396 protein-coding genes, 1 tRNA gene, 28 pseudogenes and 1 riboswitch (3 of these 426 running past the window's edge) are annotated in these 454,996 nt (G+C 71.0%); of the genes and pseudogenes, 219 read left to right on the top strand and 206 right to left on the bottom strand.

Annotated features, from left to right (window positions below; genetic code table 11):
- Positions 1 to 16, top strand: the 3' end of a protein-coding gene (locus tag AC3CH1_RS02605; protein WP_488461344.1) for a zf-HC2 domain-containing protein. Its footprint begins 182 nt before the window's first position; the window shows 16 of its 198 coding nt (coding positions 183-198); its start codon lies beyond the left edge, outside the window; the stop codon is at positions 14 to 16.
- Here the strand turns inward: AC3CH1_RS02605 and AC3CH1_RS02600 are convergent.
- On the bottom strand, positions 1 to 522 hold the 5' portion of the coding sequence (locus tag AC3CH1_RS02600) for a sigma-70 family RNA polymerase sigma factor (protein ID WP_488461343.1). Its footprint begins 51 nt before the window's first position; the window shows 522 of its 573 coding nt (coding positions 1-522); the start codon lies at positions 520 to 522; its stop codon lies off the left edge, out of view. The genes AC3CH1_RS02605 and AC3CH1_RS02600 overlap by 67 nt on opposite strands.
- A gap of 268 nt (positions 523 to 790) precedes the next feature.
- Between AC3CH1_RS02600 and AC3CH1_RS02595 the strand changes: the two genes are divergently transcribed.
- Positions 791 to 1,987: a CapA family protein gene (locus tag AC3CH1_RS02595; protein WP_488461342.1), complete on the top strand. Its 1,197-nt coding sequence runs from the start codon at positions 791 to 793 to the stop codon at positions 1,985 to 1,987.
- A 7-nt stretch (positions 1,988 to 1,994) separates the two neighbouring features.
- Here the strand turns inward: AC3CH1_RS02595 and AC3CH1_RS02590 are convergent, their stop codons facing one another.
- Positions 1,995 to 2,456: a universal stress protein gene (locus AC3CH1_RS02590; RefSeq protein WP_488461341.1), complete on the bottom strand. Its 462-nt coding sequence runs from the start codon at positions 2,454 to 2,456 to the stop codon at positions 1,995 to 1,997.
- 151 nt (positions 2,457 to 2,607) lie between these two features.
- Between AC3CH1_RS02590 and AC3CH1_RS02585 the strand changes: the two genes are divergently transcribed.
- A complete protein-coding gene (locus AC3CH1_RS02585; protein WP_488461340.1) occupies positions 2,608 to 3,459 on the top strand; it encodes a polysaccharide deacetylase family protein in 852 nt (283 codons plus the stop codon).
- Positions 3,460 to 3,547: 88 nt separating this feature from the next.
- Here the strand turns inward: AC3CH1_RS02585 and AC3CH1_RS02580 are convergent, their stop codons facing one another.
- Positions 3,548 to 4,210, bottom strand: coding sequence for a class F sortase (locus AC3CH1_RS02580; protein ID WP_488461339.1), 663 nt, complete (start codon positions 4,208 to 4,210; stop codon positions 3,548 to 3,550).
- Between the two features lie 326 nt (positions 4,211 to 4,536).
- On the opposite strand from AC3CH1_RS02580, the gene AC3CH1_RS02575 reads away from it, so the two are divergent.
- Complete coding sequence (locus AC3CH1_RS02575) at positions 4,537 to 5,019, top strand: hypothetical protein (protein ID WP_488461338.1); 483 nt, start codon at positions 4,537 to 4,539, stop codon at positions 5,017 to 5,019.
- Between the two features lie 91 nt (positions 5,020 to 5,110).
- On the opposite strand, the gene AC3CH1_RS02570 is transcribed toward AC3CH1_RS02575, so the two are convergent.
- Both AC3CH1_RS02570 and AC3CH1_RS02565 read right to left on the bottom strand, forming a co-directional pair.
- Positions 5,111 to 5,668, bottom strand: coding sequence for a hypothetical protein (locus AC3CH1_RS02570; RefSeq protein ID WP_488461337.1), 558 nt, complete (start codon positions 5,666 to 5,668; stop codon positions 5,111 to 5,113).
- Positions 5,669 to 5,909: 241 nt separating this feature from the next.
- Entirely contained in the window at positions 5,910 to 6,674 is a 765-nt protein-coding gene (locus tag AC3CH1_RS02565) for a bestrophin-like domain (RefSeq protein WP_488461336.1), read from the bottom strand.
- Between the two features lie 1,234 nt (positions 6,675 to 7,908).
- Here AC3CH1_RS02565 and AC3CH1_RS02560 point away from each other — a divergent pair.
- Positions 7,909 to 8,727 (top strand): SAM-dependent methyltransferase, encoded by an 819-nt coding sequence (locus AC3CH1_RS02560; RefSeq protein WP_488461335.1) that lies wholly within the window; start codon positions 7,909 to 7,911, stop codon positions 8,725 to 8,727.
- Positions 8,724 to 10,898 carry a putative bifunctional diguanylate cyclase/phosphodiesterase gene (locus AC3CH1_RS02555; protein ID WP_488461334.1) on the top strand — a complete coding sequence of 725 codons (2,175 nt, stop codon included), beginning with the start codon at positions 8,724 to 8,726 and terminating at the stop codon, positions 10,896 to 10,898. The genes AC3CH1_RS02560 and AC3CH1_RS02555 overlap by 4 nt, the downstream gene beginning before the upstream one ends.
- A gap of 40 nt (positions 10,899 to 10,938) precedes the next feature.
- On the opposite strand, the gene AC3CH1_RS02550 is transcribed toward AC3CH1_RS02555, so the two are convergent.
- The gene (locus AC3CH1_RS02550) at positions 10,939 to 11,835 is read right to left on the bottom strand and encodes a LysR family transcriptional regulator (RefSeq protein ID WP_488461333.1); all 897 of its coding nucleotides are present in this window, start codon (positions 11,833 to 11,835) and stop codon (positions 10,939 to 10,941) included.
- Positions 11,836 to 11,930: 95 nt separating this feature from the next.
- Here AC3CH1_RS02550 and AC3CH1_RS02545 point away from each other — a divergent pair, with 95 nt between their 5' ends.
- Genes AC3CH1_RS02545 through AC3CH1_RS02535 form a run of 3 tightly spaced genes read left to right on the top strand, consistent with a single transcriptional unit; the run spans position 11,931 to position 15,329 of the window.
- Entirely contained in the window at positions 11,931 to 12,635 is a 705-nt protein-coding gene (locus AC3CH1_RS02545; protein WP_488461332.1) for a succinate dehydrogenase cytochrome b subunit, read from the top strand.
- 1 nt (position 12,636) lies between these two features.
- A complete protein-coding gene (locus AC3CH1_RS02540) occupies positions 12,637 to 14,586 on the top strand; it encodes a fumarate reductase/succinate dehydrogenase flavoprotein subunit (RefSeq protein WP_488461331.1) in 1,950 nt (649 codons plus the stop codon).
- Positions 14,583 to 15,329: a succinate dehydrogenase/fumarate reductase iron-sulfur subunit gene (locus AC3CH1_RS02535; RefSeq protein ID WP_265597779.1), complete on the top strand. Its 747-nt coding sequence runs from the start codon at positions 14,583 to 14,585 to the stop codon at positions 15,327 to 15,329. Before AC3CH1_RS02540 ends, AC3CH1_RS02535 begins: the two co-directional genes overlap by 4 nt.
- A 75-nt stretch (positions 15,330 to 15,404) precedes the next feature.
- On the opposite strand, the gene uvrA is transcribed toward AC3CH1_RS02535, so the two are convergent.
- Together uvrA and AC3CH1_RS02525 are read right to left on the bottom strand one after the other, a co-directional pair.
- Positions 15,405 to 17,819 carry an excinuclease ABC subunit UvrA gene (gene uvrA, locus AC3CH1_RS02530; RefSeq protein WP_488461330.1) on the bottom strand — a complete coding sequence of 805 codons (2,415 nt, stop codon included), beginning with the start codon at positions 17,817 to 17,819 and terminating at the stop codon, positions 15,405 to 15,407.
- Positions 17,820 to 17,915: 96 nt separating this feature from the next.
- Positions 17,916 to 18,980: an MsnO8 family LLM class oxidoreductase gene (locus AC3CH1_RS02525; RefSeq protein WP_488461329.1), complete on the bottom strand. Its 1,065-nt coding sequence runs from the start codon at positions 18,978 to 18,980 to the stop codon at positions 17,916 to 17,918.
- 108 nt (positions 18,981 to 19,088) lie between these two features.
- On the opposite strand from AC3CH1_RS02525, the gene AC3CH1_RS02520 reads away from it, so the two are divergent.
- The gene (locus AC3CH1_RS02520; RefSeq protein ID WP_488461328.1) at positions 19,089 to 19,577 is read left to right on the top strand and encodes a phosphatase domain-containing protein; all 489 of its coding nucleotides are present in this window, start codon (positions 19,089 to 19,091) and stop codon (positions 19,575 to 19,577) included.
- On the opposite strand, the gene AC3CH1_RS02515 is transcribed toward AC3CH1_RS02520, so the two are convergent.
- Complete coding sequence (locus AC3CH1_RS02515) at positions 19,578 to 19,793, bottom strand: dodecin (protein ID WP_018955713.1); 216 nt, start codon at positions 19,791 to 19,793, stop codon at positions 19,578 to 19,580. It lies immediately after the preceding gene.
- 207 nt (positions 19,794 to 20,000) lie between these two features.
- On the opposite strand from AC3CH1_RS02515, the gene AC3CH1_RS02510 reads away from it, so the two are divergent.
- The 3 genes from AC3CH1_RS02510 (at position 20,001) to AC3CH1_RS02500 (ending at position 23,334) form a co-directional block, all read left to right on the top strand.
- Positions 20,001 to 21,254: an extracellular solute-binding protein gene (locus AC3CH1_RS02510; RefSeq protein ID WP_488461327.1), complete on the top strand. Its 1,254-nt coding sequence runs from the start codon at positions 20,001 to 20,003 to the stop codon at positions 21,252 to 21,254.
- 401 nt (positions 21,255 to 21,655) lie between these two features.
- Positions 21,656 to 22,456, top strand: a complete 801-nt coding sequence (locus tag AC3CH1_RS02505; RefSeq protein WP_488461326.1) for a GNAT family N-acetyltransferase — start codon at positions 21,656 to 21,658, stop codon at positions 22,454 to 22,456.
- The gene (locus tag AC3CH1_RS02500) at positions 22,453 to 23,334 is read left to right on the top strand and encodes a lysophospholipid acyltransferase family protein (protein ID WP_488461325.1); all 882 of its coding nucleotides are present in this window, start codon (positions 22,453 to 22,455) and stop codon (positions 23,332 to 23,334) included. The genes AC3CH1_RS02505 and AC3CH1_RS02500 overlap by 4 nt, the downstream gene beginning before the upstream one ends.
- On the opposite strand, the gene egtD is transcribed toward AC3CH1_RS02500, so the two are convergent.
- From egtD to egtA, 4 genes are read right to left on the bottom strand one after another with little or no spacing between them, the layout of a single operon-like run.
- Positions 23,277 to 24,239, bottom strand: a complete 963-nt coding sequence (gene egtD / locus AC3CH1_RS02495) for an L-histidine N(alpha)-methyltransferase (RefSeq protein ID WP_488461324.1) — start codon at positions 24,237 to 24,239, stop codon at positions 23,277 to 23,279. The two genes, AC3CH1_RS02500 and egtD, sit on opposite strands and share 58 nt — an antisense overlap.
- Positions 24,236 to 24,991: an ergothioneine biosynthesis protein EgtC gene (gene egtC, locus AC3CH1_RS02490; RefSeq protein ID WP_488461323.1), complete on the bottom strand. Its 756-nt coding sequence runs from the start codon at positions 24,989 to 24,991 to the stop codon at positions 24,236 to 24,238. Before egtC ends, egtD begins: the two co-directional genes overlap by 4 nt.
- Positions 24,991 to 26,394, bottom strand: a complete 1,404-nt coding sequence (egtB, locus tag AC3CH1_RS02485; protein WP_488461322.1) for an ergothioneine biosynthesis protein EgtB — start codon at positions 26,392 to 26,394, stop codon at positions 24,991 to 24,993. The genes egtC and egtB overlap by 1 nt, the downstream gene beginning before the upstream one ends.
- The gene (gene egtA / locus AC3CH1_RS02480; protein ID WP_488461321.1) at positions 26,391 to 27,779 is read right to left on the bottom strand and encodes an ergothioneine biosynthesis glutamate--cysteine ligase EgtA; all 1,389 of its coding nucleotides are present in this window, start codon (positions 27,777 to 27,779) and stop codon (positions 26,391 to 26,393) included. The genes egtB and egtA overlap by 4 nt, the downstream gene beginning before the upstream one ends.
- A gap of 145 nt (positions 27,780 to 27,924) precedes the next feature.
- Between egtA and AC3CH1_RS02475 the strand changes: the two genes are divergently transcribed.
- Positions 27,925 to 28,746 (top strand): TIGR02452 family protein, encoded by an 822-nt coding sequence (locus AC3CH1_RS02475; RefSeq protein WP_488461320.1) that lies wholly within the window; start codon positions 27,925 to 27,927, stop codon positions 28,744 to 28,746.
- A gap of 149 nt (positions 28,747 to 28,895) precedes the next feature.
- Here AC3CH1_RS02475 and AC3CH1_RS02470 read toward each other — a convergent pair whose 3' ends face one another.
- Positions 28,896 to 29,363 carry a type II toxin-antitoxin system PemK/MazF family toxin gene (locus AC3CH1_RS02470; protein ID WP_488461319.1) on the bottom strand — a complete coding sequence of 156 codons (468 nt, stop codon included), beginning with the start codon at positions 29,361 to 29,363 and terminating at the stop codon, positions 28,896 to 28,898.
- 145 nt (positions 29,364 to 29,508) lie between these two features.
- Between AC3CH1_RS02470 and AC3CH1_RS02465 the strand changes: the two genes are divergently transcribed.
- Both AC3CH1_RS02465 and AC3CH1_RS02460 read left to right on the top strand, forming a co-directional pair.
- Positions 29,509 to 30,531, top strand: coding sequence for a LacI family DNA-binding transcriptional regulator (locus tag AC3CH1_RS02465; RefSeq protein ID WP_488461318.1), 1,023 nt, complete (start codon positions 29,509 to 29,511; stop codon positions 30,529 to 30,531).
- 55 nt (positions 30,532 to 30,586) lie between these two features.
- Positions 30,587 to 30,859 (top strand): hypothetical protein, encoded by a 273-nt coding sequence (locus AC3CH1_RS02460; RefSeq protein WP_361872505.1) that lies wholly within the window; start codon positions 30,587 to 30,589, stop codon positions 30,857 to 30,859.
- A 156-nt stretch (positions 30,860 to 31,015) separates the two neighbouring features.
- On the opposite strand, the gene trxA is transcribed toward AC3CH1_RS02460, so the two are convergent.
- A complete protein-coding gene (trxA, locus tag AC3CH1_RS02455) occupies positions 31,016 to 31,414 on the bottom strand; it encodes a thioredoxin (RefSeq protein WP_488461317.1) in 399 nt (132 codons plus the stop codon).
- 126 nt (positions 31,415 to 31,540) lie between these two features.
- Here trxA and AC3CH1_RS02450 point away from each other — a divergent pair, with 126 nt between their 5' ends.
- Positions 31,541 to 32,986 carry a dihydrolipoyl dehydrogenase family protein gene (locus AC3CH1_RS02450; protein ID WP_488461316.1) on the top strand — a complete coding sequence of 482 codons (1,446 nt, stop codon included), beginning with the start codon at positions 31,541 to 31,543 and terminating at the stop codon, positions 32,984 to 32,986.
- 316 nt (positions 32,987 to 33,302) lie between these two features.
- Here the strand turns inward: AC3CH1_RS02450 and AC3CH1_RS02445 are convergent, their stop codons facing one another.
- Entirely contained in the window at positions 33,303 to 33,503 is a 201-nt protein-coding gene (locus AC3CH1_RS02445) for a hypothetical protein (RefSeq protein ID WP_488462172.1), read from the bottom strand.
- On the opposite strand from AC3CH1_RS02445, the gene AC3CH1_RS02440 reads away from it, so the two are divergent.
- The 3 genes from AC3CH1_RS02440 (at position 33,408) to htpG (ending at position 36,820) form a co-directional block, all read left to right on the top strand.
- Positions 33,408 to 33,944, top strand: coding sequence for an arylamine N-acetyltransferase family protein (locus AC3CH1_RS02440; protein ID WP_488462127.1), 537 nt, complete (start codon positions 33,408 to 33,410; stop codon positions 33,942 to 33,944). The two genes, AC3CH1_RS02445 and AC3CH1_RS02440, sit on opposite strands and share 96 nt — an antisense overlap.
- Positions 33,945 to 34,123: 179 nt before the next feature.
- Entirely contained in the window at positions 34,124 to 34,774 is a 651-nt protein-coding gene (locus tag AC3CH1_RS02435) for a type III effector protein (protein WP_488461315.1), read from the top strand.
- Between the two features lie 129 nt (positions 34,775 to 34,903).
- Positions 34,904 to 36,820: a molecular chaperone HtpG gene (gene htpG / locus AC3CH1_RS02430; RefSeq protein WP_488461314.1), complete on the top strand. Its 1,917-nt coding sequence runs from the start codon at positions 34,904 to 34,906 to the stop codon at positions 36,818 to 36,820.
- Between the two features lie 333 nt (positions 36,821 to 37,153).
- On the opposite strand, the gene AC3CH1_RS02425 is transcribed toward htpG, so the two are convergent.
- Entirely contained in the window at positions 37,154 to 37,339 is a 186-nt protein-coding gene (locus AC3CH1_RS02425) for a hypothetical protein (protein ID WP_488461313.1), read from the bottom strand.
- Between the two features lie 721 nt (positions 37,340 to 38,060).
- Here AC3CH1_RS02425 and AC3CH1_RS02420 point away from each other — a divergent pair.
- From AC3CH1_RS02420 to AC3CH1_RS02410, 3 genes are read left to right on the top strand one after another with little or no spacing between them, the layout of a single operon-like run.
- A complete protein-coding gene (locus AC3CH1_RS02420; protein WP_488461312.1) occupies positions 38,061 to 39,425 on the top strand; it encodes an MBL fold metallo-hydrolase in 1,365 nt (454 codons plus the stop codon).
- 5 nt (positions 39,426 to 39,430) lie between these two features.
- Positions 39,431 to 39,805, top strand: coding sequence for a rhodanese-like domain-containing protein (locus AC3CH1_RS02415; RefSeq protein WP_488461311.1), 375 nt, complete (start codon positions 39,431 to 39,433; stop codon positions 39,803 to 39,805).
- On the top strand, positions 39,802 to 40,545 hold the full coding sequence (locus AC3CH1_RS02410) for a sulfite exporter TauE/SafE family protein (protein ID WP_488461310.1): 744 nt from the start codon (positions 39,802 to 39,804) through the stop codon (positions 40,543 to 40,545). The genes AC3CH1_RS02415 and AC3CH1_RS02410 overlap by 4 nt, the downstream gene beginning before the upstream one ends.
- Before the next feature lie 56 nt (positions 40,546 to 40,601).
- On the opposite strand, the gene AC3CH1_RS02405 is transcribed toward AC3CH1_RS02410, so the two are convergent.
- The gene (locus AC3CH1_RS02405) at positions 40,602 to 40,889 is read right to left on the bottom strand and encodes a metal-sensitive transcriptional regulator (RefSeq protein WP_488461309.1); all 288 of its coding nucleotides are present in this window, start codon (positions 40,887 to 40,889) and stop codon (positions 40,602 to 40,604) included.
- 83 nt (positions 40,890 to 40,972) lie between these two features.
- On the opposite strand from AC3CH1_RS02405, the gene AC3CH1_RS02400 reads away from it, so the two are divergent.
- From AC3CH1_RS02400 to AC3CH1_RS02390, 3 genes are all read left to right on the top strand, one after another.
- Positions 40,973 to 41,548 carry a rhodanese-like domain-containing protein gene (locus AC3CH1_RS02400; RefSeq protein ID WP_488461308.1) on the top strand — a complete coding sequence of 192 codons (576 nt, stop codon included), beginning with the start codon at positions 40,973 to 40,975 and terminating at the stop codon, positions 41,546 to 41,548.
- Positions 41,549 to 41,790: 242 nt separating this feature from the next.
- Positions 41,791 to 43,065: an APC family permease gene (locus tag AC3CH1_RS02395; RefSeq protein ID WP_488462126.1), complete on the top strand. Its 1,275-nt coding sequence runs from the start codon at positions 41,791 to 41,793 to the stop codon at positions 43,063 to 43,065.
- A 71-nt stretch (positions 43,066 to 43,136) separates the two neighbouring features.
- On the top strand, positions 43,137 to 43,652 hold the full coding sequence (locus AC3CH1_RS02390; protein ID WP_488461307.1) for a DUF4396 domain-containing protein: 516 nt from the start codon (positions 43,137 to 43,139) through the stop codon (positions 43,650 to 43,652).
- Positions 43,653 to 43,782: 130 nt separating this feature from the next.
- Here AC3CH1_RS02390 and AC3CH1_RS02385 read toward each other — a convergent pair whose 3' ends face one another.
- Positions 43,783 to 45,177: an FAD-dependent oxidoreductase gene (locus AC3CH1_RS02385; RefSeq protein WP_488461306.1), complete on the bottom strand. Its 1,395-nt coding sequence runs from the start codon at positions 45,175 to 45,177 to the stop codon at positions 43,783 to 43,785.
- A gap of 249 nt (positions 45,178 to 45,426) precedes the next feature.
- Between AC3CH1_RS02385 and AC3CH1_RS02380 the strand changes: the two genes are divergently transcribed.
- On the top strand, positions 45,427 to 45,798 hold the full coding sequence (locus AC3CH1_RS02380; RefSeq protein ID WP_488461305.1) for an ArsR/SmtB family transcription factor: 372 nt from the start codon (positions 45,427 to 45,429) through the stop codon (positions 45,796 to 45,798).
- Positions 45,799 to 45,814: 16 nt separating this feature from the next.
- Positions 45,815 to 46,333 (top strand): GNAT family N-acetyltransferase, encoded by a 519-nt coding sequence (locus tag AC3CH1_RS02375; RefSeq protein WP_488461304.1) that lies wholly within the window; start codon positions 45,815 to 45,817, stop codon positions 46,331 to 46,333.
- 55 nt (positions 46,334 to 46,388) lie between these two features.
- Here AC3CH1_RS02375 and arsB read toward each other — a convergent pair whose 3' ends face one another.
- Positions 46,389 to 47,507, bottom strand: a complete 1,119-nt coding sequence (gene arsB / locus AC3CH1_RS02370; protein WP_488461303.1) for an ACR3 family arsenite efflux transporter — start codon at positions 47,505 to 47,507, stop codon at positions 46,389 to 46,391.
- Positions 47,504 to 47,812 (bottom strand): ArsR/SmtB family transcription factor, encoded by a 309-nt coding sequence (locus AC3CH1_RS02365; RefSeq protein ID WP_488461302.1) that lies wholly within the window; start codon positions 47,810 to 47,812, stop codon positions 47,504 to 47,506. The genes arsB and AC3CH1_RS02365 overlap by 4 nt, the downstream gene beginning before the upstream one ends.
- 104 nt (positions 47,813 to 47,916) lie before the next feature.
- Here AC3CH1_RS02365 and AC3CH1_RS02360 point away from each other — a divergent pair, with 104 nt between their 5' ends.
- A complete protein-coding gene (locus tag AC3CH1_RS02360; RefSeq protein WP_488461301.1) occupies positions 47,917 to 48,339 on the top strand; it encodes an arsenate reductase ArsC in 423 nt (140 codons plus the stop codon).
- A gap of 40 nt (positions 48,340 to 48,379) precedes the next feature.
- Here the strand turns inward: AC3CH1_RS02360 and AC3CH1_RS02355 are convergent, their stop codons facing one another.
- The 3 genes and pseudogenes from AC3CH1_RS02355 to AC3CH1_RS02345 all read right to left on the bottom strand — a co-directional run bounded on the left by AC3CH1_RS02355 (position 48,380) and on the right by AC3CH1_RS02345 (position 50,085).
- Entirely contained in the window at positions 48,380 to 49,081 is a 702-nt protein-coding gene (locus AC3CH1_RS02355; protein WP_488461300.1) for a 2-phosphosulfolactate phosphatase, read from the bottom strand.
- Positions 49,082 to 49,227: 146 nt separating this feature from the next.
- Positions 49,228 to 49,547: pseudogene (locus tag AC3CH1_RS02350) on the bottom strand (LysR substrate-binding domain-containing protein); the annotation flags it as partial.
- A 118-nt stretch (positions 49,548 to 49,665) separates the two neighbouring features.
- A complete protein-coding gene (locus tag AC3CH1_RS02345) occupies positions 49,666 to 50,085 on the bottom strand; it encodes a hypothetical protein (RefSeq protein WP_488461299.1) in 420 nt (139 codons plus the stop codon).
- A 494-nt stretch (positions 50,086 to 50,579) separates the two neighbouring features.
- Here AC3CH1_RS02345 and AC3CH1_RS02340 point away from each other — a divergent pair, with 494 nt between their 5' ends.
- Entirely contained in the window at positions 50,580 to 52,157 is a 1,578-nt protein-coding gene (locus AC3CH1_RS02340) for an amidohydrolase (RefSeq protein ID WP_488461298.1), read from the top strand.
- A 440-nt stretch (positions 52,158 to 52,597) separates the two neighbouring features.
- Complete coding sequence (locus tag AC3CH1_RS02335; protein WP_488461297.1) at positions 52,598 to 53,806, top strand: MraY family glycosyltransferase; 1,209 nt, start codon at positions 52,598 to 52,600, stop codon at positions 53,804 to 53,806.
- 17 nt (positions 53,807 to 53,823) lie between these two features.
- Here AC3CH1_RS02335 and AC3CH1_RS02330 read toward each other — a convergent pair whose 3' ends face one another.
- Positions 53,824 to 54,714, bottom strand: a complete 891-nt coding sequence (locus tag AC3CH1_RS02330; protein WP_488461296.1) for a glycosyltransferase family 2 protein — start codon at positions 54,712 to 54,714, stop codon at positions 53,824 to 53,826.
- Positions 54,715 to 54,809: 95 nt separating this feature from the next.
- Between AC3CH1_RS02330 and AC3CH1_RS02325 the strand changes: the two genes are divergently transcribed.
- The 3 genes from AC3CH1_RS02325 to AC3CH1_RS02315 all read left to right on the top strand — a co-directional run bounded on the left by AC3CH1_RS02325 (position 54,810) and on the right by AC3CH1_RS02315 (position 58,924).
- Entirely contained in the window at positions 54,810 to 57,023 is a 2,214-nt protein-coding gene (locus AC3CH1_RS02325) for a PI-PLC domain-containing protein (protein ID WP_488461295.1), read from the top strand.
- Positions 57,024 to 57,177: 154 nt separating this feature from the next.
- A complete protein-coding gene (locus AC3CH1_RS02320; protein WP_488461294.1) occupies positions 57,178 to 58,161 on the top strand; it encodes a metallophosphoesterase family protein in 984 nt (327 codons plus the stop codon).
- Positions 58,162 to 58,201: 40 nt separating this feature from the next.
- Positions 58,202 to 58,924, top strand: coding sequence for a 4'-phosphopantetheinyl transferase family protein (locus AC3CH1_RS02315; protein WP_488461293.1), 723 nt, complete (start codon positions 58,202 to 58,204; stop codon positions 58,922 to 58,924).
- A 188-nt stretch (positions 58,925 to 59,112) separates the two neighbouring features.
- On the opposite strand, the gene AC3CH1_RS02310 is transcribed toward AC3CH1_RS02315, so the two are convergent.
- Both AC3CH1_RS02310 and AC3CH1_RS02305 read right to left on the bottom strand, forming a co-directional pair.
- Positions 59,113 to 59,775 (bottom strand): hypothetical protein, encoded by a 663-nt coding sequence (locus AC3CH1_RS02310; protein WP_488461292.1) that lies wholly within the window; start codon positions 59,773 to 59,775, stop codon positions 59,113 to 59,115.
- 109 nt (positions 59,776 to 59,884) lie between these two features.
- Entirely contained in the window at positions 59,885 to 60,250 is a 366-nt protein-coding gene (locus tag AC3CH1_RS02305) for a tetratricopeptide repeat protein (RefSeq protein WP_488461291.1), read from the bottom strand.
- A 147-nt stretch (positions 60,251 to 60,397) separates the two neighbouring features.
- Here AC3CH1_RS02305 and AC3CH1_RS02300 point away from each other — a divergent pair, with 147 nt between their 5' ends.
- From AC3CH1_RS02300 to AC3CH1_RS02290, 3 genes are all read left to right on the top strand, one after another.
- Positions 60,398 to 61,363, top strand: coding sequence for a pirin family protein (locus tag AC3CH1_RS02300; RefSeq protein WP_488461290.1), 966 nt, complete (start codon positions 60,398 to 60,400; stop codon positions 61,361 to 61,363).
- Positions 61,364 to 63,409: 2,046 nt separating this feature from the next.
- A complete protein-coding gene (locus AC3CH1_RS02295) occupies positions 63,410 to 65,158 on the top strand; it encodes a S8 family peptidase (RefSeq protein WP_488461289.1) in 1,749 nt (582 codons plus the stop codon).
- Positions 65,159 to 66,731: 1,573 nt separating this feature from the next.
- Positions 66,732 to 66,905: a hypothetical protein gene (locus tag AC3CH1_RS02290; RefSeq protein ID WP_265603028.1), complete on the top strand. Its 174-nt coding sequence runs from the start codon at positions 66,732 to 66,734 to the stop codon at positions 66,903 to 66,905.
- Between the two features lie 467 nt (positions 66,906 to 67,372).
- Here AC3CH1_RS02290 and AC3CH1_RS02285 read toward each other — a convergent pair whose 3' ends face one another.
- Both AC3CH1_RS02285 and AC3CH1_RS02280 read right to left on the bottom strand, forming a co-directional pair.
- Positions 67,373 to 69,235, bottom strand: coding sequence for an alpha/beta fold hydrolase (locus AC3CH1_RS02285; RefSeq protein WP_488461288.1), 1,863 nt, complete (start codon positions 69,233 to 69,235; stop codon positions 67,373 to 67,375).
- Positions 69,236 to 69,501: 266 nt separating this feature from the next.
- Positions 69,502 to 70,914 (bottom strand): annotated as a pseudogene (locus AC3CH1_RS02280) (S8 family peptidase); the annotation flags it as partial.
- Positions 70,915 to 71,504: 590 nt separating this feature from the next.
- Here AC3CH1_RS02280 and AC3CH1_RS02275 point away from each other — a divergent pair.
- Together AC3CH1_RS02275 and AC3CH1_RS02270 are read left to right on the top strand one after the other, a co-directional pair.
- Positions 71,505 to 73,277, top strand: coding sequence for a S8 family serine peptidase (locus AC3CH1_RS02275; RefSeq protein WP_488462125.1), 1,773 nt, complete (start codon positions 71,505 to 71,507; stop codon positions 73,275 to 73,277).
- 723 nt (positions 73,278 to 74,000) lie between these two features.
- Positions 74,001 to 74,522: a hypothetical protein gene (locus AC3CH1_RS02270; protein ID WP_488461287.1), complete on the top strand. Its 522-nt coding sequence runs from the start codon at positions 74,001 to 74,003 to the stop codon at positions 74,520 to 74,522.
- A 122-nt stretch (positions 74,523 to 74,644) separates the two neighbouring features.
- Here the strand turns inward: AC3CH1_RS02270 and AC3CH1_RS02265 are convergent, their stop codons facing one another.
- From AC3CH1_RS02265 to AC3CH1_RS02225, 9 genes are all read right to left on the bottom strand, one after another.
- Entirely contained in the window at positions 74,645 to 76,645 is a 2,001-nt protein-coding gene (locus tag AC3CH1_RS02265; RefSeq protein ID WP_488461286.1) for an outer membrane protein assembly factor BamB family protein, read from the bottom strand.
- A gap of 283 nt (positions 76,646 to 76,928) precedes the next feature.
- Complete coding sequence (locus AC3CH1_RS02260) at positions 76,929 to 77,108, bottom strand: hypothetical protein (protein ID WP_488461285.1); 180 nt, start codon at positions 77,106 to 77,108, stop codon at positions 76,929 to 76,931.
- Positions 77,109 to 77,347: 239 nt separating this feature from the next.
- On the bottom strand, positions 77,348 to 78,682 hold the full coding sequence (locus tag AC3CH1_RS02255) for a M14 family metallopeptidase (protein ID WP_488461284.1): 1,335 nt from the start codon (positions 78,680 to 78,682) through the stop codon (positions 77,348 to 77,350).
- 387 nt (positions 78,683 to 79,069) lie between these two features.
- Positions 79,070 to 80,275: a S1 family peptidase gene (locus AC3CH1_RS02250; protein WP_488461283.1), complete on the bottom strand. Its 1,206-nt coding sequence runs from the start codon at positions 80,273 to 80,275 to the stop codon at positions 79,070 to 79,072.
- A 430-nt stretch (positions 80,276 to 80,705) separates the two neighbouring features.
- The gene (locus AC3CH1_RS02245; protein WP_488461282.1) at positions 80,706 to 81,428 is read right to left on the bottom strand and encodes a hypothetical protein; all 723 of its coding nucleotides are present in this window, start codon (positions 81,426 to 81,428) and stop codon (positions 80,706 to 80,708) included.
- A 659-nt stretch (positions 81,429 to 82,087) separates the two neighbouring features.
- Positions 82,088 to 82,915 carry an ABC transporter ATP-binding protein gene (locus tag AC3CH1_RS02240; RefSeq protein ID WP_265603036.1) on the bottom strand — a complete coding sequence of 276 codons (828 nt, stop codon included), beginning with the start codon at positions 82,913 to 82,915 and terminating at the stop codon, positions 82,088 to 82,090.
- Entirely contained in the window at positions 82,912 to 83,952 is a 1,041-nt protein-coding gene (locus AC3CH1_RS02235) for a FecCD family ABC transporter permease (protein WP_488461281.1), read from the bottom strand. Before AC3CH1_RS02235 ends, AC3CH1_RS02240 begins: the two co-directional genes overlap by 4 nt.
- Before the next feature lie 2 nt (positions 83,953 to 83,954).
- A complete protein-coding gene (locus AC3CH1_RS02230) occupies positions 83,955 to 84,716 on the bottom strand; it encodes a class I SAM-dependent methyltransferase (protein ID WP_265603038.1) in 762 nt (253 codons plus the stop codon).
- Positions 84,717 to 84,782: 66 nt separating this feature from the next.
- On the bottom strand, positions 84,783 to 85,790 hold the full coding sequence (locus AC3CH1_RS02225) for an ABC transporter substrate-binding protein (RefSeq protein ID WP_488461280.1): 1,008 nt from the start codon (positions 85,788 to 85,790) through the stop codon (positions 84,783 to 84,785).
- Positions 85,791 to 86,392: 602 nt separating this feature from the next.
- Between AC3CH1_RS02225 and AC3CH1_RS02220 the strand changes: the two genes are divergently transcribed.
- From AC3CH1_RS02220 to AC3CH1_RS02205, 4 genes are all read left to right on the top strand, one after another.
- Complete coding sequence (locus tag AC3CH1_RS02220) at positions 86,393 to 87,832, top strand: sigma-70 family RNA polymerase sigma factor (protein WP_488461279.1); 1,440 nt, start codon at positions 86,393 to 86,395, stop codon at positions 87,830 to 87,832.
- Positions 87,833 to 88,209: 377 nt separating this feature from the next.
- Positions 88,210 to 88,857, top strand: a complete 648-nt coding sequence (locus tag AC3CH1_RS02215; protein ID WP_488461278.1) for an MPN domain-containing protein — start codon at positions 88,210 to 88,212, stop codon at positions 88,855 to 88,857.
- Entirely contained in the window at positions 88,844 to 89,251 is a 408-nt protein-coding gene (locus tag AC3CH1_RS02210; protein ID WP_488461277.1) for an SgcJ/EcaC family oxidoreductase, read from the top strand. Before AC3CH1_RS02215 ends, AC3CH1_RS02210 begins: the two co-directional genes overlap by 14 nt.
- Complete coding sequence (locus AC3CH1_RS02205; RefSeq protein ID WP_265603043.1) at positions 89,248 to 89,625, top strand: VOC family protein; 378 nt, start codon at positions 89,248 to 89,250, stop codon at positions 89,623 to 89,625. Before AC3CH1_RS02210 ends, AC3CH1_RS02205 begins: the two co-directional genes overlap by 4 nt.
- Before the next feature lie 440 nt (positions 89,626 to 90,065).
- Here the strand turns inward: AC3CH1_RS02205 and AC3CH1_RS02200 are convergent, their stop codons facing one another.
- On the bottom strand, positions 90,066 to 90,887 hold the full coding sequence (locus AC3CH1_RS02200; RefSeq protein ID WP_488461276.1) for an XRE family transcriptional regulator: 822 nt from the start codon (positions 90,885 to 90,887) through the stop codon (positions 90,066 to 90,068).
- 1,040 nt (positions 90,888 to 91,927) lie between these two features.
- On the opposite strand from AC3CH1_RS02200, the gene AC3CH1_RS02195 reads away from it, so the two are divergent.
- Together AC3CH1_RS02195 and AC3CH1_RS02190 are read left to right on the top strand one after the other, a co-directional pair.
- Positions 91,928 to 92,248, top strand: coding sequence for a peptidoglycan-binding domain-containing protein (locus tag AC3CH1_RS02195; RefSeq protein ID WP_265603045.1), 321 nt, complete (start codon positions 91,928 to 91,930; stop codon positions 92,246 to 92,248).
- A 509-nt stretch (positions 92,249 to 92,757) separates the two neighbouring features.
- Positions 92,758 to 93,303 (top strand): helix-turn-helix transcriptional regulator, encoded by a 546-nt coding sequence (locus tag AC3CH1_RS02190; RefSeq protein WP_488461275.1) that lies wholly within the window; start codon positions 92,758 to 92,760, stop codon positions 93,301 to 93,303.
- A 76-nt stretch (positions 93,304 to 93,379) separates the two neighbouring features.
- Here the strand turns inward: AC3CH1_RS02190 and AC3CH1_RS02185 are convergent, their stop codons facing one another.
- From AC3CH1_RS02185 to AC3CH1_RS02175, 3 genes are read right to left on the bottom strand one after another with little or no spacing between them, the layout of a single operon-like run.
- Positions 93,380 to 93,694 carry a DUF202 domain-containing protein gene (locus tag AC3CH1_RS02185; RefSeq protein ID WP_488461274.1) on the bottom strand — a complete coding sequence of 105 codons (315 nt, stop codon included), beginning with the start codon at positions 93,692 to 93,694 and terminating at the stop codon, positions 93,380 to 93,382.
- Positions 93,691 to 94,107, bottom strand: coding sequence for a YidH family protein (locus AC3CH1_RS02180; RefSeq protein WP_265603048.1), 417 nt, complete (start codon positions 94,105 to 94,107; stop codon positions 93,691 to 93,693). Before AC3CH1_RS02180 ends, AC3CH1_RS02185 begins: the two co-directional genes overlap by 4 nt.
- Positions 94,104 to 95,270 carry an ROK family protein gene (locus tag AC3CH1_RS02175; protein ID WP_265603049.1) on the bottom strand — a complete coding sequence of 389 codons (1,167 nt, stop codon included), beginning with the start codon at positions 95,268 to 95,270 and terminating at the stop codon, positions 94,104 to 94,106. The genes AC3CH1_RS02180 and AC3CH1_RS02175 overlap by 4 nt, the downstream gene beginning before the upstream one ends.
- Before the next feature lie 122 nt (positions 95,271 to 95,392).
- Here AC3CH1_RS02175 and AC3CH1_RS02170 point away from each other — a divergent pair, with 122 nt between their 5' ends.
- The 11 genes from AC3CH1_RS02170 (at position 95,393) to AC3CH1_RS02120 (ending at position 106,370) form a co-directional block, all read left to right on the top strand.
- Positions 95,393 to 96,436: a hydroxyacid dehydrogenase gene (locus tag AC3CH1_RS02170; RefSeq protein WP_488461273.1), complete on the top strand. Its 1,044-nt coding sequence runs from the start codon at positions 95,393 to 95,395 to the stop codon at positions 96,434 to 96,436.
- A complete protein-coding gene (locus AC3CH1_RS02165; protein WP_488461272.1) occupies positions 96,433 to 97,896 on the top strand; it encodes a sulfatase family protein in 1,464 nt (487 codons plus the stop codon). Before AC3CH1_RS02170 ends, AC3CH1_RS02165 begins: the two co-directional genes overlap by 4 nt.
- A complete protein-coding gene (locus tag AC3CH1_RS02160) occupies positions 97,893 to 99,143 on the top strand; it encodes an ABC transporter substrate-binding protein (protein WP_488461271.1) in 1,251 nt (416 codons plus the stop codon). Before AC3CH1_RS02165 ends, AC3CH1_RS02160 begins: the two co-directional genes overlap by 4 nt.
- A gap of 142 nt (positions 99,144 to 99,285) precedes the next feature.
- On the top strand, positions 99,286 to 100,188 hold the full coding sequence (locus AC3CH1_RS02155) for a carbohydrate ABC transporter permease (protein WP_488461270.1): 903 nt from the start codon (positions 99,286 to 99,288) through the stop codon (positions 100,186 to 100,188).
- Positions 100,185 to 101,036: a carbohydrate ABC transporter permease gene (locus AC3CH1_RS02150; protein ID WP_265603054.1), complete on the top strand. Its 852-nt coding sequence runs from the start codon at positions 100,185 to 100,187 to the stop codon at positions 101,034 to 101,036. The genes AC3CH1_RS02155 and AC3CH1_RS02150 overlap by 4 nt, the downstream gene beginning before the upstream one ends.
- Positions 101,033 to 101,935: a Gfo/Idh/MocA family protein gene (locus AC3CH1_RS02145; RefSeq protein WP_488461269.1), complete on the top strand. Its 903-nt coding sequence runs from the start codon at positions 101,033 to 101,035 to the stop codon at positions 101,933 to 101,935. Before AC3CH1_RS02150 ends, AC3CH1_RS02145 begins: the two co-directional genes overlap by 4 nt.
- A 104-nt stretch (positions 101,936 to 102,039) precedes the next feature.
- A complete protein-coding gene (locus AC3CH1_RS02140) occupies positions 102,040 to 102,993 on the top strand; it encodes a formylglycine-generating enzyme family protein (protein WP_488461268.1) in 954 nt (317 codons plus the stop codon).
- A 110-nt stretch (positions 102,994 to 103,103) separates the two neighbouring features.
- The gene (locus tag AC3CH1_RS02135) at positions 103,104 to 104,258 is read left to right on the top strand and encodes a Gfo/Idh/MocA family protein (protein ID WP_488461267.1); all 1,155 of its coding nucleotides are present in this window, start codon (positions 103,104 to 103,106) and stop codon (positions 104,256 to 104,258) included.
- The gene (locus AC3CH1_RS02130) at positions 104,255 to 105,403 is read left to right on the top strand and encodes a dihydrodipicolinate synthase family protein (RefSeq protein ID WP_488461266.1); all 1,149 of its coding nucleotides are present in this window, start codon (positions 104,255 to 104,257) and stop codon (positions 105,401 to 105,403) included. Before AC3CH1_RS02135 ends, AC3CH1_RS02130 begins: the two co-directional genes overlap by 4 nt.
- Positions 105,400 to 106,233: a sugar phosphate isomerase/epimerase family protein gene (locus tag AC3CH1_RS02125; protein WP_488461265.1), complete on the top strand. Its 834-nt coding sequence runs from the start codon at positions 105,400 to 105,402 to the stop codon at positions 106,231 to 106,233. Before AC3CH1_RS02130 ends, AC3CH1_RS02125 begins: the two co-directional genes overlap by 4 nt.
- Entirely contained in the window at positions 106,230 to 106,370 is a 141-nt protein-coding gene (locus AC3CH1_RS02120; RefSeq protein WP_265603060.1) for a hypothetical protein, read from the top strand. Before AC3CH1_RS02125 ends, AC3CH1_RS02120 begins: the two co-directional genes overlap by 4 nt.
- A gap of 114 nt (positions 106,371 to 106,484) precedes the next feature.
- On the opposite strand, the gene AC3CH1_RS02115 is transcribed toward AC3CH1_RS02120, so the two are convergent.
- Together AC3CH1_RS02115 and AC3CH1_RS02110 are read right to left on the bottom strand one after the other, a co-directional pair.
- Positions 106,485 to 107,363 carry a polysaccharide lyase family 20 protein gene (locus AC3CH1_RS02115; RefSeq protein WP_488461264.1) on the bottom strand — a complete coding sequence of 293 codons (879 nt, stop codon included), beginning with the start codon at positions 107,361 to 107,363 and terminating at the stop codon, positions 106,485 to 106,487.
- Positions 107,364 to 107,834: 471 nt separating this feature from the next.
- The gene (locus tag AC3CH1_RS02110; RefSeq protein ID WP_488461263.1) at positions 107,835 to 109,040 is read right to left on the bottom strand and encodes a S1 family peptidase; all 1,206 of its coding nucleotides are present in this window, start codon (positions 109,038 to 109,040) and stop codon (positions 107,835 to 107,837) included.
- A 248-nt stretch (positions 109,041 to 109,288) separates the two neighbouring features.
- Here AC3CH1_RS02110 and AC3CH1_RS02105 point away from each other — a divergent pair.
- Positions 109,289 to 110,416: pseudogene (locus AC3CH1_RS02105) on the top strand (chorismate-binding protein); the annotation flags it as partial.
- 164 nt (positions 110,417 to 110,580) lie between these two features.
- Positions 110,581 to 110,892 (top strand): hypothetical protein, encoded by a 312-nt coding sequence (locus AC3CH1_RS02100; protein WP_488462124.1) that lies wholly within the window; start codon positions 110,581 to 110,583, stop codon positions 110,890 to 110,892.
- 286 nt (positions 110,893 to 111,178) lie between these two features.
- On the opposite strand, the gene AC3CH1_RS02095 is transcribed toward AC3CH1_RS02100, so the two are convergent.
- The 7 genes from AC3CH1_RS02095 to AC3CH1_RS02065 all read right to left on the bottom strand — a co-directional run bounded on the left by AC3CH1_RS02095 (position 111,179) and on the right by AC3CH1_RS02065 (position 117,829).
- Complete coding sequence (locus AC3CH1_RS02095) at positions 111,179 to 112,366, bottom strand: GTP-binding protein (RefSeq protein WP_488461262.1); 1,188 nt, start codon at positions 112,364 to 112,366, stop codon at positions 111,179 to 111,181.
- Between the two features lie 6 nt (positions 112,367 to 112,372).
- Positions 112,373 to 112,543 carry a 50S ribosomal protein L32 gene (gene rpmF / locus AC3CH1_RS02090; protein ID WP_488461261.1) on the bottom strand — a complete coding sequence of 57 codons (171 nt, stop codon included), beginning with the start codon at positions 112,541 to 112,543 and terminating at the stop codon, positions 112,373 to 112,375.
- A 396-nt stretch (positions 112,544 to 112,939) separates the two neighbouring features.
- Positions 112,940 to 114,415 (bottom strand): SAVED domain-containing protein, encoded by a 1,476-nt coding sequence (locus AC3CH1_RS02085; protein WP_488461260.1) that lies wholly within the window; start codon positions 114,413 to 114,415, stop codon positions 112,940 to 112,942.
- Positions 114,416 to 114,475: 60 nt separating this feature from the next.
- A complete protein-coding gene (locus AC3CH1_RS02080) occupies positions 114,476 to 114,961 on the bottom strand; it encodes a Mov34/MPN/PAD-1 family protein (RefSeq protein WP_488461259.1) in 486 nt (161 codons plus the stop codon).
- Complete coding sequence (locus AC3CH1_RS02075; protein WP_488461258.1) at positions 114,958 to 116,235, bottom strand: HesA/MoeB/ThiF family protein; 1,278 nt, start codon at positions 116,233 to 116,235, stop codon at positions 114,958 to 114,960. The genes AC3CH1_RS02080 and AC3CH1_RS02075 overlap by 4 nt, the downstream gene beginning before the upstream one ends.
- Positions 116,229 to 116,834, bottom strand: coding sequence for a hypothetical protein (locus tag AC3CH1_RS02070; RefSeq protein ID WP_488461257.1), 606 nt, complete (start codon positions 116,832 to 116,834; stop codon positions 116,229 to 116,231). Before AC3CH1_RS02070 ends, AC3CH1_RS02075 begins: the two co-directional genes overlap by 7 nt.
- Positions 116,831 to 117,829, bottom strand: a complete 999-nt coding sequence (locus AC3CH1_RS02065; RefSeq protein WP_488461256.1) for an SMODS domain-containing nucleotidyltransferase — start codon at positions 117,827 to 117,829, stop codon at positions 116,831 to 116,833. Before AC3CH1_RS02065 ends, AC3CH1_RS02070 begins: the two co-directional genes overlap by 4 nt.
- A 286-nt stretch (positions 117,830 to 118,115) precedes the next feature.
- On the opposite strand from AC3CH1_RS02065, the pseudogene AC3CH1_RS02060 reads away from it, so the two are divergent.
- Positions 118,116 to 118,630: pseudogene (locus tag AC3CH1_RS02060) on the top strand (transposase); the annotation flags it as partial.
- A 319-nt stretch (positions 118,631 to 118,949) separates the two neighbouring features.
- Here AC3CH1_RS02060 and AC3CH1_RS02055 read toward each other — a convergent pair.
- Both AC3CH1_RS02055 and AC3CH1_RS02050 read right to left on the bottom strand, forming a co-directional pair.
- A pseudogene (locus AC3CH1_RS02055) lies at positions 118,950 to 120,136 on the bottom strand (dihydrofolate reductase family protein).
- Positions 120,137 to 120,165: 29 nt separating this feature from the next.
- On the bottom strand, positions 120,166 to 121,593 hold the full coding sequence (locus AC3CH1_RS02050) for a helix-turn-helix domain-containing protein (RefSeq protein ID WP_488461255.1): 1,428 nt from the start codon (positions 121,591 to 121,593) through the stop codon (positions 120,166 to 120,168).
- 323 nt (positions 121,594 to 121,916) lie between these two features.
- On the opposite strand from AC3CH1_RS02050, the gene AC3CH1_RS02045 reads away from it, so the two are divergent.
- The 5 genes from AC3CH1_RS02045 (at position 121,917) to AC3CH1_RS02025 (ending at position 129,682) form a co-directional block, all read left to right on the top strand.
- Positions 121,917 to 122,273: a hypothetical protein gene (locus AC3CH1_RS02045; protein ID WP_488461254.1), complete on the top strand. Its 357-nt coding sequence runs from the start codon at positions 121,917 to 121,919 to the stop codon at positions 122,271 to 122,273.
- Positions 122,257 to 123,065 (top strand): IS5 family transposase gene (locus AC3CH1_RS02040; RefSeq protein ID WP_488461253.1). Its coding sequence is split into 2 segments (ribosomal slippage): positions 122,257 to 122,605 and positions 122,605 to 123,065, totalling 810 coding nucleotides; the frame shifts between segments, so codons are not numbered across the junction. The genes AC3CH1_RS02045 and AC3CH1_RS02040 overlap by 17 nt, the downstream gene beginning before the upstream one ends.
- Before the next feature lie 652 nt (positions 123,066 to 123,717).
- Positions 123,718 to 125,730, top strand: a complete 2,013-nt coding sequence (locus tag AC3CH1_RS02035) for a hypothetical protein (RefSeq protein WP_488461252.1) — start codon at positions 123,718 to 123,720, stop codon at positions 125,728 to 125,730.
- Between the two features lie 320 nt (positions 125,731 to 126,050).
- Complete coding sequence (locus tag AC3CH1_RS02030) at positions 126,051 to 128,057, top strand: AAA family ATPase (RefSeq protein ID WP_488461251.1); 2,007 nt, start codon at positions 126,051 to 126,053, stop codon at positions 128,055 to 128,057.
- Positions 128,042 to 129,682 (top strand): UvrD-helicase domain-containing protein, encoded by a 1,641-nt coding sequence (locus AC3CH1_RS02025; protein WP_488461250.1) that lies wholly within the window; start codon positions 128,042 to 128,044, stop codon positions 129,680 to 129,682. The genes AC3CH1_RS02030 and AC3CH1_RS02025 overlap by 16 nt, the downstream gene beginning before the upstream one ends.
- 627 nt (positions 129,683 to 130,309) lie before the next feature.
- On the opposite strand, the pseudogene AC3CH1_RS02020 reads toward AC3CH1_RS02025, so the two are convergent.
- Positions 130,310 to 130,417, bottom strand: a pseudogene (locus AC3CH1_RS02020) (3-hydroxyacyl-CoA dehydrogenase family protein); the annotation flags it as partial.
- Between the two features lie 385 nt (positions 130,418 to 130,802).
- Here AC3CH1_RS02020 and AC3CH1_RS02015 point away from each other — a divergent pair.
- The gene (locus AC3CH1_RS02015) at positions 130,803 to 130,979 is read left to right on the top strand and encodes a helix-turn-helix domain-containing protein (RefSeq protein ID WP_488462123.1); all 177 of its coding nucleotides are present in this window, start codon (positions 130,803 to 130,805) and stop codon (positions 130,977 to 130,979) included.
- A 60-nt stretch (positions 130,980 to 131,039) separates the two neighbouring features.
- Here the strand turns inward: AC3CH1_RS02015 and AC3CH1_RS02010 are convergent, their stop codons facing one another.
- Entirely contained in the window at positions 131,040 to 132,194 is a 1,155-nt protein-coding gene (locus AC3CH1_RS02010; protein ID WP_488461249.1) for a tyrosine-type recombinase/integrase, read from the bottom strand.
- An 88-nt stretch (positions 132,195 to 132,282) separates the two neighbouring features.
- On the opposite strand from AC3CH1_RS02010, the pseudogene AC3CH1_RS02005 reads away from it, so the two are divergent.
- Positions 132,283 to 132,450: pseudogene (locus AC3CH1_RS02005) on the top strand (pirin family protein); the annotation flags it as partial.
- A gap of 292 nt (positions 132,451 to 132,742) precedes the next feature.
- Here AC3CH1_RS02005 and AC3CH1_RS02000 read toward each other — a convergent pair.
- Positions 132,743 to 133,216 carry a GbsR/MarR family transcriptional regulator gene (locus AC3CH1_RS02000; protein WP_488461248.1) on the bottom strand — a complete coding sequence of 158 codons (474 nt, stop codon included), beginning with the start codon at positions 133,214 to 133,216 and terminating at the stop codon, positions 132,743 to 132,745.
- Positions 133,183 to 133,479, bottom strand: coding sequence for a helix-turn-helix domain-containing protein (locus AC3CH1_RS01995; RefSeq protein WP_488461247.1), 297 nt, complete (start codon positions 133,477 to 133,479; stop codon positions 133,183 to 133,185). Before AC3CH1_RS01995 ends, AC3CH1_RS02000 begins: the two co-directional genes overlap by 34 nt.
- Positions 133,480 to 133,691: 212 nt before the next feature.
- On the opposite strand from AC3CH1_RS01995, the pseudogene AC3CH1_RS01990 reads away from it, so the two are divergent.
- Both AC3CH1_RS01990 and AC3CH1_RS01985 read left to right on the top strand, forming a co-directional pair.
- Positions 133,692 to 134,659: pseudogene (locus tag AC3CH1_RS01990) on the top strand (ATP-binding cassette domain-containing protein).
- Positions 134,656 to 135,471 carry an ABC transporter permease gene (locus tag AC3CH1_RS01985; RefSeq protein ID WP_488461246.1) on the top strand — a complete coding sequence of 272 codons (816 nt, stop codon included), beginning with the start codon at positions 134,656 to 134,658 and terminating at the stop codon, positions 135,469 to 135,471. The pseudogene AC3CH1_RS01990 and the gene AC3CH1_RS01985 overlap by 4 nt, the downstream one beginning before the upstream one ends.
- A 214-nt stretch (positions 135,472 to 135,685) precedes the next feature.
- Here the strand turns inward: AC3CH1_RS01985 and AC3CH1_RS01980 are convergent, their stop codons facing one another.
- The gene (locus AC3CH1_RS01980; RefSeq protein ID WP_488461245.1) at positions 135,686 to 136,231 is read right to left on the bottom strand and encodes a GNAT family N-acetyltransferase; all 546 of its coding nucleotides are present in this window, start codon (positions 136,229 to 136,231) and stop codon (positions 135,686 to 135,688) included.
- 161 nt (positions 136,232 to 136,392) lie between these two features.
- Between AC3CH1_RS01980 and AC3CH1_RS01975 the strand changes: the two genes are divergently transcribed.
- Genes AC3CH1_RS01975 through AC3CH1_RS01930 form a run of 10 tightly spaced genes read left to right on the top strand, consistent with a single transcriptional unit; the run spans position 136,393 to position 147,622 of the window.
- Positions 136,393 to 137,649 carry an ATP-grasp domain-containing protein gene (locus tag AC3CH1_RS01975; RefSeq protein ID WP_488461244.1) on the top strand — a complete coding sequence of 419 codons (1,257 nt, stop codon included), beginning with the start codon at positions 136,393 to 136,395 and terminating at the stop codon, positions 137,647 to 137,649.
- Positions 137,646 to 138,479, top strand: coding sequence for a Rossmann-like domain-containing protein (locus AC3CH1_RS01970; RefSeq protein ID WP_488461243.1), 834 nt, complete (start codon positions 137,646 to 137,648; stop codon positions 138,477 to 138,479). Before AC3CH1_RS01975 ends, AC3CH1_RS01970 begins: the two co-directional genes overlap by 4 nt.
- Complete coding sequence (locus tag AC3CH1_RS01965) at positions 138,476 to 139,567, top strand: PLP-dependent cysteine synthase family protein (protein ID WP_488461242.1); 1,092 nt, start codon at positions 138,476 to 138,478, stop codon at positions 139,565 to 139,567. Before AC3CH1_RS01970 ends, AC3CH1_RS01965 begins: the two co-directional genes overlap by 4 nt.
- Positions 139,564 to 140,622 (top strand): dipeptide epimerase, encoded by a 1,059-nt coding sequence (locus AC3CH1_RS01960; protein WP_488461241.1) that lies wholly within the window; start codon positions 139,564 to 139,566, stop codon positions 140,620 to 140,622. Before AC3CH1_RS01965 ends, AC3CH1_RS01960 begins: the two co-directional genes overlap by 4 nt.
- The gene (locus tag AC3CH1_RS01955; protein WP_488461240.1) at positions 140,619 to 141,878 is read left to right on the top strand and encodes an MFS transporter; all 1,260 of its coding nucleotides are present in this window, start codon (positions 140,619 to 140,621) and stop codon (positions 141,876 to 141,878) included. The genes AC3CH1_RS01960 and AC3CH1_RS01955 overlap by 4 nt, the downstream gene beginning before the upstream one ends.
- A gap of 14 nt (positions 141,879 to 141,892) precedes the next feature.
- Positions 141,893 to 142,696: a class I SAM-dependent methyltransferase gene (locus tag AC3CH1_RS01950; RefSeq protein ID WP_488461239.1), complete on the top strand. Its 804-nt coding sequence runs from the start codon at positions 141,893 to 141,895 to the stop codon at positions 142,694 to 142,696.
- A 45-nt stretch (positions 142,697 to 142,741) separates the two neighbouring features.
- Positions 142,742 to 144,340: an ABC transporter substrate-binding protein gene (locus AC3CH1_RS01945; RefSeq protein WP_488461238.1), complete on the top strand. Its 1,599-nt coding sequence runs from the start codon at positions 142,742 to 142,744 to the stop codon at positions 144,338 to 144,340.
- Complete coding sequence (locus tag AC3CH1_RS01940) at positions 144,337 to 145,290, top strand: ABC transporter permease (protein ID WP_488461237.1); 954 nt, start codon at positions 144,337 to 144,339, stop codon at positions 145,288 to 145,290. Before AC3CH1_RS01945 ends, AC3CH1_RS01940 begins: the two co-directional genes overlap by 4 nt.
- Positions 145,287 to 146,072: an ABC transporter permease gene (locus tag AC3CH1_RS01935; RefSeq protein WP_488461236.1), complete on the top strand. Its 786-nt coding sequence runs from the start codon at positions 145,287 to 145,289 to the stop codon at positions 146,070 to 146,072. Before AC3CH1_RS01940 ends, AC3CH1_RS01935 begins: the two co-directional genes overlap by 4 nt.
- 5 nt (positions 146,073 to 146,077) lie before the next feature.
- On the top strand, positions 146,078 to 147,622 hold the full coding sequence (locus AC3CH1_RS01930) for an ABC transporter ATP-binding protein (RefSeq protein ID WP_488462122.1): 1,545 nt from the start codon (positions 146,078 to 146,080) through the stop codon (positions 147,620 to 147,622).
- 162 nt (positions 147,623 to 147,784) lie between these two features.
- Here the strand turns inward: AC3CH1_RS01930 and AC3CH1_RS01925 are convergent.
- From AC3CH1_RS01925 to AC3CH1_RS01905, 5 genes and pseudogenes are all read right to left on the bottom strand, one after another.
- Positions 147,785 to 147,952: pseudogene (locus tag AC3CH1_RS01925) on the bottom strand (S1 family peptidase); the annotation flags it as partial.
- Positions 147,953 to 147,979: 27 nt separating this feature from the next.
- Positions 147,980 to 148,876 (bottom strand): transporter substrate-binding domain-containing protein, encoded by an 897-nt coding sequence (locus tag AC3CH1_RS01920; protein ID WP_488461235.1) that lies wholly within the window; start codon positions 148,874 to 148,876, stop codon positions 147,980 to 147,982.
- A gap of 24 nt (positions 148,877 to 148,900) precedes the next feature.
- Entirely contained in the window at positions 148,901 to 149,722 is an 822-nt protein-coding gene (locus AC3CH1_RS01915; protein WP_488461234.1) for a hypothetical protein, read from the bottom strand.
- Positions 149,719 to 150,192, bottom strand: coding sequence for a hypothetical protein (locus AC3CH1_RS01910; RefSeq protein ID WP_488461233.1), 474 nt, complete (start codon positions 150,190 to 150,192; stop codon positions 149,719 to 149,721). Before AC3CH1_RS01910 ends, AC3CH1_RS01915 begins: the two co-directional genes overlap by 4 nt.
- A 230-nt stretch (positions 150,193 to 150,422) precedes the next feature.
- Positions 150,423 to 151,408, bottom strand: a pseudogene (locus AC3CH1_RS01905) (IS1380 family transposase); the annotation flags it as partial.
- Between the two features lie 24 nt (positions 151,409 to 151,432).
- Between AC3CH1_RS01905 and AC3CH1_RS01900 the strand changes: the two are divergent.
- Positions 151,433 to 151,639 (top strand): annotated as a pseudogene (locus AC3CH1_RS01900) (chorismate-binding protein); the annotation flags it as partial.
- Between the two features lie 68 nt (positions 151,640 to 151,707).
- Here AC3CH1_RS01900 and AC3CH1_RS01895 read toward each other — a convergent pair.
- The 6 genes from AC3CH1_RS01895 to AC3CH1_RS01870 form a co-directional block, all read right to left on the bottom strand.
- Positions 151,708 to 152,394: an HAD family hydrolase gene (locus tag AC3CH1_RS01895; RefSeq protein WP_488461232.1), complete on the bottom strand. Its 687-nt coding sequence runs from the start codon at positions 152,392 to 152,394 to the stop codon at positions 151,708 to 151,710.
- Positions 152,395 to 152,578: 184 nt separating this feature from the next.
- The gene (phnE, locus tag AC3CH1_RS01890; protein ID WP_488461231.1) at positions 152,579 to 153,397 is read right to left on the bottom strand and encodes a phosphonate ABC transporter, permease protein PhnE; all 819 of its coding nucleotides are present in this window, start codon (positions 153,395 to 153,397) and stop codon (positions 152,579 to 152,581) included.
- The gene (locus AC3CH1_RS01885) at positions 153,394 to 154,107 is read right to left on the bottom strand and encodes a phosphonate ABC transporter ATP-binding protein (protein ID WP_488461230.1); all 714 of its coding nucleotides are present in this window, start codon (positions 154,105 to 154,107) and stop codon (positions 153,394 to 153,396) included. The genes phnE and AC3CH1_RS01885 overlap by 4 nt, the downstream gene beginning before the upstream one ends.
- Positions 154,107 to 155,009, bottom strand: coding sequence for a phosphate/phosphite/phosphonate ABC transporter substrate-binding protein (locus AC3CH1_RS01880; RefSeq protein WP_488461229.1), 903 nt, complete (start codon positions 155,007 to 155,009; stop codon positions 154,107 to 154,109). Before AC3CH1_RS01880 ends, AC3CH1_RS01885 begins: the two co-directional genes overlap by 1 nt.
- A gap of 172 nt (positions 155,010 to 155,181) precedes the next feature.
- Positions 155,182 to 156,249: an alkaline phosphatase D family protein gene (locus AC3CH1_RS01875; protein WP_488461228.1), complete on the bottom strand. Its 1,068-nt coding sequence runs from the start codon at positions 156,247 to 156,249 to the stop codon at positions 155,182 to 155,184.
- Complete coding sequence (locus AC3CH1_RS01870; RefSeq protein WP_488461227.1) at positions 156,246 to 157,241, bottom strand: hypothetical protein; 996 nt, start codon at positions 157,239 to 157,241, stop codon at positions 156,246 to 156,248. The genes AC3CH1_RS01875 and AC3CH1_RS01870 overlap by 4 nt, the downstream gene beginning before the upstream one ends.
- A gap of 132 nt (positions 157,242 to 157,373) precedes the next feature.
- On the opposite strand from AC3CH1_RS01870, the gene AC3CH1_RS01865 reads away from it, so the two are divergent.
- A complete protein-coding gene (locus tag AC3CH1_RS01865) occupies positions 157,374 to 158,102 on the top strand; it encodes a GntR family transcriptional regulator (protein WP_488461226.1) in 729 nt (242 codons plus the stop codon).
- Positions 158,103 to 158,118: 16 nt separating this feature from the next.
- On the opposite strand, the gene AC3CH1_RS01860 is transcribed toward AC3CH1_RS01865, so the two are convergent.
- A complete protein-coding gene (locus tag AC3CH1_RS01860) occupies positions 158,119 to 159,201 on the bottom strand; it encodes a zinc-binding dehydrogenase (protein WP_488461225.1) in 1,083 nt (360 codons plus the stop codon).
- 236 nt (positions 159,202 to 159,437) lie between these two features.
- On the bottom strand, positions 159,438 to 159,818 hold the full coding sequence (locus AC3CH1_RS01855) for an excalibur calcium-binding domain-containing protein (RefSeq protein WP_488461224.1): 381 nt from the start codon (positions 159,816 to 159,818) through the stop codon (positions 159,438 to 159,440).
- A 482-nt stretch (positions 159,819 to 160,300) separates the two neighbouring features.
- Here AC3CH1_RS01855 and AC3CH1_RS01850 point away from each other — a divergent pair, with 482 nt between their 5' ends.
- Positions 160,301 to 160,621, top strand: coding sequence for a hypothetical protein (locus AC3CH1_RS01850; protein ID WP_488461223.1), 321 nt, complete (start codon positions 160,301 to 160,303; stop codon positions 160,619 to 160,621).
- 108 nt (positions 160,622 to 160,729) lie between these two features.
- Here the strand turns inward: AC3CH1_RS01850 and AC3CH1_RS01845 are convergent, their stop codons facing one another.
- Together AC3CH1_RS01845 and AC3CH1_RS01840 are read right to left on the bottom strand one after the other, a co-directional pair.
- A complete protein-coding gene (locus tag AC3CH1_RS01845) occupies positions 160,730 to 162,121 on the bottom strand; it encodes a hypothetical protein (protein WP_488461222.1) in 1,392 nt (463 codons plus the stop codon).
- A 155-nt stretch (positions 162,122 to 162,276) separates the two neighbouring features.
- Entirely contained in the window at positions 162,277 to 163,542 is a 1,266-nt protein-coding gene (locus AC3CH1_RS01840) for an MFS transporter (RefSeq protein ID WP_488461221.1), read from the bottom strand.
- 774 nt (positions 163,543 to 164,316) lie between these two features.
- Here AC3CH1_RS01840 and AC3CH1_RS01835 point away from each other — a divergent pair.
- The 11 genes from AC3CH1_RS01835 (at position 164,317) to AC3CH1_RS01785 (ending at position 174,811) form a co-directional block, all read left to right on the top strand.
- Entirely contained in the window at positions 164,317 to 165,246 is a 930-nt protein-coding gene (locus AC3CH1_RS01835) for an acetaldehyde dehydrogenase (acetylating) (protein WP_488461220.1), read from the top strand.
- Positions 165,243 to 166,256: a 4-hydroxy-2-oxovalerate aldolase gene (dmpG, locus tag AC3CH1_RS01830; protein ID WP_488461219.1), complete on the top strand. Its 1,014-nt coding sequence runs from the start codon at positions 165,243 to 165,245 to the stop codon at positions 166,254 to 166,256. Before AC3CH1_RS01835 ends, dmpG (AC3CH1_RS01830) begins: the two co-directional genes overlap by 4 nt.
- Before the next feature lie 98 nt (positions 166,257 to 166,354).
- On the top strand, positions 166,355 to 167,164 hold the full coding sequence (locus tag AC3CH1_RS01825) for a cupin-like domain-containing protein (protein ID WP_488461218.1): 810 nt from the start codon (positions 166,355 to 166,357) through the stop codon (positions 167,162 to 167,164).
- Positions 167,161 to 168,417 carry an 8-amino-7-oxononanoate synthase family protein gene (locus AC3CH1_RS01820; RefSeq protein ID WP_488461217.1) on the top strand — a complete coding sequence of 419 codons (1,257 nt, stop codon included), beginning with the start codon at positions 167,161 to 167,163 and terminating at the stop codon, positions 168,415 to 168,417. Before AC3CH1_RS01825 ends, AC3CH1_RS01820 begins: the two co-directional genes overlap by 4 nt.
- Positions 168,414 to 169,283: an HpcH/HpaI aldolase/citrate lyase family protein gene (locus AC3CH1_RS01815; RefSeq protein ID WP_488461216.1), complete on the top strand. Its 870-nt coding sequence runs from the start codon at positions 168,414 to 168,416 to the stop codon at positions 169,281 to 169,283. The genes AC3CH1_RS01820 and AC3CH1_RS01815 overlap by 4 nt, the downstream gene beginning before the upstream one ends.
- Positions 169,280 to 170,305, top strand: a complete 1,026-nt coding sequence (locus AC3CH1_RS01810) for an ornithine cyclodeaminase family protein (protein WP_488461215.1) — start codon at positions 169,280 to 169,282, stop codon at positions 170,303 to 170,305. The genes AC3CH1_RS01815 and AC3CH1_RS01810 overlap by 4 nt, the downstream gene beginning before the upstream one ends.
- Positions 170,292 to 171,650, top strand: a complete 1,359-nt coding sequence (locus AC3CH1_RS01805; protein ID WP_488461214.1) for a hypothetical protein — start codon at positions 170,292 to 170,294, stop codon at positions 171,648 to 171,650. The genes AC3CH1_RS01810 and AC3CH1_RS01805 overlap by 14 nt, the downstream gene beginning before the upstream one ends.
- Before the next feature lie 87 nt (positions 171,651 to 171,737).
- Positions 171,738 to 172,292 (top strand): MaoC family dehydratase, encoded by a 555-nt coding sequence (locus AC3CH1_RS01800; protein ID WP_488461213.1) that lies wholly within the window; start codon positions 171,738 to 171,740, stop codon positions 172,290 to 172,292.
- A 108-nt stretch (positions 172,293 to 172,400) separates the two neighbouring features.
- Positions 172,401 to 172,850 (top strand): nuclear transport factor 2 family protein, encoded by a 450-nt coding sequence (locus AC3CH1_RS01795; protein ID WP_488461212.1) that lies wholly within the window; start codon positions 172,401 to 172,403, stop codon positions 172,848 to 172,850.
- Complete coding sequence (locus AC3CH1_RS01790; protein WP_488461211.1) at positions 172,847 to 174,052, top strand: MFS transporter; 1,206 nt, start codon at positions 172,847 to 172,849, stop codon at positions 174,050 to 174,052. The genes AC3CH1_RS01795 and AC3CH1_RS01790 overlap by 4 nt, the downstream gene beginning before the upstream one ends.
- Positions 174,053 to 174,151: 99 nt before the next feature.
- Positions 174,152 to 174,811 carry a TOPRIM nucleotidyl transferase/hydrolase domain-containing protein gene (locus AC3CH1_RS01785; protein WP_488461210.1) on the top strand — a complete coding sequence of 220 codons (660 nt, stop codon included), beginning with the start codon at positions 174,152 to 174,154 and terminating at the stop codon, positions 174,809 to 174,811.
- Positions 174,812 to 175,319: 508 nt separating this feature from the next.
- Here the strand turns inward: AC3CH1_RS01785 and AC3CH1_RS01780 are convergent.
- The 5 genes from AC3CH1_RS01780 to AC3CH1_RS01760 all read right to left on the bottom strand — a co-directional run bounded on the left by AC3CH1_RS01780 (position 175,320) and on the right by AC3CH1_RS01760 (position 181,087).
- Entirely contained in the window at positions 175,320 to 175,916 is a 597-nt protein-coding gene (locus AC3CH1_RS01780; RefSeq protein WP_488461209.1) for a dihydrofolate reductase family protein, read from the bottom strand.
- 148 nt (positions 175,917 to 176,064) lie between these two features.
- Positions 176,065 to 176,430, bottom strand: a complete 366-nt coding sequence (locus tag AC3CH1_RS01775) for a hypothetical protein (protein ID WP_488461208.1) — start codon at positions 176,428 to 176,430, stop codon at positions 176,065 to 176,067.
- Between the two features lie 570 nt (positions 176,431 to 177,000).
- Positions 177,001 to 179,148, bottom strand: coding sequence for an iron ABC transporter permease (locus tag AC3CH1_RS01770; protein ID WP_488461207.1), 2,148 nt, complete (start codon positions 179,146 to 179,148; stop codon positions 177,001 to 177,003).
- Between the two features lie 2 nt (positions 179,149 to 179,150).
- Positions 179,151 to 180,125 carry an ABC transporter substrate-binding protein gene (locus AC3CH1_RS01765; RefSeq protein WP_488461206.1) on the bottom strand — a complete coding sequence of 325 codons (975 nt, stop codon included), beginning with the start codon at positions 180,123 to 180,125 and terminating at the stop codon, positions 179,151 to 179,153.
- A gap of 8 nt (positions 180,126 to 180,133) precedes the next feature.
- Complete coding sequence (locus AC3CH1_RS01760) at positions 180,134 to 181,087, bottom strand: ABC transporter ATP-binding protein (RefSeq protein ID WP_488461205.1); 954 nt, start codon at positions 181,085 to 181,087, stop codon at positions 180,134 to 180,136.
- 413 nt (positions 181,088 to 181,500) lie between these two features.
- Here AC3CH1_RS01760 and AC3CH1_RS01755 point away from each other — a divergent pair, with 413 nt between their 5' ends.
- Positions 181,501 to 181,944 carry a subtilase-type protease inhibitor gene (locus AC3CH1_RS01755; protein WP_488461204.1) on the top strand — a complete coding sequence of 148 codons (444 nt, stop codon included), beginning with the start codon at positions 181,501 to 181,503 and terminating at the stop codon, positions 181,942 to 181,944.
- A 236-nt stretch (positions 181,945 to 182,180) separates the two neighbouring features.
- Here AC3CH1_RS01755 and AC3CH1_RS01750 read toward each other — a convergent pair.
- From AC3CH1_RS01750 to rpmG, 5 genes and pseudogenes are all read right to left on the bottom strand, one after another.
- Positions 182,181 to 182,399: pseudogene (locus AC3CH1_RS01750) on the bottom strand (MFS transporter); the annotation flags it as partial.
- Between the two features lie 50 nt (positions 182,400 to 182,449).
- The gene (gene rpsR, locus AC3CH1_RS01745) at positions 182,450 to 182,698 is read right to left on the bottom strand and encodes a 30S ribosomal protein S18 (RefSeq protein ID WP_488461203.1); all 249 of its coding nucleotides are present in this window, start codon (positions 182,696 to 182,698) and stop codon (positions 182,450 to 182,452) included.
- Between the two features lie 120 nt (positions 182,699 to 182,818).
- Positions 182,819 to 183,976 carry a CobW family GTP-binding protein gene (locus tag AC3CH1_RS01740; protein ID WP_488461202.1) on the bottom strand — a complete coding sequence of 386 codons (1,158 nt, stop codon included), beginning with the start codon at positions 183,974 to 183,976 and terminating at the stop codon, positions 182,819 to 182,821.
- Positions 183,973 to 184,227 carry a type B 50S ribosomal protein L31 gene (locus tag AC3CH1_RS01735; protein ID WP_488461201.1) on the bottom strand — a complete coding sequence of 85 codons (255 nt, stop codon included), beginning with the start codon at positions 184,225 to 184,227 and terminating at the stop codon, positions 183,973 to 183,975. Before AC3CH1_RS01735 ends, AC3CH1_RS01740 begins: the two co-directional genes overlap by 4 nt.
- 61 nt (positions 184,228 to 184,288) lie before the next feature.
- Positions 184,289 to 184,453, bottom strand: coding sequence for a 50S ribosomal protein L33 (rpmG, locus tag AC3CH1_RS01730; protein WP_003964410.1), 165 nt, complete (start codon positions 184,451 to 184,453; stop codon positions 184,289 to 184,291).
- Positions 184,454 to 184,524: 71 nt separating this feature from the next.
- On the opposite strand from rpmG, the gene rpmB reads away from it, so the two are divergent.
- Both rpmB and rpsN read left to right on the top strand, forming a co-directional pair.
- Positions 184,525 to 184,761 carry a 50S ribosomal protein L28 gene (gene rpmB / locus AC3CH1_RS01725; RefSeq protein ID WP_488461200.1) on the top strand — a complete coding sequence of 79 codons (237 nt, stop codon included), beginning with the start codon at positions 184,525 to 184,527 and terminating at the stop codon, positions 184,759 to 184,761.
- Entirely contained in the window at positions 184,761 to 185,066 is a 306-nt protein-coding gene (gene rpsN, locus AC3CH1_RS01720) for a 30S ribosomal protein S14 (protein ID WP_488461199.1), read from the top strand. Before rpmB ends, rpsN begins: the two co-directional genes overlap by 1 nt.
- A gap of 66 nt (positions 185,067 to 185,132) precedes the next feature.
- On the opposite strand, the pseudogene AC3CH1_RS01715 reads toward rpsN, so the two are convergent.
- Positions 185,133 to 186,408: pseudogene (locus AC3CH1_RS01715) on the bottom strand (hypothetical protein).
- Between the two features lie 210 nt (positions 186,409 to 186,618).
- Here AC3CH1_RS01715 and AC3CH1_RS01710 point away from each other — a divergent pair.
- From AC3CH1_RS01710 to AC3CH1_RS01660, 11 genes and pseudogenes are all read left to right on the top strand, one after another.
- A complete protein-coding gene (locus AC3CH1_RS01710) occupies positions 186,619 to 187,605 on the top strand; it encodes an ABC transporter substrate-binding protein (protein ID WP_488461198.1) in 987 nt (328 codons plus the stop codon).
- Positions 187,602 to 188,663, top strand: coding sequence for a FecCD family ABC transporter permease (locus tag AC3CH1_RS01705; protein ID WP_488461197.1), 1,062 nt, complete (start codon positions 187,602 to 187,604; stop codon positions 188,661 to 188,663). Before AC3CH1_RS01710 ends, AC3CH1_RS01705 begins: the two co-directional genes overlap by 4 nt.
- A complete protein-coding gene (locus AC3CH1_RS01700) occupies positions 188,660 to 189,718 on the top strand; it encodes a FecCD family ABC transporter permease (protein ID WP_488461196.1) in 1,059 nt (352 codons plus the stop codon). The genes AC3CH1_RS01705 and AC3CH1_RS01700 overlap by 4 nt, the downstream gene beginning before the upstream one ends.
- A gap of 199 nt (positions 189,719 to 189,917) precedes the next feature.
- On the top strand, positions 189,918 to 190,748 hold the full coding sequence (locus AC3CH1_RS01695) for an ABC transporter ATP-binding protein (RefSeq protein WP_488462121.1): 831 nt from the start codon (positions 189,918 to 189,920) through the stop codon (positions 190,746 to 190,748).
- Positions 190,749 to 190,821: 73 nt separating this feature from the next.
- The gene (amiA, locus tag AC3CH1_RS01690) at positions 190,822 to 190,956 is read left to right on the top strand and encodes a streptamidine family RiPP (RefSeq protein WP_361872703.1); all 135 of its coding nucleotides are present in this window, start codon (positions 190,822 to 190,824) and stop codon (positions 190,954 to 190,956) included.
- Between the two features lie 135 nt (positions 190,957 to 191,091).
- The gene (locus AC3CH1_RS01685; protein WP_488461195.1) at positions 191,092 to 192,102 is read left to right on the top strand and encodes a hypothetical protein; all 1,011 of its coding nucleotides are present in this window, start codon (positions 191,092 to 191,094) and stop codon (positions 192,100 to 192,102) included.
- Positions 192,099 to 193,739, top strand: a complete 1,641-nt coding sequence (locus AC3CH1_RS01680; RefSeq protein ID WP_488461194.1) for a CocE/NonD family hydrolase — start codon at positions 192,099 to 192,101, stop codon at positions 193,737 to 193,739. Before AC3CH1_RS01685 ends, AC3CH1_RS01680 begins: the two co-directional genes overlap by 4 nt.
- On the top strand, positions 193,736 to 195,103 hold the full coding sequence (locus AC3CH1_RS01675) for a YcaO-like family protein (RefSeq protein WP_488462120.1): 1,368 nt from the start codon (positions 193,736 to 193,738) through the stop codon (positions 195,101 to 195,103). The genes AC3CH1_RS01680 and AC3CH1_RS01675 overlap by 4 nt, the downstream gene beginning before the upstream one ends.
- Positions 195,104 to 195,116: 13 nt before the next feature.
- The gene (locus AC3CH1_RS01670; RefSeq protein WP_488461193.1) at positions 195,117 to 196,742 is read left to right on the top strand and encodes a nitroreductase; all 1,626 of its coding nucleotides are present in this window, start codon (positions 195,117 to 195,119) and stop codon (positions 196,740 to 196,742) included.
- Positions 196,739 to 198,477, top strand: a pseudogene (locus tag AC3CH1_RS01665) (ABC transporter ATP-binding protein/permease). The gene AC3CH1_RS01670 and the pseudogene AC3CH1_RS01665 overlap by 4 nt, the downstream one beginning before the upstream one ends.
- Positions 198,474 to 200,276 (top strand): ABC transporter ATP-binding protein, encoded by a 1,803-nt coding sequence (locus tag AC3CH1_RS01660; protein ID WP_488461192.1) that lies wholly within the window; start codon positions 198,474 to 198,476, stop codon positions 200,274 to 200,276. The pseudogene AC3CH1_RS01665 and the gene AC3CH1_RS01660 overlap by 4 nt, the downstream one beginning before the upstream one ends.
- 151 nt (positions 200,277 to 200,427) lie before the next feature.
- On the opposite strand, the pseudogene AC3CH1_RS01655 reads toward AC3CH1_RS01660, so the two are convergent.
- From AC3CH1_RS01655 to AC3CH1_RS01645, 3 genes and pseudogenes are all read right to left on the bottom strand, one after another.
- Positions 200,428 to 202,886: pseudogene (locus AC3CH1_RS01655) on the bottom strand (SpoIIE family protein phosphatase).
- Positions 202,887 to 203,170: 284 nt separating this feature from the next.
- Positions 203,171 to 204,427 carry a glycoside hydrolase family 26 protein gene (locus AC3CH1_RS01650; RefSeq protein ID WP_488461191.1) on the bottom strand — a complete coding sequence of 419 codons (1,257 nt, stop codon included), beginning with the start codon at positions 204,425 to 204,427 and terminating at the stop codon, positions 203,171 to 203,173.
- Positions 204,428 to 204,549: 122 nt separating this feature from the next.
- Positions 204,550 to 205,839, bottom strand: coding sequence for a cytochrome P450 (locus AC3CH1_RS01645; protein WP_488461190.1), 1,290 nt, complete (start codon positions 205,837 to 205,839; stop codon positions 204,550 to 204,552).
- Positions 205,840 to 206,100: 261 nt separating this feature from the next.
- Here AC3CH1_RS01645 and AC3CH1_RS01640 point away from each other — a divergent pair, with 261 nt between their 5' ends.
- Together AC3CH1_RS01640 and AC3CH1_RS01635 are read left to right on the top strand one after the other, a co-directional pair.
- Complete coding sequence (locus AC3CH1_RS01640; protein ID WP_488461189.1) at positions 206,101 to 206,574, top strand: tyrosinase family oxidase copper chaperone; 474 nt, start codon at positions 206,101 to 206,103, stop codon at positions 206,572 to 206,574.
- A 19-nt stretch (positions 206,575 to 206,593) separates the two neighbouring features.
- The gene (locus AC3CH1_RS01635) at positions 206,594 to 207,457 is read left to right on the top strand and encodes a tyrosinase family protein (RefSeq protein ID WP_488461188.1); all 864 of its coding nucleotides are present in this window, start codon (positions 206,594 to 206,596) and stop codon (positions 207,455 to 207,457) included.
- 67 nt (positions 207,458 to 207,524) lie between these two features.
- Here AC3CH1_RS01635 and AC3CH1_RS01630 read toward each other — a convergent pair whose 3' ends face one another.
- The 13 genes and pseudogenes from AC3CH1_RS01630 to AC3CH1_RS01570 all read right to left on the bottom strand — a co-directional run.
- Complete coding sequence (locus tag AC3CH1_RS01630) at positions 207,525 to 207,806, bottom strand: chaplin (protein ID WP_488461187.1); 282 nt, start codon at positions 207,804 to 207,806, stop codon at positions 207,525 to 207,527.
- A 138-nt stretch (positions 207,807 to 207,944) separates the two neighbouring features.
- The gene (locus AC3CH1_RS01625; protein WP_488461186.1) at positions 207,945 to 209,093 is read right to left on the bottom strand and encodes a GNAT family N-acetyltransferase; all 1,149 of its coding nucleotides are present in this window, start codon (positions 209,091 to 209,093) and stop codon (positions 207,945 to 207,947) included.
- Complete coding sequence (locus AC3CH1_RS01620; protein WP_488461185.1) at positions 209,090 to 209,767, bottom strand: YveK family protein; 678 nt, start codon at positions 209,765 to 209,767, stop codon at positions 209,090 to 209,092. The genes AC3CH1_RS01625 and AC3CH1_RS01620 overlap by 4 nt, the downstream gene beginning before the upstream one ends.
- Positions 209,764 to 210,900: a glycosyltransferase gene (locus AC3CH1_RS01615; RefSeq protein ID WP_488461184.1), complete on the bottom strand. Its 1,137-nt coding sequence runs from the start codon at positions 210,898 to 210,900 to the stop codon at positions 209,764 to 209,766. Before AC3CH1_RS01615 ends, AC3CH1_RS01620 begins: the two co-directional genes overlap by 4 nt.
- Positions 210,897 to 211,715, bottom strand: a complete 819-nt coding sequence (locus tag AC3CH1_RS01610; RefSeq protein WP_488461183.1) for a polysaccharide deacetylase family protein — start codon at positions 211,713 to 211,715, stop codon at positions 210,897 to 210,899. Before AC3CH1_RS01610 ends, AC3CH1_RS01615 begins: the two co-directional genes overlap by 4 nt.
- Positions 211,705 to 213,414, bottom strand: coding sequence for a murein biosynthesis integral membrane protein MurJ (gene murJ / locus AC3CH1_RS01605; protein WP_488461182.1), 1,710 nt, complete (start codon positions 213,412 to 213,414; stop codon positions 211,705 to 211,707). The genes AC3CH1_RS01610 and murJ overlap by 11 nt, the downstream gene beginning before the upstream one ends.
- Entirely contained in the window at positions 213,411 to 214,769 is a 1,359-nt protein-coding gene (locus AC3CH1_RS01600) for an O-antigen ligase family protein (RefSeq protein ID WP_488461181.1), read from the bottom strand. Before AC3CH1_RS01600 ends, murJ begins: the two co-directional genes overlap by 4 nt.
- A gap of 2 nt (positions 214,770 to 214,771) precedes the next feature.
- Positions 214,772 to 216,097 carry a sugar transferase gene (locus tag AC3CH1_RS01595; protein WP_488461180.1) on the bottom strand — a complete coding sequence of 442 codons (1,326 nt, stop codon included), beginning with the start codon at positions 216,095 to 216,097 and terminating at the stop codon, positions 214,772 to 214,774.
- Between the two features lie 152 nt (positions 216,098 to 216,249).
- Positions 216,250 to 217,422, bottom strand: a complete 1,173-nt coding sequence (locus tag AC3CH1_RS01590) for a glycosyltransferase (protein WP_488461179.1) — start codon at positions 217,420 to 217,422, stop codon at positions 216,250 to 216,252.
- 317 nt (positions 217,423 to 217,739) lie between these two features.
- Positions 217,740 to 218,330 (bottom strand): cysteine hydrolase family protein, encoded by a 591-nt coding sequence (locus AC3CH1_RS01585; RefSeq protein WP_488461178.1) that lies wholly within the window; start codon positions 218,328 to 218,330, stop codon positions 217,740 to 217,742.
- 113 nt (positions 218,331 to 218,443) lie between these two features.
- Positions 218,444 to 219,493, bottom strand: coding sequence for a polyprenyl synthetase family protein (locus AC3CH1_RS01580; protein ID WP_488461177.1), 1,050 nt, complete (start codon positions 219,491 to 219,493; stop codon positions 218,444 to 218,446).
- Positions 219,490 to 220,548 carry a tetratricopeptide repeat protein gene (locus tag AC3CH1_RS01575; RefSeq protein ID WP_488462119.1) on the bottom strand — a complete coding sequence of 353 codons (1,059 nt, stop codon included), beginning with the start codon at positions 220,546 to 220,548 and terminating at the stop codon, positions 219,490 to 219,492. Before AC3CH1_RS01575 ends, AC3CH1_RS01580 begins: the two co-directional genes overlap by 4 nt.
- A gap of 221 nt (positions 220,549 to 220,769) precedes the next feature.
- Positions 220,770 to 221,047: pseudogene (locus tag AC3CH1_RS01570) on the bottom strand (TetR/AcrR family transcriptional regulator); the annotation flags it as partial.
- Between the two features lie 48 nt (positions 221,048 to 221,095).
- Here AC3CH1_RS01570 and AC3CH1_RS01565 point away from each other — a divergent pair.
- The 4 genes from AC3CH1_RS01565 to AC3CH1_RS01550 all read left to right on the top strand — a co-directional run bounded on the left by AC3CH1_RS01565 (position 221,096) and on the right by AC3CH1_RS01550 (position 223,750).
- Positions 221,096 to 221,311: a DUF4166 domain-containing protein gene (locus AC3CH1_RS01565; protein ID WP_488462118.1), complete on the top strand. Its 216-nt coding sequence runs from the start codon at positions 221,096 to 221,098 to the stop codon at positions 221,309 to 221,311.
- A 117-nt stretch (positions 221,312 to 221,428) separates the two neighbouring features.
- The gene (locus AC3CH1_RS01560) at positions 221,429 to 222,106 is read left to right on the top strand and encodes an ABC transporter permease (protein ID WP_488461176.1); all 678 of its coding nucleotides are present in this window, start codon (positions 221,429 to 221,431) and stop codon (positions 222,104 to 222,106) included.
- A gap of 25 nt (positions 222,107 to 222,131) precedes the next feature.
- Positions 222,132 to 222,803: an ABC transporter permease gene (locus AC3CH1_RS01555; protein ID WP_488461175.1), complete on the top strand. Its 672-nt coding sequence runs from the start codon at positions 222,132 to 222,134 to the stop codon at positions 222,801 to 222,803.
- Positions 222,800 to 223,750: an ABC transporter substrate-binding protein gene (locus AC3CH1_RS01550; protein ID WP_488461174.1), complete on the top strand. Its 951-nt coding sequence runs from the start codon at positions 222,800 to 222,802 to the stop codon at positions 223,748 to 223,750. The genes AC3CH1_RS01555 and AC3CH1_RS01550 overlap by 4 nt, the downstream gene beginning before the upstream one ends.
- Before the next feature lie 13 nt (positions 223,751 to 223,763).
- On the opposite strand, the gene AC3CH1_RS01545 is transcribed toward AC3CH1_RS01550, so the two are convergent.
- Complete coding sequence (locus tag AC3CH1_RS01545) at positions 223,764 to 224,669, bottom strand: nitroreductase/quinone reductase family protein (RefSeq protein WP_488461173.1); 906 nt, start codon at positions 224,667 to 224,669, stop codon at positions 223,764 to 223,766.
- A 300-nt stretch (positions 224,670 to 224,969) separates the two neighbouring features.
- Between AC3CH1_RS01545 and AC3CH1_RS01540 the strand changes: the two genes are divergently transcribed.
- On the top strand, positions 224,970 to 225,269 hold the full coding sequence (locus tag AC3CH1_RS01540) for a DUF2087 domain-containing protein (protein WP_488461172.1): 300 nt from the start codon (positions 224,970 to 224,972) through the stop codon (positions 225,267 to 225,269).
- A gap of 59 nt (positions 225,270 to 225,328) precedes the next feature.
- On the opposite strand, the gene AC3CH1_RS01535 is transcribed toward AC3CH1_RS01540, so the two are convergent.
- Entirely contained in the window at positions 225,329 to 226,492 is a 1,164-nt protein-coding gene (locus AC3CH1_RS01535) for an ABC transporter ATP-binding protein (protein ID WP_488461171.1), read from the bottom strand.
- A 151-nt stretch (positions 226,493 to 226,643) separates the two neighbouring features.
- Between AC3CH1_RS01535 and AC3CH1_RS01530 the strand changes: the two genes are divergently transcribed.
- Positions 226,644 to 227,939 (top strand): alpha/beta fold hydrolase, encoded by a 1,296-nt coding sequence (locus AC3CH1_RS01530; protein ID WP_488461170.1) that lies wholly within the window; start codon positions 226,644 to 226,646, stop codon positions 227,937 to 227,939.
- Positions 227,940 to 228,000: 61 nt separating this feature from the next.
- On the opposite strand, the gene AC3CH1_RS01525 is transcribed toward AC3CH1_RS01530, so the two are convergent.
- Positions 228,001 to 228,573 (bottom strand): rhodanese-like domain-containing protein, encoded by a 573-nt coding sequence (locus AC3CH1_RS01525; RefSeq protein WP_488461169.1) that lies wholly within the window; start codon positions 228,571 to 228,573, stop codon positions 228,001 to 228,003.
- 225 nt (positions 228,574 to 228,798) lie between these two features.
- Here AC3CH1_RS01525 and AC3CH1_RS01520 point away from each other — a divergent pair, with 225 nt between their 5' ends.
- The 14 genes from AC3CH1_RS01520 (at position 228,799) to AC3CH1_RS01455 (ending at position 242,078) form a co-directional block, all read left to right on the top strand.
- Entirely contained in the window at positions 228,799 to 229,533 is a 735-nt protein-coding gene (locus tag AC3CH1_RS01520; RefSeq protein WP_488461168.1) for a PIG-L deacetylase family protein, read from the top strand.
- A 40-nt stretch (positions 229,534 to 229,573) separates the two neighbouring features.
- The gene (locus tag AC3CH1_RS01515; RefSeq protein WP_003964368.1) at positions 229,574 to 230,173 is read left to right on the top strand and encodes a helix-turn-helix domain-containing protein; all 600 of its coding nucleotides are present in this window, start codon (positions 229,574 to 229,576) and stop codon (positions 230,171 to 230,173) included.
- Positions 230,174 to 230,302: 129 nt separating this feature from the next.
- A complete protein-coding gene (locus AC3CH1_RS01510; RefSeq protein WP_488461167.1) occupies positions 230,303 to 231,268 on the top strand; it encodes an NADPH:quinone oxidoreductase family protein in 966 nt (321 codons plus the stop codon).
- Positions 231,265 to 232,458: an acyl-CoA dehydrogenase family protein gene (locus AC3CH1_RS01505; RefSeq protein ID WP_488461166.1), complete on the top strand. Its 1,194-nt coding sequence runs from the start codon at positions 231,265 to 231,267 to the stop codon at positions 232,456 to 232,458. The genes AC3CH1_RS01510 and AC3CH1_RS01505 overlap by 4 nt, the downstream gene beginning before the upstream one ends.
- A complete protein-coding gene (locus tag AC3CH1_RS01500; protein WP_488461165.1) occupies positions 232,455 to 233,573 on the top strand; it encodes an acyl-CoA dehydrogenase family protein in 1,119 nt (372 codons plus the stop codon). The genes AC3CH1_RS01505 and AC3CH1_RS01500 overlap by 4 nt, the downstream gene beginning before the upstream one ends.
- 50 nt (positions 233,574 to 233,623) lie before the next feature.
- A protein-coding gene (locus AC3CH1_RS01495) for an IS5 family transposase (RefSeq protein WP_488461164.1) occupies positions 233,624 to 234,474 on the top strand; the annotation gives its coding sequence in 2 pieces (ribosomal slippage) (positions 233,624 to 233,963 and positions 233,963 to 234,474; 852 coding nt in all).
- Between the two features lie 155 nt (positions 234,475 to 234,629).
- On the top strand, positions 234,630 to 236,246 hold the full coding sequence (locus AC3CH1_RS01490) for an ABC transporter substrate-binding protein (protein ID WP_488461163.1): 1,617 nt from the start codon (positions 234,630 to 234,632) through the stop codon (positions 236,244 to 236,246).
- Positions 236,247 to 236,269: 23 nt separating this feature from the next.
- Positions 236,270 to 237,235 (top strand): ABC transporter permease, encoded by a 966-nt coding sequence (locus AC3CH1_RS01485; RefSeq protein ID WP_488462117.1) that lies wholly within the window; start codon positions 236,270 to 236,272, stop codon positions 237,233 to 237,235.
- Positions 237,228 to 238,085, top strand: a complete 858-nt coding sequence (locus tag AC3CH1_RS01480; RefSeq protein ID WP_488461162.1) for an ABC transporter permease — start codon at positions 237,228 to 237,230, stop codon at positions 238,083 to 238,085. The genes AC3CH1_RS01485 and AC3CH1_RS01480 overlap by 8 nt, the downstream gene beginning before the upstream one ends.
- 65 nt (positions 238,086 to 238,150) lie before the next feature.
- Complete coding sequence (locus AC3CH1_RS01475; RefSeq protein ID WP_488462116.1) at positions 238,151 to 239,080, top strand: ABC transporter ATP-binding protein; 930 nt, start codon at positions 238,151 to 238,153, stop codon at positions 239,078 to 239,080.
- Entirely contained in the window at positions 239,073 to 239,753 is a 681-nt protein-coding gene (locus AC3CH1_RS01470) for an ABC transporter ATP-binding protein (RefSeq protein ID WP_361872191.1), read from the top strand. The genes AC3CH1_RS01475 and AC3CH1_RS01470 overlap by 8 nt, the downstream gene beginning before the upstream one ends.
- 278 nt (positions 239,754 to 240,031) lie before the next feature.
- On the top strand, positions 240,032 to 240,910 hold the full coding sequence (locus AC3CH1_RS01465) for a phosphatidylinositol-specific phospholipase C/glycerophosphodiester phosphodiesterase family protein (RefSeq protein WP_488461161.1): 879 nt from the start codon (positions 240,032 to 240,034) through the stop codon (positions 240,908 to 240,910).
- A gap of 117 nt (positions 240,911 to 241,027) precedes the next feature.
- Positions 241,028 to 241,222 (top strand): hypothetical protein, encoded by a 195-nt coding sequence (locus AC3CH1_RS01460; protein ID WP_402093925.1) that lies wholly within the window; start codon positions 241,028 to 241,030, stop codon positions 241,220 to 241,222.
- A 112-nt stretch (positions 241,223 to 241,334) separates the two neighbouring features.
- Positions 241,335 to 242,078, top strand: a complete 744-nt coding sequence (locus tag AC3CH1_RS01455) for a hypothetical protein (protein WP_488461160.1) — start codon at positions 241,335 to 241,337, stop codon at positions 242,076 to 242,078.
- Positions 242,079 to 242,120: 42 nt separating this feature from the next.
- On the opposite strand, the gene AC3CH1_RS01450 is transcribed toward AC3CH1_RS01455, so the two are convergent.
- Positions 242,121 to 242,486 carry a DUF779 domain-containing protein gene (locus AC3CH1_RS01450; protein WP_488461159.1) on the bottom strand — a complete coding sequence of 122 codons (366 nt, stop codon included), beginning with the start codon at positions 242,484 to 242,486 and terminating at the stop codon, positions 242,121 to 242,123.
- An 87-nt stretch (positions 242,487 to 242,573) separates the two neighbouring features.
- Between AC3CH1_RS01450 and AC3CH1_RS01445 the strand changes: the two genes are divergently transcribed.
- Both AC3CH1_RS01445 and AC3CH1_RS01440 read left to right on the top strand, forming a co-directional pair.
- The gene (locus AC3CH1_RS01445; protein ID WP_018955842.1) at positions 242,574 to 242,963 is read left to right on the top strand and encodes a hypothetical protein; all 390 of its coding nucleotides are present in this window, start codon (positions 242,574 to 242,576) and stop codon (positions 242,961 to 242,963) included.
- 75 nt (positions 242,964 to 243,038) lie between these two features.
- Complete coding sequence (locus tag AC3CH1_RS01440) at positions 243,039 to 243,218, top strand: hypothetical protein (RefSeq protein WP_018955843.1); 180 nt, start codon at positions 243,039 to 243,041, stop codon at positions 243,216 to 243,218.
- 127 nt (positions 243,219 to 243,345) lie between these two features.
- On the opposite strand, the gene AC3CH1_RS01435 is transcribed toward AC3CH1_RS01440, so the two are convergent.
- The gene (locus AC3CH1_RS01435; protein WP_488461158.1) at positions 243,346 to 244,005 is read right to left on the bottom strand and encodes an endonuclease; all 660 of its coding nucleotides are present in this window, start codon (positions 244,003 to 244,005) and stop codon (positions 243,346 to 243,348) included.
- A gap of 11 nt (positions 244,006 to 244,016) precedes the next feature.
- Positions 244,017 to 244,199 (bottom strand): DUF6480 family protein, encoded by a 183-nt coding sequence (locus AC3CH1_RS01430; protein WP_488461157.1) that lies wholly within the window; start codon positions 244,197 to 244,199, stop codon positions 244,017 to 244,019.
- 125 nt (positions 244,200 to 244,324) lie between these two features.
- Between AC3CH1_RS01430 and AC3CH1_RS01425 the strand changes: the two genes are divergently transcribed.
- On the top strand, positions 244,325 to 245,530 hold the full coding sequence (locus AC3CH1_RS01425) for an FUSC family protein (protein ID WP_488461156.1): 1,206 nt from the start codon (positions 244,325 to 244,327) through the stop codon (positions 245,528 to 245,530).
- A 154-nt stretch (positions 245,531 to 245,684) separates the two neighbouring features.
- Positions 245,685 to 245,876 (top strand): DUF6381 family protein, encoded by a 192-nt coding sequence (locus AC3CH1_RS01420; RefSeq protein WP_488461155.1) that lies wholly within the window; start codon positions 245,685 to 245,687, stop codon positions 245,874 to 245,876.
- 227 nt (positions 245,877 to 246,103) lie between these two features.
- Here the strand turns inward: AC3CH1_RS01420 and AC3CH1_RS01415 are convergent, their stop codons facing one another.
- The gene (locus tag AC3CH1_RS01415) at positions 246,104 to 247,111 is read right to left on the bottom strand and encodes a PHP domain-containing protein (protein WP_488461154.1); all 1,008 of its coding nucleotides are present in this window, start codon (positions 247,109 to 247,111) and stop codon (positions 246,104 to 246,106) included.
- A 112-nt stretch (positions 247,112 to 247,223) separates the two neighbouring features.
- The gene (locus tag AC3CH1_RS01410; protein ID WP_488462115.1) at positions 247,224 to 248,783 is read right to left on the bottom strand and encodes a helix-turn-helix domain-containing protein; all 1,560 of its coding nucleotides are present in this window, start codon (positions 248,781 to 248,783) and stop codon (positions 247,224 to 247,226) included.
- Positions 248,784 to 249,026: 243 nt separating this feature from the next.
- On the opposite strand from AC3CH1_RS01410, the gene AC3CH1_RS01405 reads away from it, so the two are divergent.
- Together AC3CH1_RS01405 and AC3CH1_RS01400 are read left to right on the top strand one after the other, a co-directional pair.
- Positions 249,027 to 249,644, top strand: a complete 618-nt coding sequence (locus AC3CH1_RS01405; protein ID WP_488461153.1) for a hypothetical protein — start codon at positions 249,027 to 249,029, stop codon at positions 249,642 to 249,644.
- Between the two features lie 159 nt (positions 249,645 to 249,803).
- Positions 249,804 to 252,352 (top strand): annotated as a pseudogene (locus AC3CH1_RS01400) (SpoIIE family protein phosphatase).
- Positions 252,353 to 252,431: 79 nt separating this feature from the next.
- Here AC3CH1_RS01400 and AC3CH1_RS01395 read toward each other — a convergent pair.
- Positions 252,432 to 253,823, bottom strand: coding sequence for an FAD-dependent oxidoreductase (locus AC3CH1_RS01395; protein ID WP_488461152.1), 1,392 nt, complete (start codon positions 253,821 to 253,823; stop codon positions 252,432 to 252,434).
- A 483-nt stretch (positions 253,824 to 254,306) separates the two neighbouring features.
- Positions 254,307 to 254,465, top strand: a riboswitch (cyclic di-AMP (ydaO/yuaA leader).
- Positions 254,466 to 254,468: 3 nt separating this feature from the next.
- Between AC3CH1_RS01395 and AC3CH1_RS01390 the strand changes: the two genes are divergently transcribed.
- Positions 254,469 to 255,302, top strand: a complete 834-nt coding sequence (locus AC3CH1_RS01390; RefSeq protein ID WP_488461151.1) for a transglycosylase SLT domain-containing protein — start codon at positions 254,469 to 254,471, stop codon at positions 255,300 to 255,302.
- A 536-nt stretch (positions 255,303 to 255,838) separates the two neighbouring features.
- Here the strand turns inward: AC3CH1_RS01390 and AC3CH1_RS01385 are convergent.
- Entirely contained in the window at positions 255,839 to 256,732 is an 894-nt protein-coding gene (locus tag AC3CH1_RS01385; RefSeq protein ID WP_488461150.1) for a UbiA family prenyltransferase, read from the bottom strand.
- Positions 256,733 to 256,850: 118 nt separating this feature from the next.
- On the opposite strand from AC3CH1_RS01385, the gene AC3CH1_RS01380 reads away from it, so the two are divergent.
- From AC3CH1_RS01380 to AC3CH1_RS01345, 8 genes are all read left to right on the top strand, one after another.
- Positions 256,851 to 257,903 carry a type III polyketide synthase gene (locus tag AC3CH1_RS01380; protein WP_488461149.1) on the top strand — a complete coding sequence of 351 codons (1,053 nt, stop codon included), beginning with the start codon at positions 256,851 to 256,853 and terminating at the stop codon, positions 257,901 to 257,903.
- Positions 257,904 to 257,919: 16 nt separating this feature from the next.
- Positions 257,920 to 258,456, top strand: a complete 537-nt coding sequence (locus AC3CH1_RS01375; protein WP_488461148.1) for an isoprenylcysteine carboxyl methyltransferase family protein — start codon at positions 257,920 to 257,922, stop codon at positions 258,454 to 258,456.
- Positions 258,453 to 259,469, top strand: a complete 1,017-nt coding sequence (locus tag AC3CH1_RS01370; RefSeq protein WP_488461147.1) for an NAD(P)/FAD-dependent oxidoreductase — start codon at positions 258,453 to 258,455, stop codon at positions 259,467 to 259,469. The genes AC3CH1_RS01375 and AC3CH1_RS01370 overlap by 4 nt, the downstream gene beginning before the upstream one ends.
- 137 nt (positions 259,470 to 259,606) lie before the next feature.
- The gene (locus tag AC3CH1_RS01365; protein WP_488461146.1) at positions 259,607 to 261,286 is read left to right on the top strand and encodes an MFS transporter; all 1,680 of its coding nucleotides are present in this window, start codon (positions 259,607 to 259,609) and stop codon (positions 261,284 to 261,286) included.
- A 3-nt stretch (positions 261,287 to 261,289) separates the two neighbouring features.
- On the top strand, positions 261,290 to 261,745 hold the full coding sequence (locus AC3CH1_RS01360; RefSeq protein ID WP_488461145.1) for a VOC family protein: 456 nt from the start codon (positions 261,290 to 261,292) through the stop codon (positions 261,743 to 261,745).
- Positions 261,746 to 261,840: 95 nt separating this feature from the next.
- Positions 261,841 to 262,239: a DUF6221 family protein gene (locus AC3CH1_RS01355; RefSeq protein ID WP_488461144.1), complete on the top strand. Its 399-nt coding sequence runs from the start codon at positions 261,841 to 261,843 to the stop codon at positions 262,237 to 262,239.
- 443 nt (positions 262,240 to 262,682) lie between these two features.
- On the top strand, positions 262,683 to 262,886 hold the full coding sequence (locus AC3CH1_RS01350) for a cold-shock protein (RefSeq protein WP_003964323.1): 204 nt from the start codon (positions 262,683 to 262,685) through the stop codon (positions 262,884 to 262,886).
- Positions 262,887 to 263,065: 179 nt separating this feature from the next.
- On the top strand, positions 263,066 to 263,194 hold the full coding sequence (locus AC3CH1_RS01345; RefSeq protein ID WP_003964321.1) for an LPFR motif small protein: 129 nt from the start codon (positions 263,066 to 263,068) through the stop codon (positions 263,192 to 263,194).
- Between the two features lie 143 nt (positions 263,195 to 263,337).
- Here AC3CH1_RS01345 and AC3CH1_RS01340 read toward each other — a convergent pair whose 3' ends face one another.
- Positions 263,338 to 263,586 carry a hypothetical protein gene (locus AC3CH1_RS01340; RefSeq protein ID WP_488461143.1) on the bottom strand — a complete coding sequence of 83 codons (249 nt, stop codon included), beginning with the start codon at positions 263,584 to 263,586 and terminating at the stop codon, positions 263,338 to 263,340.
- 335 nt (positions 263,587 to 263,921) lie between these two features.
- Between AC3CH1_RS01340 and AC3CH1_RS01335 the strand changes: the two genes are divergently transcribed.
- The 3 genes from AC3CH1_RS01335 (at position 263,922) to AC3CH1_RS01325 (ending at position 265,944) form a co-directional block, all read left to right on the top strand.
- Complete coding sequence (locus AC3CH1_RS01335) at positions 263,922 to 264,149, top strand: DUF5133 domain-containing protein (protein WP_488461142.1); 228 nt, start codon at positions 263,922 to 263,924, stop codon at positions 264,147 to 264,149.
- Positions 264,150 to 264,179: 30 nt separating this feature from the next.
- Positions 264,180 to 265,271, top strand: coding sequence for a glutamate--cysteine ligase 2 (locus tag AC3CH1_RS01330; protein ID WP_488461141.1), 1,092 nt, complete (start codon positions 264,180 to 264,182; stop codon positions 265,269 to 265,271).
- A 109-nt stretch (positions 265,272 to 265,380) separates the two neighbouring features.
- Positions 265,381 to 265,944 (top strand): type 1 glutamine amidotransferase domain-containing protein, encoded by a 564-nt coding sequence (locus AC3CH1_RS01325; protein ID WP_488461140.1) that lies wholly within the window; start codon positions 265,381 to 265,383, stop codon positions 265,942 to 265,944.
- Between the two features lie 8 nt (positions 265,945 to 265,952).
- Here the strand turns inward: AC3CH1_RS01325 and bla are convergent, their stop codons facing one another.
- The gene (gene bla / locus AC3CH1_RS01320; protein WP_488461139.1) at positions 265,953 to 266,912 is read right to left on the bottom strand and encodes a class A beta-lactamase; all 960 of its coding nucleotides are present in this window, start codon (positions 266,910 to 266,912) and stop codon (positions 265,953 to 265,955) included.
- A 225-nt stretch (positions 266,913 to 267,137) separates the two neighbouring features.
- On the opposite strand from bla, the gene AC3CH1_RS01315 reads away from it, so the two are divergent.
- Positions 267,138 to 268,229, top strand: coding sequence for an IS630 family transposase (locus AC3CH1_RS01315; protein ID WP_488461138.1), 1,092 nt, complete (start codon positions 267,138 to 267,140; stop codon positions 268,227 to 268,229).
- Positions 268,230 to 268,246: 17 nt separating this feature from the next.
- Here AC3CH1_RS01315 and AC3CH1_RS01310 read toward each other — a convergent pair.
- Both AC3CH1_RS01310 and AC3CH1_RS01305 read right to left on the bottom strand, forming a co-directional pair.
- Positions 268,247 to 269,097 (bottom strand): IS5 family transposase gene (locus tag AC3CH1_RS01310; protein ID WP_488461137.1). Its coding sequence is split into 2 segments (ribosomal slippage): positions 268,247 to 268,755 and positions 268,755 to 269,097, totalling 852 coding nucleotides; the frame shifts between segments, so codons are not numbered across the junction.
- Positions 269,098 to 269,164: 67 nt separating this feature from the next.
- Positions 269,165 to 270,193 carry a S66 family peptidase gene (locus AC3CH1_RS01305; RefSeq protein ID WP_488461136.1) on the bottom strand — a complete coding sequence of 343 codons (1,029 nt, stop codon included), beginning with the start codon at positions 270,191 to 270,193 and terminating at the stop codon, positions 269,165 to 269,167.
- Positions 270,194 to 270,343: 150 nt separating this feature from the next.
- Here AC3CH1_RS01305 and AC3CH1_RS01300 point away from each other — a divergent pair, with 150 nt between their 5' ends.
- The 5 genes from AC3CH1_RS01300 to AC3CH1_RS01280 all read left to right on the top strand — a co-directional run bounded on the left by AC3CH1_RS01300 (position 270,344) and on the right by AC3CH1_RS01280 (position 273,256).
- Complete coding sequence (locus tag AC3CH1_RS01300) at positions 270,344 to 271,237, top strand: siderophore-interacting protein (protein WP_488461135.1); 894 nt, start codon at positions 270,344 to 270,346, stop codon at positions 271,235 to 271,237.
- A 176-nt stretch (positions 271,238 to 271,413) separates the two neighbouring features.
- Entirely contained in the window at positions 271,414 to 271,632 is a 219-nt protein-coding gene (locus AC3CH1_RS01295; protein ID WP_361336718.1) for an MbtH family protein, read from the top strand.
- Positions 271,633 to 271,932: 300 nt separating this feature from the next.
- On the top strand, positions 271,933 to 272,490 hold the full coding sequence (locus AC3CH1_RS01290; protein ID WP_488461134.1) for a nitrobindin family protein: 558 nt from the start codon (positions 271,933 to 271,935) through the stop codon (positions 272,488 to 272,490).
- 95 nt (positions 272,491 to 272,585) lie between these two features.
- Positions 272,586 to 273,014, top strand: coding sequence for a DUF4190 domain-containing protein (locus tag AC3CH1_RS01285; RefSeq protein WP_488461133.1), 429 nt, complete (start codon positions 272,586 to 272,588; stop codon positions 273,012 to 273,014).
- Between the two features lie 164 nt (positions 273,015 to 273,178).
- Positions 273,179 to 273,256 (top strand): 50S ribosomal protein bL37, encoded by a 78-nt coding sequence (locus tag AC3CH1_RS01280; RefSeq protein ID WP_373292019.1) that lies wholly within the window; start codon positions 273,179 to 273,181, stop codon positions 273,254 to 273,256.
- 118 nt (positions 273,257 to 273,374) lie between these two features.
- Here AC3CH1_RS01280 and AC3CH1_RS01275 read toward each other — a convergent pair whose 3' ends face one another.
- The 9 genes from AC3CH1_RS01275 to AC3CH1_RS01235 form a co-directional block, all read right to left on the bottom strand.
- Complete coding sequence (locus AC3CH1_RS01275; protein ID WP_488461132.1) at positions 273,375 to 273,587, bottom strand: hypothetical protein; 213 nt, start codon at positions 273,585 to 273,587, stop codon at positions 273,375 to 273,377.
- An 8-nt stretch (positions 273,588 to 273,595) separates the two neighbouring features.
- The gene (locus tag AC3CH1_RS01270) at positions 273,596 to 274,585 is read right to left on the bottom strand and encodes a zinc-dependent alcohol dehydrogenase family protein (protein ID WP_488461131.1); all 990 of its coding nucleotides are present in this window, start codon (positions 274,583 to 274,585) and stop codon (positions 273,596 to 273,598) included.
- A complete protein-coding gene (locus AC3CH1_RS01265) occupies positions 274,582 to 275,466 on the bottom strand; it encodes a carbohydrate ABC transporter permease (RefSeq protein WP_488461130.1) in 885 nt (294 codons plus the stop codon). Before AC3CH1_RS01265 ends, AC3CH1_RS01270 begins: the two co-directional genes overlap by 4 nt.
- Positions 275,463 to 276,425 (bottom strand): carbohydrate ABC transporter permease, encoded by a 963-nt coding sequence (locus AC3CH1_RS01260; RefSeq protein WP_488461129.1) that lies wholly within the window; start codon positions 276,423 to 276,425, stop codon positions 275,463 to 275,465. The genes AC3CH1_RS01265 and AC3CH1_RS01260 overlap by 4 nt, the downstream gene beginning before the upstream one ends.
- Positions 276,422 to 277,789, bottom strand: a complete 1,368-nt coding sequence (locus AC3CH1_RS01255; RefSeq protein ID WP_488461128.1) for an ABC transporter substrate-binding protein — start codon at positions 277,787 to 277,789, stop codon at positions 276,422 to 276,424. Before AC3CH1_RS01255 ends, AC3CH1_RS01260 begins: the two co-directional genes overlap by 4 nt.
- Before the next feature lie 187 nt (positions 277,790 to 277,976).
- Positions 277,977 to 278,738 carry a DeoR/GlpR family DNA-binding transcription regulator gene (locus AC3CH1_RS01250; RefSeq protein WP_488461127.1) on the bottom strand — a complete coding sequence of 254 codons (762 nt, stop codon included), beginning with the start codon at positions 278,736 to 278,738 and terminating at the stop codon, positions 277,977 to 277,979.
- 400 nt (positions 278,739 to 279,138) lie between these two features.
- On the bottom strand, positions 279,139 to 280,233 hold the full coding sequence (locus AC3CH1_RS01245; RefSeq protein ID WP_488461126.1) for a Rieske 2Fe-2S domain-containing protein: 1,095 nt from the start codon (positions 280,231 to 280,233) through the stop codon (positions 279,139 to 279,141).
- Between the two features lie 126 nt (positions 280,234 to 280,359).
- Positions 280,360 to 281,259 (bottom strand): TIGR03620 family F420-dependent LLM class oxidoreductase, encoded by a 900-nt coding sequence (locus tag AC3CH1_RS01240; RefSeq protein WP_488461125.1) that lies wholly within the window; start codon positions 281,257 to 281,259, stop codon positions 280,360 to 280,362.
- 105 nt (positions 281,260 to 281,364) lie between these two features.
- Positions 281,365 to 282,627 carry an erythromycin esterase family protein gene (locus AC3CH1_RS01235; RefSeq protein WP_488461124.1) on the bottom strand — a complete coding sequence of 421 codons (1,263 nt, stop codon included), beginning with the start codon at positions 282,625 to 282,627 and terminating at the stop codon, positions 281,365 to 281,367.
- A 58-nt stretch (positions 282,628 to 282,685) separates the two neighbouring features.
- Between AC3CH1_RS01235 and AC3CH1_RS01230 the strand changes: the two genes are divergently transcribed.
- Positions 282,686 to 283,426 (top strand): TioE family transcriptional regulator, encoded by a 741-nt coding sequence (locus AC3CH1_RS01230; protein WP_488461123.1) that lies wholly within the window; start codon positions 282,686 to 282,688, stop codon positions 283,424 to 283,426.
- Between the two features lie 110 nt (positions 283,427 to 283,536).
- Here AC3CH1_RS01230 and AC3CH1_RS01225 read toward each other — a convergent pair whose 3' ends face one another.
- From AC3CH1_RS01225 to AC3CH1_RS01215, 3 genes are all read right to left on the bottom strand, one after another.
- A complete protein-coding gene (locus AC3CH1_RS01225; RefSeq protein ID WP_488461122.1) occupies positions 283,537 to 285,195 on the bottom strand; it encodes an acyl-CoA dehydrogenase family protein in 1,659 nt (552 codons plus the stop codon).
- A 71-nt stretch (positions 285,196 to 285,266) separates the two neighbouring features.
- Positions 285,267 to 285,890, bottom strand: a complete 624-nt coding sequence (locus tag AC3CH1_RS01220; RefSeq protein ID WP_488461121.1) for a TetR/AcrR family transcriptional regulator — start codon at positions 285,888 to 285,890, stop codon at positions 285,267 to 285,269.
- Positions 285,891 to 285,994: 104 nt separating this feature from the next.
- Positions 285,995 to 286,576, bottom strand: a complete 582-nt coding sequence (locus AC3CH1_RS01215) for a dihydrofolate reductase family protein (RefSeq protein WP_488461120.1) — start codon at positions 286,574 to 286,576, stop codon at positions 285,995 to 285,997.
- Positions 286,577 to 286,769: 193 nt separating this feature from the next.
- On the opposite strand from AC3CH1_RS01215, the gene AC3CH1_RS01210 reads away from it, so the two are divergent.
- Positions 286,770 to 287,720: an arsenic resistance protein gene (locus AC3CH1_RS01210; protein ID WP_488462114.1), complete on the top strand. Its 951-nt coding sequence runs from the start codon at positions 286,770 to 286,772 to the stop codon at positions 287,718 to 287,720.
- Positions 287,721 to 287,979: 259 nt separating this feature from the next.
- Here AC3CH1_RS01210 and AC3CH1_RS01205 read toward each other — a convergent pair.
- Positions 287,980 to 288,455 (bottom strand): annotated as a pseudogene (locus AC3CH1_RS01205) (winged helix-turn-helix transcriptional regulator).
- An 86-nt stretch (positions 288,456 to 288,541) separates the two neighbouring features.
- Between AC3CH1_RS01205 and AC3CH1_RS01200 the strand changes: the two are divergent.
- Complete coding sequence (locus AC3CH1_RS01200) at positions 288,542 to 289,768, top strand: MFS transporter (RefSeq protein WP_488461119.1); 1,227 nt, start codon at positions 288,542 to 288,544, stop codon at positions 289,766 to 289,768.
- A gap of 174 nt (positions 289,769 to 289,942) precedes the next feature.
- Here AC3CH1_RS01200 and AC3CH1_RS01195 read toward each other — a convergent pair whose 3' ends face one another.
- The 5 genes and pseudogenes from AC3CH1_RS01195 to AC3CH1_RS01175 all read right to left on the bottom strand — a co-directional run bounded on the left by AC3CH1_RS01195 (position 289,943) and on the right by AC3CH1_RS01175 (position 293,795).
- Positions 289,943 to 290,383 (bottom strand): hypothetical protein, encoded by a 441-nt coding sequence (locus AC3CH1_RS01195; protein ID WP_488461118.1) that lies wholly within the window; start codon positions 290,381 to 290,383, stop codon positions 289,943 to 289,945.
- A 161-nt stretch (positions 290,384 to 290,544) separates the two neighbouring features.
- The gene (locus tag AC3CH1_RS01190; protein WP_488462113.1) at positions 290,545 to 291,072 is read right to left on the bottom strand and encodes a DapH/DapD/GlmU-related protein; all 528 of its coding nucleotides are present in this window, start codon (positions 291,070 to 291,072) and stop codon (positions 290,545 to 290,547) included.
- Positions 291,073 to 291,296: 224 nt separating this feature from the next.
- Positions 291,297 to 292,162, bottom strand: a pseudogene (gene vph / locus AC3CH1_RS01185) (viomycin phosphotransferase).
- 27 nt (positions 292,163 to 292,189) lie between these two features.
- Positions 292,190 to 292,528 (bottom strand): hypothetical protein, encoded by a 339-nt coding sequence (locus tag AC3CH1_RS01180; RefSeq protein WP_488461117.1) that lies wholly within the window; start codon positions 292,526 to 292,528, stop codon positions 292,190 to 292,192.
- An 85-nt stretch (positions 292,529 to 292,613) separates the two neighbouring features.
- Complete coding sequence (locus AC3CH1_RS01175; RefSeq protein WP_488461116.1) at positions 292,614 to 293,795, bottom strand: cytochrome P450 family protein; 1,182 nt, start codon at positions 293,793 to 293,795, stop codon at positions 292,614 to 292,616.
- Positions 293,796 to 293,885: 90 nt separating this feature from the next.
- Here AC3CH1_RS01175 and AC3CH1_RS01170 point away from each other — a divergent pair, with 90 nt between their 5' ends.
- Together AC3CH1_RS01170 and AC3CH1_RS01165 are read left to right on the top strand one after the other, a co-directional pair.
- Positions 293,886 to 294,599 (top strand): nucleotidyltransferase domain-containing protein, encoded by a 714-nt coding sequence (locus tag AC3CH1_RS01170; protein WP_488461115.1) that lies wholly within the window; start codon positions 293,886 to 293,888, stop codon positions 294,597 to 294,599.
- 148 nt (positions 294,600 to 294,747) lie between these two features.
- Positions 294,748 to 295,101 (top strand): hypothetical protein, encoded by a 354-nt coding sequence (locus tag AC3CH1_RS01165; RefSeq protein ID WP_488461114.1) that lies wholly within the window; start codon positions 294,748 to 294,750, stop codon positions 295,099 to 295,101.
- A gap of 135 nt (positions 295,102 to 295,236) precedes the next feature.
- Here AC3CH1_RS01165 and AC3CH1_RS01160 read toward each other — a convergent pair whose 3' ends face one another.
- On the bottom strand, positions 295,237 to 296,355 hold the full coding sequence (locus AC3CH1_RS01160; protein ID WP_488461113.1) for a fatty acid desaturase family protein: 1,119 nt from the start codon (positions 296,353 to 296,355) through the stop codon (positions 295,237 to 295,239).
- 7 nt (positions 296,356 to 296,362) lie between these two features.
- A complete protein-coding gene (locus AC3CH1_RS01155; RefSeq protein WP_488461112.1) occupies positions 296,363 to 297,418 on the bottom strand; it encodes a ferredoxin reductase in 1,056 nt (351 codons plus the stop codon).
- An 86-nt stretch (positions 297,419 to 297,504) separates the two neighbouring features.
- On the opposite strand from AC3CH1_RS01155, the gene AC3CH1_RS01150 reads away from it, so the two are divergent.
- Complete coding sequence (locus AC3CH1_RS01150; RefSeq protein ID WP_488461111.1) at positions 297,505 to 298,668, top strand: PucR-like N-terminal domain-containing protein; 1,164 nt, start codon at positions 297,505 to 297,507, stop codon at positions 298,666 to 298,668.
- A gap of 37 nt (positions 298,669 to 298,705) precedes the next feature.
- Positions 298,706 to 299,044: a thioredoxin family protein gene (locus tag AC3CH1_RS01145; protein WP_488461110.1), complete on the top strand. Its 339-nt coding sequence runs from the start codon at positions 298,706 to 298,708 to the stop codon at positions 299,042 to 299,044.
- Between the two features lie 195 nt (positions 299,045 to 299,239).
- Here AC3CH1_RS01145 and AC3CH1_RS01140 read toward each other — a convergent pair whose 3' ends face one another.
- The 3 genes from AC3CH1_RS01140 to AC3CH1_RS01130 all read right to left on the bottom strand — a co-directional run bounded on the left by AC3CH1_RS01140 (position 299,240) and on the right by AC3CH1_RS01130 (position 302,062).
- Positions 299,240 to 299,998 (bottom strand): SDR family NAD(P)-dependent oxidoreductase, encoded by a 759-nt coding sequence (locus tag AC3CH1_RS01140; protein WP_488461109.1) that lies wholly within the window; start codon positions 299,996 to 299,998, stop codon positions 299,240 to 299,242.
- Positions 299,999 to 300,025: 27 nt separating this feature from the next.
- Complete coding sequence (locus tag AC3CH1_RS01135) at positions 300,026 to 301,378, bottom strand: MFS transporter (RefSeq protein WP_488461108.1); 1,353 nt, start codon at positions 301,376 to 301,378, stop codon at positions 300,026 to 300,028.
- A gap of 99 nt (positions 301,379 to 301,477) precedes the next feature.
- The gene (locus tag AC3CH1_RS01130; protein ID WP_488461107.1) at positions 301,478 to 302,062 is read right to left on the bottom strand and encodes a TetR/AcrR family transcriptional regulator; all 585 of its coding nucleotides are present in this window, start codon (positions 302,060 to 302,062) and stop codon (positions 301,478 to 301,480) included.
- Between the two features lie 286 nt (positions 302,063 to 302,348).
- Between AC3CH1_RS01130 and AC3CH1_RS01125 the strand changes: the two genes are divergently transcribed.
- The 3 genes from AC3CH1_RS01125 to AC3CH1_RS01115 all read left to right on the top strand — a co-directional run bounded on the left by AC3CH1_RS01125 (position 302,349) and on the right by AC3CH1_RS01115 (position 304,454).
- Entirely contained in the window at positions 302,349 to 302,495 is a 147-nt protein-coding gene (locus AC3CH1_RS01125) for a hypothetical protein (RefSeq protein ID WP_488461106.1), read from the top strand.
- A 1,075-nt stretch (positions 302,496 to 303,570) separates the two neighbouring features.
- Positions 303,571 to 303,948 carry an ArsR/SmtB family transcription factor gene (locus AC3CH1_RS01120; protein WP_488461105.1) on the top strand — a complete coding sequence of 126 codons (378 nt, stop codon included), beginning with the start codon at positions 303,571 to 303,573 and terminating at the stop codon, positions 303,946 to 303,948.
- Positions 303,945 to 304,454 carry an SRPBCC family protein gene (locus AC3CH1_RS01115; RefSeq protein WP_488461104.1) on the top strand — a complete coding sequence of 170 codons (510 nt, stop codon included), beginning with the start codon at positions 303,945 to 303,947 and terminating at the stop codon, positions 304,452 to 304,454. The genes AC3CH1_RS01120 and AC3CH1_RS01115 overlap by 4 nt, the downstream gene beginning before the upstream one ends.
- A 229-nt stretch (positions 304,455 to 304,683) precedes the next feature.
- On the opposite strand, the gene AC3CH1_RS01110 is transcribed toward AC3CH1_RS01115, so the two are convergent.
- The 4 genes from AC3CH1_RS01110 to AC3CH1_RS01095 form a co-directional block, all read right to left on the bottom strand.
- Positions 304,684 to 305,898 (bottom strand): S8 family peptidase, encoded by a 1,215-nt coding sequence (locus tag AC3CH1_RS01110; RefSeq protein WP_488461103.1) that lies wholly within the window; start codon positions 305,896 to 305,898, stop codon positions 304,684 to 304,686.
- 601 nt (positions 305,899 to 306,499) lie between these two features.
- Entirely contained in the window at positions 306,500 to 307,771 is a 1,272-nt protein-coding gene (locus AC3CH1_RS01105) for a hypothetical protein (RefSeq protein ID WP_488461102.1), read from the bottom strand.
- A gap of 288 nt (positions 307,772 to 308,059) precedes the next feature.
- A complete protein-coding gene (locus AC3CH1_RS01100; RefSeq protein ID WP_488461101.1) occupies positions 308,060 to 308,419 on the bottom strand; it encodes a hypothetical protein in 360 nt (119 codons plus the stop codon).
- A 539-nt stretch (positions 308,420 to 308,958) separates the two neighbouring features.
- Positions 308,959 to 309,966: a hypothetical protein gene (locus AC3CH1_RS01095; protein WP_488461100.1), complete on the bottom strand. Its 1,008-nt coding sequence runs from the start codon at positions 309,964 to 309,966 to the stop codon at positions 308,959 to 308,961.
- A 104-nt stretch (positions 309,967 to 310,070) separates the two neighbouring features.
- Here AC3CH1_RS01095 and AC3CH1_RS01090 point away from each other — a divergent pair.
- The 5 genes from AC3CH1_RS01090 (at position 310,071) to AC3CH1_RS01070 (ending at position 316,361) form a co-directional block, all read left to right on the top strand.
- A protein-coding gene (locus AC3CH1_RS01090; protein ID WP_488460925.1) for an IS5 family transposase occupies positions 310,071 to 310,879 on the top strand; the annotation gives its coding sequence in 2 pieces (ribosomal slippage) (positions 310,071 to 310,419 and positions 310,419 to 310,879; 810 coding nt in all).
- Positions 310,880 to 311,330: 451 nt separating this feature from the next.
- Positions 311,331 to 311,714: a hypothetical protein gene (locus AC3CH1_RS01085; protein WP_488461099.1), complete on the top strand. Its 384-nt coding sequence runs from the start codon at positions 311,331 to 311,333 to the stop codon at positions 311,712 to 311,714.
- A complete protein-coding gene (locus AC3CH1_RS01080; RefSeq protein WP_488461098.1) occupies positions 311,711 to 313,600 on the top strand; it encodes a GMC oxidoreductase in 1,890 nt (629 codons plus the stop codon). The genes AC3CH1_RS01085 and AC3CH1_RS01080 overlap by 4 nt, the downstream gene beginning before the upstream one ends.
- Positions 313,597 to 314,439 (top strand): hypothetical protein, encoded by an 843-nt coding sequence (locus AC3CH1_RS01075; RefSeq protein ID WP_488461097.1) that lies wholly within the window; start codon positions 313,597 to 313,599, stop codon positions 314,437 to 314,439. The genes AC3CH1_RS01080 and AC3CH1_RS01075 overlap by 4 nt, the downstream gene beginning before the upstream one ends.
- A gap of 719 nt (positions 314,440 to 315,158) precedes the next feature.
- Entirely contained in the window at positions 315,159 to 316,361 is a 1,203-nt protein-coding gene (locus AC3CH1_RS01070; protein ID WP_488461096.1) for an MFS transporter, read from the top strand.
- Positions 316,362 to 316,372: 11 nt separating this feature from the next.
- Here the strand turns inward: AC3CH1_RS01070 and AC3CH1_RS01065 are convergent, their stop codons facing one another.
- Both AC3CH1_RS01065 and AC3CH1_RS01060 read right to left on the bottom strand, forming a co-directional pair.
- Entirely contained in the window at positions 316,373 to 316,564 is a 192-nt protein-coding gene (locus AC3CH1_RS01065; RefSeq protein WP_488461095.1) for a hypothetical protein, read from the bottom strand.
- A gap of 627 nt (positions 316,565 to 317,191) precedes the next feature.
- The gene (locus tag AC3CH1_RS01060) at positions 317,192 to 318,055 is read right to left on the bottom strand and encodes an LLM class flavin-dependent oxidoreductase (protein WP_488461094.1); all 864 of its coding nucleotides are present in this window, start codon (positions 318,053 to 318,055) and stop codon (positions 317,192 to 317,194) included.
- A gap of 1,250 nt (positions 318,056 to 319,305) precedes the next feature.
- Here AC3CH1_RS01060 and AC3CH1_RS01055 point away from each other — a divergent pair.
- From AC3CH1_RS01055 to AC3CH1_RS01005, 11 genes and pseudogenes are all read left to right on the top strand, one after another.
- Positions 319,306 to 320,256: pseudogene (locus AC3CH1_RS01055) on the top strand (condensation domain-containing protein); the annotation flags it as partial.
- Positions 320,257 to 320,631: 375 nt separating this feature from the next.
- A pseudogene (locus AC3CH1_RS01050) lies at positions 320,632 to 322,053 on the top strand (amino acid adenylation domain-containing protein); the annotation flags it as partial.
- Positions 322,033 to 325,503 carry a non-ribosomal peptide synthetase gene (locus AC3CH1_RS01045; protein ID WP_488462112.1) on the top strand — a complete coding sequence of 1,157 codons (3,471 nt, stop codon included), beginning with the start codon at positions 322,033 to 322,035 and terminating at the stop codon, positions 325,501 to 325,503. The pseudogene AC3CH1_RS01050 and the gene AC3CH1_RS01045, both read left to right, overlap by 21 nt.
- Entirely contained in the window at positions 325,503 to 328,433 is a 2,931-nt protein-coding gene (locus tag AC3CH1_RS01040) for a type I polyketide synthase (protein WP_488461093.1), read from the top strand. Before AC3CH1_RS01045 ends, AC3CH1_RS01040 begins: the two co-directional genes overlap by 1 nt.
- Entirely contained in the window at positions 328,430 to 332,899 is a 4,470-nt protein-coding gene (locus tag AC3CH1_RS01035) for a non-ribosomal peptide synthetase (RefSeq protein WP_488461092.1), read from the top strand. The genes AC3CH1_RS01040 and AC3CH1_RS01035 overlap by 4 nt, the downstream gene beginning before the upstream one ends.
- Positions 332,896 to 333,777, top strand: coding sequence for a phytanoyl-CoA dioxygenase family protein (locus AC3CH1_RS01030; protein ID WP_488461091.1), 882 nt, complete (start codon positions 332,896 to 332,898; stop codon positions 333,775 to 333,777). The genes AC3CH1_RS01035 and AC3CH1_RS01030 overlap by 4 nt, the downstream gene beginning before the upstream one ends.
- Positions 333,778 to 333,782: 5 nt before the next feature.
- Positions 333,783 to 335,141: a cytochrome P450 gene (locus tag AC3CH1_RS01025; RefSeq protein WP_488461090.1), complete on the top strand. Its 1,359-nt coding sequence runs from the start codon at positions 333,783 to 333,785 to the stop codon at positions 335,139 to 335,141.
- Positions 335,138 to 337,717, top strand: coding sequence for a non-ribosomal peptide synthetase (locus AC3CH1_RS01020; RefSeq protein WP_488461089.1), 2,580 nt, complete (start codon positions 335,138 to 335,140; stop codon positions 337,715 to 337,717). Before AC3CH1_RS01025 ends, AC3CH1_RS01020 begins: the two co-directional genes overlap by 4 nt.
- Positions 337,714 to 337,935, top strand: coding sequence for an MbtH family protein (locus tag AC3CH1_RS01015; RefSeq protein ID WP_488461088.1), 222 nt, complete (start codon positions 337,714 to 337,716; stop codon positions 337,933 to 337,935). Before AC3CH1_RS01020 ends, AC3CH1_RS01015 begins: the two co-directional genes overlap by 4 nt.
- 113 nt (positions 337,936 to 338,048) lie before the next feature.
- Positions 338,049 to 339,302, top strand: coding sequence for an ATP-grasp domain-containing protein (locus AC3CH1_RS01010; RefSeq protein WP_488461087.1), 1,254 nt, complete (start codon positions 338,049 to 338,051; stop codon positions 339,300 to 339,302).
- A gap of 114 nt (positions 339,303 to 339,416) precedes the next feature.
- Entirely contained in the window at positions 339,417 to 340,697 is a 1,281-nt protein-coding gene (locus AC3CH1_RS01005) for an MFS transporter (RefSeq protein ID WP_488461086.1), read from the top strand.
- Positions 340,698 to 341,240: 543 nt separating this feature from the next.
- Here the strand turns inward: AC3CH1_RS01005 and AC3CH1_RS01000 are convergent.
- A complete protein-coding gene (locus AC3CH1_RS01000; protein ID WP_488461085.1) occupies positions 341,241 to 341,630 on the bottom strand; it encodes a hypothetical protein in 390 nt (129 codons plus the stop codon).
- 318 nt (positions 341,631 to 341,948) lie between these two features.
- Positions 341,949 to 343,367 (bottom strand): glycoside hydrolase family 76 protein, encoded by a 1,419-nt coding sequence (locus tag AC3CH1_RS00995; protein WP_488461084.1) that lies wholly within the window; start codon positions 343,365 to 343,367, stop codon positions 341,949 to 341,951.
- 679 nt (positions 343,368 to 344,046) lie between these two features.
- Between AC3CH1_RS00995 and AC3CH1_RS00990 the strand changes: the two genes are divergently transcribed.
- The 6 genes from AC3CH1_RS00990 to AC3CH1_RS00965 all read left to right on the top strand — a co-directional run bounded on the left by AC3CH1_RS00990 (position 344,047) and on the right by AC3CH1_RS00965 (position 353,507).
- Positions 344,047 to 345,540, top strand: a complete 1,494-nt coding sequence (locus tag AC3CH1_RS00990; RefSeq protein ID WP_488461083.1) for a sugar ABC transporter ATP-binding protein — start codon at positions 344,047 to 344,049, stop codon at positions 345,538 to 345,540.
- Positions 345,541 to 345,551: 11 nt separating this feature from the next.
- Positions 345,552 to 346,565, top strand: coding sequence for an ABC transporter permease (locus tag AC3CH1_RS00985; protein WP_488462111.1), 1,014 nt, complete (start codon positions 345,552 to 345,554; stop codon positions 346,563 to 346,565).
- The gene (locus AC3CH1_RS00980; RefSeq protein ID WP_488461082.1) at positions 346,562 to 347,644 is read left to right on the top strand and encodes an ABC transporter permease; all 1,083 of its coding nucleotides are present in this window, start codon (positions 346,562 to 346,564) and stop codon (positions 347,642 to 347,644) included. Before AC3CH1_RS00985 ends, AC3CH1_RS00980 begins: the two co-directional genes overlap by 4 nt.
- Positions 347,641 to 348,870 carry a substrate-binding domain-containing protein gene (locus tag AC3CH1_RS00975; RefSeq protein WP_488461081.1) on the top strand — a complete coding sequence of 410 codons (1,230 nt, stop codon included), beginning with the start codon at positions 347,641 to 347,643 and terminating at the stop codon, positions 348,868 to 348,870. The genes AC3CH1_RS00980 and AC3CH1_RS00975 overlap by 4 nt, the downstream gene beginning before the upstream one ends.
- 99 nt (positions 348,871 to 348,969) lie before the next feature.
- The gene (locus tag AC3CH1_RS00970) at positions 348,970 to 349,836 is read left to right on the top strand and encodes a sugar phosphate isomerase/epimerase family protein (RefSeq protein ID WP_488461080.1); all 867 of its coding nucleotides are present in this window, start codon (positions 348,970 to 348,972) and stop codon (positions 349,834 to 349,836) included.
- A gap of 116 nt (positions 349,837 to 349,952) precedes the next feature.
- Positions 349,953 to 353,507 (top strand): ThuA domain-containing protein, encoded by a 3,555-nt coding sequence (locus AC3CH1_RS00965; RefSeq protein ID WP_488461079.1) that lies wholly within the window; start codon positions 349,953 to 349,955, stop codon positions 353,505 to 353,507.
- Positions 353,508 to 353,691: 184 nt separating this feature from the next.
- On the opposite strand, the gene AC3CH1_RS00960 is transcribed toward AC3CH1_RS00965, so the two are convergent.
- Positions 353,692 to 354,135 (bottom strand): nitronate monooxygenase, encoded by a 444-nt coding sequence (locus AC3CH1_RS00960; RefSeq protein ID WP_488461078.1) that lies wholly within the window; start codon positions 354,133 to 354,135, stop codon positions 353,692 to 353,694.
- An 18-nt stretch (positions 354,136 to 354,153) separates the two neighbouring features.
- Between AC3CH1_RS00960 and AC3CH1_RS00955 the strand changes: the two genes are divergently transcribed.
- Positions 354,154 to 354,858: an ester cyclase gene (locus AC3CH1_RS00955; RefSeq protein WP_488461077.1), complete on the top strand. Its 705-nt coding sequence runs from the start codon at positions 354,154 to 354,156 to the stop codon at positions 354,856 to 354,858.
- Between the two features lie 271 nt (positions 354,859 to 355,129).
- Here AC3CH1_RS00955 and AC3CH1_RS00950 read toward each other — a convergent pair whose 3' ends face one another.
- The 7 genes from AC3CH1_RS00950 to AC3CH1_RS00920 all read right to left on the bottom strand — a co-directional run bounded on the left by AC3CH1_RS00950 (position 355,130) and on the right by AC3CH1_RS00920 (position 365,236).
- Positions 355,130 to 356,746, bottom strand: a complete 1,617-nt coding sequence (locus AC3CH1_RS00950; protein ID WP_488461076.1) for a glycoside hydrolase family 13 protein — start codon at positions 356,744 to 356,746, stop codon at positions 355,130 to 355,132.
- Between the two features lie 151 nt (positions 356,747 to 356,897).
- Positions 356,898 to 359,465 (bottom strand): carbohydrate-binding protein, encoded by a 2,568-nt coding sequence (locus AC3CH1_RS00945; RefSeq protein WP_488461075.1) that lies wholly within the window; start codon positions 359,463 to 359,465, stop codon positions 356,898 to 356,900.
- 408 nt (positions 359,466 to 359,873) lie between these two features.
- Positions 359,874 to 360,758, bottom strand: a complete 885-nt coding sequence (locus tag AC3CH1_RS00940) for a carbohydrate ABC transporter permease (RefSeq protein ID WP_488461074.1) — start codon at positions 360,756 to 360,758, stop codon at positions 359,874 to 359,876.
- Between the two features lie 11 nt (positions 360,759 to 360,769).
- A complete protein-coding gene (locus AC3CH1_RS00935) occupies positions 360,770 to 361,732 on the bottom strand; it encodes a carbohydrate ABC transporter permease (RefSeq protein ID WP_488461073.1) in 963 nt (320 codons plus the stop codon).
- 1 nt (position 361,733) lies between these two features.
- Positions 361,734 to 362,978 (bottom strand): extracellular solute-binding protein, encoded by a 1,245-nt coding sequence (locus AC3CH1_RS00930; RefSeq protein WP_488461072.1) that lies wholly within the window; start codon positions 362,976 to 362,978, stop codon positions 361,734 to 361,736.
- Between the two features lie 227 nt (positions 362,979 to 363,205).
- Positions 363,206 to 364,234, bottom strand: a complete 1,029-nt coding sequence (locus AC3CH1_RS00925) for a LacI family DNA-binding transcriptional regulator (protein ID WP_488461071.1) — start codon at positions 364,232 to 364,234, stop codon at positions 363,206 to 363,208.
- Between the two features lie 390 nt (positions 364,235 to 364,624).
- Positions 364,625 to 365,236, bottom strand: a complete 612-nt coding sequence (locus AC3CH1_RS00920; RefSeq protein ID WP_488461070.1) for a TetR/AcrR family transcriptional regulator — start codon at positions 365,234 to 365,236, stop codon at positions 364,625 to 364,627.
- Positions 365,237 to 365,447: 211 nt separating this feature from the next.
- On the opposite strand from AC3CH1_RS00920, the gene AC3CH1_RS00915 reads away from it, so the two are divergent.
- From AC3CH1_RS00915 to AC3CH1_RS00900, 4 genes and pseudogenes are all read left to right on the top strand, one after another.
- The gene (locus tag AC3CH1_RS00915; RefSeq protein ID WP_488461069.1) at positions 365,448 to 366,065 is read left to right on the top strand and encodes a peptidoglycan DD-metalloendopeptidase family protein; all 618 of its coding nucleotides are present in this window, start codon (positions 365,448 to 365,450) and stop codon (positions 366,063 to 366,065) included.
- A 152-nt stretch (positions 366,066 to 366,217) separates the two neighbouring features.
- Positions 366,218 to 366,625 (top strand): annotated as a pseudogene (locus AC3CH1_RS00910) (P1 family peptidase); the annotation flags it as partial.
- 56 nt (positions 366,626 to 366,681) lie between these two features.
- Entirely contained in the window at positions 366,682 to 367,125 is a 444-nt protein-coding gene (locus AC3CH1_RS00905; RefSeq protein WP_488461068.1) for a P1 family peptidase, read from the top strand.
- A 41-nt stretch (positions 367,126 to 367,166) separates the two neighbouring features.
- Positions 367,167 to 367,763, top strand: coding sequence for an NlpC/P60 family protein (locus AC3CH1_RS00900; protein WP_488461067.1), 597 nt, complete (start codon positions 367,167 to 367,169; stop codon positions 367,761 to 367,763).
- Positions 367,764 to 368,107: 344 nt separating this feature from the next.
- On the opposite strand, the gene AC3CH1_RS00895 is transcribed toward AC3CH1_RS00900, so the two are convergent.
- From AC3CH1_RS00895 to AC3CH1_RS00845, 11 genes are all read right to left on the bottom strand, one after another.
- Positions 368,108 to 369,547, bottom strand: coding sequence for an amino acid permease (locus AC3CH1_RS00895; RefSeq protein WP_488461066.1), 1,440 nt, complete (start codon positions 369,545 to 369,547; stop codon positions 368,108 to 368,110).
- A gap of 50 nt (positions 369,548 to 369,597) precedes the next feature.
- Entirely contained in the window at positions 369,598 to 371,376 is a 1,779-nt protein-coding gene (locus AC3CH1_RS00890; protein WP_488461065.1) for an LVIVD repeat-containing protein, read from the bottom strand.
- A gap of 71 nt (positions 371,377 to 371,447) precedes the next feature.
- On the bottom strand, positions 371,448 to 372,683 hold the full coding sequence (kynU, locus tag AC3CH1_RS00885; RefSeq protein ID WP_488461064.1) for a kynureninase: 1,236 nt from the start codon (positions 372,681 to 372,683) through the stop codon (positions 371,448 to 371,450).
- Positions 372,677 to 373,747, bottom strand: a complete 1,071-nt coding sequence (gene dmpG, locus AC3CH1_RS00880) for a 4-hydroxy-2-oxovalerate aldolase (RefSeq protein WP_488461063.1) — start codon at positions 373,745 to 373,747, stop codon at positions 372,677 to 372,679. Before dmpG (AC3CH1_RS00880) ends, kynU begins: the two co-directional genes overlap by 7 nt.
- Positions 373,744 to 374,658, bottom strand: coding sequence for an acetaldehyde dehydrogenase (acetylating) (locus AC3CH1_RS00875; RefSeq protein ID WP_488461062.1), 915 nt, complete (start codon positions 374,656 to 374,658; stop codon positions 373,744 to 373,746). Before AC3CH1_RS00875 ends, dmpG (AC3CH1_RS00880) begins: the two co-directional genes overlap by 4 nt.
- The gene (locus AC3CH1_RS00870) at positions 374,655 to 375,677 is read right to left on the bottom strand and encodes an amidohydrolase family protein (protein WP_406188019.1); all 1,023 of its coding nucleotides are present in this window, start codon (positions 375,675 to 375,677) and stop codon (positions 374,655 to 374,657) included. The genes AC3CH1_RS00875 and AC3CH1_RS00870 overlap by 4 nt, the downstream gene beginning before the upstream one ends.
- Positions 375,674 to 376,246, bottom strand: a complete 573-nt coding sequence (locus AC3CH1_RS00865; protein ID WP_488461061.1) for a 3-hydroxyanthranilate 3,4-dioxygenase — start codon at positions 376,244 to 376,246, stop codon at positions 375,674 to 375,676. The genes AC3CH1_RS00870 and AC3CH1_RS00865 overlap by 4 nt, the downstream gene beginning before the upstream one ends.
- On the bottom strand, positions 376,243 to 376,680 hold the full coding sequence (locus tag AC3CH1_RS00860) for a RidA family protein (RefSeq protein ID WP_488461060.1): 438 nt from the start codon (positions 376,678 to 376,680) through the stop codon (positions 376,243 to 376,245). The genes AC3CH1_RS00865 and AC3CH1_RS00860 overlap by 4 nt, the downstream gene beginning before the upstream one ends.
- A complete protein-coding gene (locus AC3CH1_RS00855; RefSeq protein WP_488461059.1) occupies positions 376,677 to 377,450 on the bottom strand; it encodes a 2-keto-4-pentenoate hydratase in 774 nt (257 codons plus the stop codon). The genes AC3CH1_RS00860 and AC3CH1_RS00855 overlap by 4 nt, the downstream gene beginning before the upstream one ends.
- Positions 377,447 to 378,292, bottom strand: coding sequence for a 2-keto-4-pentenoate hydratase (locus AC3CH1_RS00850; RefSeq protein WP_488461058.1), 846 nt, complete (start codon positions 378,290 to 378,292; stop codon positions 377,447 to 377,449). The genes AC3CH1_RS00855 and AC3CH1_RS00850 overlap by 4 nt, the downstream gene beginning before the upstream one ends.
- Entirely contained in the window at positions 378,289 to 379,716 is a 1,428-nt protein-coding gene (locus AC3CH1_RS00845) for an aldehyde dehydrogenase family protein (protein ID WP_488461057.1), read from the bottom strand. Before AC3CH1_RS00845 ends, AC3CH1_RS00850 begins: the two co-directional genes overlap by 4 nt.
- Before the next feature lie 171 nt (positions 379,717 to 379,887).
- Between AC3CH1_RS00845 and AC3CH1_RS00840 the strand changes: the two genes are divergently transcribed.
- The gene (locus tag AC3CH1_RS00840; protein ID WP_488461056.1) at positions 379,888 to 380,835 is read left to right on the top strand and encodes a LysR substrate-binding domain-containing protein; all 948 of its coding nucleotides are present in this window, start codon (positions 379,888 to 379,890) and stop codon (positions 380,833 to 380,835) included.
- A gap of 494 nt (positions 380,836 to 381,329) precedes the next feature.
- Complete coding sequence (locus tag AC3CH1_RS00835) at positions 381,330 to 381,602, top strand: hypothetical protein (protein ID WP_488461055.1); 273 nt, start codon at positions 381,330 to 381,332, stop codon at positions 381,600 to 381,602.
- Between the two features lie 1,203 nt (positions 381,603 to 382,805).
- Here the strand turns inward: AC3CH1_RS00835 and AC3CH1_RS00830 are convergent.
- Positions 382,806 to 383,504 (bottom strand): annotated as a pseudogene (locus AC3CH1_RS00830) (transposase).
- Positions 383,505 to 384,100: 596 nt separating this feature from the next.
- Here AC3CH1_RS00830 and AC3CH1_RS00825 point away from each other — a divergent pair.
- Together AC3CH1_RS00825 and AC3CH1_RS00820 are read left to right on the top strand one after the other, a co-directional pair.
- Positions 384,101 to 385,210, top strand: coding sequence for a hypothetical protein (locus AC3CH1_RS00825; protein WP_488461054.1), 1,110 nt, complete (start codon positions 384,101 to 384,103; stop codon positions 385,208 to 385,210).
- A gap of 1,832 nt (positions 385,211 to 387,042) precedes the next feature.
- Entirely contained in the window at positions 387,043 to 387,342 is a 300-nt protein-coding gene (locus AC3CH1_RS00820) for a DUF6342 family protein (protein ID WP_488461053.1), read from the top strand.
- 612 nt (positions 387,343 to 387,954) lie between these two features.
- Here the strand turns inward: AC3CH1_RS00820 and AC3CH1_RS00815 are convergent.
- The 6 genes and pseudogenes from AC3CH1_RS00815 to AC3CH1_RS00790 all read right to left on the bottom strand — a co-directional run.
- Positions 387,955 to 388,470: pseudogene (locus AC3CH1_RS00815) on the bottom strand (IS5 family transposase); the annotation flags it as partial.
- A gap of 603 nt (positions 388,471 to 389,073) precedes the next feature.
- Positions 389,074 to 390,597 carry an acetaldehyde dehydrogenase ExaC gene (exaC, locus tag AC3CH1_RS00810; RefSeq protein ID WP_488461052.1) on the bottom strand — a complete coding sequence of 508 codons (1,524 nt, stop codon included), beginning with the start codon at positions 390,595 to 390,597 and terminating at the stop codon, positions 389,074 to 389,076.
- A 210-nt stretch (positions 390,598 to 390,807) separates the two neighbouring features.
- Positions 390,808 to 392,067, bottom strand: a complete 1,260-nt coding sequence (locus tag AC3CH1_RS00805) for a GAF domain-containing protein (RefSeq protein WP_488461051.1) — start codon at positions 392,065 to 392,067, stop codon at positions 390,808 to 390,810.
- Positions 392,068 to 392,175: 108 nt separating this feature from the next.
- The gene (locus tag AC3CH1_RS00800) at positions 392,176 to 392,763 is read right to left on the bottom strand and encodes an N-acetylmuramoyl-L-alanine amidase (RefSeq protein WP_488461050.1); all 588 of its coding nucleotides are present in this window, start codon (positions 392,761 to 392,763) and stop codon (positions 392,176 to 392,178) included.
- 427 nt (positions 392,764 to 393,190) lie between these two features.
- Positions 393,191 to 394,600, bottom strand: coding sequence for an SWIM zinc finger family protein (locus AC3CH1_RS00795; RefSeq protein ID WP_488461049.1), 1,410 nt, complete (start codon positions 394,598 to 394,600; stop codon positions 393,191 to 393,193).
- Positions 394,597 to 397,695: a DEAD/DEAH box helicase gene (locus tag AC3CH1_RS00790; protein ID WP_488461048.1), complete on the bottom strand. Its 3,099-nt coding sequence runs from the start codon at positions 397,693 to 397,695 to the stop codon at positions 394,597 to 394,599. Before AC3CH1_RS00790 ends, AC3CH1_RS00795 begins: the two co-directional genes overlap by 4 nt.
- A gap of 257 nt (positions 397,696 to 397,952) precedes the next feature.
- Between AC3CH1_RS00790 and AC3CH1_RS00785 the strand changes: the two genes are divergently transcribed.
- Positions 397,953 to 399,023, top strand: coding sequence for a fatty acid desaturase family protein (locus tag AC3CH1_RS00785; RefSeq protein ID WP_488461047.1), 1,071 nt, complete (start codon positions 397,953 to 397,955; stop codon positions 399,021 to 399,023).
- A gap of 80 nt (positions 399,024 to 399,103) precedes the next feature.
- On the top strand, positions 399,104 to 399,286 hold the full coding sequence (locus tag AC3CH1_RS00780) for a hypothetical protein (protein WP_026291218.1): 183 nt from the start codon (positions 399,104 to 399,106) through the stop codon (positions 399,284 to 399,286).
- A 46-nt stretch (positions 399,287 to 399,332) separates the two neighbouring features.
- On the opposite strand, the pseudogene AC3CH1_RS00775 reads toward AC3CH1_RS00780, so the two are convergent.
- Positions 399,333 to 399,638, bottom strand: a pseudogene (locus tag AC3CH1_RS00775) (hypothetical protein); the annotation flags it as partial.
- A gap of 208 nt (positions 399,639 to 399,846) precedes the next feature.
- On the opposite strand from AC3CH1_RS00775, the gene AC3CH1_RS00770 reads away from it, so the two are divergent.
- Positions 399,847 to 400,752, top strand: coding sequence for an oxygenase MpaB family protein (locus AC3CH1_RS00770; RefSeq protein WP_488461046.1), 906 nt, complete (start codon positions 399,847 to 399,849; stop codon positions 400,750 to 400,752).
- Between the two features lie 98 nt (positions 400,753 to 400,850).
- On the opposite strand, the gene AC3CH1_RS00765 is transcribed toward AC3CH1_RS00770, so the two are convergent.
- Entirely contained in the window at positions 400,851 to 401,453 is a 603-nt protein-coding gene (locus AC3CH1_RS00765; protein WP_488462110.1) for a methyltransferase domain-containing protein, read from the bottom strand.
- Between the two features lie 76 nt (positions 401,454 to 401,529).
- On the opposite strand from AC3CH1_RS00765, the pseudogene AC3CH1_RS00760 reads away from it, so the two are divergent.
- Positions 401,530 to 401,945, top strand: a pseudogene (locus tag AC3CH1_RS00760) (ATP-binding protein).
- Between the two features lie 24 nt (positions 401,946 to 401,969).
- Here AC3CH1_RS00760 and AC3CH1_RS00755 read toward each other — a convergent pair.
- The gene (locus tag AC3CH1_RS00755) at positions 401,970 to 402,398 is read right to left on the bottom strand and encodes a PPOX class F420-dependent oxidoreductase (protein WP_488461045.1); all 429 of its coding nucleotides are present in this window, start codon (positions 402,396 to 402,398) and stop codon (positions 401,970 to 401,972) included.
- A gap of 140 nt (positions 402,399 to 402,538) precedes the next feature.
- Between AC3CH1_RS00755 and AC3CH1_RS00750 the strand changes: the two genes are divergently transcribed.
- The 3 genes from AC3CH1_RS00750 (at position 402,539) to AC3CH1_RS00740 (ending at position 404,731) form a co-directional block, all read left to right on the top strand.
- A complete protein-coding gene (locus AC3CH1_RS00750; protein ID WP_047180336.1) occupies positions 402,539 to 402,952 on the top strand; it encodes a roadblock/LC7 domain-containing protein in 414 nt (137 codons plus the stop codon).
- 111 nt (positions 402,953 to 403,063) lie between these two features.
- On the top strand, positions 403,064 to 404,203 hold the full coding sequence (locus AC3CH1_RS00745; RefSeq protein WP_488461044.1) for a DUF6397 family protein: 1,140 nt from the start codon (positions 403,064 to 403,066) through the stop codon (positions 404,201 to 404,203).
- 39 nt (positions 404,204 to 404,242) lie between these two features.
- On the top strand, positions 404,243 to 404,731 hold the full coding sequence (locus AC3CH1_RS00740; protein ID WP_488461043.1) for a GNAT family N-acetyltransferase: 489 nt from the start codon (positions 404,243 to 404,245) through the stop codon (positions 404,729 to 404,731).
- A gap of 54 nt (positions 404,732 to 404,785) precedes the next feature.
- Here AC3CH1_RS00740 and AC3CH1_RS00735 read toward each other — a convergent pair whose 3' ends face one another.
- Entirely contained in the window at positions 404,786 to 405,487 is a 702-nt protein-coding gene (locus AC3CH1_RS00735; RefSeq protein ID WP_488461042.1) for a histidine phosphatase family protein, read from the bottom strand.
- 248 nt (positions 405,488 to 405,735) lie between these two features.
- Here AC3CH1_RS00735 and AC3CH1_RS00730 point away from each other — a divergent pair, with 248 nt between their 5' ends.
- Positions 405,736 to 406,386 (top strand): LAETG motif-containing sortase-dependent surface protein, encoded by a 651-nt coding sequence (locus tag AC3CH1_RS00730; RefSeq protein WP_488461041.1) that lies wholly within the window; start codon positions 405,736 to 405,738, stop codon positions 406,384 to 406,386.
- A gap of 62 nt (positions 406,387 to 406,448) precedes the next feature.
- Here the strand turns inward: AC3CH1_RS00730 and AC3CH1_RS00725 are convergent, their stop codons facing one another.
- The gene (locus AC3CH1_RS00725) at positions 406,449 to 408,581 is read right to left on the bottom strand and encodes a SpoIIE family protein phosphatase (protein ID WP_488461040.1); all 2,133 of its coding nucleotides are present in this window, start codon (positions 408,579 to 408,581) and stop codon (positions 406,449 to 406,451) included.
- A gap of 239 nt (positions 408,582 to 408,820) precedes the next feature.
- Here AC3CH1_RS00725 and AC3CH1_RS00720 point away from each other — a divergent pair, with 239 nt between their 5' ends.
- A complete protein-coding gene (locus tag AC3CH1_RS00720; RefSeq protein ID WP_488461039.1) occupies positions 408,821 to 409,924 on the top strand; it encodes an enoyl-CoA hydratase/isomerase family protein in 1,104 nt (367 codons plus the stop codon).
- 45 nt (positions 409,925 to 409,969) lie between these two features.
- Here AC3CH1_RS00720 and AC3CH1_RS00715 read toward each other — a convergent pair whose 3' ends face one another.
- Both AC3CH1_RS00715 and AC3CH1_RS00710 read right to left on the bottom strand, forming a co-directional pair.
- Complete coding sequence (locus AC3CH1_RS00715) at positions 409,970 to 410,197, bottom strand: hypothetical protein (RefSeq protein WP_488461038.1); 228 nt, start codon at positions 410,195 to 410,197, stop codon at positions 409,970 to 409,972.
- 65 nt (positions 410,198 to 410,262) lie between these two features.
- Positions 410,263 to 410,757: a hypothetical protein gene (locus tag AC3CH1_RS00710; RefSeq protein ID WP_488461037.1), complete on the bottom strand. Its 495-nt coding sequence runs from the start codon at positions 410,755 to 410,757 to the stop codon at positions 410,263 to 410,265.
- 231 nt (positions 410,758 to 410,988) lie between these two features.
- Here AC3CH1_RS00710 and AC3CH1_RS00705 point away from each other — a divergent pair, with 231 nt between their 5' ends.
- The gene (locus tag AC3CH1_RS00705; RefSeq protein WP_488461036.1) at positions 410,989 to 411,831 is read left to right on the top strand and encodes a pentapeptide repeat-containing protein; all 843 of its coding nucleotides are present in this window, start codon (positions 410,989 to 410,991) and stop codon (positions 411,829 to 411,831) included.
- 250 nt (positions 411,832 to 412,081) lie between these two features.
- Here the strand turns inward: AC3CH1_RS00705 and AC3CH1_RS00700 are convergent, their stop codons facing one another.
- From AC3CH1_RS00700 to AC3CH1_RS00680, 5 genes are all read right to left on the bottom strand, one after another.
- Positions 412,082 to 412,600 (bottom strand): SRPBCC family protein, encoded by a 519-nt coding sequence (locus AC3CH1_RS00700; RefSeq protein WP_488461035.1) that lies wholly within the window; start codon positions 412,598 to 412,600, stop codon positions 412,082 to 412,084.
- Between the two features lie 203 nt (positions 412,601 to 412,803).
- The gene (locus AC3CH1_RS00695) at positions 412,804 to 413,394 is read right to left on the bottom strand and encodes a hypothetical protein (protein ID WP_488461034.1); all 591 of its coding nucleotides are present in this window, start codon (positions 413,392 to 413,394) and stop codon (positions 412,804 to 412,806) included.
- A 4-nt stretch (positions 413,395 to 413,398) separates the two neighbouring features.
- Complete coding sequence (locus tag AC3CH1_RS00690) at positions 413,399 to 414,412, bottom strand: DUF6286 domain-containing protein (RefSeq protein ID WP_488461033.1); 1,014 nt, start codon at positions 414,410 to 414,412, stop codon at positions 413,399 to 413,401.
- Entirely contained in the window at positions 414,409 to 414,636 is a 228-nt protein-coding gene (locus tag AC3CH1_RS00685) for a hypothetical protein (RefSeq protein ID WP_274342700.1), read from the bottom strand. Before AC3CH1_RS00685 ends, AC3CH1_RS00690 begins: the two co-directional genes overlap by 4 nt.
- Positions 414,637 to 414,640: 4 nt before the next feature.
- Entirely contained in the window at positions 414,641 to 415,165 is a 525-nt protein-coding gene (locus AC3CH1_RS00680) for an Asp23/Gls24 family envelope stress response protein (RefSeq protein WP_488461032.1), read from the bottom strand.
- 307 nt (positions 415,166 to 415,472) lie between these two features.
- Between AC3CH1_RS00680 and AC3CH1_RS00675 the strand changes: the two genes are divergently transcribed.
- From AC3CH1_RS00675 to AC3CH1_RS00665, 3 genes are read left to right on the top strand one after another with little or no spacing between them, the layout of a single operon-like run.
- Positions 415,473 to 416,060, top strand: a complete 588-nt coding sequence (locus tag AC3CH1_RS00675; protein ID WP_488461031.1) for an RNA polymerase sigma factor — start codon at positions 415,473 to 415,475, stop codon at positions 416,058 to 416,060.
- The gene (locus tag AC3CH1_RS00670) at positions 416,051 to 416,797 is read left to right on the top strand and encodes a hypothetical protein (protein WP_488461030.1); all 747 of its coding nucleotides are present in this window, start codon (positions 416,051 to 416,053) and stop codon (positions 416,795 to 416,797) included. Before AC3CH1_RS00675 ends, AC3CH1_RS00670 begins: the two co-directional genes overlap by 10 nt.
- Positions 416,794 to 417,132, top strand: coding sequence for an Asp23/Gls24 family envelope stress response protein (locus tag AC3CH1_RS00665; RefSeq protein WP_488461029.1), 339 nt, complete (start codon positions 416,794 to 416,796; stop codon positions 417,130 to 417,132). The genes AC3CH1_RS00670 and AC3CH1_RS00665 overlap by 4 nt, the downstream gene beginning before the upstream one ends.
- Before the next feature lie 91 nt (positions 417,133 to 417,223).
- Here AC3CH1_RS00665 and AC3CH1_RS00660 read toward each other — a convergent pair whose 3' ends face one another.
- Complete coding sequence (locus tag AC3CH1_RS00660; RefSeq protein ID WP_488461028.1) at positions 417,224 to 418,132, bottom strand: NADPH-dependent F420 reductase; 909 nt, start codon at positions 418,130 to 418,132, stop codon at positions 417,224 to 417,226.
- A gap of 126 nt (positions 418,133 to 418,258) precedes the next feature.
- Here AC3CH1_RS00660 and ctaD point away from each other — a divergent pair, with 126 nt between their 5' ends.
- Both ctaD and AC3CH1_RS00650 read left to right on the top strand, forming a co-directional pair.
- Positions 418,259 to 419,932: an aa3-type cytochrome oxidase subunit I gene (gene ctaD, locus AC3CH1_RS00655; protein ID WP_488462109.1), complete on the top strand. Its 1,674-nt coding sequence runs from the start codon at positions 418,259 to 418,261 to the stop codon at positions 419,930 to 419,932.
- A 49-nt stretch (positions 419,933 to 419,981) separates the two neighbouring features.
- A complete protein-coding gene (locus tag AC3CH1_RS00650; protein WP_488461027.1) occupies positions 419,982 to 420,323 on the top strand; it encodes a hypothetical protein in 342 nt (113 codons plus the stop codon).
- A gap of 85 nt (positions 420,324 to 420,408) precedes the next feature.
- Here the strand turns inward: AC3CH1_RS00650 and AC3CH1_RS00645 are convergent, their stop codons facing one another.
- From AC3CH1_RS00645 to AC3CH1_RS00620, 6 genes are all read right to left on the bottom strand, one after another.
- On the bottom strand, positions 420,409 to 420,786 hold the full coding sequence (locus AC3CH1_RS00645; protein WP_488461026.1) for a VOC family protein: 378 nt from the start codon (positions 420,784 to 420,786) through the stop codon (positions 420,409 to 420,411).
- Positions 420,787 to 420,815: 29 nt separating this feature from the next.
- A complete protein-coding gene (locus tag AC3CH1_RS00640; protein ID WP_488461025.1) occupies positions 420,816 to 422,426 on the bottom strand; it encodes a sigma-70 family RNA polymerase sigma factor in 1,611 nt (536 codons plus the stop codon).
- Positions 422,427 to 422,704: 278 nt separating this feature from the next.
- The gene (locus tag AC3CH1_RS00635) at positions 422,705 to 422,899 is read right to left on the bottom strand and encodes an antitoxin (protein ID WP_488461024.1); all 195 of its coding nucleotides are present in this window, start codon (positions 422,897 to 422,899) and stop codon (positions 422,705 to 422,707) included.
- 315 nt (positions 422,900 to 423,214) lie between these two features.
- Positions 423,215 to 424,240, bottom strand: a complete 1,026-nt coding sequence (locus AC3CH1_RS00630; RefSeq protein WP_488462108.1) for an MASE1 domain-containing protein — start codon at positions 424,238 to 424,240, stop codon at positions 423,215 to 423,217.
- Positions 424,241 to 424,302: 62 nt separating this feature from the next.
- Positions 424,303 to 425,136 (bottom strand): PP2C family protein-serine/threonine phosphatase, encoded by an 834-nt coding sequence (locus tag AC3CH1_RS00625; RefSeq protein WP_488461023.1) that lies wholly within the window; start codon positions 425,134 to 425,136, stop codon positions 424,303 to 424,305.
- 100 nt (positions 425,137 to 425,236) lie between these two features.
- Positions 425,237 to 425,857: a DinB family protein gene (locus tag AC3CH1_RS00620; protein ID WP_488461022.1), complete on the bottom strand. Its 621-nt coding sequence runs from the start codon at positions 425,855 to 425,857 to the stop codon at positions 425,237 to 425,239.
- A gap of 149 nt (positions 425,858 to 426,006) precedes the next feature.
- On the opposite strand from AC3CH1_RS00620, the gene AC3CH1_RS00615 reads away from it, so the two are divergent.
- Complete coding sequence (locus AC3CH1_RS00615) at positions 426,007 to 426,276, top strand: hypothetical protein (protein WP_488461021.1); 270 nt, start codon at positions 426,007 to 426,009, stop codon at positions 426,274 to 426,276.
- 15 nt (positions 426,277 to 426,291) lie between these two features.
- On the opposite strand, the gene AC3CH1_RS00610 is transcribed toward AC3CH1_RS00615, so the two are convergent.
- Positions 426,292 to 426,367 (bottom strand) — tRNA-Trp (locus AC3CH1_RS00610).
- Positions 426,368 to 426,564: 197 nt separating this feature from the next.
- On the opposite strand from AC3CH1_RS00610, the gene mptB reads away from it, so the two are divergent.
- Positions 426,565 to 428,079 (top strand): polyprenol phosphomannose-dependent alpha 1,6 mannosyltransferase MptB, encoded by a 1,515-nt coding sequence (gene mptB, locus AC3CH1_RS00605; RefSeq protein ID WP_488461020.1) that lies wholly within the window; start codon positions 426,565 to 426,567, stop codon positions 428,077 to 428,079.
- A gap of 309 nt (positions 428,080 to 428,388) precedes the next feature.
- Positions 428,389 to 430,065: an ABC-F family ATP-binding cassette domain-containing protein gene (locus tag AC3CH1_RS00600; protein WP_488461019.1), complete on the top strand. Its 1,677-nt coding sequence runs from the start codon at positions 428,389 to 428,391 to the stop codon at positions 430,063 to 430,065.
- A 79-nt stretch (positions 430,066 to 430,144) separates the two neighbouring features.
- Here AC3CH1_RS00600 and AC3CH1_RS00595 read toward each other — a convergent pair whose 3' ends face one another.
- The 7 genes and pseudogenes from AC3CH1_RS00595 to AC3CH1_RS00565 form a co-directional block, all read right to left on the bottom strand.
- Positions 430,145 to 430,369, bottom strand: a complete 225-nt coding sequence (locus AC3CH1_RS00595; protein WP_003964170.1) for a hypothetical protein — start codon at positions 430,367 to 430,369, stop codon at positions 430,145 to 430,147.
- A 116-nt stretch (positions 430,370 to 430,485) separates the two neighbouring features.
- On the bottom strand, positions 430,486 to 431,106 hold the full coding sequence (locus AC3CH1_RS00590) for a hypothetical protein (RefSeq protein ID WP_488461018.1): 621 nt from the start codon (positions 431,104 to 431,106) through the stop codon (positions 430,486 to 430,488).
- 69 nt (positions 431,107 to 431,175) lie between these two features.
- Positions 431,176 to 431,796, bottom strand: coding sequence for an L-threonylcarbamoyladenylate synthase (locus tag AC3CH1_RS00585; protein WP_018961017.1), 621 nt, complete (start codon positions 431,794 to 431,796; stop codon positions 431,176 to 431,178).
- Between the two features lie 126 nt (positions 431,797 to 431,922).
- The gene (locus AC3CH1_RS00580) at positions 431,923 to 432,939 is read right to left on the bottom strand and encodes a hemolysin family protein (RefSeq protein ID WP_488461017.1); all 1,017 of its coding nucleotides are present in this window, start codon (positions 432,937 to 432,939) and stop codon (positions 431,923 to 431,925) included.
- A pseudogene (locus AC3CH1_RS00575) lies at positions 432,936 to 434,272 on the bottom strand (hemolysin family protein). The gene AC3CH1_RS00580 and the pseudogene AC3CH1_RS00575 overlap by 4 nt, the downstream one beginning before the upstream one ends.
- A gap of 322 nt (positions 434,273 to 434,594) precedes the next feature.
- Entirely contained in the window at positions 434,595 to 434,981 is a 387-nt protein-coding gene (locus tag AC3CH1_RS00570) for a DUF4180 domain-containing protein (RefSeq protein ID WP_488461016.1), read from the bottom strand.
- Complete coding sequence (locus tag AC3CH1_RS00565) at positions 434,974 to 435,468, bottom strand: helix-turn-helix domain-containing protein (protein WP_488461015.1); 495 nt, start codon at positions 435,466 to 435,468, stop codon at positions 434,974 to 434,976. Before AC3CH1_RS00565 ends, AC3CH1_RS00570 begins: the two co-directional genes overlap by 8 nt.
- Positions 435,469 to 435,662: 194 nt before the next feature.
- On the opposite strand from AC3CH1_RS00565, the gene AC3CH1_RS00560 reads away from it, so the two are divergent.
- Both AC3CH1_RS00560 and AC3CH1_RS00555 read left to right on the top strand, forming a co-directional pair.
- Positions 435,663 to 436,097, top strand: a complete 435-nt coding sequence (locus tag AC3CH1_RS00560; protein ID WP_488461014.1) for a hypothetical protein — start codon at positions 435,663 to 435,665, stop codon at positions 436,095 to 436,097.
- A 155-nt stretch (positions 436,098 to 436,252) separates the two neighbouring features.
- Positions 436,253 to 436,423, top strand: a complete 171-nt coding sequence (locus tag AC3CH1_RS00555) for a DUF6381 family protein (RefSeq protein WP_488461013.1) — start codon at positions 436,253 to 436,255, stop codon at positions 436,421 to 436,423.
- Between the two features lie 39 nt (positions 436,424 to 436,462).
- Here AC3CH1_RS00555 and AC3CH1_RS00550 read toward each other — a convergent pair whose 3' ends face one another.
- On the bottom strand, positions 436,463 to 437,971 hold the full coding sequence (locus AC3CH1_RS00550) for a hypothetical protein (protein WP_488461012.1): 1,509 nt from the start codon (positions 437,969 to 437,971) through the stop codon (positions 436,463 to 436,465).
- Positions 437,972 to 438,441: 470 nt separating this feature from the next.
- On the opposite strand from AC3CH1_RS00550, the gene AC3CH1_RS00545 reads away from it, so the two are divergent.
- Positions 438,442 to 438,942 (top strand): GNAT family N-acetyltransferase, encoded by a 501-nt coding sequence (locus AC3CH1_RS00545; RefSeq protein ID WP_488461011.1) that lies wholly within the window; start codon positions 438,442 to 438,444, stop codon positions 438,940 to 438,942.
- A 120-nt stretch (positions 438,943 to 439,062) separates the two neighbouring features.
- On the opposite strand, the gene AC3CH1_RS00540 is transcribed toward AC3CH1_RS00545, so the two are convergent.
- From AC3CH1_RS00540 to AC3CH1_RS00530, 3 genes are all read right to left on the bottom strand, one after another.
- A complete protein-coding gene (locus AC3CH1_RS00540; RefSeq protein WP_488461010.1) occupies positions 439,063 to 439,806 on the bottom strand; it encodes a transporter substrate-binding domain-containing protein in 744 nt (247 codons plus the stop codon).
- Positions 439,807 to 439,923: 117 nt separating this feature from the next.
- Positions 439,924 to 440,436: a DinB family protein gene (locus tag AC3CH1_RS00535; protein ID WP_488461009.1), complete on the bottom strand. Its 513-nt coding sequence runs from the start codon at positions 440,434 to 440,436 to the stop codon at positions 439,924 to 439,926.
- Positions 440,437 to 440,660: 224 nt separating this feature from the next.
- Positions 440,661 to 443,087, bottom strand: a complete 2,427-nt coding sequence (locus tag AC3CH1_RS00530) for a polysaccharide lyase 8 family protein (protein WP_488461008.1) — start codon at positions 443,085 to 443,087, stop codon at positions 440,661 to 440,663.
- A 399-nt stretch (positions 443,088 to 443,486) separates the two neighbouring features.
- Between AC3CH1_RS00530 and AC3CH1_RS00525 the strand changes: the two genes are divergently transcribed.
- From AC3CH1_RS00525 to AC3CH1_RS00505, 5 genes are all read left to right on the top strand, one after another.
- Positions 443,487 to 444,623, top strand: coding sequence for a substrate-binding domain-containing protein (locus tag AC3CH1_RS00525; RefSeq protein ID WP_488461007.1), 1,137 nt, complete (start codon positions 443,487 to 443,489; stop codon positions 444,621 to 444,623).
- A gap of 222 nt (positions 444,624 to 444,845) precedes the next feature.
- Complete coding sequence (locus AC3CH1_RS00520) at positions 444,846 to 446,153, top strand: ABC transporter substrate-binding protein (protein WP_488461006.1); 1,308 nt, start codon at positions 444,846 to 444,848, stop codon at positions 446,151 to 446,153.
- A gap of 80 nt (positions 446,154 to 446,233) precedes the next feature.
- Positions 446,234 to 447,232 carry a carbohydrate ABC transporter permease gene (locus tag AC3CH1_RS00515; protein ID WP_488461005.1) on the top strand — a complete coding sequence of 333 codons (999 nt, stop codon included), beginning with the start codon at positions 446,234 to 446,236 and terminating at the stop codon, positions 447,230 to 447,232.
- The gene (locus AC3CH1_RS00510) at positions 447,229 to 448,152 is read left to right on the top strand and encodes a carbohydrate ABC transporter permease (protein WP_488461004.1); all 924 of its coding nucleotides are present in this window, start codon (positions 447,229 to 447,231) and stop codon (positions 448,150 to 448,152) included. The genes AC3CH1_RS00515 and AC3CH1_RS00510 overlap by 4 nt, the downstream gene beginning before the upstream one ends.
- Positions 448,149 to 449,186, top strand: a complete 1,038-nt coding sequence (locus AC3CH1_RS00505) for a hydroxyacid dehydrogenase (protein WP_488461003.1) — start codon at positions 448,149 to 448,151, stop codon at positions 449,184 to 449,186. Before AC3CH1_RS00510 ends, AC3CH1_RS00505 begins: the two co-directional genes overlap by 4 nt.
- Positions 449,187 to 449,272: 86 nt before the next feature.
- Here AC3CH1_RS00505 and AC3CH1_RS00500 read toward each other — a convergent pair whose 3' ends face one another.
- The 4 genes and pseudogenes from AC3CH1_RS00500 to AC3CH1_RS00485 form a co-directional block, all read right to left on the bottom strand.
- On the bottom strand, positions 449,273 to 450,142 hold the full coding sequence (locus AC3CH1_RS00500) for a class II fructose-bisphosphate aldolase (protein WP_488461002.1): 870 nt from the start codon (positions 450,140 to 450,142) through the stop codon (positions 449,273 to 449,275).
- Positions 450,143 to 450,192: 50 nt separating this feature from the next.
- Positions 450,193 to 451,080, bottom strand: a complete 888-nt coding sequence (locus tag AC3CH1_RS00495) for an SIS domain-containing protein (RefSeq protein ID WP_488461001.1) — start codon at positions 451,078 to 451,080, stop codon at positions 450,193 to 450,195.
- Between the two features lie 186 nt (positions 451,081 to 451,266).
- Positions 451,267 to 454,109 (bottom strand): annotated as a pseudogene (locus AC3CH1_RS00490) (DUF5682 family protein).
- Positions 454,106 to 454,996, bottom strand: partial view of an ATP-binding protein gene (locus AC3CH1_RS00485; protein WP_488461000.1) — the 3' portion only. The gene runs 240 nt beyond the window's last position; 891 of the gene's 1,131 nt are visible here — the last part of the coding sequence; its start codon lies beyond the right edge, outside the window; it ends in the stop codon at positions 454,106 to 454,108. The pseudogene AC3CH1_RS00490 and the gene AC3CH1_RS00485 overlap by 4 nt, the downstream one beginning before the upstream one ends.

Here is a 454,996-nt window from a genome sequence, read left to right as displayed (position 1 = left end):
GGACCTGCGGGAGTAGCCGGGCAGCGTCCGCGCGAGGACCCGCAGGGCGTAGTAGGAGCGGGACTTGACGGTCCCCGCGGGGATGCCGAGCGCCTCGGCCGTCTCGCCGACGCTCAGCCCGCGGAAGTAGATCTGGACCAGGACCGCGCGGTGTTCGGGGCTGAGGGTGCGGACCGCCTCCCGGACGTCCAGGGCGCGGACGGCCGAGTCCGCGGTGTCCAGGGCGTCCGGGGTGCTCTCCAGCACGGTGTCGCTGACCTCGACGGGACGGGCCTGCCGGGAGCGCCGCGCGTCGATGGCGAGGCGGCGGCCCACGGTGAAGAGCCACGGCCGCATCGAGGCGTAGGGCGCGTCGAAGGCCTCGGGGTGCTGCCAGGCGCGTACCAGGGTCTCCTGCACCAGGTCCTCCGCCCGCTGCCGGTCGCCGAAGGTCAGGCCGAGGAGGAAGTGGAACAGTGCGGGGCCGTGTTCCCGCTGCAACTCGGCGAGGGTCCGCTCGTCGGTCGTCGTGGTGGTCTTCATGAACGCCCTCTCCCGCCGCGGCCCCTGGTGGCCTCGTTGCCGACTTGGCGTATCCGAACGCATTCGGCGGCGCGGGAACAGGCGGTGCGCCGAGGCGTGCGACGAGCGGTCGCTCAGTGCGGCGAGTGGTGCGGTGAACGGTCGAGGGGCCGTCGGGGTCGGCCGGTACGACCAGTTCAGCTAGGTATGCGGCAATGCTCCTTGCATATCCGGTATGAAAATCTATGTAGTCGGATGGTCGTAATCATCCGAACATGGAGTCGAGCAGATGACGCAGCGCATCCGACCGGGCACCGCGGCCGCCATCGCCCTCCTGCTCGCCGCGGCCACCGGCTGCACCGGGCAGCAGTCCTCGTCCCCCGGGCCGAGCGGGCCCCCCGCCGCCCGGGGCGCCGGCGGCCAGGATGCCGAGGGGCCCCGCCCGTTCACGCTCCTCGCCGCGGGCGACATCCTGCCGCACTCCTCCGTGATCGACCGGGCCGCCGTCGACGCGGGCGGCACCGGTTACGACTTCGCCCCGATGCTGGCGGGCGTCGCCCCGGTCGTCTCCGCCGCGGACCTGGCGTTCTGCCACATGGAGACGGTGTACGGCGCGGAGGGCGGCCCCTATACCGGCTACCCGAGCTTCAAGTCGCCGCCCGAGGTCGCCACCGCCCTGCGCGCCACCGGGTTCGACTCCTGCTCCACGGCCTCCAACCACACCCTCGACGACGGGGCCGAGGGGGTCGCGCGCACGCTCGGCGCGCTGGACGGGGCGGGCGTCCGGCACGCAGGCTCCGCCCGCACCGCCGCCGAGGCCGCCCGGCCCACGATCCTGCCCGCCGGGCCGGGAAAGGGCGCGGCCAAGGTCGCCCACCTCGCGTACACCTACGGCACCAACGACGTCCCGGTCCCCGCCGACCGCCCCTGGACGGTCAACGTGACCGACGAGCGCAGGATCATCGAGGAGGCCAGGGCGGCCCGGCGGGCCGGCGCCGACGTCGTCGTCCTGTCCATCCACTGGGGCACCGAATGGCAGGACGAGCCCGACGCCCGGCAGCTGGAGCTGGCCGAGCGGCTCACCGCGTCCGCCGACGGCGGCCGCCCCGACATCGACCTGCTGGTCGGCACGCACGCCCATGTGCCTCAGGCGTACGAGAAGGTCAACGGCACCTGGGTCATCTACGGCATGGGCGACCAGATCGCCGGAGCGATGATCAACTACGAGGGCGTCCAGGATCCGCGCGGCAACCAGAGCTCGATGGGCCGCTTCACCTTCGCCCCGCCCGCGAAACCGGGCGAACGCTGGACGGTGAAGAAGGCGGAGTTCGTCCCGCAGTGGTACGACACCGCCACCGGACGCGCCGTCAACCTCAACGCCTCCCTCGACGACGGAGCCGAGCACCTCCGCGAGGTCCGCGACCGCATCCGTACCGTCGTCCTCGGGCGCGGAGCGGAGAGCGACGGGCTCCTCATGGGCAAGTGAACGCTTTCTACGGCACCACGGTGACCGGCCAACGCCCCGCCTTCACCAGGCGCACGGCCACCGAACCGACGAAGCGGTGACCGGCCGACTCCGACGCCCCGACCACCACCGCGTCCGCCTTCAGCTCGTCGGCAGCCGTCACCAGCCCGTTGTACGGGTCGCCCCGGAAGGTGTGGAACTCCCAGCGCATGTCCCACGCGTCACTGAAGCGCTCGGTCGCCTGGCGGATCTCGGTGACCAGGTTCTCCGCGACCTCGCCCGTGGTGTCGCCCACCGGCACGCCCAGCGCCGCACCCGCCGTGATGACGGGCTGGACGTACACCAGGGCCAGCATGGCGTTCTGCCGACGGGCCAGTCCTGCGGCGTAGGCCGCCGCGCGCATCGACGAATCGGAGCCGTCGAGCCCCGCGACGATCACCTTGGGCCCGTCCGTGCCGCGTTCGAACCGGTGAGGCTGCTGCTCTGTCACGGCTCCGAGGCTATCGACTCGTCCCGGCGGGGAGGCTCCGGGACGCCGACCGACGTGAATGAGATGAACATACTGCGTCGATCGTGTACAAAACGGGCGGTGGTCGGTGTCGGCGGTGGGAACGGACGTCCGGCCGTGCGAGCAGTTGGCCATGAGAAGTGATCACACCGGACCCGAGCGCCGCACCCTGCTGAGGGTCGCCCTGGGCCTCGGAACCGCCACCGCCGTGCACCTGATCGCCGCCGATCCGGCCTCGGCGCCCGGTCGCTCCGCTCCCGCCGCGAAGACCCCGCCCGCCGCGGCCGCGGGACCTCCGGGACACGTCCGGGGCCGACCCTCCCCGTACCGGCTCGAACCGATGACGGCGCATACTCCGTCCCGGTTCGGACCGGCCAGGCCGCCCGTGCGCGTCCGGCCCTTCGAGCATCTTCCCGAGATCGGTCACTCGATGGTCCTGAGCTTCGACGACGGACCCGATCCGCTCTACACCCCGGACATCCTGGCCACCCTGCGCGAGCACCGGGTCCGCGCGATGTTCTTCGTCTGCGGGGAGATGGCCGACGGAAACCGGGACCTGCTGCGCGAGATGGCCGACGACGGGCATGTGGTCGGCAACCACTCCTGGTCGCACCCGCTGATCCCGAAGCTCTCCCGCCCCGCGATCCGCGAGGAACTGGGGCGCACCAGCGAGGTGGTGGACCGGGCGCTCGGGGCCCCGCCGCTCTGGTACCGCGCGCCCTACGGCGCGTGGAACCGCAACTCCTTCGAGATCGGGGCCGAGCTGGGCATGGAGCCCATGGCCTGGACCGTGGACACGCTCGACTGGAAGACGCCGGGCACCGGCCGGATCGTCCGCCGGGTGCTGGACGGAGCGGCGCCCGGCGTCGTCGTCCTCTCGCACGACGCGGGCGGCGACCGCTCGCAGAGCGTCGCGGCCCTGCGCCGCTATCTCCCCCGGCTGCTGGACTCCGGCTACCGCATCACGGTGCCGCGCCGCCTCTGAGCCGGGAACGCGTCCGCGCACGACGGCGCCCCCGGCGGCCTCGAGTTCCCGAGACCGCCGGGGGCGCCGTCGCGTGAAGCGCCCGCTGTCAGCGGGTGTCGACGAGCCGGGCGAAGACCACCACGTTGCCGTCGTAGCCGCCCGCCTTGGAGTAGCCCCCGCCGCAGGTGATGACCCGCAGCTCCGCGTGGCCGGTGTCGCCGTAGACCCGGGGGCCGGGGAAGTCGTTCTTGGAGAAGACCTCCACCCCGTACACCTCGAAGATCCCGACCCGGCCGTCGTAGCGGTCGACCTCGACCCGGTGCCCCTTCTGGAGCGAGCCGAGGCCGTAGAAGACCGCGGGCCCGGACATGTTGTCGACGTGGCCGACGACCACGGCGGTGCCGCGCTGGCCGGGGGCGATGCCGTTCTGGTACCAGCCGGCGAGGTTGGGGTCCTCGGCGGGCGGGGCGTCGATCCACCCGTTGGCGTCCAGGTCGACGTCGATGACCGGGGCGTCGACGTCGATGGACGGAACCTTCACCCGGGAGGCCGGGGCGTACGGCAGCGGCTGCACCGCCTCGCCCTCCACCGGCGGTCCCGCGGTGTCCTTGCCCAGGTCCAGCGAGGCGGCCGCCGCGGGCTGCGGGGGGCCCGCCTCCCCGAACTCCGTGCCGTTGCGCATGAGGGCGAGGCCGCTGAGCAGCACCAGGGCGACCGCACCCCAGGGCACACGTCTGGTCCGCTCGGCGCCAGCGTAGTCCCGGCCCATGGTTCTCCCTTCGTCGCGACGCTGTGAACGCTAAGGGCGTCGGGTCCGGGCGGCGATCAGAGCGGGGCGAACGGGTGGCGGCGGGGCCGGGCACCTGCCGGATGCCTGCCCATCGGAGTAATGAGCAGATAAAAGTTCTGACGGTCCGTGACCTGCGGCTCCGTCAGTTCCGCGGGTTTTCGTACGGCGTGTCGCGTCACCGGGGTGGAGCAACGCCGAAGTGCGAGCCTTTGATCCGCTGGTGAGTGTTCGTCATGGGAGGCGTTCTCGTCGATCAGCCCGGGGGACAAGCCCCCGGGGGGCGTTTCCCGCTGGAGGTTCACACGATGCGTGTCTCACGCGCTCTCGCGGTCACCGCGACCGCTTTCGCGGCCGTCGGGCTGGCGGCTCCCATGGCCGCCGCCACCAACGGCCCGGTCAACGTCGCCGTCAACCCTCACTCCGTCCACCAGGGCGGCACGCTGAAGATCACCGCGCAGGGCTGCGGTCACGGCGGCAAGGTCTGGTCGAACGCGTTCCCGACGACCACCCTCTCGCCGGGTGACGGCACCAACTACGCCCATGCCCGGGTCCGGAACAACACCACGCCGGGGCAGTACCACCTCTCCGTGAAGTGCAACGACAACGACCGGATCGCGACGCACAAGTTCACCGTGCTCGCCGGCAACCCCTCGCAGGGCGGGCTCGGCGGCTCGATGGGCCCGAGCTCCGTCGAGATGCAGGTCGGCGGCGGTCTGGTGGCCGCGGCGGCCGTCGGCGGCGCGGTCTTCCTCGTCCGGCGTCGGCGGACGAGCCATGCGGCGTTCTAAGGCGTCGAACCTCCCGCCCGGCCCGATACGCCCGTCGCCCCGAGTCCTGGACCAGGACCCGGGGCGACTGCCGTGCGCCGCATGCTCGCGGTCAGTGGCGGCGGTCGGCGGCGCGGCGGCGCGCGAAGTAGAGGGCGCCCGAGGCCGCCACGGCCACCAGGGCCGCTCCGGCGGCGACCTCCACCGTGTCGGTGGAGCCGGAGCTTCCGCCGAGGCCGCCACGCACGCCGCCCGGGACGAGCGCCGTCGAGCTGGCCGTCGGAACGGTGGTGGGCCTGGGGGTGGGGGTGCTCGTGGCGCCGCCGGTGATCGTCAGGTTGACGTTGCGGGAGGTGCCGGTGGAGCCGCACGCGAACGTCACCGCGTACACGGCCCCCCGGCGGGCGTCCGTGTCGATGGTGGCGGTGGCCGTCGTGGAGCCGCTCGGGATGGTGGCGGTGTCGAAGATGCCCGAGGAGACGGTCGTCTCGCCCGTGCAGCCGCCGGCGCCGAGGGTGACCCGGCCGCCCGGTGCGATGACCGACGGGGTGATCGTCGGGTTGAACGTGCTGGTCGCCCCGTCCGGCGCGGCGTGGGCGGCGGACGGGGCCAGCAGCGTCAGGGCACTGGCGCCGAGCAGGGCGAGCGGTGCGACACGTATCGCGCGCATGGTGGATCCTCCGGTGTTCCCCGAGGGGCAGCTGCGGAACCATTTTCCACATAGCAGGAAAAATGCACCTCGATGCCCGACACGCTAGGAGGGGTCCACCCGGCCCGCGATCGGGGTCCGGCGAATGGGTCAGCGGTGTCCCCCGGCCGGCTCACCGGTCGGCTCACGGGCCGGGCCGGCTCACCGGTCGGCTTACGGGCCGGGCCGGCTCACCGGTCGGCTTACGGGCCGGGGCGCGGACTCAGCGGGCGGCCCCCGGGAACATGTCGAGGAACGGGTCCGCGGTGGCCGAGATGCCCCGGCCGAAGGGCGCGTCGAAGTCCCAGATCAGGAAGAGCAGGAAGGCGATCAATGCGCTGAACAGGCCGGCCAGGAGCAGTTCGCGGAACGTTCTGCGGATCTGGAGGGCGAAGATCAGACCCACGGTCACCAGCGCCCCGATGATCAGCCCGAACCAGACCACCCCCGGCATCGTCGCCCCGGCGTTCTGCGCGCGTGTGCTGCGGGCGTCGTCCGCCGCAGCCACCTGGTCGACCAGCGGCTGGTAGGCCTGCCCCTCGTGATCGGTCCTGGGCGCGTAGTCGGTGACGTCCGCCCGCACCTTGTCCAGCAACTCGGTGCCGCGCTCGGTGAGCGTGTTGTGTTCGGACATCACCTTCCACTCGTCGTGCACCACATGGTCGACGTAGGCGTCGACGTCCGCGCGGATGCGGTCGCGGACCTCCACCGGGTAGACGGAGGCGCGCGCCTGCACCTCGTGCAGCGCCTGCGCCTCGATGCGGACGGACTCCTGGGCGGCGCTGCGTCCCTCCCAGACCCCGGCGATGGCGAGCCCCAGGACGATCGCGTAGACCACGCCGATCATCATCGTCATGTACTCGATGACGTCGGGCGTCTCGGACGGGTCGTCGTCATCCCCGATTCGCCGGTTGTTCAGAACGGCGATGGTGAGGACGACCGCGCAGGCGGACGCCATGGCAATGCTCAGGACGAGCCATTCGGACATGCATCTCTCCTGGTCAGCGGGATGATCGCGGCCGCAGCACCGCTACGGCGAACACCGCCGGGGCGGTGATGAGCAGCGTCAGGGACACCAGCGACGGTCCGCTCCGTGGCTGTTTGCGGGCCGGTTTGCGGTACGTCGGCAGCGCGACGGGCCGGGGGCGCGGTGGCTCGGTCCGCTCCGGTGGCTTCGGGGACGGCGAGGGTTTCGGTGGCGGCTCGGGCGCAGGCGCAGGCGCGGGTGCCGGTGGCGGTGGCGGGGGAGGGGGCGGCGGGGCAGGCGGCGGCGAAGGAGGAGGCGGCGGGGGAGGAGGCGGCGAGGGTGGAGATGGCGGAGGCGGCGGTTCCGCGACCACCGGTGGCGGTGGAGATGGTGGCGGTGGCGGTGGAGGTGGGGGCGGCGGGGGAGGTGGCGGTGGCGGTGGAGGTGGGGGCGGCGGTGGCGGTGGTGGGGGCTCGGAGACCGCGACACAGTCCCCGCCGCCCGCCACGGCGACCGACGAACTGCCGTCTCCCCGCCCGATCGTGGCCACCGCGCAGCTGTCGGCGGTGGCGGGCAGCGGTACGGCTGTCAGCCAGAGAAGTGCGGCGACCGTCGTGAGCCGCGCGATGCGTGATCCGTACACGTCCGCGAGCATGATCCACGCTGCCGGGGAACACGCGGTACCTGCCGATGATTCGCCTGATCGTGCGGTTAATGGGCCATTCGTGTTTGTCCGGTGGACGTCGCGTCGCCGAATTCTTCCGGCATTCCTCCGAACGCGCCCCCGTCGGCGTTCCGTACCCAGGGCCATGAACGGCGCGGCCCGGCGCCGGCCCGGAAGCAGCCCGCCGACAGTGGGTACGGATCCGTCGGCGGAGGATACGGACCGGGGCCGACGCGGAGGCGGAGGCGGCGGAACCCGAGGAGGCCGGTCAACTCGGCGTCCGGGAGAGCGAGAAGCTCGGGAGGGTGCTCACCGACCGTGCGGGCTTCGCGCCCTACCGGTTCGGCGAGGACACACCGCCCAGGAGCCCCAAGTGGCCCCGAATCACAGGGAAACGGCGTCCGGAGTGCCGGTCCGTCGCTGTTCGCATACGCGCAGCGACGGACCGGCCGCGGATGCCACCGGAGTGTGACCAATAACGGATCGCTAATTTCCGTTTCCACTCGCTCTCTTGGCGGCCGATCAGTAGCCTCTGGTCAACACTGACCATGAACATGGCCGGATCGCCGTGGCGACTTGTTGGAGACATCGATGGAGCGTCCCGCCTGGGCACCGCAGGGCATTGACATTTCGGTGCCAAGCGTGTCTCGCATGTACGACTTCTATCTGGGCGGATCGCATAATTTCGAGGTGGACCGGGAAGCCGCGCGCAAGGCCATGGAGTTCCTTCCGGGCCTTCCCAAGATCATGCAGGCCAATCGGGCCTTCATGCGCCGGGCCGTCCGCTACGCCGTCGACACCGGCATCGACCAGTTCCTGGACATCGGCTCCGGCATACCGACCTTCGGCAACGTCCACGAGGTCGCCCAGGCCGCCGACCCCGGGGCCAAGGTGGCCTACGTCGACCACGACCCGGTCGCCGTCGCCCACAGCCGGGCCGTCCTGAAGGGCAACGACCGCGCGGTCATCGCCGCCGCCGACCTGCGCCGTCCCAAGGAGATCCTGACGAACCCGGAGATCACCGGGCTGCTCGACCTGGAGCGGCCGGTGGCGCTGCTGCTGGTCGCGGTCCTCCACTTCGTGGAGGACGCCGACGACCCGCGCCGCGCGGTCGCCGAGCTGCGCGAGTCACTGGCCCCCGGCAGCCTGATCGTCCTGACCCACGCCTCGTACGAGGGCATCCCGCTGCCCAAGGAGGAGGCGGCCGGCACGGTCGGCGTCTACCGGAACATCCGCAACCCGCTGATCATGCGCTCGCGGGAGGAGATCGGCCAGTTCTTCGAGGGCTACGAGATGGTCGAGCCGGGGCTCGTGTCGATGCCCGAATGGCGGCCCGACACCCCGCAGGCGCCGGAGCAGGAAGACCCGTACGCCTTCTCGGGCTTCGCAGGGGTTGGGCGCAAGGCGTGACCATTCCCGCCCAGGCGTCCGGGGAACCGGACGCGGAACCCGACGGTCCGGAAGGCCGGCTGCGGAGATTCGCCAGAATCTGGAGCCGGGCCATCTTCCCCCTGACGGCCACCTCCCTCACCCGGCCCGAGTTCGAGCAGCATCTGCTGCCCCTGGCACGCGAGCTGAACGGCATCCTGCACGCCCACCCCTTCGACGCCTCGCCCGCCCAGCGGATCGGCGAAGCCCTGATCGACGCGCACTGCACCGACCCGGACGCCCTCAGCTCCACGCTCGGCGTCGTCGACTCCTACCTCGTCCTGTACTGCGGCGGCACCGGGCCCGGCGCGCTGTCCACGGAGGACGGCCGGGCCCGCTGCGCCCGGATCCAGCACACCCTCGCCGCCGGCTTCACCGGGGCCCTGCGCGAGCGCACGCTCGCCGAGCAGGAGGCCATCGCCCGCTCGGCGCTGACCGCCCGTTCGGAAGCCGAACAGGCCCTGCACGCCACGGAGGCCCGGTTCCGCGCGGTCTTCAAGGACGCCGCCATCGGCATCGGCGTCGCCGACCTGGACGGCAACATCCTGGAGATCAACGACACCCTCACCAAGATGTTCGGCGGTCTGGAGAACCACGTCCGCAGCCACAAGGTGAACGAGTGGGTCCACCCCGAGGACTCGCCGCAGGTGTGGAAGTACTACGACGAGTTGGTACGGGGCGAACGCGACCACTACCGGGTCGAGAAGGCGTACTACCGCAACGACGGCACCGTGCTGTGGACCAACCTCACCGTCTCGCTGCTGCGGGACTCCGAAGGCCGTCCCGAGTACCAGCTCGCACTGATGGAGGACACCACCGAGCGGCGGCTGCTCAATCTGCGCCTGCGCTACGAGGCCACCCACGACGCGCTCACCGGGCTGCCCAACCGGACGCTGTTCTTCGAGCGCCTGGAGAAGGCCCTCGCCGCCCAGGAGGGAATCCGCTTCGGCCTCTGCTACCTGGACCTCGACGGCTTCAAGGCCATCAACGACAGCCTCGGCCACGCCGCCGGCGACCGCCTCCTGGTCGAGGTCGCCGACCGGCTCCAGAGCTGCGCCACCGCGCCCGGCGAGATGGTCGCCCGACTCGGCGGCGACGAGTTCGTCGCGCTCACCACAGGCCCGGACACCGCCGAGGAGGTGGACGAGCTGGCCGGCCGCATCCTGGGCGCGCTCGCCTCACCCATCCGCCTCGACGGCCGCGAGCTGACCGTCCGCGGCTCCATCGGCGTCGTCGAGGGGCCCTCCGGGGAGCGCAGCGCCGCCGAGGTGCTGCGCAGCGCCGACATCACGATGTACCGGGCCAAGGCGGCGGGCGGCAACCGCTACCAGCTCGCCGACGCCGAGGCCGACGCGCGGGCCATCACCCGGCACGGGCTGACGACCGCGCTCCCGGCAGCCCTGGACCGGGGCGAGTTCTTCATCGAGTACCAGCCGCTCGTGCACCTGGGCGACGGCACGGTGCACGGCGCCGAGGCCCTCGTACGGTGGTGCCATCCGCAGCACGGGGTGCTCGGCCCCGACCGGTTCATCCCGCTCGCCGAGCACACCGGGCTCATCGTGCCGCTCGGGCGCTGGGTGCTGGAGGAGTCCGTACGGCAGGCGAACTTCTGGCAGGAGCGGCACAGCGACGGAGGGCCGCTGCGGATCAACGTCAACCTCTCGCCGACCCAGCTGCACCACCCCCGTCTCGTCGCCGAGACCGTCGACGTGCTGGAACGTTCCGGACTCGAACCGGGAGCCCTCTGCCTGGAGGTGACCGAGTCCGCCCTGATCGGCGCCGACGACGATCTCCTCAAGCCGCTGCGGCAGCTCGCGGAGATGGGCGTCGACATCGCGCTCGACGACTTCGGCACGGGCTACTCGAACCTGGCGAACCTGCGCAGGCTGCCGGTGAGCGTGCTCAAGCTGGACCGTTCCTTCACCCGGGGCATGCAGCAGCACCCGGCGGACCCGGTCGATCTGAAGATCGTCGAGGGCATCGTGTCGCTGGCCCACAGCCTGGAGCTGGCCGTCACCGTGGAGGGCGTGGAGACGGGCGCCCAGGCCGAGCAGCTGCGGCTGCTGGGCTGCGACACCGCACAGGGCTGGTACTACGCCCGCCCCGGGGCTCCGGACCGCATCCACTCCCTGCTGCTGGCGGACGCCGTCTGAGCCCCGCCGGGGCGCGGAGGATCCTTCGCGCCCCGGCCGGTCAGCCCGAGGCCGGCCGGTGCTCCAGCAGCATCCGCTGGAGCTCGCGCGCGGCCCGGGGCGGAGCCACGTCGCTGCGGTGCGCCAGCGCGATCGTGCGCCGCAGCCCGGCGCCGGCCAGCGGGGTCCTGCGCAGGTCGCTGCCCGCCCGGGCGGCGGTCATGCTCGGCACCACGGCGATGCCGAGCCCCGCCCGTACGAAGCCGAGCACCGCGTCCATCTCGCCGCCCTCGACGGTGAACGTGGGCTCGAAGCCCTCCGCGCGGCACGCGGCGACGGTCAGCTCCCGCAGGTTGTACCCGTGCCGGAACATCACCAGCGGCGCCCCCTCCAGATCCGCGATCCGGATCCGGCCGCCCCGCCCCGGGGGCGGCTCCGCCGCCGAGGACACCACCACCAGGTCCTCGTGCAGCAGCTCCACCGTGGTCAGCGCGGGAGAGGCGGCCGGCATGGGCAGCACCACCAGCGCCAGGTCGAGCGCGCCCCGCGCCAGCTGACGCACCAGGTCGTGCGAGCCGCCCTCCTCCAGCAGCAGCCGCACCCCCGGATGACGGTCGTGGAAGGCGCGCAGCACGTCCGGCAGCAGTCCGGTGCACAGGCTCGGCGTCGCCCCCAGCCGCACCCGGCCGCTGCGCAGCGAGACCAGCTCCTGGACCTCCTGCCGTGCCGTCTCCGCGTCGGCGAGGATCCGCCGGGCGAGCGGCAGCAATGCCTCGCCCGCGTCGGTGAGGGCGATGTTGCCCCGGGCCCGGCTGAACAGATCGGCGCCCAACTCCGTCTCCAGCGCCCGGATCTGCTGGGAGAGCGAGGGCTGCGACACATGCACCGTCTCGGCGGCCCGGGTGAAGTGCCGGGCCTCGGCGACGGCCACGAAGTAGGTGAGCTGTTGGAAGTGCACCCTTCGACCCTACCCACTGTCGATAGTGCATGCCTATGGAGATGAGCCAGGCCATGTCTTGGACTGATCGGGCCGTTCGCCCTACCGTCGTGTCCATGGCATTGGCAACGCGGACGGACCGACGGCCGTCGATGACGCGTACGCTCTGGGACTCGACCGTCGGCAAGAAGACGATCATGGCCGTGACCGGTCTGGTCATGCTCGGATATCTCGTCGCCCACATGGTGGGCAACCTGAAGATCTTCTTCGGACCCGGCGAGTTCGACGGGTACGCCCACTGGCTGCGCACCATGGGCGAACCGGTACTGCACTACGAGTGGGCGCTGTGGATCGTCCGGGTGGGGCTGGTCGCGGCCGTCGTGCTGCACGGCGTCTGCGCGTACCAGCTGAGCCGGCGCGACATCAGGGCGCGCCCGGCCAAGTACGTCCACAAGAGGGCCCGGGCGACCTACGCCACCCGGACCATGCGCTGGGGCGGGATCATCCTCGCGCTCTTCATCGTCTGGCACATCCTCGACCTGACGACCGGCACCGTGCACACCGGTTTCGAGGCCGGGCACCCCTACCAGAACGTCATCGACACCTTCTCGACCTGGTACGGCAACGTCATCTACATCGTCGCCGTGCTCGCCATGGGCCTGCACGTCCAGCACGGCTTCTGGAGCGCCGCGCAGACCCTGGGCGTCGGCAACGCGACCCGCGACCGCATCCTGAAGACCCTCGCCAACCTCCTCGCGGCAGTGCTGACCGTGGGCTTCATCTCCGTACCCGTCGCCGTCATGACCGGAGTGGTGAGCTGACATGCCCGACTACACGCAGTACGCCACGGGCGAGCCCGTCGTCGACACGAAGGCCCCCGAGGGCCCCGTCGCCGAACGCTGGGACACCCGGCGCTTCCAAGCGAGACTCGTGAACCCCGCCAACCGGCGCAAACACACCGTCATCGTCGTCGGCACCGGTCTGGCCGGCGGAGCGGCCGGCGCCACACTCGCCGAACAGGGCTACCACGTCGTCCAGTTCTGCTTCCAGGACTCACCCCGACGCGCCCACTCGGTGGCCGCCCAGGGCGGCATCAACGCCGCGAAGAACTACCGCAACGACGGCGACTCCATCCACCGGCTGTTCTACGACACCGTCAAGGGCGGCGACTTCCGCGCCCGGGAGTCCAACGTCCACCGGCTGGCCCAGATCTCGGTGGAGATCATCGACCAGTGCGTCGCCCAGGGCGTCCCCTTCGCCCGGGAGTACGGCGGCCTCCTCGACAACCGCTCCTTCGGCGGCGTCCAGGTCTCCCGTACGTTCTACGCGCGCGGCCAGACCGGACAGCAGCTCCTCCTCGGCGCGTACCAGGCGCTGTCCCGGCAGATCGCGTCGGGCGGCGTCGAACTCCACGCCCGCACCGAGATGCTCGACCTGATCGTGGTCGACGGCAAGGCGCGCGGCATCGTCGCCCGCGACCTGGTCACCGGGAAGATCGACACCTACTTCGCCGACGCGGTCGTCCTGGCCACCGGCGGCTACGGCAACGTCTTCTACCTGTCGACCAACGCCATGAACTCCAACGCCACCGCCGTCTGGCGGGCGCACCGGCGCGGCGCGTACTTCGCCAACCCCTGCTTCACCCAGATCCACCCCACCTGCATCCCGCGCACCGGCGACCACCAGTCCAAGCTCACCCTGATGAGCGAGTCGCTCCGCAACGACGGCCGCATCTGGGTCCCCAAGGCCAAGGGCGACGACCGCCCGGCCAACCGGATCCCCGAGGACGAGCGCGACTACTACCTGGAGCGGATCTACCCCGCCTTCGGGAACCTGGTGCCCCGCGACATCGCCTCCCGCGCCGCCAAGAACGTCTGCGACGAGGGGCGCGGCGTCGGCCCCGGCGGACAAGGGGTCTACCTGGACTTCGCCGAGGCCATCGGCCGGATGGGCCGCAAGGCCGTCGAAGCCAAGTACGGCAACCTCTTCGACATGTACCAGCGGATCACCGACGAGGACCCCTACACGGTCCCCATGCGGATCTACCCCGCCGTGCATTACACGATGGGCGGCCTCTGGGTCGACTACGACCTCTCCACCACCATCCCCGGCCTCTTCGCCATCGGCGAGGCGAACTTCTCCGACCACGGGGCCAACCGCCTCGGCGCCTCAGCCCTGATGCAGGGCCTCGCCGACGGCTACTTCGTCCTGCCCTCCACGATCAACGACTACCTCGCCCGCAACCCCCACACCGACACCGTGGACGAGGCACACCCCGCCGTCGCGGAGGCCGTGGCGGAGACCGAGGACCGGATCAACCTGCTGCTCTCCGTCGACGGCGACCGCACCCCCGATTCCTTCCACCGCGAGATCGGTGAACTCATGTGGGAGTACTGCGGGATGGCCCGCACCGCGGACGGTCTGCGCAAGGCGCTCGCGAGGATCCCGGAGATCCGCGAGGAGTTCTGGCGCCGCATCAAGGTCCCCGGCACCGGCGAACAGTTCAACCAGTCGCTGGAGAAGGCGAACCGCATCGTCGACTACCTGGAGCTCGCCGAGCTCATGTGCCTCGACGCCCTGCACCGCGCCGAGTCCTGCGGCGGCCACTTCCGCGCGGAGTCCCAGACCCCGGCCGGCGAGGCCGAGCGGCGCGACGAGGAGTTCTCCTACGCCGCCGCCTGGGAGTTCACCGCCACCGGCGGCGCCCCTGTCCTGCACAAGGAAGACCTCGTCTTCGAGTACGTCCACCCCACCCAGCGGAGCTACGCATGAAGCTCACCCTGCGCGTCTGGCGCCAGCGGAACGCCGAAGAGCCCGGCGCCATGGCCACCTACGAAGTCGACGGCATCTCCGCCGACATGTCGTTCCTGGAGATGCTCGACACCCTCAACGAGGAACTCACCCTCGCCGGGGACGAGCCGGTCGCCTTCGACCACGACTGCCGTGAGGGCATCTGCGGCGCGTGCAGCCTCGTCATCAACGGCGACGCCCACGGCCCGGAGCGCACCACCACCTGCCAGCTCCACATGCGGTCCTTCGCCGACGGCGACACGATCGACATCGAGCCCTGGCGGGCCTCCGCCTTCCCGGTCATCAAGGACCTGGTCGTGGACCGCTCCTCGTTCGACCGGATCATCCAGTCCGGTGGCTACATCTCCGCCCCCACCGGCACCGCCCCGGACGCCCACGCGACCCCGGTGCCCAAGCCGGACGCCGAGCTGGCCTTCGAGAACGCCGAGTGCATCGGCTGCGGCGCCTGCGTCGCGGCCTGCCCCAACGGCTCGGCCATGCTCTTCACGGCCGCCAAGGTCAATCATCTCAACGTCCTGCCGCAGGGCGCACCCGAGCGCGAGACCCGCGTCCTGGACATGGTGGCCCAGATGGACGACGAGGGCTTCGGCGGCTGCACCCTGACCGGCGAGTGCGCCACGGCCTGCCCCAAGGGCATCCCGCTGCCCTCGATCGCCGCGATGAACAAGGAGTGGCTGCGGGCGACCCGCAAGGTCCGCCGCTGACACGGGTGTTGATCCGGGCGTTGATCCCGTACGGCTCCGGAGCCGTACGGGATCAACGCGCTGCCGGCCGTCGGCTCAACGCCGCAGCGCCTTCGCCAGATACGGCGCCGTACGGCTCCCCGCGGCGCGCGCCACCTCCGCCGGGGTGCCGGACGCGACGATCCGGCCGCCCCGGTCACCCCCCTCGGGCCCCAGGTCGATGACATGGTCCGCGCCCGCCACCACGGCCATGTCGTGCTCGACGACCACCACCGTGCTCCCGGCGCCGACCAGGGAGTGCAACTGCCGCATCAGCACCTCCACATCGGCCGGATGCAGCCCCGTCGTCGGCTCGTCCAGCAGATACAGCGTGTGCCCGCGCCGGGTGCGCTGGAGCTCCGCCGCCAGCTTGATGCGCTGCGCCTCGCCACCGGAAAGCTCCGTGGCGGGCTGACCGAGCCGCAGATAGCCGAGGCCCACGTCCAGCAGGGTGGTCAGCGCGCGCTCGGCGGCCGGCGTCCCGGCGAAGAAGGACGCCGCCGACTCCACGGTCAGCTCCAGGACCTGAGCGATCGTCAGCCCGTTCAGAGTGACGTCCAGGGTCTGCGGGTTGTACCGCGCGCCGTGGCAGTCCGGACAGGGCGCGTAGGTGCTCGGCAGGAACAGCAGCTCCACCGAGACGAACCCCTCGCCCTGGCAGGTCTCGCACCGCCCGCCGCTCACGTTGAACGAGAACCGCCCCGCCGTGTACCCCCGCTCCCGCGCCGCGTCCGTCCCCGCGAAGAGCTTCCGCACGGCGTCGAACAGACCGGTGTACGTGGCCAGATTGGACCGGGGCGTACGGCCGATGGGCTTCTGGTCGACCTGTACGAGCCGGTCCACTGCCTCCAGACCGGTGGCCGCCGCGCAGTACCGCGCACCCGGCCCGGGCTCCTCGCCCGCCTGCCGGTCCGCCAGCACCCCGGCGAGCACCTGGCCGACCAGGGTCGACTTGCCCGAGCCGGACACCCCGGTCACGGCCGTGAACACCCCGAGCGGGAACGCCGCGTCCACGCCCCGCACATTGTGCCGCTCCACGCCGGAGAGCCGGATCCACCCGGTCGGCACCCGCGGCTCCCGTACCGGCGCGGGCCCCTCCTCGAACAGGAACCGGCGCGTCGCCGACTCCGGCACCCGGGCCAGCTCCTCGGGCGGCCCGCTGTGCAGCACCCGCCCGCCGTGCTCGCCGGCCAGCGGACCCACGTCCACCAGCCAGTCCGCCCGCCGCACCACGTCCATCTGGTGCTCCACCACGAAGACCGAGTTCCCGGCCTCCTTCAGCCGGCCCAGCACCCCGAGCAGCGCCTCGGTGTCCGCCGGGTGCAGCCCGGCCGACGGCTCGTCGAGGACGTAGACGACGCCGAAGAGTCCCGACCGCAACTGTGTTGCCAGCCGCAGCCGTTGCAGCTCCCCCGAGGACAGCGTCGGGGCCGTCCGGTCCAGGCTCAGATAGCCGAGCCCCAGCTCCGTCACCGTCCCGATCCGCGCCAGCAGATCACCTGTCAGCACCCGGGCCGTCTCCTCGCCGCCCGTCCCCGCATCGTCCAGCACCTCGGCCAGTGCGGACAGCGGCAGCCCGGCCAGCTCCGCGATCGTCCGCCCCGCGAAGGTCACCGCCATCGCCTCGGGCCGCAGCCGGCTCCCGCCGCACATCGGGCACGGGGCGCTGGTCAGAAAGCGCTCCGCCTTCGCCCGCAAGGCCCGGCTCTTCGTATCGGCGAAGGTGTGCAACACATAGCGCCGCGCGCTCATGTACGTGCCCTGGTAGGGGCGTTGGATCCGGCCCGCGTCCCGCACCGGATGCACCGTCACCACCGGCTGCTCGTCGGTGAACAGGATCCACTCCCGGTCCTCCGGGGGCAGCTCGCGCCACGGGCGGTCGACGTCGTGGCCCAGCGCGTCCAGCACATCGCGGAGGTTCTTGCCCTGCCACGCCCCGGGCCACGCGGCGATCGCCCCCTCCCGGATCGACAGCGAGGGATCCGGGACGAGCAGCTCCTCGTCCGTCCGGTGGACGCGCCCCAGCCCGTGGCACTCCGGGCACGCCCCGACGGCGGTGTTGGGGGAGAAGGAGTCGGAGTCCAGCCGCTCGGCCCCCGGCGGGTAGTCGCCGGCACGGGAGAAGAGCATGCGCAGCGAGTTGGAGAGCGTCGTCACCGTCCCGACGGACGACCGGGCCCCCGGGGCGGAGCGCCGCTGCTCCAGCGAGACGGCGGGCGGCAGCCCGGTGATCTCCCCGACGGCGGGCGCGCCCACCTGATGGATCAGCCGCCGGGCGTAGGGGGCCACGGACTCGAAGTAGCGGCGCTGGGCCTCCGCGTAGATGGTCCCGAAGGCGAGCGAGGACTTCCCGGACCCCGACACGCCCGTGAACACGGTCAGGGTGTCGCGTGGGATGTCGACCTCGACGTTCTTGAGGTTGTGCTCGCGGGCGCCGCGCACGCGGACGTACGGATCGTGGGGGGAGTGCATGGGGCTCGGCTCCGTACGGGTGGGTTCTGACGCCTGACAGGACAAACAGTCCGATTCTAGGCTTCGACCCCGAGAGCGGGCCCCGGGGACCGGCGGCTATCGGACGTCGAGGGTCCGCACCGGAGCCCGCCCGTCGGCCCGGTCCCGGTCCCGATCCCGGGGTCGCGCGATGCGGGAGAGCCGCCGCAGCGAGTCCACCAGACCCTCCCGGTCGTACGTACTGGTCGTGACGAGCACCTCGTCCGCCCCGGTCTCCTCGATCGCCCGCTCCAGCTGACCGGCCACCTGGGCCTCGGTGCCGTGGACATGGCCGTCGAGCCCCCGCTCGTACAGACTCCGCTCCTTGGCCGTCATGGCGAGGTCCTCGACGTGCTCGGCCGGGGCCAGCGGCGGAAAGTCCCCGCGCGTACGGGAGTACGCCATGGCCCACGCCTCCGGTACGAGCAGCCGGCGGGCCGCCTCCTCGGTGCCGGCCACGGCCACCGTGCCCGCGACGATCACCTCGGGCCGCTCGGCGCGGGCGGAGGGCCGGAAGTCGCGGCGGTAGACCTCGATGGCGCGCAGTACCTTCTCCCGGCCGCGCAGATCCCCGATGACGAGGGGGAGCCCCGCGGCAGCGGCGACCGACGCGCCTTCCCCGATCGCCAGGACGTAGGCGGGTATGCGCAACCCCTCCGCCGGGCGGGCGTGCACCCCGGGGTGGGCCTGCTGGGTGCCGTCGATCCAGCCGAGCAGTTCGGCCAGCCGGCCGGGGAAGTCCTCTGCGTCCTCCTTGCCGTGACCGAGCGCCCGGCGGACGCCGTCGGTGAACCCCACGGAGCGGCCGAGCCCCATGTCGATCCGGCCGGGGAAGAGGGAGGCGAGCACCCCGAACTGCTCGGCGACGACCAGCGGCCGGTGATTGGGCAGCATCACCCCGCCGGTGCCGACCCGGATGATGGAGGTCGCGGCGGCGACGGCGGCGGCCAGCACCGTCGGCGCGGACCCCGCGACCCCCGGCACGCCGTGGTGTTCGGAGACCCAGAAGCGGTGGAAGCCGAGCGCCTCCGCCTCCCGGGCCAGGTCGACGGTGTCGCGCAGCGCCCGGGAGGCGTCGTGCCCCTCACGGGTGCGGGAACGGTCCAGGACGGAGAAGCGGGTCGAGGCGATCACAGAGCTCACGCTCCCTTCAACACCGCCGCTCACCCAGGATTCCCGTGAACGCCGCGGCTCTCGGATCTCCTCGCGGGGGACGACGCCGGGGGCCGACGGGCTTCCTAAGCTGGTGGAGTGGACAACGACGCACGGCCGCTGGCCGTATTCGACCTGGACGGCACGCTCGCGGACACCGCGCACCGGCAGCACTTCCTGGAAGGCCCGAAGCGCGACTGGGCCGGCTTCTTCGCCGCGGCCGTGGAGGACCCGCCGCTCGCGGAGGGCGTACGGATGGTGCTCGCGAGCGCCGAGGAGTGCCGCATCGTCTACCTGACCGGACGCCCCGAGCGGTGCCGTCGTGACACCGTGCAGTGGCTGAGCCGTCAGGGTCTGCCCGAGGGCACGCTGTTCATGCGGCGCAACGACGACCGGCGCCCCGCACGCCGGACGAAGCTGGACATCCTCCGGCAGCTGGGGCGGAAGGGGCAGGTGCGCATGCTCGTGGACGACGACGAGCTGGTCTGCGACGCGGCCCAGGTGGCCGGATTTACCGTGGTGCGCGCCCGCTGGGCCGACCCGTCGGCGGCGCTGAAGGATGCCCAGGAACGCGAGGGGCGTACCTGATCAGGCGCTTTCGTCGAGCCGGAAGCCTACTTTGAGGCCGACTTGGTAGTGAGCGATTCGGCCATCTTCGATATGGCCTCGAACTTGGTTAATCTCGAACCAATCGAGATTGTGCAACGTTTCCGCCGCTCTTGCGACGCCGTTCCGGATCGCCTCGTCGATGCCCTCCTCGGAGGTTCCTACGATCTCGGTGACCCGATAGGTGTGATTCGCCATTGTTTGTCTCCTTTCCTGTGACCACGTTGCCCCAATCCGGGCTCTCCCGCGAGGGGGAGGACGGGGCGAATCGGGACGGGTGTCCGCCTTGACCTTCTGAAAGGTCCATACCAAAATTCAGCCAACCACCCGTGCGAGCGCCGCCCGCAATCCCCCCACACCGGGTCCCGATTTCGTTTGTGCCGTTTCGCAGAAGGTGACCACCACGTGAAGAACCGCATCTTGGCCGGAGCCATCGCGCTTGTCTCGTCCGTCGCACTCGGTGGATGCGGCTTCATACCCGGCTCGGGCAGCGGTGACCGCACGGTGACGGTCTGGCTGATGAAGGACAGCGTCTCGCCCGGCTTCCTGGACAAGTTCACGCGCTCGTACGAGGAGGAGAACCCCTCGATCGAGCTGGACTTCAAGATCCAGGAGTGGAGCGGCATCGGACCCAAGGTTCTTTCCGCGCTGGAGGGCGACGCCCCGGACGTGATCGAGGTCGGGAACACGCAGGTCGCGCAGTACGCGGAGAGCGGCGGCCTGCGCGATCTGACCCTCGAATCGATGCGCGACCTGGGCAGCGAGGACTGGCTGCCCGGCCTGGCCCAGCCCGGCAGCATCAACGGCGTGCAGTACGGCATCCCCTGGTACGCGGCCAACCGGGTGGTCATCTACAACAAGGAGATCTTCGAGGAGGCGGGCATCGACTCCGTCCCCAAGACGCGCGACGAGTGGGTCGCCGCCACCGAGAAGCTCAACAGAGCGGGCAACCAGGGCATCTACCTGGCCGGTCAGAACTGGTACGTGCTCGCCGGTTTCATCTGGGACGAGGGCGGAGAGCTCGCCGACGAGAACGGCGGCGACTGGCAGGGCGCCCTGGACTCTCCGGAGGCCCTGGCGGGCATGGAGTTCTACCAGGAACTGCAGGCGCTCGGCGACGGACCCACGGACGCCGACGAGGAGAAGCCCCCGCAGACCGACGTCTTCGCGAAGGGCGACGTCGCGCAGATCATCTCGACTCCCGGCAGTGCCGCGCTCATCGAGCAGAAGAACCCCGAACTCAAGGGGAAGCTCGGCTACTTCCCCATTCCCGGCAAGTCCTCGAAAGCCCCCGGCTCGGTATTCACCGGCGGTTCCGACCTCATCGTCCCGAAGAAGGCCGACGAACGCACCGCCGGCATCGCCGTCGTCAAGGCCTTGGCGAGCGAGAAGTGGCAGACGGAGCTCGCCCGGGGCATGAGCTACGTCCCCAACAAGCCGAGCCTCGCCCATGTCATCGAGGGCGACGAGGGCACCGCCGCGATGGCCGAAGGCGCCACCCGCGGCCGCGCCACCCCCAACTCGCCCCAGTGGGCCAGGGTCGAGGCGGAGAACCCGATCAAGCCCTACATGACGGCCGTGCTCGAGGGCGGCGACCCGGCCCGCGAGGCCAAGGCCGCCTCCGAGCGCATCACCGCGCTGCTCGCCGGCAGCGGCTGACTCCATCCGGACGGAGTCCACGGGACAGGGAGTCCACGCGGGACGGAGTCCAGGCGGCACGGAGTCCACGGGACAGGGAGTCCACGCGGGACGGAGTCCAGGCGGCACGGAGTCCACGGGACAGGGAGTCCACGCGGGACGGAGTCCAGGCGGCACGGAGTCCACGGGACAAGGAGTCCACGCGGGACGGAGTCCAGGCGGCACGGAGCCCACCGGACAAGGAGTCCACGCGGCACGGTGCCCCCGGCGAACCGTGTCCCTGGGATTCAGCCGTCGCACATCCCCGCTCTCCACAGCGGTCACGTCGAATCCAGCCGGTGACGGAAGAAGTAAGGGGCCGGGCCGTCGCACCCCGCGACAGCCCGGCAGCGCCCCTCACTCTTCCGTCCCCGGAGACCGCCATGACCGTGCTGCCCGTCGCCCCGCTCCCCGCCTCAGCCCCCGTCCCCGGCCTCGCCGGCATCCCGGCGCCGGCCTACCGGGTCTCCCTCGCCGACTGCCAGGAAGACATACGAGCCGCCCAGCGCCTGCGCCACCTCGTGTTCGCCGGGGAGCTCGGAGCCCGGCTGGAAGGGCCCGAACCCGGCCTGGACAGCGACGCCTTCGACGCGTACTGCGACCACCTCCTGGTCCGCGAGACCGCCACCGGGGAGGTCGTCGCCACCTACCGGCTGCTGCCGCCGGACCGGGCCCGGATCGCCGGACGCCTCTACGCGGAAAGCGAGTTCGACCTCACCCGGCTCGCCCCGATCCGCGACGACCTCGTCGAGGTCGGCCGCTCCTGTGTCCACCCCGCACACCGCGACGGCGCGGTCATCGCCCTCGTCTGGGCCGGACTCGCCCGCTACATGCAGCGCACCGGCCACACCTGGATCGCGGGCTGCTGCTCCCTGCCGCTGACCGACGGCGGCGCCCTGGCCGCCCGCAGCTGGAACACCGTTCGTGCGGGCCACCTGGCGCCGGAGAAGTACTGGGTCACCCCGCACCGCCTCTGGGACTCCTCCGCGCACGGCCCGGAGACCGGCTCCCGGGCGGACCTCCCGCCCCTGCTGCGCGGCTACCTCCGGCTCGGCGCCCAGATCTGCGGCGCCCCGGCGTACGACCCCGACTTCAACGTCGCCGACCTGTACGTCCTGCTCTCGCTGCGCCGCACCGACCCGCGCTACCTGCGCCACTTCCTCTCCCTGGCCCCGTTGCGATGAGCCCCTGGCTGCCCGTCGCCCCCTGCACCCCGGACGGCTGCGCCCGGCACGCCGGAGCCGTACGCGCTCCCCTGCCCGCCGCCCTCCTGCTGCTGGCCGGCTGCGCACTGGTCCTGCTGGGGGTGGCCTGCGTCCCGCTGGTACGGCTGCTCGGGCCCGCCCCGCGGCGTCGCCTGACACGACGCTGGGCGCGCGCCGTCCCCCGGGCCTTCGGCGTACACGTCTCCGTGCGGCGGCACGCTCCGGGAACCGCCGCGGGCGGCGAACTCGTCGTCGCCAACCACATCTCCTGGCTCGACATCCCGCTGATCGCCTCCGTACTGCCCGGCCGAATGGTCGCCAAGAGCGAGATCCGGCGCTGGCCCCTGCTCGGCCCCCTGGCCGCGCTCGGCGGCACCCTGTTCATCGAGCGCGACCGGCTGCGCGCCCTGCCCGCCGCCGTACGGGCCGTCGCCGCGGCCCTGCGTTCCGGCTCCCGGGTCGTGGTCTTCCCCGAGGGCAGCACCTGGTGCGGACGGGACGGCGGCACTTTCCGGCCCGCCGTCTTCCAGGCGGCGATCGACGCCGGTGCGACGGTCCGGCCGGTCCGCATCGCCTACCGCACCGCGGAGCACCGCTTGGGACCGGCCGCGGGCGCCGTCGCGTTCGTCGGGGCCGACCCGCTCGCCGCCTCCCTGTGGCGGGTGGTGCGGGCGGCCGGACTCACCGCCAGGATCGATGTCCTCGCGCCGATCCCCGTGGACGGCGAGGACGGCCGCCGCGCCCTGGCCCGCAGAGCGCGAGCGGCCGTCCTCGAACCCGAAGGCCCTCTCCGGTCCCGTCAGACCGCCGTGGCCAGCGACAGGGCGAACCGGCCCGCCGAGTCCGTCCACCACTGAGTCAGCCGCATACCGGCGGCGGCCAGCTCCGCACGGACGTCATCCTGCCGGAACTTCGCCGACACCTCCGTACGCAGCTCCTCACCGGCCTCGAACGGCACCACGAGGTCCAGCTCCCGGATCTTGACGCTCAGCGCCCGGCGGGCCCGCAGCCGCATCTCGATCCAGCGGTCCCGCGGATTCCACACCGCGAGGTGATCGAAGTCGTCGAGCGGGAAATCGGCCCCCAGCTCACGGTTGACGACGTTGAGGACGTTCTTGTTGAAGGCCGCCGTCACCCCGGCCGCGTCGTCGTACGCGGCCACCAGCGTCTCCTCGTCCTTCACCAGGTCCGTGCCGAGGAGCAGCGCGTCACCGGGCGAGAGCAGCGAGCGTACCGACCGGAGGAACGTCGCCCGCTCCTCCGGCAGCAGATTGCCGATCGTGCCCCCCAGGAACACCACCAGCCGGGGCCCGGGCGTCCCCGGCAGGGCCAGGCCCCGGGTGAAGTCCGCGATCAGCGCGTGGACGGACAGCCCCGGGTGCTCGGCCAGCAGCGACTCGGCCGCCCCCGTCAACGCGCTCTCGCTCACGTCCACGGGGACGTAACTGTGCAACCCGGGGAGCACGTCCAGCAGGTGACGGGTCTTGTCGGACGAGCCCGAGCCCAGCTCGATCACCGTCCGGGCGCCCGACGCCGCGGCGATCTCCTCGGCACGCGTCCGAAGGATCTCCCGCTCCGCGCGGGTCGGGTAGTACTCCGGCAGCCGGGTGATCTCCTCGAACAGCTCGCTGCCGCGGGCGTCGTAGAACCACTTCGGCGGCAGGGTCTTGGGATGTCGGGTCAGGCCGCTGAGGACGTCGGCGCGCAGCGCCGCGTCCGTCGCGTCCACCGGCAGGGTGCGGGTCAGCAGGAAGGGACTCACGCGGTGGGCTCCTTGAGCGGGGTGAGCAGGACATCCGTGGAGGTCGCGACCAGCAGCGTGTGGTCGGGGACCTCGCGCCAGAGCGGGTCGTCGTCGTAAGGCTCCGAGGCGACCGCGGTGCGGTGGCCCGGTGTCGTGAGGTACCAGAGGGTGTCGCCCCAGGCGGTCGCTGTGATCGTCTCCCCGTCGGTGAGGAGCAGATTCAGCCGGGAGCCTGGCGCGGCGGCCGCGACCTCCCGCACGGTCTCCGCGACGGCGCGCGGCATATCGTCCCCGGCGTCGGTCCGGTGGCGGATCAGCGCCCAGATCAGCGCCGAGTCGTTACGGGCGGCCAGTGACAGGAGCCGCTCGGCGGGCAGGGCGGCGGCGGCGTCGGCGAGTGAGCCGGGCCACCCCCGAACCATTCCGTTGTGGCTGAACAACTGCCGCCCGGCGGTGTACGGCGCGGCCGCGGCCTCCCCGTCCGCGCCCGCCTCGGTGGCATCCCGTACGGCGGCGAGCAGCGCCGTGCTGTGGACCACCCGGGCCAGATCGGTGAAGGTCTCGTCGCCCCATATCGGTCCCTGACGGCGGTAGCGTCCGGGCACCGGGTCCCCGTCCGTGTACCAACCGACGCCGAAACCATCCGCGTTCACCGTGCCGAAACGCTGCCGGCGCGGCGCCCAGGACTGCCGCACCAAGCCGTGCGGGGGCCGCAGCAGAATGTCGCCGAGCGCCACCGGCTCGCCCACATAGGCGATATGACGGCACATCAGACATCCCTCGCGGTGCGGAATCCGGAGAAGATCTGCCGCCGCACCGGAAGGTCCCAGTTGCGGAAGGTGCCCCGGCAGGCGACCTCGCCCACGGCGAAGGACCCGCCGCGCAGCACCTTGTGCCCCGGCCCGAAGAACACCTCCGAGTACTCGCGGTAGGGAAACGCCACGAACCCCGGATAGGGCAGGAAGTCGCTGGAGGTCCACTCCCACACGTCGCCGATCAACTGCCCGACCCCGGCGGGCGAACGTCCCGCCGGATACGCGCCCGACCGTGCCGGACGCAGGTGGCGCTGTCCAAGATTGGCCCGCTCCGGCGTCGGGTCCTCGTCGCCCCACGGGTAGCGCCGGGAGCGGCCGGAGGCAGGATCGTGGCGGGCGGCCTTCTCCCACTCGCTCTCCGTGGGCAGCCGCCGCCCCGCCCAGCGGGCGTACGCGTCCGCCTCGTACCAGCTGACGTGCAGCACCGGCTCGTCCTCCGGTACCGGCTCGGTCACCCCGAACCGGCGGCGCAGCCACACTCCCGCCTCCCGCCGCCAGAACAGCGGTGCGGTCAGGTCGTGTTCACGGACCATGGCCCAGCCCTCGGGCGCCCACCAGCGGCTCTCCCCGTACCCGCCGTCCTCCATGAAACGGAGGTAGGCGCCGCAGGTGACCGGCGAGGCGTCCAGACGGAACGCCGGCACCTCGCACCGGTGCGCGGGCCGCTCGTTGTCCAGGGCCCACGGCTCGGCGGAGGTCCCCATCGTGAACGGGCCCCCGGGAATCAGGACGTCGTCCCCGAGCGCCTCGGCACCGACGGGCGGGGGCGGCGCGGGCGCGGTGAGCGCCGCGGGACCCGCGCGCAGCTGATGGGTGATCAACATCGTCTCGTCGTGCTGCTGTTCGTGCTGGGCGATCATGCCGAAGGCGAACCCGGCCCGCTCCAACGGGCGCCCGCCCTCGTGCAGCGGTGCGCCCTCCAGCAGGTCCAGTGCCCGCCCCCGTACGTCGGAGGCGTACGTCCTGGCCTCGGCCGGTGCCAGCAGCGGCAGCGAGGGGCGCGAGGCGCGCGAGTGCTCGAAGGCGTTGTACAGCCCGTCGATCTCCGGGCGCAGCGCCTCCCGACCGCCGACCGCGCGCAGCAGCCACTGCTCTTCCTGGTTGCCGATGTGCGCCAGGTCCCAGACCAGCGGCGACATCAACGGGGAGTGCTGTGCGGTCAGTTCGCGGTCGTCCACGCTGTCGGTGAGCAGCGCGGTGCGCTCGCGCGCGGACAGCAGCGCGTCGAGGGCACCTCGCCGCAGCGACTCCGGATCGACGCCGGGTGCGACGGTGAAGCCGGTCGACGCGGTGGCGCCGGCCGGATCGAAGGCGTCGGAATGCTCACGGTGCCGGGTGTCTTCACGGTGCTCGGTCATGCGGAGGCCGCCTTTCCGGGACGCGGCGGGGTGCGATCGTTCGGCAGGCTCGAACCGCTCGGCAGGCTCGGGCCGCTCAGCAGGCTCTGATCGGCCGACAGGCTCCGAGCGGTCAGGTCGCCGGGCTCGGGCAGGTCGTCGGCCGGACATCGGCCGCGGGCGACATAGCGGTCGGTGAAGGCGGCCACGGTGTCGCGCACCGCCCCGCTCGCTCCCATCCGCTCCAGCGCCGGGAGCGCCGCCCCGAAACAGGCGATTGCCGCGGCCCGCAGCTCCGGGTCGGCGAGCCCCTCGCGGGCGGCCGCCGTCCAGAGCGGATTGCGTGGTGCGGCCGGTGCGCCCGACGTCTCGGCCAGCGGCTTCACGGTGCGGTACACGGTCTCGGCGGCCTCCGGGTCGTCGAACAGGGCCGTGGCGACGGCGAGCGGCACCAGCCACCCGTCGGGCCCGCTCTGCGCGTCGATCATGCGGAGTTCGAGGTGACCGCGCGGCCGGACGGGCGGGAACAGCGTGGTGAGGTGGTAGTCGAGATCGGCCCGCACCGGCGGCCGGGGCGACCCGGTACGGATCCACTCGCGGAAGGTCAGCCCTTCCGGCACCTCCCAAGGGCCCTCCTCGCACCGGATGCACAGCACGGTCGTGTCCAGCACGTGCGCGGCCCAGGCCTCGCGCGGGGGTCGCCCGGAACCCGGCGCGAGGGTCCGGCCCGGATCCAGATCGGCCCACAGCGACTGCCGGGTCGAGCGCCAGCCGGTCCGGCGGCCCTGCTGGAACGGCGAATTCGCGAACGCGGCCACCAGCACCGCGCCCAGCAGGTGCGCGAGCTGCCAGCGACGCCCGTAACCGAGCGGCCCCGGCTCCTCCTCGCCCGCGTCCAGGCAGACCTGGACCGACGCGGAGGTGCACATCATCGCCCGCCCCGCCGGCCCCGTACGGTCCAGCGCGGCCTCCATCGCCTCGTAGCGGGGCTCCCGCAGCCTGCGGCGCGGCGCCTGCCACGGGTCGACGCCGAGCCCGACCGGTGCGAGCCCCGCCGCGCCGAGCGTGGCGCGGACCGCCGCCAGATCGGCCGCGGTGGTGTCGACGCACTCCATGAGGGAGCCGGCGGGCTGCGAGCTGAGCTCCAACTGCCCACCCGGCTCGAACGTCAGCGCCGCGCTCAGCGGCAGTGCGCGGACCGCCTCGACGGCGCTGTCCAGCCGTTCCTGGCCGACCGGGAGGTCAGGGCGTTCCCGGTCGTGGATGAGCCATTCGAGTTCCACCCCGACGGTCCGAGGCGGACCCGTCTTGAAACATATGCCGCGCAGTAAATCCTCTGCCCCGCTCTCGTCGAGGGGGGCGGCGTCCGGGCACGTGCCGGTTGCGCCGGGAATATCCAAGCCCATGGGGCCTCCTTCTCAGCCGCGTACCTACCAGCCAAACCCGTACCCGGAGATCGCACAAGGGTGCCCCCGAGCCAGAAGAATCCGTTTGCGCCCAGGCCGGGTTCCCCGTCAGCATGCCCCGTATGCACCACACGGGGGAGCGCCGGTGAGCGCGCGGCTGCGCGGAATCGCGCGCGGGACGGAAGCGGTCGTCGAGGCCGGGACCTATCGCAACGCGGCAGGTCAGGACGTGTCCATCGCCCGGGCCGTGGCCGCCGCGCTGTCCGGTACCAGGCTCTACGGCCCGGACCCGGTGCCCGTCGCGGCCCTGGACTCCGACCGCACCCCCCGCTTCGAGGTCACCGGCGAGAGCAGCCTCGTCGCGGCCCGCAGGATGACCGGCGAGGCGCCCGGCCGGGTCGCCGTCCTCAGCTACGCCTCGGCCCGCAACCCCGGCGGGGGCTACCTCAACGGCGCGCAGGCCCAGGAGGAGGCCCTGTGCCGTGGCTCGGCCCTCCACGCGACCCTCCTGCGCGCCCCCGAGTACTACGCGCACCACCGCGCCGAACGCAGCGCCTTCTACACCGACCGGGTGATCCACTCGCCCGGGGTCCCGGTCTTCCGCGACGACCGCGGCGCCTTCCTGGACGCCCCGTACACCGTAGGTTTCCTCACCTCGCCCGCGCCCAACGCCGGGGTGATCCAGCGGCAGACCCCCCAGGAGGCCCACCGCGTCCCGGCGGCGCTGGCCTCCCGCGCCGAACGGGTGCTGGAGGTCGCGGCGGTACGGGGTTATCGCAGACTGGTCCTGGGGGCTTGGGGCTGCGGGGTCTTCCAGAACGATCCGGCGCAGGTGGCAAAGGCGTTCCGGGCGCTGCTCGGCGAGGGCGGCCGGTTCGGCGGCCACTTCGAGCAGATCGTCTTCGGCATCCTGGACCGGGACCCCGAATCCGCCGTCCGGGCCGCCTTCGCCCGGACCTTCGCCTGACCCGGGGATCGCCGTCCGGGCCGTGCGCCGGGGACCGCCGTCCGGGCCGTGCCCGGCGGGCCTCACCACCGCCCCCGCCCACTGCCGCACCGCCTCCCGCCGCGTCGGAGCCTCCCGCCGCCTCGCCCCCGCCCCCGCCGCGTCGCCGCTCAGCTCCAGCCGTACCGCTCGCGCAGCCGCCCGGCGACCCGGTCGAAGCGCTCCCGGTCCAGGGCGCACGCCTCCCGGCGCATCCCGTCCTCGTGGACCCGCAGCACTCGCTCGAGGCCCGCCCAGGAAGGCCGCCCCGAGCTGTCCCAGGGGCCCGCGCCCAGCGCCACCCACTCGTGTTCCCGCTCGTGCTGCTTGCTGGAGAGCTGGACGGCGAGCAGCGTGCCCGCCTCCTCGCGGGCCACGACGAGCACCGGCCGGTCCTTCCCCCGCCCGTCGTTCTCCTCGAAAGGCACCCAGGTCCAGACGATCTCACCTGGGTCGGGATCGCCGTCGCGATCGGGGGCGTAGGAGGTGCGCACGGGGCCCACGTCATCGGCGTCGGCCTGCGTCGTGGCGGTCGGCCCGCTGCTGCCGGGCACGTCAAAGGGGTTGTCGGAACGGTACGCGCTGTCGTGGAACATCATCGCAACACCGTAGAACCTCCACCGCCCGATCCCGGGAGCGGGGCGTCGGACCGGGACCGCGGGGCGGCGTTCCGGCCACCGTGACCGAAGCTGCGGGCCCCGGACCGAAACCCGCTCCCGCGGGTCTGGAAGACTGCCCGACGCCATGAGCCAGTTACCCAAGCAGCCCGCCGAAGTCTCCGTTCCGACCAGCGCCGATGTCGCGCGCCTCGCCGGAGTGTCCCGGGCCACCGTGTCATACGTACTGAACAACAACGCCACCGTCCGGATCAGCGAACCCACCCGACGCCGGGTCAGGGAGGCAGCCCTCCAGCTCGGTTACGTTCCGCACGCGGCTGCCCGCAGTCTGCGCGCCGGACACAGCCGTATGGTCCTGCTGCCCTCCGGCCACATACCGGCGGGACCACTGCACCAGTACTTCTTCGAGGAACTCCAGTCCGGGCTGCGCCGCCTGGACTACACCGTCGTCCAGTACGGCAGCGTCGGTCTCACCGCCGACGAGGCGGCCACGGCCTGGGCCGAACTGCGGCCCGTCGCCGTCGTCGTACCGCCGGGCATCGCCCTCACCCCGCACGGCACCGGCATCCTGACCCGCTCCGGCGCCAAGGCGGTGATCACCCTGGGCCCCGGCCCGGTGGCCGGAGCGCACGGCCTGGTCATGGACCAACGCCAGGTCGGCGCCAGCGCGGTGGAACACCTGCTGGCCCGCGGCCGTCGCCACATCGGCGTGGTCATGCCCCAGGAACCGGGCCGGGTGCCTTTCTCCGAACCCCGCCTCATCGGGGCACGTCGCGTCGCCGAACCGGCGGGGGCCCGTGTGTGCCCCCTCCCGCTGCTGTACGAGGAGGAGTCCGCTCACCAACTGGCCGCCCGCTGGCCGGAACTGGGGTTGGACGCGGTGTTCGCGTACAACGACGAGTACGCCATGCTGCTGATGCGGGCCCTCCAGGACGCCGGGGTGACCGTGCCCGCCGACACGGCGGTGATCGGCGCCGACGACTCCCTCATCGGCCGGCTGCTGCGTCCCCGGCTGAGCACGGTCCGGATGGAGCTCGCCATGCCGCAGCCGCTGGCCGAGACGATCGACCGGATGGTCCAGCACCCGGGCGGGCCGCCGGTCCATCAGGACCTGCTCCGCACCAGCGCCGTGCACCGGGAATCCAGCTGACCGCCTCCGGCGCGACGACATGCGCCACGCACGGCGGATGTCTAGCGTCGGAGGCATGAGCCACCCGCAGAGTTACGAACTCCTCCTGATCCCCGACCACAGCAGGACGCGGACCGGAGCCCCCGGCCGGCCGATCCGGTCCGCGGTCGTCGCCGCCACCGGCGAGACGGGGGCCTCGGGCTACCCCCGGTACGCGGGCGAGGGCATGGCAGCGGACGTCGACCCGGAGACCCGGACGGTGGAGGCCGTGCTCATCGACGGCGAGGAACTGGACTACGGCATGTCGGTCCGCGTCGCCGGGGCCGAGGGGGAGCGCCCCGCGTCCTGAGAGCACGAAGGCGGGAGAGCGAGAGGGCGAGGAGAGAGGAAGGGTTGGGGAAATCCTGGCTCGACGCCCCGGGCATGACGAGGGCCCCGACCGCGTACACCGTCTCCACGGTGTCGGTCAGGGCCCCAGGGCCGTGCCGGGTGCGGGGGAGGCCGACTACGGCGTCTCCGGCTGCGCCTGGCCCGCCTCGGCCGCCCGCTTCTGCTCCTCGACGGACTTGCGGACCTCGTCCATGTCCAGCTTCCGGGCCTGCCCGATGACGTCCTCCAGGGCCGCCTCGGGCAGCGCACCGGGCTGCGAGAAGACCGCGACGTTGTCGCGGACGATCATCAGCGTCGGGATGGAACGGATCTCGAAGGCCGCCGCCAGCTCCTGCTGCGCCTCGGTGTCCACCTTGGCGAAGACGAGGTCGGGGTGGCGCTCGGAGGCCGAGTCGTAGACCGGCGCGAACTGCCGGCAGGGGCCGCACCAGGAAGCCCAGAAATCGATCAGAACGAAATCGTTGTCGCTGACGACCTGATCGAAGTTTTCCTTGGTGAGCTCGACGGTGCTCATACGGGGGATACCTCTTCCTCTGCCGGTGGGGTCCTCACGGGTCCTGTCCGGCACAACGGTGACTGCACGTGCGCTATTCCGCCTGCCCATGTGGCCGGGGCGCACACCCGCGAGGACACTGTTTCCATGACTGACGCAGGCAAGAACTCCGAGCACTCCGAGTACGACGTAGTGGTCATCGGCGCGGGTCCGGTGGGGGAGAACGTGGCGGACCGGGCCCGCGCCGCAGGGCTCTCCGCAGCGGTGGTGGAGTCCGAGCTGGTCGGCGGCGAGTGCTCCTACTGGGCGTGCATGCCGAGCAAGGCGCTCCTGCGCCCCGTCGTCGCCCGCGCCGACGCCCGCCGGGTGCCGGGACTGAGCGCCGCGGTGCGGGGCCCCCTCGACGTGGAGGCCGTACTCGCCCACCGGGACGCGGAGGCGAGCCATTGGCAGGACGACGGCCAGGTCGCCTGGCTGGAGAGCGTCGGAGCGGACGTGTACCGGGGTACGGGCCGGCTCACCGGCCCCCGCGCGGTCACCGTCACCGGCCCCGACGGCACGGAGCACCGGCTCACCGCCCGGCACGCCGTCGCCGTCTGCACCGGCTCCCGGGCCGTGGTCCCCTCTCTCCCCGGCATCGAGGAGGCCCGCCCCTGGACCAGCCGCGAAGCCACCAGCGCCAAGGAGGCTCCCGGCCGGCTCGTGATCGTCGGCGGGGGCGTCGTGGGCGTGGAGATGGCGACCGTCTGGCAGGCGCTGGGCTCCGAGGTGACGCTGCTGATCCGGGGCGGCGGTCTGCTCCCGAAAATGGAGCCCTTCGCGGGCGAGCTGATCGCCGAGGCGCTGGCGGAGGCCGGGGCCCGGATCCGTACGGGCGTCTCGGTCACCGCCGTCCACCGCCCCGCACCGGACGGCCCGGTCACCGTCGACCTGGACGACGGCGACCGTATCGAGGCCGACGAGATCCTCTTCGCGACCGGCAGGGCCCCGCGCACGGAGGATCTGGGCCTGGAGACGATCGGCCTCGAACCCGGCTCCTGGCTCACCGTGGACGACACCTGCCGCGTCGACGGAACGGACTGGCTGTACGCGGTCGGGGACGTCAACCACCGCGCCCTCCTGACCCACCAGGGCAAATACCAGGCCCGCATCGCGGGCGCGGCGATCGCCGCCCGCGCCGGGAACGGCCCCCTGGAGACCGCCCCCTGGGGCACCCACGCGGCCACCGCCGACCACACGGCCGTCCCCCAGGTCGTCTTCACCGACCCGGAGGCCGCGTCCGTCGGCCTCACCCTCGCCGAGGCCGAACGCGCGGGCCACCGCGTACGCGCCGTCGACTACGACCTCGCCTCGGTCGCCGGCTCCGGCCTCTACGCCGACGGCTACCGGGGCCGCGCCCGGATGATCGTGGACCTGGACCGCGAGATCCTGCTCGGCGTCACCTTCGTCGGCCCGGGCATCGGCGAACTCCTGCACTCGGCGACGATCGCGGTCGCGGGGGAGGTCCCCATCGCCCGCCTGTGGCACGCGGTCCCGGCGTATCCGACGATCAGTGAGGTGTGGTTGCGGCTGCTGGAGACGTACCGAGGTTGAGTGCTGACGGCACAGACACGGTGGACCCTGGCCGGCGGGCAGGGTCGCCGGGGTGCTTGAGGCGCGAGGGATCCGGGCCATGGCTGTTGCGACGGTCTCGTCGGTCGGGTCGGGGAGGTCATCGGGTCGGGGTGGTCACGTCCGGGCGACGGGCCGACCGTACACAGCTGGACCCGGTACTCGGCAAGGCTGGCTGGGCGGACCGCGCGGACAGAGGAACACGCGGCGGAACGTACGCGTCGCCGTAAACCCACCGGGGCCGGTGAGGCGGTCGATGTTCAGGTATGCCGATGACTGACGGGGCAGTGGGCGCGGATCACGTCGTGGTTGCCGGGATGGAGTCGAGATCGGCGATGGTGATTGCCTGGTGCGGCAGCTGCTGGTTGGTGGCGGCGTCATGCGCCAGGCTCGTGGGGATGCGATGTGGGGCAATCACCATGCGCTGATCATTGACCTCGACGGCCGCCGATGGGTTGCCGACGCCGGTATCGGAGACGGGTTCATGGAGCCGCTCCACCTACGCGCAGGGCCCCACAGGCAAGGGAGGTTTACCTTCCGGCTGGAGCGGCTGGCCTCGGACACCTGGCGCTTCCACCACCACCCGGGCGCGACGATCGGCTCCTACGACTTCCGCCTCCAGCCGCGCGGGCCCGCCGATTTCGCCGCCCGCTCGCACGAGCTCTCCACGTCTCCGGGGTCGCCCTACGTCACCCCGCTGATCGCCGCGCGGCCCACTGCCGGGCACACCTTGCTCCTGCTGTCGCGGACGGTGCGGCAGTACAGCGCCGACGGCAGGAGTTCCCGGACCATCACGAACGTCGAAGAGTTCGCCGCGACACTCCGGGAGAAATTCCTCGTACCGATCGAGGACCTCGGACCGAACGGAATCAGCCGGCTCTGGGAGAAGACCAGTGCCCAGAACGACCTCTGTCGGACGCGCACCCAGGAGGTCGACTGACACCGACCAACGGCGGCCCCTGGTACCAGCCGGTACCTCCGGCCCCCGAAGGGGAGCCGCGAGGGCTCCGCGCCCGCGGAGCCGGGCCGGGTTGCGTTGCACTGATCCCGTTGCCATTCGTCATCCAATGGACGACAATTCTGATGTCGTCGGCCCGCTGACAAGGCAAGGGAGGTGTCGTGAACGCAGCAGACCAGTCGGACGCCGCCGGTAACGGCGCCCACAGCCCGGCGTCCTTCATCGCCGCCGCGGCGGCTCTTGCCGCCATGGACGACGCTCTGCGCGAAGCGCAGAGCGAGTCCCCGGACGCCGTCGCCCCTGGACCCGAGCAGGCGCTGGCCTCCCTGATGCTGCTGCGGCAGGTGCGCGAGCATCTCGCCGGCTGGGAGACCGGCCTGATCGAAACCGCCCGCGGCGCGGGCGCCAGCTGGGCCGATCTCGCCCGCCCCCTCGGTGTCGCCAGCCGTCAGGCCGCCGAACGCCGCTACCTGCGCGGCCGCCCCGGCGCCGCCGGAACCACCGGCGAGCAGCGCGTGGCGGCCACCCGTCGGGCAAGAGCCGCCGACCGCGCCACCGCCGACTGGGCCCGCGTCCACGCCGCCGACCTGCGCCGCCTCTCCGGGCAGATCGCCGCGCTCGCCCACCTCGCGCCCGACGCGCGCTCGGCCCAGGACGCCCTGCATGCCGCTCTCGGCGCCGCAGACGCGGCTGAGCTCATCGCCCCGCTGGCCGGCATCCGCCCCTACCTCGATGCCCGTCATGCCCGCCTCGTCGAATCCCTGGACGCCCTGGACGCCCAGGCGCACTGCCACGCGGCCGGTGATGACTGACTCCCACCACGCAGAGGCACGCCATGCGGGTGTGGCCCGATCCATGCCGAACCACGCCGGTGACGGTCAACGACCCGTCCCGGCCCTGCTCCGATTCCCTTCATGACGTTCCCACGGAAAGAGATCCACATGACCGGCAGTGTCGAGACGCTGGAATTCCAGGCGGAGACCCGCCAGTTGCTCCGGTTGGTGATTCACTCGATCTACTCGAACAAGGACATCTTCCTGCGCGAGCTGATCTCCAACGCCTCCGACGCCCTGGACAAGCTGCGGCTGGAATCGCTGACCGACTCGAGCCTCGAGATCGAATCGGCTGACCTGCACATCGCCCTGGAAGTCGACCCGGAAGCCCGCACCCTGACCGTCCGTGACAACGGGATCGGCATGACCCGTGAGGACCTGGTGGAGCTGATCGGCACGATCGCCAAGTCCGGCACCGCCGGCCTGCTGGAGAAGATCAAGGAGTCCAAGGACGCCGCCACCGCCGAGAACCTGATCGGGCAGTTCGGCGTCGGCTTCTACTCGGCCTTCATGGTCGCCGACAAGGTCACCCTGGGCACCCGGCGGGCCGGCACCGACACCGGCACCCGGTGGGAGTCCGACGGCGAGGGCACCTACGCCATCCAGGCCGTCGACGGCCTGCCCGTGGGCACCTCGGTCACCCTGCACCTGAAGCCCGCCGACAGCGAGGACGGCCGCGCCGACTACCTCTCCGAGCCGAAGATCCGTCAGATCGTCAAGCAGTACTCGGACTTCATCCGCTGGCCCATCCGCATGGCCACCGAGCGTACCTCCGCCGATGGCGCGACCACCCGCGAGACCGACACGCTCAACTCGATGAAGGCACTGTGGGCCCGCCCCCGCACCGAGGTGACCGAGGACGAGTACAACGAGTTCTACCAGCAGATCAGCCACGACTGGCTGCCCCCGGCCGAGACGATCCACATGCGCGCCGAAGGCACCTTCGAGTACGAGGCGCTGCTGTTCATCCCCTCGCAGGCGCCCTTCGACCTGTTCTCCCGCGACACCAAGCCCGGCGTGCAGCTGTACGTCAAGCGGGTGTTCATCATGGACGACTGCGAAGCGCTCATGCCCAACTACCTGCGCTTCGTCAAGGGTGTCGTGGACGCCCACGACCTGTCGCTGAACGTCTCGCGCGAGATCCTCCAGCATGACCGCCAGATCCACGGCGTGCGCCGACGCCTGGTCAAGAAGGTCCTCGGCGCCCTCAAGGACATGCAGTCCAAGGACACCGAGCGCTACGCGAAGGTGTGGGAGCAGTTCGGCCGGGCCCTGAAGGAAGGCCTGGTCGAGGACGCGGACAACACCGATGCCCTGCTTCAGCTGGTGTCGGCAGCCTCCACCCACGACCCCGACAGGACCACCACGCTGCGCGAGTACGTCGAGCGCATGAAGGACGGCCAGGACACCATCTACTACCTGACCGGCGAGAGCCGCGCGATGGTGGAGAACTCCCCGCACATGGAAGCCGTCGCCGCGAACGGCTACGAGGTGCTGATCCTCACCGACCCCGTCGACGAGGTGTGGGTCGACCGGGTCCCGGCCTTCGACGGCCACCCCCTGCAGTCCATCGCCAAGGGCCAGGTCGATCTCGGCGAGTCCACCGACGGCGAGAAGGAGGGCGACGCCGCCAAGGCCCAGCGCGAGGAGGACTTCGCCGCCCTGCTGCCGTGGCTGACCACCGCCCTGTCCGAACAGGTCAAGCAGGTCCGCCTGTCATCACGCCTGACCACCTCGGCCGCCTGCATCGTCGGCGACGCGCACGACGTGACGCCGACCCTGGAGAAGATGTACCGGGCGATGGGCCAGCAGATGCCCACCGTCAAGAGGATCTTGGAACTCAACCCCTCGCACCCGCTGGTCACCGCCCTGCGCACGGCACACGACGCGGACGCCGACGACCCCGCGCTCACGGAGGTCGCCGAGCTCATCTACGGCGGCGCACTGCTCGCCGAAGGAGGCGACCTGCCCGATCCGGCCCGCTTCACCCGGCTGCTCGCCGACCGCCTGGCCCGCAGCCTGTAGGCACAGGGTGCGGCTCGGAACCGATGCAGCCGCCTGCCCCGGCACCCCGTACGGGGTGCCGGGGCAGGCGGCTGCGGGGGCACCGTCGCGCTGTCCTCCGCTCCATGGGGCGGGTGCCGGCAGGGACACCGTTCACGTCTGCCGATGTGCCGAGGTGGTCGACTCGTGCCCCGTGGTGAAGTCATTTCCCGCCGAAGCCGATCGCATAGCGTCAGGGGCAGTTCTCCAGGTCGAGGATGATCGCGTCGACGTCCATCACCGTCGGACGGGAGGCCTGCGAGAGCGCGACCGGCAGGTTCATGAACCGGAGTGCCTCACGGGCGGCGCGCGCGGTCAGACCCGGGTCGGCGTGGACGCTCCTCGCCGGTCGTCCACCAGGATGCGCAACAGGGGCACCATCGCCTGTACGTAGGTCTCGCCGGGGCCCGTGGTGCGGCCCCGCCGCACCACCTGGCACTCCGCGACGACGTCACCGGCCCCCGCTCGCGTCATCTCCTCCCGTACGGTCTGCCAGGGCACGGCCCAGCCCCTGGCGCACGGTGTCCTGGGCCTTCAGGGCCGGTCCGTCCGTCATCACCTGCGCGACGGCGAGTCCGGCGACCGTGGCGTCGGATCTGACCCACAGGACCCACAGGGGACCCGCTGTAGCCGGGGCCTATCGCAATCCCGGTCAGGGGCCCGTCCACAGGGCAGCAGCCATCGTGCTGGAGGCCCGCGACCGTGTTCGCGTAGGTGATCGCGGCACCGCCACCATGCCAGGCCCGCAACTCATGCCTTCCAGCACGTCCGGCCAGACGACGGGCCTGGTCCAGTCGAGGGCGGGTTCGTCGAGGCCCAGCACTGCCAGGTCACCGCCCTACACGGGGCTGCCGGACCGTCGCCGGGGCGGCAGCCACAGCGAGACGCGGCCGGTTCCCACCCCGTCGGCCGCGTCGGCGCCGCGGAAGGAGACGGCGAACGCCCCGTCATGCCCGGGGTGTTCGGGGCTCGGCAACTCGCGGCCCGAGCGTCGTTGACGACATGGGCGCAGGTGAGGATGCGGCGGGCGGAGAGGAGCACCGCACCGCCCGCGGCCCTGGGGTCGCTCGTACGCGGCAGTGCGGTGTGGGAGCCGGACAGGGGCTCGGCGAACGCGGCTCGCCAGGTAGGCCGCCACCCCACGAAATATACCCCCGGGGGTAAGAGTGTTACGGTGAATTGCATACCCCCGGGGGTAATTTTTCGTCGGAAGGAGACTCTCGTGTTCTTCGTTGAAGCCATCGAGCTGGAGGGCTTGGGCAACCGCAGCTACCTGGCCGGTGGCCGGCAGGCGGCGGTCGCCGTGGATCCGCCACGTGACATCGACCGGGTGCTGGCCGCCGCGGCCCGGCGTGGTGTGGCGATCACCCATGTGGTCGAGACGCACATCCACAACGACTATGTGACCGGCGGTCTCGAGCTGGCCCGTATCACCGGAGCCGCGTACCACGTTCCGGCCGGCGCCCACGTCTCGTTCGCCCGGACCGCCGTGTCCGACGGCGACACCGTCGTCATCGACGCGGAACTGACCCTGGGGGCGGTGGCGACGCCCGGGCACACGCCGCACCACATGTCGTACGTGCTGAGCGAGGCGGACAGGCCGGTCGCGGCGTTCACGGGCGGTTCTCTTCTCATCGGTACGGTGGGGCGGCCCGATCTCGTGGAGCCGCGGCTCACCGAGCAGCTGGCCCGTGCCCAGCACGCCTCCGCCCGCCGCCTCGCGGACGCGCTGCCCGACGGGACCGAGGTGCTGCCGACGCACGGGTTCGGCAGCTTCTGCTCGTCCGCCCAGGCCGACGGGGAGGCGACCACGATCGGCAGGGAGAAGGCGGTCAATGCGGCTCTCACCGTGGATGTGGACACCTTCGTCGCCGAGCTGCTGGCGGGGCTGGAGGACGTGCCCGCGTACTACGCGCACATGAGCCCCGTCAATGCGGCCGGGCCCGCGCCCGTGGACCTGACCGTGCCGGCCGTGGCCGACCCCCACGACATCGCCGCGCGGCTCGCGGCGGGGGAGTGGGTGGTGGATCTGCGTAACCGCGTAGCTTTCGCCGAAGGACATGTCGCGGGGTCGTTCAACTTCGAGGCGGATGGCAAGCTCGCCACGTACCTCGCCTGGTTGATCCCCTGGGGCAAGCCGGTGACCCTGCTCGCCGAGTCGGCCGAGCAGCTTGCCGCGGCCCAGCGGGAGCTGGTGCGCGTCGGCATCGACCGCCCGGCGGCCGCCTCGACCGGCGGTCCCGCGGACTGGCTTCGCGCCGGCGAGAGCGCCGCGTCCTTTCCCCGTGCCACGTTCGCCGAACTGGCCGGTCGGGGGAGGGGCCGGAGCGTCGTACTGGACGTACGCCGCTCGTCCGAACGGGCGGAGGGCTGGATCGAGGGCTCGGTGCACATCCCGGTCCACCAGATCCACCGCCGTATCGACGACGTGCCCGACGGCACGGTCTGGGTGCACTGTGCGGGCGGTATGCGCGCGGCCATCGCCGCGTCGCTGCTGGACGCGGCGGGGCGGGACGTGGTCGCCGTGGACGACGGTTTCGACGCCGCGGCAGCGGCCGGGCTGACCGTCGTCACCGAAGAAAGGTGACGTCGATGTGCCTCTTCCGATTCCGAGGACGCGGAGGACGCCTGTCCGTCGGCGAGGCGTGCACCCGCACCGGCGGGGAGCGGCCCGCAGCCGTTCTGCTGGACGTGCGGGAGAAGTCCGAGTGGCGAACCGGCCACGCCCCCGGCGCGGTGCACGCGCCGCTGACCGCCCTGACCGCGGGCGCGCCGCTCCCGGCCTCGGCCGCGCGGGCGAGGCCGCTCGTGGTGATCTGCCGCAGCGGGCAGCGCTCGCGGACGGCCGTGAGCCTTCTCGCCGAGCGGGGAGCGGACGCGGTGGACGTCGAGGGCGGCATGATCGCGTGGGCCGCCGCAGGGTTGCCGGTGATCGACGAGCGCGGTGACGGCGGCTCGATAGCGTGAGCACCTTGGTTCTCGCCCTCGTCGCCGGGACGGTGATCGGGCTGGCGCTCGGTGCGCTCGGCGGCGGTGGCGGTGTTCTGGCGGTTCCGGCACTGATGTACTTGCTCGGCTTCTCGGCGGCCTCCGCCACCACGGCCAGCTTGATCATCGTCACCGCCACCTCGGCCACCGCTCTCTACGCCCACGCCAGAGACGGCCATGTCGCCTGGAAGGCCGGGGCGGCGATGGCGGCCGCGGGAGTCCTTCCGGCGTACCTCGCCGGAGCCGTCGCCGATCACCTGCCCGAAGCGGCTCTCACGGCCGCGTTCGCGGTGATCGCCGCCCTGGCGGCGCTGCGGATGCTGCGGCCCGCCGCGGCCGAGCCGACGGAGGGGGTGCGGCCTGCGAAGGCCGTCGGAACCGGCGCCGGTCTCGGCGCCGTGACGGGATTCCTCGGGGTGGGAGGCGGATTTCTCGCCGTGCCCGCCCTCGCCGGAGTCCTCGGCCTGCGGATGAAGCAGGCCGTGGGCACCAGCCTCCTGGTCATCACCGTCAATAGCCTCGCCGCCCTCGGGGCCCGGTCGGGAACCGGCGACGACCTTCGATGGGAGGTGATCGCCCCCTTCGCCGGAGCGGCGATCCTCGGAGCCTGGGACGGCAAACGGCTGGCGGCGAAGGTCTCCGGCGCCACTCTGCGGAGAGTCTTCGCCTACACCCTGCTCGCGGTGGCGGCCTTCATGATCATCGACGTGGTCGCCTGAGCACCAGGCCCTGTCGTCGAACTGCCGTCGTCGCCCGGAGAGCGGCCCCTGCGGGGTCAGGCGAGCGAGAGGAAGAGCTTCTCCAACCGGGCGCGCATCTCGTCCTGGGACTCGGCGGAACGCCTGCCCTCCTCCACCTCGGTCAGGCACTGCTGGAGCCCGGTGGCGATGATCGCGAACCCGGCCCGGTCCAGCGCCCGCGACGCCGCGGCCAGCTGGGTGACGACGTCCTCGCAGTCCCGCCCCTCCTCGATCATCCGGATCACCCCGGAGATCTGCCCCTGTGCCCGGCGCAGCCGGTTCAGGACCGACTTGAGCTCCGCTCCTGCCAGTTCAAGCTCCATCATCACTCCTCATGAATACCCCCAGGGGTAATGTACTCCCCCTTGGTGGGGGCCCCGCCGACAGAAAAAGGATGACACCCGCCATGACCACGCCCACCGCCCTCACGACCCACGAGACCCGCGGCCGCCTCGACGAGCTGACCGTCATCGACGTCCGCACACCCGGTGAGTACGCCGGCGGCCACCTGCCCGGTGCCCTCAACATCCCCCTGGACCGGATCCAGCGGGCCCTCGCCGATATCCGGCAGGCCGCGGACCGGGGTGAGGTCCTGATCGTCTGCGCGTCCGGAGCCCGCTCGGAGAACGCCTGCCGGATCCTCGCCGAGAACGGCATCACCACCGCCACGCTCAGCGGTGGCACCAGCGCCTGGGCGGCCGACGGCCACGACCTGCACCGCCCCCAGGGAGCCCCCCGTGCGGTGTGGGGCATGGAGCGGCAGGTCCGCCTCACCGCCGGAACCGTCGTCCTCCTGGGCCTGCTCCTGGGTCTGGTCGTCCACCCCGCGTTCCAGATCCTGTCGGCAGGCATCGCGGCCGGGCTGGTCTTCTCCGCCCTGACCAACACCTGCGGCATGGCCGCGATGCTCGCCAAGCTGCCCCACAACCGCACCGGCGCGGCCGACCTCGACGCCACTCTCACGGCACTGCGCAGGCGCTGACGGGGCGGGACGGAAGAGGAGCGCTCAGGACGGCGAGGCGGTGACGGGCGGGAGAGCCTGCGCCTCAAAGGCCTCGGCCCTCGGGGCGCAGGAGGCCGGGCCTCGACGGGTGGCCTCAGTCCGCCCGGGTATCCCGTGATGCCCGCTGCTGTGACCGCGCCCACCGCGACACCGGCGTGACACGTGGTTCGGGTACGGTGCCCGCTGAGTTCGTTCGTGGGGTGAGGAGAGGGGAAGTGCGCGTGGGCTCGGTGGACATCGCAGGGGGCACGGGCGGGTTGCGGCGTCGGCTGGGTGTGTTCGACGCGGTGGTGATCGGCCTGGGGTCGATGATCGGCGCCGGGATCTTCGTGGCACTGGGTCCGGCCGCGGAGGCCGCGGGTTCGGGACTGCTGCTCGCCCTGGCCGTCGCCGCGGTGGTGGCCTACTGCAACGCGACGTCCTCGGCGAGGCTGGCCGCCCGCTACCCCCGGTCCGGCGGCACCTACGTCTACGGCCGTGAACGACTGGGCGACTTCTGGGGCTACTTGGCCGGCTGGGCGTTCGTCGTGGGCAAGACCGCGTCCTGTGCCGCCATGGCCCTCACGGTCGGCGCCTACCTGTGGCCCGGTCAGGAGCACGCGGTGGCGGTGGTCGCCGTGGCGGCGCTGACCGCGGTGAACTACGCCGGGGTGCAGAAGTCCGCGCGGCTCACCCGGATCGTGGTCGCGGTGGTCCTGACGGTGCTCGCCGCCGTGGTCCTCGCCGCCCTGACCTCGTCCGGCGCGGACGCCTCGCGGGTGCGCATGGGCTCGGACGCCGGTGTCGGCGGGGTGATCCAGGCAGCCGGGCTGCTGTTCTTCGCCTTCGCCGGGTACGCCCGCATCGCCACGCTCGGCGAGGAGGTGCGGGACCCCGCCCGTACGATTCCGCGCGCCATCCCGGTCGCGCTCGGCATCACGCTCGCCGTCTACGCCCTCGTCGCCGGCGCCGCTCTGGCGGTACTGGGCCCGGGTGGAATGGCGGCCACGACCGCCCCGTTGGTGGACGCCGTACGCGCCGCGGGGGCCGGCTGGCTCGTGCCCGTCGTCCGTGTGGGGGGCGCCGTCGCGGCCCTCGGCTCCCTGCTCGCACTGATCCTCGGCGTCTCGCGCACCACCCTGGCCATGGCCCGTGACCGGCACCTGCCGCACGTCCTGGCCGCCGTCCACCCACGCTTCGGCGTCCCGCACCGCGCCGAACTCGCCGTCGGCGCTGTCGTCGCCGTGCTCGCCGCGACCACGGACGTACGCGGAGCGATCGGGTTCTCCTCCTTCGGTGTGCTGGCCTACTACGCCATCGCCAACGCCGCTGCCTGGACGCTCGCCCCCGAGGAGGGGCGGCCGAACCGGCTCGTCCCCGCTGTCGGCCTGACGGGCTGCGCGGTCCTCGCGTTCGCCCTGCCCCTGGACGCCGTGATCTCCGGTGCCGCGGTCCTCGTCCTCGGCGCCGCCGTCTTCGGTATCCGAGGGGCGGCGGGCCGCCGTTCGCTCCGCTGACCCGTGCGCTATACCCCTGCCGGGTATAACGTGTAGGTGGGCAAGGGCACACGGCACGGGAGGCGACGACCATGGACCACGGCACGCACCACGCCGACCACGACGACGGCGGCCCGCCGGTGCCCGCGGGTCATGCCGGACATCGGGAGGGCGGGGCGACGTGGGGGACGGCCGCGAAGGCGACGCTGCACTGTCTTACCGGCTGTGCCATCGGTGAGATCCTCGGCATGGTCATCGGCACCGCCCTGGTGTGGGGCAACGTCCAGACGATGGCCCTGGCGATCGCGCTGGCGTTCGTGTTCGGCTACTCGTTCACCCTGTTCGCGGTCCGGAGGGCGGGGCTGGACTTCAGGACCGCGCTGAAGGTGGCGTTGGCCGCCGACACCGTCTCGATCGCGGTGATGGAACTCGTCGACAACGGCATCATCGCCCTGACGCCCGGGGCCATGGACGCCCATCTTTCGGACGCGCTGTTCTGGACGGCTCTGCTGGGCGGCTTCGCCGTGGCCTTCGTGATCACGACGCCGGTCAACAAGTGGATGATCGGCCGTGGCAAGGGGCACGCCGTCGTTCACGCCTACCACTGACCGTACCCGCACGCCTCCCCGGCGCCGCGTCGACTTCGGGGCCGGGCCGGAGCGGGTTTCCCGCTCTTCAGGGGGGTGTGGACCGGTCCGTATGGTAGGCGTGATGTGACCTGATGCTGCGTCGGGCCGGTCAGGAGGAGCAACAGCCGCCCGCCGCGCTGCCGTCGGCCGGTGCTCCGGCACCGAGCCGGACCGCGGTGGGTTCGGGCGTCGCGCAGCAGCCTCCGGTGTCGGCCCGGGCGGCGGCCGGGTCGTCGAAGAGGCCTGCTCCGCCGCAAACGCCCGTTTCGGGGAGGGTGAGTTCGACGCGGTCGGCCGCTTCCAGGTCACCGGCGAGGGCGGCGGCCACGGAGCGGACCTGCTCGTAGCCGGTCATGGCGAGGAAGGTCGGGGCGCGGCCGTAGGACTTCATGCCGGCCAGGTAGATCCCCGGTTCCGGGTGGGACAGCTCGCGGTGCCCGTGCGGGTAGACGGTGCCACAGGAGTGCTGGTTGGGGTCGATCAGTGGGGCCAGTCCGATGGGGGCCCGCAGCCGATCGTCCAGGCCGAGGCGCAGCTCGTCCAGGAAGCCGAGGTCGGGGCGGAGGCCGGTCAGCACGATCACCTCGTCGACCGCGTCCAGGCGGCGTCCGTCCTGGCCCGCCAGCACGAGGCGGCCGTGGGCGTCGCGCTCGATCGCTTCGGTCCGGAAGCCGGTGACCGCGTCCACGTACCCCCCGTCGACAGCGGCTTTCGCCGCCTGTCCGAGTGCTCCGCGGGCGGGCAGCTGGTCGGCGTCGCCCCCGCCGAAGGTGGAGTCAAAGAGGCCCCGGCGCAGGACCCACACCCCCGTGGTGCCCGTGCCGTCGTCGGACCTCGCGAGGCCGGCGAGGGAGGTGAGGGCGGTGAAGGCGGAGGCCCCGGAGCCGATGACGGCGGTGCGGCGTCCCGCGTAACGGGCGCGGACGGTCGGGTCCGCGAGGTCGGGGACACGGTAGGAGACGCGGTCGGCGGCGGCCTTCTCGCCGAGCGCCGGCAGGCCGTCGGCGCCCGAGGGAGACGGTGTGGACCAGGTGCCGGAGGCGTCGATGACGGCGCGGGCGAAGAGCCGCTCCTCGCGTCCGTCGGCGTGGGCGATGTGCACGACGAAGGGCTGCTGTTCGCGGTCGGCGTCCACGATCCGGTCGCGGCCGGTGCGGGAGACGCCGGTGACCCGGGCGCCGAGGCGGACCCGGTCGCCCAGGGCTTCGGCGAGCGGCCGCAGATACTGCTCGGCCCAGTCCCCGCCGGAGGGGTACGTGTTCGGGGCGGGCCGCGTCCAGCCGGTGAGGGCCAGCAGCTTCTCGGCGGCCGGGTCGACGACCTCGCCCCAGGTGGAGAAGAGGCGCACATGCGCCCAGTCGCGCACCGCGGCGCCGGCGGCGGCGCCTGCTTCCAGGACCAGGGGTTCGATGCCCCGGTCGATCAGGTGGACCGCGGCGGCCAGACCGGTGGGTCCGGCTCCGATCACGACGACGGGCAGTTCGTTGATGGCGGGCGCGTTCACGGCGGCTGCTCCCTCTGTGTTTTGGCATCTGTCGATGCCTTGGGCGGCCCAGGATGGCACTTGTATCGATGAGCGTCAACATAGATAATTGTCGAAGTCGAGGTGCCGCCCGCGCGGCGCTTCGGGTTCTCGGTGGGGGCGGCCGGGAAGGGTTACTCGGTTCGTCGGGCCTCCTGGCCCGCTCTCGTCCGCGTCTCGCGTACGGGTGAACCCCTGCCGCCCTGGTTTGACGTATGTCAACATAGACGTATGTCGAATGCGAAGGTGCTGCCACTGATCGAGCCCGTCGGCGACCGGGGCGTCGTGCCGTGCTGTCCGCCCCTGACCGAACGCCCGATGACCGCCGAGGAGGCGCAGACGGCCGCGCGGATGTTCAAGGCGCTCGGCGACCCGGTGCGGCTGCGGCTGTTCTCCGCCGTGGCCTCGCACGAGGGTGGCGAGGCATGCGTGTGCGACATCTCCGATGTCGGGGTCTCCCAGCCCACCGTGTCCCACCACTTGAAGAAGTTGAAGGAGGCCGGGCTGTTGACGTCCGAGCGGCGCGGCACCTGGGTCTACTACCGGGTCGAACCGTCGATGCTGGCCGGGATGGGCAGGCTGCTGACGCGGCCGGCCGCCTGACCGCGAGGGTGACGGGATGGAGCGCGCGGTGATCGGGGCGCCGGGGGTCGTGATCGCACCGCTGACCGCGGACCACGCCGAGCAGGTGCTGGCGATCTACCGGGCGGGCATCGACGAGGGCAACGCCACCTTCGAGACCGCCCCGCCCGACTGGCGGAGCTTCGACGCCGCGAAGCCGCCCGGCCACCGCTTCGTCGCCCTCGGTGGGGTCGGCGAGGTCCTGGGCTGGGTGGCGGCCGGCCGGGTCTCGGACCGGTGCGCGTACGCGGGCGTCGTCGAGCACTCCGTCTACGTCGACCCCGCCGCGCGAGGCCGCGGGATCGCTTCCGCCCTGCTGAAGGCCCTGGTCGACTCCACCGAGCAGGCCGGGATCTGGACCCTTCAAGCCGGCATCTTCCCGGAGAACACCGCCAGCCTCGCCGTTCACGAGCGGGCGGGATTCCGGGTCATCGGCATCCGCGAGCGGATCGGGCGCCACCGCGGCGTCTGGCGCGACGTCGTTCTCGTCGAGCGTCGCAGCCCCGCCATCAGGTGACGGCCGGTTCGGCCGCGCCGTCCCGCGTACGGTGTCGCGCGGCGCCTGCGCCGCCTCACGGCGCCGTCGTCACCGCACTTGGAGCGAACCTGCGCCGCCAGGCGAGCGCGACGTACACCAGCCCGATCAGCACCGGCACTTCGATGAGCGGGCCGACGACACCGGACAGGGCCTGTCCGGAGGTGACGCCGAAGGTGGCGATGGCCACCGCGATGGCGAGTTCGAAGTTGTTGCCCGCCGCGGTGAACGCGAGCGTGGTGGTGCGGTCGTACGCCAGGCCGAGGCTCTTCCCGAGGAGGAAGGTCCCGAAGAACATGATCGCGAAGTACACCAGCAGCGGCAGGGCGATCCGTACGACGTCGAGCGGCTGCGAGGTGATCGTCCTTCCCTGGAGGGCGAAGAGAACGACGATCGTGAACAGCAGTCCGTACAGCGCCCAGGGCCCGATCCTCGGCAGGAACCGCTGCTCGTAGCGCTCGCGCCCCACCCTCTTCTCTCCGATGCGGCGGGTGAGGAAGCCGGCCAGCAGCGGGACGCCGAGGAAGACGACGACGTTCAGGGCGATGTGCCCTACGGAGACGTCGAGGCCCTGGCCGTCTCCGAGGTTCATCCAGCGGGGCAGCAGGTCGAGGTAGAACCAGCCCAGCAGGCCGAACGCGAACACCTGGAACACGGAGTTCAAGGCGACGAGGACGGCTGCGGTCTCCCGGTCGCCGCAGGCGAGGTCGTTCCAGATGATGACCATGGCGATGCAGCGGGCCAGGCCGACGATGATCAGGCCGGTGCGGTATTCGGGCAGGTCCGGCAGGAAGATCCACGCCAGGGCGAACATGACCCCGGGGCCGACGATCCAGTTGACGACCAGGGAGGAGACCAGCAGTCTGCGGTCGCCGGTCACGCGGTCGAGCCGGTCGTAGCGCACCTTGGCCAGCACCGGGTACATCATCACCAGCAGGCCGAGCGCGATCGGCAGGGAGATCCCGCCGATCTCGATCTTCGCGAGGGCGTCGTTCATCCCGGGGACGACCCGGCCCAGACCCAGCCCGACGGCCATGGCGAGCAGGATCCACACCGCGAGGTAGCGGTCGAGGGTGGAGAGCTTCCTGACGATCGAGTCGTCCCCGCCCTGGCCGGCGTCCCGGGTCGCGGTGGTGGCGGGCTCGGTGGAGGTCACGGGCAGGCCCTCTTGTTCTCGCCGGCGGTACGGGCGGACTCGGCCAGCGCCGCGAACCGCTCCGACAGTCCGGCCAGGACCTCGGGCCTGAGCCGGTAGTAGGTGAAGCGGCCGCACGGCTCGGTCTCCACCAGCCCGGCCTCGCGCAGCACCTTCAGATGGTTGGACAGGTTGGTCTGCTTGGCTCCGGTCTCCTCCACCAGGTGTGTCGTGCAGAGCGTCTCGCGGGCGAGCAGGGTCACGATCTGCAGGCGGAGAGGATCGCCCAGCGCCCGGATCACATCAGGATCGACTGAAGTCAGCATGCGCTGATATTCTCACATCACTGCTCGCTGATACCAGCGGGTGCTGAAGTCATCGGAGTCATCGGCGGCCCGGTTCCGCCGTGCGACGGGAGAGAGCGATCACCATGGCAGCGTCCTCCGGCAAGCCGTCCGTCCTGTTCGTCTGCGTCCACAACGCCGGCCGCTCCCAGATGGCCGCCGCCTGGCTGACCCACCTCGCCGGGGACCGCGTCGAGGTCCGCTCCGCGGGCTCGAACCCCCAAGACGCCGTCAACCCCGCCGCCGTCGAGGCGATGGCCGAGGCGGGGATCGACATCTCCGCCGAGACGCCGAAGGTGCTCACCGTCGACGCGGTCCGCGAGTCCGACGTCTGCGTCACGATGGGCTGCGGCGACACCTGCCCGGTCTTCCCCGGCAAGCGCTACCTCGACTGGAAGCTGGAGGACCCGGCCGGTCGTGGTGTGGCCGCCGTCCGCCCGATCCGCGACGAGATCAGGACCCTCGTCGAGGGGCTGATCGCCGAGATCGCGCCGGAGGCAGTGGCCTAGGTGTTTTGATCACGAACGTTGTCGACACGGCCGGGCTTGATCACGGCGAAGCCTCGTCGCCCTGCGCGGGCGCGGCGCACGGGCGGAGGACCATCAACGAGTCCTCCGGCGACGCGACCATGGCGAAGGGGAACCGGTCGAGTTCGAGGCAGAGCGCGACGTCATCCGGATGCGCTCCCTGCCGTACGCCCTCCGTCAGTTCGGCGGCGGCGCGCGACCGGGCGGCTCGGCGCAGGAACGGGGTCGCGTCCGTCCCGCCCCCGTCGGTCCTTCGCGCGATGTACTGAGCGCACGCCAGATCTTCCTCGGCGCGCCCCTCCTCGCCGGTGACCACGAACGTGACGGCCTCACAGTCCCGTTGACGTAGGAGCCGAGCCGTCGCTCCCGCCACCACGAAGCCGGCGCACAGCACCAGCGACGCCTCCTTGACCGCGAGGGCGCCGACCGTCCCCGCCGTGGTCTTCTGTACGACGGTCCGTCCACCGAGGTCGAGGGAGCGCAGCAGACCGGGCGAGTTGACGGTGTCGAAGCCGGGTGCGGGCGGACCGTCCTTCAGGGCCACCCAATCGGGATGGCGTGCCTTGAGCGCCAGTGCGGCGGCCGGGGACTCGGCGAGGACGATCTTTTCCGCGCCTCGGCCGAACGCCCAGGCGGCCACCGTGAACGCCCGCATGACGTCGACCACGACCGCCACGGACGGAGTTTCGGCCAGCTCGGCGATGCCGAGGAAACGAGCTTCCATCCGGTCATGATCGCGTACCTCCGGCCCGAAGCACCCGGTAGGTGAGGCGGTTCACAGCCGCCGTTCCGGAACGCGAGGCAAGCGGCCGTTCCGGAACGCGAGGCCAGTGGGCGCGGCGGACCGGGCCGTCGGAGTGCCCGTGGTCACTCCGCCTGCGCTCGGCCGGCGGTCTTCGCCGGGAGGTCCACGAACACCTCCGAGGACAGCCGGCGAAGGTCGACCGAGGACTCGCCGGCGAGCGGGTGGGCCGGGGAGATCGCGGCGATGAGCCGCTCCCTGACCAGCTCCCGGGCCTGAACACCCGCGGCCCGCTCCGCCGCGTCCAGACACGGGCGCGCCGCGGGCAGGAACGCCATGCCCGCCGAGGTCAACCTGCCCCGGTGGCTGGTGCGTTCGAAGCGCCTGACGCCCAACTTCTCCTCCACCCGCGCGATCTGGTGGCTGGGCGGGCGGACCGGACCACCAGGCAGCGCTGGGCGACCCTCGTGAAGTTGTTCTTCGCCTGATGGCCGCTAGACGGCGCCGGGGGAGGTCACGGGTGATCGCGGGCGTGTACGGCCGGCCGGTGGGCCCGGGGCCCGGGTTCAGGGCAGCCTCGGCCAGGGTGTCGACGGCGGGCCGTACGCCTCCACGAACGCGTTTCGGGCGGCTTGTCGCCCCGCTTGCCGGAACGCACGGGGGTGGGAGTCCACTTCGTGCACCTTGATGGACCGCAGGACGACCGCGACCGCCACCGTGGTGCCGGGGTTCAGCTTCGCGAGCTCCTCCAGCTCCTGGCGTACGCCGGAGCCGAAGGCCTCGTGCAGGGCTGCGACCTCGGCGTCCGGCCAGCCCGGCACCGTGCACGTGTCCGCAGTCTCGAACTCCACCCCCTCCCCCCAGGACCAGGGTTCGAAGTCCGCCACCGCCACGGCGACGGAGGACGGGCAGCCGGCCTGGCGGGCGTAGACGGCCTTGACCGCGGACAGGGGGCGGGGAGGAAAGGTCCTCGGCTCGGTGGTCATGCGCGCCACGGTATCGACCCCCCGGTGGCCTTCCCACGGAAAACCGTGGTCGAGGCCGGAGCGGGCGTCGGCCCCGGCGACGATCGCGACAAGGCCCGATCGTGGAAGAAGCGCCCTGGGATGCCGTCGCGGCGCCCTCCGCTTACAGCGGCGGATCCGATGCTTCTGGGGGGACGGCCAACCGGTCCGTGAGCAGAGCAAGGGGACTTCCCCAAGAGCGCAACGGCGCTTGTCCCTCGTGCCGGTTGAGTCGGCCGGGGTGACGGCTGCGTGCAAGGCCCCTTTGGTGGGAGGGGTGTTGAAGGCCGAATGTGTCCAGGCCGTGCCCAGGTCCAACCCGTGCCCGCTCTCGGAGGCCGATGGCGCCCGCCGCACCCCGGCGCTACATTCCGGGCGGACGGCCGGGGGCTCCCGGCGGCGATGTCCCACAGCCGTACGGCTCCGAGAAACCCCGCGCCCGCACAGCACACCGGACTCCGAAGGACGGACCGCCCATGCTCTGTACGCGACTGACCAACGCGCGCATCCTCACGATGGACCCCCGGCACCCCGTCGCCCACGACCTGGGTATCTGGCGGGGGCGGGTCGTCGGGGTGGACGAGGCCGTGACGTCCCTGCCCGCCCGCGAGGTCGTCGACCTGGACGGTGCCACCGTGCTGCCCGGTTTCATCGACAGCCATGTCCACCTGGCCTGGGCCGGACTGAAGGCCGGCACGCCGAGCATCGCCCCGTGCGAGCGGGTCGAGGACATCCTCGCCGTGGTGGACGCGGCGGCCCGGCGGCAGGCCCCTGCCGGCGCCTGGGTGGACGTCGCCGGGTACGACCAGCGGGCCCTGGGCCGGCATCTGACCGCCGCCGAGCTGGACCGGGTCAGTCACGGCCGCAAGGTCCTCCTGATGCACGACTCCGGGCACGCGTGCGTCGTCAACACCGCCGTGCTGGAGCTCCTGCCGGACGGAACGCCGCACGAGGACGGCTTCCTCGCCGAGAGCGCCATGACCACCGCCCGCCGGCTGCGGCTGCCCTACTCCCAGGAAGAGCTGGCCGACGCGATCGAGCTCGCCGCCCGCGGCTGCCTCGACGAGGGGATCACGGCCTGCGCCGAGGCGGGCATAGGCGGCGGACTCCTCGGTCACAGCCCCGTCGAACTGGGTGCCTACCAACTGCTCCGGGACCGCGGTCGACTGCCCCTGCGGGTCCAGCTCATGGCGTCCGGCGACACACTGCGCCCCCGCGCCACCCATGCCGACGACGGGTTCCCCCGGGCCCTGGACCTCGGCCTGCGCACCGGGTTCGGCGACGACTGGCTGTCCCTGGGCGCCCTGAAGATCTACACCGACGGCGGGATGATGGCGCGCACGGCGGCGCTCACCTCCCCGTACGAGGGCACGACCGACAACGTCGGCCGTTTCCAGGACGACCCCGGCCTTCTCACCGACCTCATCGTCGACGGCCACCTGGCGGGCTGGCAGCTCGCCGTCCACGCCATCGGCGACCGCGCCGCCGACCTCGCCCTGGACGCCCTGGAACGGGCCCAGAAGCTCCGCCCCCGCCCGGACGCGCGCCACCGCATCGAGCACGCCGGACTGATCCGCCCGGACCAACTGCCCCGGTTCGCCGGGCTCGGCGTGAGCGCCGTGGTCCAGCCCAGCTTCCTGCGCTGCTTCGGCGACGACTACGCGACGGTGATGGGGGAGGAGCGGGCCGGCTGGTTGTACCGGGGCCGGGGCTTCCTGGACCACGGGGTCGCCCTCGTCGGCAGCTCGGACCGCCCCGTCACGGACGGTTCACCGCTGCGGGCGATCCAGTTCATGGTCGAACGCGCCTCCGCGTCGGGCCGCCTCGTCGGCCCGGACGAGGCCGTCACCGTCGACGAGGCGCTGCGTGCCTACACGGTCGCCGGCGCCCACGCCTGCCACTGGGAGGCGTCGGCGGGCGCCCTCTCGCCGGGAACGCGCGCCGACCTGGTGGTGCTGGGCGACGACCCGCACCGCGTGGACCCCTCGCGGATCGGGGACATCGCGATCGTCGGGACCTTCGTGGACGGCCGGGACGCCCGCCTCGCTGGGTGACGTTCCAGGCTCGGCACCATGCGTGGGGAGAAGACGGAGAACGGGTCGAGCGCCGCGTGGGCGTGGGTGGCCGAGCGCAACGCCGGACGGGGTCTCGGGTACTGACGGGGCAACCACCCGCCTGCTCCCCTCAACTCCGTTCACACCGAGCCACTTCGAAGGCTGACGGACGGTCGACCCAGCTCCTCCCGGCCGCCGGGTGACGGCCCCGTGGCAGTCCCGGAGGCAGTCCGCGTTGAGCTCGGTGACAGAACAATAGGTCGCTCTTTTCGTGTTATTTAGGGTGAATGTGGACATTGGCCCGTAGGTTGGGGAGAAACGCCACCCGAGTGGCGTCCCGTGTCCCCCGACCCGCAACCGGCCCGGGGCCGGGCGGCCACCGTTCCACCGGCCGCCCGGAGTCCCGAGCCGCAGGTCATGAACGAGGAAAGGCAGGGCAGGTGAACGTGCTGGGGATCATCGCCTCCGGTGTGGCCGCGCTGTTCATCACGGTCGCACTCGCCAAGGGCGCCCGCCGTGCGGCGCCCCGCCCCCACGCCCCGGACGAACCGGGCAGGCGGGCGCCACGGGCCGCGGCGCTGCGCAGGGCAGGCGGTGCCACGGTCGTGCTCGGCGTCGGCACGGCGGTCGGCGGGGCCCAGTGGCTCGGAGTGGTGGACGACTCCGTCGGCCCCGTCGCGGGGCTGCTCGCCGGAGCCGGGATCGTCGCCGCCCTGGGGCTCGTCCACGACCTGAAGCCGTTCCCGGCCGCCCTCCGCCTCCCCGTGCAGACGGCCGCCGCGGTCCTCGTCGTCTGCCTCGCCGGACTGTCACCGGCGGCGGGCGTCCTGGCCGTGCTCTGGATCGTCCTCGTCACCAACGCGTTCGCCCTGCTCGACCACGCCGACGGACTGTTGTCCACCGTCGGGCTGGTCACCGCCGCCGGGCTGCTTGCGTGCGCCGCCGTCGGCGGGAGCCCCGCCCTCGCCCTGCTTCCGGCGACCCTGGTGGCCGGCCTGGCCGGCTTCCTGCTCCACAACTGGCACCCCGCCCGCCTCCGGCTCGGCGCATCCGGTGCCCAGTTCACCGGATTCGCGCTGGCCGCATCCGGCGCGCTGATCCAGACGGCGGCCCCGTCGGGCCGCGCCGCCTGGGCCGCGCTGCCCGTCCTGGCGACGGTGGCCCTGGCCGACACCGCCCTGGTCCTGATCTCCCGCCGCCGCGCCGCGCGTTCCCTGCTGCGCGACACGGACGACCACATCGCGCACCGCCTGCGCCGGGTCCGCGTCACCGTGCCGGGCACGGCGGTCCTCCTCGGCCTGTGGGCGGCAGTGCCGGTCACCACCGCGACACTGGTGTACGCGGAACTGCTGCACCCCGCGCTCCTCCTCCCGCCGCTGGCCGGGACCGCGGCCGCCGTCTTCGCGCTCCTGAGGATTCCGACGTACCCACCGCTCCGCGCGGCCCGCCCCCGTACCGCCGCCCGGCGCACCACGGCGACCTCCACCGGCGCCGCGATCCCCTCCGCCGCCTCCGCACAGCGTGTCGCGGGCCCGGCTCCGGGGAAGAGGGCGCCTGCCGGCACCGCCAGGACCGCCGCGGGGCACCCCACCGTGCCGCCCCCGCCCACCGGCCGGTCCGCCGCCGCGGTGGCCGCCGAGCGAAGCTGACGCCCGCCGGCCCCTGATCACCCCCGCAGCCGGCCGAGCGCGGCGCGGGCCGCGGCGCGCGCGTACGGGGCGAGCATCAGATACGGCGCCCACGGCCAGGTGTGCCGCAGGCAGTACACCCACCACGGGCGGAGCGGCAGCTCCTGCACGGAGGTCACGCGGCGCAGCGCCTCCCGGACGCCGATCCCCGGCTCCCGGGATCCGGGAACGCCCGGCCCGCCCACACACGCACCGGCATGTCCCGGGGCGACGAACGCGGCCACCCCGGCCCGCCGCGCCCGGCGGCCGTGATCGTAGTCGCCCATCCGGTGGCGGAAGACCTTGTCCGGGTCCCCGACTAGGTCGTACACGGCACGGGGCACCAGGATCACGCGCCCGTCGTACGTGTCGCAGGGCTCGGGCCGGTGCTCGCCAGGCTCGACGAGTGTCAGGGAACGGCCCCGCCGGCCGGAGTACACCGTGTCCCCGTACGCGTTCCGGACCGCGCCCACGACGACGGTCCCGGGCCCGGCCGCCCCGGCCGTCCGCAGCAGGTTCGCGAGGGCGTCCGGGAAGAGTTCGACCCCGTCGTCGAGCCAGAGCTGGTGCGTCCACGAGTGGGTCGGCCCGCCGGGTGCGCCGCCGAGCGGACCGCCGCCCCCGCCCCCGCCGCTGCGGCTGTTGCGGCTCGCGATGCGCAGCGCCAGGTTGGGGGGCGTGTCCGCGCCCACCGACATGACCTCCACCGCCGGATGCCGCAGCCGGACCGCCTCCGGCGTACCGTCGGTGCTGCCGGTGTCCACGAGATGCACGCCGACCGTCGCCCCGGCGGGGAGCCCGCGCTGCTTCTCCAGGGCGCGCAGCGCGGACAGCGTTCGCGCACGGCGGTCGTGACTCGTCATCAGCACGGCCAGGTGAACGGAGTGCACAGCGGCTCCTCGGCTACGGAGCGCACTGCGGGCTCCTCAGCTCTTGAATCTCATCATTCATACAGAAAAGCTGATATTCCGCATAGGCTGGGCGAGTGAGTGCCGAACCGACCGCGAACCCGCTCGGGCCGTCATGGGGGCCCGAGCCCCCGCGCCGGCCCGGCCGTCTCGTGCCGGTGCTCGCCTTCCTGCTGGCCGTCCTGTGCGTGACGACGGTCGCCCTGACCGCGACCGTCCGGTCCACGGTCGCCTCGCCCGGCTTCTACCAGGCGGTGCTGGACGAGGAGTCGGCCTACGACCGGCTCTACAGCGAGGTGCTCGTCGATCCGGAGATCTCGCCCGTCACCCGCGATCTGCTCGCGCACCTGCCCGTGCCCGAGGCGCTGGTGACGTCGAACATCAAGGTCGTGCTGCCGCCCGGCACGGTCCGGGCCCTCACCGACCAGCAGATCGAGGCGGTGACCGGCTATCTGCGCGGCGACCGTGACGAGCTCCGGCTGATCGTCGACCTGGCCCCGGTGCTGGAGAACCTCGCCGACCTCGCACGCGTCTACTTCGGCGACCTGGTGGCCAGTATCCAGGGGAGCGACCGGCCGGATTTTGAACGGTTCGCCGCCGACCTCGTCACGGCGCTCGACGCGCTCAAGGAGGGCCGCGCCCCCGACCTGCCCACGCTGCCGCTCACCGAGGACCAGGCCGACCGTGCCGCCGACGTCCTCCTCACGACGGTCCCGGAGGGGGAGCGGGCGGCGCTGCGCCCCGAGATCGAGGTGGCGCTGGAGGAGGGAGACGTATCGACCGCGCTGGCGGTCACCGCGGCCGCCGCGCTCTCCGAAGGCTCACGGACCGCCGCCGCCGGTCTCCGCACCACTCTCCAGGACGGTACGTGGGACCTCACCGGCACGCTGACCACCGCCGGGATGGACCTCACGGCCCTGGAGCGGGCCCGTGCCGCCATCAGGCTCCTGGTCCTGCTCCAGGTCCTCGCCCTCACCGTCGCCCTGGCCGCGTTCGCGACGCTCTGGTTGACCGGTCCCGCCGCCCCGGCCCGTCGGCTGATGCGACTGGGGCAGGCGCTCGCCTGCGCGGGAGTCCTGACCGCCGCGACCGTGCTTCTGGCCCGGCTGATCACCGGAGGACGCCTCCTCACCACACCGTCCTCCTGGGCCCCGAGCGTCGCCGCGCTCGTCGACGACCTCCAGCGCAACGCCGTGAACCAGGCGGTCGCCACCGGGCTGAGCGCCGCCCTCACGGCCCTCGTCGGCGGCGTGCTCCTCACGGGCGTGGGCTGGGCGTTCCTGGTGCGCCCGGGTCGGATGCCGACCCCGACAGCGGTGCGGACGACGGCGGCGGGCGCGGCCTGTGCCGCACTGGCCGGCGCACTGCTCGTGCCGCCCGTGTTCGGCCCGTCCGCACCCCGCGAGTGCCTGGGCAGCAGCCGCCTGTGCGAACTGCGTTACGACGAAGCCGCCTACCTCACCGCGCACAACGCGATGTCCACCACCGCGGACCGGTTCATCGGCCCTCTCCAGGACCCCGACATCACCACTCAGCTCAACACGGGCGTCCGGGCCCTCCAGCTCGACACGTACCGCTGGGAGCGCCCGCAGGACATCGCCGGGCGTCTCGACTCCCCCGAATTCACCCCCGAGCAACGGCGCCTGATCACCAGCGCCATCGACCGGGCGAACCCGCCGCGCGAGGGACTCTGGCTCTGCCACGGTGTCTGCCGCGCCGGGGCCGTCGAACTGGTTCCGGCCCTGGAGGACATCGGCGACTGGCTGCGCGCCCACCCGACCGAGATCGTGACGCTCATCGTCCAGGACGACATCAGCCCCGAGGACACCGAGGAGGCGTTCCGCGCCGCCGGTCTGGAGGACCTCCTGCACACTCCCTCGGCGGATCCCGACGCCCCGTGGCCCACCCTGGCGGAGATGATCGACAGCGGCCGCCGACTGGTGGTGTTCGCCGAGAAGGCCGACGACCCGGCGCCCTGGTACCGCAACTTCTACCGGTACGGGATGGAGACCCCGTTCGCCTTCCGGAGCCCCTCCGAGATGACGTGCGAACCCCACCGGGGCGGCACCGGGAAACGGCTCTTCCTGCTCAACCACTTCATCACGAACGCGGGCGGCAGCCGCCTGGACGCCGGCCGCGTCAACGCCCGCGACCGGGTCCTGGAGCGGGCCCGTGCCTGCGAGGCGGAACGAGGCGGTCCGGTCACCTTCATCGCCGTCGACTACACGACGGTCGGCGACGCGCTCGGTGCGGTGAACGAACTGAACTCCCGTCGAGCGGACAGCAATTGACGGAACGTCAATCGGAGTAGGCGCCCCGCCCGACGTGCCCGCCATCCGAAACCCGGAGGAACCGGGAGGGGAGCGTGAGAGGCTACGTTCCCAGCGGCTCCCCACCGTGCGGACGGAGCCGGACCACTGCCGACAGATGCGGAAAGCAGCGCCCATGACGCCTCCGAGCGACCCCGCACCGCACGGTGCCCCCGCCGCCGTTCCCGCCCCCGGCGACGGGAGCCGACGGCAGCGCGCGGGCCGTCTGCTGGCCGTGAGCGACCTGCACGCCGCGGTGACCGACAACCGGGCCATCGTGGAGTCCCTGCACCCGACGTCCGAAGCGGACTGGCTGATCGTCGCCGGCGATGTGGCGGAGACGCCCGAAGACATCCGGTGGACGCTCGGACTCCTCGCGGAGCGCTTCGCCCACGTGATCTGGACCCCCGGCAACCACGAGCTGTGGACCCTGGCCAAGGACCCGGTCCAACTGCGCGGCCAGGCCCGCTACGAGCACCTCGTCGAGCTGTGCCGGGACCTCGGAGTGACGACTCCGGAAGACCCGTTCCCCCTCTGGCCGGGCCCGGACGGGCCGGTGGCGATCGCGCCGCTCTTCCTCCTGTACGACTACACCTTCCGCGCCCCGGGAACACACACGAAGGAGGAGTCGCTGGCCGTCGCGCACGAGTCCGGCATCGTCTGCAACGACGAATACCTCCTGCACCCGGACCCCTACCCGACGCGGGACGACTGGTGCCGCGCCCGGGTCGCCGAGACCGGTCGCCGGCTCGCGGCACACGACCCCGGGATACCGCTCGTCCTCGCCGGGCACTGGCCGCTGGTCCGGGAACCCACGTCGGTGATGTGGTACCCGGAGTTCGCCCAGTGGTGCGGCACGGAACTGACCGCCGACTGGCACCGTCGTTTCAACGTCACCGCCGTCGTCTACGGTCACCTCCACATCCCCCGTACGACCTGGTACGACGGGGTGCGCTTCGAGGAGGTCTCCATCGGCTACCCGAGGGAGTGGCGCGAGAGGGGACACCCGCGAGGCCTGCTGCGGCAGATCCTCCCCTACGAGGGGCAACCCGCCCCACCGGCCCGCGGCGCCGACACCGAACCGTCCGCGCAGCCGCGCACCCCGGGAGGCTCCTCGTGATCGCGCGACTGCTCCCCGCCGACGTCCCGGGAGGCTCCTCGTGATCGACCGACTGTTGCCCGCCGACGTCTCCTGCGCCGCCACCCGCGCGGAGACCGTCCCCGACGGGACCCTCTTTCCGGAGGAGGAGGCGCTGGTCGCCAAGAGCGTGGCCAAACGCAGGAACGACTTCGCGACGGCCCGCGCCTGTGCCCGGCGCGCCATGGCCGGACTCGGTCTGCCGCCCGTGGCCGTGCTCCACGGTCACCGGGGACGACCGCTGTGGCCCGAGGGAATCGTCGGCAGCCTCACCCACTGCGAGGGGTACCGGGCGGCCGCGCTGGCCCGCGGGAAGGGCGTACTGGCACTCGGCATCGACGCCGAACCGCACGCTCCGCTCCCCGCCGGTGTACGGGAGTTGGTGACCCTGCCCGCCGAACGTGCGCGGATCGGTCTGCCCGCGCCGGTGGGCGAGAGCGAGATCCACTGGGACCGTCTCCTGTTCAGTGCCAAGGAGAGCGTCTTCAAAACCTGGTACCCGGTCACGGGCGTCGAACTCGACTTCGTCGAGGCCGACCTGACGTTCCAACAGACGGGCCATCAAGGCGACCAGGGCGATACGCCCCACGGGGGTACCGCGGCCGAGGGCACGTTCGCCGCGCGTCTGCTCCTCACGGACCCGGCCCTGCCGACCACGCTGCGCGGGCGGTGGCGGATCGAGGACGGCATCGTCGCCACGGCCGTGCTGGTCCGGCCCGACTGGCGGGAGAGCGAGGGGGCGTGACGCCCGGTCGGCCAGGCTGTGCGAGGACGCTGATGAAGGAGTGGTTCGACCGGGCGGCGAACGCTGGGCCGGACGGCTGAACCGAACCAGGGCGCTGCCGGGCCATGCGGTCGTCGGAGGAGTCGGGCGCCGGGGCGTCAGGGGTCATGGTGCCGGGACGGAGGGCAGGAGACCGGACGCGGAGGTCGTCACGGTGCGGGGGAGGAGGCGTCGTGATCGCGGAGACCGTCCTCCGTGCGGCGTGCCGCGTTGCCGACGATCCGTTCGAGGCTTTCCCGTACGTCGTGCTCCGCGCTCCCGTGCGGACCGTACGCGGACACCGTGAGCACGAGGTCGCCGTTCCACAGGAGGAGGGTGCGGCCGGGGCGCCCCTGGTCGTCGGCCGGTATCGCGTAGGCGGCGTCGTGGACCTCCTGGGGCCCGCGTCCGTGGGCACGGTCGAGGTCCTCCTTGACGCGGTACGCGTGACGGGCGGCCTCGGCGGCCTCGTACACCGACGCCCTGGTGCTGAGCTTCCAGAACGTGCCGTCGGGAGCCTTCAGGTCCGCGAGGCAGCCGGTCGTCCGGTAGAGCGGCCGCGCGCCGTTCTCGCCGATGTCCTCCTGGGCGTCGGGAGAGGCGGAGTCGGTGGTGCTGCCGAGGGTGAAGCCCTCGGCGGGCGCGTCGCCCGTGAGGAGATCGCAGGGTCTGCTGGTCCAGCTGTGGGTTCCCGGCGGGCGAGCGTTCTCCGCCGCCGCCTTCCGGCTCTTCCCGTCATCGCCCCCGGAGCAGCCGGCCGAGACCGCCACCGCCAGCCCGATGAGCGCGGCCGACCGCGCCCGGCCTAATGCGGCACTCCTGGATCCGTACATCTTCCACCCCTTCGTCCTGGAGATCCCATTGTCCGATGCTCGTACCGGTGGGTAAAGAAGACCGGGCCCGCACCGAGGGGTGCGGGCCCGGCCGGAGACACGGAGCCGCTCAGGGGCGCGTGGCTCCGGGGCCGAAGTCTCCGGTGAGGGCGGCGGCCATCCGCAGGTGCGGCGCAGCGTCGGCGGTCCGCCCCTGACGCTCCAGCGTCCGGCCCAGCATCAGGTGCGCGTAGTTCTCCACCGGGTCGAGCTCCAGAACGGCCCGGAGCTCCTGCTCCGCCTTGCCCAGCCGGGCGGAGTGGTAGTAGGAGCGGGCCAGCAGCAGTCGCGGCGCGACCTGCTCCGGCGCTTCCCCGACGAGTCCGCCCAGGATCCGGGCGGCCGTCAGGTACTCCTTGGCCTCGAAGAACATCTGCGCCCGGTCCCACCGGTCGGCGGCGGTGCCGAACTCGTAGTAGGTCTCGGTCTCGCTCACGCGTCCTCCTTCATGGGGTGCGGGTCGGCTTCGGGCCGCCCCGCCGTACGTTCAGCCATGACAACACCGCACAATGGTTGAACATTCCACTAAAATTCTGGCGTGGGACCCGGTGCTCCACGCCCCTACGGGAATAGGTTGAGCGCCATGAGCAATCTCGATCGCCAGGCCACGCCCTCCGTCTGCGGAGGACGCGGCTTCGTCGTCGCCGAGCCCGTCCGTGAGCTTCTCGCCCCCCGCCGCGTCCAGCTCGGCGAGGGCACCGAGGTCCGCCGTCTGCTGCCCAATCTGGGCCGGCGCATGGTGGGCGCCTGGGCCTTCGTGGACCACTACGGCCCCGACGACATCGCTGACGAGCCCGGAATGCAGGTCCCGCCACATCCCCACATGGGCCTCCAGACCGTCAGCTGGCTCCACGACGGGGAAGTCCTTCACCGGGACAGTCTCGGCAGCCTGCAGACGGTACGCCCCCGCGAACTGGCCCTGATGACCTCGGGCCGCGCCATCAGCCACTCCGAGGAGAGTCCGAAGGAACATGCCCGGCTGCTGCACGGAGCGCAGCTCTGGGTGGCCCTCCCGGAAGCGCACCGCAACATCGAGCCGCACTTCCAGCACCACACGGACCTGCCCGTCGTCACCGCTCCCGGCGTGAGCGCCACCGTCATCCTGGGCGAACTGGACGGTGCGGCCTCGCCCGGTACCGCGTACACCCCGATCGTCGGCGCCGACGTGACCCTGGCCGGCGGCGCCGAGGCCCGCCTGCCCCTGGACCCCGACTTCGAGTACGCGGTCCTGTCCATGTCGGGCGAGGCCGAGGTCGACGGCGTCCCCGTGCTGCCCGGCTCGATGCTCTACCTCGGTTGCGGACGCACCGAACTGCCGCTGCGCGCCGTCTCCGACGCCGGGCTGATGCTCCTGGGCGGCGAGCCGTTCGAGGAGGAACTGGTCATGTTCTGGAACTTCATCGCCCGATCCGGTGAGGAGATCGTACAGGCGCGGAACGACTGGGAGAAGGGCTCGCGGTTCGGCGAGGTGCGGGGTTACGACGGTGCTCGCCTGTCCGCCCCGGAACTGCCCGCCACCCCGCTGAAGCCGCGCGGACGAGTACGCTGACCTGCGGAAACCTGTAGACGGGCTGGTTGTGCTTCCACTGGCGGTCGCCATGCTGGGGCCCCGATCCGCATTCTGTCCTGGGCTCGGGGCTCGGGGGTCTATTGGATGTGAGAGGAGGCACGTCGAGTCTCGTGTTCGAGCTTATGTGTCAGGGTTCAATCGGATCGATGCTGACCTCTTGCTGACTTTCCTGATTGCCTGTCAGGTGCTGGTAGCCGTATGCCGGAAGCCGTGTGGCTTTGTCGACGTCACACGGCAGCGGTTGTCGACGCCCTCGGGAGGCACTCACCCGCGCCCGGATCTCGATGTCGACGAGAACGGGAGGCAACCGCCAGCACTCGGCAATGGCGGGACGATGGCCGGCAACTACGCCCGTAGCCAGCGCTTTTGTCCTGGGGCCCAACAACGAGCGGCCCCCGCGCCACTCCAGACGCGGTCCGAGGCAACCACTGTGGGCGCATCGCTCCTGTTCGCCGCAGCCGACCCCCCGTGGTAATCGACCGTTGATCACTCCGTGTCAACTGTGGTGGCCAGCTGACCCAGCTGTTGCCTGTTCTCGATCCTGATCCCCCACTTTGCCGACCAGTCCGACATCCGCGCCGACCGCAGTCGTCATCGGCGCGGATGTCATGGTCACTAGGCGACGGGCCGGCACATCCAGCACCACGTCGTCTTTGCTGTCGCGCGACGCCCCTGCGGTCAATGCCCTCGCGCGAGGGCATTGACCGCGGACCGGGCCATGTCGGGCTTGGACTCGGCGATGAACACTCCTCGGCCTGCGGTTACCATTTGCCGCCACCCAATGGTGCAGACGTCCAGGCTCCTGGACATCAGGGGGCTTCCCAGGGCCGCGTGACCGGTCGATCAACGCGCCGGGTCGGGTCCCGGGCCGTCCGGCTGCATGTTCGAGCAGTAGTCGAGCCACACCCAGGCACTTTGGTCGTCGATGGGCGCCCCGTTCGTCCACTTGAGCGCCCGAGCCGCGATGTAGGGCCCTCCGACGATAGTGCCGGGCGCGTAGCTCACGCCCTCCTCCCAAAAGACCGGACAGTGAACGGCCTGAACGCCCACTGACGCTCGCTCCGCGGCCGGTGCGGCTCCGGAGGTCATAAAGACTGTTGCCGCGGCCACGGCTACCGCCGCCGCGAAACGGGATCGGGAAGTGCTGAGCATTTGATTCCCCTTCTTTGGGTGTAGCGTCCGTGGATGGAGACTGTCGGGTGAGCATCGCATGGTCAACCCGTTGATATGCGTCGAAATTTCGGTACAAACAAATGCAGCAGCATTGCATGAATGAACCTTTTCAACGCTGCCCCTCCGGGGCCGGGGACCGCGGCGGTGATGTCCGTCATGCGGTCCTATCTTGTTCGAGGGTTGGCCGGGCCGTCGTAAGGTCCAGAGGCCCAGAGACACCGGGTACGGCTTTCATGCGGTTGCCCTCGATGGTTCCCCTAACCTGGCCGCCCGGTGTCTCACGACGACTCGGCCGTTGATTAGGAGCTGCGAACACCCGCGGGCGGATCGCTGAGTAGGACCACGCCGGCGAGGTCGTCCGGGAGAGCAGAGCTTCATACCTTCCTGCATATGGCTCCCCAGGAGACCCGCACCGAACGGGTCACCCTGGATGCGTCGCACTCCGTGCACAGGCTGACCAGCGGGACACCTGCCGGACTCCACGGCATCGCCTGGGAGTGGCCGGACTGACGACGGGGCCAGCTGAGCGCGTCCGGCCGGCCGTTCCAGCACCCCCGTGCTTGCTGCACGGGGGTGCGTCCATGAGACGACGGTTCCCCGCTTCAACTGTGAAAGTCGAAAAACGCGTACTTGCCCGTTGTGTTCGATCCGTTGTCACGTCCAGGTCGTCTTCATAACCTCTCGCATGGCATGTCCCGCACATGCTGGCCTACCCCCCTCATTCGGCGGTTTCACCATGCCTTGGTGCAGCCGTCCCGTTCAGGAGGCTTTCCCTTGCGAGGTCTTACGCGCAGAGCCATAACCGTGGCCGCTGCCAGCACCACTCTGCTCATGACGGCGGCCGTGGCTCCCATGAGCATCGCGAACGCCGCACCGGCCAAGCCTGCCGCGGTGACGGACACGCCGGCAGCCGTGGCCACCGAACGGATCGCCGTCACCTACAAGGCCGCGGCCGTCGAGGCGCGCTCTGACAAGGCCGCCGCGACGGATGCCGCCGACAAGGCCGAGGACGCCGGTCAGTCCCTGCGTTTCGAGAGCCGTATGCCCACCGGCGAGGCCGTTTTCGACCTCGGCGGCATGCAGTCCAAGGACGAAGTAGCCGACATCCTCGCGGAGTTCCGCGCCGACCCGAACGTCGTGACCGCCGAGCCCGACCTCATCATGCACTCGATGGCCGAGGAAGGATCGGACCCCAACGACACCGATTACACCAAGCAGTGGGACCTGTCCGAGCCCACCGGTGGCATGAACGTCCCCGCTTCCTGGGCAAAGAGCACCGGCAAGGGCGTCAACGTCGCGGTCATCGACTCCGGCTACGTCAAGCACAGCGACCTCGACGCGAACGTGGAAGGCGGCTTCGACTTCATCGGGCTCACGGATATGGCCCGGGACGGTGACGGCGACGACGCCGATCCCAGCGACGAGGGCACCTGGGGATCCGCGGAAGAATGTCGCGGCGAGCCCAAGAAGTCCTCGTGGCATGGCACACACGTGGCCGGCACCATCGCCGCCGTCACGAACAACAGCAAGGGCGTCGCGGGCATCGCCTACGACTCGACGATCACGCCTGTGCGTGCGCTCGGCAAGTGCGGCTCCGGCAGCGCCCTCGACATCTCCGCCGGAATCCTCTGGGCGGCAGGCGTGCCCCTGAAAAACACCCCCGACAACCCCAACCCGGCCGAGGTCATCAACATGAGCCTGGGCGGCAAGTCGGCGTGCCCGGGGTACTACCAGCAAGCCATCAACCGTGCAGTCGCCAAGGGGGCGACCATCGTGGTCGCCGCGGGCAACAGCAAGCAAGACGCCGCCCAGCACACTCCGGCCAACTGTGACAACGTCATCACCGTCGCCGCGACCGACCGCGGGGGCGACCGCGCGTTCTACTCCAACTTCGGTAACAAGGTCGACGTCTCCGCCCCCGGCGGCGAAGTGCGCCGGGAGACCGACCCGCCTGGCTCGGTGACCACCCCCGAGAACGGCATCTGGTCCACGGTCAACGCCGGCGAGACCACCGCCACCACCGAGGCGTACAAGCCGATGATGGGCACCAGCATGGCCGCCCCGCACGTCGCCGGCCTCGCCGCCCAGATGAAGGCCGCCAAGCCCAGCCTCACCCCTGCCCAGATCGAGCAGGCCATCAAGGACAACGCCCGCCCGCTCCCCGGCACCTGCACCGGCGGATGCGGCACCGGCATCGCCGACGCCACCAAGACCCTCGCGGCCGTCACCGGCACCGGCACCACCCCGACCACCCCCGCCACCCACACCAACAACACCCGCGTCGCCATCCCCGACAACGGCGCCGCGGTGACCTCCGCCATCACCGTCACCGGCCGGACCGGCAACGCCCCCGCCGACCTAGAGGTCGCCGTCGACATCGCCCACACGTGGCGCGGTGACCTCGTCGTCGACCTCATCGCCCCCAGCGGCACCGTCCACAACCTCAAGCCCTTCTCCAGCAGCGACGGCACCGACAACATCAAGACCACCTACACCGTCAACGCTGCCACCGAGAAGGCCAACGGCACCTGGACCCTGCGCGTCCAGGACAAAGCCCACCTCCTGGACGGAACCATCAACGCCTGGAACCTGACCCTCTAACACCCACCGGCGGTTCGCACCACGGAGCCGGGCCCCCCACGGGGCCCGGCTCCGATCAGCGGTCGCACACGCCTCACAGATCACGGACCCTCCTCAAAGAAGCTGACATCCCACTCGCCCCCGCTCCCGCCACGCAGTGCACGGGGAAGCTGATTTTGTAGTCGGGGTTCGCTGTCGCCTCCAGCCTGCGACACGACTCGCGGCGGCCGGCGGGAGAAGCACCCTCGCGGGGCCCCCGGGCGCCCCGCCATGACAGGCAGCTCCACCTGCTGCGGATGAAGGAGCGCTCCCTTCGGAGCAGCGGGATGTCTGCTCGAAGAAGCCGCCGATCGTTGTCACGTACTGGCTGCTGGACCGGCGCACGCGAGAGTTGAGCGTCACTTGTGCATGTGGCGCAGTGCGTCCATGGCGCTGTCGACGACTTGCTGGTCGGTGAGATATGCGTGGTCGTAGGGGGGCGGCAGGCGTTGAAGCCGAGCAGGACGGGTTTGCCGAAGGCACGGTGTCCGTTGAGCCACCAGGACCAACGGCCGGGGTCGGTGGGGTCGCCCCGGCCTCGGCACCCTGCGGCTCGCTCGGCGCGAACATCTCCACGGTGCAGCGGCTCCTACTCCTGGCCGAGCCCTGCATCCGGCCGGCACGCCTCACACGACTGGATATCCGGCAGCGTCACCGCGACCAGCGCATAGTCCCGGTCGATGAACCCGATCGGGGCCTGGAGCTTCTGGATCCGGAGTTCATCGAGTTCGGGGCTTCTGGGCGCCGGTGGGCCTCACCGTGACGAGCGGAGACTCGGTGCCCCCGGAGTCCCCGGTCAAGGTCAGCGAGATGACTGGCATCGCCCTCGCTCAGGGTGTCGTTCATCTGAGGTACTTCGCCGACAACCAGGGCCGCAGGGCGTGGCGGAGCTCTCTGTGGCGTCTGACAGCGACGGGCTGGCGAATGTACTTCCACCAGGCCACTTTGACCGGTTGAGGCACCCCCCCCCGTGGGCCGCGCGGGGCGGGCTGGGCGCTGCGCACCCGCCGGGCGGGCGGCTGCTTCACCGCCTGGTCCGACTCGCGTGCCGTACTGGACCGGGCCAGGCTGGAGGCGTGCCCCGTGTGCCGATCGTCGTGCACCGGCCCTCTGTCTCAGGTGGTCGGCGGGTCACCGTGCACGGCAGAGGCAGGGGCGCGATCCTCGGCACCGTCTACAGCGATCACGACCCGCAGTGGAGGGGGAGTGGCGCGACGGTCCCGCCCACGAGTTCAGTGCTGCGTGATCTCAGCAGGGACGCTGCGGCCGCCGGGCCGGACGGTGGGCGAGACGGATGAGTTGTCGGCGGTGTGGTGGAACACTCATCGAAAGCTCGTGAAGCGGGTGCAGGCTACGGTCCGGGATCTCCGGATCCCGCCTCTGGACCCTACCGACCCGCTCGGGGTCCTGGTCGCCGTGTTCGAGGAGCGCCTGGGCATCTCCATGACCGTGGTGACCACGGAGAACGGCAGCATTATCAACGGGGCGCTGGAGTTTCGGCCCGGCGGCGGCACGGCGATCGTCGTCCCTGCGGGCACCACAACTCCCAACCGCCTTGAGCACCACCGCCGACGTGTATCTCGTCGAGAAGGATGAGCAGATCATCGCCCGAGTTCAGGAGTACCTCGCCGACCGTGAGGAACGCGCGGAGCGCCCCGTGCCGACCGCCGTCGCGACCGGTTACGAGGCAAGCGACCTGGCCGTGCTGTTCGGGGGTGGCCAGGCGTGACGCGACAAGGAAGCCGCCGAGCCAACTCCGTCCGCCGGGCGGGAACCAGCCCCGCACCGGCGAAGCCGTTGTTCATCGCGCATGATCTCAAAGCGGACGGGGAACGTGTCGGCCCGCACGACCACCTCACCCGAGACGAGGTCCTGGGCCTGCTGCCGGCCTCGCCGCTCTGGCTGCAGCGAACGTACAGCTGCGGCATGTGGCCCGAAACTATCCGGCTCGCGGGGTCACCAGGTTGCAACTGGACCTCTTGGCAAGGGCACATTCCTTCGCCATGCTTGCCCTGGCCTTCCTGATCGCCCCCGCCACCGAAGCAGCCCCGAATGGCCCGATGACGCATACCACCCCGTCCGCAGCCCCGATCCGATCACGCTGACCGTCCCGGAGAACCGACTTGCGGGGCCCGGCAGTGGCCGGGACCCCGCAGTGCACCAGCAGGACGTGCGAATGACGGCGGAACGGTCCCGCTACCGCAGCTGCTGGTGGGGCGAGTTGACCTCACGCAGCATGTTGCGGAGCATCTTCATCTCCTCGGTCACTTCCGGGCGCTTCACCTTCCCACTCGGGACCAGGGGGTCTCCGACTTCGTAGACCTCTGTTTCGTCCGGCAAGGGCGCCGCCTGACACACGTTGAAGCGCCGGGCGGGCTGTTCGCCGGTCAGCAGATACTTCTTGATCGGATCGTCGACGCACGGTGTGCCGTACGGGAACATTCCGTGGCTACCCTCGTTGTCGACGCTGATCACCTTTACGCCGGGCAGCTTCTGGGCCGTGGCGAGTGCGCCCTCGTAGGCCGTCGCGCCGTCCAGCTCGGACTGGGCTATGAGCGCTTTGGGAAAGGTGGCCGGATCAGGCTCAGGCATTCGGTGGTTCGTTTTCCACAATGAGCACATCGGGGTGTGGTAAAACGGCGCCATCGACGATGCCTCACGCTCCAGGTGCTGCTTCCACTCCTCCCAATGGGCGGGGTCCTGGTTCCACTGGCCGTCCTGGCAGCGGATGGCGTCGAATGTGCCGTTGAACGTCTCGGTGGTGCCGGCCTGGGCCTGCCGCTTCTTAAGAGCTGCCAGAGCCTCGGTCCTCGCTCCCTTGACGAAAGCACGCTGATCGGCGTCAAGTCCTGCCCCGGAGAGAATCCGCTGGGTCAGCTTCTCCATCTTCGTCGCGGTGCTGCCCGGCCCCTTCAAGCCCTCCTTGGCGACTTCTACGATGGCCTTGGCGGCTGACGGGTACAGGCTGGTGTCGTAGGTGGCGGGGATGATGAAGAAGGCCATGGAGAACTGGCCCTCGAAGGTCTTGCTTCCCCCACCCGCCTCCCACTTCTCGCGGATGACGGCGGGGTCCGTGCCCAGCCCGTAGACGTCGTCGTGGCGCGCGATGTAGGGAAGCAGCGCGTCCTGGAACTGCCGTTCGCGTGCGATCGGCTGAAGGTCCCAGGTTCGCTGGAGCGAGCCGGACGTTGTGTCCGTGGCGGAGTCGAGCAGTACGCGGTGTGTCTTGCTCGGGAAGGTGGCGGCGTACCAGGCACCGAGCCAGGTGCCGTACGAGTAGCCGACGTAGCTCGTCCTGGGCTGTCCGAGCAGGACCCGGATGAAGTCCATGTCGTAGGCGGTCTGCTCGGTGGTGATGTACTTGGTCAGCGGATTCTTCTGGCACGCCTCGTACCGTCGACGCGTAACCTCGTCGTCGTCCCATTCGTCGGGCACGGTGTAGGTGCAGTTCAGCGGGGTGCTGGCCCCGACGCCGCGGGGGTCGAAGCTGACGAAGTCGATCTTGTCCCAGAGAGCGTCGTCGGCGAGGGCCAGTATGGTTCCTGAGCCCAGGCCCCGGCTGCCAGGACCTCCCGGGTTCACCAGGGCGATTCCCTGATGGCCGGGTTCGGACGTCTTCCTCCGAGCCAGTTCCAGGGTCACCTCGATGGTGTTGCCGTCGTCCGGGTTGTGCCAGTCGCGCGGCACGTCGATCGTGGCGCACAAGACGCCGCGAGGGAGCTCGGCTGACTTCCCGGCGGTCTTGGCCGGATGACTCGACGTGCGTTTCCCGGCGGTGCCTGTCTCCGCCCCTGCTAAGGCGTCCGCCTTCTTGGCTGCCGCCTTGGCGGCATCGCTGCCGTAGGGGCAGTCCTTTGTCCAGTCGAGCGGTTGGTCGACGAGGTCACCTGCGAGACGCTCGGTGTCCGGCTCGGCCGTGGACTTCGCCGGAATTCGGGGGGCTGCTGTGGAGCTGTCGGCGATGGCCAGCGGTGTGGCGACCAGAGCTCCGGCGAGCAGGGCAGCCGCGAGGACCTGGAGTTTGCGCCGGGATCGGTGATGGCTGGCAGGGATGGACATGTGGGGTCCTTCCTCTCGGTGGTGTCGCCTGTTGGGGCGATGACCCAGGGGGTGTGCCGTGCGTGGGAGAGCCGGAGGGAGATTGGCGCACGGTATGCGGCCGGGCCGGACCGGGCCGCGTCGCATTGCCGGCAAGTGACGCGATGGGACTGACGGCGGGGCGCTCTACCAGACGCCTGGTGCCACCTGTCTGTGCGGCGCCCCGCTCGTCGTTCGCCGATGAGCGCCTCCACGGGCGCTCATCGGCTGAGGTTGTCCTACCGGCGCGTGGTGCTGACGGCCTTGAGGGCATCGATGATGCCCTCGCCGTAGAGATTGTTGTGACCGTCGGTTCCGGTGCATCGGTTGTCGCCTGTGCAGCCGCGATCGGTGGCGTCGGTGTCCAGACGGTCACGGATCTGGGCGGGTGTGAGATGGGGGTTGGCACTGGCCAGAAGGGCCGCCACCCCCGCTACATGGGGGGCCGCCATGGAGGTGCCGCTAATGGCCTCGTACCTACCACCGGGGAACGTTGAGTAGACGCCTCCCGCAGAGGTTCCACCGGGCGCGGCGACATCGATGATGCCGTCACCGTAGTTGGAGTAGGAGGCAAGGCCGGTGTCCGTGCCGGTAGCGGAGACGGTGACCACACCGGGCAGCTCCGTGGGTATGTCGATGCAAGCGTTGGTGATGCGACGGTGGACGGGCGTGGAGTCGTTGGGGCTTGCCTCGTCCACACTCTTGTTGGCCAGGTCGACCGAGGAGTTGCCCGCGGCGGCCACTTGGAGGGACCCCTTGCGTTCGGCGTACTCCTGAGCGCGCCGCACGCCTTCGATGATGGCTGCCTGGTCCTTGTCGTCCGGGCAGTTGAACTCCCACGGGTCCGTGTAGTAGCTGTTGTTCGTGACATCGAAGCCACGGTCACCTGCCCACATGAACCCGCAGAGGGTGTTCTCGGGGAAGAACAGTCCGCTGGGCTGTTCGGCGATACGCACGGAGGAGATCCTCACTCCGGGAGCGACTCCGACAATGCCTCTGCCGTTCTTCGCGGCTGCGATGGTACCCGCCACATGCGTTCCATGGGTATCGATGTCGCGCCAGGCGCCGCGGCGTGTGTCGGCCTTGCCGTAGGCGCAGGAGACCGAGTCGGCTGCGTTGAAGTTCGGCGCGAGATCCTGGTGGCGGTCGTCCACACCCGTATCGAGGACACCCACCTTCACGGACGCCGAGCCGGAAGTGACCCTCCACGCCTGGTCGGCCTTGATCTGAGTCATGTCCCAGCGAGGAATCTCCCGCTCCGTGACAGGTCTCTGTGGTGCTGCCGCGGGGATCGCGGGGTTGTACGCGTCGGCGGGCACGTCCGAGGTGCGGGTCGCCCCGACCTGCTGGACCCCCGTGGCGGCTCGCACCTTTCCGGCGAAGCCCGCGGAGGTCGAGTGCGCCACGAGCACGCCGATCGCGTCGTACGCCGCGAACACGGTGCCGCCGTGCGCCTCCACCGCCGAACGCCCTCTCGCCACGTCATTCGGCGACGTGATCACGAAGTAGGCACGGGTACCAGCTGTCCAGGAAGGCGAGGAGCTCTGGGAGGACGCGGAAGCGGGCGCGGAGACCACAGCACGGCCAGAGGCCGGCTCGGCGACGGCAGCGCCACCCGGCGCCATGGCGACAGCGAACGAACTCAATACGGCGGCGGCGATCAGGGTGTTACGCCGGGATATGAAAGGCACGGGCAATTCCTCCTGCGGGATAACGAGGGGGCGGTTGCGATGACGCGAACCGTTGCCGACCATCCCGCGCCGCGCGAGCGAAGAGCAATAGCCCCAACGGCCGGTGCTTTTCGACGTACTGGGCAAATCTGTGAAAAGTTTCGAGACCGCCGTCTCAGCCGCGGGCCTCTGCTCGTTCTGTACCTCTGCCCACCGGTGCGGGCGGCCCCCGGGGGGCGGCAGCCGGGCTCGGTACTCCGGACAACAGGTGGAGCCACTGGTCCTTATAGGGGCAGGGCCGTCCGTCACTAGGCGTCGCGGGCAACCACTGGCGCGGGGCGCAGTACCTTGCCACAACTGTGAACGTCGAAATTTGTGTCTTACGGCTGGGCGTTCAATTCGTTGCCGCAGCATGAAGGTCTGCATAACCTCTCGCATGACATGTCACGTACATGTTGGCCTGCCCCCCATTCTCGGCGGCTTCGCACTGTGTTGCGCGGCCGCTGCATCCTGGAGGCTTTCCCGTGAGAGGTATTACTCGCAGGGCCATAACCGTGGCCGCTGCCAGCACGACGCTGATCATGGCGGCGGCCGTGGTTCCCGCGGCTACGGCGAACGCTGCGCCGACGGCCCCTGCCGCTACGGCGCAGGCGCCCTCGGCGGTCGCCGCCGAGCGTCTCGTGGTGACCTACAAGGCCGCTGCCGCTGAGGCACGGTCGGACAAGGCCGCAGCCGCTGATGCCGCCGACAAGGCCGAAGGTGTCGACCAGTCCCTGCGGTTCGACGGCCGCATGCCCACGGGCGAAGTCGTCGTCGACCTCGACGGTATGCAGTCCAAGGCCGAGGTGGCCGAGGTGATGGCGGAGTTCCGCGCCGACCCGAACGTCCTCGCCGTGGACCCCGACATCGTCATGCGGTCGATGGCCGAGGGCGCATCGGCGCCGAACGACACCGACTACGCCAAGCAGTGGGACCTCTTCGAGTCGACCGGCGGAATGAACGTTCCCGACTCCTGGCCGAAGAGCACTGGCAAGGGCGTCAACGTCGCGGTGGTCGACACTGGCTATGTCCAGCACAGCGACCTCCACGCCAACGTCACCGGCGGCTACGACTTCATCGTCACCCCGGACACCTCGCGCGACGGCGACGGCAGCGACCCTGACCCGACCGATGAGGGGGACTACGGCTCCAAGGAAGAGTGCGAGTCGGAGAACGACGAGACATCCTCCTGGCACGGCACACACGTGGCCGGCACGATCGCCGCCGTTACGAACAACGACAAGGGCCTCGCCAGCGTCGCACCCGACGCGAAGGTCACGCCCGTCCGCGCGCTCGGCAAATGCGGAATCGGATCCAGCCTCGACATCGCCATCGGCGTGCTGTGGGCAGCGGGTGTGCCGCTGGAGAACTGGCCTGCCAACCCCGATCCCGCCGAGGTCATCAACCTGAGCCTGGGGAGCAAGTCGGCATGCCCCGCGTACTGGCAGCGGACGATCGACCGTGCCGTCGCCCGCGGAGCGACCGTGGTCGTCGCCGCGGGCAACAGCAAGGAGGACGCCGCCAAGCACTCCCCGGCCAACTGCGACAACGTCATCACCGTCGCCGCGACCGACCGCGGGGGCGACCGCGCGTTCTACTCCAACTTCGGCAACACCGTCGACGTCTCCGCCCCCGGCGGTGAGACCCGCCGGGAGAGCGACACCCCCGGGACGGTGACCACTCCGGCGAACGGCATCTGGTCCACAGTCAACGCCGGCCAGACCACCGCCACCACCGAGGCGTACAAGCCGATGATGGGCACCAGCATGGCCGCCCCGCACGTCGCCGGCCTCGCCGCCCAGATGAAGGCTGCCAAGCCCAGCCTCACCCCTGCCCAGATCGAGCAGCTCATCAAGGACAACGCCCGTCCCCTGCCCGGCACCTGCACCGGCGGATGCGGCACCGGCATCGCCGACGCCACCAAGACCCTCGCGGCCGTCACCGGCACCGGCACCACCCCGACCACCCCCGCCACCCACACCAACAACACCCGCGTCGCCATCCCCGACAACGGCGCCGCGGTGACCTCCGCCATCACCGTCACCGGCCGGACCGGCAACGCCCCCGCCGACCTGAAGGTCGCCGTCGACATCGAGCACAAGTGGCGTGGTGACTTGGTCATCGACCTCGTCTCACCCGTCGGCAAGTTCTACAACCTGAAGCCGTTCTCCAGCCGCGACGACGCCGACAACGTCAAGACCACCTACACCGTGAACGCCGCCGACGAGAAGGCCGCCGGCACCTGGAAGCTTCGGGTGCAGGACAAGTCCGACCTCCTCGACGGACACATCAACTCCTGGAACCTGACCCTCTGATCCACCAGCACATAGCCCATCGGAGCCGGGCCCCTGCCGGGCCCGGCTCCCGCGCGTCCTGTCGCGTGCCCGGGGCGAGACCGACGATGACGGAACAGGACGGCGGCGTGCCGGGAGCCGAGGTCTTGTTCTCCGTAGAACCTGCGTCCAGCTTGGAGCGATTCCGCGCGGGTCGGCCCTCACCAGGAGGAATCGGCTTCAAGGGTGCTCCGACGAACTACATGGATTTGCTCTTATCATGACTTTTCCCGCGAGGCTGGCCAAAGCAGCGGACGGCACCACTCCAGCGACGCTCGCGCCTCACGAGAAAATGTGGGCCACGCAGACACGGCCGACGAACGCCTGACTGGGGCCAATTCCCCGTTCGCAGCGCTACTACGTCAGTCCCTACGTCAGCGTGGTCTCACGTTGGATCGAGTGCGTCAACGGCTGCTTGACCGGGGCCTTAGAGTCAGCCTCAGTACTCTCAGCTACTGGCAGAGTGGCCGCAGCCAGCCGGAGCGAACCTCCTCACTCGCCGCGGTCACTGCGCTGGAGACCATCCTGCAGTTGCCTCCTGGTGCCCTTCGTTCGCAACTCGGACCGCACAGGCCCCGCGGCGGCCTGGCAACTGCGCCACAAGTCTCGGCTGCCCTGCAGCACACTTACGGAGAGGAGGCGCAGCCTCGGCTGGCTCTGGGAGAAGACTTCGTTTCGCTGAACGCCGACGTCCGTCAACTGGTGATGGACACGACCGTGCGCCTGGACGCCAGCCGATGTCAGCGCGTCATCTCAGCGCGAATCGTCGTCCGGGCACTGCGGTCGGGAGTAGAGGGTTTCATCGACGTCTGCACGCAACGGGAATCTACGACCCGGCCACCGGACGTAGTTGTGCGCTTCGGAACTCTGGACAGCGTCCGCTACATTCCGCACCTCCGCACGACCGTTGTGCAGATTCTGTTCGGCAGACCACTGGAACGCAACGAGACAGCGATCCTCGACTACGACCTCGTGTTCGGCCCCGGCGAGGAGCTCACTGCTTCGTACGAGCACAACTTCCCGCCAGGGCGCCGTGAATCCCTTGTCCACATCGTGTTCGACCCTCAGGCTCTTCCGGCCTACTGCCGCCGCTACTATCGATCGGCATACGGGGCCGAGGAGACTCGTGCCGCGCGAATCACCCTCGACACGTCTCACTCTGTGCACACGTTGACCACAGGGTCACCCACTGGTTTGCACGGAATCGCCTGGGACTGGCCAGTCTGACCGTCTCACCGCCCAGGCGAGAAGCGCCGGACACTCGCGCCCCAGAATGACCGACGATACGCGCCAGAAGGGGCGCCGGCCGTCAGGCGTTGTCGTCCCCGTGCGGGGACGAGGAGAAGGCCTCAGCCGCAGCGTGAGTCTTCGACGCGAATGAGGTTGCGGCCTCGCAGGGTGTAGAGCATTCCGCGTTCGTCGGCGGAAACGTGGGGCTGACCGCCGTACCAGGCTCCGTCGAGGCCGTCGGCCAATACGAAGACTTCGAAGGTGCGAGGGTCGAAGCGGTAGAGAGCCTTGGCCGACACACCGTAGACCCGGTCGCGGGCGACGACCAGGTTCGACCGCTTCGCGGCCTGCGCCGTGATGTCGGCTCGGTGGACGATGGTCCGACGGGCCAGGTCCACGACGCGGAAACCACCGTTGTTGAGCACCACGTACAGGTGACGACCGCGCACGGCCATGCCTGTGACAGGGGCGTTGTGCTCGGGGTCGACGCGCCACAGAACACGACCGGTCATGGGGTCGAGAGCAGCGATCTCGCCGACGGGGCCGCTTCCACCGTCGCCACCGCCAAGGTAGGCCAGGCCGCGGTGGGCCACGATCGCCGGGATCGACTGGCCGGGCCCGAGAGGGTGTTCGTAGACGGTCATCCCGTCACGGGCGGGATCATAGACACCCAGGCAGCTGCCTCCGGAGGCATCGGCGAGTGCGACCACCAGGACACGCTTGTTGTCGTCGTCCCAGGTTACGCATTCGGGCCGGTTGAACTTCGACGGCAGTGGTGCTGCCTGCGCCGGATCCGCTTGACGGGCCGGGTCGTAGGACCACAGTCCCAGGCCGCTGTACTGCCCCATCCACAGTCGCCGGTCCGCCCATGCGGCGTCTTTGGTCTCGCCAGGCGCCACCAGGTTGACCACCTCGCCGGTTCGGAGAGAGTGCCGGGCGACGGCCCCGTTGCCGCTCACGAAGGCGTAGCCCCCGCCGGCGGTGACATTCATGGCGAGCTGCGGCTCGCTGGGGGCGCCTGCTGCGATCAGGTCGGTCCGAGTGGCGGTGCGGCCGGGGAGGTCGATGTGGGCGACGAAGCCGTAGGCGGAGACGGCATGCAACCGTTCCTCGGCGTAGGCCATACCCCACACTTCTCCGACGTCGAGGTCATCGATCACGACCGGGTCGACGGCCATGGTAGTCAGCGAGCAGACCCGGACCTGTCCCGCGCCGGCGAGGAAGTAGAGGTCGTCGTCGTGGGCGAGCATCGCCTTGGAGGTGATCCCCTCGTGCCGGACCACTCGGTACGACGTGGGGGCGGTGGTGTCGATGACCGCGATGTGTGAGCCGGTGGCGTTCGCTGTGCCGACTATCAGCCGGTCGCCGTGGATCCGGAGCTCCCGGACGGTGTCGTCCTCGGCCAGCTCGGCAGGAAGGATCGAGGTGAACCGGCCGGTGGACCGGTCGTAGGCCGACAGGACGGCTTTGCTGGCCTGGCCGCCACCCAGCGTGTTCCCGGCTCCGAAGTAGACGGTCGTAGCCGTGGCGACGATCGCCCTGGCACCGGTTGCTGTTGGTTCGGCGATACCGAGGGCGGTCACCTCACGTGTGGACGGGTCGAACTGCCACAGATTTCCGCCGGGTTCCCGGCCGCCGAAATAGACCACCCCGTCCGGGGCCACGTCGAGCGCCCAGATACGTACGTCGCCGGCCCTGCCGAGCGCCTCGGCCGGGGCGGCGGGGTTCTTGAGGTCCCATCGGTACAGCGTCGGGACGCCTCCGGCGGCATTCTCCGTTCCGAAGTACAGATAGCGGCCGGTGGGGTCTGCCGCCATGGCCTGCGTCGAGCGGCCGTCGGCCACGGAGGTCCGGCCGGTCACGGTGGCCGAGGGAATGTGGTAGGCGAGGATGTACATCGGCTCCAGGTTGCGCGACCCGATGTAGATCGTGTCCTCGAACTGGTAGGCGCTCTTGGAGCCGAACTGCACCACTCCCGGGCCCAGGTCGGTCTCCCTGACGCGAGGGCGGGGCGTCCCCTGCGCTGTTGCGCTCGACAGGCCGGCCGCCGCTGCGGCAAGGACGCCGGTCGTCCCCAACTGCAGTATGTGTCGCCTGGACAGGTGCGGGGTGTTCGACATAGCCAACTCCTACTTTCGTCAGTGACGAAAGTAATGTCCCCGCCCGAAGCCTCGGCGTCAAGGGGATGAACGTTGGTCCAGGGCGATCTTCGCGACTGCGCGCGGCGGACTCGGTGGGAGGCGACGAGCGGCCGGGGGAGGTGCTGCTCCGCAACCTGCGGTGCGAGGATCTGCGGCAGTCGCACGGATCGTGGGCAGTCGACCAGACCGCGCATGAGTCGGTCGGACGTTCGGCTGGGTTTCCCAGCCGAACGCCCTTGCCGCGGGTGGCGGTATACCGGGGTCAGGCGAGATACCGCGTGATGCCGCGTCCCCAGCCGCCGGTGACGGCGCCGAAGTCCACGGCTTCGGCAGTCTCGCGGCAGAGCCGCTCGGCACTTCGAGCGACATCGGCGACCACGTCACCGCGTTCGGCGATGAGACGGTCGTAGATCGGAGAGTTACCTTCTTCGGCAGCGTTCACGGGCTGGACTCCATCCCCGGGTTAGCGCATCAGGTGGCTGTGGCTATGGGCCGACGGCAGTGGACCCTCAGCTGATCGCAGGGGCGAAGCGCCCGCGGTACCGGAGGACGGTCGATGTGCTCGCCCCCTCCGGGGAAGGGCCGCGACGCCGTAGCCGCACTGGGGGCCGGCAGCCCGGTCGTGGACCTCGGCGGTGGCAAGGAGGGCCGACATGGTGTGGAACGGGGCGGCACGGGGCCTCAGTCGGCACAGTACTGTTGTTCCTTGCCGATCGACCGGTACATGCAGTCGGCGCTCTCGATGAGTTGCAGCACTGCGTCGCGGTTGCGACTGGTCTCGCGCTCGATGACCTCGTCGGGCGGGTAGAAGCCGCCGTCGCGGTTGCTGGACGGGTACATCTCGAAGGTGTAGCCGAAGACCTTCTGGTCGCCCCACAGCCAGTCGTCGATCGATCCGTCCGTGACATAGAGGTCACTGGACTGCATAGGCTTGTAACCGTTGCTTGCCGCCATCTTCCGGCCGACGGCGGCGAAGGCGTCCCGGTCGTCCCGTGTCATGCCAGGAGCCGTGTCGCCGGTTGTGAAGCCGTAGGACCAGAGCACCAGTTCGCTGTAGGTGTGGAAGTCGATTCCTGCCGTGATTTGCTGTTTGCCGTCGACGACTCGACCGCGGACGAAGTCGGCGACCACCTTGACCTCGGGGGCCGATTCCGGGGCCGCACCACGGTAGGTGTCGTCGCGGGGGGATGTGGACGAGCCGTTGCAGCAACCCCAGCGATAATCCCAGTTGCGATTCATGTCGGTGCCCCGGTGGGAAGATCCGCGGTTGGGCTGCGTGTTCTTGCGCCACATACGGTACGACCCCGTGGCGATGTCGTACTCACCGCCGTCCGGGTTGAGGTCGGGCAGTATCCATATCTCGCGGCCTGCTACCGCTTGGGTGATCCGGCTGTCCTTGCCGTAATCGTCGCCGAACTCCCGAAGCAGGTAGAGCGCCATTTCCACCGTGAGGTGCTCTCTGGCGTGCTGGTGGTGCGTGAGCAGCACTTCGGGTTCGTCCTCATCCGACGCCGGGTTGTCGCTGACCTTCACAGCGACGATGTCCCGTCCTTCGTAGCTCTTGCCGATCACCTGTTTGTGCATGATCTCAGAGTGAGCGGCGACCAGCCGGTCAATCTCCGCAGTGGCCTCGGCGTAGTTGTGGTACCCGGCGTCGGCCGACGGGAAGTCGAACGCCTTCGCGGCGGACGCAGACGGCTCGCGGGACGGAGCGGGCAGAGGCTTGAGTTCGTGCCCGAGGGTGCGGAGTTCTCGCGCCTGCGACCTGTCGGCGCTGACGACGAGCTTGTCCGGCTTCACCTCGTCGATCGAGACCCCGGTGGCGGCGATGGCCGACCGTTCCGACGGAGCGCTCTTACTTCGGATTTCATACTGTCCGACGGCCTCGGGGTCCGCTGCTGCGGGACTCCGCCCCGGTTGGCTGGCGCCGGCGGTCAGAGGGGCCGCGACGGCAAGAGCGATGCCTAGGGCGAGGGCGGCGGCAACCCGTCGATCTCGACGATTCCTGAGACGCATACTTCCTCCACGAGAGGGGCCGGGGGGAAGCGGAGCGGAATGACTGCTGACCTCCCGGATACGTCGTGAAGGCTAAAACCTTGCGCAATTCGACAACAGGCTGTGGACACAACTGTGCTGACGGGTTTTTCGGTTTTGACTTTTCCCGGCGCTCAAGATGAGACATGCAATGATTGTGCAGTGGGCCAGAACGAACCGTGGGTTCCGCCTATGGATTGCCGCGTAGTGTCGTCGCCGGAAGCGCGTGCTTGGTGGGGCTTTGCCGACTGAGGGCCGGTGACACGGCACTCGACCTCACCCCGAGCTGGGGGCTCGGGGTGAGGTCGAGGGTGGACCCCAGCCGGTTGCGAGGGGAGCTGGGGCCCGGATCATGACGGAACCGTGGGTCTACTTCGTGATGAGCTTCAAGCGGTAGTGCTTGAGCGCGTCATCGAGAGGCTGGAAGTAGGAGACTCCGCGGGAGTTGACCTCGCCGGTGCAGCGCTGCCCCGTCGGCCCGCCCGAGGTCATGCCCTGGGCCTGGTTGCCGGAGATGTAGGCGCCGCCGCTGTCCCCCTGCTCCGTGCAGACGGTGGACTTGGCCAGGCCGCTCACCACGGTCTGGGGCTCGAGCCTGCCGTCGCCGTAGGTGACCGTGACGTTGTACGAGGTGACTGTGCCGCAGGTCCACCCGGTCGTGCGACCGGACTTGCACACCACGGAGCCCGGGGCGGCACGTTCACTGCCCTTCACGGCGATCGAGTTGGCCTTTCCGTGGGTGTACACCTGCGTTCCGATCGAATTGCCGCGCAGGACCTTGGCTATGCCCATGTCCATGCTCCGCTTGCCGACGGCGAAACGGCTGTTCACCGACTTGGCGAAGGCCTTCCCCTTGTAGGTCAGAGTGGGAAGCTGGTCGATGCAGTGACCAGCGGTGACGAGCAGGTCGTTGCCGGCCCTGTCCTCGGCACCGAAGCCGACCGAGCAGACAGTCCGGCCCATGCCCATCTCCCGGCCGGGAGGCACGACTGCCTGGGTCTCCAGCCGCTCCGCGCCGGTGACGACCCGCACCGCGTCGCCGTTCTTCCTGGCGGCGGCCAGGAAGGACTTGGCGCCGGGATCCGAGGGGTCGTTCACTTCGACGGTCACGGTGTCGGAGGCGACGTCGACCGACCACGAGGAAACCCCCTCGGGCACCTGCGTCTTGGCCTTCGCGTCGAGCTTCGCCTTGATGCTGTTGAGCTCCTTCTCACCGTTCTCGGCGATCCGGGCCTCAAGTCCGGCGTCCCGGATCTCCTTGACGGCTTCGTCGTCGACAGCATTGACGATCATGTTGCCATCGGCGTCAACGAAAGCGCCGAGAGTCTCTACCCCTTCCTTGCGGAGATCGGTGAGCTGTTCCTGCTGCTCACTCTCCTTGTCGAGACGGTCGACAGCTGCCTCTTCGCTCACGCCCATCGACGCTGCGAAAGCCTGCACCATGTCCGCCTCGTAGCGAGGGGGCTCGGGCTGCTCGACGGAGACGGCGTACGCACCAGTGGCGATGCCGGTCACCACGACACCGATCGCCGTGGCAAGCAGGTACTTCCGCGTCTTCTTACGAGAATGCTTCACGTGGTTGCTTTCTTCCTTTCATACGGTGGCAGTGCATCCGAGAATTGGTGGCATCGTGGAACGCGGCGCAATTGTCGACGATGCCGGAGGATGCCTGCCTGGCGGCTGTTATGGTCTCGCCGCATCACGCACTCTGCCGTACGTGGAACCTCGGGAACAAGCTCGACGGACAGGGTCTTCTCTACAGAACTCCGCCAAAACTGTGGGTGGTTCGTGGATGACCTCGATATGGCCGATAGGAGGCCCGAGACGATCAGAGATGTGCGTGCACCCCGGGCGCCAAGCGTGTGGCACCATGCTCCGGGTCAGTTCACCGGAGTTGAGGACCCTCCTGCGCCGGATGGCGAAGGGTTTGCAGGAACTGCGAGCGACTCGTTCTGCTTGAATCGGACGCCTCGGTACGGGCTGTCCATCTGCTCGGCTTCGTCATTCAGTAGGGCCACTCCCAGCTGATTCCCTGGTAGCCCGAGGGCGATCGAGTGTTCAGGACGTGGACGGAGTATGAGGCATCAAGAGGGACGGACCGCACGTGCGTCCGCTCTCCTTCGTACGAGGATCGACGGTAGCTTTCCGCTGCCAGGGGGAGAGCGTCGGGATGGAAGACGACATGCAGAAGTGATTCACGCAGCCCCTTTCTGATGTTCTGCTGAAAAAACGAGCAAGGGGCGCACGCGTCGGCAGCGCGGTAGTCGTAAGCCACCACCGCTGTCTCGTTGCGCGTCAGTGGATGCCCGAACAGGACATCGAAGACAGTGGTCCGCAATTCCGGAAGGTAGCGGATGCGACCTAGCCGACCGCTGGTGACGACGATGTCAGGAGGGGCTGCCGCCGATTCCTCTTCCACCTGGACCACGGTCATCGCGCTGACCCCTTCCCGCGACGCACGTACGACGTGGCGCTGGGACATGACAGCCAAGCCGCGCTTCGCATTCAGACGCAGCGTGGTGTCATTGATCATCTGGTGAATTCCGCTGTTCACTTCGGCGAGTTCAGCACCAAGCGCCCGCGCGATGGGTGAAGATTCGCCAGTGGTGAGCAGGAGCGACGCGGCATCTCTGTCATGCCGGAGCGCGCGCCCGCGAGGCCGGTGTGGGCCCAACTGGGACCGCAGGCTTCCTCGGGGCAGTTCCAGAATGTTCTCCAGGGCTTCCACGGCCCGCAGGGAGTCCGGCCGCTCCGGTTGGCTCCGGCCGTTCTGCCAGTAGCTGAGCGTGCTCAGGCTGATGCTGATCCCTTGGCACAGCAAACGCTGACGGAGCCGATCCAGCGTAAGGCCACGCCGAAGTACGGCGTTCCTCAGCTCTGTGGAGAAGGCAGAGGTCGTGCTTCTGCGAGTGAAGTGAGCCTCCCTGATCTCGTTGGGTGCCGTCCGTGGGGAGAGGAAAGACGACGGTGAGCTCGCCGTCGATCGCGTGGCAGAACCTGCACTGAGGAGTGGCGTCGGGGGCATGACGTCTCCAAGGTTGGACGTGAACACGGGGCGGCCTACGGGACTCGGAGTGCGCCTTGCGCCGGCGCGACCCCAGCTGCCGGGTGAGGCCGCTGGTTCCCCGACTCTCCATCCTGGCGGGGCGCCTCACAAGCTCTCTGCACGGCGTTGCCATCCACAGACTTGTCCGAAAACTGTGAAACATCCAGCGGCTGGCGGCGTGCGCCCTACCGGACTCGGACCGTCGCGCCTCCATCCTGCGGACACCGTTCACCGGGCCTTCGTAGTGCGTCGGCCAAGTCTGAGCAGCAGGATGGTGCACCCGCCGCGGCAGCGTGGGTCCGTAGAGAGCCCGTGAGGGCGTCCAACCTGTGTGCACGCTGTTAGGAAGCCTTGATCGGCGGATCCGCGGAGGCCGCTATCCGTGTCGGGGACAGCGGAGCCATGTGTACGTCCATCCGCCCGTCCGGCCCCACGCCGACAGTGGCCCGCACCCGGTAGACCCGCTCCAGGAGGGCCGTTGTGAGCACCGATTCCGGAGGACCCGAGGCGACGACCCGGCCGGCGTCGAGAAGAACCAGATGGTCGCAGTAGCGGGCAGCCAGATCGAGTTCGTGCAGAGCCGCGACCACCGTGGTGTCGATGTTCGAGAGCACTTCCAGGAGGTCGAGCCGGTGGCTGATGTCCAAGTGGTTGGTGGGTTCGTCCAGGAGGATGGCCGGGGTCTCCTGGGCAAGCGCCCGAGCGATGTTGGCCCGTTGTCGTTCCCCTCCGGAAAGTGTGGTCCAGGCGCGTTCCGCGAGGGCAGCCACTCCCATGGTCGCCATGGCCTGATCGACCGCGCGGACGTCGGAGGCCGTGGCGGCCCCTCGCCCATGGTGCGGGGCCCGGCCGAGCATGACGACCTGCGCGACCGTCATCTCCACCTCGGAGGCGGTCTCCTGGGAGACGAGGGCGAGGCGCCGGGCGACACAGCGTCTTTTCAGCGTTGCCACGTCGGCCCCGCCCAACGACGCATGGCCGGTCGAGGGCCGGCGGACGCCTGCGAGGAGGCGCAGCACCGTCGACTTGCCCGACCCGTTGGGACCGATCAGACCGGTGAAGGACCCCGGCGGCACCGTGAAGGTGACGCCGTCCACAATCGCGCTGCCGCTCACCGTCCACTCCAGGTGGTGGGCGCGGCACTCGATGCCGGCGGCGGCGCCCTTCACGTCGTCTTCGCACGTCGGCGCAGCAGCGCTGCGAAGGCGGGTACGCCGATGAGCGCGGTCAGTACGCCGACCGGCATCTCCTGCGTGCCGAAGGCGGTCCGGGCGGCGGTGTCCGCCCAGACCAGAAAGACCGCGCCGAGCAGGGCGGAGGAAGGCAGAAGCAATCGGTGGGGAGCCTGAGTGAGCATCCGTACCGCGTGCGGGATCAGGATGCCTACGAAACCGATCGCGCCACTGGCAGCTACGAGCGCCCCCGTCACCACAGCGGTCGTCGCGTAGAGCAGTCCCTCCGTACGGCGTGGGGAAAAGCCGAGACTGGCGGCGGTCTCACGGCCGAAGGCGAGGGCGTCGAGTGGGCCTGCGTACAGCAGGAAGACCAACAGGCCGGCCATGGTGGCAAGCGAACATATGCCAACGGAGACCCAGTTCGCCGAGGCGAGCGAGCCGAGCAGCCAGAAGGTCACTGCCCTGGTGCGTTCGGCATCGCCGGACCGCACGATGACCAGGCTGGTGAGCGCACTGAACAACTGGGACACCACGACACCGCAGAGCACCACCTTCGTCGTGGAGCCGAAGGAACGCCCGAGCAGGAGCAGGACACAGCTGAAGGCCGCGACAGCCCCGGCGAAGGCACCGACGGGGAGACCGAGGGCGCCGACGCCGAGCACCAGGACCAGTACCGCTCCGGTGGACGCTCCGGCCGATACGCCCAGCAGGTAGGGATCCGCCAGCGGATTGCGCGTGATGGCCTGGAGGACCGCTCCGCACAGGGCGAGGCCTGCCCCCACCAGTGCGGCCAGCAGGACGCGCGGGAGTCTCAGGTCCCACACGATGCTGTCGCGCAGCGGGGGCAAGGCTTGCCACGGTGCCCCGAGATGGACTCCTATGGTGCGGGCCACGTCCGCCGGCGGTATGTCAGCACTGCCTGTGCCGACCGCGATGAGCACGGACAACGGCAGGAGGACGCCGCAACAGGCGAGGACGAGCGCGCCCCGCAGGCGAGAACTCCGGAGCCCGCTCGTGGTCACGTTCTTCATGCTCATCGTCGCGCGAAGACCACGTAGTCGTCGAGGTACTGCCACACCGTGCCCACCTCGGCGAAGCCGGCGGTGCTGAGGGCAGCGAGGTGGAAATGGAGTGGGGAGTGCGGCTGCGGGGGGCGGTCCGCGAAGCGCAGCCGACGTTCGGCGACGAACGGGGCTGTCCCTGGCTGGGCGGTCGCCAGTTCGTACCAGGCGTCCCACGTGTCCGCCCCGGCGGTGAAGGAGGCGCGCTGCACCTCGGCATCATGACGTGCGGACAGGTCTTTGAGGGTGTCGTTGCCGGGTCCGTAGCGCAGGTGGTCGGCGTTGAGGAACAGGGCTCCGGCGGGCAGGAGGTCGGCGAGTGCGGTGTAGACGCCCAGTAGTTGGGAGGGGGAAAGCCAGTGCAGGGCGGTGGAGGAGACGACGGCGTCGATCCTCTGGCCAGCCAGCGGCTCCGCCCAGCCGGCCCGTACGAGATCGGCGTCCAGGACCGTGGCCCGGTCGCCGTGCTCCGCGAGCACCGCGCCGGCCAGACGCAGCAGCACGGGGTCGTAGTCGACAGCCGTGACCCGCGCCTGAGGGAAGGCGGTAAGGACGCGGTCGGCCAGGGAGCCGGGACCGCAAGCGAGGTCGAGGACATGGAACGGCTCGCTCAGGTGTAGACGCAGCACGTCCAGCATCGACTGGAAGCGCTGCTCCCGGTGGGCGACGTAGGCGGATTGCTGGCTGTCCCAGCGTTCCAGGAGGCCGCGCGGGGAGAGGGCATTTACGGTCATAGGTGTGGCCTCAGTTCTGGAGGAGGGTCGGGGCGGTGTTACCGGGGCGGAAGCAGGTAGGCGGTGTCAGCCGTAGAGCTTTGCCAGGCCCTTGCTGAGCTCCTCCACCAGACCGACGCTGCGAAGGGAGGGGTCCATGGCAGAGCCGGGCACCACAATGAACCGGTTCTCCCGCACGGCGCTGAGGCGTGAGGTGAGGGGGTGGGTGCGGAGGAACTTCCTCTTCGCCGCGGCACTGTCGCCGTCTCCTCCGCGCGTCAGGTCCGCCAGGACGATCACGTCCGGATCGCGCTCCGCGATCTCCTCCCAGTTGCCCTCGGGCCACTTCTGTTCCAGGTCGTCGAAGGCGTTGTCCAGTCCCGTCAGGTCACTGACCGTGGAGGGAAGGCCGCCATGCCCGGCGATGTGAGGGGTTGTGGTGCCGGAGTAGTACCACATCAGGTCCGCGTCGATATTCTTGGGAACCTCGCACACCGCTCGGTCGAGCCGGGTACGCAGACCCTCGACGACCTTCTCCCCACGTTGCCGGACACCGAAGACGGTGGCGATGTCCTCGATCTCGTTGAAGATGGCTTCGAAGCGCACTTCGTCAGGCGTCAGCCCGGGCTTTTCGCAGTCGTGGACGGAGAGATACGCCGGGACGCCGAGCTTCTTCCAGTCGGCGCGGGGGCCTGCGGCGTCGGCCGCGAACGCCGAGGAGAGCGTGGAATAGAGAAAGTCCGGTTCCTCGGCAAGCGTCGACTCGTGGCCGGCGTACTGACCCGCGAGCACCGGAACCTTCTTGTACTGGTCGGACAGTTCGGGGAGCACCGGGTCGGTCTGGTAGGAGGTGCCGGCCATCCTGTCCGCCAGCCCCAGGCTGAGCATGATCTCCGTAGCGTTCTGCTCCAAAGATATGGCCCGCCGAGGGGGACGAGGCACGTCCACTTCTGTCCCACAGCTGCGGATGACTGCACCGGGCTGAGGTGTCGCAGACGTGCGTTCCGGAGAACTGGCGCCATCAGTGCCGCAGGCGGCGAGCCCGGAGACGAGTAGGAGGGCACCTACCGAACCCTTAATGGAAGTGATTTTCATGTTCATGGAATATAGCCGCAATCCAGCCGCTCGTGGCCGGTTCGAGGCTCGGCGACAGGGGGTGGGTGCGGCGAGCTGGTCCTGACGTATCGTCACCAGCACGCTTGGTATCCGAGTTGGGCCCTGGCGGGATATTCGCCGGTGGTGGGCGATGGTCCACGATGTGTTGCACGTCACTTCAGGGTCCTCGCCATGCGTGCGGGCATGCTGCCCCCTTTTTTGGGTGTTGGGGCCCGCCTGGTCTGCCGACTCGGAATCGGAGACTCGGAGGTTGGGCGGTCTACCGGATGGTGGGCGATCGGCTTGATAATGGAAGCCATGTTCAAATAGCGTGATCGCTGTTGCTTCTGTCCCAAGAGCTGGCTTCGCGCGTTGCTGGCCTGCCCGTGCCGATGCATCCGAGCATGTCTCCCGGCTACCCCTCGGTGCACCCTTGGTTAACGCTTTGGTTAGTGACTAAAGTGCCACTGGTGCGGAGGCCTGCCCGCCACGGTCGGCGCTGAGGGTCCACGGGGCGCGCGAACCGGTTTCCGCGTATCCGTGCATCGCCCGGGGTGGCGTGCGTGCGGCACAGCGCCTCCTACAGAGAGTGAAAAAACTCGGTGAATGGTGCGATCAGCGAGATAACGGTGCTATCTGCCCGTCGCGGCGACCCTGCCGCGCGTGAGCGGCTGGCGGCCGACAGTCTCCCGTTGGTGTACAACGTGGTCGGCCGTGCGCTGAACGGGCATGGCGATGTCGATGACGTGGTGCAGGAGACCATGCTGCGCGCGCTGGACGGTCTGCCCGGCCTCCGGGATGCATCCAGGTTCCGCTCGTGGCTCATCGCCATAGCCATGAACCAGATACGCAATCGCTGGGCGCTTCGTCAGTCGCAAGCAGTTTCGTTGGCGGAGGCGGAGCGCCTCCCCGATCCGACCCTGGATTTCGCTGAACTGACGATCCTGCGGCTTGGGTTGTCCGGGCAGCGGCGGGAGGCGGCGGAGGCGACTCGGTGGCTGGACGACTCCGACCAGGAGGCGCTTGCTTTGTGGTGGCTGGAAGCCGCCGGGATGTTGACTCGCGCGGAGTTGGCGGCCGCGCTAGGGCTGTCGACCCGTCATACCGCAGTACGTGTACAGCGGTTGAAGGAACAGTTGGATTCGGCGCGCGTCGTGGTCCGGGCGTTGCGCGTGGAAGCTCGGTGCTCTGGGCTGGCGTCGCTGATCGCGACGTGGGACGGTGCACCGCGGCCGTTGTGGCGCAAGCGACTGGCGCGTCACGTGCGCGGCTGTGATCAGTGCGGCGACGGGGTCAAAGGCGCGGTGCCGCTGGAGGGGCTTCTCGCGGGGATCGGCCTCGTTGTGCCCCTGTACGCCGGCACGGCTCTTTGGGAAACGGTCCGTGAGGCGGCCCGACAGGGGCAGTCTCAGGCCGCAGGAGCCGTTCTGCCGTACACGGCCGGGGCCGTGACGCTGGCGGCAGCGGTCACGGTCGCACTGCTGATGTGGCCGTCGCCCCGAGAGAGCGTCACCGCACCGCCCGCGGAGCCGACGCGTACCGCCGCCCCGCCTCCTCGAACGGCCGCACCAGCCGCGAGGCCCCTTCCCAGCGCCAGAGCGGAAGTCGAGTTTTCGCCGCCGCCCCCGTCGCGGCCCTCTGCCCCGCCCGCCGCGGCAACGCCACCGCAGCGGCGACTGGTCGAGCAGGTCAACGCGCTGAGGAAACGCAATGGGTGTGCGGAGTTGATCGTGGACGCCCGTCTCACCGGGGTTGCTGAGCGGCACGCCGCGGACATGGCGGCGCACCGGCGCGTGGATCACACGGATTCAGCCGGGCGCGACACCGCCGAACGCGTGCGCGGTGCCGGATACGCGTGGTCCGCCGTCGGCGAGACCCTCGTCCATGGTCCGCGGAACCCGGAGGCCGCCGTGGACAGATGGATGCGAGAATCAGGCCAGAACCCGCAATTTGTGAACTGCGCCTACCGACACGTGGGGGTAGGTCGCGTCGAGTCGCCGAGCGGGCCGTACTGGGCTCAGGTTCTCGCCACGCCGAGCTGATATGCAGCTGCGGGGCCACATGAAAAGAGCGCCGACGCGCGCGTCATCCAGCACGGTGGATACAGCACGTGAGCGTTCACGTCGCGCTGGGTGTACTCCTTTTCGAGGCAGCGAAACAACGGTCAAAATCGAAAAGCTTCCGGCGGCATCCCTGCCCTGCGCCGTTGCCAGTCAACAAAGCGTTTCTCTATGCTCAAGTGGCATGTTCAAGAAATGACATGAAGGCCTCCTTGGCCACCCCCACGTTTTGGTATAGAGGAGTCTGCTGTGAGCAAATGCCTTTCCGGGACTGTGATCTTCGGGGAACGGAACGCAGGCGGACCGCGATTCGTCGGCATCCAGAGTCCCGGCCTCCTGGCGTGGGCCGGGACGTCTTGATGGCCGAGGGCAGTACGGCGGTCGGGCAGCTGTTGCAGGGCTTCGACGAAATGAATCTTCCGTCCTCGGTGTTGTTCTCCGCGGCGGCTCTCGACACCTTTCTGGAAGTCGCTTCGGACGTCTACGACCGCATCACTCCGTGCGATCCCCTGCCATGTTTCGCCGTCCTCCTGGGAACAGGCGACAGGGGACAGTGGTTCGTGGAGGACGTGGCCTTCGGCGAAAACGTCCGCGGTGTCCACCCGAGCGCCCGGGCGGAGTTCCAGGAGTCCATCGTGCCGCGGTTCGGGCCCGCCTACGAGAACCCGGTGCGGGCCTGGTGGCTAGACCCGCAGGACCTCCTGCGGATCACGAGGGAGGGCGAGAGCGGCGGGCTCGACGTGCTCGGGTCCATACACATGCATCCCGACTGGCACCGCATCGGTCCGGAGGCGGCCCGCGTGCATCCGCTGGACGAGCAGCCGACGGAGATGGACGCCTACGTGTTCCGCAACACGGCCTGGCCGGTGAACGTGGTCTGCTACCTCCAACGCGACGACGGAATCTACTGCTATGCCCTGTCGGCCTGGGACGCGGACTGCCGGGCTGTCGCCCTCCGACTGCGCCGGCCTGCCCGGGTCCCCGGGATCGGTGATGACCGTGCATGATGACGTCTCCTTGCGCGCCGTGTGGCGGACCATGGCCGAAGCGTGGAGCTCGGGCGACGCTGTGCTGTTCGGCAGCGTCTTCGCCGAGGACGTCGACTTCGTGACGGTCCGGGGCGAGGAACTCCACGGCCGACAACAGGTCGTGGACCGTCACGCTCACCTTTTCGCCACCGTCCACCGCGGCACCCGGCTGGAGGCCGACGTCCGCCCGGTCCGTGAAGTGGCTGACGACACATGGTTGGTCCATGTCGTCACCTTGATACGTCCGTCGGGATACGCCACCCACGCGCAGGCCCTCGTGATCCGTACGGCCGGCGCCTGGACGATCACCGCCTTCCATAACATGGAGTTCAGCGATGTCGAGCTCCCCCCGCCCACGGGAGAACGCTCATGACGCGCCCACGCCTTCGCCACCTTGCCCTGGTCGTTCAGGACGCAGCCGCTACGGCTGCCTTCTATCGAGAGACCTTGGGCATGGAGCAGTTTCACGCGGATCCGGACGGCAGCCGGTTCCTCACCGACGGATACATCAATCTGGCCCTGATCCAGCAGCGCCTCGACTCGGATATACCTGCCGGGTTCAACCACTTCGGTTTCGAGGTCGCCGATGTCGAAGACACCATGGACCTCATGACGGCTCGTGGTGCCCCCCGCCCTGAGCGACGCAGCGGCAACCGCCCCTTCGCCGAGTACCGGGCGACGGACCCGGAAGGGAACTGGTTCGATCTGTCGGAGCACGGGTTCCTGCCGCCGGAGCGCGAGAGCTGACCAGCAGTGTCGGGATACCGGAACAGCACTGTCGGCCGCGGGTCCCAACCGGGAACCGCGGCCGACCTGTTGGTCGCCTCCTCGTGCGACGTCAGCCGGTACCAATCGGCCGCGGACGCAGTCGTGAGGATCCCGGACCTGACACTGCGACCGCGATGGCCAGGGCCGAACGTGCACATCCACTGCGAACGCCGAGCAGCCCTCCACAGTTGTCCCCGGACTTTGTAGAGAAGCCGAGGGCCGGACGACCTTGTCGCCGGGTTTTCAGATAAGGCAGAGTGCGTGCTGCGGGGTGAGAATGTCGTGGCGGCCCGGCAGGTATCCCCAGTGATGCATCCGGACAGGATGCCGGGGCCCACGGATATTCGATTCTCCGCAACGCTGTCGCCGTACGGAAGGTATGTAGGGAACTCTGGGCGAGTAGCCAAGATTGCCCTCGTTCATCCGGCAAGACCCCATGCCATGCCGTGCACGCCCGGCGCGCACCGCGTAACCAGAAAATGCGCGCGGTCCGGAGCGTTCATCGCCAGGCACTTCTCTGTCAGGGGTGAGGCTCCGATCTGTTCGCTGTAGACGTGCCTGCAGGATCTCGGTGGCGCAGAGGAATGGAATCGGGCTTCCAGGAGATATTCGCGCACTGGTGATCCCTCCCAACGGCCGTAATGCGTTGACGGGTTGCCTGACGGCGTGACCTCGATGGTGTAACTGGTGACTTCTGTGGCGAGCTTGGCGAGCACATGGCCGAAATGAACATCGATGACCAGGAGGTTCAGGTCTTTCATGTACACGCTTCGTTCTACATATCCGGAAGTGACACTGATGTGTGGGGGCTCGTTTGCCTCGTGGTCGATAATATGAGCGAAAGTTGCCCGGGTGGCTCCGTGTCGATGTGCCCGGAGGACGGTGGTCGACGCCACCGCAGTCACCGCGCCGTCCGCCCCGACTTTGACCACTTCGTTGGCGACGAGTGCCTGCGTCCGCTGGTCCGCGTTACGCAGTACGGCAGCCAGCCCGTCTCCCATGGCCGTCTGCACGTGGCCGTGGGGGCCCGGATTCCGCCGAGGACTGTCCGCGACCCTGCCACGAGGCTTCCGAGGACCGAGCAGAGAGCGCAGCGTGCCGTCCGACAGGCCGAGCAACCCGTCCAGCGCGTCCAGGGCGCGCAGCGAGCGTGCGTGTTCGGGACGACGGTGACCGCGCTGCCAACTACTCAGCGTCGCCGGGCTGACGAAGAGCCCCTGGGTTCGCAGACGCTCGCTCACGCGGTCCAACGGCAGCCCGCTCCTGCGCAACGCTGTCCGCAGTGTTGCTGGAAACGCGCCGTCCGCGGCGTCTCCGCTGCCACCGGAGACGACAGTGGACGACTCCGTTGCGTCGTAACCGTCATGCATCGTGCTGAGCATCGGCTGCCCGCCTTTCGTGCCTCCTGCGCCCGGACCGGGCCGGCCCGGGCGTCCACGCTTCGGAGACAGGCCAAGGTCGGCCCGACAACGAAAACCGGGCGGGCGGTTCCCCTGGCCATGACCTGGCCCACCACTCACCGGTGTCCGGATGCTGCGAGCCACGCATCCAGGCACCTTGCGGCCTGCTACCGAAGCCGCCGGCTTACGGAGGACCGTTGACCGAGGTGAACCGAGACTTCCAGCGCAGTGCCGAGGGCCCTGACAAGGGAGGGCCCTCGCTGGCGGGTACGACATGTCCCGAGTGCGGTACGGACCTCGGGCCGCACTGGCCCGGCGGGCCGGAGTGTGATTGCGTCTGGAGTGCCGTGTCACAACTGCGCCGTGCGCGGCAGGCCGGCCAACGGACGGGCTCCGAGGGAGTTCCCCCAACGCTCTTTCCGGACCTGCGGCGCGCTGCCGAATGCGACGTCTTCGTCGAGCATCCGCAGGAGCACGCGCCCGGCGCGGTTGCCCAGCCACAGGGGGACGCCGGGACGAGTCCGAGGCTGCGGCGCGTGCCGGGTAGCACCGCCGACCGGTCGGTTCGCCCTGGGCGGGCCCGTAACTCCGGCCGTATCTCGCTCCGGACCGTCGCTCTCCTGGTCGCGGCGGCCGGTGCCGCCGGGATGGTGGTCGTGGGTGTTCTTCTGATGACCGACAACCACGAACCGGCAACGGCGGGTGAGGAGCCGCGCCCGTCCTTCTCAATGACCCCGCCCCCAGGCCCCTCGGAGTCGGCATCTCGGCGGACATCCACCGCCGTCCCCGCCGCCCCCACCACCGCGTCCTCCCGCTCGAAGCCCTCAGCCTCCGCCGAGCCGTCGATCAGCCCGTCGCCCTCTGCCTCTCCCGCTCCGACCATGACGGAACAGCCACGCGAAACACGACTGCCCTCACCATCCGCCGAGCCACTGCGATTCGGGGCCACGGGCGCGGCCGTGGAGGAGCTGCAGTTGAGGCTGACGCAGTTGTCGGCGTACCAGGGCCCGATCGACGCCAAGTACGGAATTGACCTCGCCCTGGCGGTCGGACAGTACCAGCGGACCCGCAGCATCGAGACCGACCGTCCCGGGCACTACGGCCCCGGTACGCGTGCGCGTCTTGAAGCGGAGACACAGTCGCCCCACCCGCAGCTCCAGGACGATGGCGCCGCCGGTAACGACCAGCGGAGCGGCGAGTGAAGCGACAGACGAAACACCCGTCAGCAAAGAAACTCCGTACAACTTTCTGTTGTCGCTCTTCGCCGCCTGGGTCTCCTGCTGTGTCCCCAGCAGTTCGTCCCTCCGAAGATCGACGAGGAGAAACGATGTCGCGTCACAAGGTCTTGCCTCGGCAGGCCGCTCACCGCAAGGCGACCCACAACAAGTCGCGACGTCTTGGAGCGATTCTCGTCACCGTGGTAACTGAGGTCATACGCCCCCACGGGAGGCGCCGTGCTCGGCGGAGATCTGGTACAGACACACCACCGGGCGACCCCTTCTGCTGGAGACGTTTCGTTGTCGACCACCACCGGCACTGCACGTGCACGTCAGTTTCACCGTCGTGAGAAGCGCTGTGAATCATCCCTGTGCAAATCCGGGATGTTCATCACGGAGTCCGGAACCAACCGTGAGGGCGGGCAACGGCCTCGCACGGTGGTGGGGAGAACGGTGAACCAGGCGGCGGGCATCGCACCGATGCCGAAGCCCTGGTGACCCGGTTCGAACAGTTGACGGGAGGACGCGATCTGCCTGCGGCGCACGCCGAGCTGCTGCTCTGCCAGGCCCTGATCGCCATGGCTGACGCCCCTGGGACAGCCGCTTCGCGATGTGACGAGGCCGCCGAGGCGTTCCGGCGTATCGGTCGCCCCTACGAGACCCTTCGGGCCACCGAGCGCGCCCTGCGCTTGCGCGCATCCTCAGCACCGTCCGACGACAGCATCTCCGGCCTCTCCGACACCGCCGACGCGTATGCCGTACTCGGAGCTGAGCACGATGCCGCCCGGTGTCGGCACGCCCTGCGCGTTCTCGGGCACGTGCAGCCGAACAGGCGCGGGCGCCGGGGCTACGGCTCGGCCCTGTCGCCACGCGAGCGGCAGGTCGCGCGGTATCTCACCGAAGGAGTCGGCAACCGCGAGATAGCACAAGCCCTGTTCCCGTCCCCGCGGACCGTGGAACACCATGTCGCCAGTGTTCTGCGCAAGCTCGGGCTCCCGCACCGTGACGCGCTCAAGGGCAGACTCCTGGACGATCCGTAGCCGCCGATCGCCGCTGCCACTCGCGCCATGATCGGCCCCGAAACGGCGCACCCTCGTGGGAGCGTGCCCGGTTCATTCAAAGCAGCTGGGCGGCGGTAAGTGCCGCGAGAGCCAGCACGGCGGCGCTTGCGACCACCGCCGTGTTCGGCCTCATGGAACGTGGCGTCTCGGCGCGGCACAGGGCAGCGATGCGGCGGTGAGCGACGAGCCAGAAGGCAAGCAGCGCGGCGACCGTGCCCGCGAGGAGGGGCGTCGGCGCAAGGGCATCGGACGTCAGAGCCTGGCGGCCGACCAGCGCTGCGGTGACTGTCCAGGTCAGGGTGGTGCGCCGCCAGGCGAGCCGCGTGCGTTCGGGCTGGAGCCCGGGGTCACGGGTGTGAGGCGTGGTCATGCACCGCCCATGGCCACGACGGCCACCACAGCGAGTGATACCAGGGTAACGAGGACGGACAGCACCGCCGGGAAAGCCGTCGCGGGCAGGTCCTCACCTTTGCGGATCGCCCGCTCGCAGCGGACCCAGTGGTGCACAGCCCGCAGCGCGCACAGCGCGCCGGTGCCGATCACCGCCAGGGCCAGCCCCGTGCGCACCGCGTCGGCGAGGTCCGGGAGGAACTGGTCGACGGCGAAGCCTCCGCCGATGAGCGCGAGCGCGGTCCGGATCCACGCGAGGAACGTTCGTTCATTGGCGAGCGAGAAGCGGTAATCAGGGGTGTCGCCGTCGTCGCGTATGAGCTCCGGGGAGAACCACAGCCTCAGGTGATGAGGGGAGCGACGCGGGCGTCGCTCCCCTCGCTTCCGGATCATCCCGCTGCGGCCGTGCCGCCGGTGTCCGCGTCGGACGTGCTGGCAGTGAAGAGCTGTGCCAGCACGGTGTAGGCGGCGCCGGAGGCGTGGTCGGAAGGACCCGTCGCGGCGAGTTCCAAGGAAGGGGGCGGGGTGGTGCTGTGGGTGTACTGGCTACGGAAGACCTGCTCGGTCCGGGCGGTGAGGGCCGGCACGTTCATCTCGGGAGTGAAGGCGATCACGACGCGCTCCGGGCCGAACATCTTGGCCGAGTTGGCCACGGCGACGCCGAGTCGGTCGGCAGCGCTCGCGATGACGTCGTCGTCCCGTCCGGCGAGACCTGCGGGTGTCTCTCCGCGCCGTTCCAGCTCGCGCTGGATGCCCCAGTGGCTGGCCCACGTCTCCAGGCAGTCCTGGGCGCCGCAGTGACAGGGGCGACCTGTCCCCGTACCGACGCACGAGTGCGCGAACCCGCCCGCGGTGCCGCTGAAGCCGCGGTGGATGCGCCCCTGCACCACCACGGACACGCCCAGGCTCGTTCCCACGCTGAAGATCATCAGGTTGCGGCCGGCCAGTCTGCCGTCGAAGAGCAGCAGGCCGGAGGCCACCGAGTTGACGTAACTGTCGAGGATGACGGGCGTCTCCATCAGGGCGGCGAGACGGCGCTGGAACGGTACGTTCTCCCAGCCCATCGATCCGCTGTGGCGGACGAGGCCGTACTGCTGGTCGACGACGCCCGACACCGCGACGCCGACGCCGATGAGGGCGGAGGAGGCCCTGCCCTCAGCGGCGAGCCGCATCGCACGGGCGACGCTCTCGCCGACGTCCTGCGGGTCCGTGGAGGCGAGCGGCTCCTGGTGGGAGGCGACGACGTCTCCGCGCAGATTGACCAGCACCACGTAGGCCTCCGTCGCCGACAGCCTGACGCCGGCGGCGAGGACCGCGTCGCTCCCCAGGTCCAGAAGCCGCGCGGGCCGGCCGCCGGTGTTGCGTACGGCCTCGGCCTCCGTGAGCAGCCCCGCACCGAGCAGCCGGGCCGTGATACCGGTGACCGTGGCCGGACTCAGTCCCGTCTCGGCCGCGATCCGTGCCCGGGCCACCGGTCGGTGGGCGCGGACGACGTCGAGGACCAGGGCTTCGTTGATCTCGCGGATCAGGGCTTTGCTCCCGGCGCGTGGCCTCATGGGTGACGGTTCCTTCTGGTGATCGATCAGCACGGAAAGGGTCTCCCTCGTCAGGGCGGGGAGCAACACTCTAATTTATTCGGTCATTGACAGAAGTTAACACGGTGATTAGCTTCCACGGCATGAGTCACCACCTCGGAGTGGGCCAGGGCCAACGGCCCGACGGCTCGCACATCCGGATCCTTCTCAGCGTCCCCCCGGCGGAGCGGGAAGCGTTCTTCCCTCCGCCGACACTCCGCGCCCTGGCAGCTCTCGGCGAGGTCACCGAGTGCGAACCCGCCGCACTGCACGACATGGACGCCTTTCGCCGGGCGCTCGACGGCGTGCACGTTCTCGTCACCGCCTGGGGCTTCCCCCGGCTCGACGCCGACCGCCTCAGCCTCGCCCCCGACCTGCGCTTCGTCATGCACGCCGCCTCCTCGATCCACTGGCTCGTGAGCGACGACTTCTGGGCCACCGGACTGCCCGTCTCCCAGGCGGGAGCTGCGATGGCTCCCGCCGTGGCCGAGCTCTCGCTCGGCTTCACCCTGTCCCTCCTGCGCCGCACCCACCGGCACGACCACGCCTTGCGCTCCGGCCACAGCTGGGCGACGGCCGCCGGGACCGGGCGGGCGCGCGAGATCAGCGGCGCCCGGATCGGAGTCGTCGGCGCCTCACGCACCGGAAGGCACTACATCCGGATGGCTCGGGCCCTCGGCGCGGAGGTGCGCGTCCACGATCCCTACGTCCCGCCCGGTGATCCGCTCGCCGCGTCCACCGTCGGGCTGCGGGAGCTGATGGAGACGAGCGACGTCGTCGCCGTGCACGCCCCCGCCACCCCGGAGACGCACGGCATGATCGGCGCCGACGAGATCGCGGCGATGCGCGACGGCACCCGGTTCGTCAACACCGCCCGGCCCTCCCTCGTGGACATGGACGCGCTGTTCGACGCGGTCGCGTCCGGCCGGATCGACGCGGCGCTCGACGTCTTCGACCACGAGCCGCTGCCCGTCGACGACCGCTGGCGCGGCCTGCCCAACGTGCTGCTCACACCGCACCTCGCCGGCGCCACCAGCGACTCGCGGCAGCGTGCCGGACAGATCGTCGTGGACGAGATCCGCCGCCACCTGGCGGGGGAGCCCCTGGAGCACGCGCTGACGCGCGAGGACTTGGCGAGGATGGGATGACCACGACCACGGCACGCAACATCCTGCTGCTCCACTGCCACGACCTGGGGCGGTTCCTAGGGGCCTACGAGGTCCCCACGGTCGTCACCCCGCACCTGGACGCGTTCGCCGCGCAGTCGACGCTCTTCGAAGCGGCGTTCGCGACCGCGCCCCACTGCAGCCCGGCGCGAGCCTCTTTGTTCACCGGTACCTATCCGCAGACCAACGGAGTCCTCGGCCTCACGCACGACCCCTTCGGATGGGATCTCACCGATCCTTCGACGCATCTCGCCCACCGTCTGGGCACGGCGGGATACACCACCGAACTCATCGGCGTGCATCACGAATCCCGGGTCCTGCCGGACGACGTCGTTGCCGGACGCCTTGGCTTCGACCGGGTCCGCACCGGCGGCGACCGTGACACGGTCGTCGAGCGCACCGTCGCAGCCCTCGACCGCGTCGCCACGTCGGACGCCCCGTTCTACCTCCAGGTCGGCTTCTACGAACCGCACCGCACACCGTCGGCGCGCGACCGCCCCGGAGTGATGGGCTTCCTCGGAGACTCCGTGACCGCGGACGATTCACGCGGGCTCACCGTCCCTCCCTACCTGCGCGACGACGACGGCTCCCGTGAGGAGATCGCCGAACTCCAGGGGGCCGTACGGCACATGGATGAGGGAGTCGGCAGCATCCTGGCACGTCTCGACGAGCTCGGTCTCAGCGACGACACCATCGTGGTGTTCACCACCGACCATGGGCTGCCGCTGCCCCGGGCGAAGTGCACGCTGTACGACCCGGGGCTGGAAGTCGCCCTCCTGATGCGTGCTCCCGGCCGGCCCGCATGGCGGGAGCGCCGCGTGGACGCCCAGGTGAGCCACGTCGACGTACTGCCCACCCTCTTCGAACTCGTCGGCCTGCCCCACCCGGGGGACTGCCAGGGCACCAGCCTGGTCCCCGTGGTCGAACAGGGCCGACCCGCCTGTACCCACACGTTCGGGCAGCTCACCCACCACATCTACTACGACCCCAAGCGCGCCGTCCGGTCCGCCTCGCACAAGCTCGTCGCCAACTTCGCCAACGCCCCGCTGGCAATGGACCCCACCCAGTCCTGGGTGCACCGCAGCCTGCCCGCCGCCCTCAACGGCCCCACCCTCGGCTCCAGCCCCGTACTGGAGCTGTACGACCTGGTGAACGACCCCCACGAAGGCGACAACCTCGCCCTCGACCCCGCACTCGCCTCCGTCCGGGCCGAGCTCGCCGCGGCCCTGCTCCGCTGGATGCACGACACCGACGACCCCCTCCTGAACCCGAACCCGCTTCAGCCTCGCCACCACGACACCCTCACCGCGCTGACCCACGCGGCACACGCCACCGCGCAACAGTCCGGCGAGCTCCCTTCCCCCGCACCGGCCTCGGCCGACCGTCCCGCCACCGCCGTGGGCCGTAGCGTCGCACCGCCCAGAGAAAGAGAAACAGCATGAGGACACGACCGCTCCGCTTCGCGGCACTGGCCGCCACCGCCTCACTCGTCTTCACCGCCTGCTCCGGCTCCGGCGGGGACGGCAAGGCCGAGGTGACGCTGTGGATGTACCCCGTGATCAAGGACGAGGCCGCGAGCAAGAAGTACTGGGCGCAGACCGAGGCCGCCTTCGAGAAGGCCAACCCCGACATCGATCTCAGCATCGAGCTGCAGACCTTCGACAAGCGGGACGCACAGATCTCCGCCGCGCTCGCCGCCGGCTCCGGCCCCGACATCGTGCTCATCACCCCCGACCAGGCCGCGACTTACCACAAGGTGCGGGGGCTGCTGCCCGTCGGCGACGCCGTCGACGACCAGCGGAAGGCATTCTTCCCGGAGACCCTGAAGGCGGCCACGCTGGACGACGAGCTCTACGGCGTGCCTCTCTTCCAGAACATCAACACCACCGCGTACAACACCAAGATCTTCGCCGACGCCGGACTCGAACTGCCCAGGACCTGGGACGACGTGCGCAAGGCCGCCCCGGTGCTCGCCAAGAAGGGCATCGCCGTCATGGACTACTCCGGCAGCCCGGAGCAGACCCTGAACATGTCGTTCTACCCCCTCCTCTGGCAGGCCGCCGGCACCGTCTTCACCGACGACGGCAAGGACATCGCCTTCGACTCGGACGCGGGCGTCTCCGCTCTCCAGTTCCTCGTCGACCTCAAGAAGATGAAGGGCCTGCCCGTCGACGCGGCCACCGAGGGCCCCGCGGTCGAGGGCGCCCCGATCGCCGCCGGCAAGGTCGCGCTGCGTCCCGTCACCTCTTTGCCGGAGCTGGCGCAGATGCGAGCGGCACTGGGGGAGGAGAACGTGTCCCTCGGCGCGCCGCTCCAGGGCGAGGTGCGGGCGACCTACGGCAACCCCGGTCTGCTCTCCCTGACCTCCATCAACGAAGAGGAGAACCGCGAAGCCGCCTACAAGGTGCTCGCCCACCTGAGCTCGCCCAAGGCGCAGGAGTCCCTCAACACCGCCGCGGGCAACTTCCCGACCCGGACCGATGTGAAGGCACCGGGCAGGGGCCCCGACTTCGAGGTTCTGAACGCGGCACTCAAGGACGCCAACCCCGGGGAGCCCTCTCCTGCCGCCCGCCAGGTGATGGCCATTCTCGCCCCGTACATCCAGGCGGCCCTCGGCGGTGACCTCTCACCGAAGGAGGCACTGAAGAAGGCCGCCGAGGAGTCACGCGCGCTGCTCGCCCGGTCCTGACCTGCTCGGTGGAGCGTGCGGCCCGGCCCCGGGACCACACGCTCCACCCGACCCGCCTCCTCCACGCTGATAGGCCGCCATGTCCGTGCACACACCTCCGAGCAAAGCCTCGGACAGCCGACCGCTCCGCCATCCTGCACCCATGCACCACACTCCCAGCAACCCCGCGGCCCGCCGCCTGCGGCGCCGTGAGGCGATGGCCGGCATCCTCTTCGTGCTGCCGACGCTCGTCATCTTCGCCGTCTTCAAGTTCTTCCCCATCGCCGGCGCCGGTGCCATGAGCATGACGCGCTACCGCCTCAACGGCGACGTCACCTGGCTGGGGGGCGAGAACTACACACGTCTTTTCTCCGACCCGCACTTCTGGAAGAGCCTCGGCGTGACGATGAGTTACGTGCTCATCTTCGTACCGCTCATCATCGTCGTCTCCCTCGTCGGCGCGCTGCTCCTGAACAAACTGGTGCGGTTCACCGGCACGTTCCGGGCGGTGCTCTTCCTGCCCTACCTCAGCTCCTTCGTCATGGCGGGCATCATCTGGTCGTGGATCTTCGCGACCGACGGTCCGCTGAACGCCGCCCTCGGCGGAATCGGACTCGGCCCCGTGCCCTTCCTGACCGGCGACCAGCTCCTGGTGCTCGCCTGCCTGGCCCTGGTCTCCGTCTGGAAGGGCTTCGGATACTCGATGCTCGTCTTCCTCGCCGGACTGAAAGCGCAGCCGGCGGAGGTGCACGAAGCCGCGCGCATCGACGGGGCGAGCAGCTGGCAGGCGTTCCGGCACGTGACGCTGCCCCTGCTCAAACCGGTGCTCTTCTTCGTCCTCGTGATCGAGACGATCATCGGCTTCCAGGTGTTCGACACCATCTACGTGATGACCGGCGGCGGCCCCAACCGGGCAAGCCACAGCCTCATCTACTTCCTCTACGACGAGGGCTTCAAGTTCCTCGACTTCGGCTACGCGGCGGCGATCGGCATGGTCCTCTTCGTCATCGTGCTGATCCTGTCCCTCATCCAGCGGCGCCTCGTCGAAGGCAAGGAGACCAAGTGACCACCTCCACCTCGGCTGTCGCCTCCCGGCGGACACGTGCCCACCGGCCACGCAAGTGGCTGCCCGCCGCAGCCCTGACTGTCATCTCACTGTTCACGGTCGCGCCGCTGCTCACCGTCGTCGTCCTCGCCCTCTCGCCCGAAGGCGCCCCGACGCTGCCGCACGCGATCCCCGACTCCCTGACCCTCGACAACATCACCAGGATCTTCGAGGTCGGCGAATTCCCGCTCTGGCTGTTCAACTCCTTCGTCTACTCGGCCGTCTCCGTGGTCGTCATCCTGCTCACCGCGTCCATGGCCGCCTACGCCCTCGTGCGCAAGCGGTTCCCCGGTCGCAACGCCATGCTGTGGGCGATCGTCGCCACTCTGATGGTGCCGATGCAGGCGACGCTCATCCCCACGTTCATCCTCGTCGCCCGCATGGACGGCGTGAACACGCTGTGGGGGCTGATCATGCCCACCCTCGCCAACGCGCAAGCCGTCTTCCTCATCCGGCAGTTCGTCCGTGACCTGCCCGACGAACTGTTCGACGCGGCCCGCATCGACGGGGCGGGGGAGTGGCGCACCTTCACCCGGATCGTGCTGCCCCTCATCCGTCCCGTGCTCGCCACGCTCGCCATCTTCGTCTTCCTGTGGCACTGGAACGACCTGCTCTGGCCCCTCATCGTCGGGCAGAGCGACGAGGCCCGCACCCTGACCGTCGGACTCGCCACGCTGCACACCGAGACCGTGTCGACGGCCGGCATCATGTCCGCCGCGTTCGTCAGCTTCATCCCGTGCCTCGTCATCTTCATCCTGCTGCAACGGCACATCGTCGCCAGCATCACCTCGTCGGGGGTGAAGGGATGATCCCCGGTTCGCCTGCCGCTCCGCTCCGCTTCGGACTCATCGGCGTCGACTCGCCGCACGCGCCTTCCTTCATCCGCCTCTTCGGTGACGGAGTCACCGGCACCGTCCCCGGCGGCACGATCACCGCCGCCTGGAAGGGCGAGGCAGCCGCGGATTTCCCACTCGGCCGGGACCGCATCGACTCCTTCGCCCAAGAGGTGACGACTCTCGGAGTCTCCCTGCGGGCAAGCCCCGAGGAGGTGGCCGAGCACTGCGACGCCCTGCTCGTCGTCGCCTCCGACGCCCGGACCCACGCCGGGTACTTCACGCGGCTTGCCTCGCTGGGGAAGCCGGTCTACGTCGACACGCGCTTCGCACTCACGACGCGCGACGCCCGCCACATGCTGAGCTGCGCCTCCGCGTCCGGATGTCTGCCGCTGGCCGGCTCGCCCAAGCGCTTCACCTCCGAATTCCGCGACGCCGTCGGCTCCGGCCGGATCGACCGGGTGGACCTGACCGGTCCGCTGCCCACCCAGCCGGGGCACCCGGTCCTCGACTGGTACGGCGTGCATCTGGTCGACCTCGCCGTCGCGGCACTCGGACCTGGATGCGTGGGCGTCGACGCGTCGTCGACCGGGGGCACCACGCTGACCTGGTCCGACGGACGGATCGCGACGCTCGGCGGGGACGAGGAATGGTCTCCGCTCACCACAGGACGCCTGAGCGGCCCGGCCGGAGACCGCCACTTCACCATCGAGGCGGGGCCGCCCATGCTCAGTGGCCTGCTCACCTCGATCGTGGACGCCTGCCGACGTGGCGTTCCCAACGTCCCCCTGGCCGAGGTGTCCGAGATCGTCGCCATCGTCGAGGCCGCCCGCCGCAGCCGTGCAGCAGGCGTGCCCGTCACGCTGCCCGGCTGACCCTCTTCTCTCCCTACTTCTCTCCGTACCTGACGGCAGAGCGACCCCCCTCACCCGGGCGTGCCCTTCCGTCAACCGTCCGTACCGAATCAGGTGTTGCCCCGATGCTCCAGACCTCGTGCTGCTCCGCAAGCCGTGCCACTGCGGCAGGGCCGGAGCCCCGTGTGCCGGACGCGCCGTCAGCGCGCAAACAGGATGCCGTAGAACGTCGGAACATGGCGCACCTCGCCGGTGGCACCTTCCTCATGGGTACGGACGCCGGCGACGGGTACGCGGCCGACGGCGAGGGCCCGGTGCGTGAGATCCACCTCGCGCCGTTCCTGATGGACACCACGACCGTCACCAACAAGGCGTTCGCCGAGTTCACCGACGCCACCGGCTGGGTGACGCTGGCGGAACGGTTCGGCACGTCCTTCGTCTTCGCCGGCCTGCTCCCCGAGGGTGCACACCACGGTCGCCCCGTACCGACGACACCGTGGTGGCGGGAGGTCGCGCACGCGGACTGGCGCCACCCGGAGGGCCCCGGATCCGGTATCGCCGCCCGCATGGACCACCCGGTGGTCCACGTCACCTGGCGTGACGCCCGCGCCTACGCGAAGTGGGCAGGCAAGCGCCTGCCCACCGAGGCCGAATGGGAGTACGCCGCCCGCGGCGGCCTGGCCCGGGCCCGCTATCCGTGGGGAGAGGAGCGCGAACCCGGCGGCGCACACCGGATGAACGTCTGGCAGGGAGAGTTCCCCGCACGCAACACCGGCGAGGACGGCTACCTCGGCACCGCGCCGGCCGACGCCTACGAACCCAACGGATACGGGCTGTACAACACCTGCGGCAACGTGTGGGAATGGTGCGCCGACTGGTTCCACCCCACATGGCACGCCACCGGCCCCCGGACCGATCCCACCGGTCCACCGAGCGGGGACCGCAAAGTGATGCGCGGAGGGTCCTACCTCTGCCACGAGAGCTACTGCTTCCGCTACCGCGTCGACGCCCGCAGCTCCAACACCCCGGACAGCAGCGCCGGCAACATCGGCTTCCGCTGCGTGACCGCAGTCGACTGACCGCGCCCCCGATTCCCGTCGTCCGGGCTCCGCCCACCTGAGAGCAAGCACTTTCCTCCGTGGGTGATCGGCTCGGGCGCCATCACCTCACTGAAGAAGGACACGCCTAAATGTCCCGCAATGTCATCGGCATCGTCATGAACGGTGTCACCGGCCGCATGGGCTACCGCCAGCACCTGGTTCGCTCCCTCCTGGCCATCCGTGAACAGGGCGGCCTGCCCCTGGGCGACGGCACCGTCATCTGGCCCGAGCCCATCCTCGTCGGCCGTAGCGCCCACAAGCTGAAGGAACTGGCCGACCGGCACGGTCTGGAGCACTGGACCACGGACCTGGGCGAGGCCCTGGCCCACCCGCTCGCCCAGATCTACTTCGACGCCCAAGTCACCCAGGCACGGGAGCAGGCCATACGGACCGCGATCGCTGCGGGCAAGCACATCTACACCGAGAAGCCGACCGCCGAATCCCTCGACGTAGCCCTGGAACTGGCGCGGCTGGCACGCGCGGCGGGAGTGTGCAACGGGGCGGTGCAGGACAAACTGTTCCTCCCCGGCCTGCTGAAGCTCAAGCGGCTCATCGACAGCGGATTCTTCGGCCGTATCCTCTCCGTACGGGGAGAGTTCGGCTACTGGGTCTTCGAGGGCGATTGGCAGAGCGCCCAGCGGCCGTCCTGGAACTACCGGGCCGAGGACGGCGGCGGCATGATCCTCGACATGTTCCCGCACTGGCGGTACGTGCTCGACGGCCTGTTCGGCGAGGTCCGGTCCGTGTACGCGCACACCGCGACCCACATCCCCGAGCGGGTCGACGAGCAGGGCCACGGCTACGCGGCGACAGCGGACGACGCCGCGTACGGCTTCTTCGAGCTGGAGGGCGGCATCACGGCCCAGATCAACTCCTCCTGGGCCGTGCGGGTGGACCGGGACGAGCTGGTCGAGTTCCAGGTGGACGGCACGGAGGGAAGCGCCGTCGCGGGCCTGCGCAACTGCCGCGTCCAGCATCGCTCGCAGACGCCGAAGCCGGTGTGGAACCCCGATCTGGCGGTGACCGAACCGTTCCGCGACCAGTGGCAGCAAGTCCCGGACAACGGCGCGTTCGACAACGGCTTCAAGGTGCAGTGGGAGCTGTTCCTGAAGCACGTGGTCACCGGCTCCGCGTACCACTTGGACCTGCTGGAGGGCGCCAAGGGCGTCCAGCTCGCCGAGCTCGGGCTGCGTTCCGCCCGTGAGGGCCGTCGGCTCGACGTCCCCGCGCTGGAGATCCGATGACACTCGAACTGCGCCTCCCGGGCGGTGTCCACCGCCTCCGGACACCGATCGCGCTCGCCGCGCCCGACCGCCCGATCACTTCCCGCCGCGTCTACGCCGCCGCCCATGTGGTGGCCGATCCTCTGGGCCAGAACAGCCCCGGAGCGCCGGCGGCCGTCGACTGGGACGCCACGCTCGCCTTCCGACGGCACCTGTGGTCCCTCGGCCTGGGCGTCGCCGACGCCATGGACACCGCCCAGCGCGGAATGGGCCTCGACTGGCCCGCCACCCGTGAGCTCATCACCCGGTCCGGAGCGGAGGCGCGCGCCGTCGGCGGGCTCCTGGCCTGTGGTGTCGGCACCGACCACCTCGCCGGGGCCGACCACACCCTGCGTGACATCATCGGCGCCTACCGGGAGCAGTTGGCCGTGGTCGAGGAGTCCGGCGCACAGCCGGTCCTGATGGCCAGCCGCGCGCTCTCCGCGGCGGCCAAGGGACCCGATGACTACCTTCACGTATACGGCGAGGTCATCGACTCGGCCGCGCAACCGGTGATTCTGCACTGGCTCGGCGACATGTTCGATCCGGCGTTGGTCGGTTACTGGGGCGGCGCGAGCCTGGACGACGCGACGGACACGGTGCTCGACCTGATCCGGGAGAACGCGCCGCGCGTCGACGGCATCAAGGTGTCTCTCCTGGACGCCGGCCGGGAGATCGAGCTCCGCCGGGCGCTGCCCGAGAGCGTACGCCTGTACACGGGTGACGACTTCAACTACCCCGAGCTCGTACGGGGGGACGAGGCCGGTCACAGCGACGCGCTGCTGGGGGTCTTCGACCCCATCGCTCCGGTCGCGGCTGCCGCGCTGCGTGCCCTGGACGCGGACGACACCGAGCGGTACGACGCGCTGATGACCCCGACGCTGCCCCTGGCCCGGCATCTGTTCGCAGCGCCGACGTACCACTACAAGACCGGGGTGGTCTTCCTCGCCTGGCTGGCCGGCCATCAGAGCCACTTCACCATGGTCGCCGGCGCCCAGAGCAACCGCTCCGTTCCTCATCTGACCGAACTGTTCCGGCTCGCGGACACGGCCGGTATCCTTCCCGACCCGGAGCTCGCCGTCCACCGGATGCGCCAGTTCCTCTCCCTGGCAGGGGTGGAAGCGTGAACGCCGCTCTTGGGCGCCTGTCGCTCAATCAGATCACCACCAAGCGGTGGAATCTCGCCGAAGCGGTCCAGGGGTGCGTTGACGCCGGCGTCCCGGCGATCGGCCTGTGGCGGGACAAGGTCGCGGAAACGGGAGTCGCCGAGGCGGCGAAGCTGGTCCGCGACGCAGGCCTGGCTGTCAGCAGCCTCTGCCGCGGCGGCTTCCTCACCGTCGATGGACCGGACGCGTACCGGACGGCCCTCGCCGAGAACTTCGCGGCGCTGGAAGAGGCGGCGCTGCTCGGCACCGACACCCTCGTCATGGTGGTGGGCGGCCTGCCGGAAGGCTCTCGCGACCTCGCGGGCGCCCGGGCTCGCGTCGCCGATCTGATCGCTGAACTCGCTCCACACGCCGACGACTTCGGGGTACGTATGGCGATCGAGCCGCTCCACCCCATGTTCTGCGCGGACCGGGCCGTCGTGTCCACCCTGGCCCAGGCGCTGGACATCGCCGAGCAGCACCCGGTGCACCAGGTGGGCGTGGTCGTCGACAGCTACCACGTGTGGTGGGATCCGGAGCTTCCGCGACAGATCGAACGTGCGGGACCGCGTATCGCCTCCTATCAGGTCTGCGACTGGACCTTGCCCCTGCCGGCTGACGCCCTCCTGGGGCGGGGCCATGTCGGGGACGGACACATCGACTTCCGCACTCTGACCCAGCAGGTCGCCGAGGCTGGCTACGCAGGGTGGATCGAGGTCGAGATTTTCAACGAGCAGATCTGGGACACCCCCGGCGATCGGACCCTCCAGACGGTCGTCGAACGGCACCTGGCCCACGTGGCCGGTCGATGAAGTCCGGCGCCATCGCCTCGGACTCCTCCCAGCTCACCTCCCCAGCAGCGCAGACGGAACACGCCCGCGCCCCGCACCGCATCCCGCGACCAGCGAAGGTCCTCGCCGGAGACTTCTCCGGCGAGGACCGAGGCTGAGCCGACCCCTCACCGGTGGGCCGCTCAAGGTGGTGCCCACCGGCTCACCCGCCCGACTGGACCAGGTCGACCACGCTTCGGTGGTGCGTCGAAGTGCCGTGCCAGGACGCGCTGTCAGTCCAGGTCGGTCACCGTGACGGAGTCGATGTGGACCGTGGCGACGGAGACGCCGATCGGGAAGTCACGGCCCTTGGCCGGGTTCCAGGACGGCCGGTAGATGCCGACCTTGAAGTAGGGCTCCTTCGGCTGGTGGAAATTGTTCTCCCCGGAGTCGTTCACCAGTTGCCGGCCGTCGCGGCACACCCGCAGAGCCCCTGCGTGGTCAGCGGTGGACCAGTCGATGTCGAATGTCCAGCTGTTCCACTTGCCGAGGCTCACGGTGCCCAGACGGTACTCGCGCCGTACGGGCTCGGTGTCGGTCGGGTTCTCCAGGTGGAACACGCTCAGCAGCCACTCGGAGTTGCGCACGGAGAGCGCGATGGGCGGATTGGTGTTGGACCCGTCCGACAGTGGCTTGCCGTGCCACTGCGCGACGATGGTGTCGAAGTTGGTCCGTTCCCAGTCTGCGGGCAGGTAGTTGGCGAAGCTGAAGCGGTACGCGCCGTAGCCCATGGCGTCGTTCGCCACTTCCGCTCGCCACGACTTGCCGTCCCCGGGCACGGTGAAGCGCCCCGACTGCTTGCCTGCCAGCGCCGGTGAGGTGGCAGCGGTGATCGAACTGCCGGCTTCAGCGCCGTCGTAGCGGTGCTTGACGAAGTTGAAGTTCTCCGCCGAGCCCTCGAATCCGTCGTTGAATACGGCCCTCCCGTTGGCAGAGGCCGTACACGAGGAGGGAAGAACTGACGGGGCGGCCGGCGTGCTCGCGGCGCCGAAGGCGACCGGTGTCAGAGCAGTCGCGCCCGCGACGAGGACCGCGGTGCAGATGAGGCGCGTTCGGCGGGATGGGCGGCGGCGGTTCCCGTGGGGGGCCGCGGTGGAATGGGTGATCTTCATGAAGCTCCTTCCAAGGAGCGGTGAGGGGTGGGCCGACCGAGCCCAGCGCACCTGTCGCCGAGGGCAGGGGTGGGCCGACGGGTGCCGACGTCGTCCGGACCTTCGTGCCGGACTGACGCCGCCCGTACGAGAGTCGGGCGCGGTCGACCAGGTGGGGGGCGCCTCGATTGCCAACGGTCGATGGTTTCGTCCGTGGCCTTCGAGTCGATGGCAGCGGATGTTTCCACGGCTCGCGGAGCGCGGTCAATGCTGGAGGCCACCGTGTCGCCACAGAGTCGGGGGGCCCGCGCGGCAGCGGCACCAGGGTAGAAGTCCCCTGTCGGAGCTCGCCGCGAAAGGTGGCTGCAGGACGACAGTACGGCGGAGCCGGACAACCACCTGTGCCCTCGTCCGAGGTTCGGACGAGGGCACAGGAGACCGTTGATCGAAGGCCCGCTTACTGGGTACGGCCTTCGGCGACGGGGGAGACGGTCAGTTGGTGTTGAGCGTCAGTCCGTAGTAGGAAAGGGTGTCGTTGAGCGGCTGGAAGTAGGACGAGCCGCGGGAGTTGACTCCGCCGAGGCACTCCTGCTCCCAAGGGCCACCGGAGGTCATGCCCTGGGCCTGGTTGCCGGAGATGTACGCGCCGCCGCTGTCGCCGCCCTCGGTGCAGACGGTGGAGCTGGCGAGGCCGCTGACCACTGTGGTGGGGCCCCCGTTGGGGTCGCTGTAGGTGACGGTGAGGTTGTACGAGCCGACCCTGCCGCAGGTCCAGCCGGTGGTGGCACCAGACTTGCACATCGCGGCCCCGGAAGCGGCACGGTTGCTGCCCCGAACGGCGACCGGGCTGGAGCTGCCCCAGGTGGTGACGTTGTTCGTGATGGAGTGACCGGCGTTGATGGCCGCGATACCCATGTCGACGCTGCGGGTACCTTGGGCGAAGCGGGTCCGCGTGCCCTGAGCGAAGGCCGTTCCGTTGGAGCGCAGGGTGGGCAGGCCTTCGACGCAGTGCCCGGCGGTGACGAGGTACTGCTTGCCGGCCCGGTCGCGGGCCCCGTATCCGACGGAGCAGTAGCCGGTCGAGTTGTTGATCGTCATCTTGCTGCCGGGGGCGACCGCCACCTGAGTCTCGAGCTTTTCCTGGCCTCGGACGATCTTGACGGCGGAGCCATGCTTCGCGGCCTTGGCCAGGAACGCCTTGGCGGCAGGCCCCCGGTCACTGTTGACCTTGACGGTCACCTGGTCGGAGGCCAGGTCCACGGCCCACTCGACCACGCCATCGGGGGTGCTCTTGGCAGCGGCGGCGTCCAGCGTGGCCTTGATCTTGTTGAGGTCGGCCTGACCGCGTACGGGGACCCGGGCGTTGAGGCCGGCCTTCTCGATCCGCGCCGCCTCGGCGGAGTCGTCGGCGTTGACGGTCAGCTTGCCGGAGGCGCCGAAGAAGGCTCCGTCGCCGGATATCCCGCTCTTTCTCAGCTCGGCGAGCTTGGCCTGCTGGGTGTCCTGCCGGTCCAGACGGTCGACCGCGGCCTCTTCACTCACACCGAGCGAAGCGGCCAACGCCCGGACCATCTCGGGCTGGTAGCGGGGAGCGGACGCCGTGTCCTGCGCCTGTGCCATGCCCTGGGTCCCCAATACGGCGGAGACCGAGAGCGCGGCGCTCACCGCGGCGACCCAGTACTTGCGAGAATTGCGCATGCTGATTCCTTCCAGAGGACAGCCAGAAGCCAGAGGGGGGTACAACGCCGGGGCGCATCAAGAACACGCCGACGTCAGGTAGTTCCTGTCTGACGGAGAGTTCGGAACTCGCCGCGCCCTGAACTATCGGCTAGTGACTGAATGAAGCTCAAGTCCCCCGGCGTCAGCCTTTTTCAACAGAGTTGCGCAGTTCTGTGAAATGAGGCCCCCTCTGGTAGAAACCGATGCCGCCGGGCTTGCTCGCTGTATGGCAGGCAGGCGGGACAGAAAGGGAGTTGACTGGGGCGTCCGCCGGCGCACTGAGGCGCCCCTCCGCGGCGCACGGCGCGCACTGCAGCGAACGTCACTTCTGCGGCTGGGCCGCCTTCGAGCTCGCCCATCCACTCCACGCGGACCCCGCGGTCGACGGTGACGGGTCTCTGCTGCACGCACTGATCCCGTCCGTCGAGGTGACCCTCTCCGGGGACCGGACCGCGATCCGCGCGGTGGACGAGGCGTGGCTCCACGTCCTCTCCGACCTGCTGGCCGAGCCGACTACACAACATCTCGCTCTGGACGGGACGACTCCGGAGGAGTCCGATCGGATCATCGCGGTCGCCACGGACGCCTATGGCAGCGCGGTGTCCCGAATGTCGAGGACATCCGCGCCGGGCTCGTGGAGAAGGCTGTTGCCTCCCGGAAGGTTCCGGTGCCAGATCCATTCGTGGATTTCCTGACGACCTATTCAACGGGTGGTGGGGCCAGCACTCCGGCCCGCTCCTGCCTGCTGGAACTCGAGGGCTACCGGGCGCCCGGGCTTAACCCAGACCGTCCTGGAGGTCGGTATGGATGGCCGCGTCAGCGCTCGACCCCTCACCGACCCCAAAGAGGTGCACCAGCGCGCCGTATCCGTACGACTCGCCTGGGACGAGATGGCGGCGGCGTGCCGGCCCGGTTCCGTCACAGTCGAGGAGTTCATGGCGGTTCGGCCGCGCGGTTCGGTGCAGCACCTAGCCTCACGGGTGATAGGCCGACTGCGGTCCGATGCCGAACCGTGGGACGCTTTCGTCTTGATCTTTCCGGCGATCACCGCCACTGGAGTCTTCAATCGCTCTGCCCTCCAGGCGCTGGCCCGCCATGAGGAGGGGCCACGCGGCCTGTACGGCGGCGCGGTCTTGGGGAGCACCGATGGCGCCCTCGACGCGGCCTTCGTCCTGCGCACCCTAATCGGTGAGGGCGGCGAGACGTGGCTCCCGCGTGGGCGCGGGAGCCACCGCTCAATCCATCCCCGAACGGGAGATAGGAGAGACCTGCGTGAAACTCCGCAGCGTCGCCCGCACCTGAGGTTCGCTATCCAGTACATTCCGCAGCCGACAGTGCAAACCGGAGCCGGTTAATGCATCCTCAGAAATAGTATCGACAATCGTTACCGATAGCACGCTGGGTAATGAGCCTGCTTGCCGAGGCGTGTTGTCTGTGGCAGCGTCGGCCGCGAGGGTAGAAAACAGGAGGACGCTGAAAGCTGCCGCCGCGAAAAGGGCGGTGTTCTGAATTCATGGAGATGAGTGAAGTGGCGACATCCCTGCAACATCAGCCGCACCTCGGTCATGACCACGTGCACGCTGCGGGCTGCGGGCACGTAGCAGTCCCTCACGGCGATCATGTCGATTACGTGCACGACGGGCATCTGCACCGTGAGCACGACGGTCACGCGGACGAGTGCGAGGTCGGCGAGCACCGGGAGCACTCCGATCACGCCCACGCGCACGGCGAGGGTTGCGGGCATGTGTCGGTTCCGCACGGTGACCACATGGACTACGTGCACGACGGCCACCGGCACGCGGCTCACGAAGGCCACTGGGACGACCACTGACTGTTTCGCATGCGCCATCCGCGAACGCAGAATGCCCCCTGTTCTCAGGGGTGCATTCTGCGTTCTACCTTATTCCCGCAAAGAGATTCTATGCAGGGTTGAGTGGCCGCTTCTCACCTGATCGACTGCGGAACGAGTGCCACTGCGTGACCCTTGTTGGATGAGGCACGGAACGACTTGAGCGCCGCCGGCTTCCTCGTCCTCCGCGCCATGAGCGGCCTATCTCAAGCAGGTATGCACCGGGCCGGACGGTGCCGTGGCTGCGACCACCGCCCGGCCCGGAGTTTCAGTGCCCCGCCACGGTGGGGAGGGGGTTGTGCTCGTGCGCGCAGAGCTCGTCGAAGCCGTAGGCGTCCCAGGCCGGGAAGGGATCAGTCGCTGGCTGGGCTTCGTCTTCCTGCATGAGGCACTCGGTCAGTGCTGCCCGCAGCCGCGCCGCATTGAGCTGGGTTCCGATGAAGACGAGTTCCTGGACGTGGGGGCTGTCGGTGTCGCGAGCGGAGTAGGGCTCGAAGCGCACCACTGAACCCGCTTGGGACCACAGCCCCGTTACGTGGGAGCGACTGGCGAGGGTGAAGAAGCCCTTGGACCTGAGGACCTGTCCGTAAGCGCCGCTGTCCAGTGCCTCCGTCACGAACGACCACAGTCGCCCGGGGTGGAAGGGCGTTGCGGAGCGGAAGACGGTCGAGGAGATGCCGTATTCCTCGGTTTCGGGAACGTGGTCACCGTTGAGTTCCCTCACCCAGCCCGGAGCCTGCTGCGCCCGCTCCAGATCGAACCTCGCGGTGCCCAGAACTTCACCGACCGGTACGCGACCCCGCTCGGCAGACACGACACGGGCCGCAGGGTTGAGTCGCGAGAGGGCGGCTCGGAGCAGGTCTGCGGAGGCTGTGTCGACGAGGTCGAGTTTGTTGACAACGATGACGTCGGCGAACTCGATCTGATCCATCAGCAGATCGCTCACGGTACGTTCGTCGTTCTCGTACTGGTCCAGGCCGCGTTGGGTTAGCTCGTCACCTCTGGCCAGTTCGGGCAGGAAGCTGGCGGCGTCCACGACCGTGACCATGGTGTCCAGACGGGCCAGGTCGCCGAGGGTGGCGCCGTCATCGCGGGCGAAGGCGAAGGTGGCCGCCACCGGCATGGGCTCGGAGATGCCGGAGGACTCGATGAGGAGGTAGTCGAAACGCCCCTCGCGCGCCAGCCGGTCCACTTCCTCCAGCAGATCGTCGCGCAGAGTGCAGCAAATGCACCCATTGGTCATCTCGACCAGGCGTTCCTCGGTGCGCGACAGGGCGGCCTCACCGCCGCGGACGAGGGCGGCGTCGATGTTCACCTCGCTCATGTCGTTGACGATGACGGCGACGCGCATACCCTCGCGGTTTCCGAGGACATGGTTGAGCAGGGTGGTCTTTCCGGCACCGAGGAACCCCGACAGGACGGTGACGGGGAGGCGCGGCGAGGGTGCGTCGTGCATGTGGGGTCAGCTTTCGGGGCGGAGCAGGCCGCGCTCGTACGCTTTGGCGAGCCGTTGGGGGACAAGGTGGGGAGTGCCGTCCACCGTGACCGTCACCAGCTGAGGTGTTGTGGCCTTCCACTGCGCGCGGCGGTGCCTGGTGTTGCTGCGGGACATCTTGCGTTTGGGTACGGCCATGGTGACCTCCGGGTGTGATCGGTGAGCGAGGCAGACGATACATGAAAATGAATGTCATTACGATCTCACTCGTGGAGGCGTAGCAGAGCGGATCGGCAACCAGGGGCTCGAGCACTCGCACCGGCTTTCCCGGAGGCTGCTCCAGGTGGTGGTGCCATCCGGGCGTCTGCCGATGAGGGATGTCTGACCGCGCTGACGCTCGCTCTGCTGAGGCGTCACGGCCGAGAGGGCGGCACCTTCGCTCAACGGGCGGTGCTGTCTTCTGCCTCGGAGGAACAGTAGGTTCTTCAGGTTGCTGAGAAGCTGCCTGGTTTCGGATGGCTGCTGGTCCTTGGTAGCCCGCAGGCTCGGCGGTCACGGGCGTAGAGAAAGTCACCTTGGTGCCCCGCCGTCCAGTCAGGCTTGAATGAAGAAGGCTGGCTCGTATACCTGTGCCGTGCTCACGTCTTCGTACACCACGGTCGGTCGCAGCCGGTTCCAACGGTGGCCGAGGAGGAGAGCGAGCCCCATGGGACAGGCGAGGAAAAGGTGGAGCCGGGGAGTGGCGCGGCTGGGCCGGCGCAGGGCATCGCGGATGCCGACAGCGAGCGCGTTGGCGGCGGGGCTGTCGAGGACCGAGCGGTCCTTTGGGCCGGCTGGTGGCGTGAGGATGAGGAGTCTGGATGCGGGGATGTTCTGTCCTTCGAGGTATCCGAGGACATCCTGGGTGAAGTCTTGTTCCTTGACCGTGACGTTGATGCCGACGGCGAGGTCGCCGCCTTGGCCGATGTCGTACTCCTTGACTGCGGGGTCGCATTCGGTGTCATAGGTGTCACGAGTGGACCACAGGTCTCCACGCTGGAGAACGGCGAGATCGGCACCGGTGACCATACGGAAAGATGTGCCGGTCAGGAACGCGGGGGCGAGGCGGAAGCTTCCTGATACGGAGATGTTGGTGCGGCCGGGCAGGCGGGCGGGGGCTGCCTCGATGTCGTCCTGGAGCTGTTCCCAGGTGGCCGGTGCGAGCGGACGCCGTTTGGTATACGCGGAGTCGGTTTCGAACCGGTCGATCCAGTTGATGACGTGATCAGCTTCGGCAGCGAGCGGGTCGGGTTTGAGGGTGGCGATCGACAAAATCGCGTGAGCGGGACCCGTCTTGAGGGCGAGGCCGTCGACGGCTGTCTTGACCATGTCGAGGGTAAGGGTGCGGTGGCCGTCGCGGACCTGCTGGGCGACCCAGTTGGCGCCCTCGTCGACCGCGTGGCTGTCGTTGCGGAGGCCGCAGACGGCCATCAGGAGCTGCAACTGCTCCTGCACGTGCCGTAGTTCTCGGGAGAAGTCGAAGCGCAGGCGGGAGAGGAGGTCGTGGAGTTCGCTCTCGTTCAGCTCGGCGTTCTGGGCCCAGCGAGTTCGTGCCTGGCCGGTTTTCGCGCGTGCGGTTCCATGAGCCGCCTTAGGTAGGAGTAGCTGAGTGCGTGAGTCCCGCACGGCGATGAGGGGGTCGTTGGGGTCCGGGGCCCGGTTGGTGATGATCGCAAGGTCGGCATCGATGCCGTCGGCGGTGAGAGTGCGCCATGTCGTGGCGATCTTTTTCAGGATCGATGGGCCGCCGGTGGGGCTCGGCTTGGTGAGGTAATCCTCGTTGACGGGCGTGGTGCTACTGACGGTGTATTTGACCTGGGCGTATGTGTGGGGTGGGGTGCGGCGGCGCAGGACGACGTCGTCGAGGTTGCCTGCGTCGTCGGCTTCGACGCCGACGGAAATGACGGGGTTGGCGGTGTGGATGGCGTTCTCGCGCAGGAGGGTGAGGCAGCCGGTCCAGGCGATGAGCCACTGGTAGTGGTCGCCGGTGATTCTGACACTGGTGGGGCTCGGCGCGGGCAGCGGTTCCATGGTCACTCTCCGGGTGCGGGGTGTGTGGGCTGCTGTGAAAGTCACGCTGCCGTTCGGCCGTTACCGATGCCGCGGCTGATGCGGCAGGCCGTGCAAGGCGACCTGGGTGATCGTGTTGTTGCGGCAGGACCAGGCGGTGACGTCCCACTGCGGTCCCCGCGGACCGAGGATGACGGCGATAAAGCTGTGGAAGGCGAGTTCGGGGTCGTTGAGGAGCTGGTGGTAGGTAGATGCATCGCGGGAGCTGGGGAGGGGGCGGCTGGCGGGGTGGGTGTGCCATTCACCGATCCAGACGCTGTGGTCCTGGGCGTAGGCATCGTCGGCAAGGGCCTGGGCGTGGGCCAGGTCACGAAGGAAGTAAGTAGGAGTTTGAACCGCTTCGGGCCCGGGGGTTCCGGCGTGCTGGGCGGTCACCATGTTGTGGACGTGATGTCCCAGCAGGATGCCTCCGGTTTCCCTGCTTCTGTCGGCGGTTCGAAGTTCGTCGGTGATGACGCGCAGGGCCCCCTGGGTGAGGTGTACAGCGGTGACTGGGCGCGGGGTCATGGGGTTTCGCAGGTGGGGCATCCGGGGCGTGGTGGTGTGGCGGGGAGCCACCGGATTTCGCCGGTTCGGCTGAGGTCGAAGGGCGGTGCGCAGTCGGGCTGTCGGCGCAGGCTGATGAGGCCGTGTTCGCCGGGCAGTCGCTGGTCGGGGTGCCCGAGGCGTTCCAGCAGCGTGGCGATGGCGGTCTTGGCTGCGAGCTGGGCGATGAGGTGGAGGTCGGGGCCGACAGCGGTCATCGGACGGTGTCGTGTGCCGGTGCCGTATCCGGCGTCGAGAGCGGGTTCGGGGTCGATGCCGCCGTGCTCGGCGAGTGTCTGGCGCCTGCAGGTGAGGCATCCGTGCTGGCGCCAGGGCCTGAGCCGCAGGATTTCGCCCAGGGCGCCGTCCTGCAGGACGCAGGCCATGACAGCGGGGATTCCTGCGCGGTGGGCGAGGTGTCCGGTGACACGGCGGGCGGCAACGCCGTCGGCCGTGCAAAGGACAAGGTCGCTATGGGGAAGCAGCGTTCTGATCAGGTCGGCGTCGTCGATGACGTCGAGGACCAAAGGGGTGACGGTGGTGTCCGGGCGGAGCTCGGTGAGTTCCTCGGCGAGAGCTGTGACTTTGGGGCGGCCGACGTGGCGGCGGCTGGTGGTGTGGCGTACGAGGTTGTCCCAGGAGAGCCGGTCGGGGTCGACGAGGGTGAGGTGTCCGATGCCGTAGCCGGCGAGAGCATGTGCGGTGGCGGATCCGATGCTGCCGGCGCCGACGAGCATGACATGTGCTGTCTGGAGGTCCTTGACGGGCCAATGGTCATGGATTTGGCTGATGCCGGTGGTCGACGGCTCGACGAGACAGTTGAGGGGGTACGCGCCGTCGCGCCCGACACGCCAGGCGACGATGTCGGGCACGTCGTGTTCGGGAAAGGCATCTGTGAGGTTGGGCGCATAGGTCAGAGCCAGGTACGGGCTGGGACCGGGCTTCTTGTAGCCGCTGGTGAGGTGCTCCTGGAATGCGGGCAGAGGTAGCCCTGTACCGAGTCGGCCGTTCAGCTGACGCCAGTAGACGTGCAGTACAGGGGCCACGCGGTACCAGTATCCGGAAGCGCGTACGTCGCCGGTGGCCGCGATCAGGTTCTGGCCTGGGGAGGTGTTGACGGGGAGGATCGCGCTGTCGCGGGTGGAAACTCCTCGGATGACGGCCAGGTTCTCGTGGTTGCCGCGCAACGTCATCCCGCCCCAAGGGCCGGCCTGACGGATGGTGGCTGCGGCGTGGTGAGGGACGAGGATCAGCACGACGGTTCGCCCCCGGCGTCTGAGTGGTCCGGTGCACTGTCGGGCGGTGCCGTCAGGCTTGCGTGGGCGATCCCGTGGGCGGGTGGCCGGGTGAGATGGTGGTCGAAGCGGTCGTCCTCGACGATGCCGCAGTCGGACATCTGCGTGATGGCCTCGTGCTTCATCAGCGCGTACTCCACTTTCCACCCTGCGGCCTTCAAAAGCAGGTCGACGACAGATTCGCGGCCGGTCCACAGTGCGTCGGCGCGCAGGAGACACAGGGTGCGGTCGCCGTTGACATGCCAGCGTGTCTGCGTCCACTCGGCCGGCTCGGGAAGCGGGTCGAGAGGCCAGATGTGAGGGGGCACCATGGGATAGGCCTGCCGGTAGGCCATCACTACCTGGAGCCCTGTGCTTCCTGTCCACTCGGTGAGGTGTGCGGGCTGGGGTCGGTTGAACGGCCACAGAGGCAGCGTGCCGTGCCAGCTCCCGGCACCATCGTCGTCGTAGATCAGGTCGGGGAAGGCACTGGTGATCTCGCGTTGGTCCCGTTCGAAACGGTGTGGTTCACAAGCAGACCATGTGATGGGGACTGGCTGAGTCCCGAGGGCAGTCGTCATCCCTGGGGGGCGTCTTTGATCGGCCGAGGGGTGATAAGCGCGGGCGTGCCAGTGATCAGGGCCGGGGCTCCAGTCACTGGGTTTGCGGGCTTGGTCGGCGCGGCGGGAGCGGGGAAGGAATCGCCCAGGATCTCCTGCCACAGTCGTAGGGCCTGATCGGTCTCACCAGCTGCGGCGGCCGCGCACGCCCGGTCGGCGAGCTCGGCGGCGTCGGCAAGGGCGGCCTGCAGACCGTCGTAGTCGAGGTCGGGCTGGATCTCACCGCACAGCTCGGCCGGGTCTTTCACGCCCTCGTTGACGCGTGCTGCCGCAGCGGTGAAGAAGGCGCGCAGTCCGCTGGGCCGGTTACCGGATGTTGGCATGCAGTCGAGAGCGAGGACTTCGATGACGAGCGACTTGATCCGTCCCGTGACGGCGACGTCGTGACGCCACTGCTTCAGGACGCGGACCAGTGGACGGAAGTGCTCCCAGTCTTGCTGGCGGTCGGTCACGAGGTCGATCAGGTACTCGGGGTTGGCGGGCACCCAGGTCTGGGTGAGCTTCTCGGGGATGAGGAGTGTGCCGTCGGTCTGGCGGAGAGCCGGCATCACGTCGACGGTGAAGCCGGTGTCGTCGTCGGGATCGTCGAGGAAGCACTTGACCGCGTGATTTCGCGGCCGTGCCAGCCGGACTTCGTTGCTGTGGCTGCCGTTGGTCTTGCCCAGCAGTCGGTTGATCTGGTCACGGGCGTGGTCCAGGGCGTCTTCGGCGCTGAGACCGGCAGTACCCCAGTCGGGGTGCTGGGCGGCGTCGTAGACGACGATGATGTCGACGTCGTTGATGGGCTTGAGCTGAGTGCTGCGTTGCAGTGAGCCAGAGCCGAACGCCTCGGTGACATCGGGCTCGCTGATCAGCGCACTCTTGAACAGATCACGCCGCTCCCGGGCGAGCCGGGTCTGGCCCACCTCCTCGTTGACACTTCTCTGGAAGTCGTCGAACGCTTCGTCGATCCGCATGATGCCTCCTCGAGCTTGTGTGTCCAGCCCTGGTTCCACACCGAGTTCGGCCGCCTGGTGGGGCAGGCTTCGTCCGTGTTCGGGAGGCACATCGGGCAGCTGTCTGTCAGGGTAAGCGGTGGCACTGACAGCGCCCCCGAACTGGTCATTTCAGAATAAGTTCGACTGCACGGGCCGGCAGTTGGGGCTGGCGGCGGCAGAGGTGCACGGGTGTCGGATGAACTTGTGTCTGATGGCCTGTGGGAACGGGTGGCCCCTTGCTGCCTGCGCGCCTGCCGAGGCGATCGGTTGGAGCGGAGTGACGGCCTGGCGGCCCCTCCGGGACTGGGCCGAAGCTGGTGTGTGGCCTCGTCAGCACGAGATCCTCCTGGCGGAACTGCGAGCGGCGGGTCTGCTGGACATGGACGATGCGGCCGGCGACGGCTCGCACGTCAGAGCTCTCAAAGGGAGGCTCACACCGGACCTTCGCCGGTCGACCGCGCGTCCGGGTAGCAAGCACCACCTGAGCACCGATCGGCACCGCGCCTCCTTGGCCGTCTCGCTGACCCGCGGAAACAGGCACGACGTCACCCAGCTGATGCCCCTGCTGGACGCGAATCCCGGCATCTCCGGTGCACGCGGGAGACCGCGTGCACCGGCCGGCCCGCCTGTTCGCAGACCGCTGCCACGACTTCGACAAGTGCCGCCGCCTGCTTCGGGCCCGGGGAATCACACCGAGGATCGCTCGCCGCGGCGTCTCGCACGGATCCGGCCTGGGCAAGACCCCGCTGGATCGTCGAACGCACCTTCGCCTGGCTTCAGTAGTTCAGGTGGCTCCGGGCCCGCTACGAGGTACGCACCGACCTCCACAGCATCTGCTCAGCAAGGTCCGGGCGGCCCGGAGCCTGCAGGCGCGCGCCACCACTGACCCCGGCGGCTGGATTCGGGCAGGGGTTATGGCATATCAAGGTATGGTCACCCGCTTGAAAAACGCGACTGCACCCGTGATGGCCCGCCACGGCGTCTCCCGCGGCCTCGGACTGGTCAAGTTTCCGTTGGGCGGCGGTTGCGGGGCCTTTGTCACCTGCGAACTTCATTCTGAGGCGAGCAGCGGCCTGATCAGCCATTCCGGTGCAGGTTGTCAGAGCAAGTGCCGGTTGGGTGCCTGTGCGGCGTCCATGAACTCGAGCAGCGCAATGACCGTTACGTCGGCGTCTTCGAGGACCGCGGTGCCGACGGCATTGGCGACGAAGGTGTCGGGCTCGCTCCAGGCGGTGACGACACGGCGGAGGCCGGAGTCCCGGATGAGCTGGGCACAGGGGAGAGGGCGGGATGCCCGCTGGGAGCAGGGCTCCAGGGAGCTGTAGATCGTGGCGGTGGCGAGTCGAGCATCGTCGGCGGGGAGCTTGGCGAGAGCGCCTTCCTCGGCGTGGTCGTGGGGGTCGCTCTCGCGTGAGTAGCCGCGGGCGAGTTCGGTTCCGTCGGCCGCGACGATGACCGCTCCCACGCTGAAGGCTGTCGTCGAGGGCGGGCAGAGTGCGGCCAGCTCGCAGGCCAGAGCGAGCCAGTCCCGGTCCGCGGTGTTAGGCGTGCGGCCGGTGCCGGGGGCGTCGGCCGCATGAGTGGGGCTCATCTGGGCTCCATCGTGGTGTCCTTGGGTGCGTACCTCAGAAGTACCACGTCACCGATCTGACGAGTCTCCAGGAGCCTGAGCCGGGCGGCGGGGCCGCCGGGGTAGCCCACCGGACCGAGCATGCGTACGGCGTCGGGCTGGCCGACGAGGAGCGGGGCGATGACGAGCTGGAGCTCGTCGGCGAGCGCTGCTTCGAGAAGTTGCGTGTGGATGGTGCCGCCGCCTTCGACCATGAGCCGCTTGACGGCGTACACGTCGCCGAGGGCGTCGAGTGCGGTCGGCCATGTGTCCTCGGCAGGGATGCTCCGAACGGCTGCCAGGTCCCCAAGGTTGGTACGTGCCTTGGCCGCGGCCGCGTCGCCGACGGCCAGGACGAGCTTGTCCCCGCCGTGGTGCCAGAACTTCCAGTCGGGATCGAGGTCTCCCGTACCGGTGATTGTGACCTTCAGGGGGTAATCCGGTTGGCCGGCTGCGATTCGGGAGGCCCGGCGGTCTTCCGAGTTGACGAGGAGACGGGGGTTGTCGGCGCGGAGTGTTCCGGCGCCGACGAGGATGGCGTCGACGCTGGCTCGCACGGAGTCGACGCGGTCGAAGTCCTCTTTGTTGGACAGCATGAGCCGGGCCTCGCCCGGGCGGGTGTCGAGATGGCCGTCGATCGAGACGGCTGCGGACAGCAGGACGTAGGGGCGGGGCACGTTATCTCCAGACGGTGCGAGCAGGTCTGTCAGGCGGGGTGCAGGACGATACGGTCGAGGGAGGCTCGGAACTCGGCCACGCCATCCTCGCCGGATGCGGGGGCCAGCGCCTGGTCGAGATGGTCGAGCTGATGGAAGATCCGCGCGGAGGCGGTCTCGGCGGCGATGCCGACGGCCTGCGCACCGATTCGGGCGGCCAGGGACATGTTCCCCGTACCCGCGTGGGCACGAGCGGCACGAGCGAGGTAGACACCCCGGTCCCGGCGGTATGCGGGTGGCAGCATCGCTATCGCGTTGTCGAAGCCGGCCGCGGCCTGCTCGTAGGCGCCGAGCGCAGCAAGGGAACGCGCCCGGGCGGTGTTGACGTACGCGGTGTCGAGCCAGGAACCCCAGACGCCGTCGGAGTCCGCGCGACCGAGGAGGGTAAGCGCGGTTTCGTAGGCCCTATGGGCTTCACGGCCTTCTCCGAGCACGGCATGCGCGTGGGCCTCGTGCAGAACGGCGATGACCTCCAGACGGCTCCCGGGCCTGGCGGTGCGTCGGGCAGCGGTGGCGAGTCCGAAGGCGTCTGCGGGATGTCCCGTGTCGAGGGCGAGCTGGGCCTTGCGGGCGAGGATGTACGCCGTGAGATCGGAGTCGCCGGTGATGTGCGAGGCGTCGAGTGCTTTCGCGGTATGACCGTGGGCACTGCGTTCGTCGCCGATGTCTTGGGCGAACCAGCCTGCCAGCTCTTCGTACCGCGTCTCCAATGCGAGGAGTTGCATGGCGTCGACGCCACGGGCGGCTCGGCGTCTCGCGGAAAGAGAGGCCAGATGTTGCTGGAGCGCAGGCAGCACGTGTCGAGGGCCGATGAGGTTGTCAGTCTGGATTATCACTCGGCGGAGCTGCGCGAAATGCTCGAAAGGAGAGCCCATGGTGGCGAGTTCGGTATCGGCCATCGCCGTCGTGGTCGGGACGGTAGTCGCAGCCAGGCCGGCGAGCCCGGAGGCGAGAACGACACGGCGGGGCACGGGCACGAAGAGGATCCTTCCCTGAATTCGGGCGGGGACGACGACTGTGTCCGCGTCGTCTCCGAGCGAGACTGCCTGCTCGAACCCTCTCGCTGCCAGTGGCCCCATGCTGTTGGCCCCATGGCCCCGCACGTTGGCCCCATGGGTTGCGGTCTCGGCTCTGGACGCGATGACGGAGCCGTCCTGGGGGGCCTGAAGTGCCGCCTCGTCCCAACCTCGAACCAGTGCATCAGCGGCATCGAGCGCCTGGTCAAGGACGACGGCGGCGTGCCGCGGCACGGGACGCTCGGCGCGCTCGAAGCGCCCGAGATGTGAGCGGTCGATCAACGCCTTGCGAGCAAGAGCTCGCTGCGACAACCGCCGGGCCTCCCGGAACTGGCGCAGCTCGTACCCCCAGCGGTGCCATGGGCCAGCGCCCGGAGTCAGCTCGTTCGGCTGCTGCCCCACGCTTCCTCCTCCACCGCGGACTTCCGTTCGCGCCACTGATGATGCCGATGGCGCCGGCCAGCTCTCGATGGGGCCCGTGGAGCCTGCGTGCGGGGCTCCATCCGGGGACTCCCAACTGAGGCCCCCAGACGCTTTCATCGCTGATATGAGTTGGTCACACGGTAGCCGAACGACGCGTGTGGCAGCCCTGATTCACGTCATGAGCGCGAGAGCCAGCCAATGAAGGACCCCGCGCCTTTCTCTCAACTCGGGAGGCACACCGTGTCCCAGGCACCACACCGGTGTAACACGCTCGAATTGGCCGACACGCCCAGGTGCCTGGTGTGGGTAAGACACGGCTCACCACCGAATTGGAAGGCCAGGTCGCTTACCTTGAGCAGGCGCAAGCGGACCGCATTCTGGATGAGCTGCTGGAAACCCGGCCCGCTGCCGTTGTCGTGGACGACGCTCACATTCGCTTCGACGAGATGCGTGTGCTGCGGCGGGCGCGTCACGGGGCGGAGCATGCCTTCACCATCGTCGCGACTACCTGGCCTGACAGGGCAGATGAGGTAACAGCGGCCCTTCCCAGAGCTCTCCGCGTCGATGTTGACCTGTTGGAGCGATCCGACATGAACACACTAAGAAGCCATCTCATTTGGGCGACTCGGTATTCTGTGAGTCATGGTGGGGATCGTTGAGCGGTTGGTGCCGGACGAGTTGTGGGAGTTGTTCCAGCGGGTGGTGCCGGAGGCGCCGTCGCGGCCGCAGGGCGGTGGCCGGCGCCGGCACGGCGACCGGGAAGTGCTGGTGGCGATCGTCTTCGTGGCGACATCGGGTTGTACCTGGCAGCAGCTGCCTTCGGCGTCGTTCGGCCCGTCCGGCGCGACCGCCCACCGGCGGTTCTCGGAGTGGTCGAAGGCCAGGGTGTGGGCCAAGCTCCACCGCCTGGTCCTCGACGAACTGGGTGCCCGCGGCGAGCTGGACTGGTCGCGGTGCGCGATCGACTCGGTGAACATGCGAGCCCTGAAAAGGGGGACCTGACAGGTCCGAATCCTGTCGACCGGGGCAAGTACGGCTCGAAAATCCACCTGATCACGGAAAGGTCGGGTCTGCCCATATCCGTCGGCATCTCCGGCGCCAACCTGCACGACAGCCAGGCCCTGATCCCCCTCGTGAAGGGCATCCCGCCAATCCGCTCGCGCCGCGGCCGGCGACGGCGCAAGCCCGCCAAACTCCACGCCGACAAGGGCTACGACTACGCCCACCTGCGGCAATGGTTACGCGAACGCGGCATCACCCACCGCATCGCCCGCAAGGGAGTCGAGTCCTCGCAACGGCTGGGCCGCCATCGCTGGACCGTGGAGCGCACCATGGCCTGGCTCGCCGGCTGCCGCCGCCTCCACCGACGCTACGAACGCAAAGCCGACCACTTCCTAGCCTTCACCAGCATCGCCTGCACCCTCATCTGCTACCGCAGACTCACCAAATGAGATGGCGTCTAATCACCTCACTGAACGTCACCGGTCACCGCGCCCGGATGGTGGTCCTCGACCAGGCAGCCGGACGGCCGGGCTGGGCCCTCACCTTGTGTGAGATGTTCGCCAAGGGCGAGGGCAGCCAGGTGGCCAGCGGCGCAGTGCACCTGGCGAACGTAGAACGACACCTCCGCCGTATCACCGAGTCCGAGACGGCCGTCGATGCTCTGGCCTGTGTAGCGGCACTGGGAGGGGCTTCCAGCGAGACGCTGCACGCGCTCGCGCCTCTTGTCGGCGAGCCGCCGGCCAGCATGTCCGGCCTCATGGAGCGCCTCGCGCGCAATGGCCTCGTTGAGACTGTCAACGGTATCTGGCACCTGCAACCTGCACTGCGCGCACCGCTGATTGCCCGGTGGTTCTTCACACGGCCGGCAAGCAGGCCGTGGTCCACCCTCTGCGACGCCTTCCCGGACCGGGACCGTGACCTCGCCTCCGCCGTGATGTCCGCCGCCCGAGTCTCGGCCTCCCCTGACGCTCGGATGACCGCCGATACCTGGGTCCGAACGCTGCCCACCCCAACCGAGTGGGGCACCGGAACCTTCGCTGTAGTGTCCGAATACGCCCGGCTGGACCGGGCGCCGCTCAGTTCGCTGTCGCCCAGGCCTGTATGGTCCTCGCCAGCCCGCGCGAGACCGAGCAGACGTACGGGATCACCGTCGATCCGCAGGGCGATGCCGCTGCCCGTCAACTTGCGCAGTCGGCCGCTCAGTATCTGCTGCCCGAGGCAGTGACGGGCCTGCTCGACCTCGCAGTGGGAGACAACCGTCCACGCAATTCCACCCCTGAGCACCCGCTGCGCGTGCTCAGCGATGTGGCCAATGCCATAGACCCGGACTTCGGCACCGCGTTCGAGACTCGAGGGCTGTTGCTGCGACCAGTGCTGGAGTGGCTGCGTACTCACCGCGCCCCGTCGGACTGGGCCGTGGCCACCGAAGTGCTGGCGAGTGTCTTTGCCGTTGAAACATCGGGGAACTGGCCTGACCCGGGTGACCTGAACAAGGTCACCCTCGCCCAAGGTGTCGAAAGCGCCGAAAACCTGGCGCGACTCATCTCCTTGTGGGACGAGGTTGTGCCCCTTCTCGCAGATACCGAAGGACAGGATGACCTGAGCAACGCCCCGGCTGCGGTGGTTCCACTACTGGACCTGGCGGGCTCATGGATGCGGCTCGGAGAAGGATTCGTGCCGCACAACGGTGAACCGAGCGAGGCGCAAAAGGGCCAGGGAGCGGAGGGAGGAGCCCGCATCCTGGCCGCACTGCATCCCCTGATCCAGACCTTTCCTGGGTTGGCCCTCCGTGCCCGACGCATGCTCAACGCTGCATACGCCCGCAGTGGTGACAGGGGCCGTCGACTCCCGGAACTGGACGTCGACCCTGACTTGGAGTCTTTCACCGGCTGGAGTCGTTGGGGCGACATGGATACCCGCGATGAAGCCGCACAAGGCCGGGCCCACGCAGTGGAAGCCCTAGCACAGAAGATCGCGGCGCTCGGACCGCTCGACGGAGTCGTGAGATTCGACGCACTGATTGAGCAATCCAAGCTTGCTGGCGACCACGGGGGCGGCGTCTGGGTAGCCGACCGAATGGTGCCTCACCTCGCCGATCCCGCTTCTTGGCACGCAGCCGCAACCGCAACTGGTAGCCCAATCATGCTTCGCGCCGCATTGACCCGATGGCTCACCACCTCGCCCGGCACGTTGTCGGCAGATGTCCTCGCCGCTGCACTGGATGATCCCCGCTTCAGGACCGGCGTCATCTCGACCGTCCTCGGGCGAGGTGAAGATGACGAGGCTTCCGAGTTCGTAATCGAGGCAATGCGCACGGAGGACGCTTGGCTGCTCGACTCTCTGTTCATCCAGGACGAGCCGAACGAGGTGCTGCACCGTCTACTGCTCCATCCGATTCCCGCAATCGCCAGCAGCGCGGCGGTCACCTTTGCCGTTGGCCAACCCCACGGACCCTCACTGCCGGAAACTTGGCGCTCTGCTTGGCGCGGCGCTGTGCAGCACCTCCGCCCCGAGGATCTGTCCCGGCACGACCACTGGCGTGCAGACCAGTTGCTCGGTCATCTAGCCGACCATGATCCTGACCTGCTTGAAGCGTGGTACACCGAACGGCTCGGCGAAATGGCCAACCGCGGCTACTTCGCTGCCCCTGAACCCCACGGCTGCGATCTCCACCTGGACCGCCTTCCACAGGCGCATCGTTACCGGCTTTCCGTCCGATGCGCCGGCCTCCCGCGCATCGGCCATAGCCCACTCATCCAGCTTGTCGGTTCAGACCGCGACTTGGCGGAGCGTCTGCTCCGCGACTGCGCCGTTACTCCCGACAACCTCCTCGAAGCCCTCGTGGGACAGCGCAACGAGACCCTGGAGAGCCTCGGCCCGCTGCTCCTCGACCACGGCGTACCCCCCGCTCATATCGCGGCCAACGTCGCTTGGGTCGACTCCTGGTGGGGAGATGACTCTGCCAGACATCAGCACCTCATCGACTACTTCACTACCCTCTCAACTCGTGTCCCCGCCCTCGCCGCCGTCGCAGCAGCGGGACTGGCTCAGCAGGAGGCGTCACTGCGGGAGGCAGAGAGCAGAGAGCGCGCTGCACGGGTGCGGGGAGTCTGAGAAAGCCGGTTCCTCCCGCAATAAAGTGTGCCGCCGGCCGAGGCGCGTCGTACGCGTCCGCCCCCTGATCTCCATGGCTCTCCCTCGTCTATCACGGCGGCCTGCCCATCGTCTGGGCACTCAGGCATTGCCACGCCGCCGCAGTTGCACCGGCCTCGGCTCGGCGGCTTCAGCCGGGTGAAGTAGCTGAGAAATCGAACGAATGATCCAATTTCAGTGAATCGCGGATCTGGCCCCGTGGTGTAGCTGATACTGCATCAAATCAGTGTGCCTGTTGGGCTGGTGCGGCAGGCTAGGGGTGGAACAGCTCGGGAGATCCAGTGCAGTTGACCTGTGCCAAAGTGACGAACTTCCGCGCGTTGCAGTACGTAGAGGTGAAGATCGACAAGAAGGCCACGCTCGTAGTGGGTCGGAACAACAGCGGCAAGACGTCCTTCGCCAACCTCTTCGACAAGTTCTTCGGCAGCGACGACACCAAGTTCGTCCTGGAGGACCTGTCTGTAGGCAGGATCAAGGAGATCAAGTCAGCCGTGGAGGCCTACCGCACGGCCCGGGCGGTGCCGGAGGGCAGCAGCGAGACCCGCGAAGAGCAGTTGAAGGCAGCGGAAGAACTCATCCCAGCCATCAGTCTGCAGGTCGTCATCGCCTACACCGTAGAGGACGACCTCGCTTTGCTGTCCGGGATCATCCTGGACCTGGGCGAGGACTGCCTGGAGGCCCGGCTTGAGGCAGTCCTAAGTGTGAAGCGGCCGCGTGACCTCCTCGAGCAGGTGGACGCTGCCCTGGCCCGGCAAGGACCGGCCTTCGACTGGGGCAAGTTCCTCCGCAAGAACTTTTCCACGTTCTACGCCTCGTCCTACTGGGCGGTCTCTGCCCTGGACCCGAACGTCCGCCGGGAGATCGCGCCCGCTGCGGCGCGCAGGGTGCTGTCGGTGAAGTCCATCCACGCCCAGCCCCGTATCGACGACGTCCCCGCGGACCGGGCCCGCACGCTGTCCAAGACCTTCGAGACCTTCTACAAAGCGAACAGCGCCGACGAGGAACGCAATCAGAACGTCGAGGACATCGAGCAGGCGCTGGCCGTCGCTTCGAAGAGCATCGACACCAACTACGACGTGTTGTTCCGACCCATCCTCGACGAACTGCGCACCTTCGGCGTGGGCACTATCGCTCCGCTGCAAACGCCGGAGATTATCTCGCTGATCGAGTCTGGGGATATTCTCCGCGGCAGCACCCGCATCCAGTACGCCTCGCCTGGGAGCGACCATCCGCTGCCTGAGGGCCACAATGGCCTCGGCTACAGCAAGCTCATCAGCACCGTGGTCCAGGTTATTGGCTTTTACCACGCCTACCTGCGCTTGAAGCCCCGGCCGGCCCTGCAGCTGCTCTTCATTGAGGAACCCGAAGCCCACCTGCACCCCCAGATGCAGGAAGCCTTCATCAGTAACATTAACCGCCTCTTGGAGAGAGAAGAATGGGCCGTCCAGGCGGTCCTGACCACCCATTCCTCGCACATTGTCGCGAGTAGCGGTTTTGGTGCCGTGCGCTATTTCGACTCCAACGGCCCCACCCTTAAGGTCAAGGACCTCTCCGACTTCGAGCACACTACCAAGCAGCAGGCCAACGGGAAGACGACCCTTCAGTTCCTCGCCCAGTACATGCATACGCACCGCTGCGACATGTTCTTCGCCGACCGCATCATCTTGATTGAGGGGACCGCTGAACGGCTCCTCCTCCGCGCCATGATCAGCAAGTGTGCGCCGGAATTGGCAAACCAGTACATCTCGATCATTGAGGTCGGCGATGCATACGCCGCACGGTTCAAGAGTCTCCTGGAGTTCCTCGGCGTCCCGGCTCTGGTAATCACCGACCTCGACTCGGTAGACCCCGCCACCAAAAAACGTTGCGCGCCCGACACTGGCGGTGCCCTCACCTCCAATGCCACTCTCAAGGATTGGATGCCGAAGCTCAGCGAGGTCAAGGCGCTTATGCACGCTCCGGCAGGGGCGAAAGTCTGCGGGAACGTACGCGTCGCCTACGAGGTGCCGGAAGCGGACGGGGGGCCGTGCGGGCGCAGCTTCGAGGACGCCATGATCATTGCCAACGCCGACATGTTCGCCCGAAACCTGGGCACCCTGGCTCTGAAGAACGCCTTCACCAGCGAGGTTGGCATTATGCCGAGCCCCGAGACCATCGCTGCCGCCGCCTTCCCCATCGCCGAGCGACTGAGCCGCAAGAAAACCGACTTCGCGTTCGACATGGTCCTCACGGAGGGCTGGACGGTCCCTCGCTATATCCGGGAAGGCCTGCAGTGGCTGATGAGGTAGAAGTACGCGAAGGTATCCGCGCCGCCCTCGACGCTCGGAGCAACTTCCTCGTGGAAGCCGGGGCCGGGGCCGGCAAGACCACGGCCCTGGTGGAAGCTCTTCTCTACCTGCTCGACACCCGGCGGTCCACCCTGGAACAGGCCGGTAAGCAGATCGCCTGCATCACCTACACCAACGTGGCCAAGAACCAGATCAAGCAGCGCATCGCTGACGACCCCCTGGTGTACGTCGGCACGATCCACGAGTTCCTGTGGAGTCTGATCCAAGATCATCAGCGCGAACTGCTGGACGCCCTTATCGAGTACAACCAAGGCTTGCCGCGCCCCCAGGACATGGCAGAACTCGCTTCCGGTCTCCGGATCGAGTACCACGATCGGGGCCGGCGCTTCGCCGACGGGAAAATCTCCCACGACGAGGTCCTCGCGCTCGCATCCGCACTGATCGGCTCTCATTCCAAGCTTGCGAGGATCATCGCCCACCGCTACCCGGTGGTCTTCGTCGACGAGTACCAGGACACCTTCCCCGCCACCGTCACGCTCCTCTTGGACCACATCGCCACGGCGACCGGACCCGCCTGCACCGTCGGCTTCTTCGGCGACTCCATGCAGAAGATCTACAACACCGGCGTCGGCGCCCTGGAGCGGGACGACCTGATCACGCTCACCATGCATGGCAACCACCGCTGCGCGAAGCCGATCGTCGACGTCCTGAATAAGATCCGACCAGACTTGATCCAGCAACCGGACACGGACAAAACTGCAGGTGAGGTCCGTCTGATCCTCAAGCTGCCTGGTGCTGAGGACGAGAACCCGGTCCAGCGGGCCCGGGCAGTGCTCGACACCTGTGGCTGGCCTGCGACGGGGGTCAAGTACCTGAGCCTGACGCACCGCAGCATCGCAGCCGCTCATGGCTACCCCAACCTCCTCCAGCTTTACAGCAAACGAGGGAGCCAGGGGAGGGGCGACCTTCTGGAGGGAACTGAGCCTTACGCCCAGTTCATGAAGAGCATCGAGGAGCTGTGCGCCGCCTACGAAGCCCAAGAGTACGCCCACCTCACCTCCCTGCTCGGCACAGGGCCCCTCACCATCCGTAAGCACTCGGACAAAGCCAGGATCAACGGCATACTCCAGGAGATCACCGCTGTCCGGGCCACAGGCACCGTTGGCGACGTCCTTGACGCCGTTACCCGCGCCAAGCTGATCACTCCGCCGGGCAGGGTCAAATCCATTGAACGCACCATCGGCGCGGAGGACCTCGATGAACGTGCCCAAAGAGACGCTGACTTTGCGGCTGGCCTGCGCGCCATCAAATACAAGGAGGTCGTCCGTCTCACCGAGTACCGCAACGAGCTCACCCCCTTCTCCACCCAGCACGGCGTCAAGGGCGACGAGTTCGAGAACGTCGTGGTCATGATCGACGACAGCGCATGGAACCAGTTCAACGTCGACCGCATGCTCACCGGAGACGACCACCGCAAGGAACGAGCCTCCCGCTCCCGCAATCTTTTCTACGTCTGCTGCTCTCGGGCCATCAGGCGGCTCGCCGTCGTCTTCGTGACTCCGCTCTCCCCGCCCAGCGAAGCAGTGGCACGGCAATGGTTCAGCGGCGCTACGGTCCACGACTAATGCTCTGGCCGCGCAGCGCCGCCCGGAGTGACCTGCGACCACACGTTCACGGTGCATGTTGGAAACCAGGGTGGTCAGGGTGCTCAGCAACGGTGGCGGAACGGCTTGTAGAGGTCCGACAGTGACCGGTGCTCGTCGCTTGGGACGGGGTGACCTGGCGCCGCCAGTTCAACTGAGGTCGCGCCGGTGGGCCGCTGGCAGCTCCACCGGTGGACAGACGCCTTTGGACGGTGCAACACAGGGCGGCACAGGCCAACCTGCCGCACGTGTTCTGATCAGGAAAAACGTCACCACGCAGCACGACGAGGTACCAGGCAACACGAACGCTCGTGGTCTCGCAATGCGTAGGTCCCAGGTCCGCGTTGCCAGGGACTTTTCAGGGACTTTCAGCTCTGTCGGAGGGACATCCGAGGGAGTTTTCGCAGTACAAGAACGGAAGGCTGCGACAGCGCTGAAAGGCCCAGGGCTTCGGGCCCGCGCAGTCGCGCCGTCGCTCCGCAACGCTCCGGCATGGCGTCGGGTCGGCAAGAGGAGACGAGGCTCTTCGGGACGTACACGGTCCTGAACTGGAGGAACGTGCCCCGGCGGGCCTGCCGACGTGAGCGACGGGCCCGCCCGGGGGGACGGTCAGTAGGCGTAGAACCCCGACCCGGTCTTGCGGCCGAGGCGGCCCGCGTCGACCATGCGCTGGAGCAGCGGGGGAGCGGCGTACAGCGGCTCCTTGTACTTGGTGTACAAGGCGGCTGCGTTCGTCGCGAGTTCTCGGAGGGCCGTTAAGCGGCCGTCGACGCATCCTGATGTCCATCGAACGAAGCGGACTCACGCGGACGAACTGTGCTACTCGATGAAAGATGGCCGCAATGGGAGGAGCGGGTAGTTCCTCGTTCCCAACCGAACTCGACCGTGGTTCTTCTGGGCCGCGCCGGGGGTTACCCGCGAACTGACCGGCTGGTGTCCGTGGCACCCTCCAGGCTCTCCGAACCCTGTTGAAACACGGCTGTGAAGGGCGAGGAGGTTTTCCTAGCGCAGAATTTCGGTTCAGCCAAACGAGTCTCCGCGCGTGATTCTCTCCGGCAGATGCTGACCATCGTCGAGAGGAACCCCAGTGAGTCAGAATTTCATGACTGCCAAGGAGACCGCGAAATATTTGAACATGTCGGTGCCGTGGGTGTATCGCGAAGCCGCTCGCGCGGGCCTAGTCCCATACAGGTTCGGGAGTGGCCGGAATGCCAAGCTTCAGTTCAAGGTGGCAGAGGTTCAAGTGTGGGTGAAACAGCAGCGGTTGTCGGGTGATTGAGGTCGCCTGATCGAATGTGTGCGAGGTCCCCTCCTTGGCCAAGGAGGGGACCTCGCACGTTCAGGCAGCGAGATCGAGGTTCAGGACCTGGGCGGCGCGGCCGATCGAGCCAGGCATGAGGTGGCGGTAGATCTTGAAGGTGATGTCGAGGCTGCGGTGGCCCATCCATTCCGCGACGTCAGTGATGGGGATGTTGTGGGTGAGGCAGTTGGAGGCGAAGAAGTGGCGGAAGCCGTAGACGACCATGCCTTCGGGGATCTCAACGATGCCGGCCTTCTTCATGCGCTGCCACTGGTTCCCGATCCAGTAGTTGAGCATCGGCTTGGTCAGGTCTCGCGGGCTGCGGAGCAGGTAGCCGTCGACGGTGCCGTACGTGTCCGTGTACCACTCGATTGAGTGCTTAACCCGTGCCGGGAGCGGGACGTCGCGGTAGTCGCCGGCCTTGCGGTGCTTGAGGGGGGCGTAGGCCTTCGTGGTCTGGTTGACCTGCTCGGTGATCCGGTACACGTCGTCGGCCACGATGTTGTTGACGTTGACGGCCAGCGCTTCCCCGTTGCGCATGCCGCAGCCGCTCATGAGGTCGGCGACGAGGCGGAACACGTCGTCGCCCGCGGTGCGTATGCCGTGGAGCTGGGTGGGGGAGGGGATGACGGCGCGCGTGGGGTCGTACTGCGGGGGCTTGACGCCGTCGAGCGGGTTGTCGTCGTAGAGGCCGAGTCGGTGGGCGTCCAGCAGGATCGACTTGAGTTTGTCGAAGGCGTTGGACTGGATGGCCAGGCCGATGCCGTCGCGCTCCATGGTCTGGATGAAGGCTTCGACGACCTTGTGGTCGAAGGTGCCCATCCGGCGGCTCTGGAAAGCGGGGTAGAGGTGGTGTACGAGCAGTGAGTCGAGGTGTCGCATGGAGCTGGGGCTGAGGTCGCGCTGGCTGGCCTTCCACTCGGTGGCGTACTGCTCGAACCGCATCGGGCCGTACTTCTGGATGCGCTCGGCTTTGTGCTGGTTCTGTGGGCTGTTCTTCCGGGCCTGGTAGACCTCGGCGAGGCGGGCCTTCGCCTTCTCCTGGGTGGAGAAGCCGGATTCCTCGGCCTGCCGTCCGGCCGCGTTGCGGTAGCGGATCTTGTAATCGTGCGGGCACTTCGGCCATCGGCTTTCAGGGTGCTCGCACTCCTTGAAGAAGCTTCCCATGCCGCGGACGAGGTTAATGGTGGCCATGTTTTCGACTCCCGGGCGTCTTGCTGACCTTTTGCTGACCCCGGATGATCGATCAAGCCCCTGAGCTGGGATGAAACGGAAAATCGATGTTATGTTCTGGAACTTCATCGCCCGATCCGGTGAGGAGATCGAACAGGCGCGGAACGACTGGGAGAAGGGCTCGCGGTTCGGTGAGGTGCGGGGCTACGACGGCGCCCGCCTGTCCGCCCCGGAACTGCCCGCGACCCCGCTGAAGCCACGCGGACGAGTGCGCTGACCTGCGGAAACCTATAGGCGGGCTGGTCGTGCTTCCACCTGCGGTCGCCATGCTGGTGCTCCGTTCCCCATTCTGTACTGGGCTCGGGGCTCGGGGGCTGCTTCCAGGCCGTGATCATCGGCTCGATCCCCATCGCTCGTCCGCCTATTCGTTCGGGTACGGCTCTCGCTCCGTGTCCCGTATCTGGAACATCGGCATGTGCAACAGGTGACCCGCGCGACGGTCGTCACCACGATCGAGCGATCACGAACCGAGGACGGACTTACCGTCCGCTGAGGCCAACGTGATCTGTTCAGTCGCCGGCTTCGGACGTCTTCCGCGGCTGGGTGGGGTAGATCTCGTGCCAGTGCTGGGCTGAGCAGACCAGGTCGTCGATGACGTGGAGGAGGAACTGGCTCATGCTCTCCAGCCGGGCGCCGGCGGGGGTGGTGGTGCCGAGTTTCCGGGCTGCGGTCTTGCAGGCTTCGGCGATCTGGGTCTGGGCATGCGCGCTGGCCATGATGGACCGAAACGCTACGTCGTCGTCGATGGCGTAGCGTTCGGCGCGGCTGTGAGGGTCGCGCTCGCGTTTGATGAGTGCCTGGTTCTCCAGGTAGCCGACGGCCTTGGAGATGGAGGCCGGGCTGACTTCCAGGCGCTGCACGAGTTCCGCGGAGGTGAAGCTGCCGCTTTCGGTGGTGAAGAGCGCGGCGAGCACCCTGGCCATCATCTGCGGGAGTCCCGCCCGCATCATCAGCTCCACGCTCTGCGCGTCCACCTCGTCCACGAGTCGTGGATCGCGCCCGCCGAAGTGGGCTTTTCCTGGTGACGGTGTCGGTGCAGTGGTCTTGCGCTGACGCGCTTGTCGGTGCCGGCCCGGTCGGCCGCCTCGGCGTGGTAGCGTCGCGGCCCGCCGTTGCGCATCACCTCGCGGGTGACGGTGGAGGTCGGCCGCCCGATGCGGCGGCCGATGGCGGCGTAGGTCAACTCCTCGCGCAGTCCCGCGGCGATCTGCTGCCGGTCCTGGAGGGTGAGTCTGTCACCAGGCATGGTCCGTCCTCCGTAATCGGCTTCGAGGCCAGCTTAATGCAACGCAACGAAGTTGCATTGGCCGACATGGGTCACGCAATGATTTCAACGCGTCTACCTGCATGTTTGTTGTTTTCATCGCATGGATTCGATTGACGGTCTCGTGTATGCAACGTAACTTTCGCCAAGTCGTGAAGGCGTCTGTGCGGCGCCGAATCTCACCAACGGGAGTGATGCCGTTGACTACAGATCCAGGTCGACCCGCGGTCGCGGTGACTGCGTTACGCAAGGCGTACGGCGACCATGTGGTGCTCGACGGCATCGACCTCGACATCCCCGCCGGGTCTGTCTTCGCGTTGCTCGGCCCGAACGGCGCCGGCAAGACCACCGTGGTGCAGATCCTGTCCACGCTCATCCGCGCTGACGCCGGCGACATGCGGGTCGCCGGCCACGACGTGCTCCGGGACGCGGACGCCGTCCGTGCCGCGATCGGCGTCACCGGCCAGTTCTCGGCGGTGGACAGCTTCCTCACCGGCGAGGAGAACCTGCTGTTGATGGCCGACCTGAACCGCCTGCCCCGCAGGCAACGGCGCCAGCGTGCTGCCGACCTGCTGGCGCGGTTCGATCTGGTGGACGCGGCCCGCAAGCCCGCTGCGACGTACTCCGGCGGGATGCGCCGCCGCCTGGACCTCGCGATGACGCTGGTCGGCCGGCCCCGCGTGATCTTCCTCGACGAGCCGACCGCCGGGCTGGACCCGCGCAGCAGGCGGACCATGTGGGAGATCATCCGCACGCTGGTGTCGGACGAGGGTGTCACCATCCTCCTCACCACCCAGTACCTGGAGGAGGCCGACCGGCTCGCCGACCGGATCGCGGTGCTGCACCGGGAAAGCTGGTGGCGGAAGGCTCGCCGGAGGAGCTCAAGCGGCAGGTCGGCGGCGGCCACGTCACCCTGCGGTTCACCGACCCGCGCGGCTACGACCACGCGGCCCGGACGCTGGACGTGGTGTCCCGCAACGATGAGGCATGCACCCTGCAGATCCCCAGCCAGGGCGATGTCCGGTCGTTGCGCGCGCTGCTGGACTGGCTCGACCGTGCCTCGCTCTCCGTGGACGAACTACAGGTCCACACCCCCGATCTCGATGACGTGTTCTTCGCCCTGACGGGCAACCCGGTCACGGAACAGGAGCCCGCCCGGTGAGTGCCGTTTCAGGCAGCGTTTCCCCTACTCTGTCCCACGCCGTTGTCGACTCGGCGACCATGTTTCGCCGCCAGTTGCGGCACATGATGCGTTATCCGACGCTCATCCTGACGGCCGCCGGCGTTCCGGTGGTCTTCCTGCTGCTGTTCGTCTACGTTCTCGGTGGCATCCTCGGTACTGGCCTTGGCGGGCCGTCGGGCGGCCGGGACGCCTACGTGAACTACGTCGTCCCCGGCATCGTGTTGATGACTGTGGCGACCGCGGCCCAGGGCACGGCGATCTCCGTAGCCATCGACATGAATGAGGGCATCGTCGCCCGGTTCCGCACGATGGCCATCGCCAGGGTCTCTGTGCTCACCGGTCATGTGCTCGGCAGCCTGGCCCAGACCCTGTTGAGCATCGCTGCCGTCATCGGCGTCGCGCTGCTGGTGGGATTCGAGCCGACCGCGGGCTTCGGCGAATGGCTCGGCGCGATCGGTGTTCTCGTGATGATCATCCTCGCGCTCACCTGGCTGTCGGTCGCCCTGGCCATGGTCGCCAAGAGCGTCGCCACCGCGAGCAGCATGCTGACGCCGCTGATGATCCTGCCCATGATGGGCAGCGGGTTCGTCCCCACCGAATCGATGCCGGCCGGGCTGAAATGGTTCGCCGACTACCAGCCTTTCACCCCGTTCATCGAGACCCTGCGCGGGCTGCTGATGGGCACCCCGATCGACAACAGCGCCATCCTGGCGGCCGGTTGGTGCTGCCTGATCACTCTGGGCGGCTACCTATGGGCCAAGAAGCTCTACAACCGCGAGCCCACCAACTGAGTGCCTTCGTCGCGTCAGCCCGTGGACCGCACGAACTCCTCGGCATGCCCACCGACGAGGCAGTGGTCGGCAATCACGTCGCCGACCTCGTCCCCGTCGAAAGCGTCGACCACCGCCGGAGCCCACATCGACAAGCTCCGCCACCTTCTGCGTTGACGTGCTGCCCGCCCCGGCCTCCGGCGTTTGCCGGAAGCCGGGGCTTCGCCGTTCCCGCCTACGGCAGCGGAATCTCGAAGTGCACGGTGCCCACACCCGGCCCGTGCTCCCCGGTCGTGCGGGCGTCGAAGATCTCCTTGGCCATGCTGCGCCAGAACGCCTCGGCGCCCTCGACGTTGACGTTGGTGTGCAGGTAGACGCAGTCGTAGCCGGGGGTCGCGGCGGCGAAGGCGCAGGCCCGGTCCACCAGGGTGCGAGCCAGGCCGCGGCGCCGGTGGTCGGGGCGTACGTAGACGCGTACGAGCTGTGCGGTGGTGCCTGAGGGGTAGCGCTCGGCGAGCCAGCGGGGGTGCGGCGGATGGGACGGTCCCGCCGACCGGATGCCCGTCGTGGCGACGACCTCGCCGTTGTGCAGGGCGACCATCAGCACATGGCGCGGGTCATCCACATAGGTGCTCTCGATGTCGATGACGTCCCTGTGCCACGCGGGCACGTATCCGTATCCGAAGTCGCGGTAGAAGGTGTCGAGCATGACCTGACGGGCGGCTTCGGCGTCGGCCGAGGTGGCGGGGCGCACGGTGTAGGGGTGCGAGGGGCGGTGCATGGGCTCTCCTGTGAACGCCTGCGGTTCTGCGTGGGGCACGACGAAGCCCCACCCGCTAGGTGACAATGAAAACGATTATCGATAGTGTCCTGCTTGGTCAAGTGACGACACGGTCGCCATGACCGCTGAACACCTCAATCGCGCTGTGTGAAGGGGAGAACGTGGCTCATTTGCTGATGGTCGAGAGCTGGGTCGGATCCATGAGCAGACTGTTGCCGCGGGCCGTGCGCGAGGCCGGCCACGAGTTCACCTTCCTCACCCGTGACCTGCACCACTATCTGCGTTCCGCCCCCGAGGGCACGGCGCATCCGCTCCTCGCGGCCCGCCATGTGCTCACCACCGAGACCAACGACACCGACGCGCTGCTGGACTTCGTCGAGAAGGCCCACGCATCGCTGCGCTTCGACGGCGTGATCACCTCCTGCGACTACTACCTCCCGACAGCCGCCCGGATCGCCGGCGTGCTGGGGCTGCCCGGCCCCACGCCGGAGGCCGTCGGGAACGCGTGCCGCAAGGACGCGACCCGCCGAGTCCTGGCCGGGGCCGGCGTGCCGGGGCCGCGCTTCGCGGTGTGCGCGGACTGGGCCGAAGCCGCCGCCGAGGCCCGCGACATCGGCTACCCGCTGGTGCTCAAGCCCGTGGACCTGTGCGCCGGGATGTTCGTCCGCCGTGTCGACGACGAGGCCGCGCTGGCGCACGCCTACCGTGCGCTCGCCGCCTTCCCCGTCAACGCCCGCGGGCAGCGCCGAGCACCCGTCGTGCTGATCGAGGAGCTTCTCGACGGGCCGGAGGTGAGCGTCGAGACCGTGTCGTTCGGCGGAGCCGTGCACGTCATCGGCGTCACCGACAAGAGTGTCGGCGGCGCACCCGCGTTCATCGAGACGGGACACATGTTCCCGGCCGCCCTGGACGCCGCGGACACCGAGGCCGCGGAGGAGACCGCGCGCCGGGCACTTAAGGCCCTTGGCCTGGACGAGGTCGTCGCCCACACCGAGATCAAGCTGACGGCCGACGGGCCACGCCTGGTCGAGGTCAACCCCCGGCCGGCCGGCAACCGCATCACCGAGCTCGTACGGCACGTGACCGGCATCGACCTCGCCGCCGCCTGCGTGGACGTGGCCCTCGGCCGCGAGCCGGACCTGCGCCGCCGCGCCACCGGACTTACCAGCGCCGCCATCGGTTTCCTGGTGCCCGACCAGGACGGAGTCCTGGAGACCGTCGACGGCGCGGACGTGGTCCGCGCGGCACAGGGCCTGCTCGAACTCCAGCTCGCGGAGCCCGGCAGGGCGGTCAGGGCCGCAGGGAGCAACAACGACTACCTCGGCCACGTCATGGCGGGCGACAGTCGTGGCCCGGGCGCCCGCGCGAGTGTCGACGTCCTCCTCGCACGGCTGCGCCCCCGGGTGGCGACCCGATGACCGCCCTCACCGGCGCGGGACCCGTGGCCACCTCGTACGACGACCTCGCAGGGCGCGTCCTGGCCGGTGTCCTGGGCCCCGACCCGCGCTCCCTGCGGATCTCGGTGGCCTTCACCACCCGGCAGGCGGTCCGGCACGAAGGCCGCGGCTCCGGTTACCGCAACGAAGTGCTCAGCCTGCGTCTCGACGCATCCGTGGGCTCCTGTGCCGTGGAGCCCGGGGAACTGCCCGACGGCGCCGCCGAGGACTGCGTCGGCGCGGACGTCGCCGGCCTGCTGGCACACCAGCTGACGCCGGTCCGCGTCGCCGCTCTCGACGCGTACCTGATGCACGTGCTGCCACACAGCCCCGCCCAGGGCGCCCAGCCCTGCCGACTGCCCGCCGGTACGTCGCTGGAGAAGTCCCGGGCGCGCGCCGAGGCCGTGGTCGAGCTGATCGACGCCGCGCCGGGAGCGACGGTGCTCATGGTCGGCGTGGTCAACTCGCTGCTGGAGGCCCTGCGGTCGCGCGGACTCGCGTACATCCCCTGCGACCTCAAGGGCGGCACGACCGAATGGGGCGATCCCGTACGCACCGACGCCCTGGCGGAACTGGAGCGCTGCGACGCGGTCCTGGCCTCCGGCATGGTCCTCGGCAACGGCAGCTTCGAACCGCTCCGACAGCACGCCCAGCACCGCGGCACGCCCCTGGTGATGTTCGCGCAGACCGGCAGCGCGATCCTGCCCCGCCTGATCGGCTCCGGCGTCACCGCCGTGTGCGCGGAGCCGTACCCCTTCTTCTGGCTGGACGGCGGCCCGGGGACCATCCACCGCTACAGGAGCACCCTGTGACCACGGCAGTCCTACCGACCACGAAAACCAGGGGCAACCGGGGACTCCTCGACCTCCTCGGCCGGACCCCGCTCGCCCACGTCACCGTCGATCTGCCGTGCCCGCAGCCCGGATTCTGGGCCAAGCTCGAAGGACTCGGCGTCGGTGGCATGAAGGCGCGGGCGGCCGTCTCCATGCTTCTGGGCGCTGAGGAGCGCGGCGAACTGCGCCCGGGCGCACCCGTGGTGGAGTCCACCTCCGGGACGCTCGGCATCGGGCTGGCCTTCGCCGGGCAGGCCCTCGGCCACCCGGTCGTGCTGGTCGGCGACATCGAGCTGGAACCCTCGATGCGGCAGCTGCTGCGTGCTCACGGGGTCCGGCTGGAACTCGTCGACCGTCCGGCGGCCGAGGGCGGCTGGCAGGCCGCGCGCCTGGCCCGGCTGCACGAACTACTGCCCCGGCTGCCGGGCGCGTACTGGCCCGACCAGTACAACAACCCCGACAACACCGCCGGTTACGCCTCCCTCGCGGCCGAACTGAGCGACCGGCTCGACCACCTCGACGTACTGGTGTGCAGCGTCGGAACCGGCGGCCACAGTGCCGGGATCATCGGCCCGCTCCGGCGCCGCTGGCCCCGCCTGCGGCTCATCGGCGTGGACGCCACCGGCTCGACCATCTTCGGCCAGCCCGCCCGCGCCCGGCTGATGCGTGGCCTGGGCAGCAGCATCCATCCACGCAACGTCGCCTACGAAGCCTTCGACGAGGTCCACTGGGTCGGTCCCGCCGAGGCCGCCGACGCGTGCCGACGGCTGGCCCGCTCCTCCTTCGTCAGCGGAGGCTGGAGCACCGGGGCCGTCGCTCTCGTCGCAGCCTGGGCCGCCCGCGTCCACCCGGGTGCCGTGGTCGCCACGGTCTTCCCCGACGGTCCGCACCGCTACCTCGGCAGTGTGTTCGACGACGACTTCGCCGCCACCCACGGCATCGACCCGGCCACCGCCGCCACGAGCCCCGTCGAGATACCGCACCCGAAGGCCGTGGAAGCCACGGGCTGGGCCCGGTGCGGCACGGTCACCGATCCGGTCGCCGCGATCCGGGAAGAGAGCCCGTGAAGGCAGCCCAGCGCACCGTGCGCCTCGAACTCACCGAACCGCTGCGCATATCCCGCTCCACCATGTCGGCCCGCGAGGCGGTCTGGCTCACCATCGAGCACGAGGGGCTGCGCGGTCACGGAGAGGCCGTCACCAGCGTGTACTACGGCCTGGACGCCAAGACCCTCGGGCGGCTGCTGCACACCCGATCCCGGTGGCTGGAACGCTTCAGTGACCCCGAGACCGCCCTGGACGACCTTCGGGCCGGCGCCGCAGGGGCCGCCGACCCTCCCTCCGTGACCGCGGCCGTCGAGGCAGCACTCCTCGACCTGGTCGGCAAGCGCGCGGAAGTCCCCGTGCACCGACTCCTGGACCCTTACGGATCGCCGCCCTCCGTCGCGACCGCCCACACCATCGGCATCACCACACCGGAACGAGCAGCAGAGCAGGCGAGACGCCTGGCGCGGGACGGCTTCTCCATCCTGAAGCTCAAGGCCGGCGCGCCGGACCCGGCCGAGGACCTGGCCCGCGTACGGGCCGTCCGCGAAGCCGCCCCCCACACCCGGTTGCTGCTGGATCCCAACGGAGCGTGGACCGTCCAGGAGGCCGAGCGACTGCTGCCGCTCTACGCCGAGTTGGGCGTAGAGGCCGTCGAGCAGCCCCTGCTCCCCGGCGCCCCCGAGGCGCTGGCACAGCTCGCGGAGCGGTCACCGTTGCCGGTCATCGCCGACGAGGACGCGATCGGCTTCGAGGACGCCCGCCGACTCGCCGGACGCGTCCACGGCATCAACGTCAAACTCGCCAAATGCGGGGGAGTGGGCGCCGCACTCCGCATCGCCGAACTGATCGCGGGCACCGGAACCGAGCTGATGCTCGGTTGCCTGACCGCCAGCACCCTCGGCATCGCCCCCGCCGTCCACCTCGCCGACCGCGCCCGCTGGGTCGACCTCGACGGTCACCTGCTGCTCGCCGCCGACCCGTGGACGGGCATCGGCGGCAACGACGGCACGGTACGCGTCGGCCGCGGCCCGGGCCTGGGCGTGCGCCGGCGCGATGCCCAGGAGCCTCCGGCATGAAGACCTGGCACGAGATACGCGCCTTCCCGCCGGCGATACGGCTCCTCCTCGTCAACCAACTGGGCGTCAACACCGGCTTCTACCTGCTGATCCCGTACCTCGCCCTGCACATGAGCGATAACCTCGGGATGTCGGCGGCCGTCGTCGGCATCGTGCTCGGCGTGCGCAACCTCAGCCAGCAAGGGCTGTTCCTCGTCGGCGGAACGGCATCCGACCGGCTCGGAGCGCGCGGCGTCATCATCACCGGCTGCGCCCTGCGCACCGTCGGCTTCGGCCTGTTCGCGCTCGGTGACGGGCTGCCCGTGCTCCTCGCGGCTTCCGTCCTCAGCGGCCTGGCCGGGGCCCTGTTCAACCCGGCGGTGCGGGCCTACCTCGCCCTGGAGGCGGGGGAGCGCAAGGTGGAGGCGTTCGCCCTGTTCAACCTCTTCGCCACCACGGGCGCCCTGATCGGGCCGATGCTCGGCAGCGCCCTGCTGCTGGTCGACTTCCGCGCCTCGGCGCTCACCGCCGCAGGGATCTTCGCCGTGCTCACCATCGCCCAGGCACTGACACTCCCGACCCGTCACGTCACGCCGACCGGGAACAGCGTGATGACCGACTGGCGCGAGGTGATCGGCAATCGGGGCTTCGTGGCCTTCGCCCTGGCCATGGTCGGCATGTTCACCCTGGAGAACCAGCTGTACCTGCTGCTCCCCGACGGGGCACGACGGGCGACCGGCTGGGAAGGCGCGGCAGGACTCGTCTTCCTCGTCGGCACCCTCGCCCACCTCGGTCTCCAGCTGCCCATCACGCGCGCGCTGAAGGGACGGGGAACCAGAGGGCGCTGGATAAGTGTCGGCCTCGCGCTGATGGCCCTCTCCTTCGTCCCGCCGATGACCCTGGCGGGCCAGGGAACGCCCCCGGTAGGCCTGGTGGAGATCGCATGGCGCGCACTCCCCGTGCTGGCCGGCGCCGTGCTGCTCCAGTTGGGCTTGATGACCGCCCAGCCCTTCGTGATGGAGCTGATCCCCGGCTTCGGCAGGCCCGAGCTCACCGGCACCTACTTCGGCCTGTTCTACGTGGTCTCCGGCATCGCCGCCGCCATCGGCAACACGGCCATCGGCTGGGCCATGGACGCGGGGGACCGCACGGCCTCTCCCTGGCTGCCGTGGGCATGCTGTCTGGCCTTCGGCGTCGCGTCCGCCGCCGGCGTCGCCTGGCTGAACCGTCGTCGGGTCCTCCCGGCCCTTCCCGCCCCCGTACCCGCGGCAGCATGAGGAGAGCGCCAAACATGACCGCCACCACGAACCTCCTCACCGACAACCCCGCGCTGTACGAGGCCCGCTTCCCCGACCCTCGACGAACAGCCGGGCGCTGGACCGAGGACTGCCTCCGCCAGTACGGGGCCCCCGGCCCCCGCGTCCTGGACATCGGCTGCGGCACCGGCCGGGACGCCGCCCACCTGCACCGATCCGGCCGGACCGTCACCGGCGCGGATGTTTCCGACGCGATGCTGGCGTACGCCGGCGCCCACCACCCCGGCCCCCACTACACACGCGCCGACCTACACGGATTCGACCTGGGGGAGGGCGCCTTCGACGCGGTCGTGTGCCTGGACAGCGCCCTGCTGTACTGCCACACGAACGACCAGCTCGACGGCTTCCTGTCGTCCTGCCGCCGATCTCTGGCGCCTGGTGGCCTGCTCGTCGCCGAGATGCGCAACGGCACCTTCTTCCTGGGCCGTACGGACCTGCTCGACACCCCGACCGTCAACCGATTCACCTGGCAGGGCACCGCCTTCCGCTCCATCACCACCCTGTCCGTGGACAGAGGGGCTCAGTTGCTGCGCCGTACGCGGGTATGGACCGCCGACGACGGCTCCCCTCCCACGGAGCAGCTCTCCGCGTGGCGTCTGCTCTTCCCCCAGGAGCTGCGCCACGTCCTTGCGGCCCACGGCTTCGAGGTGCTCGCCCTGCACGACGGGCCGGGCCCCCGCACCGAACCTCGCTGGCAGGAGGGCCACCAGCCCACAGGGACGTCCGACGGCGACCGGCTGCACCTGGTCGCCCGCCTCGCCCCCGTCAGCCGCCCCTGACCACCCCACACGTCCACCGGATCGACCGCAGCAAGGAACACGGCAATGAACGAAGTCCTTTTCAACTTCGACGATTCACGCTTCCCCGGCCTGCGCCGACGGGGCTTTCTCTCCGCTGCCAGTGGCGCTGCCGGCCTCGGCGCCCTCGCTCTGACCGGCTGCGCGGGCACCGGTCCGACCGCCGACAAGGCCGGGGGAGGCGGCAAACCCCGGCGCGGCGGGCGGCTGCGCGCGGCGTTCGCCGGCGGCGGCGCGAGCGAGACACTGGACCCGCACCTCGCCAACCTCTTCGCCGACGTGGCCCGCGCCAAGGCCCTTTTCGACAAGCTCGCCGACTACGGCCCCGACCTGTCCGCCCGGCCGCGCCTGGCCGCCGCGTGGGAGCCCAACGCGGGCCTGGACCGCTGGAAGGTCAGCCTGCGCGAAGCCCGCTTCCACGACGGCAGGCCGGTCACCGCGAAGGACGTCCTGTACAGCTACCGGCGTATCACCGACCCGAAGAAGGCGTTCCGCGCCAAGGCGTCCCTGGAGCCCCTCGACCTCGAAGCCAGCCGCGCGCCGGACGACCGGACCGTCGAGTTCGTCCTCAAGCGCCCGACCGCCGAATTCCCCAACGTACTCGCCGCGTTCGGCGCGTACATCGTGCCGGAGGGCGAGCAGGACTTCGACCGGAGCCCCGTCGGCAGCGGCCCCTTCCGGTTCGTCTCCTTCGCTCCGGGAAAATCCGCCGTCTTCCAGCGCAACGAGGACCACTGGGACGGTGCCCCGTACCTGGACGAGCTGGAGTTCGTCGTCGCCAACGAGGAGTCCGCCCGCGTCAACGCCCTCCTCGGCGGCCAGATCGAGTACGCGCACGAACTCAACCCGACGACGGCCCGCGCCCACGAGGGCAAGGGACAGATCGAGATCATCCGGCTCCGCAACAGCGCCATGCAGTCGTTCGCGATGAAGACCGACCGTCCGCCCTTCGACGACCAGCGGGTACGGCAGGCGTTCTTCCTGATCGCCGACCGCGAAGAACTGGTCGACGGCGCCCTGTCCGGCGCCGGAGAGATCGGCAACGACCTGTTCGGCAAGGGCTACGAGTACTACGCCGCGAGCCTCCCCCAGCGCGAACAGGACATCGACCGGGCCAAGGCGCTGCTCAAGGAGGCCGGGGCCGAAGGCCTCGAAGTCACCCTCGACACCTCGCCCGTCGCGGCCGGATTCACCGAGGCCGCCACCATCTTCCGCGACCAGGCCGCAAAGGCGGGCGTCACCATCACCGTCAGGACCGGCAGCAAGGACAGCTACTGGAAGGACATCCTCGACTCCGGCACCATCTGCTCCTACCGCTCCGGAGCCATGCCCATCGAGGCCCACCTCTCCCAACGCCTGCTCACCGGCTCCACCACCAACGCCACCGCCTGGCACCACAAGGACTTCGACGCCCTGTACCAGCAGGCGCAGTCCACCAGGGACCAGACCGCCCGCGCCGCCGTGTACGAGCGCATGCAGCGCCGCCTGCACGCCGAAGGCGGCTTCCTGATCTGGGGCTTCGCCGACTGGATCCTCGGCACCGCCCCGGGCGTCCGGGGCGTCGAGACCAAGGCCCCGGCCAACTCCCTCGACTGGGCGCGCTTCGACAAGGTATGGCTCGCGTGAGCGGACCACACGCCTGGGTCGCCAGGCGGCTGCTGCTCGGCGTGGCGCAGACGGCGGCCGTCGTGCTGCTCGTCTTCGCCCTCACCGAGGCGCTGCCGGGCGACGCGGCCGTCGCCCTCGCCGGCGACCAGCCGGACCCGGAGCGCATCGCCGCGATCCGCGAGGCGATGGAACTCGACCGGCCTGCCCACGAACGCCTGGCTTCGTGGGCCGCCGGGCTGCCGCACGGAGACTTCGGAACCTCCCTGGCCTCTGGGCGGCCCGTCAGCACGTACATCGCGGACGGCTTCGGACCGACCTTGCTGCTCGCCGCGCTGACGGTCGTGCTCCTGGTCCCGATCGGCGTCGGCCTCGGGGTCCTCACCGCCCGCCACGAGGGCGGACCCGTGGACCGTCTGGTCAGCTCGGTGACGCTCGGCGTCTACGCCGTACCCGAGTTCGCCCTCGGCATGCTGCTGGTGACCGTCTTCGCGCTGCGCCTGGGCTGGCTCCCGCCGACCGCCGTCGGCTACGGCACCGACCTCCTCGCCCACCCGGCCGCCCTGGTGCTGCCCGTGCTCGTGCTGCTCTCCCGCCCGGTGTGCTCCCTCGCCCGCCTCGTACGCGCCGGCATGATCGACGCGCTGGACGCGCCGTACGCCGCACACGCCCGCCGCTACGGCATCCCGGGTTTCCGGATCCGGTACGGGCACGCCCTGCCCAACGCCATGGCGCCGGCCACCCAGCAACTGGCGCGGACCATCGACTGGCTGCTGTGCGGTGTCATCGTCGTGGAAGCGCTGTACGTGATCCCCGGGCTCGGCACCGTCCTGATGAACGCCGTCGCGGAACGCGACGTGCCCGTGGTCCAGGGCCTCGCCGTCGTCTTCGGCGTGGCCACGGTCGTGCTCAACCTCGGCGCCGACATGGTCGCGCGCCGTCTCGCCCCCCGATCGGAAGTGGCCGCGTGAAGTCGCGTTACGCACTCGGCGTCGCTGTGGTCGGTGTTCCCCTCGCCCTGGCTCTCCTGGGGCCGATGTTCGCCGGGGGTCCCGGGCCCCGCGCCGCCTCGTTCACCCTCGGCGACGGGCACTGGCTCGGCACCGACTTCGTCGGCCGGGACGTCTGGCGCCAGGTCCTGCTCGGAGGGCGATCGGTGGTGCTCGTGGCGCTGGCCGCGACCGCCCTGGCCTACCTCGTGGCGTTCCCCGTCGGGCTCCTCAGCGCCCTCACCCACCGCACCTGGCTCGACGAACTGCTGATGCGCCCGCTCGACGTCCTGCTCGCGGTGCCGTCGCTGCTGCTGATCCTGCTCGCCGCCGCGGTCTTCGCACCGGGCGCCGTCGGGCTCACCCTGCTGGTGGCCCTCGTCAACATCCCCGACGCGGCCCGGATCGTACGGGCCGCGGCGGGGGAGGCCGCGTCGCGCCCGGCGGTCGAAGCGCTGCGCATGCAGGGGGAGACCTGGTGGCGCACGGCCGTCGGCTACGTCGGCAGGTCCCTCACCCGTACGCTCGCCGCCGACGCGGGCGTACGGCTGACCGGTGTGCTGTACCTCGTCGCCACCGCGGCGTTCCTCGGCGTCGGAGTCGAGCCGGACGCGGCCGACTGGGCGGTGATGGTGGACCGCAACCGCACCGGACTGTACGTCCAGCCCTGGGCGGTCGTCGTGCCCGCCCTGCTCATCATCGCCCTCACCATGGGGACCAATCTGCTCGTCGATGCCGGACTGAAGAAGAGGAACCGGACGTGAACCCCGTGAACGCGGTCGCCGAGATCGAGAACCTGCGGGTGACCGTCGGCGGCCGGGCGATCGTCGACGGAGTGAACCTCCGCGTGCTCCCCGGCCGGATCACCGCCCTCGTGGGCGCGTCCGGCAGCGGCAAGACGACCACGGGTCTTGCCCTCCTCGGGGAGTATCCGGCCGGTGCACGCGTGAGCGGAGACGTACGCGTGCCGGACGGCCTGGTCGGCTACGTCCCGCAGCACCCGGGCGCCGTACTCAATCCCGCGCGCCGCGTCGGCGCCCTGCTGCGGGACATCGCCCGCACGCAGGTAGGCCACCTGCCGCGGCGGGACCGCCGGGCCGCCGTCCGCGAGCGGGTCCTGCGGGCCCTGGCACTGGCCCAGCTCCCCGACGCGACGGCGATGCTGCGCCGCTTTCCGCACCAGCTGTCGGGCGGCCAGCAGCAACGCGTCGTCCTGGCGCAGGCGCTGCTGCTCGGCGCGAAAGTGGTAGTGGCCGATGAGCCGACGACCGGTCAGGACCCCCTGACCAAGCGGAGCATCGTCGACCGGCTCGCCGCCGTCTCACGGGAAGGCATCGCCGTCGTTCTGCTCAGCCATGACCTGGACGTCGTGCGCGCACTCGCGGACGAGGTCCTGGTCATGCGTGACGGGAAAGTGGTGGAGTCCGGACCGGCCGAGCGCCTGTGGCGTGCACCACGGCACCCCTGGACAGCCGAGCTCCTGGCGTCCGAGGCTTCCACTGCCCGTATCGAGCCGTCCTCCGCAGACACCGAGATTCTCCGCGTCGGCCCACTGACGGCCCACCACGGTCGCGCGGCCGTGCTCCGCATACCAGAACTGTCCCTCCAGACCGGCCAATGCCTTGCTGTCATCGGCCGTTCGGGCAGCGGGAAGACCACCCTGGCTCGCTGCCTGGCCGGCCTGCACCGGAACCACGACGGCGCGGTCCTCCTGGAGGGCACTCCTCTGGCGCGAAGTCTGCGGGGCCGCACCCGACAACAACTCGCGGCGGTCCAGTACGTCTTCCAGGACGCCGGGGCAGCCTTCGACGAGCACCGGCCGATCCTGGACCAGGTCGCGCGGACGGCGGTGCGGCTGCGGGGGGCGAGCGAGGCGGACGCCCTGGCCGAGGCGCAGGCCACCCTCACGGGCCTCGGCCTGACGGACGACCTTGTACGCCGCCGTCCGGGCCGACTCTCCGGCGGGGAGCTCCAGCGCGCGGCGCTGGCTCGCGCCCTGCTGGCCCACCCTCGGGTGCTGATCTGCGACGAGATCACCTCCGGCCTCGACACGGTCACCCGCCGGGCCATCCTCGACAAGCTCGCCGCTCTGATACGCGAACGGCGCGAACTGTCCCTGGTGATGATCACCCACGATCTCACCACGGCCGCACTGGCCACCCGCATCGCCGTCCTGGAAGCCGGCACCCTGGTCGAGGAGGGACCGGCGGACCAGCTGCTGACCGCTGCCCGGCACCCCTTCAGCGTCCGGCTGCTGGAGACCCCCGTGTCGCCACAGGGTCGGGGGGCCCGCGCGGCGACGGCACCAGGGTAGAAGTCCCCTGTCGGAGCTCGCCGCGAAAGGTGGCTGCACGACGACAGTACGGCGGAGCCGGACAACCACCTGTGCCCTCGTCCGAGGTTCGGACGAGGGCACAGGAGACCGTTGATCGAAGGCCCGCTCACTGGGTACGGCCTTCGGCGGCGGGGGAGAAGGTCAGTTGGTGTTGAGCGTCAGTCCGTAGCAGGAAAGGGTGTCGTTGAGCGGCTGGAAGTAGGACGAGCCTCGGGAGTTGACTCCGCCGAGGCACTCCTGCCCCGAGGGGCCGCCGGAGGTCACGCCCTGGGCCTGGTCGCCGGAGATGTACGCGCCGCCGCTGTCCCCTTCAGTTCAGTGACATCCCAGGCTCGGCTACGGTCCGCCCGGCTTGTCGACACAGGACTGCTGCTCGATCTCTGAGGGGGTAGGCCTGGATTCTTCGCGGACTTCGGAGGGCAGATACTCATCGAACGCCCTGCCCCACCTGTCGCCGCGCACGTACTTCGAGAGGGCCTCCTTGAGGTCTTTACAGTCCTCACGGTGGCCCTTCTTCATGGCAATGCCGTACTTGTTGGACTGGCCGATCTTCAGGTCTTTCACGACAGCAAGTTCCGGATACTCCTTCGCGAAACCGTAGAGAATCAACCGGTCGGTGGAGACGGCATCGAAGGATCCGTCTTTCTCTTGCAGCCCTTTGATGCACTCATCCGCGTTCGCCGCCGTGATGCGTTTAATGTCTTCATAAGCAGGCGTCGCCAGGAGGTCCTCAGAAGTGGTGCCTTCCCAGACACAGACAATCTTTTTATTGAAATCCTTTATTTTCTTGTATTTTCCTATGTCTCCCTTCCGCACGAGCATGCCCTGATGGGTGGACGCGTAAGGACCCACGAAGTCGAGCCCGCCTTCGCCTCCGGCCTTCGCCTGCGGCTTCATCCTGTTCGGAGTGATCGAGAAGGTGGACGCGACGATTTCGACATCGCCGTCCTGCAGGGCTGACTCTCGATCCCGGGAGAGAACACCTCGAAGAAGCGGTTTCTCGACCCCTACGTCATTGAGCACATCCTTGACGACCGTGACGTCGAAGCCTCGGTAATCGCCGTCGCGATACAAGAAGCTCGTGCCCGGCTGATCACCCTTGACACCGACGTTCACCTTACCGGCGAAAATCGACTCAGAATCCGAGGAGCAGCCGACCAGGGCCACCAGCGCGACGGTCATCGCGGCGGCTCCGGTGCGAATCCTTCGGGAGCGGCGAAGTTTTCTGTCCATGACAGTCCTTACGGTTGTCTCGGTTCAGTCGTTGTGCAGCATTCCGCGGGCCAAAAGTTTCACGAGGCATCCTGCGTCCGAGAGATTCACGTTGACTCTGAACCGAGCTCCTCGCTCCGGCCCGCCGAGCTCGAAGTCGGCGGGCGACTCCGAGTCCATGGTGGACTCGTTCGGGTCGGCGTCGTCGGATGTGACCGCCGCCGTGGCCTCGCCGACACAGGGCGACTGGTCCAGGTCCTTGTCGGTGATGATCAGTGTCAGCTTCAGCTTGTCCCTTACGTCGCCGGACGGCGGCGGCTTCATCGTCACAGTGAATACGCCGTTGGCCGTCTCCTCCCGGACGGCCAGCTCCACCTCGACCTCACCGGTGCGGTGGACGTCGACCCAGGTGAGCACGCTGCCTGCGCAGCAGAACGCGGCGACGCCGACAAGGACCGCGCGGACCGTCCTGCGCCGCCGCGCGTCGGCGCCGCGGCGCACAGCCCGACGTGACCGCTCGGTCCGGGAGGCGGCCGGGTACAGGGTGGCGGCAACGGCGGTCAGCAGGGCGAGGGCAACGAGGCGGTAGAACCACACGTACTGGCTCTCCGGGCCACCAGGCCATCGCACGGCGGCGAAGATGGTGAAGCCGATGGTCGCGATGATGACAAGGACGGCGGACAGAAGGAGCCACGCGTCCTGCGTCAGCGCGCGCCCGCGCACCCAGCTGAACGTGGCGTGGTCACCGACCGCCCCGATCGCGGGCGAGCCGGTACCGGCGGACTCGACCCTGCCGGTCTCGCGGCCCCCTCGCGTACCCCCTCCCGCGTCCCCGCCCGTGCCGCTGCCGGGGTCTGCGGAGTTCATGCCCCCGCCTCGTCCCGGCCGCTGCCGAAGTGGAAGGTGGCACCGCGGCCCACCGAGCCGATGGCGGCGGAGTTCGGGCCGTGCGCGGTGACGTTGTACGTGGTGGTGTGCGCCTTGGCCGCGATGAGTTCGGCCAACCGGGCCTCGCCCGGATGAGCCTCTTCCGGCCGGCGGTCCCGATGTTCACCGACCCACGCCGTCAGCGCCTCGGCCAGCCGCAGCCGGTCCTCGGCGGAGAGTGTGCCGAGCAGTTCGTCGGCACGCTCCTCACTGCGCCCCTCAGGCAGCTCGACCGGGGAGTCCTCGCCTCCGTCACGCCGGAAGAGCCTGCGGAAGTACCCCTGCCCGACCTCGATCGACCCGTCCGTGACGCGCTGCGCGGCACTCCCCACCAGGGCGGTACCCAGTGTTCCGGCCGCCAGTGAGAAGTACGTCGCGAGCTCAGCGGAGATTTCAGGAAGACTGATCATGGGGCCCCCGTAACTGTTCCCTAACGGCCTGTCACAACGCCGTCAACTCGTCTAATACAGAGCCTTGTTCATACCCAGAACGAATGCTTCAGGGGCGCATGCTACCTCGCACGGAGCTCACTGGCCTCGCTCTTTCGTGATCGGCCGTCAGCTTTGGCTGGAGGCCATTCTGCGTTTCGGAGTGTCTCTTGGGCATGGGTTCGGTCCGACTGTCGCATCGGGCTGGCGCTGGGCCGGTGCCGGGTGAATCCGAGGTGCCGGCGGCGGGCGGTGGTGGTGAGCTGGGCGGCAGCGGAGAACAGGCGAAGTCGCAGGCGGCGGGGGTTCCAGAGGCGGGGTTTGCCGGTCAGGGCGAGCATCGGCAGCCAGGTCAGCAGATCGAGGGAGAGCTGGATGATCTCCAGCCAGATCTGGTTCTGCGCGGTGTCGTGCGGGGGCAGGTTGCGCAGGCCGGTGGCGCGCGCGTTGCGGATGCGATCCTCGGCTCGTGCGCGCCGGCGGTGCCGTAGTTCGAGTGCGGCGATCGGGACGTCGGTGGTGTTGGTGGCGAAGCAGGTGAGTCGCAGTCCGTCGGTGTCGGTGAACCGCAACTGTGCGCCAGGATGGGGCCGTTCCTTGCGGACGACCAGGCGCATACCTGTCGGTCGGCCTTTCAGGACGTCGCTGTCTCGCTCGGCGATCCAGGCGCCGTCGCGGATCTCGCCGCCCGGTTCGACGGCAGGCGTCCAGGCGAAGGCGGGGACCTCCAGGACAGCCTGGTGAATGGCGTCGGTGAGGGGCATCCCGACCGAGTACGACAGCCACCGGCCCCGCTCCGCGAGCCAGACCACGAACTCGTGCGTCCCGCCACCGGAGTCGGTGCGGCTCAGAGTGGGTCGGCCCCGCCGGTACCTCTCGGGGAGCTGGGCCAGGGCGAGCTGTGGTGGTGATGTGTTCAGCAGCGGTGTTGCTGCCCGTGTTCCCAGGCCGCAGCAGGGCTGCCACAGGCTTTCCGGTGCCGCCGTGTCCGTGGTCGAAACCCATCAGCGGATGATGCCCGTAGGTCTTCTTCCAGGTCGTGGCGGCGGCATCTTGCTTGTCGGAGTGCGCCAGCACCAGCACCCCCGTCCAGATCCAGGATCACCTGGCCTGAAGCGTCCGGCGACGACGTCCCGGCCAACTTCCCCACGTGTGCGCGGACTTCGGGCCGGGCGGGCCGGATCGCGGTCAGAGGCTTCGGTCGGCCGCGGCGAGAGTGTCGTTCATGGCGGTCCGGCCGCGCGGTGCGGTGCAGCAACCCGCCTCACGGGTGACAGGCCGCCTGCGGCCCGATGCCAGACCGCGGGACGCCCTCGCCACGATCTTCCCGGCGATCACCGCCACCGGAGTCTCTGAACGCTCCGCCCTCCAGGCGCTGGCCCGACGCGAGGAGGGGCCAGCGGCCTGGTCAGGCGCAGCCATACGTCGGCGGACGTAAGAGCGCGATCACGGAGCCAATGCGCCACCGGTCCCGGAACGGTTCCGTACCAGGGCTGTTCACAGGAAGGCCGGCAGGTCTGCGACGGAGTCGAGGACGTGGTCGGCGCCCGCCTCGCGGAAGGCGTCGTCACCGTGCGCCCCCGTGCGGACTCCGGCAACCCATCCCGCTCCGGCGCGCACGCCACTGAGGACGTCGTACGAGGTGTCGCCGACGACAGCGGTCTGGCGCACCGTGTCGGCGCACTTGGTGCGGAGGAACGCCTCCAGCACCATGTCGGGATAGGGTCGGCCGCGGCCGCCGGCGTCGGCGGGGCACAGTGTCAGTGGTACCAGGTCGCGCCAGCCGAGGGCGTCGAGGACGGCGTCCTGGGTGACGCGGGAGAAGCCGGTGGTGAGCACGACGGTGCGACCTGTTGCGGCCAGTTCCTCGATGGTCTCGCGGGCACCGGGGACGGGGGCGATCAGGCCGCCGTCCACCAATTCGCCGTAGGCCTTCTCGAAGGCGGTGTTGGCGCGCTGAGCGCGGTCCTCGTCACCGAACAGGTGCCGGAACACGGTGATCTTGGACTCGCCCATGGTGGCGCGTACGTAGGCGAGCTTCTCGTCGTGGTCGGTGGTGCCGGGCTCCACGCCCAGCTCCTGGGCGGCGGCGCCGAAGGCGCGTTCGACAAGACCGCCGTCTGCAACGGTGGTGCCGGCCATGTCGAGAACGACGAGGCGGATGTCGTGGGCGGGGGTGGTCATGAGGGGTCTGTCCTTCGCGGTGACGGTTGCTTCGGCTGCTGACGACGTAACCCGGCTCGACTCGCGCCGAGCACGGTGAAGTTCGTACGCGTGGGAGTGGACAGGGAAGAGGCCGCGGGCCCCGTACCCCGTCGGTGCTCGTGGCGGCCGTGCCGTGTTCGACGCCGACGGGACGGTCGACGTGTCAGGTGAGCCTGCGGCGTACGGTGGCCGACAGCCGGTCGACGGCCACGATCAGCACCAGGACGACGAGGATGTGCGTCAGCATCTCGTCGAACTTGAAGAGCTTGATCGACTGGTTGATGAGGAAACCGATGCCGCCCGCGCCGACCAGGCCGAGGACGAGTGAGGACCGGACGTTGACGTCGAGCCGGTACATGAGCAGCCCGGTCAGCTGGGGCGTCACGGTGGGCAGCAGGGCGTGGGCCGCGATCTGGATGCGGCTCGCGCCTGCTGAGCGCAGGACCTGCACGGGTCCGGGATCGGCGTCCTCCAGCGCCTCCGCCCAGAGTTTGCCCATCACGCCGACGTTGTGGAGCAGCAGGGCCAGGACGCCGGGGAACGGCCCGAGGCCCACGGCGGTGACGAAGATCAGGGCGAACACCACGTCGGGTACGGCGCGCAGGAAGGACAGCAGGGAGCGGGCGGCCTGGTAGACGGCTGCCGACGGGGCGGTGCCGCGGGCGGCGAGGAGGGCGAGGACGAGGGAGAACGGTATGGACAGGGTGGTGCCGAGCAGCCCGATCCACAGGGTGACGAGGGCTCCCTCCAGGCTCGGTCGCAGCACTTCCCAGCTCAGGTCGGGTGGGATGGCCTCGCTCAGGAAGTCGGCCATGCCGCGCCAGCCTTCGGCGAGGGCTCCGAACGACATGCCGGTGGTGTCCCACGCGACCAGGTGAGCGGCGACCACGACAGCGGTGATCACCACGCCCACGGCGGCGGTGCGCGGCCTTCGGGGCTTTGCGGGGACGGGGAGTCTGCGCACGTCGAGGGGCAGGGTCATGAGGCGGCCTTCACCGTCGTGGGCTGGTACAGGATGTCGACGTTGTCCTGCGGCGGACCGTCCAGGGCCACGCGGCCTTCCCGCAGGCCGACGACGCGGTCGGCGTGCCGTGCGGCGAGGGAGGGCTGGTGCAGGACGGCCAGCACGGCGAGGCCCTCCTCGTGGGCGAGTTCGGCGAGCAGAGCGAGGACCTGTTCGGAGGCGGCGGGGTCCAGGGCGGAGACCGGTTCGTCGGCGAACAGCACGCGGGGGCGCTGGCACAGTGCCCGTGCCACCGCGACTCGCTGCTGCTGTCCGCCCGAGAGGCGCCCGGCACGGTCGTGAGCCCGGTCGGCGAGGCCCACCCGGTCCAGGCAGGCCATGGCTTCCTCGCGGAGTTCCTTGGGGAAGAACGTGGGGTGCAGGGAGTGGTGCAGCGGGAGGCGGCCGAGGGCGCCGGCGCACACGTTGTCCAGGACGGTGCGGCGCCGGACGAGGTGAATGTGCTGGAAGACCATGGCGATGTCGAGGGGATCGCAGGTTGCTCCGTCGAGGGCCACCTCGCCGGCCGCCATGGGCTCCAGGCCGGCGGCGGCTCGCAGCAGGGTGGACTTGCCGGAGCCGTTGGCTCCCAGGACGGCCAGGAGTTCGCCACGAGCGACGTGGACGTCCACGCCGTGCAGGACCTGCCGGTCGCCGTAACGCACGGTGATCGCGGTCAGGGTGAGCATCAGACGTCCTTCTCGGTGAGCTTGAGCGTCTCGGCGAGGTCGAAGAGGGGCTGGTAGGTGTTCTTGTCGACGGGGACGAGCGGTGCGGGCGGGTCGACGTCGAGAAGGGCGCCGATCTCGCCGACCTTGTCGGCGGGCAGGTTGAGCAGCGCGTCGCGTACGGCCTTCTTGAACGCCTTGTCGTGGTCGCCCCGGACGGTGATCGGGTCGTTGGGGATCGGGTCGGACGTCCAGACCTTGCGAAACTTCGACGGGTCGAAGGTGCCGGAGTCGGTGGCGCCGGCGAGCTGCTGGGAGTTGATCTCGGCAGCGTCCACGGTGTCATTGACGAGAGCGAGGAGCGCTTCGGGGTGGCCGCCCGCGTAGGTGACCTCGACGTCGCTCTTCTTCAGCCCGGCATCGACCAGGGCTTGGCGGGGCAGGGCGTCGCCGGAGGTGGAGCCGACGGAGCCGAGCGCCAGGGAGTGGCCGCGCAGCTCCTTCACCGAGGTGACCTCGGAGTCCTTGGGCACCCAGATACCGGCCGTGTAGCTGGAGAGGTTGCCCTTCGTGTCGCCGAAGGAGGCCAAGGCCTCGGCTCCGGCCCGTTTGTGGGCGAAGACGTAGCCGAGCGGGCCGAAGATGCCGACGTCGAGCTTCTGGTTCTCCATGGCGAGGACCGCGGCGGCGTAGTCCTCGGTGACGGTCAGCTCGACCGGGCAGTCCAGGCTCTCACCCAGGGCCTCGGCCAGGACCTTGGCGGCGGGGGTGAGCTTGGCGGGATCCTCGAACGGCTCGACACCGAAGCGGATCTTGCCACCGGGGCAGGAGGCGGACTCGGGCTTCTCGGCACTCTGTCCGCATGCGGACAGGGTCAGAGCGGCGACGACGGTGCCGACAAGGGAGAGGCGACGCAGGAACACGGTGAACTCCGGGGGAGGGGTGAGCCGAGGATTCGGCAGCGGGAGGCGGCGCAGGGCGAGCGACTCTCACCGGGCCGGCGACAGCCAGTTTTCGGCCATCGCCGACCCGGGTCAAGCCTTGTATGTACAAGTCGTGCACTGTTCATCTGGCGGTCGCCCGCCGGTTCGGCTGTCAGGCGGGATGCCCCAGTTCTGTGGCGGTGCGGGTCACTTCGAAGATTCGACGGCCGTCACGGTTGATCCAGGTCGCGGTCAGGGTGGGATCGCTCACGGTGGTGTCGGCGACGAGCTTCAGGAACACGTGGGGTTCCACCGCGCTGTGCACCAGGTGCGGGCTGGGCACGTTGAGACTGGGAATCGTGCTGCTGTGCATGGGGCTGACGATGAACTGCCACAGGTCGTACCCGACGCGCGGGCCGTAGTTCAGAGCGCGTGAGACGTGGATGTCGCCGCTGAGCAGGAAGCAGCCGGGGATCTTCTCGGCGGCGACGAAGTCGAGGATCGCGTCCTTCTCGTACTGGTAGGTGGCCCAGTCGTCGGACTCCGCGTTGCCCTTGTCGTCCCAGATCATTCCCGAGGCGATGGCCTTGAACGTGGCGGTGCTGGCCCGCAGCCGGGCGCGCAGCCAGTCCCACTGCACCTCGCCCAGGCAGGTCTGCCGGGTGGCGTCGGCCCAGCTCGGGCCGGTTCTGCTGAACCAGCGGGGGTCGAGGAGGAAGACCTCCACGGGGCCGCGGCGGAAGGAGGTGTACACCCCCAGACCCTCGGTCCTGGCCGTCAGACGGGTGCCGTCGGCCGCGTGGCCGAAGGAGGCGTTGGCGCGGTAGTCGACGAACGCGGTACGCGTGTTCTTCTTGCCTGCGAAGCCTCCGCTGGTGTCATTGCCGCCGAAGTCGTGGTCGTCCCAGGTCCCCCAGACCGGCATCGAGGCGGCCATGCGGGCGATCTCGGGCTGGGCGAGGAAAGCACGGTGTTTGGTGCGGGCGACGGCCAGGTCACCGGAGTCGACGTAGGGGGTGTCACCGAGCAGGACGAAGCTGTCGCAGCCCTCGTTCACGACGCGGGTCCAGATGGCGCTCGGGGTGGAGGGGGCGCAGGAGCCCATCCCCATGGTGACCTTGGCCGGGGCTCCCGCCGGTGGGGAGGTGGTGAACGAACCGGTCAGTGCGGCGAAGCCGGGTGCGGCGCGCTGCGGGGCGACGGTGAAGTCGTAGCGCGTGCCGGCCTCGAGGCCGCTCACGTCCACCAGCAGGGTGTCGTCGTTGGCCGGGGAAGACGCGCGGTGACGGTGGTCGACCAGCCGGATGCGGCCCGGACCGTGCAGGTCCAGTCGGTGTAGAGGGCCGCGTCCAGGCCAGGACGGGCCCACAGGCGGGCGCTGCCCTCGTCGACGTGACCCACCAGGGGTCCGGTCGGGGGCTGCGGCGGCATGGGGGTGGGGACGACCGCCGGCGCGGTGCCCGCGCGCACCCGTCCCACGTATGCGGCCAGAGCGGTGAAGAAGGTGACGCTGTCCCGCAGGGCGGACGCGGGCTGCACGGACGAGCCCGCCGCATCGAAGCACTTGTCGAGCGTGAGGCTGGAGACCAGGAACCGGCCTGCCCCGTGCGCCCCTTCCAGGAGACACGGCGCGGAACCCACCGCCGTACACGCCATCAGCACGCGCATCGCCCGCCAGGAACCCACCGTCTCCCAGCTGACGCGGATACCCGCGGCACGGCCCGTCAGCACCCGGCCCGAGACCACCGGAAGGGCCGCCACCAACGGGTGGTCGGCGGCGAACGGGAAGACCGTGTCGAAGTCGGCGTCGGTACGCACCGCACCCAGCGCCGAGGACAGGTAAGGCACCGCGGCGCCGAACTGGTCTGACTGCGCAAGATCGAGGACCACGCCCCCGCCCGCCGCGAAGTCCCGCAGAGACGCGGCGTGCTGACCCACGTAGGACGTGTAGCGCGCGTCGTTGTTGGTAAAGCTGCCGAACGCGATGAGGTCCACGCTCTGCGCCGTCGCGGGCCGAGACAGGTCCAGGGCCACCACCTGGAATCCAGCGCGCCGCAGCACCTCCGCCAGCCCCGTGGCCTTGGTCCAGGGATCCGCGAACTCCAGTACGGCGGCCCGCGGCCCCCCGGGGTCGGCTGCCGCGGTCGGGACGGATGCGCCGGTGACCGCCGCGGTCAGCGCCGCCACACCGCCGACCATCAGGGAACGGCGCCGGAATGCGTCGTTGATCATGTTTTCTTCCATGCGGCAACCGTCGCAGCGAGAACGGCGGACACACAACCACTTATATCTACAAGTCATGCGCTGTTCATGTCGGGCCACCGGCACGACGGTCATGCGCCGTCCACCTGTAGAGTCAGGTGCATGAGGGAGCCCTTGCACCGCACCGTCGCGGCCGAACTGCGTCGACGCATCCGCAGCGGAGCGATCGCCGTCGGGCACCCGCTCCCCTCGGAAGCCGACCTCTGCCAGGAGTTCGCCGCCTCGCGCGGCCCCGTCCGCCAGGCCCTCGCGGCTCTGCGCGACGAGGGACTCATCGGCGGGGGCCAGGGCAAGCGCGCCGTCGTCCTGGACGCCGTCCCCGCCCAGCCCTTCGAGTCCTTCCTCTCCTTCACCACCCGCGCCGAAATCACCGGCCACGTCCCCGGCCAGCGCCTCCAGGAGATCGCCCTGCGCCGCCCCGACCCGGCGGTCGCCGCCGCCCTCCAGATCGAACCCGGCACCCTGGTCGTCCAACTGCTGCGCCTGCGCCTGCTGGACGGCCACCCGGCGATGCTGGAGCGCATGACGTACACCGAGTCCGTCGGCCGCCCCCTCCTGGACGCAGACCTCGACGCCGGCTCGATCTACGCCCTGCTCACCGAGCGGGGCGTAGACCTCGCGTCCGCGCGCCACACCTTCGACGCCGTCACCGCCGACACGACCGACGCGGGCCTCCTCGAGGTGGACGAAGGCGCTCCCCTCCTGCGCGAGCGCCGGCTCACCACCGACTCCCAGGGGGTGCCGATCGAGTGGTCCGACGACCGCTACCGCCCCGACGTCGCCACGGTGACCGTCACCAACACCCGCAGCACTCGCACCGCCATGCTCTGACAGCCCCGAGCCGTGCTCATACCGGCAGGCCGCGCCCCGGCGCGACCGCCTGGCGCGGTGCTCCTCCTCGCCGTGCCGCCTCGAAGGCCGCGCCGACCTCTCCCAGCGCGTAGCGCCCCTCCACCAGGCCGGCGAAGGGGAACGAGCGATGGTGGGCGGCCAGAAAGTCCACCGCCCGCTGCAGGTCCACAGGACGGTAGTTGTGCACGCCGGCGACCGTGTGCAGCCCTCGCACCACCCGCTCGGGGTCCACTCCCACCGGCTCGCCCGGGGATACCGACCCCACCAGGACGGCTGTCCCGCCCACATCCAGGGAGTCCAGGCACACCTGCACGGCCGAGGACTGGCCCGAGAACTCCAGCGCCACGTCCACTTCCACGTCGGGTGCCGAGCCGTCGAGCACGCGATCGGCACCGAACGCCTGCGCCTGCTCGCGGCGGGCCGGATCGGGATCGGCGGCGATCACCCGGGCCCCCTCGGTCGCGGCCATGGCCACAGCGGTCAGCCCGAGCATGCCCGCCCCGGTCACGAGCACCCGCCTGCCCTCCAGTGGCCCCGCCGCCGCCAGAGCCGCAGCGACCGTGGCCGTCGCGCAGGACGCCGGGCTGGCCACCACGTCCGGCACCCCTGCCGGTACGGCGACCACGGCCGTACCCGACAACACCACACAGTGCGAGGCGAAGCCGCCCGTCAGGGGGGCATCCACCAGCAGCGGCTCGTGGCCGTACTTGCGCAACCGACGGCACTTCTGCGAGAGCCCGCGGGCACACCGGTCGCACGAACCGCAAGAACTGATGACCGACCAGACGACGCGCGTCCCCGGTACCACCGGGGTCCCGTCCACACGGACGACACCGCCCTCGCCGACGCCCACCACCGTGCCCACCTGCTCGTGCCCGAGTACCGCGGGGGCGGGCGAGCTCCGTCGTCCCGTCACGGTGTGCAGATCACTGCCACACACGGTGGCCATGTCCACACGGACCAGCAATTCACCAGGTCCGGGAAGACGGGAGACGGGCTGCTCCACCACCGCGAACGGGAGTCCCACGCCGTCCCACCGGGCATAACGGGCCAGGATTGAGTCCTTCGAATACCTCATGCGCGAAAGGTGTCACGGGGGACGCGCGCGAGCCAATACTTATCAATACAAGTTGATCCGATGTTCACCTTGCTCCCCGCCTCATGTGCGCGGTGAAGCTCCGCCGAGTCCCCTGCGACAGGTGCCGCCCGCGAGCGAACCCGGCGGCTTGCCACAGCGCCGTGCACGGGAACCTCGTCGGGCAGCAGAACCTGACCCACCGGCGGCACCGCCCGTTGTGGCACGGCCGACGGGCCCTATTCGCAGGCGACCCCGTCTCCGTCGCGGTCCAGGTGCCGTCCGTACCCGGGGTCGCCGGCACTGATGGGTGCGGCGCCGGCGGCGCGGACCGCGGTGCAGTTCTCGTAGTACGCCGACGCGTTTCCCGGGCCGCCACTGCCTGCGTCGTCCTCTTCGCGGGGCACTGGCTTCTTCTCGGGTTTCGGCTGCGGTGGTGCTGCTGTGACCGTCACCCGCACCTTCTTGATCTTCGTGACCGTCGGGGCCGGCTCCGGACTCGCGGTGACCGTGACCCTTGCCGTCTCCGTCACCGTCACGGTCACGGTCGGGCCCGGCTTCGTCTTCGCTGCGGCTGTCTGCACGTCCTGCGGCTGTTCACCGGTAGTGCCGATTCCCACGCCCAGGACGAACAGTGCGCCTGCGGCGGGGAGGACGACGCGCTTCCGCGCCCACCGTGGACCGCCGGGCGGAGGAGACGGGGCCGGCGTGACCCCACCGCCCTGCCCCCAGCCGGACTGACGCGACGGGTGTTGCGGGCTGTTCCAATCCATGGTCCCCCCAGGTTGCCTCGTGGAGGCATGAACATAGCGAGCTGGACAGCCACGGAGGATCCACTTCTTCCGTTAGTGACGGAGTTGTGATCAAACAGCGGGGGAGGAGTAAAGGGTGAACGATCCCGTGGCCGTGGAGCGCCGCCAGTTCCTGGGTCGGCATGAGGCGTCGGCAGGCGGATCGGTCAGGCACTGACTCACGGCCGCAGCGTGCGCGCGCCACGTGCTCCGCGCCGGCCGAAACGTATGGGACCGTGTCCTGCACGGCGGTCGAGGGCGTGCTGCGAAAATCCGGTGAGATCCCAGCGGGATCCTGCGACCCTGGGCGCATGCCTCGACGCATCATGTTTGTGCAGCTGAAAACGGGTTTCGACACCGACCGTGGGCCCTCGTGGATCGGGTGGGTGGACTTTTCGAAGACGTGGGGGACCGCGAAGTTCCACGGGCGAACGTTGCGCCGTGCAGGGGGGATGTTCGATGCCAACTTCTACGACATCGAGACCAGCGAGGAGTTCTGGGTCTCCGGTCCAAAGCGGGACCGTGCCGACACCCGCTACGCCCCCTCGGACCCTGAGGTCGAGCCGGAGGCGGCCGATGCCTATGAAGCCTTCCTGAACGGCGCGCCTTTGCCGGGCCGGGAGAACGGCTAGCGTCTGGAAGCACATGTGCCGGGTCGGAGCCATTCGTTGGGACGGCGACCAGGAGCCGATGCCGGGCGGCGGCACTTCCACCGCCCGGCCGGGCTCGGACGCGTGGGATCAGCGGTCGCCGCCGTGGAAGACGCAGCCGACCGTGGCGCCGCTGCCCATGCTGACGACCCCCACCGCCGGATCGGCGCTGCCTCGGACGAAGCCTCCCGCGTAGCCGTCGTCCTCGGCGCCGCGTGCGCTCAGGTAGAGGCCCCAGTTGAGGAAGAGTTCCCGCACGCCGCCGGCGCCGTCGGGAAACGGCTCGGCCGTGGGACGTACACGGCGCTGGAGTACGAACGGGCCGTCCATCGCCGAGGCGACCCTGCTCTCCCACTCGGCCGGGTCCACCGTCCAGCCGGCGGTGATGCCGTTGCCGCCGTGCAGCAGCGTCGGCTTGAGGATCAGCTCGTGCTGGTGCCCCAGGGCGTGGGAGAGCAGGTCGACCCGGGTGCCGCCGGGATCCGTGGCGCGGGGGCGCACATACCGCGTCCACGGCAGGATCCGGTCGAGGCACGCCAGTTCGGCGGCGTCGTACCGGTCGCGGTGCTCCTCGTCGGAGAGCATCGCCAGCGTGCCCTTGTTGCCGTACAGCTCGGCGTCCAGCCGGCTGAACAGGCCGAGCCGCCCCTGCTCGACCGCGGTCAGCAGCGGTTCCAGCTGGGCCGCCGCGGTGGGGTCGGTGAGGTCTTCCGGCAGGAAGTACCGGAAGACGACGTCGACGGTTCGGCCCGAGGCCGTCGGGCGGCCGTTCGGGTACGTGATCGAGCCGAGGTCGCAGGCGATCCCCTCGACCCCGAAGTCGGCCAGCTTCTCGGCGAAGACCCGGAGTCGAGGTCCCACGACGGCGAAGTTCTCCACCGTGTCCACCACGGCGACGACGGGGGCCCGGCCGGTGGGGATGTTCGCGGCGCACTCCGCGTACATGGTCCGCACCATGTGGCCCAGCGTGTCCTCGTAGCGCAGTCCGTGCCGCCGTACGAACTCCTCGAGCGGGGGATAGGCCAGCATCGCCCGGTTGATGTCCGCGTTCTCGAAGCCGCCGAGCGCACTGGTGATATTGAATTCGAGAAGCTTGAACCCCGTACCGTCGTGATAGAGATCGGCCCGCCCCAGCGGGAGGAGCGACCCGGTCCGGGCGCTCCGCGTCATCAGCGCCGACTGCGAAGGTTCCAGGCCGACCGCCTCGGCCAGTGCGGGAACGCTTCCGCCGAACCCGCGCTCCGGCAGCGAGCGCAGCAGCCCGTAGACCGTGTGGAGGTCTCCCACGAGGGTGCGGAGCTCACTCTCGCCGAGGAAGGCGGGGCCGATCAGGAACCGGTCCTGGTACGCCAGTCTCAGCGTGGCGGACTCCAGGGCCGCGGCCGTGGGACGGCCCGTCGGACCGTTCCGCGCGAGCTCCTCCCCGTACGCGTGGCCCAGCCGCGACCGGGGAGGGGTGCGCGGACTCGTGGTCGTCGTCATGGGGTGTCCCTTTCCGGAATGGGCACGTTCGGTACGGTCCCGCGTGCGGTGCGGTGCGGTGCGGTTCAGGGGGCTGGGGTGTCCGGTGCCGGTGCGGACCGGGGAGCTGCCGTGTTCGGTGCGGCCGTCCCGCGGCGCGCCGGACGGCTGCCCGCTCAGTCCGTTTCCGTCGTGCGCGGAGCCGGGTCGGCGCGGGTGATCCACCGCCGGCGGGCACCAACGAGGAGTCCCGCCGCGACCACCGCCATGACGACCGCGCCGGCCCCGAACACGGCCCGGGTGCCGACCTCCGCGGCGACGAACCCGCCGGCCGCCGCACCGACGGGCAGTCCGCCCCAGGCCACGAGCCGGTACACACTGTTCGCCCGCCCGAGCAGGTGCTGCGGCACCAGGGTCTGCCGCAGCACGACCACGACGACGTTCCAGGTCACCGTCCCACAGGCAAAGATCGCGAGGGCCACGCCGGCCGCGTACATCGAGGGCACGGCGGCGAGCACCGTCTCGCTCGTGGTGATCAGGACGGCGGTGGCGACCAACGCACCTTCCCGGCCGAGCCGTTCCGTCAGCGCGGGCGCGAAGCGTGAGGCCAGAACGGCTCCCACCGCCTGGCAGGCGAGCAGGACGCCGTACCCGAACGGACCCAGGCCGAGCTCCTTCCCGCTGTGCACCACGAGGACCGCGAGCATCGCGCTCCCGGCGAGGTTGATCAGACAGGACACCAGGGCGAGGCTGCGCAGCAGGTGATGCGAGAACAGCCATCTGGCGCCGGCCAGCATCTCCGACATCACGCCTGACCTGTCCGGTGCGCGCTCGACGGCCCTGGTGCGGCGGATGCGGCTGATCAGGACGGCGGAGCACAGGAAGGTGGCCGCGTCCACGCCGAAGGGCAGGGCTGTCGCCACACCGAACATCAGCGCGCCGAGGAGCGGACCGATGAAGCCGGTGCCGGCCTCCTGGGCGGCCATGATGCGGGCGTTGGCGGTGGAGAGACCCGCCTGCGGGGTGATGAAGGGGACGAGTACCTGGGCCGCGTTGCGGCAGAGGACCTCGCCGACGCCGAGCAGGAACATACAGACGTAGAGCAGCGGCAACCCGCCCCAGCCGCCGAGGATCCCGAGGGTGAGCACCGCCAGCAGGACGGCGCGGCCGACGTCGACGCGCACCATCATCGCCCGGATGTCGATGCGGTCCACCAGCAGCCCCGCCGGGATGCCGAACAGCAGGAAGGGCGCGGTGAAGGCGACCGAGGCCGCGCCGATCAGGCGGGGGTCGTCGGTCAGACGGGTGGCCAGCAGGGGCGCTGCGGCGATCGTGGCCCCGTCACCGAGCGACGACACCGCGGCGGACCACCACAGCCGGGAGAAGTCACGTCCCAGGACGGGCCGTTGTGCGTCGGCCTTGTCGGTCGTCGACGCGGTCATGAGCGCGCGTGGCAGCGCAACCGGCAGTACATGGCCTCCCCCTTCGATGTGGCCGCCCCGCCGTCGACGCCCCACCAGCCCGTCGTCGTGCGCCGAGACCCGCACAGCCAGGTGCACGGGGTTCCCGAGAGTAGTCGGCGTCCGCGGTGGAGTCGAGAGGAAGATCAGGTCCTGCGGGGAAAGGCAGGTATCCGGCGCTCATGTGTCCGGGAGGAGCCGCCGAGCGCCTCCCCCGAAGATCAACCCATGCACGAATGAGGGGGGTTGTGTCCTGCGGTCTTCTGATATGTTCACCGCCGCTGGGCGGGTGAATCGGCGGCCGGCGACGTGCGTGCAGGGGAGGACATGCCGTCAATGGGGCTTCAACACACCGAGTCAAGCCTCCGGTTCGCGCTCACGGCCGATTGTTTCGGCGCGACGACATGCGGCCGGTGATCCCTCGTCCTCCCAGCGCGACCGCGCATCGACCCACTGACGCCTCACCTCGCGGCAGCCGACCGGCACAGACGACTGACCGACGGCCGTCCGGGGCACGCAGGAGAGGCGGCGTGAGCGACCGCGTCGGCACACGGTCCGGAACGGACGGAGATCCCGGTGAGGCACCTGGCCGCCCGCGGCCAGGACCGCCACGGAGCAGCCGCGCGCAGATGGAAGGGTGGGAACAACGTTCATGAGAACCTACGAACCCGACGCGGCGAGACAGACGACCGGCGGCCGCCGTCGCTGCTCACAGCATCCGCCGGCCCCCCGCCTCCGGCGCCCCGGAGGCATCCGTTGAGTCTCGCGGCGCGCCTGACGAACGCCCGTCCGGACATCGTCGAGACCGTGACGGTCGCCGTCATCGGCACCGGGGCGATCGGGCGGGACCTGGTCAGCAAGATCGACCGGTCGCCCGGGCTGGACTGCCGGCTGGTCGCCGGGCGCAATCCGGAGTCGGCGGGCCTGCGGTACGCCGAGAGCCTCGGCTGCGCCACCACCGCCGCGGGCATCGAGGCCGTACTGGCGGCGCCGATCCCGTTCGACGTCGTCTTCGACGCCACCAGCGCCGCGTCCCACCGGGCCCACTGGCCGCTGCTGGAGCCGCTGGGGACGCTGGTGATCGACCTGACCCCCAGCAAGGTCGGGCAGATGGTGGCGCCCACCGTGACCGGGGTCGCGGCCGAGGCCGCGCGCAACGTCAATCTGATCAGCTGTGGAGGCCAGGCGTCCGTTCCGGTCGTGCACGCGCTCGCGGCCCGTTTCCCGGTGACGTACCTGGAGGTCGTGTCGACCGTGGCGAGTGACGTGGCCGGCCGAGCGACCAGGCTGAACCTCGACGAGTACGTGACGGCCACCGGTCACGCCGTGACGACGTTCTCCGGCGTGCGTGACGTCAAGGTGATCCTCAACATCAGCCCGGCGGTTCCGCCGGCCACCTTCCGCACCGTCATCCATGCCCGGGTGCCCGACGCCGACGCGGCGGCGGTGCGAGCGGTGGTCGACCGGGCGGCCGAGCAGGTGCGGTCCTTCGCCCCCGGGTACGAGGTCGTCGCCTGCACCGCCGCCGACGACCTGGTGACGATCGTCCTCAAGGTCACGGCGCACAGTGACGTCCTGCCCCCGTACGCGGGGAACCTCGACATCATCAACGCCGCCGCCGTCATGGTCGCCGAGCAGTACGCGGCCCGGCCGGACCGGGCGTCCCGGACGGGGGTGTCGTCATGAGACAAGTGGTGATCCACGACCCGACGTTGCGCGACGGTCAGCACGCCGTCCGCCACCAGCTGGGCCTGACCGCACTGCGCCGCTACGCGGAGGCGGCGGACGCGGCGCGGATCCCGGTGGTGGAGGTCGGCCACGGCAACGGTCTGGGCGCCTCCTCGTTGCAGGTCGGGCTTGCCGCGGCGACCGACGACGAGATGCTCTCCACGGTCCGCGAGGCGCTGAACCACAGCCGGCTGGGCACCTTCATGCTGCCCGGCTGGGGCACCTCCGACGACCTACGGCGGGCGATCGCCCACGGGGTCGACGTCTTCCGCGTCGGCGTGCACGCCACGGAGGCGTCCCTGGCCGAACATCATCTGGGCTTCCTCCGGGACGCGGGCGCCGAAGCCCACTGCGTCCTGATGATGAGCCACATGGCCTCCCCGGACGAGCTGGCCGAGCAGGCCGCACGGGCCGTCGGATACGGGGCGCAGGGTGTCGGGATCATGGACTCCGCGGGGCACTTCCTCCCTCCCGACGTCACCGCGCGGATCGGCGCCATCGTCGAGGCGGTCGACACCGTCCCGGTGATCTTCCACGGGCACAACAACCTCGGTATGGCCGTCGCCAACTCGGTGGCCGCCGCCGACGCCGGCGCCCTGATCATCGACGGCTGCGCCCGTGGATTCGGAGCCGGGGCGGGCAACACCCAGCTCGAAGTGCTGGTACCGGTGCTGGAGCGGAGCGGGTTCGCCACGGGCATCGACCTGTACGCGCTGCTGGACGCCGCCGACCTCGCCGAGCGCGAACTCATGCCGGCACCACCGGTGACCGCCTCGATGAGCATCGTCAGCGGTCTGGCCGGAGTCTTCTCCGGCTTCAAGCACCGGGTCGTCGAACTCTCCGGGGCCGCGGGCGTGGACCCGCGCGAAGTCTTCTTCGAGCTCGGCCGACGGCAGGCCATCGCCGGCCAGGAGGACCTGATCGTGGACGTGGTGGCGGAGTTGAGCGCCCGCGGGACCGACGGCTGACGCGACATGACACCCGGCGAAGAGAGGAGGACCAGCGACATGGCAGTTCCGCAAGCTGTGCCCGGGTCGAACGGGACAGCGGGGTCGAGATCACCCGTATGTCGTTCGACGAGTTCCTGGCCGTGGGCCCCCGGGGGCTCTACAAGGCCGACCGCCCCGTGGTGATCAAACTGCCGGCCGATGTGCAGGGACTCGGACGGGACGAAGTGGCCGCGCGCCTGGCCGAGATGACCGTCACCCTGTTCACCGAGCCGGGCGACAAGAACCACCCGGGGCGCTGGGAGACACGGGACATCAAGCTCCGCGACTTCTTCGCGGACGAGCAGCACCTGACCAGCACGGACACCTGGCACCGGGTGGTGTCGAACATCCGCAGCAGTCCGGCCGACGTGAACGCCGTCATCGGCTTCGACGCGGAGGAGTTCTTCGGCTACGGCGACAGCCTGTACGCGGCCAACCTGTGGATCAGCCACCGCGGCGTGTTCACCAAGAACCACTTCGACGAGTTCGAGAACTTCAACATCGCGCTGGAGGGCCGCAAGCGGTTCATCATCGCCCCACCCGGCGTTCGGGCCTACTACCCGAGGTCGGTACTGCGGGGGTTCGGCGACAAGTCGAACGTGGTCGACCTCGACGACGTCGACCTGTCCCGCTACCCGAGACTCGCGGCCAAGCTGGCCCAGCGCCGCGACTTCGTCCTGGAACCGGGCCACATGCTCTACCTGCCGCTCGGCTGGTGGCACCAGGCCGAGTCGCTGGGCGAGATGAACATCAACGTCAACTTCTGGCTCAAGTCCAAGAAGATCCTCCACCGGCCGCACGTGCTCGGCGTCGCCCTGTACACGTACGCCTACCGGCGGCTCAAGGGCGTCTACAGCTACAAGCCCACCGAGGGGAACTCCCGATGAGCGAGCGCAGGACCATCACCCCCGCCCACCGGTACCGCAACAACGACAAACTCATCGGGATCGGCAACGCCTTCTGGAACCAGTCCTACGAGAACGGGGTCGCCGGCATCGTCGGCGACCTGGAGGACGGCGTGTTCCACATGCCCGACGGGCATGAATTCGTCAACTTCACCGTCTGCTCCTACCTGGACCTGGACACGCACCCCAAGGTCATCGACGGCGCGGTCGCCTCGCTGCGCCGCTTCGGGGTGCTCGACCACTGCATCCCGCGCACCCGCGTCCAGACCCCGGTGCTGCTGGAGCTGGAGGAGTCGCTGGGCGAGCTGTTCGGCGCGATGGTCATCAGCGCGCTCTCCACCGCCGCGGCCAGCACCGGTCTGCTTCCGATGATCGCCTCGGGGCACCTCGGCAACGGCGTCAAGCCGCTGATGGTCTTCGACAAGAACGCCCACGTCTCCCTGGCCCATGCCAAGCCGAGCTGCGCCGACGAGAGCGAGGTCGTGACCTGCGGCCACCACGACCTCGACTTCGTCGAGGACATGTGCCGCACCTACGAACGCGTCTGCTACGTGGTCGACGGCTCGGACAGTCTCGGAGGCTACGCGCCCGTCGGGGAGCTGGCCGAACTCCAGGAGAAGTACAACCTCCTGGTCTTCTACGACGACTCGCACTCGCTGTCCGCGTACGGCGAACGCGGCATCGGCTACGTACGCACGCACTCCCCGGTGCTCGACGAGCGGACCATCACCGTCGCGACCCTCACCAAGGGGTTCGGAGCCGGAGGCACGGCGATCCTGCTCGACGGCTACCCCGAGGAGACGCGCCGGCTCATCGAACGGTTCGCGGGCCCGCTGGGCTACTCGCAGAAGATGAACGCCGCCGCGGTCGGCGCGGCACTCGCCTCGGCCGAGATCCACCGCACCGAGGAACTCACGCAGCTACAGGGGCGCCTGCGCTCCAACATCGCGCTGTTCGACTCGCTCGTCCTGACCGAGCAGGCCGACAGCACCTACCCGATCCGGGTGGTGCCGATGAGCGACGACACGGTCGTCGAGGCCGCCAAACAGGTCTTCGCGGCCGGGTTCTACACCTCACCGGTGTTCTTCCCGATCGTCGCCCGCGGTACCGCAGGACTGCGGGTCATGCTGCGGGCAGGCCAGAGCGCCGACCAGATCAAGCGGCTCTGCACCGCGCTGATCGAGGCCGGGGCGCGCCCGGCGGGCACCACGCTCCCCGGGGCGGTGAACCGGTGACCGGGGCGGCCAGGGCGATTCCGCGCAGCATCCTCTACACGCCGGCCCTGTCGCCGGAAAAGGTGGTGAAGGCCTGGTCGTACGACGCGGACGTCCACCTGATCGACCTGGAGGACTCCGTACCGCCCGCCGACAAGCAGGCCGCCCGCGCGGTCTGCCGGGCCGCGCTGGAGAAGACGCCGAGACCTGCCAACGTGGCCGTGCGGATGAACGGACTCGGCAGCCTCGCGGGGGTCCAGGACGTCCTGATGCTGGCCGAGGGCCCGGTGCTGCCCGGCATCGTCCTGATGACGATGGTGACCTCGGCGGACGAGGTCGGCCTGCTGCGCCGGATGCTGGCCTCGGCGGGCGCGTCCCCCGAGATCTACGTGACGGTGGAGACGGTCGAGGCGGTCACCCGCATCGACTCCATCGCGCGCTCCGCCGACGGCCTGGTGCTCGGCTCGGCCGATCTGGCCGCCACACTCGGTGTCGACATCAGCTGGGAGTCCATGCTGGCCGCCCGGCAGGCGATGGCGATGGCCTGCGCCCGGCACGGCACGGCGTGCGTCGACACCGCCAACTACCGGCTCGCCGAACCGGCGGTCCTCACCGAGGAGACCACCCGGGCGCGGGCACTCGGCTTCCACGGCAAGGCGACGGTCCACCCGGGCGAACTCGACGTGATCAACCGCCTCCTGCGGCCCCGGCCCGAAGAGCTGGGACAGGCCCGCCGCGTGGTGGAGGCCGTGGCGGCGGCCGACGGCGGGATCGCCGTCCTGGAGGGCAACATGGTCGGCCCGCCGTTCGCCCGCCTGGCCCGCACCACCGTGGCGCGCGAGGACGCCTGGACGAGCCGGTTCGGCCGCGCCGGAGGAACCGCGTGAGCGCGCCGGTGATGGTCCGGGCCGCCGACATGGCCGGAACCCGGCGGATGCTCCGCGTGGTCGACGTACTCGGCGAGATGTTCGTCGACCTGGCCGCCGGCCGCACCCGCTCCCCGGCCCGCACGGTGCTCGAGCACGGCGACCGGCGCGTCCTCCTGGTCAGCCCCGCCGTCTGGGAGCAGCGCGCGGTGGGCAGCGTCAAGATCACCACGCTCACCCCCGACAACCCGGTACGCGGGCTGCCGCTGATCCACGGGATCGTCGCGCTCACCGACCTGGAGACCGGGCAGATCACCGCCCTCCTGGACGGCGCCGAACTCACCGCCGTCCGCACCGGCGCCGTCGCCGCACTGGCGACCCGCTGGTGCACGCCCGACGACGCCGACGACCTGGCGGTGATCGGCGCGGGGGTCCAGGCGCGCGCCCTCGTCCGGGCGGTGACGGCGGTCCGCCCGATCCGTAACCTCCGCGTCCACTCGCGCACGCGCGCCGGGGCCGAGGAGTTCGCCGACTGGATCCGCGACACGGCACCACGGCCCGTCCACGTGACGGTCTGCGCCACCGCGAGGGACGCCGTCACCGACGCGGCGATCATCTGTACGGCCACGTCGACCGACGACGGCGCCCCCGTGGTGGAGGCGGACTGGGTGACCCCCGGGGCGCATGTGAACGTGATCGGCGGTACCCACCCGGACGCCGTCGAGCTCGCCCCCGCCCTGCTGGCCGACGCCGTGACCGTCGTCGAGGACCGGACCGCGGCGCTGGACGGCGCGGGTGAGATCCGGGCCGCACTGGCCGGCCGCCTGATCAAGGCCGAGGACCTGTACGAACTGGGCAGCCTGGTGAGCGGCCAGGTCGACGTCACCGGCCGGACCACGGTCCTGCGCACGGTCGGCATGGCCATCGAGGACACCGCCGCCGCGGTGGCGCTGTTCGAGGAGCGCCGTACGGCCGAGCAGACGACCGGCGGCCCGGCCGCCGTTGTGCCGACAGAGGAGGAAGGGCCGGATGGACACGCATGAGGACCTCGGTCCGGGCCACGGGCACCCGTGGTTTGGCCGCCACCGGCTGAGGCCCGCCGCGTCGGCCGGCGCGATCCGGCGGATGCTGCGGCACGAGCTGAGGGACACCGGCTGGCCGTACCAGAAGGTTCTTCCCGCGGCGCCGCTGGCGATCCCGCGCGCGTCCTACGCCGAGATCTTCCGGGTGAGCGTCGCGCTGGTCGATCTGCTGCGCCGTGCCGCCCTGGAGAGCGGGCGCACCACCGCCGACCGGCTGACCGCCTACGCGATGCCCGCCACCGAGGACCGGCTGTGGGCGCGCGACCCGTTCGTCGAGGAGCGGTACGCCGACTCCGTGGTCCGTCCGGATCTGGTCATCGGGCCCGACGGGCCGCAGTTCCTGGAGTTCAACGTCAGCGGTGCGCTCGGGGGAGTGGTGGAGACCCAGAGCCGTCTGGCGGTGTGGCGCGCGCTGCACGCCGACGAGGAGGGCCGGGCCCCGTTCCGGTCGCCGAGCCCGTTCGCCGTACGCGCCGAGATGTTCCGGTCGCTCAGCGCGGAGTCGGCGGTGGCGCCGAGGGTGGCCGTCGTCGGCAGCGCCCGGGTGACCGGCGTGGAGCGACGGTACTTCGAGATGGAGGCCGACTACTACAACAGCCACGGCCTGACCGCACGCTTCTTCGAACCGGAGGAGCTGTCGGAGGCGTGGGACTGCGCCCCGCACCTTCGCTATCCGGTCGGACTGCGGAACTTCACCATTCCGGACTGGCTCGACGCGGGCCTCGACACCACTCCGGTCCAGGACGCCCTGGACCACGGTTGCCTGCTGGTGGGCACCCAGACATCGACGTTCCTGCACAGCAAGCTCACCATGGGGCTCCTGTCGGAGGGACGGCCCTGGATGACCGAGGGCGAGCGCGGGCTCATCGCGCGGTACCTGCCGTGGACGCGGATCCTCACCGAGCGCAGGACCGACCGCGAGGGACAGCAGGTCGACCTGGTGCCGTTCGTGCTGAAGAACCGTGAGCGGCTGGTGCTCAAGGCCGCGCTCGGGGAGAGCGGACAACAGGTGATCATCGGCCGCGAAACCGATCAGGCCGCGTGGGAGTCGGCCGTCGGTGAGGCTGTGGAGGGCCGCACCAGCGTGGTGCAGGAGTTCGTGCGGCCGGAGACCTGCCGGGTCGCGTTGATCGCCGACGGGGTCGACGAGCCGTACGACGCCGATGTCGCCCCGGTGCTGGGGCCCCTCCTATTCGGCGGCCGGCCGGCCGGGCTGTTCTGCCGGTTCTTCGGCGACGGTTCCGCCGGGATCGTCAGCGTCCGGGGCGGAACGAGTAGCTCCGACAACGTGATGGTGGCGATCTGACCGCAGCACCGCTCGCGCCCCGCCCCGCGTACCGGTGCGCCCGTCCGCGCCGCCCCTGATCGAGCGACCTCACCGGAGAGATACCGCATGACCCTGCGTCACGTCAAGGACAACGAGTACGTCGAGGAGCACGGCGGGGACTACGAGGACTTTGAACCGGGCATGGTGATCCGGCACTGGCCGGGCCGTACCCTCTCCGAGGCCGACAACACCTGGCTGACCCTGCTGACGATGAATCAGCACCCGCTCCACTTCGACCAGCACTACGGCGCCGGCGCCGAGTACGGAAGGGTCCTGGTGAACAGCGGCATCACGCTGTGTCTGGTCGGCGGGATGACCGTGCAGGCGCTGTCGGCGCGGGCGGTGGCCAACCTGGGCTGGGACCGGGTCCGTCTGAAGAGCCCCGTCTTCGTCGGCGACACCCTCTACGCGACGAGCCGCATCCTCGACAAGCGGCTGTCCCGGTCCCGGCCGGGCCAGGGCATCATCACGGTGGAGACGACCGGCACCAAGTCGACGGGGGAGACCGTCATCGTCTTCGAGCGGTCCTTCATGGTCCGCTGCCGTGAGCTGCCCGACGCACCGACGGGCCAGGACCCCGAGGACGCGACCGCCGCCGTCGAGGGAGGCCCGCCCGCGTAGCGCACGGAACCGCCGTTCCCGTACCGCCCCGGGCCGTTCGCTTCCTGCGCGGCCCCGCCCGGCCGCGCAGGAAGCGCGCCCCGCGTACCCCGCGGCTACGCTCGAACAATGGAAGACAGCGGAGCCGGCTCCGGGCCGCCGCCGAACGGCCCCGACGCCCAGGACCCTGCGGTACAGGCCCGGCTCGTCGCCCTGGTGGAGGAGTGGTCCGCCGCGATCGTCTCGAACGACGTGCCGCGGATCAGCGCCTACATGGCGGACGAATGGGTCATCGTCTCCGAGTCCGGCATCACGGACCGGGACGGGTTCCTCGGCTACGTCGCGTCCGGCGACCTGACCCATTCGGCGATGCGGGCCATCAGCCCGTCGAGGGTCCGCGTCCACCAGGACACCGCCACGGTCACCGCGCGGATGACGAACACGGCCCACTACGGTGGCCGCCGCTTCGACGCGGACGAATGGGTCACGGACGTCTTCGTCCGGCGCGACGGCCGCTGGCTGTGCGTGCTCACCCACATCACCTCCGCCGCCCCGACGGACCCTCCGCCCGACGCATGAGCCGGACGCCCGGCTCCGCGCACCGGGGGAAACGCCTCGGCTACCCGGCCGCGGCGGCCGTCTTCGCCGTCGGCATGGCGGGCACCACGCTCCCCACACCGCTCTACGGCCTCTACCGGGACCAGCTCGGCTTCTCCGAGCTGATGGTGACTGTCGTGTTCGCCGTCTACGCCCTCGGAGTGATCGCCACCCTGCTGCTGGCCGGGAACGTCTCCGACGAGGCGGGGCGGCGGCCCGTCCTCCTGGCCGCCCTCGGCTTCTCGGCGGCCAGCGCCTTCTGCTTCCTCTTCGAGGGCGGGCTCCCCGCCCTCTTCGCCGGACGCCTCCTCTCCGGGTTCGCCGCCGGACTGCTGAGCGGCGCGGCGACGGTCACCGTGATGGAACTGGCCCCGCCGGGACGCGCGGCCCGGGCGGGGCTGGCCGCGACCGCCGCGAACATGGGCGGCCTGGGGTGCGGCCCGCTGCTGTCCGGGCTGCTCGCCGAATACGCCCCCTGGCCCCTGCGGCTCCCCTTCCTCGTGCACCTGGCGCTGATCGCCGTGGCCGCCGTACTGACCTGGTTCCTCCCCGAGACGGTCGCATCCGCCCGGGTACGGGGAGTGCGGATCCGGCCCCAGGGACTGGCCGTCCCGCCCGCGATGCGCGGCGTGTTCGCCACCTCGGCGCTGGCCGCCTTCGCCGGGTTCTCCCTGCTGGGCCTCTTCACCGCGGTAGCCCCCGCGTTCGTGTCCGAGACGCTCGACGTGCACAACCTGGCCCTGACGGGACTCGTCGTCTTCTCCGTCTTCCTCGCGTCGACGGCCGGGCAGGCGCTCATGGGGCGGGTCGGTGAACGGCGGGCCCTGCCGGGCGGCTGCTTCGTCCTGGTCGGGGGCCTCCTCCAGGTGGGCGCCTCATTGCTCTTCACGTCACTTCCCCTGCTCATCACCGGTGCGCTGTGCGGCGGCCTCGGCCAGGGGCTCGCGTTCCGGGGCGCGGTGACGGCGATCAGCGCCGCCGCGCCGGCCGAACACCGGGCCGCGACCGTGTCCGCGTTCTTCGTCATCGCCTACCTGGGCATCTCCCTGCCCGTGGTCGGCGTCGGCGCCCTCACTCTGGGCATCGGACTCAGGAACGCCGGACTGACCTTTGCCGGCTGTGTCCTGGCGCTCGCCCTCGGCGTCGGGCTGTACCTGGCGCGCAGACCTCCCACACCCCGCTGACGTAGACCTCCCGCACCCCGCTGACGTACCGGGGCAGCCCTGGCCGACGTACCGGAATACCCTTGCCGTGACCGCCGGCCACGGTGCGAGACTGGCTCCGTGGACACAGCGGCGCGCTTCCGTCGGACGGTCGTCTCGTGGGCCGCGGGCGACGCGGAGGCGCCCGCGCCCGCCGAGACCGCCCGTGAGCTGGCGGCCGGCCTCGGCCTGCGCACCGTGGTGCTCGTCGAGGGCGTCAGCGACCGGGCGGCGGTCGAGGCCCTCGCCGAACGCCAGGGGCGCACCCTGAGCGCCGAGGGCGTCGTGGTCGTGCCGCTCGGGGGCGCCACCAGCATCACCCGCTATCTGCGCCTGCTGGGCCCCGACGGGCTCGACACCCGACCGGCGGGCCTGTGCGACGCGGCGGAGCAACGCTTCTTCGTCCAGGGCCTGGAGCGGACCGGCTTCGGCACCGCCCGGACCCCCGACGATCTGGCGGCGCTGGGCTTCTTCACCTGCCGTGCCGACCTGGAGGACGAGCTGATCCGGGCGCTCGGCACGGACGGCGTCCAACAGGTCATCGACGACCAGGGAGACCTGCGCACCTTCCGGATCTTCCAACGCCAGCCCGCCCAGCGGGAGCGGACGGTCGAGGCGCAGTTGCGGCGTTTCATGGGGACCATCGGCGGCCGCAAGGAGCACTATGCGCGAGCGCTCACGGAAGCCCTGGACCTCGCACGCCTGCCGGAACCGCTGGGCGGACTCCTCTCCCACGTCTGACGGAGGCCGCGCAGCGCAGCCCAGGATGCCGCACCACCGACCGGAGGACGGAGAAGGGCCGCGTCCGGCTGACCGTGACCCTGCCCGTCAACAACGGTCTTCGCCGTCGCCGCCTGATCCGCCCACTTGCTGGAGCGCCCGGCCCGTCGCCCTCGTGGTCGAGACCGTCCTGACGCAGCCGTGCGAGCTTCCGCATATTCCCGAGGGGCCGCTCCGGATCGGCGGTCAGCGCGCCGTTGCTGCCCAGAAGGCCAGGACATCGGCCTGGTCGGCGGCGGAGAAGGCGATGTTGTAGCTCACGGGCGCAATGGCGCCCACGGGGGCTGACACATCCGTCGCGGATTGCGACACTTCCTCGGGCCGGGTAGCGGTGAGCGCGGCGGGACCAGTCAGCCCGGGAGGACGACAGCAGCGGGGCCTACGCGCGGGCCTGACGGTCCACATTGCTGCGTACTTCCTTCTTCGTGGCGCGCGTCCGGCCTCCACAAGCGCAGCCGGTCCGAAGCGTTCAGCTGCCGACGCGCGTGTAGGTGAGGAACACCGCGCCGCTCTCGAGGACGGTGTGGTCCGCGAGTGTCCAGGTGCGCGGGTCGAAGGCGGCCTTGCGGGAGAAGAGCGGAATCCCTTCGCCGATGGTCAGCGGGCCGAGTTTGAGAATGAGGGTGTCGATCTCGGCGTACAGGGAACCCGCGAGCTCGGCGCCGCCCAGGAGCCAGATGTCCTTGCCGTCCTGCCGCTTGAGTTCGCGCACGGTTGCCGCCGGGTCGTCGGCGACCAATTCGACGGCTGGGTCCGGGCTCTCGGCCAGGGTCCGGGAGAACACCAGGTGACGCAGGTGGGGGTAGGCGTCGGTGATGCCGGCCGCGAGACCGATCTCGTAGCTGCGCCGCCCCTCCAGCACGGTGTCGAAGTGCGTGCCCTCCGCCGTGACGGACAGAGCCTGACGGGCCTGGACGGGCAGCGTCTCCGGGTACTCGGCCACGAGGTGCTGTAGGTAGTCCTCCGGTATGGGCCAGAAGCCGTGGGGACCGGTGGGGTCCCCGCCGTCCGGGCCCGCGATGAAGCCGTCGAGGGTGGTGGCGATGTAGTGGACGAGTCTGCGCATGCCGGGTCCCCTCCGTTGGTCGAACCGTCACGCTACCGCCCGGCACTGCCGCGTGGCATGCCGAGGTGCGAGGCCGAAGTGCCCGGCGGAAATCCTGCGCAGCGGGTAGAGGAAGGCCGGCCCCGCTCCGGCCCCCCTGCGAGATGCGCTACCGGTGAGCGTGCTGTTCACGGGCGACAGCCGCAGCGCACAGTCCGCCCCACACCGCGGCGAATCCCGCGACCTTCAGACGTCGGGCCCGGCCGGTGAGCGCCGCTCCGAACAGGGCGGCGTCGGACAGGTCGGCGGCGACACGGCAGGCGGTCGCAGCCCGCAGCGCCCCGATGTCGGGGGCGAGGGCCATGGCCGTGCCGATGGCGGCATCGCGTGCTCCCACCGCCCGGATCAGCAGAGCGGTCGAAGGCGACACTGTGCCGTCCGCTCTCACCAGTCCGCACGGCTTGGCCAGCCACACCGGACGGATCATGATCGCGACGCTGTAGGCCGCGGTGGCAGCGCCCAGCATTCTTGGCATGGCTCCAGGCATCCTTACGCCCCTTTCCTCGTCCCTCTGCCGGGTACCCACGCCCGCGGATCCACACATGTGTCGCGCAACGTCCGCGGGCCGAAACCCACGACAGGCTGAGACCGAGCGGTAGGAGCTCGACGACCGACTGGGGGTGGGGTGCGAACGGGAGGGCATGGCAGACCTCTTCCGGGTGCCGGGGCAGATGTCCACAGCCCGCCCCCCCCTGCCGGGCTGTCGCCACCGGGCATTTGGAGGTCGACGTCGAGCGCGGGGTCGACCGGTCCGCCGCCGCTGAGCCGGCCTGGTGGACGGGGTAGACGAAGCGACTACCCCGTCCACCAGGCCGATCGCGCACCTGGAGCGGCGATGAGCAAGCGCGTCACCTCGCCGGAGGCGCGGTGACGCCCCGCCTTCTGTCCTCGTACCGCCGCCGTGTGACGCAGGCCCGGCAGGGCCTGCCCCGTGGCGCGGGGTGAGTTCGTCCGGGAACAGGAACCCGGCCGACCGGCTGGAAGGCTGATGAGGCCGCGCGGCCGACGACGGCCGCGCGGCTCCGGAACAGGGACAGCTCCGCGCTCACCCCTCGCGCCGCGACCGCCAGAGCAGCCAGATGAAGTACGGGGCGCCGATCACGGCAGTCAGCAGTCCGACCGGGATCTGCGCCGGCGCGATGATCGCCCGGCCGACCAGGTCCGACACGACCACCAGCAGCGCGCCGAGCAGCGCGCTCACCGGTATCACCCGCACATGGCTGCGGCCCACCAGGGCACGTGCCGCGTGCGGGGCCACGAGGCCGACGAATCCGATCACGCCGACCGCCGCCACGGCTCCCGCCGTCAGCAGGACGGCCAGGCTCAACAGCGCCAGCCGGGTGGCGCCGATCCGCACACCGAGCAGGGCGGGCGTCTCGTCGTCCAGCCCGATCAGGTCCAGCTCGCGGCGCATCAACGCCAGGACGGGCAGCGCGACGACCAGACCCACCAGCACCGGGATCAGCTCGGGGAACGTCCGCCCGTACGTCGAGCCGCCGAGCCAGGCCAGCGCCTTCGTCTCGTTGTGCGGGTCGGTGAGCACGATCAGCAGACTCACGAACGCGCCCGCACCGGCCTGGACGCCGATGCCGATGAGGACCAGGCGGTTCTGTTCCAGACCGCGGCGTGCGGCGAGACCGAACACCAGCGCCGCGGCGGCCGTCGCACCGGCCAGCGCTGAGCCGCCGATCAGCCAGAAGCTCGCCAGCGGAACGACGGTGAGGACGGCGACCGCCCCGACCCCCGCACCGCTGACGACGCCGAGGACACCCGGCTCCGCCAGCGGATTGCGCGACACCGCCTGGACGACGGCACCCGCGACGGCCAGCGCCGCACCGGCCAGCAGGGCCGCGGCGACCCGGGGGACCCGCGTGTCCAGGACGTAACCGACGAACTGCCCCGCCCGGCCGGTCAGCCAGTTGCCCACATCGCCCAGGAGCAGCGTCGCGTCGCCGAAGAGCGTCGCCGCCACCACCGCGCCGAGCAGCCCCACGACCGTCGCCACCAGCGTGAGGACGAACGCCCGTCGGCTGCGCAGCCGGGCGAACGCCGTCGAGCCGCTGTCCGTGCCCATGTCGCGCGACCGGTAGGCCAGGACGATCAGGACGAGCGCGCCGAAGCAGGTCGTGACGATGCCGGTGGGGACCTCGGCCCCCGCCTGGGCGCCGAACACCGCGCGCAGCAGCACATCCGCGCCGAGCACGACCAGCACACCCGCGAGCGCCGACGCCGGGATGAACGCGTGATGCCGGACCAGGCCCGGGATCCAGGTGCTGAGCAGGCGGACCACGGCGGGCGCGCACAGGCCGACGAAACCGACCGGCCCCGCGACCGCCACGGACACCGCCGCCAGCAGCACCGCGAGGACGACGGCGGTGCTGCGCGTCAGCCGGGGGCTCACGCCCACGACCGCGGCGCCGTCGTCGCCGAGGGCGAGGATGTCCAGCCGCCTGCCGAGCAGCATCAGCCCGGCGAACGCCACGAGCGCGACCGGGGCGAGCCGGTCGATGGACTGCATGCCGATCTGCGCGAGCGAACCGTTGCCCCAGGCGAACAGCCCGGTCGTCTGCTGGGAGCGCAGGAGCAACAGCATCCCGCTCAGCCCGGACAGGGCGAGGGTGAGCGCCGAACCCGCCAGTACCAGCCGGATCGGTCCGGCCCCCGCCCGGGAGAGGCCGAGGACGACGCCCGCCGCCAGCAGCCCGCCGAGGAACGCCGTGGCCCCGGCCGGCAGCGCGGGAAGCGTGATGCCGAACGCGGCGACGGCGACCACCGCGAGGTACGCGCCCGCGTTGACGGCGAGCGTGTCGGGGGAGGCCAGCATGTTGCGCGACACCGACTGGAGGGCCGCGCCCGCCGCGCCGAGCGCGCAGCCGACGAGGAGCCCCGCGGCGAGCCGGGGCAGCCGGGAGTCCAGGACGACGGCGGCCGTCTGCTCGTCGGCGGTCCGGTCGGAGGCGGCCCCGGTCGCCAACTGCCAGAGCGTGTGCAGGTCCACGGCTGCGGTGCCCTGGCCCACATGCACGATCGCGAGTGCGGCCAGCGCGACGATCCCCGCGACCGCGAGGAGGAACATCCGGCCGCGACGGGCCGGCGGGCCGGCCGCCACCGGGGGCTCGGCCCCGGCCGGACCGGCCGCGCCCGCTCCCGTCTTCACGGGGGCGGGCGGGGCGGTTGTGGTGCGTGTGCTCATCGTCAGGCGGTCAGCGCGCCGACGAGGGCGTCGATGTACTCACGCATCGACGCGGTGCCGCCGAACATCCAGATGCCGTCGGGCAGCCGGTGGACCTCGTCGTCCTTGACGAACGGGAGGGACTTCCACACCGCGTTGTCCTTGAGGCCGTCGGCGAACGGGTCGCCGCCGTCGGAGTCGTTGGCGATGTACGCGAACCGCGCGTCGCCGATCTTCGTGAGGCCCTCGACGTCGGTCGCCGCCAGGCCGTAGGCCGCGTCGCCCTTCAGCTTCCACGGGTCGACGAGGCCGAGCTCGGTGTTCACGTCGGAGAGCAGCGAGCCCTTGACGTACGGGCGCACCGAGACCTGGTTGCCCTCCTGCCAGCCGTCGGCGAAGGCGACCTTCTCGCCGTCGAGACCGGCGTCCGCGAGCTTCTTCTTCCCGTCGGCGACCGCCTTGCGGAAGGAGTCGACCTCGGACTCGGCCTCGTCCTCGTTGCCGGTGGCCTTGCCGATGAGTTCGACGGTGTCGACCATCTGGTCGATCTGCCGGCTCGCGTCGGCCGAGCGCACCACGGCGACTGGCGCGGCCTTGGACAGCTGCGCGATGGCGGAGTCGGACAGGTCGGTGGTGGCGATGATCAGGTCGGGCTCGAGACCGGCGACGGTGGCGACGCTGGGCTCGCCCCGGGTGCCTATGTCCTTGACGCCCTTGGTGAGCGGCGCGGCCGTGTTGTACGCGGTGTAGCCCTTGACGTCGGCCACGCCGACCGGCTGGACGCCGAGGGTCACGAGCGACTCGACCACGTTCCACTCGGTGCCGACGACGCGCTTGGCCGGCCCGTCGAGCGTGATCTTCTTGCCGCGGGAGTCGGTGATCGTCACCGTGCTGTCCCCGGCGGACTCCTTCTTCGGCGCCTCGGTGGTGCCGCAGGCCGTGAGGGCGAGCGCGGCCGCGGCGGCGAGGGCGGGCCACGTCAGGTGCTGGTTCTTCATGAGGGTGTTCAGGGCCTTTCGGAACGAAGGTGGTGGCGGCCGACCGCGCGGGTGCGCGGGATGCCGGTGGAGGAGTCGGGTTCGACGTCGATGCGGATGCCGTACGCGTCGCTGAGCCGCTCGGGGGCGTACACCTCCGCGGGCGTGCCCGCGGCGACGATCCGCCCGGACGAGAGGAGGACGACCTGGTCGGCCACGGCGGCGGCCTGGTCCAGGTCGTGCAGCACGACCCCGACGGTGACGCCGTGGCTGTCGGCGAGGTCGCGGACGAGGTCGAGGATCTCGACCTGGTAGCGCAGGTCGAGATAGGTGGTCGGCTCGTCGAGGAGGAGGACGTCAGTGTCCTGGGCCAGGCAGCAGGCGAACCAGACGCGCTGCAACTGCCCGCCGGACAGGCTCTCCACCCCGCGGTCGGCGAACTCGGCGAGGTTCGTGACGGCCAGCGCGTGCTCGACCATCCGGGCGCCGTCCGGATCGGTGCCCCGGAGCCGGCCCCGATAGGGGTGCCGGCCGAATCCGACCACGTCGCGCACGCTGAGGCCGGCCGGCGCGTTCCGGCTCTGCGCGAGCAGGGTGACCCGGCGGGCGAAGTCGGAGCGCGACAGGGCGAGGGCGTCGACAGGCGCGGCGTCCTCAGCCCCGGCCGCCACGGTCACACGGCCGGTGCGGGCCTTGTGCAGCCGGGCGACGGCACGCAACAGGGTGGACTTCCCACTGCCGTTCGGCCCGATGAGCGCGGTGACGCGACCTCGCGGAAGCCGGAGGTCGGCCCCGTGCACGACGTCGGTACGGTCGTACGCGATCGTCAGGTCACGGGCGTCGAGGCCGGCATCGGGTTCGGGGGCCGCGAAGGTCGTGGCCGGGCCGGGCTCGGCGCCGGGGGCCGCGGCGGTGGCACCGGCAGCGGGCGCGGAGCGCCGACGCGGCGGTGGGTCTTCTCGGTCGAGGGCAGGAGCGATCACGGCTGTGAGGTTAGCCTAACCTAAATTGCCCTGGTCAAGCGGGATGCGGAATCGTGTCCTCCGCGTGACCCTCGAGTGGTTCGCCGTCCGGTTGCCGGTCGCCGTCGAGGGGTGGTCGACGCTCGCGGAGGGGTTCGGCGGTCCCGGGTGGCGGTACTTTCTGGCCGAAGCGGCGATGTGGCGCATCGATGGTTTCTTATATACCCGCAGGTCAAGCGGTAGTTTTGTGGTGAACCACCAAGGTTCGTCCATATGCTGGACGGCTCGCGCGACGCGCCTGAGCTGCCCGAATGACCATTCGGTCGGCTCGAACGCTTACCTCCGGCTGGAAGCTGGCCGTCGACGTGCGCTTACTTTCCGCGTGCGTAAGACTCCTGACCGCAATCACGCACACGACCAAGGAGTCTTCACTCATGCGACGCAACCCTCACGCGATCTTCGCAACCATCACGGCGAGCACCCTGCTGCTCGGCGGATTCGTCACCGCCACCGCCCAGGCCGCGCCGACGGGGGCGGCGAGCCTCTACGCGCCCTCGGCACTCGTCCTCACCGTGGCCCGCGGCGAGGACCCGCTGACCGCCACCGTCGAGCGGGCCGTGACGCTCACCTGCGCCCCCACCGCCGAGGGGACGCACCCCGCTCCCGCTGCGGCCTGCAAGGAACTGGCCGCGGTCCAGGGGAGGTTCTCCGAGCTGACCGCCGGTCCGTCGAACCGGACCTGTACCCGCCAGTGGGACCCGATCGTCGTGACCGCCCACGGCGTCTGGCAGGGCAAGCAGGTCCAGTTCAGCACCGCCTACGGCAATGCCTGCGAGATGGCGGGCAGCATGAACGACAACGCCGTATTCGCCTTCTGATCCACCAGGGCGCGCCGACGCCGGGATGACGGAGCACGACTCCGTACCGCCCGACCGCGTCCGGCGACCCGCCCTGCCCGGCGTGCCCCGCACACGCCCCCGTTCGCGACGACCGGGAGTCATGCGGTCGCTCCAGCCGTTTCCGCCGCGGCCGGCAGCGATCCGTCCCGGTCGGTTCGTCCCCGGTGTCGATCGCGCGGTTCCCGCGTCGGCCGAGGCTTGCGCCGGTAGGCCGCGGTCCACCGGGTGAGCCGCCCACCGAGCAGCGGGGTGATCGAGGTGAGCGCCCCGCGCGCCCGGACGAACAGCGCCAGGCTCCGTCCGTTCCACTCCGCCGGGAACGCGGCGATGGCCACGGCGAGCGCGGCCGGGCACATCAGGACCGCGCCGATTCCCTGGGCAGCGCGGAAGCCGATCAGCCAGGCCTGCGCGATGTCCCCGGAGGGCGCCGCCCCGTGCGGAGGCGATGACGAAGACCCGGCATCACGCGGCGTGGTGGCGCCCGCTAATTGCCCGCCGCGGATCCGGTGTACGGCAGCAGGGCCATCTCGCGGGCGTTCTTGATGGCCGCGGCCATCTGCCGCTGCTGCTGGGCGCTGATCCGGGTGAGCCGGCGGCTGCGGATCTTCCCTCGGTCGGAGATGAACCTCCGCAGCAGATCGGTGTCCTTGTAGTCGATGTACGTGATCCTGGCGGCGTCCAGGGGGTTCGGCCGGTTCTTGAGCGGCTTGCGGGGGTCCTGCTGACGTGCCATGAGGGCTTCCTCCGTGCTCGGTGTGCGGTCGTCGGAGATCGTGCGGGGTGCGGGGGTGCGGGGGTGCGGGGGTGCGGGGGTGCGGGGGTGCGGGGGTACGGGGGTGCGTGGGCCGGGGCGTCAGTGCACCGGGTCGAGGAGGGCGTCGAACGCGGCGGGCAGGCTTTTCCATGTCTCCCGGCCGGAGCCGTACTCCTCGTCCGTGAGCAGGCAGGAGTCCAGCAGACCGGTCAGGCCGTCGCGGTCGAGGCCGGGGGAGACGAAGACCAGGTGCTGGCAGCAGTCGCCGTGCTCCGGGTGCCAGTCCAGCGCGGCGGCCGCCCGTCGGTAGGGCGGCACCATGGACCATGCGGCGTCCGGGAGCGAGGCGAGCCAGGGGCCGGTGCTCTCCACGCAGAGCGCGCCGCCCGCGGCATCCCACGAGAGCAGGGTGTCGGGCCGGTCCGCGAGCCAGAACCGGCCCCGGCTGCGGGCCGCCGCGCAGCTCAGGTCCTCCAGCGCGTCGAGCAGGCGCTCGGGGTGGAAGGGACGGTGCCGCCGCCAGACGAGCGTGCCCACCCCGGCCTCGTCGGCCTCCTGCGGAAGCAGCGCACAGGCCGGGTGCTGGCCCGCGTCCGCCGCCTCCACATCGAACCCCGCGAAGGCGAGCCGGGCCAACTCGGCCGATCCGGAGGCGGCCTGGCGGGCCGTCGGGTTCAGCTGCCGGATCAGGGCGCGGTCCTCGTCGTCGGCCGCCGGGCTCGGCGTCACGGCCAGTACGGGTGCGTACTCCACCTGCCGGGCCCAGGTGTCGCCGATGGTCCGCCGGTCGGCCGGCGCCGCCGCGAGACCGGCCTCGGCCAGATCGTCGCCGTTGGAGAGGCAGGGCAGAACCAGAGTGGGGTCGACCGCCGCGAACACGTTGGTGACCTCGGCGGCGGTGGTGTGCGCGGCGATCACCTCGGCCATGGACTTCGGCTCGACGGAGTCCCAGAGCTCCAGGACGGCCAGGCGGGTCCGTCCGTCGCCCGCGAGGCGTTCGAGTTCGGGGACGAGGTCCTCGCGCAGCGCGCAGCAGGCGCACGCGTTCACCAGTGGGGTCTCGCCGGAATCCAACTCACCGCCGGAATCCCGCAGGGAGCGACGTACGGTATGGCCGGTGGTGGCCGTGGACAGGTCGTGGTGCAGCGCGACGCTGTACGGGACGTCCCGCAGCAGCCCTTCCACCACTTCGCGGCGGGCCTCGGAGTGAAGGCCGCAGACGATGACGACGGGCAGTTTCGTGCGGTGCTCGCTCACCGGGCCTCCCCACGTCCGTAGCGGCGTTCGAAGCGCTCGACGCGTCCGGCGGTGTCCAGCACGCGGGCGGTGCCGGTGTAGAAGGGGTGGCTCGCGGAGGAGATCTCCACGTCGACCACCGGGTAGGCGTTGCCGTCCTCCCAGGTGACGGTGCGGTCGCTGGTCAGGGTCGAGCGGGTCAGGAACGCGAAGTCGGCGGCCTTGTCGCGGAAGACGACGAGGCCGTAGGAGGGGTGGATTCCGGGCTTCATGAAGGTGTCCTAGGGGTCGGGTCCGGGGCGTGTGCGGGGGAGCGGCCGAGCCTTTCCGGCCTCAGCGCTCCTCACGGAAGTCGACGTGGCGTCGGGCGACCGGGTCGTACTTGCGCAGCACCATCCGGTCGGGGTCGTTCCGCCGGTTCTTGCGGGTGACGTAGGTGTAGCCGGTCCCCGCCGTGGAGCGGAGCTTGATGACCGGGCGTACTTCGTTGCGAGCCATGGGCGCTACTATATGGCAATGGTTTCCATTTTCAATAATGGATGCGTCGAAGGAGAGGCAGGTAACGTTCCATGTCCGCCCACTGCCAACTGACAGGCGCCAAGCCGGGATTCGGCAACAACATCTCCCACTCGCACCGCCGGACGTCCCGACGGTTCGACCCGAACATCCAGCGCAAGCGGTACTGGCTGCCCGGCGAGGGCCGCTATGTGCGCCTCACGCTGAGCGCTCGGGCCATCAAGACCGTCGACAGCATCGGCGTCGAGGCCGCGGTCGCGCGCATCCGGGCGCGGGGCGGGAAGGTCTGATGGCGAAGAAGAGCAAGATCGCGCGGAACGAACGGCGCCGGGAGACCGTCGACCGCTACGCCGCCCGCAGGGCCGAGCTGAAGGAGATCATCCGCCGACCCGGTACGCCGGAGCGCGAACGGAGCGCGGCAGTGGAGGAGTTGCGACGTCAGCCGCGCGACGCCAGCGCCACGCGCCTGCGCAACCGTGACAGCGTCGACGGCAGGCCCCGCGGGTATCTGCGCAGGTTCGGGCTCTCCCGGGTCCGGATGCGTGAGCAGGCCCACGCGGGGTTCCTGCCGGGGGTGACCAAGTCCTCCTGGTGAGGTCCGAGCGCCGGGGGCGGGCGGTGGTTCGGCGGTCGCGCCGCGCCACCACCCGCGACGCGTCCCTCAGCGGCCGACCGGGTCGGCCTCCGCCCCGTCCCCGGGGGTGAGCAGGGCGAGGTGGCCGCCGTCGTCCAGGGGGGTCGGGACGGTCAGGGTCGTGAGCAGGTCCGCCCGGTCCGCGTCGAAGACGTGGACCTCGCCATGGCCACCCCTGCTGACCGCGACCAGACCCGCGCCGGGTGAGGCGGCGACGGCGCGCCGCTGCACGCCGTCCCAAGGGGTCCCGCCGGCCCGGGGCGCACCGGACATGGCGGGCAGGGGCAGCCGCGCGGCGACCTCCGGGCGGGCTCCGGCGACCGGGGGCACGGTGAGCAGGACGAGCTCGTCGCCGTCCGGATGGACACGGGTGTACGCGATATGGCGGGCGGTCACCGCGAGCCGGAAGACCAGCCCGGGCCCCAGGTCCAGTCGGCCCGTGACGCCGGTGTCGAGGTGGTGCCACCAGGCGTCGTTGGACCAGTCCGGCCACTGCCCGGGGTCGCCCGGTCCGCCGCGCACGCAGGACCAGAGCATCCGCCGTACGGGTTGAGCCGCAAGTAGTAGCCGCGCCCGCCGGAGCGCCCGTCGGCCGGCCAGGGCAGGGGGGCCTCGCCGACGAGGTCGTCCCCCTCCCGCCGAGCGCGATGCACCCCCGACCCCGCGGCGGCGAACACCCGGCCGGTGAGCGATTCGTGGGCGTCGCCGTGCCCGTCGTCGTCCGGCAGTGCGATCCGCCGGACCGGGATCGCCGGAGGACAGGCGGGGGCCGCACGCATCAGGTCGCGGTGCCGGTGGACCAGTAGCTCGCCCGGCTCCCGGTGGCGCAGCACCACGAGCGAGTCCGGCCCGCCGAGGACCGTGACTCCCGGCTCGCCCGTCCGCCCGCGTACGCGTACGGCGACGGCGCCGTCCGGTGCGTCGAGGTCGACGGCCGTCAGGAGCCCCGTCCAGGCCTCCTCGTTGCGGCCGAGACCGGTGGTCACCGCGAGGTGCCGCCCTTCCGGGTCGGCCGCGAGGTGTTCGGCGGGGACCGCGACCGGTATGCGCCGCCGGACCAGGGGCCGGCCGGCGCGGGGCCGTAGGGGTCGAGGACCAGCAGCTCGCCCGCCCGGTCGTCCACGCAGGCGGTGAGGCCGTCCGGCAGCGCGAGGAACCCCGCGTGCTCGGCGAGGTACCGGTGGTTCAGCTCGGCGCGCTCCGCGCCGTCGGGGAGGTCCAACAGGCTGATCCGGCCGGCGACATGGTCGGAGACCAGCAGGCGCGGCGGTGCGTGGGGTGAGGGGTGTGGGGACTGCGGCATGGCGAACTCCTGCGGTCGGCGGGGTCGGCGGGGTCGGCGGGGTCGGCGGGGGCCGGTGGGTTCCGGCGAGGACAGAGTGAGGACCCCGGCACTTTATTGGAAATGATAATCATGTGTAAGGTTTCCGTTTGTGGCGGGGACCGCTCCCGGGGCTCCGCCGCCTTCTCTGCCGCATCCCCGGGACCGCACAGGAACGTTGAGGGACCGTCGATGCCACGAACCGCGCTGAGAGTCCGCCGCTGGGCCGCGATCGCCGTACTGGGAGGCCTGCTGGCCGGCTGCGGAACCGGGGAGGCCGACACCGGAGGACCGGCCGTCGCTCCGGAGAGCCGGGCCGGCGCCCGCACGAGCACGGAGGTGCGGCCCATCGAGGCCGCCACCCGGATCACCGACGCCAAGGGCGTCACGGTCTCCCTGCCGAAGCCGCCGGAGAAGATCGTCTGCCTGGTCGCCCTCTGCGACGACATCCTCGTCGAGCTGGGCATGGCCCCCACCGCCACCAACTCCCAGGTGCTGGCGCACCCGAAGTTCCTGGGCGAGAAGAAGGCCGCGGAGATACCGGTGGTGCCCGGCGGCTTCCTCAGCCCCGAGGTCGAGGCCATCCTGTCCCACCGGCCCGACCTGGTGATCGGCCTGGAGGACACGCACGGCAAGCTGGCCCCCGCGCTGAAGGGCGCCACGACGTTCTGGCCGGTCCAGCCCGGATCCTGGCAGGACAGCGTCGGCTACCTGCGGCACCTGGCCGCGCTCACCGGCCGCACCGAGCAGGGCGAGAAGGCGGAGAAGACCTTCCGCACCCGCCTGGCGCAGGCGGAGCAGGGGAAGAGCGGCAAGACCGCGCTGATCGTCTACGGCAGCGACGAGAACTTCGGCGTGGCCACCCCGGAGTCCGACGTGGCGGCCGGGCTGTTCCCGAAGATCTCCCACTACCCCTGGAAGAGCCGGGGCGTCGACGGCAGTTACAGCCTGGAGGAGATCCTGGCGCGGGACGTCGACGTCCTGTTCGTGGAAACCCTGTCGTTCGGTGAGCCGGACGGCAAGCTCTCCGACAAGCTGGCGAAGAACCCCCTCTGGTCCCGCATCCCCGCCGTGCGGAACGGCAAGGTCATCGAGGTCGACTCCGAGGTGTGGGCCAAGGGGCGCGGCACCCGCTCCCTGGGCGTCGTCCTCGACGATGCGACGGCCGCACTGCGGTGAGGCGTCCGCCCGTTGCGCCGCTCTGCCTGGGCGCGGCGGCCCTGGCGGGCGCGGTCTGCGCGCTCAGCCTCGGCACGCCGTACGTCCCGCCCGCCAGGCTCCCGGCCATGCTGGGGGCCGACGGGCTCGCGGGGCTCGTCGTCACCGAACTGCGGCTGCCCCGCATGGTGCTGGCGCTGATCGCCGGGGCCTGCCTGGGGGCGGCCGGCCTCGTTCTCCAGGAGGCCCTGCGCAATCCGCTGGCCGTCCCCGAGATGCTGGGAGTCTCCTCCGGGGCCGCCCTGGGCGTCGCCGCACCGCTGGTCCTGGCCCTGGCCGTCCCCCTCGGACTGCAACCGTTCCTCGCCCTGGCCGGGGCCGCGCTCGGTGGTCTGCTCACCCTGGTCGCCGCCGGGTTCGGGCGGAGCCCCTCGGCCGTCCTGCTGACCGGAGCCGCCGTCGCCGCCGCGCTCCAGGCGGCACTGCTGGTGCTCATGGTGATGGCCGACCAGCTCGACCTCCAGCTCATCTACCGCTATCTGCTCGGCAGTCTGTCCGCCCGCACCTGGGACGACGTCACCGGTCTGCTGCCCTGGCTCGCCGTGGCCGTCCCGGCGCTGGTGCTGTGCGTGCCGGTGCTCGGTGTGCTGCGCCTCGGCGACGACGACGCCCGTGCGCTGGGCGTACGCGTCGAACGCGCGCGGGTCGCCGCGCTGGGCATCGCCGTCGTCCTCATCGCCCCCGTCGTCGCGGTCTGCGGACCGGTGGCCTGGGTCGGCTTCCTCGCTCCTCACCTCGCCCGCCGGCTCCGCCCGGACGGCGGCGCGGCCGGGTGGCTCGTCCGGTCCGCCGTGTGCGGCGCGATCGTCGTACTGTGCGCCGATCAGCCGGCCCGGCTGGCGCTCGCCCCGGTCGAGACCCCCGTCGGCGCGTGGACCGCCCTGGTCGGGGTGCCGGTCGGGGTCGTGCTGCTGAAGCGGGGGAGACGGCCCGCCCGGGACCGGGGGCCCGTGCTCCCCTCCCTGCCGGGGACTCCGCCGCACCTGCCCGCTCCCGTCCTGCGGAAGGCGGAACGATGACCCTCACCGACACCGTGCCCGGACCGTCCCGCCGGGCCCTGCGCGCACCGGGCGTCCGGATGGGCGGCCTGGCGCTGCTCGTCGCCGTGGTGGCCTGCGCCGATCTGTTCGCCGGCCGGGGCGTCACTCCCGATGGCGTCCGGGCCGTGCTGCTCGGCGGCGGTGACGACCCCACCGCCGCGCACATCGTGCTCCAACTGCGGTTGCCCCGACTGCTGGTGGCCCTGGTCGCCGGGGCGTGCCTCGGGGTGGCCGGGCTCGTGCTCCAGTCGGCCCTGCGCAACCCGTTGGCCGGGCCCGAGGTCACCGGCGTCACTCCCGGTGCGGTGCTCGGCGCGGTCGCCGCGACCGGTCTCGGCCTCGCGGGCTGGGAATCGCCCACGGCCGTGGTCGTGGCGGCCTGCCTCGGTGGCTTCGCCGGGGCGGGGCTGCTGTGGCTGCTCGCCGGGCGGGACCGGGGCGACCCGGAACAGACAGCCGTCTACGGAGTCCTCGTGTCGGCGGTGCTGGCCGGGCTCACCGCGGTCGTTCTCCTGGTGGCCCCCGGCGAACTCGGCAGCGTCGTCCAGTGGTTGATCGGTTCCACCGAGGGCCGGGTGTGGCAGCACTGGAATCTGCTCTGGCCGTGGGCCGCCTTCTGGGGCGCGGCGGCCTGGCTGCTCGCCGGGCCGCTGACCTTGTTGCGCTGTGGCGACGAACAGGCCTCTGCCGCGGGCCTGGCCACCGGCCGGGGCCGGGGAGCGGCGCTCGTGTGCGCCGTCGCGCTGACGGCCGGCGCCGTGTCGGCCGTGGGGGCGCTCGGCTTCGTGGGACTGCTGGTGCCCCATCTGGCGCTGGCCGTCTTCGGGGCCGATCTGCGCATCACCCTTCCGGGTGCCGCGCTGCTCGGCGCGGCGGTGGTGTGCGGGGCGGACGCCGCCGCCCAACTGCTGTCCCGGCTGTTGGCCACCGCGCTCGACGCGGACCGGCTGACCCTTCCGGTCGGCGCCCTGACCACCTTCGTGGGGGCGGGGCTGCTGATGGTCGTGGCGCGACGACGGGCGGACGAGCGGTGACGGAGAGCGGTACGCGGACGAGACGCGTCGATGGGGGTATCGGCGCGGGCGCCGGCATCGGCACCTGCATCGACGCCAACGCCGACGCCGACGGAAGTGGAAGACAGTGGATGAGGAGGGTGACATGCCGGAAGGCCTGACCGGACAAGTGGAGCCGAGCCCGGTGGAGGCGGCCGGGCCGGAAGCGGAACCGGACGTGATGTCCGGCCCCGAGGTCGTCCGGGCGGAGGGACTGACCTTCGGCTACCCCGGACGCATGGTCCTGCGCGGGGTGGACCTGAGCATCCGCACCGGCGAACTGGTCGCGCTGATCGGGCTGAACGGCTGCGGCAAGAGCACCTTCCTCAAGCTCGCCGCCGGACTGCTCACCCCGAGCGGCGGGCGCGTCCTGCTCGAAGGCGACGACGTGGCGCGGCTGCCCCGCCGCACCGCCGCCCGGCGCGTCGCCCTGCTTCATCAGTCGGCGCCCGCCGTACCGGGGCTGACCGTGCGTCAACTCGTGCGTCAGGGACGCTACGCCGCCCGGGGGCCGCTCGGGATGCTGCGGGAGGGCGACGACGAGGTGACGTCGCGGGCGCTCGCGGACGTCGGCGTCACCGCCTGGGCCGACCGGCCCGTGGACGCACTGTCCGGCGGCGAACGCCAACGGGTCCGGCTGGCCATGGCGCTGGCCCAGGACGCCCGCGTGCTCTTCCTGGACGAGCCGACCACCTATCTCGATCTGCGGCACCAGCTGGAGGTACTCCAGACGGTCGTACGGCTGCGCGCGGAGCGCCGGCTGACGGTGGTGATGGTGCTGCACGACCTCAACCACGCCGCGCGGTTCGCCGATCGGATCGTCGCGCTGCGCGAGGGCCGCGTCGCCGCCGACGGGCCTCCGGCCGAGGTGGTCACCCGGGCTCTGCTGGCCGAAGTCCTCGGCGTGGAGGGCCGGGTGGGGGTCGACAGCGAGGGCGGCTGGCCTGTCTGTTACCCAGATCACCCTCTCGATCCGTTCCAGCTATTGCGGAATGAAAATCATATTCATTAATGTCTGTGCTGCGGCACGCACCGACGCCGCGACCGAAACACCCATCCGATCCTTCCGAATGGAGATTCAACTCATGGAGAACAACAAGGTGTTCAGCCCGATCGCCGACCAGGGCCAGCTCGCGCACCTCTCCGCCACCCACTCGAACGCCCTCGTCGAGAACCCCTTCGACGACGCCGTCGAGGCCGACACCGCGACCGAGAAGTAAGCGACGCCTGCCGCTGACGGCAGGTTCCCCGCGTGGCGCGGGGGCGGGCCCGCCCGGTGACATGCCGGGCGGGCCCGCCCCGTTCAGCCCCGAACGTCCCGTCCCCGCTTACTGCTTTCCGCTTCGGAGGATTCCGTGACCCGCAGTCGACTCGCTCCCGGCACCGGGATCGTCACCGTCCCCGGTGAAGCCCCCGTGCTCCGGACCTCCGGAGGGGAGTTCCTGCGCATCGACACCGGCGGTGTCACCGGCGAAGCCCTGGTGCGCCGGCTGGCCGGGGAGGAGGCGCCGGACGGGGACGCGCCGGACGGAAGTGGGCAAGCCGCCGAACTCGCACGGCTCGTCGAGGCGTTCGAGGCGGGCGGGCACGCGGTGTCCGCTCCGCCCCGGGCCCGGCTCGCCGGCCGCACCGTCCATGTCCTCGGCGACGCCGTGCTCGCCGAGCCGCTGGCACGCTGCGCCGGAGCGGAAGGCGCCGAGATCCACCGGATCACCGCCGACCGCGTGGCGGAGCTCGCCCGGGCGGCCCCGGACCACCGCACCGAAGGGCGCGTCGCCGTGGTGTGGTGCCTCGACTCGCCCGTGCCCGAAGGGCTCTGGGACACGGCGGACCTGCTGCCCGGCCGGCGCGTCGCCTGGCTGCGCTGTCACCGCGAGGGCGCCCACAGCTGGACCGAACCCCTTGCCGCGGCCCCGGGCGACGTCACCTCCCGTCACGTCAGGCTCCGCAGACTCGCGGCCACCCCCGCCCATCGCGAACTCGCCGCGTACTGGGCCGGGCGCCGGACCCCCGACACCGGGCCGCACCCCACCGAAGCCTCCGCCGCCCTGATCGCCGCGCTCCTCACCGCCGATCTGCTCGCCTGGGCCGAAGCCGAAGCCGAAGCCGAAGCCGAAGCCGAAGCCGGGACGCGGGCCGAAGCCGAAGCCGAAAGCGAAACCGGGGCGCGGGCCGAGGCCGGGACGAGCCGGGTGACCGTTCTCCCGGTGCGCCGTCGGCTCCGCCGCGTCGACCTGCGCGATCTCACCTTCACCGAGCACCCCGTGCTCCCCGTCCCGGACGTCGCGCCCCTGCCCGCTCCGACGCCGGCGCCGACGCGCGCCGGGGCCAGGGCCAGGGCCGGGACAGCCGAGGCGCGCCCGTGAACACCACCCGCACCGTGTACGTCCCCACGCCGGACGGCACCGCGCTCGCCACCGACGTATGCCTCCCGGACGGTGATCGCCCCGTTCCCGCCGTCCTGATCAGAACCCCCTACGGGCGTGAGGCCCACCGCGCCGAGCTGCGCGGCTGGGCGGCGCACGGATTCGCCGCCCTCGCCCAGGACGTTCGCGGCCGCCACGGCTCACCGGGCGAGTGGCACCCCTACCGGGGCCACGAGGCGGTGGACGGCGCTGCCACCGTCGCCTGGACGCGCGCACAGGAATGGAACAACGGGGAGGTCGTCGCCGTCGGCGCCTCCTACGCCGCGTACTGCGCCCTCGTCACCGCACTCATCGCACCCACCGTCCGTGACACCGCCCGTGATGCAGCCTGCGACACCGCTCGTGATGCCAGCCCCGGCGCCGGCCCCGACGACCTGCATCGCGACGGAGTCCCCGACGCGGTCATCGCCGCCGTCCCCGCGCTCGGACTCGCCGAGACGGCGCGGGAGCCCGGGGGGCCCGAGCGGCTGTGGGCCCGGGCCGGCTGGTGGGCGGCCCACGGTGACCGTCGCGACTCCGACCCGGACGCGTTGGCCCGCGCCCTGGCGGACGACCCCCGGCTGTTCGAACACCTCCCGGTCGCCCGCCTCGCGGAGCGGCTGGCCGAGGGCCTGGGGCGCGAACTGCCGTCCTGGCCCTGCCTCTGGGCCGGCCGAGGGCGAGGCCGACTCGTCGCGCTGGGCCCCACCGCGCGTCTTCCGCTGCTCGCCGTCGGCGGCACCCGTGACCCCTTCGCCGACGACACCGTGGCCCTGTGGCGCGGCTGGGGCGGACCGTCGCGCCTGCTGCTCGGGCCCTGGGGGCACCGTCTCACCGCCGACCCCGCCGCGCCGGCCCGCGCCCGCGTCAACCTCGGTGCGCTGTACGTACGGTGGGCCCGCGCGGCCCTCGCCGGGCGGCTGGAGCCGACGCGGCGCGGTGTCATCGCCCTCGGCGACAGCGGTCGCTGGCACAGCGCCCCCGGAACGGCGATCACTCCCGACGCCACCCCACCGGACCGGCCGGAGACGGTGTTCCGCTGGCCCTTCGGCTCGCCCACCGGTCTGCGGCTGCTCCACGGAGCCGAGTTCATCGCCGACCCGGGCCGCCCCGTGCGCTCCGACGACCTCGCCGTCCCGGCCGACGGCGAGCGTGCCGACCGCTGTCTGCTCCTCTCGCCGCCGCTGCCCCGCCCGCTCGACCTGGCGGGAGCCGCCGTCGCCCGGATCAACGTCACGGCCGACACGCCCAGTGCCGACTGGGCCGTACGCCTGACCGCGCTCGACCCGTCCGGACACGCCGATCCGCTCGCCTTCGGCATCGTCCGGCGCACCGGCCCGCCCGGCGAGGCCGCGGACATCGCCGTGCCGCTCGGCACGCTGGGCCGTCGGCTGCCCGCCGGGACCCGGTTGCGCGCGGAGATCGCCGGACACCACTTCCCCGCCCACGCCCGTAACCCGCACACCGGGGAGGACCCGGTCACCGCCACCCGGCTCGCCCCGTCCCGCCGCACCGTGAACCCCCGGGGCAGCGCCCTCCACCTGCCCGTCGTCGCCCGACGCCGCTACGTCGAGCCCGCACCGGAGATATGCCGTTGACCAGCGCCCTGCCCATCGAAGCCCTCGTCGATCCCGTCGCCGGGATCATCCGCGACGTCGCACCCGTCGAGCACCCCACCGGTGCGCCGCCCCGCTACACCGCGATGACCGCCGACGTCGCCGACGCCCGCCGCCTCGGCGCCTGGCCCGCCGACCGCGTCTCCCTCGGCACCACGTTCGGCGACCCCCGGGGCGCGTGGATCGCCGCGGTGGCCGAGGCCGTCGAGCGCTACTGCGGCAACCGCCTCCCACCGTCCGGCCACCCCCAGGAGCCCCGCCGGGCCACCGCCGCCGAACTGACCGCCGAGGGCCACCGCGTCTACGGGCCCGGCGCCCTGCCGGCGTACGCCCCCTGGCAGTACGGCCGCCAGGGATTCCCGTACGCCGAACTCACCCACGACACACCGGCGTTGTGGAGCCTGGCGGTGGAGAACGGGCAGCCGTGCTGGGCGCCCGTCGCGCTGACCCACCTCAACTGGCGGCAGGGGAAACTGCGTTCGCTGCCCCGCACCCACCACCTCAACTACGCGGGCATCGCCACCGGGCAGGGTCTCGACGACGCCGTCGAGCGTGGGCTCCTCGAAGTCGTCGAGCGCGACGCCCTGGAGCTGTGGTGGCACCTCGACGGGCCCACCCGGGGCATCGACCCGGCGAGCGTTCCCGGGCTCACCGAGGACCTGGCCGGCTGCGAGCTGGACGTGCACATCGTGGAGATGCCCTCCGAGTTCGCCCCCTGCGTGGCGGCCCTCGTGCACGATCCCGGGCGCGGCATATACGCGGCCGGGTTCGCCTGCCGCTACGACCCGGCGGAGGCGGCCCGCAAGGCCGTCCTGGAGGCCGTGCACACCTGGGTGTTCACCCAGGGCGCGGTGGATGCCGACGGCTGGGTGTACCGGGCGGTCGAAGCCGGGATGCTCGCCCGTGGCCTCTACCTCGACCACCGTGCCGACCGGTGCTATCTCGACGACTGCGGACCCGAGTTCGCCGCCGTGCGGGATCTCGGGGCCCATGTCCAGGTCTGGCTGGACGACCGGATGTCCCCGCTCGCCCGCCGCTTCACCGAACCCGCCCTCGGCACGGTGCCGGTCACCGCGATCGCTCCCGGCGGCCGCACCGCGCTCGACGCGGCGCTCGCCGCCGGGGGGCACCGGGTGATCACCGCCGACCTCACGACGGAGGACGTCGCCGAGACGACCCTGCGCGTCGCCCGCGTCCTGGTCTCCGGGCTGATCCCCAACGCCCCGGCCGCCTTCGGCTACTTCGGCTGCCCGCGCCTCGCGGACGCTGCGCTCGCCCGGGGCTGGCGTACCCGACCGCCCACCGCCCCGGGGGACTTCACCCTGGCCCCGCCCCCGCACATGTGAAGGAGCGCCCGCCATGCACGACACCCCGGCCCGGACCGAGGCCTCCGACCCCCGGACGCGCCCCGCGTCCGGCCTGCTGTGCCGGGCCCTGGCAGACGTCCGCTCCTCGCGCGCGCCGGGCCTTACCCCGTACGTTCCCGAGCGCCCGTTCCCCTGGAGCGGGACCGGGCTGCCCTTGGCCGGGGACGAGGTCCGGTCCGGGGCGGGTCCTGGGGCCGGGGGCGGGGCCGCGCTCGACCTCGGCCGCGTCCTGCGGCTCTCGCTCGCCGCGCCCGTCGGCACCTCGGGCCGGCTGCGGCCCGTCCCCTCGGCGGGAGCCCTGCACCCGGTGCGCGCGCACCTGTTGGCCGGGCCCGGGTGTTCGCTGCCGCCCGGGCGCTACGCCTACGACCCGCGCGCCCACCGCGCGCACCCACGCGGCCCCGCCCCCGAAGGCATACCTCCGGGCGTCCTCGTCGTCCTCACCGTGGTCGCGGCCCGTACCGTCGCGCACTACGGCCACCGGGCCTGGCCGCTCCTGCTGCTGGACACCGGGCACGCCGCCGCGGCCCTGGCGCTGGCCGCGCCCCGGGCCGCCGACGTACTGGTCTGCCTCGACGCGGACACCGCCCTCCTCTCCGCCGCCGTCGGACTGCCCTCAGCTCGCCACTGGCCGGAAGCCTGGCCCGGCCTCGAACCGGAACTGCCGCTCGCGGTGGTCGGGTTGACACCCGTGGGCGTGACAGCCGACGCCCCCGGGGCGCTGATGGCCTGGGCCGGCCCACCCCGTACCGGAACCCCGTCGCCGGGACCCGGCGCGGAGACCACCCCGTCCCGTGAACTCGCGGCGACACTCCGCCTGTTGCACCACATCGCGGCATCCCCCGAGCTGCCCGGCGGCACCTGGCACCCGGCCATCCGCCCTGGACCGGTGACCGACAAGACCCTGGAGGCACGCCGGAGCGCCCCGCCCGACGACCTGAACCACCCGCCCGGCGAGGCGCAGCTCGCCCGGCTCCTGACCACAGCCGCGACAGCATGGCCGGACGGACCCGCCTGGACCGCCGCGCTCGGCGGCGCTGCCCCGGCCCTGTACGCGAAGGCTCCCGGCAGCAGCGGACTCGACGTCCGCGCCTCCGGGGACGCGCGTCCCACCCTCGCCCACTGGGCCGCGGGCCAGCAGTGGATCGGCGGCGCGGGCGCGGTGCTCCTCGCCCACGGCTGCCCCGGGGACGCCCCGCCGGCCGCTGTGCGCACCGCCCACCTATCCGCCGGGTACGCGGCCGGAGTCGTCCAGGCCCACGCCACCGCGCTCGGCCTGCGCTCCCGTCCCGTCGGATCCTGGCAGCGGGCGGACCTGGGCGCGGCGCTGGGCGAAGCCCCCGGAAGCGACTGGATCGTGCACGGCCTCGCGGTGGGAGCGCCTCCGCCGCCGGGCCCCGTCGACCCGAGCTCCGCCCGACGCCCAACGGCAGCCGAAACGCCGACTGCCCCGAGGCCCCCCGGCGCAGGGAGCCCCCTGCCGCCCGCCCCAACCTCACTCGCCCCCACGGCACCCGTCACAGCGAGCCCGAGGCCCGTCGCCCCGACGGCACCCGCCCCAGCGTCCCCGACAAGCGCCGCACCGGCGGCTCCGCCCGGCGAGGAAGAACGCCCATGATGCTCCACCCCGAACTCCTGCGCGCCGCGAACACCGCGCGCCGCCCGCTCGGCCTCGCCACCGCACTGCTCGCGGCGGTCACCGCCACCCACCTCGCCCAAGCCGTCCTGCTCGCCCTCGTGCTCGCCCGGATCGCCCGGGGAGACGGCCGCCCTCGCCCCCCTGCTCACCGCCGTCATCGCCGTCGTCCTGGTCCGCGCCGGACTCGGCCGCGCCCAGCGCCTGACCGCCGTCACGGCGGGCGCCGCCGTACGGGTCGGGCTGCGCGACACCCTGCTGGAGCGGCTCGGCGCAATCGGCCCCACCGCGATCACCGGCGCGCGCGCCGGAGCCGTGCGCGCCACGCTGGTGGACGGCGTCGAGGGCGTCGACGCGTACGTCTCGCGCTATCTGCCCCAAGCGCTCATCACCTGCGCCGTTCCACCGCTGCTGCTCGTCGCCGTCGCCCTCGTCGAGCCGTACGCGGCCCTCGCCCTCGGCCCCGCCCTGCTGCTCGCCCTGTTCGGGCCGCGCTGGTGGGACCGGCTGCTCGCGCGGCGGGGCAAGGAGCACTGGGACTCCTACGAAGCCCTCGCCGCCGACTACCTGGAGGCGCTCCAGGGGATGCCGACCCTGCGCGCCACCGGTGCGGTGGGCCGCGTGCGGGAACGGCTGGAGCGGCGGTCGGCCGCCCTGCACCGGACCACCGTCGCCAAACTCCGCGTCTCGCTCGTCGACACCGGCCTCACCGACCTGGCCGTCCAGGGCGGCACGGCCGTCGCCGTCCTCGTGGCGTGCTCGTCGGCGGCCACCGGCCGTACCGCCGCCACCGGCACCTACCTCCTGCTCCTCCTCGCCTCCGAATGCTTCCGCCCCGTCCGCGACCTCTCCCGCGAGTGGCACGCGGGCTATCTCGGGGTGTCCGCGGCCGACGGCATCGCCGCCCTGCGCACCGCCGAAGCCGCCGTGCCCGACCGGGGCACCCTGGCCGCCGCCTGGGAGAGCCCACCCGAAATCCGTTTCGAGGACGTGCGCTTCACCCACCCCGGGAGCAAGCTGCCCGCCCTCGACGGCGTCACCTTCACCGCCGCCCCCGGGCGCACCACAGCCGTCGTCGGACCGTCCGGGGCGGGGAAGTCGACCTTGTTGAGCCTGCTGCTGCGGCAACGGGACCCGGACAGCGGCAGCCTCACCGTCGCCGGGACGGCCACCGCCGCGTACACCCTCGCCTCACTGCGCCGGGGCATCGCCGTCGTCTCGCAGGACACCTACCTCTTCCACGCCACGATCGCGGAGAACCTGCGCATCGCCCGCCCGGCCGCCACCGACGAACAACTGCGCGCCGCCGCCCGCACCGCCGGGATCGACCAGGAGATCGCCCGGCTGCCGGACGGTTACGCCACCCTCGTCGGCGAACGCGGCGCCGACCCTTTCCGGCGGCCAGCGTCAACGGCTCTCCCTCGCGCGGGCGTTGCTGGCCGACGCCCCCGTCCTGATCCTTGACGAGGCCACCAGCGCGGTCGACGAACGCGGCCAGGCCCGCATCGTGCGCGAACTGTCGGCGGCCGGCCGAGGCCGCACCTGCGTCGTCGTCGCCCACCGGCTGGACGCCGTACGCCACGCCGACCACATCGTCGTCCTCGACGCGGGCCGTGTCGCCGCGGCGGGCGACCACACCACCCTGCTCGCGGGCGGCGGCGTGTACGCCTCGCTCGTCGCGGCCGGGCGCACCGCACAGGAGGAGCGCGCCGCATGACCCCCACCTCGGCCCCGACCGGCCCCGCCCTCCCGCCCGGCGCCTCCGCCACCGACGACGCCGCGCCCGGCGCCCTGCGCTCGCTCCTCCCGGCCCTCGGCGCGCACCGCGCCACCGTCCTGCGCACCTGCCTGGCGGCCCTCGTCGACCAGGCGGCCCTCGTCGCCCTCGTGACCCTCGCCGCGTACACGGTGGGCACGGCCGTGACGGAGCACCGCCCACCCACCCCGGGGACCGTCGCCGTCCTGAGCGGGCTGGTCCTGCTCCGGGCGCTGGCCACCTGGCGGGAGATGGACCTCTCGCACGACCTCGCCTACCGGGTCCTCGCCGAACTGCGCGTACGGGTCTTCGACGGGCTGGCCCGCAGCGCCCCCGCCCGGATCGCGGGCCGACGCAGCGGCGACCTCGCTGCCACCGCGCTCGGGGACGTCGAGGCACTGGAGTTCTTCTACGCCCACGCCATCGCCCAACTCCTCGCCTCCGGTGTGGTCTTCGCTGTGTCGGCCGCTGTGCTGGCCGCCCTCGGCCCCTGGCTGCTGCTCGCCGTCGTGCCCGCCGCGCTCCTCCTGATCTGGTCGCCCCTGTTCGAGGCGCGCGGACGGGCCGAACGCGGGGCGCGGACCCGGAGCGCGCTCGCCGAGGTCTCGTCCGAGACCGTGGAGAGCGTCGACGGACTGCGCGAACTCCTGATGACGGGGGCGCTGGACCGCAGGCGGTCCCGGCTCCGGTCCGCCGGACACCGGCTCGCCCGCGCCCAGCGCGCCGAACAGTCCTGGGAGACCGGTGCGGGAGCCACCCGCGACCTGCTGGTCGTCGCCGCCGTCATCGGGGTCGTCGCGGCCGCCGCTCACGCCGCGTCCGCCGGACAACTGGACGGGGCGTGGGCCCCGGCAGCCATGGCACTCGCCCTGGGAGCCCTGGCCCCGGTCGCCGAGTCGGCGGCCGCACTCGGCCGGGCCGGGGGTCTGCGCGCCGCCGCCGCCCGGGTCCGGGCGGCCGTGCACGCCCCCGCCGGAGCCCCCGCTCCCACCGCCCCCCGCCCCGTACCGCCGGGACCGCTCGGCCTGCGGCTGCGCGGAGTCCGGTTCGGTTACGGGGGAGAGGCCGTGCTGGACGGCCTCGACCTGACCGTCCGGCCGGGCGAGACCGTGGCCCTCGTCGGAGCGTCCGGGGCGGGCAAGTCGACCTGCGCCCACCTCCTGGCGCGTTACTGGGACCCCGAGGCCGGTGTCGTGGAGCTGGTGCCCCCCGCCCCGGCCGACCCCGTGGACCTGCGGGACCTCACCGAGGAGGACCTGCGCGCCGCCGTGTCCGTGGTGGGGCAGGAGGCCCCGCTCTTCCACGGCACTTTCGCCGAGAACCTCTGTCTGGGCACACCGGACGCCACGGCGGACGAACTGGGCGCGGTGACCCGGATCTGCGGCCTCGACCCCATCGCCGACGCCCTGCCCGACGGTCTGCGCACCGCCGTCGGCGAGCGCGGCGCGACCCTGTCCGGCGGCCAGCGCGCCCGGGTGGCCCTGGCCCGGGGGCTGCTGAGCGGTCCGCGCGTACTCGTGCTGGACGAGACGACGGCTCACCTGGACCACCGGGGCGACGCGGAACTGTCCCGGGCGCTCGCAGCCGACTCCGCCACCCGGACGACCCTGGTGATCGCCCACCGCCCGGCCACCGTCCGCAGGGCCGACCGGATCGCGGTCCTGGACGGCGGACGCATCGTCGAGGAGGGCACCTGGGACGAGCTGATCCGGGCCGGCGGCCCGCTGACCCGCCTCTTCGCCCACGAGGAAAGCCCTTGAGGACAGTCGTCGAGGAGAGCCCTTGAGGAGAGTCCGCAGAGGGCGGCCCCGAAGCGGTCAGGGGACGTCTCCGCGGCGGTCAGGGGACGTCCCGAAGCGGTCAGGGGACGTCCCCGAAGCGGTCAGAGGGCGTCCCGCGGACCGGGCCGGATCACGGAAGGGGCTGCTCCGCCCAGATGACCTTCCCGCTTGGGGTGTAGCGCGTGCCCCACCGATGGGCGAGCTGAGCGACGAGAAACAGCCCACGCCCGCCCTCGTCCGTCGTCCTGGCGTGCCGCAGCCGCGGCGAGGTGTTGCTGGCGTCGGACACCTCGCAGGTCAGCGCCGACTGGAACAGCAGCCGCAGCCGCACAGGACCCGCGGCGTACCGGATCGCGTTGGTCACCAGCTCGCTGACGATCAGTTCCGTCGTCATCGACAGCTCCGCGATCCCCCACGTCTCCAGCTGGCGGGAGACCTTGGCCCGGGTCTCGCCGACCGCCGCGGGGTCCACTGGCACGTCCCACGACACCAGGTGCTCGGGGCTCAGGCGGTGCGTCCGGGCGAGGAGCAGCGCGATGTCGTCCGGCTGCGGGACGGGCAGCAGCTCCTCGACCACCGCCGGACACAGGACCTCAAGCGGCATTCCGTTCCGGGACACCGCCCGGCCCAGACGGTCCATTCCGCGCACCAGGTCCTTGTCGGCCCCTTCGATGAGCCCGTCGGTGTAGAGGCCGAGGAGGCTTCCCTCGGGCAGCTCGATCTCGCGGGACTCGAAGGGCAGCCCGCCGAGTCCCAGGGGCGGACCCGCGGGCAGGTCCGGGAAGCTGACCGTGTGGTCAGGCATGACGATCACCGGCGGCGGGTGACCGGCCCGGGCCATCGTGCAGCAGCCGTTCGCCGGATCGTAGACGGCGTACAGGCAGGTGGCTCCCACCACCGTCGTCCCGCCCCGCTCCTCGGGTCCCCCGGCGCGCTCCTCCTCGCTGAGCCGGAGGACGAGATCGTCCAGGCGTGCCAGCAGCTCGTCCGGGGGGAGGTCCATGTCGGCCAGCGTCTGTACGGCGGTGCGCAGCCGGCCCATGGTCGCGGCGGCCCCGATGCCGTGTCCGACGACATCGCCGATGACCAGGCCGACCCGGCCCCCGGACAGCGGGATCACGTCGAACCAGTCGCCGCCGACCCCGTCCTTCGCGTCTGCCGGAAGGTACGACGACGCCAGGTCCAGCGCCGTCCCGCCGCGCAGCGTGTGCGGCAGCAGGCTCCGCTGGAGCACCAGTGCCGCGGTGTGCTCCCGGGTGTAGCGGCGGGCGTTGTCCACGCACACGGCCGCGCGCGCCACCAGCTCCCGGGCGGGCGCCACGTCGTCCTCGTCGAACGGCACCGGATTCCGCGACCGCATGAAGGTGGTCAGCCCCAGCACGGTGTCGCGCGCCCGCATCGGTACGGAGATCAGCGAGTGCAGCCCGAACTCGCGCAACCGGGAGGCCCGTTCGGGCTGTTCCACCGTCCACCCGTGGTGGTCGGGGTCGAGCGTCGGGAGCAGGACGGGGGCGCCGTCGAGGAGGAAGCGCGCGTCGTGCGGCGGTGGCACGAAGTCGACCGTCTCGCCGACCCGTACGACGGCCTCCGGGCAGCCCTCCCGTACCGAGCTCAGGCCCGCCCGGCGCATGGCCGGCCGCTCGCCCTCGGCCGGCGCCCCGGCCGGTCGCCGCCGAACGGGTTCTCCAGCAGGTCGACGAAGACGAAGTCCGCGAACCGTGGCACCGCGAAGTCGGCGAGCTCCTGAGCCGTGCGCTGTACGTCCAGGGTGGAGCCGATACTCGCTCCGGCCTCGTTCACCAGCGCGAGCAGCCGACGTGCGTTCCACCGGTCGGTGACGTCGAGGACCATGCAGCCGATGCCGATCTGCCGGCCCCCCGCGTCGGCCAGCGGGAAGAACGAGCTCGCGAACGCCCGCCGACGGCGCGGGTCGGGCCAGCTCCAGCCCACATACTCGTAGTCCGTGATCGCCTCGCCGGTCGACAGGGCCTGCCGCATCAACCGCTCCAGGGGCGTCGCCAGTTCCCTGGGCAGAACCTCGCTCGGCCGGCGTCCCAGACGCTGTTCCCGGGGCACGCCGTCGACCCGTTCCAGCGTGTCGTTCAGCCAGAGGTAGCGGAGGTCGGGGTCGAGCACCGTCATCCCGACCGGCGACCGGTTCAGGAAGTCGTCCAGCACGGACCCGCGCATCGTCCAGTGCGGGGTGAGTTCCCGCCCGGACACCAGGAAGCCCTCTCGCCCGGCGATCAGGAACGAGGCGGTGGCCCGTACGTCGATGTCCAGCGACAGGCCGTCCCGGGCCCGCAGGGGGACCAGTCCGCTCCACCCCGAACCGGCCCGGCAGCGGGCGGCCACCGCGGCCGTGCGCCGGGCGTCCGGCGGGCCGGTGAGCAGCTGGGAGGCGGACCGGCCGACCACCTCGGCCGCCGGATACCCGAGCAGCGCCTCGGCCCCGCGGGTCCAGCCGATGACCGTGCCGTCCCCGGCGATCACCGCCGCCGCGCCGTCGGTCGTCCGCGCCGGTCCGAGCCCGCCCCCGGAGGGCAGCGGGCCGGGCTCCGCCGGGGAGCCCTCATCGGCGGATGCCATTGCACCTCACCACCCTCTGTAGGTTTCCATGGTCGCTCGTCGCCCCGGACGGCGCCCGGTGCGGAGTCCGGGCGCGCGCTGTCCCTCGTTCGGCGGCGTGACGGAGCGGGCCGTGTCCGCGTTGGTGGAGATGACAAGCGGTTGCTTGTCCGCTTACCCCCGCGCTGGACCCGTGTGGGTGGACGGCTCCGGCTCCGACAGGAGGGCCGGAGCCGTTTCCATGCCAGGGATGCCAGGGATGCCAGGGATGTCAGGGATGCTTGAGATACCCGGGGCGCCCGGGATCAGTAGCGGAAGCAGATCTCGCGCTCCCGCAGCCACGGGCCCAGCCAGTCGCCGAACGGGACCGACACACACCACTCGCGGGCGGGGCGGCGCCCCGCCCCCGGATCCCTGGGAGCAGGCGCCACAGGGGACGGCGGGACGGACGCCGGATCCGTCGGGACGGCGGTAGGCGTAGGCGTAGGGGTGGGGGTAGGGCTGGGTGTCGGTGTCGGTGTCGGTGTCGGGCTGGGCGAGGGCGAGGCCGGCGCGGCCATCTCGGTCAGCATCGTCCGGAACACCTTCGAGGACCGCGGATTGCTCTTGCACTGCCAGACGCCGTGCGGGCAGTAGTCCGTGACCGTCTGGTACAGCGGCTCGTGCCGGTCGATCCACTCCAGCATCCGCCGCATGTACTCGGGGTTGTCGCCGTTGCGGAAGAGCCCCCACTCCGGGAACGAGATGGGCTTGCCGTGCTCCGCGGCGAAGTCGACGTGCTTCTGGAGCCCGTACGGGTCGGTGATCTGGTCGTCGAAGGTCTCGCCGGGCGGCTGGTCGTAGGAGTCCATCCCGATGATGTCGACGACATCGTCGCCCGGGTAGCACTCGGTCCACGGCACCGCGTCCCGTCCCCGGCTCGGCGTGAAGTCGAAGCGGAAGTCCTGACCGGGCACCGTGCGCATCGCCGTGACGATCCGCTGCCAGTACGCCTTCCAGGACGCTGGATCGGGGCCGCACCGATGGGTGTACGTGGTGCCGTTCATCTCCCAGCCGAGCACGATCACGGTGTCCGGAACGCCCAGCTCCACCAGCCGCTCCGCGAGCCGGGTGAAGTGCCGGTCGTAATCTCCGGCCGCGCCCGCCCGGAGCAGGGTGCGGACCTCGTCGTCCGGGACCCGCTCCTCGTTGCGCTCCAGCATCGGCACGTTCAGGACGAACATCCGTTCCGGGTCCCCCTGTCTCCACTTGGCCCAGGCGTCGAGGAAGTCGGGCGCCCCCTCGATGTTCACCCAGAGATCGCCCGGCAGGTACGTGTGCCCCACCCGTAGCTCCGCCCCGCCGAGCCAGCGCGACAGCTCGGCCATCCTGCTGACTCCTGCGGGCCCGTAGTCCAGATACGCGCCGTGCGCCGTGCTGCTCGCCGCCCCCGATGCGCCGGGGGCGGCGCCGTCGACGGAATCGGTGCCCGGCGGCGACTGCCCCGCGATGCCGCCGCCCGCCAGGAGGCTGAGAGCAGCCGCCGCGATGCACGAAACGATAAGACGGCGCTTGGCCGGCATTACTCCTCCTGGCTGCGGTGAATTCCGGCCGGTTCGGCCCGATAGGGAGAGAGTCGCATCATCGTGCACCGGGGGCATGTGCAGGAGTCCATTTATCGTATTCGGCGTTGCGTACGTGCCGTTCAGGTGAATGTGGGGCCGAACGTGAAGGGCAGCGAGCCGACGCGGTTGTCGAAATTCGAGTCCACCAGGTCCGGATCTCCCAGATTTCGCATGACGGGACGACGGGCGATCAGTTCGCGGAAGATCGCCGCCATTTCGAGCCGCGCCAGATGTGCTCCCAGGCAGTGGTGCGGGCCTCCGCCGCCGTATCCCAGATGGGGATTGGGCGACCGGGTGATGTCGAAGCGATCCGGCTGGGTGAAAACCGTCTCGTCGCGATTGGCCGACGCGTAAATGAGGGCGACTTTCTCCCCCGGGAGGAACGTACGGCCGCCCAGGGCGCATTCCGCGGTGACAGTCCTGCGGAACTGGATGATCGGCGTCGAATGGCGCACGATCTCGTCGACGGCGCCGCCGATGTAACGGTCGAAGTCGGACCGCAGCAGCTCCCGCTGCTCCGGATGCCGGTCGAGGAGGAACAGTCCGTGCGCGATCGCGTTGCGGGTCGTCTCCACCCCCGCCACCAGCAGCAGCGAGAAGAAGGCCCCGAGTTGCCGCCCGGACAGCGCCTCGCCGTCGATGTCCGCGCTGACGAGCGCCGAGACGAGGTCGTCCCCGGGGTGACGGCGCCGTTCCCGGGCGAGCCGCCCCATGACGAACTGCATCCGGGCCAGCGACGCCAGCCCGCGGCCGGGAATCCGCAGCCGGGCCCGGCCCCGGCGCTCGACGCCGACGTGCTCCGAGGCGTGGTCGATCTGCTCCGCGATCCGCGCCCGGTACGCCTCCGGTACGCCCATCAGGTCGCAGATCACCTCCAGCGGCAGCCGCGAGGCCGCCGACGGCATGAAGTCCCGGGGGCGCTCGGCGATCAGCTCGTCCACCAGCCGCCCGGCGAGCCGGCCGACGTTCTCCTCGACGTCCGCCAGCAGCCGGGGGGTGAACCGGCGCGCGATGATCCGGCGCAGCGCCGCGTGCTCGGGCCCGTCCATGTTGACCATCGAGTTCCCGAACAGCGCCTTCGCCCAGCCGGCCGGCTCCGGGGTGGTGACCCCCGGAGCGCTCGCGAACACCTGGGGCGTGCGGCTCGCGGTCCGCACGTCCGCATGGCGCACCAGGGCGTGGAACGGCTTTCCGGCGGTGCGCGCGGCACCGGCCCGCGGAGTGAACAGGACCGGCGCGTCCAGCTCCCGCAGCAGGGCGAAGGCCCTGAGCCTTATGGGGCGGGGCAGCCGCCAGAAGGCCGGATCGGCCAGATCGACGTCCGCCGCGCGCAGTACACGGTCCCCGGACAACTGATACGGAACGGTCATGCCCATCACCTCCACGGTTCGCCAGGCCATGGTCCGGCCCGCCGGCCACGAGGAGCCTCATCGACGCGGCCCGTAGCTCCCGAAGAGCCCGCACCCTCACGCGTTTGACGGAACGGGGCGGGCGCCTGTGCGCCGTACGCAGCACGCACGAGAACTGTTTCGTCACCGCCTCGTTGTCAACATCGCCATCAGAAGCACCTCGGACGAGTGAGCGAGTCACGAGTCGACGAGGCGAGTCAACGAGAGGCAGGCAGTCATCCCATGAGCCCCATCCCCGCGAAACCGGGCGGTGCCCGCGTTCCCTCCCGCCGGATCGTCCTGCGCGGAGCCTTCACCGCCGCAGTGGTCACGGGCACCGCGATCGCCCTGCTCCCGCTGCTCGACCGTGAGCGGGCCACCGCGGCCCGGCCCGCACCCGAGGCGCCCGCATCCGGCCCCGTACCCCCGGTGGAGGAGTTCGCCGAGATGTACCGGGGCCGGGAGATCCGGGTGACGGCGACCGCCGTCGTCCCCGCCGGCGCCACGGACGACGACCGGGTCGCGGTCGCCGCCGAACCGGGTGCCGAGATCCGCATCGACGGCAGGCCCCTGCACGTCATGAGGCGGGCGGACGGCACCTATCTGAGCGACGTCCGGCACTACGAGTCGTACCCGACGCTGTTGGGGGCGGCCCGTGCCGCCGTCGACGAGCTCGGAACCGCCCGGCTCGCGCACCCCGCCGCGCACCGCATGTGAACCAGGAGGACCAGCACCGGTGTACACCCGCAAGAACCAGCGCGACCTCACGCGCACCGAGAAGCGCCGGCTCGTCGACGCGATCCTGAAACTGAAGCGTTCGGGCCGCTACGACGACTTCGTCGTCATGCACCGGGAGTACTACGTCATGGACACCGAGCGGCGGCCGCGCCCGGCGCACATGACGTCCTCGTTCTTCCCCTGGCACCGCCAGTACCTGCTGGAGTTCGAGAAGGCGCTCCGTGGCGTCGACGCGGGCGTCAGCGTCCCGTACTGGGACTGGACCCAGGACGACGAGCCGACCTCGTCGCTCTGGGCGGAGGACTTCCTCGGCGGCAACGGCAGGACCGGGGACCGCCAGGTCACCACCGGGGCGTTCGCCTACGGTGCGGGCAACTGGAGCGTCGGCAGGGGCGTCACCGACGAGCACTACCTCACCCGCAACTTCGGCAGACCCGGCCGCGACCCGGTCTCCCTCCCCACCGGGAACGACCTGGCGCGGGCGCTCAAGGACCCCGTCTACGACACCGAGCCCTGGAACAGCGTCTGCACCGAGGGCTTCCGCAATCGCATCGAGGGGTGGGGGATCCGAGGCGTGCGCGGGGTGGGCCTCCACAACCAGGTCCACCAGTGGGTCGGCGGCCCGATGGCGGGCGCGGCCTCCCCCGAGGACCCGGTGTTCTGGCTCCACCACTCCTTCATCGACCTGCTGTGGGACCGGTGGCGCAAGGCCCACCCGAACTCCGCCTACCTGCCGGGCCGCAAGCCCGCGTCACCGGGTCCTGACCGCGACTACGTCTTCGGCCTCGACGACGCCATGCCCCCTTGGGGCGTGACCCCGCGCAAACTGCTCGACCACGGCAAGCTCTACCGCTACGCCTGAGCCCGGACGGAGGAACGGCCGGCCCCCTCCGCGAGGAGGGAGCCGGCCGTTCCGGTACTACGGGAGATCAGCGGCCGTGACCGTAGCCGCCCTTGTCGTGGTGGCCGCCGTCGGCGTTGACGCAGGTGTTGCCGAAGGCCGGGTTGAGCAGCCCGATCACGTTGACGGTGTTGCCGCAGAGGTTGATCGGCACGTGGACCGGAACCTGGATGAGGTTGCCCGAGAGGACACCGGGGGAGCCGGCGGCGAGGCCCTGCGCGCCGGCGTCCGCGGACGCCAGGCCGGCGCCGCCGGCGATCAGGGCGCCGGTGCCGGCCATGACAGCGGCGACCTTCGTCATGCGAGACATTCAGAACTCCTTGTACAGAAGGGGGTGTGCTGCGGACGCGAGGCCCGCACCCCCTGACAACGCGGGAGAGGCCGGACGGTAACGGATCAGCGCATAGGTGATATCTCCGACGCCCCCGTCCGGCGTACGCCCGTCGTGTCAGCGCCCGATCACCGGCAGCCCCGTCAGCCGCTCGTGCCAGTCCCGCGCCGCCGGGAACCGGGCCTTCACTCTCTCCACCGCCCGCTCCCGTACCGCCACCTGCGACTCGCGCAGCCGCAGCAGCGGCTCCAGGCCCGGCCGCGCCAGTAGCAGCCGCTGATTGACCACCGGCACCGGCCCCCAGTGGTTCTTGTAACTCTCCGCACCGCGCAGCAGGCTCAGCACCGCGCGCCCGCCGTCCGAGGCCTGCTGGGCGACCTCGCGCAGCAGCATCGTCGACACATCGACCTTCCGCTCGCGTAGCGCCGGGTCCGCACCGTACAGATAGCCGCCCGTCAGACGCCCGGACTGCAACGACAGGTTGGACGCCACCACCTCGCCGTTCAGCCGGAACTCGGTCATGGCCGCCGTACCGTCCCCCACCATCCGCCCCACCGACCGGATCAGATGGTCCGAGAACCGCGCCCGGAGATGCTCGGGGTTGACCGCCCGGCCCTCCCACTGCCGCTCGTGCAGCCGCAGCAGCGTGGCGATCGCGGCCGGCACGCCGTCCCGCGGGATCCGGCGCGCCTCGACGCCCAGGGCGTCGACCTTGCGCAGCTTGGAGCGCAGCCGCTGGCCCCGCGAGCCCGTCAGCCGTGCCACGGCGTCGCCCAGCGGCTCGGCCGGCAGCTCCATGCACGTCGAGTCCGTGAGGCGGCTCCGGGCCCCGGCCCACCGCCCGAACAGCAACTGCGCCGACGCGTCGGGCCTGACCTCCCGCAGGTCCACCACGGTGTGCCGGGCCGCCCGGTCCAGACCGCGTCCCAGCGCCCCCACCGCGTAACCGGCCTCCTCCTCGTCCAGCAGGATGTCGAAGAAGTCGGAGATCGCCCCGCCCATCGGGACGAGCAGCGGCATCGGACGGTGCACCAGCATCAGCGGCGCCGCCCCGATCAACCGCCCCGCCCGGCGGACCAGCAGCACCCGCAGCCGGCCCTCCTGACCGTAGGAGATCCACCACGAGTGCAGCCAGGCGTGGCTCTGGAAGGGGGTCGCGGTGGCGCAGCGGCGGTGCAGCGCGTCCCATTCCCCGGCGAGAGCGCCGAACTCCCCGAAGTCCCGGCACAGGGTCACGGAGAGGCCGCCCGCCCGGTGTCCCGTCATCGGACGAGCTCCCGGTCGTCCTGGGCGACGTTGCCGCCCCCGGCCGTCGGTGCGGGAACCTGCGCCGGGAAGATCCTGCCCGCCCGGCGCGGCCGGACCAGCAGCACGAGGCCGCCCAGCAGCCCGCCCGTCGCGGCCCCCACGGCGGCGCCCAGCGGCACGGACGGCGAGACCGCCTGGTCCGGCGTCATCGCGTGGGTGAACTTGATCAGCTTCACCCCGGTGTCCTTGGAGACGTGCCCGCTGCTCACGATGACGGCCTCGATGACCGCGTTGGCGATGTCGGCCGCCCTGCGCCGGTCCTCGGACGTGCCCGTCACCGCGATCATCGGCGAGTCGGGAGAGGTCTCCGACCGGACGTGGGAGCGCAGTTCGCGCACCGGCTCACCGGCCGCGCCCTGGGCGTACGAGAGCGTCGCGTCACTCGTCGTCAGCCGCCCGTACGACTGGGCGTACCCCAGGGCCGCCGAGGGGTCCGTCTCCGCCTCGGCGACCGCCATCGCATAGCTGGTGGCCTCGTACCGGTCCGCGGCGAGCGCACTGTACGAGAGCCCGGACGCGGTGCCGATCAGTACGGAGACGGGCAGCGGCCACCAGTGCGGCAGCCGGGCGAGAGCGGTGCGCAGCCGACGGACGACGACGTGTCGGCGCTGCTGCTCGGGTGAGTCGGTCATGAAAGGGCTCTCCGGTTCGGTGGGGCGGTGTCGAGGGCGTACGCGTACACGTCCATCAGGCGCTCGCTGCTGCGCCTGATGTCGTAATGGCCGACGGCCCGGGGCGGCGGCCGCCGGTCCGCTCCGGCCTGTATCCGCTGTCGCAGCCGGGCCGTCAGTTCCTCGGGGCTCCCGGCGATCCGGGTGGCGCCCGGTGCATGGGCGGCGGGCAGGTCGTCGATGGCCGGGCAGGCGTCGTGGAGCACGGGCAGTCCGGCGGCGAGCGCCTCCACGGCGGCGAGCCCGAAGGACTCCTCGCGGGACGTGGAGACGAAGGCGTCCAGGGCGCATAGCAGCGCCGGCACCCCCGGAACCGGACCGTCCCCGCGCTCGTCGCACTCCCCGAGGAACCGGATCCGGTCCACGGCCCCTAGGCGCAGGGCCAGCGCCCGCAGCGCCCCGGCCTCCGGACCGTCCCCGGCCAGCAGCAGACGGGCCTCCGGAAGCGCGGCGACCGCGCGGATCAGCACGTCGAAGCGCTTGCCCGGCACCAGCCGACCGACCCCGCCGACGACGAACGCCCCTTCGGGGACGCCCAGTTCCGCCCGCACGGATGCCCGACGTCCCGCGTCGAAGCGGAACCGGTCAGCGTCGATGCCGTTCGGCACCAGCCGGATCCGGTCGGCCGGCACCCCCCAGTCCCGCAGCCGGCCGGCCACGGTGGAGGAGACGGCGACGGTCGCCGCCCCGAGGCGTTCGGTCGCGAGGTAGAGGGCGCGGATGGGGCGGGTGAGGGGGCGGCCCTCGATCTCGGCCCGCCCCAGGGAGTGCTCGGTCGCGACGGTGGCCCGGGTCCCGGCGAGGCGGGCCGCGATCCTGCCGTACACACAGGCCCGGTACAGATGCGTGTGGACCACGTCGTAGCGGCCGTCGCGGATCAGCCGGGCCAGCCTTCCGACGGCCGACACGTCCCGGTTGCCGCGCATCCCGAGGTGGGTCACCCGGATGCCGTCGGACCGCAGCTCCTCGGCCACCGCCCCCGGGTTGGTGAGCGTCACGACATCGCACTCCACCGGCAGATGCCGCAGCAGCAGCCGCAACTGCCGCTCGGCACCGCCGACCCCGAGCCCGGTGATGACGTGCAGCGCCCTCACCGGGGGCCGCCCGCCCGCACCGGCCCTGTGGCCCGGGAGGCAGCACCGGGCGCCGCCACCTGCCGCAGCCCGTGCCGCAGGTCCTTCGCCCACAGGCGTACCCCCCGGTCCGCCTGGCTGATGTGGGTGCGGGGCAGCGCGAACCGGCTGAGCAGCGGGCCGGGAGCCAGCGCGCACGCGTAGCCGTAGCCCGCCGAGCGCGCGGCGTCGGTGACCCGGCGGTCGAGGATGCCGTACGGGTAGCAGAAGCCCTCCGGGAGCGACCCGGTGAGATCGCCGATCAGCTCCCGGCTGCGGGCGGTCTCCCGGCGCAACTCCTCGTCCGGAAGGGCTGTCAGGTCCTGGTGGTACAGACCGTGCGAGCCGACCTCCATGCCCGCGGCGGCGACCCGCCGCACGCCGTCGTGGGTGAGCAGCGGCTTGCGCGGGCCGAGCGGATCCCACTCGTTGACGCCGCCCGGCCGGCCCGGCAGAACGAAGACCGTCGCCCGGAAACCGTGCTTGCGCAGCACCGGCAGCGCCTCGTCGAGGAAGTCCGCGTACCCGTCGTCGAAGGTCAGCCCGACCAGGCCGCGCCGCCCCGCGTCCCCCGCCCGCAGCAGCTCGGACACCCCCACCCCCGTCAGCCGACGGCTGCGCAGCCAGGACAGCTGCTCGTCGAGGCGGTCGGGGGAGACGGTGATGCCGTACGGATCGTCGCTCGGATCCGTCACCGAGTGGTACGTGAGGATCCACGGCCGGCGGCGGGTGTGGGGGTGCGGGCGGAGCCGGGACGAGGGAGCGTCGGCGCGGTGTGCCGAGGATTCAGCGGCCATCAAGGAACCTCCGTCGGGTGAGTGCCAGCAGGGAGACGACCTCGGGCGAGCGCAGGGCGAGCCCGGTCAGGAAGAACACGGCGGGGACGAGGAGACACCCGGCGGCCAGACTCAGCACCGGATCGGGGACCAGGGGAGCGCAGGCCCAGCCGGCCACGCCCGCCGCCAGCGACGCCCCGGTGAGCCGGCCCAGCGAGAGCGTTACGGCCCGCGTCCGGATGGGCACCACCCGGGTGCCGAGGCCCATGAGGAGCAGCAGCGCCGTCGTGCTGATCCCGACCGCGTTGGCGGTCGCGATGCCGTCCACGCCGAAGCGGTACGTCAGGGCGTACCCGGCCCCCATCGTGACCACAAGCCCGGTGCCCATGGCGAACGCCGGGAACCAGGTGGGCCGCCCGGACGAGAAGAACGGCCGGCTCAGCGCGCCGACCAGACAGTGGCCGAGCAACCCCAGCGCGTACACCCGCATCACCTGGGCGGTGGACGCCGTGTCTGCGGTGTCGAACGCACCGCGCTGGAAGAGCACCTCGATGATCTGGGGCGCGTAGCCGAGGACGACCGCCGTGCCGAGCAGCACCACCATCCCGGCGAGCGCCAGGTCCCGCTCCACGCGCAGCCGGGCCTTCTCCCGGTCCCCCGCGGCCATGGCCTGCGCGACCACCGGGAAGGTCACCGTGCAGATCATCAGCGACAGGACCATCGGCAGCTGCGCGACCTTCTGCGCGTAGTTCAGATGCGAGATCGCGCCCCCCGGCAGTGTGGAGGCCAGGAACCGCTCCACCAGGACCTGGGACTGACGGCTCACCACGAAGAGGACCACCGGGGCCAGCACCGCGAAGCCCAGCAGCGGAACGGCCCGCGCCGCACGCCGACCCCGCCGGAACCTCGGCAGCCGGGGCCGCGCGAGCGGCACCAGCCGCAGGAACATGGGCAGTTGGGTCAGGATCATCAGCACACTGCCGACCGCGACCCCCACCGCCGCCGCCCGTACCCCCCACGTCGCGTGCAGCGCCAGCGTCATCCCGATGATGCCGAGGTTGTACGCGACATAGACCCCGGCGGGCGGCAGGAAGCTGCGGTGCGCGCGCAGCGCGGCGCTGAAGTAGCCGGTGATCCCGAAGGTGAGGACGGTGACCGCGGTCAGCCGCGTGCAGTCCACGGCGAGCCGCGGATCGGCGAGCCCCGGGGCCAGCACGCCCACGACCCACGGGGCGCCCGCGACCAGCAGCGCCGCGCCGCCGGAGAGCAGGAGGAACAGCCGGGGGAGCGTGGCCGCCACCAGATCCCGTACGGGGTCGGAACCGGGGACTTCCCCGCCCGCCGCCCGCCGGGTCAGGGCGAGACTGAACGCGGGGACCAGGAGGAGCGCCATCCCGTCCTCGATCAGCAGCGTCGCCGCCATCTCGGGCACGGTCCAGGCGATCAGAAAGGCGTCACTCGCGTCGCTCGCCCCGAAATACCGGGCGATGGCCTGGTCCCGCACCAGACCGAGGACGGCCCCCACCACCGTCAGCACCGCCGTGGCCGCCGCCGCGCGGGCGAGGAACGGCCCCAGCCGGGGCGCCTCGCCGCCGGCCGTCCCGGGCGCGACGCCGGGGGAGAGGGGCCCTTCGACTCCTCCTCCCGGGGCCGGGAGCAGCGGAGGGGCCGCGCCCGCCGGACGCGCCTCGGCCTCCGTCCCCGTGCCGGTGTCGCTCATGCGGCGCTCACCCGGTCCGGCCCGGCCAGCGCCCACCAGGCGGCCAGCCCCAGCACGACCCCGCTCAGCACCGTGGTGGGCCCGCCGATGTCCGCGTACAGGAAGTTGACGCTCTGCCAGGTCATCAGGGCGACCGCCGCCAGCCCGCAGTCCAGGGCCGCGTGTCCGCGCGAGCGGGCGACGCACAGTCTGCGGACCGCGCCGACCAGGATCGCCGCCCAGCTGCCGACGAGCGCGGTCAGACCGATGAGGCCCTGCTCGCTGAGGACGAGGAGATACATGTTGTGCGGGGAGAGGAGCGCCTGCCGGCGGAACTCCTGGCCCGCCCCGGCCGTGTCGCTGCCGGAGGAGAGCCCGATGGAGGCGTGTCCGTCACGGTGTGCGGGGAAGCCCTTGAGGCCGACCCCGGCGGCCGGCCGCTCCCGCCACATCGCGCCCGCCGCGCCCCACATCGCGTAGCGGTCGCTGACCGACCGGTCCGGGGTGCTGGTCACCCGGGTCACGCTGGCGGCCCGGTCCGCGATCATCTCGGAGCCGATGCCGAGCCCGCCGACCAGGACCACCCCGGCCGCGCCCAGCACGGCCAGCGACGTCCAGGCCTGGCGCCGCCCGGCCAGCGCCAGGACGACGAGGACCGCGACGACCGTGGCGATCCACACGCCCCGGCTGAACGACAGCGTCAGGGGCACGATCAGCGCGACGGCCAGGACAGCGGCGCACGGCCGCAGCCAGACGGGGGCGTTCCACGGCGTACGCAGGGCACAGGCGGCGGCGGCGAGCAGCCCGTAGGCGACGACGGTCGCCATCCCCATGATGTCGCTGGGCCCGAACGTGCCGACCGCACGGACGTCCTCGCCCATGTAGGAGGCGCCGGTCCCGGTGACGTACTGATGGACGCCCGTGACGCCCTGCACGACCGCCAGGAGGACGAGCGAGCCGGTGACGATCCGGAACCCGTGGGCGTCCCGGAGCAGCAGGTACACGGCGATCGGTACGAGGACGAAGACCTGGAGGTGGCGGACCAGCCCCGGCAGGGCCGCCGCCGGGTCCGCCGCGGTGACCGTGGCCACCGCGAAGCCCACGGCGGGCAGGCCCAGGACCAGCGCGGCGGTGGCGCTCAGCGGACGCTGCCGCAGATACAGCAGCCGCCCCACGCACACCAGCACCGCGAGGCCGGATGCCACGTCGGCCGGGCCGCCCCCGCCGGAGGACCCTGAGGGCAGGGCGGGCAGCAGGACGGTCGCGACCAGCGGCAGCAGCGGCCAACGGCTGCGCCAACCACCCCACGGGGGGCGGGCGGCGGCGCGGGGTCCGGCCGCCGTCGACGGCGCGGGCGGGCTGAGCACGGCGGCCATGATCAGCTGCCTCCGAGCCGGAACAGGGAGCCCGCGGTCCGCGCGAGCACGCACGCGTCCTGCCACAGCGACCAGGTCTCGATGTAGCGGTTGTCGAAGCGGGCGCGCTCCTCGATCGAGGTGTCGCCGCGCAACCCGTTCACCTGGGCCAGACCCGTGATGCCCACGGGCATCCGGTGGCGGGCCTGGTAGCCGGGATGGGTGCGGCTGAACTGCGCCACGAAGAAGGGCCGTTCGGGACGCGGGCCGACCAGGCTCATATCGCCCCGCAGGACGTTCCACAGCTGCGGCAACTCGTCGAGGGAGGTCCGGCGCAGCACCCGGCCGACGCGGCTCATCCGCCCGTCGGACGCGACGTTCCAGCGGGTGGCCGACTCCTGGACGTCGGCGGGCCGCAGCGTACGGAACTTCAGCAGGACGAAGGGGCGCCCGTGCCGGCCGACGCGTTCCTGACGGAAGATCACGCCCGGTCCGTCGGAGAGCCGCACGGCCAGGGCACAGACCGCCATCACCGGGGCCGCCAGCAACAGTCCGACCGCGGCCAGGGAGGCGTCCATCGCCCGCTTCGCCCCGTGGCCGACAGGACGGTCCGTCCCGTCGTTCAGCGGCTGGACGGCGAAACCCCACAGGTGATCGGGGCGGCCTTCCGCCGGGGGCCCCGCGACGGCGCCGGGACCGGTGACCAGCCACACCCGGCAGCCGTGAGCGGTGAGCAGAGTGAAGAGGGCGGCGCCGTCCGGGGTGGCCTCGGGCGGCGCCGTGAACACCGCGTGCCGCACGCTGTTCTGGACGACGGCCCGCCGCACCTCCTGGGGCGCGGCCAGGACCGGCAGCGGCACGGGGTCGGAACCCGTCGGCTGCTTCTCGTCCCCGGATGCCGGGGGCGCGACCAGACCGACCGGCCGCAGTCCGTAGGCGGGGTGGTCGTACAGGGCGGCCGTCACCTGACGGGCCAGTGGCCCCTGACCCACGACGAGCGTGGACAGCGGACGGCGGACCGCGGCCCACCGGCGCGCCCGGTACACAGCCGCGCGTCCCGCGCAGGTCAGCACGGTCTGCGTGGCGGCCCCGTACGCCAGTACGGTCCAGCCGATCGCCTGTTGCGGGGCCCAGGCGGCCAGCACCTCCATGGTCACGTACCACTGGAGGAGGGTGAGGCCGAGCAGGGCGGGGAGTTCGGAGAGGACCGAGGGGGACAGACGCATCCGGTGCAGGCCGCGTCGGGCGAAGATCAACACCTGCGCCACCGCCTGGACGGCCACCAGCGTCCAGGGCCACGGGGCCGGGACGACCAGGGCGAACGTCACGGCCGGCGCCAGGACGTCCACGCACAGGAGCGGCGCGAGACGGCCGTACCGGACGGTTCGGCGCTTGCCGGGCTGTGCCCGCGCACCGCCGCCGCTTCTTCGCGGCGGATGAACCGTGTGAGCCTGCACGGCTGTTGCCTGACCAGCGCCGGGAACCGGTGCACTCTCCATCGTCATCGCTCGGTGCGCTTCCTCGTGGGGCCGGACACGCCGACCAGTTCCTGGTAGAGACCGGCAACGGCCCCCGCGGTCCGTCGGACGTCGAAGGCCGCCCGGGTGTGGCGCAGGGCCCGGCGGGACAGCGCATCGCGCAGCTCCCGGTCGGCGAGCAGGGCGGTCAGCGCCGCGGCCAGTGCCGCCGGATCCTCCGGAGGCACCAGACAGTGGGCCTCGTGACCGGGCGGCAGGCTCTCCCGCGCCCCGTTCACGTCGGTCATCACGACGGGGCGCCCGCAGGCCATGGCCTCCAGCGGGGCCAACGCCATGCCCTCCCAGCGGGAGGGCAGCACGAGGACGTCCGCCGCGTGGATCCACGGCCGCACGTCCTCGCAGGCTCCGGTGAACAGCACGCCCGGCGGGGCCGACGCCTCCAGCCCGTTTCGGTCGGGTCCGTCCCCCACCAGCACCAGACGGGCCCCGGCCGCCGGCATCCGGCGCCAGGCGCGCAGCAGCACGTCCTGCCCCTTCTGCCGGGTGAGCCGGCCGACGCAGACGACCAGCGGGGCGTCCGCGTCGGCGCCCTCCAGCAAGGGCAGCGAGGCGCGGGCCTCCGCACGGTCCCCGCTTTCGCCGGGACGGAAACGGTCGAGGTCGATGCCGTTGTGGATGACCGACCAGCGGGCGGCGATGCCCGCCTCCTGTCCGGTGCGGCGTTCGGACTCGCTGACGCACAGGATGTGATCGGCCCAGCGCGCGCCGAACCGCTCCCAGCCGAGCGCGAGTTCCGCCGTGCGCCCGCCGACCGCCTCGAACGACCAGGCGTGCGGCTGGAACACGGTGGGGATCCGGCCGCGCACCGCGATCCGGCCGGCCAGTCCCGCCTTGGCGCTGTGGGCGTGCACCACGTGCGGGCGGCTCGCGCGGACGATCCGGCGCGCGGCGGCCACCTCACCGGCCAGCCGGGGCCCGGGGGCACGGGTGACGGACCAGCCGTGGACCTCGGCGCCCGCGGCCGCCGCCCCGATGGCCAGCGGGCTGCCGGGCGGGCAGGCCACCACCGGGCGCAGCCCGGACCCGGCCTGGGCCCTGACGAGATCGGTGACGACCCGGGCCACTCCGCCGTCCACGGGTTGAACCAAATGAAGGACCGTCAATTGGCTTTCTTCAGTACGACGCATGTGCAGCACGCACGGCTCTCTTCGCTCAATCCGGTGAGTAAAGCCGAAGTGCACTTTGGCAGAGTTATGGGGAAATCGTGCGCGTGACTCGCTCATACGACCACAGGGGGATGACGCGGGAAGGAGGGCCGTTCGGGTGGTCGCGCAGCAGATCGGCGCATGACCGTCGGCCCTTCACGGGCAGCAGGTGAAAGGGCTTGCCGAGAGTCCTGGTACGGAATGGCGGAGATGATCCGTACGCATCCGCCGCTTATATCTTCGGCCGTTTCCGGCATACCGTACTGCGCCGATCGCCGCACCGGATGGCGGCACCATCTATCGGCCGACTAGGCCGTTCTCGTGGTGGCGGACGGAGTGGCGAAAAGGACGGTCGCCGCGTGCGCCACGATTTCCACCTCGTCGCCCAGAGCCCATTCCGCGACCCGTGACGCCATCGCCGCCGGCACCACGTCACTGATGTCCGGCGCGGCCGGAATGTCGTACGTGGCGTGGGCGTCATGGGGCAGGACGACCCGGTAGTCCAGCTCCAGGGCCCGGCGGGCGGTGGCGAGCACGCACATCTCCGACATCACCCCGCACACGGCGAGCGCCCGGACGCCCGCCGCTCGCAGCTCGGCCTCGAGCGACGTCTCGTCGAAACCGTCGTCCTCGCTCTTGCGGATCACCGTCTCGGCCGGCCCGGTGCGCACGGGCAGGTGCAGCTCCCACCCGGGCGTCCCCGGCTCGTCCGGCTGCCCGGCCGGGCCGTCGTTCTGCAGGTGGACGACGAGCGCCCCGGCTTCCCGGGCCCGCCCGATCAGATCCGTCACCCGGTCCAGCAGCCGGGGCGCGTCGGGCACGGCCGCGTCCCCCGCGACGAACGCCGACTGGACGTCGACGACGAGCAGCGCCGTGACGGGAGCGGGAAGAGTAGTCACGCGGGGGAGTCCTCACGTCTTCGTGGCGGGTGCGTGGGCGAAGGCACGCCCGGGCCCATCGTGCCCTACGCGGGACCGTGGCCGCCCGCCGTTTTCCGGCGGGCGGCCACGGGTCAGCCGGTGCGCTCCACGAGGTACGGGATCAGCGTGAGCAGGTCCCCGCGCGCGCCCTCCGCCAACGGAACCCGGTCCAGACAGGCGCGGGCCGCCGCCAGGTGCTCGTGCGCCTCGGCGACCGCGGCCCGCCGCCCCCCTGCCTCGTCGATCAGCTCGGCCGCACGGCGCGCCGCCCGGTCGTCGAGCGGCCCGGCGGAGGTGAGCAGCGCATCGAGACGCCGGGCCGCCGGGTGGTCGGCTGACAGGGCCGCGAGCACCGGGTACGTCTTCTTGAGCCGCCGCAAGTCGCTGTGCACCGGCTTGCCGGTCACCTGCGGATCGCCCCAGATCCCGAGCAGGTCGTCCACCGCCTGGAACGCCACCCCCACATGCCGCCCCGCCTGGTCCAGCGCCTCGACGGTGCTCGCCGGGGCGTCGGCCAGCACCGCGCCCAGGGCAGCGGCGCAACCGAGCAGGGAGCCCGTCTTGTGGGTGGCCATCGACCGGTACTCGTGCGGCAGGACCGCCCCGGGCCCGGTCCACGGCCGGGACTCGAAGAGCAGGTCCTGCGCCTGACCGTGCACCAGATCGCCCAGCGCGCCCGCCAGTCGCCGGACCGCCGCCGCGCCGCCCGGCCCGGGAGCCTCCGCCAGCGTGGAGACGGCCAACGCGAACAGGGCGTCCCCCGCGAGGACCGCCGGGCCCGTGCCGTACGCCTTCCACAGCGTCGGCCGACGACGACGTGTCTCGTCCCCGTCCATGATGTCGTCGTGGATCAGGGAAAAGGTGTGGATCAGCTCGACGGCCACCGCGCCCAGCAGCGCGTCCGACCCGCTCCCGCCCGCCGCCTCCGCGCCGAGCACCGCGAGCGCCTGGCGGACCCCCTTGCCCTGCGATCCGGGCGCCGGCTCGCCGCCGGTCCCGCTCCAGCCCAGCGAGAAGGCCGCCGTCTCCGCGTGCCAGGGGTGCAACCGCCCCACCGACTCCACCAGGGCCGGACGCACCAGTTCGCGGCAGCGGTCCAGTATCTGCGGTGCGCTCGCCCGGCTGGTCGTGGAGAGCGTCATCGGCGACCGTCGCTCTCGCCCGCGGCGGCCGGTCCCACGCCGAGTTCGGCGTACGCCTTCTCGACCATCTCCTGGGCGTTGAGCAGTCCGATCCGGCTCAGCCTGCAGCGCAGTTCGTCCAGCTCGGCGGCGGTGGCTTCGCGGTCCCGGCCGAGCCTGGCCCGCGCCTTGACCAGGCCGAGCGAGGCGAGCGCCTCGCCCCGAGGCTCGTCCATCGCGCGGAACTCGCCGAGCGCCTGCTCGTAGACCTCGCGCGCCTCCTCGTACCGCCCGGCGCGGAACAGCACGTTGGCCCGCATCTTGTGGTTGTAGGCGAGGGCGCTGGAGAGGTTCATCTCGCGGCAGGTCACCTCGGCCTCGGAGAGCAGGTCGAGTGCGCGCCCGGTCGCCCCGTCCCGGAGGGAGACGATGTCCGCGATGCCGCGCAGGGCCCACGCCCGGCCGCGCCGGTCGTCCGCGTCGCCCGCCAGGACGGCCGCCTCCTCGAACATCTCCAACGCGGTGTCCAGCGAACCGGTGTTGCGGTGGATCTGCGCGATGCCCTCCAGCGCCCAGACGGTGTGCCGGGCCTCGCCCCGGGCACGGGCCTCGGCCAGCAGCTGTTCGTGCAGCGTGGCGACGGTCGCGTAGTCGCCCTGGATCCGTCCGGTCTCGGCGAGGCCGGCCAGCGAATAGCCCCGGGCGACCACGTCCCCGCCCCGCTTCCCCAGCTCCGCGGCGAGGCCGAGCAGCCTGAACGCGAGGCGCAGCGAACCGCGTTGGCGGGCCAGCGTGCCCCCGCTCCACAACGCCCACGCCATCGCCCCGGTGTTCCCGGCCCTCCGCGCGGCCCGGTAACTGGCCTTCCACGCCCGATCGGCCTCCGCGACCTGTCCGAGCCTGCGGTGCGCCTCGGCCACGGCGAGGCCCGAGCGCGCCACCTCCTCCTGCGATCCGGAGAGCTCGGCCTGCCTCAAGTGGCGTACGCCTTCGGCCAGTACGTCGGTGAGGGAGGCGTTCACCGACATCTTGGTGAGTGCTCCCTGGTACTCGGGCGCCAGTGCCTTGGTCTGCATGGGGGCCTTCCGCGCGGTGCCGGGCCGCAGCACGCTGACTATACCTTCCATGTATACGCGGAGAGTATAGTCCAGCGATCGTGCACGCCCGGATCTTGTGGGGGTTGGGCGCCGCACGTCACACGTGGCGCACCGTCCTGTCATGGATCAAGACGGCGGCCGGGCGAGGAGGGTTGCTCGGGAAGCCCAGGTCGTTCCGCATTCCCGCCGCGCGTCACCTTCTACGTTCTCCCCGTGCGCCGCAGGTGGCGTACGGCCCGCCGGGCCACCGGGCCGAGTTCGTCCAGCACCCCGGCCAGTTCGGCGAGCTGCTCCAGCGCGGCGAAGGCACGTCCGGCCCCCGCGGGGTCGAGGCCTCGTACAGCTCCAGGCCCGCGAACGACCCGCCCACGGCGCTTGCCAGGCCCACCGGGTCGGTGAACTCGCCCAGCGGCGAGTCCGCCAGGATCCGGGTGAGGGCCTTCTCGAACCCGGCGGTGCACAGGTCGAGCACGGATGCTCCAGGCGGGCGCGGAGGGACGGGGCGACGGCGGGACGGCCGGGCGGTCTGCGCAAGCAACGGCGGGCGGCCGTTCCTCGGCTCGGCACCCCACGCGACATCCTGGTACCGAGAACCGGCCGCGACGTCCCGTTCACCATCGAGAACGTGCCGTCCACCGACGCTCACGACCGGAAAACCGTGACCTTCGTCCAGACGTTCACCCTGATCAACGCCTCTGTGTACCGGCCCACGCGTGCCCCGGGTCGACCACGAAGGGGTTGAGCGGGTGCTCGACCTCCTCCGTGCCAGGACGCCACCAGAGGGGGTGAGCACTCGCTCAACCCCTCGAACGGCGGCCCCCGACGCGCGACGGAACCGCCGCCGCGCTCGAATGGACGGGTGACGGCGCCCCCGGACGACTGCCTCGCCCGCAACGAGTGGATCTGCGGGGCCTACCTTTCCAGCCGCCGCGAGATCCTCATGGACGCGGTGCTGCAACACCTCCAGCTGACGGCCGCCTCGGTGGCCATCGCGCTCCTGCTCGCCGTCCCCCTGGCGGTGGCCGCCCGTCGGTGGCGCTGGGCGGCAGGGCCGGTGCTGGGCCTCACGACGATCCTGTACACGATCCCGTCGCTCGCGATGTTCTCCCTGCTGCTGCCGCTGTACGGACTCTCGGCCGCGCTGGTGATCGCCGGGCTCGTCCTCTACTCCCTGACGCTGCTCGTCCGCAACATCCTGGCCGGGCTCCGGGCCGTCCCCGAGGAGACCCGCCAGGCCGCACGCGGCATGGGCTACGGGCCGCTGCGTCTGCTCATCGCCGTGGAGCTCCCGCTCGCCCTGCCCGCCGCGATGGCCGGGCTGCGCATCGCCACCGTATCCGCGGTCTCCCTGGTCACCATCGGGGCGATCGTCGGCCACGGGGGACTCGGCAACCTCATCTACTCCGGCATGAACACCTACTTCAAGGCCCAGGTGCTCACCGCCTCCGTCCTGTGCGTCGTCATCGCCGTCGCCGCGGACCTGCTGCTCCTGGGAGCGGGACGGCTGCTGACCCCCTGGCCCCGGAGGCGGGCGTGAACACACCCGGCAGGGGGGCGCGGACGTGAACACCCTCTCCGACACCTGGTCCTGGCTCACCACCGCCGCCCACTGGTCCGGCCCCGACGGCGTCTGGAACCGGCTCGGCGAACACCTCTACCTCACCGTCGTCTGTCTGCTCATCAGCTGCCTGATCGCGCTGCCCGTCGCCCTCGTCCTCGGCCACCTCGGCAAGGGCGGCGCGCTCGCCGTCAACCTCTCCAACGTCGGCCGCGCCGTGCCCACCTTCGCCGTACTGGTCCTGCTGCTGCTCACCCCCATCGGGACGCACGGGCAGTGGTCGACGGTCATCGCGCTCGTGCTCTTCGCCGTGCCGCCGCTCCTCACCAACGCCTACGTCGGAATGCGCGAGGTCGACCGGGACGTCGTCCGGGCCGCCCGGGGCATGGGCATGACCGGCCGCCAGCTGCTGCTGGGTGTGGAGCTGCCGCTCGCCCTCCCGCTGATCCTCACCGGCGTGCGGATCGCCGCCGTCCAGCTGGTGGCCACCGCCACCATCGCGGCGCTGGCCGGCGGCGGGGGACTGGGCCGGATCATCACCGCGGGCTTCAACCTCGCCGCCACCCCGCAGGTGGTGGCGGGGGCGATCCTGGTGGCCGCCTTCGCCCTCCTCGTCGAGAGCCTCTTCGAGGCGGGGCAGCGTCTCGCCCCCCGGCGCGACCGGGAGGCAGCATGAGCCGCGCCCGCCGGGCCCTGGCCGCGCTGGCCCTCCTCGCCGCCACGGCCTGCACGGCGGGCCCGGCGCTGGAGAACCAGGGCGAGGTCACCGCACCGCCCGGCGACAGCGAGCACCTCACCGTCGGATCGGCCGGCTTCACCGAGAGCGACCTGCTGGCCCAGCTGTACGCGCTGCTCCTGGAGCACGCCGGGTACTCCGCCGACATCATCTCCGTGACCAATCGCGAGATCTACGAACCGGCCCTGGAGAACGGCCAGATCGACGTGGTGGCGGAGTACGCGGCGACCTTCGCCGACTGGCTGAACGCCAAGGCCAACGGGGCCGACGCACCCCCGGTCGGATCGCCCGACCTCGCCACCACCATGAAGGAGCTGCGCTCGCTCGCCGCCCCGCGCGGACTCACCGTCCTCGCCCCCGGCCGGGCCGTCGACCAGAACGCCTTCGCCGTCACCGCCGCGTACGCGAAGGAACACGGACTGAAGACCCTCAGCGACGTCGGCGCCGCGAAACTGCCCGTTCGACTGGCGGCGGGCGACGAATGCGTCCAGCGGCCCTACTGCGCCCCCGGCCTGCGCAGGACGTACGGCATCGACGTCGTCGCCGTCGACCCGAAGGGCGTCGGCACCACCCAGGCCAAGCAGGCGGTGCAGAGTGGTCAGGACCAGATGGTCCTGACCACCACGACCGACGCCACCCTGGACCAGTTCGGCCTCGTCCTGCTGGAGGACGACAAGAAGCTCCAGAACGCCGACTACGTCGTCCCCGTCGTCAACCGCGCACGCGCCGGGAGCACCGGGGTGCGCGACGCCCTCGACCGGCTCAACACCGTGCTGACCACCGCCGACCTGGCCTCGATGAACGAGCAGGTCGACAGCTGGCGCAGGCTGCCCGAGGACGTCGCGCGCACCTACCTGGAGTCGAGGAAGCTCCTCCCGAAGGACTGAGCCGCCCGACGGCTCAGGAGGCGGGCGGCGCCGGGGGCCAGGGCACACCGGCCAGCAGGGGCAGGAGGTGCTCCTCCTCGTAGTCGAGGTGGGCGGTCAGGTCCGCGGTCATCCGGGCCAGTTCGGCGCGGAAGCGGTCCGGCTCCGCGACGGCGACGTCGGCCAGATGGGCCGCGAGCGCCGACTGGACGGCCCCGATGCTCCGGTGCTCCTCCCGCAGCCGGTCGAAGACGTGCCCCAGCTCGGGGTGGTAGCCCTCCATCGTCGGGAACATGTGACCGCCCTCGGCCGTGTGGTGGAACTCCAGGGCCTGGCAGAACGCCAGACAGCGCTGCCGGATCTGGAGCCCGAGACCGGGTGCGGGCGCCTCGCCCCCGCCCTGGTGTGCGGCCCGCGCGGCGAAGTGCGCCTCCGTCTCGTCGTGCACGTGGCGCAGTTGGCCGCGCAGCCAGGTGTGCACCTCCACCAGCTTGTCGGCGAGCGAATTGATCGCGGGGGCCGTCGCGTCGCGCTCGGGCAATTCCAGGACCACGACCGGCAGCACCCGGTCCGTCGCGTCCTGGTAGTCCGCGTACCCGGGCGCCTCGGCGACGACCCGGGCGAAGAGTTCGTCGCGCCGCTCCCCTTCGGCGGGTACGGCGAGGGACTCGAACTCCTCGTCCCCCAACTCGACCCGCACGGTGGGACGGGCGAGGAGATTGCGGTACCAGTCGGGATGGAGCGGTGCGCCGAGGTTGGAGCCGACGACGAGCAGCGAACGGCCGTCGCGCACGTATCCCAGTGGTGTGGTGTGCGGCTTCCCGGAGCGGGCTCCGGTGGTGGTGAGCAGCAGGAGGTCGGCGCCCTCGAAGGGGCCGCCGACCTTCCCCGCGGTCGCGCGGAATTCGGTGATGACGGACTGCTGGAAGGCATGGGACATGGAGGTTCTGGGTCTCCCGGAAGGAAAGCGGGCGGCGAAGGCCCGGCGTCGCGGGGGTGCGCGCCCGCGGCGAAGCGTTCGGAGGCTGCGGTGCTCAGAGGCAGGGGGCGATGAGTGGACTCACGGCGTCATCCCTGGGAAGAAGGTGCTGGCTTGACCGCCGGCCGGCCCAGATCTCTTTGGCCGACGTCACGCTGCACGCACCCATCACAACCCGGGCGGTGCGGGTCTGTCAACGCGAGGAGGGGCAACGCCGAAAAGGCGTTGCCCCTCCTCCGGACGGCTGCGACGCTTCCGGCCATGCCCGCTGAACAAGAGACCCTCGCGCAGCCGTCGCGGACCCCTCGGACCTCCCGGGTCGAAGCGCTCTTCTCGCACGGCCGCCTGGTCGCGATCCCGCGCAGGGAGGCCCGGCGGGGGCAGTTGCTCGTGCACCTTGCCGACACCCTGTTCGAGCGGGAGCGCTCGTACACCGAGCGCGAGGTGAACGACGCCCTCCTCACCGTTCACGAGGACTGCTCCGTGCTGCGCCGGTACCTCGTCGTGGCGGGGCTGCTGGTCCGGCCCCGGGACGGCAGCAGCTACCGCCGCGGACGCTGACCGGCGCAGGTGGGCGGGCCGGAAGTCAAAGACCCCGGCCGCGCGGATCCGCCACCCCCCTACGCGTCCGCCACGGAATCGAACTCCACCTCGTCACGGCCCACCCCCTGCGCGTCGGCGTCCACCGACCGGCGCAGCGCCTCGTGCAGCTTGGCAGGGGTCAGCACCCCGAGGAACCGGGCCCCGTCCAGCACCGCCACCCACCCCGCGTCGTGCTGGAGCATCTCGCTGAACGCCTGCTTCAGCGGGGCCCCGACCGGCACCCACGCGTCCATCCGGCGGGCCAGACCACCCACCGTCCCCTCCTCCCCGGCCGACCGCAGCGCGTCCGCCGACACCCAGCCGTGCAGCTCGCCCGCGCCGTTCAGGACCACCGCCCAGCGGGCCCCCGCCGCCGCCAGCCGGGCCGCCGCGGCCCCCGCGTGCTCCTCCAGCCGGGCCACCGGCGGCTCCTCCAGGTCCTCCGGCTCGATCGCCGTGACCGACAGCCGCTTCAGCCCCCGGTCGGAACCCACGAACCGGGCCACGTACGGGGTCGCCGGGGTGCCGAGCACGGCTGCCGGGGTGTCGAACTGCTCGATGCGCCCCTGCCCGTACACCGCGATCCGGTCGCCCATCCGTACCGCCTCCTCGATGTCGTGCGTCACCAGGAGCACCGTCTTGCGCACCCGCTGCTGGAGCGCCAGGAACTCGTTCTGTAGCCGCTCCCGCACCACCGGGTCCACCGCGCCGAACGGCTCGTCCATCAGCAGCACCGGCGGATCCGCCGCGAGCGCCCGCGCCACGCCCACCCGCTGGCGCTGCCCGCCGGAGAGCTGCGCCGGATAGCGCGAGCCGTACGTCTTCGGGTCCAGGCCCACCAGGTCCAGCAGCTCCGCCGCCCGCTCCCGGGCCCGTGCGCGCTTCCAGCCGACCAGCGCCGGGACGGTCGCGGTGTTGTCCAGGACGGTCCGGTGCGGGAAGAGGCCCACCTGCTGGATCACATAGCCGATCCGGCGGCGCAGCTTCACCGGGTCGATCCCGGAGATGTCCTCGCCGTCCACCAGGATCCGGCCCGAGGTCGGCTCGATCAGCCGGTTCACCATCATCATCGTGGTCGTCTTGCCGCAGCCGGACGGTCCCACCAGGGTCACCAGCTCGCCCTCCGCCACCTCGAAGGACAGCCCGTCGACCGCCGTCGTCCCGTCCGGATAGACCTTGCCGACCTGCTCGAACCGGATCATGCCTGAACGCTAGGAGCCCTCCGGCCGCACCGCACACGGGCCGGGACCGTCCGGGGCACCCCCCCGGCGACCCCTTCGCCGGACCGGTGCGGCCATGTGCTGAACTGGCCCTTTCGCCCGGATCAGTCCGCACCCGGATTCAGGAGTTCCCGTGATCAGTTACCGGCAGCCCGGCGTCGTCCTCACCGACCGGCGATTCACCGTGCCCCTGGACCACAGCGACCCCGGCGGCGAGCAGATCGAGGTCTACGGCCGGGAAGCGGTCGCCACCTCCCGGGCCGGCGAGGAGCTGCCCTGGATGGTCTACCTGGAGGGCGGCCCCGGCTTCGGCGCGCGCCGGTTCGTCGGCACGGAGGCCTGGCTCGGCCGCGCCCTGCGCGAGTTCCGGGTACTCCTCCTCGACCAGCGCGGCACCGGACTGTCCACCCCGGCCAACCGGCAGACCCTCCCGCTGCGCGGCGGCCCGCGCGAACAGGCCGACTACCTCGCCCACTTCCGCTCCGACTCCATCGTGCGCGACTGCGAGCTGATCCGGCAGCGGCTCACCGGCGGAGCGCCCTGGACGGTCCTCGGCCAGTCCTTCGGCGGCTTCTGCGCCGTCCGCTACCTCTCCTCGGCCCCCGAGGGCCTCGCGGCCATCCTGATTACCGGCGGACTGCCCTCGCTGGACGCCCACGCGGACGACGTCTACCGGGCCGCGTACCCCCGCGTCGAACGCAAGGTCGCCGCCCACTACGCCCGCTACCCCCAGGACGTCGAGCGCGCCCGCGCGATCACCGCGTACCTCGCCGAGCACCGTCCCGAGAGCGCCGGACACCGGCTGACGCCCGAGGGCTTCCAGTCGCTCGGCATCATGCTCGGCTCGGGAAGCGGCAGCCACCAGCTCCACTACCTGCTGGAGAACGCGTTCGTCCGCACCCCGGGCGCCACCGAACTCTCCGACGCCTTCCAGGAGGCCATGCGCACGGCCGCCTCCTTTGCCGGGCATCCGCTGTACGCCCTGCTCCACGAGGCCATCTACGGGCAGGGCGAGCGCCCCACCGCCTGGGCCGCAGAGCGTGTCCGCGCCGAGTTCCCCCAGTTCGACGCGGCGACGGCGCTGGCGGGCGACGGCCCGGTCCTCTTCACCGGCGAGACCATCCACCCCTGGCACTTCGACGTCGACCCAGCCCTGCGCCCGCTGCGCGAGACCGCCGAGCTCCTGGCGCAGCGCACCGACTGGCCCCTGCTGTACGACCCCGAGCGGCTCGCCGCCAACGAGGTCCCGGTCGCCGCGGCCGTCTACCACGACGACATGTACGTCGACACCGCGGACGCGCTGCGCACGGCGGCGGCGATCCGGGGGCTGCGGACCTGGGTGACGGACGAGTACGAGCACGACGGCGTGCGCGCGGGCGGCCCCCGCGTCCTGGACCGGCTGCTGGCGCTGGTCCGCGACGAGGCCTGACCGGCCGGGCGCGCGCCCGGCCCCGGGGCCGGCCGTTCGTGGACCGGCCGGCCCCGTCGGGTCAGCGCTGGAGCTCCTCCAGCGTGGCGTCCAGGTCGCCGGCGGCACGCGGGGCCCGGTTGTGCGGCAGCTTCGAGAGGACCGCGGCCATCCCGCACGTGTTGCTGAGCGCCGAGTACACCAGGCCCGTGCCGACGCCCGCGGACAGCCAGCGCGCCGCCGGGAAGCGGATGCCCGCGACCAGCCCAGCCACCACCAGCGAGCCCGCCGCGAGCCGCACCTGACGCTCCATGGGCCAGGTGGCGCGCGCGCCCTCGGGGCGGTCCAGGCCGCGGCCGTCACCCTCCCAGGCCGACGTGCCGCCGGTCAGCGTCACGGCCTCGATGTCCGCTCCGGAGAGGATCTCGCAGGCCCGGGTGGAGCGGACCCCGGAAGCGCACACCACCAGCAGCGAACCGCGCGCGGAGGCGGACTTGAGCGCGGGCAGCGCGTCCGGCAGCTTGTCGAGCGGGATGTTCAGGGCGCCGGGAACGTGTCCGGCGGCGTACTCGCCCGGAGCCCGCACGTCGATGACGGTGAACTCCTCCAGACGGGCTGCGGCCTGGGCGGGGGAGAGGGATGCGGGGCTGGGCACGAGCGGGTTCCTTTCGTTCGCCGGATCGGCTGGGTGCGGGGCGCCCCGCACCCAGCCCGGACGGGCCGGGCGGTCGTGTTCGCGGTGACCGTCACCGGACTCCAGCCTCGCATGCCCGGCGCCGGGGCCGGGGAGCCTGCCGTGCCGATGGTGCGTGGGGAGCCTGCCGTGTCGACGGTGCGTGGGGAGCCTGCCGTGCCGACATTGCGTGGGTAGCCTGCCCGTATGACGTCGCAGCGACTCGAACCCATGCCCGTCGACTGGCAGCGCGCACTGGCCGTGGTCGCCCACCCCGACGACCTGGAGTACGGAGTGGCCGCCGCCGTGGCGGAGTGGACAGACGGCGGCCGTGAGGTCGTCTACCTCCTCGCCAGCCGCGGCGAGGCCGGGATCGACACGCTGTCGCCCGAGGAGTGCGCGCCGGTGCGCGAGCGGGAGCAACGGGCGAGCGCCGCCGTCGTCGGCGTGCGGACCGTGGAATTCCTGGACCACCGCGACGGCGTGATCGAGTACGGCACCGGCCTGCGCCGCGACATCGCCGCGGCCATCCGCCGGCACCGCCCCGAACTGATGGTCACCCTCAACCACCGGGACACCTGGGGCGTGGTCGCCTGGAACACCCCCGACCACCGCGCGGTCGGGCGCGCCGCCCTGGACGCCGTCGCCGACGCGGGCAACCGCTGGATCTACCCGGAACTCGGCGAACGGGGACTCGACCCGTGGGACGGGGTGCGCTGGACCGCCGTGGCGGGCAGTGACCGGCCCACCCACGCGGTCGACGCGACCGCGGGTCTCGAACGCTCGGTCCGGTCGCTGCTGGAGCACCGCACGTATATCGAGGCGCTGACCCAGGAGGACCCGGAGCGCTACTGCCGGACCTTCCTGGAGGGCATGGCCCAGGACGCGGCCGAGCGGTTCGGCGGCCGCCCCGCGGTCACCTTCGAGGTCTTCGCCCTCTGACCGTATTGACAAACCGGCTTGCCGATCCTGCAATGGCCGCATGAAGGAACACGACCGGGACGACCCGGAACTGGAATCCGTCCTCTCCGGTGTCGGCCCCCGCCTGCGACGGCTGCGCAAGGACCGCGGTGTCACCCTCGCCGCGCTCTCGGCAGCCACCGGCATATCCGTCTCCACGCTCTCCCGGCTGGAATCCGGTGGCCGCCGCCCCAGCCTCGAACTGATGCTGCCGATCGCCCGCGCCCACGAGGTGCCGCTCGACGACCTGGTGGGCGCCGCACCCGTCGGCGATCCGCGCGTGCGGGCCAAGCCGATCGTCCAGCACGGCCGGACCATGCTGCCGCTGACCGCCCGGCCGGGCGGCCTCCAGGCGTACAAGCTGATCCAGGAGCCCGGCAGCGGCGGCCCGCCGGAACAGCGCACGCACGAGGGGTACGAGTGGCTGTTCGTGCTCTCCGGGAAGCTGCGGCTGCTGCTGGCCGAACACGATCTGGTGCTGGAGCCGGGCGAGGCCGCCGAGTTCGACACCCGGCTGCCGCACTGGTTCGGCCCGGCCGAGGACGAGACGGTGGAGTTCCTCAGCCTGTTCGGTCCGCAGGGCGAGCGCATGCACGTGCGGGCGAAGCCGAAGCGCGCCTGAGGCCAGGAGCCTTTGGAGCCCGGGCCCGAGGTGTTCCCATATCGGCAAGCGACCGCTTAGTATGCGGCGCAGCAGTGGTAATGCCGACCGCGGCAGCGGTTGAAGCCGACAGTGTTGTGGAGGCCCCTCATGCAGGCATGGCGAGTGCACCGGAACGGCGAGCCGGGCGAGGTGATGCGGCTGGAGGAGACGGGCCGGCCCACGCCCGGCGACGGGCAGGTGCTCGTCGAGGTCCGCGCGGCGAACGTCAACTTCCCCGACGCCCTGCTCTGCCGGGGCCAGTACCAGGTGCGGCCGCCGCTGCCGTTCACCCCGGGCGTCGAGGTGTGCGGGACCACCGAGGACGGGCGCCGCGTCCTCGCCACCCCGGCCCTGCCCCACGGCGGCTTCGCCGACTACGTCGTCGCGGACGAGGCGGCCCTGCTGCCCGCCCCCGACGCGCTGGACGACGCCGAGGCGGCCGCCCTGCACATCGGCTACCAGACCGGCTGGTTCGGCCTGCACCGCCGCGCCCGCCTCCAGCCCGGGGAGACCCTCCTCGTCCACGCGGCGGCCGGAGGTGTCGGCAGCGCCGCCGTCCAGCTCGGCAGGGCGGCGGGCGCGAAGGTCATCGGCGTCGTCGGCGGCCCGGAGAAGGCGGCGGTCGCCCGCGACCTCGGCTGCGACCTGGTCATCGACCGGCGGAGCGAGGACATCGTCGCCGCAGTGAAGGACGCCACCGGCGGGCGCGGCGCGGACGTCGTCTACGACCCGGTCGGCGGCGACGCGTACGCCAAGTCCGCCAAGTGCGTCGCCTTCGAGGGGCGCATCCTCGTCGTCGGTTTCGCCAGCGGCGTCGTCCCCGCCCCGGGCCTCAACCACGCCCTGGTGAAGAACTACTCCGTCGTCGGACTGCACTGGGGCCTGTACAACACCAAGGACCCGGCCGCCGTCCGCGCCTGCCACGACGAGCTGACCGAGCTCGCCGAGCAGGGCATCGTCAAACCCCTGGTCAGTGAGCGCGTCGCGATGGCCCGAGCGGCCGACGCCGTCCAGCGCGTCGCCGACGGCACTAGCACCGGCCGCATTGTCGTCCTCCCCGGAGGTCCCCGATGAGCCCCGCAGTCGACGCCGCCGAGGTCCGCCGCCGTACCCGCGAGCTGCTCGCCGCGCACCCGCCCGCCACCACCGACCGCACCGACTTCCTGAGGGCCCGCTTCGACGCGGGCCTGGCCTGGGTCCACTACCCGGTGGGCCTCGGCGGACTCGACGCGCCCCGCTCCCTCCAGCAGGCCGTCGACACCGAACTCGCCGCCGCCGACGCCCCCGACAACGACCCACGCCGCATCGGCATCGGCCTTGGCATGGCCGCGCCCACCATCCTGGGCTTCGGCACCGACGAGCAGAAGCGCCGCTTCCTGCGCCCGCTGTGGGTGGGGGAGGAGGTCTGGTGCCAGCTGTTCAGCGAACCCGGCGCCGGATCCGACCTCGCGGCCCTCGCCACCCGGGCCGTCAGGGACGAGAGCGGCGACTGGATCGTCGACGGCCAGAAGGTCTGGACGTCCAGCGCCCACCTGGCCCGCTGGGCGATCCTCATCGCCCGCACCGACCCGGACCTGCCCAAGCACCGCGGCATCAGCTACTTCATCTGCGACATGACCGACCCCGGCGTCGAGGTGCGGCCCCTGCGCCAGATCACCGGCGAGGCCGAGTTCAACGAGGTCTTCCTCACCGGCGTACGCATCCCCGACAGCCACCGCCTCGGCCCCGTCGGCGAGGGCTGGAAGGTCGCCCAGACCACCCTGATGAACGAGCGTGTCTCCATCGGCGGCTCCCGCATCCCCCGCGAGGGCGGCATGATCGGCCCGGTCGCCAGGACCTGGCGCGAGCGCCCCGAACTGCGCACCCCCGACACCCACCAGCGCCTGCTGACCCTCTGGGTGGAGGCCGAGGTCGCCCGGCTCACCGGCGAGCGGCTGCGCCAGCAGCTCGTCGCCGGACAGCCGGGACCCGAGGGCTCGGGCATGAAGCTCGCCTTCGCCCGGCTCAACCAGGAGATCAGCGGCCTGGAAGTTGAACTGCTCGGCGAAGAAGGCCTGTTGTACGGCGACTGGACCATGAGCCGCCCGGAGCTCGTCGACTTCACCGGGCGGGACGCCGGCTACCGCTATCTGCGCTCCAAGGGCAACTCCATCGAGGGCGGCACCAGCGAGGTCCTGCTGAACATCGTGGCCGAGCGCGTCCTCGGCCTGCCCTCCGAACCGCGCAACGACAAGGACGTCGCCTGGAAGGACCTGAGCCGATGACCACGCCCGCCCAGCCCCCCGCCACCCCCGACCTGCTCTACTCCAGGGACGAGGAGGACCTGCGCGCCGCCGTGCGCGCCCTCCTCGCCGACCGGGCCGACGCGCCGACGGTGATCGCGGCGACCGAGTCCGACACGCCGTACGACCAGCGGCTGTGGTCCTCGCTCGCCACCGGCATCGGCGCGGCCGGACTCCTCGTGCCGGAGGAGCTCGGCGGCCAGGGCGCGTCCCACCGAGAGGCCGCCGTGGTCCTGGAGGAGCTCGGCCGGTCCGTGGCCCCCGCCCCGTATCTGACCAGCTCCGTCGTGGCCACCGAGACGCTGCTCGCCCTGGGCGCCGAGAACGGTCCGGCCCCAGCGCTCCTGGGCGAGCTGGCCTCCGGCGCCCGTACGGCCGTGCTCGCCGTGCCCTTCGCGACTCCGCCCGCCGGGGTTGACGCGGTGCTCGCCTCACTGGACGGGACGGTACGCGGCGTCGCCGACGCGGCGGTGGCCGATGTGCTGCTGGTGCCGACCGCCGAGGGGCTGTACGCAGTCGAGGCCACCGACCCCGGCGTCGCCGTACAGCCGCTCGTCCCGCTCGACCTGACCCGGCCGCTGGCCGCCGTCACCCTGACCGGGGCCGCCGGGACCCTGCTGGCGAACGCGGACGCGAGCGCCACCGCGGTACGGCGCGGACTGCTCACCGGGGCCGGACTGCTCGCCTCCGAACAGCTCGGCCTCGCGGAGTGGTGTCTGACCGAGACCGTCCGGTACACCCGGGAGCGCCACCAGTTCAACCGGCCCGTCGGCTCGTTCCAGTCGCTCAAGCACCGGATGGCGCAGCTCTGGCTGGAGGTCGTCTCGGCGCGCGCCGCCGCCCGCAACGCCGCCGACGCCCTCGCCACCAGCAGCCCCGACGCCCCGCTCGCGGTCGCGGTGGCCCAGGCGTACTGCTCCGGCGTCGCGGTCCACGCCGCCGAGGAGTGCGTACAGCTGCACGGCGGGATCGGCATGACCTGGGAACACCCGGCGCACCTCTACCTGAAGCGCGCCAAGGCCGACTCGATCGCGTACGGCACGGCGGGCGGCCATCGTCAGGCCCTCGCGGAGCTGGCGGAACTTCCGGCTCCCTAGGGGGCCTAGGGCCTGTCTTCAAAGGTTGTTGATGGGGCATCATGTGGCGCATGGTGCGGCGACATGAGCTCTCGGACGAAGAGTGGGACGTTCTGTCGGGGCTGCTTCCGCGAACGGGCGCGGGGCGGCCCCGGCGGGACGATCGGGTGGTTCTGAACGGGATCGTGTGGAAGCTTCGGACCGGTTCGGCCTGGCGTGATGTGCCGGAGAGATACGGGTCCTGGCGGACGTTGTACACACGTTTCCGCAGGTGGGCGCTCGATGGCACGTTCACGCGGATGCTTGAAGCCGTTCAGGCTCAAAAGGAAGCGGCTGGGGATGTTGACTGGCTGGTGTCGGTGGACTCCACGATCACCCGCGCTCATCAGCACGCGGCCGGCGCCCGTAAAAAGGGGCAAGCCCTGCAGAAGTGGCACACGCTCACGCCCTCGGACGATCCCGTGGCGGACTGACGACCAAGATTCACCTCGCCTGCGACGGCCGCGGCCGTCCGCTCGGCTTTGTCGTCACAGGCGGCAACATCAACGACTGCACGCAGTTCGAGCAGGTCCTCGCGCAGATCAGGGTTCGCCGTCCGGGCCCGGGCCGACCGCGCAACCGGCCCGACCATCTCCTGGGCGACAAGGGATACAGCAGCCGAGGTATACGCAACTACCTGCGAAAACGTCGTATCCCGCACACGATCCCGGAACGCTCGGACCAGCAGGCGAACCGCCGCCGTCGTGGCAGCAACGGCGGCAGGCCGCCCGCTTTCGGCAAGGAGCGCTACAAGCAGCGCAACGTCGTCGAACGCTGCTTCAACGCGTCGAAGCAGTACCGGGCCATCGCCACCCGCTACGACAAAACCCGAGAATCCTACGAAGCGGCACTCACCATCGCGTCACTCCTGATGTGGATATGACCCTTTGAAGACAGGCCCTAGGGGCGCCCTCGGACACAACGGCCCTGGTGCACCCGTCTCGTCTGTCGAGGCGGGCTGTACCAGGGTCTTTTACGTGATGTTTAATTGCACACTGTTCGCAATAACAACCGATCTCGAACAGGGATGTGCAGACTATGACGGCCCGATCGATACGGGTGGCGGTCGCCGCCACGATGGCCAGCGCCCTGTCCCTGACCGCAGCCGGCTGCTCGAACCCGGACACCGCCAAGACCGGATCCGGGGCGGGGTCCACCTCGGCCGTCGTCGGCATCGCCTACGAGCCCGACAGCCTGAGCCCGCTGCTCGGCTACGGCAAGGACGGCAACTCCAAGATCTTCGACGGACTGCTCGCCCTGGACGCGGACATGAAGCTCCGCCCCGCCCTCGCCGCCGAGCTCCCCGAGGTCGGCGCCGACGGTCTGACGTACACGTACAAGCTGCGCCAGGGCGTCGAGTTCAGCGACGGGAAGCCGTTCGGGGCCAAGGACGTCGTCTTCACCTACCGCACCATCCTCGACGAGAAGACCAACAACGCCTCACGCACCGAGCTGGACGCCGTCAAGGACGTCACGGCGAAGGGCGAGGACACCGTCGTCTTCACGCTGAAGTACCCCTACGCGCCGTTCGCCCAGCGCACCGTCCTGCCCATCGCCCCCCAGCACATCGCGGGCGAGCAGGACGTCAACACCGGGGCCTTCGCCACCCGCCCCATCGGCACCGGGCCCTACGTCCTCACCAAGTGGTCCAAGGGCGAGAAGATCAGCTTCACCGCCAACCCCCACTACTGGGGCGGCGAACCCGAGGTGAAGAAGTTCACCATGGCGATCATCAAGGACGACGACGTGCGCGCCACCCGGCTGCGCTCCGGCGACCTCGACGGCGCGATCCTGCCGCCCAACCTCGCCAAGGGCTTCGCGGACGACAAGAGCAAGAAGACCATCGCCGCCACCACCTACGACTACCGCACGGTGACCCTCCCGACCCACAACAAGGTCGCCGGCGACACCGCCGTGCGCCGCGCCCTCGACGTCGCCGTCGACCGTCAGACCATGGTCGACGCCATCCTCAACGGCGACGGCAAGCCCGCCTACGGACCCGTCCCCACCGACAGCGAGTGGTTCACCCGGGGCACCGAGCGCCCCCACGACCTCGCCGCCGCGAAGAAGATCCTGGACGAGGCCGGATGGAAGCCCGGCAAGGACGGCGTCCGGGTCAAGGATGGCGTCCGCGCCGCCTTCCCGCTCTGGTACCTCACCGGCGACAAGCTCCGCCAGGAGCACGCCCTCGCCTACGCCTCCGACGCCAAGAAGGCCGGCATCGCCATCACCGCCGAGGCCGGCACCTGGGAGGTCATCGAGCCCCGGATGAAGCACGACGCCGTGCTCGCGGGCGGCGGCTCGCCCGCCGACCCCGACTTCGACCAGTACACCTTGCTCAAGTCCTCCCTGGCGGGCGACGGCTTCAACAACATGGCCTGGTACGACAACAAGGCCGTCGACGCCGCGATCGAGGCCGGCCGCAGGAGCGGCGACAAGACCGAGCGCAAGAAGGCCTACGACACCGTCCAGCGCGAGCTGGTGAAGAACCCGGGTTACACCTTCCTCACCCACATCGACCACCTCTACGTCGTCGATGACCGCTTCGGCCCCCTCACCACCCAGGTCGAGCCGCACGACCACGGGCTGGCCTCCGGCCCCTGGTGGAACGTGGAGAAGTGGTCCACCGAGGGCGCCGGGGGCTCGAAGAAGTGAGCCGACGCCTCCCCTGGGCGCCGATGGCGCGGATGGCGGGACGGCGGGCCCTGTTCGCCGTCCCCGTCCTCGGCGTCGTCACCTTCGGTGTCTTCGCCGTCGCCGCCGCGTCCCCCTTCGACCCGGTCAAGGCCTACGCGGGCACCGCCGGGCTCACCGCATCGCAGGAGAACCTCGACCAGCTGCGGGCCAACCTCGGCGTCGACCAGCCGCTCGTCGCCCGCTGGTGGGACTGGCTGACCTCGGCGCTCCAGGGCGACCTCGGGGACTCCAGCGTGATGCGCCAGCCGGTCGCCGACGTCATCGCCGAGCGCATGGGCTGGTCCGTCCTGCTCGCCGCCACCGCCTTCCTCGTCGCGATCCTGCTCGGCACCGGCCTCGGCGTCCTCGCCGCCCGCAGACCCGGCGGCTGGCTCGACCGGTGCGTCAGCTCCGCCGCCTACACGCTGGAGGCCGCCCCCGCCTTCTGGCTCGGGCTGCTCGCCATCTGGTTCTTCGCCCTCAAGTTGGACGTCCTCCCGGCCGGCGGACTCACCGACGCCGCCAGCGACGTCGTCTCCTTCGGCCAGGTCGCTTCCCACCTGGTGCTGCCCGCCGCCGTCCTCGGCGTCTCCCAGTTGCCGTGGTTCTTCCTGTACGTACGCCAGGGCGTCGCCGACGCGCTGGCCGAGGACCCGGTGCGCGGCGCCCGCGCCCGGGGGCTGAGCGAGCGCACCGTGCTCCTCGGCCACGCCCTGCGCTCCGGGATGCTGCCGATGCTCACCCTGATCGGCTCCCGCGTCCCCGAACTCATCACCGGCGCCCTGCTCGTGGAGACGGTGTTCAGCTGGCCCGGCATCGCCGCCGCCACGGTGGAGGCCGCGACCTCGGTGGACTTCTCCCTGCTCGCCGCGCTCACGGTGCTCGCCACCGCCGCCGTGCTGCTCGGCAACCTCCTCTCCGACCTCCTCTACGGACTCGCCGACCCCCGGGTGGCCTTCGATGGCTGAGACCGCGCTCGCCCTTCCCGGTCGCGCCACCCGCCGCGTCCGGATCGTCACCTCGGCCACGATCGTCGTCGCCGTCGCGCTCGCCGTCCTCGTCGTCCCGCCGCTGGCCCAGCTCGACCAGCAGGCCGTCGACCTGGCCAACAAGCTCGACCCGCCCTCCTGGGCCCATCCGTTCGGCACCGACGACGTCGGTCGCGACCTCCTGCTGCGCTGCGTCTACGGCCTGCGCGTATCGCTCCTCGTCGGCCTGGTCGCGGCCCTCACCGCCACCGTCATCGGCACCGCGATCGGCGCCCTCGCCGGGGCGTTCGGCGGCTGGACGGACCGGGTCGTCATGCGGGTCGTCGACGCCCTGTCCTCCGTACCGCACCTGCTCCTCGGCATCTTCATCGTCGCGATGTTCCGGCCCGGCGTCTGGCCGGTGATCATCTCGGTCGCCCTGACGCACTGGCTGTCCACCGCCCGGATCGTCCGCTCGGAGGTGCTCTCGCTGCGTTCGCGCCCCTTCATCGACGCGGCCGTCTCCGGCGGCGCCTCCCGCACCCGGGTCATCGTGCGGCACCTGCTGCCCGGCGTGCTCCCGCAGGCCGGTCTGGCGGCGGTCCTGATGGTGCCGCACGCGATGTGGCACGAGTCGGCGCTGTCCTTCCTCGGGCTGGGGCTCCCGGCCCACCAGGCGAGCCTCGGCAACCTCGTCCAGTCCGCGCGCGGTTCCCTGCTCGCGGGGGACTGGTGGCCCACCCTCTTCCCCGGCCTCTTCCTGATCATCCCGACCCTCGCGCTCGCCGGCCTCGCCGGAGCCTGGCGCGACCGGATCAACCCGCGCCGGAAATCGGAGCTGATGCTGTGACCCGCGCCCCTGAATCCGCCGAGCCCCCCGTCCTCGCGGTCGAGAACCTCTCCGTCCGCTTCCGGATGCGCGGCGGCCGGGACATCGCGGCCGTCACCGACGCCCGCTTCTCCGTCGCGCCGGGGGAGTGCCTGGCCCTGGTCGGCGAGAGCGGCTGCGGCAAGTCCGTCCTGGCCTCCGCCCTGCTCGGCCTGCTGCCCGCCAACGCGGCAACCACCGGCAGCGCGGTGCTCGGCGGGGACACGGACCTGCTCACCGCCGACGAGCGCACCCTCGCCCGCACCGTACGGGGACGGCGCATCGGCCTCGTACCGCAGAGCCCCGCCGCCCACCTCACCCCCGTGCGCACGGTCCGGGCCCAGCTGGAGGAGAGCCTGCGCGAGCTGACCGGGGTGCGGGGGCGCGAGCTGCCGAAGGCCGCCGTGGCAGCCGCCGACCGCGCCTCGTTCCCCGAGGACCACCTCGACCGCTACCCCCACGAGCTCTCCGGCGGCCTCGCCCAGCGCGCCGCCACCGCCCTCGCCCTGGTCGGCGACGCCCCGCTGCTGCTCGCCGACGAACCGACCACCGGGCTCGACCGGGACCTCGTCGAGCGGACCGTCGACGAACTGCGCCGCCACACCGACGACGGCCGGGCGCTGCTGATCATCACCCACGACCTGGCCGCCGCCGAACGGATCGCGGACCGGGTCGCCGTGATGTACGCGGGCCGGATCGTCGAGATCGCCGACGCGGCCCCCTTCTTCGGCGCACCGGGCCCCCGCCACCCGTACGCCAAGGGCCTGCTGGACGCCCTGCCCGAGCGGGACTTCGCCCCGATCCCCGGGATGCCGCCGGAGCTGGGGGCGCTGCCCGACGGCTGCGCCTTCGCCGCCCGCTGCGCGCACGCGGATACCCGCTGCGCCGGCGAACGCCCGGCCTTCGTGTCGGACCTGGCCTGCCACCACGCACTGCCCGGCCGGACGCACCCCCTCAAGGAGGCCGCCGATGCTTGAGCTGACCCGGATCACCGCCGGATACGACCGCCGCGACCCCGTCGTCCGCGATGTCTCCCTGCACGTCGCGGCGGGCGAGGCGGTCGGGCTGCTGGGCCCCAGCGGCTGCGGCAAGTCCACCCTGGCCAAGGTCGCCGCCCTCCTGCACCGCCCGGACGCCGGAACCGTGACCCTCGACGGCACGGTCGTACGCGGCTGGCGGCACCGGGCCCCGCGCGAGCAGCGCACGGCCGTCGGCGTCGTCTTCCAGCAGCCCCGGCTCTCCGCCGACCCCCGGCTCAGCCTGCGCGAACTGATCGCCCAGCCGCTGCGGTCCACCGGGCGCCGCCGGGACGTCCCCGAGCGGGTGGCGGAACTGGCCCCGCTGGTCGGTCTCTCCGAGGAGCTGCTGGAGCGCCGCCCGCACGCGGTGAGCGACGGCCAGCTCCAGCGGGCCTGCCTGGCACGGGCCCTGGTGCTGGAGCCCCGGCTGCTGATCTGCGACGAGATGACCGCGATGCTCGACGCCTCGACGACGGCCGCCCTGGTCGCCGTGGTCGAGCGCTACCGCTCCGCGTCCGGGGCGGCCCTGCTCGCGGTCGGCCACGACCGGGTGCTGCTGGAGCGCTGGTGCGACCGTACGGTCCGCTGGGGCGAGCGGACCGCGGGAAGCGAGCGCGTGGCGGTCGGCTGACCGGCGGCCGACGCCCGAGCGCGCCACGCGAACGGCGCGCAGCGAGCACTGAACGACGCGCAGGGAGCAGCGAACGGCGCGCCAGGAACGACGCGCCAGGAACGGTGCGCCAGGAACGGCCCAAGGACCGTGGCGCCCGGAGAACAACCGACGCGGCCCGGCCGACCGGCGGGCGACGGGTCGGCCAACTCTTGGCAGGTACCTGCCCAGCTCCGGGGGTGCGGCTCCATACTCGACGCGACCGTCCACCCCGCCCGTCCGTCGCTCAGGGAGTCCCCATGGCCCACCCCACCCGTCGCCGCGCGCTCACGGTCGCCCTCACCGCCGCCGCCGTGGCCGTCGCCGCCCCCACCGCGACGGCGGTCGCCGCACCCGCCCGCCCGCGCGGTCCGCGCCCGTTACGCCAGGCCCACGCGCACAACGACTACCTGCACCCCCGGCCCCTGCACGACGCGCTCGCCCACGGGTTCACCAGCGTCGAGGCGGACGTCTTCCTCGTCGGCGGCGACCTGCTCGTGGCCCATGAGCCCGCCACGCTCGACCCCGCCCGCACCCTCACCTCGCTCTACCTGGACCCGCTCGCCGCCCTCGTCCGCGCGGGGCACGGCAGCGTCCACCCGCACCACCGCGCCCCCTTGCAGCTCCTCATCGACATCAAGGCCGACGGCGTCGCCGCCTACCGCGAACTGGACCGGCAACTGCGCCGCCACCACCGGATCCTCACCCGCTACAGCCACGGCCGCGTCCACCCCGGCGCCGTCACCCCGGTCGTCTCCGGCGACCGCGCCGCCCGCGTCCCCATGGAGGCGCAGCGCACCCGGTACGCGTTCTACGACGGCCGCCTCGACGACCTCGGCACCGGGGCACCCGCCTCGTTCGCCCCGCTCGTCAGCGCCAACTGGACCCAGAGCTTCGGCTGGCTCGGCGCCGGCCCCTTCCCCCGGGCCGAGCGTGACCGGCTCCGCACCCTCGTCGCCACCGCCCACCGGGAAGGCCGCCGCATCCGCTTCTGGGCCACACCCGACCTGCCCGGACCCGCACGCGAGGCCGTCTGGTCCGAACTGCTCGCCGCCGGGGTCGACCACCTCAACACCGACGACCTGGCCGGACTCGAACGATTCCTCCGCGCTCGCGGGAACGGGGCCCCGACCCCGTAACGCCTCCCGGTCCGGAAGTACCCGTTCGGCCGACACGCGGGTGCGCCGAACAGCCCCTCCGCTGCGCCACACTGGCGGCCGAAAGCCGCAAATCCGGCGCGGCGGAGGAGGTTGGCCATGGCCGTTTCGATCTCGGTGGTCCTGCTCATGCTGATCCTGGCAGTGATCTTCCTGCGCAACGGCGGACTGAAGGTCTCCCACGCACTGGTCTGTGTCCTGCTGGGATTCTTCCTGGCCGGTACGAGCATGGCGCCGACCATCCACGACGGCGTCGGGGCCACCGCCGACCTGGTCAGCGGCCTTGACCCCTGACCCCTGACCCCGGCCCACTCCCGCCGCCGGGCTCGACGCGGAACCCGCCGCCGGCCCGGGCGGCGCCGGCGGCCCGTCCACGCCACGCACGGACATCCCGCACAATGGGCAGATGTCTTTTCCGCCCTCCGGCCGGCACTCGGGCGCCGCCCACCACGAGTACTGCAACACCGGCCTGTGCTGCCGGTGCCAGATGCGGATCTGGACGACGAAGGCGGGCAACGAGCGGCTCTGCGGGCCGTGTGCGGCCTGCTGCCAGTCCTGCGGCCGGGCGCCCGCGCCCCACCTCGACGGGCTCGACGGCGGTCTGTGCGCCGAGTGCCGCGGCCTGTGCGGCCGCTGCCACGCCCCGAAACGGCCCGACGGAACCTGTTTCTGCGACCGCTGGCGGGAGAACGCCAAGAGCAACCCGCGCGGCTACGTCCTCCAGGCGTTGCCGCAGCAGCTCCTCCAGGCGCTCGGCGGCCGGGTCCCGAGCACCGTCCACGACCTGATCCACCAGGAGCTGGCGAACCGCAGCGCGGGTCTCCTGCGGGAACGCATCGAACGCCGCTGGAACCTGCGCTGGGCCCACGCCCTCAACGAGAAGGACGAGGACGGCCGGCGCCGCTGGAGCGCCCAGGACATCGCCGAACAGTTGTTGATGCCCGGCTCGTGCTCCGACCCGCAGTGCGAGGACGGATACCGCGTCACCACCGACACCCCGTGCCCCCGCTGCCGGCAGCCGCTGCACCGCTTCGTCACCTCGGTCGCCGACCGGACCGCGACGCCGGAGCACGCCCGGGCCGCGGCGGCCCGCATCCGCCGGGCGATGCTGGAGAACCGCTCGCACAGGAAGCCACCGCCCCGCGGATAGGGCGCGGCGCGGTGTGTCGCGGGCGCTGCCGCACCGGGTGCCTCAGCCGTCCACCAGACGGGAACGGACGAGGAACCGCACCCCCTCCGGAGCCTCCAGCGAGAACCCACCGCCGCGGCCCTCCACCACGTCCACGATCAGCCGGGTGTGGGACCACGCCTCGTACTGGCTCCGCGACATCCAGAAGGGCACGCTCCCGGGCATTCCCTCGACGGTGAGGTCCGCCAGCAGCACATCGGCGTTCCCCGTACGGAACTCACCGGCCGGATAGCACATCGGTGCGCTGCCGTCGCAGCAGCCGCCCGACTGATGGAACATCAACGGGCCGTGGTCCGTCCACAGCCGTCGCAGCAGATCGGCCGCGGCCGGTGTCAGCTCGACGGCGGGAGATTTCGGGTCACACTCCATGGACCTGCCCCTTCCCGGCTACGGCGACGCCGCGACAACTGGACGCGAGTCAACTCGACCGGACGTTGCGACCGGGTTGCACGCCCTATGCTCGCGGCCATGGAGCAACGGGAAGTCGTGAAGCGCGTGATCGGCATCCTCACAGAGGCGCGCGAAATGCAGCGTCTGCTGGAGGCGGACCTCGAACGGGAAGATCTGGACACGGGAGCGGGCGCCGTCACCGCCCTGCTGAACGAGACGATGCCCCACATCGCCATCCCCGACGACTTCTCCGTGGAGGAGGTGGTCACCGTCGTCGGGCGCGAGGTCGGCGGTGCGGTCGAACAGCTCGTGAGCGCCTTCACCCTCGCGTTCACGATGCTGGCCCAGGTCCACGACTCCGGGCAGACCGACGTGTCGTCGGCGGACGTCCTCCAGGACCTCGCGCTGCGGGTCGAGGGCGGCGGACCGGACGACGACGAGGATCCACTGCTGTAGCGGCCTGCGTTCCGCCGCGCGGGTATGCATAGTGGAGAGAGAAGCGCGTATCTCCCTCGCGGCATGGAGGCAGCTGTGGGAAAGAGCACCGACATCGCCCGCGCCAAGGCGCGGAGGCTCAAAGGCATGATCAAGGAATCGGACGGCATCGCCCTCGAGAACGAGCGGCTGAAGGCCGAGGGCAGGAAAGAACAGGCCGAGGCCCGCCGCGAGGAGGCCCTGGCACGCGCAGCGCGGGCGGCCTCCGACCGCTGAGAGAAGCGCGGATGCCCGCTGCCGTCACGCACGGCAGCGGGCACCCGCGCGAGTTTGCCGTACCTCCCATCGCCGGAGGAAGCCCCAGCGCCCGGGGGCGCTACCGTGCGGGGCCGGACGGTGCCGACTACTTCCGGGCGTGCGCGTTCCCCCGGACCGTCTCGACGACGTCCGGGTCGAGGGCCGCCCTGACCAGCGCCGCGGCGAACGCCGCCCGGCTCCGGCCGTGCGCGAGCTGCGCCAGCGTGCCGGGGGAGGTGGGCAGACCGAGCCTCTCGGCTCCTTGCAGGCCCTTCGCACCGGCCCGGAACCCGGTCTCCGGCCAGAGGTCCTGTACCTCGCGCACGAAGATGTCGGCCCCGGCCGGTCCGATTCCCTGGACCCGCTGGAGCCCCGCACGCACCACCTCCCCATCGCCGTCCGCCTCCGCGCGGAGGCGACGAAGGTCGCCCTTCCAGACGTCGAGGACGAGGTGTGCGCCCTCCCCGAGCTGGGTGGAGGTCCGCTCGTCGTAGCGGCGGTAGCCGCCCTCGCCCAGCGCGTCGACGCGCTGCTGCCAGGTCGCGTCGGCCATTCGGCGCGGGGTGCGCATGCCGTCCGCGAACAACGCCCGCGCGGCGGCCACGGCGACCGACGCCCGGATCCGCGCGCTCAGCATATGACTCAGCACCAGGAGCTGGTAGAGCGGCTGCGGAGTGTCACGCAGTCGGATCCCCGCCTCCTCCGCATACGTCTGCCCGTACCCCTCCAGCAGCGCGTCGGTGATTCGGCGCGCCGATGCGGACACCTCGCGGCTCGTCACCCGTAACCGAAGATCCGGGCGAGGAAGAATCCGGCGACCATCAGCGCGCCGATCACGATCAGGGCGGTCCAGACGCCGGGGTGCTCCCACATCCCTCCGTCCGGGCGTTCCTCGTGGGCCTCCCCGATGGAACCCTCGGCCGGCGGTGTCTCTCCTGGGGGATTCAGTAGAACAGCCATGAGTCCAGGGTCCCTCCGATCGAGCCCCCGCGCACGCCGTCCGCTCCGTGCCCGGCTGCGGGGCCGTACGGCGGAGCCTGACGGGCGAAGCGCTGCGGCGAGGGAATTCGGGGCACCGTCAAGGAATGTCCCGAGTCTCCGCCCCCGTCGTCAAACTCGTGCAGCGCACCACCGAACCCGCCGGGGTGCAGACGCTGCGGTCGACGGCGGCCGCCGTCATCGCCTACTCCGTGGCCGTGTGGGCGCTGCCCGAACCGGCGCCCCTGACCGCGCCCCTCACCGCGCTCCTGGTCGTCCAGGTGACCCTCTACGCGACCCTCACCACCGGCGTCCGCAGGGTGAACTCGGTGGTCGTGGGTGTCCTCATCGCCATCGCCTTCAGCTCTCTGGTGGGGCTGAGCTGGTGGAGCCTCGGCCTGACCATCTTCACCTCGCTGCTGATCGGGCGGCTGGTCCGGGTCAACGAGTTCGTGCCCGAGGTGGCGATCAGCGCGATGCTGGTCCTCGGCGTCTCGCAGGTCGCGGACACCGCGTGGGACCGGGTGTGGGAGACCCTGATCGGCGCTGTCGTGGGACTCCTGTTCAACCTGCTCCTCGCCCCGCCCGTCTGGGTCGGCTCGGCCGGCTCCTCCATCGAGTCGCTCGCCGCCCGAATGGGCACGATGCTGCGCAGCATGGGGGAGGAGGTCGTGGGGCACAACCCCGTGTCCCGGGCCGCGGCCCGGCTCCACGAAGCCCGCAGGCTCGACCACGACATCGTCGAGGTCGACGCCTCCCTGCGGCAGGCGGAGGAAAGTCTCACCCTCAACCCCAGGGTAAGACAGGGGTTGCTCCACCGGGTCGTCCTGCGCACCGGGCTCGACACGCTGGAGATCTGTGCCGTCGTATTGCGCGTCCTGTCCCGCACCCTCACCGACCTGGCGAAGGCCCGCACCGAGGAGTCGTTGTTCCCGGCCGATGTGACGGAACTGCTCCAAGAACTCTTCGGCCACCTCGCCGACGCGATCGAGAGCTTCGCCGTACTGGTCACGACCCAGCTCGCCGCCGACGCGGAGGCGGCGGAGGACCGGCTCGCCGACGCGCTCGCCCGCAGCCGCGCCACCCGCGACCGGGTGGCCGACCTGCTGCTGGAGGATGTCCAGGAGCACCCGCGGCAGTGGCAGTTGCACGGCGCCCTGCTCGCCGAGGTCGACCGGGTGCTGGCCGAACTCGACATCGAGGAGCGCGCCCAGCGCCTCGGTGAGGAGCTGGACCGCCGCTCGGCGGAGGCGCACGCGCGCCACCCCGGGCTGCGCGCACTCCTGCGGCGGCTGGGCCGGCAGCCCGCCTGACCGCCCGCGCGGGAGCCGCACCCGATTCCGGCACGAGAACTCCGTGCGCCCGGGATGCGAAGGCGGCCGGTCGCTGGTTCTCTGGGGGCCGGGGTATGTCCGGCTCTGAACCGCCGGACACGCCGCAGAGGTCCCCAGCGTCCAAGGAGTGATGATGAGCGGTTCGGACGGACCCGCCGGCCTAGCTCGGCAGATGCGTGAGAAGGCCCAGCAGCTCTCGGAGGCAGCGGAGCGCGCGAGCGACCCGCACGAACGCGAGCGGCTGGAGAAGAAGTCCCGGACGATCCGGGACCGGAGCGAGCAGCAGAGCGCCATGGAGGCCGGGGACGTCTACCCCGAGAAGTAGCCCGGCCGACGCGCGCCCACCCGCCCGCCTCCGGAGGAACCTGGCGAACCTCCGGGGCGGGCGGCCGCGCACGTGGACCCGGGCCGACCGCCTGCACCCGCCGACAGCCGGGTGCATCCGTCCGCACGGCGACCGTGTGCCCCGCCCCCGCACGGAAGCCGCGTGCCCGCACGGCAGCGGCGTGCCCGGGATGCGGTCAGCACGGCAGCCGCGTGCCCGGGATGCGGTCAGCGGGCCCATTCCAGGAGCCGGTCCGCGCTCCAGGTCGTCACCACCCGGTCGGCCCGCACCCCGCACTCCTCGGCGCGGGCGCATCCCGACCGCTGCCAGGCGAGCTGCCCGGGGGCGTGCGCGTCGGTGTCGATCGCGAACAGCGCCCCCGCCGCGACGGCCGCGCGCAGCAGCCGCAGGGGCGGATCCCGCCGCTCCGGACGGCAGTTGATCTCCACCGCCGTCCCCGCCTCGGCGCAGGCCGCGAAGACCCGGTCCGCGTCGAACCGCGACTCCGGCCGGCCGCGCCCGGCCAGCAGGCGCCCCGTGCAGTGGCCGAGCACGTTCGCCCGCGGGTGGCGTACCGCCGCCTCCAGGCGACGGGTCATCGGCTCCGGGTCCATCCGCAGCTTGGAGTGGACCGAGACCACGACCACATCGAGCCGCTCCAGCATCGCGGGCTCCTGGTCGAGCGAGCCGTCCGGGAGGATGTCGCACTCGATGCCCGTCAGCAGCCGGAACGGGGCCCACACCTCGTTGAGCCGCGCCACCACCGCGAGCTGCTCCCGCAGCCGCTCCGGGGACAGGCCGCGGGCCACCGTCAGCCGGGGCGAGTGGTCGGTAAGGACGGCCCACGCGTGCCCCAGCTCCGCGGCGGTCCGGCCCATCTCCTCGATCGGGCTGCCCCCGTCCGACCAGTCCGAGTGCAGATGGCAGTCGCCCGTCAGCCGGGCGAAGAGATCCTCGCCCCCCTCGACGGGCGGCTCGGTGGCGGCTTCCGCCTCCAGCCGGTCCAGATACCCGGGCGTCTGCCCGGCCAGGGCCTCGCGGATCACCTCGGCGGTGCGGGGTCCGATCCCGGGGACCCGCTCCAGGGAGCTCGCGGCCACCCGCTCGGCCGCCTCCCCGGCGGCCATCGCATCCACGGCGGCCGCGGCCGTGCGGAAGGCCTTCACCCGATAGGTGGCGGCCTGGGAGCGTTCCAGCAGGAAGGCGATCCGCCGCAGGGCGATGACGGGGTCCATCGGCACCTCCACCAGGAGCGTCTGCGGCCGGCTCCGGCCCGCCGGGCGATCCGCCCGCCCCACCAGGATGGCCGTTGCCGGCCCCGGGCGCCTCCGCGCCGCTGCCGCCACGTCAGGACGAGGCGTCCGTGTCGTCCGACACGGACACCCAGCGGCCGGTGACCGTGTCGTAGTCGAGCACGGGCCGCCCCCGCACCCCGCTCGTACGGAACGGCCGCCCGCCGTCGTCGATGCGCACCGTGCCGGACCGGCCGCCGGCGCTCCAGGTCAGCTCCGCGAACCAGTCGCAGTCACAGCCGACCGTGCGACCCGTGATCAGGAGGACCTCGGGATCGGTGACGGAGACGCTGTACGGGAAGGCGACCGCCTCGATGGGCTCGCCCGAGTCGTTGCCCGCGACCGAGCGGGCGACGGGGCGGGGCGCGTCGAGATTTACGTCGAACATCCTCGGGGTGAGGGCACCGCCGCAGCCGGAGCTCATCCGGTAGACCCGGCCCCGCGCCGGCGAACGACGCTCGACCACGCGGATCCGCAGGGCTTCCAGCACCACGGCCCGCTCGTCCTTGCCCTGCAACGTGATCCGGACACCGGCCTCGCCCGCGTGCGCCGCGCCGAGCGATCCGGCCCAGGACTCCGCGTCCGCCTCCACCGGGGGCGGCGGGACGGCGGCAGGCGCCCGGTCGACGAGGTAGGAGTGGTCGCAGCCGTTCTTCCAGACGTGGTCGTCGGCGGTCCAGGTGAACGGCGCACCTCCGGTCTTCGGGGCCGGCGCTTCCCCGGACGCCCGGGGGAGCGCCTCCCCGCGCTGTTCGACGCCGGGCGGCACGGTCGCCGGCCGGGTGCCGGACGGCGTTCCGAGCAGGGTCCCGCTCGGCGTGCCCCGCGGCTTCCCGGGCGTGAGGGAGGCGGAAGGCGAGGGCTGCGGGCCGGCCGCCGGGGGCCCGTCCGGCCGCTGGGCCACCGACGGGCGCCGGTCCGTGCCCGGGAGCGACGTCCCTCCCAAGGCCGCGACCAGCGCGAGAGTGAGCACCGCCGCGGCGAGGACGCCGAGCCCCTGCCCGTACCGGCGCGCGCGACGCGACCGGGACACCGGCCCCCGGGGACTCCCGCCGATCGTGGCCACCTCCCCGGCGAGGGAAGCCGGCCCCGGGCGAGGACCGGTCTGGCCGGACGGCCCGGGAGCCGCGGAAGGCTGCGGCCCGGACACGGCCCCGCCGGACGGCCCGGCCCCGGCGGCGTGGGGCAGCGCCGCCCACCGCCCGGGCGACACCGTCTCCCCGGCCCGTACGTCCACCGGCACGACGTCCGTCGGATCCACCTCGGCCCCAGTTTCAGCGTCAGCCCCAGCCTCAGCGTCAGTCTCAGCGGCAGCCTCCTCCTTCGGCTTCGCCTCCGTCGCCCCCTGGCGATCGAGGCGTTCGCGGTCCGCCAGGATCCACAGACGGTGCAGTGCCTCCCGCTCCCCGGCCGGTGCGCCGCACAGCCGGGCCAGCCGCTCCACGGGGGCGAACTCCGCGGGCACCGTCCGACCCGTGCAGTACCGGTGCAGCGTCGAGCCGCTGACCCCGATCCGGCGGGCCAGCGACGCGTACGTCCGGCCCGACCGCTCCCGCAGCGCGCTCAGCCGTTCCGCCAGCACCGCCCGCGCGGCCCCCTCGGCGTCACCCGACACGCTCGACCTCCCCCGCAGCCGTTCCAGGGCGTTCCAGCCGCCCGAGAACACCCACGTCACCAGGGGTGGGACGGTTCCAGCCCGGCGGGAACCCGTGTCGCGCTTGTCGGCGTCCGCTGCGGCGGCCCAGGCTGGTGCTCGTTCCCGTAACGGCGTCGCAGGGCCCCTCGGCGGGCTCCGCGCATCTCGGCGCGACGCCGTACGACCACCTGACCGCACCATCCGAAACGGGGAAACCTCACCATGCGCACCCTTCGCACCGCACTGCTGACCGCCGCGGCCGCGGGCCTGGCCGTCACCGCACTGGCCCAGATGCCCGCCGCCGCGGCGGCGGCCCCCGCTCCCGTCCAGCCGAAGTTCCTGAGCGCGGGCCAGTTGCCCGCCGCCGGCATACCCTGGACGGCTGGTCCCGTACGCCAGGGAGTACCGGCGGAAGGGTCGGTGTGCACCGCCGGCATCGCCCCGGCGGCCGGCACCCGTCACCGCGACTTCCGCACCGAACTGGACACCGGCGCCCGCCAGACCATCACGGTCGCCACCACCACCGCTCGGGCCAAGGCGCTCGCCGCCGAGCTGCGCACCGCCCTGGAGACCTGCCTCGACCGGATGAAGGAGCAGGACCCCGGCCTGGAGGGGGAGGCGTTCTACCACGGCCGCGTCGACATCGAGGAGGGCGCGCACGTCTACAGCATCGACACGTCCTACCCGGAGGTCGGCTCCACCGACATCGGGCTCTACTCCGTGGGCCGCGACGGCAGGTCCGTGACCGTCGTCGAGTGGGGGCAGCTGGGCGAACTCGACGGCGCACCGCTGGAGGGCTTCAGGAGCACGACGCGCACCGCCGTCGCCAAGCTGTACTGAGGCCACGTCCGTGACCGGCCGTCGGGGGGCGGCCGGTCGCCGGAGGTGCGGGGTACCCGGCACCGGGAGCATGCTGGCTGTGTGACTCGGCACGAAACGCCCCGGCATCCCCCGCCCGCCGGAAACGGGGCCGCGGCCGGGGGACACGAGGGTGGCCGAGTGCCCGACGAACTGTCCCTCGTGCTCGCGCAGGCCCTCGTCAGCGCCGTCGAGTCGAGCGACGGCCACGCGGGCGGTGTCTACCTCCGCAGCCGGACGCCCGGGCTCCTGCGGCTCGCGGTGCTCGCCGGACTACCGGGCCCGCTGTTCCGGCCCTGGTGGCGGATGCAGGTGAACCGGCCCTTCCCGGTGTCCGAGGCCTACCGCTCGGGCCGGCCCGTGCTGCTCTCCGACGCGGAGGAGGCGATGCGCCGGTTCCCGCAGCTGATGGCCGGACTGCCGTTCCCGTTCGGTTCGCTGTGGGTGCCGATCACCGGACCCCACGGGAGCCTGGGCGTGATGGCGATCCTGCGGGCCTCCACGCCGGGACAGCCCGTCGCCCCCGCCGACGGCGACCGGCTGCACCGCCTGGGCCACCGACTCGGTGACGCGCTCACCGATCTGGACCAACGGGGCGTCGACTGCGTATGGGATACCGAGCCGGTCCCCGTGCAACTGCCCGCCGCCACCGCGCCCCCGGTCCGCGTCGGCCGCTTCGACTGGGACCTGCACTCCGGGCAGGTCACCGCCGACGACGAGCTCTGCGCGATCCTCGGCTTCGAGCCCGCCGCCTTCCCGGGCACCGTCGACGCGCTCGCCGAACGGCTCGTCCCGGAGGACGTGTACGGGCTGTGGGCGCTGGCCCGTCAGACGGTGGAGTCGGCCGAACCGGTCGTCCGGCGGATGCGGCTGCGCGGCCCCGACGGCCGGTCCCACCTGCTGGAGCTGTCCGGCCGCTGGACGCACCCGGCCGGCGATGCGTCCGCCAGCCGTCTGAGCGGCTTCCTGGTCGACCTCGGCGCGGGGCCCGTCGTGGCGGAGGCCGCCGACCGGCTGCCGCGCGGCATCCTCTCCCTCGACCGGCTGGGCCGCATCACCTACGCGAACGGCCTCGCCGAGGAGCTGCTCGGCCACACCAGGGAGGAGCTCGTGGGCCACGTCGTGTGGCAGGCCCTGCCGTGGTTCGGGCACGAGGCCTACGAGGACCACTACCGGGCCGCCCTGATGGCCTACGAACCCGTCCACTTCCTCGCCCACCGCCCGCCCTCGCGCTGGCTGTCGGTATCCCTGTACCCGGGCCACGACGGGGTGAGCGTCGTCCTCCAGAAGACCGACCGGCCGGACTACGCCCCGGGCTCGGTCACCGCGCCCGGCCTCGGCATCGGCTCGACCGCCGACCGCTCCTCGGCGCTCTACCGGCCGGTGGCCCTCGCCATCGCGCTGACCGAGGCGGTCACGGCACGTCAGGTCTCCGAGGTGGTCACGGAGGAGCTGCTGCCCGCGTTCGGCGGCCGCCGGCTCGCCATCTATCTCCTGGACGAGGGCCATCTCCACCTGGCCTTCGAGACGGGGTTCCCGAAGGGCTTCCTCGACCGCTTCGAAGGGGTCGAGCTCGACGTCAGCATTCCCGGGGTGGAGACCCTGACCACGGGCCGCCCGATGTTCTTCGAGTCCATGCAGCGCCTGGCCGAGGCTTATCCGGGCATTCCGATCGACGCGGACGTCGGGGCCCGCGCGTTCCTGCCGCTGATCGCCTCGGGGCGGCCCGTGGGCTCCTGCATCCTCGGGTTCGACCGCCCTCGCGGCTTCAGCCCGGAGGAACGCACGGTCCTGACGGCACTGGCCGGACTCATCGCCCAGGCCCTGAAGCGCGCCCGGCGCTACGACAGCGAGTCGGCCCTCGCCCGCGGACTCCAGAACGCCCTGCTGCCGCACCGGTTGCCCGAGGTGGACGGGGTGGACACCCTGGGGCGCTACCTCTCCGGCACCCAGGGCATGGACGTGGGCGGCGACTGGTACGACGTCATCGAGACCGGCCACGAACTCGCCCTGATCATCGGCGACGTACAGGGACACGGTGTCTCCGCCGCCGCGACCATGGGGCAACTGCGCAGTGCGGTACGGGCGTTCGCGCTGAGCCATCACGATCCCCAGGAGGTGATGAGCGGGACGAACCGGCTGCTCATCGACCTCGACCCGGGACAGTTCGCGAGCTGCTGCTACATCGCGCTCGACCCGGTGACCGGAGTGGCCCGCGCCGTACGGGCGGGGCATCCGCAACCCGTGCTGCGGCGGGCGGACGGCCGGACGGAAGTGCTGGACCTGCCCGGCGGCATCGTGCTCGGGATCGACGGGCAGGCGTCCTATCCGGTCACCGAGATGCGCCTCGAACCGGGCGCGATGCTCGCCCTGTTCACGGACGGGCTGATCGAGCGCCCCGGGACGGACATCGACGAGGGGATCGAGCGGCTGCGCGCCACCGTCGAACGCATCGGCGCGGTCCCCCTGGCCGAGACGGCCGACCAGGTCATCGGAGAGGCCAGGGCGGCCACCGACCGCCCCGACGACATCGCGATCCTGCTCGCCGCCCGGTGGGCCGGGACCCGGGAGGTCCGCCGGCCCCGGGAGGACGGGCGCCCGGCCCGGACCTGTGGCGCACGTTCAGGAGGCCGGACCCCGGGCGCACGGCGGGCGCACCGGATCCGGCCTCCGGAGAGACGTCCTGCTGATCAGACGCCGCCGAGGCCTCGATCAGGCGTCGAGGCCTTGATCAGGCGTCGAGGCGTTGATCAGGCGTCGAGGCGTTGATCAGGCGTCGGCCGACGGCTCTGCCGGCGCGGAGGCGCCGGAGGCCTCCAGCATCCCCTCGCGCTCCACGACCTTGATCCGCTCACGGCCCTGGGCCGCGCCCAGCGCCTGCTCGTGGGCGTCCAGCTTGTGCCAGCCCTCCCAGGTCGTGTAGTGGACGCCGCGGTCCTCCAGGAAGGCCTCGACGGCCTCCGGAGCGGGCGCGGCCGGCTCCGGCAGCCGGCCGGCCGCCCGGTCCTCCAGGACGCAGGCGACCGTCTCGTTCGCGTCGCCCTTGGTGTGTCCGATCAGACCGATCGGACCGCGCTTGATCCAGCCCGTGACGTAGACCGAGGCCATGTGCTCGTCGCCCGCGATGACGCGTCCCGCCTCGTGCGGCACGGTGCCGGAGGCCACGTCGAAGGGGAGCTTGGGCAGCTCCTCCGAGTAGTAGCCGACGGCACGGTAGACGCTCTGTATGTCCCAGTCCGTGAACCGACCGGTGCCCCGGACGTTGCCGGTGCCGTCCAGCTCGGTGCGCTCGGTGCGCAGCGCCACGACCTTGCCGTCCTCGCCGAGGATCTCGACCGGGGACTCGAAGAAGTGCAGGAACAGCTTGTGCGGGCGATCGCCGACATCGCGGATCGCCCAGTTTTCCAAGGTCTGCGCGACCATGTTGGCCTGCTTGTTCTCCCGGCGGGTCGCGATGGAGCCCTCGTCGTACTCGATGTCCTCGGGGTTGACGATGACCTCGATGTTGGGGGAGTGGTCCAGCTCCCGCAGCTCCATCGGGCTGAACTTGGCCTGTGCGGGGCCACGCCGCCCGAACACGTGCACCTCCAGCGCCTTGTTCTCCTTCAGGCCCTGGTACACGTTGTCCGGGATCTCGGTGGGCAGCAGCTCGTCCGCCGTCTTGGCCAGGACGCGGGCCACGTCCAGGGCCACGTTCCCGACGCCGAGCACGGCGACCTTCTCCGCGGTGAGCGGCCAGGTGCGGGGGACCTCGGGGTGCCCGTCGTACCAGGAGACGAACTCGGCCGCGCCGTAGGAGCCGTCCAGCTGGATGCCGGGGACGTCGAGGGCCCGGTCCGCCTCGGCGCCGGTGGAGAAGATCACCGCGTCGTAGAACGAGCGCAGATCGTCCAGGCCGATGTCGTGCGGGTAGCTGACGTTTCCGAAGAGCCGGACCTGGGGCTTGTCCAGCACCTGGTGCAGGGCCTTGACGATGCCCTTGATCCGCGGGTGGTCGGGGGCCACGCCATAGCGGATGAGGCCGAAGGGCGCGGGCATGCGCTCGAAGAGGTCGATGGAGACCCCCGGGTCCTGGCAGACCTCGGATTTGAGCAGCGCGTCCGCAGCGTAGATACCGGCGGGGCCGGCTCCGACAATGGCGACGCGGACGGGGCGTGTCATGGCGTGGTGATCCTTCGGGGCGGGCGAACGCGGGCAGGTACAGCGTACGTCGGAGGTAAGGGTGGGCTTACTAATCTCCACCGCACACCGTAAGCGATCGCCCCGCGGGCCCTTCGGCCGGCCCTGCCTAGAGTGTCCGATTAGCCCGTTTCCCTATGTCGATATGGGCGATTTGTTTCTTTTGGGAATTCTGCTCGATAAAGGGTCTATTGGGGCCGCTGGGGCATTTGCTTGACCTCGTTTCAGCCATCACCGCGAGGGAGTGGTGAGCGTCACGTCCGGGAGGGCGGACGCGGAACTGGAAGCATCGGTTCCCTTCTGCGCGAACAAAGTTGACGACGTGACGGAGTGCCCCGATCCGGCGATTCCGCTTTTCGATCTTGCGTGGAAAAGGGAATCCGGAATGCGGGGCTTGTTCTGTTCGGCGTTTCTCGCCTACGGTCACCCTCAATCCGGATGGAACGCCGAATCCTGCCGCCGTCCGGGAATCCGAAACCCACTCACGTACGGCAGGAGCGGGGGACCCAGGTAAGTCGCCGATCCGTAACCGGAACGGCTTGGGGTGAAGCCGCACGAGCGTGCGGCCAGACATCTCCCGTCTGAACCCGACAGCTCACCTCGCAGGCGCCGGAGAGGAAATCCCCCATGCCCGCACAGGGTAAGCACCGTCGTTCCCCGTCCACCTCGCTGCGCCGCGGCCTCGCCGCCGTGACCGCGGGTGGAGCCGTCCTCGCCCTCCCGGTGATCGGCGCCACCAGTGCCTTCGCCGCCCCCGTGCCCGCCGCCGCGCCGCAGCAGGCCGTGGCGCCCGCCTCGGTGGCCCAGGCGAATTCCGCCGTGGCGGCCGCGCCCGCCCAGCATTCCGTGGCGGCCGGTGAAACGCTTTCCAAGATCGCCCGCGAATATTCCGTCAGCGGCGGCTGGGAGAAGCTGTACGAAGGTAACCGGAAGATCATCGGAGAGAATCCCGATCTTATTCAGCCCGGTATCAAGCTGACCCTCGGAACTGCCTCTTCGGGCGGTAAGGCGGACAAGGCCGCCAAGGCTTCCCCGTCCGCCGCGCGTGGTGCCGAGGCGGACCGTGCCGACCGTTCGGAGCGCGTCGACGCCGCTCCCGTGGCAAAGGCCGCTCCGGCCGCAGAGAAGGCCGTCACGTACACGAACGACCTCGACGGCTGGATCAAGGAGTCGCTGGCGGTCATGGCCGAGCAGGGCATCCCCGGCACGTACGAGGGCATCCACCGCAACATCATGCGCGAGTCCTCGGGCAACCCGGCCGCGATCAACAACTGGGACTCCAACGCGGTCAAGGGCACCCCGTCCAAGGGTCTGCTCCAGGTCATCGACCCGACCTTCCAGGCCTACCACGTGCCCGGCACCTCGACCGACAGCTACGACCCGGTCGCCAACATCACGGCCGCGTGCAACTACGCGGCGGACCGGTACGGCTCGATCGACAACGTCTTCGGCGCCTACTGATCCTCCGCGCCCGAGCCCGAGTGGCCCCGGACCTCATGGTCCGGGGCCACTCGGGCGTACCGGGAAGTTACCCCCGAGTTTCTAGTGACTTACCACGCGATCGACAGGGGAACCTGTTGCACTCTGCTGAGAGTGAGGTGTGTCCATGAGCGACACCACCAGGCCCGACGACCGCTCCTTCTGACTGCGGACGCGGACCAAGCAGCCGCTGAGCAACTTCCTCGGCTTCCCCATCGACCGCACGTCCGAGTACGCGGCCGTCGCGCGAGTCGGTGATCGCGACGTTCGTGAGCGTCGCGTTGCCGCGCGCGCCGCCCATCGCCAGGATTCCGGGTCCGTTGTCGGACGTGTCGATCCGGATGTTCTCGCCGGCGCCACTGGCCGGCCGGGGTCCACACACGGCCGGCGACGACGGGCCTGCCTCGGGGCCGGATCGGTGGCCTCAGCCGCGCTCGCGGCCACGGGCAGGAGCCCGACCGAGACCATGCCGGCTCCATGAATGACAGACCGTCAGGTCAGTGGTTCGACGGGCTCGTTCAGGCGCCCGCGGCACCCCGGGCCAGCAGCAGCGCCAGGTCCACCGCGGCCACGGCCACCGCTCCGGCCAGGGCGGCCTTGCGCCACCGGCGGCCGAGCGCCGGGCCGACGAGCGACGCCGCACCGGCCAGGACGAGTGCCGCGGCACCCGCGGCGTCCACCGGTCCCGGCGGGCCGAACCCCAGTACCGCCGTGGCGCCGAGGAGCGGCACCGGCAGCAGCAGCCGGGTGCCCCGGTCGCCCAGCCGGTGCGGGAGGCCCCGGATCCCGGCTGCCCGGTCCGCCGCGATGTCCGGGAGCGTGTCGGCCAGATGCGCCGCGAACCCGAGCAGCGCGCCGGCCGCCACCGTCCACCACCGGGGCCACGGTCCGGCGGGCAGGGAGAGGGCGACGACGGCGGGCAGGGCGCCGAATCCGGCCACGTACGGCAGCCAGGACAGGGCGGTCGCCTTGAGCCGCAGGTTGTAGAGCCAGGCGGCGGTGACGGCGGCGAGGTGCACCGTGCCGGCGAGGGCCCCGCAGGCCAGCGACAGCGGTACGCACAGGGCGAGCGCGACGACTGCCGCGGCCCACACCGCACGCGCCCCGACCGTGCCGTCGGCCGCGGGCTTCCCCCGGCGGCCCGCATCGGCGTCACGCCGAGCGTCGTACGCGTCGTTGCACCAGCCCACCGAGAGCTGGCCGGTCAGCACCGCGGCCGTGACCAGCGCGGAGCGGGGGCCGCCGAGCCCGGAGCCGAGGGCGAGGGCGCACGCGAGCGCGGTCACCGCGAGCGCCGGCCCCGGGTGGCACGCGAGCGCGACCCCCACGACCCGTCCGCGTCGCCCCGCGCCGGCCTGCGCGGCGTCGGCCGGGTCCGCTCCGGCCTGACTCACCCTGTCCGTGGCGTCCATCGGGCGATCGTAGGGGCCTGGCGCCCCGTCAATGCGGCGACCGGGCGGGTCCTTTACGCCGTTCTCTCGCACCTTGTGGGCAGGATGGAGCCATGACGCCACCGAACCAGGAGGCAGAATGACCCGCATCGCCGCGGTTCACGGGGCTCTGCCGCCCCACCGCCACACCCAGCGCGAGGTCACCGACATGGTGGCCCGCACCTGCCTGCCGCCCGGCGCCGACCGCCGTGTCCTGGACCGGCTCCACGAGAACGCCCGGGTCCGCACCCGGCACACCGTGCTGCCCCTGGACGGCTACCGCGACCTCGACGGCTTCGGCGCGTCCAACGACGTGTTCATCCGGTCCGCCGTGGACCTCGGCGCCCAGGCCGTACGCGGCGCGCTCCGGGCGGCGGGGCTGCGGCCCACCGATGTGGACCTGCTGATGTTCACCTCGGTCACCGGCATCGCCGCCCCCTCCGTCGACGCCCGGCTCGTGACCCGCCTCGGCATGCGGTCGGACGTCAAACGGTTGCCCGTCTTCGGCCTCGGCTGCGTCGCGGGAGCCGCCGGGACGGCCCGACTGCACGACTACCTCCTCGGCCGTCCCGACGACGTGGCCGTGCTCCTGTCGGTCGAACTCTGCTCCCTCACCTTCCAGCGCCACGACGCGTCGCCCGCCAACCTGGTGGCGACCGCGTTGTTCGGCGACGGAGCGGCCGCCATGGTCGCCCTCGGCGGCCGCCGGGCCGTCGCCGGCCCCGAGATCGTGGCCACCCGCAGCCGGATGTACCCGGACACCGAGCACGTCATGGGCTGGGACATCGGCAGCACCGGCTTCACCGTGGTCCTCGACCCGGCGGTCCCCGACGTCGTCCGCCGCTATCTCGCGGACGACGTACGGGAGTTCCTCGACGAGCACGGCCTCAAGCCGAAGGACGTCGCCCACTGGGTGTGCCACCCGGGCGGCCCCAAGGTGCTGGAGACCGTCACCGAGGTCCTCGATCTGCCCGACGGAGCGCTCGACGTCACCTGGCGGTCGCTGGCCGACGTCGGCAACCTGTCCTCGTCCTCGGTCCTGCACGTCCTGCGGGACACCATCGAGCAGCGCCGCCCCGAGCCGGGCACCCCCGGTCTGCTGCTGGCCATGGGCCCAGGATTCTGCTGCGAACTGGTGCTGCTGCGCTGGTAGGACGGAGACCCCCCCCATGACCTCGACCACCTGGTACACCCTCCTGGTGCTGGCCGTCGCGGCCGAGCGCCTCGCCGAACTCGTCGTGGCCCGCCGCAACACCCGCTGGAGCCTCGCCCGGGGCGGCGTCGAATCGGGCCGCGGGCACTACCCGGCGATGGTCGCGCTGCACACCGCGCTCCTGGCCGGCTGCCTGGCGGAGGTCCGGTTCGCCGAACGCCCCTTCCCGGCCGCACTCGGCTGGACGATGGCCGCCGTCGTCGTGGCCTCGCAAGTGCTGCGCTGGTGGTGCATCCGCACCCTCGGCCCCCGCTGGAACACCCGGGTCATCGTGGTCCCCGGCCTGCCCCGGGTGACCGGCGGCCCCTACCGGTGGCTGAGCCACCCCAACTACGTCGCCGTCGCGGCCGAAGGCCTCGCGCTGCCCCTGGTCCACGGGGCCTGGGTGACCGCGCTCGTCTTCACCGGCCTCAACACCGTGCTCATGGTGGTGCGGATCCGGTGCGAGGACGGGGCGCTCGCCCGCCTCCCGGCCGCGGACGCACCCGCGTGATCGACGTCCTGGTCGTGGGCGGAGGCCCGGCCGGACTGGCCGCCGCGATCCGGGCCGCTTCGGCCGGCCTGGAGGCGGTGGTGGTCGAGCCGCGCACCACCCCCGTCGACAAGGCGTGCGGCGAGGGCATCATGCCCGGCGGCGTGGCGGCCCTGCGCGACCTCGGCGTACGGGTGACCGGCCACGAACTGCGCGGCATCCGCTACACCGACGGCCGGCGCAGCGCGGAGGCGGCCTTCCGGGGCGGCCCCGGCGCGGGTGTCCGCCGCACCGAACTCCACACCGCCCTGCACGAACGGGCCGCCGCCCTCGGCGTACGCGTCGTCGCCGCGAAGGCGGGGGAGATCCGGCAGGACGAGGACAGCGTCACCGCCGCCGGACTCACCGCGCGCTGGCTCGTCGCCGCCGACGGGCTCCATTCGCCGCTGCGCCGCACCCTGGGCCTCGACCGGCCCGTCACGGGGCCCGGACGCTACGGCCTGCGCCGCCACTACCCGCTCGCCCCGTGGACGGACCACGTCGAGGTGCACTGGTCCCGGCATGGCGAGGCGTACGTGACCCCGGTCGGCGACCGCCTGGTGGGGGTGGCCGTGCTGAGCCGCGACCGCCTCCCCTACGACCGGCATCTGGCCGCCTTCCCCGCTCTCGCGGCCCGGCTCGCGGACAGCGCGGGGGCCACCCCCGTACGCGGGGCCGGGCCGCTGCGCCAACGGGCACAGAGCCCCAGGGCCGGGCGCGTCCTGCTGGTCGGCGACGCCGCGGGCTACGTGGACGCCCTGACCGGGGAGGGCATCGCCCTCGCGGTGGCCACCGCGACGGCCGCGGTCGACTGCCTGGCCGCCGGGCGGCCCGAGGACTACCCCCTGCGGTGGGCGCGGGTCACGCGACGCTACCGCCTGCTCACCTCGGCCCTGCTGGGCGCCGCCGGCCGTCCGTCCTCGGGGCGGCTGATCGTCGCCGCCGCCCACCGGGCGCCCGTCCTCTTCCGCGCCGCGGTCCACGCCCTCCAGTGAAGCCGGACGCCCGAATGGCGGGGCTCCGGGTTCCGGCATAACGTCGGTCGGGTGAACGCCCGCGTTCATCCGACCGACGCAGAGACCGGCCGCCCCCACGGGGCGCACTGCCCTCGGCACGAGAGACGAACTCCACCATGACGGGCTCCCACGCGACACCCGCCGACACGGCCACCTCCGATCGGCACCGCGGCGGACTGGCACTGCTGGTCATCGCCTCATGCCAGCTGATGGTGGTGCTCGACGTCACCATCGTCAACATCGCGCTGCCGCACATGCAGAAGGACCTGGGATTCTCCACCGAGAACCTCTCCTGGGTCGTCAACGCCTACACGTTGACGTTCGGCGGACTGCTGCTGCTCGGCGGACGCCTCGGCGACATCCTCGGCCGCCGCCGGGTCTTCGTCTTCGGCGTGCTCCTCTTCGTCTTCGCCTCGCTGCTCGGCGGGCTGTCCCAGGAGGGCTGGCAGTTGCTGGCCGCCCGCTCGCTCCAGGGCGTCGGTGGCGCGATCGCCTCCCCCACAGCTCTGTCCTTGATCACCACCACCTTTCGCGAGGGCCCCGAACGCAACCGCGCGTTCGGGGTGTTCGCGGCCGTCTCGGCGGGCGGCAGCGCGATCGGGCTGCTCGCCGGCGGGCTGCTGGTGGAGTGGCTGGACTGGCGCTGGGTCCTGTTCGTCAACGTTCCGATCGGCCTGCTGATCGCCTTCGCGACCCCTCGCTACATCCCCGAGTCCGAACGCCGTCCGGGTCACTTCGACATCGCCGGCGCGCTCACCTCGACGGTCGGCATGGTGCTGCTCGTCTACGGCTTCATCCGCGCCTCCGAGGACGGCTGGACCGACGCGCTGACCCTCGGCTCGTTCGTGGTGGCCGTGCTGCTCCTCGCGGTGTTCATCACCGTCGAACGTGGCTCGAAACAGCCCATCACGCCGCTGTGGATGTTCCGCGACCGCAACCGCGCCGGCTCCTACGCGATGATGCTCAGCCTCGCCGCCGCGATGTTCGGGATGTTCTTCTTCCTGACCCTCTTCGTGCAGAACGTCCTCGACTTCAGCCCGCTGCGGGCCGGTCTCGCCTTCCTGCCGGTGAGCGCCGTCATCGCGGTCAGCGCGGGCCTGGCCTCCCAGCTGCTGCCCAGGTGGGGACCGAAACCCTTCATGGTGGCGGGCGCGCTGCTGGCCGCCGCGGGTCTCGGCTGGCTGACGCTGACCGACGTCCACAGCTCCTACCTCGGCTCGATCCTCGGCCCGATGCTCGTGTTCGGCTTCGGCATGGGCATGCAGTTCGTGTCGTTGACCCTGATGGCGGTCTCGGGCGTCGCCCCGAAGGAGGCGGGCGCCGCCTCCGGCATCCTCAACGCCACCCAGCAGGTCGGCGGGTCCCTGGGGCTGTCGATCCTGGTCACGACGTTCGGCACGGCCAGCCGCAACGAAGCCACCGACCAGGTGCCGAGGTTCCTCCAGGAGGGCACGCCCGCCCAGCTGCTGGAGTTCCGCAGGACCGGCGAGCTGCCACCGCCCTGGGGCGACCAGGTGCTCACCTCGGGCGTCTCCAGCGCCTTCGTCGTCGCGGCCTGCTTCGCCGTGGTCGCCGCCCTCGTCGCCCTGTTCGTCATCCAGGTCAGGCCCGCCGACCTCGCCCGCCTCCAGGGCGGCGCGGCACCGCTCGCCGGTGAGACGACGGACGACGCCGCGACGGACGGGGAACGGCCCGGCACCGACGGGACACGGCCCGGCACGAACGCGCCACGGCAGCCGGGCACCGACGAACCACGGCCCGACCCGGAGGCCGAGCGACCCGCGAAAGAGAGCTGACCCATGGACTGGACCCTCGAAGTGATCGTGCTGCCCGTGACCGACATCGACCGGGCCCGGGACTTCTACCGGGACGGAATCGGCTTCCACGTCGACCTCGACGCCGAGGTGATGCCCGGCGCCCGCGTCGTCCAGCTGACGCCACCCGGTTCCGGCTGCTCGATCGCCCTCACCGACGGACTGCCCAACCCGACGGGAACCCCGAGGCCCGGCACGTACCACGGTCTCCAGCTCTGCGTCACCGACATCGACGCCGCGCACGCCGAGCTCGTCGGCCGGGGTGTCGAGGTCTCCGAGCCGCAGCGGTACGCCCCCGACGACGGGGCGACCTTCATGTACTTCACCGACCCCGACGGCAACGGCTGGGCCGTGCAGGAGTACCGCCGCCGGAAGACCGAACCCCTGCACAAGGTCCTCGCCGACCTCGCCGCGAGCAACGAGGGGGACACGGTGGGGTGAACCGGATGCGGAGGTGGATCGCGCCGCGTCCGGTCCACCAGAATGCTCCCCGTATCGAGTGCAGAGATCCATCAGCGCAAGGGAGCGGCATCCACATGGGCGCCAACGCAGACATGGTGGCCTTCGTCCGGGCGCGGCTCGCCGACGAGGAACACGTCGCACTGGCCGCCGGCGGGGACCGATGGCGGTGCCCGGCCGATGTGCCGGGCGAGGTCCACGACCGCACCGGCGGGGTGGCGTTCACGGTGCGGGGCCGGGGCTTCGACGAGCACATCGCGCTCCAGGACCCCGCACGGACGCTGGAGCGCATCGAGACGCACCGGGTCATGCTCGGCGAGTACGTCGAGGTGGCCGACCTGGACACCGACCGCCCGGCCGAGGACTTCCGCTCCGGCCGAGCGGTGGGCCTGGGCTTCGCCGTACGGCAACTGGCCGCCGAGTACGCGGGCCACGTCGACTACCAGGCCCGCTGGCTGCCCCGGTTCATCCAGTAGCACCCGGGGGCCGGGCCGCCCGCCGATCCCGTAAGTGCCGGTGGGTCCCCTCCAGTTGCTGCTCGGTGTGTTTCCGGCCAATGTGCGGATGGCCGGCCACCGGCGTCAGCGTCCCGTCCGCGGCGGGTGGCGGCCCGGGTCCGGCCGCCCCTCCAGATGCCGCTGGTCCTGCGGGCGCGCGGTGCCGCCCGGGGCGCCGACGGCCCCTGAACGGACCGTAGTCGGTGTGGTACGAGCCGGTGACCGTGAAGGTGATCCACAGCAAAATGGCGTTGCTCTCTGGTGAGGAGTGATCCCGGCGTGTAGCGTCGCCGGAAGATGTCGTGGTTCGCAGTACCTGCCCGCGCCTGGCGCGGGCGTTTTGCTGTGCAGTGCCTGAGAACCAGGGCGATCACCTCCGGGTCCGCGCGGTGCGGATCCGTTTACTGCTGAGAGGTACGGGCATGGCCAGCGGAACCGTCAAGTGGTTCAACTCGGAAAAGGGCTTCGGCTTCATCGCGCAGGACGGCGGGGGTCCCGACGTCTTCGCGCACTACTCCAACATCAACTCCACCGGATTCCGTGAGCTCCAGGAAGGCCAGGCGGTGACCTTCGACATCACCCAGGGCCAGAAGGGCCCCCAGGCGGAGAACATCACCACCGCCTGATCCGGGTTGACCGACCCTGGAGCCCCGGAGCGCGCTGCGCTCCGGGGCTCCAGGGCGTACGGGGTGGATTCCTGCCGGGTGGTTCCCCGATTGGGAAGGCGCGTGCCGGGTACGCGGTGGATCTCGCACCGATCGTTCCGGAACTTCCGGAAGGTCTGTGGGGGATTGGAGGGCGACCCATGCTCAAGGCCATCGCAGATGTACTCCGCTCCATCGGAGGAGCCATCGCCACCGTGGTCACGCTGCCCTTCCGGGCCCTGGCCAGGCTGTTCGGCGGCGCGTCGAGCAGCGCGCGCGGCCACCACTGAGCGGACATGCCCGTGCCCCGGCCCGAAAACGGGCCGGGGCACGGGCATGCCGTGTGCGGTGAGCCGTCCGGATTCCTCCGGGCCGGTGGGACCCGGCGGAGCGTGCCCGCCCGGCCGGAAGTCCCTGACCGCGCACGTGCTCGTCAGCCCGTCGACTCGTCCGGGGTCGGATGCTCTTCCGGGTGCGCGCCCGCGTTGCGCGGGGCGTCCCGGCCGGCGCCGGCCTCGTCCAGGTCGGGTTGTCCGCCCTCGCGGGCCACCCGGTCCGGCACCGGTATGTCGAGAGCGTCCTCGCCCTCCTGTGTCTGCTGGTCCTGCATGTCCGCCGGAACGGGGGGCGGGCTGCCGGAAGCCCCGGTGTAGGCGGTGCCTTCCGGCCTGCGGTCGGTCATGAGAGCTTCCTTCCGTACTGCCCCGGTACGACCGGGGACGAGTGATGCGTCCTGGTGGGTACCCGCTGCCGGGCGAAGCAGTCCTGGGGTCCGGCGAGGACCGGCACCCATGCCCCGGCCCCGGAGACGGCCCGGGGAGAGGGCGGAGAAGATGCGGAGGCCCTGCCGCCCGGCCATATTGGAGCTCCGGCCACCGGCCGGGGGCGCGTCGCGCCGCACCGGAGCGGCGGACGCGGTGCCCTGGGGTGTGGCTTGCCCGTGGGCGGGTACTCGGTGCGGTGCCCACCCGGGCGAGCAGGACACCACGCGATGATTCCGGCGGAAGGACGCCCCGCATGCTGATGGCCCACCCCACGGTGCTGCGCAATCTGATCGAGCAGTACGAGGCACTGCGTTTGCTGCACGCGGAGAGCGGCGGTGAAGAGGCCCGGCAGCGCATGGACGACGTGGCGTACACGCTGTGCGTGTCGACCGGCACGGGTGACGTCGACAGCGCGCTGGTCGCCGCCCGCCACCAGCTGCCCGGCGCCCGGCCCGAGGACGACTCCGTCCTCTCCGCCTGAGCGCCGTCGACCGTGGAAGGGGAGGGTGCCGTGGCCCGCACGGTGGGTGTCGAGGAAGAGCTGCTGCTGGTCGACGCGGCGAGCGGAGAGGCACGGGCGCTGTCCTCGGCGGTGTTGGCGATCGCTGAGAGGGACGCGGTCGGAGAGTCGGCCTTCGAGTCGGAACTGCACCGCCAGCAGCTGGAGTTCTCCACGCACCCGTGCGCGGACATGGGCGAACTCGCCGCCTCCGTCCGCCGGTGGCGTACCGAGGCGGTACGGCACGCGACCGACGCAGGGGCGTCTGTCGCGGCCCTGGCGACCTCGCCGCTCCCGGTCAGCCCGAAGATCGGCACGGGGGAGCGGTACCGGTGGCTGGCCGAGCGCTTCGGGCTGACCGCCCAGGAACAGCTGACCTGCGGCTGCCACGTCCATGTATCGGTGGCCTCGGACGAGGAGGGCGTCGCCGTGCTCGACCGGATGCGTGGCTGGCTGCCCGTCCTGCTAGCCCTGAGCGCCAATTCCCCGTTCTGGCAGGGGCAGGACAGTCGGTACGGCAGCTACCGGAGCCAGGTGTGGGGGCGCTGGCCGTCGGCCGGCCCGGTGGAGGTCCACGGTTCCCCCGAGGAGTACCACGCCCGAGTGCGGTCGCTGATCGACACCGGGGTTCTCCTGGACGAGGGGATGGTCTACTTCGACGCGCGCCTCTCGCACCGCTACCCCACCGTGGAGGTCAGGATCGCGGACGTCTGCCTGGACCCGGCCGACACCGTGCTGCTGGCCACGCTGGTACGGGGACTGGTGGAGACCTCCGCACGGGAGTGGCGGGCCGGTGAGCCGCCCCAGGACATCAGCACGTCCGTGCTCCGTGTGGCGTCCTGGCAGGCGGGCCGCGCGGGCCTGGAGGACCGGCTGGTCCACCCCCGCACCCTGCGCCCGGAGCCCGCCCCCGACGTCCTGCGCGCCCTGCTGGACCATGTGCGGGACGCCCTGGAGGACAGCGGGGACCTGGAGGCCGCGGAGCGGGCCCTGGCGGACGTGGTCCGGCGGGGGAACGGGGCACGGATCCAGCGCGAGATCCTGACGCGGACCGGGAGCCTGCGCGAAACCGTCGCCGAATGCGTCCGGATCACGGCCGGATGAGCCGCCCCCGCCGGTCCCGCGCCGGCCGACACGACGAACGGGAGCCGCCGCGACCACACGACCGTACGAACGGCGACGGAAGAACGACACCACAGGAACGGAGCAGCCCATGCCCACCACCGCTCTCGACGACCGCCGCATCCTGGCCATCGTCACCAACTACGGAGTCGAGCAGGACGAGCTCGTCGTCCCCGTGAAACACCTGCGCGGACACGGGGCGCACGTCAGCGTGGCGGCGGTCTCCGCCGACGGGATCCGCACCCTCGTCGGCGACCGCGACCCCGGCGAGACCGTGCGGCCCGACCTCACGCTCGACGACGTCGACCCCGCCGCGTACGACCTGCTGCTGGTCCCGGGCGGCACGCTGAACGCCGACTCGCTGCGGCTGGAGGAGGCCACCACCCGGATCGTCAGCTCGTTCGCCGCTTCCGGCCGGCCGGTGGCCGCCATCTGCCACGGGCCGTGGGCGCTGGTCGAGGGCGGCTACGTCCGGGGCAAGACGCTGACCTCGTACGCGTCACTGCGGACCGACATCACCAACGCGGGCGGCACCTGGGTCGACAAGCCGGTGGTCCGCGACGACGCCTCCGGCTGGACGCTGATCACCTCCAGGAACCCCGGCGACCTGGACGACTTCCTCGGCGAGATCGACGCCGTGCTCGACGAGTCCTGAACCGTCCGCTACGGACGGTCCCGCTGCCCGGTCAGGGCGGCGACGGCGGCGGACGCCGCCTTCGCGATCAGCGTGTTGTCGTAGTCGGCGTCCGCGTCCGTCCGGTTGGAGAGCACCGCCAGCACCAGGGGCGCCGCGTCGGGCGGCCACACCACGGCGATGTCGTTGCGCGTCCCGTACGTACTGCCCGCCCCGGTCTTGTCGCCGACGGTCCACCCCTTCGGAACCCCTGCCCGGACCAGTTCGCCGCCGGTGGTGTTGGTGGTGAGCCACTGGGTGAGCCGGGCCCGCTCGGGCCTGCCGAGGGCGTCGCCCAGGACGAACGCCCGCAGATCCTCGGCCAGGGCCCGGGGGGTGCTGGTGTCACGGGTGGCGCCGGGAGTCCACTCGTTCAGCTCGGTCTCCCGCCGCTCCATCCGGGTCACGCCGTCCCCCAGTTCCGCGAGCACCGCCTGCAGCTTCCGGGGCCCGCCGACCGCGTCGAACAGCAGATTGCCCGCGGTGTTGTCGCTGAAGCGCACGGCGGCGTCGCACAGATCGCCCAGGCTCATTCCGGTGGCCACGTGCTTCTCGGTGACGGGGGAGTGGTCGACCAGGTCCTCACGGCGGTACGTCACGACCCGCTCCAGCCCGCCCAGCCCGCGCTCGCGGAGCACGGCCCCCGCCGCGAGCGCCTTGAACGTGGAGGCGTAGGCGAACCGTTCCCCGTCACGGTGGGCGACCGTGTGCCCGGTCCCGGTGTCGACGGCGTACACGCCGAGCCGCGCCGCGTACTCCTTCTCCAGCGCCGCGAAGGCGCGCCCGGCGTCCCGCGCCGCGGCCGAGGGAGTTCCGGCCGCCGTTCCGGTGGGCGAGGGCGAGGGCGAGTCGGATTCCGTGCCACAGGCCGCGAGCGGCACGGACACGAGGGCGCCGCCCAGCAGGCGGAGTACGGAACGCCGGGCGTGGGGGTTCGGCAGTCGGCTCACCCCGCCATGCTAGGGCCTGTCGTCAAACTCCCGTCGTCGCCCGGAGGGCGGCTCTGGGGGGTCAGGTGCGTGCTCTCGGCGTGCCGGGCGTACGTCCTTGTACTGGACGTACTCGGGCGTGGGCCCGGTGCGGCGAGCGAGAGTGCGTGCATGGCGCCGCGGGGCAGACGGGAGTTTGACGACAGGGCCTAGTGACCTGAGTCAGGGATTCATCGTTAGTCGGGTATGAGTCGTCCGGGTCCGAAGATTCCGCCGTTGTCGGTGACTGATGCCCAGCGGGCTGTGCTGGAGGGCTGGGTGCGTCGCCGGACGACGGCCCAGGCTCTGGCCCAGCGTTCGCGGATCGTGCTGGAGTGCGCCGAGGGGCACTCGATCCTGGAGGTGTCCCGTCGGCTGAATGTTGCTGCGGACACGGTCCGCACCTGGCGGCGGCGGTTCATCGAACGCGGTCTGGACGGCCTGTCCGACGAGCCACGGCCGGGCGCCCCGAGGAAGATCACCGACGCGGATGTCGAGCGGGTCATCGTCAGGACACTCGAGGAGAAGCCGAAGAACGCCACCCACTGGTCGACCAGGTCGATGGCCGCGGCCACCGGGATGTCGCAGTCGGCCGTCTCCCGAATCTGGCGGGCGTTCGCCCTGGCCCCGCATCGCTCGCAGACCTTCAAACTGTCCACGGACCCGTTCTTCATCGACAAGGTCCGCGATGTCGTGGGCCTCTACCTGGATCCGCCGGAGAGAGCACTGGTCCTCTGCGTGGACGAGAAGTCGCAGATCCAGGCCCTGGACCGGTCTCAGCCCGTGCTGCCGATGATGCCTGGTGTTCCTGAGCGCCGGAGTCATGACTACATCCGCGCCGGCACCACCACGCTGTTCGCCGCCCTGGAAGTCGCCACTGGCAAGGTGATCGGATCCCTGCACCGACGCCACCGGGCGGCCATGTTCAAGAAGTTCCTGGCCAAGCTCGACAAGGAAGTCCCCTCAGACCTCGAAGTCCACCTGATCCTCGACAACTACGCGACGCACAAGACACCCGACATCAAGCGGTGGCTGCTGGCGCATCCGCGTTTCCATCTGCACTTCACCCCGACAAGTTCGTCCTGGCTGAACCTGGTGGAGCGGTGGTTCGCCGAGCTCACACAGAAGAAGCTCAAGCGAGGTGTCCACCGCTCCGTCCAAGCCCTCGAGCGTGACATCCGCGGCTGGCTCGCCGACTGGAACGACAACCCCCGCCCCTTCGTCTGGACCAAGACCGCCGACGAGATCCTCGACAAAGTCGCCGCCTACTGCCACCGAATCTCCGACTCAGGTCACTAGGGTCTGTCTTCAAAGGGTCATATCCACATCAGGAGTGACGCGATGGTGAGTGCCGCTTCGTAGGATTCTCGGGTTTTGTCGTAGCGGGTGGCGATGGCCCGGTACTGCTTCAACGCGTTGAAGCAGCGTTCGACGACGTTGCGCTGCTTGTAGCGCTCCTTGTCGAAAGCGGGCGGCCTGCCGCCGTTGCTGCCACGACGGCGGCGGTTCGCCTGCTGGTCCGAGCGTTCCGGGATCGTGTGCGGGATACGGCGTTTTCGCAGGTAGTTGCGTATGCGTCGGCTGCTGTATCCCTTGTCGCCCTGGAGATGGTCGGGCCGGTTGCGTGGTCGGCCCGGGCCCGGACGGCGAACCCTGATCTGCGCGAGGATCTGCTCGAACTGCGTGCAGTCGTTGATGTTGCCGCCTGTGACGACGAAGCCGAGCGGACGGCCGCGGCCGTCGCAGGCGAGGTGAATCTTGGTCGTCAGTCCGCCACGGGATCGTCCGAGGGCGTGAGCGTGTGCCACTTCTGCAGGGCTTGCCCTTTTTTACGGGCGCCGGCCGCGTGCTGATGAGCGCGGGTGATCGTGGAGTCCACCGACACCAGCCAGTCAACATCCCCAGCCGCTTCCTTTTGAGCCTGAACGGCTTCAAGCATCCGCGTGAACGTGCCATCGAGCGCCCACCTGCGGAAACGTGTGTACAACGTCCGCCAGGACCCGTATCTCTCCGGCACATCACGCCAGGCCGAACCGGTCCGAAGCTTCCACACGATCCCGTTCAGGACCACCCGATCGTCTCGCCGGGGCCGCCCCGCGCCCGTTCGCGGAAGCAGCCCCGACAGAACGTCCCACTCTTCGTCCGAGAGCTCATGTCGCCGCACCATGCGTAACATGATGCCCCATCAACAAGCTTTGAAGACAGGCCCTAGGGCGCACACGCCGGATGGCCGGTCAGACCAACGTCTGCGTCAGTTCACTGCGCGTCGCCGTGTGGACGACCCGGCCCCGCGCCCCGTTGACCAGGGGGAGGTACGGCTGCACATGGCCGCACTCGACGTCGGCGACGATCGGCACGCCCAGCGGTCCGAGCGCGTCCAGCACCGCCTGACGCTGGGTGAGCGAGCCGCTGTCGGGGGCTGGAGTCCGGGCCACGAGAACGGCGTTGGCCGCGTCGAAGAAACCGGCCAGCCGCATCCCGTGCAGATTGCGGCAGATGGTGAACGCGTCGTGGCCGCCGGCCTCCACATACACGAGGAGGCCCTCCGGGGCATGGGTCCGGGCGAAGGCGGAGGTGTCGAGGTACGGCGTCCCGGTGAGGTTGCTCAGCATCTCGATACAGCCCCCTATCAGCCGCCCCTCGACGTCCACGTCGCCCTCGCCGTCCAGCCTTGTCCACCGGCCCGGGGTGTCGAGCGTGAACGTGCGGACCTCCGGGTGCTCCGCGTAGTCGTCGTAGCCCGTGGCCCGGTGACGCTCCGGCGGAATCTGGGTGAAGCGGTGGCCCGGCGGCGCGGCGACGACGTCGAGCCAGGACACCAGCCCTTCCGGCACCCGGTAGGGGGTGTCCATGAGGTTATTCCCGTGCACGGTCGCCTCCCCCGTGAGCAGGGTCAGCGGCGTCATGACGGTCGACATGTCCGAGTAGCCCACCACCCAGGTGGGCTCGGCCCCGCGCAGCCGGTCCCAGTCGAGCAGGGGCAGCAGGTCGATGGCGGTCTCCCCGCCCCACGGGGGCACCACGGCCCTGATCGAGGGGTCCGTCAGCATGGCCGTCAACTCGGCCGCCCGGTCGACCGCGGGCGCGCTGACGTGCCCGCCGCCGTCCATGCACCGGCCGGTCACGACCTTGTACCCCCGTGCCTCCACATCGCGCACCGCGACGGCGAGCCGATCGCGCAGTTCCTCGGGTACTCCGCTGGACGGGGAGGTGACGCCGATCCGGTCGCCGGGGCGCAGGGGGCGTGGATATCGAACGGACATGCGTCGGATCTTGCCACAGCGCCCGCCCGTACGACCGATGCCGTATCGAACCGACGTGCGTGAAGGTTAGGCTGACCTAAGTCAATTCGGTTCTCTCGTCCCGGCGGGCGAGGCGCTCAGGCCGACCACCCGTACGAAGGGGCAGAGTCCATGACGATCCACCGAGCCGTCGTTGCCCGAGTGCAGCCGCTCAGCGGGACCATGACCCGCGTCACCCTCCACGGGGAGGGTCTGGCGGGCTTCAGGACCACGGGGGTCGGTGACGAGTACGTACGGATCTTCCTTCCGCACGGCCCGGACCGCACCGAGGTCTCCCTGCCCCGGACGACCGAGCAGGGCGGGTGGGAGACCCCCGAGGGGCAGCCCGTCGCGCCGATGCGCACGTACACGATCCGTGCCGTGCGCCCGGAGGCGGGCGAGGTCGACATCGACTTCGTGCTGCACGAGGGCGGCGTGGCGTCCGGCTGGGCCGCCGAGGCGCGGCCCGGGGACGTCGTGGGCGTCAACGATCCGACGGGCCTCTACAGCCCCCCGGCCGACCTCTCCTGGCAGGTGCTGGTCGCCGACCAGACCGGTCTGCCCGCCGCCGCCCGGCTGCTGGAGAACACGCCGGACCACGTCAGGACCCGGGTGGTGCTGGAAGCGCCCGCGCCCTCGGCCGTGCTGCCCCTGCGGGAGCCCTCCGACTCCAAGGTGACCTGGACGTACGGCGGGAACGGCCACGGCCCGAGCCGCCTGGCCGACCTGGTGGCCGCCGCCGTCCCGCCCGGCACGGACCTCGCGGGCGGGTACGTCTGGGTCGCTGGGGAGACCAACGCCCTGCGCTCGGTGCGCCGTTACCTCCGCCGCGACCTCGGGCTCCCGGCGGACCGCTTCAAGGTCGTCGGCTACTGGATACCGAACTCCGACACCTGGACCGAGCGCTACGAGGCGCTGCCCGACGCCGTGCGCTCCGAGCTGGAGGCCCTCTGGGACAACCCGGCCGGCGACTCCGAGGACCTCACCATCCGCTACGAGGCCCGCCTGAGCGACCTCGGGCTCTGACCGGGCCGATCTCGCCACCGGACCGGGCGTCGAGGCCGCCGGGGCGTTGATTTCGAGCCGTCAAAACCGGTGTTGAACAGAAGAGTTGTGAGATTCGGCGAGTCAACCGCGGAACGGGTGGGTAAGGTCGCCAGCGATCAAGTAAAGATACCCTTACCTACATGGATGGAGTTGCGGTGACCAATCCGTTCGAGGACGAGGACGGCGCCTACCTGGTGCTCGTCAACGACGAGGGACAGCACTCCTTGTGGCCGGCGTTCGCCGAGGTGCCCGCCGGATGGACCGTGGCCCATCCGGAGGACAGCCGCCAGGCCTGCCTGGACTACGTCGAGCGGAACTGGACCGATCTGCGGCCCAAGAGCCTGATAGAGAGCATGGCGGCCGATCCCACATGAGGACTCCTCCAAGCTGACGGGCCCGGTCGCCCGCCGGGAATTCCTCATCGGAGCCGGCGTGTGGGCGGCGCCCGGCACCGGACTCGCTCTCCCGGCGGATCCGGCCGAGTCGTGGCCGCCACCGCGCCACCGTGGTCCGCCTTGATGGCGGCGGCCCTCGGCGCCCCGCTCGCCGACCCTCGTGGGAGCGGTCCTCGCGGTCGCCAGGACGGGGCCGCCGGATCGTCCACCCCGCACACCTGTGTGCGGCACCCCCTAGGCTGCGACCCTGTACCGGCACCGACCCAGGAGCGCACCCGCATGCACGACCCCGCCCCCGGACTCCCCTTCCCCGACGCCCTCCACCCCGGGGCCTCTCCCGCGCCGCATCCGCTGCTCGCCCCGGTGACCGGATACATCGGCACCTGGCGGGGCACGGGCCGCGGCGAATATCCGACGCTGGAGGCGGACTTCGCCTACGCGCAGGAGGTCACGTTCAGCCACGACGGGCGGCCCTTCCTCGCGTACGAGGCCCGGGCCTGGCTGCTCGACGCGGACGGGCGCCCCCTGCGGCCGTCCGCCCGTGAGACCGGATGGTGGCGTCTGCAGCCGGACGGGCGGGTGGAGGCCCTGATCACCCAGCCCACCGGCATCGCGGAGATCTCGGTCGGCCACGCCCGCGACGGCGTCGTGGACCTCGCCACCGAGCGGGTGTCGCTCGCCCCCACGGCCAAGGAGGTCGACGCCACCCGCCGCCGCTACACCCTGACGGATCCGGACACGCTCGCCTTCGTCCACGATCTCGCCGCCGTCGGCCGGCCGCTCCAGCACCACCTGTCGGCGCGGCTCCGCCGGGAAGCCGCCGGCCAGGGCATTTAGAGCCTCTCGTTGCCGGAGTGTGACCAAGGGCGCGCATGGAGGACGGGCCACAGGGCAGGTGGACAGGAAGCCAGGAGAACAGGAGCACTTCCTCGATGTCCCTTCCCTCGTACCCGGATTCCCCGTACCAGGGGCAGCCCACCGCCGGCCATGACCCCTATGGTGGCCAGGCGCCCGCCCGGACGAACGGCTTCGCGGTCGCCGCGCTCGTGCTCGGCCTCATCGCCTGCCTGTTCTTCTGGACCGTGGTGGGCGGGCTGCTGCTCGGGCTGCTCGCCGTCGTCTTCGGGATCATCGCCGCGCTCCGTACCCGCCAGGGCCGCGCGCCGCGCCGGGTGATGGCGATAGTCGGCGCCGCGTTCGGGGCGCTCGGGCTCATCGGTTCCGCCATCGTTCTCGTGGTGGCCGTCTCCGTGCTCGACTCCCAGGAGTTCAGGAACCTCGAGGACTGCATGAACCGGGCGAACGGCCAGACGGCCGAGGACCGGTGCGCGGAGGACTTCATCGACGAGCTGACCAACTGACGGGTCCGCACACCTGTCCGTACCCGCCCGGCGGCGCGCCGCCGGTTGCACCCGCACCGGGTGTTTGCCACGGTGTCCATGGGTAGGCGGCCCGGTGATCCCCGGGCCTCACCGCCCGGTGGACCGTCCGCAACGGAGTACGGAGCAGAGAGAAGGAGGGTTCGATGTCATCGAAGCGACGTCGTAAGAAGAAGGCCCGCCGCAAGAACGCCGCGAACCACGGCAGGCGTCCGCAGAGCTGAGGCGACGCCGCGGCCCCACCGGGCGGAGGAGCCCGGTGGGGCCGCGGCGGTTTCCGTGGGCCGGGGGAGGGCCGTGTGGAACTCGGGTCCTGAGGGTGATGCCCGATGTGCGCCGGGTTCACACTCCGACCGGGGCCGGGGGTTCCGTTCCCGCCCCGGCGCAGACCGTCGAGGCCGTCGCGGCCGCGTACTCCAGCATCGCCCGTGCCTGCCCGGCGGACAGGGCCGGATCCCGGTCGGCCTCCGTCCTCAGCCAGGTCGGCATCCCCGCCATGACCAGCGCCTCGCCGAGCACGAGGACGGAACTGGGATCCGCGGCAGGCGAAGGCACGGAATCCGTCACGGCTCCACCACGATCTTGCGACCGATCCCCGCCTGAAAGCGCTCGATCGCCTGCGGGTACTGCTCCAGCGGCAGCCGGTCGCTGATGAACACCGACGCGTCCAGCACCCCGCTCGCGAAGAGCGCCGCGGCCCGCTCGTAACTGTGCAGGACCGCCATCGAACCGGTGATGGTGATCTCCTGGTTGTAGATCCGGTACGGCTCGATCACCGCGGTGGTGGCGTAGTCGGCGACCCCGAACTGGAGGAACGTGCCGCCCTTGGCGACCCTCCCCAGACCGTCCTGGATGGCCGTGGCGTTGCCCGTGGCGTCGATGACGACGTCCCAGCCGCCCGGACGGTCCAGCTCATCGGCACGGGCCGCCGCGCCCGTGCAGCCCAGGGTCGTCGCCGTGGCCAGCCGCTGCGCGTTGACGTCCAGCATGTCCACCGACGCGGCGCCGGTGCGCTTGGCCAGCTCCAGCATCATCAGCCCCATGGTCCCGGAGCCGTAGATCAGCACCTGGGCCCCGAGATTGCCGCTGAGGACGTCGTAACCCCGCACCGCGCAGGACAGCGGCTCGATCAGCGCCGCGTCCCGGACGTCGATGTGCTCCGGCAGAGTGACGCAGTTGGCGACGGGCGCCACCGCGAACTCGGCCGCGCCTCCGGGCACGGTGACGCCGATCGCCGCCCAGTTGTCGCAGAGGTTGCCCCGGCCCGAACGGCAGTAGCGGCACTCGTGGCAGTGCAGCGAGGGGTCCACGGCCACCTTGTCGCCGACGGACAGCTCCGTGACGTCCGCACCGAGGCCGACGACCTCCCCGGCGAACTCGTGCCCGGGCACGATCGGCAACGTCGGGGCGAACTCGCCCCGGAGTATGTGGAGATCGGTGCCGCACAGCCCGCACGACGCCACCTTGACCACCACGTCGCGGGGACCGGGCGACGGGTCCGGGACGGTGGTCACGGAGACCTTGCCGGGGGCTTCGACGATGGCTGCCCTCATTTGACTGCTCCCAGGGAGAGGCCCTGGACGAGTTTGTCCTGGGCGGCGTAGCCGGCGACGAGCACCGGCAGGGACACGACCACGGACGCCGCGCACAGCTGGGCGAGGAAGAGGCCCTGGCTGGTGACGAAGGTGGTCAGATGGACGGGGGCGGTCCCGGCGACGACGCCGGTCAGCACCCGTGCGAACAACAGCTCGTTCCAGCTGAAGATGAAGCAGATCAGGGCGGTCGCGGCGATGCCGGGACCGGCGACCGGCGCGACGACACGGCGCAGCACCGTCGGCAGCCGGGCCCCGTCGACCTGCGCCGCCTCGATGATGGAGACGGGGACGTCCGCGAGGAAGGACTGCATCATCCACACCGCGATCGGCAGGTTCATCGAGGTGTAGAGGAGGACCAGCAGCCAGATGTTGTCCAGCAGCCCCGTGTTCTTCGCGAACAGATACACCGGCAGCAGCCCGGCGACCACCGGCAGCATCTTGGTGGACAGGAAGAAGAACATCACGTCCGTCCACTTGCGCACCCGGCGGATGGACAGCGCGTACGCGGCCGGAAGCGCGAGCAGCAGCACCAGCACGGTCGAGAAGAACGAGGCCGCCAGGGAGTTGACCAGCGGCGGCCACGGCGTCGGGCCGCCCCCGCCGCCGAAGAAGGTGCGGTAGCCGTCCAGCGTCAGCGCGGCGGCGATCGACGGCGGGTTGGTCGCGGCGTCGGCCTCCGCGTGGAAGGACGTCAGCACCATCCACAGAGCGGGCAGACAGAAGCCGATCCCCACGACCCAGGCGGCCACACCCAGGGCGGCGGATCGCCGACGTGCCTTGCGCGTAGCGGCGTTGGCGGATGCGGATGCGGATGCGGATGTCGCGGTCGAGGCGCTCATGCGCGGCTCGCCTCCTCGCGGAAGAGGGAGGAGACCGTCCGGAGCGCGAAGGTGGCGATGACGATCGTGCCGATCACCACGACCACGCCCGCCGCTGACGCCAGCCCGTACTCATGGGCCCGGTAGAAGGTCTCGTAGACGGTGTAAGGGAGGTTGGCGGTGCCGAGACCGCCGGAGGTGATCGTGAACACCGCGTCGAAGTTCTGCACGATGTACACGGAACCGAGCAGAACGCCGAGTTCGAGGTAGCGGCGCAGATGCGGCAGCGTCAGATAGCGGAACATCTGCCAGGGCCCGGCCCCGTCCAGTCGGGCGGCCTCCATGATCTCGGCCGGCCGGCTCTGCAGCCCGGCCAGCAGGATCAGCATCATGAACGGTGTCCACTGCCACACGAGCGACGCCTCGACGGCGAGCAGCGGCATCTGGGACGTCCACTCGGGCTGCGCGATCGACTCGATGCCGAACAGCTCGCCGAACCAGGTGAGCGCCCCGTTGAACAGCCCGTACTCGGGGTTGTAGAGCGCGTGCTTCCACAGCAGCGCGGCGGAGACCGGCACCAGCAGGAACGGGGTGATCAACAGGGTCCGCACGAACCCCCGGCCGAAGAAGGCGCGGTCCAGCAGCAGGGCGAAGAGCAGCCCCAGCACCACGCTGACGATCACGACGGACACGGTGAGGACGACGGTCGTCACGACAGATTCGCGCAACGCCTCGTCGATGAAGACGGAGGCGTAGTTGGAGAACCCGGTGAAGTGGCGCTTCTCCGGCTTGAGGGAGTTCCAGTCGAAGAGCGAGATCACCAGGGTCGCCACGAAGGGCAGTTGGGTGAAGGCGATCAGGAAGACCAGCGCCGGCAGTAGGGGGGCCCGGGTCGCCCAGGCACGTCGCCGGCCACCACCGCCCGGCCTCTTCGCAGGGGTGGGCGGGGACGTTGTCTCTCTGGTTGCGCTGACGGTCATCGGTACTCCTCCGCGACCTTCTCGGCCAGCTTCTGGGAGGCGGCGAGCGCGTCGTCCACCGACTGGCGGCCCGCGATGGCGGCGCTGATCTCCTGCGCCACCCGGGTGCCCAGATCGGTGAACTCCGGTACGCCGACGAACTGGATGCCCGCCGTCGGGCGGGGCTGGGTGCCCGGATTCTTCGGATCGGCCTCGGAGATGGCCCGCTCGGTGACGTCCGCGAACGCGCCCGCCTCCGCCCGGTAGTCGGGGTTGGCGTAGGTGGAAGCCCGCTTGCCGGCGGGCACGTTGGACCAGCCGCTGGTGGCCCCGACGAGCTCCTCGTACTCCTTGCCGGAGGCCCAGGACACGAACTTCCAGGCGTCGTCCGCCTTCTTGGACGCCTTCTGCAGCCCCCAGGCCCAGGTGTAGAGCCAGCCCGAGCTCTCGGTCTGCTCCACCGGGGCGGGGACGTACCCGATCTTCCCCTTCACCGGGGAGCCCTCCGCCTCCAGGGACCCGGCGCCCGCCGTCGCGTCATACCACATGGCGGTCTTGCCCTGGGTCATGTTGTTCAGGCACTCGGCGTATCCGGACTGCGGGGCGCCGAGCTCTCCGTGCTTCCGCACCAGGTCGACGTAGAACTTCGTCGCCTTCTTGAACTCCGGCGCGGTCAGGCGCGGTTCCCAGTCCTCGGTGAACCAGGTGCCGCCCATCGTGTTGACGACCGTGGTGAGCGGGGCGATGACCTCGCCCCAGCCCGGGAGCCCGCGCAGGCAGATGCCCTTCATCCCGCGTTCCGCCCCGTCCGCCCGTTCGGCGAGCTTCGCCACCTGCTCCCAGGTCGGCTTCCCGGGCATGCTGAGGCCCTGCTCCTCGAAGACGTCCTTGCGGTACATGAGGAAGGACGACTCGCCGTAGAAGGGCTGGGCGTAGAGCTTGCCGTCCTCGGCGGTCAGCGATTCCCGCAGAGGCTGGAGGATGTCCTCCTGGTCGAAGGCGGGGTCGGCCTTCGCGTAGTCGTCGAGGGGGTGCAGCCAGCCGTTCTTCGCGAAGAACGGCAGCTCGAAGTTGCTGATGGTGGCGACGTCGTACTGACCGGCCTGGTTGGAGAAGTCCTGGCTGATCTTGTCGCGTACGTCGTTCTCGGGCAGCACCGTGAAGTGGACCTCGATGCCGGTCTCCCGAGTGAAGTGCTTCGCGGTCAGCTTCTGCAGTTCGACCATCTGCGGGTTGTTCACCATCAGTACGTTCAGCGCGTCGCCGCCCCCGAAGGAGGTCCCGCCCGCTCCGGCGCAGCCGGTGGCGAGCAGGGCCAGTGCGGCGGTCATGGCGCAGGCCCGGCCGCGTCCCCGTGGTCGGCTGCGGCGTCCTGGATGGGGCATGGGAGCTCCTGATCAGTCGTGGCGGCTCGGTGCTCGGGTCGTCGCGGGCATGGCGAAGCAGGCTCCGGCGGTGCGGGGGAGCGGTGATGCGGGTGCGGGAGCCGTGCGGTCGGCGGTGCGGCGGGCGGGTGGGCCGGTGGGGGCGGGCCGGTCGCGCAGGGGCGGCCGGCCGCGCTGACGGGGCCGGTCAGACGCGGATGACCTGGGGTCCCAGGAGGGAGTAGCGCTGAGCCTCGGCCGAGGAGAGCCCCGCGTCGGTGACGATCGCTTCGAAGTCGCCGACCCCGGCGAACCGGCAGAAGCTCACCGCCCCGAACTTGCTGTGGATCCCGGCGAAGATCCTGCGCCGCGAGCTGCGCAGTGCCTGCGCCTTCACCTCGGCGACGGCGGGGTCCGGGGTGGTGAGGCCGTACTCGCGGGAGATGCCGTTGGCTCCGAGATACGCGAGGTCGATGACGAAGTCCGCGAGCATCCGGGAGGCCCAGTGGTCCACCGTCGCCATCGTCGAGCCGCGTACCCGGCCGCCCAGCAGCAGCACCGAGGTCCTCTCGGCCCCGGCGAGGGAGGTGGCGACGGTCAGGGAAGCGGTGACCACGGTCAGGGGCCGGTCCTGGGGGAGTGCCTCGGCGATGAGCTGCGGGGTGAAGCCCTCGTCGACGAAGACCGTCTCGGCGTCGCCGAGCAGATCGGCGGCGGCGGTCGCGATCCTCGACTTCTGCGGAACGTTGCGTGTGGTGCGGACGGCGAGCGTGGTTTCGAAGCCGGCCGACTCCACCGGGTAGGCGCCGCCGTGGGTCCGGCGGACGAGTCCGTGCTCCTCCAGTACGTGCAGATCGCGGCGGACGGTCTCCTTGGCCACCTTGAACAGGTCCGCGAGGGCGTTCACTCCGACCGACCCCTCTCGCCGGGCCGCGGCCAGAATTCCCCGACGGCGTTCCTCGGTGTCCACGGCGCACTTCCCTGGTCGCTGCTGGGCCCGTCACGGGCGGAGCCGTCTGTCCGTTCGGGCTCCTGTGTCGTTTGTACAAGCAGTGCCGGGGCGACTACCAGCCGCTTCACCGGATCCCCTCAGCCCGATCGTGCCCGTTTCCCGCGTGCGACGGTGCTGGTCATGACCAGGACGGTCGCCGGTCCGGTCACCGGGGCTGCCCGCTCCCCTGCGATCCGTGCCCGAATGGCGCCCGAAGTGCGGAGCCCCGGCGTTCGCGGTGCCCGGCAAGGGGCACGCGCGGGCCGGGGCAAGGGGCTAAGTAGCGATGGGGCAAGGGGCGAGGGGGACGCCGGGGCAAGGGAGCGGGAAGGACGGGGTGCGGTGCCCGGGCGGGCTCAGGGGCGGCACTCAGGTCACGTCAGGAGAGAACGGCGCTGTCCTCGCCCTCGCTGCGGTGCGGGCGGGTCACCGAGGCCCTGCCCGGCGCCTCTGGATAGAACCGCTTGGCCCAGCGACGGAACGGCCCGATCGGTCCGTCACCGGAAGCCAGCCGGGGTGGCTGCTGATACTGCTTGTGGTGCCAGATCGGGAAATCGGCGGCGGTGAACTCGCAACTGGCCCGGAAGACGGGGCGGTCCAGGAGCCGCGCCGCGGAACGGCTGACGATCCGGGCGAGCCCGGGCGGCAGTCGGCCCGGCTCGTCGAAGGCGATGCGGTTCAGCTGCCGGAACTGCATCCGGTTGGGCCCGATGGCCGTCGGCATCACCATCGTGCACATCCGCAGCCCGAAGCGGGGTGTGTGGACGTCGGCGTGGAGACAACCGAGTCCATAGCCGTCCACCTTCACGTCGACGGTGAAGTCGCCCATGAGCGGCGCCGACTCATGGGCCCGCATGGCGACATGGAACATCGCGTCGTCGTACGCCACGGGGCCGTCGATCTCGGCCTTCGCCCAGCCGTGCAGGGTGGCGAAGTGTCCGAGGTCGACCGAGTTCTCGATCACCTCCTGGACGTTGCCGGCCAGCTCCCAGGCGGCGGTACGCGCGGGCCTGTGCCCGATCTCGTGCCACTGCGGGATGAACCAGTCCGGATCCCGGCCGTCGTGGTGCCGCCAGACGAAGACGCCTCCGTTCACCTCCTGGACGGGCAACTGCGTCAGCGGGGACCGCGGCGGCGGCGTGCCGTACCCCGTGCGCACACAGGTGCCGTCGGGTCCGAACGAGAAGAAGTGGAAGGGGCACGTGAGATCCTCCCCCTCGACCTTCGCCAGACCGAGATGGGCCCCCAGGTGCGGGCAGTACGGACGGACGGCGCGGAGCGCCCCCGTGCCCATGCGGTACAGGACGACGTCGCGCCCCGCGAGTGGCCGGGTGAGCACGGTGCCCGGCCGCAGCTCGTGCGAGAAGGCCAGGGCGGACCAGCCGCTCGGATAGGGCAACGCGGGCGCTCCCGCCGCATCGGCCGGTGTCGGACCCTCACTGATGGTGCGCCCGTACTCACGTGCCACTCCCACGACTCCCCCTCCACGGTCGGTTCGCACGGAGGCTTCCCAGAGCCGCCCCGAAAACCGCCCGACACGCCGCACCACACCCGAACGTGGCAATGGGTGCGACGTGTTGACGGTCCGGGCCCCCGTCTGTCAGAGCTCGTCGCCGAAGGCCTCGGCCAGCTCACGCCATGCGGCACGCGGCAGGCCGCCGCCGCCCTCCTCGGCGGTGAGCACCTGCAACGCGACGTGGTCGGCGCCGGCGTCGAAGTACTCCCGGGTCCGGTGCCTCACCTGCCCGGCGTCGCCCAGCGCGAAGAGGGCGTCGAGCAGACGGACGCTGCCGCCGCCGTCGAAGTCGCCTTCCGTGAATCCCAGACGCAGCAGATTGTCGGTGTAGTTGGGCAGCCGCAGATACATCCCCAGCATCGTCCGCGCGGTGGTGCGCGCCCGGTCGAGATCGGTGTCCAGCACCACCGTCAGCTCCGGGGCGAGCAGCGCGTCGGGGCCGAGCGCCTCACGGGCCTCCGCGGTGTGCTCGGTGGTGACGAGATAGGGGTGCGCCCCCAGCGACCGGCCGGCCGCGAGCTTCAGCATCTTCGGGCCGAGGGCGGCCAGGACCCGATGGCCGGAGCCCACCGGTGGTTCGGCGGCGTCGAGCGCGTCGAGGTAGGAGACCATCGCGCTGTACGGCTTCGCGTACTGCGGCACCATCGGACCGTGGCTGACGCCCAGACCGAGGACGAAGCGACCGTGCGCCGCCGGATCGATCGCCGCGATCGCGGCCGCCACCTCCTCGGCCGTGTGGTTCCAGATGGACAGGATGCCGGTGGCCACCGTGATGGACCGGGTGGCGGCCACGACGGCCGCCGCGTCCTCGGGCGTCGGGCTGCCCCCGATCCAGACGGTGCCGTACCCCAGTGCTTCGAGCTCGGCGAGCGCCTCCGCGATCGCCTTCCCGCCCGCGTCGTCCACCCGTGAAGCGTGCAGGGCGCCGCTCCAGATTCCCACGCGTCGAAATGCCCTGCCCGTTCCCGAAATCTCAGAAGTCATGGTGTGGTCAACCATGGCCGGGCCCACGTATTCCTGACCTGACGGCGATTCACTCGTCCGGACGCGCGAAGTGGGGGAGGCCTCCGGCGCGTGTCACGAGCGTCTTCACTCCCCCTGAACGTCCTTCCTAACGTCCTCATCAACGTCCTCATCAACGTCCTCATGAACATTCTCCGGAACGTCCTTCATGAACACGACTCCGTCGATACGGGCCAGGTGCGCCGGGTCGAGCGGGGCGTACCCGAAGTACGGGGAGGTGCGCCTGCCGAGGTCCGTGGCACCGAGGACGGCGGCCAGTTCGGTGGCGTCCACCAGGCAGGACTCCTCCGCGAGCGCGTACAGGGTTCCTTCGAGGGTGTCCGGCGGCGGAACGTCGACGCCCTGGTGCCTCATCGTGCCGAAGGCGGTAGCCAGGAAGCCGTACTCCTCGCCCAGACGGGCGTCGACGACGGCGCCCGCGCTCCACCACTCCAGCCGCCGGCCGCCCATCCGCATCGAGCTCATGTCCCGCTGGAGATGGCTGTTGTGGGCGTGCACCAGAACAGGCCCCCGCTCGGCGAGGGCGAGGAGATTGCCTGCCATCATCTGGTCCCGCAGACCCGTCAGCCGTGACAGCCGGCTCGGTGACGTGTCCGCCATCCAGAAGTGGTACCGCAGCAGCCCCGAGGCGGCCCGTGCGTACAGCAGCGCCCGGTCGAACGCGTCCCGCGAGGCCACCGCGATCAGGTGCGGCGTCCACGCGTCGAGCAGCGCGCCCAGGTCATCGGCGAGCAGGCGCAGTCGCCCGGCCTCGGACGACCGCCCGAAGGACGCGGACGGATCCAGCATCGCCGCGGGGTCGGTCCACCGGTCGTCCGGGCCGAGGAGGCGGTCGAGCGTCGCGGCGGTGCAGGGGAGCAGGCCCGGGTCCACGTGGGCGGCGAGAACGCGGTGGAGCGAGGTGAGGGCCTCGCGCGGGCTCGCCGCGTACGCCATTTCCAGCGGCCCGTCGAAGCCGGCGAAGCGGACCCGGTCGGGTGCGGGCCGGCCGTCGTTGAACGCGCGCATCCAGCCCACCAGTTCACGGTTGGCCGCCGACTCGCCGAGTCCGTGGCCGAACCCCCGCCCCATCGCCTCGTCGAGCGTGCCCGCGCCCGTCGTCACGTAGTCGTCCACCAGGAGCCCCGCCACACAGTCGCTCTCGATGGTGATGGTGCGGTAGCCCTCCTGTTCGACGAGCTGCCGGAAGAGCGCGTTGCGCAGAAGGAGAGGGGCGTCGACCCCGTGGGTGGGCTCGCCCAGGGTCAGCACCCGGGGCGGGGAGGCGAACAGCCTCATGACGGAAGCCGCGTCGACGGCGTTGGCGATGTCCTTGATGTCGTTGGCCATGGCTTCCACCGTATCGCTGAACCCTCGGTTGAAACTTTTACGCGATACCTTCGGATGTATGAGGCAGAACCCTCAAACAGCAGGGCGACTCCGGCCCGTAGATCTGGCCCGTCGGCACGGATTGTCGACGCAGGCCGTCAGGAACTACGAGGCGGCGGGAATTCTCCCGGCCGCAGGGCGCACTCCCCACGGCTACCGCACCTACGCGCCGTCGCACGCGTACGCCCTCGCGGCGTTCCTCGCGCTGGTTCCCGGGCACGGGCACGGGACCGCTGCGTCGATCATGCGGGCGGTGAACCGCGACGATCAGGAAGAGGCGTTCCGTATCGTCGACGAGAGCCACGCCCAGCTCCTGGAGGACCGGCGCACACTGCAAGCGGTCGAGCGGGCCCTCGGTGATCTGGGGCCGGGCGTCACCCCCGCACCCGACGGCGCGGCGAGCACCGACGGGATGTTCGTCGGACCGCTGGCCAGAAAGCTGGGAATCAGACCCGCCACGCTCCGGAAGTGGGAGCGAGCCGGACTCGTGACCCCGCGCCGCGACCCGCGGACCGGCTACCGGGTGTACGCCGAGGCCGACGTACGGGATGCCGGACTGGCCCACCAGCTCAGGCGGGGCGGCTACCGTCTTGAGCAGATCGCACCGTTGATCGCCCAGGTCCGGGCGGCCGGCGGTCTGGAGCCGCTGGCGGCCGCCCTGCGCGACTGGCACGCCCGGCTGGCCGCCCGGGGGAGGGCGATGCTGGCAGGGGCCGCCGAGCTGGACGCCTACCTCCGCCACGTACACGACATGCCCTGACGGAACAGCAGCGGGCCGCCGGCACGGCCCGCACGTCGGGCTGGGCAAGGTTTCCACCACCCCCCGCCCGGTCGCGTCGAGCGAAGGCTTCCACCCCCCGCCCCGCCGCGTCAGGCGGGCAGCCGCCCCAACAGTGCCGCGAAGTCCGTGCCCGCGGGAAGCGTGCCGAAGGCGAGCCCCTGGTCCCCCGCGAGACGGGACGCGCAGAACGCGTCGGCCACCGCCGCCGGTGCGTGGCGCACCAGCAGTGAGCCCTGGAGCACGAGGGCGGCCCGTTCGACGACCCGGCGGGCCCGGAGCTGCGCGTCCTGAGTGCGCGCCAGCTCGGCCCGCAGCTCCCGCCAGGCCGTGTCGAGGCGTGCGTCCGCCCCGGCCGCCGCCTCGATCTCGGCGTGGAGAGCCTCCAGCGACGCTGGCTCCCGCGTCAACGCCCGCAGCATGTCCAGGGCGTTGACATTGCCGGAGCCCTCCCAGATGCCGTTGAGCGGGGCCTCGCGGTACAGCCGCGGCATGCCGGACGCCTCGTCGTACCCGTTGCCGCCGAGGCACTCCAGCGCCTCGGCCACCGCCACGGGCTGCCGCTTGCACACCCAGTACTTGCCGATGGCCGTGGCCAGGCGCAGGAAGGCGCGTTCCCCGTCGTCCCCCCGGTGGGCGCGGTCGGCGGCCCCCGCCAGGCGCAGGGCCAGGGTCGTGGCGGCCTCGGACTCCAGGGACAGGTCCGCCAGGACATTGCGCATCAGGGGCTGGTCGAACAGCCGGGCGTCGAACACCGAGCGATGGCGCGCGTGGTGGGCCGCCTGCGCGAGCGCGGCGCGGATGCCGGCGGCGGAACCGAGCACGCAGTCGAGCCGGGTCATCGTCACCATGTCGATGATGGTGCGCACGCCCTTGCCCTCGTCGCCGACGAGCCAGGCCACGGTGTCGTCGAACTCGGGCTCGCTGGAAGCGTTGGAACGGTTGCCGAGCTTGTCCTTGAGCCGCTGGATGCGGAAGGTGTTCCGGCTGCCGTCCGGCAGCACGCGCGGCACCAGGAAGCACGACAGACCGCCGCGCGACTGGGCGAGCACCAGGAAGAGATCGTTCATCGGCGCGCTGGTGAACCACTTGTGCCCGCGCAGCCGCCAGGTGCCGTCGGCCTGCTCGGTGGCGGCCGTGGTGTTGGCGCGCACATCGGTGCCGCCCTGCTTCTCCGTCATCCCCATGCCGGCGAGCAGGCCGCGTTTGCCGGCGGGGGCGCTCAGCCCGGGCTCGTACACACGGCTGGTCAGGAGCGGTTCGTAGGTCTTGGCGAGCTCGGGGGAGCGGCGCAGCGCCGGGACGGCGGCGTACGTCATCGAGACCGGGCACAGGTGGCCCTGCTCCAGCATCGTGGCCAGCATGAAGCCGCCGGCGCGGGCGACATGGGCCCCGGGGCGCATCTCCGCCCAGGCGGCGCCCGCCAGCCCTGCCCGCACCGAGGCGTCCATCAGCGAGTGGTAGGCGGGGTGGAACTCGACCTCGTCGATGCGGTGGCCGAAGCGGTCGTGGGTGCGCAGCTCCGGCTCGTGGCGGTTGGCCTGGTCGGCCCAGTGCTGCGCCTCCTCGCTGCCGACGTACCGGCCGAAGCGGTGCAGCTCGTCCAGGTGCCATCCGGCCCCCTCGCGGCGTACCCCTTCGAGCAGCACCGCGTCGTCGGCGGCGTCGTGACCGGTGAGCGGAGGCGGCTGGTTCGTCACCTCGTGCGTCACGGCGGTCGGGTTGCTGCGCGGTGCGGCGGGCGTGGGCATCGGTTCTCCTCCGGGAGACGGGACGGCGGGTTGCGGCACACGGGGTACGGGGACGAGACGTGCGGCCCGGGTCAGGGAGGCGGGGAACGGTCGGGGGCCGCACCGGCGCAGCGCAGGGCCACGGCGGTGAGACGGGTGACGAGCCGGTCCGTGTCGTACGCGGCCGAGGTGCTCAACGGATACACGAGGACCTCGCCGATGGCGCCGGTCAGCGCCGCGGCGGTGATCTCCGCGTCCTGGTCCGGCAGCAGGCCTGCGGCGACCCCCTCGCCGATCACCCCGGCGAACAGTCCCCGGTAGCGGCGCCGGAAGTCGAGACGCTCCGCGCCGACCGCGGGTTCGGCCGGCGCCGCGAGCAGCGCGTACGCCAGACCGTGGTTCTCCAGGGCACGGCGGGCGAACACCTCCACCCCCCGGCGCAACCGCCCGGCGGGGTCGCCGTCGCTCTTCAGCACCTCACCCAGCACGTCCACCTCGCGCTGTGCGGCGCGCCGGAAGACCTCCACGGCCAGCGCGGACTTGGACGAGAAGTGCTGGTAGACCGAGCCGGCGGCGATCCCGGCCGCGTCGGCGACAGCGGTCACGGACGCCTGCGCCCAGCCGACCTCCGCCACGACCTCGGTGGCGCGGGCGACGAGACGCTCCCGGCCGGCTTCGAGCCGACGGAGCTCGGCCGGTGTCTTGCGGTAGGCCATGAATGAAGTGAACCACCATTCAGGGCTTCCCGCCACGCTCGGCCGGCGCCGGCCGAGGCGGGGAACGGCACGACCGCGCACGAACCGGTGCGGGTCTGCGCGGGTCAGTGCGGGGTGGGCCGGTAGGTGAGCTCCTGGGTACGGCCGTCGAGCGTCCGGCTCCCGATCAGTTCGAGGTCGAAGTCGGCCGCACCCCGCAGGACCGGTTCCGTACCGGTCCGACCCGTGATGACGGGGAAGAGCGTCACCTGGACGCGGTCGACCAGGCCGGCGGCCATCAGCGCCCGGTTCATCGACAGGCTGCCGTGCGAGCGCAACGGCACATCGGACTCTTCCTTGAGACGGGCTACGACGTCGACGGCGTCGCCGTTCGCGACGGTCGCGTCCGGCCAGTCGAGGGGCTTGTCCAGAGTGGTCGACACCACCGTCGCCGGCAGGCTCCTCATCCGCGTGACCCATGCGTCACCGATGCCGGACTCCTTCGTGCCCGGGCCCAGCAGCCGCACGAACTCCCGATAGGTGCGGGCCCCGAAGACCATCCGCTGCTCCTCGCCGTACAGCGACAGCCGGTGTTCGAGCAGTTCGGGCCCCTGCTTGCCCCAGTAGCCGCCCCAGTCGCCGTCGCCATTGTAGGAGCCGAAACCGTCGAGGCTGGAAAACACGTCGAAGGTGTAGGTAGCGGTCATGATGCTCTCCTGGTGAGTCCGGTCGATGGACATAGGTACAGACTGCGTCCGGTGGGAGAACTCATCGGGTGGAGGGCCGCGGGGCCACTGCCCTTCTGCCCCCGCCTCTCTGCCCCTGTCCTCGTCCCCCGTCTTTCTTCCCTCTGTGCAAGGAGTACGTACGTTGTCGTCGCCGTCCGGCCCGGTCGCCGCCATGGAACGCCATCAGGCCGCCGTCTATGTGGGAGCCCTGGCCGCCGGGGGCCTGGTGGGCCGGGTCGCGCCCGCTGCTGGGCCGGGCCTGGAGCACGCGATCAACCCGGTGCTGGCCGCCCTGCTGTACGTGACGTTCCTGCAAGTGCCCGCCGCCGAGCTGGTCCGCTCGGTGCGGGCGGGCCGCTTCCTGGCCGCGACGTTGGTGGTGAACTTCGTCGTGGTGCCGCTGGTGGTCGCCGCGATGTTCACCTTCCTTCCTGACGACCGGGCGGTCCGCCTCGGCGTGCTGCTGGTCCTCCTGGCCCCCTGCATCGACTACGTGATCGTCTTCAGCGGGCTCGCCGGCGGCAGCAGCGAACGTCTGCTCGCCGCCACCCCGTTGCTGCTCCTCGCCCAGATGGTGCTGCTGCCGGTCTATCTGTTCCTGTTCATGGGCCCGGACCTGGCCGACGTGGTGGAGGCCGGACCGTTCATCGAGGCGTTCGCCGTGCTGATCGTCATTCCGCTCGCGCTGGCCTGGCTCACCCAGGCCTGGGCCGCACGCCGCCCCGCCGGGCAGCGGGCCGCCGACGCGATGGGCGCGACCATGGTGCCGCTGATGGCCGCCGTCCTGCTCACCGTGGTCGCCTCCCAGGTACCGAAGCTCGGCGACGCCGGCAGCCTGGGAGACGTGGGCCGTGTCGTGCCGTTCTACGTGCTCTTCCTCCTCGTGATGGCGTTCTCCGGGCTCGGTGTCGCCCGCCTGTTCCACCTGGAAGCCCCGGACGGGCGGGCGATCGTGTTCACGGGCGCGACCCGTAACTCCCTGGTCGTCCTGCCCCTCGCCCTGGCGCTGCCGGACACGCTTGCCGTCGCCGCCGTGGTCGTGGTCGCCCAGACCCTGGTCGAGGTGATCGGCATGGTCGTCTACGTCAGAGCCGTGCCCCGGCTGCTGCCGCTGCGGAGCTGATCCCCCGCGTCGAGAAGGAGGACGAGGCGTACGAGTCGCCGCTGACGAACAGCGCTCAGGCGACCATCCGGCCCGAAGGAGAGATCCGCGCCCGATGGGGGATGTCGCCGACCACGACGGTCCGACCACGACGGTCCTACGGATGTCCAGCTCGCGGTCGAGGACGCTCACCTTGGTCTTCCGCGAGATGCCGGGGAGGCTCTGAAGCCGACGACGCCGGCGGTGCGCGCTCATCCGCCGCGCGCGAGCCCGTTGACGCCTATCGGGTCTTCTGTACGTGAGTGGTCTCGCTGTCCAGGGGGCGCCGTCCGCGCCGGCCGGCGTGAGGTCCGGCACGAGATCGCCGTGCCGGTCGACCAGGACGGAGTGGGGCTCGCCCGGCGCGAAAGCGTGCCGCTCGCCCCACTGCCGCAGCGTGAGGATGACCGGGAACAGTGCGCGGCCGGCGTCGGTGAGGGCGTACTCCCGGCGGCGGCCCGACGGTGCGGTGCGCTGGGCGAGGACCCCGTGGGCGAGGAGCTTGCGGAGGCGGTCGGTGAGGATGTTGCGCGCGATGCCGGTCCGCCGCTGGAACTCGGTGAACGAGGCCGCGCCGTCCATCGCGTCACGGATGACGAGAAGGCTCCACCGGTCGCCGACGAGGTCGAGGGTGCGGGCGACGGGGCAGTCGGGATCCGACCATTGGGCGTCCGGGGCGTCCGGGGCGTCCGGGTCGTGCAGGGGTGCGCCTGCCATGACACCTCTCAATCGGTTGCAGTTTGAAACCATCATGCCGTACCGTCCAAACGGTTGCGAAATGCTACTGATTGAATGGGGCTGTGATGAACGCAGGGCATCGAGTGCTGCTGGCGGTGGTGTGCGGCGTCGCTGTGGCGGGCGTCTACGCCGCGCAGCCGGTTCTGGGGCCGATGGGACGCGACCTGGGCGTGCCGCAGGAGCTCACCGGCTGGTTCGTGGCCACCGGTCAGTTCGGCTATCTGGCGGGCCTGTTGCTGCTGGTGCCGCTCGGCGACGTGGTCGACAGACGCCGCCTCATCGCCGTGCAGTTGGCGGTCGTCTCGGCGGGCATGATGCTCACGGCCTTGTCGTCGGACGCGTGGCAGGCGCTCGCGGGGCTCGCGACGGCCGGGGTGTTCGCGGTCGTGGTGCAGATCGCGGTGGCCCACGCGGCGTCGGCCTCCCCACCCGCCGAACGGGGACGGAACATCGGGGTGGTGACCACGGGCGTCGTGGTCGGCATCCTGGGTGCGCGGGTCGCTACCGGCGCGCTCGCCGACATGTGGGGCTGGCGCAGCGTCTACGCCGTACTCGCGGTGCTCTCCCTCGGGCTTGCCGCACTGGTGCCGGCCGTGCTGCCTCCGGACCCCCGTGTGACGTCCCCCGCGAAGTACCGGGAGGCCGCCTGCTCGCTCGGCCGGCTGCTGGGTTCGCGCACCTTCCTGACGCGCGGCCTCATCGCGTTCTTCCTGTTCGCCTCGTTCGGAACCCTGTGGAGCGGGCTGTCCACGCCGCTGGCGGGAGAACCCTGGCAGCTGAGCGAGACGCACATCGGGCTGTTCGGCGTCGCGGGCCTGGCCGGCGCGCTCGGCGCGGCGCGTGCCGGGCGGTGGGCGGACGCCGGGCGCGCGACCCCGGTCAGCGGCCTCGCGCTCGCCCTCCTGATCCTTTCGTGGGTGGCGATCGCCCAGCTCCCGTGGTCCCTGTGGCTCCTGATCATCGGAATCGTCGCCCTCGACTTCGCGGTCCAGGCTGTGCATGTGAGCAACCAGCACGTGCTCACCGCCACGTATCCGGATCGCTTGAGCAGCGTGATCGGCGGCTACATGGTCTTCTACTCCCTCGGCTCCGCCCTCGGCGCGGCGGCGACCACGGCGACCTTCACCACCTACGGCTGGACGGGCTCCAGCCTCCTGGGATCCGGATTTTCGGCCTGTGCGCTGGTCGTCTGGCTGGCCGTCAAGGCGGGCTCCCGGAGCGACACCGCCGGCGCGGTCCCCGCTCGCGGCGGCCGGTCGCCGCACTCGGCGGTCGGAACACCGGCGGAGTGACGCCGCCGCAGCCCGCACCGCATGTTCCGGTTCCTGGCTGAACCGCTCAGGGGAGGGGCCGGCTTGGCTTCGGGGTCCCCTGAGGCCAGGGCCCGGGCCTCGGGGCCCCGTGGGCGGTGAAGGCGGCCAGGTCGATGGTTCAGCCAGACGCCGGTCCGGCGTGGTGATCCTCGGTCAGCGGCGGCCGGCGGTGAGGACGACGAGGAACTGGCCGCCGCCCGACTCGATGCCGGCGGTCACCGGCAGCCCCGGTACCAGGCGGGAAAATCGGTCCACCAGCCAATCCGCCGCTTCTTGGGCGTCCTGCCTGGTCGGACAGCGGCCCACCATCTCGCGGCCCCCCTTGCGCTCCAGACGGGAGGCCACAGCGATCAGCGGCGCGGGTTCGACCACATACAGACGGTCCGGCCAGGCGATGGACACCTTGACCGCGCCCTTGCGGGAGTTGCACCCGCGGTGCGCGAGACGCTCGGCGACCTTGGCCTTCCGGTCGGCGGTCCGGCTGTCGACACTGGGGCCCTGCTGGTCGTTGACCGACTTGTCGGGGTCGACCGGTTCGTCGCACACCCAGCACAGCCAGCCATCGCGCTCGGCCACATCTTGGAGAAGGCTCATCCGAGCAAACTAGCCCCTCTGGCCGCCACCCCGTGCACCGGGCCACGGCGGAGTCCCGCCGCGGCCACGGCCGGAGCCCGTCACCTCCGACCGACCTCGCGCTCCGTGGCGCGGCCGCGGCCTTCGACCGACGACGAGCATTCCCGCCGACCCTGCCGGGCTCAGCCGATCTTCTTGATCACCCGGGCGGGCACTCCCGCGACCGCGGTACCGGCCGGAACGTCACGCGTGACCACCGCACCCGCGGCGACCACCGCACCGGCACCGATGGTCACCCCTTGCGTGATCACGGCAGCTGTCCCGATCCAGACGTCGTCCTCGATGACGATCGGGGCGAAGGAGAGGTACTCCCGGCGCTCGGCCAGGGGCAGGGGATGGCCTCCGGTGATGAGGCTGACCTTCGGGGCGATCATGACACCGTTCCCGATACGGATGCCTCCCTTGTCCATGAAGGTGCATCCCTGGTTGACGAAGACGTTCTCCCCGAACGTCGTGTTCAGCCCGCACTCGGTAAAGAACGGCGGGTAGATCACCACCGACTCCGGCAACGGGCCGCCGAACACAACCGAGAGTAGTTCCGTGCGACCTGCGCTGTCGCCGAACGGAAGGACGTTCAGTCGGGACGTCGCATCGGTCACCTCCACGATCCGCTCCGCGTGACGCGCGAACTCAGGCGTCCTGACATACATGACCTGCTCTGTGCGGGTAGACATGTGCTGATCCCACCACCGCGCCGCACACACAATCAAACAACTCCGTACCTCGAGAGATACAACCAACGGTTGTGTAAGCAGGGCGGAAGCCCTGGATGTCAGCGCTACGGACACTTGGGGCAGCCGGCACGGGTGGACCACCGACCGGACGACCGAACCGTCGGCACGCACTGGCGTCGCAAGCCCCTGGAGGCCCTGACCTAGCGGTAGCCGGTGAGGCCCCGTCCGCCAGCTCCTCCTCGTCACCGTCGCGCCGCGCGTAGAGGGCCTGTTGGAGGGCGAAGGTGCCGCGGATCGCGGTGATCCGCCCGGCCGTCGAGGCGTCGTTCCAGCCGCCGAGCGCCAGCACCCGGTCCAGCAGCTCCTCCCCGTAGGCGGCTCCGACGGCTGCCAGGTCCTCGGCGGGGTCGCCCAAGGTGACCTCGTCCCAGTCGATGACACCGCTGAGGCGTGGCACACCGTCCGACAGCTCCCACAGGACGTTCTCACCGCCGAGGTCGCCGTGGACCACTGCGGAAGTGAGCGGGGGAAGGCCGTCGAGCGCGGCGAGTTCGCGCGCGGCACGTTCCCGGCCGCCGTCGGACATCAGCGGGAACAGTTCGGCGCGCACTCCCGCCGCGAACTCCTGCCACTGACGCTCGGGGGCCGCCGAAAGCGCGGCGCGCGCCCTCTCGTCCCGGCCCGCGGCGATGAGCCCGGAGAGGAGTCCGGCGTACTGCTCGGCCACCGCCTCGGCGACTTTGGCGTCCCCGAGCGCGGCATCGTCCAAGGGCGCCCCGGGGATCCGGCTCAGCACGAGGTAGCGGGGTTCGTCCGTGCCCGGGCCGCCGCCCTGGGCCAGCGCGCGCGGGGTGCGGAAGCCGAGGTCGAGCCCGGCGAGGGCGCGCAGGGCGGCTGCGCGCGCCGGCAGCCGCCCTGCGGCGGCTTCGGTGCGGGCGAAGCACACCACGTGCTCCGAGCCGACGACGACATGGTGGAACTGTCCGTGGTGGGTGGTGAGTTCTTCCTGCTCGTCATCGGGCAGCAGGCGGAACACGAGGTCGTGGTGCGTTTCCATGATGTCCATGGTGGGGGAACTCTCCACTTCCCAGGCTTACGGAAGCTCTCGACGTAGAAGCCTCGACGTATATGCCTCGACGTATATGCCTTCGCGGGCGCGCCGCACCGAGACGTGCTCCAGGGCGGCCAGGGCCGCGACACTCAGGCACCTTTTCCGCGCGCTCACTTGGCCCCCCGGCGAGGCCCCATGCGGAAAGACGTCCACCAGCTCCTGCCGGGTCAGGTCGGACTCCTCCTCCGTACGCGGCTGCGTGAAGAGCAGCCCGAAGAAGAGGAGAGCGTGCCTTCGCCGATGCCTCGCGCGGGTGGTCTTCGCGGTCGTCACCGTGGCGCCGTACTCGGCGATCAGCGGAATCGCGGTCTGAATGGTCATCGCGCGGCATTTCTCCGGTGACATGCCGGGGGCCCTCGGCTCGGCCGGCCGACTGTCGGCACGTCAGCCTGTCGAGGCGGCGGATTCAGAGCAGAACGGGTAGAGAACTCAGCCCGCGAATGAGCCGGGTCTGCCGCCAGTCCAACTGGTCTGCCGGTACCGCGAGCCGGATGTCGGGGAAGCGGGTCAGGATCGCGTGCAGGGCGATGTGCGCTTCCGCTTTCGCGAGTGGTGCGCCGACGCAGCGGTGGATGCCGTGGCCGAAGCCGAGATGACCGGTCGCCTCCCGGTCCAGGTCGAGCTGGTCCGGTGCGGTGAAGCGCTCCGGATCACGGTTGGCCGCGCCGAGGGCGACGAGTACGGGAACCCCTGCGGGGATCTCGGTCCCACCGAGGGAAATGGCTTCCGTGGTGAACCGGAAGGTGGAGGTGATGACCGGCACGTCGAAGCGGAGCAACTCGTCCAGTGCCCGCGGGATGGCTTCCGGGTTCCTGCGCAGACGTTCCAGCTCGGACGGGTGCCGTAGCAGCGCCAGGACTGCGTTGCCGAGGAAGTTCGTGGTCGTCTCATGGCCGGCGACGAGCAGGAGCACGGCCAGGGAGACCAACTCCTCCTCGTTCAGACGGTCCCCGTCGTCGCGAGTGGCGATGAGACGATCGAGGAGCGAGTCGCCCGGACGAAGACGCTTCGACGTGATGAGGCCGGTCATGTAGGCGGCGACGGCGTACGAGGCGGCGTCGGTGCGGCCGGGCTCCCCGGCAGCGAACAGGTCGGCGGACCAGCGTTGCACCTGCGGCCGGTCGGTCTCCGGCACGCCGAGCAGTTCGCAGATCACCATGACCGGAAGGGGGACGGCCAGTGCTGCCATGAGGTCGACCGCCCCGCGCGCCGGCCGGCGGTCCAGCAGTTCGTCGGTCAACCGGATGATGGAGGGGCGGAGGCCGGCGACCGAGCCGCTCGTGAAAACGCCGGTGATCAGCTTGCGGAGCCTTGTGTGCTGGGGCGGGTCGCTGGCGAGCATGTTGTGCGCCACGGCGGGATGCAGGCGGCGCTTCGAGTCCTTGCCGGCGAAGAAGGCGCCGGTGTCCTTGGAAAGCCGCCCGTCGCTGAGAGCCTGCCGGGCTTCCGCGTATCCGGTGACCAGGTAGCTGTCACGTCCGCGGGACCCGGATGTCACAGCCTGCACCGGGCATGCGGACCGCATGGCCGCGTACCCGGGATAGGGGTCGGAGGCAGACCGTCTGTCGTCGGAGGCGCCGTCGTTCATGGGTGTCAGGATCCAATCAGGTATGGCCCGGTGCCTTCAAAGGGCACGACACCGCGTGATCGAGAAGCTGGGCCACGGCAGAGTGTGGGCATGGACGTGATCGATCTTGCCCGTGCCCTTGTTCTGGAGCGTCACCCCGACGCCCGTGCCGCGTTCCTCGGCGGCAGTGTCCTGACGAGTCGGCGCACCGCCCGGTCCGACTTGGACGTCGTCGTGCTGCTCGACGGCCCACCCGCCCCGTACCGCGAGAGCCTGCGGTACGGGAACTGGCCGGTGGCGCTGTTCGTGCACACCGAGGACTCCTGGCACAGCTTCGTGACCCCGGAGATCGTGCGACGGAACTCGCCCTTGTTGTCGATGTGCGCCGAGGGGGCACTGCTGCTCGACGCCGACGGGACAGGAGAACGGATCGCGGATACGGCGAAACGCCTCGCGGCCGCAGGCCCGCCCCCGGTCACCGATACCGCCCTCGAGGACGCCCGGTACGCGCTGACGGACCTGCTCGACGACTTCGCCGCCTGTACGGATGCGGGGGAGCGGCTGTTCGTCGTGGCCGAACTCGTCCGGCGGAGCGGCGAACTGGCACTGCTGACCCACGGCACGTGGGCCGGCGGCGGCAAGTGGCTGGCTCGGCGCCTCGAACCCGTCGCGCCGGACCTGGCCGTACGCCTGGACGAGACGGCGCAAGCCGCGCTGCGCGGCGCACCGGCGGGACTCACCTCGCTGGTCACGGAGGTCCTCGACGCGGCGGGCGGCCCGGTCTGGGAGGGATACCGCCGCAGCGGACCGCGTGGGACGGCCTGAACGCGTCGCGTCCAAGGAACTCGTACACGGTCGGCCGGCCCGGCGGCCGGAGTGGCAACCGCGAAAGACCGCTGGTCCGCCGGGCTGCCGCCGACGTCGCTGCCCTTCACCGTCTCCCCGCTGCTCCTCCCCACCCGGCCCCTGGACGGTGCCGCCCGCTGAGCTGCGCCTGGTCGAACTCGGCACCAGCTACTCCTTCCGCTCACTGACCCGCGGCCCGCACGGCGAGGCACTGGTCCTCGGCACTGACGGCGCCCTTCACGCCATCGACCCGGACACCGGCAAGATCGAGAAGAGGATCCCCGTCGTGGGCACGTGGCAGGAGCCGCTGGACCGGCAGCAGGCCCGGCCCATTCTGTTCGTGCGCGGACACGTCGCCCATGTCTCCGAGCCCGGCGCGAGGACGCTGCACGCCGTCGACGTGGGGACGGGGAAGAAGCTCACCTCCGTCACCCTGCCGAAGAGCACCAACGAGCTGTCGGGCGTCGTCGCCGGAGACTGAGCTCATCGGTCGCGCCTGTGCCCTCGCCGCCAAGGCCTGACGCCGTGGTGGCGAGGGCACGCGCCTGCGCGGCGGATCTCACCGGACTCGGCGGTGCCGCCGGTACGGCCGGGAGATCCGAACCCGCACCTTGAATCAGGCGGCAACGAGCTCCTGCTCGCGGTCCGGCGCCCGGACCTTGGTCTCCTTGTTCGGCAGTGCGAGCCGGAACACCTTGTGCCACGCGGAGAAGACCTGCTTGGGCAGCGGGCCGGTGACGTACTCCAGCTCGTACTTCTCGAACAGCGCGCGCACCTTCACCGCGACCTCGGCGTACCGGTTGCTCGGCAGGTCCGGGAACAGGTGGTGCTCGATCTGGTGGGACAGGTTGCCGGTCATGAAGTGCATGGCCTTGCTGCCGCTGATGTTCGCCGAGCCCATCATCTGGCGCAGGTACCACTGGCCGCGCGTCTCGCCCTGGATCGACCGGCGCTCGAAGACCTGTACGCCTTCGGGGAAGTGCCCGCACATGATCACCGAGTGGGTCCAGACGTTGCGGACCAGGTTCGCGGTGAAGGTGGCGGCGAGTGTGGGGAGGAACGACGGGCCCGACAGCAGGGGGTGGATCACGTAGTCCTTGAGCACCTGCTTGCGGATCTTGCGTCCCACGGCCCTGGCCCGTGCGCGGAACTCCGGGTTCTTGCGGCGGCGCTTGTGGAGGTTCTTGCCGAGCTCCAGGTCGTACGCCGCGATGCCGTACTCGAAGAAGCAGGCGTTGAGGAAGTTCCACAGCGGCTGGCCGAGGTGGAAGGGGTGCCACTTCTGGTCCTCGTCGACGCGCATGATGCCGTAGCCGAGGTCGTTGTCCTTGCCGATCACGTTGGTGTACGTGTGGTGCAGCTCGTTGTGCGAGTGCTTCCACTGCTCGGACGGCGAGACGTGATCCCACTCCCAGGTGGTGGAGTGGATCTTCGGGTCCCGCATCCAGTCCCACTGGCCGTGCAGGATGTTGTGGCCGATCTCCATGTTGTCCATGATCTTCGCCACGGACAGCCCGGCGGTGCCGATCAGCCATGCGGGCGGGAAGAGGGAGAACAGCAGCACACCCCTGCTGACCAGCTCGAGCTTGCGCTGCGCCGCGATCACCTTACGGATGTAGGCGGCGTCCTTCTCGCCGCGGTCGGCGATCACCTCGTCGCGGATCGCGTCCAGCTCGCGGCCCAGCTCCTCGATCTGCTCCGCGGTCAGGTGGGCGGTGGGGTCGATGGCGGTCAAGGTGCTCCTACCGTTCGAGTTCGCACGGGCCCGCGGCGGCGGACACGCAGGTCTGGATGAGGACGCCCGGCTCGGCCTCGGTGATCTCGCCGGTGCGCAGGTCGCGGACGGCGCCCGCCTTGAGCGGCGTGACGCAGCCGAAGCAGATGCCCATGCGGCACCCGGACGGCATGAGCACGCCGGCCTCCTCGCCGACGTCCAGCAACGGCGTGGCGCCGTCCGCGGCGACGGTCTTGCCGGAGGCGCTGAAGGTGACCTCGCCGCCGTCGCCTGCGACGACGATGCCGGGGCGGAAACGTTCGGTGTGCAGGCGCTCCTGGATACCGTGCTCGGTCCAGTGCTCTTCCGCGGCGTCGAGCAGGCCCGCAGGCCCGCAGGCCCAGGTCTCGCGCTCGGCCCAGTCGGGTACGAGTCCGTCGAGACGGGCGATGTCGAGTATGCCGTCCGTCTCGGTGTGCACCTCGATGAGACGAAGCTTCTTGTCCGCGACCAGATCGTGTAGTTCGTTGCGGAAGATCACGTCTTGTGGCCGTGGCGCGCAGTGGACCATGACGACGTCGTCGAGCTCGACGTCGCGCAGCATGCCCATTACAGGCGTGATGCCGCTGCCCGCCGTCAGGTAGAGCACCTTGGCGGGCTTGGCCTGCGAGAGCACGAAGTCGCCGGTCGGCTGGTCGAGCTGGATCAGCGTGCCCGGTTTCGCCCTGCGGACCAGGTGGTTGCTGACCTTGCCGTCCGGGATCGCCTTCACGGTGATCGTGATCCGGCCGTCCCCGCGATGTGTCGGCGAGGTGAGGGAGTAGGCACGCCACAGGCGTACCCCGTCGACATCGACCCCGACCCGTACGTACTGACCCGCTGTGTGGCCGCGCCAGCCCCGTCCCGGCCTGATCACGACGGTCGCGGCGTCACCCGTCTCGGGGTGCACGGCCTCGATGCGCCCGCACAGGTCAGCGCCCGCACGCAGCGGGCTGACCAGGTCGAGGTAGTCCGACGGCAGCAGCGGCGTCGTGACCATCTCCAGCAGTTTCCACGCCCTACTGCGGAGGGCTGCACTCGTCATGACCCCAGCTTGCTGCGCCCCATGGCGTAAAGTCCTGACCGCAGGACGTGAATCTGATCAGCTGAATTGTTCGCAGGGAACAAAAAGTGAGCCATGCAATCCGGAGAGCCAGCGAGCTGACCCTGGACGAGACGACGGTCACGGTCCTTCGGGCCGCTCTGAAGACCACCGCCGACGAGGTCGTCCAGGCGATCATCGACGAGGTCCCTTCCTACGCCAACGCCCTGTCGGGCCGCATGGGCGGCACCATTCGCCGGGCCGTCCGCACCGCCCTGGGGCACTACCTGGACCTCGCCAGCGGCAACGCCACAGGCGGCGACGGCGGTGACGCGGCCTATGAGCTGGGCCGCGGCGAGGTGCGCGACGGCCGTTCGATGGACGCCCTGCTCAGCGCCTACCGCGTCGGCGCCCGCGTCGCCTGGCGCTGCCTCGCAGCGGGCGCCGTACCCGCGGGTCTGCCCGCCGCCGAGGTCGCCAAGTTCGCCGAGCTGACCTTCGCCTACATCGACGAGCTCTCCGCCGCGAGCGCCGCGGGACACGCCGATGAACTCGCCGCCCGGGGCAGGGCCCACGAGCGCCACCTGGAACACCTGGCCCGCGACCTCCTCGCGGGTGCGAGCCTGGACGTGCTGCTCGCCTCCGGGCAACGGGCCGGGTGGCAGCCTCCGGTTTCGCTGACCGCGGTCCTGCTGCCCGCCGCCCAGGCCCGGCCCGCCTACCGCACGCTCGACCCGAACACCCTGGTCCTCGACGATCTGCCGGATGCCACCGGTGTGCTGCTCGTCCCCGATGCCGACCGACCCCATCTCCTGCGGCAGCTGACCGACCGCACGGCCGTGGCCGGCCCGGCCCGGCCGTGGACGCGTGCGTCCGCGTCGTACGCGCGAGCCGCACGCGCACGCTCCCTGTCCCCTGATATACGCGACACCGAGGACCACCTGCCCGAGCTGGTGCTGAGCGCCGACGCGGACGCGTTCGCAGACCTGCGTGCCCGAGCCCTCGCACCCTTGCGGACCTTGCCCATCGCGACCGCGCGGCGGCTGGAGGAGACGTTGCGGGCGTGGCTGCTGCACCAGGGCAGACGGGACGAGGTGGCGGCGGAACTGTTCGTCCATCCCCAGACGGTCCGGTACCGGATGTCGCAGCTGCGGGAGCTGTTCCCGGATCTCGCAACGCCACACCGGGTCCTCGAACTGACGCTGGCGGTCGGTCTTCGGACGGTGCTGACCCGCCCACCGCGCGAGGGATGATGGGACGGAACGACGGAACGTGAGGGCAGGAGCTTCCATGGCACATCGGGTTCACCGCCCCCGCGAGGACGCGGAGTTCGATTTCATCCTCGGGATGAGCGCGGTTCCGGTCCTCGCGTACTTCACCGGGACATGGCCCAAAGCGATTGAGCCCTGCCGGGCGATGGACCTCGTCGTGGTGGGCATCGCCGACGACTGCGCGGGGCGCCTGGCGGTCGTCCGCACAGACATCACACGTTGTCCGGCGGCAACCGAGAGATACGGGGTCACCGGAGCCCCGGCCTACGTCCTGCTGAAGGAGGGGGAGCCGGTGGCGCACGGCACGGGGCCCATGACCGTCGCCGAGGTACGGCAGTTCCTGGACGGTCACCTCTGAGCTGCCGCTGCGGCACATGGCCGCGGAGCACGTCACGTCCCGTCCATGGAAGCCGCGTCGTCCGAGCCTCCACGCCGACACCGTCGGGGAGACCCGGGCCGGCCGATGCGTGGGGGAGCGGAGCGCGGGCCGGGTGCCGGACTCCGCGGATCCCGGCCGTCCCGCAGCGGCCTGCTCAGTCTCCGGTAGGGGGCGTCAGGCCGACGATCCGCTGTCGATGACCAGGTCGGTGCCGACGACCGAGCCGGCAGCGGGCGAGGCGAGGTAGAGCACCGCGGCCGCCACTTCCTCGGCCTCCGCGACCCGGCCGAGCGGGTTCTCCGTCTTCACTCGCTCGGCACGGTCGGCCTCGGACTCGCCGGGGCGCAGCGACATGGGAGCGGCGGAGGCGCCGGGGCTGACGGCGTTGATGCGGATGCCCTGGTGGATGTGGTCGAGAGCGGCGGCGCGGGTCAGCGCGGAGACCGCTGCCTTGGAGGTGATGTACGCGGCGGCGTTAGGGATCCGCAGGTGTGCGCCCAGATTGGAGGAGATGTTGACGATGGTGCCGCCGCCGTTCTCCTTCATGTGGGCGATCTCGTGCTTCATGGCCAGCCAGACGCCGGTGACATTGGTCCGCAGCACCGCGTCCCAGTCCTCCTCGTTCACCTCGCCGACGGGGACCGCGCCCCGGAATATCCCGGCGTTGTTGACCGCGACGTCCAGTCCGCCGAAGCGGGCGACGCTCTCCCGAACGAGATCCTGGAGCCGTCCGGAGTCGGTGACATCGGCGGTGACGGCGGCGGCTGTGCCGCCGGCTGCCTCGATGAGGGCGACCGTCTCGTCCAGGGAGGCCGCGGTGCGTCCCGCTGCGACCACGGACGCGCCCTCGGCGGCGAAGGCGAGCGCGACAGCGCGGCCGAGGCCGGAGCCCGCGCCGGTGACGAGGACGGTCTTGCCGGTGAAGCGGTTCATTTCGTTGACTCCTTAGTGAGTGATGGATTACTTGGTGCGGTGGCTCAGGAGGGCCGCGACGGCGAGGGAGGCCCCCGCCGCGGCCAGGGACCAGGGGTCGCTGCCGAGTGTGAGCAGGACGGCGAAGAGGACGGTCGGGCCGCATTCCATCGCGGTGTTCAGCACGCCGCCCGCGAGACCGGTCTGCTGCCGCGGTACCCCTTCGGTGGCGAGCACGGAGGCTCCGGCGAAGGAGGCCGCGGTGCCCGCCGCCAGCAGCACAAGGCCCGGCAGCAGCCCGTACGCGTACGAGGTGTGCGCGCCGAACCCGGTGAGGGCGAGGAGGACGAGCCCGGCCGCGCCCGTGCCCAGCCCGGCGGCCGTGACGGGTCGGGCTCCGTACCGGCCGATGAGCGGTCCCGCCGCCCGGCCCGACGCGAGCAGTGCGACGGCGAACGGCACGAAGGCGGCCGAGGTCTGCAATGGTGACCAGTCGCGCTCCTGCTGGAGGTGGAGCGAGAGAACCACGAAGGTCATCGCGGTCGCGCAGGAGCTCAGCGCGACGGCCGCAAGGGCCAGGCCCCGCCGCCGGTCGGACAGGAAGCCGGGGGGCAGCAGGGGATCGCGGACCCGGCGCTCGGCGTACCAGAACGCGGCCAGCAGCGCGGTCCCGCCGAGCAGCGGCACGAGCACGCCGGCCGACGAACCGGGGCGGATGTCGGTGACGACGAGCCCGTAACTGGCGAGAGTGATACCGGCGGTGGCGAGCAGAGCACCGGGCAGGTCGAGACTCCTGCCCCGGTTCGGTGCGGTGTCCGGCAGCAGCCGGGGTGTGAGGGCGAGGGCTGCGATCGCCACCAGGACGGGTACCGCGAAGGTCCAACGCCAGGACAGCAGCGCCGAGATGACGCCGGAGAGCAGATTGCCCGCCGTCGCGCCGAGCACCGAGAGGCCGCCCCAGGTGGCCATCGCCCTGCCGTACGCGGCGGGGGAGGGGAAGACGACGCGCAGCACGGACATGGCGGCCGGCGCGACGAGGGCCGCACCCGCGCCCTGGGTGAAGCGCGCCGCGAGCAGTGCCTCGATACCGGGGGCGAGCGGGGCGGCGGCCGACGCGACGGCGAAGAGGACAAGGCCCGCGACGAGGGCGCGCCGCCCGCCGTAACGGTCGGCGAGGCGTCCACCGAAGAGCAACAACCCGGCGAAGGTCAGTCCGTAGGCGGTGCTGAGCAGGATCACGTCGGCGCGCTCGAGGTCGAGTTCGCGAGCAACGCGGGGCAGCGGTACGGCGATCGCGGTGAGCGTGAAGATCAGCGTGGCCTGGATGGCGCCGAGAAGGACGAAGGCGCACCTGTGCTGTGTGGCGGTGCCGCGCGCGGTGCCCGTGGCGGTGGCGGTCATACGTCCCCCTGGTATTTGACCGGTCGGTCCATTATTTGGACGCGCGGAAGCGGCGTGACGGCTCCGCCGGGTGTGATGCCGGGTGTGCTGCGGCGTGATTCAGTCCAGCAGGGACAGCGCCTGTTCGGCCGCGTCCCGCACCCGGGCGGGATCGTTCGACGCCTTGCCGACGATGCGTACGCCCTGCAGCAGGACGAGCAGCAGGTGGGCCAACGCTCGCGGTTCACGGCCCTCGGGGAGCTCTTCCTGGGCCTGGGCCCGCACGAGCGCGGAGTGCAGCAGGGTCTCGATGTGCTCCCAGCTGATCTCGACCCGGCGGGCCGCCGCGGGGTCGTGCGGGGCCAGCTCGGCCGCGGTGTTGGTGACGAAGCAGCCGTTCAGCCGCCCTTCCGGAGAGGCGGCTTCCTCGGCGAAGCGGCGCACCAGCCTCCGCACCGCAGGCAGTGCGGGGCCCGGCTGGGACAGCTCGGACATGAGGAGCGGGTCGCGCATCTCGGCGTACCGGTCCATGGCCTTCAGGTACAGCTCGTGCTTGCTGCCGAAGGTCGCGTAGATGCTGGCGCGGCCGATGCCGAGGTGCTCGACGAGATCTGTCACCGACGTCGCTTCGTAACCGCGCCGCCAGAACAGCTCAAGGGCTGACTGCAGCGCGGCGTCCGGATCGAATTCCTTGGTCCTGGCCACATCGAAGACCCTAGTCTTATCTGGACCGCTCGGTCAATAATCGAGCGTGTCAGGCCTGCGAATCGGAGCGAACGCTGACCGGAGCGGCGCCACCGTTTCTGCCCGCTCCTCACGGGGCAACGTTCTGCCCGCTCCTCACGGGGCAACGCCGACCGAGTGGGGACGGCCCCGAGTCGCGGCCGGGAACGGCGGCTTCCGCTCGGTGCGGCAACGGGCTGCCTGCGACGCCCGGACATGATCGCCTCATAGCGGGGTACGCGGATCGCATACCCCTTCAGGAGGAATCATGGCCGGACTGATCGCCCGTCTCACGCAGTTCACCCGCAGCCCCCAAGGGCGGCGGACCATCGCTACGGCCCGGCGTGCCGCGGCCGACCCGCGCAAGCGCGCCCAGGCTCGCAGCCTGTTCGGCCGACTGCGCGGACGCCGGTGACGTCGGCGCTTCGACGGATGGCCGGAAGTGCTTGTCGACCTCGCTGACCTCGCTCATCGGAGGTAGGGGCGAGGGGCTTCGGGCTCTGGAGTCGAGCGTTACCCCGGCATCCGTCGTTTTGGAGGAGGGTCACGTGGCGCACACGGACTGGACGGCCGACGGGTCAGCTGCACGTCGCCCCGTCTCCGCGTTCCCTCGCCGGCGTTGCCGCAGGCCTGCTCACGGCATCCTCCCCGCCCCGGGGAGTGGGAGCCGCATGGATTGACACGTTCTGCAGGTCGAGTACCGCCCACATCCTGCGGCCGTCCTCCGCGGTGTCCGTTCCGCACGGGACCGCGCCCAGGCCGGTCAGTTCCGCGAGGACGGCTGTGTCCGCGACCGTGAGACCTGGCCGATGGGGCAGGGTGACGATCAACCCCTGCCGGTTCTGGTCCGCGAGGTGTCGGGACACCCGCCGACCGCCATCGGTGACCGCGGCCCGCACCAACGCCTCCCTCCGTCAGGTCCCCCGCAGCTCGGCGGCCTTTCGGTATCCCTAATCGTGAATCGTGCAGCTGGCGCACGACGTTGCTGTGGGCCTTTTTCGGCGACCGGACGGCTGCTTCGAGCGACCAGTTCGCCGACCGCCGGTTCCGTACCGGCATCCGAGCCCTCGCCGTCCCTTCCAGGCTCGTTTCAGGACGCGGCGGTTGTACGGCTCGCTTCGGCGACGGCGGGGTCCTCGGCGGGTAGTCCGGGTAGCCCGGCGGGTGATCCGATCCAGCACGCGTGCTGATTACCTGGCGAGACCGGAACCGGTCGCCGGGTGCTGGGGCAGCCTTGTCGTCGAGGCAGGGGAGGGGTGGCGGTCGGTATGCCGGATTCGATGCACGTGCTCGAGAATCCCGCTTTCCCGCCGTAAAGCCGCAGGTCAGGAAAATCGCTCCCCGCCCCCCGGGGGGTGTCCCTGGTCATGCTGTCGACCCGGACCGTGTGGCCTCCGTTCTGGTCCATTCCCGCCGACTGGACGCCCGTGTTTCTACCAGGGCGACCCGGGGGGCTTGCCTATTGGTAACCTATGGGTTACCAATAGGGGGTGGACCCGTTCATCGCCCTGGCTGATCCCATCCGCCGTGACCTGCTGCGCACACTTGCCTCCGGTCCGGCCCGAGTGGTCGACCTCGCGGCGCGGCATCCGATCAGTCGGCCCGCGGTGAGCAAACATCTGCGCGTGCTCACCGAAGCGGGGCTGGCCACCGTCGAGGACCGCGGTCGCGAGCGCCACTACGCGCTCGCCTGCCCGGGCCTCGCCCCGGTACGCGCTCTGCTCGACGAGCTCGTCGGGCGCCGCCCGCCGATTCCCGAGAAGGCCTTCGACGCCCTCGACCTGGAGGTCCGCAGAACCGTCCATGACCGTCGGGCCGGCACCGACGCCGCTCCCGGCACCGCAAGCTCCCAGGAGGAATCAGCATGACCAGCACCCCCACCGGGCGTCGCGTGAGCGTCGACGGCCTGGACAGCATTGCCTTCGACCGCACTTTCCGGGCCGGCATCAGGGACGTCTGGGCGGCGGTCACCGAGCCGGACCGTCTGGCCCGATGGATCGGCGAATGGACCGGCGACCCGTCGACCGGCTCGGTCGACTTCCGGATGCTCTACGAAGGCGACGAGCAGAAGCCCGAACTCCTCACCATCCAGGAGTGCCGGGCCCCCCAGCGTCTGGCCCTCACGTCGCAGGTGCCCGGCCAGGAACTCATCTGGCACATGACTCTCACGCTCGTCGAGCACGAGGGCACCACCACGCTCACCTTCACCCAGTCCGTCGGCGACGACCCAGCGATGGCGGGCGGGGTCGGCCCCGGCTGGGACTACTACCTCGACCGGCTCGTCGTCGCCGAGACCGGCGGCGACCCGGCATCCGTCGACTTCGGCGCCTACCACCCGGTCCACGAACAGCACTACCTCGACATGTTCAGCTGAACCGGACGACGAGGCCGAGTACGCGGGTGACTGAACGGGCGGGGCGAGCGTCAGGACGCGCTGCGCGGTTCCCGGGCGGCGATCTCCGCAGAATCGAGGACCGCCCGGGCGGAGCCCTCGGCTCTGCCGCCGCCTCGCGGGCGCCGAACGGCTCGGGCCAGGCACGGACACGCGGAGGTCGCCGTGTCCGTGCCCGGCCGTCGATTGCCGCGTCAAGTCGCTTCCGCGGTTACGGGACGAGCCTCAGCAGCTTGTTCGGGGAGCCCGTTCCGACGCCGGTGAGGACGTTGGAGGTCGCGCCGTTCACGATGGCCGTGCCCACGGCTGCCGGAGAGGAGCCCGGGTGGTTCGTCAGGTAGACAGCGGCCGCGCCGGCGACGTGCGGGGCGGCGAAGGACGTCCCGTTGCCGGTGTAGGTGGCGGTGTCCGAGGTCGCCCAGCCGGCCGTGATGTCGGACCCCGGTGCGAAGAGGTCCACGAGGGGGCCGTGGTTGGAGTAGGTGGCCCGGGCGTCGGTCCTGGTCGTGGCGCCGACGGTGAGCGCGGTCTCCACCCGGGCGGGCGAGAAGCCGGAGGCGGGCGCGTTGGAATTGCCGGCCGCGATCGAATACGTCACTCCGGACGCGATCGACCGGCGCACCGCGTTGTCCAAGGTGGTGCTGGGGCCGCCGCCGAGCGAGACGTTGGCGACGGAGGAGGCGACATGGTTGGCGGTGATCCAGTCGACACCCGCGATGACTCCGGCGGTGGTGCCGGAACCGCTGTTGTTGAGGACCCGGACGGCGACGATCTTGGCCTTCTTGGCCACGCCGTAGACGGTTCCGGCGGCGGTCGTGGCGACGTGGGTGCCGTGGCCGTTGCCGTCCTGGGCGACGTTGTCGTTGTCGACGAAGTCGTAGCCGTTCGACGCCCGGCCGACGATGTCCTGGTGCGTGATACGCACGCCGGTGTCCAGAACGTAGACGGTGGTGTTGACACCGGCCGAGTCCGGGTAGGTGAACGTGCCGTTCAGCGGCAGGTTCGGCTGGTCGATCCGGTCGAGGCCCCAGGGCGCGTTGGTCTGGGTGGCGGTCGAGTGGACTCTCTGGTTCTGCTCGACCGAGGCGACCGCCGGGTCGGCGGCGAGCCGCTTGGCCTCGGTGCTGCTGAGCCGGGCGGCGTAACCGTTCAACGCCGATGTGTAGGTGCGCTCGATCCGGCCGCCGTAACCCGCTATGAGCTTCTTGCCCTGAGCCGCGGACGCATGGATACCCGCCGTCTCCTTCAGGGTGACGATGTAGCTGCCGGGAATCGCCCCGGCCGCACCGGCGTGCAGGACGCTGCCCTCGGGTGCGGGAGCCGCCTGCGCCGGTAAGGCCGCACCCGCGCCGACGGCGAGTGCCAGTGTGGTGGCCGCGGCCACGGCCCCGGCGATGCGTCGCTTGGTAGTGCGCACTGCTGTCATGAAGAGATCTCCTCGAACAGTGACGCGTCGGAGGTGCACGCGTCGGGGGATGCGGCGTACGGAGTTCCGTGCGCCGCATCCGACGATGCCGCCGCGTGTTCCGGGCGAGCAAGCAAGGACGAGGTGATGTCATACACGTGCCACAGAATTGACCCTCCGTCAACTTCCGCTACACGCAACGCAATGAGGCTGTCGCACGGTATCCACAGCGCCCGAACCGACCGCCGGGCGCGAGGCACTGTCGTCCGCGTTGGCCGAGCCGGGTACGGCGGCGACCTGGCGGGCGCCGAGCGCGCCCGCGTGGGCGTCGGTCACGTCCCGGAAGCCGTGGCGCCGTCACACGGGGAGGAGTCGCCACCGCTCGTCAGCCGGCCGAGTCCGACCCCGGCGACGGCGTGGGCGTGGGCGTGGGCGTGGGCGGGGCCACGATGACGGTGCTGGTGCCGGTGTTCTTGTCGCCGCGGCTGCACCGGGGACGGGGCGCCCCGTCCCGCCTGGTCGCCTCGGCGAAGTCGACGGCGGATGCGGCGGGCCGGGGCCCGCGGCGGCGGACGCGGCCGGAAGGGCCTGACCGCCCGCGCGCCCCGCCCCGCAGGCCGGGTCAGCGTCCGCTTCGCCGGAGTGCCGCGAACGGCTGCGGCTCGAAGCCGGGGACGACGGAGGTGCCGAGGACGGTCAGACCGGCCCCGTCGCTGACGACCGTGCTCGCCGAGTTCTCGGACGGGCCCGTGGTCGTGGGCTGCGGCAGGTCGAGCATCGTCCAGCGGCCCGCCCCCGAGCCGTCGGCGAGCCCCGCCCGCGTCGGCGTCCACTGCCAGGCCAGCGCATCGCGTCGCTCGCCGAGTGTCTGGCCGACCACGGCGATACCGCCGCCGCGCACGGCCGTCACGCCGAAGGGCCGGGCATGGACGTCCGGCACCTCGACCGTGCGCCACCGCGTCCCGTCGTGACGGGCCACCAGCGCCCGGGTCGTCCCGTCGGCCGGGGCCCAGTCCTCGGCGACCAGCCACACCTCGCCCGTCGGGGTGACGGCGAGACCCTGGGCGTGGCCGGGCCGGTCCGTCACACCGGCGGCCGAGACCTGGCTCCAGGACGTGCCGTCGTAACGCATGAGGAGCGGGCCACCGGTGTTCCCGTCGTATCCGGCCGCCCAGACGTCGTCGGCCGAGACCGCCCGCACCGAGTTCAGGTACCAGTAGTCGCCCCCGAGCTCGGGAAGCGGTACGTCGCGCCACGCGGTGCCGTCGTAGTGCCTGGCGATCCCGGCGCTCCGGGACTCGGTGATCCAGCCACCCTTTTCCTCGTTCCAGGTGCGTGATACCTCGATCTGCGCGAAGCCCACGGCCCAGGCGCCGTCCGCACCCGTGTCGACGTCCAGCAGTGATCCCGCCTCACCCTTGGCCGGCAGCTCGGCAGGGACGACGCTCCACCGCGTACCGTCGTAGTGCTGGGTGAAGATCTGCCCGTCGAGCGCGGAGGCGTCGTCGCCCACCAGCCAGACGTCGTCCGGCCCGGCCGCGTCGATCGCGTTGACCCGGCTGTTGACGGTCCCCGCCGCCTCCGAGGCCGCCGCCACGGGCCGCCACGTGCCCCCGGCCGACACCCGTTCGGCCACCACCGGGCGGAACCGGTGCACCTTGCCCTCCCTCTGCACGGCAAATCCGGCGGCCAGGGTGCGCCCCTGCCCCACGCCCATGGCGTCCGTGAGGTTGGCGTCGGTGAACGGCAGCGTCTGGGCCGTCCAGCGGGCCGGAGCATCGGCGTTCGGCGTCTGCGCGGACGCGGGCAGCGACAGTGACGCGAGCAGGGCGGTGGAGAGTACGGCGGCGGCAGCGGCCTTGAGCAGCGAGCGGCGGGTACGGGCGGTCCGCATACGGGTTCCTTCCGGAAGACGGTCTCGCCCGGTAAGTGCGCCGGCCCGCCGCTCGGGTTGCACCCGGCACCCAAGTCGCCCCCGGCGGCTACCCGCTACGCCGGCGCCGGACGCCCCTTCGGCCGCCGCAGACCTGTCGGCGTGATGCGTCTGGCCAGCTCCTCCTGCGCTCATGGGGCGCAGTCGTCCCGGAGGCTGCTCGCCGTGGCCGGGGCCTGGTGGGGCTGCCCCAGGAGGCGACCGGGACACAACGCTCGCCGAGTGGGAGGTCGCACGGCCGAAGATCGGTCACGCCGCGTAGAACCACATGGCGATCGCCAGGACCAGGGGGACCGGGCAGGCCAGGACCGCCAGCAGGAGGCTGCGTGTGTCAGCGGACATACGCTTCACCCCCGGCGCCAGGCGGACCGCGACGAGCACGGCCGCACCACCGAGAAGGCCGGCGAAGCAGCGCAGGAGGAAGCCCCCCATGGGCACACCCTCCGCCGCGCCCCACAGCGTCGTCATCCCGACCACGAAACCGAGCCAGGCGAGGGACATCATCGTGAGCACCCACAGCCCAGTGCCAAGGAGCACCACAGCGGTGCGCCGGGGTGGAGGAGTGAGCCGGGCCGGTCGGTAGAGAGCGTCGTATGCGCGGGGATCCATGCCCTGATCCTCGCCAGTTCCATGCCGCCCGAGCATGAGGTGGATTACTCAGACCGAGCACCACCTCGTGCTTACCCAGCCGTCCCGCGCGCAGCTGACGGCGGCGTACTCCGCCCACCACCGCCCACCACAGCACCAGCCACTCGTGCAGGCCCGTTCCGCCGCAGACGTGCGCGGGCGCGGAAGCCCGCCCTGACCGCACGGAACACGCCTCCGGCCCGGCCGAGCGGCCCTACGACCTCCGGCACGCCGGGGTCTCGTTCTGGTCGCCTTCCGACGTGGACCCGGCCGCATGTCCTGGCCGCGCGGGCCAGAGCGTCGGGGTTCTCATCCGCCACTACGCCAAGTTCCTGGACGGGCCCGTGAGCAAGCCAATCGCCTCATCGAGCAGTCGATGAAGAAGTTAGATCGCGTCAGTCGGGGCGCGGGGTCCGGGCGGTGAGTCGGGGTTGTGGTCCGCCACCGGTCCGCTACAGCCGGTCACAGCGAGCCGCCCGGTTTCGTGCCGCGAACCAGGCAACGACACGTCGTAAGGAGGACTACGGACTGGGGCAGATGTCGAGCGGCAGCAGCGAGCCGCCCTGCTCCTCGTCATCCGTGCCCACGAGCCCGGTCCCACTGTTGCTCCGGCAGGCCACCGCCTCGATCTTGCGGTTGTCCACGTCCTTGTCGAAGGTCGCGATCGGCGTGAGCTGCGCCTTTGACTTCAGATGCACACTGATCGTGCCCGGGGCGCCGACGGTCACCGTCCCCGCGCGGTACACGGCCGAGGCGAACGGTCCGGAGTTGATGTTCGGGTCGGATGCCGCGGTCAGCAGTACGGTCCCGTCGGCGTGCACCTTCATGTCGCTGGCGTGCCGCACTTCCTGTCCGTCCACGGGCAGCGGATCGGGCACGCTGAAGTCCACCGGGCCGACCGCCGGGCCGAACACTCCGCTGTTCGGGTCGTACTCGGCGGCCCGCACCTTCGCCGGCCGGCCCTCGCTCGAACCCCTCGTCGCCCAGACGGCGATGGTCCGGCCCTGCTGACGGGTCAGCGCGAAGCTCTCGTAGTTGTCGCCGGCCGCCCGCCCGGGGACGGTGGAACTGCCCCACACCATCGCCGCGTTCGGGTCGAGGGTGAGGTGGTACGCCGTGCCGTCGCTGGAGAACGCCACGAAGTCACCCGACTGTCCAGGCACCGAATCGACCGCCTCCAAGTCCTTCGGCACCTCCATGCCGCTCCAGGGCAACTCCCGCACGACCGGCCGGTTGGCGGGGTGGTACCGCACGGTGGCTATTCGGTTCTCGCCCGGGTTCTTGCTGTCCCGGACCATCACGAGATCGAACGGAGCCCCGGGGGCCGCACCGTTTTCGATCACGGCCAGACCGCTGACGCCACCGGTCATGCCGGCACCGACGCGCTGCCAGTCGGAGGCGGCGGACGAAGCAGGTGTGGCAGAGCCGACGGGGGAGGCGGTGGACGGGGTGGTCGCGTGGGCGGCCGTGACGAAGCCGACGAAACCTAAGAGAGCTGCGGGCGCGGCGGCCCACCTTCGCGTAGTCATGGGGGGACGCTAACGCAAGATCCAACTCACTCGAGCGGCGGTCCCTCCGAAGATGAACAGCCTTAGAAGCCATCTCATTTGGGCGACTCGGTATTCTGTGAGTCATGGTGGGGATCGTTGAGCGGTTGGTGCCGGACGAGTTGTGGGAGTTGTTCCAGCGGGTGGTGCCGGAGGCGCCGTCGCGGCCGCAGGGCGGTGGCCGGCGCCGGCACGGCGACCGGGAAGTGCTGGCGGCGATCGTCTTCGTGGCGACATCGGGTTGTACCTGGCAGCAGCTGCCTTCGGCGTCGTTCGGCCCGTCCGGCGCGACCGCCCACCGGCGGTTCTCGGAGTGGTCGAAGGCCAGGGTGTGGGCCAAGCTCCACCGCCTGGTCCTCGACGAACTGGGTGCCCGCGGCGAGCTGGACTGGTCGCGGTGCGCGATCGACTCGGTGAACATGCGAGCCCTGAAAAGGGGGACCTGACAGGTCCGAATCCTGTCGACCGGGGCAAGTACGGCTCGAAAATCCACCTGATCACGGAAAGGTCGGGTCTGCCCATATCCGTCGGCATCTCCGGCGCCAACCTGCACGACAGCCAGGCCCTGATCCCCCTCGTGAAGGGCATCCCGCCAATCCGCTCGCGCCGCGGCCGGCGACGGCGCAAGCCCGCCAAACTCCACGCCGACAAGGGCTACGACTACGCCCACCTGCGGCAATGGTTACGCGAACGCGGCATCACCCACCGCATCGCCCGCAAGGGAGTCGAGTCCTCGCAACGGCTGGGCCGCCATCGCTGGACCGTGGAGCGCACCATGGCCTGGCTCGCCGGCTGCCGCCGCCTCCACCGACGCTACGAACGCAAAGCCGACCACTTCCTAGCCTTCACCAGCATCGCCTGCACCCTCATCTGCTACCGCAGACTCACCAAATGAGATGGCGTCTTAGGTCAGGGGCCATTTGGAGTTCGAGTCGCTTCCAGACCTCGTGAGGGAAGCCGTGAGTCCCCTTTCGGACCGGGCACCCTACGTCGGCCGTCCGCCGAGTGATCTGCTTCCCCATACCCCTTGGCCGCCAGCAGCCTTCGTGGGCACCGACTACGTGCTCCAGGCCCATCATGGCGGCGCTCGCACGACGAAGGGGACAGCCGACCGACGGACTGGCCCTGACAGCCACAGGCTTCCTTTTGCCGGAGAGATCATGATTCCGGTCAATGGCAGGAGAGTTCCGGCCGCAGGGTGGAGGGTGCGCATGGCCGGCTCCCCGCCAGGGCAGGGCTGATCGCCGTGACGGGCCGATGGCCGCCGTCGCGGGAACGGCGTCGACGAAGGGAGCGCGGTGAGTTCAGGCGGCGGAAGCGCGAAGGGACGCAACGAAGGCTGCGGGGTGGAAGAGTTCCTCGGGCTCTCCAGCCGTCTCACCGGCTTCGACGTCGAGGAACTGCGCGAGGACGACCTGGCGCCGGAACTCCTGGCCGTAGTGCTGGAGCAGGTCGGCGCCGAGACCTATCGGCGGCTGGCCGCGACGCCCGACGCGCGCGACGAGGAGCTCGTAACGGTGGCGGAGGCTCTCATCCGCCTTTGGTACACGGGCAGTTGGCAGGGGCCGGCAGGGGGCGGCGGGCCGTTCCTGGTGTCATCTCGGGCCTACGCGGGCGCCCTGGTGTGGCGGGCCATCGGTGGGCGCGCCCCGGGCACCTCCGCGCCGGGTTTCGGAAGCTGGGCCGAGCCGGCAGAGGCCGCCGGTGCGGGAGCCGGGCGGCGGCGATGACGGAAGAGGGCCGGTACGACGTGATCGTGGTCGGCGGTGGTGTCGCGGGCTCGCTCGTGGCCCGGCATCTGGGCGACCAGGGCCGCCGTGTCCTCGTGCTGGAGGCCGGCGCCCGCGCGGTCGACCCGGAGCAGGGCCATCGAGAGGCCGGAGAACGCTTCCTGGCAGCGTCGGCCAAGGTGCCCGGCTCGCCCCACCCACCGCACGAGGCGATCCCGTGGCCCGAGGTCAGTGACCTGACCGGCACGGACCATGGCGGATACCGCTCCGAGGGATACCTCGTCCAGCGAGGCACACTCCCCTACGCCAGCGGATACGTGCGCGTCAACGGCGGCACCGGCAACATCTGGACCGGGCTCACCCCACGCATGCTGCCCGAGGACTTCGACACCGAGACGTTCGGCTACGGCCGCAGCTGGCCGCTCACCTACGCGGACCTCGAGCCGTACTACCGCGCAGCGGAGTTCGCGATCGGGGTGTCGGCGGACATCGACGAGCAGCGCGGCGCAGTGGGACTGCCGTTCCCCGAGGGCTACGTCTTCCCCATGCGGGGCCTGCCTCCCAGCCGCGTCGACACCGTGATGGCAGCGCGTCTGGACGGCCGCCGGGTCAAGGAGCCCGGCGTCGAGGAACTGGTGGAGCTGCGGGTGACGGGCACCCCACAGGGACGTAACGGCGTCCCCGATCCTCGCTACGACGGCGACGCCGGCTTCGAGCCCGTCGGTGCGCACGGGCGTCCCGAGCCGGGCAGCCGTTGCGTAGGCAGTGCGTCCTGCATCCCCCACTGCCCCTCCCATGCCAAGTACACCCCCCTCAAGACGCAGGCCCGCTGGGCCCCGTCGGTCACACTCCAGGACCGGGCCGTGGTCAGCCTGATCCTCGTCGACCCGGCGGGCCGCGCCACCGGAGTCGAGTACCTGACCTATCCGCAGACCGGCGGAGTCCAGCGGAGTCCACAGGCCGGGGCCGTCCGCCGGACGGTGCACGCGGACGTGGTGGTGCTGGCAGCACACGCCATCGAGAACGCAAAGCTGCTGCTTCTGTCCGGCCTCGGCAACAGCAGCGGACAGGTCGGGCGGAACCTGATGGACCATCCTGTCCTACTGACCTGGGGCCTCCTTCCCGAGCTGGTAACCCCCTACCGAGGGCCGGGTTCCACCTCCGGCCTCGAAGGGTTCCGGGCCGGTCCGGCCCGCCGTCTGCGCGCTCCGTTCCGCATCGAGATCGGCAACTGGGGCTGGGTGTGGGCGAAAGGCTCCGTCGACACGGACGTCGTCGAGCTGATGCGTGCGGCGGGACCTCACCGACCCGGGCTGCGGGGCCGCGAGCTGCGACAAGCGGTGGCCGACCGCATCGGACGGCAGTTCACGCTCCAGTTCGAGATGGAGCAGAGTGCCGACCCCGCCAACCGGGTGACTCTCGACCCCCGTCACTGTGACCGGCTCGGTCTGCCGCGCCCCGTGGTGACCTACGGCCTGTCCACGCACGTGAAGGAAGGCATCGCGGCGGCCAAGGCGGTCTCCGACCAGATCTTCACGCTTCTGGGCGCCGAGGACCACACCGCTTTCGATGCCGCCAACTGGCCCGGCCGGTTCGAACACCGGGGCCGGACGTACGGCTACCGGGGCGCGGGCCACGCCGCCGGCACCCACATCATGGGAGCCGGTCCGACCACATCGGTCGTCGACCAGTGGCAGCGCTGCTGGGACCACCCTGGCCTCTACGCGGTCGGCTGCGGCAGCATGCCGTCGGTGGCCACCTCCAACCCGACCCTGACCATGGCCGCACTCGCCCTGCGGAGCGCCGAGCGGATCGAAGCCGACCTGGCCGAACGCGACCGGCCCATCACCGTGACCGCCAACCGCGCCTTCGGAGCCGCCTCGTGAGCCCACTGCCCCTGCCGCCCGTCGCGGCGCCCTACCAGCTGCCCTTCCACTACGGGGCGCTGCACAACATCGGTCTGGACTACCTCGTCGGCCCTGATCCGGTGCGCGAGGTACTGGCGAAACACCATCCGGCCCTGACCGCGGCGGACTTCGACGGCCAGTGCCTGGTCTCGCTGAACTACCAACTGTATTTCGCGCAGTACCAGTTCGGCGGGGGCATCACCCAGGAGATCGAAGTCAACATCGTCGCCCACCCGACGGCGGCGGCGCGGCGGATCCCCCAGGTGAGCTATGAGCAGTACGCCCAAGGTCACGACCAGACCAAGCTGCTCGGCATCGCGCGTATCCACGTGCTGTGCGACAACGCCCTGGCCATCGACGCCGGACGCACTCTGTATGCGGAACCCAAGTATCCCGGTTGGTTCGAGGCGGAGATGCCCTCGCTCAACGGCCCGGCCGGCGACACCTGGAGCATTCGCTGCCACGCCGCCGAGGCCACGGCCGACGGCGGTATCGCCCGTCTGGAAACCAAGCTGTTCTCCTTCAGCGCCCACCTGAGCCGACTCACGTCCGTTCCGGCGAACAACACGCCGATCACCGGGTACGGCACCGACTCCACGGGCGCCGCACTCGCCGGCCCGATGAACGTCTACCAGCCCTACCGCTGGTACGACCTCAGCGGCCCGGCGTCCGCATGCTCCCAGCTCACCGTGCACGACCCGGCTGGTGACGTCGGCCAGGACCTCCTGCGTCTGGTCCGCGGCACACCCGCTGCCGGAGCGTGGACTTTCCAGTCACCCCCCGTCGCCGCGCACAACCGCCCCTACTACCTCGGATGACAGGCCCGTCGGCGCTCGGGCCGACGGGCGGTTCCCGGACCTGGCCGCGGATGGGCGTAGCTCCGGTCGCCGTGGAAGCGATGCCGGGTAAGGGGCAGGACGCCGCTGCCTGCCCGTGCCCGAGGGCCACCCGGTCGTCAAGCAGGTGGCCGAGGCGCGGTGGCAGCGAAGGCCGGCGGCTCCTGCGGAAGCTCCGCAGCAGCACCACACGGATCACCGCCGTCGTCCGTGCCGCCGTCGCACTCGAACTCGCCACCTGACCAGGAGGGAAAAGGTTCAGCGTCGGTCCTGCGTTCTCCTGCTGATCACACTCCCACCATCACACCGACGGGGGTGGTCGCGACAGCGCTTCACCCCGATCCCGAAGCGGTGGGCGGTCGAGCGAACCTACGGCTGGCTCATGCTCCCCCCATGATGCGCTGACGCGACGAATGCACAATCAGTGTTCCCGAGGGCCGCGAACCTCCACAGGCCCCAGTACTCGGAAGCCGTGAGCTGTGAGACCTCCGGTTCGGAGCAAATGGCGTGCTGGCAGAGCACGTTCAAGCCTCGAGGAGACCCCTGGATACCGGGGCGGTACCGGGGCCGTACAGGGCGGACTTCGGCCATTTACCCGGCGGCGCCCGTACGGCACGTCCCACGGGATACCGATAGCGGAGCGACGGTGCCGACTGGCAACGTGACGGGACCGAGGAACACCGGACGACGGAGGATCCGACGTGGCTGCGCCCCCTCAGTCCCCCCGGGCCACCAGACCGGGCCTGGCCCGGCACCGCGGCTACTGGCGTTGGTCGGCGAGCGCACAGCTGACCAGACTCCCCATCGCCATGGCACCCCTGGCCTTCACCTCACTCAGCGTCGCCCTGGCCGGGACATACGAGCTGGGCGCCGCCATCGTCGCCACGATCGTGGTGGCCGAAGTGATGTGCGCCGTACCGGTGGGCCGGATGCTGGACCGCTTCGGCCCGGTCCTCGCCCTGCGGGTCCTGCTCGTCCTGCGCGGACTGGCCTGTCTGACGGTGCTGTTCGCGCTGTGGCAGCGGGCGCCTTCCGCAGTCTGCCTCGCCCTGGCGGCTCTCATCGGCTGCCTGGGGGGCGGCCTGCTCGGCGGACTGCGGGCCCTGCTCACGGACATCGTCGGGCCCGCGCTGCTGACCCGGGCCGTCGCGGTCAACACCATGATGGTCGACGTGGTCATCGTCGGCGGTCCACTGCTGGTGGGCCTGCTGGCCACGCTGTCCGCCCTTGGGCCGGTCGCGGCGATGGCTGTCGCTTCCGTACTCGCGGCACCGCTGGTGTACTCCGCGGGTACGAGGGAGGCGAAGCCGGCGGTACGGCCGGCCAGGAGCGGCGCCCTCCTGCTGCCGCTGCTCGGCTGGATCGCCTGCGCCTTCGCCGTGGGGCACGTGGCGAGCGGGATCGAGGTGGCCATGCTCCCGATCGCGCAACGGCTGGGCGGCGGAACCGCCGCCGCCACGTTGATCGTCGGTGTGCTCTGTGTGGCCAGCACCCTGGGCGGGTTCATCTTCCTGCGCCTCGACCGGAAGGGAACGCCGCGCACGGTCGCGGCCCTGCTCCTCCTCTACGGTTCGGGGGCCGCCCTCGTGGTGTGTCTGGGCCACTCCTGGCCCGTCGTCATAGCCGGGACCGTACTCGCCGGTGTCTGCCTTGGCCCTCTGATCAACATGAACTCGCTGCTCGCCGAGGCGATCCTGCCCGAGCACCGACGGTCGGAGGGGTTCGCCCTCATCAACACGGCGCAGGGTCTGGGCTTCGGTCTCGGCTCCTTGGCTCTGTCCCTGCTTCCGCTGCCCCTCACCGGCCTGCTCGCCATGGCCTCGGCCGCACTGGCCGCGCTCACCGTCCTGCGGGCGCCGGGGCGTAGGGCCGCTGTGGAGGCGGCGGTGCCCGGAGCGGGCTGAGGTCCCGCCGGTCACACCGTGCTCCAACGGGGGTGGTCCGGGGCCGGGTCGAAGGTGAGCACGCGGTGCACCTCGACCGATCCGGTCAGTGCCCGGCGGGCCCGGGTGACGGCTTCCAGCCTGGCGGCGTGGTCGGGGGTGGAGTCGAGCAGCCGATACCGGCCGGGGCGACGCTGGTGGGGTCGTGGAGTACCCGTCCCCAACGTGAGGTGACCCGATGTCAGTGAAAACCCTTCGCCGAGCTCCGGGACCGGACCCGGTCCGGGCGGACACCCGCGGCGTCCTGCGCCACGCCCTCACTCCGCAAGACGCCCAAGACCGCCCTGAACCACGCCCCCCGCTGGCTGGGGTGCTACGGCTCCGTCAGCGCGCCACGGTTCTTGGCGGACGCCGGCATGCCGGCTTCCGGTCTGCCCCTCGCGGTCCGCGAACTCATGTACGCGGCACGGCTGGACGGCCGGAGACACGCGGTGATGATCACCGGAAACCAACCTGGTCACGGACGGCGAACTCGGGCCGACCCCGGGCCGAGGTGCACGCACCCGGCCTCACCGAGCGTGTAAACCTCTACGCGCACCTGCCGTGTGGGCGGCTGTGCCGGCCGCGCGTAACACTTCGCGCTGGGGCAGCAGGGCGGGGGTGTCGTAAGCGGGTAGGAAGTGCAGGCTCAGCGTGCCCGAGCCGGGGCGGGGCGTGCCGGGCCGGGGCGCCGGAGGCTGCTGCGGCGGCCACGTCACGCCGGGCGCGCTGTAGCCAGTGTCCGTTGACAACATGCGCGTCGCTCGTAAGTTCCTCCTCGTGGAAGGTCCCGGCGATGGCTGCGCCGTGGGTCAAGGGCGGGTGGCCGGAGCATTCCGGAAACGGTCGATCACTTCGTCCTTGAGGGCGACGATCTCGGCCTCCCAGTCCAGCACCGGGCGGGCGGGCACGAGAATGACATGTTCGACGCCCGTCTCCGCGAACTCGGCCACCCTGGCCCGCACGGCCTGGTATCCGCCGATGGCGTACAAGTCCCCGAGGGTGGCTCCAGGTCTGTGGGCGGCGACCTCGGCGTCCAGTTCGGCGCGGGCCCTGGGGGTGTCGATGGACGGCGGCAGGTAGAGCACCTGGACGGCCAGGGTGACGGACGTCCGTCGTCCCAGCCGGTCCAGTTCCCCGCGCAGGACGCCGACGCGGCGGCGGTACTCGGCGGGGGTGATGAACGCCGGCACCCAGCCGTCGGCCAGAGCGGCTACCCGCTTCACCGTCCGGTCCCGGTTTCCGCCCAGCCAGACCGGGAACGGCCGGGGGGCTCCGGTGGGGTCGGTGGCGATTTCGCGCAGGATGTGCTCCAGTTCGGCCGCGGCCCCGCGCTGATCGTCCATCAGTAACTCCCGAGCTCCGCCGATGCCCAGCTGGGCGATGAACCTCCCCCCGGAGATCTGGTGCAGCCCGGACAGCTCACGGGCGAGCGCGGTCTTCTCCAGCAGGCCCGGGGCCACCAGCGCGTGCGGGCCGAACCGCAGGGACGACGTCCTGTGGGCCACCTCCTTCGCCAGCTCGAGCGCCGGGGGCATGGCGTCCCCGTTGTTGTTGTAGAACCAGAACGAGTCGTACTGGCACCGCTCCACCGTCTCGAGGAGCGGCCACAGCTCGTCCTGGGTGACATGGCTGCGCAGCGCGGTGCCGAAGCAGAACCCGAAGTGAAGCGACATGATCTCTCCCAGTGCGTTGGGGTCCTTCGCCGGCCGGCCCGGCCAGATGTGCCCTGCCGGTCGCGGTCTTCGGAGGCGCGGAGGGCTGTTCGGTCGGCAATTCTCGGTCTGCCGATATTTTGCGGGCGACGCCTCAGGTGCGGAACTTTTAGAAGGAACCTTTGTGCGAATGCGCCCGGAACCGCTGAAGAAGCTTCCTCGTAGGAGAGGGGTCCTGCGAATCGGCGATCCGCGATCCCCTAGTTGTTCGGCTATTGGCCACCGCGCGATTCCCGCAGGGTCGCCACGCGGCTGCCGCAGGCCGCACGGAAAATATCACAGGTGCGGTTGTGCTGAGAAGTGTCACCCGTGTCCGACGGATGCGGAGGTGGGCTTCGATGTTCTGAGAGCTGCCGTACACCGAGGAGGCGCTTCGTCCTGCGTAATCTCACCGCTGCGGCTCCCCGTTCATTCCGGAAAGCTGTCCGAAAGAAGTCACCGGATATGGCGGAAAGTAGATCACCCCGCCTGGCAGTCACGACATCCGAGGAAAATCAGGTTCTCGCGGAACCCGTCAGTCTCGTGCGAATGGGTTGACCGGAAACCGTACACGGTGGGGGAGAGGCGGCCTGCTGCTCTCCGGTGCACCTGCGGAGCGTTCGGCGCGCACGCCGGGACTCGGTGCCGATCGGCAGTGCGTGCCCCGCTCCCGTCCGTGGTGAGCGGCGCTTTCCCGCAATCTCGGGCATGTCCTCGGCCCTCCTGCCCGCAAGGCGCCGACCCGTGCCCCGCACGGCGGGCCGGTCGAGTTTCCTCGCCCGGCCCATGGTCGGTCTGGCTATATTCAGTCATTCTCGAAAGAGACACTGCCGGGATGCCAGGAGCACATGCACACTTGTCTCCGGCGACCGCCCTTGGAACGCTAGGACCCCGACGCTGGATAGCAAAAATCCAGCGGATCAGTGCTGCCCGGTACCGACGAATGTTGCGACCCACGGGGAGGGTGAGTGCAAACTCGCACCGCCAGCGGTCGCATCCACCTTTTCCGCTTCAAACGTCACCGTGAAACTTTCTCCTGACTGCCCGTTAGTTCTGCCTCCCCCGGCCGATTCTTTCGGTGTCACATTCCTCCGTGACGTGGCCTACGCCTCCGCGGCGGATCGTCGTGAAGGACGAACGACGCGCGGCGACCTCCGCCGGTCTTTCTCCATCCTCGCCATCCGGAGTCATCGATCACGCGGTATCAGGAAGTCGAGAAAGGGCAAACGAGAGTGAACAGAACCGAGCAGGTTGCGGCAGCGGAGTCAACTTTCCGTACGGGGCTCCGACGGGCCCTCACGGCCCCCGAGTTCGGTATCTGGCTCACCAGTCGTGCCCAGCCGGAGGCCTTCAACGTCCACCGGGTCTGGGAGCTCCGTGGCCCGCTCGACGAGCGGGCCCTCGGGGAAGCGGTGCGCGAAGCCGCAGCCCGTCATCCCGTCTTCGCCCGCCGCCTCGACAGCGGTGGCGAGGTGCCGTCCTGGGCTCCGGGTCCTGCCGAGCCGCACTGGACGGTGGACGACCCGAGCACCGCCGACGTCGACCAGTGGCAGGCGGTGGGCGGGCACGCATTCGACCTCGCCCACGACTGCCCCCTGCGCGTGAGCCTGTTCCGACAGGGCCCGGAGCGTCGTCTCCTCTCGCTGCTGGTGCACCACATCGCCTGCGACGGCGCTTCCCTGGATGTCCTGCTCGCGGACATCGCCACCGCCTACCGCGCCCGCACCGTCACGGGTGCGCCCCGTCCGGCCCCGCCAGTGTTCTCCGCCCCGCCGTCCGAGTCCGTGGCGTCGACCGGCTACTGGCCCCGGGTGCTCGCCGACGCCTCCTGGCCGGACACCCTGCCGCGCGACCCGCAGCCGCGCACACCATACGGGGAGACCCTCCGCCTCCCGCTCTCCGAAGCCGAGGTGCAGCTCATCCGCACCGGGGCCCGCGCGCTGCGCAGCACTCCCTTCCTGCTCGGCCTCAGCGCCCTCTACGCGTCTTTCGCCACCTACGGCAACGCGACCGACCTGATGATCGCCACCCCCTTCGCCGCACGGACGCCGGCGGACCTGTCCACGGTCGGTTCCCTGGCGCGCATGGTGCTGCTGCGCCAGTTCTGGCGGGCCGGTGCCTCGGGCGCCGAACTCGCCGACGCCGTCCGGGGAACCGTGGCCCAGGCGCTGACCCACCTGGCCGAGCCCCTCCGGGAGAGCTCCGACCTCTTCGACACGGCGACCTCCGGACTGACGACCTGCTTCCAGGTCCACGGCGCCCCTCCCGCCCCCGTGTTCGACGGCGTCGAGGTGATACCGGTGGAGACGGGCAACGGCCTCACCCGCTTCGACCTCGAATTCGATCTCCATCTGGACCAGGGCGGCGGTCTGCTGTCGGTGATCCGCCGTACCCGGGGAGGCACCACCCACGAGGCCGCTACCGAGCTGCTCGACCTCGTCCGCCGCACCCTGCTCGCTCTGGCCCGGGAACCGGGCGCCCCGTTGCCCCGGTCGCCGGGCGCGTCCACCGCGTCCCTGATCCCTCCGCCGCCGCGACCCCGCCCGTCGATCCCTCTCATGGAGCGGTTCACCGCACAGGTCGCCGCTACGCCGGACCGGCCCGCAGTGGTCCGCGGCACGGACGTCACGACCTTCGCCGCCCTCGACCGCGAAGTCCGGGCGCTCGCCACCGTGCTGCGGGCGGCCGGAGCGGGCCCGGGCTCCCCGGTCGGCGTCCTCTGCGAGCGCGACGCCTCCCTGGTGGTGTCGGTGCTCGCGGTCTGGCGGACGGGGGGCCACGCCGTCGCGCTCGACCCCGCGCAGCCCGCTTCCCGCCTGACGTACGTCCTGGCCGATACCGAAGTCCGCACCGTGATCTGCGCTCCCGTACTGCGCGAGCGGCTCAGCGGAACGTTCACCCTGGTGGCTCCGGGCGGCGGCTCCGGCCCGGCCGGCCCGGAGCCGGACGCTCGCCCCGGCCATCCGGCGGCCCCCCACGACCTGGCGTACGTCCTGCACACCTCGGGAACCACCGGCCGCCCCAAGGGGGTGATGGTCGAGCACCGGGGCCTGGAGATCCTCGTGGACGTGCAGCCCGCGGGCGCCGGGGCGGCCAGGGTGGGCGTGACCGCAGCCGTCTCCTTCGACGTCTTCTTCCAGCAACTCCTGTACCTGTTCCGGGGGAGTTGCCTGGTGATCGCCGAGGAGGAGGTCTACCGCAACCCCCAGGCAGCCGTCGCCTGGCTGGAACGGCACGACGTGCGGCTGCTGAGCACCTCGCCGTCGATGTTCGCCGCGATGCGCCGGTTCGGCCTGGACGACGTGCTGCGGCGTACCGACCTGGAACTGGACCTCGGCGGCGAGGCCGTCGACCCGACGACCTGGCGCGACCTGCGTGCGCTCGGCGTCCGCGGCTCCAACGGCTACGGACCCACCGAAGCCACGATCCAGACCACCTGGTGCGGGTTCGACGAGCACGAGACGCCGAGCATCGGTCGGCCCGTCGGTGGGACCGCTGCCCATGTTCTCGGTCCCGATCTGCGGCCCGTACCCGTCGGCGCGGCGGGCGAGCTGTACCTCTCCGGCCCGCAGGTCGCCCGCGGCTACGCCTCCGCCCCCGCCCTGACGGCTGAACGCTTCCTCCCCGACCCCTTCGCCACCGCCCCCGGAGCCCGGATGTACGCCACCGGAGACCGGGTGCGGCTCACCGCCGCCGGACACCTGCTCTACCTCGGCCGCACCGACCACCAGATGAAGGTGCGCGGCCAGCGCGTCGACCCGTACGAGGTCGAAGAGGTCCTGCGGCGCGCCCCGGGCGTCCGGGACGCCTATGTGGCGCGTAGCGGCCGGGCCGGGGCCGAGGGACTGTGCGCCTACGTCGTCCCCGAGCCGTCCGGCCCCCGCCCCGAACCCCGGCGGGTGCGGGCCGCCGCCGCGGGCGAGCTCGCCTCCGCCGCTGTGCCCGCGCACGTTCTGCTGGTGGACGCCTTCCCCCTCACCCCCAGCGGCAAGGTGGACGAGCACGCCCTGCCGCTTCCCGCGCGGACGAGCGGCCCCGCCGGCTCCGCCGACCCGGTCAGCGCGCTGTGGGCGCAAACTCTCGGCGGCCCGCCCCTCGCCGGGGACGACAACTTCTTCGCCTGCGGCGGCAGCTCCCTGGACGCGGCCCGGTTCATCGCCGAGCTGAACCAGCTCCACGGCGCCGCCGTCGACCTCGCCGCCTTCTTCGGAGACCCCACGCCGGACGGTGCACGCGCGCGGTTCGAGGCCGCGCGGCCGGGAAGCGCGCCGGTGGCGTGCACGCCACCGGACGCCGGGAAAGCGGAGTTGTCGGCCGCTCAGAGCCGGTTGTGGCTGCTGCACCGCGCGGAACCGGACAGTCATGAGTTCACCGTGTACTGGGCGCTGTGCCACCGGGGTCCACTCGCTCGGGCGCAGCTCGACACCGCCTGGCACGAGGTGCTCGCCGCCCATCCCGAACTGCGGCTCCGCGTCGTCGACGGCGACCGCGGCCCGGCTCGCGCCGAGTGGCCGCTCGACGCCTTCACCGTGTCGGTGGACACGGCCGGCGAGGAGGGGCTCACGGCCCGGCTCCAGCGGGCGGCCCGCCGGGCGTTCGACCTCTTCGGTGAACCCCTCGCCGCCCTGGCGGAGTTCCGGATCGGCGAGGACGAACGCATTCTGCTCTTCACCGCGCACCACATCGTCCTCGACAGACACTCCACCGAGCTGATCACCCGACAACTGCTGGACCGGCTGGCAGGCAGACCGGCGCCATCCGCTCCGCCCCACCGCGCCTTCGACGCGCCCGCGCCGACACCCGAGGAGACCGAACGGCTACAGAAGTTCTGGGCCGGGGAACTGCGCCACGTCTCCACGGAACCGCCGATCGCCCTCGGCGACGAGCCCGTCCACCGCCACTGGGCCGGTGACGCCGTCTCCAGGTCGATCGACGCCGCCGACTGGGCTCGACTGACCGGGGCTGCCCGTACCCACCGCACCACCCCGCTGGTCCTCGCCCTGGCCGCCTTCGCACTCACCGCCGACCGGTACGGGGCCGGAGGCGATGTCCTGGCCGGCACCACCATGGACGTCCGGCCGCCGGGCTTCAGCGAGGTCGTCGGCCTCTTCGTCAATCCGGTGCCGGTCCGGCTGCGCCCCTGCCCCGACTTCACCGGCCGCGAACTGATCGCCCACACGCACCGGGCGCTGCTGCGCTCCCACGCCCACCGGGCCCATCCCTTCGACGCCCTCGTCCAACAGCTCGGCGTCCGCTCCGAACCCGGCCGTGCCCCCCTCTTCCACGTCCTGGTCGACCACGAACCGCTGCTCCGGGCCGCACCCGAGCACCTGGGGAACGCCGCGAGCCTCCCGGTCGAGATCCCCGCCGACGTGGCCAAGTACGACCTGGAGATCATCCTGAGGGAGACCCCCGACGGCGGCCGCCTGGACGTCGTTCACCGCACCGACCGATGGCCGACGGCACAGGCCGGGCAGTTCGCCGAACACCTCCTCGGCGCTCTGCTGGCACTCGTGTCCCGCCCCGCCGCCCGCGCCGCCCTGCCCGCGGACCAGGACCCCGCCCGGCCCACCCTGGACTGGACGCACCGCCCCGCCCCGGGCGGCCCTCCCGACCCGGTGAGCCGGCGGATCGACCGTATCGCCCGACGCGTCCCCGACCGGGTGGCCGTATCGGCAGTCGACGGCGAACTGACCTACGGGATGCTGCGGGAACGGGCGCTCGCCATCGCCGCGCGGCTCACCGCCCTGGGCGCGGGGCCCGGCACCCGGGTCGCGGTCCTGGTGGAACGCTCAACGGCGCTGCCCGCCGCGCTGCTCGGTGTCCACTTCGCCGGAGCCGCCCAGGTTCCCCTCGACCCCGGACACCCCGACACCCGCATCCACGCCGCACTCGCCGACTGCGCCGCCGCCGCGGTCCTCACCAGCGGCCCGACCGTCGGCCGGATCAGCGCGTCGGGCCCGCCGATCCTCGACATCGACCGGATCGACCCGCCCGCCGCGCCGTTCGTCCCGGTCGTGCCGGGCCCCGGCGACCCCGCATACGTGATCTACACCTCCGGGACGACCGGACGCCCCAAAGGAGTGGTGATCGAGCACGGCGCGCTCGCCGCCTCGACCGCCGCCCGCCGCGCGGTCTACCCACGGGAGCCGGTGTTCCTGCTGCTCTCGCCGCCCGCCTTCGACTCCTCGGCGGCCGGGATCTGGGGCACGCTCTCGGCGGGTGGACGGCTCGTCGTCGCGGACGCCGACGACGTCCGCGACCCCGAGCGGCTCATCGCGCTGATCACCCGGCACCGGGTGACCCACCTGCTCTGCGTGCCCTCGCTCTACCGGGTGCTGCTGGCCGCCGCCGAACGGGCGGGCGGCCCGGCGACGGCAAGCCTGACCGAAGTGATCACCGCCGGCGAACCGCTGCCGCAGGATCTGCTCCGGGACCACTTCGCCCTGTTGCCCGAAGTGGCGCTGGTCAACGAGTACGGCCCCACCGAGACGGCCGTCTGGGCGAGCTACCGCCGCTACCGCGCCGCCGGGCCCGTCGACATCGGCGGCCCCGTGCCCGGCTACCGTCTCCACGTCCTCGACCACGCGCTGCGCCCGGTCCCGCCGGGAGTCGAGGGCGAACTCTACGTGGGCGGCCCCGGCGTCGCACGCGGCTATCTGGGCCGCCGCGCCGAGACGGCCGCCGCCTTCCTGCCCGATCCCTTCTCCGGCGCACCGGGGGCGAGGATGTACCGCACCGGCGACCGGGTGCGCTGGCGGGGCGAGGGCGCACTGGTCTTCGCCGGCCGGACGGACGACCAGGTGAAGATCCGCGGCCACCGGGTCCAGCCCGCCGAGATCGAGGTGGTGCTGCGGAACGCCGACGGGGTCCGGAGCAGCGCCGTCGTGGTCGACGACGCCGGCCTGGTGGCCTTCGTCACCGGCACCGCTGAACCCGACCGCCTCCGTCGGGACATCGCCGAACGGCTGCCGGGCTACTTGGTCCCGCGCGAGATCCACTGCGTACCGCGGCTGCCGCTCACCCCCAACGGCAAGGTCGACCGGCGCGCTCTGGAGCGCGAGGCCGTCGAACGCCGGACCGCGTCCGCCGCGCGGCCGGCCGGGCCCGTGCCGCCCCGGTACGCCGGCGTCGTCGCAGCCTGGCGCGAGGTGCTCGGCCTCGCCGACGTCCCCACCGGGGTCAACTTCTTCGACGTCGGCGGCCACTCCCTGCTCGTCCCGGCGCTCCAGGAGGCGCTGCACCGGCACACCGGAGTGCGGCTGCCGATCCTCGACCTGTTCCGGCACAGCACGGTCGCCGACATCTCGGCCCGGCTGGAAGGGCGGGACCGCGGCACGGTCGCCGGTCCCGCGGCCGACGAGACCCGCAGCCGCCGCGACCAAGCTGCCCGACGGCTCCGCGACCGCCGTGCCCAGGAGGCCGAGTGATGACCCGTGACCGATCCCTCGACATCGCCGTCACCGGGGTGTCGGGCCGCTTCGCCGCGGCCCGCGATGTGGGCGAACTGTGGGCCGCCGTCCGTGCGGGCCGGGTCCTCACCCGCCGCCTCGACCGGGCGGAGGTTCTCGCCGCCGGGGTCCCGGCCGAACTCGCCGACGATCCGTCCTATGTGCCCGTGCACGGCTTGCTGCCGGACCAGGACCGGTTCGACCACGCCTTCTTCGGAGTCAGCCCCCGCGAGGCCCGACTGCTCGACCCCCAGCACCGGCTGCTCCTCGAATGCTCCTGGTCCGCGCTGGAGGACGCCGGACATCCGCTCGGCGCCGACCGCTCCCCGCGCACCGGGGTGTACGCCGCGGCCAGCGGCAGCGGCCACCTGCGGACGCTGCTGGCGGCGGGAGCTCTGGAGCCGCCGGAGTTCGAGGAGGCGATCCTTGCCAACGAGCGCGACTTCCTCGCCACCCGGATCGCCTACAAACTGGGGCTGACCGGCCCCGCGCTCACCGTGCTGACCGCGTGTTCGTCCTCGCTGGCAGCCGCCCACACGGCGATCCAGGCGCTGAACAACGGCGAGTGCGACCAGGCCCTCGTCGTCGCCGCCTCCGCCAACGCCCCCCAGGCCGGCCATCTGCACCTGGCGGGCGGGGTGATGTCGCGCAGCGGACGCTGCCGCCCCTTCGACGCGGCGGCCGACGGCACGCTGGCGGGCTCCGGCGCGATCGGCATCGTCCTGCGCCGTTACGAGGACGTGGAGGACGCGTCGCCGCCGCTGTACGGGGTACTGCTGGGCTCCGCGCTCACCAACGACGGCTCCGCCAAAGCAGGCTTCCTCGCGCCCTCCGCCGAGGGCCAGGAGCAGGCGATCCGCGCGGCCCTCGCCACCGCCGGCGTCGACGCCTCGACCGTCGGCTACCTGGAGAGCCACGGCACGGGCACGTCCCTGGGCGATCCCATCGAATGGTCGGCCGCCACAGCGGCGTACGGCTCCCTCGGCGCGCAGCCCGGCACGATCCACGTCGGGGCGCTCAAGGGCACCATCGGCCACCTCGACGCCGCCGCCGGTCTCGCAGGACTGGTCAAGGCGTTGCTGGTGGTCGAACACGGCCTGATCCCGCCCGTACCGGGCCTGAGCGATCCCAACCCCCTGCTGGAACAGCACGACACCCCCCTGCGCCTGCCCCGCCGGGCCGAGCACTGGACGCGCCCGGGCCCCCGCCGGGCCGCGGTCAGCTCCTTCGGCGTCGGCGGAACCAACGTCCACCTGTTGGTCGAACAGGCCCCCCGGACGCGGGCCCCGGCATCGCCCGACCGCGGCCCGCACCTCATGGTGTTCTCCGCCAAGGACCACGCGGCCGCCGACCGCGTGCGGACCCGGCTCGCCGACCACATGGATCACACCACCCCCGCCCTGGCGGACGTCGGCCACACCCTGGCGGGCCGGCCGGAACTCCCGTACCGCTCCGTCGCCGTGGCCGGCACCGTCGAGGAACTGACGCGCGAACTGCGCACGCCCGCCCCGAAGCCCCGTCCCGTCGGGGCCCACCCCGTGCCGCTGGTCCTTCTCTTCCCCGGGCAGGGGACCCAGGTCCCCGGCATGGCCCGCCCCTTCGGTGCCATCCTGCCCGGATTCGCCGACGCGCTCGACCGCTGTCTGCGATCCTTCACCCCCGACCTCGCCGCGGAAGTCGAACGTGCCCTGCATGACGGGGACTTCTCCGCCGCTCGGCTGGCCGAGACCCGGCTCGCGCAACCCGCGCTCTTCGCCGTCGAGTACGCGGCCGGGACCGCGCTGCGCGCTCTCGGCCCGGAGCCGAGCGTCCTGGTCGGCCACAGTCTCGGCGAGATCAGCGCGGCGGCCGTGGCCGGCTCGCTGCGGCTCTCCGCCGCCGCCCGTCTCGTCGAACACCGCGGCCTGCTGATGCAGCGGTGCGCCGCCGGCGCGATGCTCTCGCTGAGCTGCGGCGAGAGCCAGGCGCGGGCCCTCATCGAGGAGCACGGTGCGGAACTGGCCGTCGCCGCGGTCAACACCGCCGCCGACACCGTGGTCGCGGGAACGCCCGAAGCCGTAGCCGCCTTCCAGGAGAAGACCGCCGGACTGCTCAGGACCCGCGCGCTGCGCGCCGACCGCGCCTTCCACACCCCGCTGATCGAGCCGGCCGCCGCCGCGCTGCGTGAAGCGCTGACCGTGGACGATGTCCAGCGCGCGGAACTCGCCTGGGTGGAGAGCGCGAACGGTCGGCTGCTTGACGTGGGCTCCCTGGTCGACGCCGGGCACTTCGCCCGAGCGGCACGGGCACCCGTGCGGTTCGCTGCCGCGCTGGAGACGGTGAAGGCGACATTCCCCGGAGCCCACGCCGTGGAGGCAGGGCCGGGCCGGGTGCTCAGCGCGCTCGCCGAGTCGGCCGGGCTGTCCGCCACGCCGCTGCTCTCCTCACCCGCCGGACCCTCCGGCGACCGAGCGGTGCTCGCCGCACTCGGCGGTCTATGGGTCGCCGGTCTCCCGGTGGACCTCGACCGCCTGCGCCCGCCCGGCCGCCCCGTACGGCTGCCGACCTACCCGTTCGCCGGGCCACGCTGGAGCGTTCCCGCCGCCCCGCCGCCCCCCGGCCCGCGAGAGACCCCCGTCGTTCCGGCGGAGCCCGCCGCAACGGCCCCCGAGGCCAACCCCGACCAAGTCATCGAGCGGTACTGGCACGAGCAGCTCGGCGTCAGCGACGTCCCCGTCGGCGCGGACTTCTTCCAGCTCGGCGGGGACTCCCTGACCGTGGCACGGCTCGCCCGCGGGATGAGCCGGGAGTTCGGAGTCGACATCCCCGTCCGCGATCTCCTGGCAGTCCGGACCGTATCCGGACAGACCGCCCTCGTGGAGCGCTTGCTCGTCCAGCAGATCCTCGACGAGGCGGGGGAGGGGCGATGACCGGATCCCCGCTCGACCGGCTCACCCCGCAGCAGCGCGCGGAGCTGGCCGTACGGCTCGCGGGCCGCGGCCGCGTCACCTCCCTGCCCGCCCTGCCCGTCCGGTCCGTCGAACCCGCTCCGCCGTCCGCCCCGTCCGGCAGCCACCCCCTGTCGGTCACCCAGTACCGCATGTGGCTCGCCGAACAGGTCGCTCCCGCCGCCTCCCCGGCGTACACCGTGCCGCTCGCCCTCCGGCTCACCGGCCCGCTGGACCGTTCGCGGCTCCGGACCTGCCTGAACCTCCTCGCCGAACGCCACCCCGCACTGCGCACCCGGTTCGTGCGGGAATCCGGTGTGCCCCGGCAACACGTCGAAGCCCTGGCGAACATCGCGTGGGAGACACGGACCGTGTCCGGCGGCGAAGCCGCCCTCGCGTCCGCGCTCGCAGACGAGACGGCCCACGTCTTCGACCTCGCCGGGCCACCCCCCGTCCGGGCCGCGCTCCTCGTTTCGGGACCGCACCACCACGTCCTGGTGCTGACCCTGCACCACGCGCTCTGCGACGGCTGGTCGCTGGGCATCCTCGTCGAAGAACTCCTCCACGCCTACGCCGCGCCCGGCGCGCCCGTCCTTCCCGGGCCGGCGCCCACCGCATCGCACCTCGACTACGCCCGCTGGGAGCACTCGCCCGAGGGACGGGCCCAACTCACCGCCCACGCCCGGTACTGGGCCGGGCAGCACGTCGGCCACCCCGACGAGGCCGCCGAGCCGCCGTTCGCCCAGGAAGCGGCTCCCGGCGACGGGGAGCGCATCGCCCCGGAGACCGCAACGGTCCTCCCGCCGCGCCTGATCCAGCGGGCCGGCGCACTGGCGGGCCGCCACCGGGCCACCGTCCACGCGGTCTGGCTCGCCGGCTTCGCGGCCACCTGGCATCTGGTCACCGGCGCCCGCCGCGTCCCGGTGGACGTCCCGGCGGCCAACCGGACATCGGAGCGCTACGACCGCGCGGTCGGGGCCTTCGTCGCCGCCATGCCGCTCGACATCCCCGTCCACCCCGCGACGACCTTCGCGGCCCTGGTGGAGCAGACCACCGAGCAACTGCTCGCGGGAGACCGGCACGCCGTCGTCCCCACGGACTCCCTCGCCTTCCCCGACGCGCCGCGGCCCGCCGCGTTCGTCCTGACCGGCGAGGACAACCGGCCCCGGCCGTGCGGACAGCTCACCGTCACCCCGCTCCCCGTCCGCGTCCAGGGCAGCCAGGGCGACCTCACCGTCCAACTGGCGGCGGACGGCGAACGGACCGCCCTGAGACTCACCGGCTCCCCGCAGCGGTACACCGAGGCGGGCCTGCGCCGACTCGCCCAGGCATTTCTGCGCTGCCTGGAGGCTGTGCTCGGCGATCCCGGCGCGGTCCTGGCCACGGTGGACGTACGCGATCCGGGCGACCGGGCCCGGGTCGGGACCGTCGCCGCCGGCCCCGTCGCGCCCGCCCCACCGCTGCCGTACGACGCCTTCGCGCATTGGGCGGAACGGACCCCCGACGCCTTCGCCGTCCGCGACGCGACCGGTGACCTCGACTACCGGGCTCTGCGCTCCAGAGTCCGCGACTTCGCCGCTTTCCTGCACAGGGCCGGAGTGCGCCACGGATCGGCCGTCGCCCTGGTGCTTCCCGCGAGCGCCGACTACCTCGCCCTGACCCTCGCGATCTGGCGCCTCGGCGGCTGGACCGTGCCGCTGCGCCCCGACGACCCCTGGCAGCGCAGGCGGGAACTGCTGCTCGGGGCTCGTGTCCGCTTCCTGGTGCACGAGCCCGGCGACGCACCGCCCGAGACCCTCGCCGGACTCATCCCGCTCTGCGCCGCGAGTCTGCGCGCCGCGAGTCATCGCCCCGCGCCCGGCGTGCCGCCCGCTGCCCGCACCCGCCCGGCGGACCTCGCCTACGCGGTGTTCACCTCCGGGACCACCGGCGCCCCCAAGTGCGTGTCCGTGCCCCAGGGCGCGCTCGCAGGCGAACTCGCCTGGCGACGCCGGGAGATCGGCCTCGCCGCCCCCGACCGGGTGCTCCAGACGATTCCCCTCTCGTTCGACCCGTCCTTCTGGCAGTGCTTCGGCCCGCTCGTCGCCGGGGCGGGCGTCGTCTTCCCCGGCCTCGACCTGGGTGCCCGTCCGGCCGCCCTGGTGGACGCCGCCCGGGAGCACGCGGCCACGGTCGTCGACGTCGTCCCCTCCCTGCTGGCCTCGCTCACCGACGACGACCTGCGCCGCCTTCCCGCACGCGTACTCTTCTGCGGCGGCGAGGCGCTTCCCGCGACCCAGGCCGAACGCTATGCGCGCACGGGAATCGGAACGCTCTACAACCAGTACGGCCCCTCCGAAATCTGCATCGACGCCACCTCCCACCGGTACACGCCCGGCCGGGCCGAGGGCGTCGTCCCCGTGGGCCGCCCCCTGCCCGGCGTCCGACTCCACGTCCTCGACCCGTCACTGCGGCCCGTCCCGTACGGCACGGCGGGAGAGCTGTACGTGGGTGGGACCGGGGTGGCCCGGGGCTACGTGGGACGCCCCGCCGCGACGGCGGAGCGCTTCCTGCCCGAACCGGGTGGCCCGGTGGGCGCCCGGATGTACCGCACCGGAGACCGGGTGCGGTGGAACCCGGACGGCAGCCTGGCCTTCCTGGGCCGCAGCGACCACCAGGTCAAGATCCGCGGCCACCGGGTAGAACTGGAGGAGGTCGACCAGCACCTGGCGAACGTCCCCGGAGTGCGCGAGGCGGCGACGGTCGTGGTCGGCGAACGGCTCGCCCGGCTCGCCGCCTTCGTCACCGGCGACCCGGGACCCGACCCGGCGGCCGTACGCGCCGCGCTCGCCCTGACCCTGCCTCCCCACATGATCCCCGCCGAGATCCGAGTCCTGCCCGCACTGCCCGTAACCGCCAACGGCAAGGTGGACCGTCGCGCACTCACCGGACTCGTCCACCGCTTCCGTACCGAGTCCGCCCCGTCCCGGGACCGGGTGACGGCGGCGGTGCTGGACGCCTTCGCCGCCGAACTCGATCTGCCGTCGGCCGGGCCGGACGACCACCTCTACGACCTGGGCGGCGCGTCCCTGGGCGCGGCTCGGATCGCCGCCGCGCTGAGCACCGCTCTGGAGGTCGACGTCCCCGTCCGTACCGTCCTCACCCGGCCGCGCGCCGGCGACCTGGCCCAAGCGGTCGCCGAACTGCTCGACACCGCACCGGTGCCGGACGCCGCACCGGCCCACGACGACGGCCCTGCCCTCACCGCCGAACAGCGTCAGGTTCTGACGCTGGAGCGGCTCATCGGACACCCCGCGCCGGCGATCCCGCTGCTGCTCCGGCTCGACGCCCCTGCCCGTCGGGCCGACGTCGAGCACGCGGTCCGCGCTCTGGTGGCACGTCACGGCGCCCTCGGCCCCCTGCCAGGGGCCGCACCCGAGCCCGCCCCGTGGCAGCCGTGCGTCCTTGCCCCGCTGCCCGCCGACCCCGCCGCGGTCCACCGGCAGAACGACCTGGTGGAGCAACCCCTGCCCGACGGATCCCCGGGCCTGGCCGCGACACTCCTGGCACCCGACGGGGCGCGGACCGGCCGCCATGTGCTGCTGAGACTGGCCCGCAACCGGGGCGACGGACCGTCCGCGGGCATCCTCGCGGACGAACTCCTCACCCTGCTCGCGGGCGGCCGGCCGACGAGCCCCGCCGCCGACTACGGCGTGTACGCCCGCGTCCGCCGCGGGCGTGCGGACGCGGGCCGCGACACGCTGGAACAGTGGTGGCAGGAGACCCTCCGCACCATCCCCAAGGACCCTTTCGCCGCCCGCCGCGGCGCTCCGCGCGGCTTCCGCGCCCACGGGGCCATGACCGTGCTCCCGGCCGCCGCCCACGAGCTGCTGACGGCCCGCGGCCGGGCGTCGGGAACGACGACGACCGCTGTCCTGCTCAGCGCGTTCGCGAACGCCATCGACCCCGACGGATACGGCGTCATCATCGGCCTGCCCGTCTCGCACCGCTCGGCCGCCGAGGGTTCCTCACTGGTCGGCCGCGCCGTCGATCTGCTCCCCGTAGCCGTGACGGCGGCCGGCCCCGGAGAAAGCCGACGGGCGCTGACGGCCGCGCTGGACCACGCGGATCTGCCGCTGTCGCGGATCGCCGAACTGGTCGATCCGGTGGACCCCGCCGTCCGGCCGCCGGTCTGCGCCGCCGGGCTGATCGTCCATGAGGGCGGTGGACACCGCGCCGCGGTGCCGGACACGCCCCCCGGGGACGTCCTGCCCGAACACTGGTCCGATCTCGACCTGGTGCTCCACACGGCGCCGGCCGGACACGGCGGACTCCGGCTGACCCTCACCGGCGCCACCCGTCTCTTCGCCCTGCCCGAACTGAGCGCCCGACTGGAGGCGATCCGCGTCGCCCTCGGCGCCGAACCAAGCCCCTTCGCCCCACAACCGGACACGATGGGAAGGTCATGAACGAAGAGGAAAAGTACCTGTTCGACCTGCGCGGATACCTCGTCGTCGAGGACGTCCTCAGTCCCCGGCAACTCGCCGACGCCAACGCCGCCCTCGACCACCACGGCCTCTGGGAGGGCGAGAACAAGCTCGACTACCGACTCCTGAAGCAGTACAACCCCTACATCGCCAACGCGGGTCCCCTCCACACCACACCGCGCCCGGTCCGGAGCCTGATCGGCCATGACCGGGTGCTGCCCTACCTGGAGGAGGTCCTCGGCTCGGATCTACGGTACGACGAGGGCCAGGTGCTCTACGCGCGCAAAGGAGCGGGCGCGTTGATCCTCCACAACGGGAACACGCCCTGGGAGTACCCTCCCCTCTCCTACCAGGTACGAGACGGCCGCATCTACGGCGGCCACCTGATCGCCGCCTTCTGCCTCACCGACGCCCTGGCGGAGCACGGCGGGTTCGCCGTGGTCCCCGGCAGCCACAAGTCGGCCTTCGAACTTCCAGAGTCCTTCCAGAGCTGGGAGAAGACCGGGGACTGGGTCACCCGGGTCCCCGTCCGGGCGGGTTCGGTCGTCCTCTTCGCGGACACCGCCACCCACGGGAGTTGGCCCTGGGCCGCCGACTTCGAACGCCGGGTCGTCTTCTGCCGGTACACAGCGGGCATGGTGCAGCACACCTCACCCGCCCCCGTCCCCGAAGACCTCCCGGACGGCGACTGGACCCCGGTCGAACGCCGCCTGCTGCGCCCGCCGTTCGCCTGGCACTTCCAGCAGGACGCCGACGGCTACGCGGAACGGCAGCGGACCTCGGTGCGCTCGGCCGAGGGATGGGTCATGACCGACCATTCAGGCCAGATCATCCCGCTCGCCGACGACGGTACGGAGTGATGTCGATGGCGACCGTCACGCCCAGCTCCCTCGACTACGCGACCTTCGACAAGGAGATCGGCGACGACCCCCTCGGGCTGATGATCCGGATGCGTGAGGAAGGCACCGTCTGCGCCGTCCCCGTCGACGACGGACAGCGCCTTCTGGTCGTCGCCGAACCCGCCGTGGCCGCCGCCGCCCTGGCCCACGGCACCCGCAACCACCGCGGCCTGCTGCGCGAACTGGTCGGCAGCGGACTCTTCGTGGTGGCCTCCGGAGAACGGTGGCGGCAGCGGCGCGGCCTGCTCCGCCCGCTGTTCGCACCGCGCGCCGTCGCTGAGCTGCACACCCTGGTCCTGGACGCCGCCGAGGACTTCGTCCAGCGCGAACTGCTTCCCCGCGCCGGAGTGGAGTTCGACCTCGCCGACGCCCTCCAGCGCCTGAGCATCGAGATCATCCTCCGCCTGGTGGACCCGGCCATGAGCGGCGCCGAACTGCACCGCCTCACCGGGACGGTGCACCTGGCCGTGACCCATCTGGACCGCCGGCTCTTCACCCCCGACCGGGTCCAGGAAGGAGAGGACCTCGCGTTCGCCGACAGCAAGCGGACGCTGGAGGAGTTCATCGCCCGCCGGGCCGGCGAACAGCGCTGCCCCGTCGCCGAGCCGGGGCTGCTCCCCGCCCTGGTCTCCGCGTTACGGGAGCAGAGTGAGGCCGAGGACACCGAACTGGTCCTGCGCGAGGAGCTGCTCTCCATCTTCGTCGCCGGCGTCGAGACCATGGGCACCCTGCTGACCTGGATCTTCTTCAACCTCACCGGGGATCGGGAAGCCTACGACCGCACCTGCCGGGAGGTGCGGGAGACCGACCTCCAAGCCCTGGGCGCGGCCGGGCCGATGCCGCCGGGCCTCCTGCCGTACACCTTGGCCGTGGTCGAGGAGTCCCTGCGGTTCCACCCGCCCGCCTGGGCGCTGTTCCGCCGGATCGAAGCACCGCTGGAGGTGGCGGGCGTCCGGCTCGACACGGGCGATCTCGTCCTGGCCAGCACCTACGCCATCCACCGCTCGCCCGCCCTGTGGGAGGAGCCCGAGGTGTTCCGGCCCGAACGGTTCCTCTCCGGCCGTCCGCCCGTGGCGCAGTACTTCCCCTTCGGTGCGGGCCCCCACCAGTGCTTGGGGCGGCAGTTCTCCCTCTTGGAAGCCCAACTGGTCACCGCCGTGATCTCCGGCCACGGACGGTTGGAGCTGACCGAGGACCGCGCGGCCACCAGGCTGAGGCCCGCCATCGCGCTCGCACCCGACCCCGCCCCCCTGGCGGTGTTCGTCCCCCACGGCCGGCCTGCGACGTACCCCCTGGACGCCGTGCACCGTGGCGGCGCGGCATGAACGACGCACCGTACACGCCGAAGACGCCGACCACCCGGATCGAGGCACGTTTCACCGACGTCGCCGAGGCATTCCCTCGGCGCGTCGCCCTCACCGATCCGGAGGGGGACGTGCTGTACGGAGAGCTGCTGGCCGAGGCCCGCGCCGTGGCGCACGCGCTGCGGGGCCTGGGCGTCACGCCCGGCGACGCCGTGCTCCTGGTGGGCCACGGCGGCCGGGACACCGTCCTGGGTATGCTCGGCGTGCTGCTGGCGGGGGGCTGCTACGTACCGGTGGACCCCGGCTATCCGGCGGAGCGGGTACGCACCATGGCGGAACGCGCCCGCGCCGTGCTCACCCTTCACACCGGCGAGACGTCTCCGAGCGGCCTTCGCATTCCCGGGTTCGAGCCCCGCGCCCTCGCAGACGCCGCACCCGCCCCTGGCCCCGTCGACATGCCGCCCGCGCCCTGCGGACCGGATGACCTCGCGTACATCATGTTCACCTCCGGCACCACGGGAGAGCCGAAGCCGGTCGGGGTCACCCACCGCGGAGTGGTCTCCCTGGCCCTCGACCAGGAACTCCTGAAGCTCTCCCCGCAGGACGGGATACTGCTGCACTCCACCTTGGCGTTCGACGCGTCGACCTATGAGATCTGGGCCCCGCTGCTGGCCGGAGCGAGGATCACGGCGGCCGGCCGCCACCCCCTCGCCCTGCACGAACTCGCCGCACTGCTGTCGGCGCCCGAGGTGACCACGGCATGGCTGACCGCCCCGCTCTTCCCTCTGATGACCCACCACCACGGAGCGGCGCTCGGCACCCTGCGCACCCTCATCACCGGAGGGGACACCGTCCCCGCCGTCGCGGCGGCCGACTTCCACACCGCGTACCCCGGCACCCGGCTGATCAACGGATACGGCCCCACCGAGAACACCACCTTCAGCACACTCGGCCCGGCCTCCGCCTGGCAGAGCCCCCGCAGAACCGCGTTCCCCATCGGCACGCCGCTGCGGGGCACGTCGTGCTACATCCTCGACGAACGGCTCGCCCCCGTCCCTGCGGGGACTGCCGGAGAGCTCTTCCTGGGCGGCGACCGGTTGGCCCGTGGCTACCTCGGCCTGCCCGCCGCGACCGCGGAACGCTTCCTCCCCGACCCCTTCGCCTCCGGCCCAGGTGCACGCATGTACCGCACCGGCGACCGGGTACGGCAACTCCCCGACGGGGCCCTGGACTTCCACGGCCGCACGGACGACGAGACGAAGGTGCGGGGCCACCGCGTCCATCTGGCCGAAGCGTCGGCGATCCTCGCGGCCGACCCCGCCGTCCACGGCGCCGCGGTACTGGCGCATCCCGGCCCCGACGGCACCGTCCTCGCGGGCTTCGTGACCCCAGCGGCCCTGGACACCGCGGCCCTGCGCGCCCGCGCCCGCCAACGGGCCCCCGGCCATCTCGTCGCCGACCGGATCACCGCCCTGGACGCCCTCCCGCTCGCCGCCAACGGCAAAGTGGACCGCGACGCCCTGCGCGCCCTCCTCGCCGCCGCCCCGGCCCCGGACGCGCCCGGTGCCGATGGTGCGACGAACGCCCTCACCGTGGGCGAGCCTGCCCTGGCGGAGGCGTGGGAGGCGCACGCCGGACTTCCCGCCGGCCCCGACGCCGACTTCTTCGCCGGCGGAGGCACATCGATCGGGTTGATGCGCCTGGTCGAGGAGGTGCGGACGCGCCTGGGCGTCACACTCGACTTCGCATCCGTCTACGCCGATCCCACGTTCGCGGGCCTGACCGGTCAGCTCCGCGCGCTGCGCGCCGCTGCGGCCCCGGCCCCAGACCCGGCCCCGGACAAGGCCGCATCCCAGGAGACCGTCCGGACGCGCGCCGCCCAGCCGACGGGCACCGGCCTCGAACGGATCGACGGCCTGTGGATTCGCGTAGTGGCCGCACCCTCACAGGACCGTGTGGACCGGGACTTCACCGAGGTCGACACCTGGCTGCGGGAGTACGTGGGCCGTGCCCACCCCGAGTTGGGCCGTACCGGACCCGTCTGCCCGTTCGTACCGCCCGCTCTCAACGGCAAGACCGCCCAGTTCAGCCTCCGATACGACACCGACGGCCGCTCTCCGAACGAACTGGGCACCCTGCTGAAGGCCGAGATGGCCGACTTCGCCATCGTCACCGACGCCCGCCCCACCACCGGCGCGCCTCTGGAGTGCCGTGTGGTGGTGCTGCCCGGCACCGGGTCCGAGGGCTGGCGCAACCTGGACAAGATGTACCCGGGGCTGAAGAGTGCCGCAGTGGCCGACGGACTGATGATCAGCCAATTCCACCCACACTGCGACGAGCGAGCCGTGCGCAATTCCGCCTTCCCCGTCTCCGTCGCCCCCCTCGGCATGTTCGCGATACGTCGCATGGCCCCGCACGACGTGCTGTTCCTGCACACCGACCACGTCTGGATGGAGACCTACGACCGGCTCTACCGGGCGCACTACGAACGGGGCAGGATTCGCGACCCTCTGCTGCGCCGGCTCTATCTGGCGGCCCTCGACCGCCATGGACTGGGCCTCCTCACCCTCACGACGAAGGAGAACGCCACCCCATGAACGAGGATCTCTATCACGTGGTCGTCAACCACGAGGAGCAGTATTCGATCTGGCCCACCTACCATGACGTTCCAGCCGGTTGGCGCATCAGTGGCGAGGCGTCGGCACGCGAGGAGTGCCTGCGCCGCATCGAGGAGGAGTGGACCGACATGACCCCCAAGTCCGCACGGACCGCCCCGGCGGACGGCGCGCGGGTCCCCACCGACACGGCCGGCTGAGAGGCTCCCATGAACGCCGACCAGCGATCCGCCCGTCCGGCAGCGCCGGTCGGCTCCACCAGCGCCGCGCGCCCCGTTCCTCCGAGCGTTTCCGACGCGGCGGAGGTACGCGGATGAACACGCTTCCCGCACCGGACCTTCCGACGGTCGCCGTCGTCTACGGGCTGGGTTCCGCCGGCCCCGCCGCCGTCCTGCTCGCGGCCCGCTCCCTGTGCGAGATCGTTTTCGTCTGCGACACCGCCGTCCCCGGGGTCGCGCCGCTGCTCCCCGGAATCCGGCGGCAGGCACGTGTCTGCGATATCAGCGGGATGGACATCCGAGAGGCGGCGGAGGTCCTGCGGGTGGAGCGGCCCGCCGCCGTCGTCACCTTCAGCGAGTTCTGTCTCGGGGCCACCGCCCAGCTCGCCGAAATCCTCGGACTGCCCGGCCATCGCCCCGAGACGGTGCGGCTGCTCACCGACAAGACGGCGCAGCGCGCGGCGCTCGCCGCCGCGGGGGTCGACGACACCCCGACGCTGGAGGCGTCCTCCGCCGCCGAAGTGGTGGCCGCCGTGGAGCTCCTGGGCCATCCGGTGGTGGTCAAGCCCCGAGTGGGGGCGGGCAGTCGGGACACCCTGCGCCTGGACGGCGCGGAGCAGCACGGCCGACTCGCGGAGATCATGCCCGACGGCGACGAGCGGGTCTTCGTGGTGGAGAAGTATCTGCCGGGGGACCCCTCGGCGGCGGGTGAACGCTGGGGCGACTACGTCTCCGTCGAAGCCGTGGTCGTCCGTGGCGAGGTGCGGACGATCTGCGTGACGGGCAAGTTCGCCCTGGCCGACCCGCTGCGGGAGACGGGGCTCTTCCTGCCCTCGACCCTGTCTTCCGAAGCCGAGCGCGAAGTCGCCGCACTCGCGGCAGCCGCTGTACGGGCGCTGGGCGTGCGCACCGGGGTCACGCACACGGAGGTGAAGCTGACGCCGGACGGGCCGCGCGTCATCGAGGTCAACGGCCGGGTCGGCGGCCGGGCCGCCGATCTGCTCCGGCGGGCCCACGGGGTGGACCTCCTCGCTACCGCCTGCGAACTGGCCCTGGGAAGAGACGTCGAACCGGCTCCCTCCCCGAGCGGGGCGGTCGCCTTCGAGTATTTCATCGTGCCGCCGCGCCTCGTCGGCGTACTCCGGTCGATCGACGGAGCCGACGCGGTGCGGGCGATGCCCGGAGTGCGCGAAGTCGACGTGGTAGCCGCACCCGGGCAGCCAGTCGACTGGAGATTCCCCGCACAGCGCCTCGGCTTCGTGCGTGGAGAAGTGAAGAACCATGACAGCCTGCACGGGCTCATCATGGAATTGGACAAGAAATTCCATCTGGAGTATGCGGTTCAGTGAATAGTGCGACTAACAGCAAAGACGCCTTGCTCGCCCGGTTACGCCAAAGAGGGCGAGCGAGCACCCTCACCCACCCGACCTTCGACCGAGCAGGGGCAGACCATGCTGGATAAAGTGCGCCAGCCTCTTCTCCACCGCCCCTTCCGCCGGGTCTGGCTGGGGGAGACCCTGTCCCAGGTCGGGGACTACAGTTTCGAAGTCGCGTTCATCTGGCTGATCCTTCAGGAGACCGGGTCCGTCGGCACCCTCGCGGCGGTGTTGCTGGTGCAGGCGGTGCCGCGTGGGGTGCTGCTCCTGGTCGGCGGTGCGGTGACCGACCGCATGTCACCCCGTACCGTCATGTTCCTCTCGCACCTGACCAGGGGCTCCGCGGTCACCCTGCTCGGCCTCATCGCCTTTGCGGACGGCGTCCAGGTCTGGCATCTGTACGCACTCGGCGCGCTCACCGGAGCCGCCGAGGCGTTCTTCTGGCCGGCCACCGCGAGCATCATGCCCTCGCTCCTTCCCGCCGAGCACCTGGCCCGCGGAAACGCGCTGGTGGGATTCGGCGAGCAGGGATCCCGGCTCCTCGGCCCCGTCCTCGGCGGCGCCATGGTCACCCTCTTCGGTTCGCCGACGGCCATTCTGCTGAACGCCGGCACCTTCTTCCTCGCCGCGCTGACCGTACTCGCCGCGCCGCGGAAACAGCCGTCCGGAACCACGGGGGAAACCGCCAAATCGATCGCCGCGATCCGAACCGAGATTGTCGACGGGCTCCGCTACGCCGCCCGGAGCCGGGAGATCCGTATCGTTCTCATGCTGATCGGCGCCGCCGCGCTCAGCTACAGCGGGCTCTTCAGCGTAGGGCTTCCCGCACTCGCCGGCAGCTTCCCGGAAGGCTCACTCGCCCTCGGGGCTCTGCTGTCCGCCTGGGGACTCGGCCAGTTGCTCGGCACCATCGGTGCGGTCTTCACCGGCCTACCACGACGCTGGGGCATGTTGATCATCGGAATGACGCTCTGCGAGGGTATCGCCTTCATGCTCCTGGGTTTCCTGCCCAGCCTCTGGCTGGCGGTGACGGTGTTGGTGCTGCTCGGCATCGGCGTGGCGTACTCCAGCGACGTTGCCCTGCCCACCTTCATCCAGACCAGGGCGCCCGCCGAGGCGCTCGGCCGGATCAGCAGCGTGATGGACCTGCCCCGGGTCACGCTGGAGCCGCTCTCGATCGCGGCCATGGGCCTGCTGGTCGGGTGGGACATGCGTTGGGGGTTCGCCTTGGCTGCGGTCCCGATGCTTCTGGTCGGCATCACCCTGGTCCTCGACCGGGAGGCCCGCTCCCTGAGCACGACGCCTCCCCAGCCTCAGTCCCAGCCGGAACCGGAGACCGACCCGGCGACCAGGAGCACCTCCGCCTGACCGTCGTGCCGGCACCTGGACTCGGCCGCCCACGTACGCCCGCGCGCCGGGTCCCACCGGACGGCAGCGGCCCGTCGCCTCCGAGCGCGCTCGGAGGCGACGGCGCTCACTCGTCCCGGTCGATCGGCGAGCAGCCCTCGGGTTCAACCGCCACGGAGTCGGAGGTGACCCGCATGGCTTCCGAGAATGCGCTCCGGGCCGAGGCGAGGATCCTTGCGGCCAGGGACGGGTCAACATCGGGAGCGCGGGCGGCGGCGAGAGATTCGGCGGCCTGCTCGTGCAGGGGGCGCCGCGGGCCCGGCCGGCAGCGCGGCAGGTACGGGCAACCTGGACTGTGGCCAGTCGCCCGGGCCGACCCTTGCGCTGGTAGGCGAGCATGGCGAGGTCGACCCAGACGCGCATGGTCGTGACCGGGTCCTGGGACAGACCGGCGTAGCTCGAGGATCCTGCTCGCCGCCGTCGTCGAGCTCGGCGGTGAGCTGGAGCTCCCGGCTACCCGTAGCGTGCGCTTCAGGGGCGCGGTCATCCCAGAAGGCTGCGCAGTCAGCGCCGGCTGCCGCCGATGCGGCGGTCGTCGGCCAGTCCGGTCAGCGGGCCGAACTCGCTAGCGAGCTCGTTCCACGTCAGAACCTCGCCACAGCGGGCCGGGAACTCCTTCGGGTTGAACTCGGGCATGGTCCAGGTGCCAGTGCCCCGGTCCCGCAGCCACAGGTCCCCGTCACCGTCGACCACGGTCGGCGGGACCGGTACGGGCTCGGCCTGATCGGTGGGCTCCCAGGTGACCCGGCCCGGGTGGGAAGCGCGGCGCAGCTCGGTGGTGGCCAGCCGCGCGGTCAAGTCACGGGTGGACTCTTCGGCCTCCTTGACCGACGCGAGTCGGAATGCGTCGTCAAGTACGGGCAGAGCTGGATTCTTGCTGCGCTTTGGACTCATACGCTGACTACCTCCGGTAGGGGGCGTCACGTCCGTTGTGGCACCCCGTAGAGGAACACGGTATCCGAGGCGGGAGCCGGGCCGGCTACGACCACTGTCCAGGTGGAGGTGCCGGCACACCGGGCGGGGGGCCAGGGTGTGAGCCGGCCCGGGACGTGGCGCAACCCGCGGTAGCGCTCAGATATGGTGGTCCGGGTGGGTCATGACTTTCCGAAGGGCCACCAAGCACAGCTGGTGACCCTTCGACGGTCGAGCACCCGAGAACCTCTCGCTACGGGCAGTTCCCGCGCCGGGAGAGGGCCGGCGATGCCCCTCCGCTCAGCCGCCGGCGTCGGCGTTGAGGAGATCGAGGACGCTGTGCTGACAGCCGTAGTCGCTTGTGCCGGTGCCACCGCTCCAGTGCGGACCGTACTGGTCGAGCGCGTTGCGGTTGCGGTCGTAGGCGCTGTTCGCCCAGCGCTTGATGGCCGCGGCGTAGGGGCGGTCCGGCAACTGGCGGTTGAGCTTCCCGAGCCCTCGCACGTAGGCGCCCTTGAACGAAGCCCCGTCGCTCGTGCAGCTGTCGTTCTCACCCGGTTCGCGCAGCACACCGCCGGACTCCAGCCGGACCGTGGAGGCGTCGGCCAGCGAGCGTGCCGTGGCCAGCAGACCGGCGTCACCGGTCGCCCGGTGCAGCTCGGTCAGGGCGGCCAGGACGACGCCCTGGTTGTACGTCCAGGTCGGCTGACGGTTGTTGGCGCAGGAGTCGTCGAGACCGTCGTTGATCATCCGGTCCGCGTTGATCATGCCGCTGTCCCGGAGCCAGTTCCATCCGCGCTGCGCCCTGCCCAGGTACGTGGTGTCACCGGGGGTGCGGTTGTGCAGGGCCGCGTTGAGCTGGATGAAGAGCTCGTTGGTGATGGCGTTCTTGTAGTTCCCGTTCGTACTCCAGCGCACGCCGCCGCCGCAGGTGCTGTTCCAGTTCGCGTTCATGTGGTCCGCGTCGACCCTCGCGGTGTCGAGATAGCGGCGGTCGCCGGTGAGGTCGTAGGCGTTGATCCAGAGCAGGCCCCACCACCCGGTGTCGTCGAGGTACTCGTTCCGGAACTGTCCACCCTGCGCGTCGATGTTCCTGGCGTAGGCATCTGCGAAGGCGTACGCGTAACTGCCCATGCCGCTGATCCTGATGTTGTCGGTGATCGCGGTGAGAGCGTTGGCGCTGGTCCACCAGCCGTTGCCGCCGAAGAGTGCGCTCCCGCGGTCGTACGACATCATCAGAGCAGTGGCCGCCGCGGTGCTTCTGCTGCCGGCGTTCCACGTGGTCCGGGCCCACGACGTGCAGGCGATGCCCCCGCCGGCCGGCTGTCCGCAGGCCCGCAGCGCACCTACTCCCCGCGTGTTCCAGTCGTCGACGTTGTACATCTGGGTACGCCAGCCACGTGCCCCGGACGGGACGGTGGTGGCGCCCAGGGCGCTGCCCGACGCCCAGGTCCGACCGCCGTCCATGGAACGGTCCAGCCACACCCGGTCACCCGGGGCGCCGTTGTCGATGGATCCCCAGCCCATCCCGTCGGCGTCGTCGAAGTGCAGCGCGATGGTTCGGGTGGAGATCTGGGCGGTGACGGGCACGCGGTCCTGGGTGCTCAGCGACGGATCGCGCGCGTCGCAGTGCTTGTTGCACACGTTCGCGGGCGCTGCCGATGCGGTGCCCGGGGTCCCGCCGACCAGCAGGCTGGTGGACAACGTCGTCAATGCCATGAGAAGCGCGACGGACGTGGACCTCGCGGGCATCACGGCCGGGCCTTCTGAGATCGAGGGAGGGCGGAAGGCGCTCCGGCGGGAAGGAAGCAAGCGTTTCCGGACGCCGGCCGCGGACCCCGCCCGCCTCCACGACGCGGACGCGCCGTGCAACCTGTGACGTGCGCTCTTTCCTTCGTGCCGCATGCCGAACCTCGGTTTCGTAGACGCCGATGAAGCAGGGGGCTTGGGGCCGGGTCTCCCGGCTCGCCATGCCGACGGAACGCGGGGCGGCCACGCCTCGGCGGCGCCCCTCCTCGGCGCCATGCGCTCAGCGGGGCGCGCGACGGAGGCCGGTGCCACCACTCCTGGGTACGCCCGCTCCAAGGGTTTGTACAGCGAGTGGACAAAGTTTGTTTCCTTACGTCCGCGCTCTTCTTGCGCCGGGATGAAGCTGCTACGTTCCACGCCAACCACCGAACGAACAAGGGGAGTTGGCGATGATCGAGGGTGGTGTTCCCAGGCCGAGGCGCCCGCTCGCCGGGCAACGAACGCGATTACTGCCCCGCCGTGGGCCGACCGCCGGACGGGTACCGGTCGCACATCCGGCGGAGTCGCATCCGTCGGCCCCGTACATCACGAGCGCGACGATCCCCACTCCCGCCCCGTACATACCGGCTTCCGGGTTCCGGGGGGCCCGATGACCCTCCTGTCCGTCACCGGAGTGCAGAAGTCCTTCCTCGGGGTCCAGGTCCTGCACGACGTCGGCCTCGACCTCGACGCCGGGGAACTGCACGCCGTCGTCGGTGAGAACGGGGCCGGGAAATCCACGCTGGTCAAGACGCTGGTCGGGGTGCACGCACCCGACAGAGGCGAGATCGTCCTCGACGGCGAACCCGTGGCCTTCTCCCACCCCGCCCACGCGCTGGCGGCGGGAATCGCCATCATCCACCAGGAGTTCACCCTCCTGCCCGACCGCACGGTCGCCGAGAACGTCTTCCTCGGCAGGGAGCCCACCCGCCGTGGACTGGTGGACCGCCGTGCCATGGAGAGGGCCACCGCGCGCCTCCTCGCCGAGCTGGAGGAGACCTCGTTCGGTCCGCGGACCCCGGTCCGCAAGCTCTCGGTCGCGCAGCAGCAGGTGGTCGAGATCGTCAAGGCGCTGTCCACCGACGCCCGCGTCCTGATCATGGACGAACCCACCGCGGCCCTCGCGGACCATGAGGTCAACCGTCTGTACGCCCTGATCCACCGGCTGATCGCACGCGGCCTGGGCATCCTGTACATCTCGCACCGGCTGCGCGAGGTCCTCGACCTGTCCCGACGGATCACCGTCATCAAGGACGGCCGCCGTGTGGCGACACTGGCCACGGCGGACACCCACGAAGGCGAGATCGTCCGCCTGATGGTGGGCCGTGAACTGGGCGACTACTACCCGCCCCGGGCCTCCGACGGCGACCGTGGCCCCCTGCGGTTGTCCGTCGACGGCGGGAGCACCGCGAAACTCACCGACATCGTCCTGCGCCTGCACGCGGGCGAGGTGGTCGGCGTGGCCGGACTCCAGGGGTCGGGGCGCACCTCGCTGGCCCGTGCGCTGTTCGGCGTCGACCCGTTCTCCGGCGGCCGCATGAGCGTCGACGGTCACGCGCTCCGGCCCCGTGGCCCGCGCGAGGCCATTCGCGCCGGACTGGCGCTGGTCAGCGAGGACCGCAAGAGCGAAGGGCTCGCACTCCGCCAGTCCGTACGGGACAACGCGCTGCTCGTCCGACGCGCCGTCTTCTCCACCCCCTTCAAGCGACGGCACTCCGATGTCGCTGCCCTCCTCGAAAGCGTCGCCCTGCGCGCCAACGGCCCGGAACAGCAGGTGCGCTATCTGTCCGGGGGCAACCAGCAGAAGGTCGTCATCGCCAAGTGGCTCGGGGTGAGCCCCGGAGTCCTGCTGGTCGACGAGCCCACGCGCGGCGTCGACGTCGGGGCCAAGGCCGCCATCCACGAACTGGTCCGAGGGCTCGCGAGGGACGGCATGGCGGTGCTGCTCATCTCGTCCGAACTCCCCGAGGTCATCGGCATGAGCGACCGCGTGCTCGTCATGAGCGAAGGCAGGATCGCCGGTGAGCTTCCCGCCGGCCCGACCGAGGAGCAGATCATGCGTCTGGCCACCGTCGGCCGCACCCCTGCGGGGACCGCGGCGTGAGCGCGCCGACCCTGCTTCCGTCCGGCGGTCCCGGCAAGCACGCGAGCCGGCTCAGGGCCGAGACCGCCGGTCGCTTCGCCGACCCCACCACCGTCGTCTACCTCGCCCTCCTCGGCGTCTACCTGCTGGGGTGGATCGTCGTCGAGGCCAGAGGCGGCGACTTCCTGACCATGGACCACACCGTCGGCATCCTCCAGAACTCCGTGGTGCTGGGTCTGGTCGCCGTCGGCCAGACCGCCGTGATCCTCACCGGTTCGCTCGACCTCTCCGTCGCCTACCTGATCAGCATCACGACCCTGGTCGCCGCGGAGACCATGGACGGGCAGGACGCCGACATCCTGCCGGCGATCGGCGCCGTACTCGCCATCTCGGCGGCGGTCGGACTCTTCAACGGGATCGTCGTCACCACGTTCAAGGTCAACGCCTTCATCGCCACTCTCGGTGTCGGCTTCATGCTGCGCGGCTGGATCGAGGACACCTACTCCGGTCCGGCCGGAAAGGTCTCCGAGACCTTCCAGCGCCTGGGCTACGACCGCATCGGCCCGATCCCGGTCTCCGCCTTCCTGCTCCTCGCGGTGGGCGTGGCCGTGTGGGTGGTGCTGCGCCGCACCCGTCTCGGACACCACATGTACGCCGTCGGCGGCGACGAACACACCGCCCGCCTCTCCGGAGTGCGCACCCATCGCGTGATCGTCGCCGCGCACGTGCTGTGCGCGCTGTGCGCGGGCCTGGCAGGGCTGCTCCTGGCCGCCCGGCTCGGGGCCGGCTCGCCCTGGGCGGGCACCGAGGCCCGCTACGACCTGACCTCGATCGCGGCCGTGGTGCTGGGCGGCACCGCGCTCGCCGGAGGCCGCGGCGGCGTGGCCGGGACGCTCGGCGGCGTCCTCATCCTGGCCGTGCTGGACAGCGTCTTCAACCAGATCGGCGTCGACCCGTTCTTCCAGAACGTGGTGCGGGGCGTCGTCATCATCGTCGCCGTCGCCCTGTACGCCCGGCGCGTGACCGCCAAGGGGGCCTCCGCATGAAGAGCACCCCACCCTCCGGAACGCTCGCCGCGAAGCCCGAGGACCAGCGTCCCGCCACAGGTTCCGAACGGAGGGTCAAGCCCTCGCTCCGCGGTGGGTTCCTCGCCTCGCTGCGCGCCGGGGCCCCGGTGTACCTGTTGCTGGCCGTGCTGCTGGTCGCGCTCGGCTTCGAGGACCCGACGTTCTTCGAGCCCGATCCCTTCCTGGCCTTTCTGAAACGCTCCGCCCCGCTGATCGTCCTCGCCGCCGGCCAGTACCTGGTGATCGTGTCCGGTGGCTACGACCTCTCGGTCGGCGCGCTCGTCACGGTCGGCGTGGTCGTGACGGCCGAGACGTATCACGCCTTCCCCGGAGCCCACTGGCTCGTCGTCGCCGCCCTGCTGATGCTCGGTGGCGCCCTCGTGGGGCTCGTCAACGGGCTCGCGTCGACCGTACTGCGAGTGCCGTCCTTCATCGCGACGCTGGGGATGACACTGATCCTCGAAGGCGCCGTCTTCTACTGGACCCAGGGTTCGCCCAGCGGGATCCTGCCCGACAGCTTCCGGGCCGTCGGCCGCGCGACCGCGTTCGGCCCGGTGCCGTGGGCGGTCCTCGTGTGCGTGGTGGTCGGTGTGCTGGTGGTCGTGCTGATGCGGTCCGACTTCGGCCGCACCCTCATCGCGACCGGGGACAACGCGCGGGCCGCCGGACTCGCGGGGGTACGGGTGCTGCGCGTGCGGACCCTGGCCTTCGTCCTGTCCGGGGCGGCCGCGGCGGTGGCCGCGATCCTCGTCGGCGGCTTCTCCGGAGTCTCCGCGCAGGCCGGCCGGGGCTACGAGTTCGAGGCGATCACCGCCGTGGTGCTGGGAGGGGTCGCGCTCGGCGGGGGCGCGGGGTCCGTGGTCGCCGCGATGTGCGGGGCGCTCTCGCTCCAGACGCTGTTCACCCTCCTGAACCTGCGGGGAGTCTCCGGCGCCATGGAGACCACGATCCAGGGCGCCATCGTCATCACCGCCGTCGCACTCGGAGCACTGGACTGGTCCGGTCTCCGCAAGCGCCGCTGGACGTCCACGTACCGACCATCCCGAGGAGAGCGATGAAGGACAGCCGACCGAAGCAGCGCAGACTTCCCCTGGCCGCACTGGTGCTGGCGGCAGCTCTCACCACGGCCTCGTGCTCCTCCGACACACCACGGAACATCGGCGACGCCCCCTCAGGAGCGGGAGCCACCGCCGCGAGCGAACCGGGTGACGCGGGAGAGAGCGACGACAAGTTCTTCGTGCAGGCGGACTACGACCGGCAGCTGGAACTCCTGGACGCCGAACCGGAGGGCCCGGCGGGCGAACCCTGGGCGCAGATGCTCGACCCGCAGGAGATGGTCGACACGACCGCGTTCAAGAAGAAGGGGCCGTACGAGATCTGCTTCTCCAACGCCAACGTGGCCAACAACTGGCGGCAGACCGGCTTGACGACGATGAAGGCCGAGGCGGGTACCCACCCGGAGATCACGAAGTTCACCGTCCTGGACGCCCAGGGCAAGGACGACAAACAGATCTCCGACATCCAGGAACTGAGCGGCAAGGGCTGTTCGGCCCTCATCGTGTCGCCCAACACCACCGCGACCCTGACCCCGGCGGTGAAGGCCGCCTGCGGCGAGATCCCGGTGATCGTGTTCGACCGGGGCGTCGACACCGACTGCCCGGTGACGATGATCAACCCGGTGGGCGGCTATGCCTTCGGGCACACCGCGGCGAAATTCCTGGAGGAGAACGTCGAGTCCGGGGGCAAGATCCTGGCACTGCGGATCTCGCCCGGCGTCGACGTCCTGGAGAACCGCTGGGCGGCCGGCGAACGGGTCCTGGAAGCGGCCGGACTGGACATCGTCGACGTCAAGTTCACCGACGGCGACCCGGCCAAGACCAAAGCCGTCGTCAGCGACGCCATCCAACGGCACGGAGACATCGACGGCGTGTGGATGGACGCCGGGGACACCGCCGTCGCGGCGGTCGAGGCGTTCGAGGACGCGGGCAGGGAGATTCCGCCCATCACGGGCGAGGACCAGCAGCAGTTCCTGGAGATCTGGAAGGCGAAGAACCTGACGGCCGTCGCCCCGACCTATCCGACGTACCAATGGCGTACTCCGGTGATCGCGGCCCTGCGGATCCTTCAGGGGCAACCCGTGCCCAAGGAGTGGAAGCTCCCGCAGCCGACGATCACGGACGAGACCCGCGACGCGTACACCAAACCCGGCATGCCGCCGTTGCACTATGCGACGTGCGGCTGTGAGAGCCTGCCCGGCTACCCCGGCAAGTGGGGCGGCGAGTAGCGCTCACGTACACCCGGGCCGCGGCGGGTACCTCCTCCCCGCCCGGTCATCCGCCTCGGCCCTCCGTCAGGAAACCCCCACGACCCGAAAGGAGGAGCCGTGTTCGTCCTCGGCGTGAACACCTGGATCTGGACGTCACCGCTCGACATCTCCGGCCTGCGACGACTGGCGCCCCGGATAGCGGAGATGGGAGCGGGCGCGGTCGAACTGCCCCTGGAGGAACCGGACGACTGGGACCCGTCGACAGTCCGCGGCCTCCTCGCCGACCACGATGTGGCCCCGGCGGCCGTCTGCGCCGTGATGCCGCCCGGCCGTGACCTGGTGAGCACCTCGGCAGCAGTGGTCACCCGCACGCGGGACTACCTGAGGCGCTGTGTGGACGCCGCGGCGCAGGTCGGTGCGCCGACCGTCATCGGACCGATGTACGCGGCCGTCGGGCGCACCTGGCGCACGACGGACAGCGAACGCGCCCGCGCCGTCGAGGAGTTCCGACACGGCTTGCTGCCCATCGCCGAACACGCCCGGGACAACGGTGTCGTGCTGGCCGTCGAGCCGCTCAACCGCTACGAGACCAGTCTGTTCAACACCGTCACCCAGACAGGGGACGCCATCGCACCGCTCCCCGAGGACGCGGTGGGCATCGCTCTGGACACCTACCACCAGAACATCGAGGAACGCAGCCTCCCCGCCGCCGTACGGGCGGCGGCGGGACGGATCGCCCATGTACAGGTCTGCGCCAACGACCGGGGCGCTCCCGGCGCCGACCACCTGGACTGGACCGGGTTCCTGAACGCTCTGCGAGAGGCCGAGTACCGCGGCCCCCTGTGCATAGAGTCGTTCACCGCGCACAACGCGTCCATCGCCGTCGCCGCCTCGATCTGGCGGCCTCTGGCCGAATCCCAGGACGCCATCGCCCGCGACGGCATCGCTTTCCTCCGCCGCACCATCTCCGCGCTCGACCACTGAACGGCACAGCAGCCGGGCCTCCGCCGTACCGCCCGGCCGACACGACGCCCGCGAGCGTCGAGACCGCATCCGAAGCACACGTATAGGGCAGTCACGCCCCCCACATGAGGTGAAGCATGCAGCTCTCCCGACCAAGACGGTTACGGACGTTCGTCCAGCCGCTGGCCACCGTCATCGCCCTGGCTCTCGCCTTCCTGGTGCTCGCGCCCCCGCAGAAGGCCGAAGCACACGCCACTTTCCGCGCCCTGGTGTTCACCAGGGCCGTGGGGTACGTCCATGACTCGATACCGTCCGCCGTCCAGATGTTCAAGGACGAGGCGGAAGGCGCCCACTACGAAGTGGTGACGTCCGACGACCCGGCGGTCTTCAACGACGCCAACCTCGCGACGTTCGACGCCCTGGTCATGCTGCAGAACTCCGGCATGGTCTGGAACACCGCAGGCCAGCGCGACGCGTTGCAGAAGTTCGTCCGCTCGGGCAAGGGCGTGGTCGCCGTCCACAACGCCCTCGACATGGGCATCGAGGCGGAGTTCCCCTGGTGGGACGAGCTCGTCAACGGGGGCAGTCACATGCCCGCGCACTCACCCGGTGTCCTGCGCGGCACCGCGAAGGTCGCCGACCGGGTGCACCCCTCCACCAAGGACCTGCCCGAGCGGTGGGTGCGCGACGAGGAGTGGTACAACTTCGACAAGAACCCGCGCGGTGATGTGCACGTCCTGGTGACCGCCGACGAGACCACCTACGACCCCGGCGGGTCGCGGATGGGCGCCGACCACCCGATCTCGTGGTGCCGCAACGCCGAGGGCGGCCGTGTGTGGGCCACCGCGATGGGACACTCGGGCGCCTCCTTCAACGAACCGGAGATGCGCGAACACATCATCGGCGGTCTGAAGTGGGCAGCGGGCGCCGAGCCGGGCGATTGCGGGGGCACCGTCTGGAGCAGCTTCGAGAAGGTCACGCTCGACGACAACACCGCCGACCCGATGCAACTGGACATCGCCCCGGACGGCCGGGTCTTCTACGTCCAGCGCAGCGGAGAGGTCCGCATCCACAAGCCCGCGACGGGCACCACCGTCAGCGCGGGAAAACTCGACGTGTACACCGGCGGTGAGGACGGCCTGGTCGGCATGGCCCTCGACCCGGGCTTCGCCACGAACAAGTGGATCTACCTCTACCACTCGCCCGCCTCCAGCACCACGGACGTCAACCGGGTGACCCGGTACACGGTCAACGGCGACACGCTGGACACCGCGAGCGCGAAGAACGTCATCGACGTACCGGCCTACCGGGACCGCACCTTCCCCGAACCCGGGCACACCGGCGGAGCCCTCGACTTCGGCCCTGACGGCTCGCTGTACGTCGCCACCGGCGACGACACCCCGCCGAACCTGGACAGCAACTGGCAGGGCTACGCACCGCTGGACTGGCGGCCGGGGAAGCAGAACCTGGACGCCGCACGGACGGCCGGCAACACCAACGACCTCCGCGGCAAGATCCTGAAGATCAAGCCGAAGAGCGACGGGGGCTACGACATCCCGGCCGGCAACCTGTTCGCCCCCGGTACGGCGAAGACGCGCCCCGAGATCTACGCGATGGGCTTCCGCAACCCGTTCCGCTTCCGCGTCGACCCCGCCAACGGCGATGTGCACGTATCCGACTACGGACCGGACCGCGGGCTCCCCACCACCAACCGCGGTCCCGAGGGGCTCGTCGAGTACAACGTCATCAAGAAGGCCGCCAACATGGGCTGGCCGTTCTGCCACGGCGACAACCAGGCGTACGCTCCCTTCAATCCCGACACCGGAGTCGTCGGCGCCAAGTTCGACTGCTCCAAGCCGACGAACCCCTCGCCCAACAACACCGGCCTCACGGCGCTGCCGCCCATCCAGCTGCCGGAGGTCTGGTACGGCTACGGGGCCTCGCCCGACTTCCCCGAGCTGGGACAGGGCGGCGCGGCGCCGATGAGCGGCCCCGTGTACCACTACGACGCGAACAACCCCTCGAAGACCAAGTTCCCCGCCTACTACGAGGGCGCGAGCTTCTTCTACGAGTGGGCCCGCGGCTACGTCAAGGAGATGCGCTTCGACACCTCGGGCAAGCTCCTGAAGATCAACGACTTCGCGTCGACGGTGAAGTTCACCAAACCCATGGACATGACGTTCGGTCCGGACGGCTCCCTGTACGTCCTCGACTGGGGCAGCGCGTTCGGCGGCGGCAACAACGACTCCGGGCTCTACCGGGTCGACTACTCGCAAGGCCAGCGCGCGCCGATCGTCAAGGCGACCGGCACCCCCACCAACGGGAAGTCGCCGCTGACGGTCAAGTTCTCCAGCACCGGCACCGCCGACCCCGACGGCCAGCCGATCACCCTCACCTGGGACTTCGACGGCAACGGCACCACGGACTCGACCGAAGCGAACCCCACGCACGTCTACCGCACCAACGGGGTGTTCAACGCACAGCTCAAGGCGACCGACCCGGACGGGAAGACCGCGTTCGCGAACGTGCCGATCACCGTGGGCAACACCGCCCCGACGGTGAAGATCGAACTCCCCGCGGACGGCAGACTCATCGACTTCGGCGAGACCATCCCCTACCGGATCACCGCCACCGATCCCGAGGACGGCCCCGTCGACTGCTCCCGGGTCTTCCTCAACCCGGCCCTCGGCCACGACGACCACGAGCACCCCACCACGGACAAGGCCGGCTGCGAAGGCACCGTCTCCACCGGTGATCTGGGCGGCCACCCGGAAGGAGCGAACCTGTACTTCGTGCTCAACGCCCGCTACCAGGACAAGGGGGCGCCGGGAAGTGCCGCACTCACCGGCTACGCCCGCGCCGTGCTGCAACCCCGGCACCGGCAGGCCGAGTACTTCAGCGCCCAGTCCGGCACCCGGGTCGTCGACCAGGCCGGAGCGGAGAACGGCAAGCGGATCGGCGACATCAGCGACAACGACTGGGTCGCCTACGACAACATCGACCTGACCGGCACCGACGCCGTGCGGTACCGGCTGTCCGCACCCAGCGCCGGCGGTTCCATCGAGGTGCGCGCCGACTCCCCGACGGGCACCCTGCTCGCCACGACGCCCGTGCCCGCCACCGGCGGCTGGGACGACTACCGGACCACCCCCGCCGTCCCGCTCTCCGCGATCAGCGGGGCCCACCGGCTCCACCTGGTCTTCAAGACGGGATCGGGCGGAGCGTTCGACGTCGACGCGATCCAGTTCGACGCGGCGGGCCTGGCCGCCGGCACGTACACGCTGGCCGCTCAGCACAGCGGCAAGAACGCGACGGTGAGGGGCGGTTCCGCCGACAACTCGGCGGTCGTGGAGCAGCAGACGCCCGGTACGGCGACCGAGCAGAGGTGGCAGCTCGATCGTGGGGCCGACGGCACGTACACACTGAAGAACGGCAAGAGCGGCAAGTGCCTGGATGTGCCCGGCGGTTCACAGACAGCCGGCGAGGGAATCGTCCAGTGGACCTGCAACGGCGGCGCCAACCAACGCTGGAGGCTCACCCCGACGGCCGAGGCGGGCGTCTACTCCGTGATCAGCGTCCAGAGCTCCATGTGCCTGGACATCGAGGCCCGTTCCACGGCCAACGGTGCGAGAGCGATCCAGTGGGCTTGCAGCGGCGCGGACAACCAGAGCTGGAAGCTGACCAAGACGTAGGAGCGCGGGAGGGTGACGAACGACGGAGCCGCCGCAGCCCGCATGTCCCGGGGCAGCGGCGGCACCTTCGTTCAGGGGGGCGCCATGCTGTTCGGCTCGCTGGGCCGTGCCCGGGCGCGGCCGGTCGGGCGTTGGGACCGCTCCAGCCTGAGCGCACGGCACCTCGCACGAGGCCGTCGTCCTGCTACGGTCGCGCGCCGGCCGGACCCGCCTCGCCCCCGGCCCGCGGAGTCGCGTCGGCGAAATGGCGGGTGATCCAGGTGGGGGCCGTGATGGCGGTGCCCATCACCACGCAGAACGCCCCGGCGCGGAAAGCCGCGGACACGTCGTTCGGCGTCCGCAGCCGGCCTTCGGCGACCACCGGAACGGAGAGCCGACTGGAGAGCGCTTCGATCAGGCCGAAGTCGGGTCGTGGTCCGGGCGGACTGTCCGGGGTGTAACCGGACAAGGTGGTGGACACCAGGTCGGCGCCCCTTTCGGATGCGGCGACGCCCTCTTCGAACGTGGATACATCCGCCATGACCAGCACGTTTCGCTCGTGCAGGGCACGCGGCTCCGCAGCACCTGGGGCAGGCGGAGGACGTCGTGTGGGAGGCGCGGGGGGGAGGACGCCTTCCTCAGCTCCCACCTCATCTTCGCGGCGGATATGCACTTGGTCGACGGACGCAACATCCGGGTGCGCAAGCGGACGGTGGCCAACTGCCTGTACCGCCGCGGCCGCATGGTGGAGGAGCGGCTCGTACGCGATGCCCTCGCCGACTGCCTCCAGCGAGGCGTCCACCCGGACGAGGCCGCCCGTGCGCTGCGCTTCCGCGAGTTCGCCGGTTCCCTGCGGGAAGCGGCGCCCAGGGACGTGCTCACCGTCGGAGTCAGCGGCCCGCGCCCCGACGACTTCCTTCCGGAGTGCGAGATGGTGCTGGAATTCCTCGACGAGGTGTGGACGCGGCGGCGCCTGCAGCGCGTCCACGACTTCATGGCGCGCGATCTCTTCCTGCACACGGTCGGCGACCGTACCGTCATCCGCCCCGACCGCTACCAGGCCGATCTGCTGTCCCTGGTGGGTCCGTTCCCGGACGCGCGGTTCGACGTGCTCGACATCCAGACCAACCACGCCGAGCGCTACGCGGGCCTGCGGGTCGCCGTCCTGTGGGCGATGCGTGGTCACTACCGCGGTGTGGCTGACTTCGGACCGCTGACCGACGCCCCGGTCACCCTGCTCGGCGTCTCGCAGTTCCTGGTCCAGGGCGGCCGTATCGTGCGCGAGGTGCGGGTCTACGACGAGATCGCCCTGCGTGCGCAGATCAACAGCTCACGCGGTGACGGACCAGCCGCCGAGGCCGGCATCTACTGACGAGGGACGGACAGGCCGCCGGTTGCGGCCCGGCGATCGAATCGCCTTCGACCCGCGCACCCTGACCGGTCGCCGCACCGGCCCGATGTGTGACCCCGCTCGCCGGAACGGCGACGGTCTGATCGTCCGGGGCGGCGAAGATCTCCTCGACCAGCCCAGCGTGACGGGTCGACAAGGCCCCGGGGCGGTTGTGAACCTCTGTCGGCCGGAGCCGGCGCGTGACCTCACGAGCGAGCGCTCGGCACCGGGTCACGGCCGGCCGCGGCATCGTTCACAGAGTCCGGAGCCAGACTCCGGTGTCGGACGGCAGCAGGCCGTCGTCGGTGAGGGGCTGTGAGGCGACGAGCACGCCGCTGTTCAGCGGCAGGGGAGTGGGGCCGTCGGAGAGGTTGATGACGCAGACGAAGTGGTCGCCGCGGGCGAAGGCCAGAGTCCTCTCAGGGGCGTCGAGCCAGTCGATGGGGCCGTCGCCCAGTGCGGGTTCCGCTGCCCGGAGGGCCAGTGCCGTGCGGTAGAGGTGGAGCATGGACGCGGGGTTCGCCTCCTGCGCGGCGGCGCTGAGTCCGGCCCATGCGCCGGGCTGGGGGAGCCAGGGTGCTTCGGCGCCTGCGGGGCTGAACCCGTAGGACTCCGTGTCGTCGTCCCATGGCAGCGGCACGCGACAGCCGTCCCGGCCCGGGTCCTTGCCGTGCGTACGGTGGTAGATGGGGTCGTCACGGCGGTCGGGAGGGATGTTCTCGACCTCGGGCAGGCCGAGCTCCTCGCCCTGGTAGATGTAGACGGCGCCGGGCAGCGCCATGGTGAGCAGGGCGGCGGCGCGGGCGCGGCGGCGGCCGAGCTCCTCGTCGACGACCGGGTTGTACTGGCGGATGCCCTCGGCGGTGCTGGTGTCGGGCCGTCCGTACCGGGTGACGTGCCGGGTGACGTCGTGGTTGGACAGGACCCAGGTGCTCGGAGCCTTGACCTCGGCGTGTGCGGCCAGTGTCTGGTCGATGCAGGCACGCAAGTCCGGGGCGTCCCAACCGCACCCGAGAAAGTCGAAGTTGAAGGCGGCGTGCAGCTCGTCGGCGCGCAGGTACCGGGCGAAGCGGGCGGAGTCGGCGAGCCACACCTCCCCGATCAGTGCGCGCTTTTCGGGGTAGGAGTCGGCGACCGCGCGCCACCCCCGGTAGATGTCGTGGTTCTCGTCGCGGTCCACGTAGGGGTGGGGGTCGGGGAAGACGCCGTGATCGTAGTCGGGCAGGTCGGGGTCCTTGCTGCACATGGCGGCCGAGTCCACCCGGATGCCGTCGACTCCCCGGTCGAACCAGAACCGCAGCACGTCCTCGTACTCGTCGCGTACCAGTGGGTTGCGCCAGTTCAGATCGGGCTGTTCCGGCGCGAACAGGTGGAGATACCACTGGCCGTCGGGAAGACGGGTCCAGGCCGGGCCGCCGAAGATGGACTGCCACTCGTTGGGGGGCAGTTCGCCGTTCTCGCCACGGCCGTCGCGGAACCAGAACAGGTCGCGCTCCGGGGAGCCGGGAGCGGCGTCGAGAGCGGCCAGGAACCAGGCGTGCTCGTTGGAGACGTGGTTGGGGACGACGTCGATGATGATGCGGATGTTGTACTCGTGCGCTTCGGCGATGAGCTTCTCGGCCTCGGCGAGGGTTCCGAAGCGGGGGTCGATCTGCCTGAAGTCGGTGACGTCGTAGCCGGCGTCGGCCATGGGGGTCAGGTACCAGGGGGAGAACCAGATGGCTTCGATGCCCAGCCGGTGCAGGTGATCCAGCCGGGAGCGCACTCCGGCCAGGTCGCCGATACCGTCGCCGTTGCCGTCGGCGAAGCTGCGCGGGTAGACCTGGTAGATGGCTGCGTGTCGCCACCAGTCGGTGGTGCGCGGGGTCATGGGACCTGCCTCCTGTGTGGAGCGAGTGATGGGTGGTGCCGCGGCTCCGGAGCCGGGGATCTGTGCGCCGGAGCCGCGAATCATGGGGTGGGGTCGGCCTGCCGCGGGCCCGGGCGCCGGGAGGGCGTCCCGGGCCCGCGGCCTGCCGGGGTCACCAGCCGGAGTTGCCGGTTCCCCGCTGGATGGTGAAGCCGCCCGCGAGGTCGAGGGCGTTGTCGGCGGTGCCGGTGATCTTGGTGTTGGAGAAGGCGCCGTTGCCGGTGGCGAACACCTCGATGCCGTGGGCGCCGGCCTTGTTGATGGTGAGGCCGTCCACGCGCAGGTCGGTGACCTGCTTCTCCCAGGAGACGAGGAGCCCGCTGTAGGTGGAGTCCTCGATGAGGTTGCCCTTCAGGACGACGGGCTGGGTGATCCCGTGGCGGTCGGCGTAGACCCACACGGCGCCGAGCTGGGCGTTCCAGTTCGGCTCCAGGCTGCCGGTGCGTCGCAGGACGTTGCCCGAGACGGTGGTGGTTCCGGTGAACGGCTCGCCGAAGCGGGTGGAGACGGCGATTCCCGCGGCCGAGGTGACCGTGTCGGAGATGAGGTTGTTCTCGACGCTGTTGCCGCTCCCGCCGTAGACCGCGGCGCCGTTGGCGAGCGTGGGAAGCTGGACGGTGTTGTTGTGGAAGGCGCTGTTGCGGACCGCGCCGGGGTCGGACCACATGGCCAACGCGTCGTCGCCGGTGCCGCGGATGCTGCTGTTGGAGATGACGGTGTTCTGGACGTTGCCGCGCAGGTTGACGCCGTCGGCGTAGGTGTTGCGGATGCGCAGGTCGCTGGCCCTGAGCCCGTTGGTCGGGGCGGTGACCCACAGGCCGACCTTGGTGTGCTGGATCCAGACGTTGCGGATGACGGAGCCGGTGCCGAAGTCGCCCTCCATGGCGGCGTGTCCGGCGGCGTCGTCCCGCACGGTGTTCTGGCCGTCGATCATCAGGTCCTCGACCGTGCTGGTGCCGCCCTTGGCGAGCAGGCCGCCCTTGAGGCCGGTGCCGCGAAGGACGGTGTGCCACACGCCCGCTCCGCGCAGCTTCACCCCGGTGAGGTTGACGTGGTCGGAGACGGTGTACGTTCCGGCGGGCAGGAACAGGCCCTTGCCCTGGCTCTTGGCCTGCGCCAGCGCGTTGTTGAGGGCTGAGGTGGTGTCCTGGCCGCCCGGTGCGACGCCGAGGTCCGTGGCGGACACGTACCCGCTGGGCAGGGTTCCGGCCGCCGAGGCCACTTCGGCTTCCAGGAGGTCGACGGTGTAGAAGGCGGCGGTGTCCGCGGCGTCCTTCTGGAGGCGCAGGACGGTGCCCGCGGGCAGTGTCCGGCCGAGGTGGAGCCGGGTGTCGTCGAAGAAGCGGTGGGCCTTGCCCTGGCCGGGGACGTTGGTGTACGGGTAATCGCCGTAGACCCAGGCGTAGCGTGAGGTCAGACGGAGGTCGGTCAGCTCCGCACCGCCGGTGTAGAGGCTCAGGGAGGCGTCGAGGCCCCGGCCGTCGCTGCTGTCGGGCAGGGAGTAGCGAAGGTTGATCGCGTTGGCGGGCTTGGTCAGCGTGATCTCGACGTAGTCGCCGGTCCTGGACAGCTTCACAGCCTTGCGGCCGGACGCCTCCGACGCCTCCGTGAGGTAGGTGCGGTCGGGGCCGATCGTCGACGCGTTGGTCCTGCCGCCCTCGGCCTCGTAGGCCGTGAACGGCAGTGTGGCGCCGACGCCGCTGGGGTCCGGGACACCCGGGTCGGGGTCGGGGTCGCCGGGGCCGGTGGGGGTGGTCGCCCTGAAGTGGTCGATGTTGACGTTGCCGCTGTCGCCGCCGGTGAAGGCCAGGGTGAGGTCGTTCGATCCCGCCGCGAAGGTGACCGGGACGTCGACGGTGGACCAGGCGGCCCAGCCGCTGGTGGCCGGCAGCGTGACCTGTGTGGCTCGGCCGCCCACGGACAGGGTCAGCGTCTTGGACGAGCCGGTGCCGTTGGCGTAGCGGACGGCGACGGTGCCGCCGCCGGTGTGGGCCGACTGCGCGCTGGTGGTGATCGCGGCCTTGCCCTTGTTGAGGTCGGTCAGCCCTCCGACGTAGCCGGTCCCGGTGTAGCCGACGTGTTCCCGTTCCGTGACCGCTCCGCCGGAGAGGGCGGCGGACTCCGCCTCCAGGGTGGAGGGGTCGGCGGTGCCCGGGGCGTCGGGGGTGTTGACGGTGAGACTGTCGACGTTGATGTTGCCGCTGTCGCTGCTCGTGAAGGCCAGGGCGAGGTTGTTGGTCCCCTTGGCGAGGGTGACGGGGACGTCGACGGTGGACCAGGCGGCCCAGCCGCTGGTGGCCGGCAGGCTCACCTGGCTGACCTTGGTTCCGGCCACGAGCAGGGTGAGGGTCTTGGCCGAGCCGGTGCCGTTGGCGTAGCGGACGGCGACAGTGCCGTGGCCGGTGTGGACGGACTGCACGGTGGTGGTGATCGCGGCGTTGCCCTTGTTGCGGTCGGTCAGCCCCCCGACGTAGCCGGTACCGGTGTACCCGGAGTGCTCCTGTTCGACGACGGCCCCGCCGGAGAGGGTGGTGGTCTCGGCCTGCAGCGTGGTGGTGGCCGCGTGGGCGGGGGTCGGCGCGGCCAAACTGTAGGAGACCGCGCCGGTGAGAGCCAGCAGCATGGCGGCGGATACGGCGGCGGTGGGCTTGAGGAATCTTGCGGTGCGGTGGGTCGACACGGCGGTGTGTCCTTCCGTAAAGGGGCGGCTCGGCCCTTGGGGGTTGTCGGCGGAAAGCCGACGATCGTGTGCCGTCACGCGGGGAAGTGCGACGGTGGGGGAGTCGGAACGCGCGGCAACGCCCAGGTCAGGGTGCGGCTGTGCGGCTGTGCGGCTGTGCGGGGGCGGACCGGACGCGGGGAGCGGGCTGGTGGGTGTTCGCCCGGTCGGGTCGCGCCGGAGACGGCCGAGAACGGTGCTCGGGCGAGGGGGAGGTGCTGCGGCGGCGGCCGCCCCGCCGACGAACGGCGCTGCGGGCCGGAGGTACGAGGCGGTGTGGATGGCGTGGCGCGCCCGGTCGGGCGTACGCCGAGCACGCGCGAGGCGTCTTGGTGGGGCGGGGGCGAAGGACGTGGGGACGTGGGCGGGTCAGCCCTTGAGGCTGCCTGCTGTGAGGCCCGCGATGATGTGTCGCTGGAAGATCAGGAAGATCACCAGGAGGGGGATCGAGGCCATGACCATGCCGGCCAGTAGCTGGTTGGCGGGCATGAATTCGGCCAGTCGGTTGAGCGCGACGGTGATGGGCTGGCGTGCCGGGTCCGGGAGGACGAGCAGCGGCCAGAGGAAGTCCTTCCACACTCCGACGACGGCGAAGATCGAGACGACCGCGAGGACGGGGCGGGACAGCGGCAGGACGACGGACACCAGGACGCGCAGTGGTCCTGCGCCGTCCACGCGCGCGGAGTCGAGGAGCTCGGCGGGGATCTGGTCGAAGAAGCGTTTCAGGATGAAGATGTTGAACGCGTTCGCGCAGGCGGGCAGCCAGATCGCCCAGGGTGTGTTGATCAGGTTGACGTCGAACAGCGGCACGTCGGTGACGGTGAGGTAGGTCGGCACCAGAAGGGCGGAGACCGGCAGCATGAGAGTGGCCAGCATCATGCCGAGCACGATGTTGCCGAGGGCCGGTCGCAGTTTGGACAGGGCGTAGGCGGCGGCTACGTCGACGAGCAGTTGGGTCAGCCAGGCGCCGCCGGCCAGGAGCAGGGTGTTGAGGAAGTAGTCACCCAGCCCGACGTTGACCCATGCCTGGGAGTAGGACTCCGGGTGCCAGCTCTGCGGGAGGAACGTGGGATGGGGGTCGGCCAGCTCGGAGGAGGATTTCACCGCCCCGCTGGCCATCCAGTACAGGGGGAAGACGAAGGCGAGGGTGAAGCCGATGACGGTCGAGCACAGCACGAACCGGTAGAGGAAGCGGCCGGTCCGCCGGTTCATCTCGGCGGGGGCTATGAGGGTGCGTTCGAAGGATTCGGACATGATCGTTCCTTTCAGCCCTTGCTGCGGGTCAGCCGGAGATAGACCGCCGCGAAGAGTCCGAGGACGATGAAGAGCACCGTGCTCATGGCGCTGGCCATGCCGAAGTCGTTGTAGACGAACGCGTAACGGTAGAGCAGCAGGAGGACGGTCACGGTGGCGTCGTCCGGGCCGCCGCCGGTGAGGACGTACGGCTCGATGAAGACCTGCATGGTGCCGATGACCTGGAGCAGCAGGGTGATCATGAGGATGAACCGCATCTGCGGGATCGTCACGTGCCACAGCCGCTGGCGGATCGAGGCGCCGTCGAGCTCGGCCGCCTCGTACACCTCGCCCGGGATCGAACCGAGAGCTGCGAGGTAGATGAGGGTCGTGGTTCCCATGTTGGCCCAGGTGGAGACCAGCACCAGGGAGATCATGGACATGTTCTCCGACTCGAGCCACTGCTGGGCCGGCAGGTGGAAGGTCTCCAGAAGGTTGTTGAACAGCCCCGGGCCCGGATCGTAGAACCAGCGCCACAGCAGCATGGTGACGATCGGCGGCAGCATGACCGGGAGGTAGACGGTCATGCGGAGGTAGGAACGCGCGTGGCGGAACTCGTTGAGGACGACCGCGGTGAGGAAGGGGGCGACGAACCCGAAGACGAGGGCGAGGAGGGTGAAGTAGCCGGTGTTCTTCCACGCCGTCACGAAGAGCGGGTCGTCGAAGAGCCTGCGGTAGTTCTCCCAGCCCACCCAGGTGGCGGGTTGGGCGAACGTCACTTCCTGGAAGCCGAGCAGCCAGCCGCGGACGATCGGGTACCAGGAGAAGAGGGCGAAGCAGAGCACGCCCGCGCCGAGGAAACCGTAGGCGACGAGGTGCTCACGGAGGCGGCGCCGACGCCTGCTCGGATCGTTCACGCGGGTCTTCTCGTTCACGCCGGTCTTCCGCGGTTTCGGGGAGGTCTTCGGTTCCCGTACGAGGGTCGGGGCCGCCATGTCACCGGACCGTCGCGAGGATGGCGTCGACCCTCTTGGCCGCGTCGGACAGGACCTGGTCGAGGTCGGCGTCCTCCTTGGTCAGGACGGCCTGCATGACTCCGTCGAGAACGGTGTAGATCTGCTGTGCGTTCGGCGGCTCGACCTTCTGGTCGATCTGGGCGTTCCGCTCGACGAACGGCTTGTAGTTGTCCTGCGGCACGTTGGCGTACTTCGCGTGCGCGCTAGCCTGCTTGGCCTCGGCCGCGCCGTTGAAGAGCCGGTCCAGCGGAAGGCCGATGGGCACGTCGTTGCCGGAGGCCCGCTTGTCCTCGAACTCGGTGCGGTCCGGGTTCAGGTACTTCCACTGGACCCACTCGATGCCGGCCTTGATCTTCTCCGGTGACGCCTTCGGATTGAACATGAAGCCGTTGCCGCCGCCGAGGGTGGCCTCACCGGGCATGGCGGCCACGCCGTACTCGCCGTACTTCCGCTCGAACTGCTTGACGATCGTGGGAATGTTGTCCGGTCCGGCCATATACATGCCGAGCTTGCCGGAGCCCATCATCTTCTGCACGTCGTCGATCTGCAGCAGTTGACGCGTGCCCATCGACTTGTCGGTCCAGCGCATGTCGTGCAGCATCCGGAGCGCGTTGCGGCCGGCCTCGCTGTCGAAGGCGGCCTTCCACTTCCCGTCCTTCTGCACGGCGATGTCTCCGCCCATGGAGTAGACCCACGACGTGAAGTGCCAGCCGCCCTGGTTGTTCTTGCTGTAGTCGGCGTAGCCGACCGCGCCGTCGCCCAGCGCCGTGATCTTCTTGGCCGCTTCGCGGACCCCTTGCCACGTGGTGGGGGGCTTGTCGGGGTCGAGACCGGCCTTCTCGAACAGGGCGCGGTTGTAGATCAGGCCGAGGGAGTACTGCCCGTTGGGCAGGCCGTACAGAGCTCCGTCGGGGCCGGTGAACACGTCGAGGAACTCGGTCTTGACGTCCTTGAAGTACGGCATGTCCTTGACGTGCTCGGTGATCTTCGCGCCCTGGCGGCGCTGGATGAGACCTGCCGGGTCGGTGAAGTAGACGTAGTAGACGTCCTCCAGCTGGCCGCCGGCCAGCTTGGCCGAGAAGGTCTTGGGGTCCATCTGGCCTTCGCGGGCATCGATCTTGATCTTGGGATGTTCCTTCTCGAACGCTTTGACGTCCTGCTCGAAGTACTTGCGGTCCACCGGCTGGGTCTTGGGCGGCATGCCGTTCACCGAGATGGTGACCACACCGTCCCCGCCACCAGAGGACGGGGAACCACCGCAAGCGGCCAGCCCCCCACTGAGAGCGCAAGCTATGCCCACGCTGATGAATCTGCGACGGCTTCGGTCTCCACCCATGACAAATCTGCCTTCCTCAATGCACTGCGCCTGCGGTCTCGTCGACCGAGGCGTCAGCGGACATGCAGAAGGTAGAAGTCAGTCATGTAAAAAGTCAATGACAAGCTGCAAAAGATCTAAAGTTGCGTAGACAGTCCTGCGGAGCGCGGCCTGGCAGTCGAGGACCGGACGATCAGCTCTGTCTGAAACAGCGTCAGTCCAGGCGTCGTTCGGCGGCCTTGGACCTGCTCCGTGAGGACGGTGACCGCGGCTTCGGCCATCGCCGCCACGGGCTGCCGGCACGTGGTGAGGGGCGGATCGACGGCACTCATCAGCGCGGAGTCGTCGAAACCCACGACCGACAACTCTTCGGGAACGCGCAGCCCTTGGCGCCTGGCCCCTCGGACAGCCCCGAGCGCGAGTGTGTCACTTGCGCAAATGACAGCCGTCACTCCTTGCGCGAGCAGCTCGGCGACGGTGTGCGCGCCGGCCTCCAGGGAGAACAGGGCGTGCCCGACCCAGGGCGTCCAAACCTCCGGTTCCACTCCCCGGGCCCGCCAGAACCGGGCGTACCCCTTGAGCTTGCGAACGGAGGGAACGTGGCCGTCGGGGCCGACCAACAGCCCGATGCGCTCATGCCCCATACGCTCCAGATGGACAAGGGCCTGCTCGACGGCGTGAGCGTCATCGGCTGCCAGCTGGGCCACCTCCAGGTTCTCATCGGCGACGTTCACCAGCACCATCGGGACCTGGCGCTCCTTGAGTGCCCTTCCCTGCTCCTCCCCGGCATCCGCGTAGCTGGAGCCGACGAACACGATCCCGCCGATGTCCTGCGCCAGAAGCATGTCGATGTAGTTCGCTTCGGACACTCCATCAGCTGTGCGAGTGCAAAGAACTGGTATGTATCCACGCTTGTTCAGCCGCCCCGCCAGGGCTTCCGCGAAGGCCGGGAAGACCGGGTTCTGCAGGTCCGGGATCACCAGGCCCACCAGAGGGGAGCGTTCGACGTCCAGAGCTGTCGGGCGCTTGATCCCCAGCACGTCCAAGGCCCGGAAGACGCGCTCCCGGGTCGCCTCGGCGACCGCAGGACTGCCGTTCAGTACACGCCTGACGGTCACTTGGCTCACGCCCGCGAACTCGGCCACCTGTATCAGCTTCGATGCCATGAGAGCACGGTACATCGTGTTCGCAAAAATCGATCACAGTAGAGAAAATTTTCGCCAACGCGTCATGGCGGGCCTCATCCGGAAGAGGAGACGGCTTCCCGTACGTGCGGTGATCATCGAGGAGCCCGACAACGCCCGCAACGACGCCCACGCGGGCCGGCCTCGACCACACGAGCCGGGCTGAGCCGGCGCACCCTCGTGCTCTGCCGCCGAGCTGGATGAGTGACGAGTGACCTGCCGCCGAGCCGGTGAGTGACCGAGCGACGGCGCCATGCTGGGGTGCGGGCCCTGGTCGCCCACCGGCCCCGCACCACAGTCCGCCCTGCCCCCAGGGCGACACGCGGCACGCGAACTGCTCAGCGCCTGGGGACGTCTCGGCGACGATCTCGCCTACGAGTGCGGGAGCAGTCCTGGTTCGGCGGTCGCGAGTGCGGCATAACCGAACAGATGGATCTCTGCCTGGGCTCGGTCCATGGAGGTCCGGGCGATGACGTGGTAGCCGTAGGCGTCTTCCAGGGCGACCAGATTCGCGGCCACCTGCCGGGCGGGACTCTGCAGAGTGAACGCGCCGGTGTCGGCACCGGCGCTGAGGATCTTCTCGTACAGGGCGACCTGGCGCTCGTAGAGCTGCTTGCGCAGCCGGGCGTCGCCCGGTCGGCGCCGGGCTTGGGGAGAGAACTCGTACAGCAGGCAGCACAGTTCGTCTTCCGGCCCGGTGGGCAGGCCGGAGCACAGGACGGCCGAGAGCTGCTCGCGGGGGCCGTCGAACGAGGCGGCTTCGCGTTCGCGGTCGGTGCAGAACCGGTCGACGGCTTCGGCGAAGACCAGGTCGAAGAGCTCGTCGAGCTCGCGGAAGTAGTACGTCACCGTGCCGGTCGCCACCCCTGCCTGGTCGGCCACGTCCCTCACCCTGGTGGCGTTGAGGCCACGCTGGACGATCGCGGCGCGGGCGGCGCCGACCAGGTGTTCTCGGCGTGCGTCCTGCTGTCTGGGTCTGGCCAATGGTGATCCTCGGCTGGGGAGTTCAAGCGGCTCGTCGGCGATGTTATCCCTGACCTCTTGACGTGGACACCACCCTTCCCTAGTTTTTTGTCGTCTCGTCCGAAGAATTCCGGCAGGATTCCGCGGGGCCGTACGACGAGCAGTCGCGCGTCTGATCGGCGTCACGGCCACGGCCGTCGCGCTTGGTGTACCGCCGTCAGGAAGGCCACCCATGACCGGATCAACAGCACATCTCTGTCGCGCGCTCGCCGTCACGGTGGCGGCAGCCGCCATGGTCACGAGCGTCGTGGCGACCGCCCCGGCCGCGTCCGCGGTCCCCGAAGCGTCTTCCTCCTCCGTGGCAGCGGCCTCCGTGGCAGCGGCAGCTGAGCTGCCCGCGGGCACATGGTGGGGGGTCCAGGCGGGAGTGACGACGTCGCACTACAACGAGTACTTCCCCGGTTATCGGTTCGGGTGCGGCGGGGACCAGCGGCACAAGGGGGTGGACGTCGGGGCGCCGACCGGCAACCGCGTCCACGCCTGGGGTCGCGGCAGGGTCGTCGGGCGAGGCTTTGACCCGGGGGGCTACAACCGCTGGATCCAGGTCTACTTCCCCACCGTGGACATGAGCTTGACCCTCGGACACCTCCTCGACGGTTCGGAGCTACGGGTGGGCACCACGTTCACACGAGGGGCTCTGTGGGCGAAGGTCGGCACCAAGGCCGACGGCCTGAACCACGCACACGTCCACTTCCGTGCCGCCCGCGGCAACCACGGGGCGAGCCCCATCGGGCCGTGCGCGGACATGGACCCCTTCGTTCTGTGGAACGCACTCGGCCTGCCCTCCTGAGTGCGTGGGCGTCAATCCCCGGCCGGCGACCGCGACCGCGACCGCGCACCGTCCTCGGTCCGCCCCGCACCACGCATCGCGGGCACCGCTGCCCGCTGCCGTCCTCTTTCCTCGCGCTCGTCGCGCACGTGCCCCAAGCGAGGCTTCACGGCATGATCCCCAGACCTCTTCGCCTGATCGCCACCCTGTTGTGCCTGGCCGGAGCCTCCGCCGCCGCCTGCCAGCAACCGTCCGGCTCCGCACCGGCCGCCCCTGGAGCGGCGAAGCTCCAGATCACGACCCCTCCCGCAAAGGGGCCCCTCGACTCGGTGCGCTGGAACGTGGGCACCGAACCACCCTCTCTGGTCGGGTACCTCAACGACGTCAACGGAGACCACGTCACTCCGGCCCTCGCCCGACAGGCGCTGGAAACGGCCGCCGACGGACCGTTCGACGAGGGGTCCGTCGGCGGAGGCACCGGCATGAGGTGCTACGGCTTCAAAGGCGGCACCGGCACCGCGTCGCGACTCGTCACCCACGGCGGCGTCACCTACACCCTCGCCGTACTCGTCCAGGCCAACTTCGGCGCACGGCACGAACTGACCCTGGCCGGGGTGCCGATCGGACACCGCCTGCGGTGCGAGGACCCTCTGAGCGAAGCCGGGCGCCCCTCCCCGCAGGCGCCGGATCCGTCATCGTCACCGTCGCCACCGACGCTCCGCTGCTGCCCGGCCAGTGCGCGGCCCTCGCCCGGCGCGTCCCGCTCGGCCTGGCCCGCTCGGGCACCACCGGCTCCCACTTCTCCGGCGACCTCTTCCTCGCCTTCTCCACCGCCAACCCGTCCTCCCTCGCCAGCAGCTATCCCAACGGGCGAGGAGAGGAACGTCTGGACTCCCTGCTCTTCGTTCCCTGGGGCGACACGGACCGCCTGTTCGACGCCACCGTGCACTGCGTCGACGAAGCGGTGGCCGACGCGTTGGTGGCCAACACCCCCATGACCGGCCGGGACGGACACCACGTGCCCGCCCTGCCCCACCAGCAGGTCATCGACCTGCTGCGCGAGCACCACGCCGCCGGCTGAACACAGCGAGCCGACGGTGCCCCTTCCCACAAGGAGAAGCCATGTCCCCACGTCCTTCCCCCGTAACCCCCCGACGGCGAGGAGTCCTCACCACGCTGGCCGTCACCGCGGCGGTCGTGGGCGGCCTGGTATCACCGGCCGCCGCCGCCCCCGAGACCGCCGCCCCCGAGACCGCCGCCCCCGAGACCGCCGCCGCGGACACTCGCGCCGCCGGCGTCCGCCAAGCCGTCGTCAACGCCGCCAAGGCATACCTCGGCACCCCCTACAAACTCGAATACGGCTGGACCTGCGGAACCGCACGCGTCGACTGCGAATGCCTCAACCGCCACGCGATTTGGGACGGCACCAAAGCCGCCACCGGCCGTGGCCTCCAACTGAACTACTGGCTCCAGGGTCAGATCAACCAAGGCCGCCGGACCACCGACCCGCGCCCGGGCGACTTGATCTTCTGGGACACCGACCCGAACGACGGCATCCGCTACGGCGGCGACCTCGACCACACCGGCGTCTACATCGGCAACGGCCAGGCCATCGACGCCAACGCCTACTACGGCAGGGTCAAGTACGACACCGTCACCCTCGGCGGGACCGAACGCGACCCGATCTACGTCGACGTCCTCACTCCCAACGGCTACTGAGCAGCCCGGAGCACGGCCCGCCGCTCTCTCCGCGTCGGGCCGTGCTCCGCGCCCTGCACCTGATGCCGTCCACGGTCGACCAGCTGGTCAAGCCAGTGCTGGAGCTCTACGAGCACTATGACCTCGCGCCGTGGCAGCTCTCTTTGACGGCTGGACCGCTACTTCGCGGGACCGGGGAAGGCCACTTCCCGGCCCCACCGCGTCGGCTCCATCTGGCTGCGTGATTGGCCCGGACGTCCCGCGGGGCGCCGCCGGGAAACAGCGACGCCCCGCGAGGCGTGAGACGTGAACCGTGCAGCTGCCGAGGGCTGGACGAGTAGGGGTGGCGCCCCTGGGGTGGGCCTCTACTTCTGCCGTTTCCGGCGCAGGGTGAGCAGGCCGTGGCAGGCGAAGAGCACCGCGGTGAAGGCAAGGCCGATACCGGCGGCCTGGCGCATGTCGGGGACCTCCACCGCCGTGGCGGCGACGGTCAGCACCCCGACCACGGCCACGACCGCCAGCTTCCCACCGCCCGGAACGCTGAATCCGGTGAACTCCTCGGGGTTCGCCTTACGGTGGCGTCGGAAGGCGATGTACGAGGCGACGATCAGCAGCCACACCAGGAGGACGGCGAAGATGGCGATCGACATCATGATGTTGAAGAGGCCGCTGACGTCGTAGAAGGCCAGCAGAGCGGCGACGGCGATACCCAGGGACGAGACGGCCAGGGCGATCGCGGGGACGCCGCGCTTGCTCAGCTTGGCCGTCGGCGCCGGGGCCAGGCCGTCGTCTCCGAGCGAGTGCAACAGCCGGGACGCGCCGTACAGGTGGGCGTTGGCGGCCGACATGGCCGCGATGAGCACGACCGCGTTGGTGAGGGTCGCCGCGGCCGGCACGCCGACCTCGGAGAAGACCCGCACGAAGGGGCTCGCCTCGACGCTCCCGTCCCCCTCCGCCAGCTTGCGCCACGGGATCAGCGCGAGGACCAGGGTGATGGCGAGAAGGTAGAAGAAGCTCAGCCGCCAGGCCAGCTGGCGCATCGCGGTACGGATGGTGCGCTGCGGGTCGACCGCTTCCGCGGAGGCGATGGCGACGACCTCGAACCCGGCGTACGCGAACATCACCACCGACATGGCCAGCCAGATCGATTCCAGGCCGTGCGGCATGAAGCCACCGTCGTCGGAGAGGTTGGCGAAGCCGGAAGCCTCCGTGTCGGGCAGACCGAAGAAGACCAGCAGTGCGGCGCAGAGGATGAACACGCAGAGCGCGACCACCTTGATGCTGGAGAGCCAGAACTCCGTGGTGCCGAAGGACTTCACACTGATGATGTTGACCGCGAGGACGATCGCGGCGATCACCAGGATCGCCGCCGACATCGGCACCTCGGGCCACCACCAGCGGATGTAGAGCGCGGAGGCGACGACTTCCGTCCCGATGACGACGACGGCGCTGAACCAGTACAGGTATCGGCTGAGGAACCCGGCCCACGGGCCGAGGTAGCGGTGCGCGATGGTGCCGAAGGAACCCTGGACCGGGTGGGCGGCGGACATCTCGCCGAGCAGGACGGCGATGATGGCGACCAGGACCGCGCCGATCGCGTACGCGACGATCACGGCGGGGCCGGCCACGGATATCGCGGTGCTGGAGCCGAGGAAGAGTCCGGTGCCGAGCGCGGAGCCCAGCCCGATCATGGTGGTCTGCCGGTGGGTGAGGGAGCGGACCAGCCCTCCACCTGCGGGCGACGGTCTGGCGCCGTCGGCTTCGGAGGGCGGGGCGAGCGGTGCGGAGTCGCTGGGTGCGGCCATGGCGGTGGGACCCTTCTGGAAGGTGATGGGGGTGGGAGCGGGGCGGCGACTCAGAACTCGCTGTTGCGGAACGGCTTCGCCGGTGCGTTCAGGTCCGGCTTGCCCAGGACCTTCGGCGAGGACAGTGCGTAGATGCCGTGGTTGGTCAGCGTCCACGCGATGTTGCGGTCCCACTCCACGTACACGCCGTGGGTCTGGTTGCCGTACGCGTAGTCCGCGGTGGAGGGACCGTACGCCTTCGGAACGAAGTACGCCGATATCTCCGGCGACGCGGGCTTGGAGACATCGAAGAACTGCACGCCCGCGTTGTAGAAGCCGTAGCTCAGGACACCGGGGGTGTGTCGGCCCGGGTTGGTGTAGTAGCCGGTGCGCTTGGGGCCGAAGCTGCCGCGGCGCTGGCAGTAGTCGTTGATGCCGGCGGCCTTCGGCGGGGTCGGGCGGGGGAGGACGCCGACGACGCGGGGCTTCTTCGGGTCCCGTGCGTCGATCTGGTAGACGTCCTTGTAGGGCTCGTAGCAGTCCTCGGTGAGCGGGTAGCCGGAGTAGTAGATCATTCCGGTCTTCTCGTACTGGGAGACGTCGATGTTGTCGCCCTCGGTGCCCGCGACGGAGGCCGGCAGGTCCAGGTGGCTGACGGTCCTCATGTTCGAGGGGTTCGAGACGTCCAGTACCGTCAGGCCGTAGCCGCCCATGGCCGCGAAGGCGTAGCGTCCGCCCTTCTCGACCGGCTTGGGGAGGAAGAGCGGCATCCGGGCGCCCATCCAACTGGTCCGGTTCCCGCAGCGCGGGTTGTTCCGGTACGCGGCCTCCTCGCCGGTGCGCTGGCCCGGCAGGTGCCAGGTGTCGAGGAGCTTCGGGCGGGCCGGGTCGGACATGTCCCAGGACTGGTAGCCCGCCGAGTGCAGATTGGTGGGGTACTCGGTCCCGGAGTAGGAATCGTTCGGCGCCGTGGCGATGAACATGTACTTCTCGCCGGTCCAGTGCGGCACGTCGATCGAGCCGGAGCCCTGCTGTGCCGTGGCCGGGTCGGTGTTCAGAGGGTCGGCCTGCGTGGAGTCGGTGGAGACCGTCGTCAGCAGTTTCCAGTCCTTCTTGCGGGGGCCGTCCAGGCGGAACACCTTGAAGCCCTTGAGCCCCGGCTTGGCCCGCAGCTTCGCGACGCCCTCCGGGTTGTTGTACTTGTCCTTGGGCGGGTGGTCGGAGAGTTCCGAGATCTGGCGTCTGCTCTCGAAGCTCTGGACCATGACGTACGCGTTCAGCTTCTTGTTCCACTGGATGGTGGACGCGCCCCAGTAGTCGTGCGCCGCCCAGTCGCCATTCGCCCGGGTCTCGTCGCCGCCCACGTCCTCGCGGCTCATCCTCTCGACCACCTTGACCTTCTTGACGTCGGTGATGTCGTAGACGCGGCCGTCGGAGCGGCTGTACTGGAAGAGGTAGCGGCGGCCGTCGAAGTCGACGATGTTCTGCCAGGTGTGGAAGTAGTCGGGGGTGAAGTCGGCCCCCTCGTAGGCGGCTTCGACCTTCATGTTCTTGATGTACGAACGGGTGTCGTACTTCTCGTTGCGGCCCGGGAAGGAGTGTTCGTTCTGCTCGTCGACCGGGGTGAGCGCGGGGTGCCGGAAGCTGCCGTCCAGTTGCATGCCGTACGAGCCGGGGTCGGCCGGCCCGGGGCGGCGGTCCTCGCACGCGTCGAGGATGTCGGGATCGGCGGCGGGGATGGCCGTGGCGCTGGTGGTGTCCGCGCCGGAGACACCGGGAGCGAGGAGTGTGGCCGTGGTGGCGGCGGCTACCACCGCGGCGAGGGCGGCTTTTCTGCGGAGGGGACGCATCTGACGGTCCAATCGGAGCAGGAAGGGAGCGGGATGGGCCGTGTGCCCCTGGGGCGGGCGCGCGGGCCGAATCAGGTGACGGTGGGGCGCTGCCGGAATTCGGGGCTGTGGTGGTCGCCGTCGGTCACGACGGCGAGCAGTTCGCGGACGGCGTGCAGGACGTCCGCGTGGGTGACGTAGAGGGCGTTGAATCCGAACCGGAGCAGGTCCGGAGCGCGCATGTCGCCGATCACACCGCGGGCGGTGAGCGCGGCCACCAGCGGGTACGCCTCCGCGTGGCGCAGGGCCACCTGGCTGCCGCGGCGGGCCGGGTCGCGCGGGGTTGCCATGGTGAAGCCGAGGCCGTCGAGGAGTTCGTCGGCGCACTCCTGGAAGAACCCGGTCAGGGAGAGGCTCTTCTTGCGCACGGCCGTCATGTCCACCCCGTCGAAGGCCGTCAGCGCGGCTTCGAGGGCGAGGAGCGACAACAGCGGCGGAGTGCTGATCCGGGCCCGGCTGATGTCCGTCCCCGGGGTGTACGTGCCCGCCATGGCGAACGGCTCCGCGTGTCCGTGCCAGCCGGTGAGGGGGTGGTCGAAGTCCGGCTGGTGCCGCCGGGCGACATAGGCGAACGCGGGCGCCCCGGGGCCGCCGGAGAGGTACTTGTAGCCGCAGCCGACCGCGAAGTCCGCCTCGATGGCGTCGAGTTCGACGGGGAGGGAGCCCGCCGCGTGGCACAGGTCCCAGTGCATCAGGGCACCGGCGGCGTGCGCGGCGGCGGTGAGCGCGGCCATGTCGTACAGCTCGCCGGTGCGGTAGTCCACCGGGGCGTAGGCGGCCACGGCGACGTTCCCGGCTTCGGCGGCCAGCACCGCGGCGGCCTCGCGGGCCGGTACCCGGCGGACGTCGAGCCCGAGGAGTCGGCCAACCGAGTCGGCGATGTACTGGTCGGTGGGGAAGTGGTCGGGATCGGTCAGCAGCAGTCGGCGTCCGGGGCGCATCCGGGCGGCGGCCAGCAGGGTGTTGAAGAGCTGGACGCTGGTGGAGTCCCCGACGACCGTCTGCCCGGGGGCCGCGCCGATCAGCCGGCCGAGCGCGTCGCCGGTCCGGGTCGGCGCCTCCCACCAGCCGTTGCCGTTCCAGGAACGGATCAGGTCGGTGCCCCACTGGCGGTGCACGGCGTCCTCGACGACCGCCGGGACGGCGGCGGGAAGGGCGCCCAGGGAGTTGCCGTCGAGGTAGACGACGCCTTCGGGGAGGAGGAAGCGGGCGCGGACGTGGGCGAGGGGGTCGGCGGCGTCGAGCGCTGTGGCGCGTTCGGTCAGCATGGGGTGTCTCCGTCGTCGTGTGAGGGGGCGCGCCCGGCGGCAGGGGCGGGGGCGGCTTCGCGGTCCCTGGTGAGATCGAGCGCGATGTCCGTGAGCAGGTCCTCCTGCCCGCCGACCAGCCGCCGCCGTCCGGCCTCGACCAGCAGGTCACGGGTGTCGAGCCGGTGGCGCAGGGCCGTGTTCTCGGCGTGCCGCAGGAAGCTGGAGTACACCCCGGCGTACCCGAGGGTGAGGGTCTCCCGGTCGACGCGCACGGGCCGGTCCTGCGTCGGTCGTACGAGTTCTTCGGCGGCGTCCATGAGCGGGAACAGCGCGCAGCCGTGTTCCCAGCCCATGAGGTCGAACACCGCCACCGTCGGCTCCAACGGCGCGTTGCCGGCGCCGGCGCCCTGTCCGGCGAGGGAGGCGTCGACGCGGTACGCCCCCGCTTCCACCGCCACGATGCTGTTGGCCACGCCCAGGCCGAGGTTGTGGTGGGCGTGGATGCCGATCTCGGTGGCCGGATCGAGGGCGTCGCGGTAGGCGCGGACCCGGTCCCGCACGCCGTCCATGGTCAACCGGCCGCCGGAGTCGGTGACGTAGACGCAGTGTGCGCCGTACGACTCCATGAGGCGGGCCTGGGCCGCCAGTTCGGCGGGCGGGGCCAGGTGGGACATCATCAGGAAGCCCGACACGTCCATGCCCAGTTCGCGGGCCAGGCCGATGTGCTGGGCGGAGATGTCCGCCTCGGTGCAGTGGGTGGCGACGCGGACGGAGGTGACGCCGAGGGAGTGGGCGCGGCGCAGGTCGTCGGCGGTGCCGATGCCGGGCAGCAGCAGGGTGGTGAGCCTGGCGCGGTCGAGCACGTCGGCCGCGGCTTCCAGCCATTCCTCGTCGGTGTGTGCGCCGGGGCCGTAGGTGACGGACGAGCCGGAGAGGCCGTCGCCGTGGGCGACTTCGATGGCGTCGACACCGGCCGCTTCGAGGGCGGCGGCGATCGCCCGGACCTGTTCGAGGGTGTAGCGGTGCGACACGGCGTGCATGCCGTCCCGCAGGGTGACGTCCTGGACGTAGACCTTGGTCATCGGGCCCGGCTCCGTTCGGCCAGGCGCTCGGCGGTGCGCAGCGCGGCGGAGGTCATGATGTCGAGGTTTCCGGCGTAGGCCGGGAGGTAGTGGGCGGCGCCCTCGACCTCCAGGTAGACGGAGACGAGGAGCCGCCCGCCGGGCCCGAGTGCCGTCAGCGGATCGTCGGACGCCAAGGAGCGGAACTGCGGCTCCTGCTTGAGCCGGTAGCCGGGCACGTACGCGGCGACGGAGTCGACCATGGCGTGAATGGAGGCGGTCACCTGCTGGGGGTCGCAGTCGTCGACGACGCAGTGGACGGTGTCGCGCATCAACAGCGGTGGTTCGGCGGGGTTGAGCACGATGATCGCCTTGCCACGGGTCGCGCCGCCCACCTGTTCGAGGGCGCGGGAGGTGGTCTCGGTGAACTCGTCGATGTTGGCGCGGGTGCCCGGGCCGGCAGACCGGGAGGAGATCGAGGCGACGATCTCCGCGTAGTGGACCGGTGCCACCGCCGAGACGGCGGCGACGATGGGGACGGTGGCCTGACCGCCGCAGGTGACCATGTTGACGTTGGGCGCGTCGAGGTGCTCGTCGAGATTGACGGACGGTACGACGTACGGGCCGATGGCCGCGGGGGTCAGGTCGACGATCGTCTTGCCGTACGGCGCGAGGGCTGCGGCGTTGTGGTGGTGGGCGGCGGCGGACGTGGCGTCGAAGACCAGGTCGATCTCGTCGAATCCGTCGAGGGCCAGGAGCCCGGTCACTCCGCCGGCGCTGGTGGGCACGGAGAGGCGGCGGGCCCGTGCGAGCCCTGCCGACTCCGGGTCGATGCCGATCATCGCGGCGGCGGTGACGTTCCCCGATCCCCTGATGATCTTGATGAGGAGATCGGTGCCGATGTTGCCCGATCCGATCACGGCTGCCTTCATCGGACGGCCTCCTTCGCCAGCGGGGCCAGACCGAAGAAGCGGACGGCGTTGCCGCCGAGGACGGCGGTCCGCTCCGCCGGGGAGAGTTCGCTCTCCCGCACGAGCCGGCCGATCTCCTCCTCACCGAGCGGGAAGGGGTGGTCGGAACCGAGCAGCACCTGTTCCACTCCCATCACGTCCACGAGGAGCCGTAGCGCGCCGAGGTCGAAGACGGCCGAGTCCACGGAGAAGCGGTCGGTGTAGTACGAGGGCGGATGCGGACTGTCGGCGCGTACGAGGTCCCTGCGGTGCCAGGCGTTGTCGGCCCGTCCCAGGAGGTACGGGAAGCTGCCGCCGCCGTGGGCGAACATCAGCCGGAGCGAGGCGGGGAGGCGTTCGAAGGCACCGGAAAGGATCAGCGAAAGGATGGTCAGATGGGTCTCACCGGCCATGCCCGCGAGCCAGGCCAGCATGTACCGGGAGAACCTCGGCCCGGACGGCAGGTCCCAGGGGTGGACCAGGACGGCCGCGTCCTCCTCGGCGCAGTGGGCGAGAAATTCGATCAGCGCGCCGTGGTCGAGGTCTCGATCGCCGAGGTGGTTGCCGATGTGGACGCCGCGGAAACCCTGTCCCATGGCGTCGCTGACCATCGCACAGGCGGCTTCGGTGTCCTGGAGGGGCACCTGGCAGAGGGGGGCCAGCCGGTCCGGGGCGTGCGCGGCGTACCGCAGCAGATGCGCGTTGACCGTCCGGCACCACTCGACGGCGCGCTCGGGTTCGAGGTCGTAGCCGAACAGCATGGGGGTACTGGACAGCACCTGGACGTCCACGCCGAGCCGGTCCAGGTCGGCGATGCGCTCCGCCGGGTCCCACAGGGTGCGGCTCACCGGCCGGTACTCGGTGGAACCGGCCATCATCATTCCGGTGCCCGGTCCGTCCGTGGTGCGCAGCCAGGGGCCGTCGTCGGAGCCGGTGAGCAGTCGGGATTCGGCGCGGCCGATCTCCGGGAAGACGTGGGCGTGCACGTCGACGACGGTCACGCTCCCGCCTCCTCGTCGCGGCGGGTGCGTGGACGCAGCCGTTCGGGCCAGTCCCGGCCGGGGTGCACGGCGGCGCAGTGGGGGCAGGTGCGCGCGGTCGTGTCGGCGTAGAAGGCGCCGAACACCGGGGGCAGGTCGTCGACGATCGAGGTGAGCTGGACCTCGCTGCGGTGCACCAGGTGGTGGCACTCCATGCAGTACCACTCGAACGCGTCGAGGTGCCCTGGCGGTCGGGCGAACTCGACGACGAGGCCGATGCTGTCCTCCTCCGGCCGCTGCGGGGAGTGCCGCAGGTGCGCCGGGGCGAGGAAAACGTCTCCCTCGCGGATGTGGATGTCGCGCGGCGGCCGGCCCTCCTCCTCCATGACGCGGAGCACCATGTCGCCCTTGAGCTGGTAGAAGAACTCCTCGATGGGGTCGTCGTGGAAGTCGGTGCGCCGGTTGGGTCCGCCCACGACCGTCACCATCAGATCGGCGTCCTGCCAGATCTGGACATTGCCCACCGGCGGCTTGAGCAGGTGCCGGTTCTCCTCGATCCAGGACTGGAGGTTGAACGGTCTCATGGTCATCGGTGCTGTTCCTCGCTCTGGTGGAGGTGGCCGCTCCGGGGGAGGTGGGCCACGCCGCTGATCTCGATCAGGAGGTGGGGATGGGGCAACTGGTGGACGGCGACGGTGGTGCGGGTCGGCCCGTGCTCGTCGAAGTACTCGGCGTAGACGTCGTTGTAGCCTCCGAAGTCGTTCATGCTGACGAGGTACGTGGTGACCGACACCAGGTCGTCGAGGCCGCCGCCGGCCGCGTCGAGCAACGCCGCGATGTTGTCGAGCACGGCCCGGGTCTGGGCCCGGACGTCGAGGTCGGTCACGCCCATCGGGTCGACGTTCGCGCCGACGAAGGTGCCGTCGGGGCGCCGGGAGCTGGTGCCGGAGACGAAGACGAAGTCGCCCGCGCGCCTCAGGTGCGGGAAACGGCCGCGGGGCGGCGCGGCGCCGGGGACGATCACGCGTCCTCCTCGGTGCTGGTCGGAGCGCTGGTGGCGGTGAACTGGACGGCACCGATTCCTGTGACCGACGCCCGTACGTGTGCACCGGGGGGCAGTGGTACGGCGGCGGTCGCCGCGCCGGCGAGGATCACGGTGCCCGGCTCCAGCGAACCGGCGATCCGGGCCGCCGCTGCGAGGGCGCGCAGCGGATGCCCGAGGATCGCCGCGGTGGAACCGGTCTCCACCGGGCGTCCGTCGAGTTCCAGCAGGACGCCCAGGTTGCCCAGTCCGCTCGCGGCACCCGGCTCTCCCCAGGGCCCCACGGCGTAGGCCGCGGCCGAGGTGTTGTCGGCGATGACCTCGGGCAGGGAGAACCGGAAGCCGTCGTACCGGGAGTCGATGACCTCCAGCGCGGGCGCCACGGCCGCGACGGCCGCCCACGGATCGGCGCCCGGACGCAGGGTGCTCCCCAGGAGGAACGCCACTTCCGGTTCGACCCGCGGATGGATCAGTCCCGAGATGTCGAACTGTCCCCCGTCGGGGATCTCCATCCGATCCGTCAGCCGTCCGTGGATCAGATCCGCGACGCCCATCTGCCGCATCTTGGCGAGGCTGGTGAAGCCCAGCTTGAAGCCGGTGAGCCGCTCGCCGCGGTCCAGCCGCCGCACGATCAGGGCGTCCTGGACCGCGTACGCCTCGGTGGTGTCCGCCAGGCCGGTGGCACCGCCCGGCAGCGGACGCGCGTCCAACGCCGCACGGTCGAGGGACTCGGCCAGGGTCGTGATGTTCATCGGACCGCCCCTTCCGTGTCGACGCGCCCGAAGGCCGCGCGCACCGACCCGAGCCCGTCGATCCGGGCCTCGAACACATCACCCGGCTCGACGGCTGCCATGGGACCGAGCGCGCCGGTGAGCACCGTGTCCCCGGCCCGCAGCGGACTGCCGAGCCGGACGAGTGTGTCCGCCAGCCAGAGGGCCGCGTGCAGTGGGTTGCCGAGGCAGGCGACACCCGCACCGGTGGAGACGGGCTCGCCACGGCGCTCCAACACCATGCCGGCGGAACGCAGATCGAGTTCCCGCAGTAGCACGGGTCGCGTGCCCAGCACGTACGCGCCGCTGGAGGCGTTGTCGGCGATGGTGTCCACGGCGGATATGTCCCAGTCACGGATCCGGCTGCCGACCACCTCGATGGCGGGCAGCACGAACGCGGTCGCGCGGATCACGTCGGCCACCGTGTGCCGATCGTGTACGAGGTCACTTTCGAGAACCAGGGCGACCTCGGCCTCCACCTTGGGCTGGAGTACCGAGCCCCAGGGGATCTCGGCGCCGTCCGGTACGGCGGTGTCGTCGAGGAGGGCGCCGAAGTCCGGTGTGTCGACGCCGAGTTGCCGCTGTACCGCGGTCGAGGTGAGACCGATCTTCCAACCCGTGACGCGCCGGCCGCGGGCGAGGCGTCCTTCGGTCAGGAGGGACTGGACGGCGTAGGCGGCCTCCAGGTCACCGGGCGGCAGGAGGTCGCGGACCGGTGCACACGGAACGCCTGTGCGATGCGCCTCGTCGAGCCGCTCGGCGGCCCCCGTCACCGGGTCGCGTGGGGCGCCCGTCCTGGTCGCGGTGGAGTCCGTCGTACTCACAGTTTCACGCACACATTCATCGGTTCGGAGAAGAAGTCGAGGGAGTGGTCGCCGCCCTCACGGCCGATCCCGGACGCCTTCACACCGCCGAAGGGCGCACGGAGGTCACGCAGGTTCCAGGTGTTGACCCAGGCGGTGCCGACCTCCAGGGCGGGGGCGACGCGGTGGGCGCGGCCCACGTCACCGGTCCACACCGTGGCGGCCAGTCCGTACGGGCCGGCGTTGGCGAGGGCCAACGCCTCGTCCTCGGTGTCGAACGGCGCGAGGTGTACGACCGGGCCGAAGATCTCGTCCCGTACCGCCGGGTGGTCCTCCGGTAGTCCGGCCAGCACGGTGGGTTCCACCCAGAAGCCGCCGTCCCGCTCGTCCCCGAAGCGCGGTACCCCGCCGCCCGCCAGTACCTCCCCGTCGGCGGCGGCCCTCTCCAGGTGGCCCAGCACCTTGTCCCGGTGGGCGGCGGAGACCATCGGGCCGTAGCCGGAAAGTTCCTTCGCGCCGGTGGCGAGCGCGGCGGCGAACGCGTCGAAGACCGGCCGTTGCACGTACAACCGCTCGGTGCACAGACAGACCTGCCCGCTGTGGGTGAAGGCGGAGCGGAGGGTGCCGGCGACCGCCTGCTCAAGATCCGCGTCGGCGAAGACGAGTCCGGCGTTCTTACCGCCCAGTTCGAAGGAGACCGGCGCCAACCGCTCCGCAGCCGCCCGCATGATCATCGATCCGGTGCGCGACTCACCCGTGAAGGCGACGGCGTCCACCCCCGGGTGCTCGGTGAGCCACTGGCCGGCCGCGTCCGCTCCCGGTCCGTGCACGAGGTTGAAGACGCCCGGCGGAACCTCCGCCTCGGCCAGCACCTCGGCCAGCAGACAGGCCGTGCCGGGGGTGAGTTCGGACGGCTTGGCCACCACCGTGTTGCCGGTCGCGAGGGCGGGCGCGACCTTCCAGCTGAGCAGGAGCAGCGGCAGGTTCCACGGCGAGATCACCGCGACGACGCCGAGCGGCTTGTGGACGGTGTAGTTCAGCGCGCCGCGGCCGTCCGGGGTGGCGGTGTGCCAGGACCGTTCGCCGCGCCCGGTCAGGAGCCCCGCGTAGGAGCGAAAGTTGGCCACGGCCCGGGGGATGTCGACCGACGAGGCCAACGCGCGCGGCTTGCCGGTGTCGGCGCACTCGGCCGCGACGAACTTCTCGAAGCGCCGCTCGATTCCGTCGGCGATCCGGTGCAGCAACCGTGACCGCTCGGTCGGGCTCCATACCGCCCACGGCCCGCGCAGCGCCTCCCCAGCCGCACGAACCGCCCGGTCGACCACCTCCCGGGACGCCTGCGGTACCTCGCCGGCAACACGCCCGGTGACCGGGTCGACGAGCGGGAGCGGCACGCCGGACGCGTCGAACCCGCCTCCTACGTAATGCCGTACGGGTGAACTCACGCTGTGGACCTCCGTCATCCAGCCGGGGCGTGTCCGAAAGTCGCCCCCGGGTGTGCCGGTATAGTGCACCCACCCAGCTATGCCGATCCAATGCCAATCGGCGCGTCAGCTATAACAATCCTGGTATGGCAGGGGGGAACCGCCCTCCGTACCCGGAAGGAGCCCGCAGCGATGGACCTCCTGGACGGCCGGTTGAAGTTCCGGCACCTGATCCTGCTCATCGCGGTGTACGAGCACGGGAGCGTCGTACGGGCCGCGGAATCGCTGCACCTCACCCAGCCGGCCGCGACCCGCACCCTCCACGAACTGGAGACCATCGCCGACCTGCCGCTCTTCGTCCGTGTACCGCGCGGGATGCGGCCCACCGTCTACGGCGAAGCCCTGACGGAGCACGCCCGCGCCGTGGTCGCCGAGATTCGCCGGGCCGGGGACCACCTCACCGGACTCCATCAGGGACTGGACGGCACCGTGACCGTGGGCACCCTGCTGGCCGGAGCCAATGTGCTTCTGCCCCGGGCGGTCGCAGGGCTCAAACGGGAACGGCCCCGGCTCACCGTCGTCGTCCGGGAAGGGACCCCGGACGTCCTCCACCCGGCACTGCTGGCAGGTGAACTGGACGTCATCGTGGGACGGGTGGGATCGACCCCCAGGGAAGGGGACGGACTGCGCCAACGGAAGCTCTACCGGGAGCCGATCCGGCTCGCCGTCCGCTCGGGCCACCCGCTCCTCGACACCGTGGACGTCGAACTCGCGGACACTCTCGGATTCCCTTGGATCCTGCCCGTCGAGCAGACGGCCCTGCGCCAGGAACTCGGTGCCGTCTTCGTCGACCGGGGTCTCTCACCGCCCGTGGACCGCGTCGAGTGCACGTCCATCCTCACCATGCGGGCGCTGCTGCTCCAGACGGACATGGTGGCGCTCCTGCCCGAGCTGGTCCTGCGCGAGGACGAGCACCTCGCCGCACTCCCGGTCGAACTCCGTTCGGTGGGGCGTACGGTGGGCACCACCGAAGCGGCCCACCGGACGCGCACCCCCGCTCTCCAGGCGCTGCTTCACCACCTCGACCAGGAAGCGGTCCTGCTGCGCGAGACACTGGACGAGATTTCGGTGGTCCCTTGAAGGGCGTCTTGTCCTGTCGGGGGTGTTTGGGAACGCAGTGCCGTCGTGGATGGTCGCGGGGTGTTGGTCCAGGTGGATGCATGTACTACGCCGCCATGCGCCCCGCTGAGGACATGCACCTGCGGAGTCGATGCGGCGGTGGGACGAGCCGGAGAGCGATGTACGGGGCGCCCGAGTCGGACCTTGGCCCGGAGAATGCCCCGGAACAGCTGATCAGAAGTGGGACAGCGGTGGGATATATCGGGAGTAGCCTCGTCATTCGCTCCACGGCTTCAATGCACGCAACGAAGGTCGTCTGCCAGGGAAACTTCCTGGCCAGGCGCCCTTTCGTGTGCTCCTAGAAGAAGTCCGGCTTCTTCGGCGAGTACGGCACCGGAAGGTTCTTCGTCTGCTGGTCGCACAGACGCCACGCTGTGCTGACCAGCAGAAGCGTTGTCAGTGCCTGCTAGTTGCCTGAGTCTGGCCCGCGTATGGCCCGGATTTTGATCGCGGTCGTGAACGGCGCGACCTCCAACGTCCTCACCGGCCCCCTTGCGGACCTCTTCGCACCGAGGTCCGACATCACGGCGGGCTGGGTGACCTCGGACACCGCCACCTACGGCCTGATCGGGAACTTCGCCGCTGGAGCCGCAGTCGGCCAGACCACGCGTAACCGCCGCGTAGATCCCGGCGTTCGTGCGGCCGAGGTTGACCGGCGCGGTGTCCAGCAGCCCGTGCGCTGTCCCCCCGTCCGTCCTGCCTTCGCCGGCCCCAGCGACCTGCCCTGATCCGGCCACGCCGCACCTCCCGGTGCGCCGCCGCCACTCCGCCGCCCGGTTTCGTGCCGCGAACCAGGCAACGACGTGTCGTAAGGAGGAGTACGGACTGGGGCCGTGACGAAGCCGACCAAACCCAACAGGGCGACGGGCGCGGCGGCCCACCTTGGAGTAGTCAAGTGGTGACGCCAACGCAAGATCCAACTCACTCGAACGGCGGCCCCTCCTCAGGTGAACAGCCTTAGGTCAGGCGCCATTTGGAGTGCGAGTCGGTTTGAAAGCAGGGTCCGTGAGCTGATGTCCGTTTCGAGCTGATGAGCCGAAGCGCGTGTTGTCACTCGAGGGCATCTGTCGACGACTGCGGGGGAATGGGCCGGAGTCCGCCGGCACAGGCCAGCACTTCTGTCGCTGAGCAGTTCAGGAAGAGCGTGAACACGGACGACCTGTCCACGGAGTAGATGAGACCGGTACGCGCAAGCTCTTCCCCGGCCCGCCGGAGGATGTCAACGGAGGCGGCGAGGCCCTCGACTGTGTGGCCACGCCGAGCAGCTGTGCGGATGCGGATCGCGAACACACCCGCGTGCCGACTGGCGGGGACCAGACCGTCCGAGACGTCGAAGGCGCCTCCGGCGACCAGGACGTCACGGGCAGGTCCGCATGCCGGGGTTTGTTCACGAAGCATGGCGATGAGGTCCTCGCGAGGAATGCTGCGCACCGGTTTCCGTACGACCCAGGCGTCGCCCATGTGTGACAACTGCAGCGCCTCTCCGGTGACAGGCCGACTGCTTCGGCCTGCCTTTTTCGCAGGCTATCTGGTGCCGACGGGGACAACCGCTGAACCTCGGCACAGGTGAGCGCGGGGCAGGATCGCTGGTCCCGGGCCTTGGTCGGTTACTGCTTCCTGGCGAAGCTGCCGGTGTCGACTTCGGTGATGATACCGAGCTTGACCAGGCGTTTCAGCTCGGCGGGTGCCTTCTGTGTTCTTCGGCAGCAGTTCGTGGTCGGGGGCTGCGCATACATCGCGGGCCCGGAGGGGGCCCATGGCCTCGTAGAAGACACCGAGGACGCGTGGGTAGTCCGGGTGATCGCGAGGTGTTCGAGGTGGGTCTCGGCCTCCCGCAGTCGGCCGTGCGTTCCTCGATCTGGGTGCGGAGGCCGTCGGCCAGGGGGCGGCGTCCTCTTGGAGGTCGAGCGCGTCGAGGAGGGGCTTGATGTTCACACTGCCGCCGTCTGCGCATCGCGCCAGGTGGGGGTGTTCGTGCCGCTGAGTCGGCGGGCCATGACGTGGGCCATCGCCCAGTAGACGCGGGAGGCGGAGGAGGAGGGCCGGTGCTCGTAGTCGCGGACCAGGCGCCGGTGCGGTATCAGGATCCCGTAGGTCTGCTCGACCCTCCACCGCTTCGGTTGCGCCACGAACCCCCTGATCCGCGGGTTGCGCTTGACGATCTCGACATCGATACCCAGGCCCGCACCGTGCCCGACGACCTGGTTCTTGAATCCCTGGTCGACCGGGGCTTTGCGGACGGTTGCGCGTTCGGCGACCTGGTCCAGCGGGACGATACCCGCGGCGTTGTCGTGGGTATTCGCGGCGAGGACGACGACTGCGATGACCAGGCCGAGGACGTCCACGGCCAGTCCGCGCTTGCGGCCGGGCACCCGCTTGGCCGGATCGTGGCCGCTCGTGGAGGCGGGGACCCCGGCGGCCACGTGGACACTCCGAGTGTCCAGAACCACCAGGGGCGGGTCCTCTCATCGTCGGGCACGTTCGCGGACCTGGCAGCGCAGGAGTTCATGACTGACCTGGTCGGTCCCGCTGACCGAGCGGTGCCGGTCCTTCCACGCGGTGATCACCGGTTCGATCAACGACCACTGCGCGTCCGATAAGTCACGCGGGTACGGCTGGCGTTCACTCACCCGGCCACATCACCAGATCACCAACCGCGGACCGGCGGATTCCGCCCCGCCGCCACACCATCAGGCGACATCGAATCCATCCAAAGAATAACAAAACGCCCACTAAGGGACCGCCCTCCTTCCGGTGCCAACTTGGGCTGCTCGAAGCTGTTGCCAGTGGTGGGGTCCTGTGGAGCGCCGGACTTCTCCTGCGGAGAGAACTGGCATCTTTCAGCCAGGCTCGGTGATGGTGCGCAGCGACGGAGAAGGGATGAAAGGGTCAGGGTGACATGACCGGTGGCAGGGAAGCGGCCGAAGCGGCTGATCCACACAGTGTGCCTGGGGAACCGGCGGGCCTGCGGTGTCATTGGGGCAGGTGCGGCGAGAACCGGAACGGCTGGCCGAAAGCTCGGCGCGGCACCGTACTTCTGCAACAGTGAGCATCGGAATTCGAGCCACCCCGGGACGCAGTCGGAGAACTTGCTCTGCTTGTCCTCTCAGAGCCGCGGGAGGGCTGGCTCTCGGGCGCGCTTCGCACCACGACGCATGTCGGACGTTCGGACCACAGCAATGGATCGCGCAGGCAGTACCCCCCTCATCGCACAGGAGGCACGCCCATGCACGTCCGCACCTCAGCCATGTCGAGGAGACCCGGCCAAGCCGTTCTGCTCGTCCTCGGTATGCTGGCCGCGCTTCTGGCCGCAGCCGTTCCCGCTGCCGGTCCCGCCCACGCTGCCGTACCGGACCGCTGGGGCTTCGCGTACCTGGACAACGCAACTCCACCCCCCAGCTACGTCCCCGACCCATCACGGCAGTCAGGCAGTTGGTCCTCTCCGTCCACCAACCCTGTCAAGGTCGACCAGATCGGCCTCGGTTCCTACGTCGTGCACTTCCCCCTGATCGGGGGGCCGGGTGGCGTAGCCCACGCCACCGCGGTGAGCAGCGCTGCCCGCTGGTGCCAGATCGCCGACTGGAAAACCGTGGGCCCTGGCCAGGACGTCTACGTCCACTGCTACCTCCCCAGCGGTGCGCCGGCAAACTCCACCTTCACGGTCCTTTACACCAGCAGCAGCGGTCTCCCGACCACGCCCACCGGCTCCTACGGTTACGTGAACTCGGACAGCAGCGGCACGGTCCTCACGCAGTACAACTCGGTGGGTGCCGTCAATTCGGTGAGCAAAGGCTCGACCGGTCTCTGGAAGGCGTGGCTCCCTGGTCTCGGCCAGGCCGGCCACGCCGGAAATCTCCAGGCCACGGCAGTGGACGCGAAACAGGGAGCGCGGTGCAAGGTGGCCGACTGGGCACCGGGCGCGACGGGGCAGACCATTGTGGTCGCGTGCTACAACGCATCCAACGTTCCGTACGACACCGAGTGGACCCTGAGCTATTCCTACCTGCGAGCGGTGCATGGACCGGCTTTTCCGCCGAGGTCCTTCGGATACCTCTGGTACAACGGATCGCTACCTGCCCTGACCAACTACAACTCCAGCGGAGCCACCAACACCCTCGGCGGCTCGGGGGCACCCTTCATCGTCACCCTGCCATCGGTGGCCGTTCCGTCGGACACTGCTCAGGTCACCGCCTACGGGAAAAGCCCCGAGTACTGCGGTCTGCACGCGCCGTGGGACAGGACCAGCGGTACGGTCCGGCTCTACGTAGCCTGTTTCAGTCCCGGCGGAGCCCCGGTGAAGACCCCGTTCTTCGCCGCGTACACCTCAGCGCGCTGATCTGAGGCGCACCGCGCCTCTTCGAGATCCAGACAGGAACAACGTCCAGGATGTGATGTGACGCGTGAGCGGGGCCCCTGGGCGTTCACCCCGGCAGGGCCCCGCTCACCCCCGCGAGTTCAAGGTCCCGGACCGGCGTGAGGGGGTTGTCAGAGGGGCCGTCTGCTGTCGGTGGGATCCGGACTGCCGGGAAGTCATGGGGCTTCGGGAGCACGTCAGCCCCCGGCCTGGGCATGCCGCATCTCGAGGAGCGTTGGAGTCCTTCGAATACGTCGTGCGCGAAAGGTGTCACGCAGGACCTGCGAGCCAATACCTATCAATACAAGTTGGGCCGATGTTCACTTTGCCCCACCCCGAGGTGTGCGGGGAAGCTCCTCCGCGCCTTCTGTGGCAGGTGCCGACTGCGGTCTCGCATGAGGCGATGCGTCGATTGAGCGATCACCTGACGGGGCCCGGGTGCTGGCAGCTCCTGCTGCCGCTCGGAATGTGCCTCTCCTCCAAATTCAGTAGGTCGGTGTGCCTACTTCTGCGGGGAAGTCGGCTGTCGGAGCAGGTGGGGGGCGATGGCCCGTTTAAGGAGTTTGCCGTTGAACCCTTTGGGAAGGGTCTCGACGAACCTGACGAGGCGGGAGTCTTGTAGGCCGACATCCGCTCACGTGCCCACGGACATCCACTTCGCCTCTGCGCGGCCCATTCAACTCTGTCGCCCTGCAGGACCTCTTGTGGACTGCGGGAGACAACGGAGATCCGGCCGGGCTGAAGAGACTGTATTGGCACCAGGTGGTGTTCCTGCTCGTGGTGTTCTGGCCGGGTTTCAAGGGCGCCGGTCCGTCAACGCGCTGCGGTCGGAAAGCCGAACCGGTGGGCTGCTGGCAGCGCCTGCCAAGCCCTGCCGAGGCGGAGTTCGTTTCGTGATCTCCCTCTCTCACGAAGCCATCGCGTCCGTTGTCGGCGGCCGTCTGTGCGCCGTCCGGGGCCCTCCGCGCTGATGACCGCACCGGCGGTAGTCGACTCGTGCGAGATCAACCCCGGCGGCCTGTTCGCCGCCTTTCCCGGTGAGTACACCGACGGGTATGCCTTCGCAGCGAACGCGGTGACGGCCGGTGCGATGGCCGTCCTGGCCGCCCGCCCCGTCGGTGTCCCGCCCGTCGTCGTCGATGACGCGCTCGACGCACTCGCCGCCCTGGCCCGCACGGTGCTGGCACCGTGCCGGAGGCTATGGTCATTGGGCTCACCGGCTCGGCGGCGGCCTGCTCCCCGGGGTCACCCTCTGGCACCTGCAACGCCCCATAGACCAGGAACACACCGCCCACCAGCAGTAGCTACCGCATGCTCCGAACCTGCCGGGAGCCCGGGCCCTTCGGCAGCACCCGAAGGCACCGGCCTCGCGGACCGTAGTGGTGCCGCGCTTCTCCCACCGCCCGGGTACGGACGAGGCACCACCGCGGCCGGCTCCGGTGACGCCTTCCAGTCATTCTCGATCGGAGTGCCCCGTGTTTCGCCGGGTGTAGCGGACGATCGGGCCGCGGTATCGCCTGGCTCATCTGCTTCTTGGTGTGACTGGGACCCATGTGTTTCCCGGAAGAGGAACATGCGGGCAGGTGTAATCCAGCCGCGCCAGGAGTGCACCTCGACCTGCTAGTGACATATTCTCTGCGGCTGGCATAAGTTGCCTGTCGAGCCCGGCCACGTCGATTTCGTTTCCTATGCCGCGTGAGCCGGGCTATTCCGACTAATGGGGGCGGAGAACACGGTTCTGTGATCGTTGCGCGATTGCGCTACCGAACTATGGGCCGTGCGAAGCTGCCGATCTCCAAGAAAGAGGGGGCTTTATGCCTGATGTAGATCTCGGTGTGGCGTCGGACTGGAACGAGGGGGACACACACGGCCGGATCGCTCTGCGCCCGAGTCCGAAGTTCTCGGACCCCGGCAAGCAGGACGTGGTCGTAAGCTCACCGCTCGGTATCGAGCTGTCGGTGAACACGAACCACTCCACCAACCAGGAAGGGGACAGGGTCGTCATCAGTACCTTCCATGGCAAGGAGAAGAAGATCCTCGCGATCCTCGACTCCGCCGGTGACCTGTACATCTCGGGCCGAGTGATCCAGGAGCAGGGCGACCTTTCCTACTGATCCCTCAGTGAGCATGTGGCCCGTCGGCCGGCCCGGCGAGCCGGGGGTGGCGTCACAAGTGAGGCCACCCCCGGCCCGCCCGGCAGGATAAGGCGGCAAGAGCGACGGGGTGCCTGGCGGGTGGTTCGGTGCGGGTGGACGCCTCGTCCGGGGCGAGCGGCTGCTCACCACGTCGACGCTTCGGGGCCAGGGCTTGATGGTGACCGGCCTCCTGGAGGCGGGGTGGCCGGTGCCGGTGCTTTTCGACAGCAACGCGCAGTATCTAGCGGCTGACGAGAAGTTGGGTCTACAGTCGCCGTGATCTGACGCGTATGCCTCCACCTCGACCGGAGGTCCTGTTGTCCAACAGACCGTCCGGGCAGTCCTCGCCCAACAGGCCGCGTCTGAAGGCGGCTTGACGGGGCCGCCCTGAGCCCCGATGCCGGCGACCGGCCTCGCCGTGCTCGCAGGGGTTTGAAGAACTGAACCACCAGTGTGTGCACAGGAGTTATTGCTGCTGCGCCACCAAGTCTGTCCGCAGTCGACGAGCTCTCGTCTTTTACCATTCCGGGGCCTTTTTGGTTCTCGCTTCACCGCCGACCCCCTCGGCCGCACCTGGTCTGTTGATAGGGGCTAACACAATGAGCCGGTCAGTCGGTGGATGCTGAGACAGCAGGCCAGTTTGAGGAAGGCTTCGTGGATGTCGGCTCGGCGTTCCCAGCGGATGCGGAGGGGTCTGAAGCCGTGGAGCCAGGCGAAGCTGCGTTCGACGACCCAGCGGTATTTGCCCAGTCCGGTGCCGTGGAGGGTGCCGCGGCGGGCGATTGCCGGGACGATGCGGCGTTGCCGGATCTGGTCGCGGTAGATGTCGTGGTCGTACCCGCGGTCGGCGAAGAGTGAGTCCGGCTTTCGTCGCGGATGCCCGGCCTCTGATAGGTGGGATGGCGTCGATCAACGGCAGGAGCTGGGTGACGTCGTTGCGGTTGCCGCCCGTGAGGATCACGGCGAGCGGGGTGCCGCGTCCGTCGGTGATCAGGTGGTGTTTCGATCCGGTTCGGCCACGATCGACCGGACTCGGTCCCGTCCGGCTCCCCCTTTTATGGCCCGCACGTGGCTGGAGTCGACCACCGCACGCGACCCGTCGAGACGGGGCGGGGTTGTCCCGTAACCCCCGGTGGATCAGCGCGCGGCGTCAGATGCGGTGCATCGCGAGGCGGAGGGACGCCCGCACACTGGATGTATGGGGATGTTCGCTCGACCGGCTCCTCCAACTCGCTGTCGGTCAGCGAGTTGGAGGAGCCCTGCGTACTGCGCCGGGCTCGATGCACTGTGCCGCAAGGTCGATGGGAGTGCTGCTGCGGCGAAGACCGTCAAGCGCTGGAAGGCTGCGGTCAACGAGGTGTTCGGTACTGCGGTGGAACGCGGGTACTACAACGCGAATGCAGGCACCGGACTTCGGCGGTCTGCTCCGACGGTCGCCGACGGGGTCGATCCAGATTGCGTGCCCAACCCGGCCCAGGTGTCTCGCCTGCTGATGGAGGAGTCGGTGCGGCGGTGGGACGAGCCGGAGAGCGTTGTTCAGGGCGCCTCGAGTCGGACCTTGGCCCGGAAGATGCCCCGGAACAGCTGGTCAGAGGTCGGACAGCGGTGGGAGATATCGGGAGTAGCCTCGTCATTCGACCCACGGCTTCAATGTGCGCAACCAAGGGTGCCTGCCAGGGAAATTCGCTGGTCAGGCACCCTTTGCAGTGTCTAGAAGAAGCCCAGCCTCTTCGGCGAGTACGACACCAGAAGGTTCTTCGTCTGCTGGTAGTGCTCCAGCATCATCTTGTGGTTCTCCCTGCCGATCCCCGACTGCTTGTAGCCTCCGAACGCCGCGTGGGCCGGGTAGGTGTGGTAGCAGTTCGTCCAGACCCTGCCCGCCTTGATCCCGCGCCCCGCCCGGTAGGCCGTGTTGACGTCGCGGGTCCAGACTCCGGCCCCCAGTCCGTACAGGGTGTCGTTCGCCGTGCTGATGGCGTCGTCGAAGTCCGAGAAGGACGTCACGGCCACGACCGGGCCGAAGATCTCCTCCTGGAAGACCCGCATCCGGTTGTCGCCCTCAAGGACCGTCGGCTGGACGTAGTAGCCGCCGGCCAGCTCACCGTCGTGCTCGATGCGCCCGCCACCCGTCAGGATCTTCGCTCCCTCCTGCCGGCCGATGTCCAGGTACGAAAGGATCTTCTGCAGCTGGTCGTTGGAGGCCTGGGCGCCGATCATCGTGTCGGTGTCCAGCGGGTGGCCCGGCACGATCTGTTCCGTGCGGGCGATGCCGGCCTCCAGGAACGTGCCGTAGTGGCCGCGCTGGATGAGAGCACGCGACGGGCACGTGCACACCTCGCCCTGGTTGAGGGCGAACATGGTGAAACCTTCGAGCGCCTTGTCGAGGAAGTCGTCGTCGGCGCGTGAGACGTCGTCGAAGAAGAGGTTCGGCGACTTGCCGCCCAGCTCCAGCGTCACCGGCTTGATGTTCTCCGAGGCGTACTGCATGATCAACCGCCCCGTCGTGGTCTCACCGGTGAAGGCGATCTTCGCGACGCGGGGGCTCGAGGCGAGCGGCTTCCCGGCTTCCACTCCGAAGCCGTTGACGATGTTGACGACGCCCGGCGGAAGGAGATCCGCCACCAGGCTCAGCCAGTAGTGGATCGAGGCGGGCGTCTGCTCGGCCGGCTTGAGGACCACGGCGTTGCCCGCGGCGAGCGCCGGGGCGAGCTTCCAGGTAGCCATCAGGATGGGGAAGTTCCACGGGATGATCTGACCGACCACACCCAGCGGTTCGTGGAAGTGGTACGCGACGGTGTCGTCGTCGATCTCGCTGAGCGAACCCTCCTGGGCGCGCAGAGCCCCCGCGAAATAGCGGAAGTGGTCGATGGCCAGCGGGATATCGGCCGCCAGCGTCTCCCGTACGGGCTTGCCGTTCTCCCAACTCTCGGCGACCGCCAGCTCCTCCAGGTGTGCCTCCATCCGGTCGGCGATCCTGTTCAGCACCGAGGCCCGGTCCCCGGCGGACGTGGCTCCCCAGCCCGGAGCCGCCGCATGGGCGGCGTCCAGGGCCAGTTCGACGTCCTCCGACGTGCCGCGCGCGATCTCGGTGAACGGGCGGCCGTTGACGGGGCTCGGGTTCTCGAAGTACTGCCCCCGGACCGGCGGGACGTACGCACCGCCGATCCAGTGGTCGTAGCGGGACGCGTAGGTGACGATCGCGCCCTCGGCGCCCGGCGCTGCGTAACGGGTCATCTCGGTGGCCTCCCGGACTTGGCGCCGCCCGTCGTTGGACGGCCCTCGCCGCGAGGCTAGGGACGGGGACGTTGCAAGGGCGTTGCAACGGCGCCGCCGGGTGCCCTCCACGGTCCGTCGTCACCGTCCTGCCGGCCGGTCGTCGACAGGACGACGCCGCGGATGTGCGTGCCGAGGCCCACGAGCCGGGGCTGGTCCAGACGAAGGAACCTAGGCGCGCTGCTCGGCGTCCAGCGCCCGCACCCGGGCCAGCAACGCGGCCCGCTGGTCCACCGGAGCCGCACCGGCCAGCGCGCGCCACACCGACAGGTCCTCCTCGCCCCACGGGCTGTAGGCCCAGTCGGCCAGCAGCCCCGGATCAGCCCGGTCGATCAACGCAGCCCGCAGCTGCTCCGCGAGCCGCCGCCGCAGTCGTACGACCGCAGGGGCCCGGGAACCCGGCAACAGCGGGCCCGCGTACGCGCCCAGCGCCGCCGACACCGCGCCCGAACCCAGCCGGCGCGTCACCGTGTCGAAATCGGCGTCCACCGGGACGGCCAGCCGGTACGGGCGTGAGCCCAGCAGATCGGGCCCCAACAGGCGCCGCAGCCGCGAAAGTTCGGCCCGCAAGGTCACCGGGGTCACCGACTCGTCCTCGTACAGCTCCACCAGCAGCTCGTCCCCGCTCAGGCCCTCCGGCCGACGGGCCAGGGCGACCAGGATCTCGCTGTGCCGCCGGCTGAGCCGCAGCCGGCGCCCGCGCGCCACCAGCAACGCCTCGTCCCTGCCCAGGGCGGTCAGCCGCACCGACTCGACATCGGACTCGGGCGGCGGTGCCAGCAGCGCGAGCTGCGACTCGGCGGCCCGGGCCACCGCCTGGACGAACGCCAGACTGTGCGGATGGGCGAGCCGGTCGCCGCCCGTGATGTCTACGGCTCCCAGCATCCGACCCGTACGGGGATCGTGCAACGGCGCCGCCGCGCAGGTCCACTGGTGTACCGGTCGCAGGAAGTGCTCGGTGGCGAAGACCTGGACCGGACGGTCCACCGCGATGGCTGTTCCCGGCGCGTTCGTCCCCGCCACGGACTCGGCCCAGCGGGCGCCCTCCACGAAGTTCATCAGGCCGGCCCGCCGTCGCGCCGCCGTATGACCCTCGACCCACAGGAGCCGTCCATGGGCGTCGCAAACGGCCAGCAGGTGTTCCCCGTCCGTCGCGTACGCACCCATCAGCTCGCGGATCACGGGCATGGCCCGGGCCAGGGGATGCGCCGCCCGGTAGGGGCCCAGCTCGTCCGGGGCGAGCTCCACCGCGGGGGCGTCGTCCGGGCTGACCCGGGCCCGTGCCGAGCGTCGCCAGGACGCGCCGACCACGGCGCGGACCGGCCGCTCCAGGCGTCCCGCCGAGGTGAACACGTCATGGGCGCGGCGCAGTGCGCCGCGCCGTTCGCCGGGATCGGTGTCCGCCGCCAGGGCCACCCAGGGATCCGTCAACTCACCCTCCCGACCGCGGGCCTTCGTGCCCTCCCATCGTCGTCGCCGTCGGCCTCCGCGACAAGCTCGGTGCGGAGAGTCATCACCACGGGAGCCGGGGGTGGTCGCTCAGGCGGCGTCGACGACGAGCCGGAGATAGCGTTCCCAGTCCCAGTGGACGCCCGGGTCGGTGTGGTCGCTGCCCGGCACCTCGTGATGGCCGACGATGTGCTCCCGGTCCTTGGGAATGCCATGGCGCTCGCAGATGTCCGCGGTGAGTCCGGCGGACCGCAGATACATCACGTCCGTGAAGAACTCCGGGCGGTCCACCCACCCTTCGTGCTCGACGCCGATGCTCCGGGTGTTCCAGCTCCAGTCGCCCGCGTGCCAGGCGATGTCCTTCTCGCGTACGCACTGGGCGACATGGCCGTCGCCGGAGCGCACCACGTAGTGGGCCGACACCTGCTTGGAGGGGTTGCGGAAGATGCCCGCGGTCGGCGTGAACAGCTGTTGGGCGACATGGATGACGACCCGGTCGATCCGGCGCTCCGAAGGGCGGGAGGGGACGGTGTAGTTGGCGGGGGCGGCCGGAGCCCAGAGTGCCGTCGCGTAGTCGGTGGGCCCCTTCGGCGCCGCCGCCACCTTCTTGGCGGAGGCGGGCAGGACGGCCGCCGCCATGGTCGCGGCGGCGCACTGAACAATCCTTCTGCGGTGCAAAGGCACTCCTGAGGCCGGGGCGGACGGAACGGGACGGGCGGGACAGGACAGGGCAAGGGCAGACGGGTGGACGGCAGGACGGGTGGGTACGGAACCGAGCCGGGGTGGCCTTCCGGCTCGGGAATCACCCCGCCGATGCACATGACGAACCCACCGGATATCCGGTTCCCCGCAGCCGCAGCCGCAGCCGCAGCCGCAGCCGCTGTCCGGACACGCCACGACTCGCGCGCCTGCGCCTCCTACGCATGCGGCTCCAGCACCAGCGGCTTCCGCGCCGGAGACACCGATTCCCGCGAGCGACGGACGGCGCCGGCGCCGTCTGCTTCCGGCGCCCTGCTTCCGGTTCCTCGCTTCCGGCGCGCGGCCTCCGGCCCGATGCTCACCGGCCCAGCCCAGCCCAGCACCACCCCCGCCCCGGCCGGAAGGTTCAGACAGCCGTGTCCGCCGCCCCGCCGTCGGCCCCCGCCAGCGCGCCGGCCGGGTCGTCGTCCGCCGGTCCGGCAGGCACCCAACGACCGCGCTCCTTGCGGTAGGGCCACCACCGCCCGTTCCGGTCCAACCGGAGCTGGAGGTCGGCGCCCGCCACGGTCCAGCGGGCCCGGCCGTTCGCCCGCAGGGCCGGTCGCTCGCCCGCCTCCCACGCCTCGACGAGCCGGGCACGGGCCCGCCCCAGGTCCTCCGGGCCCGGCGTCCACTCCTCGTCCAGCACGGCGAGTGCCGCGACCCCGCCGTACCGCCAGGCGCGGACCGCCGCGTCCAGGTCCGCGGCCGGGCGGCCGGATCCCGCGGCCAGCCGGGCCCCGATGCGCGGCTCCGGCCGGGTGTCCGCGGCCAGCCGTACCGCGTCCTGCCGCGGAGTCAGCTCGACCGGGAGCGGCTGTCCTGAGTGCCCCGGCGCCAGCGCGTCCAGCAGCATCCGGTGCGCCCGCACCGCGCTGTCGGCCGCCAGCACCTCCAGCGCCGCCGGGTCGACCCCGGGCGCGGGCGCGGTCGCCGTGTCCAGCGCAGGCCCGAGCCCCGGTTCATCGGGGGCCGTTGGGGGAGGGGGGAGCGGCGGCAGGATTCCGGCAGCCGCGAACGCCTCGCCGGCCGGGACTCCGTGAACCTCCCGCTCCGCGTCGTCGGCCGCCTCCCGCGCCCCGTCGCCGCCCGCCCGGACCGCGCGGGCGGCGCTGCGCACCTGGAGTTCGTCCAGCAGCCGCCGCTCCTCGCGCCCCCGCATCAGCAGCAGGACGAACGGGTCCTCGTCCAGCAGGCGCGCCACCTGGTAGCAGAGGGCACCCGAGTGCGGGCAGTGGTCCCAGGTCCCACAGGTGCACTCCGGCTCCAGATCCCCGATGCCGGGCAGCAGCTCGACACCGGCGCCCGCCGCGTCCTCCACCAGATGCGGCGGCATCTCCCGGTCCAGCAGCGCCGCGATGTGCCCGGCCCGGTCCACGGCCATGTCCAGGAACCGGTCCCAGGCGCCCGCGCCGAGCTGCTGGAGCAGGACGTCGCTGCGGTAGGCCGTGCCGTCGCGGTCCCGGACCACCGCTGTGATCCGCCCCGGCCGTACGGAGACCGCCCCGACCCTGCCCTCCCGGGCCAACCGCCGTCCCTGCTTGAGCTGTTGGCCGTCCAGCGCGGTGTCCTCCAAAGCCTTGAGCCACGCCAGGCCCCACCAGGACGTGGCGAAACCCCGGCCCTGTGCGGGGGGAAACGCCGCGAACACACGCTCAGCCGCGCGCCGGCCGTCCCGCGACGCCCCGTCGCCGCCGCCGTCGGAGGCGTCCGCGTCGCTCGTCCCGTACTCCGCCCCGTACGCGTAGTCGTCCTCGTCCTCGTAGTCATCGCTCATCGTGCGCCCCCTCGCAGCTCGACCAGGTCGGCCAGTTCCGCATCGGTCAGTTCGGTCAGTGCCGCCTCGCCCGAGCTGAGCACCGCGTCCGCCAGCCCCTGCTTGCGGGCGAGCATCTCGGCGATCCGGTCCTCGATCGTGCCCTCGGCGATCAGCCGGTGCACCTGCACCGGTTGCGTCTGGCCGATGCGGTACGCCCGGTCCGTCGCCTGTGCCTCGACCGCCGGGTTCCACCAGCGGTCGAAGTGCACGACGTGACCGGCCCGGGTGAGGTTGAGCCCGGTGCCCGCCGCCTTGAGGGACAGCAGGAACACCGGGGCCTCGCCCGCCTGGAAGCGGTTCACCATCTCCTCGCGCCGGGCCACGGGCGTACCGCCGTGCAGGAACTGCGTAGCCACCCCGCGCGCGGCCAGGTGTTCCTCCAGCAGCCGGGCCATCTGTACGTACTGCGTGAAGACCAGCACCGACCCCTGCTCGGCCAGGATGGTGTCCAGGAGCTCGTCCAGCAGCTCGACCTTCCCCGACCGGTCCGCGATCCGCGGCTGTTCCTCCTTGAGGTACTGCGCCGGGTGGTTGCAGATCTGCTTCAGCGCCGTCAGCAGCTTCATCACGAGCCCCCGCCGCTCGAAACCGTCGGCGGCGGAGATCTCCGCCAGGGTCTCGCGGACCACCGCCTCGTACAGGCCTGTCTGTTCCGGCGTCAGGGACACGGCCCGGTCGGTCTCGGTCTTCGGCGGCAGCTCCGGAGCGATGCCAGGATCGGACTTCCGGCGGCGCAGCAGGAACGGCCGCACCAGCGCCGCGAGCCGCTCGGCCGCGCCCGGGTCGCTGCCGCTCTCGACCGCTGCCGCGTACCGCGCACGGAAGGCGCCGAGCCGGCCGAGCAGACCGGGCGTCGTCCAGTCCAGGATCGCCCACAGCTCGGAGAGGTTGTTCTCCACGGGGGTACCGGTGAGCGCGACCCGGGCCCGCGCCCCGATGGTCCGCAGCTGCTTGGCCGTCGCCGAGTGCGGGTTCTTGACGTGCTGTGCCTCGTCGATGACGACCATGCCCCAGGACGCGGCGGCGAGCCGGGGTGCGTCGAGGCGCATCGTGCCGTACGTCGTCAGGACGAACTCGCCGTCCACCAGGCCTTCCAGGGAACGTGACGCGCCGTGGAAACGGCGTACGGGGGTGCCCGGCGCGAACCTCTCGATCTCCCGCTGCCAGTTGCCCATCAACGATGTCGGGCACACCACCAGCGTCGGACCGGCCGCGTCGCGGTCGCTCTGCCGGTGCAGATGCAGGGCGATGAGCGTGATCGTCTTGCCGAGGCCCATGTCGTCGGCGAGGCAGCCGCCGAGGCCGAGCGAGGTCATCGTGTTCAGCCAGTTCAGGCCGCGCAGCTGGTAGTCGCGCAAGGTCGCGGTGAGCGTCTCGGGCTGTCCGATCGACTGCTGGGCGGCGGACTCCGGGTCGGCCAGCCGGTCCCGCAACCGCTGGAGCCAGCCGGTCGCGGCCACCTCGACGCGACGGCCGGCCACCTCCGTCGAACCGGTCAGCACCGCGCCGAGAGCGTCGATCGGGGTGATCTTGCGGTCCTGCGTGTCCCGGGCACGGCGCGCCTCCTCGGGGTCGACGAGCACCCACTGGTCGCGCAGCCGCACGATGGGTCTGGTGGACTCGGCGAGCCGGTCCAGCTCCTCGCGGGTCAGCTTCTGGTCGCCGAGGGCGAACCGCCAGTCGAACGACAGCAGTGCGTCGGCGGAGAGGAACGAGGGCACGTCCGCGGCGATGCGTCCCCGCGTCCCGGCCTCCTGCCCGACGCCTTCCCCGTCCGTGGAGTCCCGGTCCGTGGAGTCCCGGTCGTCCGGGCCGATCACGGCCCGCGCGGTGAGCTTCCTGGCCAGTTCCTTGGGCCAGTGCACCTGTACGCCGGCGGCGGCCAGGGCACGTGAGGCGGACCCCAGCAGCTCGGCGATCTCCTCGTCTGCCGGTTCCACCGAGTCCGGCACCGCGGCGGAGAGCAACGGCGCCAGCGGCGGCCAGGCGCGGGCGGCCCGGCGCAGGGTGAGGAGGGCGTCCATCCGGGCCCGTGGCCCGAACGCGGCGGCGGTCCGCGAGTCGCCCGCCCACACCTCGGCCGCGTCGGCGACCAGGGTGGGATCGCTGACGCTGTGGATCTGCAGCACGGCACGGAACGACGGCGTGGCCGACTCCGGACCGGAACCCGGCCCCACCGCTCCCGCTCCCGGCCCCATCGCTTCCGGGGCGGCCCCGGGGCGCGCCTCCGTGCCGCTCGGCCGAGAGGTCACCCCCGCGACCTCGATACGCAACGAGAGCCGCACGCCCGCGTCGTGACCGGCCGCCACGTCGGCTGCCCAGGCCCGCCCCTCGGGCAGGTGCTGCGGCCGCAGGGAGGCGAACGCGGGTCCTGCGGCGGCGAAGCCTGCGGCCGGCGTACGGGGCATCGCGTCGGCCACGGCATCGAGGAACGCGCGCAGCAGGCGCTCCGGTTCGGGCAGCAACGTTTCGCCGACGGCGCCGCTCGTCGTGTTCCGCGCCGGTTCCCGCTCCCCGGCTCCGCCCGGTCGCCGGCCCACACCGTCCGTGCTGCGGGATCCGCCGGGCCCGTCCGACTGTCCGTCGCCCTCGTCCGGAACGGGGGTCGCGTGGGCGGTCGGCGGCATCGACGCCGCCAGTTCCCGGATCCGTTCGAGGTCGTCGGTGTGCAACGGCCCGATCCGCCAGGCGTCGTGGTCGGTACCGCTCAGCCCCGGCAACAGGAGGCCGCGGGCGACGAACTGGAGAGCGAGAAGCGCGGCGGCACCCCAGAAGGCGGTGGCGGGTGAGGCATCCGTGACGGCACGTGCCCGGGTCAGGACCGGCAGAGCCTCCCGCACGGGGAGGTACCGCGCGGTCACCGTACGGGGTCGCAGGTCGGTTCCGATGACAGTCAGCTCCGACGAAGGCCCGGGAGTGTCGGAAGGGGTGCTACCGTCCGGATTCCAGAACGCGATCCTGCCGGTACGGGGAGGATCCGCGGGGACGAAGACCGCGGAGCAGCGAGCCAGTTCGGCGATCTCGGAGGGTGTTGCGGCAGGGTGCCTGTGCACAGCGATGTCAGATTCCTCAAATTTGACTAGTGGGCGGAATCGCCGAGGGTACTCCATTTCCGGATGCGACAGGCCGTTGCACGACGTGGCGTGCGTCACTCTGCTTTCTTCCCTGGTTCCGATGGTGCAGCCAGCCCCACCATCGGGCACGGGGGTCTGCCCCAGGGGAACCAGGGTGGTGGCGCCATGGCCCGCACCCGCCCCCGGCCCGTACGTTCCATGAGGTCAGCGCATATGTTCCAGAGACCGGAGACGTCATGCCCCAGGCAGCAGCCACTGTTGCGGATCCCGCCGACGAAAGCAGCCCGGACCGTCCGGCCGATGTTCGCGGGGCGGCGGCCGGGAGCGACTTCGCGCCGCTGCTGCGTGCCGTGCGGGACCAGGGACTGCTGGAGCGCCGCACGGACCGGTATGTGCTCGGCATCGCCGCCAATCTGGCGGCCCTGGGCGCGGTGATCACCGGGTTCGTCCTGCTGGGCGACACCTGGTGGAGCCTGCTCCTCACCCTGCCGCTGGCGGTCTTCTGGACCCGTACGGCCTTCGTCGCTCACGACGCCGGGCATGCCCAGATATCCGGCGACCGCAGGACGAGCAGGCTGATCGGTCTCGTACACGCCAATCTGCTCCTCGGTATGAACGAGGCGTGGTGGAACGACAAGCACGTACGCCACCACGCCAACCCGAACCACATCGACAAGGATCCCGATGTCGGTGTCGGCGCCCTGGTCTGGACCCAGAAGCAGGCGGCGCAGCGTGAGGGGTTCGCCCGCTGGCTCACCAGGAACCAGGCCCGGCTGTTCTTCCCGATGCTCCTTCTCGAAGGCATCGCCCTGAAGATCTACGGATTCCAGTTCCTGCGCCGTCAGCCCCTCCGGGAGCGGTCCGTCTCGGCGTTGCTGCTGACCGCGCACTTCGCCCTCTACGCGACGCTGCTGCTCAGCACGCTGTCCCCGGGCAAGGCGATCGTCTTCGCACTGGTGCTGCACGCACTGTTCGGCCTCCACCTGGGCATGGCCTTCGCCCCGAACCACAAGGGCATGGAGATGCCCGACCCCGACGGTGAGCGCTGGGGCCACCTCCAGCGACAGGTCCTGACCTCGCGCAACGTACGTGGCGCCGTCCTGACCGACTGGTTCCTCGGCGGACTGAACTACCAGATCGAGCACCACCTCTTCCCGAGCATGCCCCGCCCCAACCTGCGCCTCGCCCAGCCCCTGGTCAAGGCGCACTGCTCCAATATCGGCATGCCGTACGCGGAGACCGGCCTGATCGAGTCCTACCGGCAGGCGCTGTCGCACATGCACGAGGTCGGCGAACCGCTGCGATAGGGCGGCCGACGGGGAACGTAAGGGCGCGGGGACGCGTTCACACAACAGGAGCGGCGCCGGCCGCGAAGGAGGCGTGGACCATGTCGAATGGTGCGAAGGTCGCTATCGGGGGAGTGCTCGCGGCAGCGATCCTGTGGCCCCTGATCGGATTCTGGTGGGCGCTGCTGATCGTGATCGGTGTTCCCGTAGCGGGCTATCTGCTGCTGGACCCGTCCCAGCGGCGCAGGCTCCGCAGGATCAACCGCAAGCAGATCGGCCGCTGAGCCCGGATTGCCAAGCCCGGGTCACCCCTGGTGACCGACGACGAGGTCACGCGGGGCGGGCGGCCACACCGTCGAGGGCCGCGAGCAATCCGGGGAGCGCGGCTCCACGCCTGACAGGAATGACCGTGCCCGGCTCTTCGTCCAGCAAGAACAGAGCGATGTCGTCGGTCCGGGCCACCAGCGACCACCCCGGGCCGTCGACGCGCAGGGTGCGTGCGTCGGCCGAGGCGTACGAGGAACGGATCCGCCCGGGCGGCGGCGGGTCCTTCGTATAGGCGGTCGCCTCCGACAGGGCCCTGCGGAGACCGGGGTGCCGGGGGGATGCGGAGGGTTCGCGGCGGTCAGCACCAGCAGTGCGTCGTCGACCTCATAGCTCGGCCCGGCGTCCCTCGGCCCGTCGGCGCACCCTGACTACTCGGTAACCCCCTCGTCGAGGCCCCGACGAACAGGAGCGAACCAGAGATACGCCCGCCCCCTTCGAGTGCGGGGAAGCCGAAGGCCCGGGGATGCGGGGAGGCCTCTGCGTAAGGTTGGACGTCCGGCCGAATGAGGGGAACAGCGTGGTGAAGCGGTACGACCGGCTGAAAGAGATTCAGCGACTCGACCCCGAGCGGGACTTCCTGGAGATCTACCGTCTCACCGTCACCCACGAGTTCCCCTGGGACATCGCCCGCGCCCTCGAACTGGCCCTGTACCGCACCTATGCCGTGCCCAGCATCGGCCGACTCCTCGATGAGACGGCTGAGTTGACCGAGCGCTCCCAGAAACGCTACGACGACACCGCCCTGCTGCTCGATACGGTGGTGGAGCACGGCTTCGACACCGACGACGGCCGTACCGCGGTCCGCCGGATCAACCGGATGCACCGCAGCTACGACATCAGCAACGACGACATGCGCTACGTCCTGTGCACGTTCGTCGTTACCCCGAAGCGGTGGCTGGACAGCTTCGGCTGGCGACGTCTGTGCTGCCACGAGCGGGGCGCCTTCGCCGCCTACTACCGCACGCTCGGTGCTCATATGGGGATCAAGGACGCTCCCGAGACCTACGAGGACTTCGAGCGGACCCTCGACGCCTACGAGCACGAGCATTTCGGCTGGGACGAAGGAGCCCGCCGGGTGGCCGACGCCACTCTGGCACTGATGGCGTCCTGGTACCCGGCGCCCCTCGCCCCGCTGGTGCGCGGCGCCAGCCTCGCGCTCCTGGACGACTCGTTGCTCGGGGCGTTCCGCTACCGCCGCCCAGGGGCGCTGGCCCGCGGAGTGACCAGGGGTGCGCTCAGGCTCCGGGCCGGTGCCGTCCGGCTCCTGCCGCCCCGGAGGGCGCCCCACTACGCGCGCCAGAACCCCGAGATCAAGGGATATCCGAACGGGTACGAGATCGCGGAGCTCGGTACGTTCCCCACGCCGGGTGCCCGTGGCTGCCCGGTACCCGGCCGCCGCCCGTCGCAGTCACCTGCCGAGTGACGCGACGTTCCCCGGCCGGATTATGCGCGGGACCGCCACGGCAGAGCCTGGCTCGGACGCTTTCCCGTACGGCGGTGGGCTCGGCTGCGCCCTCGGCCTCAGGGCTGCCTGACGGCGAGGGCGAGGAAGCGGTCGGCCTCGTCCGTGTAGGACCCCAGCCGCCACCCCGCGCCCGCCAGCAGCGCACGCAGCCTCGGCTCGGCCCGCAGGTCGTCGTCGGTGACGGTCCGTCCCTGACGTGCGGCGAGGGCGGCCCGGCCGATCGGGTGGAACAGAGCCAGGACCCCGCCAGGCCGGACCACGCGGGCGAGTTCCGCCGCGTCGGCCTCGGGGCGGGCCAGATGAGAGATCAGGCCCGCTCCGAACACCGCGTCCAGGACTCCATCACGCAGCGGCAGCCGAGCGACGTCGGCACGGACGAGCGTCCCGCTGTCCCCTCGTCCCGCCCGCGCCGCGGCCTCCAGCATCGCCGGGGTCAGGTCGACGCCCAGCACCGTGCCCTCCGGCCCGACGGCGGCCCGTAGCGCGGGCAGCGCGCGCCCGGTCCCGCAGCCCGCGTCGAGCACGGCATCTCCGGGACGCAGCCCCAATAGGCCGGCCGCGGTGGCGTAGGCGGGGCCGTCGTCGGGGAACCGGCTGTCCCAGCCGGCCGCGCGCGGAGTGAAGAAGTCCAGGACGTGATGGGTGTGGTCGTCGGCCATGGAGACATGATCGCGCAACCGGCGCGGGGCGTGCCGCCACCGGAGCACCCGCACCCCCGAGAGCCTGGGCAGGAACATGATCGGCGAGGACATCGCGCTCACCCCGAAGATCATGGTCACGGGCGGCTTCGGCGCCGGGACGACAACCCTGGTCTGCTCGGTCAGCGAGAACCGCCCGCTGTACTCCGAGGAGACGCTGAGTGAGGGTGGGTGGTGCCAGGACGGCACCGACGAGGTGGAGCGGAAGGCCACCCCTACCGTAGCGATGGATTTCGGCCGTATCACCGTCCACTCCGGCCTGACGCTCCACCGAGACGCTGGGGGCCGCGAGCGCGATCGCCGCGCGGGCGCCCTCGCACAGCTCGTCCCAGAGGAACCGGAAGCGTTCCTGTCCCGGCGTGCCGAACAGGTCCCGGAAAAGAAGTCCTGATCCGTACGGTCGAGTACGCCGGGCCCATGCACAACCTCTGGCTCCTCGCCTCCGTCGGCTGACGGCCCGGCATCGCGGCCAGTCCGTCAGTCGACCATGTCCGCCATCGCGACCACCTTGTCGATCCGCACCCGTACGACCAGTTCGCCGGGCACGCCGTTGCGTCGGCCGAACTCCTCGGCGGCGTCGGCCTCCACGTAACGGTGGGCGATCAGCGTCGCCCACCGCAGCAGTTCCCCGGGGTCCGTGCTCAGCTCGGCATGCCCCTGCACCACCGCGAACGCGTACGGAGGCCGGTCGTCGTCGACGCAGAGGGAGACCCGCCCGTCGCGTGCGAGGTTGCGCCCCTTCACGCTCTCCTCGCCGGTGTTGAAGACCACCGAGTCGCCGTCGAGAAGGAACCAGACGGGGGCGACGTGCGGACTGCCGTCGGCCCGCACCGTCGAAACCTTCGCCGTGCGCGTGCCCTTCGAGAGGAAGGCCCGCCATTCTTCTTCGGTCATGTGGTGTGCCATGGACCCATCCTGAGCCCGATCCCCGCATGGCGCGAAGCGGCGCCCCCGGAGGAGAGGGGCGCTTGCCCCCGCGGGGCCGTTGCGCGAGGCTTACGCGCGTAGCGGGGCACGGGGAACGAGGGTACGGGGAGGACGAGCACATGCCGCTTGACCGGGGACTTGACTGGCTCCTTGACGATCTCACCAGCAGGGTGCAATTCATACGGCACGCCTTGGTGCTGTCGAACGACGGACTGGTCACCGGGGCCAGCACCGGGCTCGCCCGGGAGGACGCGGAACACCTGGCGGCGGTCTCCTCAGGTCTGCAGAGCCTGGCGCGCGGCTCGGGGCGCCACTTCCGGGCGGGCCGGGCGCGTCAGACCATGGTCGAGTTCGACGAGGCCCTGCTCTTCGTGACGGCCGCTGGCGACGGCAGCTGTCTGTGCGTGCTGACCGCGGCCGAAGCCGATGTCGGCCAGGTCGCCTACGAGATGACCCTGCTCGTCAACCGGGTCGGCGAACACCTCGGAGTCTCCGTTCGTCAGGGCGGACCCGAAGACATTGAACCCTTCTGACCTGCACTTATCATCGCCGAAGAAGAGTTATCCACAGGGGTGACGGGCGATGGCTTCCTCGGGCTACCGTAATCACGGAGAGTAATTGAGCCGACGGGGGAGGACAGAGTCATGACGGTCAAGGAAGCGTTCCGAGCACACGCCGGGACCCAGGGGACGGACACCGGGGCCGATACCAGGGCCCAGGCCGCGCGGGCCAGGACGCGGGGCACACGGGTCATCGGCACGAGCGTCCGGGGCGATTCCCTTCCCGAGGACGCCGGCACGGAGGTGGAGGGCGAGGGCGGGCGAACCGCGTCCGCCGCCCCGGCGGCGACGGTTGCGGCCGGGCGCGCGGCCCAGGAGCTGGGCATCCGGCGGGCGGAGTTCGAGCTCGCGGTACACCTCGGGCTGATCGCCGTCGTCGGCGCACCGGGTGGTGGGCGGCCGCGGGTGCACGAGGAGGAGATCGCGCGCCTGCGGGAGCAGCCGGGCTTTCCCGATGGCCTGGCGGAGCGGGTCCGCACCGTCGGAACAGCGGAAGGAGCGGCCCTGTTGGGCATCGCCCCGGCGCGGTTCACCCGGCTCGCCCGGGCAGGATGCGTCTCACCGGTCACGTTCTATCTGAACCGGTATCGCGCGGTGGTCTGGCTCTACCTCGCGGACGAGCTCGCCGCCTTCGCGGCCAGGGAACCCGACCTGCTGGCCGGACGAACGCCGTTGGGGATGCGCTCGCTGCTCGAGTCGGGCGTCGACTGGCGGCCGCGCAACTGGCGCTCGCAGCGCATCGACCGGCTGCTGAACCGCACGAGGGACCCGTGGGTGCGAACGGCGGTCGAGGCAACGGCACTGGACCCCGTGCAGCTGGCGGAAGTGGTGGACGACCCCTATGAACGCGCCTATCTCGTGCGCGTCCGGCCGGAGCCGGTCTTCGGACGCCCGGGCTCCATGGCGGCGAGGGAGGCCATGGGGGAGCTGATGCTGGCCGATGACCCCGACGAGATCCTCTGGCGGCGGGTCAACCTGACGCTGGAGCTGGACGGGGCACGCGAGGACCGGCCGGCCCCGCGCCCCGGGGACGACGGCGCAACCCGAGCGGCGCCCGCCGTCCGGGCCGGCGCCGACTTCCGTACCGTGACCGCGCTCGCGGAATCCGCCGCCGAGCCGGCTCCGTTGCCCGCCGCCGGGGCGTCAGGCTGCGCCCCGGCCAGTGTGCCGACCGGAAAGGGGCTGCTCGCAAGGCTGGGATGGCGTGGGCGCGGAGCCGGATAGGTGTTCGCGCCGATCGTTCGGATGGGCCATGCTGTCCGCATGTTGATCAGGGAAGCAACCTCCGAGGACTGGCCTGCCATCTGGCCGTTCTTCCATTCGATCGTCTCCGCGGGCGAGACGCTCACCTATCCACTCGATCTCGGTGAGGAGGACGCCGAGGGATGGTGGTTCGTCGCAGCGCCGAGCCGGGTGGTCGTCGCCGTGGACGATGCGGGGACCGTGCTCGGCACGGCAAAGATGAATCGCAACCACATGGGCAACGGAGCGCACATAGCCAGCGCCACGTACATGGTCGACCCCGCTCACTCCGGCCGGGGAGTGGGGCGCGCGCTGTGCGAGTACTCGGTCCGCTGGGCTCGCGCCGAGGGTTATCGGGCCATGCAGTTCAACGCGGTGGTCGAGACCAACACTCACGCCGTCAAGCTGTACCGCTCGATCGGCTTCGAGGTGATCGGAACCCTTCCGGAGGGCTTCAACCACCCGACCGAGGGCTATGTGGGGCTGCACATCATGCACAAGGCGCTGTGACGGCGAGCGTCTTCGCAGGGCCCCGCTTCTCATCGGCGGGTGTGAGCGCGACGATCAGCCGAAGGGATGATCGGCTGCAGGTCCCAGCTCCGGGCCCGGCAGTGTACGGCCCGCCGGGCCGGCGTCCGCCGGGCCGCTCGCGGTGGCCCCCGGGACGACGGCCCCGGCCCAGGAGAGAGCCGTCCATCCCGAGTACGGCGAGCCCTCGACCACCACTACGCCCGTGTTCTCCAGGCTGTGTTCGGCGGCGAACCCGACAGTGACGTTCCGTGCGCGGGCAGCCGTCCACACGCGGATCGCGGCACCATGACTGACGAGCGCCACGGTCCCGCGCTCCCCGGCGCGCGCTGCCTCGTCCACCACGGCGTCGAAGCGGGCCAGCGCCTCCGTCCCGCTCTCGCCCCCGGGCATCCGGCGGGCGATGTCCCCGGCGGACCAGGCGAAGGCGGTCGTCAGGTACTGCCGGACCGCCTCCTCGTCGGCCCGCATCTCCAGGTCACCGGCCGAAAGTTCGCGGATTCCGTCGCGGATCTGGACCTCGATGCCGCGCTCCGCGGCGAGGGGTGCGGCCGTGAGTTGCGTACGGGTCAGGGTGGAGGCGTACAAGGAGGCGATGTCCTCCTCGGCGAGCGCCTCGGGGAGGGCGGCCGCCTGACGCAGTCCGAGGTCGGTGAGGCCAGGACCGGGCCGGGCGGTGTCCAGGAAGTGGCCGACATTGGACGGAGTCTGGCCGTGACGGATCAGCAGCAATCGCATGGAAGGGGTCATGCTCCAGACTCAGGCGCACAGGTGGCGGCAGATAGGTGCTCCGTCCATCCTCTCATTGGGCCGGACCGGAGGGCAGCACGATGGGGGGCCCGCCCGTTTTGCCGGAAGTAGCCTGGCTATGCCCGGAGTTGGCACGTGGGTTCACGCATGGGGGCGACGACGCCGTTCCTGGACGATGGCAGTACTGTGCGCCCCATCGCCATTCGGGCGATGAGACGTATCTGGAGGAAGAATCCATGACCATACCCAGGAGATCGTGGCGTGGCGCGGGAGCACTCGTGGCCGCTGCGGTCGTCGGTCTGACCGGAGGCGTCATCTCCGCCGGTCCGGCCGCGGCTCACACCCCCACCTGGGCCGTGACCTGCTCCGAGGTGACTCTTGACCTCACCAACTACACGAGCGACGTCCCCAACACGGTGACCGTGACGGTGGACGGCGAGGGCCTGCTGCCCACCGAGACGTTCGGCCGTGAGTTCCACAAGAAGCTGACGCTTCCCGAGCACGACGAGCCGGTGACCGTCCGACTGGTCGTCAAGGACGCCGACGGCGAAGGCAAGCACTCCATCGACCAGACGAAGACGGCGGAGGTGTGCGACGAGGAGCCGAGCCCCACGCCGCCGACCCCGACCCCGACCGAGTCGGTCCCGGGCGAGCCGACCCCGTCGGAGACGCCGTCCACCGGGACGCCCGAGCCGAGTGCCACCCCCAGTGAGCAGCCTTCGGAGTCCGCGCCCGCCGTGCCCGCCCCGAGCCCGAGCTCGCCGGACCTGGCCGAGACCGGCTCGTCGTCGTCGACGCCGGTCATCGGTGGCGCCGCCGTCGCGGTGCTGCTGGCCGGTGGCGGCATCCTGTGGGCCGTCCGCAAGCGGCGTACCGCCCAGAACTGACGCTCCAAGGGCGAGGGGTGTGCCGCACCACCGCGGTGGTGCGGCACACCCCTTTCCGTCCGTCACCGTTCCGCGACCGTCCGGGGCGGTGTGGTGGCCGGCGGGGGAGCGGGGCCGATCTCGCACCAGACGGCCTTGCCCTCGCCCCTCGGTTCGATGCCCCAGCGCGTGGCGACCGCGTCGAGCAGGAGCAGCCCCCGGCCCGAGGTGGACGTCTCACCCGGCGTGCGCCGACGGGGCCAGGCGCTGGACCGGTCCTGGACCGACAGCCGGATCCGCCGCACCGGTTCGGGCAGCACCTCCAGCGTCAGAACAGCCCCGCCCTCGGTGTGCAGGAGCACGTTCACCAACAACTCGCCCGTGACGAGCTCGGCATCGTCGGCGAACTCGGCCATGTCCCAGTCGGCGAGGGCCTGGCGCACGATCGCGCGGGCGTCCGATAGCCCTTCCGGGTCCGCCTGGTGAATGTACTGGTGCAGTCGCGGCGCGTGCGACGACCCCACGTCGGGGCTTCGGCGCAGGACGAGGAGTGCCACATCGTCCCCCGCCCCCCACCGTTCCCACAGCCGTTCCGACAGGTGATCGGCCAGCGACTCGGCCCCGGCGGGTCCGGCGCTCACCTCGTTGCGCAGCGCGTCGATCCCGGTGTCGAGGTCGGCTCCGGGCTCCTCCACCAGCCCGTCCGTGTACAGGACGAACGTCTCACCGGGCACCAGGTCCAGCCGGGTCTCCGGGTACTCCTCGTCCTGGAGGTCCGTGGAGATGCCCAGCGGTAGCCCGCCGCGCACCTGTGGGCTGCCGACCCGCCCGTCGAGGTGGCGGATCAACGGACCGAGGTGCCCGGCCCGTACCACCTGCACCGCTCCGGACGCCAGGTCGACCTGGGCGTAGGTGCAAGTGGCGAAACGGTCGGTGTCCAGTTCGGAGAGGAAGCGCGAGGCCCGCGCCAGCACGGTGGCCGGCGGGTGCCCCTCGCCGGCGTACGCGCGCAGGGCGATGCGCAACTGGCCCATGATCGCGGCCGCGTGGGTGTCGTGTCCTTGTACGTCCCCCACGACCAGTCCGTAACGGTGCTTGGGCAGGGTGATCACGTCGTACCAGTCGCCGCCGACCTGTCGGCCGCTCCACGCCGCGTGGTACCGGACCGCGATCTCGCCGCCCTCGACATCCTGAATCCGGGGCGGGAGCATCGCGGACTGGAGTTGGGTGGCGAACTCCCGCTCCTCGTCGAAGAGCATCGCTCGTTGCAGGGACTGGGCCACGATGGCGGCGAGGCCCAGGCACAGAATGCGCTCGTCCGCGTTGAAGACCGTGCGCTCGCGGTAGAAGAGGGCCAGACCACCGAGCGACCGGGCCTGGGCCACCAGCGGCAGATACGCCGCCGCCCTGAACCTCAGCTTCCCGAGATGCGGCTCCAGTTCCGGGTAGCGACGGGCCAGCGCGGAGAGGGAGGTGATGAACCGGGGGCGTCCGCTGCGGATCGTGTCCGCGAGGGGGAGGTTGCGGTCGAGATCACCGGAGCCGAGTCCGTCGAGCACCTCGAGCGACTCGCCGCTCAGCGCGACGATGTTCAGCGCGGCATTCTCCACGAGCCCCAGCGCGAGGCCGTCGGCGCCGAGCCGGGCCAACCCGCCGGGTCCGGTGAGGGCTGCCGTCACGTCGTCCACGGTCACCGCACGGGACATGGCGCTCGTTGTTCGTTCAACGATATTTGTCTGGCGCTGCCGCCGCTTTTCCAGATCGAGAACGAAGGCCGAATGGGTGACCTCCGCTGTCGCGTCCCGGACGACGCCCACGATCCGGTGCGCCTTCCCGTCCTTCGATCGCAGAATGCGGGCCTGGACATGGGTCCACTGGGTGGTCCCGTCGTCCAGCGGCACACGGAAGTGGACGCTGTAGGAATTACTGCCGCCGGTGATGGCCTCGTCGATCGTGACGTCGAGCCGGGCCCGCTCCGCCGGTTCCAGGTGCTCCAGCAGGGCGCCCGGGCGCGCGTCGAATGTCGCAGGATCCACGCCGAACACCATCAGCCCGGCCTCGTCGATGTCCAGGGTCCGTGTGTCCAGGTCCCAGTCGAAGCTGCCGGTCCGATTCATGGCGAGGCGTTCCGTCGGCCGGATCTCACCATTGGTCTTCCGGTCGATCCGGCGGAGCGGAGAGGCCTCGGCGTCCTGCCGCCGTTCGTCGTCGGTCATGCCAGCTCCGGAGGTCGTCCGGCGGGGCCGCACGTCGGCGGACCTCGTAGGCCTCAATTGTCGAGCCGCATCCATCGGAGTGCCACAGCGGCTCGCCCGCGAACCCTCACGCCCGGACCCCACACGCCCGCATTCCCGCTCCCGTCCCGGTCCGGGGGGCGCGGGGCGGCAGCCGAAGGCCGTCGGCGACCATGGAGGGCGTCCCACGTGTCCACGAGCTCAGCGAGCGGAGCGCACGCATGAACGACGACCGGCCCGTCCTGCTGGAGAAGAGGGGCACATGCCTGCACCTCACACTGAACCGCCCCCGGGCGCTCAACGCTCTCAGCCACACCATGGTGCGGCTTCTCGACGAGGCCCTGTCCCGCGCCGAGCAGGACGAATCGATCGCATCGGTACTGCTGTCCGGGGCCGGCGACCGGGGCCTGTGCGCCGGTGGTGACATCCGTGCCCTGCACGACGACGCACGGGCCTCGGGACGTGCGTCCCTTGAGTTCTGGCGTGACGAGTACCGCCTCAATGCCCGCATCGCCCGATTCCCCAAACCGTACGTCGCACTGATGGACGGCATCGTGATGGGCGGAGGAGTCGGGGTGTCCGCACACTCCGGAATCCGTGTCGTCACCGAACGTTCACGCGTCGCCATGCCCGAGACCGCGATCGGCTTCGTGCCCGATGTCGGGGGCACCCGCCTGCTGGCCACCGCCCCCGGCGAACTGGGCACCCATCTGGCGCTCACCGGCCGATCCGTCGGGGCGGCCGACGCCCTACTCTGCGGTCTGGCCGATCATCACATCCCTGCCGGCCTCCTGCCTGCCCTGACCGAGGCGCTGGGAGAGTCGGCCGACCAGGACCAGTCGGTGGCGGGCATCGTGCAGCGGTTCGCCACCGAGCCGCCGCTCGGCGAGCTCGCAGCGCAACGCGACTGGATCGACGGTTGCTACGCGGCGGACAGCGTGGAGGAGATCCTCCGCCGCCTGCGCGAGAGCGGTGTTCCCGCGGCGGAAGCGGCGGCGGACGAACTTCTGACCAAGTCGCCGCTCGCGCTCAAGGTGACGCTCGCCGCCATCCGCCGCGCAGCCCGGCTCGACAGCCTGGAGGCCGTGCTCGACCAGGAGTTCCGCGTCTCCAGCCGGGCGTTCGAACACCCTGATTTCGTGGAGGGGGTGCGAGCCCGGATCATCGACAAGGACAACGCACCGCAGTGGAAGCCGGGCTCCCTCGCCGAGGTCGACGACCGGGAGGTCGCCCGGTTCTTCGCACCTCTCGGCCCCGGTGAACAGGAGCTCGGACTCGCTCCGGGACCCACGGGCGTCCCCGTCAACGAGGGACAGGCCGATTAGGACCGGACCGGCGGGGGCCAGGCCGGGCGCCGCCCCCCGCCCGGCCTATCTGTCGCTGCCGGAGAGGCTCGGCTGCAGTGCCCGAACGAGAGCGAACAGCCGGTCCTCGTTGCCCGTCAGCCCCGCGCTGCGCAGGGCATGGTCGGCCTCCCGCATCGGAGAGGTGAGTAGCGGCAGGTAGACCGGTGCGTCCTCGGGGTCAGCGAGCGCTGCCCGGGTAGCTTCCAGCAGTCGGACGTACGCCTGCGCCGCGGCGAGCTCGTCGTGGTCCATCTCGGCTCCTCCTCCTCAGAGCTGTCGGGCCGTCAAGCATCCCCCATGGGTCTGACAGCGCCGCCTCAGGCCCGGCCGCGCTCGCCGGACAACCCGCTCGGCGGTTCCACCTCCAGGTAACGCCGTCTGCGGGGCCCTCGGTAGAGCAGGACCGTCCAGCCCAGATCCCGCAAGGCCGAAGCGCAGCCGACCAGCGCCTCCTCCTCGTCATGAGCGGCGCCGCTGCCCGGCGGTCCGGTCCACTCGACCCGTACCGAACCTGGCGACTCCCCGCCGCTCACCCGGTATCCGGCCGACACACGCCGTCCAGACGGGTCGACGGCCGAAGGCGTGGCCCCCGACCTCTCCAGAGCCAACGCGATCGCCCTGACCGGGCGGTTCACTTCCCACGGAGCTGGCGCGGCCACGGGGTCGGGCCGCCCGGCGCCGGTGAGCCGACGGATCTGCAGCAGTCCCTCGAACGCGGTCCGCACCGAGGCGGCCCGTGCCGCCGCGGGTTCGGCGGCCGGTGGTCCGTCGCCGGTCGCGGGCTCGAATCCGTTGCTCTCCTCGGTGCTCATGTGCCCCCTCGCTGTCCAGGTGCCCCCTCGCTGATCCGTACCGTGCCCAGTCTGCACCGGCGGCGACCGGCGGTATCCCCGGGGAGGCGCAGTGGTCGACGGGTGCTGTGGCCGACAGCGCTGAACAGAGCGACAGGTCCGACGGGAGTGGCGCCTCCCGGCCCCTCGGTAGACTCGTGTGCTCTGCACCCGTTCTTTCCGCAGCACCATTCACGCGAGGACCCGCCGACCGTGCCCGACAACGAACCGACCGCCGTGCCCGACAACGGGCGGGAGTCTCTGCGTGCGGACTGCGCGAACTGTTTCGCTCTGTGCTGCGTCGCCCTCACACTGACGGCCTCTGCGGACTTCGCCATCGACAAGGACGCCGGGCGGCCCTGCCCCAACCTTCAGGACGACTTCCGCTGCGGCATCCACACCCGGCTGCGGCCGAAGGGCTTCTCCGGCTGCACCGTGTACGACTGCTTCGGCGCCGGCCAACAGGTCTCCCAGGTGACCTACGGCGGGCGTGACTGGCGTTCGTCCCCGGACCTCGCCGCGCAGATGTTCCAGGTGTTCCCGGTCATGCGTCAGCTCCACGAACTGCTGTGGTATCTCACCGAGGCCCTCGCTCTGCCGGGCGCACGTCCCCTGCAGGGCGAGATCCGCCGGGCCCTCGAAGAGACGGAACGGCACACGGCACGGCCGGCCGTCGACTTCGCGGAACTGGACATCGCCGGTCACCGCGATCGGGTCGCCGGGCTGCTCCTGCGCACCAGCGAACTCGTCCGGGCCGCCGCGCCCCGCCGCAAGAAGCGCAACCACCGCGGTGCCGACCTCATCGGAGCCCGTCTGCGCGGAGCCGACCTGCGCGCGGCGGACCTCCGTGGGGCCTACCTGATCGCCGCCGATCTCACCGGAGCCGACCTCCGTCTGGCCGACCTCATCGGTGCGGACTTCCGTGACGCCGATCTCTCGGACGCCGACCTCACGGGAAGCCTGTTCCTCACCCAGGCCCAGCTCAACGCCGCCACGGGCAACGCGAAGACAGCACTTCCCACGTCTCTGAGCCGCCCTCCGCACTGGGCCGCCTGACCACCGGGTCCACCTGACCGTCTGGCCCGCCTGGCCGTGGTCTGAAAGCGGGTAGTTTCCCTCGCCACGTGGCGTGATGATCTCGGTGTGGACCGAGGGGATCTGTCTGACGAGCAGTGGTCGGTCTTGCTGACCGGTTGCCGGTCGTGGTGAGGGACGTCCGCATACTGGATGTATGGGGACGTTCCGACAATGAGGCGAGGTGCCGTAGTTGCCGTCGTACGCCCGCCCTGGCATTGCGGACCAGCCTTTAGCTTTCGGCGCCCCTGGCGTCTGCCTCGAGTGCTGCCTTGAGACGCTCCAGCGTCGTGCGGATGTTGCCGCCCTGGAACTGCGCGAAGGTCTTCCCGCCCGTCGCGACGCGGTCGAACGCGTTGGCGAGGAAGTCAGGCCAGCGACGCCGGTCGTCGGTCCAGGTCTCGGTGACCCGGGTCGCGCCGTCCACTGCCTCGAAATGGTAGTCCCACGTGGCGATCGGCCCCGGGAGCAGAGGCCGCCGCAGACCGATCGCATGCACCCGGAAGGTGAAGCGCTCGCCGGGGTCGGCCGCGGTCACTGTGCACCGTGTCGTCCAGCGCGCAGCACCGCGCTTGTTCCGACCCTCGAAGACCATGCCGACGTATGCAACGCGCCGCTCGCCGTGCACGGTGGCGCCACGGTTCTCCGGGCTCCAACGCCCCATCGCCGTGGGGTCGCTGAGCTGTTCATAGATCTGCGCCGGGCTGGCGTCGATGACGATGCTGTCTGCTACGGACATGATGCGGGGCACGGTGAGACTCCTTGTCCACGGCCGTCGACGGGCCACGCCCGGGTGCCGTACGGGCCGTGGGCCGACATCCCGGAGCCCATACCTTACTCGTGAGTAGATTCCGTGGGGGGTGCGGGTGGGAGCAGCTCCGGGGCGCCGCCACGCACAACCGTGGGCGGCGGCCGGATCATCGTGGCGCGACCCGGCACGGGGGTCGCGGCGGTTCAACGCGTTCGGCGCTCCCGCCGGTTCGCCACCCGGACCCGTATGTCGGCCGACAGACTCTGCACGCCGCCGCTGTCACGGGCGTCCGCGATGACCTCGGCCACGGACCGCACGATCTGTGCCGGCCGGGCACTGGGCTCCACGACCACCGTCACCACCGCCCGTAGCGGTCGGCCCACCAGACGCACGCGGGCGCGCACCACGTCGTCGAACGCCACCACCTGAGTGGTCATAGCCCGTTCCCACGCACGCCTGCGCAACACCGGACCGCTCCGTGGCAGCGCCGACCATCGGCTCCTGCCCGACAGTGCCTGACGGGCCAACCACCACACCAACAGCGCCAGAACGAGGGCGAGCCCGGCGATGAGCGCAGGACTCCACCAACTCTCCTTCCGGAACCGTGCAGTCAATCCGCGGTCCAGCAACACCCCGTCCGGCGCGGGCGTCGGCCACCAGTGCGGGACACGGCCCACCACCGGGACCCACCCCGAACCGTCGCCCACGGCCAGCCAGCCGCCGCAGACGACCAGGACCAGCCCGGCGGCACCGAGCAGCGACCGGTTGACCGCGCCACGCCTGATTACCGACATCCCTTCACGCCTCTCTCTGTTCAGCCGGAGCCGGAGCCACTGTCCCAGCGGCTGCGGATTGCGTCGGCTCCTCGATGGACGGCCGAGGCTCGGGCCGGTCACGCCGGAGCCGGATCCCGACCCGCAGCACGGGAGCCCGAGCCAGGCCCAGCCCCGGCAGAGACGCTCCGACGACTCGGACCACTTCGGCCCGCACCTGCTCCGGGCCGCCGTAGCCCACTTCTGCCAGCACTTTTACGCGTCGCCGCCGCACACTCACCCGGACCCGAACCACTCCGGCTACGGCTGCGGTCCGGTCGTGGACGACCCGGGCGACGGCCGACCGGTCGAGCGTCGCCCGCAGTCGCGGCGCGGGCGCGGCCATCGTCAGCCCGCGCCGATACCCTGGGATCAGGGTGCACCCCAATAGCCATGCGCCGGTCAGCGCGGTCAGCACCCCGCCGACCCGGACCGCCGTGTCCGCCGGGCCGTGCGTCGACGCCCACTCGACCAGCCAGGTCCGCCAGGCGGCGGGCGTGCCGCCGAGCCGCACCGCGACGACGTCCACCAGGAGCAGCGCACAGATGGTGGCTAGGACGGCCGCCGTCAGCGCTGCGGGAATCCGGCGCTGAGCCCGGATCCGGCCGCCTGGGCCACCCCTCCGTACGGCGTGCTCCGCCGAGCGCGCCGCATCGTCTGCCCGGCAGGGCGCATCGTCCGAGGGGCCCCGGGCGGGCCGCAGCGGAATCACCGAGAGCGCATCGATCCGGATGTCCGCGTGCGGAACGGACAGACCTGTCAGGGCCGCTGTCCGGGTCCGTGCCCGCTCCCGGATCCGCTCGGCCGCCTCGTCCGCCCGTATCGGATACGGCAGCCGGACGCCGACCGTGACCCGCGCGGACGTGCCGCGCACCGAAGCCGAACCGCGGGTCACCGCGCCGCCGTCGGGCAGCGCCTCGGCCGCCGCCCGCTCGGCGATCCGCCGGACGGCGCGGGGAGCCACCGTCGTCGTACCACGCCCGGCGGCGGGGATCGTCATGGCCGCCGCCCGGCCACCGTGTCCAGGAACTCGCGGAGGCTGGTGCCCCGGTCCACGAGGTGTCCGGCGAACCAGCCCACCGCGCCGAGCGACGCGACCACGAGGAAGGCACCGAACCCGCCGAACCAGCCCGCGAACCCCAGCGCCATGCCCGCCGCCGCCCCGTAGGCACCCCGGCCCGGTGCACCACCCGCCGGGCCGGACGCGTCCATCTTCCGCGTCACGTCGTCACGCCACGCGCGTCTCGGACGAGACGGCCTCTTCGTCGTCCTCGGGCAGATGCACGTCGTTGACCGTCACATTGACCTCGACGACCTCAAGGCCCGTGGTGCGCTCCACCGCCGCGATGACATTCTCGCGGACGTCGTGCGCCACATCGGTGATCGCGACCCCGTACTCGACGACAAGGTCCAGGTCGATGGCGGTCTGGCGCTCGCCCACCTCGACCTTGACTCCCCGCCCGACGTTCGGCCGGCCGCCCGGCACCCGGTCGCGGACCGCGCCGAGGGTACGGGAGAGGCCGCCGCCCATGTCGTGGACGCCGGGGATCTCGCGGGCCGCCATCCCCGCGATCTTCACGACGACGGTGTCCGCGATGGAGGTGCGGCCTCGCGTCGCCGCCGGCTCGGCTGCCCCGGTGGCCCCGCTGCCGACCGTGGTGGTCCCGCCCGCCGAGCCGCCCTGCTTCGTCGTGCCCGTCCGCGAAGCGGCTCCCGCGGGGGGAACGGTCGCTGCTGGCTGGATGGTGGTCATGGAAACTCCTAGCGTCTCGCTCGGCTCGTTCTGCCTGACATCTCGTTGGACACGCTGTGCGCCGATTCGTCACGCGGGTTCGCGGATATTTCCCGGAAGCGGGACGACGGCCCACGGAGCGTCGGGCGACGGCACACCGTGCGGTGCAGACAAAAGCGCGAGAGCGCGTGACGTTCGGCCTCGCGGTGTGTCCAACGACGAGAAGCGGTCACGAGGGCACGTGTAGAGACGCGTGCGGGGTCGTGTGCCGGACGCGTACGGAAGCAGGAGCAGGCGTCGTGGAAATGAGCGGGGAAGGAGTTGGTCCGTGCCCGGCGACGGGAATCAGCTGACGGAGCGCGCGCCGGACGCCGCGCCGTCCGACGAGGCACTGCTGGTGGTGAGGGCAGGAGAGGGGGACGAGGAGGCCTTCGAGGTGCTCGTGCGCAGGCACAGCCCCGTGATGTTGCAACTGGCGATGCGCGTTCTCGGCGACCGGGCGGACGCTGAGGACGCCGTGCAGGACGCCTTCGTGAGCGCCTGGCGAAAACTCCCGGAGTTCCGCCGGGACGCCTCCTTCCACACATGGCTCTACCGCATCGTCACCAACCGCTGCCTCAACCGGCTCAGAGCTCGCAGACCGGCGGCGGACCTCGACTCGGTGCCCGAGCAGGCAGCCCCCGAGCACCAGGCGTCCCCTGCCCGTGCGGTGGAGTCGAGGGCAGCCGTCGACGCGCTGGCCGAGGCGATGGCGGGACTCTCACCCGAACAGCGCGTGTGCTGGGTGCTGCGTGAGATGCAGGGACTGTCGTACGAGAGCATCGCGGGAACGGTCGGAATCAGTCTGCAGGCGGTCCGCGGCCGGGTCTTCCGGGCCCGCCGCTCCTTGACGGAGGCGATGAGCGCATGGCGATGAGCGCCAATCCGGACCGGCCGAAGGAGAGCCGGCACGAGCAGAGCCGATACGAGGAGGAGGATGAGCGGCTCGGTTGCGGGCGCCTGCTCACCGACGTCTGGGAGGCCTGGGACACCGGCCGCTCGGCGGAGGACCCGCACTTCGCCGAATGCACCTTCTGCTCGGCCGCCCTGGCCGACCTCACAGGCCTTGGCGACGCGGTACGCCGCACCTGTGAGCAGGAGCCCGGCACACCGGACACCACGGTCATAACGGCTCGGGTCATGGACCTCGTACGGCTCGAACTGCGTCCAGGACGGTCACTGCCGCTGGGAGAGCCGGGGGAGGACCACTGGATGGTCGAGTCCGCGGTCGCACGGATACTGCGGGCGGCGGTCGACAGCCTGCCCGGGGTGCGGGCCGGGAGCTGCCGTATCGCCCCACTCGACCCGGCGGACCCCACCGGAGAGCTGCACATTCGGGTCGAGGTGGCGGCGAGTCTCGGCCTGCCCATGCGGGACCTGGCCGACGCCGTGCGCGCGCGGGTCGCCGAGGTCGCCGACCGGGACATCGGTATCCGCCTCGCGACCACCGACGTTCTCGTTGTCGACATCCTCGACCCGGCCGACACTCTCGACGTCTTCTACGAGGACGCCGGCCACCGTGTGCACAGCGACGGCGACGGAGATGACGGTACGGTTATCGGCGGTCACACGGACGGCCGGGCCGAAGGACACGGGACGGGAGCAACGCGATGACCGCGGACACACGCCGGGACCGGGTGGCCGGGGCTGCCGCCGAGGCCGCTCGCGGCGTGCGCGGCGTCGCGTTCCTGCGCCCCGGCATGGCGGACCTGCTACGCACCCGGATCGCCGAGCACACCCCGCGCCTCGCCCCACTGACTGGGAACAGGACACCGGGAGTGAGGGTCGGCCGGGACGAGGGCGGCGGCTGGCACATCGACGTCCGGTTCGTCCTGTGCCGTGGTCACCGGGCGCTTGACGTCACCAGGGCCGTGCAGGCCGCGGTCGGCGCCGTGCTGCCGGAGGAGCCGGTGGTCTCGCTGCGGATCACTGTGACGGGCGTCGTCTGAGGGGCGGCCGGCGCTCCGGCCGGGCGGGTGCGTCCGTTTCCCGCCCGGCCGAAGTGGTCGCCCGGTCCTCCCATCAGCGTGACGCCCGGTATCAGGCGCGCCACTCCGCGGTGCGCTCCTGCGATGCTTCCGAGAGGGCCTTCACGATGGCCTCGACGTCGCCCTGACTGCCGTACACCGGCGTGCCGGGCTGCTGGCGCCAGGATTCGTCCAGGCCGCCGCTGTCGACGGTGTCGAAGCCCAACTCGTCGATGAGGTCGCGTACCGCCTGTTTGGCCTTCGGGTCGTCGCCCGCCACAGGGAGAGCCTGTCGGCCCGGAGTGCCCTGCGGGCGGCCCCGGTCCAGGATGTCCTGGGCGTACGTGCCGTTGAACGCCTTGATCACGGGGTGACCGATCTGCTGCTCCGTCCACCGGCTCTCGGGCAGCCCGTCCTCGATGGCGGCGATGCGGCCGTCGCGCTGCTGCGGGTAGTAGTTGCCCGTGTCGATGACCGCGACGCCCTCCGACGCACCGTCGAGGAATCCGGCGGGCAGGTCGGGCACGGCCTTCAGCGGCACGGTGACGACGACCACCTGGGCGCCCCGCGCGGCCTCCGACGCGGGCACCGGCTTCGCCCCGGTCTCTTCGGCGAGGGCGGTAAGCGTCTGGGGGCCGCGGGAGTTGGCGACCGCGACCTCATGCCCCAGGGCGGTGAGACGTCGCGTCAGGTTGCCGCCGATGTTGCCCGCGCCGATGATGCCGATCTTCATGGATCCGACCTTCCGAAGCTTGCCGAGTGGAGAAGAGTGAACAGGAGTGGGGGAGAGAAGTGATTCTGTCGCTTCACCAACTCCGGTGCCGGAGACGCTATTCCTCTGCCTGCGAGGGAATATTCGATCCGTTCCCGGACGTTCATGCCGGGTTGCGGTTGTGCCGGCCGAGGGCGGAGGAAGGGTTCGGCCTAGGCCATTTGAGTGTCCTTGTCGGCCGCTCGCCCCGGACGGGGAAGGATGTCCCACCGCACCGATCTCCGTGGGTCCATTCTGGTCGCCGAGTCCACACGGGCCGTCGACCGAAGGAGCGTCGTAGTGACGACGAGGGGCATCTCGCAACCGGTGGAGACCGATACCGCCGACCAGGACGAAATGCCGGTACGGCGCGGCGAACCCGGCAACGTGGTCATCAAGTGGATGACCACCACGGACCACAAGACCATCGGCACGCTCTACCTCGTCACCTCCTTCGCGTTCTTCTGCGTGGGCGGGCTCCTGGCGTTGGTGATGCGAGCCGAGCTGGCCCGGCCCGGTATCCAGCTGATCTCGAACGAGCAGTTCAACCAGGCGTTCACGATGCACGGCACGATCATGCTGCTGATGTTCGCGACGCCGCTGTTCGCCGGATTCGCGAACTGGATCATGCCGCTGCAGATCGGCGCGCCCGACGTGGCGTTCCCGCGGCTGAACATGTTCGCGTACTGGCTGTACCTCTTCGGCTCGCTCATCGCGGTGGCCGGCTTCCTCACCCCGCAGGGTGCGGCCGACTTCGGCTGGTTCGCCTACTCCCCGCTCAACGACGCGGTGCGCTCTCCGGGTATCGGCGCCGACATGTGGATCATGGGTCTGGCCTTCTCCGGCTTCGGCACGATCCTCGGCTCGGTCAACTTCATCACCACGATCATCTGCATGCGCGCACCCGGCATGACGATGTTCCGCATGCCGATCTTCACCTGGAACGTCCTGCTGACCGGTGTGCTGGTCCTGCTGGCCTTCCCGGTCCTCGCCGCGGCCCTGCTGGCGCTGGAGGCCGACCGCAAGTTCGGTGCGCATGTCTTCGACGCGGCCAATGGCGGCGCCCTGCTGTGGCAGCACCTGTTCTGGTTCTTCGGCCACCCCGAGGTCTACATCATCGCCCTGCCGTTCTTCGGCATCGTCACAGAGATCTTCCCGGTCTTCAGCCGCAAGCCGGTCTTCGGCTATATCGGCCTGGTCGCGGCCACCATCGCCATCGCAGGCCTGTCCGCGACCGTGTGGGCGCACCACATGTTCGTCACGGGCGGTGTGCTGCTGCCGTTCTTCTCCTTCATGACCTTCCTCATCGCTGTGCCGACAGGCGTAAAATTCTTCAACTGGATCGGCACCATGTGGAAGGGATCGCTCTCCATGGAGACCCCGATGCTCTGGGCCGTCGGTTTTCTGGTCACCTTCCTGTTCGGCGGTCTGACCGGAATCATTCTCGCCTCACCACCTCTGGACTTCCACGTCTCCGACTCGTACTTCGTCGTCGCCCACTTCCACTACGTGGTATTCGGCACCGTGGTCTTCGCGATGTTCGCCGGATTCCATTTCTGGTGGCCGAAGTTCACCGGGAAGATGCTGGACGAACGGCTCGGGAAGATGACGTTCTGGACCCTCTTCGTCGGATTTCACGGGACGTTCCTCGTTCAGCACTGGCTCGGCGCGGAGGGCATGCCGCGTCGTTACGCGGACTACCTCGACGCCGACGGCTTCACCGCGCTGAACACGATCTCCACCATTTCCTCCTTCCTGCTGGGCCTGTCGATCCTGCCGTTCTTCTACAACATCTGGAAGACCGCCAAGTACGGCAGGAAGGTCGAGGTCGACGACCCGTGGGGCTACGGCCGGTCCCTGGAATGGGCCACTTCCTGCCCACCGCCGCGGCACAACTTCGTCACCCTGCCGCGGATCCGTTCCGAATCCCCGGCGTTCGACCTGCACCACCCGGCGGTCCGCTCTCTACAGGAAGCCACCAACCGCCCCCAGGACTCCACGATCGTCGCCCCCGGGGACCGGCAGGAGTGAATGCGACCCACGACCTTGACGAAGCGGCGGGGTGGGAGAGGAGGACGGGGTGAAACCCGATGAGGACTGCGCCCGGGGCCTGGCGCAACTGGAAGGCTTTCTGCTGTGGAACGCCGAAGTCGAGAGGGCGCGACGACAGGCGCGCCGCTTCACCGACCGGTTGCCCTGGTTGACCACAGCACAGCGTGAGGACGTCGAGCGGGTGTTCATCACCGAACGCGTCGCCGCTTCCCGGGAGTCGCTCACCCGCATCCGGGACCGCGCGGACGAATTGCGCGAGGAGTACACCGGGCGTTACGTCCGGCTCCGGGCCCGCTGCGTCGCCGTCTCGGCCGGCGCGGTGGGCGCGGCGATCTGCGTCGGCACGGCGCTGATGTTGGTCCTGCGCTGAGCCCGGAGGGATCCCGCCGGGCTCCGGTGCGGCCGGTCGGCGGCCGCACCGGACGGGCCCGGACGCGCGAGCGGTGCCGGAACGGTCAGTGCCGTACCAGGCAGAAGGGGTGCCCGGCGGGGTCGGCGTACACACGCCACCCGCGCGCTTCGTCCCCGGCGTCGAGCAGGGCCCCCCCGCACGCCAGAACCACCTCGTGCGCCCGTTCCTGGTCGGTGACGCCGAAGTCCAGGTGGAACTGCTGGGGCGGGTCCTGGCCGGGCCAGCCGGGCGGCCTGTGGTCGGCCACCCGCTGAAAGGCGAGGACGAGTCCACCGGGTGTGTGCAGCGTGGACCAGTCCGCGCCGCACGCCCATCTCCCGTCGGCCCGGTCGACCTCGCCCCCGAGCAATGACGCGTAGAAGCCGGCCAGTTCCTTCGGGTCCGGGCAGTCCAGTGCCACGCACTCCACTTGAGCGATCATGGCGGCATCCTAAGGGCTGCCCGGCGGGCTCAGCGGGCCCCGAACACCTGGGTCCACACCGGACCGCCGCCCGAGTTCTGCTTGCCGACGCCGATCTCCTTGAAGGAACAGTTGAGGATGTTCGCGCGGTGTCCCGGGCTGTCCATCCAGGACCGCATCACGTCGGCCGGGGTCTGCTGGCCCTTGGCGATGTTCTCGCCGTAGGTGGACCACCGATAGCCAGCGGCGCTGATCCGGTCGCCTGGATCCCTGCCGTCCTGCGAGGTGTGCGAGAAGTAGTCCTTGGCCTCCATATCGGCGGAGTGCCGTTGCGCGGCTGTGTTGAGCTGATCGTTGACGGTCACCGGACCGCAGCCCTCCTTGGCCCGCTCCGCGTTGACCAGATCGGTGACCTGACCCGCTGTTCCCGCCGGTGCGGGCGGTGCGGGAGGTGCGGGCGCCGGCGGGTCCGGCTTCGGGGCCGGGGCGGTGGTGGTGGGCGCGGGTGGTGCCGGGGTGCTCTTCTCCGGCTTGGCCTTGGGAGTACGCGAGGGACTCGGCGTCGGGGAGGCGCTGGGCGACGGGGACGCGGAGGCCGAGGAAGACGGGGACGACGTCGGTGAGGCCGGGGTGGGCGCCTGGGAGCGGGGGGCCGGAGCGTCGGCGGTGACGGTCGTCGCGTCCCGGTCGTCGGCGTCGGTGTAGAGGTGCACCGCCGCACCGCCCGTGCCGAGCGCGGCGACCGCGACCACGGCGGCTATGGCTGAGTTGCGACGGCGTCGTCGGGCCTGCACCCGTCTGCGCTCCGCGCGTCCCGCCCCGGCGCCGTGCGAGCCAGGACCGGGCACCTGGAGTCGCGCAGCCATGGTGAGCAGCTCCGGAGCGGCCCCCGCTCCCGCCGCGGCCACCGGGACGAGTCCGAGGCCCACCAACAGCCCTTCGGCAGGAACAAGCCCCGAGCGGTGCCCCGAGCACACTGTGCATTCGCGGGCGTGGCGGGCCAGCCGCTTGCGCCACGGGGCGGAGGGGACGCCGTCCCAGCCCATGGCGATGTCCTCCAGCAGCACGCACGGCGGTTCGGCCGCCAGCGCGCCCACCACGACCCTCGCCGCCTCCAGCTGGGCCTTCATCCGCTGCACCCGTACGGCGGTGTGCTGCGGGGAGAGTTCGAGGGCCGCGGCGACCTCGGCACGGGACAGGTGCCCGGCGGTCTCCAGCCACCACAGCGACAGCAGGGCCCGGTCGTCCTCGTCCAGCCAGCGTGTCGCCTCCGCTACCTGGCGACGCTGGCCGGTCAGGCCCAGCTCCAGGATCGTCACCTCGACGAAGTCCGCCCGGGGATCCGGCAGGTCGTACGCGGCGTCCAGCCGGTCCGCCGGTATCGCACCGGACTGCCTGTCACGCCAGTGCGTGCGTATCTCGTTCATGGCTATCGCCACCAGCCAGGAACGGAAACGCTCCGGGTCGCGCAGGTCGGGCAGGCCCCGGAGCATGCGCAGCACGGTCTCCTGCACCACGTCGTCCACGTCCGCATGACCGTCCAGCGCACGTCCGACGACGTTGTACAGCAGCGGCAGGTACGCCGAGACGAGCTGGTCCTTGGCCTGCTGGTCGCCGCTCCGCGCCGCCGCGATCAAGACCGTCCAGTGATCCTTGCCCATGCTGTACTCACTCTTCCGGGGTCCGGTGCTGTCACTTCCCACACTCGGGAGACGGGGTGCGGGCGGGACGATAACAAGAATCCGGCGGGCAACCCCGGGGATCTTCGCCGCCGCCCTCCGCCACGGGTCTCGTTCGGGACCCGTGGGTCAGTGTGCGCGGGGGCACGACGTACTCCGCGCACCGGGCCGTGCCACGGATCGCATTCCGTGACACGGCCCGGTGCGCGGGCCGGACGGCGGCCGAAGGACGGCGGCCTTCCCGGTCACCGGCGGGGGGCTCAGGCGCGGGGCGGCCCGTCCTGGTCGCGGTCCGCTCCGAACTGCTGCTTGAGCCTGTCCTGACCGGTGTCGACGTGACCCTTGTACTTGCCCTTCGTACGGCCGTCGACCATGTCGCCGGCCTTGTCGATGCCCTTGCCGACCTGCTCTTCGTGGCCCTTGAGCATCTTCTTGATCTTGTCCAGTGCGGACATGCGTCCTCCTCGTCGACTCTGCACCCCCCTCTCAAGGGTCACCGCACCGGGCACCGCCCGCATCCGCGCCGAGGGACGACGAGGACGCCGACAGGTGGGACGGGGGCGGCCGGGAAGTGTGAAGCCGCGCCGACTGGGCACATACCGGTTGACCAGGAGGAGGTGGTGGCAATGGGCCGCATCCGAGTTGTCGTCCGTCGTCCCCCGCCCCCTACGGGGCCGCCGCCGTTGGATCTGCGCACCCCGTCCGGCCGCCCCCTGCCGTACTGACCGTCGGCGTTCACCGCCCTTCGAGGCACCGGTGCGTACCACGCGCTACCGGTGGTCCGGGCGGGGGCCACCGTCGAGCGGGCCGTGCCGCCGTTCCCTGTCCTCGTACCGCGTCGCGGCGGGCCCCGACAGCGGTGCCAACTGCTCGACCAGGGCCTCCAGCTCCTCGACGGCGTACTCCGTCTCGCGCCGGATGTTCTTGTGCTCCGCGACGACGGCCCCGAGCAGCAGCCCGGTGAGCGCGACGCTTCCGTTGAGCAGGGAGAGATTGGCCATGATCTCCATCAGGCTGTGCCCCGCGAACGGCCCCACTCCATCCGTACCGGCGATGATGGCGAGCACCGAGACGACCATGGCGCACGGGGCGCTGCCGGGCAACTGGAAGCGCAGGGCCGCCCAGATGATCACCGGGAACACCACATAGATCATCGACAGCGAACTGCGCGTAGCGATCAGCGACGACACGACCACGACGACCGCGAGGACCGACGCCTCCAGCCACCGGTCGGACGGACGGGGCCACCGCACCCCGCGCAGGACCAGCAGCACGGGGGTGACGACCAGGACCCCCATCGCGTCCCCCGCCCACCAGGACGCCCCGACCAGCCAGAACCGTCCCGGCGGGACCTTGCCGTCGAGCAGCAGCGTGAAACTCCCGATGGCGGCGCTGATCAGCATCCCCGCGAACGCGCCGAGGAAGACCAGGCAGACCCCGTCCCGCAGCCGGACCAGCTCACTGCGGAAGCCAACCCTCCGCAACAGGGCGTACGAGGCGAGCGGGGCGACCGTGTTGCCGAACATGATGGCCAGACTGCTCACGGTGAACGCATCGCCGGTCTCGAGGACTGCGAGCAGCGCGCCCAGCGCGATGCCCGGCCAGACGCGGACGCCCAGGCACAGCAGTGCGGCCAGGGCGATGCCGGTGGACGGCCACAGGGGTGTGACGACCGCGCCGTCCACGACGACCTGCCGCATCAGCCCGAGATGCGCCGACAGGTAATAGGCGCCTGCCACGCCCAGGATCTGCGCCACGTACGCGGCCCGACGTCTGGCTTCCTCGGTGCGGATCACCCGCTCATCAGACACCGGCCGCGATGGGACTCGGCAGGTGACACGCGCGGTACGGTCCGGCGTCACCGCGGCCCGCGGCCGGCGGCGGCATGCCGCAGGACCAGTACGGCGGCGTCGTCCTCGTGCCCCGTCTCCTCCGTCGCGCGCAGGACCTCGTCGGCCAGCTGCGCCGCGCCCGCCCCGACGTGCGCGGCGACCAGCTGCCGTACTCGCTCCAGGCCGTCCTCGATCAGCAGCGACGGCCCCTCGACGACTCCGTCGGTGAGCAGCACGATCGCCCCGTCGGAGTCGAGGGTGCGCCGGGTGACGGGATAGGCCTCGCCCGGCTCGATGCCCAACGGCAGGCCGCCCGGGTCCTCCGTGACGCCGGACCGCCCTTCCGTGGTGGCCCACACACACGCCACGTGCCCGGCCCGCGCACTGTGCAGTTCCCAGGTCGTCGGGTCCAGACGCATGAACGTACAGGTCGCGAAGAGGCCCGAGTCCACGGACACCAGCAGATCGTTCGTCCGGCCGAGGATCTCGCCCGGATCGGACGCCGTGCCCGCGATGGCCCGCATCGCGATACGGACCTGCCCCATGAAGGCGGCGGCCTCGACATCGTGCCCCTGTACGTCGCCGATGGCGAAGCCGAGGGCCCCGTCCGCGAGCGGGAAACCGTCGTACCAGTCGCCGCCGATGTCCAGACCGTGACGGGCGGGCGCGTAGCGTGCCGCCGACTGGAGACCGGAGACCGCGGGAAGAGCCGCCGGAAGCATGTCGCGCTGGAGGGCCTGCGCGAGTTCCACCCTGGCCTGGTGGAACTCCACCTCGCGCCGAGCGCGGGCGGTGAGGTTCTGCAAGGTGTTGAGCAGGTCTTCGGCGCTAGCTGAGCGGGGAGTCCGACGCCGGTTCATGTGCCGCTCCGCGGTGCGTTATGTCCCTGAATCATATGGCGGGCACCCCTGAGCGGCGACTGCGGGCGCTCCCGCGTACTCGCGGCCCCCGAGGCTCCGCTCAGGACTGCCCGACGCGGTACAGATCGCGGAGCAGGGCGATCTCGGCACCGTGGTGCAGCACCTCCTGGTTGACCCACCAGACGATGTCGACGAAGGGGTCCTCGGCGTCGCTGCCGTTCGGATACGTGCTGTACCCGACGGTGTCCAGGGCCACGTCGTCCGCGGTAAGCAGGGCTGCGCGCCAGGCGGCGGACGCGGTCTCGAAGGCGGCCACCGCCCCGGCGGCGTCCCCCGGAGTGTGGTAGCCATCGCGCGTGAGCGCCCTGCTGCCGCAGGTGTGGTCGGCACGGAGAGTGAGCATTTCGGCGAGATGGCTCAGACGCCACGCGATGGTGGTGAACGGCGGAGGGAACGGATGCGGAGAGTCCGCCGAGTCCCGCCCCCAGTCGCCGGCTCCCGCCAGAACGGTCGCCCGCGCCCCGGGTGTGTCGCCGCGACGGCGTACGGACCAGCAGTCGGGCACGGGTTCCCAGAGGTGTTCGTCGTCGCCGAGCGGGGTGACGCCGATGTCGACGCTGTTGCCACTGTCCATGACGGGACCGGCCAAGCGGGCGAGGAGGCGCTCGCAGGCGAAGTCGAACTGCTCCAGCAGCGGGATCAGACGCGGTGGGAGGGTCATCGATGGAGCGTGTCACGGCGACCGGGCGGGCGCGCGCCCATTTCCGGCGGCCGCCGTCCCCCTCGTCCGGGCCGGCGGGGCGAGGCGGGCACTGGCCGGATGGACCCTCGTACCGAGCCGTTGTCAGTGCCCGGTGGGATGCTGCCCGCATGGACGAGCTGATGAGGCAGCGACGGGTGTACGGCACCGACCACGACGACCCCCGCCCCGGGCCGAGACCGGGGCACGACTACCGGGAGCTGGTCGGCGGGCCGCTCGACGGTCTGCTGCTCGACGTCACGGGCTGGGGCGAGGCGGACCTGCGCGAGGGAGTCGGGCTGGTCACCGAGATCGGCGCCTACGGGCCCGGAGGACGCGCCGAGTACGGACCGCGGTCACCGGACAGCCACCACTGGGACTGGCGCGGCGACGTGCGGTGAAGGGCCGGGTGGTGATGGCAGGGGCGGCAGGAATCGAACCTGCGACATACGGTTTTGGAGACCGCCGCTCTGGCCGCTGAGCTACGCCCCTTGGTTACGGGTGAAGCCTGGCATGTGCGGGCCCGGCCGCCAACAGATTTATGTGGGCGCGGCGTTGAACCCCGTCGCGCGTACCGGCCCCTCGGCGGGCCGGGGCTCCGGATGCGGCGCGGCGGCTCCGTTCGGGACACCGGCGAGCCGGGGGAGGCGCTGCGGGCCGCTCCGGGCCGTCCGATAGGTTGGCCGGTCATGTGGGCTTTGAGCGCGGTCGGGCACCGACGGCTGGGTGCGGCAGGATCTCTGGCGATCGTCGCAGGCGGCTGGTTCGCCGGGAAACTGCCGGTCCATGACCCCTGGGGCCTGTGGACCGACCACGGGTCCGCCACGAAGGCGGCTGCGGCCGTCCTCGCCTACGTCGGACTGACTGTGCTCGTCGTGGCCTGGTGGCAGTACGGCAAGAGCGCCTCCACGGCCCGCGAGACCCTCGTCACCCTCGCCTGGTGGACGGCCCCGTTCCTGCTCGCGCCCCCGCTCTACAGTGCCGACGTCTACAGCTACATCGCCCAGGGCTCGATGGTCGTCGAAGGGCACGACGTCTACACCGAAGGCCCCTCCGCCCTGGACCCCGGCGGAATCGGCGGCGACGCCGCCGCGAGCGTCGGCAACCACTGGCGCGACACCCCGGCCCCGTACGGGCCGCTCTTCCTGCTGCTCTCCGCGGCCGTCGCCTGGATCACCGGCGGCATGATCGTCCCCGCGGTTCTGGCGATGCGGCTCGTCGCGCTCGTCTCCCTCGCCCTGATCGTCTGGTCCCTGCGCCGCCTGGCGCGCGAACACGGCCGCAGCGAGAGCCGCGCCCTGTGGCTGGGAGCGCTCAACCCGCTGCTGCTGATGCACGTGGTCGGCGGCGTGCACAACGACGGGCTGATGATCGGCCTGATGCTCGCCGGCCTGGTGCTCGCACTGCGCGGCAGGTGGATCGCGGGCAGTGCCCTGGTCGGCCTCGCCGTGATGGTGAAGTCCCCGGCTGCGGTGGCACTCCTGTTTATCGGGGTTCTCGTGCACGCGTCCGCGACCGGCCCCCAGTGGCGCCGCTGGGCCAAGGGACTGCTCGCACCCGGCCTGATCGCCTGCGCGGTGGCCGGAGGGGCCACACTGGTCAGCGGCACCGGATTCGGCTGGCTCCGCACCCAGGGTGTCGCCGCGAACATCCACACCGCGCTCTCCGTCACCAGCGACATCGGCCTCGGACTGGGAGAGCTGGCCCAGGCGCTCCTGGGCGTCGACGCGGAACCCGCCAAGTCCGCCGTCCAGACCCTGGGCCTGGCGGTGGCGCTCGGTGTGATCGTCGTTCTGGCCCGCCGTGCGATGCGGGGCGTTATGACGCCGGCCCACGCCCTCGGCCTCTCCCTGCTCGCCCTGGTCGCCCTCTCGCCCATGGTCCAGCCCTGGTACCTGCTGTGGGGCATGGCCGTCGTCGCCGCGACCGAACAGTACGGCCGCCTCTCCGCCGTCCTGATCGTGCTCTCGGCGGCGCTGGTGTACGAGACCCACCCCATGGGCGCCACCCCGCCCTACGGATTCGTCCTGGCCGGACTCGCCGCCGTCCTCGGCACCCTCGCGCTCCGGCGTACCCCCGTCGTGCCGCCCGGCGTCCGGCTGCCCGGCCTGCGGGGCCCCGGAGGCCCGGCGGGCTCGGAGGAGAACCAGGGCACCTCCGCGGCCACCGCCTCGCCCGCCCAGGCCCCGCAGAGCGCTCCCTGAACACATTCCCTCGACGTCCGGGAAGATCCTCGGCTATGCTGCGCGGGTCCTGTTGTCTCCGATAGAGGTGGACGTTGCGCATCTGAGGTCCGCGATCATCGCGCGGTACGGCCCTGGCCCGTACACGGTCACGACGCTGTCGGCATTTCTGCCGCCCGTGACTTCCGCGTGGATGCGACCTCGGTGCTGAGCCGTCCCTCACCTTCGCAGGACTGCTCCTCCCACCACCTTCCGGCCACGGCCGGGTCGCCGCGTGCTGTTCGCATACGAAGCCCCCCGTTCCTCCACGCTTCCGACTGCGAGAACCACATGAGCCATCCCACCGCGCCCAGCGCCTCCGTGGCAGCCTCCAACCTCACCTTCCGGTGGCCCGACGGCACGAACCTCTTCGGCGGGCTCTCCCTCACCGTCCCCCGCGGCCGCACCGGCCTGGCCGGAGCCAACGGCGCCGGCAAGTCGACCCTGCTGCGCCTTTTCGCCGGACTGCTGCGCCCCTCGGAGGGGTCCGTCACGGTCAGCGGGAACCTTGCCTACCTCCCCCAGAGCATCACCCTGGACACCTCCCTGCGTGTCGACGCGGCCCTCGGCATCGCCGAGCGGCGGGCCGCCCTGCGCGCCATCGAGTCCGGAGACGTACGGGAGGAGCACTTCGAGACGATCGGGGACGACTGGGACGTCGAGGAGCGTGCTCTGGCCACTCTCGGCTCCCTCGGGCTCGGCGGCGTCGAACTGGACCGCACCGTCGGGCAGTTGTCCGGCGGCGAGACCGTCCTCCTGCGGCTGGCCGCGCTGCTCCTGGAACACCCGGACGTCCTCCTCCTCGACGAGCCGACCAACAACCTGGACCTGTTCGCCCGCCGCAGGCTCTACGACGCCGTCGACTCCTGGCGCACCGGCATCCTGATCGTCGTCAGCCATGACCGGGACCTGCTGGAGCGGGTCGACCGCATCGCCGAACTGCGATCGGGCTCGGTCAGCTGGTACGGGGGCGGCTGGTCCGCCTACCAGGAGGCCCTGGCCACCCAACAGGAGGCCGCCGGGCGGATGCTGCGCGCCGCGGACGCCGACGTACGCCGTCAACAGCGAGAACTTGAGGAGACCCGGATCAAGGTCGCCCGCCGTCAGCGCCACGACAAGAAGCTCGACGGCCAGCGGAAGGCCCCGCGCATCGTCGCCGGGGAACGCAAGCGCTCGGCCCAGGAGTCCGGGGACCGGCTGCGCGGCCTGCACGAGGACCGGCTCGACGAGGCCCGCGAGCGCAGGGAGGAAGCCGCCGAAGCCATTCGCCGGGACGCCGAGATCAAGGTGAGCCTGCCCCACACCGCCGTACCCGCGGGCCGCACCGTTCTGACCGTACGGGACCTGAGCCTCCCCTACGGACGGCTGCGCGAGGGCAGCCTCCAGGTGAAGGGGCCCGAACGCATCGCCCTGGTCGGGCGTAACGGGTCCGGCAAGACGACTCTGCTGCGAGCGCTCACCGGGGAGCTCGCGCCGAGTACCGGGGAGGCCACGGCCACGGTGCCGCTGAAGTTCCTTCCGCAGCGGCTGGACGTCCTCGACGACGAGCTGAGCGTCGCCGACAACGTAGCCCGCACCGCCCCGGGCACCACCGACAACCAGATCCGCTCCCAGCTCGCCCGGTTCCTCTTCAAGGGGGGCCGCGCGGAGCAGCCGGCGGGCACCCTCTCGGGCGGCGAACGCTTCCGGGCCGCCCTCGCGGCGACCATGCTCGCCGCCCCCGCCCCGCAGCTGCTTCTGCTGGACGAGCCGACGAACAACCTCGATCTGGCCAGCGTGAGGCAGTTGACGAGTGCCCTGGAGTCCCACGAGGGCGCGCTCGTCATCGCCAGCCACGATCTGCCCTTCCTGGATTCCGTGGGCATCACCCGCTGGATCCTGCTGGACGAAGCACTGCGTGAGACCGACGCCGATGAGGTCCGCGAGCTGTTCGGGCGCCCGCAGTCGACCCCGGCGGGCACGGCGTGACACCGCCCGCACGACCGAAGAAGCAGGAGATCCGGATGGGCGCCGACCTCGGCCCCTGTGTCGTACATGATGCGGCCTCTCAGGCGGCCTCGTAGTGGTGGGCCCGCCCGCCCCGCCACTCCACCCAGACCGGATTGTCGAGGATCCGGTCCGCTTCTTCGAGGCCGGCCTCGTTCAGGAACACGATCACGTCGTGGTCGCTGTGGGCCAGCCCGAGTATCTCGTCCCGGCCTTCGTAGTGCACGGTCACCCGGCGGCCGCCCGAGGGGGTCGGCCGGTGGATGACGATCGGGGGATTTGCCATGGGTCCACCCTGCGACGCGCCCCGCACCCTCGCATCCCCGGCCCGACCCCTCCGACGGTGGGCGGAAGCCGCTCCTGAAAAGGCTCCCGTGCCCTCCCCGGGGGCCGAGGAGGGGCTCAGCGCCCTGCGGTCGTGAGTTCCACCGTTGTGGTGACGCGCACCAGGGAGGGCCTGCGCGGGGCGGAGCCGAACCCGAAGGCGACGGGCGGATCGAGCGGGGCGAGCCGCCCCAGACCCACCCCGTCCAGCACGGCGTTCGCGGCCACGACCGGCCGCAGCCCCCGCGCCCCGTACCACTCCCGCCGCCCCGGGCCCGCGCGGCCCAGGGTGCGTACGCCGGGCATCAGCAGCCGGGCCGGGCCATCGCACAGCGCGGCCCAGAGCGGGCTGCGGGCGAGCGGGGCCGGTACGGCGGACAGCAGCAGGCCGAGGGCGGAGCGGCGGCCCGTCCGCAACCGCAGACGCAGCGGCCCCGCCTCGACGAGCCAGGTGTCGACGCCGACGGACACGGTCACGGGCACCACCTCGACCCGGTCGAAGCGGTACGTGGCGGCGACGAAGTCCGCGATCCGCCGGGACGGGGCCAGGAGGACCCGTACGCCGTCGGGATGCTCGACCATGACGTCGCTGAACGCCCCGAACGGCGAACGCGGCCAGTGGCCGACCACCAGCCGGGTGCCCGAGGCGGTCCCCACACCGGCGATCCAGCCGTCGAACCGCAGTCGCTCACCTGTCACGCCACCAGTCTCCCCCGTCACGGGCGGCGGGGGAGGACCGACGACCGGCGTGGCGGGCCGCCATGCGGGCTACTCGAAGCGGGAGGTGTCCCCGGCTCCGCGGCGTACGATCTCGGGCTCGTCGCCGGAGAAGTCGATGACCGTGGTCAGCTCGGTGCCGCAGTCGCCCGAGTCGATGACGGCGTCCACCTCGTGCTCCAGCCGTTCCTTGATCTCCCAGCCCTGCGTCAGCGGCTCCTCCTCGTCCGGCAGCAGCAGGGTGCTGGAGAGCAGCGGCTCGCCGAGCTCGGCCACCAGGGCCTGGGTCACGACGTGGTCGGGGATGCGCACGCCGACCGTCTTCTTCTTCGGGTGCAGCAACTGGCGGGGAACCTCCTTCGTCGCCGGGAGGATGAAGGTGTAGCTGCCGGGCGTCGCCGCCTTGACCGCCCGGAACACGTCGTTGTCCACACGCACGAACTGGGACAGCTGCGCGAAGTCGTGGCACACCAGCGTGAAGTGGTGCTTGTCGTCGAGGTTCCGGATCGACCGGATCCGGCCGAGGGCGTCACGGTTGCCCAACTGGCAGCCCAGGGCGTAGCACGAGTCGGTCGGGTACGCGACGAGCGCACCGGACCGGATGCTGTCGACCACCGTGCTGATGGTGCGGGGCTGGGGATTTGCGGGGTGCACGTCGAAGTACTTGGCCATTCGCCGAGCTTACGCGCTCGGGCCGGAGCGGCGGAGCCCTGCGCCGGGAAGAGCGGGGGGCGGCCCGTCGTAACGACGGGCCGCCCCTTCTTCCGCTTCGCGCGGTGGAGTTCACCGCCGGGCCGGTCAGACCGCGGCGGCCCCCACCAGCTCGTCCAGTACGTCCTCCATGGTCACGAACCCGATGACCGTGCCCTTGTCCCCGGCGACCGCCGCGAGATGCGTACCGGCGGCACGCATCGCGGTGAGGGTGTCGTCGAGCGGGGTGTCGATCTCGACCCGGATGACGGGGTGGAGGGCGCTCGTGGGCAGCGCCTCCGTGCGCTCCGCGACGCCGAGGGCGTCCTTGATGTGGAAGTAGCCCAGCAGCCCGTCGTCGGGCCCGGTGACGGGCAGCCGGGAGAAGCCCGAGGCGACGGCGGCCCGCTCCAGACCCCGCGGGGTGATGCCCAGATCGACGGTGACGGTCCGGTTCAGCGGAACCATCACCTCGCCGACCGGCCGGGTCCCGAGCTCCAGAGCGTCCCGCAGACGCTCCCCGTCGGCCGGGGCCAGCAGTCCGGCGTCGCTGGAGTCCTTGACCAGCCGTACGAGCTCGTCGTCGGTGAACACCGAGGCGACCTCGTCCTTGGGATCGACCTTGAGGAGCCGCAGGAGCATGTTGGCGAAGGCGTTGATGCCGAAGATGACCGGCCGCAGCGCCCGGGTCAGGCCGACGAGGGGCGGCCCCAGCGCCAGCGCGGTGGCGACGGGGGCGGCGAGCGCGATGTTCTTCGGGATCATCTCGCCGATGAGCATGTGCAGATACGTCGCCAGCGTCAGCGCGATCACGAAGGCGATCGGGTGGACCAGCGCCTCCGGCACGCCGACCGCGTCGAACGGCGGCTCCAGCAGATGGGCGATGGCCGGTTCCGCGACGGCGCCCAGCACCAGCGAGGAGATGGTGATGCCGAGCTGGGCGGTGGCCATGGCGGCCGACAGGTGTTCGAGGCCCCACAGGGCGCTCTTCGCGCGTCGGCTGCCCCGCATGGCCTGCGGTTCGATCTGACTGCGGCGGACCGAGATGAGGGCGAACTCCGCGCCCACGAAGAACGCGTTGGTGAGGAGGGTGAGCGCGCCGATGGCGAGCTGGATGGCGGTCATCGGGCGTCCTCCTCCACGAGCGCCGGCGCCGGTGCGGGCGCGCTGATCCGGACCCGGTCGGCCCGGTGGTGCTCGATGTCGAGCACGTCGAACTGCCAGCCGTCGACCACCACCCGGTCCGTACGGACCGGGATGCGGGCCAGCTGGTTGGCGAGGAGACCGGCGAGCGTCTCGTAGGGGCCTTCCGGCGCGCCGAAGCCGATCCGGTCGAGCTGGTCCAGCCTGATGCTTCCCTCGGCCTCCCAGACCGGGCGCCCGTCGCCGAGCGGCTCGGCCGGTGCGAGGTCGGGGCGCTCGTGGGGGTCGTGCTCGTCGCGGACCTCGCCGACGACCTCTTCGACGATGTCCTCGACGGTGGCGACGCCCGCCGTACCGCCGTACTCGTCGATCACCACCGCCATCGTCCGGTGCTTGCGCAACTGCGCGAGCAGCCGGTCGACGGGCAGCGAGTCGGGTACGAGGAGCGGTTCGGTCGCCAGTGCCGTGACGGGGGTCCGGCCCCGCTCGGACTCGTCCAGGGCGAGTACATCGCGGATGTGGACCGTGCCGATGACCTCGTCCAGGCTGTCCCGGTAGACCGGGAAGCGGGACAGGCCGGTGGCCAGCGTCAGGTTGGCGGCGTCGGCGGCGGTGGCGTGCGCCTCCAGCGCCCGGACGTCGACGCGCGGCGTCATCACGTTCTCGGCGGACAGCTCCGCCAGGTGCAGGGTGCGGACGAACAGCTCGGCCGAGTCCTGCTCGATGGCGCCCTCGCGGGCGGAGTGCTGAGCGAGTGCGATCAGTTCCTGCGGCGTACGGGCGGAGGCCAGCTCCTCGGCCGGCTCCAGGCCCAGGCGGCGCACGAAACGGTTCGCGGTGTTGTTGAGGTGCCGGATCAGCGGGGCGAAACAGGCCGTGAAGGCACGCTGCGGGGTCGAGACGACCTTGGCCACCGTGAGCGGGCTGGAGATCGCCCAGTTCTTCGGGACCAGCTCACCGACGACCATGAGGACCACCGTGGAGACGGCCACACCGAGGAGGGTGGCGACCGTGGACACGCGCCGGCCGGAAGTCCGGCGCTCTCCAGCGGGCCTCGCAGCAGTACCGCGAGGGACGGCTCGGCCAGCATGCCGATGACCAGGGAGGTCACGGTGATGCCGAGCTGGGCGCCGGAGAGCTGGAAGGTGAGCCGCTTGGCTGCCTTGAGCGCGCTCTCGGCACCGCGCTCCCCGGCCTTCACCGCGCGTTCGAGCTCGCTGCGCTCGATGGTCGTGAGCGAGAACTCGGCCGCGACGAACACCGCGCAGGCCAGTGTCAGCGCGAGGGCGAGGAGGAGAAGGGCCACTTCGCTCACCGTGTCACCTCCGTCCCCTGGTGCGTGGGGTCAGGGATGACACGGTTCGTACTGGGAGGCTCACCCATTGCGGTGCGCAGCTCCTTCTCTGTTCGGGTCGTCGGGATCGACGGTGGAAGGCGGGTGTGAACCCGCCCCATAGATAGTAAAGGGAACGCAAAGCAATGGGGAGTGGCGGGTGTCACACGGAGTGCCGCCCGGGGGGCCGCGGCGTCCGGGATCTCGATGGCCGGAACTGCGGGTGGGGGGGGCAGGTGCTGGGGAGCCTCCGTGCTTCTCGGGAGGTTCTGCCCGGTGAGCTCCGTCTCGGAGACAGCTGCCCTCAGGCGGATGGAGGTCCGGCCCCGTTCGGGGACAGCCGGTCGGCGAGAGTGTCCAGGTCCGGCACGAACCAGATGTCCCGGCCCCGATTGGCCTCGCGGACGAGGTCGGGGAGGGCCGAACTGGCCGACAGGTGATGGCCGATGTCGCCGAGGACGACCAGGTGGAGCCGGTAGTTCGCGAACTTCTGCAGGATGGCTCCGGCGAGGCCGGTGCTCAGGTCGAAGAAGCGGTCGTCCAGCCGCGCGGACGGCACCGCGACCACCTCCGCACACGCGAACGCGGCCCCGATCAGATGGTCGAGGGCGTCCTGAACGTCGGCGATGGTGACTCCGGCGGCGTCGCACACCAGCACCGGAACGCCGTGGTACTCGACGACGTCAGGCACGGTCCGCCCCCGGTGCGGACGTGGAGGCCGAGGTGAACAGGCCGCTGTCCGGACCCAGCAGGCCATCGATCAGGTGCAGCAGATCGGCGGTGGCGGCGGCGCCGCCGAGAATGACGATCTTCATCCGGGTCCGCTCCTCGTCGTAGACCGTCTGGACGCGCAGAGGGTCCGACGCTTCCCGCCGGGACTGCGCGCCCGCCGTGACGAACGTGCTCAGCCGGTGCGCGGCGTCCGGACCGAGCGCGTCGATCTGCACGATGCTGGACGCCTCGACGTGCCTCGGCGCGGATGCCGGTTCCGGGGCGGTGTCGTCGGCCGGCCGACCGGTCAGGGCGGCCAGATCCTCCTTGTAGATCCGGTACTGCTTGCCGATCCGGACAGCCTTGAGCCGGCCGTCGCGTACGTAGTTCCGGACGGTCCGCACATGGAGTCCCAACAGCTCGGCCACCTCGCCGACCGAGTAGAGCTCCCGCTCATCATTCCCCATAGTTCAGTACCTTACGTCAAACATCTCTTAGCGTCCTCCATTGCGCAAGGATAGCGTTGTTTAGGGAACATTGCGGGGTGTGATTACCTGGCACGGACGTATTCGGCAGGTGCGACGGAGCCCTGGGTAGGACAGTGGGAAAGCCCCGGTAGCGGGACGGGAAACGAACGGCCCGCCCGCGGACAAGGAATCCCATGCACCCCGAAAACCGGCCGCCCGATGCGCGGCACCAGCGACCCGAAGGCGTGACCGACACGACCGTCGAGGCCCTCGGGGCGCTCTCGAAGGCGCTGGAGACCGTCGAGCGTGCCCGCGGCGCCCTCTACGACTTCCATCAGCTCACCGGGAGCGCCGACCTCACGCTCGACGACGCCGTACGACTGCTCCGCGCCGCGGGGCACGGACAACACGCCGAGCGGGTCGAACGGGAGATCCTCGGCCGCAACGTGATCCCCGGACACTGGACCTTCCAGATCGTCGAGGAGTACAACGCCACGTACTACGACGGGTTCCGGGCGATCGAACGAGAGATCAGGCAGGCGCTCGCCGAGGGCCGCGACCACCTCTACGAGGCGGAGATGAAAGCGACCAGGCGGACCGAGGGGCATCCGGACCACGCCGCCGAGTGACAGGAGGGCGCCGTCCTCCGGCAACCCGCCCTCCCGCCGTCACCGAACGTAGCCGCACGAGATGCGGACCGGACGGACTCCGGTGACGCTGGGGCTCCGGTCGTGCACGCAACGTTGGTTGCCGACGGAGGACCGAAGACGGAGGACACCCCCCCATGAACCTGTACGACACCCCGCTGGAGCGAGCCCGCCGCAACCGTGAACGCGCCGAGGAGCTGGGCCGCGCCGCGGACCGGGCGACCGACCCCGAGCACCGGCAGCGGCTGCGGGAGAAGGCGCTGCGGCTGCTGCGCGAGGAGCCGACGGCCGAGACCCGCCCCTCCTGAAGGCCCGTCGAGGTGGTCGCGTTCACGCGCGACCACCTCCTAATCCCTGACTTTGAGGAAGCGCATCCGGGTCGCGCCATTGCTGTCGGTGCCGCCGGCCTCGGCGTCGGAGATCTTGCCGCCGGTGAGGACGAACATCAGATGCAGGCGGACCGTCCGGGGACCGGAGGCGACCGTGTACTCGGTCATGATGTGTGTGGTCCCGCCCTGCTGCTCCTGCCTCGCCGCGTTGATCGCCGCGACCTGGGTGAAGCTCGTCAGGAAGGTGTCCGTGGTCTCGTCCCTGAGCCAGCCGATGATGTAGCCGCTGCCGCCGGTGGCGGAACCGAGCGCGTACCGCACGTCGCTGTCGATGTGGTAGACGCCGGCTTCCGGGAGCACGATGTCGGACTCGGGGATCGGTACGTCGGTACCGACCCGGGCCAGGAGGTCGGCGTGCTGCCGCTCGGTGTTGAGGAACCCGCTGACCGGCGTGAGGCGGGCGCCGATCTCCCACCTCTCGGGGCAGCCGGGCGCCCCGGTGATATCGATGTCCACGGACCGTTCGATGCCGCTGTTGCCGCCGGGAGCGAGACCCGTCAGGTCGACCCGCGGCACGAGTAGCCCGCCGGTCGTGTTCCGTGCGGCATTGCACGGGGAGGGGTCCAGAGAAGGCGTGTCGGGTGCGTACAGACACCCGTCGCTGCCCCGGGTGACGGCGTTGTCCCGGTCGGTGGAGATGCACGGGGGGCGGACCGTGGCGCAGCCGTCCTGGCAGGAGGCGACCGGGACGACCGGCGGGACCGGGGCGTAGGGGGTCGAGCCGTCGAGGGTGTCGGTCGTGCAGGTGACCGCCCCGGCGCAGTTGCGGCAGGTCGTACGGAGGAACGGTCTGCCGCAGCCCGGGGCGGACGCCTGGACGGTGAGGACGAAGCTGTCGACCGTCCACTGTTTGGGGCCGACTCGGCAGGCTTCGTCGTTACCTGTCTCCAGGTTGAGCTCGACGACGATCCTTCCCGCGAGGACGTCGGCGAGGGGCACGGTGGTCGGGGGGATCACGCCGTTGTCGTCTCCACCCGCCGGCAGATCGGGTGGGCCCAGGAGATCGGTGCGGACCGGAGTCGCGCCGTTCCACAGGGCGAAGCGGCCGTAGAGCCGGCAGGCCGGGTTCCGGCCGTCGTTGTGGACATGGACCGAGGCGCTGATCGTGACGTGGGTGGGGTTGCCACGCAGTGACGCGGGGTCGATGTGCACGACGCCGGCGAGCCAGGTGTGCTGGCCGTTGTGCGTCCCGTCGTCGGCCGGGAACATGCCCGTGCCACTGTTCAGGATGGTCTGGGCGACGACAGGGTCCAGTGCGGCATGGGTGTTGGCGAGGGTGTAGTACGGCGTCGGGTCGGTGGTGCTCGCGGTCGCTGCGACCCGGTACGGCGCGGAATCGCGCAGGGGTGTCGTCTCGCAGTGCTCGCACGGCTCGGAGCCGGGACAAGCCGCGGGAGGGCAGGCCGGTCGGGAGGGCCGACAGTCGCCGATGGTGATCGGGGACTGCCCGCAGCCGCATGCGCTCATGGGTCAACTCCATGGAGAGGAAGGGGTGTTGGTGGTTTCGCTGAGCTCCGTGCGGCCGGGGAGTGAAAGAAGAGGAGTGGAAGAAGACGAGTGGGAGAAGACCGTCCGGCGGCCCGTTCGCCGCGGGTGTGTCCGACATGACGCGTCGACCGTCATCCGGCTGCGTGTTCCCGCAGCCGGTCATGTCCTTGGGGTGGGAGAGGGAAGGGGCCAGGTCGGCCCACTTCTGCGATTCCGCTCTGCGGCAAACCGCTCCGGGCGTTTGGACCTTGACCTATCTGATGCCCGGTCACTTGTCTTCTTCGTTGCCATCTCCAAGGTACTGTCCCGTGATCTGTCAGGCATTACCCCGTTAGAGTGGATGATCCTCCGTCGGGACGGCAGGGCGCTCGTGCTTCTGCCGGCGTCTCGCCGGTGTGCGGCAGAGGTCGATTGCCCGGGCGGCCGTCGCCCCGGTAGCGTCACGCGCCGTGACCCCGACTCTGCGCACCGATAGGCTCCTGCTGGAGCCGTACGCCCCCGAGGACGAAGAGGACTTCGTCGCCCTGTTCCAGGACGCCGAGGTGTCCCGGTGGATGGGTGACGGCCCTTCTACCGAGGCGGAGGACCGGGCCCTGTTCGGGCGGGTCTTCACCAGGGTCTACGCCCAGGACCTGTTCTCCGTCTGGGCTGTGCGCCGCGGCGGGACCCTCGTCGGGCACGCCGAGATCAAGCGGACCGATGCCGTCGACGGCCACGAGATCATCTATGCCCTGGCCCCCACCGCATGGGGATCCGGCCTGGGAACCGAGCTGGCACAGGCCGTCGTCGCCCACGGTTTCGGCGCCCTCGGACTGACCGAGGTCCACGCCACGGTCGCCGCCGCGAACGAGGCCTCGCTGACCCTGCTGCGCAAAATAGGCTTCGAGCACACGAGGGACATCGAGGAGGACGACGGCAGCACCACCCGCGTGCTGACCCGTCACCGCTGAGGCGAGGTGCGCGCCCTTCGCCCGGCCGGACCGCAGAGCCGCCCGATGCCCGCCCCGGCCGGCTCGCCATCGGTGTCCCCGTCGCCACACCCGCAGAACGGCGGCGGCCCGGCGGGGGGTTCAGCCCGCGGGCGCCACGATCGCGCCCTCCACGCCGTGACGCTTCAGGGCGTCGGCGACGAAACCGGCCGCCTTCATCTCCTCCACGAACGACGCCATCAGCTCCTGCGCCGCAGCCCCTCGCCCGGCCGGCACCCCCATGGCCTGCCGGATCACCATGAACCGCCCCGGCAGCACCCGCACGCCCCCGGCCCGCGCGGCCTCGGCCTCCAGCAACCGCCGGATACCGGCCGCCACCTCGACCTCACCCGCCCGCAGGGCGGCGAGCGCGCGCGGGGCGCCCTCCAGCCGGACGATCTCGGCCCGGCGGATCTCGCGGGTGAGGAAGAGGTCGTACGCCGACCCGGCACCGACCGAGATCCGGGTGCCCTCGCGGTCCACCTGGCCGTTCTCGGAGGCCGGGGACGCCTCAGGCACCAGATACGCGCCCTCGACGAGGACGTACGGGGCGGTGAACCGGAGCCCCTCGCCCCGTGCGGGGTCGACCGCGAAGAAGCCGATGTCCGCCCGCTCGGCCCGCACCGCGTCGACCGACAGCGCGGCCCTCTCGAAGGCCACCAGCTCGACGGGCACCCCGAGCCGCCGCCCGAACTCCCTCGCGAGGTCGACGGAGACCCCGGCCGGCTCTCCGCTCGCCGGATCCCGGTGGGCCAGGATCGGATTGCCGAGGTTGATCGAGGCACGCAGGGCGCCGCCGGGCGCGAACGTGCGGGCGAGGGCGGGAGACGCCGGCTGCCGAGTCATGGCGCCGAGTCTACGAGTGGGCCCACCGCGGTCGGGGGGCGTACGGAACGGCCCGAGGGACGCACCGGCCGGCTGCCCCTCTGCCACCGGACGCGGGTCCGGCTGCCCTCCGGGGCCTCAGGCCCCCACCGTGCCGTCCACCCCTTCCCGCAGCAGGTCCGCGTGACCGTTGTGGCGGCCGTACTCCAGTAGGACGTGCACCATGACCATGCGCAGCGAGACCTCCTTCGCCCAGCGCGGCTGACGCCCCACCAGATCCAGTGAGGCCGCTTCCCGTTCGATACGGCGTGAGTTCTCCACCTCGGCCTCCCAGGCGGCGAACGCCTCGGCCCGGGTCGAGGCGTTCGCGTCGTACGCCGCCTGGAAGTCGAAGGGCTTCGCGGACCACACCATGGGGGCCGCCTCGTCCTCGAACACCCGCCGGAACCAGGCGCGTTCCACTTCGGCCAGATGCCGCACCAGAGCCAGCAGGGACAAGGTGGACGGCGGCATCGACCGTCGGCGCAACTCGTCGTCGTCCAGCCCCGCGCACTTCCTGGCGAGCGTGTCCCGCTGGTAGTCGAGAAAGGCCCGCAGCGTCTCGCGCTCGCTCCCCAGCAGCGGAGGCGCGATCCGGTCGTCATCCGTCATGATGTTCTCCGCTCCGTGTTCCGGCCGACAGTATGACCGGCCGACGCCTGCCGAACGGCCGCCTCCTGGAGGCCCCGCGCCGCAGACCCGGCCCCGTACGCGGCCGCCATCGCGACGCGAGACTCGCGGATGACGCTGCTGCGCCACGCCGAGAGGCCGGCCCAGGCGCCCCGGCGAACGGTTCGTGCCTGGACTCACGCACCGGAACCCACCGCCGACGCGGTTCAGGACAGCCGTACCTTGACCGTCTGCGTCGCCCCGCGCGTCCCGGAGAGGTCGCCGAAGACGAGGCGCAGCGCCGCCCCCGTGGTCGCCGATGCCACCGTCGCCGGCTTCGACAGGACCGAGGCGACGGCCCGCTGCCACGTGAGCGTCAGGCTCGTCCGCATCCGCATGGGGTCACTCACGCATACCGTCGCCGTTCCGTCGGCGTGCTCGGTGACCATCACCGAGCACGGGGCGTCCGCCACCAGCGGCCCGACGCTCCCGCCGAACCAGAAGTTGACGGCGGTCAGTCCGAGCGAGGGGACCGTCACCCCCTGCTGATCGTCCGTGTTGGCGAGCACCCGCAGCCAGCCGCTGTCCGCCGCCCGTGCCGCCGTGCGCTGTTCGGACGCGCCGGGCAGGAGCTGGTACGCGTACGTGGCGTCCGACGGGTCCTGGCCGTGGTCGAACCAGAGCGTGAGGTATGTCCGGGAGACCGGATCCGTGGAGCCCGCCGTGTTGATGTCGCGCCAGCGGCCCGTCCGGTTCTCCCGCAGTGCCTTCACGGTGGTCCCGCCCGGGAAGACGTAGCCGCCATGACCGGCGAGATGCGCCCAGGACGCTCCGGTCAGGGTCGCCGACCACGGGAACGTAAGAGGTTTCACCGAGCCGTCGACGGTGAACGGGGCGTTGCCCGTCGGTCCTAGATTGCGGTTGTCGACGGTCGTCTCCACGGCCGCGCCGTCGCGGCCGTGGATGCCCCCGCCCAGGCACACGACGGTGTCGTCGAGGAAGAACCACGACTTCTTCGCCATCAGCGTGCTGGAGAGCCCTTTGAGGTACTGGCCCACGGCGGCCCGCTTCCCGTCGGTGACTCCGCCGACCCAGTTCACATCGGGGAGCGAGGTGCCCCAGTCGCCGCCCGCTCCGTCGGCGAGCACCTTGCGCGAGGCCGTGGTGCCGGGCAGCCGGTACGGGTCGACGGTGGGCCAGAAGGCGTCGCTGTACTGGCCGTTGGCGAAGGTGTCGCCCCACCAGGAGAGCATCCCCGACCCGGTGTGCCAGCCGCGCAGGTTCTCGCCGTTGCCGGTCTCGTAGTAGGTGATCCGCCGGTCGGCCATGCTCAGCGACGCCGCCCAGCCCGGACGGCGGTGGGTGGCCCGCGCTGTGTCGGGGAAGAGCCGGTGGCCCTCCGGCTCGGGGGCCGGAGTCAGCGAGGTGTCGTCCAGGACGTCCTTGATCCGGGCCAGCGCGGTGAGCGCGAGGGAGGGGTTGCTCAGCGGTGGGCTGTAGTAGTCGCGCCGCGCCCAGCCCTTGACGAGCCCCCGCCACCGGTTGTTCTCCGCGTCCGACGCGCCCCGGCCCAGCAGCACGACGGAGGCGAGGATCGGGTGTCCGCGCCGGTGGTCGTCGACCTCGCCCCGGCTGATGGCACGCCCCGCGACGGCATCCATGACGAGGCCGTTGAAGAGGAACGGGGCCCAGGCGTTCTCCACCGCGTCGAACACCACCTGCCGCTTCGGGTCGGTGACCTCCCAGGTGGTTCCCTTGAGCAGTGCGAACAGCAGCCCGAGTCCGCCGAGCATCACCGATCCGTAGCTGCCGGTGTACGGCACGGTGGTGTGCTGGATGAACGAGCCGTCGGCGTACAGACCGTCGCCCTGCGTCACCAGCGGGAAGACGGGGGAGAGGGCGTCCCGGGCCAGTGCGATCTTCGCCGCGTTCCCTCCGACGACCCCGCGCAGGGCCAGGACCCGGCACAGGTCGACCCGGTTCGCCCCGGTGCTGGTCCCGGTGTACGAGGCGACCGCCGAGTCCGGTACGAAGTGGTCGACGGCGGCGCAGTAGCGCGTGAGCCGCTCCGGCGCGATGGCGTCGTACATCAGCACGCACACGTCCAGCAGGGCCTGAGGCGCGCCGATCTGCCAGCTGTACCAGTTTCCGTACCGGTCCCGGCCGTCGTTGTAGACCTGGGTGTTGAGATGTTCCAGTCCGGTGAGCACCGCGTCGCGCAGCCCCGTGTTCCCGGTCAGGCCGGTGCCCTGTTGGCGGTAGGCCTGGGCCAGGGTGTTCAGGCGGACGAAGCTGTCGGCCATCCGTCCCGACAGGACGTACGACTCGGCGTCCGTGTCCGGGTCCGGATCCGCGAACACGGCGTCGGGCCAGAGCGAGCCCTCCGCCGGCGCCATGGTCTCCAGCAGGCGCGAGGCCTTCGCGCCGAGATCGGCCAGTCGGCTCTTGAAGGGTTCGGCGGTCGGGCTGAATCCCTCGCCGAGGATCAGCGTGCTCCAGGTGGCGCGGAGCGCCGCGTACGCATCGTTCTCGTTCTCGGTGGCGGTAACGGTGGTGGCGGCGGTGGGCGTGGCGAGCGTCAGCGCTCCGCCGCCCGCGGCGGAGAGCGCCGCCGAGGTGGCCAGGAAGGTACGGCGGGACCAGGCAGAAGTCATGGGGGAGCTCCGGGTCGGTGACGTGTCTCCGCCGGGAACCCGGCGCGCGGTGCGCTGAACTGTTCCCGGGATCCGACTGTTCTGAGCGGGCGGGCACTTTCTAGCAGCCGCCAGACCACTCGCTCAATGAATTTGGCTGAATTGATCGTATCGATCGATTCTCGGGGTGTGTATGTCCGGTCCGGCCGTGAACCGGCGTGCGCCCGTCGCGCCAGGGCAAAATCTCGTTCGGATCGTTTCGAGCGGATGTGATCGATATGGTTGAGGCATGCCGGACGGGCCCGGGAGGCACCGTGCGGGAACGGAAGTCCGAGCGGTTCCGTCGCCCGTCCGGCGGCCGATCGGCCGCCGGAACACCGTCAGGCCCGAGCCCAGCCGTTTCCGAGTCCAGGGGGATCCATGCGACTGCACGTCGACCAGCGCCACGAGCGGGTGCTCGAGCTCGTCCGCGAGCGCGGCAGCCTGCGCGTCGCCGAACTCGCCGAGGAGCTCGGCATGTCCGCCGTCACCCTGCGCCGGGACGTCGAGGCGCTCGCCGCGCAGGGCCTGGTGGAGCGGCTGCACGGCGCGGTGGTGTGGCCCGCCGGGCAGTCCCGGCCCGCCCCCGCCGCCGCGCTCCCCGCCGAAGGGCTGGTGGTGGGCATGGTGGTGCCGACCACCGAGTACTACTACGCGGACGTCGTGCGCGGCGCCCGGCAGACCGTCGAGGCCGCCGGCGCCCGCCTGACGATCGGGCTCTCCCGCTACCTCCCCGACGAGGACGCGGCCCAGGCCCGCCGACTGCTGTCCACCGGCGCCGACGGGCTCCTGCTGACGCCCAGCTGGGAGCGCGGCTGCCCCGAGCAGGGCGAGGGGCTGTGGGCGGTGGAGCAGGAGGTCCCGGTCGTCCTGGTGGAACGTTCGGCGCCCCTCGGCCATCCGGCGGCGGGCCTGGACCGGGTGCGATCGGATCATGCGCACGGCGCGGCCGAAGCGGTGGCGCACCTGGCCGGGCTCGGGCATCGGGCGATCGCGCTCGCCGTGCAGGACAGCCCGACCGCTCCCCGGCTCCGGGTGGGATACCGGGCCGCCGTGGAGGCGCTGGGGCTGACCCCGGTGTCGGCCGCGCCGCTGGACGAGGCTCCGTCGAGGTCGGAGGCGAAGCGTTTCGAGCGGACCCTGGAGTACCTGTGCGAGGCCGTGGCGAGCGGCAACGTGACCGCCGCGATCGTGCACAGCGACGCGGACGCGATCGTGCTCATCCCACGGCTCCAGGCCCGGGGCGTGCGGGTGCCCGAGGACCTCGCGGTGATCGCGTACGACGACGAGGTCGCCGGCCTCGCCGACCTGCCGCTCACCGCCGTGGCCCCGGACAAGCACGCCGTGGGGGCCGCCGCCGCCCGGCTTTTGCTGGACCGCCTGGGTGTGACGGAGCCCGGCGGGACGGACCCGAGGGCCGGGGAGGCGGGCCGGAGTTCCGCCGCCCGCAGGCACTTGGACATCCTGCCCAGCCTGCGGATCCGGGTCTCCTGTGGGGCGGTGGCCGCCGCCCCCTGACGGAAGAAGTGCCGTGCGAGGAGCCGTGCCCGGGTCAACAGGCCCTGCGGGTACGGCTCTTCGGGCGTCAGGGCGGCGTCGGCTCGGAACTGGGACTCGGACTCGTAGATGATCGATTCGATTGAATTGCTCATTTGCTCTTGACGGCGATCACTTCTGCGCAAAATGATGTGTGCCGTTCACCTCATCTCCCGCAGTTCGAGGTCCCGTAGGAGTCGGCCCATGCCTTGTAACGCCCGCACGTCCCGCCTCGCCCTCGCGGCGTCCGCCGCCTCACTCGCCCTGCTCGTCACCGCCTGCGGCGGCGGGTCAGGGTCGGACGCCTCGGGTCCCGGCGACGGCAAGCCCGTCACCCTCACCTTCTGGTCCTCCGCGCTGGGCGCCAAGGAGACGGCCGAGGCGTTCAACAAGACGCAGACCGGCATCGAGGTCACGTTCTCCTTGGTGCCCGCGGGACCCGAGGGCGTCACCAAGCTGTCCAACGCGGTCAAGGGCGGCAACGCCCCCGACGTGGCCACCATGGACTACTCCGCCCTGCCCGAGTACGCCAGCGAGGGCAACCTGGTGAACCTCACGCCCACCTCCGGGGAGCTGGTGAGGAAGGAGTTCCCCGAGGCGGTCCAGTCCCTGGTCAACCTGGGCGGTTCCACCTGGGCGGTCCCGTTCGACGTCACGCCCATCCAGCTCTTCTACCGCAAGGACCTGTTCAATAAGCACGGCGTCGAGGTGCCGACGACCTGGGCCGAATACCGTACGGCCGCCGAGAAGATCCAGCGGGCCGACCCCGACGTCGCCATCACCAACTTCGGCGGCGGCGACCCCGCCCTGCTCTCCGGCCTCGCCTGGCAGGCCGGCGCCCAGTGGTACGGCACCAACGGCGACGCCTGGAAGGTGAACATCGACGACCCGGCCTCCCGCAAGGTCGCCGCCTACTGGGACGACCTCCTTGACGACGGCCTCGCGTCGAAGACCCCGCTCTGGGGCGAGGGCGAGGCCAAGGAGCGCTCCACCGGCAAGGTCGCCACCGTGATCGGAGCCGCCTGGAGTGCCGGGACCTTCCCCGTCAGCTACCCCGACAGCAAAGGCAAGTGGGGCATAGCCCCCCTGCCCACCTGGGACGGCAAGCCGAGCACCGGCATGTACGGCGGAACCTCCTACATCGTGCCCAAGGGCAGCGAACACACCGAGGCGGCCGCCGAGTTCATCAAGTGGGTCACCACCGACCCCGCGGCCATGACCGCCCGCCTCGGCTCCCTCAAGGCCCCGAGCAGCGCCCTGCCCGCCAACGAGGGCATGCGCGCCGCGGCGGCGAAGGAGTTCGACACCTCCTACTTCGCCGGCCAGGACGTCTACGCCGTGGCCGGCGAGGCCGCCGACACCATCGTGCCCGGCTGGACCTGGGGCCCGGTGCAGCAGCAGGTCGTCTCGGCGCAGATGGCCGCGGGCAGCGACCACACGAAGATGCTCAGCTCCGGCCAGGCGAAGGGCGAGAGGGCGGTCACCGACCGCGGTCTGAAGCTCGACAAGTAGCCGCTCGGCTGCTCGGGACAGACCGTGCCGGGCAGCCCGCCCCTCTCCCCGCCCACTCCATCCAGCCGAAGGAACATCTAGTGGCAGCCCCACTCGCCCGGCCGGCCAAGACCCCGGCGCCCCAGACCGCGCCGCCGCCCACGGGGCCCGCGGTCCCCGCCGGTCCGGCCGTTTCCGCCGGACCGGGAAAGTCGGGCGGTCCCGGCGCCCGACGCGGACAGCGTCGGGCGGTCGCCCTGTTCACGATCCCGTTCTTCGCCCTGTTCACCGCCGTCACGGTCCTGCCGATGCTCTACGCGGCCTGGATGAGCCTCTACCGCGAGGAGTCCTCCGGCCTGGGATTCGGCGGCACCGAGCGGGTCTTCGCCGGCTTGGGCAACTTCATTGAAGCCCTGGGCAACGAGGCGTTCCTCCGCTCGTTCGGCAACATCGCGCTCTACATCCCCGCCATGGTCGGCGGTGCGCTCATCCTGGCCCTGCTCGTCGACTCGACCATGGCGCGGGCCCGGCGCTTCTTCCAGATCGCCTACTTCCTGCCGCACGCGGTACCCGGCCTGATCGCGTCGCTGATCTGGCTCTACCTCTACACGCCGGGGCTCAGTCCGATCACCGAAGCCCTCGACGCGCTCGGCGCCCAGTGGAACTTCTTCGGCCAGGACGAGGCGATCTTCTCGGTCGTCAACATCTCCGCCTGGCAGTGGATCGGCTACAACATGGTCATCTTCTACGCGGGTCTCCAGGCTGTTCCCCGCGAGGTCCTGGAAGCGGCGACCGTCGACGGAGCCGGAGCCCTGCGCACCGCCCTCCAGGTCAAGATTCCGATGATCCGGTCCACCGTCGTCCTGACCCTGCTGTTCACGTGCGTCGGCGCCATCCAGCTCTTCGACGCCCCCAAACTCGTACAGCTGCGCGCCAACACCATGGGCGAGGACTGGTCGCCGACCATGTTCATCTACACCGCGGCCTTCAAGGGCCACGACTACGGCCTGGCCGCCGCGAGCTCCCTCCTGCTCGCCCTCGTCGCCGGTCTGCTGTCCTTCGTCGTCACCAAGCTCGGCAACCGGTGGAAGGCCTCATGAGCACCCAGACAGCCACCCCCGACGCACCGCCCACGCCGCCCCGTCGCGCCGGAGACCGCTCCGCCCCGCCGCCCGACCGCCGGGGCCGGGGGGTCACCTCCCGCGTCATGGTCAACGGCGTCCTCGCCGTCGTCGCCGTCTACACCCTGATGCCGCTGACCTGGCTCCTCATCGCCTCCACCAAGAGCTACCGGGACCTGTTCGCCACCAACCCGTTCAGCCTCGGCGACTTCCAGTTCCTGGCCAATCTGAACGCCCTCCTCGACTACAACGACGGGGTCTTCGTCCGCTGGCTGCTCAACAGCCTCCTGTACACCGTCGTCGCCTCCGGGCTCTCCACCCTCATCTCCGTGGCCTGCGGCTACGCCTTCGACAAGTACGCCTTCCGCGGCCGGGAGAGGTGGTTCGGGGTCGTCCTCGTCGGCGTCCTCATCCCTTCGACCGTCGTCCAGCTCCCCCTCTACCTCATGGCCTCCGAACTGGGCCTCGTCAACACCTACTGGGCCGTCCTGATCCCCAGTCTGGTGAACCCGTTCGGCGTCTACCTGGCCCGCGTCTTCTCCGAGGGGTACGTACCGGACGAGGTCCTGGAAGCGGCCCGGATGGACGGGGCGGGGGAGGTGCGGACCTTCACCCGGGTCGCCGTGCCGATGCTGGCACCCGGCTTCGTGACCATCTTCCTGTTCTCCTTCACCGCGAGCTGGAACAACTTCTACGGCGCGCTGATGATGCTCAACGACGACCGGCTCTACCCGGTCAACCTGGGCCTCTACATGTGGAACCAGAACGTCTACCAGCAGCCCGAGCTATACCCGCTGGTCATCATCGGCTCGCTCGTCGCCGTCGTCCCCCTGATCGTCGCCTTCCTCTGCCTCCAGCGCTTCTGGCGCTCGGGCCTCACCGCAGGAGCCGTCAAGTGAGCCACTCCGCCGCGCCCCAGCGGACCCGCCCCCGCACCGTCCTGGCGATGAGCGGCGAGACCCGCGCGGCGATCCTGGCGCCGGAAGCCCTGGACCGGCTCACCCGCGTCGCCGACCTCGTCCCCGGCCTCCTCGTCACCGACTTCGGCGCCGACGACCCCGCCCAGCGCACCGGGCTCCACGAGGCCGAGGTCCTGTTCACCGGCTGGGGCTGCCCGCCGCTCGGCCCGGCGGCCCTGAGCGCCATGCCCCGGCTGCGCGCGGTCGTCCACGCCGCCGGCTCCGTCAAGCACCACATCACCCAGGACGTCTGGGACCGGGGCATCGCCGTCAGCACCGCCGCCACGGCCAACGCCTTCCCGGTCGCCGAATACACGGTCGCGGCGATCCTCTTCGCCAACAAGCGGATCCTGGAGAGCGCCCGCGTCTACCGCGAGGCCCGCTCCCGGGTGGACCTCCTGAGGCGGTTCCCCGCCGTCGGCAACTACCGCCGCACCGTGGGCATCGTCGGCGCCTCCCGCATCGGACGCCGCGTCGTCGAACTGTTGCGCCCCTACGATCTGCGCGTCCTGGTCCACGATCCGTACCTGGACGAGGACGGGGCCCGGGCCCTGGGCGTGGAGCGCGTCACCCTCGACGTCCTGGCGGCACAGAGCGACGTCGTCAGCATCCACGCCCCCGAACTCCCGGCGACACGTCACCTGTTCGACACCGGGCGCCTCGCTCTCATGCGGGACGGGGCGACCCTCGTCAACACCGCACGCGGCTCCCTGGTGGACACCGACGCGCTCGTGAAGGAACTGGTCGCCGGGCGCCTGAACGCCGTGCTCGATCACACGGAGCCGGAAGTCCTGCCCGCCGACTCACCCCTCTACGACCTGCCGAACGTCCTTCTCACCCCGCACATCGCCGGGTCCCAGGGCGGCGAACTCCACCGACTCGCCGACGCCGCCGTCGACGAGCTCGAACGTTACGCACACGGTCTGCCGTTCGCCCACGCGGTGGACCCCCGCACCCTGCACCAGCAGGCCTGACCCGCACGCGTACCCGTACACCGTTCCTGTCCGCCGGGAGCGTCCGCCGGGGGACGCGCCCCGTCGGGTGTGCCCCCGGCGCAGCGTCACGCGGCGTACGCCCGACCCGGAGGCAGGACGGCGATCATCCGGGCCACGGTGCGGGCCATCGCGTCCCGGCCGTCCGCCAGATAGCGGCGCGGGTCCACGCTCCGGTCGTCCCGGGCCAGCCGCTCCCTTATCGCTCCGGTCATGGCGATGTTGAGCGCGGTACCGATGTTGACCTTGCGGATCCCGCCCGCCACTGCGCGGGCCAGTTCCTCGTCGGAGGCCCCGGACGAACCGTGCAGCACCAGAGGGACCGGCACGGCCTCCCGCAGCCTGCCCAGCAGACCGTGGTCGATGACGGCGTCCCGCGAGGTCATGGCGTGCGAGGTGCCGACCGCCACGGCCAGCGCGTCGACCCCGGTGGCCGCGACGAACGACCGTGCCTCGTCGGGGTCCGTACGGGCGCCGGGCGCATGGGCGTCGAGCGCCGGCTCCCCGTTCTTCCCGCCGACCTGCCCCAGCTCGGCCTCCAGCCACAGGCCCCGCTCGTGCGCCCATACGACGGCGGCGCGGGTGGCCGCCAGGTTCTCGGTGTACGGGAGCCGGGCGGCGTCGAACATCGCCGAACTGAAACCGCAGTCCGCCGCCCGGTGCAGCAGCTCGGTCGACTGCACATGATCGAGGTGCAGGGAGACGGGGACGGCCGCCTGGTCGGCCACCTCCGCCGCGGCGCGCGCGAGCGCACGCGGCCGGCCCCGGTGGTAGGCGACCGCGTTCTCGCTGATCTGCAGGATCACCGGCGATCCAGCCGCCTCCGCGCCCTCGGCGACGGCTTCCGCGTGTTCCAGGGTGATGACGTTGAACGCGGCGACCGCACGGTGCTGTGCGGCGGCCTCGGCGATCAGATCGCCGGTGGCGGCGATGGGCATGGCGACTCCGGGGTGAGGGACCGTCGGGCGGGAGGGTGCGGCCGGAGCCGTCAGACCGTGCTGCTGAGGATGACCGAGCGGGTGAGGTGGCGCGGCCGGTCCGGATCGAGACCACGGGCGTTCGCGATGGCCAGGGCCAGGCGCTGCACCCGGACCAGCTCCGCCAGCGGGTCGAGGCCGCCGGCCACCCACCGGGCGCCCGTCGCGTGCACCTCGTCCATCAGCCCGGACGGGGCCTCGCCGAGCATCCAGGTCGCGGTGGAGCGGGTGGAGATGCTGATCGGGCCGTGGCGGTACTCCATCGCCGGGTACGCCTCGGTCCAGGCCAGCGCCGCCTCGCGCATCTTCAACGCGGCCTCGTTGGCGAGCCCCACGCTCCATCCCTGCCCGAGGAAGGTGAACTGGCTGCACTCCACGAGGCCGGCGGGCAGTGGCTCGGCGAGCGCGACCTGGGCGTCCTCGACGACCGCGTCGGTGTGCAGGCCCAGATGGGCGCGGAGCAGGGTCAACGCCGAGGTGGCGAAGCGGGTCTGGACGACGGACTTCTCGTCGGCGAACTCGAGCACGATCGTGTCGTCGGCCATCGCCGCCATCGGGGTGTCGGGGTCGCCGATGACCACCGTGCGGCGGGTCGTGTCACCGATCTCCCCGAGGAGTCCGAGCACCTCGGTCGTGGTGCCGGAGCGGCTCAGCGCCACGACCCGGTCGTACGGCCGGCCGGCCGGGAACTCCGAAGCGGCGAAGGCGTCGGTCTCGCCCTGGCCGCTGCCCTCCCGGAGGGCCGCGTAGGCCTGGGCCATGAAGTACGACGTACCGCAGCCGACCACGGCGATGCGCTCGCCGGCCGCCGGAAGCCGGTGGGCGAGCCCGTCCGCCATGCCGGCGGCCACCTGCCAGCAGTCGGGCTGACTGGCCAGCTCCTGAGCCACGTGCGTCATCTGTGCTCCCTGTTCCGGCGGTCGATGCTCGAAGCTGCATATTAGGCAAGCATTTCAAGCAATATCAAGCAGACAGGGAGCAAGCTGCCGTGCGGTGCCCGGCCGATGGAGCGGTCGAGGGTTCCGAGGGACGCAAGGGGCGCGACACCGGGGCGAGGTCGGCCTCCCCGGCGTCGCGCACAGCCCTCACGCGCCCGCGAGCAGCGACTCCCACGCGGTCGCGGTGTCCGGGTGACGGGCTGTCAGCACCGCGCCGCCCGCCTCCGCCCGACCCACGCCGGGCGCGGCCCACGTGCCGTCGCAGCCGAGCAGCTCCGCGACCGCGTCGAGCGTCCCCGGGTGGGTGAAGAGCAGCGCGGCGCCACGGTTCCCGCCGCCGGCCGCCTTCGTCCCGCCGGGGATGGGCGCACCGGCTTCCGGCGCCTCGCGCCACGGCGGCACCCAGGCGTCCAGCGCCGCGAGCCGGGCCGGGAAGATCCGCCCCGCCTCACGGATCAACAGGGGAGCCAGGTCCGCCGCTCCGGCGCGCAGCGTGGTGATCAAAGTCGGCAGCCACGGCAGCAGCACCGGGTCCGGCAGCCGCCCGAACGCGTTCGACACGGCCTCCACCACCACGTCCGCGAGCCCCGGCACCGGCACCAACGCGTGCACGAAGCCGCTGAGATAGCGCGGATACGCGGGCACCACCATCGGGTTCGCCAGCAGCTCCCCGCAGCGCTCCCGCAGCTCGGCCCGGGACAGGGCGCCCAGCTGCACCTGCGCCGCCCACAGGAGCGCCGTCCGCTCCGGGTCCGTGGGACGCGACTGGGCGACGGCCAGCTCCAGCTGCGCCCGGTCGCAGCCCAGGGACAGCGCCAGGCCCTCCATGCTGAACAGGAAGCCCAGCATCGCCGCCACCTGTCCCGCGGCGACGTCCTCGTCGGTGAACGCCGTCGGCAGCAAGGTGCAGTAGTGCGCGTAACCGGCCTTGACGAACGACTCCACCCACGGCGGCAGGACCGGCCCGCCGGTCCGATAGTAGGCCAGCAGCCCCCGCACCCGACGCAGCACCTCCGGGGCCCCGTCCACGGTGCGTTCGGAGCTGAGGACCTCCAGGGCGCGGGTGCCCAGCTCGTCGGCGAGACGGCGGCTGCGGAGATACAGCGTCGCGTCCTCGACGGCGGCGAGGACGACCGCAGCCGTCGCCCGCGGCCCGTACGCGTCGCGGCGCAGCCGCTGCTCCAGGACCTGCTCGATGCTCACGCCCTCGTAACCGAGCTCGATCAGCGCCCGCTGATGGGTGCCCAGCGCCAGGTCCCACGACTCCTGGATCGAACGCTCGCCGAGCTTCCGCTCACCCATGATCGGCCGGGCCGCGCCGTGCGGCATCAGACGGCGGAGCATCCACAGCACGTCGGAGCACGCCCCGAGCTCCGGGTGGGAGCCCATGTCCAGCAGGGCACGCCGCACACCACGCTGCTGGAGCTTCAGTTCCAACGGGGCGAGCCGGTCGTGCACATCGCGGGCCAGCGGCGGCAGCGCGTCGTAGCCGACCCGCCCGATCCGGTCGCCGCCCATCATGATCTCGACGAGTCGGCGCACGTCCCGCCGGCCCGGCACCGAGTCCTTCTCGATGCAGGTGATCGCCGCGTCCTGGAAGTCGTACGGAGTGGGCTTGGCCCGGTCCCGCATCCCGGCGAGCAGGATCGATGTCTCGAACACCGCGATGGCGTCGGCGGTGGACGCCAGATAGCCGCCGCGCCGCGCCGCGCGCACGATGTCCACCGACCAGCCGAGCAGCTCGGCCTCGTCCAGGGTGTCGAGGACCGGCGGCCGGCGCAGAAACCCGGAGAGCCGGTCCGCGGCCGCTTCCGGCGGGGGAGCGGGGGCGGCGGGGGCGGCCTTCTTCGGTGTGCGGGGCTTCTTCGCCCCGTCCTGACCGGCCAGCCGGTACGGCTGCACCCGGGTGCGCTCGAGGTTCTTCGCCCACTGGGTCGCGGCGATCGACACCGACCCCGAGGCCAGGCCGAACTGTGCCTCGATCGCCGCGTGGCTGGACGGGATCAGCCCGTGCTGCCAGACGGTGGCGGAGCGCGGGGAGATCGGATACGACCCGCCGCCCGCCACCCCGAACTCCTCGACCCGGCTGGCCGCGTGGAAGGCGCCGCACACATACAGGCAGTCCTCCGGGTCCACCCCGCTCGACGCCAGGTGCTCGCGCATCCGGGTCCACATGTACCGCTCGCGGTCCTCGTCCACCCGGAGCCGTTCCCCGTCGCCGGGGGCGAGCCGCCGGAACAGGCTGCCGACGAGGAACATGACCTGGCGGTAGGCGGCGTGGTCGCTGTCGCCGAGCGGGATCTCGACGTACTGGTGCCACCACTCCGACCAGTGCCGCACCTTGCCGTGGCGGAGCAGATGCTCCTCCAGCTCCGCGAAGCGGGGCCGCAGGTCACCGATCTCCACGCCGACCGCCTCACCGTGCAGCGCCGCTTCGGGCTCCGGAGAGCCGTCCGCAGGGCCGGGCGCCCCTCGGGGGCGTGCTCGCCGTGCCGGCCGTCCCACTGGAAGACGTGGTCGGAGGACCGGTCGACGAGGACCAGCTCGACGCCCGGGGTGTCGAGGGCGTAGGCGATGGCCTGGTACTCAGCGGAGGCCTCGGTGATCGGGGCGACGACCGACAGCGGGGCCCACTCGGCGGGGAACCCGTCGATATCGCTCGCGAACGCCTGGACCGCCACCGGCAGGCGGCAGTTGCGCAGCTCGTCGAGGAGCGGAGCCATGTCCTCGCACAGCTCCAGATAGACGACCTTGGGCTGCTTCTCGCGCAGCCGACGGGCCATGGCGAGGGCGGAGGCGGGCGAGTGGTGGCAGACCGGGAAGATCTCCAACGGCTCGCGCACCGCCCGGTCGACGTCGTCGACCATGCCGAGGAGGATGCCCTCCAGCGCGTCGGGCCCGTCCGCGAAGGCGGTGGCGGCCTCGTGCAGCTGCCCGCGCAGCGCCGCGAACGACGTTTCCCCGGGGACGTTCGTGGGGGACCCGCTCATGACAGCGTGGCGATCGTGTCCCGGCCGCCGTCCAGGAACTCCGGCCATGAGCCGCCCTCCTCCTTGCTGCGCGGTTCGACGACGCCGTGCAGATACTTGTTGAAGATGGCCAGGTCCTCCGGATCCCGCCGGGCGAGCGAGCCGACCAGCGAGGAGGCGAGGGTCCGGGCCGTCAGCGTGCTCTCGCCGAAGAAGTTGCTGTGCAGGACGGCGTCCTCCAGCACGCCGATCTGCTCCGCCGTCGACAGCGCGGACTCCAGCTTCTCGTCATCGCTGCCCGCGGCGGCGGCCGAGGCTCGCAGATCGGCGAAGCTCTGGAGAAGGATGTCGAGCAGTGTCGGCGGCACGTCCAGGTCGATCGCGTGGCGGCGCAGCAGCTCCTCCGTGCGGAAGCGGACGATCTCCGCCTCGCTCTTCCTGTTCGTCACGACCGGGATGCGGACGAAGTTGAAGCGGCGCTTCAACGCGGACGACAAGTCGTTGACGCCCCGGTCGCGGCTGTTGGCGGTCGCGATGATGGAGAAGCCCGGCTGGGCGAAGACGATGTTGTCGCCCGCGTCCGTACCGTCGCTCCGCAGCTCGGGAACGGAGATGTACTTCTCCGAGAGAATCGAGATGAGCGCGTCCTGCACGTCGCTGGTGGAACGGGTCAGTTCCTCGAAGCGGCCGATGGCGCCCGTCTCCATCGCGGTCATGATCGGCGACGGGATCATCGACTCACGCGACTGCCCCTTGGCGATGACCATGGACACGTTCCACGAGTACTTGATGTGGTCCTCGGTCGTTCCGGCCGTACCCTGCACCACCAACGTGGAGTTGCGGGAGATCGCGGCGGACAGCAGCTCCGCCAGCCAGCTCTTGCCGGTGCCGGGGTCACCGATCAGCAG

It is taken from the genome of Streptomyces sp. MGP-P1, assembly GCF_057766565.1.
The sequence above is the reverse complement of the archived record's forward strand: the minus strand, read 5'-3'. Positions and strand labels throughout refer to the sequence as shown.

Coding starts and splice junctions, on each gene's coding strand:
- AC3CH1_RS02595 (WP_488461342.1), top strand. CDS start 791: ATGACGCAGCGCATCCGACCGGGCACCGCGGCCGCCATCGCCCTCCTG.
- AC3CH1_RS02585 (WP_488461340.1), top strand. CDS start 2,608: ATGAGAAGTGATCACACCGGACCCGAGCGCCGCACCCTGCTGAGGGTC.
- AC3CH1_RS02580 (WP_488461339.1), bottom strand. CDS start 4,210: ATGGGCCGGGACTACGCTGGCGCCGAGCGGACCAGACGTGTGCCCTGG.
- AC3CH1_RS02575 (WP_488461338.1), top strand. CDS start 4,537: ATGCGTGTCTCACGCGCTCTCGCGGTCACCGCGACCGCTTTCGCGGCC.
- AC3CH1_RS02570 (WP_488461337.1), bottom strand. CDS start 5,668: ATGCGCGCGATACGTGTCGCACCGCTCGCCCTGCTCGGCGCCAGTGCC.
- AC3CH1_RS02565 (WP_488461336.1), bottom strand. CDS start 6,674: ATGTCCGAATGGCTCGTCCTGAGCATTGCCATGGCGTCCGCCTGCGCG.
- AC3CH1_RS02560 (WP_488461335.1), top strand. CDS start 7,909: ATGGAGCGTCCCGCCTGGGCACCGCAGGGCATTGACATTTCGGTGCCA.
- AC3CH1_RS02545 (WP_488461332.1), top strand. CDS start 11,931: ATGGCATTGGCAACGCGGACGGACCGACGGCCGTCGATGACGCGTACG.
- AC3CH1_RS02540 (WP_488461331.1), top strand. CDS start 12,637: ATGCCCGACTACACGCAGTACGCCACGGGCGAGCCCGTCGTCGACACG.
- AC3CH1_RS02535 (WP_265597779.1), top strand. CDS start 14,583: ATGAAGCTCACCCTGCGCGTCTGGCGCCAGCGGAACGCCGAAGAGCCC.
- uvrA (WP_488461330.1), bottom strand. CDS start 17,819: ATGCACTCCCCCCACGATCCGTACGTCCGCGTGCGCGGCGCCCGCGAG.
- AC3CH1_RS02515 (WP_018955713.1), bottom strand. CDS start 19,793: ATGGCGAATCACACCTATCGGGTCACCGAGATCGTAGGAACCTCCGAG.
- AC3CH1_RS02505 (WP_488461326.1), top strand. CDS start 21,656: ATGACCGTGCTGCCCGTCGCCCCGCTCCCCGCCTCAGCCCCCGTCCCC.
- AC3CH1_RS02500 (WP_488461325.1), top strand. CDS start 22,453: ATGAGCCCCTGGCTGCCCGTCGCCCCCTGCACCCCGGACGGCTGCGCC.
- egtC (WP_488461323.1), bottom strand. CDS start 24,991: ATGTGCCGTCATATCGCCTATGTGGGCGAGCCGGTGGCGCTCGGCGAC.
- egtB (WP_488461322.1), bottom strand. CDS start 26,394: ATGACCGAGCACCGTGAAGACACCCGGCACCGTGAGCATTCCGACGCC.
- egtA (WP_488461321.1), bottom strand. CDS start 27,779: ATGGGCTTGGATATTCCCGGCGCAACCGGCACGTGCCCGGACGCCGCC.
- AC3CH1_RS02470 (WP_488461319.1), bottom strand. CDS start 29,363: ATGATGTTCCACGACAGCGCGTACCGTTCCGACAACCCCTTTGACGTG.
- AC3CH1_RS02465 (WP_488461318.1), top strand. CDS start 29,509: ATGAGCCAGTTACCCAAGCAGCCCGCCGAAGTCTCCGTTCCGACCAGC.
- AC3CH1_RS02460 (WP_361872505.1), top strand. CDS start 30,587: ATGAGCCACCCGCAGAGTTACGAACTCCTCCTGATCCCCGACCACAGC.
- trxA (WP_488461317.1), bottom strand. CDS start 31,414: ATGAGCACCGTCGAGCTCACCAAGGAAAACTTCGATCAGGTCGTCAGC.
- AC3CH1_RS02450 (WP_488461316.1), top strand. CDS start 31,541: ATGACTGACGCAGGCAAGAACTCCGAGCACTCCGAGTACGACGTAGTG.
- AC3CH1_RS02440 (WP_488462127.1), top strand. CDS start 33,408: ATGTGGGGCAATCACCATGCGCTGATCATTGACCTCGACGGCCGCCGA.
- htpG (WP_488461314.1), top strand. CDS start 34,904: ATGACCGGCAGTGTCGAGACGCTGGAATTCCAGGCGGAGACCCGCCAG.
- AC3CH1_RS02415 (WP_488461311.1), top strand. CDS start 39,431: ATGTGCCTCTTCCGATTCCGAGGACGCGGAGGACGCCTGTCCGTCGGC.
- AC3CH1_RS02405 (WP_488461309.1), bottom strand. CDS start 40,889: ATGGAGCTTGAACTGGCAGGAGCGGAGCTCAAGTCGGTCCTGAACCGG.
- AC3CH1_RS02400 (WP_488461308.1), top strand. CDS start 40,973: ATGACCACGCCCACCGCCCTCACGACCCACGAGACCCGCGGCCGCCTC.
- AC3CH1_RS02390 (WP_488461307.1), top strand. CDS start 43,137: ATGGACCACGGCACGCACCACGCCGACCACGACGACGGCGGCCCGCCG.
- AC3CH1_RS02380 (WP_488461305.1), top strand. CDS start 45,427: ATGTCGAATGCGAAGGTGCTGCCACTGATCGAGCCCGTCGGCGACCGG.
- AC3CH1_RS02375 (WP_488461304.1), top strand. CDS start 45,815: ATGGAGCGCGCGGTGATCGGGGCGCCGGGGGTCGTGATCGCACCGCTG.
- AC3CH1_RS02365 (WP_488461302.1), bottom strand. CDS start 47,812: ATGCTGACTTCAGTCGATCCTGATGTGATCCGGGCGCTGGGCGATCCT.
- AC3CH1_RS02360 (WP_488461301.1), top strand. CDS start 47,917: ATGGCAGCGTCCTCCGGCAAGCCGTCCGTCCTGTTCGTCTGCGTCCAC.
- AC3CH1_RS02355 (WP_488461300.1), bottom strand. CDS start 49,081: ATGGAAGCTCGTTTCCTCGGCATCGCCGAGCTGGCCGAAACTCCGTCC.
- AC3CH1_RS02345 (WP_488461299.1), bottom strand. CDS start 50,085: ATGACCACCGAGCCGAGGACCTTTCCTCCCCGCCCCCTGTCCGCGGTC.
- AC3CH1_RS02340 (WP_488461298.1), top strand. CDS start 50,580: ATGCTCTGTACGCGACTGACCAACGCGCGCATCCTCACGATGGACCCC.
- AC3CH1_RS02320 (WP_488461294.1), top strand. CDS start 57,178: ATGACGCCTCCGAGCGACCCCGCACCGCACGGTGCCCCCGCCGCCGTT.
- AC3CH1_RS02310 (WP_488461292.1), bottom strand. CDS start 59,775: ATGTACGGATCCAGGAGTGCCGCATTAGGCCGGGCGCGGTCGGCCGCG.
- AC3CH1_RS02300 (WP_488461290.1), top strand. CDS start 60,398: ATGAGCAATCTCGATCGCCAGGCCACGCCCTCCGTCTGCGGAGGACGC.
- AC3CH1_RS02295 (WP_488461289.1), top strand. CDS start 63,410: ATGAGCATCGCGAACGCCGCACCGGCCAAGCCTGCCGCGGTGACGGAC.
- AC3CH1_RS02285 (WP_488461288.1), bottom strand. CDS start 69,235: ATGTCCATCCCTGCCAGCCATCACCGATCCCGGCGCAAACTCCAGGTC.
- AC3CH1_RS02275 (WP_488462125.1), top strand. CDS start 71,505: ATGGCGGCGGCCGTGGTTCCCGCGGCTACGGCGAACGCTGCGCCGACG.
- AC3CH1_RS02270 (WP_488461287.1), top strand. CDS start 74,001: ATGGACACGACCGTGCGCCTGGACGCCAGCCGATGTCAGCGCGTCATC.
- AC3CH1_RS02265 (WP_488461286.1), bottom strand. CDS start 76,645: ATGTCGAACACCCCGCACCTGTCCAGGCGACACATACTGCAGTTGGGG.
- AC3CH1_RS02255 (WP_488461284.1), bottom strand. CDS start 78,682: ATGCGTCTCAGGAATCGTCGAGATCGACGGGTTGCCGCCGCCCTCGCC.
- AC3CH1_RS02235 (WP_488461281.1), bottom strand. CDS start 83,952: ATGAAGAACGTGACCACGAGCGGGCTCCGGAGTTCTCGCCTGCGGGGC.
- AC3CH1_RS02230 (WP_265603038.1), bottom strand. CDS start 84,716: ATGACCGTAAATGCCCTCTCCCCGCGCGGCCTCCTGGAACGCTGGGAC.
- AC3CH1_RS02225 (WP_488461280.1), bottom strand. CDS start 85,790: ATGAAAATCACTTCCATTAAGGGTTCGGTAGGTGCCCTCCTACTCGTC.
- AC3CH1_RS02215 (WP_488461278.1), top strand. CDS start 88,210: ATGGCCGAGGGCAGTACGGCGGTCGGGCAGCTGTTGCAGGGCTTCGAC.
- AC3CH1_RS02210 (WP_488461277.1), top strand. CDS start 88,844: ATGACCGTGCATGATGACGTCTCCTTGCGCGCCGTGTGGCGGACCATG.
- AC3CH1_RS02205 (WP_265603043.1), top strand. CDS start 89,248: ATGACGCGCCCACGCCTTCGCCACCTTGCCCTGGTCGTTCAGGACGCA.
- AC3CH1_RS02195 (WP_265603045.1), top strand. CDS start 91,928: ATGACGGAACAGCCACGCGAAACACGACTGCCCTCACCATCCGCCGAG.
- AC3CH1_RS02185 (WP_488461274.1), bottom strand. CDS start 93,694: ATGACCACGCCTCACACCCGTGACCCCGGGCTCCAGCCCGAACGCACG.
- AC3CH1_RS02180 (WP_265603048.1), bottom strand. CDS start 94,107: ATGATCCGGAAGCGAGGGGAGCGACGCCCGCGTCGCTCCCCTCATCAC.
- AC3CH1_RS02175 (WP_265603049.1), bottom strand. CDS start 95,270: ATGAGGCCACGCGCCGGGAGCAAAGCCCTGATCCGCGAGATCAACGAA.
- AC3CH1_RS02170 (WP_488461273.1), top strand. CDS start 95,393: ATGAGTCACCACCTCGGAGTGGGCCAGGGCCAACGGCCCGACGGCTCG.
- AC3CH1_RS02165 (WP_488461272.1), top strand. CDS start 96,433: ATGACCACGACCACGGCACGCAACATCCTGCTGCTCCACTGCCACGAC.
- AC3CH1_RS02160 (WP_488461271.1), top strand. CDS start 97,893: ATGAGGACACGACCGCTCCGCTTCGCGGCACTGGCCGCCACCGCCTCA.
- AC3CH1_RS02155 (WP_488461270.1), top strand. CDS start 99,286: ATGCACCACACTCCCAGCAACCCCGCGGCCCGCCGCCTGCGGCGCCGT.
- AC3CH1_RS02145 (WP_488461269.1), top strand. CDS start 101,033: ATGATCCCCGGTTCGCCTGCCGCTCCGCTCCGCTTCGGACTCATCGGC.
- AC3CH1_RS02140 (WP_488461268.1), top strand. CDS start 102,040: ATGCTCCAGACCTCGTGCTGCTCCGCAAGCCGTGCCACTGCGGCAGGG.
- AC3CH1_RS02135 (WP_488461267.1), top strand. CDS start 103,104: ATGTCCCGCAATGTCATCGGCATCGTCATGAACGGTGTCACCGGCCGC.
- AC3CH1_RS02130 (WP_488461266.1), top strand. CDS start 104,255: ATGACACTCGAACTGCGCCTCCCGGGCGGTGTCCACCGCCTCCGGACA.
- AC3CH1_RS02120 (WP_265603060.1), top strand. CDS start 106,230: ATGAAGTCCGGCGCCATCGCCTCGGACTCCTCCCAGCTCACCTCCCCA.
- AC3CH1_RS02115 (WP_488461264.1), bottom strand. CDS start 107,363: ATGAAGATCACCCATTCCACCGCGGCCCCCCACGGGAACCGCCGCCGC.
- AC3CH1_RS02110 (WP_488461263.1), bottom strand. CDS start 109,040: ATGCGCAATTCTCGCAAGTACTGGGTCGCCGCGGTGAGCGCCGCGCTC.
- AC3CH1_RS02100 (WP_488462124.1), top strand. CDS start 110,581: ATGAGTGAAGTGGCGACATCCCTGCAACATCAGCCGCACCTCGGTCAT.
- AC3CH1_RS02095 (WP_488461262.1), bottom strand. CDS start 112,366: ATGCACGACGCACCCTCGCCGCGCCTCCCCGTCACCGTCCTGTCGGGG.
- rpmF (WP_488461261.1), bottom strand. CDS start 112,543: ATGGCCGTACCCAAACGCAAGATGTCCCGCAGCAACACCAGGCACCGC.
- AC3CH1_RS02085 (WP_488461260.1), bottom strand. CDS start 114,415: ATGGAACCGCTGCCCGCGCCGAGCCCCACCAGTGTCAGAATCACCGGC.
- AC3CH1_RS02080 (WP_488461259.1), bottom strand. CDS start 114,961: ATGACCCCGCGCCCAGTCACCGCTGTACACCTCACCCAGGGGGCCCTG.
- AC3CH1_RS02070 (WP_488461257.1), bottom strand. CDS start 116,834: ATGACGACTGCCCTCGGGACTCAGCCAGTCCCCATCACATGGTCTGCT.
- AC3CH1_RS02065 (WP_488461256.1), bottom strand. CDS start 117,829: ATGCGGATCGACGAAGCGTTCGACGACTTCCAGAGAAGTGTCAACGAG.
- AC3CH1_RS02035 (WP_488461252.1), top strand. CDS start 123,718: ATGGTCCTCGCCAGCCCGCGCGAGACCGAGCAGACGTACGGGATCACC.
- AC3CH1_RS02015 (WP_488462123.1), top strand. CDS start 130,803: ATGACTGCCAAGGAGACCGCGAAATATTTGAACATGTCGGTGCCGTGG.
- AC3CH1_RS02010 (WP_488461249.1), bottom strand. CDS start 132,194: ATGGCCACCATTAACCTCGTCCGCGGCATGGGAAGCTTCTTCAAGGAG.
- AC3CH1_RS01995 (WP_488461247.1), bottom strand. CDS start 133,479: ATGCCTGGTGACAGACTCACCCTCCAGGACCGGCAGCAGATCGCCGCG.
- AC3CH1_RS01980 (WP_488461245.1), bottom strand. CDS start 136,231: ATGCACCGCCCCTCGCACCCCTACACCGTGCGCCCCGCCACCTCGGCC.
- AC3CH1_RS01970 (WP_488461243.1), top strand. CDS start 137,646: ATGACCGCCCTCACCGGCGCGGGACCCGTGGCCACCTCGTACGACGAC.
- AC3CH1_RS01955 (WP_488461240.1), top strand. CDS start 140,619: ATGAAGACCTGGCACGAGATACGCGCCTTCCCGCCGGCGATACGGCTC.
- AC3CH1_RS01950 (WP_488461239.1), top strand. CDS start 141,893: ATGACCGCCACCACGAACCTCCTCACCGACAACCCCGCGCTGTACGAG.
- AC3CH1_RS01945 (WP_488461238.1), top strand. CDS start 142,742: ATGAACGAAGTCCTTTTCAACTTCGACGATTCACGCTTCCCCGGCCTG.
- AC3CH1_RS01920 (WP_488461235.1), bottom strand. CDS start 148,876: ATGGACAGAAAACTTCGCCGCTCCCGAAGGATTCGCACCGGAGCCGCC.
- AC3CH1_RS01915 (WP_488461234.1), bottom strand. CDS start 149,722: ATGAACTCCGCAGACCCCGGCAGCGGCACGGGCGGGGACGCGGGAGGG.
- AC3CH1_RS01910 (WP_488461233.1), bottom strand. CDS start 150,192: ATGATCAGTCTTCCTGAAATCTCCGCTGAGCTCGCGACGTACTTCTCA.
- AC3CH1_RS01895 (WP_488461232.1), bottom strand. CDS start 152,394: ATGACCACCCCCGCCCACGACATCCGCCTCGTCGTTCTCGACATGGCC.
- phnE (WP_488461231.1), bottom strand. CDS start 153,397: ATGACCCTGCCCCTCGACGTGCGCAGACTCCCCGTCCCCGCAAAGCCC.
- AC3CH1_RS01885 (WP_488461230.1), bottom strand. CDS start 154,107: ATGCTCACCCTGACCGCGATCACCGTGCGTTACGGCGACCGGCAGGTC.
- AC3CH1_RS01870 (WP_488461227.1), bottom strand. CDS start 157,241: ATGATCAACGACGCATTCCGGCGCCGTTCCCTGATGGTCGGCGGTGTG.
- AC3CH1_RS01865 (WP_488461226.1), top strand. CDS start 157,374: ATGAGGGAGCCCTTGCACCGCACCGTCGCGGCCGAACTGCGTCGACGC.
- AC3CH1_RS01860 (WP_488461225.1), bottom strand. CDS start 159,201: ATGAGGTATTCGAAGGACTCAATCCTGGCCCGTTATGCCCGGTGGGAC.
- AC3CH1_RS01850 (WP_488461223.1), top strand. CDS start 160,301: ATGCCTCGACGCATCATGTTTGTGCAGCTGAAAACGGGTTTCGACACC.
- AC3CH1_RS01845 (WP_488461222.1), bottom strand. CDS start 162,121: ATGACGACGACCACGAGTCCGCGCACCCCTCCCCGGTCGCGGCTGGGC.
- AC3CH1_RS01840 (WP_488461221.1), bottom strand. CDS start 163,542: ATGACCGCGTCGACGACCGACAAGGCCGACGCACAACGGCCCGTCCTG.
- dmpG (WP_488461219.1), top strand. CDS start 165,243: ATGAGACAAGTGGTGATCCACGACCCGACGTTGCGCGACGGTCAGCAC.
- AC3CH1_RS01825 (WP_488461218.1), top strand. CDS start 166,355: ATGTCGTTCGACGAGTTCCTGGCCGTGGGCCCCCGGGGGCTCTACAAG.
- AC3CH1_RS01820 (WP_488461217.1), top strand. CDS start 167,161: ATGAGCGAGCGCAGGACCATCACCCCCGCCCACCGGTACCGCAACAAC.
- AC3CH1_RS01805 (WP_488461214.1), top strand. CDS start 170,292: ATGGACACGCATGAGGACCTCGGTCCGGGCCACGGGCACCCGTGGTTT.
- AC3CH1_RS01800 (WP_488461213.1), top strand. CDS start 171,738: ATGACCCTGCGTCACGTCAAGGACAACGAGTACGTCGAGGAGCACGGC.
- AC3CH1_RS01795 (WP_488461212.1), top strand. CDS start 172,401: ATGGAAGACAGCGGAGCCGGCTCCGGGCCGCCGCCGAACGGCCCCGAC.
- AC3CH1_RS01790 (WP_488461211.1), top strand. CDS start 172,847: ATGAGCCGGACGCCCGGCTCCGCGCACCGGGGGAAACGCCTCGGCTAC.
- AC3CH1_RS01780 (WP_488461209.1), bottom strand. CDS start 175,916: ATGCGCAGACTCGTCCACTACATCGCCACCACCCTCGACGGCTTCATC.
- AC3CH1_RS01775 (WP_488461208.1), bottom strand. CDS start 176,430: ATGCCAAGAATGCTGGGCGCTGCCACCGCGGCCTACAGCGTCGCGATC.
- AC3CH1_RS01770 (WP_488461207.1), bottom strand. CDS start 179,148: ATGAGCACACGCACCACAACCGCCCCGCCCGCCCCCGTGAAGACGGGA.
- AC3CH1_RS01765 (WP_488461206.1), bottom strand. CDS start 180,125: ATGAAGAACCAGCACCTGACGTGGCCCGCCCTCGCCGCCGCGGCCGCG.
- AC3CH1_RS01755 (WP_488461204.1), top strand. CDS start 181,501: ATGCGACGCAACCCTCACGCGATCTTCGCAACCATCACGGCGAGCACC.
- rpsR (WP_488461203.1), bottom strand. CDS start 182,698: ATGGCACGTCAGCAGGACCCCCGCAAGCCGCTCAAGAACCGGCCGAAC.
- AC3CH1_RS01735 (WP_488461201.1), bottom strand. CDS start 184,227: ATGAAGCCCGGAATCCACCCCTCCTACGGCCTCGTCGTCTTCCGCGAC.
- rpmG (WP_003964410.1), bottom strand. CDS start 184,453: ATGGCTCGCAACGAAGTACGCCCGGTCATCAAGCTCCGCTCCACGGCG.
- rpmB (WP_488461200.1), top strand. CDS start 184,525: ATGTCCGCCCACTGCCAACTGACAGGCGCCAAGCCGGGATTCGGCAAC.
- rpsN (WP_488461199.1), top strand. CDS start 184,761: ATGGCGAAGAAGAGCAAGATCGCGCGGAACGAACGGCGCCGGGAGACC.
- AC3CH1_RS01710 (WP_488461198.1), top strand. CDS start 186,619: ATGCCACGAACCGCGCTGAGAGTCCGCCGCTGGGCCGCGATCGCCGTA.
- AC3CH1_RS01700 (WP_488461196.1), top strand. CDS start 188,660: ATGACCCTCACCGACACCGTGCCCGGACCGTCCCGCCGGGCCCTGCGC.
- AC3CH1_RS01695 (WP_488462121.1), top strand. CDS start 189,918: ATGTCCGGCCCCGAGGTCGTCCGGGCGGAGGGACTGACCTTCGGCTAC.
- amiA (WP_361872703.1), top strand. CDS start 190,822: ATGGAGAACAACAAGGTGTTCAGCCCGATCGCCGACCAGGGCCAGCTC.
- AC3CH1_RS01670 (WP_488461193.1), top strand. CDS start 195,117: ATGCACGACACCCCGGCCCGGACCGAGGCCTCCGACCCCCGGACGCGC.
- AC3CH1_RS01660 (WP_488461192.1), top strand. CDS start 198,474: ATGACCCCCACCTCGGCCCCGACCGGCCCCGCCCTCCCGCCCGGCGCC.
- AC3CH1_RS01650 (WP_488461191.1), bottom strand. CDS start 204,427: ATGCCGGCCAAGCGCCGTCTTATCGTTTCGTGCATCGCGGCGGCTGCT.
- AC3CH1_RS01645 (WP_488461190.1), bottom strand. CDS start 205,839: ATGACCGTTCCGTATCAGTTGTCCGGGGACCGTGTACTGCGCGCGGCG.
- AC3CH1_RS01640 (WP_488461189.1), top strand. CDS start 206,101: ATGAGCCCCATCCCCGCGAAACCGGGCGGTGCCCGCGTTCCCTCCCGC.
- AC3CH1_RS01630 (WP_488461187.1), bottom strand. CDS start 207,806: ATGTCTCGCATGACGAAGGTCGCCGCTGTCATGGCCGGCACCGGCGCC.
- AC3CH1_RS01625 (WP_488461186.1), bottom strand. CDS start 209,093: ATGACGGGACACCGGGCGGGCGGCCTCTCCGTGACCCTGTGCCGGGAC.
- AC3CH1_RS01620 (WP_488461185.1), bottom strand. CDS start 209,767: ATGACCGACTCACCCGAGCAGCAGCGCCGACACGTCGTCGTCCGTCGG.
- AC3CH1_RS01610 (WP_488461183.1), bottom strand. CDS start 211,715: ATGGCCGCTGAATCCTCGGCACACCGCGCCGACGCTCCCTCGTCCCGG.
- murJ (WP_488461182.1), bottom strand. CDS start 213,414: ATGAGCGACACCGGCACGGGGACGGAGGCCGAGGCGCGTCCGGCGGGC.
- AC3CH1_RS01600 (WP_488461181.1), bottom strand. CDS start 214,769: ATGGCCGCCGTGCTCAGCCCGCCCGCGCCGTCGACGGCGGCCGGACCC.
- AC3CH1_RS01580 (WP_488461177.1), bottom strand. CDS start 219,493: ATGACGCTCTCCACGACCAGCCGGGCGAGCGCACCGCAGATACTGGAC.
- AC3CH1_RS01575 (WP_488462119.1), bottom strand. CDS start 220,548: ATGCAGACCAAGGCACTGGCGCCCGAGTACCAGGGAGCACTCACCAAG.
- AC3CH1_RS01550 (WP_488461174.1), top strand. CDS start 222,800: ATGAGCCGCGCCCGCCGGGCCCTGGCCGCGCTGGCCCTCCTCGCCGCC.
- AC3CH1_RS01545 (WP_488461173.1), bottom strand. CDS start 224,669: ATGTCCCATGCCTTCCAGCAGTCCGTCATCACCGAATTCCGCGCGACC.
- AC3CH1_RS01540 (WP_488461172.1), top strand. CDS start 224,970: ATGCCCGCTGAACAAGAGACCCTCGCGCAGCCGTCGCGGACCCCTCGG.
- AC3CH1_RS01535 (WP_488461171.1), bottom strand. CDS start 226,492: ATGATCCGGTTCGAGCAGGTCGGCAAGGTCTATCCGGACGGGACGACG.
- AC3CH1_RS01520 (WP_488461168.1), top strand. CDS start 228,799: ATGACGTCGCAGCGACTCGAACCCATGCCCGTCGACTGGCAGCGCGCA.
- AC3CH1_RS01515 (WP_003964368.1), top strand. CDS start 229,574: ATGAAGGAACACGACCGGGACGACCCGGAACTGGAATCCGTCCTCTCC.
- AC3CH1_RS01510 (WP_488461167.1), top strand. CDS start 230,303: ATGCAGGCATGGCGAGTGCACCGGAACGGCGAGCCGGGCGAGGTGATG.
- AC3CH1_RS01505 (WP_488461166.1), top strand. CDS start 231,265: ATGAGCCCCGCAGTCGACGCCGCCGAGGTCCGCCGCCGTACCCGCGAG.
- AC3CH1_RS01500 (WP_488461165.1), top strand. CDS start 232,455: ATGACCACGCCCGCCCAGCCCCCCGCCACCCCCGACCTGCTCTACTCC.
- AC3CH1_RS01490 (WP_488461163.1), top strand. CDS start 234,630: ATGACGGCCCGATCGATACGGGTGGCGGTCGCCGCCACGATGGCCAGC.
- AC3CH1_RS01485 (WP_488462117.1), top strand. CDS start 236,270: ATGGCGCGGATGGCGGGACGGCGGGCCCTGTTCGCCGTCCCCGTCCTC.
- AC3CH1_RS01480 (WP_488461162.1), top strand. CDS start 237,228: ATGGCTGAGACCGCGCTCGCCCTTCCCGGTCGCGCCACCCGCCGCGTC.
- AC3CH1_RS01475 (WP_488462116.1), top strand. CDS start 238,151: ATGCGCGGCGGCCGGGACATCGCGGCCGTCACCGACGCCCGCTTCTCC.
- AC3CH1_RS01470 (WP_361872191.1), top strand. CDS start 239,073: ATGCTTGAGCTGACCCGGATCACCGCCGGATACGACCGCCGCGACCCC.
- AC3CH1_RS01465 (WP_488461161.1), top strand. CDS start 240,032: ATGGCCCACCCCACCCGTCGCCGCGCGCTCACGGTCGCCCTCACCGCC.
- AC3CH1_RS01460 (WP_402093925.1), top strand. CDS start 241,028: ATGGCCGTTTCGATCTCGGTGGTCCTGCTCATGCTGATCCTGGCAGTG.
- AC3CH1_RS01455 (WP_488461160.1), top strand. CDS start 241,335: ATGTCTTTTCCGCCCTCCGGCCGGCACTCGGGCGCCGCCCACCACGAG.
- AC3CH1_RS01450 (WP_488461159.1), bottom strand. CDS start 242,486: ATGGAGTGTGACCCGAAATCTCCCGCCGTCGAGCTGACACCGGCCGCG.
- AC3CH1_RS01445 (WP_018955842.1), top strand. CDS start 242,574: ATGCTCGCGGCCATGGAGCAACGGGAAGTCGTGAAGCGCGTGATCGGC.
- AC3CH1_RS01430 (WP_488461157.1), bottom strand. CDS start 244,199: ATGGCTGTTCTACTGAATCCCCCAGGAGAGACACCGCCGGCCGAGGGT.
- AC3CH1_RS01425 (WP_488461156.1), top strand. CDS start 244,325: ATGTCCCGAGTCTCCGCCCCCGTCGTCAAACTCGTGCAGCGCACCACC.
- AC3CH1_RS01420 (WP_488461155.1), top strand. CDS start 245,685: ATGAGCGGTTCGGACGGACCCGCCGGCCTAGCTCGGCAGATGCGTGAG.
- AC3CH1_RS01415 (WP_488461154.1), bottom strand. CDS start 247,111: ATGGACCCCGTCATCGCCCTGCGGCGGATCGCCTTCCTGCTGGAACGC.
- AC3CH1_RS01405 (WP_488461153.1), top strand. CDS start 249,027: ATGCGCACCCTTCGCACCGCACTGCTGACCGCCGCGGCCGCGGGCCTG.
- AC3CH1_RS01395 (WP_488461152.1), bottom strand. CDS start 253,823: ATGACACGCCCCGTCCGCGTCGCCATTGTCGGAGCCGGCCCCGCCGGT.
- AC3CH1_RS01390 (WP_488461151.1), top strand. CDS start 254,469: ATGCCCGCACAGGGTAAGCACCGTCGTTCCCCGTCCACCTCGCTGCGC.
- AC3CH1_RS01385 (WP_488461150.1), bottom strand. CDS start 256,732: ATGGACGCCACGGACAGGGTGAGTCAGGCCGGAGCGGACCCGGCCGAC.
- AC3CH1_RS01380 (WP_488461149.1), top strand. CDS start 256,851: ATGACCCGCATCGCCGCGGTTCACGGGGCTCTGCCGCCCCACCGCCAC.
- AC3CH1_RS01375 (WP_488461148.1), top strand. CDS start 257,920: ATGACCTCGACCACCTGGTACACCCTCCTGGTGCTGGCCGTCGCGGCC.
- AC3CH1_RS01365 (WP_488461146.1), top strand. CDS start 259,607: ATGACGGGCTCCCACGCGACACCCGCCGACACGGCCACCTCCGATCGG.
- AC3CH1_RS01360 (WP_488461145.1), top strand. CDS start 261,290: ATGGACTGGACCCTCGAAGTGATCGTGCTGCCCGTGACCGACATCGAC.
- AC3CH1_RS01355 (WP_488461144.1), top strand. CDS start 261,841: ATGGGCGCCAACGCAGACATGGTGGCCTTCGTCCGGGCGCGGCTCGCC.
- AC3CH1_RS01350 (WP_003964323.1), top strand. CDS start 262,683: ATGGCCAGCGGAACCGTCAAGTGGTTCAACTCGGAAAAGGGCTTCGGC.
- AC3CH1_RS01345 (WP_003964321.1), top strand. CDS start 263,066: ATGCTCAAGGCCATCGCAGATGTACTCCGCTCCATCGGAGGAGCCATC.
- AC3CH1_RS01340 (WP_488461143.1), bottom strand. CDS start 263,586: ATGACCGACCGCAGGCCGGAAGGCACCGCCTACACCGGGGCTTCCGGC.
- AC3CH1_RS01335 (WP_488461142.1), top strand. CDS start 263,922: ATGCTGATGGCCCACCCCACGGTGCTGCGCAATCTGATCGAGCAGTAC.
- AC3CH1_RS01325 (WP_488461140.1), top strand. CDS start 265,381: ATGCCCACCACCGCTCTCGACGACCGCCGCATCCTGGCCATCGTCACC.
- AC3CH1_RS01315 (WP_488461138.1), top strand. CDS start 267,138: ATGAGTCGTCCGGGTCCGAAGATTCCGCCGTTGTCGGTGACTGATGCC.
- AC3CH1_RS01305 (WP_488461136.1), bottom strand. CDS start 270,193: ATGTCCGTTCGATATCCACGCCCCCTGCGCCCCGGCGACCGGATCGGC.
- AC3CH1_RS01300 (WP_488461135.1), top strand. CDS start 270,344: ATGACGATCCACCGAGCCGTCGTTGCCCGAGTGCAGCCGCTCAGCGGG.
- AC3CH1_RS01290 (WP_488461134.1), top strand. CDS start 271,933: ATGCACGACCCCGCCCCCGGACTCCCCTTCCCCGACGCCCTCCACCCC.
- AC3CH1_RS01285 (WP_488461133.1), top strand. CDS start 272,586: ATGTCCCTTCCCTCGTACCCGGATTCCCCGTACCAGGGGCAGCCCACC.
- AC3CH1_RS01280 (WP_373292019.1), top strand. CDS start 273,179: ATGTCATCGAAGCGACGTCGTAAGAAGAAGGCCCGCCGCAAGAACGCC.
- AC3CH1_RS01270 (WP_488461131.1), bottom strand. CDS start 274,585: ATGAGGGCAGCCATCGTCGAAGCCCCCGGCAAGGTCTCCGTGACCACC.
- AC3CH1_RS01265 (WP_488461130.1), bottom strand. CDS start 275,466: ATGAGCGCCTCGACCGCGACATCCGCATCCGCATCCGCATCCGCCAAC.
- AC3CH1_RS01260 (WP_488461129.1), bottom strand. CDS start 276,425: ATGACCGTCAGCGCAACCAGAGAGACAACGTCCCCGCCCACCCCTGCG.
- AC3CH1_RS01255 (WP_488461128.1), bottom strand. CDS start 277,789: ATGCCCCATCCAGGACGCCGCAGCCGACCACGGGGACGCGGCCGGGCC.
- AC3CH1_RS01240 (WP_488461125.1), bottom strand. CDS start 281,259: ATGACTTCTGAGATTTCGGGAACGGGCAGGGCATTTCGACGCGTGGGA.
- AC3CH1_RS01235 (WP_488461124.1), bottom strand. CDS start 282,627: ATGGCCAACGACATCAAGGACATCGCCAACGCCGTCGACGCGGCTTCC.
- AC3CH1_RS01230 (WP_488461123.1), top strand. CDS start 282,686: ATGAGGCAGAACCCTCAAACAGCAGGGCGACTCCGGCCCGTAGATCTG.
- AC3CH1_RS01225 (WP_488461122.1), bottom strand. CDS start 285,195: ATGCCCACGCCCGCCGCACCGCGCAGCAACCCGACCGCCGTGACGCAC.
- AC3CH1_RS01220 (WP_488461121.1), bottom strand. CDS start 285,890: ATGGCCTACCGCAAGACACCGGCCGAGCTCCGTCGGCTCGAAGCCGGC.
- AC3CH1_RS01215 (WP_488461120.1), bottom strand. CDS start 286,576: ATGACCGCTACCTACACCTTCGACGTGTTTTCCAGCCTCGACGGTTTC.
- AC3CH1_RS01210 (WP_488462114.1), top strand. CDS start 286,770: ATGGAACGCCATCAGGCCGCCGTCTATGTGGGAGCCCTGGCCGCCGGG.
- AC3CH1_RS01200 (WP_488461119.1), top strand. CDS start 288,542: ATGAACGCAGGGCATCGAGTGCTGCTGGCGGTGGTGTGCGGCGTCGCT.
- AC3CH1_RS01195 (WP_488461118.1), bottom strand. CDS start 290,383: ATGAGCCTTCTCCAAGATGTGGCCGAGCGCGATGGCTGGCTGTGCTGG.
- AC3CH1_RS01190 (WP_488462113.1), bottom strand. CDS start 291,072: ATGTATGTCAGGACGCCTGAGTTCGCGCGTCACGCGGAGCGGATCGTG.
- AC3CH1_RS01180 (WP_488461117.1), bottom strand. CDS start 292,528: ATGACCATTCAGACCGCGATTCCGCTGATCGCCGAGTACGGCGCCACG.
- AC3CH1_RS01175 (WP_488461116.1), bottom strand. CDS start 293,795: ATGAACGACGGCGCCTCCGACGACAGACGGTCTGCCTCCGACCCCTAT.
- AC3CH1_RS01170 (WP_488461115.1), top strand. CDS start 293,886: ATGGACGTGATCGATCTTGCCCGTGCCCTTGTTCTGGAGCGTCACCCC.
- AC3CH1_RS01155 (WP_488461112.1), bottom strand. CDS start 297,418: ATGACGAGTGCAGCCCTCCGCAGTAGGGCGTGGAAACTGCTGGAGATG.
- AC3CH1_RS01145 (WP_488461110.1), top strand. CDS start 298,706: ATGGCACATCGGGTTCACCGCCCCCGCGAGGACGCGGAGTTCGATTTC.
- AC3CH1_RS01140 (WP_488461109.1), bottom strand. CDS start 299,998: ATGAACCGCTTCACCGGCAAGACCGTCCTCGTCACCGGCGCGGGCTCC.
- AC3CH1_RS01135 (WP_488461108.1), bottom strand. CDS start 301,378: ATGACCGCCACCGCCACGGGCACCGCGCGCGGCACCGCCACACAGCAC.
- AC3CH1_RS01125 (WP_488461106.1), top strand. CDS start 302,349: ATGGCCGGACTGATCGCCCGTCTCACGCAGTTCACCCGCAGCCCCCAA.
- AC3CH1_RS01115 (WP_488461104.1), top strand. CDS start 303,945: ATGACCAGCACCCCCACCGGGCGTCGCGTGAGCGTCGACGGCCTGGAC.
- AC3CH1_RS01110 (WP_488461103.1), bottom strand. CDS start 305,898: ATGACAGCAGTGCGCACTACCAAGCGACGCATCGCCGGGGCCGTGGCC.
- AC3CH1_RS01105 (WP_488461102.1), bottom strand. CDS start 307,771: ATGCGGACCGCCCGTACCCGCCGCTCGCTGCTCAAGGCCGCTGCCGCC.
- AC3CH1_RS01100 (WP_488461101.1), bottom strand. CDS start 308,419: ATGGATCCCCGCGCATACGACGCTCTCTACCGACCGGCCCGGCTCACT.
- AC3CH1_RS01095 (WP_488461100.1), bottom strand. CDS start 309,966: ATGACTACGCGAAGGTGGGCCGCCGCGCCCGCAGCTCTCTTAGGTTTC.
- AC3CH1_RS01080 (WP_488461098.1), top strand. CDS start 311,711: ATGACGGAAGAGGGCCGGTACGACGTGATCGTGGTCGGCGGTGGTGTC.
- AC3CH1_RS01060 (WP_488461094.1), bottom strand. CDS start 318,055: ATGTCGCTTCACTTCGGGTTCTGCTTCGGCACCGCGCTGCGCAGCCAT.
- AC3CH1_RS01040 (WP_488461093.1), top strand. CDS start 325,503: ATGACCCGTGACCGATCCCTCGACATCGCCGTCACCGGGGTGTCGGGC.
- AC3CH1_RS01035 (WP_488461092.1), top strand. CDS start 328,430: ATGACCGGATCCCCGCTCGACCGGCTCACCCCGCAGCAGCGCGCGGAG.
- AC3CH1_RS01030 (WP_488461091.1), top strand. CDS start 332,896: ATGAACGAAGAGGAAAAGTACCTGTTCGACCTGCGCGGATACCTCGTC.
- AC3CH1_RS01025 (WP_488461090.1), top strand. CDS start 333,783: ATGGCGACCGTCACGCCCAGCTCCCTCGACTACGCGACCTTCGACAAG.
- AC3CH1_RS01020 (WP_488461089.1), top strand. CDS start 335,138: ATGAACGACGCACCGTACACGCCGAAGACGCCGACCACCCGGATCGAG.
- AC3CH1_RS01015 (WP_488461088.1), top strand. CDS start 337,714: ATGAACGAGGATCTCTATCACGTGGTCGTCAACCACGAGGAGCAGTAT.
- AC3CH1_RS01010 (WP_488461087.1), top strand. CDS start 338,049: ATGAACACGCTTCCCGCACCGGACCTTCCGACGGTCGCCGTCGTCTAC.
- AC3CH1_RS01000 (WP_488461085.1), bottom strand. CDS start 341,630: ATGAGTCCAAAGCGCAGCAAGAATCCAGCTCTGCCCGTACTTGACGAC.
- AC3CH1_RS00995 (WP_488461084.1), bottom strand. CDS start 343,367: ATGGCATTGACGACGTTGTCCACCAGCCTGCTGGTCGGCGGGACCCCG.
- AC3CH1_RS00990 (WP_488461083.1), top strand. CDS start 344,047: ATGACCCTCCTGTCCGTCACCGGAGTGCAGAAGTCCTTCCTCGGGGTC.
- AC3CH1_RS00980 (WP_488461082.1), top strand. CDS start 346,562: ATGAAGAGCACCCCACCCTCCGGAACGCTCGCCGCGAAGCCCGAGGAC.
- AC3CH1_RS00975 (WP_488461081.1), top strand. CDS start 347,641: ATGAAGGACAGCCGACCGAAGCAGCGCAGACTTCCCCTGGCCGCACTG.
- AC3CH1_RS00965 (WP_488461079.1), top strand. CDS start 349,953: ATGCAGCTCTCCCGACCAAGACGGTTACGGACGTTCGTCCAGCCGCTG.
- AC3CH1_RS00955 (WP_488461077.1), top strand. CDS start 354,154: ATGCACTTGGTCGACGGACGCAACATCCGGGTGCGCAAGCGGACGGTG.
- AC3CH1_RS00950 (WP_488461076.1), bottom strand. CDS start 356,746: ATGACCCCGCGCACCACCGACTGGTGGCGACACGCAGCCATCTACCAG.
- AC3CH1_RS00940 (WP_488461074.1), bottom strand. CDS start 360,758: ATGTCCGAATCCTTCGAACGCACCCTCATAGCCCCCGCCGAGATGAAC.
- AC3CH1_RS00935 (WP_488461073.1), bottom strand. CDS start 361,732: ATGGCGGCCCCGACCCTCGTACGGGAACCGAAGACCTCCCCGAAACCG.
- AC3CH1_RS00925 (WP_488461071.1), bottom strand. CDS start 364,234: ATGGCATCGAAGCTGATACAGGTGGCCGAGTTCGCGGGCGTGAGCCAA.
- AC3CH1_RS00915 (WP_488461069.1), top strand. CDS start 365,448: ATGACCGGATCAACAGCACATCTCTGTCGCGCGCTCGCCGTCACGGTG.
- AC3CH1_RS00900 (WP_488461067.1), top strand. CDS start 367,167: ATGTCCCCACGTCCTTCCCCCGTAACCCCCCGACGGCGAGGAGTCCTC.
- AC3CH1_RS00895 (WP_488461066.1), bottom strand. CDS start 369,547: ATGGCCGCACCCAGCGACTCCGCACCGCTCGCCCCGCCCTCCGAAGCC.
- AC3CH1_RS00890 (WP_488461065.1), bottom strand. CDS start 371,376: ATGCGTCCCCTCCGCAGAAAAGCCGCCCTCGCCGCGGTGGTAGCCGCC.
- kynU (WP_488461064.1), bottom strand. CDS start 372,683: ATGCTGACCGAACGCGCCACAGCGCTCGACGCCGCCGACCCCCTCGCC.
- dmpG (WP_488461063.1), bottom strand. CDS start 373,747: ATGACCAAGGTCTACGTCCAGGACGTCACCCTGCGGGACGGCATGCAC.
- AC3CH1_RS00875 (WP_488461062.1), bottom strand. CDS start 374,658: ATGAAGGCAGCCGTGATCGGATCGGGCAACATCGGCACCGATCTCCTC.
- AC3CH1_RS00865 (WP_488461061.1), bottom strand. CDS start 376,246: ATGACCATGAGACCGTTCAACCTCCAGTCCTGGATCGAGGAGAACCGG.
- AC3CH1_RS00855 (WP_488461059.1), bottom strand. CDS start 377,450: ATGAACATCACGACCCTGGCCGAGTCCCTCGACCGTGCGGCGTTGGAC.
- AC3CH1_RS00840 (WP_488461056.1), top strand. CDS start 379,888: ATGGACCTCCTGGACGGCCGGTTGAAGTTCCGGCACCTGATCCTGCTC.
- AC3CH1_RS00825 (WP_488461054.1), top strand. CDS start 384,101: ATGCACGTCCGCACCTCAGCCATGTCGAGGAGACCCGGCCAAGCCGTT.
- AC3CH1_RS00820 (WP_488461053.1), top strand. CDS start 387,043: ATGCCTGATGTAGATCTCGGTGTGGCGTCGGACTGGAACGAGGGGGAC.
- exaC (WP_488461052.1), bottom strand. CDS start 390,597: ATGACCCGTTACGCAGCGCCGGGCGCCGAGGGCGCGATCGTCACCTAC.
- AC3CH1_RS00795 (WP_488461049.1), bottom strand. CDS start 394,600: ATGAGCGATGACTACGAGGACGAGGACGACTACGCGTACGGGGCGGAG.
- AC3CH1_RS00785 (WP_488461047.1), top strand. CDS start 397,953: ATGCCCCAGGCAGCAGCCACTGTTGCGGATCCCGCCGACGAAAGCAGC.
- AC3CH1_RS00780 (WP_026291218.1), top strand. CDS start 399,104: ATGTCGAATGGTGCGAAGGTCGCTATCGGGGGAGTGCTCGCGGCAGCG.
- AC3CH1_RS00765 (WP_488462110.1), bottom strand. CDS start 401,453: ATGGCCGACGACCACACCCATCACGTCCTGGACTTCTTCACTCCGCGC.
- AC3CH1_RS00755 (WP_488461045.1), bottom strand. CDS start 402,398: ATGGCACACCACATGACCGAAGAAGAATGGCGGGCCTTCCTCTCGAAG.
- AC3CH1_RS00750 (WP_047180336.1), top strand. CDS start 402,539: ATGCCGCTTGACCGGGGACTTGACTGGCTCCTTGACGATCTCACCAGC.
- AC3CH1_RS00745 (WP_488461044.1), top strand. CDS start 403,064: ATGACGGTCAAGGAAGCGTTCCGAGCACACGCCGGGACCCAGGGGACG.
- AC3CH1_RS00740 (WP_488461043.1), top strand. CDS start 404,243: ATGTTGATCAGGGAAGCAACCTCCGAGGACTGGCCTGCCATCTGGCCG.
- AC3CH1_RS00735 (WP_488461042.1), bottom strand. CDS start 405,487: ATGCGATTGCTGCTGATCCGTCACGGCCAGACTCCGTCCAATGTCGGC.
- AC3CH1_RS00730 (WP_488461041.1), top strand. CDS start 405,736: ATGACCATACCCAGGAGATCGTGGCGTGGCGCGGGAGCACTCGTGGCC.
- AC3CH1_RS00725 (WP_488461040.1), bottom strand. CDS start 408,581: ATGACCGACGACGAACGGCGGCAGGACGCCGAGGCCTCTCCGCTCCGC.
- AC3CH1_RS00720 (WP_488461039.1), top strand. CDS start 408,821: ATGAACGACGACCGGCCCGTCCTGCTGGAGAAGAGGGGCACATGCCTG.
- AC3CH1_RS00715 (WP_488461038.1), bottom strand. CDS start 410,197: ATGGACCACGACGAGCTCGCCGCGGCGCAGGCGTACGTCCGACTGCTG.
- AC3CH1_RS00710 (WP_488461037.1), bottom strand. CDS start 410,757: ATGAGCACCGAGGAGAGCAACGGATTCGAGCCCGCGACCGGCGACGGA.
- AC3CH1_RS00695 (WP_488461034.1), bottom strand. CDS start 413,394: ATGTCGGTAATCAGGCGTGGCGCGGTCAACCGGTCGCTGCTCGGTGCC.
- AC3CH1_RS00690 (WP_488461033.1), bottom strand. CDS start 414,412: ATGACGATCCCCGCCGCCGGGCGTGGTACGACGACGGTGGCTCCCCGC.
- AC3CH1_RS00680 (WP_488461032.1), bottom strand. CDS start 415,165: ATGACCACCATCCAGCCAGCAGCGACCGTTCCCCCCGCGGGAGCCGCT.
- AC3CH1_RS00670 (WP_488461030.1), top strand. CDS start 416,051: ATGGCGATGAGCGCCAATCCGGACCGGCCGAAGGAGAGCCGGCACGAG.
- AC3CH1_RS00665 (WP_488461029.1), top strand. CDS start 416,794: ATGACCGCGGACACACGCCGGGACCGGGTGGCCGGGGCTGCCGCCGAG.
- ctaD (WP_488462109.1), top strand. CDS start 418,259: ATGCCGGTACGGCGCGGCGAACCCGGCAACGTGGTCATCAAGTGGATG.
- AC3CH1_RS00645 (WP_488461026.1), bottom strand. CDS start 420,786: ATGATCGCTCAAGTGGAGTGCGTGGCACTGGACTGCCCGGACCCGAAG.
- AC3CH1_RS00640 (WP_488461025.1), bottom strand. CDS start 422,426: ATGGGCAAGGATCACTGGACGGTCTTGATCGCGGCGGCGCGGAGCGGC.
- AC3CH1_RS00635 (WP_488461024.1), bottom strand. CDS start 422,899: ATGTCCGCACTGGACAAGATCAAGAAGATGCTCAAGGGCCACGAAGAG.
- AC3CH1_RS00625 (WP_488461023.1), bottom strand. CDS start 425,136: ATGAACCGGCGTCGGACTCCCCGCTCAGCTAGCGCCGAAGACCTGCTC.
- AC3CH1_RS00620 (WP_488461022.1), bottom strand. CDS start 425,857: ATGACCCTCCCACCGCGTCTGATCCCGCTGCTGGAGCAGTTCGACTTC.
- AC3CH1_RS00615 (WP_488461021.1), top strand. CDS start 426,007: ATGGACGAGCTGATGAGGCAGCGACGGGTGTACGGCACCGACCACGAC.
- mptB (WP_488461020.1), top strand. CDS start 426,565: ATGTGGGCTTTGAGCGCGGTCGGGCACCGACGGCTGGGTGCGGCAGGA.
- AC3CH1_RS00600 (WP_488461019.1), top strand. CDS start 428,389: ATGAGCCATCCCACCGCGCCCAGCGCCTCCGTGGCAGCCTCCAACCTC.
- AC3CH1_RS00595 (WP_003964170.1), bottom strand. CDS start 430,369: ATGGCAAATCCCCCGATCGTCATCCACCGGCCGACCCCCTCGGGCGGC.
- AC3CH1_RS00585 (WP_018961017.1), bottom strand. CDS start 431,796: ATGGCCAAGTACTTCGACGTGCACCCCGCAAATCCCCAGCCCCGCACC.
- AC3CH1_RS00580 (WP_488461017.1), bottom strand. CDS start 432,939: ATGACCGCCATCCAGCTCGCCATCGGCGCGCTCACCCTCCTCACCAAC.
- AC3CH1_RS00565 (WP_488461015.1), bottom strand. CDS start 435,468: ATGGGGAATGATGAGCGGGAGCTCTACTCGGTCGGCGAGGTGGCCGAG.
- AC3CH1_RS00560 (WP_488461014.1), top strand. CDS start 435,663: ATGCACCCCGAAAACCGGCCGCCCGATGCGCGGCACCAGCGACCCGAA.
- AC3CH1_RS00555 (WP_488461013.1), top strand. CDS start 436,253: ATGAACCTGTACGACACCCCGCTGGAGCGAGCCCGCCGCAACCGTGAA.
- AC3CH1_RS00550 (WP_488461012.1), bottom strand. CDS start 437,971: ATGAGCGCATGCGGCTGCGGGCAGTCCCCGATCACCATCGGCGACTGT.
- AC3CH1_RS00540 (WP_488461010.1), bottom strand. CDS start 439,806: ATGACTCGGCAGCCGGCGTCTCCCGCCCTCGCCCGCACGTTCGCGCCC.
- AC3CH1_RS00535 (WP_488461009.1), bottom strand. CDS start 440,436: ATGACGGATGACGACCGGATCGCGCCTCCGCTGCTGGGGAGCGAGCGC.
- AC3CH1_RS00530 (WP_488461008.1), bottom strand. CDS start 443,087: ATGACTTCTGCCTGGTCCCGCCGTACCTTCCTGGCCACCTCGGCGGCG.
- AC3CH1_RS00525 (WP_488461007.1), top strand. CDS start 443,487: ATGCGACTGCACGTCGACCAGCGCCACGAGCGGGTGCTCGAGCTCGTC.
- AC3CH1_RS00520 (WP_488461006.1), top strand. CDS start 444,846: ATGCCTTGTAACGCCCGCACGTCCCGCCTCGCCCTCGCGGCGTCCGCC.
- AC3CH1_RS00510 (WP_488461004.1), top strand. CDS start 447,229: ATGAGCACCCAGACAGCCACCCCCGACGCACCGCCCACGCCGCCCCGT.
- AC3CH1_RS00500 (WP_488461002.1), bottom strand. CDS start 450,142: ATGCCCATCGCCGCCACCGGCGATCTGATCGCCGAGGCCGCCGCACAG.
- AC3CH1_RS00495 (WP_488461001.1), bottom strand. CDS start 451,080: ATGACGCACGTGGCTCAGGAGCTGGCCAGTCAGCCCGACTGCTGGCAG.